At 74.4% G+C, this 461,373-nt stretch carries 313 protein-coding genes, 1 tRNA gene, 5 pseudogenes and 1 riboswitch (2 of these 320 running past the window's edge); of the genes and pseudogenes, 133 read left to right on the plus strand and 186 right to left on the minus strand.

Going from position 1 to position 461,373, the window contains the following annotated elements; genetic code table 11:
* The 6 genes from Q5530_RS00200 to Q5530_RS00225 all read right to left on the minus strand — a co-directional run.
* Positions 1-471: the 5' portion of an FtsX-like permease family protein gene (locus tag Q5530_RS00200; RefSeq protein WP_415359840.1), read on the minus strand. It extends 2,097 nt beyond the left edge of the window; only the first 471 of its 2,568 coding nucleotides appear in the window; its start codon is at positions 469-471; the stop codon falls past the left edge of the window.
* Positions 471-1,316 (minus strand): ABC transporter ATP-binding protein, encoded by an 846-nt coding sequence (locus Q5530_RS00205; RefSeq protein ID WP_415360440.1) that lies wholly within the window; start codon positions 1,314-1,316, stop codon positions 471-473. The genes Q5530_RS00200 and Q5530_RS00205 overlap by 1 nt, the downstream gene beginning before the upstream one ends.
* A 405-nt stretch (positions 1,317-1,721) precedes the next feature.
* Positions 1,722-4,697 carry an AAA family ATPase gene (locus Q5530_RS00210; protein WP_415359841.1) on the minus strand — a complete coding sequence of 992 codons (2,976 nt, stop codon included), beginning with the start codon at positions 4,695-4,697 and terminating at the stop codon, positions 1,722-1,724.
* Positions 4,698-5,055: 358 nt separating this feature from the next.
* Positions 5,056-26,391, minus strand: a complete 21,336-nt coding sequence (locus Q5530_RS00215) for an SDR family NAD(P)-dependent oxidoreductase (RefSeq protein WP_415359842.1) — start codon at positions 26,389-26,391, stop codon at positions 5,056-5,058.
* A 160-nt stretch (positions 26,392-26,551) separates the two neighbouring features.
* Entirely contained in the window at positions 26,552-26,788 is a 237-nt protein-coding gene (locus tag Q5530_RS00220; RefSeq protein WP_380640499.1) for a ferredoxin, read from the minus strand.
* Positions 26,785-27,972, minus strand: a complete 1,188-nt coding sequence (locus Q5530_RS00225) for a cytochrome P450 (protein ID WP_380640501.1) — start codon at positions 27,970-27,972, stop codon at positions 26,785-26,787. The genes Q5530_RS00220 and Q5530_RS00225 overlap by 4 nt, the downstream gene beginning before the upstream one ends.
* Before the next feature lie 500 nt (positions 27,973-28,472).
* On the opposite strand from Q5530_RS00225, the gene Q5530_RS00230 reads away from it, so the two are divergent.
* From Q5530_RS00230 to Q5530_RS00255, 6 genes are all read left to right on the plus strand, one after another.
* Positions 28,473-29,795, plus strand: coding sequence for a KamA family radical SAM protein (locus tag Q5530_RS00230; RefSeq protein WP_380640503.1), 1,323 nt, complete (start codon positions 28,473-28,475; stop codon positions 29,793-29,795).
* Positions 29,796-29,824: 29 nt separating this feature from the next.
* On the plus strand, positions 29,825-31,090 hold the full coding sequence (locus tag Q5530_RS00235) for a pyridoxal phosphate-dependent aminotransferase (RefSeq protein WP_415359843.1): 1,266 nt from the start codon (positions 29,825-29,827) through the stop codon (positions 31,088-31,090).
* A complete protein-coding gene (locus tag Q5530_RS00240; RefSeq protein ID WP_415359845.1) occupies positions 31,087-32,013 on the plus strand; it encodes an ACP S-malonyltransferase in 927 nt (308 codons plus the stop codon). Before Q5530_RS00235 ends, Q5530_RS00240 begins: the two co-directional genes overlap by 4 nt.
* Entirely contained in the window at positions 32,010-33,509 is a 1,500-nt protein-coding gene (locus Q5530_RS00245; protein ID WP_415359846.1) for an AMP-binding protein, read from the plus strand. Before Q5530_RS00240 ends, Q5530_RS00245 begins: the two co-directional genes overlap by 4 nt.
* A 182-nt stretch (positions 33,510-33,691) precedes the next feature.
* A complete protein-coding gene (locus Q5530_RS00250) occupies positions 33,692-34,501 on the plus strand; it encodes a DUF6357 family protein (protein WP_415359848.1) in 810 nt (269 codons plus the stop codon).
* A 444-nt stretch (positions 34,502-34,945) separates the two neighbouring features.
* A complete protein-coding gene (locus Q5530_RS00255) occupies positions 34,946-35,692 on the plus strand; it encodes a S1 family peptidase (RefSeq protein ID WP_415359849.1) in 747 nt (248 codons plus the stop codon).
* Between the two features lie 97 nt (positions 35,693-35,789).
* Here the strand turns inward: Q5530_RS00255 and Q5530_RS00260 are convergent, their stop codons facing one another.
* Positions 35,790-36,551 (minus strand): GntR family transcriptional regulator, encoded by a 762-nt coding sequence (locus tag Q5530_RS00260; protein WP_415359851.1) that lies wholly within the window; start codon positions 36,549-36,551, stop codon positions 35,790-35,792.
* Between the two features lie 264 nt (positions 36,552-36,815).
* On the opposite strand from Q5530_RS00260, the gene Q5530_RS00265 reads away from it, so the two are divergent.
* From Q5530_RS00265 to Q5530_RS00285, 5 genes and pseudogenes are all read left to right on the plus strand, one after another.
* Positions 36,816-37,535 carry a hypothetical protein gene (locus Q5530_RS00265; protein ID WP_415359853.1) on the plus strand — a complete coding sequence of 240 codons (720 nt, stop codon included), beginning with the start codon at positions 36,816-36,818 and terminating at the stop codon, positions 37,533-37,535.
* A 131-nt stretch (positions 37,536-37,666) separates the two neighbouring features.
* Positions 37,667-37,777 (plus strand): annotated as a pseudogene (locus Q5530_RS00270) (IS30 family transposase); the annotation flags it as partial.
* Between the two features lie 20 nt (positions 37,778-37,797).
* Positions 37,798-38,352 (plus strand): hypothetical protein, encoded by a 555-nt coding sequence (locus Q5530_RS00275; RefSeq protein WP_415360455.1) that lies wholly within the window; start codon positions 37,798-37,800, stop codon positions 38,350-38,352.
* The gene (locus Q5530_RS00280) at positions 38,331-38,549 is read left to right on the plus strand and encodes a DddA-like double-stranded DNA deaminase toxin (RefSeq protein ID WP_415359855.1); all 219 of its coding nucleotides are present in this window, start codon (positions 38,331-38,333) and stop codon (positions 38,547-38,549) included. The genes Q5530_RS00275 and Q5530_RS00280 overlap by 22 nt, the downstream gene beginning before the upstream one ends.
* Complete coding sequence (locus Q5530_RS00285) at positions 38,537-38,959, plus strand: Imm1 family immunity protein (RefSeq protein ID WP_415359857.1); 423 nt, start codon at positions 38,537-38,539, stop codon at positions 38,957-38,959. The genes Q5530_RS00280 and Q5530_RS00285 overlap by 13 nt, the downstream gene beginning before the upstream one ends.
* A 101-nt stretch (positions 38,960-39,060) precedes the next feature.
* On the opposite strand, the gene Q5530_RS00290 is transcribed toward Q5530_RS00285, so the two are convergent.
* Positions 39,061-40,602 (minus strand): AMP-binding protein, encoded by a 1,542-nt coding sequence (locus tag Q5530_RS00290; protein ID WP_415359860.1) that lies wholly within the window; start codon positions 40,600-40,602, stop codon positions 39,061-39,063.
* 281 nt (positions 40,603-40,883) lie between these two features.
* Here Q5530_RS00290 and Q5530_RS00295 point away from each other — a divergent pair, with 281 nt between their 5' ends.
* On the plus strand, positions 40,884-41,132 hold the full coding sequence (locus Q5530_RS00295; RefSeq protein WP_380640529.1) for an acyl carrier protein: 249 nt from the start codon (positions 40,884-40,886) through the stop codon (positions 41,130-41,132).
* A gap of 63 nt (positions 41,133-41,195) precedes the next feature.
* Here Q5530_RS00295 and Q5530_RS00300 read toward each other — a convergent pair whose 3' ends face one another.
* The 6 genes from Q5530_RS00300 to Q5530_RS00325 form a co-directional block, all read right to left on the minus strand.
* Positions 41,196-42,098 (minus strand): proline iminopeptidase-family hydrolase, encoded by a 903-nt coding sequence (locus tag Q5530_RS00300; protein ID WP_415359861.1) that lies wholly within the window; start codon positions 42,096-42,098, stop codon positions 41,196-41,198.
* Positions 42,099-42,160: 62 nt separating this feature from the next.
* The gene (locus Q5530_RS00305; RefSeq protein WP_415359862.1) at positions 42,161-58,294 is read right to left on the minus strand and encodes an SDR family NAD(P)-dependent oxidoreductase; all 16,134 of its coding nucleotides are present in this window, start codon (positions 58,292-58,294) and stop codon (positions 42,161-42,163) included.
* A 68-nt stretch (positions 58,295-58,362) separates the two neighbouring features.
* Complete coding sequence (locus Q5530_RS00310) at positions 58,363-63,198, minus strand: type I polyketide synthase (protein ID WP_415359863.1); 4,836 nt, start codon at positions 63,196-63,198, stop codon at positions 58,363-58,365.
* Positions 63,195-72,524 carry a type I polyketide synthase gene (locus Q5530_RS00315; RefSeq protein ID WP_415359864.1) on the minus strand — a complete coding sequence of 3,110 codons (9,330 nt, stop codon included), beginning with the start codon at positions 72,522-72,524 and terminating at the stop codon, positions 63,195-63,197. The genes Q5530_RS00310 and Q5530_RS00315 overlap by 4 nt, the downstream gene beginning before the upstream one ends.
* Positions 72,525-72,561: 37 nt before the next feature.
* Positions 72,562-78,078, minus strand: coding sequence for a type I polyketide synthase (locus Q5530_RS00320; protein WP_415360441.1), 5,517 nt, complete (start codon positions 78,076-78,078; stop codon positions 72,562-72,564).
* A 353-nt stretch (positions 78,079-78,431) separates the two neighbouring features.
* Positions 78,432-80,069: an MFS transporter gene (locus Q5530_RS00325; RefSeq protein WP_415359865.1), complete on the minus strand. Its 1,638-nt coding sequence runs from the start codon at positions 80,067-80,069 to the stop codon at positions 78,432-78,434.
* An 81-nt stretch (positions 80,070-80,150) separates the two neighbouring features.
* On the opposite strand from Q5530_RS00325, the gene Q5530_RS00330 reads away from it, so the two are divergent.
* From Q5530_RS00330 to Q5530_RS00340, 3 genes are all read left to right on the plus strand, one after another.
* Complete coding sequence (locus Q5530_RS00330) at positions 80,151-80,762, plus strand: TetR/AcrR family transcriptional regulator (RefSeq protein WP_415359866.1); 612 nt, start codon at positions 80,151-80,153, stop codon at positions 80,760-80,762.
* 321 nt (positions 80,763-81,083) lie between these two features.
* Complete coding sequence (locus Q5530_RS00335) at positions 81,084-82,508, plus strand: acyl-CoA carboxylase subunit beta (RefSeq protein WP_380639924.1); 1,425 nt, start codon at positions 81,084-81,086, stop codon at positions 82,506-82,508.
* On the plus strand, positions 82,505-83,254 hold the full coding sequence (locus Q5530_RS00340) for a thioesterase II family protein (protein WP_415359867.1): 750 nt from the start codon (positions 82,505-82,507) through the stop codon (positions 83,252-83,254). Before Q5530_RS00335 ends, Q5530_RS00340 begins: the two co-directional genes overlap by 4 nt.
* 4 nt (positions 83,255-83,258) lie before the next feature.
* Here the strand turns inward: Q5530_RS00340 and Q5530_RS00345 are convergent, their stop codons facing one another.
* From Q5530_RS00345 to Q5530_RS00365, 5 genes are all read right to left on the minus strand, one after another.
* On the minus strand, positions 83,259-83,525 hold the full coding sequence (locus tag Q5530_RS00345) for a hypothetical protein (protein ID WP_415359868.1): 267 nt from the start codon (positions 83,523-83,525) through the stop codon (positions 83,259-83,261).
* A complete protein-coding gene (locus Q5530_RS00350; protein WP_415359869.1) occupies positions 83,498-84,217 on the minus strand; it encodes an ATP-binding cassette domain-containing protein in 720 nt (239 codons plus the stop codon). Before Q5530_RS00350 ends, Q5530_RS00345 begins: the two co-directional genes overlap by 28 nt.
* 457 nt (positions 84,218-84,674) lie before the next feature.
* Entirely contained in the window at positions 84,675-85,193 is a 519-nt protein-coding gene (locus Q5530_RS00355; protein ID WP_415359870.1) for a hypothetical protein, read from the minus strand.
* A gap of 71 nt (positions 85,194-85,264) precedes the next feature.
* On the minus strand, positions 85,265-87,133 hold the full coding sequence (gene htpG, locus Q5530_RS00360) for a molecular chaperone HtpG (RefSeq protein ID WP_415359871.1): 1,869 nt from the start codon (positions 87,131-87,133) through the stop codon (positions 85,265-85,267).
* 349 nt (positions 87,134-87,482) lie between these two features.
* Positions 87,483-88,088, minus strand: coding sequence for a phosphoribosylanthranilate isomerase (locus tag Q5530_RS00365; protein WP_415359872.1), 606 nt, complete (start codon positions 88,086-88,088; stop codon positions 87,483-87,485).
* A 222-nt stretch (positions 88,089-88,310) separates the two neighbouring features.
* Between Q5530_RS00365 and Q5530_RS00370 the strand changes: the two genes are divergently transcribed.
* Entirely contained in the window at positions 88,311-88,709 is a 399-nt protein-coding gene (locus Q5530_RS00370) for an ATP-binding protein (protein WP_415359873.1), read from the plus strand.
* 46 nt (positions 88,710-88,755) lie between these two features.
* Here Q5530_RS00370 and Q5530_RS00375 read toward each other — a convergent pair whose 3' ends face one another.
* The 5 genes from Q5530_RS00375 to Q5530_RS00395 form a co-directional block, all read right to left on the minus strand.
* Positions 88,756-90,525: a thiamine pyrophosphate-requiring protein gene (locus tag Q5530_RS00375; RefSeq protein ID WP_415359874.1), complete on the minus strand. Its 1,770-nt coding sequence runs from the start codon at positions 90,523-90,525 to the stop codon at positions 88,756-88,758.
* A gap of 75 nt (positions 90,526-90,600) precedes the next feature.
* Positions 90,601-91,143, minus strand: a complete 543-nt coding sequence (locus Q5530_RS00380; RefSeq protein WP_415359876.1) for a GNAT family N-acetyltransferase — start codon at positions 91,141-91,143, stop codon at positions 90,601-90,603.
* Between the two features lie 119 nt (positions 91,144-91,262).
* On the minus strand, positions 91,263-92,033 hold the full coding sequence (locus Q5530_RS00385; RefSeq protein WP_415359877.1) for an SGNH/GDSL hydrolase family protein: 771 nt from the start codon (positions 92,031-92,033) through the stop codon (positions 91,263-91,265).
* The gene (locus tag Q5530_RS00390; RefSeq protein ID WP_415359879.1) at positions 92,030-94,495 is read right to left on the minus strand and encodes an ATP-binding SpoIIE family protein phosphatase; all 2,466 of its coding nucleotides are present in this window, start codon (positions 94,493-94,495) and stop codon (positions 92,030-92,032) included. The genes Q5530_RS00385 and Q5530_RS00390 overlap by 4 nt, the downstream gene beginning before the upstream one ends.
* Positions 94,492-94,872, minus strand: coding sequence for an STAS domain-containing protein (locus Q5530_RS00395; RefSeq protein ID WP_415359881.1), 381 nt, complete (start codon positions 94,870-94,872; stop codon positions 94,492-94,494). Before Q5530_RS00395 ends, Q5530_RS00390 begins: the two co-directional genes overlap by 4 nt.
* A 226-nt stretch (positions 94,873-95,098) precedes the next feature.
* Here Q5530_RS00395 and Q5530_RS00400 point away from each other — a divergent pair, with 226 nt between their 5' ends.
* From Q5530_RS00400 to Q5530_RS00410, 3 genes are all read left to right on the plus strand, one after another.
* Positions 95,099-95,506 carry an STAS domain-containing protein gene (locus Q5530_RS00400; RefSeq protein ID WP_415359882.1) on the plus strand — a complete coding sequence of 136 codons (408 nt, stop codon included), beginning with the start codon at positions 95,099-95,101 and terminating at the stop codon, positions 95,504-95,506.
* A gap of 130 nt (positions 95,507-95,636) precedes the next feature.
* Positions 95,637-96,023 carry a nuclear transport factor 2 family protein gene (locus Q5530_RS00405; RefSeq protein WP_415359883.1) on the plus strand — a complete coding sequence of 129 codons (387 nt, stop codon included), beginning with the start codon at positions 95,637-95,639 and terminating at the stop codon, positions 96,021-96,023.
* Positions 96,024-96,200: 177 nt separating this feature from the next.
* On the plus strand, positions 96,201-99,149 hold the full coding sequence (locus Q5530_RS00410) for an AfsR/SARP family transcriptional regulator (RefSeq protein WP_415359885.1): 2,949 nt from the start codon (positions 96,201-96,203) through the stop codon (positions 99,147-99,149).
* 15 nt (positions 99,150-99,164) lie between these two features.
* Here Q5530_RS00410 and Q5530_RS00415 read toward each other — a convergent pair whose 3' ends face one another.
* Positions 99,165-99,509, minus strand: a complete 345-nt coding sequence (locus Q5530_RS00415) for a hypothetical protein (protein WP_415359887.1) — start codon at positions 99,507-99,509, stop codon at positions 99,165-99,167.
* A gap of 264 nt (positions 99,510-99,773) precedes the next feature.
* On the opposite strand from Q5530_RS00415, the gene Q5530_RS00420 reads away from it, so the two are divergent.
* From Q5530_RS00420 to Q5530_RS00480, 13 genes are all read left to right on the plus strand, one after another.
* Positions 99,774-101,015, plus strand: a complete 1,242-nt coding sequence (locus Q5530_RS00420; RefSeq protein WP_415359888.1) for a helix-turn-helix domain-containing protein — start codon at positions 99,774-99,776, stop codon at positions 101,013-101,015.
* A gap of 39 nt (positions 101,016-101,054) precedes the next feature.
* A complete protein-coding gene (locus Q5530_RS00425) occupies positions 101,055-101,504 on the plus strand; it encodes a cobalamin B12-binding domain-containing protein (protein ID WP_380639888.1) in 450 nt (149 codons plus the stop codon).
* Positions 101,501-102,763, plus strand: coding sequence for a methylaspartate mutase (locus Q5530_RS00430; RefSeq protein WP_415359889.1), 1,263 nt, complete (start codon positions 101,501-101,503; stop codon positions 102,761-102,763). The genes Q5530_RS00425 and Q5530_RS00430 overlap by 4 nt, the downstream gene beginning before the upstream one ends.
* 26 nt (positions 102,764-102,789) lie before the next feature.
* Positions 102,790-103,803, plus strand: a complete 1,014-nt coding sequence (locus tag Q5530_RS00435) for an asparagine synthetase A (protein WP_415359891.1) — start codon at positions 102,790-102,792, stop codon at positions 103,801-103,803.
* Positions 103,800-105,122, plus strand: coding sequence for a glutamate synthase-related protein (locus tag Q5530_RS00440; protein WP_415359893.1), 1,323 nt, complete (start codon positions 103,800-103,802; stop codon positions 105,120-105,122). The genes Q5530_RS00435 and Q5530_RS00440 overlap by 4 nt, the downstream gene beginning before the upstream one ends.
* Positions 105,123-105,175: 53 nt before the next feature.
* Positions 105,176-106,336: an MFS transporter gene (locus Q5530_RS00445; RefSeq protein WP_415359895.1), complete on the plus strand. Its 1,161-nt coding sequence runs from the start codon at positions 105,176-105,178 to the stop codon at positions 106,334-106,336.
* Positions 106,337-106,563: 227 nt separating this feature from the next.
* Entirely contained in the window at positions 106,564-106,770 is a 207-nt protein-coding gene (locus tag Q5530_RS00450) for an MbtH family protein (protein ID WP_380639878.1), read from the plus strand.
* 42 nt (positions 106,771-106,812) lie between these two features.
* Positions 106,813-124,401 carry a non-ribosomal peptide synthase/polyketide synthase gene (locus Q5530_RS00455; protein WP_415359896.1) on the plus strand — a complete coding sequence of 5,863 codons (17,589 nt, stop codon included), beginning with the start codon at positions 106,813-106,815 and terminating at the stop codon, positions 124,399-124,401.
* The gene (locus tag Q5530_RS00460) at positions 124,398-129,347 is read left to right on the plus strand and encodes an amino acid adenylation domain-containing protein (RefSeq protein ID WP_415359898.1); all 4,950 of its coding nucleotides are present in this window, start codon (positions 124,398-124,400) and stop codon (positions 129,345-129,347) included. The genes Q5530_RS00455 and Q5530_RS00460 overlap by 4 nt, the downstream gene beginning before the upstream one ends.
* Before the next feature lie 20 nt (positions 129,348-129,367).
* On the plus strand, positions 129,368-129,757 hold the full coding sequence (locus Q5530_RS00465) for a nuclear transport factor 2 family protein (protein WP_415359899.1): 390 nt from the start codon (positions 129,368-129,370) through the stop codon (positions 129,755-129,757).
* A 34-nt stretch (positions 129,758-129,791) separates the two neighbouring features.
* Positions 129,792-130,859: a branched-chain amino acid aminotransferase gene (locus Q5530_RS00470; protein WP_415359901.1), complete on the plus strand. Its 1,068-nt coding sequence runs from the start codon at positions 129,792-129,794 to the stop codon at positions 130,857-130,859.
* A gap of 141 nt (positions 130,860-131,000) precedes the next feature.
* Positions 131,001-131,156, plus strand: a complete 156-nt coding sequence (locus tag Q5530_RS00475; protein WP_380639868.1) for a hypothetical protein — start codon at positions 131,001-131,003, stop codon at positions 131,154-131,156.
* A 167-nt stretch (positions 131,157-131,323) separates the two neighbouring features.
* Entirely contained in the window at positions 131,324-133,048 is a 1,725-nt protein-coding gene (locus tag Q5530_RS00480) for an alpha/beta fold hydrolase (RefSeq protein WP_415359902.1), read from the plus strand.
* Between the two features lie 51 nt (positions 133,049-133,099).
* On the opposite strand, the gene Q5530_RS00485 is transcribed toward Q5530_RS00480, so the two are convergent.
* Both Q5530_RS00485 and Q5530_RS00490 read right to left on the minus strand, forming a co-directional pair.
* A complete protein-coding gene (locus Q5530_RS00485; RefSeq protein WP_415359903.1) occupies positions 133,100-134,758 on the minus strand; it encodes a family 43 glycosylhydrolase in 1,659 nt (552 codons plus the stop codon).
* Between the two features lie 258 nt (positions 134,759-135,016).
* Positions 135,017-136,330: a glycoside hydrolase family 6 protein gene (locus tag Q5530_RS00490; RefSeq protein WP_415359905.1), complete on the minus strand. Its 1,314-nt coding sequence runs from the start codon at positions 136,328-136,330 to the stop codon at positions 135,017-135,019.
* Positions 136,331-136,750: 420 nt separating this feature from the next.
* Between Q5530_RS00490 and Q5530_RS00495 the strand changes: the two genes are divergently transcribed.
* A complete protein-coding gene (locus Q5530_RS00495) occupies positions 136,751-137,560 on the plus strand; it encodes a glycoside hydrolase family protein (protein ID WP_415359907.1) in 810 nt (269 codons plus the stop codon).
* Between the two features lie 17 nt (positions 137,561-137,577).
* Entirely contained in the window at positions 137,578-138,318 is a 741-nt protein-coding gene (locus tag Q5530_RS00500) for a thaumatin family protein (protein WP_415359909.1), read from the plus strand.
* Positions 138,319-138,366: 48 nt separating this feature from the next.
* Here the strand turns inward: Q5530_RS00500 and Q5530_RS00505 are convergent, their stop codons facing one another.
* The 5 genes from Q5530_RS00505 to Q5530_RS00525 all read right to left on the minus strand — a co-directional run bounded on the left by Q5530_RS00505 (position 138,367) and on the right by Q5530_RS00525 (position 144,517).
* Entirely contained in the window at positions 138,367-140,853 is a 2,487-nt protein-coding gene (locus Q5530_RS00505) for a VIT domain-containing protein (protein ID WP_415359911.1), read from the minus strand.
* A complete protein-coding gene (locus Q5530_RS00510) occupies positions 140,850-141,473 on the minus strand; it encodes a MerR family transcriptional regulator (RefSeq protein WP_415359913.1) in 624 nt (207 codons plus the stop codon). Before Q5530_RS00510 ends, Q5530_RS00505 begins: the two co-directional genes overlap by 4 nt.
* 63 nt (positions 141,474-141,536) lie before the next feature.
* A complete protein-coding gene (locus Q5530_RS00515) occupies positions 141,537-142,208 on the minus strand; it encodes a hypothetical protein (protein ID WP_415359914.1) in 672 nt (223 codons plus the stop codon).
* 73 nt (positions 142,209-142,281) lie between these two features.
* Positions 142,282-143,265: a LacI family DNA-binding transcriptional regulator gene (locus Q5530_RS00520; protein WP_415359916.1), complete on the minus strand. Its 984-nt coding sequence runs from the start codon at positions 143,263-143,265 to the stop codon at positions 142,282-142,284.
* Positions 143,266-143,311: 46 nt separating this feature from the next.
* The gene (locus Q5530_RS00525) at positions 143,312-144,517 is read right to left on the minus strand and encodes a helix-turn-helix domain-containing protein (RefSeq protein ID WP_415359917.1); all 1,206 of its coding nucleotides are present in this window, start codon (positions 144,515-144,517) and stop codon (positions 143,312-143,314) included.
* A gap of 180 nt (positions 144,518-144,697) precedes the next feature.
* Here Q5530_RS00525 and Q5530_RS00530 point away from each other — a divergent pair, with 180 nt between their 5' ends.
* The 4 genes from Q5530_RS00530 to nrfD all read left to right on the plus strand — a co-directional run bounded on the left by Q5530_RS00530 (position 144,698) and on the right by nrfD (position 151,241).
* A complete protein-coding gene (locus tag Q5530_RS00530; protein WP_415359919.1) occupies positions 144,698-145,876 on the plus strand; it encodes an MFS transporter in 1,179 nt (392 codons plus the stop codon).
* A 114-nt stretch (positions 145,877-145,990) separates the two neighbouring features.
* The gene (gene fdh / locus Q5530_RS00535; RefSeq protein WP_415359920.1) at positions 145,991-149,269 is read left to right on the plus strand and encodes a formate dehydrogenase; all 3,279 of its coding nucleotides are present in this window, start codon (positions 145,991-145,993) and stop codon (positions 149,267-149,269) included.
* Positions 149,266-150,168 carry a 4Fe-4S dicluster domain-containing protein gene (locus Q5530_RS00540; RefSeq protein WP_415359921.1) on the plus strand — a complete coding sequence of 301 codons (903 nt, stop codon included), beginning with the start codon at positions 149,266-149,268 and terminating at the stop codon, positions 150,166-150,168. Before fdh ends, Q5530_RS00540 begins: the two co-directional genes overlap by 4 nt.
* On the plus strand, positions 150,168-151,241 hold the full coding sequence (nrfD, locus tag Q5530_RS00545) for an NrfD/PsrC family molybdoenzyme membrane anchor subunit (RefSeq protein WP_415359922.1): 1,074 nt from the start codon (positions 150,168-150,170) through the stop codon (positions 151,239-151,241). The genes Q5530_RS00540 and nrfD overlap by 1 nt, the downstream gene beginning before the upstream one ends.
* A gap of 86 nt (positions 151,242-151,327) precedes the next feature.
* On the opposite strand, the gene Q5530_RS00550 is transcribed toward nrfD, so the two are convergent.
* The 3 genes from Q5530_RS00550 to Q5530_RS00560 all read right to left on the minus strand — a co-directional run bounded on the left by Q5530_RS00550 (position 151,328) and on the right by Q5530_RS00560 (position 154,583).
* Positions 151,328-153,034, minus strand: a complete 1,707-nt coding sequence (locus tag Q5530_RS00550; RefSeq protein WP_415359924.1) for a SelB C-terminal domain-containing protein — start codon at positions 153,032-153,034, stop codon at positions 151,328-151,330.
* A complete protein-coding gene (gene selA / locus Q5530_RS00555) occupies positions 153,025-154,374 on the minus strand; it encodes an L-seryl-tRNA(Sec) selenium transferase (RefSeq protein ID WP_415359925.1) in 1,350 nt (449 codons plus the stop codon). Before selA ends, Q5530_RS00550 begins: the two co-directional genes overlap by 10 nt.
* 114 nt (positions 154,375-154,488) lie before the next feature.
* Positions 154,489-154,583 (minus strand) — tRNA-Sec (locus Q5530_RS00560).
* A 176-nt stretch (positions 154,584-154,759) separates the two neighbouring features.
* On the opposite strand from Q5530_RS00560, the gene selD reads away from it, so the two are divergent.
* Entirely contained in the window at positions 154,760-155,755 is a 996-nt protein-coding gene (selD, locus tag Q5530_RS00565; protein WP_415359926.1) for a selenide, water dikinase SelD, read from the plus strand.
* Between the two features lie 31 nt (positions 155,756-155,786).
* Here selD and Q5530_RS00570 read toward each other — a convergent pair whose 3' ends face one another.
* Positions 155,787-156,725: a trypsin-like serine protease gene (locus Q5530_RS00570; RefSeq protein WP_415359927.1), complete on the minus strand. Its 939-nt coding sequence runs from the start codon at positions 156,723-156,725 to the stop codon at positions 155,787-155,789.
* 151 nt (positions 156,726-156,876) lie between these two features.
* Between Q5530_RS00570 and Q5530_RS00575 the strand changes: the two genes are divergently transcribed.
* The 6 genes from Q5530_RS00575 (at position 156,877) to Q5530_RS00600 (ending at position 165,567) form a co-directional block, all read left to right on the plus strand.
* Positions 156,877-160,137: a GH92 family glycosyl hydrolase gene (locus Q5530_RS00575; protein WP_415359928.1), complete on the plus strand. Its 3,261-nt coding sequence runs from the start codon at positions 156,877-156,879 to the stop codon at positions 160,135-160,137.
* A gap of 125 nt (positions 160,138-160,262) precedes the next feature.
* Positions 160,263-161,810 carry an extracellular solute-binding protein gene (locus tag Q5530_RS00580; RefSeq protein ID WP_415359930.1) on the plus strand — a complete coding sequence of 516 codons (1,548 nt, stop codon included), beginning with the start codon at positions 160,263-160,265 and terminating at the stop codon, positions 161,808-161,810.
* A gap of 29 nt (positions 161,811-161,839) precedes the next feature.
* Entirely contained in the window at positions 161,840-162,127 is a 288-nt protein-coding gene (locus Q5530_RS00585; protein WP_380637150.1) for a hypothetical protein, read from the plus strand.
* A 166-nt stretch (positions 162,128-162,293) separates the two neighbouring features.
* Positions 162,294-163,145, plus strand: coding sequence for an alpha/beta fold hydrolase (locus Q5530_RS00590; RefSeq protein WP_415359931.1), 852 nt, complete (start codon positions 162,294-162,296; stop codon positions 163,143-163,145).
* Entirely contained in the window at positions 163,142-164,404 is a 1,263-nt protein-coding gene (locus Q5530_RS00595; protein WP_415359933.1) for a hypothetical protein, read from the plus strand. The genes Q5530_RS00590 and Q5530_RS00595 overlap by 4 nt, the downstream gene beginning before the upstream one ends.
* An 8-nt stretch (positions 164,405-164,412) precedes the next feature.
* Positions 164,413-165,567, plus strand: a complete 1,155-nt coding sequence (locus Q5530_RS00600) for an SAM-dependent methyltransferase (protein ID WP_415359934.1) — start codon at positions 164,413-164,415, stop codon at positions 165,565-165,567.
* On the opposite strand, the gene Q5530_RS00605 is transcribed toward Q5530_RS00600, so the two are convergent.
* Together Q5530_RS00605 and Q5530_RS00610 are read right to left on the minus strand one after the other, a co-directional pair.
* Positions 165,558-167,048 (minus strand): hypothetical protein, encoded by a 1,491-nt coding sequence (locus tag Q5530_RS00605; RefSeq protein ID WP_415359936.1) that lies wholly within the window; start codon positions 167,046-167,048, stop codon positions 165,558-165,560. The genes Q5530_RS00600 and Q5530_RS00605 overlap by 10 nt on opposite strands.
* Positions 167,049-167,134: 86 nt before the next feature.
* The gene (locus tag Q5530_RS00610) at positions 167,135-167,554 is read right to left on the minus strand and encodes a hypothetical protein (protein ID WP_415359938.1); all 420 of its coding nucleotides are present in this window, start codon (positions 167,552-167,554) and stop codon (positions 167,135-167,137) included.
* 82 nt (positions 167,555-167,636) lie between these two features.
* On the opposite strand from Q5530_RS00610, the gene Q5530_RS00615 reads away from it, so the two are divergent.
* From Q5530_RS00615 to Q5530_RS00625, 3 genes are all read left to right on the plus strand, one after another.
* A complete protein-coding gene (locus Q5530_RS00615; RefSeq protein WP_415359940.1) occupies positions 167,637-168,320 on the plus strand; it encodes a permease prefix domain 1-containing protein in 684 nt (227 codons plus the stop codon).
* Between the two features lie 713 nt (positions 168,321-169,033).
* A complete protein-coding gene (locus Q5530_RS00620) occupies positions 169,034-169,924 on the plus strand; it encodes an AAA family ATPase (RefSeq protein WP_415359942.1) in 891 nt (296 codons plus the stop codon).
* Positions 169,925-169,982: 58 nt separating this feature from the next.
* Complete coding sequence (locus Q5530_RS00625) at positions 169,983-170,861, plus strand: DUF4082 domain-containing protein (protein ID WP_415359943.1); 879 nt, start codon at positions 169,983-169,985, stop codon at positions 170,859-170,861.
* A gap of 144 nt (positions 170,862-171,005) precedes the next feature.
* Here the strand turns inward: Q5530_RS00625 and Q5530_RS00630 are convergent, their stop codons facing one another.
* The 4 genes from Q5530_RS00630 to Q5530_RS00645 form a co-directional block, all read right to left on the minus strand.
* On the minus strand, positions 171,006-171,530 hold the full coding sequence (locus Q5530_RS00630; protein ID WP_415359944.1) for a hypothetical protein: 525 nt from the start codon (positions 171,528-171,530) through the stop codon (positions 171,006-171,008).
* Positions 171,531-171,665: 135 nt separating this feature from the next.
* Complete coding sequence (gene lepB / locus Q5530_RS00635) at positions 171,666-172,211, minus strand: signal peptidase I (RefSeq protein WP_415359945.1); 546 nt, start codon at positions 172,209-172,211, stop codon at positions 171,666-171,668.
* Positions 172,212-172,484: 273 nt separating this feature from the next.
* Positions 172,485-173,486, minus strand: a complete 1,002-nt coding sequence (locus Q5530_RS00640; protein ID WP_415359947.1) for an alpha/beta hydrolase — start codon at positions 173,484-173,486, stop codon at positions 172,485-172,487.
* Positions 173,487-173,493: 7 nt separating this feature from the next.
* Positions 173,494-174,885, minus strand: coding sequence for a cytochrome P450 (locus Q5530_RS00645; protein ID WP_415359948.1), 1,392 nt, complete (start codon positions 174,883-174,885; stop codon positions 173,494-173,496).
* A 91-nt stretch (positions 174,886-174,976) separates the two neighbouring features.
* On the opposite strand from Q5530_RS00645, the gene Q5530_RS00650 reads away from it, so the two are divergent.
* Both Q5530_RS00650 and Q5530_RS00655 read left to right on the plus strand, forming a co-directional pair.
* Entirely contained in the window at positions 174,977-175,846 is an 870-nt protein-coding gene (locus Q5530_RS00650; RefSeq protein ID WP_415359949.1) for an SAM-dependent methyltransferase, read from the plus strand.
* A gap of 1 nt (position 175,847) precedes the next feature.
* Entirely contained in the window at positions 175,848-177,962 is a 2,115-nt protein-coding gene (locus Q5530_RS00655) for a putative bifunctional diguanylate cyclase/phosphodiesterase (RefSeq protein WP_415359950.1), read from the plus strand.
* On the opposite strand, the gene Q5530_RS00660 is transcribed toward Q5530_RS00655, so the two are convergent.
* On the minus strand, positions 177,952-180,033 hold the full coding sequence (locus Q5530_RS00660; protein WP_415359951.1) for a glycosyl hydrolase: 2,082 nt from the start codon (positions 180,031-180,033) through the stop codon (positions 177,952-177,954). The genes Q5530_RS00655 and Q5530_RS00660 overlap by 11 nt on opposite strands.
* A 392-nt stretch (positions 180,034-180,425) precedes the next feature.
* Between Q5530_RS00660 and Q5530_RS00665 the strand changes: the two genes are divergently transcribed.
* Entirely contained in the window at positions 180,426-183,671 is a 3,246-nt protein-coding gene (locus tag Q5530_RS00665; RefSeq protein WP_415359952.1) for an ATP-binding protein, read from the plus strand.
* Here Q5530_RS00665 and Q5530_RS00670 read toward each other — a convergent pair.
* The 3 genes from Q5530_RS00670 to hisG all read right to left on the minus strand — a co-directional run bounded on the left by Q5530_RS00670 (position 183,656) and on the right by hisG (position 186,663).
* The gene (locus Q5530_RS00670; protein WP_415359953.1) at positions 183,656-184,498 is read right to left on the minus strand and encodes an ABC transporter permease; all 843 of its coding nucleotides are present in this window, start codon (positions 184,496-184,498) and stop codon (positions 183,656-183,658) included. The genes Q5530_RS00665 and Q5530_RS00670 overlap by 16 nt on opposite strands.
* The gene (locus Q5530_RS00675) at positions 184,495-185,469 is read right to left on the minus strand and encodes an ATP-binding cassette domain-containing protein (protein WP_415359955.1); all 975 of its coding nucleotides are present in this window, start codon (positions 185,467-185,469) and stop codon (positions 184,495-184,497) included. Before Q5530_RS00675 ends, Q5530_RS00670 begins: the two co-directional genes overlap by 4 nt.
* 330 nt (positions 185,470-185,799) lie before the next feature.
* A complete protein-coding gene (gene hisG / locus Q5530_RS00680) occupies positions 185,800-186,663 on the minus strand; it encodes an ATP phosphoribosyltransferase (protein WP_380637171.1) in 864 nt (287 codons plus the stop codon).
* A 293-nt stretch (positions 186,664-186,956) separates the two neighbouring features.
* Between hisG and Q5530_RS00685 the strand changes: the two genes are divergently transcribed.
* Complete coding sequence (locus Q5530_RS00685) at positions 186,957-188,099, plus strand: MFS transporter (RefSeq protein ID WP_415359956.1); 1,143 nt, start codon at positions 186,957-186,959, stop codon at positions 188,097-188,099.
* A gap of 54 nt (positions 188,100-188,153) precedes the next feature.
* Here Q5530_RS00685 and Q5530_RS00690 read toward each other — a convergent pair whose 3' ends face one another.
* The gene (locus Q5530_RS00690) at positions 188,154-188,732 is read right to left on the minus strand and encodes an FMN reductase (protein ID WP_415359957.1); all 579 of its coding nucleotides are present in this window, start codon (positions 188,730-188,732) and stop codon (positions 188,154-188,156) included.
* Positions 188,729-189,817, minus strand: coding sequence for an LLM class flavin-dependent oxidoreductase (locus Q5530_RS00695; protein ID WP_415359958.1), 1,089 nt, complete (start codon positions 189,815-189,817; stop codon positions 188,729-188,731). Before Q5530_RS00695 ends, Q5530_RS00690 begins: the two co-directional genes overlap by 4 nt.
* A gap of 132 nt (positions 189,818-189,949) precedes the next feature.
* On the opposite strand from Q5530_RS00695, the gene Q5530_RS00700 reads away from it, so the two are divergent.
* Positions 189,950-190,990, plus strand: coding sequence for an acyl-CoA dehydrogenase family protein (locus Q5530_RS00700; protein WP_415359959.1), 1,041 nt, complete (start codon positions 189,950-189,952; stop codon positions 190,988-190,990).
* 135 nt (positions 190,991-191,125) lie between these two features.
* Positions 191,126-192,343, plus strand: a complete 1,218-nt coding sequence (locus Q5530_RS00705) for an MFS transporter (RefSeq protein ID WP_415359961.1) — start codon at positions 191,126-191,128, stop codon at positions 192,341-192,343.
* Here Q5530_RS00705 and Q5530_RS00710 read toward each other — a convergent pair.
* The 12 genes from Q5530_RS00710 to Q5530_RS00765 form a co-directional block, all read right to left on the minus strand.
* On the minus strand, positions 192,340-192,750 hold the full coding sequence (locus Q5530_RS00710) for a hypothetical protein (protein WP_415359963.1): 411 nt from the start codon (positions 192,748-192,750) through the stop codon (positions 192,340-192,342). The two genes, Q5530_RS00705 and Q5530_RS00710, sit on opposite strands and share 4 nt — an antisense overlap.
* Positions 192,695-194,500 (minus strand): hypothetical protein, encoded by a 1,806-nt coding sequence (locus Q5530_RS00715; protein ID WP_415359965.1) that lies wholly within the window; start codon positions 194,498-194,500, stop codon positions 192,695-192,697. Before Q5530_RS00715 ends, Q5530_RS00710 begins: the two co-directional genes overlap by 56 nt.
* A 10-nt stretch (positions 194,501-194,510) precedes the next feature.
* On the minus strand, positions 194,511-195,056 hold the full coding sequence (locus tag Q5530_RS00720; protein WP_415359967.1) for a SagB/ThcOx family dehydrogenase: 546 nt from the start codon (positions 195,054-195,056) through the stop codon (positions 194,511-194,513).
* The gene (locus Q5530_RS00725; protein WP_415359969.1) at positions 195,053-196,342 is read right to left on the minus strand and encodes a YcaO-like family protein; all 1,290 of its coding nucleotides are present in this window, start codon (positions 196,340-196,342) and stop codon (positions 195,053-195,055) included. Before Q5530_RS00725 ends, Q5530_RS00720 begins: the two co-directional genes overlap by 4 nt.
* Positions 196,339-197,679, minus strand: a complete 1,341-nt coding sequence (locus tag Q5530_RS00730) for a CocE/NonD family hydrolase (RefSeq protein WP_415359970.1) — start codon at positions 197,677-197,679, stop codon at positions 196,339-196,341. Before Q5530_RS00730 ends, Q5530_RS00725 begins: the two co-directional genes overlap by 4 nt.
* The gene (locus tag Q5530_RS00735) at positions 197,669-198,448 is read right to left on the minus strand and encodes a hypothetical protein (protein WP_415359972.1); all 780 of its coding nucleotides are present in this window, start codon (positions 198,446-198,448) and stop codon (positions 197,669-197,671) included. Before Q5530_RS00735 ends, Q5530_RS00730 begins: the two co-directional genes overlap by 11 nt.
* A 58-nt stretch (positions 198,449-198,506) precedes the next feature.
* Positions 198,507-198,617 (minus strand): streptamidine family RiPP, encoded by a 111-nt coding sequence (gene amiA, locus Q5530_RS00740; RefSeq protein ID WP_380637182.1) that lies wholly within the window; start codon positions 198,615-198,617, stop codon positions 198,507-198,509.
* 62 nt (positions 198,618-198,679) lie between these two features.
* Positions 198,680-199,459, minus strand: coding sequence for an ABC transporter ATP-binding protein (locus Q5530_RS00745; RefSeq protein ID WP_415359974.1), 780 nt, complete (start codon positions 199,457-199,459; stop codon positions 198,680-198,682).
* Positions 199,456-200,409 carry a FecCD family ABC transporter permease gene (locus tag Q5530_RS00750; protein WP_415359975.1) on the minus strand — a complete coding sequence of 318 codons (954 nt, stop codon included), beginning with the start codon at positions 200,407-200,409 and terminating at the stop codon, positions 199,456-199,458. Before Q5530_RS00750 ends, Q5530_RS00745 begins: the two co-directional genes overlap by 4 nt.
* Positions 200,406-201,356, minus strand: coding sequence for a FecCD family ABC transporter permease (locus Q5530_RS00755; RefSeq protein WP_415359976.1), 951 nt, complete (start codon positions 201,354-201,356; stop codon positions 200,406-200,408). Before Q5530_RS00755 ends, Q5530_RS00750 begins: the two co-directional genes overlap by 4 nt.
* Complete coding sequence (locus Q5530_RS00760; protein WP_415359977.1) at positions 201,353-202,324, minus strand: ABC transporter substrate-binding protein; 972 nt, start codon at positions 202,322-202,324, stop codon at positions 201,353-201,355. Before Q5530_RS00760 ends, Q5530_RS00755 begins: the two co-directional genes overlap by 4 nt.
* On the minus strand, positions 202,321-203,082 hold the full coding sequence (locus Q5530_RS00765) for a sugar phosphate isomerase/epimerase family protein (protein WP_415359978.1): 762 nt from the start codon (positions 203,080-203,082) through the stop codon (positions 202,321-202,323). The genes Q5530_RS00760 and Q5530_RS00765 overlap by 4 nt, the downstream gene beginning before the upstream one ends.
* Before the next feature lie 354 nt (positions 203,083-203,436).
* Here Q5530_RS00765 and Q5530_RS00770 point away from each other — a divergent pair, with 354 nt between their 5' ends.
* Both Q5530_RS00770 and Q5530_RS00775 read left to right on the plus strand, forming a co-directional pair.
* Positions 203,437-203,601, plus strand: a complete 165-nt coding sequence (locus Q5530_RS00770) for a hypothetical protein (RefSeq protein WP_415359979.1) — start codon at positions 203,437-203,439, stop codon at positions 203,599-203,601.
* Between the two features lie 9 nt (positions 203,602-203,610).
* Positions 203,611-205,416: an HEXXH motif domain-containing protein gene (locus tag Q5530_RS00775; RefSeq protein WP_415359980.1), complete on the plus strand. Its 1,806-nt coding sequence runs from the start codon at positions 203,611-203,613 to the stop codon at positions 205,414-205,416.
* Between the two features lie 49 nt (positions 205,417-205,465).
* Here Q5530_RS00775 and fxsT read toward each other — a convergent pair whose 3' ends face one another.
* The 6 genes from fxsT to Q5530_RS00805 all read right to left on the minus strand — a co-directional run bounded on the left by fxsT (position 205,466) and on the right by Q5530_RS00805 (position 220,549).
* On the minus strand, positions 205,466-209,602 hold the full coding sequence (gene fxsT / locus Q5530_RS00780; protein WP_415359981.1) for an FxSxx-COOH system tetratricopeptide repeat protein: 4,137 nt from the start codon (positions 209,600-209,602) through the stop codon (positions 205,466-205,468).
* 2 nt (positions 209,603-209,604) lie between these two features.
* On the minus strand, positions 209,605-210,567 hold the full coding sequence (locus tag Q5530_RS00785) for an AAA family ATPase (RefSeq protein WP_415359982.1): 963 nt from the start codon (positions 210,565-210,567) through the stop codon (positions 209,605-209,607).
* Positions 210,568-210,653: 86 nt separating this feature from the next.
* Entirely contained in the window at positions 210,654-212,129 is a 1,476-nt protein-coding gene (locus Q5530_RS00790) for an effector-associated domain 2-containing protein (RefSeq protein ID WP_415359983.1), read from the minus strand.
* Between the two features lie 331 nt (positions 212,130-212,460).
* Positions 212,461-213,132, minus strand: coding sequence for a hypothetical protein (locus tag Q5530_RS00795; protein WP_415359984.1), 672 nt, complete (start codon positions 213,130-213,132; stop codon positions 212,461-212,463).
* A gap of 116 nt (positions 213,133-213,248) precedes the next feature.
* Entirely contained in the window at positions 213,249-217,034 is a 3,786-nt protein-coding gene (locus tag Q5530_RS00800; RefSeq protein WP_415359985.1) for a DNA topoisomerase (ATP-hydrolyzing), read from the minus strand.
* 20 nt (positions 217,035-217,054) lie between these two features.
* Positions 217,055-220,549, minus strand: a complete 3,495-nt coding sequence (locus tag Q5530_RS00805) for an ATP-binding protein (RefSeq protein WP_415359987.1) — start codon at positions 220,547-220,549, stop codon at positions 217,055-217,057.
* A 253-nt stretch (positions 220,550-220,802) separates the two neighbouring features.
* On the opposite strand from Q5530_RS00805, the gene Q5530_RS00810 reads away from it, so the two are divergent.
* Positions 220,803-222,890, plus strand: a complete 2,088-nt coding sequence (locus Q5530_RS00810; protein WP_415359989.1) for a hypothetical protein — start codon at positions 220,803-220,805, stop codon at positions 222,888-222,890.
* Between the two features lie 89 nt (positions 222,891-222,979).
* Here Q5530_RS00810 and Q5530_RS00815 read toward each other — a convergent pair whose 3' ends face one another.
* Complete coding sequence (locus Q5530_RS00815; protein WP_415359990.1) at positions 222,980-224,026, minus strand: polysaccharide deacetylase family protein; 1,047 nt, start codon at positions 224,024-224,026, stop codon at positions 222,980-222,982.
* Positions 224,027-224,175: 149 nt separating this feature from the next.
* Between Q5530_RS00815 and Q5530_RS00820 the strand changes: the two genes are divergently transcribed.
* Both Q5530_RS00820 and Q5530_RS00825 read left to right on the plus strand, forming a co-directional pair.
* Positions 224,176-225,732, plus strand: coding sequence for a putative glycoside hydrolase (locus Q5530_RS00820; RefSeq protein ID WP_415359991.1), 1,557 nt, complete (start codon positions 224,176-224,178; stop codon positions 225,730-225,732).
* Entirely contained in the window at positions 225,729-226,532 is an 804-nt protein-coding gene (locus Q5530_RS00825) for a DUF3152 domain-containing protein (protein WP_415359993.1), read from the plus strand. Before Q5530_RS00820 ends, Q5530_RS00825 begins: the two co-directional genes overlap by 4 nt.
* On the opposite strand, the gene Q5530_RS00830 is transcribed toward Q5530_RS00825, so the two are convergent.
* A complete protein-coding gene (locus Q5530_RS00830) occupies positions 226,483-227,001 on the minus strand; it encodes a GNAT family N-acetyltransferase (RefSeq protein ID WP_415360442.1) in 519 nt (172 codons plus the stop codon). The two genes, Q5530_RS00825 and Q5530_RS00830, sit on opposite strands and share 50 nt — an antisense overlap.
* Here Q5530_RS00830 and Q5530_RS00835 point away from each other — a divergent pair.
* A pseudogene (locus tag Q5530_RS00835) lies at positions 226,978-227,058 on the plus strand (hypothetical protein); the annotation flags it as partial. The gene Q5530_RS00830 and the pseudogene Q5530_RS00835 sit on opposite strands and share 24 nt — an antisense overlap.
* Before the next feature lie 59 nt (positions 227,059-227,117).
* Here Q5530_RS00835 and Q5530_RS00840 read toward each other — a convergent pair.
* A complete protein-coding gene (locus tag Q5530_RS00840) occupies positions 227,118-227,927 on the minus strand; it encodes a class I SAM-dependent methyltransferase (protein ID WP_415359995.1) in 810 nt (269 codons plus the stop codon).
* 53 nt (positions 227,928-227,980) lie between these two features.
* On the opposite strand from Q5530_RS00840, the gene Q5530_RS00845 reads away from it, so the two are divergent.
* Entirely contained in the window at positions 227,981-228,574 is a 594-nt protein-coding gene (locus Q5530_RS00845; protein ID WP_415359997.1) for a TetR/AcrR family transcriptional regulator, read from the plus strand.
* Positions 228,575-228,671: 97 nt separating this feature from the next.
* On the opposite strand, the gene Q5530_RS00850 is transcribed toward Q5530_RS00845, so the two are convergent.
* From Q5530_RS00850 to Q5530_RS00865, 4 genes are read right to left on the minus strand one after another with little or no spacing between them, the layout of a single operon-like run.
* Positions 228,672-230,048, minus strand: coding sequence for a GH1 family beta-glucosidase (locus Q5530_RS00850; protein ID WP_380637207.1), 1,377 nt, complete (start codon positions 230,046-230,048; stop codon positions 228,672-228,674).
* Complete coding sequence (locus Q5530_RS00855) at positions 230,045-230,926, minus strand: carbohydrate ABC transporter permease (RefSeq protein ID WP_380637208.1); 882 nt, start codon at positions 230,924-230,926, stop codon at positions 230,045-230,047. The genes Q5530_RS00850 and Q5530_RS00855 overlap by 4 nt, the downstream gene beginning before the upstream one ends.
* A 14-nt stretch (positions 230,927-230,940) precedes the next feature.
* The gene (locus tag Q5530_RS00860) at positions 230,941-231,861 is read right to left on the minus strand and encodes a carbohydrate ABC transporter permease (protein ID WP_380637209.1); all 921 of its coding nucleotides are present in this window, start codon (positions 231,859-231,861) and stop codon (positions 230,941-230,943) included.
* Entirely contained in the window at positions 231,861-233,105 is a 1,245-nt protein-coding gene (locus tag Q5530_RS00865) for an extracellular solute-binding protein (protein ID WP_380637210.1), read from the minus strand. Before Q5530_RS00865 ends, Q5530_RS00860 begins: the two co-directional genes overlap by 1 nt.
* Before the next feature lie 256 nt (positions 233,106-233,361).
* On the opposite strand from Q5530_RS00865, the gene Q5530_RS00870 reads away from it, so the two are divergent.
* A complete protein-coding gene (locus tag Q5530_RS00870; protein ID WP_415360001.1) occupies positions 233,362-234,396 on the plus strand; it encodes a LacI family DNA-binding transcriptional regulator in 1,035 nt (344 codons plus the stop codon).
* A gap of 120 nt (positions 234,397-234,516) precedes the next feature.
* Here Q5530_RS00870 and Q5530_RS00875 read toward each other — a convergent pair whose 3' ends face one another.
* The 4 genes from Q5530_RS00875 to Q5530_RS00890 form a co-directional block, all read right to left on the minus strand.
* Positions 234,517-235,020 carry a hypothetical protein gene (locus tag Q5530_RS00875; RefSeq protein WP_380637212.1) on the minus strand — a complete coding sequence of 168 codons (504 nt, stop codon included), beginning with the start codon at positions 235,018-235,020 and terminating at the stop codon, positions 234,517-234,519.
* A 49-nt stretch (positions 235,021-235,069) separates the two neighbouring features.
* Positions 235,070-236,833, minus strand: coding sequence for a cytochrome c oxidase subunit I (gene ctaD, locus Q5530_RS00880; protein ID WP_415360003.1), 1,764 nt, complete (start codon positions 236,831-236,833; stop codon positions 235,070-235,072).
* A gap of 247 nt (positions 236,834-237,080) precedes the next feature.
* Positions 237,081-237,299, minus strand: a complete 219-nt coding sequence (locus tag Q5530_RS00885) for a hypothetical protein (protein ID WP_415360005.1) — start codon at positions 237,297-237,299, stop codon at positions 237,081-237,083.
* Positions 237,296-238,012, minus strand: a complete 717-nt coding sequence (locus Q5530_RS00890) for an AfsR/SARP family transcriptional regulator (RefSeq protein WP_415360006.1) — start codon at positions 238,010-238,012, stop codon at positions 237,296-237,298. The genes Q5530_RS00885 and Q5530_RS00890 overlap by 4 nt, the downstream gene beginning before the upstream one ends.
* Before the next feature lie 204 nt (positions 238,013-238,216).
* Here Q5530_RS00890 and Q5530_RS00895 point away from each other — a divergent pair, with 204 nt between their 5' ends.
* The gene (locus Q5530_RS00895; RefSeq protein WP_415360008.1) at positions 238,217-239,077 is read left to right on the plus strand and encodes a manganese catalase family protein; all 861 of its coding nucleotides are present in this window, start codon (positions 238,217-238,219) and stop codon (positions 239,075-239,077) included.
* A gap of 67 nt (positions 239,078-239,144) precedes the next feature.
* The gene (locus Q5530_RS00900; RefSeq protein ID WP_415360010.1) at positions 239,145-240,374 is read left to right on the plus strand and encodes an Nramp family divalent metal transporter; all 1,230 of its coding nucleotides are present in this window, start codon (positions 239,145-239,147) and stop codon (positions 240,372-240,374) included.
* Here the strand turns inward: Q5530_RS00900 and Q5530_RS00905 are convergent.
* Positions 240,364-241,173, minus strand: a complete 810-nt coding sequence (locus Q5530_RS00905; protein WP_415360011.1) for an MBL fold metallo-hydrolase — start codon at positions 241,171-241,173, stop codon at positions 240,364-240,366. The genes Q5530_RS00900 and Q5530_RS00905 overlap by 11 nt on opposite strands.
* Positions 241,174-241,209: 36 nt before the next feature.
* Positions 241,210-244,452, minus strand: coding sequence for a fused isobutyryl-CoA mutase/GTPase IcmF (icmF, locus tag Q5530_RS00910; protein ID WP_415360013.1), 3,243 nt, complete (start codon positions 244,450-244,452; stop codon positions 241,210-241,212).
* Positions 244,453-244,938: 486 nt separating this feature from the next.
* Here icmF and Q5530_RS00915 point away from each other — a divergent pair, with 486 nt between their 5' ends.
* The 3 genes from Q5530_RS00915 (at position 244,939) to Q5530_RS00925 (ending at position 246,625) form a co-directional block, all read left to right on the plus strand.
* On the plus strand, positions 244,939-245,103 hold the full coding sequence (locus Q5530_RS00915; protein ID WP_380637220.1) for a hypothetical protein: 165 nt from the start codon (positions 244,939-244,941) through the stop codon (positions 245,101-245,103).
* Positions 245,104-245,165: 62 nt separating this feature from the next.
* On the plus strand, positions 245,166-245,798 hold the full coding sequence (locus Q5530_RS00920; protein ID WP_415360015.1) for an alpha-ketoglutarate-dependent dioxygenase AlkB: 633 nt from the start codon (positions 245,166-245,168) through the stop codon (positions 245,796-245,798).
* Positions 245,799-245,944: 146 nt separating this feature from the next.
* The gene (locus Q5530_RS00925; RefSeq protein WP_415360016.1) at positions 245,945-246,625 is read left to right on the plus strand and encodes a phosphatase PAP2 family protein; all 681 of its coding nucleotides are present in this window, start codon (positions 245,945-245,947) and stop codon (positions 246,623-246,625) included.
* Positions 246,626-246,973: 348 nt separating this feature from the next.
* On the opposite strand, the gene Q5530_RS00930 is transcribed toward Q5530_RS00925, so the two are convergent.
* Complete coding sequence (locus Q5530_RS00930; protein ID WP_415360017.1) at positions 246,974-247,417, minus strand: winged helix-turn-helix transcriptional regulator; 444 nt, start codon at positions 247,415-247,417, stop codon at positions 246,974-246,976.
* Between the two features lie 189 nt (positions 247,418-247,606).
* Between Q5530_RS00930 and Q5530_RS00935 the strand changes: the two genes are divergently transcribed.
* The 3 genes and pseudogenes from Q5530_RS00935 to Q5530_RS00945 all read left to right on the plus strand — a co-directional run bounded on the left by Q5530_RS00935 (position 247,607) and on the right by Q5530_RS00945 (position 249,318).
* Positions 247,607-247,744, plus strand: coding sequence for a hypothetical protein (locus Q5530_RS00935; protein WP_415360018.1), 138 nt, complete (start codon positions 247,607-247,609; stop codon positions 247,742-247,744).
* 166 nt (positions 247,745-247,910) lie between these two features.
* Positions 247,911-248,066 (plus strand): annotated as a pseudogene (locus Q5530_RS00940) (protein kinase domain-containing protein); the annotation flags it as partial.
* A 112-nt stretch (positions 248,067-248,178) separates the two neighbouring features.
* Positions 248,179-249,318, plus strand: a complete 1,140-nt coding sequence (locus Q5530_RS00945; protein WP_415360456.1) for a hypothetical protein — start codon at positions 248,179-248,181, stop codon at positions 249,316-249,318.
* A 690-nt stretch (positions 249,319-250,008) separates the two neighbouring features.
* Here the strand turns inward: Q5530_RS00945 and Q5530_RS00950 are convergent.
* Genes Q5530_RS00950 through Q5530_RS00960 form a run of 3 tightly spaced genes read right to left on the minus strand, consistent with a single transcriptional unit; the run spans position 250,009 to position 252,096 of the window.
* Positions 250,009-250,428: a transglutaminase-like domain-containing protein gene (locus tag Q5530_RS00950; RefSeq protein WP_415360020.1), complete on the minus strand. Its 420-nt coding sequence runs from the start codon at positions 250,426-250,428 to the stop codon at positions 250,009-250,011.
* On the minus strand, positions 250,322-251,614 hold the full coding sequence (locus Q5530_RS00955) for a hypothetical protein (protein WP_415360021.1): 1,293 nt from the start codon (positions 251,612-251,614) through the stop codon (positions 250,322-250,324). The genes Q5530_RS00950 and Q5530_RS00955 overlap by 107 nt, the downstream gene beginning before the upstream one ends.
* The gene (locus Q5530_RS00960; RefSeq protein WP_415360023.1) at positions 251,611-252,096 is read right to left on the minus strand and encodes a hypothetical protein; all 486 of its coding nucleotides are present in this window, start codon (positions 252,094-252,096) and stop codon (positions 251,611-251,613) included. The genes Q5530_RS00955 and Q5530_RS00960 overlap by 4 nt, the downstream gene beginning before the upstream one ends.
* A 106-nt stretch (positions 252,097-252,202) precedes the next feature.
* On the opposite strand from Q5530_RS00960, the gene Q5530_RS00965 reads away from it, so the two are divergent.
* On the plus strand, positions 252,203-252,673 hold the full coding sequence (locus tag Q5530_RS00965; protein WP_415360024.1) for a hypothetical protein: 471 nt from the start codon (positions 252,203-252,205) through the stop codon (positions 252,671-252,673).
* 217 nt (positions 252,674-252,890) lie between these two features.
* On the opposite strand, the gene Q5530_RS00970 is transcribed toward Q5530_RS00965, so the two are convergent.
* Positions 252,891-253,382 (minus strand): MarR family winged helix-turn-helix transcriptional regulator, encoded by a 492-nt coding sequence (locus Q5530_RS00970; RefSeq protein ID WP_415360025.1) that lies wholly within the window; start codon positions 253,380-253,382, stop codon positions 252,891-252,893.
* Between the two features lie 89 nt (positions 253,383-253,471).
* Here Q5530_RS00970 and Q5530_RS00975 point away from each other — a divergent pair, with 89 nt between their 5' ends.
* Both Q5530_RS00975 and Q5530_RS00980 read left to right on the plus strand, forming a co-directional pair.
* A complete protein-coding gene (locus tag Q5530_RS00975; RefSeq protein ID WP_415360026.1) occupies positions 253,472-254,014 on the plus strand; it encodes a YceI family protein in 543 nt (180 codons plus the stop codon).
* A gap of 277 nt (positions 254,015-254,291) precedes the next feature.
* Entirely contained in the window at positions 254,292-254,786 is a 495-nt protein-coding gene (locus tag Q5530_RS00980; protein ID WP_380637234.1) for an ATP-binding protein, read from the plus strand.
* A 164-nt stretch (positions 254,787-254,950) separates the two neighbouring features.
* Here Q5530_RS00980 and Q5530_RS00985 read toward each other — a convergent pair whose 3' ends face one another.
* Entirely contained in the window at positions 254,951-255,796 is an 846-nt protein-coding gene (locus Q5530_RS00985) for an EamA family transporter (protein WP_415360028.1), read from the minus strand.
* A 178-nt stretch (positions 255,797-255,974) separates the two neighbouring features.
* On the opposite strand from Q5530_RS00985, the gene Q5530_RS00990 reads away from it, so the two are divergent.
* The 6 genes from Q5530_RS00990 (at position 255,975) to Q5530_RS01015 (ending at position 286,647) form a co-directional block, all read left to right on the plus strand.
* The gene (locus Q5530_RS00990; protein ID WP_380637236.1) at positions 255,975-256,595 is read left to right on the plus strand and encodes a GTP pyrophosphokinase family protein; all 621 of its coding nucleotides are present in this window, start codon (positions 255,975-255,977) and stop codon (positions 256,593-256,595) included.
* 689 nt (positions 256,596-257,284) lie between these two features.
* Positions 257,285-258,559: a serine hydrolase domain-containing protein gene (locus Q5530_RS00995; protein ID WP_415360030.1), complete on the plus strand. Its 1,275-nt coding sequence runs from the start codon at positions 257,285-257,287 to the stop codon at positions 258,557-258,559.
* A 99-nt stretch (positions 258,560-258,658) separates the two neighbouring features.
* The gene (locus Q5530_RS01000) at positions 258,659-266,368 is read left to right on the plus strand and encodes an amino acid adenylation domain-containing protein (RefSeq protein WP_415360443.1); all 7,710 of its coding nucleotides are present in this window, start codon (positions 258,659-258,661) and stop codon (positions 266,366-266,368) included.
* A 7-nt stretch (positions 266,369-266,375) separates the two neighbouring features.
* On the plus strand, positions 266,376-285,239 hold the full coding sequence (locus Q5530_RS01005) for a non-ribosomal peptide synthase/polyketide synthase (RefSeq protein ID WP_415360031.1): 18,864 nt from the start codon (positions 266,376-266,378) through the stop codon (positions 285,237-285,239).
* The gene (locus Q5530_RS01010) at positions 285,236-286,459 is read left to right on the plus strand and encodes an MFS transporter (protein ID WP_380637239.1); all 1,224 of its coding nucleotides are present in this window, start codon (positions 285,236-285,238) and stop codon (positions 286,457-286,459) included. The genes Q5530_RS01005 and Q5530_RS01010 overlap by 4 nt, the downstream gene beginning before the upstream one ends.
* The gene (locus Q5530_RS01015) at positions 286,456-286,647 is read left to right on the plus strand and encodes an MbtH family protein (protein ID WP_380637240.1); all 192 of its coding nucleotides are present in this window, start codon (positions 286,456-286,458) and stop codon (positions 286,645-286,647) included. The genes Q5530_RS01010 and Q5530_RS01015 overlap by 4 nt, the downstream gene beginning before the upstream one ends.
* A gap of 114 nt (positions 286,648-286,761) precedes the next feature.
* On the opposite strand, the gene Q5530_RS01020 is transcribed toward Q5530_RS01015, so the two are convergent.
* Positions 286,762-287,253, minus strand: a complete 492-nt coding sequence (locus tag Q5530_RS01020; RefSeq protein ID WP_415360033.1) for a metallophosphoesterase family protein — start codon at positions 287,251-287,253, stop codon at positions 286,762-286,764.
* 10 nt (positions 287,254-287,263) lie between these two features.
* Entirely contained in the window at positions 287,264-287,506 is a 243-nt protein-coding gene (locus Q5530_RS01025; RefSeq protein ID WP_415360034.1) for an acyl carrier protein, read from the minus strand.
* A 180-nt stretch (positions 287,507-287,686) separates the two neighbouring features.
* On the opposite strand from Q5530_RS01025, the gene Q5530_RS01030 reads away from it, so the two are divergent.
* Entirely contained in the window at positions 287,687-288,889 is a 1,203-nt protein-coding gene (locus tag Q5530_RS01030) for a glycosyltransferase (RefSeq protein WP_415360035.1), read from the plus strand.
* Positions 288,890-288,932: 43 nt separating this feature from the next.
* Here Q5530_RS01030 and Q5530_RS01035 read toward each other — a convergent pair whose 3' ends face one another.
* Positions 288,933-289,349: a DUF6292 family protein gene (locus Q5530_RS01035; RefSeq protein ID WP_415360036.1), complete on the minus strand. Its 417-nt coding sequence runs from the start codon at positions 289,347-289,349 to the stop codon at positions 288,933-288,935.
* Positions 289,350-289,481: 132 nt separating this feature from the next.
* Positions 289,482-289,925 carry a DUF4383 domain-containing protein gene (locus tag Q5530_RS01040; RefSeq protein ID WP_415360038.1) on the minus strand — a complete coding sequence of 148 codons (444 nt, stop codon included), beginning with the start codon at positions 289,923-289,925 and terminating at the stop codon, positions 289,482-289,484.
* A gap of 135 nt (positions 289,926-290,060) precedes the next feature.
* Here Q5530_RS01040 and Q5530_RS01045 point away from each other — a divergent pair, with 135 nt between their 5' ends.
* From Q5530_RS01045 to Q5530_RS01055, 3 genes are read left to right on the plus strand one after another with little or no spacing between them, the layout of a single operon-like run.
* Positions 290,061-290,741, plus strand: a complete 681-nt coding sequence (locus tag Q5530_RS01045) for a DUF1990 family protein (protein ID WP_415360039.1) — start codon at positions 290,061-290,063, stop codon at positions 290,739-290,741.
* A 1-nt stretch (position 290,742) separates the two neighbouring features.
* Entirely contained in the window at positions 290,743-291,792 is a 1,050-nt protein-coding gene (locus tag Q5530_RS01050) for an NAD-dependent epimerase/dehydratase family protein (RefSeq protein ID WP_415360041.1), read from the plus strand.
* 54 nt (positions 291,793-291,846) lie between these two features.
* Positions 291,847-292,839, plus strand: coding sequence for a sugar ABC transporter substrate-binding protein (locus Q5530_RS01055; RefSeq protein ID WP_415360043.1), 993 nt, complete (start codon positions 291,847-291,849; stop codon positions 292,837-292,839).
* A 499-nt stretch (positions 292,840-293,338) separates the two neighbouring features.
* Here Q5530_RS01055 and Q5530_RS01060 read toward each other — a convergent pair whose 3' ends face one another.
* The 4 genes from Q5530_RS01060 to Q5530_RS01075 all read right to left on the minus strand — a co-directional run bounded on the left by Q5530_RS01060 (position 293,339) and on the right by Q5530_RS01075 (position 299,496).
* On the minus strand, positions 293,339-294,805 hold the full coding sequence (locus Q5530_RS01060) for an aldehyde dehydrogenase (RefSeq protein ID WP_415360044.1): 1,467 nt from the start codon (positions 294,803-294,805) through the stop codon (positions 293,339-293,341).
* A 657-nt stretch (positions 294,806-295,462) separates the two neighbouring features.
* Positions 295,463-296,746 (minus strand): M14 family zinc carboxypeptidase, encoded by a 1,284-nt coding sequence (locus Q5530_RS01065; RefSeq protein ID WP_415360045.1) that lies wholly within the window; start codon positions 296,744-296,746, stop codon positions 295,463-295,465.
* Positions 296,747-297,140: 394 nt separating this feature from the next.
* Complete coding sequence (locus Q5530_RS01070) at positions 297,141-298,139, minus strand: YdcF family protein (protein ID WP_415360046.1); 999 nt, start codon at positions 298,137-298,139, stop codon at positions 297,141-297,143.
* Between the two features lie 52 nt (positions 298,140-298,191).
* A complete protein-coding gene (locus tag Q5530_RS01075; RefSeq protein WP_415360048.1) occupies positions 298,192-299,496 on the minus strand; it encodes an APC family permease in 1,305 nt (434 codons plus the stop codon).
* A gap of 115 nt (positions 299,497-299,611) precedes the next feature.
* Between Q5530_RS01075 and Q5530_RS01080 the strand changes: the two genes are divergently transcribed.
* On the plus strand, positions 299,612-299,998 hold the full coding sequence (locus Q5530_RS01080) for an ATP-binding protein (protein ID WP_415360050.1): 387 nt from the start codon (positions 299,612-299,614) through the stop codon (positions 299,996-299,998).
* A gap of 25 nt (positions 299,999-300,023) precedes the next feature.
* On the opposite strand, the gene Q5530_RS01085 is transcribed toward Q5530_RS01080, so the two are convergent.
* The 4 genes from Q5530_RS01085 to Q5530_RS01100 all read right to left on the minus strand — a co-directional run bounded on the left by Q5530_RS01085 (position 300,024) and on the right by Q5530_RS01100 (position 303,683).
* On the minus strand, positions 300,024-300,551 hold the full coding sequence (locus Q5530_RS01085) for a general stress protein (protein ID WP_415360051.1): 528 nt from the start codon (positions 300,549-300,551) through the stop codon (positions 300,024-300,026).
* Between the two features lie 75 nt (positions 300,552-300,626).
* Positions 300,627-302,069, minus strand: coding sequence for a family 43 glycosylhydrolase (locus Q5530_RS01090; RefSeq protein WP_415360053.1), 1,443 nt, complete (start codon positions 302,067-302,069; stop codon positions 300,627-300,629).
* Between the two features lie 31 nt (positions 302,070-302,100).
* Positions 302,101-303,465 (minus strand): AbfB domain-containing protein, encoded by a 1,365-nt coding sequence (locus Q5530_RS01095; protein WP_415360055.1) that lies wholly within the window; start codon positions 303,463-303,465, stop codon positions 302,101-302,103.
* 74 nt (positions 303,466-303,539) lie between these two features.
* On the minus strand, positions 303,540-303,683 hold the full coding sequence (locus Q5530_RS01100; RefSeq protein WP_415360058.1) for a hypothetical protein: 144 nt from the start codon (positions 303,681-303,683) through the stop codon (positions 303,540-303,542).
* Between the two features lie 608 nt (positions 303,684-304,291).
* Here Q5530_RS01100 and Q5530_RS01105 point away from each other — a divergent pair.
* On the plus strand, positions 304,292-304,636 hold the full coding sequence (locus tag Q5530_RS01105) for a hypothetical protein (RefSeq protein ID WP_415360059.1): 345 nt from the start codon (positions 304,292-304,294) through the stop codon (positions 304,634-304,636).
* Positions 304,637-304,711: 75 nt separating this feature from the next.
* On the opposite strand, the gene Q5530_RS01110 is transcribed toward Q5530_RS01105, so the two are convergent.
* Positions 304,712-304,918: a hypothetical protein gene (locus tag Q5530_RS01110; protein WP_415360060.1), complete on the minus strand. Its 207-nt coding sequence runs from the start codon at positions 304,916-304,918 to the stop codon at positions 304,712-304,714.
* Between the two features lie 127 nt (positions 304,919-305,045).
* Here Q5530_RS01110 and Q5530_RS01115 point away from each other — a divergent pair, with 127 nt between their 5' ends.
* Both Q5530_RS01115 and Q5530_RS01120 read left to right on the plus strand, forming a co-directional pair.
* On the plus strand, positions 305,046-305,549 hold the full coding sequence (locus Q5530_RS01115; RefSeq protein ID WP_415360062.1) for a SigE family RNA polymerase sigma factor: 504 nt from the start codon (positions 305,046-305,048) through the stop codon (positions 305,547-305,549).
* Positions 305,546-306,574 carry an LCP family protein gene (locus Q5530_RS01120; protein WP_415360063.1) on the plus strand — a complete coding sequence of 343 codons (1,029 nt, stop codon included), beginning with the start codon at positions 305,546-305,548 and terminating at the stop codon, positions 306,572-306,574. Before Q5530_RS01115 ends, Q5530_RS01120 begins: the two co-directional genes overlap by 4 nt.
* A 56-nt stretch (positions 306,575-306,630) precedes the next feature.
* Here the strand turns inward: Q5530_RS01120 and Q5530_RS01125 are convergent, their stop codons facing one another.
* Positions 306,631-307,698 (minus strand): Gfo/Idh/MocA family protein, encoded by a 1,068-nt coding sequence (locus tag Q5530_RS01125; RefSeq protein WP_415360065.1) that lies wholly within the window; start codon positions 307,696-307,698, stop codon positions 306,631-306,633.
* Between the two features lie 234 nt (positions 307,699-307,932).
* Between Q5530_RS01125 and Q5530_RS01130 the strand changes: the two genes are divergently transcribed.
* On the plus strand, positions 307,933-309,609 hold the full coding sequence (locus Q5530_RS01130) for a DEAD/DEAH box helicase (RefSeq protein ID WP_380637262.1): 1,677 nt from the start codon (positions 307,933-307,935) through the stop codon (positions 309,607-309,609).
* A gap of 325 nt (positions 309,610-309,934) precedes the next feature.
* Here Q5530_RS01130 and Q5530_RS01135 read toward each other — a convergent pair whose 3' ends face one another.
* Entirely contained in the window at positions 309,935-311,239 is a 1,305-nt protein-coding gene (locus tag Q5530_RS01135) for a carboxylesterase family protein (RefSeq protein WP_415360066.1), read from the minus strand.
* Between the two features lie 20 nt (positions 311,240-311,259).
* Between Q5530_RS01135 and Q5530_RS01140 the strand changes: the two genes are divergently transcribed.
* From Q5530_RS01140 to Q5530_RS01150, 3 genes are read left to right on the plus strand one after another with little or no spacing between them, the layout of a single operon-like run.
* Positions 311,260-312,705 (plus strand): pyridoxal phosphate-dependent decarboxylase family protein, encoded by a 1,446-nt coding sequence (locus Q5530_RS01140; RefSeq protein WP_415360067.1) that lies wholly within the window; start codon positions 311,260-311,262, stop codon positions 312,703-312,705.
* A 10-nt stretch (positions 312,706-312,715) separates the two neighbouring features.
* On the plus strand, positions 312,716-313,669 hold the full coding sequence (locus Q5530_RS01145) for a P1 family peptidase (protein ID WP_415360068.1): 954 nt from the start codon (positions 312,716-312,718) through the stop codon (positions 313,667-313,669).
* An 11-nt stretch (positions 313,670-313,680) separates the two neighbouring features.
* Positions 313,681-314,253, plus strand: coding sequence for a DUF4865 family protein (locus tag Q5530_RS01150; RefSeq protein ID WP_415360070.1), 573 nt, complete (start codon positions 313,681-313,683; stop codon positions 314,251-314,253).
* On the opposite strand, the gene Q5530_RS01155 is transcribed toward Q5530_RS01150, so the two are convergent.
* Both Q5530_RS01155 and Q5530_RS01160 read right to left on the minus strand, forming a co-directional pair.
* Positions 314,231-317,497, minus strand: a complete 3,267-nt coding sequence (locus tag Q5530_RS01155) for a tetratricopeptide repeat protein (protein WP_415360072.1) — start codon at positions 317,495-317,497, stop codon at positions 314,231-314,233. The two genes, Q5530_RS01150 and Q5530_RS01155, sit on opposite strands and share 23 nt — an antisense overlap.
* Before the next feature lie 247 nt (positions 317,498-317,744).
* Positions 317,745-319,103, minus strand: coding sequence for a diguanylate cyclase (locus Q5530_RS01160; RefSeq protein ID WP_415360074.1), 1,359 nt, complete (start codon positions 319,101-319,103; stop codon positions 317,745-317,747).
* A 190-nt stretch (positions 319,104-319,293) separates the two neighbouring features.
* On the opposite strand from Q5530_RS01160, the gene Q5530_RS01165 reads away from it, so the two are divergent.
* The gene (locus Q5530_RS01165) at positions 319,294-320,247 is read left to right on the plus strand and encodes an RNA polymerase subunit sigma-70 (RefSeq protein WP_415360076.1); all 954 of its coding nucleotides are present in this window, start codon (positions 319,294-319,296) and stop codon (positions 320,245-320,247) included.
* 218 nt (positions 320,248-320,465) lie between these two features.
* Here Q5530_RS01165 and Q5530_RS01170 read toward each other — a convergent pair whose 3' ends face one another.
* Together Q5530_RS01170 and Q5530_RS01175 are read right to left on the minus strand one after the other, a co-directional pair.
* Positions 320,466-321,092, minus strand: coding sequence for a DJ-1/PfpI family protein (locus Q5530_RS01170; protein ID WP_415360078.1), 627 nt, complete (start codon positions 321,090-321,092; stop codon positions 320,466-320,468).
* Between the two features lie 14 nt (positions 321,093-321,106).
* Positions 321,107-322,063, minus strand: coding sequence for a GlxA family transcriptional regulator (locus Q5530_RS01175; RefSeq protein WP_415360444.1), 957 nt, complete (start codon positions 322,061-322,063; stop codon positions 321,107-321,109).
* Positions 322,064-322,187: 124 nt separating this feature from the next.
* On the opposite strand from Q5530_RS01175, the gene Q5530_RS01180 reads away from it, so the two are divergent.
* The gene (locus Q5530_RS01180) at positions 322,188-322,970 is read left to right on the plus strand and encodes an aminotransferase class IV (protein ID WP_415360079.1); all 783 of its coding nucleotides are present in this window, start codon (positions 322,188-322,190) and stop codon (positions 322,968-322,970) included.
* A gap of 13 nt (positions 322,971-322,983) precedes the next feature.
* On the opposite strand, the gene Q5530_RS01185 is transcribed toward Q5530_RS01180, so the two are convergent.
* Together Q5530_RS01185 and Q5530_RS01190 are read right to left on the minus strand one after the other, a co-directional pair.
* Complete coding sequence (locus tag Q5530_RS01185) at positions 322,984-323,433, minus strand: Lrp/AsnC family transcriptional regulator (protein WP_380633816.1); 450 nt, start codon at positions 323,431-323,433, stop codon at positions 322,984-322,986.
* The gene (locus tag Q5530_RS01190; RefSeq protein WP_415360081.1) at positions 323,430-324,557 is read right to left on the minus strand and encodes a M24 family metallopeptidase; all 1,128 of its coding nucleotides are present in this window, start codon (positions 324,555-324,557) and stop codon (positions 323,430-323,432) included. Before Q5530_RS01190 ends, Q5530_RS01185 begins: the two co-directional genes overlap by 4 nt.
* 385 nt (positions 324,558-324,942) lie before the next feature.
* Between Q5530_RS01190 and Q5530_RS01195 the strand changes: the two genes are divergently transcribed.
* A complete protein-coding gene (locus Q5530_RS01195; RefSeq protein ID WP_415360083.1) occupies positions 324,943-325,884 on the plus strand; it encodes a 5'-3' exonuclease in 942 nt (313 codons plus the stop codon).
* Positions 325,885-326,039: 155 nt separating this feature from the next.
* On the opposite strand, the gene Q5530_RS01200 is transcribed toward Q5530_RS01195, so the two are convergent.
* From Q5530_RS01200 to Q5530_RS01210, 3 genes are all read right to left on the minus strand, one after another.
* Positions 326,040-327,248: a GNAT family N-acetyltransferase gene (locus tag Q5530_RS01200; protein ID WP_415360084.1), complete on the minus strand. Its 1,209-nt coding sequence runs from the start codon at positions 327,246-327,248 to the stop codon at positions 326,040-326,042.
* A 269-nt stretch (positions 327,249-327,517) separates the two neighbouring features.
* On the minus strand, positions 327,518-328,225 hold the full coding sequence (locus Q5530_RS01205) for a DUF4333 domain-containing protein (RefSeq protein WP_415360085.1): 708 nt from the start codon (positions 328,223-328,225) through the stop codon (positions 327,518-327,520).
* Positions 328,226-328,324: 99 nt separating this feature from the next.
* The gene (locus Q5530_RS01210) at positions 328,325-331,090 is read right to left on the minus strand and encodes a DEAD/DEAH box helicase (protein WP_415360087.1); all 2,766 of its coding nucleotides are present in this window, start codon (positions 331,088-331,090) and stop codon (positions 328,325-328,327) included.
* A gap of 198 nt (positions 331,091-331,288) precedes the next feature.
* Here Q5530_RS01210 and Q5530_RS01215 point away from each other — a divergent pair, with 198 nt between their 5' ends.
* Positions 331,289-331,792 carry a hypothetical protein gene (locus Q5530_RS01215; protein WP_415360089.1) on the plus strand — a complete coding sequence of 168 codons (504 nt, stop codon included), beginning with the start codon at positions 331,289-331,291 and terminating at the stop codon, positions 331,790-331,792.
* A gap of 15 nt (positions 331,793-331,807) precedes the next feature.
* Here the strand turns inward: Q5530_RS01215 and Q5530_RS01220 are convergent, their stop codons facing one another.
* The 10 genes from Q5530_RS01220 to pafA form a co-directional block, all read right to left on the minus strand.
* On the minus strand, positions 331,808-332,710 hold the full coding sequence (locus Q5530_RS01220) for a diacylglycerol/lipid kinase family protein (protein WP_415360090.1): 903 nt from the start codon (positions 332,708-332,710) through the stop codon (positions 331,808-331,810).
* A 42-nt stretch (positions 332,711-332,752) separates the two neighbouring features.
* The gene (gene tatC, locus Q5530_RS01225; RefSeq protein WP_380633834.1) at positions 332,753-333,664 is read right to left on the minus strand and encodes a twin-arginine translocase subunit TatC; all 912 of its coding nucleotides are present in this window, start codon (positions 333,662-333,664) and stop codon (positions 332,753-332,755) included.
* 105 nt (positions 333,665-333,769) lie between these two features.
* On the minus strand, positions 333,770-334,114 hold the full coding sequence (locus tag Q5530_RS01230; protein ID WP_415360092.1) for a twin-arginine translocase TatA/TatE family subunit: 345 nt from the start codon (positions 334,112-334,114) through the stop codon (positions 333,770-333,772).
* On the minus strand, positions 334,005-334,415 hold the full coding sequence (locus Q5530_RS01235; protein ID WP_415360093.1) for a bacteriophage holin: 411 nt from the start codon (positions 334,413-334,415) through the stop codon (positions 334,005-334,007). Before Q5530_RS01235 ends, Q5530_RS01230 begins: the two co-directional genes overlap by 110 nt.
* 18 nt (positions 334,416-334,433) lie before the next feature.
* Entirely contained in the window at positions 334,434-335,405 is a 972-nt protein-coding gene (locus Q5530_RS01240) for a helix-turn-helix transcriptional regulator (protein WP_380633799.1), read from the minus strand.
* Complete coding sequence (locus tag Q5530_RS01245) at positions 335,402-336,388, minus strand: helix-turn-helix transcriptional regulator (protein ID WP_415360096.1); 987 nt, start codon at positions 336,386-336,388, stop codon at positions 335,402-335,404. Before Q5530_RS01245 ends, Q5530_RS01240 begins: the two co-directional genes overlap by 4 nt.
* A 92-nt stretch (positions 336,389-336,480) precedes the next feature.
* Entirely contained in the window at positions 336,481-337,356 is an 876-nt protein-coding gene (locus Q5530_RS01250; RefSeq protein ID WP_415360098.1) for an SRPBCC domain-containing protein, read from the minus strand.
* Complete coding sequence (locus Q5530_RS01255; RefSeq protein ID WP_415360099.1) at positions 337,353-337,922, minus strand: helix-turn-helix domain-containing protein; 570 nt, start codon at positions 337,920-337,922, stop codon at positions 337,353-337,355. Before Q5530_RS01255 ends, Q5530_RS01250 begins: the two co-directional genes overlap by 4 nt.
* Before the next feature lie 112 nt (positions 337,923-338,034).
* Positions 338,035-339,228: a WD40/YVTN/BNR-like repeat-containing protein gene (locus Q5530_RS01260; RefSeq protein WP_415360101.1), complete on the minus strand. Its 1,194-nt coding sequence runs from the start codon at positions 339,226-339,228 to the stop codon at positions 338,035-338,037.
* A gap of 40 nt (positions 339,229-339,268) precedes the next feature.
* Complete coding sequence (gene pafA, locus Q5530_RS01265) at positions 339,269-340,627, minus strand: Pup--protein ligase (RefSeq protein WP_415360102.1); 1,359 nt, start codon at positions 340,625-340,627, stop codon at positions 339,269-339,271.
* Between the two features lie 79 nt (positions 340,628-340,706).
* Here pafA and Q5530_RS01270 point away from each other — a divergent pair, with 79 nt between their 5' ends.
* Complete coding sequence (locus Q5530_RS01270) at positions 340,707-342,146, plus strand: bifunctional phosphatase PAP2/diacylglycerol kinase family protein (RefSeq protein ID WP_415360104.1); 1,440 nt, start codon at positions 340,707-340,709, stop codon at positions 342,144-342,146.
* A 579-nt stretch (positions 342,147-342,725) separates the two neighbouring features.
* Here the strand turns inward: Q5530_RS01270 and prcA are convergent.
* The 5 genes from prcA to Q5530_RS01295 all read right to left on the minus strand — a co-directional run bounded on the left by prcA (position 342,726) and on the right by Q5530_RS01295 (position 348,735).
* Complete coding sequence (prcA, locus tag Q5530_RS01275; protein WP_415360105.1) at positions 342,726-343,514, minus strand: proteasome subunit alpha; 789 nt, start codon at positions 343,512-343,514, stop codon at positions 342,726-342,728.
* Positions 343,515-343,566: 52 nt separating this feature from the next.
* The gene (gene prcB, locus Q5530_RS01280; RefSeq protein ID WP_380633785.1) at positions 343,567-344,415 is read right to left on the minus strand and encodes a proteasome subunit beta; all 849 of its coding nucleotides are present in this window, start codon (positions 344,413-344,415) and stop codon (positions 343,567-343,569) included.
* A 31-nt stretch (positions 344,416-344,446) separates the two neighbouring features.
* Positions 344,447-344,641, minus strand: coding sequence for a ubiquitin-like protein Pup (locus tag Q5530_RS01285; protein WP_344038073.1), 195 nt, complete (start codon positions 344,639-344,641; stop codon positions 344,447-344,449).
* Positions 344,642-344,724: 83 nt separating this feature from the next.
* Complete coding sequence (dop, locus tag Q5530_RS01290; RefSeq protein WP_415360107.1) at positions 344,725-346,221, minus strand: depupylase/deamidase Dop; 1,497 nt, start codon at positions 346,219-346,221, stop codon at positions 344,725-344,727.
* Between the two features lie 54 nt (positions 346,222-346,275).
* Positions 346,276-348,735, minus strand: coding sequence for an FtsX-like permease family protein (locus Q5530_RS01295; protein ID WP_415360108.1), 2,460 nt, complete (start codon positions 348,733-348,735; stop codon positions 346,276-346,278).
* Between the two features lie 104 nt (positions 348,736-348,839).
* Between Q5530_RS01295 and Q5530_RS01300 the strand changes: the two genes are divergently transcribed.
* Both Q5530_RS01300 and Q5530_RS01305 read left to right on the plus strand, forming a co-directional pair.
* Positions 348,840-349,379 carry an NUDIX hydrolase gene (locus Q5530_RS01300; protein ID WP_415360110.1) on the plus strand — a complete coding sequence of 180 codons (540 nt, stop codon included), beginning with the start codon at positions 348,840-348,842 and terminating at the stop codon, positions 349,377-349,379.
* Entirely contained in the window at positions 349,331-349,630 is a 300-nt protein-coding gene (locus tag Q5530_RS01305; RefSeq protein ID WP_415360111.1) for a DUF6191 domain-containing protein, read from the plus strand. Before Q5530_RS01300 ends, Q5530_RS01305 begins: the two co-directional genes overlap by 49 nt.
* Here Q5530_RS01305 and Q5530_RS01310 read toward each other — a convergent pair.
* Positions 349,602-350,522 (minus strand): aldo/keto reductase, encoded by a 921-nt coding sequence (locus tag Q5530_RS01310; protein ID WP_415360112.1) that lies wholly within the window; start codon positions 350,520-350,522, stop codon positions 349,602-349,604. The two genes, Q5530_RS01305 and Q5530_RS01310, sit on opposite strands and share 29 nt — an antisense overlap.
* Positions 350,523-350,559: 37 nt before the next feature.
* Positions 350,560-354,054 (minus strand): NACHT domain-containing protein, encoded by a 3,495-nt coding sequence (locus Q5530_RS01315; RefSeq protein WP_415360113.1) that lies wholly within the window; start codon positions 354,052-354,054, stop codon positions 350,560-350,562.
* A gap of 109 nt (positions 354,055-354,163) precedes the next feature.
* Here Q5530_RS01315 and Q5530_RS01320 point away from each other — a divergent pair, with 109 nt between their 5' ends.
* A complete protein-coding gene (locus Q5530_RS01320) occupies positions 354,164-354,349 on the plus strand; it encodes a hypothetical protein (protein ID WP_415360114.1) in 186 nt (61 codons plus the stop codon).
* 94 nt (positions 354,350-354,443) lie between these two features.
* On the opposite strand, the gene Q5530_RS01325 is transcribed toward Q5530_RS01320, so the two are convergent.
* Both Q5530_RS01325 and Q5530_RS01330 read right to left on the minus strand, forming a co-directional pair.
* On the minus strand, positions 354,444-355,208 hold the full coding sequence (locus Q5530_RS01325; RefSeq protein ID WP_415360115.1) for an ABC transporter permease: 765 nt from the start codon (positions 355,206-355,208) through the stop codon (positions 354,444-354,446).
* Positions 355,205-356,113 carry an ABC transporter ATP-binding protein gene (locus tag Q5530_RS01330; RefSeq protein ID WP_415360116.1) on the minus strand — a complete coding sequence of 303 codons (909 nt, stop codon included), beginning with the start codon at positions 356,111-356,113 and terminating at the stop codon, positions 355,205-355,207. Before Q5530_RS01330 ends, Q5530_RS01325 begins: the two co-directional genes overlap by 4 nt.
* Positions 356,114-356,225: 112 nt before the next feature.
* Here Q5530_RS01330 and Q5530_RS01335 point away from each other — a divergent pair, with 112 nt between their 5' ends.
* From Q5530_RS01335 to Q5530_RS01345, 3 genes are all read left to right on the plus strand, one after another.
* Positions 356,226-357,326 (plus strand): sensor histidine kinase, encoded by a 1,101-nt coding sequence (locus Q5530_RS01335; protein WP_415360118.1) that lies wholly within the window; start codon positions 356,226-356,228, stop codon positions 357,324-357,326.
* Positions 357,327-357,397: 71 nt separating this feature from the next.
* Positions 357,398-358,042 carry a response regulator gene (locus tag Q5530_RS01340; RefSeq protein ID WP_380633831.1) on the plus strand — a complete coding sequence of 215 codons (645 nt, stop codon included), beginning with the start codon at positions 357,398-357,400 and terminating at the stop codon, positions 358,040-358,042.
* A 76-nt stretch (positions 358,043-358,118) separates the two neighbouring features.
* Positions 358,119-362,153 carry a TIR domain-containing protein gene (locus Q5530_RS01345; RefSeq protein ID WP_415360120.1) on the plus strand — a complete coding sequence of 1,345 codons (4,035 nt, stop codon included), beginning with the start codon at positions 358,119-358,121 and terminating at the stop codon, positions 362,151-362,153.
* A 94-nt stretch (positions 362,154-362,247) separates the two neighbouring features.
* Here Q5530_RS01345 and arc read toward each other — a convergent pair whose 3' ends face one another.
* Both arc and Q5530_RS01355 read right to left on the minus strand, forming a co-directional pair.
* Positions 362,248-364,047: a proteasome ATPase gene (arc, locus tag Q5530_RS01350; protein WP_380633761.1), complete on the minus strand. Its 1,800-nt coding sequence runs from the start codon at positions 364,045-364,047 to the stop codon at positions 362,248-362,250.
* A 227-nt stretch (positions 364,048-364,274) separates the two neighbouring features.
* Positions 364,275-364,589 carry a hypothetical protein gene (locus Q5530_RS01355; protein WP_415360121.1) on the minus strand — a complete coding sequence of 105 codons (315 nt, stop codon included), beginning with the start codon at positions 364,587-364,589 and terminating at the stop codon, positions 364,275-364,277.
* Positions 364,590-364,664: 75 nt separating this feature from the next.
* On the opposite strand from Q5530_RS01355, the gene Q5530_RS01360 reads away from it, so the two are divergent.
* On the plus strand, positions 364,665-365,123 hold the full coding sequence (locus Q5530_RS01360) for a hypothetical protein (protein ID WP_415360123.1): 459 nt from the start codon (positions 364,665-364,667) through the stop codon (positions 365,121-365,123).
* A 58-nt stretch (positions 365,124-365,181) separates the two neighbouring features.
* On the opposite strand, the gene Q5530_RS01365 is transcribed toward Q5530_RS01360, so the two are convergent.
* Positions 365,182-366,009: a tRNA (adenine-N1)-methyltransferase gene (locus Q5530_RS01365; protein ID WP_415360124.1), complete on the minus strand. Its 828-nt coding sequence runs from the start codon at positions 366,007-366,009 to the stop codon at positions 365,182-365,184.
* A gap of 93 nt (positions 366,010-366,102) precedes the next feature.
* Positions 366,103-366,648: a hypothetical protein gene (locus tag Q5530_RS01370; protein ID WP_415360126.1), complete on the minus strand. Its 546-nt coding sequence runs from the start codon at positions 366,646-366,648 to the stop codon at positions 366,103-366,105.
* A 108-nt stretch (positions 366,649-366,756) separates the two neighbouring features.
* On the opposite strand from Q5530_RS01370, the gene Q5530_RS01375 reads away from it, so the two are divergent.
* Positions 366,757-367,872, plus strand: coding sequence for a sensor histidine kinase (locus tag Q5530_RS01375; RefSeq protein WP_415360127.1), 1,116 nt, complete (start codon positions 366,757-366,759; stop codon positions 367,870-367,872).
* A complete protein-coding gene (locus Q5530_RS01380) occupies positions 367,869-368,567 on the plus strand; it encodes a response regulator (RefSeq protein ID WP_415360129.1) in 699 nt (232 codons plus the stop codon). Before Q5530_RS01375 ends, Q5530_RS01380 begins: the two co-directional genes overlap by 4 nt.
* Here the strand turns inward: Q5530_RS01380 and Q5530_RS01385 are convergent.
* Positions 368,542-369,672 (minus strand): site-2 protease family protein, encoded by a 1,131-nt coding sequence (locus Q5530_RS01385; RefSeq protein WP_415360130.1) that lies wholly within the window; start codon positions 369,670-369,672, stop codon positions 368,542-368,544. The two genes, Q5530_RS01380 and Q5530_RS01385, sit on opposite strands and share 26 nt — an antisense overlap.
* A gap of 89 nt (positions 369,673-369,761) precedes the next feature.
* Here Q5530_RS01385 and Q5530_RS01390 point away from each other — a divergent pair, with 89 nt between their 5' ends.
* On the plus strand, positions 369,762-370,640 hold the full coding sequence (locus Q5530_RS01390) for a RecB family exonuclease (protein ID WP_380633749.1): 879 nt from the start codon (positions 369,762-369,764) through the stop codon (positions 370,638-370,640).
* Positions 370,641-370,669: 29 nt separating this feature from the next.
* Here Q5530_RS01390 and Q5530_RS01395 read toward each other — a convergent pair whose 3' ends face one another.
* From Q5530_RS01395 to Q5530_RS01410, 4 genes are all read right to left on the minus strand, one after another.
* Entirely contained in the window at positions 370,670-371,587 is a 918-nt protein-coding gene (locus tag Q5530_RS01395; RefSeq protein WP_415360132.1) for an AEC family transporter, read from the minus strand.
* 64 nt (positions 371,588-371,651) lie between these two features.
* Entirely contained in the window at positions 371,652-371,915 is a 264-nt protein-coding gene (locus Q5530_RS01400; protein WP_033434999.1) for a phosphoribosyl-ATP diphosphatase, read from the minus strand.
* 69 nt (positions 371,916-371,984) lie between these two features.
* Positions 371,985-372,308, minus strand: a complete 324-nt coding sequence (locus Q5530_RS01405; protein ID WP_415360135.1) for a nuclear transport factor 2 family protein — start codon at positions 372,306-372,308, stop codon at positions 371,985-371,987.
* A gap of 21 nt (positions 372,309-372,329) precedes the next feature.
* Entirely contained in the window at positions 372,330-373,091 is a 762-nt protein-coding gene (locus Q5530_RS01410; RefSeq protein ID WP_415360137.1) for an SDR family oxidoreductase, read from the minus strand.
* Positions 373,092-373,163: 72 nt separating this feature from the next.
* Between Q5530_RS01410 and Q5530_RS01415 the strand changes: the two genes are divergently transcribed.
* Positions 373,164-373,682, plus strand: a complete 519-nt coding sequence (locus Q5530_RS01415; protein WP_415360138.1) for a winged helix-turn-helix transcriptional regulator — start codon at positions 373,164-373,166, stop codon at positions 373,680-373,682.
* Here Q5530_RS01415 and Q5530_RS01420 read toward each other — a convergent pair.
* The gene (locus tag Q5530_RS01420; protein WP_415360140.1) at positions 373,679-374,122 is read right to left on the minus strand and encodes an N-acetyltransferase; all 444 of its coding nucleotides are present in this window, start codon (positions 374,120-374,122) and stop codon (positions 373,679-373,681) included. The two genes, Q5530_RS01415 and Q5530_RS01420, sit on opposite strands and share 4 nt — an antisense overlap.
* An 83-nt stretch (positions 374,123-374,205) precedes the next feature.
* Between Q5530_RS01420 and Q5530_RS01425 the strand changes: the two genes are divergently transcribed.
* Positions 374,206-375,390 (plus strand): GNAT family N-acetyltransferase, encoded by a 1,185-nt coding sequence (locus Q5530_RS01425; RefSeq protein WP_415360142.1) that lies wholly within the window; start codon positions 374,206-374,208, stop codon positions 375,388-375,390.
* 6 nt (positions 375,391-375,396) lie between these two features.
* Here Q5530_RS01425 and Q5530_RS01430 read toward each other — a convergent pair whose 3' ends face one another.
* Entirely contained in the window at positions 375,397-376,026 is a 630-nt protein-coding gene (locus Q5530_RS01430) for a LysE family translocator (RefSeq protein WP_415360144.1), read from the minus strand.
* A gap of 19 nt (positions 376,027-376,045) precedes the next feature.
* On the opposite strand from Q5530_RS01430, the gene Q5530_RS01435 reads away from it, so the two are divergent.
* From Q5530_RS01435 to Q5530_RS01445, 3 genes are all read left to right on the plus strand, one after another.
* A complete protein-coding gene (locus tag Q5530_RS01435; protein ID WP_415360146.1) occupies positions 376,046-376,702 on the plus strand; it encodes a (2Fe-2S)-binding protein in 657 nt (218 codons plus the stop codon).
* A 49-nt stretch (positions 376,703-376,751) separates the two neighbouring features.
* Positions 376,752-376,927, plus strand: a riboswitch (cobalamin riboswitch).
* A 24-nt stretch (positions 376,928-376,951) separates the two neighbouring features.
* On the plus strand, positions 376,952-377,137 hold the full coding sequence (locus Q5530_RS01440; RefSeq protein ID WP_380633741.1) for a CbtB-domain containing protein: 186 nt from the start codon (positions 376,952-376,954) through the stop codon (positions 377,135-377,137).
* Between the two features lie 11 nt (positions 377,138-377,148).
* Complete coding sequence (locus tag Q5530_RS01445; RefSeq protein WP_415360148.1) at positions 377,149-377,886, plus strand: CbtA family protein; 738 nt, start codon at positions 377,149-377,151, stop codon at positions 377,884-377,886.
* A 111-nt stretch (positions 377,887-377,997) separates the two neighbouring features.
* On the opposite strand, the gene Q5530_RS01450 is transcribed toward Q5530_RS01445, so the two are convergent.
* Complete coding sequence (locus Q5530_RS01450) at positions 377,998-378,663, minus strand: HAD family hydrolase (protein WP_415360149.1); 666 nt, start codon at positions 378,661-378,663, stop codon at positions 377,998-378,000.
* A gap of 153 nt (positions 378,664-378,816) precedes the next feature.
* Here Q5530_RS01450 and Q5530_RS01455 point away from each other — a divergent pair, with 153 nt between their 5' ends.
* Positions 378,817-379,713, plus strand: coding sequence for a PAC2 family protein (locus tag Q5530_RS01455; protein WP_380633735.1), 897 nt, complete (start codon positions 378,817-378,819; stop codon positions 379,711-379,713).
* Here Q5530_RS01455 and Q5530_RS01460 read toward each other — a convergent pair.
* From Q5530_RS01460 to Q5530_RS01475, 4 genes and pseudogenes are all read right to left on the minus strand, one after another.
* Complete coding sequence (locus Q5530_RS01460; RefSeq protein ID WP_415360150.1) at positions 379,662-381,008, minus strand: MFS transporter; 1,347 nt, start codon at positions 381,006-381,008, stop codon at positions 379,662-379,664. The two genes, Q5530_RS01455 and Q5530_RS01460, sit on opposite strands and share 52 nt — an antisense overlap.
* Positions 381,005-381,562: an ArsR/SmtB family transcription factor gene (locus Q5530_RS01465; protein ID WP_415360152.1), complete on the minus strand. Its 558-nt coding sequence runs from the start codon at positions 381,560-381,562 to the stop codon at positions 381,005-381,007. Before Q5530_RS01465 ends, Q5530_RS01460 begins: the two co-directional genes overlap by 4 nt.
* A gap of 48 nt (positions 381,563-381,610) precedes the next feature.
* Positions 381,611-383,206 (minus strand): ABC transporter permease, encoded by a 1,596-nt coding sequence (locus tag Q5530_RS01470; protein WP_415360153.1) that lies wholly within the window; start codon positions 383,204-383,206, stop codon positions 381,611-381,613.
* A 224-nt stretch (positions 383,207-383,430) separates the two neighbouring features.
* Positions 383,431-384,303: pseudogene (locus Q5530_RS01475) on the minus strand (ATP-binding cassette domain-containing protein); the annotation flags it as partial.
* 98 nt (positions 384,304-384,401) lie between these two features.
* On the opposite strand from Q5530_RS01475, the gene Q5530_RS01480 reads away from it, so the two are divergent.
* From Q5530_RS01480 to Q5530_RS01495, 4 genes are all read left to right on the plus strand, one after another.
* The gene (locus tag Q5530_RS01480) at positions 384,402-384,881 is read left to right on the plus strand and encodes a GbsR/MarR family transcriptional regulator (RefSeq protein WP_415360155.1); all 480 of its coding nucleotides are present in this window, start codon (positions 384,402-384,404) and stop codon (positions 384,879-384,881) included.
* 175 nt (positions 384,882-385,056) lie between these two features.
* Entirely contained in the window at positions 385,057-386,862 is a 1,806-nt protein-coding gene (locus tag Q5530_RS01485; protein WP_415360157.1) for a S8 family peptidase, read from the plus strand.
* 113 nt (positions 386,863-386,975) lie between these two features.
* The gene (locus Q5530_RS01490) at positions 386,976-388,214 is read left to right on the plus strand and encodes a hypothetical protein (RefSeq protein ID WP_415360159.1); all 1,239 of its coding nucleotides are present in this window, start codon (positions 386,976-386,978) and stop codon (positions 388,212-388,214) included.
* Positions 388,127-388,477: a tetratricopeptide repeat protein gene (locus Q5530_RS01495; RefSeq protein ID WP_415360445.1), complete on the plus strand. Its 351-nt coding sequence runs from the start codon at positions 388,127-388,129 to the stop codon at positions 388,475-388,477. The genes Q5530_RS01490 and Q5530_RS01495 overlap by 88 nt, the downstream gene beginning before the upstream one ends.
* 1 nt (position 388,478) lies before the next feature.
* Here Q5530_RS01495 and mshC read toward each other — a convergent pair whose 3' ends face one another.
* The 3 genes from mshC to Q5530_RS01510 form a co-directional block, all read right to left on the minus strand.
* Entirely contained in the window at positions 388,479-389,717 is a 1,239-nt protein-coding gene (gene mshC, locus Q5530_RS01500; protein WP_415360161.1) for a cysteine--1-D-myo-inosityl 2-amino-2-deoxy-alpha-D-glucopyranoside ligase, read from the minus strand.
* 233 nt (positions 389,718-389,950) lie between these two features.
* Positions 389,951-391,885 (minus strand): vWA domain-containing protein, encoded by a 1,935-nt coding sequence (locus Q5530_RS01505; RefSeq protein WP_415360162.1) that lies wholly within the window; start codon positions 391,883-391,885, stop codon positions 389,951-389,953.
* A 13-nt stretch (positions 391,886-391,898) separates the two neighbouring features.
* Positions 391,899-393,284 (minus strand): sigma 54-interacting transcriptional regulator, encoded by a 1,386-nt coding sequence (locus tag Q5530_RS01510; RefSeq protein WP_415360163.1) that lies wholly within the window; start codon positions 393,282-393,284, stop codon positions 391,899-391,901.
* Between the two features lie 206 nt (positions 393,285-393,490).
* On the opposite strand from Q5530_RS01510, the gene Q5530_RS01515 reads away from it, so the two are divergent.
* Entirely contained in the window at positions 393,491-394,483 is a 993-nt protein-coding gene (locus Q5530_RS01515; protein ID WP_415360164.1) for a hypothetical protein, read from the plus strand.
* Between the two features lie 172 nt (positions 394,484-394,655).
* On the opposite strand, the gene Q5530_RS01520 is transcribed toward Q5530_RS01515, so the two are convergent.
* The 8 genes from Q5530_RS01520 to fabG form a co-directional block, all read right to left on the minus strand.
* Positions 394,656-395,153 (minus strand): hypothetical protein, encoded by a 498-nt coding sequence (locus Q5530_RS01520; protein WP_415360165.1) that lies wholly within the window; start codon positions 395,151-395,153, stop codon positions 394,656-394,658.
* A gap of 103 nt (positions 395,154-395,256) precedes the next feature.
* On the minus strand, positions 395,257-396,102 hold the full coding sequence (locus tag Q5530_RS01525; RefSeq protein WP_415360166.1) for an aminoglycoside phosphotransferase family protein: 846 nt from the start codon (positions 396,100-396,102) through the stop codon (positions 395,257-395,259).
* Between the two features lie 124 nt (positions 396,103-396,226).
* Positions 396,227-398,038 carry a glycoside hydrolase family 6 protein gene (locus Q5530_RS01530; protein WP_415360167.1) on the minus strand — a complete coding sequence of 604 codons (1,812 nt, stop codon included), beginning with the start codon at positions 398,036-398,038 and terminating at the stop codon, positions 396,227-396,229.
* A gap of 430 nt (positions 398,039-398,468) precedes the next feature.
* Positions 398,469-399,266: a hypothetical protein gene (locus tag Q5530_RS01535; RefSeq protein WP_415360169.1), complete on the minus strand. Its 798-nt coding sequence runs from the start codon at positions 399,264-399,266 to the stop codon at positions 398,469-398,471.
* A 32-nt stretch (positions 399,267-399,298) separates the two neighbouring features.
* Positions 399,299-399,772 (minus strand): YcxB family protein, encoded by a 474-nt coding sequence (locus Q5530_RS01540; protein WP_415360170.1) that lies wholly within the window; start codon positions 399,770-399,772, stop codon positions 399,299-399,301.
* Positions 399,769-400,788, minus strand: coding sequence for a ferrochelatase (locus Q5530_RS01545; RefSeq protein WP_415360171.1), 1,020 nt, complete (start codon positions 400,786-400,788; stop codon positions 399,769-399,771). Before Q5530_RS01545 ends, Q5530_RS01540 begins: the two co-directional genes overlap by 4 nt.
* Positions 400,789-400,873: 85 nt before the next feature.
* On the minus strand, positions 400,874-401,641 hold the full coding sequence (fabI, locus tag Q5530_RS01550; protein ID WP_380633705.1) for an enoyl-ACP reductase FabI: 768 nt from the start codon (positions 401,639-401,641) through the stop codon (positions 400,874-400,876).
* 57 nt (positions 401,642-401,698) lie between these two features.
* Positions 401,699-402,403 carry a 3-oxoacyl-[acyl-carrier-protein] reductase gene (gene fabG, locus Q5530_RS01555; protein WP_415360172.1) on the minus strand — a complete coding sequence of 235 codons (705 nt, stop codon included), beginning with the start codon at positions 402,401-402,403 and terminating at the stop codon, positions 401,699-401,701.
* A gap of 94 nt (positions 402,404-402,497) precedes the next feature.
* Between fabG and Q5530_RS01560 the strand changes: the two genes are divergently transcribed.
* Both Q5530_RS01560 and Q5530_RS01565 read left to right on the plus strand, forming a co-directional pair.
* Positions 402,498-405,137, plus strand: a complete 2,640-nt coding sequence (locus Q5530_RS01560) for an FAD-binding and (Fe-S)-binding domain-containing protein (protein WP_415360174.1) — start codon at positions 402,498-402,500, stop codon at positions 405,135-405,137.
* Positions 405,138-405,249: 112 nt separating this feature from the next.
* On the plus strand, positions 405,250-406,815 hold the full coding sequence (locus Q5530_RS01565; RefSeq protein WP_415360175.1) for an alanine/glycine:cation symporter family protein: 1,566 nt from the start codon (positions 405,250-405,252) through the stop codon (positions 406,813-406,815).
* A gap of 34 nt (positions 406,816-406,849) precedes the next feature.
* Here Q5530_RS01565 and cutA read toward each other — a convergent pair whose 3' ends face one another.
* Complete coding sequence (gene cutA, locus Q5530_RS01570; protein ID WP_415360177.1) at positions 406,850-407,176, minus strand: divalent-cation tolerance protein CutA; 327 nt, start codon at positions 407,174-407,176, stop codon at positions 406,850-406,852.
* Positions 407,177-407,185: 9 nt separating this feature from the next.
* Positions 407,186-408,667 (minus strand): amidase, encoded by a 1,482-nt coding sequence (locus Q5530_RS01575; protein ID WP_415360178.1) that lies wholly within the window; start codon positions 408,665-408,667, stop codon positions 407,186-407,188.
* 156 nt (positions 408,668-408,823) lie between these two features.
* Here Q5530_RS01575 and Q5530_RS01580 point away from each other — a divergent pair, with 156 nt between their 5' ends.
* Together Q5530_RS01580 and Q5530_RS01585 are read left to right on the plus strand one after the other, a co-directional pair.
* Complete coding sequence (locus Q5530_RS01580) at positions 408,824-409,741, plus strand: hypothetical protein (RefSeq protein ID WP_415360179.1); 918 nt, start codon at positions 408,824-408,826, stop codon at positions 409,739-409,741.
* Positions 409,738-410,046 carry a transcriptional regulator gene (locus tag Q5530_RS01585; protein WP_415360181.1) on the plus strand — a complete coding sequence of 103 codons (309 nt, stop codon included), beginning with the start codon at positions 409,738-409,740 and terminating at the stop codon, positions 410,044-410,046. Before Q5530_RS01580 ends, Q5530_RS01585 begins: the two co-directional genes overlap by 4 nt.
* Before the next feature lie 27 nt (positions 410,047-410,073).
* Here the strand turns inward: Q5530_RS01585 and Q5530_RS01590 are convergent, their stop codons facing one another.
* The 11 genes and pseudogenes from Q5530_RS01590 to Q5530_RS01640 form a co-directional block, all read right to left on the minus strand.
* The gene (locus Q5530_RS01590; RefSeq protein WP_415360182.1) at positions 410,074-412,089 is read right to left on the minus strand and encodes a glycosyl hydrolase family 95 catalytic domain-containing protein; all 2,016 of its coding nucleotides are present in this window, start codon (positions 412,087-412,089) and stop codon (positions 410,074-410,076) included.
* Positions 412,058-414,007: a beta-galactosidase gene (locus Q5530_RS01595; protein WP_415360183.1), complete on the minus strand. Its 1,950-nt coding sequence runs from the start codon at positions 414,005-414,007 to the stop codon at positions 412,058-412,060. The genes Q5530_RS01590 and Q5530_RS01595 overlap by 32 nt, the downstream gene beginning before the upstream one ends.
* Positions 414,004-414,963 carry a carbohydrate ABC transporter permease gene (locus tag Q5530_RS01600; protein WP_415360184.1) on the minus strand — a complete coding sequence of 320 codons (960 nt, stop codon included), beginning with the start codon at positions 414,961-414,963 and terminating at the stop codon, positions 414,004-414,006. Before Q5530_RS01600 ends, Q5530_RS01595 begins: the two co-directional genes overlap by 4 nt.
* The gene (locus Q5530_RS01605; protein ID WP_415360186.1) at positions 414,960-415,934 is read right to left on the minus strand and encodes an ABC transporter permease; all 975 of its coding nucleotides are present in this window, start codon (positions 415,932-415,934) and stop codon (positions 414,960-414,962) included. The genes Q5530_RS01600 and Q5530_RS01605 overlap by 4 nt, the downstream gene beginning before the upstream one ends.
* Positions 415,921-417,540, minus strand: coding sequence for an extracellular solute-binding protein (locus Q5530_RS01610; protein WP_415360187.1), 1,620 nt, complete (start codon positions 417,538-417,540; stop codon positions 415,921-415,923). The genes Q5530_RS01605 and Q5530_RS01610 overlap by 14 nt, the downstream gene beginning before the upstream one ends.
* Before the next feature lie 355 nt (positions 417,541-417,895).
* The gene (locus Q5530_RS01615; protein WP_380633686.1) at positions 417,896-418,894 is read right to left on the minus strand and encodes a LacI family DNA-binding transcriptional regulator; all 999 of its coding nucleotides are present in this window, start codon (positions 418,892-418,894) and stop codon (positions 417,896-417,898) included.
* A 1-nt stretch (position 418,895) separates the two neighbouring features.
* A complete protein-coding gene (locus Q5530_RS01620) occupies positions 418,896-421,421 on the minus strand; it encodes a beta-glucosidase family protein (RefSeq protein WP_415360189.1) in 2,526 nt (841 codons plus the stop codon).
* Between the two features lie 264 nt (positions 421,422-421,685).
* Complete coding sequence (locus Q5530_RS01625) at positions 421,686-424,616, minus strand: glycoside hydrolase family 48 protein (protein WP_415360192.1); 2,931 nt, start codon at positions 424,614-424,616, stop codon at positions 421,686-421,688.
* A gap of 157 nt (positions 424,617-424,773) precedes the next feature.
* The gene (locus tag Q5530_RS01630) at positions 424,774-427,434 is read right to left on the minus strand and encodes a glycoside hydrolase family 9 protein (protein WP_415360194.1); all 2,661 of its coding nucleotides are present in this window, start codon (positions 427,432-427,434) and stop codon (positions 424,774-424,776) included.
* Positions 427,435-427,644: 210 nt separating this feature from the next.
* Positions 427,645-428,055, minus strand: a complete 411-nt coding sequence (locus tag Q5530_RS01635; RefSeq protein ID WP_415360446.1) for a cellulose binding domain-containing protein — start codon at positions 428,053-428,055, stop codon at positions 427,645-427,647.
* Positions 428,035-429,900 (minus strand): annotated as a pseudogene (locus Q5530_RS01640) (glycoside hydrolase family 3 protein); the annotation flags it as partial. The gene Q5530_RS01635 and the pseudogene Q5530_RS01640, both read right to left, overlap by 21 nt.
* A gap of 409 nt (positions 429,901-430,309) precedes the next feature.
* On the opposite strand from Q5530_RS01640, the gene Q5530_RS01645 reads away from it, so the two are divergent.
* The 3 genes from Q5530_RS01645 (at position 430,310) to Q5530_RS01655 (ending at position 432,513) form a co-directional block, all read left to right on the plus strand.
* Positions 430,310-431,737: a glycoside hydrolase family 6 protein gene (locus Q5530_RS01645; protein ID WP_415360196.1), complete on the plus strand. Its 1,428-nt coding sequence runs from the start codon at positions 430,310-430,312 to the stop codon at positions 431,735-431,737.
* A gap of 96 nt (positions 431,738-431,833) precedes the next feature.
* Positions 431,834-432,139, plus strand: a complete 306-nt coding sequence (locus tag Q5530_RS01650) for a hypothetical protein (protein ID WP_415360198.1) — start codon at positions 431,834-431,836, stop codon at positions 432,137-432,139.
* Entirely contained in the window at positions 432,136-432,513 is a 378-nt protein-coding gene (locus Q5530_RS01655) for a YchJ family protein (protein ID WP_415360199.1), read from the plus strand. The genes Q5530_RS01650 and Q5530_RS01655 overlap by 4 nt, the downstream gene beginning before the upstream one ends.
* 254 nt (positions 432,514-432,767) lie before the next feature.
* On the opposite strand, the gene Q5530_RS01660 is transcribed toward Q5530_RS01655, so the two are convergent.
* Genes Q5530_RS01660 through Q5530_RS01685 form a run of 6 tightly spaced genes read right to left on the minus strand, consistent with a single transcriptional unit; the run spans position 432,768 to position 439,034 of the window.
* A complete protein-coding gene (locus Q5530_RS01660) occupies positions 432,768-433,862 on the minus strand; it encodes an MCE family protein (RefSeq protein ID WP_415360200.1) in 1,095 nt (364 codons plus the stop codon).
* Positions 433,862-434,905: an MCE family protein gene (locus Q5530_RS01665; protein ID WP_415360202.1), complete on the minus strand. Its 1,044-nt coding sequence runs from the start codon at positions 434,903-434,905 to the stop codon at positions 433,862-433,864. Before Q5530_RS01665 ends, Q5530_RS01660 begins: the two co-directional genes overlap by 1 nt.
* A 44-nt stretch (positions 434,906-434,949) precedes the next feature.
* Positions 434,950-435,957, minus strand: coding sequence for an MCE family protein (locus Q5530_RS01670; protein ID WP_415360204.1), 1,008 nt, complete (start codon positions 435,955-435,957; stop codon positions 434,950-434,952).
* Positions 435,957-436,925, minus strand: a complete 969-nt coding sequence (locus tag Q5530_RS01675; RefSeq protein WP_415360205.1) for an MCE family protein — start codon at positions 436,923-436,925, stop codon at positions 435,957-435,959. Before Q5530_RS01675 ends, Q5530_RS01670 begins: the two co-directional genes overlap by 1 nt.
* Positions 436,922-437,938 carry an MCE family protein gene (locus tag Q5530_RS01680; protein WP_380633666.1) on the minus strand — a complete coding sequence of 339 codons (1,017 nt, stop codon included), beginning with the start codon at positions 437,936-437,938 and terminating at the stop codon, positions 436,922-436,924. The genes Q5530_RS01675 and Q5530_RS01680 overlap by 4 nt, the downstream gene beginning before the upstream one ends.
* A gap of 10 nt (positions 437,939-437,948) precedes the next feature.
* Positions 437,949-439,034: an MCE family protein gene (locus Q5530_RS01685; protein ID WP_415360208.1), complete on the minus strand. Its 1,086-nt coding sequence runs from the start codon at positions 439,032-439,034 to the stop codon at positions 437,949-437,951.
* A 240-nt stretch (positions 439,035-439,274) separates the two neighbouring features.
* Here Q5530_RS01685 and Q5530_RS01690 point away from each other — a divergent pair, with 240 nt between their 5' ends.
* Both Q5530_RS01690 and Q5530_RS01695 read left to right on the plus strand, forming a co-directional pair.
* Positions 439,275-440,627 carry a helix-turn-helix domain-containing protein gene (locus tag Q5530_RS01690; protein ID WP_415360210.1) on the plus strand — a complete coding sequence of 451 codons (1,353 nt, stop codon included), beginning with the start codon at positions 439,275-439,277 and terminating at the stop codon, positions 440,625-440,627.
* Between the two features lie 817 nt (positions 440,628-441,444).
* Complete coding sequence (locus tag Q5530_RS01695; RefSeq protein ID WP_415360212.1) at positions 441,445-442,377, plus strand: DUF6801 domain-containing protein; 933 nt, start codon at positions 441,445-441,447, stop codon at positions 442,375-442,377.
* 212 nt (positions 442,378-442,589) lie between these two features.
* Here the strand turns inward: Q5530_RS01695 and Q5530_RS01700 are convergent, their stop codons facing one another.
* The gene (locus tag Q5530_RS01700) at positions 442,590-443,318 is read right to left on the minus strand and encodes an ANTAR domain-containing protein (RefSeq protein WP_415360213.1); all 729 of its coding nucleotides are present in this window, start codon (positions 443,316-443,318) and stop codon (positions 442,590-442,592) included.
* Between the two features lie 56 nt (positions 443,319-443,374).
* Between Q5530_RS01700 and Q5530_RS01705 the strand changes: the two genes are divergently transcribed.
* Genes Q5530_RS01705 through Q5530_RS01715 form a run of 3 tightly spaced genes read left to right on the plus strand, consistent with a single transcriptional unit; the run spans position 443,375 to position 446,307 of the window.
* The gene (locus tag Q5530_RS01705; RefSeq protein ID WP_415360447.1) at positions 443,375-444,043 is read left to right on the plus strand and encodes a response regulator transcription factor; all 669 of its coding nucleotides are present in this window, start codon (positions 443,375-443,377) and stop codon (positions 444,041-444,043) included.
* Complete coding sequence (locus Q5530_RS01710) at positions 444,044-445,399, plus strand: ATP-binding protein (RefSeq protein WP_415360215.1); 1,356 nt, start codon at positions 444,044-444,046, stop codon at positions 445,397-445,399. It begins immediately after the preceding gene.
* A complete protein-coding gene (locus Q5530_RS01715) occupies positions 445,396-446,307 on the plus strand; it encodes a TAXI family TRAP transporter solute-binding subunit (protein ID WP_415360217.1) in 912 nt (303 codons plus the stop codon). Before Q5530_RS01710 ends, Q5530_RS01715 begins: the two co-directional genes overlap by 4 nt.
* 55 nt (positions 446,308-446,362) lie before the next feature.
* Here Q5530_RS01715 and Q5530_RS01720 read toward each other — a convergent pair whose 3' ends face one another.
* The 5 genes from Q5530_RS01720 to Q5530_RS01740 form a co-directional block, all read right to left on the minus strand.
* Positions 446,363-447,328 (minus strand): VWA domain-containing protein, encoded by a 966-nt coding sequence (locus Q5530_RS01720; RefSeq protein ID WP_380633653.1) that lies wholly within the window; start codon positions 447,326-447,328, stop codon positions 446,363-446,365.
* The gene (locus Q5530_RS01725; RefSeq protein WP_415360448.1) at positions 447,328-448,209 is read right to left on the minus strand and encodes a DUF58 domain-containing protein; all 882 of its coding nucleotides are present in this window, start codon (positions 448,207-448,209) and stop codon (positions 447,328-447,330) included. Before Q5530_RS01725 ends, Q5530_RS01720 begins: the two co-directional genes overlap by 1 nt.
* A 113-nt stretch (positions 448,210-448,322) precedes the next feature.
* A complete protein-coding gene (locus Q5530_RS01730) occupies positions 448,323-449,384 on the minus strand; it encodes an AAA family ATPase (RefSeq protein ID WP_415360219.1) in 1,062 nt (353 codons plus the stop codon).
* Positions 449,385-449,471: 87 nt separating this feature from the next.
* On the minus strand, positions 449,472-450,017 hold the full coding sequence (locus Q5530_RS01735) for a molybdenum cofactor guanylyltransferase (protein WP_415360220.1): 546 nt from the start codon (positions 450,015-450,017) through the stop codon (positions 449,472-449,474).
* Positions 450,018-450,041: 24 nt separating this feature from the next.
* Positions 450,042-450,791 carry an MHYT domain-containing protein gene (locus tag Q5530_RS01740; protein ID WP_415360221.1) on the minus strand — a complete coding sequence of 250 codons (750 nt, stop codon included), beginning with the start codon at positions 450,789-450,791 and terminating at the stop codon, positions 450,042-450,044.
* 325 nt (positions 450,792-451,116) lie between these two features.
* On the opposite strand from Q5530_RS01740, the gene Q5530_RS01745 reads away from it, so the two are divergent.
* Positions 451,117-451,863 (plus strand): ion transporter, encoded by a 747-nt coding sequence (locus Q5530_RS01745; protein ID WP_415360223.1) that lies wholly within the window; start codon positions 451,117-451,119, stop codon positions 451,861-451,863.
* A gap of 48 nt (positions 451,864-451,911) precedes the next feature.
* Here Q5530_RS01745 and Q5530_RS01750 read toward each other — a convergent pair whose 3' ends face one another.
* From Q5530_RS01750 to Q5530_RS01765, 4 genes are all read right to left on the minus strand, one after another.
* Entirely contained in the window at positions 451,912-453,204 is a 1,293-nt protein-coding gene (locus Q5530_RS01750) for an NlpC/P60 family protein (protein ID WP_415360224.1), read from the minus strand.
* A 148-nt stretch (positions 453,205-453,352) separates the two neighbouring features.
* Positions 453,353-454,882 carry an AMP-binding protein gene (locus Q5530_RS01755; protein ID WP_415360225.1) on the minus strand — a complete coding sequence of 510 codons (1,530 nt, stop codon included), beginning with the start codon at positions 454,880-454,882 and terminating at the stop codon, positions 453,353-453,355.
* A gap of 22 nt (positions 454,883-454,904) precedes the next feature.
* Positions 454,905-455,474: a carbonic anhydrase family protein gene (locus tag Q5530_RS01760; RefSeq protein WP_415360226.1), complete on the minus strand. Its 570-nt coding sequence runs from the start codon at positions 455,472-455,474 to the stop codon at positions 454,905-454,907.
* A gap of 61 nt (positions 455,475-455,535) precedes the next feature.
* Positions 455,536-456,270 carry an SIR2 family NAD-dependent protein deacylase gene (locus tag Q5530_RS01765; protein ID WP_415360227.1) on the minus strand — a complete coding sequence of 245 codons (735 nt, stop codon included), beginning with the start codon at positions 456,268-456,270 and terminating at the stop codon, positions 455,536-455,538.
* Positions 456,271-456,399: 129 nt separating this feature from the next.
* Here Q5530_RS01765 and Q5530_RS01770 point away from each other — a divergent pair, with 129 nt between their 5' ends.
* Together Q5530_RS01770 and Q5530_RS01775 are read left to right on the plus strand one after the other, a co-directional pair.
* Positions 456,400-456,762 (plus strand): hypothetical protein, encoded by a 363-nt coding sequence (locus tag Q5530_RS01770; RefSeq protein ID WP_380633637.1) that lies wholly within the window; start codon positions 456,400-456,402, stop codon positions 456,760-456,762.
* The gene (locus Q5530_RS01775; RefSeq protein WP_415360228.1) at positions 456,759-458,285 is read left to right on the plus strand and encodes a proline-rich domain-containing protein; all 1,527 of its coding nucleotides are present in this window, start codon (positions 456,759-456,761) and stop codon (positions 458,283-458,285) included. Before Q5530_RS01770 ends, Q5530_RS01775 begins: the two co-directional genes overlap by 4 nt.
* Positions 458,286-458,317: 32 nt before the next feature.
* Here the strand turns inward: Q5530_RS01775 and Q5530_RS01780 are convergent, their stop codons facing one another.
* Positions 458,318-458,965 (minus strand): hypothetical protein, encoded by a 648-nt coding sequence (locus tag Q5530_RS01780; protein WP_415360230.1) that lies wholly within the window; start codon positions 458,963-458,965, stop codon positions 458,318-458,320.
* Entirely contained in the window at positions 458,962-459,705 is a 744-nt protein-coding gene (locus Q5530_RS01785; RefSeq protein ID WP_415360231.1) for an ABC transporter ATP-binding protein, read from the minus strand. Before Q5530_RS01785 ends, Q5530_RS01780 begins: the two co-directional genes overlap by 4 nt.
* 157 nt (positions 459,706-459,862) lie before the next feature.
* On the opposite strand from Q5530_RS01785, the gene Q5530_RS01790 reads away from it, so the two are divergent.
* On the plus strand, positions 459,863-461,373 hold the 5' portion of the coding sequence (locus Q5530_RS01790; RefSeq protein ID WP_415360232.1) for an aconitate hydratase. It continues 1,300 nt past the right edge of the window; 1,511 of the gene's 2,811 nt are visible here — the first part of the coding sequence; it begins with the start codon at positions 459,863-459,865; its stop codon lies beyond the right edge, outside the window.

A 461,373-nucleotide genomic window follows, 5' to 3' on the forward strand; every position in this document is an offset into this window, starting at 1 on the left:
GTCCAGCACCACGTCGCGGTTCCCGGTCGGCTCGTTGCCCTCGACCAGGCTGAACGGCCCGAGCTGGGCCGATTCCCAGGCGTGGCCCAGGGACTGCGCCCCGGCCTGCACCGGGCGGCCGTCCCGCACGACCGTCGCGGCCACGATGGTCTCGGCGACCACGCGCTCGACGCCGTCGATCGAGGCCAGCTCGTCGGCCATCGCCGGGTCGAGCCACTGGCGCTCGGCGAGCGCCACGGTCTTCATGTCCTTGGTGTCGTTCGGGTCTTCCTTGGGCACCAGGTACGCCTGCTGCCCGCTGACCACGACGGGCGCCGCGGCGAGCCGCTGCGGCGGCACGGCGACCCGGATGCCGGTCTCCATGAGGCCGGCGCACGCGATCACCAGGCCCGAGCCGAGGAACACGGCGATGAACGTCGCGATGAACCCGGCCTTGCGGTACCGCAGGGTGCGGAGGGCGAGCTGCCACATCAGTAGTTGCCCCCTCGACCCCGTCGGTCCGTGCCCTGCTGGCTGAGGCTGAACGACCGCTGCGGGCGCTCGACCATCGCGGTCAGGTGCGTCATCCGCTCGGCGACGGCCTCGGCGGTCGGGTGCTGGAGCTGCCCGATGATCTGGCCGTCGATGAGGAAGATGACGCTGTCCGCGTGCGAGGCCGCCACCGGGTCGTGCGTCACCATCACGATGGTCTGGCCGCTGACCAGGACCGACTCGCGCATGAGGTCCAGGACCTCCAGCGCGGTGCGGGTGTCGAGGGCGCCGGTCGGCTCGTCCGCGAACACCACGGCGGGCTCCGAGACCAGGGCGCGGGCGATCGCCACGCGCTGCTGCTGGCCACCGGACAGCTCACCGGGCAGGTGCGTGCGGCGCTGCTCCAGGCCGACGCGGCGGATGACGTCCGCGACGCGGTTGCGGTCGATCTTGCGACCGGCCAGCTTCATCGGCAGCGTGACGTTCTGCTCGACGGTGAGGGCGGGCAGCAGGTTGAAGCTCTGGAAGATGAAGCCGACGCGCTCGCGGCGCAGCTCGGTCAGCTGGACCTCGTTCATGCCGGTGAGGTCGACGCCGTCGAGGATCACCGCGCCGGTCGTCGGCTGGTCGAGGCCGGCCGAGCACTGGAGGAACGTGCTCTTGCCCGAGCCCGAGGGACCCATGACCGCGGTGAAGCTGCCGTAGTCCAGCGCGATGTCGACTCCGCGCAGCGCCTCCACCGCGCTGTCACCCTTGCCGTAGGTCTTGCGGACCGAGTCCAAGCGCACGGCCGCGGGGGTGCTGCCACTCCCGCCGTGCTGGTCCCTCCGCCTACCGCCAAACATCGCCACTCACCCGCATTCCTGTTGGTACTGCTCTTCGTGCCTTGCCGCTAACGCTATGGGGAACGCCGTGCGCGTTCCATGGACCTAGGAGCACATCTGGGGTGGGTCTGGGCCCACCCTGGGGGTGGGTCGGGGTGCGGACCCCTGCGCGTCCTGGTTCCGGCGCGGGTTTCGGGAGCCCGCGGGCTTGGGAACTGCCGGTGGTGGCTGCCGGCCGGTGGTGGCTGGTGGCGACCGGCCACCGGCCACCGGCCCTCCGACGCGGTGGCCCGTGGCCGGTGGGCCGGCTCCCCGCCGGGCCGGCAGCCCGCGAGCCCGGCGGCTCACCACCCCCACGCACCGAGCCGCACCGACCCCCGGACACGGGTCCGGAGCTCGGTGCGGCTCGGTGTGGTGCGGAACCGGTCAGCGCCGGACGCCTCCCCCCGAGGGGGAACGGGCGCCCTGGCGCGGATCCCGCGCCGTGCGCTGCACCGGCGTGTGCCCCGAGGTGTGCCCCGGTGCCGCCTGCGGCCCCGTGACCGACGGCGCCTCCGCCGCCCACATGTCCAGCGCCCCCATCGGCAGCCCGGTCGGCAGGTCCGTGCGCCGCCGCACCTTCAGCTTCCGGTAGACCCTGGTCAGGTGCTGCTCCACCGTGCTCACCGTGATGTAGAGCTTGCGGCTGATCTCCCGGTTCGTGTGCCCCAGCGCGGCCAGCGCCGCGACCCGCCGCTCGGCGGTGCTCAGCGTGGCGAGGTCGTCGGGCTCGTGCGCGGTGCCCCCGCTCTCGACCTCGGCCCCCGCCTCCTCCTCGCCGTCGGCCTCGTCCAGGACCAGGCCGCGCGGCAGGAACTGGCGGCACAGCGCCTCGGCCTGGCACCCCTCGGCCATCCGCAGCGCCCGCTTGGCCACCACCTTGGCCGCGCCGAACTCGCCCAGCGCGTGGTGGGTGCTGCTGAGCAGGGCCAGCGCGACGGACAGCTCCACCTGGTCGCCGCAACCCTGGAACAGCGCCGCCGCCTCGCGCAGCATCGGCAGCCGCTGCTTGAGCTCGATGGACGAGGACAGCACCCGCAGCGACACGCCGCGCACCCTCGGGACGTCCGCCGTCGGCCGCTCCAGCTGCGCCAGCACCAGCTCGCCGGCGCGGTCGATCCGGTTCAGCCGCAGGTACGCCTGCGCCAGGTCCGAGCGCCACGGCAGCAGCGCGGGCAGGTCGAGGTCCCAGTGCACGGCCACCTCGCCGCACGCCTCGAAGTCCGCCAGCGCGGCGTGCGGCCGGCCGGCGGCCAGGTGCGCCTGACCGCGAGCCCGCAGGTACACGGCCCAGTGCCAGGTGTTCTGCGCGGCCACCGGGATGCTGCGCTTGAGCTGCGCCTCGGCCTCGTCGTGCTTGCCCGCCGCCGAGGTGGCCAGCACCAGCGCCGCGAGCGGCGAGGCGATGGCCGGGCCCCAGTTGTGCGAGGACAGCGCGGTGAGCGCGAGGCGGGCCTGGCGCTCGGCGGTGACCAGGTCGCCCTCCAGCAGCGCGAGGTGCGCCCGCACGTCGGCCAGCACCGCCTTCCACGTGGCGGCCCCGGTGCCGACGTCCGCGCGCAGCGTGTCGCACCAGTGCTTGGCGCGGCCCACCTCGCCGCAGACCGCCAGCGTGAACAGCGCGTACGCGGCGGCCTCGGGGGCGCTGTCGGGCGCCCAGCAGTTGCGCAGCAGGCGTTCCGCCGCGGCGACCAGGTCCTCCTGGTGGTCGCGGGCGAGCGCCGGTCGCCGGTCGCCGGTGCCGCTGGGCACGGCGGCGGCCACGGCCGGGTGCAGCCAGCGCACCCAGTCCCGCAGCGCCCGGTGCTCGGTGGCGGTCGGCGAGTGGGGGCTCTCCGCGGCGGCCTCCTCCAGCCGCCGCAGGGTGTCCCTGGCCTCGGTGGTCCGGCCGAACCACAGCTGGTAGCGCAGCAGGGCCCTGGTCTCGCGCACGCCGAGCAGCCCGCGCTCGGAGGCGTCCCGCAGCTCCGGCAGGTGCCGGGAGACCACCGACGGGGTGGTCCGCCACTGCACGGTGGCCAGCGCGGCGGCGAGCGCGGCGCGGCCGGCCGCGTCGTCCTCGGCGCAGGTGGCGCGGGCCAGCTTGAGGAACTCCACCGCCCGCTCCGGCCGGTGCTCGGCCAGCGCGGTGTCGGCCGCGTCGCGCAGCACGCCCACCGCCCACGGCGCGGTCGCCGCGCCCGCGGCGGCCAGGTGCGCGGCGATGTCCGCGCTGGGCAGGCCCTCGGCGTAGAGCAGGCTCGCCGCGCGCTGGTGCGAGGCCGCGAGGCCGTCGGCGCCCACGTCGCCCAGCACCGCCGCCCGCACGGCCGGGTGGCGGAACCGGCCGTCGTCGAGCAGTCCGGTGTGGTTGAGCGCGGTCAGCACCTCGACCACCGAGGTGGTCTTGCGGCCCAGCAGGCGGCCGAGCAGCTCGGGCGTGGCGTTCTCGCCCAGCACGGCCACCGCGCGGACCACGTCGAGCATCCCGGGCTCCCAGCGGTGCAGGCAGGCCAGCACGGCCTGGCCGAACGCCTCGCCGGTGGTGACCCCGTCCGGGTGGTCCTCCTCGGTGAGGACGGCCGTGCGGTGGTCCTGCACCAGGGCCTTGACGAGCAGCGGGTTGCCGCCGGTCATGGCGTGGTAGGCGGGCGCCAGCGCGGTGGCGGTGCGCTGGTCCAGCTCCTCCGCGAGAATCCGCGCCACGCCCCGCGGCGACAGCGGCGCCACGCGCACCGGGGTGAACCACGGCACCCGGGTCAGCTCCGCCCGGAACAGGGCGTTGACGTGCCGGGAGTGGTCGGACTCGGTGAGCACGAGCATGATCCTCGTGCCGCTGAGCCGGCGCTGGAGGTAGAGCAGGGCTTGCAGCGTGCAGGCGTCGGCGTACTCGACGTCGTCCGCCACGAGCACCACGGGCCGCGTCCTGGCCACCTCGAACAGCACCTCGCACGCCTCTCGGATGGCGTGCGGCTGCCGCCGCGCGGTCTGGCCCTGGATCCCCTGGCCGTGGGTGGCCTGCCCCGGGGCCACCTGGTCCGACGCGGTCCGGCCCAGCACGTCCTGGCCCGCCTGGTGCTCCGGGCCGCAGCCCAGGCGCTCGGCGTCGAGCAGCCGCCCCAGCCGCTCGGTGGTCTCCGCGGGCAGGCCCGCGGCGAACTGCGCCAGCACGCCGCCGCTGACCCCGCGCTCCGCCCGCGAGCAGGTCGCCGTCAGCAGGAGCGCCCCGCCGCCCGAGACGCGCTCCCCGAAGGCGCGCACGAGCGCCGTCTTCCCGCTGGCGCCGGGTCCGCCCACGTGCACCACGTGGCCGTTGCCCTCCGCGCCGGCGGTGAATATTGCGTCTAATTGGTCGAGCAGGTGCTCGCGTTCGACGAGACTCAAAGTTGACTCCCCCAGTTCAGCTGTTGCGCGTCCCTACTGACACAACGCTGTGCAGTCAAATGGTGACTGGATGGGACCCTAACCCCAGGTATACAAACGTACAAGACGAATGTGTACCACAAATAGGCGCAAAAAATGAAAGTTCATCACGTTTGCCCGAGCGGGCATTTAACCGGTCAGTAGATACTGGGCCGTGCGGACGGACCGGGCGCTTTTTGGCCCGACACGTTCCCTTCCGGACACTTCCTGGCAACAAGAGCGCCACGGAGCGACGGGGATACCCCGGGACGACGACGCCGCCCCGGTCAACCGTCAACTTCGGTTTTCCGGGGCGGCGCAGGTTTCGGGCGGAACTCGGTCAGTCCGAGGACTCCAACTCCTCGTCGAGCAGGTCGAACAGCTCGTCAGCGGTCACCGAGTCCAACCCGGCGGCCGGCTCGGACGCCTCGGACCCGGGCTCGGCGGAGCCCGACCAGCGGGCCAGCAGGGCGCGGAGCCTCGACTCGACCCGGGCGCGCTCCTCCTCGTCGGGCGACGCGGATTCCACCAGCGATTCAAGCCTGGCCAGTTCCGATTCTACGGAGGGTGAGCTTTCTTCCTCCCCGATCAACTCCGAGTAAAGGAGATCGGCGACCGCCGCGGGGGTCGGGTGGTCGTAAACCAGCGTCGCCGACAACCGCACCCCGGTGGATTCACCGACCCGGTTGCGCAGCTCGACCGCCGCGAGCGAGTCGAAGCCCAGCTCCAGGAAACCCCGGTCCGGGTCCACCGCGTGCGGCCCGTCGTGGCCGAGCACCTGGGCGACCAGCCCGCGCACCACGTCGAGCAGGTGCCTGCGCCGTTCGGCCGACGGCAGCGCCGCCAGCCGGTCGGCCAGCGACGTGGTCGACTGCGCCACGCCCACCTGGGCGGCCCGCCGGGTGGCGCCCCGCACCAGGGCGCGGAACACCGGCGGCACGACCTCGCCCGACGACCGCACCGCGGTCAGGTCCAGCCGCGCGGGCACGAGGTCCGCCCGGTCCGCCACCACGGCCGCGTCGAACAGCGCCAGCCCGTCCGCCGGGCTCAGCGCCACCACCCCGGAGTCGGCCATGCGCTTGAGGTCGCGCTCGTCCAGGGTGCCGGTCATCGCGCTGCCCACGCCGGTCCACAGGCCCCAGGCCAGCGCGGTGCCCGGCAGCCCGAGCGACCGGCGGTGCCGGGCCAGGGCGTCGAGGAAGCCGTTGGCCGCGGCGTAGGCCGCCTGCCCCGCGCCCCCGGTGACCGAGGCCAGCGAGGAGAACAGCACGAACGCGGTCAGGTCGGCGTCGCGGGTCAGCTCGTGCAGGTGCCACGCCGCGGCCGCCTTGGGCCGCCACGCCGCGTCCACCTGCTCGCGGGTCAGGTTGACCAGCAGCGCGTCGTCGACCGCGCCCGCCGCGTGCACCACGGCGGACAGCTCGACCCCGTCGAGCAGCCGGGCCAGCGCCTCCCGGTCGGCCACGTCGCACGCGGCCACGTCCACCCGCGCGCCGTGCCCGGTCAGCTCGGCCACCAGCTCCGGCACGCCCGGCGCCGCCGGGCCGCGCCTGCTGGTCAGCAGCAGCCGCCGCACGCCGTGGCCGGTCACCAGGTGCCGGGCCACCGCCGCGCCCACGCCGCTCGTGCCGCCGGTCACCAGGACGGTGCCCCGGTCGGTGAACGCGGGCCCGCCCGCGGTCGCGGAGGCCCGGACCAGCCTGGGCACGAACGCGCGGCCCCGGCGCACCGCCAGCTGCGGTTCACCCGCGGTCAGCGCGGCGGCCAGCGCCAGGTCGGAGGCCGGCGCGCCGTCGACGTCCACGATCGTCACCAGGCCCGGGTGCTCCACCTGCGCGGAGCGCAGCAGGCCCCACAGCGGCGAGTGCGCCAGCCCCGACAGGGTGTCGTCGTCGTCCACCGCGACCGCGCCGGTCGTGACGACCACCAGCCGGGTCCGGCTCAGCCGCTCGTCGAGCGCCCAGTGGCGCACCGCCGACAGCACCCGGTCGAGCACCTCGCGCCCCGCGTCCACCGGGTTGCCGGCCGGCGACCCGACGGGCAGCAGCACCGCGTCGGGCCCCTGCGGGCCGAGCGCGGCCGACAGCGCGGCCAGGTCCGGGTAGGCGGCCTCGGCGGCGAAGCGGGTCGCGGAGCCGATCACCGCCAGGCGCGCCGGGGTGTCCGCCGCGCCGAGCACCGGGGTCCAGTCGAGCTGGAACAGCGCGTCGTGCCGCACGGCCGCGGCGGAGCGCCCGGTCGGCAGCGGCCGCACGGTCAGCGAGCCGACCGCGGCGACCGGGCTGCCGACCGCGTCGGCCAGCGCGAACGCGTAGTCGTCGGGGCCGGTGCGGGTCAGCCGCACCCGCAGCACGGACGCGCCGGACGCGTGCAGCGCCACGTCCCGCCACGCGAACGGCACGCTCACGCCGCCCGCGTCCTCGTCCACCAGGACCGCGGTGTGCAGGGCCGCGTCGAGCAGCGCCGGGTGCAGGCCGAACCGCCCGGCCTCGGCCACCGCCCCCTCGGGCAGCACCACCTCGCCGAACACCTCGTCCGCACCGCGCCGCCAGGCCGCGCGCAGGCCCCGGAACACCGGGCCGTAGCGGTAGCCCTGGTCGGCCAGGGCCTCGTAGCGGCCCGTCAGGTCCACCTCGACGGCGCCCGCGGGGGGCCACTCGTCCAGGTCGGGCGCGGCGGCCGGGGCGCCCGGCGCGAGCACGCCGGTGGCGTGCCGGGTCCACGGCGCGCCCTCCGCCCCGGTCGACGGGTGGTCCGGCCGCGAGTGCGCGGTCAGCGTGCGGCGACCGCTGTCGTCGGCGTCGCCGACGACCACCTGGAGCACCACGCCGCCGCGCTCGGGCAGCGCGAGCGGCGCCTCCAGGGTCAGTTCCTCGACCCGGTCGCACCCGACCTGGTCGCCGGCCCGCACGGCCAGCTCCACGAACGCCGTGCCCGGCAGGATGACCTCGCCGGCGATGGCGTGGTCGGCCAGCCACGGGTGGGTGCGCAGCGACAGCCGGCCGGTGAGCACCGCGCCGTCGCCGTCGGCCAGCCCGACCACCGCGCCCAGCAGCGGGTGCCCGGCGTCGACCTGGCCCAGGCCCGTGACGTCGCCCGAGCCCACGGCCGCGTCGAGCCAGAAGCGGCGGCGCTGGAACGGGTAGGTGGGCAGGTCGACCCGGCGGGCGCCGGAGCCCGCGAACACCGCCTCCCAGTCGGGGGACGCGCCGCGGACGAACAGCGCGCCCAGCGCGGCGGCCACCGCCCCGGTCTCCGGGCGGTCGGCCCGCAGGGTGGGCACGAGCAGCGCCTCGCCCGGGTCGAGCAGGCAGTCCCGGCCCATCGCGGTCAGCACCGCGTCCGGCCCGACCTCCAGGAACGTGGTGGCGCCCCGCGCCTCCAGCTCCCGCACGCCGTCGTGGAAGCGCACCGCGCCCCGCACGTGCCGCACCCAGTACTCCGGGTCGGTCAGCTCGCCTGCCCCGGCGACCCGGCCGGTCACGTTGGACACCACCGGCAGCCGCGGCTCGGCGTAGGACACCGTCGCGGCGACCGCGCGGAACTCGTCGAGCACCGCCTCGGTGTGCGGCGAGTGGAACGCGTGCGAGACGCGCAGCCGCTTGGTCTTGCGGCCCTCCGCCCGCCAGCGGGACACCAGCTCCTCCAGCACCGCCTCGTCACCGGAGACCACCACCGACGACGGGCCGTTGACCGCGGCCACGTCGACCCGGTCCTCCCGGCCGGCGATCCACTGGCGCACCTGGTCCTCGGTGGCGATCACCGAGACCATCGCGCCGTCGGCCCGCATCGACTGCATGAGCCGGCCGCGGGCGGCGACCAGCCGGCAGGCGTCGGCCAGCGGGAACACGCCGGCCACGTGGGCGGCGGCCAGCTCGCCGATGGAGTGCCCGGCGACCAGGTCGGGCCGGACGCCCCAGGACTCCAGGAGCCGGTGCAGCGCGACCTCGAAGGCGAACAGCGCGGGCTGGCTGAACCGGGTCTGGTCCAGCAGCTCCGCGTCCTCGCCGAAGACCACGTCGGCCAGGGGGACGCCCAGCTCGGCGTCCATCAGCGCGCAGACCTCGTCGAACGCCGCCGCGAACACCGGCGACGCCGCGCGCAGCTCGCGGCCCATGCCCGGTCGCTGCGAGCCCTGGCCGGTGAACAGCAGGGCGAGCTTGCCACCGGCCCGCCGGCCCCGGACCACACCGGGCCCGTCGCCGTCGCGCGCCAGCGCCTCCAGCGCCGCGAGCACGTCCTCCCGGCTCCCGGGCACCACGGCCGCGCGGTGCTCCAGCGCCGCCCGCGTGGTGGCCGCGGAGTAGACCACGTCGGCCGGGTTCGCGGAGCCGGCGAGCGCGTCGCGCAGCCCCGCCGCCCGGTCGCGCAGCGCGGACTCGCTGTGCGCCGACAGCACCAGCGGGACCAGCGGCGACGCCTCGGCGGGCGCCTCGACGACCTCGACGGCAGGCGCCTGCTCCAGCACGATGTGCGCGTTGGTGCCGCTGATGCCGAACGACGACACGCCGGCCCGGCGCGGGCGGCCGGTCTCCGGCCACTCGCGGGCCTCGGTCAGCAGCTCGACCTCGCCCTCCGACCAGTCCACCTGCGGGGTGCGCTCGCCCACGTGCAGCGTCCGCGGCAGCACGCCCTCGCGCATCGCCATGACCATCTTCATCACGCCCGCCACGCCGGCCGCGGCCTGCGTGTGGCCGATGTTCGACTTGATCGAGCCCAGCCACAGCGGCTCGTCCCGGTCCTGGCCGTAGGTGACCATCAGCGCCTGCGCCTCGATCGGGTCACCCAGGCGGGTGCCCGTGCCGTGCGCCTCCACCGCGTCCACCTCGGTGTGCGACAGGCCCGCCGCCGACAGCGCGGCGCGGATCACCCGCTGCTGCGAGGGGCCGTTGGGGGCGGTCAGGCCGTTGGACGCGCCGTCCTGGTTGATCGCGCTGCCCCGGATCACGGCCAGCACCCGGCGACCGTTGCGGCGCGCGTCGGACAGCCGCTCCAGCACCAGGATGCCCACGCCCTCGGACATCGCCGTGCCGTCCGCGTCCGCCGAGAAGGACTTGGCCCGGCCGTCCAGCGCCAGACCGCGCTGGAGGCTGAAGTCCAGGAACGTCTCGGGCGTGGCCATCACGCTCACGCCGCCGGCCAGGGCGAGCGTGCACTCCCCCGCCCGCAGCGCCTGCGCCGCCAGGTGGATCGACACCAGGGAGGACGAGCACGCGGTGTCCACCGACATCGCGGGCCCCTCCAGGCCCAGCACGTAGGACACCCGGCCGGTGGCCACCGACGCGAGCGAGCCGTTGCCGATGTAGCCGGCCAGCTCGTCGGGCACCGAGGTCAGGCGGGTCGCGTAGTCGTTGTACATGATGCCCGCGAACACGCCCGTGCGGCTGCCGCGCAGCGAGGTCGGGTCGATGCCCGCCCGCTCCAGGGCCTCCCAGGACGTCTCCAGCAGCAGCCGCTGCTGCGGGTCCATCGCCTGCGCCTCGCGCGGGCTGATGCCGAAGAACTCCGCGTCGAAGTCGGCGGCGTCGTGCAGGAAGCCGCCCTCCAGCGAGCAGGTCTTGCCGACCTTGCCCGGCTCCGGGTCGAACAGGGCCTCGTGGTCCCAGCCGCGGTCGGTGGGGAACGCGGTGATCGCGTGCTCCCCCTCGGCCAGCAGCCGCCACAGCTGCTCGGGCGTGCTGACCTCGCCGGGGAAGCGGCAGCTCATCGCGACGATCGCGATCGGGTCGTCCACGGCGGGACCGCCGACCGCGACGGCGGTCGGGGTGTCCGCCGCGGCGTCGCCCAGCAGCTCGGACCTCAGCAGCTCGGCCAGCACCAGCGGGTTCGGGTGGTCGAACACCAGCGTCGCGGGCAGGCGCAGGCCGGTGGCCGCGTTGAGCCGGTTGCGCAGCTCCACCGAGGCCAGCGAGTCGAAGCCCAGGTCGCGGAACGCCCGCCGCGGCTCGACGCCCTCGGCGCTGTCGTGGCCCAGCACCGCGGCCACGTGCGAGCGCACCAGGTCCAGCAGCACGCGGTCGCGGTCGGCCGCGGGCAGTGCCGCCAGCTCGCCGGCCAGGCCCGACCCGCCCGCGTCCTCGACCGGGCCGGACACCCGGCGGACCGGCTTCCGGACCAGGCCGCGCAGCAGCGCCGGGACCGCGCCGCGCTCGCGCAGCGCCCCCGCGTCCAGGTGCATCGGCACCAGCAGCGGGTCGCCGGCGGACAGCGCGGCGTCGAACAGCGCCAGGCCCTCCGCGCTGGTGAGGCCCCGGACCCCGGACCTCGCCATGCGCGCGATGTCCACATCGGACAGGTGGCCGGTCATGCCGCTGCGCTCGGCCCAGAAGCCCCACGCCAGGGACGTCCCCGGCAGGCCCTCCGCGCGTCGCGCCCGGACCAGGGCGTCGACGTAGACGTTGGCCGCCGCGTAGTTGCCCTGGCCACCACCGTCCACGAGCCCGGCCGCCGAGGAGAACAGCACGAACGCCTTGAGGTCGCGGTCCCGCGTCAACTCGTGCAGGTACCGCGCGCCGTCGGCCTTCGGCCGCCACACCGCGTCCACCTGCTCCACCGTCATCGACGACACCAGGCCGTCGTCCAGCACACCGGCGGTGTGCACGACCCCGGTCAGGTCCGCGATGCCCGCGAGGGTGGCCGCGAGCGAGTCGCGGTCCGCCACGTCGCAGGCCACCACGTCGACCGTCGCGCCCGACCCGGTCAGCTCCTCGCGCAGCTCCACCGCACCGGGCGCGTCCAGACCGCGGCGGCTCGTCAGCACGAGGTGACGCACCCCGTGCTCCACCACCAGGTGCCGCGCCACCAACGCACCCAGACCACCCGTACCACCCGTGATCAGCACCGCGCCGTCGGCGTCCCAGGTGAACGCCTCCGCGCCGGCGGTCGCCCGCACGAGCCTCGGCGCGAACAGCTCCTCGCCGCGCACCGCCACCTCGGGCTCACCCGAGCCGAGCGCGGTCAGCAGCTCCTCCCACGACACCGGCCAGGAGTCGGTGTCGACCAGCACGAACCGGTCGGGGTTCTCCGACCCCGCCGCGCGCACCAGGCCGTGGACCGCGGCCACCGCCGGGTCCACCGGCACGTCGCCGACGGCCGCGCCGCCCCGGGTCAGCACCACCAGGCGCGAGGCCGCGAACCGGTCGTCGGCCAGCCACTCCCGGACCACCGGCAGCACCTCGTCCACCGCCGCGCGCGGGGTGGCCGAGGACTTCACCGGCAGCACGACCCACTCGGGCACGTCGTCGGTGAACGCGCCCAGGCCCTCGACCTTCGGCACGTACTTGCCCAGCGCGTTGCCCAGCACCACCACGCGCCCCGTGGTCGGCTCGGCGGTCACACCGGTCCAGTCGAGCGCGAACAGCGCGTCCGGCACGCCCGGCGCGGCCACCACGACCTCGCGGGACAGCAGGTCCTCCACCGCCGCGACCGGCGCGCCCGCCTGGTCGGCGACCCGGATGGCCAGGCCGCCCGCGCCGACGGGGGTCAGCCTGACCCGCAGCGCGGCGGCGCCGGCGGCGAACAGCGACACCCCGGTCCAGGAGAACGGCAGCTGCGGCGGCCGGTCGCCGTCGGACTCCTGCTCCAGCACGAGCACCGAGTGCAGCGCGGCGTCGAGCAGCGCGGGGTGCAGGCCGAAGCCGGTCGCGTCCTGGCGCAGCTCCTCGGGCAGCGCCACGTCGGCGTAGACGTCGTCGCCGAGCCGCCAGGCCGCGCGCAGGCCCCGGAACGCCGGGCCGTACTCGTAGCCGCGGCCGGCCAGCGCCTCGTACGCGCCGGTCAGGTCGACCGGCCGCGCGCCCGCCGGCGGCCACGCCGCCAGGCTGAAGTCGGGTCGGGCGCCGCCCTCGGCCAGGAAGCCGGTGGCGTGCCGGGTCCACGGCGCGTCGGCCGCGGCGCCCTCCGGGCGGGAGTGCACGGTCAGCGGCCGGCGGCCCGCGGCGTCGGGCGCCTCGACGCGCACCTGCACGCGGACGCCGCCCCGCTCGGGCAGCAGCAGCGCCGACTCCAGGGTCAGCTCCTCGACCCGGTCGCACCCGACCTGGTCACCGGCCCGCACCGCCAGCTCCACGAACGCGGTGCCGGGCAGCAGCGGCGTGCCGGACAGCGCGTGGTGGGCCAGCCACGGGTGGGTGTCCAGGGCGAGGCGGCCGGTGAGCAGCACCTCGTCCGAACCGGCCACCGCGATGGCCGCGCCCAGCAGCGGGTGGTCGGCCGAGCCGAGCCCCGCCGAGGACACGTCGCCGGCCGGGCCGGTGGCGTCGAGCCAGAAGCGGCGGCGCTGGAACGCGTAGGTCGGCAGCGGCACGCGGCGCGGCGCGGCGGGCGCGAGCATCCCCGCCCAGTCCACCGGCACGCCGCGCGCCCACGCCTCGCCCAGGGACAGCAGCACCCGCGGCAGGCCGCCGTCGTCGCGGCGCAGCGAGCCCACGGCCGCCACGTCGTGCCCGGCCTCCTCGGCGGTCTCCTGGATGCCCATGGTCAGCACCGGGTGCGGGCTGCACTCGACGAACACCGAGTGCCCCGTGTCGAGCAGGGTGCGCGTGGCGCCGACGAAGTCGACGGTCTCGCGCAGGTTGGTGTACCAGTAGCCGGCGTCCAGCGCGGCGGTGTCGACGACCCCGCCGGTGACGGTGGAGCAGAACGGGATCTCCGGGGTGCGCGGGCTGAGGTCCGCCAGCACCTCCAGCAGCCGTTCGCGGATGGACTCCACGTGCGCGGAGTGCGAGGCGTAGTCCACCGCGATCCGCTTGACCCGCACGCCCTCGGCGGCCAGTTCCGCGCCGAAGGCGTCCAGGGCACCCGGGTCGCCGGAGACCACCACGGACCGCGTGCCGTTGACCGTGGCCACGGACACGCCCTCGGGGAGCCTGCCCCGCACGTCGTCGGCGGGCAGCAGGACCGACATCATGCCGCCCTTGCCCGCCAGGTCCTCGGCGATGGCCAGGCTGCGCAGGGCCACCACCGCCGCGCCGTCGCGCAGCGACAGGGCGCCCGCGACGCAGGCCGCGGCGATCTCGCCCTGGGAGTGGCCGATGACCGCGTCCGGGCGCACGCCCGCCGCCCGCCAGACCTCCGCGAGCGACACCATGACCGCCCACAGCACCGGCTGCACCACGTCCACGCGCTCCAGCGGCGGCGCGCCCTCCGCGCCCCGCACCACGTCCAGCAGGCGCCAGTCCACGAAGGGCTCCAGCGCCATCGCGCACTCGTTCATGCGCTCCGCGAAGACCGGCGAGGACCCGAGCAGCTCCACCGCCATGCCCGCCCACTGCGAGCCCTGGCCGGGGAACACGAACGCCACGCGCGGCTCGCCCAGGACGACGCCCTCGACCGCGCCGGCCGGGGACTCGCCCGCGCCGTACGCCGCCACGCCGGCGCGCAGCCGGTCGGCGTCCTCGCCGACCACGACCACGCGGTGCTCCAGCGCGGCGCGCGTGGTGACCAGCGAGTGCGCCACGTCCACCGGACGCGCGTCCGGGTGGCGGTCCAGGTGCGCGGCGAGGTGGGCCGCCTGGTCGCGCACCGCCTGGCGGGTGCGACCGGACAGCACCCACGGCACCGCCGACGGCTCGGCCGCGGGCTGATCAACCGGCGCGCCGGCACCGGTCTCCGCACCGGTTCCCGCACCGATCTCCGCAGGGGCCTGCTCCAGCACGATGTGCGCGTTGGTGCCGCTGATGCCGAACGACGACACCCCGGCCCGGCGCGGACGGCCGGTCTCCGGCCACGGCAGCGTGTCGACCGGCAGCCGGACGTCGCCCTCGGACCAGTCGACCTGCGGGGTCGGCTCGCCCACGTGCAGGGTCTTCGGGACCTGCCCCGCGCGCATCGCCATGACCATCTTGATCACGCCCGCGACGCCCGCGGCGGCCTGGGTGTGGCCGATGTTCGACTTGATGGAGCCCAGCAGCAGCGGCTCGTCGCGGTCCTGGCCGTAGGTGGCCAGCACGGCCTGGGCCTCGATCGGGTCACCCAGCGGGGTGCCCGTGCCGTGCGCCTCCACCGCGTCGACCTCGGCCGGGGCCAGGCCCGCGTTGGCCAGGGCCGCGCGGATGACGCGCTGCTGCGAAGGGCCGTTGGGGGCGGTCAGGCCGTTGGACGCGCCGTCCTGGTTGACCGCCGAGCCGCGCAGCAGCGCCAGCACCTCGTGGCCGTTGCGGCGCGCGTCGGACAGCCGCTCCAGCAGCAGCAGGCCCACGCCCTCGCCCCAGCCGGTGCCGTCGGCGTCCGCGGAGAACGACTTCGACCGCCCGTTGTCGGCCAGGCCGCGCTGGAGGCTGAAGTCCACGAACGTGTCGGGCTGCGCCATCACCGTGACACCGCCGGCGAGGGCGAGCGTGCACTCACCGCCGCGCAGCGCCTGCGCCGCCAGGTGGATCGACACCAGCGACGAGGAGCACGCGGTGTCCACCGACATCGCGGGCCCCTCCAGGCCCAGCACGTAGGACACCCGGCCGGACAGGACGCTGGCGATGCTGCCGTTGCCCAGGTACCCGGCCAGGTCGTCCGGGACCTCCTTCAGCCGGCTGGCGTAGTCGTGGTACATGACGCCGGCGAACATGCCGGTCGGGCTGCCCTTGAGCGAGGTCGGGTCGATGCCCGCGCGCTCCAGGACCTCCCACGCGGTCTCCAGCAGCAGGCGCTGCTGCGGGTCCATGGCCACCGCCTCGCGCGGGCTGATGCCGAAGAACTCCGCGTCGAAGTCCAGCGCGTCGTAGAGGAAGCCGCCCTCGCGGGTGTAGGTCTTGCCCGGCTTGCCCGGCTCCGGGTCGTAGATCGACTCCACGTCCCAGCCGCGGTCGGCCGGGAACTCGCCGATGGCGTCCACGCCGTCGGCCACCAGCCGCCACAGCTCCTCGGGGGTGCCGACGCCGCCCGGGTAGCGGCAGGCCATGGCGACGATCGCGATCGGGTCGTCGTCGGCCGGCCGGACCACCGGCGCGGTGATCGCCGGCGCGGGCGCGGACCCGGTCAGCGTGCCCGCGATGTGGGTGACCAGCGCGGCCGGGTTCGGGTAGTCGAACACCAGCGTCGCGGGCAGCCGCAGGCCCGTGGCCGCGTTGAGGCGGTTGCGCAGCTCCACCGCCGCCAGCGAGTCGAAGCCCAGCTCGGTGAACGCGCGCCTGGGCTCGACCTCGTTGCCGCTCTCGTGGCCCAGCACCGCGGCCACGTGCGAGCGCACCAGGTCCAGCAGCACGCGGTCGCGGTCGGCCTCGGCGAGGCCGGCCAGCCTGCGCTGGAGGGCGGACTGGTCGGACGGCGCCGCCGCCGCGCCCGCCGTGCGGCGGGCGGGCCGCACCAGGCCGCGGAACAGCGCGGGCAGCTGGTCGCCGCGCGAGCGCAGCGCGACCAGGTCGAGCCGCATCGGCACCAGCAGCGGCTGGTCCAGCGACAGGGCGGCGTCGAACAGCGCCAGGCCCTCCGCGCCGGGCAGCGCGAGGATGCCGGAGCGGGCCATCCGGGCGAGGTCCACCTCGGTCAGGTGCCCGGCCATGCCGCTGCGCTGCTCCCACAGGCCCCACGCGAGCGAGGTGCCCGCCAGGCCCTCGGCGCGCCGCGCCCGCACCAGGGCGTCCAGGTAGACGTTGGCCGCCGCGTAGTTGCCCTGCGCGGTGCCGTCGACCACGCCCGCGGCGGAGGAGAACAGCACGAACGCCTTGAGGTCGCGGTCCCGCGTCAACTCGTGCAGGTACCGCGCGCCGTCGGCCTTCGGCCGCCACACCGCGTCCACCTGCTCGACCGTCATCGACGACACCAGGCCGTCGTCCAGCACACCGGCGGTGTGCACGACCCCGCCGAGGTGCGGGATGCCGCCCAGCACCTCGGCGAGCGAGTCGCGGTCGGCCACGTCGCAGGCCACCACGTCCACGGTCGCGCCCAGCCCGGACAGCTCCTCGCGCAGCACGGCCGCACCCGGCGCGTCCGGACCACGACGGCTGGTCAGCACGAGGTGACGCACCCCGTGCTCCACCACCAGGTGCCGCGCCACCAACGCACCCAGACCACCCGTGCCACCGGTGACCAGGACGGCGTCGTCGGCGTCCCAGGTGATGGCGCCGCCTTCGGCGAGAGCCGCCTGCGGGGTCACCCGGGCGAGCCTGGGCACCAGCAGCGCGCTCCCGCGCACCGCCACCTCCGGCTCACCGAGGCCGAGCGCGGGCAGGACGTCCGCCGGGGCCACCCGGCCCGGCGGCACGTCGAGGTCCAGCAGCACGAACCGGTCGGGGTTCTCCGCCTGCGCGGCCCGCACCAGGCCCCACACCGGGGCCACGGCCGGGTCCACCGCGAGGTCGGCGGCGGGCACCGCGCCCGTCGTGGTGAGGACCAGGCGGGAGGCGGCGAACCGCTCGTCGGCCAGCCACTCCCGCACCACCGCCAGCACGTCGTCCACGGCGGACCGGGGGTCGTCGCCGGACACCACCGGCAGCAGGACCCACTCCGGCACCTCCGACAGCGACGCCAGGTCGGCGGCCCGGACCACGCCGCCGGTCGCGGCGGGCGCGGTGGCGGGCACCCAGTCCACCCGGTAGAGCGACTCGGGGCCGCTGCCCGCGGTCAGGGCGGCGGCCGGGATCGGCCGGGTGACCAGCGCGTCGACCACGGCCACCGGGGCGCCGGTCGGGTCGGCCAGCAGGATCGAGACGGCGTCGCCGCCGGCCGGGGTCAGCCGGACGCGGGCCGCGGTGGCGCCCGACGCGTGCAGGGTCACGCCCGTCCACGCGAACGGCAGGTCGATCAGGCCGTCCTCGGCGCCGTTCTCGCGGCCGCCCGAGGCGTGCAGCGAGGCGTCCAGCAGCGCCGGGTGCAGGCCGAAGCCCTCGGCGTCGGTGCCCTCCGGCAGCGCCACCTCGGCGAAGACGCCGTCGGCCGAGCGCCACGCGGCGCGCACGCCGCGGAACACCGGGCCGTAGGCGTAGCCGGCCGCGGCCAGCTCGTCGTACAGGGCGTCCACGTCGACCGGGGTCGCGCCGGCGGGCGGCCACTCGGTGAGGTGCGGGACGTCCGCGGCGGGCGCGTGGTCGAGGAAACCGGTGGCGTGCCGGGTCCAGGTGACGTCCGCGTCCTCCGGGCGGGAGTACACGCTCACGGGGCGTCGTCCGGCGTCGTCCGGCGCGCCCACCGCGACCTGGAGCACCACGGCGGTGCGCTCCGGCAGCACCAGCGGCGCCTCCAGGGTCAGTTCCTCGACCCGGTCGCAGCCGACCTGGTCGCCCGCCCGGACGGCCAGCTCCACGAACGCGGTGCCGGGCAGCAGGACCGTGCCGGAGGCGGCGTGGTCGGCCAGCCAGCGGTGGGTGTCCAGCGCGATCCGGCCGGTGAACAGCACGCCGTCCGACTCGGCCGTGGTCAGGGCCGCGCCCAGCAGCGGGTGCCGGGCCGCGCCGAGGCCGGCCGCGGTGACGTCGCCCGCGCCGCCGGTGGTGGCGTCGAGCCAGAAGCGGCGGTGCTGGAACGCGTAGGTGGGCAGGTCGACCCGGCGCGGCGCGGCCGGTGCCAGCGCGCCGGCCCAGTCCACCGGCACGCCGTGCGCCCACGCCTGGCCCAGGGACAGCAGCACCCGCGGCATGTCCCCGTCGTCGCGGCGCATCGAGCCCATGGTGACCACCTCGCGGCCGGCCACCTCGGCGGTCTCCTGGATGCCCATGGTCAGCACCGGGTGCGGGCTGATCTCCACGAACACCGAGTGCCCGCCGTCCAGCAGCGCCCGGGTGGCGCCCGCGAAGTCGACGGTCTCGCGCAGGTTGGTGTACCAGTAGCCCGCGTCCAGCCCGGCGGTGTCGACGACCTCGCCGGTGACGGTGGAGAAGAACGGGATCTCCGAGGTGCGGGGCCGGATGTCGGCCAGGTCCGCCAGCATCTGGTCGCGGATCCACTCCACGTGCGCGGAGTGCGCGGCGTAGTCCATGGCGATCCGCTTGACCCGCACGCCCTCGGCGGACAGCTCCGCGCCGAAGGCGTCCAGCGCGTCGGGGTCGCCGGCCACCACGACCGAGCGCGCGCCGTTGATGGTGGCGATCGACAGGCCCTCGGGCAGCCGGTCGCGCACCTCGTCGGCGGGCCGCAGGACCGACAGCATCCCGCCCCGGCCCGACATGTGCTCCGCGATGGCGCGGCTGCGCTTGGCCATCATCATGGCGGCGTCCTGGACGGACAGGCCACCGGCCGCGCAGGCGGCGGCGACCTCGCCCTGGGAGTGGCCGACCACCGCGTCGGGTCGGACGCCGTGCGCCCGCCACACCTCGGTCAGCGACACCATGATCGCCCACAGCACCGGCTGCACCACGTCGACGCGCGTGAGCGGCGGCGCGCCCTCGGCTCCCCGCACCACGTCCAGCAGCCGCCAGTCCACGTGCGGCTCCAGCGCGGCGGCGCACTCGTTCATGCGCTCCGCGAAGACCGGCGAGGACCCCAGCAGGTCCGCGGCCATGCCCGCCCACTGCGAGCCCTGGCCGGGGTAGACGAAGACGACGCGCGGCCTGCCGGTGGCGGCGCCCAGGACGGCGGTCGCCGGGGTCTCGCCGGCGGCCAGCGCCGCGAGGTCCGCGCGCAGCCGGTCGGTGTCCCCGCCGACCACGACCGCGCGGTGCTCCAGCAGCGCGCGGGTGGTCACCAGGGAGTGCGCCACGTCCACCGGGCGCAGGTCCGGTTCGGCGGCCAGGCGCGCGGCGAGCTGCCCGGCCTGGGCGCGGACGGCCTGCTCGGTGCGGCCGGACAGCGCGAACGGCACGACGGCGGGCGCGGTGCCCGCCGGCTCACCGGCGTCGGTCTCCGGCGCGGGCCCCTGCTCGACGATGAGGTGCGCGTTGGTGCCGCTGATGCCGAACGACGACACGCCGGCCCGGCGCGGACGGCCCCGGTCCGGCCACGGCACCGCGTCGGTCAGCAGCTCGACGTTGCCCTCCGACCAGTCCACCTGCGGCGTGCGCTCGGCGACGTGCAGCGTCTTGGGCAGCACGCCCTCGCGCATCGCCATGACCATCTTGATCACGCCGGCGACACCGGCGGCGGCCTGGGTGTGGCCGATGTTGGACTTGATCGAGCCCAGCCACAGCGGCTCGTCCCGGTCCTGGCCGTAGGTGGCCAGCACGGCCTGGGCCTCGATCGGGTCGCCCAGGCGGGTGCCCGTGCCGTGGGCCTCGACCGCGTCGACCTCGGTGTGCGACAGGCCGGCCGTCGACAGCGCGGCCCGGATGACCCGCTGCTGCGAGGGGCCGTTGGGCGCGGTGAGGCCGTTGGACGCGCCGTCCTGGTTGACGGCGCTGCCGCGCACGACGGCGAGCACCTGGTGGCCGTTGCGGCGCGCGTCGGACAGCCGCTCCAGCACCAGGATGCCGATGCCCTCGGACCAGGCGGTGCCGTCGGCGTCGGCGGAGAAGGACTTCGACCGGCTGTCCATCGCCAGGCCGCGCTGGAGGCTGAAGTCCAGGAACGTGTCGGGCGTGGCCATCACGGTCACGCCGCCGGCCAGCGCCAGCGAGCACTCCCCGCCGCGCAGCGCCTGCGCGGCCAGGTGGATCGAGACCAGCGAGGACGAGCACGCGGTGTCCACGGACACCGCCGGACCCTCCAGGCCCAGCACGTAGGACACCCGGCCGGACGCCACCGACGCCAGCGAGCCGTTGCCCAGGTAGCCCGCCAGGTCCTCGGGGATCTCCCGGAGCCGCAACGCGTAGTCGTGGTACATGATGCCGGCGAACATGCCGGTCGGGCTGCCCTTGAGCGAGGTCGGGTCGATGCCCGCGCGCTCCAGCGCCTCCCAGGAGGTCTCCAGCAGCAGGCGCTGCTGCGGGTCCATCGCCTGCGCCTCGCGCGGGCTGATGCCGAAGAACTCGGCGTCGAAGTCCAGCGCGTCGTGCAGGAAGCCGCCCTCGACCGAGTAGGTCTTGCCCGGCTTGCCCGGCTCGGGGTCGTAGAGGCCGTCGACGTCCCAGCCGCGGTCCTCGGGGAAGCGCGTGATGCCGTCCACCGCGCCGGCCACGAGCCGCCACAGCTCCTCGGGCGTGCGGACGCCGCCCGGGTAGCGGCAGGCCATGCCGACGATCGCGATGGGCTCGTTGTCGGCCACCGCCACGGTGGCCCGGCGGGTCGGCGCGGCGGTGGGCGCGTCGCCGAGCGCCTTCTCCCGGATGTACCCGACCAGCGCGGCCGGGTTGGGGTAGTCGAACACCAGCGTCGCGGGCAGCCGCAGGCCGGTCGCCGCGTTGAGGCGGTTGCGCAGCTCCACGGCCGCCAGCGAGTCGAAGCCGATCTCGCTGAACGCGCGCTTCGGGTCGATCGCCTCGGGGCTGTCGTGGCCCAGCACCGCGGCCACGTGCGTGCGCACCAGGTCCAGCAGCAGGGCGTCGCGGTCGGTCTCGGACAGCTCGGCCAGCCGCGAGGCCAGGCCGGCGCCGCCGGGCGCGGCGGTGGCGGCACCCGCGGCGCGGCGGCCCGCGACCGGGACCAGGCCGCGCAGCAGCGCGGGCACGCCGTCCACGCGGGTGCGCAGCGCGGCCAGGTCGACCCGCACCGGGGCGACCACGGGTTCGGTGGTGGTGAGGGCGGCGTCGAACAGCGCCAGGTTCTCCGCGGGGGTGAGGCCCGGCATCCCGGAGCGCTCGATGCGCTGGATCGCCGCGGCGTCGAGCACCGAGCCCATGCCGCCGTCGCCGAGCCACAGGCCCCAGGTCAGCGCGGTCGCGGGCAGGCCCTCGGCGCGCCGCCGCTCGGCCAGCGCGTTGAGGAACAGGTTGGCCGCGGCGTAGTTGCCCTGGCCGGGGTTGTCCAGCAGCGCGGCCAGCGACGAGTACAGGACGAACGCCCTGAGGTCGCGGTCGCGGGTCAGCTCGTGCAGGTGCCAGGCGGCGTCGGTCTTGGGCTTGAGCACCGAGTCCAGGTGCTCGTCGGTGAGCGTGCCCACGGTGCCGTCGGCGACGACGCCGGCCGTGTGCACGACGCCGGTCAGGTCGTCGATGCCCGCGAGGGCGGCGGCCAGCGCGTCCCGGTCGGAGACGTCGCACGCCACCACGTCCACGGTCGCGCCCAGCCCGGCCAGCTCCTCGCGCAGCTCCACCGCGCCCGGCGCGTCCGGGCCGCGGCGGCTGGTCAGCACCAGGCCCCGCACGCCGTGCGCCACCACCAGGTGCCGCGCCACCAGCGCGCCCAGCCCACCGGTGCCGCCGGTGACCAGCACCGTGCCGCCCCAGGGCGATTCCCCGCCCTCGGTGACCGGGATGCGCGCCAGCCGCGGCACGGTCACCTGGCCGCCGCGCACGGCCAGCTCCGGTTCGCCGGTGGCCACGGCGTCGAGCAGCCGCGCCGCCGAACCGGGCTCGTCGTCGAGGTCGACCAGGGTGAAGCGGTCGGGGTTCTCCGCCTGCGCGGCCCGCACCAGGCCCCAGACCGGGGTCTGCACCAGGTCCGCGTCGACCACGCCGCGGGTGACCACGGCCAGCCGCGAGGAGGCGAACCGCTCGTCGGCGAGCCAGGCCCGCACCAGCTCCAGCACCGCGCCCAGCACGCCGCGCACGGCCGCGGGCACGTTCCCGCCGGCCGCGGGGGTGCGGAACAGCACGATCTCGGGCACGGTCGCGCCGTGGGCCAGCGACTCGCCGAGCGCGGCCAGGTCGTCGAACGCGGCCACGCCGGGCAGGTCGAGCCCGTCGCCGAGCACGGCCGCGCGGCCGATCCGGGCCGGGACCGCGGACCGCGTGGTCCACTCCAGCCGGAACAGCGACTCGTGGTGCTCGCGCCGGGCGGCCTCCAGCTGCTCGGCGGTGACCGCGCGGGACACGAACGACCCGATCGCGGCGACCGGCGCGCCCAGCGGGTCGGTGACGGTCAGCGACACCACGCCGGAACCAGCCGCGTCAGAACCGGCCGGGGAGATCCGCACCCGGACCGCCGAGGCGCCCGAGGCGTGCAGCACCACGTCGTTCCAGGCGAACGGGATGCGCACCTCGCCCTCGGGGCCGGGCGCGGCGCCGGCGGCGTCGATGGCGTGCAGGGAGGCGTCCAGGATGGCCGGGTGCAGGCCGAAGGACGCGGCGGCGGCCGCCGCGCCCTCGGGCAGCGCCACCTCGGCGTACACCACGGCCGACGGGCCGGAGCCGCGCCGCCACACCTTGCGCAGGCCCTGGAACACCGGGCCGTAGCCGTAGCCCTGGGCGGCCAGCTCCGCGTAGACGTCCGTGACGTCGACGGCGGTGGCGTCGCGCGGCGGCCACGTCTCCAGGGACTCGCCGGCCGGGGCGGGCTCGGCGGACAGCACGCCGCCCGCGTGCCGGGTCCACACCGCGTCGCCGGCGGCGTTCTCGGGCCGCGAGTAGATCGCGGTGGTCCGGCGGCCGGTGTCGTCCGGGGCGTCCACGACGACCTGGAGCACCACGCCGCCGCGCTCGGGCAGCACGAGCGGCGCCTCCAGCGCCAGCTCCTCCAGCACGGCGCAGCCGACCTGGTCGCCCGCGCGCACGGCCAGCTCCACGAACGCGGTGCCGGGCAGCAGGACCGTGCCGGAGATGGTGTGGTCGGCCAGCCACGGGTGGGTGCGCAGCGAGACCCGGCCGGTGAGCACGACGCCCTCGCCGCCCGCCAGGCCGACGACCGCGCCGACCAGCGGGTGGTCGGCGGCCAGCTGGCCCAGGTCGGCGGCGTCGGCGGAGCCCGCGTCCCCCGCCAGCCAGTAGCGCTTGCGCTGGAACGCGTACGGGGGCAGGTCCACGCGCTTGCCGCTGCCCGCGGGCAGCAGCGAGGCCCACCGGACGGTGCCGCCGCGCACGTGCGCGGCGGCGAGGGCCGAGCGCACCTCGGCCACCTCGTCGCGGTCGCGGCGCAGCAGCGCGGCGAACACCACGTCCTCGGCCTCGACGCAGTCCTGGGCCATCGCGGTGAGCACCGCGTCCGGGCCCAGCTCCAGGAACGTGGTGACGCCGCGCGCCGCCAGCTCGCGCACGCCGTCGCGGAACCGCACGGCCTCGCGGACGTGCCGCACCCAGTACTCCGGGGAGCACAGCTGCTCGGTGCCGGCCAGCAGACCGGTCACGTTGGAGATCACCGGCACCCGCGGCGGCGAGTAGGTCATGACCTCCGCGACCCGGCGGAACTCCGCCAGCATGGGCTCCATCAGCACCGAGTGGAACGCGTGGGACACGCGCAGCCGCTTGGTCTTGAGACCCTTGGCGGCCAGCGCCTCCGCGACCTCCAGCACGGCGTCCTCGACGCCGGAGATCACCACCGCGGCCGGCCCGTTGACCGCCGCGAGGCCGACCTGGTGCTCACGGCCGGCCAGCAGCGGCCGCACCTCGTCCTCGCCGGCGCGCACGGACACCATCGCGCCACCGGCGGGCAGCGCCTGCATCAGCCGGCCCCGGGCGCCGACCAGCAGGGCCGCGTCCTCCAGGGTCAGCACGCCCGCGACGTGCGCGGCGGTCAGCTCGCCCAGCGAGTGCCCGGCCAGGTAGTCCGGGCGCAGGCCCCACGACTCGACCAGGCGGAACAGGGCGGTCTCGACGGCGAACAGCGCGCTCTGCGCGTAGGCGGTCTGGTGGAGCAGCGCGGCGAGCTCCGAGCCCTCCTCGGCGAACAGCACGTCGCCGAGCGGGTGCGGCAGCTGGAGGTCGAGGTAGCCGCACGCGGCGTCGAGCGCGCGGGCGAACACCGGGTGGGCGAGGTACAGCTCGCGGCCCATGGCGAGCCGCTGCGAGCCCTGGCCGGTGAACAGGAACGCCAGCTCGCCCGAGCCGGTCGCGCCGCGCACCGGGCCGGTGGCGTCCCGACCCTCGGCCAGCGCGGTCAGGCCGCGCAGCGCCTCGGCGCGGTCGTGCGCGAAGACCACCGCGCGGTGCTCCAGCGCGGCCCGGCGGCCGGCGAGCTCGTGCGCGGTGTCGACCAGGTCCACGTCGGAGTCGAGGAACACCGCCAGGCGGGCGGCCTGCTCGCGCAGCGCCTGCTCGCCGCGGGCGGACAGCACCAGCGGCAGCGCGCCCGGCACGGGCGCCTCGTCGGAGCCGCCGCCGACCAGGGACGGCGCGGGCTCCTCGATGATCACGTGCGCGTTGGTGCCGCTCACGCCGAACGACGACACCGCGCCCCGGCGGGGGCGGTCGAACGCCTCCCACGGGCGCTGCTCGGTCAGCAGCTCGACGCGGCCGGTGGACCAGTTGACGTGCGGGGTGGGCGCGTCCACGTGCAGCGTCTTGGGCAGCACGCGCTCGCGCATGGCGTACATGAGCTTGATGACGCCGGCGACGCCCGCGGCGGCCTGCGAGTGGCCGATGTTGGACTTGATCGAGCCCAGCCACAGGGGTCGCTCGTCGGGGCGGTCCTGGCCGTAGGTGGCGAGGATGGCCTGCGCCTCGATCGGGTCGCCGAGCCGGGTGCCGGTGCCGTGCGCCTCGACGGTGTCGACCTCGTGCGGCTCCAGCCCGGCGTTGGCCAGGGCCTGCCGGATGACGCGCTGCTGCGACGGGCCGCTGGGCGCGGTCAGGCCGTTGGACGCGCCGTCCTGGTTGATCGCGGTGCCCTTCACGACACCGAGCACGCGGTGGCCGTTGCGGATCGCGTCGGACAGCCGCTCCACGACGAGCACGCCGACGCCCTCGGCCCAGCCGGTGCCGTCGGCGGCGGCGGCGAACGGCTTGCACACGCCGTCGGGCGCCAGGCCGCGCTGGGTGCTGAACGCGGTGAACGCGCCGGGGTGCACCATGACCGCGACACCGCCCGCGAGGGCCATCGAGCACTCGCCGTCGCGCAGCGCCTGCGCCGCCAGGTGCAGCGCCACCAGCGAGCCCGAGCACGCCGTGTCGATCGAGACGGTGGGGCCCTCGAAGCCGAACGAGTAGGCCAGCCGGCCGGACACCACGCTGGGCGCGTTGCCGGTCAGCAGGTAGCCGTCGAGGCCCTCCGGCGCCTGGTGCAGCCGGGGGCCGTACTCCTGGGGCTCGACGCCGATGTAGACGCCGGTCTGGCTGCCGCGCAGCGTCAGCGGGTCGACGCCCGCGTGCTCCAGCGCCTCCCACGCGGTCTCCAGGACCAGCCGCTGCTGCGGGTCCATGGCCAGCGCCTCGCGCGGGCTGATGCCGAAGAAGTCGGCGTCGAACTCGGCGGCCTCGGTGAGGAAGCCGCCCTTGCGGACGTAGGACTTGCCGGGCTTGCCGGGGTCCGGGTCGAACAGCGCGTCCAGGTCCCAGCCGCGGTCGTCGGGGAAGTCCGCGATGACGTGGCGGTGGTCGGCCACGACCTCCCACAGCTTCTCCGGGGTGTCGCTGCCGCCGGGGTAGCGGCAGCCGACGCCCACGATGGCGATCGGCTCGTCGTACCGCCCGCCCGCCGGCTTGGCCACCGCGATGGACCTGGTGGCCCGCTCGCCGAGCAGCACGCCGCGCACGAACCTCGCCGCGGCCAGCGGCGTGGGGTGGTCGAAGACCAGCGTCACCGGCAGGTCCAGGCCGGTGGCGGCGGTCAGCCTGCGGTGCAGGTCGACCGACGCCAGGGAGTCGAAGCCCACCTCGCGGAAGGGCCGGGTGGGCTCCACCTGGTCGGGCGCGTCCGGCAGGATCGCCTTCAGCGCGGCGACGGCCTGCTCGTGCACGACGCCGAGCAGCACGCGCTCCTGCTCGGCCACCGGCAGGTCGACCAGCCGCGCGCGCAACGCGCTGGTGTCGGCGGGCTGGGGCGTGACGTTCTCGGACTCGCTCATCCGCGCTCCACTGCTCTGGCTGGTCGATCGCCGGCGGGCACTGGTCGAACACTCGCCGATCGCTGGTCGAACTTCGGACACGGCACGCCCCGCGACCGGTGCGGTCGCGGGACGGCGGGGTCGTGCTGGGGCGGGAGCGACCGGGGTCGCTCCCGCGTCCTCACTCCTCGGGGGCGAGGACCCGGCCGGTCGCCGCGTCCGTCACGGTGATGGCGGCCATGGGGCACATCTCGGCCGCGTCGATCAGGGCGTCGCTCGGGCCGACCTCGGGGCTCAGCGCGATCGCCTTGCCCTCCCGGATCTCGATCTCCGCCGGCGCGGTGCCGGCGCACACGCCGGTGCCGATGCACGCCTGCCGGTCCACCGCGACCTTCCAGATCGCCTCGGTGGTGCTCACCACTTCACCCGCAGCAGCCGGGGGCCGCGCACCAGCAGGCCCTTCTTCCACTCGACGCCCTCGTCGCCCTCGGCGAGGTCGAGGTCCGGGAACCGGGTGGTGATGACCTCCAGGGCGACCTGGAGCTCCATCCGGGCCAGCTGCGCGCCCAGGCAGTGGTGCGGGCCGTGGCCGAACGCGACGTGCGGGTTGTTGGCCCGGCGGAAGTCGATGTCCTCCGGGTCGGTGAAGATGTCCGCGTCGCGGTTGGCGCCGGGCAGCGAGACCAGGATGGGCTCGCCGGCCTTGACCACCACGTCGCCGAGCCGCACGTCCTCGGTGGCGTAGCGCGGGAACATGGCGGCGGGGTTGAGCGGGATGAGGCGCAGCAGCTCCTCGACCGCGGCCGGGATCAGCTGCGGCTCGGCCTTGAGCAGCTCGAAGTGCTCGCGGCTCTTGAGCAGCGCGTAGACGAAGTTCGGGATGTGCGTGGACACCGTCTCCGAACCGGTCAGCAGCAGGCCGACGCCGGTGATGGACAGCAGCTCCTGCTCGGTGAGCACGTCGTCGTTGTCCCGCGCCTTGACCAGCGCGCCGAGCAGGTCGTCCGTGGGCTCCGCGCGGCGCTGGGCGATGAGCGCGCCCATGTAGCCGAACAGCTCCTCGACCAGCGACATCAGCGGCTGGGCGGTGCTGGTCAGGCCCTCGGTCCAGACCCGGAACTTGGTGCGGTCCTCGAACGGCACGCCCAGCAGCTCGCAGATCACCACGATCGGGAACGGCAGCGCGAAGTGCTCGACCAGGTCGGCGGGCGAGCCCTTGGTGACCATGTCGTCCAGGAACTCGTTGGCGATGCGCACCGCCCCCGCGCGCATCTCGTTGACGCGGCGGGCGGTCAGGGCCTTGCCCGCGAGCTTGCGCAGCCGGGTGTGGTCCGGCGGGTCGAGGCCGATGATGCCCTCGTAGGTCATCTCCTCGCGGGTGCGGGGCTGGTCCTGGCCCTGCGCCGCCGCCCGGCTGAACCGGGGGTCGGTCAGCACGGTCTTGACGTCCTCGTACCGGGTGGCGAGCCAGGAGACCTCCCCGAAGGGGAGCTGGACGCGGCTGACCGGCTCGTCCCGGCGCAGCGCGCCGTACAGGGGGTCGATGTCGATCCCCGGTTCCTCGCTGAACGGGTAGCTGCGCACCTGCTGGGTTGCTGTCATTCTTTTTCTCCTCCGGGTGCGCCGGTCAGCCGACCGCCGCGCTCCACACGCCCAAATGAGGTTTGCCCGGAGGCTGGTCAGCGACCGCTCGCCGCACAAAAGGCCCGCCCCGGCACGATGGGGGAAGCCTAATCTCGCGCGGGAACCTCTTCACACCCCCGCAACGCCCCTACGTTCCCCCTATCGGCCGCCACCACCCCGCCACCACCGCGTCACCACCCGGCGAAGGGCCGTGACCAGCGCCGGTGATGCGCGACACGGTGGCCCGAACCGGTGCTCCGGGTGTGGTGAGGGGTGGTGCAGGGGCCGCACTAGGGGTTCCGGCGACCACTTTCGCACTAGGGTCGCACCACAGGGCCACCGCTGACCTCACCGGTCATTCGACGCGTTCTCCCGCGCCACCGCGGCCGCCGGCCCCGGTGGCGCCCGGGGTGCGCATTCCCGGCCTGCGAATCGAACCGAAGAAATCCTGGGATGCCCGAAACGGACGGTGTTTGCGCATGTCCCTGTTGGCCGCGGAGTCCTCCCGCTTCCGCTCGTTCGGCCCCCACCACGTGGACGAGGTCGCCGCGCGCTACGCGCTGCCCGCGCACCTGCTGGACAGCGTGCGGGTGATCGCCCAGGTGCTGCCGTTCCGCGTCAACGAGTACGTGCTGTCGCACCTGGTGGACTGGAGCCGCATCCCGGACGACCCGATCTTCCAACTGGTGTTCCCCCAGCGCGGGATGCTCGACGAGAACGACGAGCGCGAGCTGTCGGTGCTGCTGCGCGAGGGCCGCAAGAAGGAGCTGCGCGAGGCGGTCGGCCGCATCCGCGCCGGGCTCAACCCGCACCCGTCCGGGCAGATGCAGCTCAACGTGCCGAACCTGGAGGGCACGCAGCTGCCGGGGATGCAGCACAAGTACCGCGAGACGGTGCTGTACTTCCCGCAGCAGGGCCAGACCTGCCACGCCTACTGCACCTACTGCTTCCGCTGGGCGCAGTTCGTCGGCGACGCCGACCTGCGGTTCGCCGCCCCGGGCCCCGAGCTGCTGGTGCGCTACCTGCGCAACCACCCGGCCGCGTCCGACGTGCTGGTCACCGGCGGCGACCCGATGATCATGAGCACCGAGCGGCTGCGCGCGCACCTGGAGCCGATCCTGTCGGTGGACACGGTGCGCACCATCCGCATCGGCACCAAGTCCGTGGCCTACTGGCCCTACCGGTTCACCACCGACCCCGACGCCGACGACGTGCTGCGCCTGTTCGAGCAGGTGGTGGCCTCCGGCCGGGCGCTCGCGGTGATGGCGCACTTCAGCCACCCGCGCGAGCTGGAGACCGCGCAGGCCAGGCTGGCGCTGTCCCGGATCCGCTCCACCGGCGCGATCGTGTACTGCCAGGCCCCGCTGGTCCGGCGGGTGAACGACGACCCGCGCGTCTGGGCGGAGATGTGGCGCGGCCAGCTCGCCGCGGGCCTGGTGCCCTACTACATGTTCGTCGAGCGCGACACCGGCCCCAAGGAGTACTTCAAGGTGCCGCTGGCGCGGGCGGTCGAGATCTTCCAGGCGGCCTACCGCACCCTGCCGGGCCTGGCCCGCACCGTCCGCGGCCCGTCCATGTCGGCCACCCCCGGCAAGGTCCTGGTCGACGGCGTCGAGGAGGACCTGGACGGCAAGCACTTCCGGCTGCGCATGGTCCAGGCCCGCGACCCCGGGCTGGTCGGCCGCCCGTTCCGGGCCAGGTACTCGGAGGAGGCGTCGTGGCTGAACGAGCTGGAGCTCGACCCGGCGACGCCGGCCGACATCCTGGCCGCGGTCAACGGCACCAAGGCCCCGGTCCGCTGACCCGGTCCGCCGACGACGAAAGGTTCGCTGTGGTCATCCGGAAGATCTCGCCCAACCTCGCGCTGGACCACCAGGTGTCGCTGCGCCGGGCCGCCGGCGAGCCGATCGTGCACCTGGGGTTCGGCGAGGCCCGCCTGCCCGTGTTCCCCGGCCTGGTCGAGCGGCTGGCCGCGGGCGCGGGCCGCAACTCCTACGGCCCCGTCCCCGGCCACCCCGGCGTGCTGCGCGCCGTGGCGGGCTACTTCGCCCGCCGGGCCCTGCCCACGACCGAGGAGCAGGTGATCGTGGCGCCGGGCAGCAAGGCGCTGCTCATGGCGCTCCAGCTGGTCGTCCCGGGCGACGTGCTGCTGACCGAGCCCTGCTGGGTCACCTACGCGCCCCAGGCGCTGGAGGCCGGCAAGCGCGTGATCGGCGTGCCGGTGCCGGCCGAGTGCGGCGGCGTGCCGGACCCGGACGCGCTGCGCGAGGCCGTGCGCGCCGCCCGCGCCGAGGGCGCGAACCCGCGGATCGTGGTGCTCACCGCGCCGGACAACCCCACGGGCACCACGGCGACGCCCGACCTGGTGCGCCGCATCTGCGCCGTGGCCGAGGAGGAGGACCTCCTCCTGGTCTCCGACGAGATCTACCGCGACCTGGTGCACGACCCGGACTTCGAGTACCTCAGCCCCGCCGAGGTCGCGCCGTCCCGGACGGTCGTGGTCACCGGCCTGAGCAAGAGCCTCGCCCTGGGCGGCTGGCGGATCGGCGCGGCCCGCTTCCCGGCCGACGAGGCCGGTCTGCGGATGCGCGCGGACGTGGCCTCGGTGGCGAGCGAGATCTGGTCCACCCTGGCCGGTCCCATGCAGGAGGTCGCCGAGTACGCGTTCGACGAGCCCGCCGAGCTGGTGGCCCGCCGCGACGCCGACGCCCGCCTCCACGGCGCCCTCGCGCGGGCCGTGCAGGACCTCGTGGTCAAGGCCGGGGCCCTGTCCCGCCCGCCCACCGGCGGCTTCTACGTCTACCCCGACTTCGAGCCGCTGCGCGAGCAGCTGGCCCACCAGGGCGTCGTCGACGGCGAGTCGCTCCAGGAGCACCTGGTCACCCACTACGGGGTGGCGGTGCTCGCGGGCGTCCACTTCGGCGACGACCCCCGGGCGCTGCGCTTCCGCGCCGCCACCAGCGTCCTCTACGGCGACACGCCGGAACTCCAGCACGCGGCGATGGCGGCGGAGGACCCGACGACCGTGCCGCACGTCGCCGAGGCGCTGGCCGCGATCGAGCTGGCCTTCACCTTCTCGAAGGCGGCCGTCCGGTGACCGCGATCGCCTTCCCCGGCATGGGGCCCGTCAAGTTCGCGGACGTGGCCAAGTTCATGCTGATCAACCCGTTCGCCCGCGAACTGCTGACCACCGCCGACGACGTGCTGGGCTACGACCTGTTCGCCGCCCTGCGCGACAGCGGGTCCGACTACGCCGAGGCCGCCCAGGTGGCGTTCCTGGTCAACAGCCTGGCCCTGGCCCGCTGGGCGGAGCACCGCTTCGGGTTCGAGCCGGACCTCTGCACCGGGGCCAGCTTCGGCGGCAAGGCGGCGGCCGTGCACTCCGGCGCGCTCGGCGTCGAGGACGGCATCCGGCTCACCGCGGACCTGGTCCGCGTCGAGACCGAGTACTTCGCCGAGCACCACGGCGACGTGGTGACGCTCTCCTTCGCCCGCACGCCCCGCGACGAGCTCGACCGGGTGCTCGCCGAGCTGGACGACTGGCACGAGATCTCCTGCTACGTCGACGAGGACTTCTACATGGTCTCGCTCAAGCGGGACCGGCTCGGCTGGTTCCAGCAGCGCCTGAAGGCGGCGGGCGGGCTCCCCCTGTACGAGATGGACCCGCCGATGCACGTCAGCGCCTTCGCGGGGCTGCGCGACCGCGTCGAGCGGGAGCTGTTCCCGGGGCTGGCCTTCCGCGACCCGGGCACCCCGGTGGTCGCCGACCAGGACGGCTCGGTGCGCACCACCGCCGAGGGCGTGCGCGCGATCCTGCTCGACGGCGTGGTCCGGCCGGTGCGCTGGCCCGAGGTCGTGCGGTCGCTGCGGGCCGAGGGCGTCACCACGCTCTGCGTGGCCGGGCAGGACTCGCTGTTCGGCCGGGTGGCCTGCACCACGAACAACTTCAAGGTGATCGCGGCGACCCCGCGCCTGGCGATGCAGCCGCACAAGCGCCCGGCCCTCAGGAGGGCGGCATGATCGAGGACGAAGCCGTGCTGCACGCCCGGTTCCTGCGCGGCCTGCGCCTCGCGCCCGGCAACACCGCCCTCCACCTGGAGGACGGTCGCGCGGTGAGCTACGAGGAGCTGCACGAGCTGGCCCTCGCCTGGGCCGGCGCGCTGCTCGCCACCTCCGACGCGCCGCCCCGGGCGATCGGCGTGCTGGCCGACAAGACCCTGGAGTCCTACGCGGGCCTGCTCGCCGTGCTCTACACGGGCGCGATCGCGGTGCCGCTGCACCCGGACTTCCCGGCCCAGCGCACGCGGCACATGCTGGAGGCCGCGAAGGTGTCCGCGGTGGTGGCCGACGCGCCGGGCCTGGCCGCCCTGTCCGGGTTGGGCGTCGACCTGCCCGTGCTGGCGCCCGCCGCGGGTCCCGTGGTCGGCAGGCCCCTGGACGAGCCGGTCGCGGTCTCGTCGAAGGATCTGGCGTACGTCCTGTTCACCTCGGGCTCCACCGGCCGCCCCAAGGGCGTCCCCATCACGCACGCCAACGCGGACCACTACTTCTCGATCCTCGAACGGCGCTACGACTTCACCGCGGACGACCGCTTCTCCCAGTCGTTCGACCTGAACTTCGACTGCGCGATGTTCGACCTGTTCTGCGCCTGGGGCGCGGGCGCGCAGGCCCACCCGGTGCCCGGCGCCGCCTACCGGGACCTGCCCGCCTTCGTCGCCGAGCGGGGTCTGACGGTCTGGTTCTCCACCCCGTCGGCCATCACCCTGGTCCGCCGCATGGGCGGCCTGTCCCCCGGCTCGATGCCGGGCCTGCGCTGGAGCTTCTTCGCCGGCGAGGCCCTGCGCGCGGCCGACGCCGAGGACTGGCTGCGGGCCGCGCCCGCCTCCACCCTGGAGAACATCTACGGCCCGACGGAGCTGACCGTCACCATCACCGGGCACCGCTGGACCTCGGGCACGCCGGACCTGTGCCTCAACGGCCTGGTGCCGATCGGCGAGGTCCACGAGGGGCACGACCACCTCCTGCTCGCCGAGGACGGCGGGGAGTCGGACACCGAGGGCGAGCTGTGCGTCACCGGCCCGCAGATGACCTCGGGCTACCTGGACGCGGCCGACGACGAGGGCCGCTTCCTGCACCACGACGAGCGCCGCTGGTACCGCACCGGCGACCGCGTCCGCCGGCACCCCGACGGCACCCTGGTCTACCTGGGCCGGTTGGACTCCCAGGTCCAGCTGGCGGGCTGGCGCGTCGAGCTGGCCGAGGTGGAGCACGCCCTGCGCGCCTGCGAGGGCGTCCTGGACGCGGTCGCGGTGACCCGCCCCACCGACACGGGCCTGGAGCTGGTCGTCTACTACACCGGCGAGCCCACCCCGCCGCGCCTGCTGGCGAAGGAGCTGCGGGACGTGCTGCCGAAGGGGATGCTGCCGCGCGAGTACCGGCACGTCGACGAGTTCCCGCTCAACTCGAACCGCAAGGTCGACCGGGGTGCCCTGGCCGCGCTGGCCTCCGGCGGCTGACCGACGCGGGGGCGCCCACCGGTCCACGTGACGGGTGGGCGCGCCCGCGTTTTTCGCGGTGTCCCGGCGCCGGCTCGTCGCGGTCACGCGATTAGCATCCCGGTGAGAGACCCGGCGCACCCGAGGACGGCGATGAGACCACGGACCTCCGGCGAGGCGTCCCGTCCGGTGTCGGGACGGGCATGAGCGAGGTCGTGTTCACCCGGGAGAGCGGCTGGATCCCGCGGGTCGTCCACGCGGACGGCGAACTGAGGCTCGAACTCGGCGCCGGGGCCGACGCCAACCACGACCCCCGCACGTTCACCGTCCCGCTCTCCGAGACCCACCTCCGGGTGATCCGGGACGACCTGACCCGGCACCTGCTGCTGTGGAGCGCGCTCCTGCCCCTGTGCGCGGCCGCCGGGACCAGGGGCCCGCTCGACGAACGCGCGGCGGTCGCACTGCTGGACCCGATCCTCCTCGGCGCGCCCGAGGACGTGGAGTCGCTGTTCCGGGACATCGCCTGGGACCGGCGCCGACTCGTCGCCCAGGGCGCGGACGTCGCGCTGCTGGAGCGCGGCGAGGTCTTCGCCGCGCTGCGCCCCGCGACCGCGGAGTCCGACTGGCGCCGCGTCCACGAGTACGACGCGGACCGCGACCGCGCCCGGCGCGGGGTGCGGCTCACCCCGCTCGACGCGGCGCTGCTCAAGTACACGGGCCGCTACCTGCACGGCGGGAAGCGCCCGACCCGGGAGCCCGACGCCGTCGACCCCGACCTGCTGCCCGAGGTCATGCGGGTGATCGCCACCGCGGAGCGGGCGTGCGCCGGGATGCGGATCGCCCCCGGTGGGAGAGGGGACCGGAGCGCTCCGGGGCACAGCGGGTGGAAGCGGGTGGAGGAGGAGGTCGACCGCGCGGTCCGCGGCGCCCACCCGCACCTCGTCGACGACGCGGTGCGCACCGTGAGCTTCCTGATGTGCTCGGAGGCCGCCGCCCGGTCGCGGACGTCCTGAGGGCGGGCGGAGCGACCGCCCGGGACTTCCGGGGAATGCGCGGTGAACCTGGCGGAAACATTTCGGTCGCGCTATCGTCCGATGATCGGGAGAACACATGTCCAGCCGGTGACGCGTGTTTCACATCACAGCCCATATGGTATTCACAGAACAACTGACGAAAGTCGTCGAGAAGCGGTTTGTGACCCATTCGTCACTTCACCACCGTGAACTCCGACCGAGCCCTTGACCAGCACCTTGACCGATACCGAAGCCGCTGCCGGGACATTCCCGCACACAGGTCTGGACCACCTGCCCGGATGACGGGAAAAGTGCATTCGTCACCGATGACTTCGGTCGTCCACCGACCGACCATCGGCCCGTCCCGACCCGCCCGCCCGACGCGACAGGCTGCGCTCGGTGGATCGATCCACCGCTCCGCACATCGCTGAAGGTGACCAACACATGCGCATTCGACGCGTCCTGTCCCTGCTCGTCGGCGCCGCCGCCCTGGTGTCCACCGCCGCCCTGGCCGCCCCGGCGTCCGCCGCGCCGGCCGTGCCCCCGAGCCAGACCGACATCATCGACGGCGGCCCGGCGTCGTACGCCCCGTTCGCGGTCCGCCTGTTCGCCAACGGCACCCCGTGGTGCTCCGCGACCATCATCGCCCCGTCGTGGGTGCTGACCGCGCAGCACTGCGTCTCCGACGACAGCGCGACGTACACGTTCCGGATCGGCAGCCTCCAGCAGAACTCCGGCGGCACCCTGGTGACCGGCGTCGAGGTCGTCGACCACCCCGCCGCCGACATCTCCCTGGTGCGGATCGACCAGGCGCAGCCGACCTGGTGGCAGTTCGCGAGACTCGGCACGTCCTCGGCGGTGGCGGCGAACCAGGCCGTGCAGATCTGGGGCTGGGGCGCCACCTGCCTCGGTGACGAGCTGAGCTGCCAGTCGCCGGTGCTGAAGCTGGCCACCACCCTGGTCGAGTCGGTCAGCGCGTCCGACTGGCTGGGCGGGGTCGCGATCTCGTCGACCCGCGTGGACGGCATCGCCGCCGGCGGCGACTCGGGCGGCCCGATGATGGCCACCAGCCCGGTCGACGGCCAGTACTACCAGGTGGGCGTGTCGTCCACGAGCGACCGGTCGAACTGGTGCGCCTACACCAACATCACCGCCTACCGGCCCTGGATCCTGTCGGTCGCCGGCGTGTGACCGGAGCCCGACTGCCGTGCCCCCTGTTCGGGGCGCGAGAGCGGTGAAGCGCTCGGCCGGGATGTCCCGGCCGAGCGTTTTCGCGTGGACGACGTGGTCACTCGTCCACGACGGGAATCCGGTAGGTCAGACCGTAGCGGTCGCCGGGAACCACGATGTCGCACGTCTCGACCGGTAGATCATCAGCAAGGAACGTCCGCTCGATGGTGAGCACGTGCACGCCCAACGGGATGTCCAGCGCCTCGACCTCCCGGGGCAGCGGGACGCGGGTGGCGACCGACTCCACGACCTCGGTCACGCGGATGCCGATGCCGTCCATGCGGGTGATCACCCCAAGACCGGCCAGCGGGCCTTCTTCCGGACGTTCCACATCAGTGCCCCCGGTCAGCGCGAGCGGTTCGTACGACGTGGACAGCTGGATGGGGCGACCGTTGGCGAGGAAGCGGTACCCGGTCCTCATCACGGGGGCGTTCGGAACGATCTTGAGTCGGGCCGCGATGTCGTCGGTGGCCGTGGTCCGCGTGGAGCCGGCCTCGATGTCGGCCGATGCGCCTGCGCGCCGTGCGTCGTCGGCGAACTCGCCGGTGGGCTTGCGCCGACGGTAGCGGTCGCGGGCCAGCCGCTCGACCCGCTGTCGCGGGCGCACGAAACTGCCCTTGCCTCCATGACTGTCGACCAAGCCTTCGTTCCGCAAGACGCCGACCGCTTGGCGCGCCACGATCCGGGAGACGCCGTACTGGCTCATCAGCTCGGACTCGGACGGCAGCTTGGCCCCGGCGGGCAACGTGCCGTCGATGATCTTCGTGCGGTAGTCGTTGGCGATCTGGGTGTAGGCGGGAGTTCCGGTCCAGTGAGCCACCTGATCCGCCCTTTCTCAGTCGCAGCCAGTCATACCGATCAGGTTAGCTTCACCTGATCGGTTTACTGCATCAACCAAGCGGTCCTACCTATTATAATAGGTAATCGGCGGCGCAGAGTCGTTGACAAAAGGCCCGGCCGGGGCGGCTACCCCAACCGGGCCGAGACGGACCCAACGGGCGGCTACCCGCGAGTCCTGCGCGCGAAGCTGGATGGCCGTGCGCTCACCGAGCGTACCGCGCGTGGTACTTCGCAGCCGGTCGTCGTGTTGGCCCAAACCTTGAAAGGGCTGGACATGACCTCGACTGCGTCGGCCGATGAGCGGTCGATCCCACAGGACGTCGCGCTCGGCTCCGGCACCACGGATGGCGACAAGGCCAAGCCCGTCGTCCCCTACGTGGCCATGTGGAGCGAGGAGGTGGTGGAGGAACCGCGGCTCGTGGAGCACCCCAGCGGGGCGGGGATCGCGTACGCGGACGAAATCCTCGGCGATCGGGACAGCCGGGGCGTTCTCTGGGACCGGGCGGCGATCGCGCCCGGACGCGGCAAGCCGCAGTTCGCCAAGATCCACGTCCACCGACAGCGCCGCGCCATGCGGAAGCTGTTGTGCCAGGTCTGCCGCCAACCCGCAGACAAGGACGACAGAGGCGTCCTCTGGCTCCTCCCCGACCGCACGGGACGCTGGGCCGGGTGGCCCGAGGGGATGCTCGTCAGCGAGCCCCCGGTCTGCGAGCCCTGCCTCGCCCTGGCGACTCGCGTCTGCCCCGCCTTGCGCAAGGAGGGGCACCTCGTGATCCGAGCGGGCTCGTGCCCGATCGACGGGGTCGAGGGCTTCCGGTACCGCGCAGGGCCACGGCGGCGGCCGGTTCCCGTTGAGCGCGAACTCGTCTCCTTCGCCGACCCCGCCATCGCCTGGACCCTGGCTTCCAAGTTGGTGCGCGAACTCCTCGACTGCGCGGTCATGGAGGTCGAAGCGGGCGTGTGACCGATCGGTGGCACCGAGGCCCCGTCCCCGGAACAGGGGCGGGACCTCGGCCGCCGGCAGAACCGCCGGTGCTTCCCACTGTCCGGCACGAAGCCGACCTTGACCGTGTCGACCGGCGCCCTTGTCGAGACCGCGGCAGCAACGAGAACATCAACGGACTGCTCCGGCAGTATTTCCCCGAAGGCACCGACCTGTCCCCGCACGACCGAGACCACCTGGCCGCCGTCGCGGCCACGCTGAACGCGCCGGACGCGGAGGTGACGTGGCGTCGTTGGCCGAGATCGGCAGGTACCTCAAAGGCGTTCTCGACAAGGTCGACAAGGCAAAGGAGAGCCTCGCACAGGCGGCCGATCTTGCGGATGACGCCTTCGACGTCCTGTCGGCAGCCGGTACTGGAACCACGCGGGCCGACGTCGAACAGGCAGGAGCCCGGTTCGCAGAGGTTCGTGCTGCGGTGTACGGCCAAGGCGGTCTCCTCGCGATGCTCGACGCTGGGACCGCGCTGGTCCGAACGATCATGAAACGGATCGGAGCGGGTGGGGACGCTCCCGCTGGTCCACCTGCGGCAGGCACGGGAGCAGTCCCGGCTCAGCCGCAGGTACTTGCAGGGAAGATCGAGGCATTGCGCCGTGAATTGCCACCCCCGGTGCAGCCCCGTACGGGCCAGAAGACGCACGGCCGATTCGTCGTGGGCGATGGGCCTGCTGCGTCGATGATCAGCGGCAACGACGCCGACGCCAAGGTCGCGAAGGACGCGCTCCGAGAGGAGGGGTACCCCCTTCCGGGGACCCGGTCGTGGCGACCCGCGTGGAGATGAAGGCCGCCGCGCGGATGCGCAACGAAGGGATTGGACAGGCCACGGTCGTCATCAACCACGTCTCCTGCCTGCTGGATTCAGGCTGTAAGAGCCTCATCGGCGTAGTGCTGCCCGAAGGCAGCTCACTCACCGTGCACGGCGCGGGTGGCCATCAACGAACCTTCACCGGAGGGAAGCAACCACCGTGGCGACGCTGAAGGCCATCCACGACCACGAGTCGGGTCAGGCGCCCATCCAGGTCAGGACGCAAGGCGAGCTGGAGGCGTTGATCGAGCGCGTGCGCGCCTACTCGACCGGCTACCCGTGCCCGGCCGTCGTCGAAATCACCGTCATGGACGACCCCTGGGGCTTCCCGCGGTTGTACGCCGGGATCGGGGAGGACCGGGGCTGTGTCCACGAGCTGCCCCCTGGTGGGCAGGCGAGGGCCACGGCAGGAGATCGCGAGGTGACCGGTGTGGTGATCTACGACTTGCAGGGGCACGAGCTGGAGGTGCCCGCCAACCAGGAGGTGTCCCTGTCGGTGGTGCGCGCCGTGCTCTCCGCCTACCTGACGTGCGACGGGACGATTCCGGCGGATCAGCCCGGCCTTCAGCTCGTCGGCGCGTGAGGTGGGTGCCGATCCGCGGTTCACCCAGACCTCGTAGCCCCTTCCGCCGAACACGCCAATGGGGCGCCCCCGTCCCGGGACGCCCCACCGACTTGCCCGACTCAGCGCCGGCCGATCCCGGCCAGCAGCGCCGCGCGGTCCACCTTCCCGTTCGGCGTGGTCGGCAGCTCGTCGAGCACCCGGACGTCCTGCGGCACCATGTAGTCCGGCAGCGCCTCCATGCAGAACGCCTTCAGCTCCAGCTCGTCCAGCCCCTCGGCCCCACCCGCCAGCACGACGAACGCGGCCAGCGCCGGCTCCCGGTCGGGCACGGGCACCAGCAGCGCGGTGGCCGCCGCGACGCCCGGGAACTCGGCCACCCGGCGCTCGACCTCGCCCAGCTCCACCCGGTTGCCGCGGATCTTGACCAGCGAGTCCGCCCGGCCGCTGAAGTACAGCTCGCCGCTCTCGCCGCGCCGCGCCAGGTCACCGGTCCGGAACACCACCTGGCCGGCCCGCGGGTTCAGCGGGTCCAGGACCAGCGCCCGCCCGGTGGCCTCCGGGTCGTTCCAGTAGCAGGTGAACAGGGCCGCGCTGCGGAGGTGGACCTCGCCCACGCCGCCGACCTCGTCGACCGGCTGCCCGTCCTCGTCGATCAGCACCATCTCGGCGCCGGGGTGGGCGAAGCCGATCGACAGCTCCTCCACGTCCTCCGGCAGCGGGTTGGGCACGTCGGTGAACGACGACGCCACGGACTCTGTGCTGCCGAAGCAGTTGACGATCCGCACGCCCGGCAGCAGCGACTGGAGCGACCGCAGCTCCGGCATCGGGAACTTCTCGCCCGAGTAGAGGATGCCGCGGATCGCGCCACCCAGCTCGCCCAGCATCTCCGACTCGTGCCGCAGCACCGGCCGCCAGATCGACGGCACGCCGTTGACCTGCGTGGCCTGCGCGTCGTGCAGGAACCTGACCAGCTTGCGCGGCCACCGCAGCAGGTCGCGCGGCACCGGCACCACGGCCGCGCCGCTGCCCAGCGCCAGGCCGATGTCCAGCAGCGAGAAGTCGAACTGGAGCGGCGAGGTGGTCGCCACCCGGTCCTCGGCGGAGACGATGCCGTGCGCGAGCATCCCCCGGAAGAAGCCCAGGATCGCCCGGTGGCTCATCACCACGCCCTTGGGGCGCCCGGTGGTGCCCGAGGTGAAGATCATGTACGCCGCGTCGGTCGGGGTGACCTCGCGGCGGTGCCGGACCCGCGGCGCGGGAGCGCGCTCCACCACCAGGCCGTCCGGACCGAACCGCGCCAGGCCGACGCCCTCCGCGACACCCTCGCGCCGACCGTTCGCGGCCTGGAGGTGCAGCGCGGGCTCGACGGCCTCGACGATCGCCTGCAACCGCTGCGCGGGCGTCTCCGGGCTGACCGGGATGTAGGTCAGGCCCAGCGACGAGCACGCCAGGAACGCGGTGATCGACCACGACGTGGTGTCGGACTCCAGCACCACCCGGTCGCCGATGTCCAGGCCCAGCTCGTCCAGCTGCGCCGCCAGCGCCGAGACCCGGCGCTCCAGCTGCCGGAAGGAAATGGTGCCGAACTCGCCGTCGGCGTATTCGACCACCGCCGGCCGCTCCGGCACCAACCGCGCGCCGACGAGCAGGAATTCGTGCAAAGTTGCGACCTGGTCGTGCGCTCGCGCGAATACTTCTCGACCCATGCTCTGGTGCACCCCACTTGTCGAAGCCGACCGAACGCACAGCCACCGAAAGGCTAGCAGTGCAGCTCAGGGGGCCAACCCGGAACATACCCCTAACGGACCCCTAATCCGCCCCGCAAACCCCTTCGGGGTTTTCCGGACTCCGTGCGAGATCATTGTTGCACGGTTTTGCCGTGCTACCGTTGCGACATCGCAGCGGCACATTGTCAAATTGACCCGGAAGGGGCACGGTCATCATGTGGGAAGAGCGGTTCGAGGAGATCCTGCGCAAGCACCTGCCGTTCCTCGACGCGGGCGAGGAGCTGAGCGCGGACATCGAGCTGCGCGACGTCGGCCTGGACTCGCTGGCCATGGTCGACCTGCTCGCCGAGCTGGAGAAGGGCTACGGCGTGCGGTTCCGCGACGACGCGCTCAACCCCGAGACCTTCCGCACGCCCGAGACGCTGTGGACCACGCTGTCCGGGATGCTCGAACCGACGGCCTGACCGAGCGCGGGAGAAGGGGGGCGGACCAACCGGTCCGCCCCCCTTCTTCGTGCCCACGACCCCTTACAGCCCCTTGAGGAACTCCAGCAGCACCGGGTCGAACCGGTCGGGGTTCTCCAGGTGCGGCAGGTGGCTCGCGTCCGGCACGACCTCCAGCCGCGCCCCCGGCACCAGCTCGTGGAACGGGGCGGTCGCCGCCGCGGTCACCTCGTCGTGCTCGCCGCGCACCACCAGCGTGGGCGCGGTGATCGACGGCAGCTCCGGGATCAGCGAGTAGTCCTTCAGCGTGCCGGTGATGTGGAACTCGTTGGGCCCGTTCATGGCGCCGTACACCGTCGGGTTGGTGGTGATCTCCATGAACGTCGCGGTCAGGTCGCTGGGCAGCGACGTCATCCGGCACACGTGCCGCTGGTAGAACACCGTGCTGGCCTCCTGGTACTCGCGGCTGCCCGTGGTGCCCGCCGCCTCGTGCCGGCGCAGCACCTCGTCCACGCCGGCGGGCAGCGCCTTGCGCAGCTCGTCCAGCTCCGCCAGCCACAGCGGGTAGGAGGCCGGCGAGTTGGCCACCACGAGCCCCACCAGCCCGGCGGGCCGCCGCGCGGCGTGCGCGGCGGCCAGGACACCGCCCCAGGACTGGCCGAACAGCACGTACCGGTCGGCGATGTCCAGCGCCTCCAGCAGGTTGTCCAGCTCGTCGAGGAACAGCTCGGGCGTCCAGAAGTCCGCACCCCGGTCGCGCAGGTGGGTCGAGCCGCCGTTGCCCAGCTGGTCGTAGTGCACGACCGGCCAGCCCTCCTCGACCAGGGACGCCAACCTCAGCAGGTAGTCGTGCGTGCTGCCGGGCCCGCCGTGCAGGACCACCACCGGCGGCCGGTCGCCGCCGAGCTCGCCGGTCACCCGGTACCACGTCTTGTACGGCCCGAAGGGCACCGTCCCCTTGCGGCTCGGCGCCGGCGTCGCGGCCATCCGCACCACTTCCCATCCTCCGTGCGGGGCCGGGGCCCCGCGGTCATCACAGCAGGCGGTCGTCACAGTCCGGACAGCCACGCGCGCACGGCGGCCGCCGTGCTCTCGGCCGTGCTCTCCATCATCGTGAAGTGGTCACCGGGCACCTCCACCAGCTCGTGCGCGCCCGACCAGACCGCGCGCCACGTGCCGTCGCCCTCCTCGCCCTCGATCGACTCCTGCGGCCGCACGAACAGCACGGGCGCGGCCAGGTCCTCGACCGGGCACTCGGTGAGCAGCTTGGAGTAGCGGCCCATGGCGGCCAGCCGGGCGCCGCTGAACTCGCCGAACTCCGACTCGCGGGCCAGCAGCGCGTCGAGCATGTGGGTGAAGAACCGCGTCGTGGTCGCCCCCGTGGTGGGGTAGGTGTCCAGCAGCGCGACACCGACCGGCCCGAGGCCCCGGCGCTCCAGCAGCCCGGCCGCGGCGTGCGCGAACAGACCGCCCGAGGAGTACCCGGCCACCGCGTAGGGCCCCTGCTCCGCGATCGGGCGGATGGCCTCGGCGAAGTAGTCCACCGCGGCCGCCGCCGTGGCGGGCAGGCTCCCCTCCCGGTCGAAGCCGGGCGTCGGCAGCACCACCACGTCCAGCTCGTCGCGGAACCGCGCGGCCAGGCGGGCGTACTGCTGCGGCCCGCCCAGCGCCATCGGCGAGGCGAAGCACACCAGGGTCGGCGCGCCGGGACCCCGGCTCAGCGTGACCGCGGGCGGGATCTCCCCCGCCTCGGCCGCCGTGGTGAACGACTCCAGCACGTCCGCCGCGGCGGTGATCAGGGCCAGGCCCTGAGCCGGTCGGCCGCTGCGCACGGCCTGGCGGAACAGCGCGCCGATCGTGTCCCGCTCGGCCTCGGCGCGCGGCGCCGGCGCACCCTCGGCCGGGACCGCGGCCAGTTCGGCCCGCAGGTGCGCGGCCAACCGCTCGGACGTGCCGTGGTCGAACACCGCGGTGGTGGCCAGCCTCAGGCCCGTGACCCCGTTGAGCGCGTTGCGCAGCTCCACGGCGGTCAGCGAGTCGAGGCCCAGCTCCACGAACGCCCGGTCGGCCTCCACCGCACCGGCGCCGTCGTAGCCGAGCACCCCGGCGGCCGTGGCGCGCACGAGCTGCCGCAGCTCCTCGTCCTGCCCGGCGTCGTCCAGCCCGGCCAGGCGGCGGCGCAGCGCGGCCGGGTCGTCGGTGGCCGTCGCGGCGGTGCTCACCCGCGCGGCGGGCACCAGGCCGTTGAGGATCGGCGGCACCTGGCCGACGACCGCGCCCTTCAGGTCCAGCTTGACCGGCGCCAGCACGGCGTCGGGCAGCGCGCACGCCGCGTCGAACAGGGCCAGGCCCTCCTCCGCCGGCAGCGGTCGCACGCCGCCGCGCGCCATGCGGCCCCGGCCGGACTCGCCGAGCCCGCCGGTCATCGCGCTGTCCTCGGCCGCCCACAGGCCCCAGGCCAGCGACTGCGCGGGCAGGCCGCGGGCCTGCCGGTGCGCCGCCAGCGCGTCGAGGAACGCGTTGGCCGCCGCGTAGTTCGCCTGCCCCGCGCCGCCCAGCAGGCCGGCCGCGGAGGAGAACACCACGAACGCGGTCAGGTCGGGGTCCCCGGCGGTCAGCTCGTGCAGGTTGAGCACCGCGTCGACCTTGGGCCGCAGCACGGCGTCCACGCGCTCGGGCGTCAGCGAGGCCAGCACGCCGTCGTCGAGCACGCCCGCCGTGTGGACGACCCCGGTCACCGGGTGCTCGGCCAGCAGCGCGGCCAGCGCGTCCCGGTCGGCCACGTCGCACGCGGCCAGCTCGACCCGCGCGCCCAGCCCGGTCAGCTCCGCCACCAGCTCGGCGCCACCCGCGGCCGCCGCGCCGCGCCTGCTGACCAGCAGCAGGTCCCGCACGCCGTGCCCGGTCACCAGGTGCCGGGCCACCAGCCCGCCGAGCGCGCCCGTCGCGCCGGTCACCAGCACGCGCCCCTCGGGGCCGAACGCGCTGCCGGGCCGCTCGCCGCCCGCGACCACGCGGGCCAGCCGCGCCGCGCGCACCTGCCCGCCGCGCACCACAACCTGCGGCTCACCGCCCGCGACGACCGCCGCGAGCACCTGCGCCGACTCGTCCTGCCCGTCCAGGTCCACCAGCACGACCCGGTCCGGGTTCTCCGACTGCGCGGACCGCACCAGGCCCCACACCGCCGCCGAGGCCGGGTCGTCGCCGTCCTGCGCGCCGCGCGTCAGCACGACCAGCCTGGCCGCGCCGTAGCGCTCCTCGGCCAGCCACGACTGGAGCGCCGCCAGCACCCGGTGCGCGGCCGTGCGCACGGTCGCCGCGTCGAGCGAGCCGGTCGGCGCGACCTGCACCAGCACCACCTCGGGCGCGCCGTCCACCAGTGTCTCGCCGAGCGCGGTGAGGTCGGCGTGCGCCTCGACCGCGTACCCGGCGGCCTTGAGCACGGTGCCCACGCCCAGGTCGTCGTCGCCCACCAGGGCCCAGCGGCCGGTGACCGGCGCGGCGGGCGCCGCGACCGGCACCCACTCCGGCCGGAACAGCGAGTCCGCGCGCCGCGCCGGCTGCCCGGCGAACGGGCGCAGGGTCAGCGAGCGCACCGTGGCCACCGGGCGACCGGTCGGGTCTGCGAGGTCGAGCGACGCCTCGTCCCGACCGGCGCGGGTGATCCGCACCCGCAGGCCGGGCGCGCCGGCGGCGTGCAGGGTGACCCCGTTCCAGCCGAACGGCACGGCGGGCGGCTCGTCCGCGCCCCGGTCCAGGCCGATGGCCTGCACGGCGGCGTCCAGCGCGGCCGGGTGCACGCCGAACCGGAGGGCGTCGGCCGCCGCGTCCTCGGGCAGCACGATCTCGGCGAACAGCTCGCCGTCGCGCCGCCAGGCCCGGCGCAGGCCCTGGAACACCGGCCCGTAGTTCAGGCCCGCGTCCGCCATCTGCTCGTACAGGTCGTCGAACTCCAGCTCCTCCGCGCCGGCGGGCGGCCACTGGGTCAGCTCGACCCCGCTCCCGCCGTCGCCCGGGACGACCACGCCGGCGGCGTGCTTGGTCCACGGCGCGTCGTCGTCCGCGTCCTGCTCGCGGGCGTAGACGGCGACCGTGCGGGTGTTCTCGGAGGACGGCCCGGAAACCGACACCTGCACGCTCACCCCGCCGTCCTCGGGCAGCAGCAGCGGCGTGTGGATGGTCAGCTCCTCCAGCGCGCCGCACCCGGCGCGCGCACCCGCCTGGAGCGCCAGCTCCACCAGGCCGGCGCCGGGGAACACCACCACGCCGCCCAGGTCGTGGTCGACCAACCAGGGGTGGGTGTGCCGGGAGAGGAGACCGGTGACGATCAGGCCGTCGGTGTCGGGCAGCGTGGTGGTGGCGACCAGCAGCGGGTGCTCGGCCGCGCGCAGGCCCGTGGAGGCCACGTCGCCCGCCTCCGTGGAGCCGTCCATCCAGTAGCGCCTGCGCTGGAACGCGTAGGTCGGCAGGTCGACGCGCCGCCCGCCGCGCTCGGCGTAGAACGCCGCCCAGTCCACGTCCGCGCCGGTCACGTGCAGGCCCGCCACCGCGAGCACGGCGGTCGCCGCCTCCCCGCGGCCCTTGCGCTGGGCGGCCACGAGGGTGCCGTCGACCTGGGCCGTGCCGGTGAGCACGCCGTCCGGGCCGACCTCCAGGAACCGGGTGACGCCGCGCCCGGCGAGGTCGCTCACCGCGTCGTGGAACCGCACGGCCTGCCGGACGTGCCGGACCCAGTAGTCCGCGGTCACCAGGTCCCGACCCTCGGCCAGGACCCCGGTCAGCGTGGACACGACCGGCGTGGCCGGCACGCGGTAGGCGATCTGCTCGGCGACCGCGCGGAACTCCTCCAGCATCGGCTCCATCAACGGCGAGTGGAACGCGTGCGACACCGCCAACCGCTTCATCCGACGGCCTTCGAACTTCACCGCCAGCTCGTCCACGGCGTCGGCGGCACCGGACACGACCACCGCGGTCGGGCCGTTGACCGCAGCCAGGCCCACGCGGTCGCCCAGCAGCGGGAGGACCTCCTCCTCGGTGGCCTCGACCGCGAGCATCGCGCCACCGCTCGGCAGCGCCTGCATCAGGCGACCACGAGCCGCCACCAGCTTGCAGGCGTCCTCCAGCGAGAACACCCCCGCCACGTGCGCCGCCGCGATCTCACCGATCGAGTGACCCGCCAGGAAGTCCGGCCTCACACCCCAGGACTCCAACAACCGGAACAACGACACCTCGAACGCGAACAACGCCGGCTGGCTGAACCCCGTCTGGTTCAACAACTCCTGATCATCACCGAGCACCACGTCCGCCAGCGGCAGGTCGAAGGACCCGCACACCTCGTCGAACGCGGCCCGGAACACCGGGAACGCCTCGGCCAACTCGCGGCCCATGCCGATCCGCTGCGAACCCTGACCGGTGAACAGGAACGCCAGCCTGCCCGGCGCCACCCGGCCCTTGACCACGCCGGTCGCGCCGGCCACGTCGTCGGCGAGGGCGCGCAGCCCGGTCACCAGCTCCTCGCGGTCGCGGCCGACCACCGCCGCGCGGTGCTCCAGCGCGGACCGGTGCAGCGCGGTGGCCCGTGCCACGTCCACCACGTCGTGCGCCCCGTCGAGCAGGAAGGACGCCATCCGCTCGGCCTGGGCCCGCAGGCCCTCGGCGGACCGCGCGGACACCACCAGGGCGACCGGCTCGTCCGACTCGCGCCCCGCCACGGCCGGCGCCGCGGGCGCCTGCTCGATGATCGTGTGGGCGTTGGTGCCGCTGATGCCGAACGACGACACCCCGGCCCGGCGCGGGCGGCCCCTCTCGGGCCACGGCACCGACTCGGTCAGCAGCGAGACGTTGCCCTCGGACCAGTCGACGTGCCGTGACGGCTCGTCGACGTGCAGGGTCTTGGGGATGACGCCGTGCCGCATGGACATGACCATCTTGATGATCCCGGCGACACCGGCCGCCGCCTGCGTGTGGCCCATGTTCGACTTGATCGAGCCGAGCCAGAGCGGGGTCTCGCGGTCCTGGCCGTAGGTGGCCAGCAACGCCTGCGCCTCGATCGGGTCACCCAACGTCGTACCCGTACCGTGCGCCTCCACCGCATCCACATCAGACGGCACAAGACCCGCGTTCGCCAACGCCTGACGGATCACCCGCTGCTGCGACGGACCGTTCGGCGCCGTCAACCCGTTCGACGCACCGTCCTGGTTCACCGCCGAACCGCGCACGACCGCGAGCACGTCGTGCCCGTTGCGCCGCGCGTCGGAGAGCCGCTCCAGCACCAGCACGCCGACGCCCTCGCCCCAGCCCGTGCCGTTGGCCGAGTCGGAGAACGACTTGCAGCGGCCGTCCTCGGACAGCCCGCCCTGGCGGCTGAACTCCACGAACGTCTCGGGCGTGGCCATGACCGTGACCCCGCCGACGAGCGCGAGACCGCACTCGCCGGACCGCAGGGCCTGCGCCGCGAGGTGCAGCGCCACCAGGGACGAGGAGCACGCGGTGTCCACGGTGACCGCCGGGCCCTCCAGCCCGAAGGTGTAGGCGACGCGGCCGGACACCACGCTGCCGGCGTTGTGGCTGGTGATGTAGTCGTGGTACATCGTGCCGGCGAACACGCCGGTCTGGCTGCCGCGCAGCGACGCCGGGTCGATGCCCGCCCGCTCGAACGCCTCCCACGAGGTCTCCAGCAGCACGCGCTGCTGCGGGTCGAGCAGGACCGCCTCGCGCGGGGAGATGCCGAAGAACTCGGCGTCGAACTCGGCGGCGTCGTGCAGGAAGCCGCCCTGGTCGACGTAGGACGTGTCGGGCCGGGTGCGCGTGGGGTCGTAGAGCCGGCGCACGTCCCAGCCGCGGTCGACCGGGAACCCGCCGATCGCGTCGTTGCCCTCGGCCACCAGTCGCCACAGGTCCTCCGGCGACCGCACGCCACCGGGGTAGCGGCAGGCCATGCCGACGATGACCACGGGGTCGTCGTCCACGGCCTTGGCCTTCGCCACCACGACCTCGCCCCGGGAGCCGGTCAGCTCGCGGTGCACGTGCTCGGCCAGCGCGACCGGCGTCGGGTGGTCGAACACCAGGGTCGCGGGCAGCCGCAGGCCGGCCGCGGCGGACAGGGCGTTGCGGAACTCGACCGCGGTCAGCGAGTCGAAGCCCAGGTCCTGGAAGGCCCGGCCCGGGTCGACGGCGGCGGAGGTGGCGTGGCCCAGGACCGCGGCGATGTGCCCGGTCACCAGGTCCAGCACCGCTTCGCGGGCCTCGGCCTCGGGCAGGGCGGCCAGCCGGTCGCCCAGACCGCCCGCGACGGGCGCCTTGGCGGCGGTGCGGCGGACCGGACCGGCCAGGCCGCGCAGCAGCGGGGACAGGGCGTCGCCCTGCTCGCGCAGGCCCGCCGGGTCGAGCTTGGCGGGCACCACCAGCGCCTCGCCGGCGGCCAGCGCCGCGTCGAACAGCGCCAGGCCCTCCCGCTCGGTCAGCGGCAGCACGCCGCCCCGGGAGAGCCGGGCCAGGTCGTCGGCGTCGAGCGTGCCGGTCATCGCGCTGTCGTCCAGGCCCCACAGGCCCCACGCCATCGAGGTGGCGGGCAGGCCGGCGGCCCGGCGGTGCGCGGCGAGCGCGTCCAGGTAGGCGTTGGCCGCGGCGTAGTTGCCCTGGCCCGGCGCGCCCAGCACACCCGACAGGGACGAGAACACCACGAACGCCGACAGGTCGGAGGTCAACCGGTGCAGGTTCCACGCGGCGTCGACCTTGGGCCGCAGCACCGCGTCCACCCGCTCGGGGGTGAGGGCGGTGACCACGCCGTCGTCCAGCACACCGGCCACGTGCACGACCGCGGACACGTCCACCCCGGCCAACACCGGGGCCAACGCGTCGCGGTCGGCCGCGTCGCACGCCACCAGCCGCACCGAGGCGCCGGCGGCCTCCAGCTCCGCGACCAGCTCGGGACCGCCCTCGGCGGCCGGGCCGCGGCGGCTGAGCAGCAGCAGGTCCCGCACCCCCCGCTCGACCACCAGGTGCCGGGACAGGACCCGGCCCAGCGCGCCGGTCGCGCCGGTCACCACCACGGTGCCGGCGCCGAAGCCGGGGTCGGTTCCACCGGTGCCGGCGGTCCGGACCAGGCGCGCGGCGTGCGCGACCCCACCCCGGAAGGCCACCTGCGGCTCACCGGAGGCCAGGGCCACCGGCAGCGCCGCGTCCAGCGCGGTGCCCTCGTCCAGGTCGACCAGCAGGAACAGGTCCGGGTTCTCCGCCTGCGCGGAGCGCACCAGGCCCCACACCGCCGCGCCGACCAGGTCGGGCACTCCCCCGCCACCGACCGGCACCGCGCCGCGCGTCACCACGACCAGGTGCGAGGCGGCGAAGCGGTCCTCGGCCAGCCAGCTCTGGAGCACCGCCAGCACCCGGTGCGCCTCACCGTGCACCGCGGCCGGGTCCGTGCCCGCCTCCACGGGCAGCACCACGACGGCGGGCACGACGCCGCCGTTCACGGTGTCCCACTCGACCCAGGTGACCGGGTCGGCCGCCGGGAGGTCGAGCGGGGACCAGTCCACCCGGTACAGCGGGTCCCGGCGCACCGCCGCCCGCTGCCCCGTGCCGACCGGGCGCAGCGCCAGCGAGCCCACGGTCAGCACCGGGGTGCCGGCCGGGTCCGCGACGTCGAGCCGCACGCCCGCGCCGGTCGGCGCGACCCGCACCCGGACCGCCGAAGCGCCCGTGGCGTGCACCGCGACCCCGCTCCACGCGAAGGGCAGCGCGGCCTCCCGGCCGGCGTCACCGGCCAGCGCGATGGCGTGCAGGGCGGCGTCGAACAGCGCCGGGTGCACCTCGAACCCGTCGACCTCGACGTGCTCGGGCAGCACGACCTCGGCGAACACCTCGTTCCCGCGCTGCCAGGCCGCCTGGAGGCCCTGGAACACCGGGCCGTAGCCCAGGCCGGCGGCGGCGAAGCCCTCGTAGACGCCGTCGAGCGCGATCGGCTCGGCCCCGGCGGGCGGCCACTCGGTCAGGGCCGAGCCCTCGACCGGGCCGGCCGCCAGCACACCGGTGGCGTGACCGGTCCACGGCTCACCGCCGGCCGCGTCGTCGCGGGAGTGCACGGCCACCGAGCGGCGCCCGCTCGCGTCCGGCGCGGCCACGGTCACCTGGACCTGCACCGAGCCGTGCTCGGGCAGCACCAGCGGGGCGGACAGCGTCAGCTCCTCCACGACGCCGCAGCCGACGCCCGCACCGGCGCGGGCGGCCAGCTCCACGAACCCCGTGCCGGGGAACAGGACCACGTCGCCCACGCGGTGGTCGGCCAGCCACGGGTGCGTGCGCAGCGACAACCTGCCGGTGAACACCACGCCCTCGGAGTCCGCCAGCGTCATCGCCGCGCCCAGCAGCGGGTGGTCGGTGGCGTCCATGCCCGCGCCGACCGGCTCACCGACGACGGCCGGGTCGTCCATCCAGAAGCGCTCGTGCTGGAACGCGTAGGTCGGCAGGTCGACCCGCCGCCCGCCGCGCCCGGCGAAGAACGCCGCCCAGTCGACCGGCACGCCGTGCGCGAACGCCTGCCCGACCGCCGTCGTGACCGCGAGGACCTCGGCGCGGTCACGCCGCTGCGCGGCCACCAGCACGGCCGAGTCCACCGATTCCTGCGCCATGCCGGTGAGCACGCCGTCCGGGCCGACCTCCACGAACCGGGACACCCCGCGACCGGCCAGGTCGCGCACGCCGTCGTGGAACCGCACGGCCTGCCGGACGTGCCGGACCCAGTAGTCCGCCGAGACCAGGTCATCACCCTCGGCCAGCACACCGGTCAGCGTCGACACGATCGCCAACCGCGGCTGGTAGAACGATATACCCGCCGCCACCGCCCGGAACTCCTCCAGCATCGGCTCCATCAACGGCGAGTGGAACGCGTGCGACACCGCCAACCGCTTCATCCGACGACCCTTGAGCTGCGCCGACAGCTCCTCCACCGCATCGGCGGCACCCGAGACGACCACCGCGGTCGGCCCGTTGACCGCCGCCAAACCCACACGGTCGTTCAGCAGTAGAACGATTTCCTCTTCGGTCGCCTCCACCGCGAGCATCGCCCCACCCGAGGGCAGCGCCTGCATCAAGTGACCTCGAGCGGCGACCAGCTTGCAGGCGTCCTCAAGCGAGAACACCCCCGCCACGTGAGCCGCCGCGATCTCACCGATCGAGTGACCGGCCAAGAAGTCCGGCCTCACACCCCACGACTCCAACAACCGGAACAGCGACACCTCGAACGCGAACAACGCCGGCTGACTGAACCCCGTCTGGTTCAACAACTCCTGGTCGTCACCGAAAACGACGTCCTTCAGCGACCGCCCCAGCTCAACGTCCATCAGAGCGCAGACCTGCTCGAACGTTTCACCGAACACCGGGAAGGCGTCAGACAGCTCACGACCCATGCCGATGCGCTGCGAACCCTGACCCGTGAACAGGAACGCCAGCTTGCCGTTGCCGGCCACACCGCGCGCCACGGCCGGTGAAGCCGCGCCCGCGGCGAGCGCCCGCAGTCCGGCCAGCAGGCTGTCGCGATCGTCGCCGACCACCGCGGCGCGGTGCTCCAGCGCGGTCCGCCGGGTGGCCAGCGACCAGGCCAGGTCGGTCGGGTCGACACCGTTCTCCACCATGGGCAGCAGCCTCGCCGCCTGGGCGGGCAGCGCGCTCTCGGTGCGGGCGGACAGCACCCACGGCGCGGTGGCGGTCACGGTGACCGGCTCGACGCGCTCGACGTGCTCGGGCGCCTGCTCCAGCACCACGTGCGAGTTGGTGCCGCTGATGCCGAACGACGACACCCCGGCCCGGCGCGGACGCCCGACCTCGGGCCACGGCACGGCCTCGGTCAGCAGGGCGACGTTGCCCGCCTCCCAGTCCACGTGCGAGGACGGCTGGTCGACGTGCAGGGTCTTGGGAACGACGCCGTTGCGCATCGCCAGCACCATCTTGATCACGCCGGCGACACCGGCGGCCGCCTGGGTGTGGCCCAGGTTGGACTTCACCGAGCCCAGCCACAGGGGCTCCTCGCGGTCCTGGCCGTAGGTGGCCAGCAACGCCTGCGCCTCGATCGGGTCACCCAACGTCGTACCCGTACCGTGCGCCTCCACCGCATCCACATCAGACGGCACAAGACCCGCGTTCGCCAACGCCTGACGGATCACCCGCTGCTGCGACGGACCGTTCGGCGCCGTCAACCCGTTCGACGCACCGTCCTGGTTCACCGCCGAACCCTTGACCAGGGCCAGCACCGGGTGCCCGTGGCGGCGCGCGTCCGACAGCCGCTCCAGCACCAGCACACCGACGCCCTCGGACCAGCCGGTGCCGTCGGCGGCGTCCGCGAACGGCTTGCACCGGCCGTCCGGGGCCAGGCCGCGCTGGCGCGAGAACTCCACGAACGTCTCGGGCGTGGCCATCACGGTCACGCCGCCGGCCAGGGCGAGCGAGCACTCGCCCGACCGCAGGGCCTGCGCGGCGAGGTGGATCGCCACCAGCGACGACGAGCACGCGGTGTCCACCGACACCGCCGGGCCCTCGAAGCCGAAGGTGTAGGACACGCGGCCGGACACCACGCCGCCGGAGCTGTGGCCGGTCACGTAGTCGTGGTACATGACGCCGGCGAACACGCCGGTCGGGCTGCCCTTGAGGGCGGCCGGGTCGATGCCGCCGCGCTCGAACGCCTCCCAGGACGCCTCCAGCAGCAGCCGCTGCTGCGGGTCCATGATCACGGCCTCGCGCGGCGAGATGCCGAAGAAACCGGGGTCGAACAGCGCGGCGTCGTCGAGGAAGCCGCCCTCGGCCACGTAGGTGGTGTCGGGTCGCCGGGACTCGGGGTCGTGCAGCCTGGCCACGTTCCAGCCGCGGTCGACCGGGAACGCGCCGATGGCGTCGCGGCCCTCGGTCAGCAGTTGCCACAGGTCCTCCGGCGACCGCACGCCGCCGGGGTAGCGGCAGGACATGGCCACGATGGCGATGGGGTCGTCGTCGGCGCGCTTGGCCGCCACGACCGCCTTGGCGGTGGCCGCCGACCCGGACAGCCCGGTGAGCAGGTGCTCGACCAGCACCAGCGGCGTCGGGTAGTCGAACACCAGCGTGGCGGGCAGCCGCAGGCCGGTCGCGGCGTTGAGGCCGTTGCGCAGCTCCACGGCGGTCAGCGAGTCGAACCCGAGGTCCTGGAACGCCCGCGCGGGGTCCACGTCGTCGGGCGAGCCGTGGCCGAGGACGGCCGCGACCCGGGCCCGCACGAGGGACAGCACCTCGGTGTGCCGCTCCTCCTCGGACAGCCCGGCGAGCCGGCCCGCCAGCTCGGAGGTGTCGGCGGCGGCGGTCGCGGCGGCGGCGCGCTTGGCGGGGCGGCGCACGAGGCCGTCGAACGCCAGCGGCGCGTGGTCGCCCAGCGCCCGCAGCGCGCGCAGGTCCAGCCGGGCCGCGACCACGGCCGCCGCGTCGGCGGACACGGCCGCGTCGAACAGCGCCATGCCCTCCTCGGCGGTCAGCGGCAGCACGCCGTTGCGGGACATGCGGGCCTTGTCGCCGGCGTCGAGCGTGCCGGTCATGGCGCTCTCGACGTCCCAGAGGCCCCAGGCGATCGAGGTCGCCGGGAGGCCGGCGGTCCGGCGGCGCGCGGCGAGCGCGTCCAGGTAGGCGTTCGCGGCGGCGTAGTTGGCCTGGCCCGGCGCGCCCAGCACCCCGGACATCGAGGAGAACACCACGAACGCGGACAGGTCGGAGGTCAGCTCGTGCAGGTTCCAGGCGGCGTCGACCTTGGGCCGCAGCACGGTGTCCACGCGGGCGGGGTCCAGCGCGGTGATCACGCCGTCGTCCACCACGCCGGCCACGTGCACGACCGCGGACACGTCCACCCCGGCCAACACCGGGGCCAACGCGTCGCGGTCGGCCGCGTCGCACGCCACCAGCCGCACCGAGGCACCGGCGGCCTCCAGCTCCGCCACCAGCTCGGGACCGCCCTCGGCGGCCGGGCCGCGACGGCTCAGCAGCAGCAGGTCCCGCACCCCCCGCTCGACCACCAGGTGCCGGGACACGATGCGGCCGATGGAGCCGGTCGCGCCGGTCACCACCACGGTGCCGGCGCCGAAGCCCACGGGCTCCGCGCCGTCGGCGGCGGTGGCCAGGCGGGCGGCGGTCACCGAGTCGCCGCGGCAGGCCAGCTGCGGTTCGCCGGAGGCCACCGCGATCGACAGCGCCCGCGCCAGGTCGGTGCCCTCGACGTCGAGCAGGGTGACCAGGTCGGGGTTCTCGGCCTGCGCGGACCGCACCAGGCCCCACACCGCCGCGCCCGCCAGGTCGGTGGGGTCGTCGCCGACCGCTCCCCCGGTCACCACGACCAGGCGCGAGGCGGCGAACCTCGACTCGGACACCCACGCCTGGAGCACGCCCAGCACGCGGTGCACCTCGGTGCGCACGGACCCCGGCTCCTCGCCGCCCTCGACGGGCAGCACCACCACGGCGGGCACGTCACCGCCGGCGGCCAGGGAGTCCCATTCGGTCCAGTCCACCTCGGGCAGGTCGAGCCCGGCGGTGTCGACGGGCTTCCAGCCCAGCACGCGCAGCGGGCTGCGACCGGCGGCGGCCGGGCGCTGGTCGGCGGTCGGCCGCAGCACCAGCGACTCGACCGAGGCCACCGGCGCGCCGGTCGGGTCGGCCACCTCGACGGCCACCCCACCCGCGCCCGCCGGGGACAGCCGGACGCGCAGGGCGGCGGCGCCCGCGGCGTGCACGGTCACCCCGGTCCAGGAGAACGGCAGGCCGCGGTGCTCGTCCAGGCCGCTCAGGCCCAGCGCGTGCAGCGCGGCGTCCAGCGCGGCCGGGTGCAGGCCGAAGCGCTCCGCGTCGGCCGCGTCGGGCAGCGCCACCTCGGCGAACAGCTCGTCGCCCCGCCGCCACGCGGCGCGCAGGCCGCGGAACGCGGGACCGTAGTCCAGGCCGCCCTCGGTCAGGCGGTCGTACAGGCCGTCCAGGGGCAGGGCCTCGGCCCCGGCGGGCGGCCACTGCGCCAGGTCGAACCCGGCGCGCGGGCGGCCCGCGGCGAGCCGGCCGGTGGCGTGCGTCGTCCACGGCGCGTCGACGCCGCCGTCCTCGTCGCGCGAGTACACCTCGAACGGGCGCACGCCGGTCGCGTCGGGCGTGCCGACCACGAGCTGGAGCTGCACCGCGCCCTGCTCGGGCAGCACCAGCGGGGTGGCCAGGGTCAGCTCGTCGACCACGCCGCAGCCGACGTCCTCGCCGACCCGGGCGGCCAGCTCGACGAAGCCCGTGCCGGGGAAGAACACCGAGCCGCCCACGCGGTGGTCGCCCAGCCACGGGTGCGACCGCAGCGACAGCCGGCCGGTGAAGACCACCCCGTCGGAGTTCGCCAGCGTCATCGCCGCACCGAGCAGCGGGTGGTCGGTGGCGTCCAGGCCGGCGGAGGACACGTCGCCCACCGCCGAGGACGACTCGATCCAGTACCGCTCGCGCTGGAACGCGTAGGTCGGCAGCTCCACGCGGTGCGTGGCGCGCCCGGCGAACACCGCCGCCCAGTCGATCGGCTCACCGGCGACGTGCGCCTGGGCCAACGCGGTGACCAGCGCGGTCACCTCGTCGCGGTCGCGGCGCTGGGTGGCCACGAGCACGGCCGGGTCAACCGACTCCTGCGCCATGCCGGTCAGCACGCCGTCCGGGCCGACCTCGACGAACCGCGAGACGCCCTGGGCGGCGAGGAACTCCACGCCGTCGTGGAACCGCACGGCCTGCCGGACGTGGCGCACCCAGTAGTCGGCCGAGCCCAGCTCCGCGGCGGACGCGAGCGCCCCGGTCACGGTCGACACCACGGCCAACTCGGGCTGGTGGAACGAGATACCCGCCGCCACCGCGCGGAACTCCTCCAGCATCGGCTCCATCAGCGGGGAGTGGAACGCGTGCGAGACGGCCAGCCGCTTCATGCGGCGACCTTCGAGCCGCGCCGCCACCTCCTCCACGGCCTCGGCGGCACCGGAGAGCACCACCGACGTCGGCCCGTTGACCGCCGCCAGGCCCACCTGGTCGGTCAGGAACGGCCGAACCTCGTCCTCGGTCGCCTGAACGGCCAGCATCGCGCCACCCGAGGGCAGCGCCTGCATCAACCGGCCCCGCGCGGCGACCAGCTTGCAGGCGTCCTCCAGCGAGAACACCCCCGCGACGTGAGCCGCCGCGATCTCACCGATCGAGTGACCGGCGAGGAAGTCCGGCTTCAGGCCCCAGGACTCCAACAACCGGAACAGCGATACCTCGAACGCGAACAGAGCGGGCTGGCTGAACGCCGTCTGGTTCAGCAGCTCCTGGTCGTCACCGAAAACGATGTCCTTCAGCGATCGTCCCAGCTCGACGTCCATCAGGGCGCAGACCTGGTCGAACGTCTCACCGAACACCGGGAACCCGGCGTGCAGGCGGCGGCCCATGCCGACCCGCTGCGAACCCTGGCCGGTGAACAGGAAAGCCGACCGACCACCGCCTGCCACGCCGCGCACCACGGCCGCCCCGTGCTCGCGCAGCTGCGCGAGCGCGTCGGCGGTGTCGGTGGCCAGCACCACGGCCCGGTGCTCCATCGGAGCACGCGTGGTCGCCAGTGCGGCGGCCACGTCCACGACCGAGGTCCCGGCGCCCGACACCCCGACATCCAACACCCCGACATCCAACACCCCGGCGGCCAACACCCCGGCGAGCCGCTCCTCCTGCGCCGCGAGACCGGCCGCCGTGCGGCCGGACACCAGCCACGGCACGGGCGCGCCCTCGGGCCACCCGGCGCCCGCCGCCGGCTCGGCGTCGGGCTCGGCCTGCTCCAGGATGATGTGCCCGTTGGTGCCGCTCACGCCGAACGCCGAGACCGCCGCCCGCCGGGGCCGGTCCACCTCCGGCCAGGGGCGCGTCCCGGTCAGCAGCTCGATGTGCCCGGACGACCAGTCCACGTGCGTGGACGGCGTCCCCACGTGCAGCGACCGGGGCATCACGCCGTGCCGGATCGCCATCACGGCCTTGATCACGCCGCTGACCGCCGCCGACGCCTGGGCGTGGCCGATGTTGGACTTGATCGACCCCAGCCACAGCGGGCGGTCGGCCGAGCGCTCGCGGCCGTAGGTGGCCAGCAGCGCCTGCGCCTCGATCGGGTCGCCCAGCGTGGTGCCCGTGCCGTGCGCCTCGACGAGGTCCACCTCGGTGGACGACAGGCCGGCGTTGGCCAGCGCCTGGAGGATGACCCGCTGCTGCGACGGCCCGTTGGGCGCGGTCAGCCCGTTGGACGCGCCGTCCTGGTTGAGCGCGGAGCCGCGCACCACGGCCAGCACCTCGTGCCCGTTGCGGCGCGCGTCGGACAGCCGCTCCAGCAGGACCATGCCGACGCCCTCGCCCCAGCCGGTGCCGTCGGCGTCCTCGGAGAACGGCTTGCACCGGCCGTCCGGGGCCAGGCCGCGCTGCCGGGAGAACGCGACGAACGCGCCGGGCGTGGACATGACCGTCACGCCGCCCGCGAGCGCGAGCGAGCACTCGCGCTGGCGCAGCGCCTGGGCGGCCAGGTGGATCGCGACCAGCGCCGAGGAGCACGCGGTGTTGATGGTGAGCGAGGGGCCCTCCAGCCCGAGGGCGTAGGACACCCGGCCGGAGATCACCGCCGAGGTGCTGCCGGTGCTCATGTACGCCTCGACGGCCTCGGGCAGGTCGGTCAGCCGGTCCCAGTAGTCCTGGCCGCCGCAGCCGACGTAGACACCCACGGGCTTGCCGCGCAGCGCGTCGGGGTTGATGCCGGCGCGCTCCACGGTCTCCCAGGCGGTCTCCAGCACGATCCGCTGCTGCGGGTCCATGGCCAGCGCCTCGCGCGGGCTGATGCCGAAGAACCCGGCGTCGAAGTCGGCCACGTCGTGCACGAAGCCGCCCTGGTGCACGTAGCTCGACCCGGAGCGGTCGGGGTCCGGGTCGAACAGCGCGTCGGTGTCCCAGCCCCGGTCGGTCGGGAAGTCGCCGATGGCGTCACCGCCCTCCGCGACCAGCCGCCACAGGTCCTCCGGCGACCGCACCCCGCCGGGGTAGCGGCACCCCATCGCGACGATCGCGATCGGCTCCTGCTCGTCGGACTCGGCCTCGCGCAGGCGCTGGCGCGTCTGGTGGAGGTCGGCCGTCACCTTCTTGAGGTAGTCGAGGAGCTTCTCTTCGTTCGCCATCGTTGTGCCTCACCAAGTCTGCCGTGCCGGAGGGGAGTGACGCCCAGGGGACCCAGGCTGGGTGAACTTCAGGCCATGCCCAGTTCGCGGTCGATGAAGTCGAAGACGTCGTCCGCGGACGCGCTTTCCAGCCGGTCGGCCACCGCCGCGGGCGCGTCGCCCGCCACGGTCTGCGCGAGCCGGTTCAGCAGGTTCTGCAACCGGGTGGTGAGGTGGCCGGCCTCGATCTCCGCCGGCCCGAGGTTCGCCGCGGCGACCTCCAGCCGGTCCAGCTCGGCCAGCACGGAGCCCACGGGCGCCTCGCCCTCGCCGACGAGTTCGGTGTGCAGGAGGGTGACCAGGGCGCTCGGCGTCGGGTGGTCGAACACCAGGGTCGCGGGCAGCCGCACGCCGGTCGCGCCGGTCAGCGCGTTGCGCAGCTCCACCGCGGTCACCGAGTCGAAGCCCAGGTCCTTGAACGCCCGGTTGGGCTCCACCGCGTCCGCGCCGGTGTAGCCGAGCACCGAGGCCACGTGCGTGCGCACGAGGTCGAGCAGCAGCGCGCGGCGTTCGCCGTCGGGCAGGCCCGCGAGCTTCGCGGCCAGGTCGCCGTCCGCCGCGGGGGCGTCGTCGGCGGCGGCGGGTTCCAGCGCCGCCCGCGCCTCCGGCACGGTGCCGATGAGCGGGCGGGCGCGGGACAGCGCGTAGGTGGGCGCGAACCGCGCCCAGTCCAGGTCGGCGACGACCACGTGGCCCTCGCCGCGGTCCAGCACGCCCTGGAGCGCGGAGACCGCGAGCCGCGGCTCCATCACACCCACGCCGAGCCGGGCCAGGTGCTCGCCCGCCTCGCCGGAGGCCATGCCGTCGCCGCCCCAGGAGCCCCAGGCCACCGAGGTGCCCGCCAGGCCGCGGGCGCGGCGGCCGCGCACGACCCCGTCGACCACGGCGTTGGCCGCCGCGTACCCGGTCTGCCCGCCCGAGCCCCACACCGCCGCGCCGGAGGAGAACACCACGAACGCGTCCAGCTCGCGGCCCGCCAGCAGCTCGTCCAGGTGCAGCGCGCCCACGACCTTGGCGTGCCCGATCCCGGCGAAGTCTGCCAGCGACACGTCGTCCAGCCCGGACTCGCGGTGCATGGTGCCGGCGGCGTGGAAGACCGCCGTCAGGTCCGGCAGCGACCCCAGCAGCCCCCGCAGGGCCTCCCGGTCGGTCACGTCGCAGGCCACGACCTCGACCCCGCCGCCCAGCTCGGCGCACAGCTCCGCCGCGCCGGGCGCGTCCGGGCCGCGCCGCGAGGTCAGCACGACCCGCTCCGCGCCGCCCGCGACGAGCCAGCGGGCCAGGTGCGCGCCGACGCCGCCCGTGCCGCCCGTCACCAGGACCGTGCCGCGCGGCCGCCACCGGCTGTTCGCCGGACCCGCGGGGGCGCGGACCAGGCGCCGCGCCAGCACGCCGGCCGGCCGCAGCGCCACCTGGTCCTCGTCCCCGGCGTCCAGCACGCCGACGAGCCGTTCCACCACGAGGTCGTCCACGTCGACCGGCAGGTCCACCAGACCGCCCCAGGAGCCGGGCCGGTCCAGGCCGAGCACCGTGCCGATGCCCCACAGCGCGGCCTGGTGCGGGTCGGCGACCTCCTCGAAGTCGTCCACCGCCACGCCCGCGCAGGTGCCGAACCACAGCGGCGCGGCAACGCCGGCGTCGTCCAGGCCCTGCACCAGCACGACCGAGGCCGCCACCCCGCGCGAGAGCGACGGGAACAGCGGGTGCGGCCGGGCGTCCAGGCCCAGCAGGGACAGCACGCCGTCGGGGGCGGTGTCGCCCAGCGCCGCGCGCACGCGCCCGGCCACGACCTCGCGGTCCAGGTCCTCCACCTCGACCCGCAGCACGTCCGCGCCGCGCGAGGCGAACCCGTCCGCGACGACCGTGACGCGCTTGTCGTCGCGCAGGGACTCCGGCACCACCAGCAGCCACGAGCCGGGGAAGACCACCGGCACGTCCGCCTCGACCGGCCGCCACTCGACCCGGTAGCGCCAGGAGTCCACGGTGGAGTCCTCGCGCAGCCGCGAGCGCCACGTGCCCAGCGCGGGCAGCACCTGCCGCAGCGCCTGCTCGTCCACCGCCAGGTCGGTCGCCAGCGACTCCAGGCCGCCGTCCTCCACCGCGGCCCAGAACGCCGCGTCGGCGGGGTCGGCGGGCCCGGCGGCGGGCTGCTCGGTGAGCCAGAAGTGCTGCCGGCGGAACGCGTAGGTGGGCAGCGGGACCCGCGCGCCGGCGGGCAGCAGCGTGGTGAAGTCCGGGCTGACGCCGCGCACGTGCAGCTCCGCCAGGGAGCGGGCGAACCGGGCCGGGCCGCCCTCCTCGCGGCGCAGCGTGCCGACCACGGCGGTCGGCTGCTCGCGGTCGTCCAGCGTCTCCTGGATGCTCATGGCCAGCACCGGGTGCGGGCTGACCTCGACGAACGCCGCGTGCCCGCGCTCGGCGAGGGTGCGGATGGCCGGCTCGAACGCGACCGTGGTGCGCAGGTTGGTGTACCAGTAGCGGGCGTCCAGGGCGGCGTCCGCCACCCACTCGCCGGTGACCGTGGACAGCATCGGCACCTCGCCCGCGCGGGGCCCGACCGGCGCGAGGTCGGCCAGCAGCCGCTGCTCGATCGAGCCGACCTGCGCGGAGTGCGAGGCGTAGTCGACGTTCACGCGCTTGGCGCGGACGTCCAGCGCGGTCAGGGTCTCGACCAGCTCGTCCAGCGCCCCGGGCTCGCCGGAGACGACGACGGAGGCGGCGCCGTTGACCGCGGCGACCGAGATGCGCTCGCCCCACGGCTCCAGGTGCGGCCGGACCGCGTCGGCGGACAGGCCCACCGACACCATGCCGCCGTGCCCGGCCAGGTGCTCGCGGATGGCGCGGCTGCGCAGCGCCACCACCCGCGCGCCGTCGAGCAGCGACAGGTGGCCGCCCACGACGGCGGCGGCGATCTCGCCCTGCGAGTGCCCCACGACCGCGTCCGGGGTGACGCCGTGGTGGCGCCACAGCGCGGTCAGCGACACCATGACCGCCCACAGCACCGGCTGGACCACGTCCACGCGCTCCAGCGACGGCGCGCCCGCCGCGCCCCGGGCCACCGCGACCAGGTCCCAGTCGACGAACGCCGACAGCGCCTCGGCGCACTCGGCCATCCGGGCGGCGAACACCGGCGAGGCGTCCAGCAGCCCGGCGGCCATGCCCACCCACTGCGCGCCCTGGCCGGGGTAGACGAACACGGTCTTGCCCGCCACGTCGGCCACGCCCGTGACGACCTGGCCGGCGGGCCGGCCCAGCGCGAGCGCGGAGACGCCGGCGACCAGCGCGTCCCGGTCCTCCCCCAGCACCACGGCGCGGTGCTCGAACGCCGAGCGGGTGGTGGCCAGGGACCAGCCCAGGTCGCGCGCCGACAGGTCGGGGCGCCGGACCAGGTGGTCGGCCAGCCGCGCGGCCTGCGCCTTGAGCGCGTCATCGGTGCGGCCGGACAGCACCCACGGCACCACGCCCGGCAGCCCGGTTCCCCGCTCGGCGGCCTCCCGCTCGGCGGGGTCCACCGGCGGGGCCTGCTCCAGCACGACGTGCGCGTTGGTGCCGCTGATGCCGAACGACGAGATCCCGGCCCGGCGCGGACGGCCGGTCTCGGGCCACGGCACGGACTCGGTCAGCAGGGCCACCTCGCCCTTGCTCCAGTCGACCTCGGGCGTCGGCGCGTCGACGTGCAGGGTGCGCGGCAGCACGCCGTGGCGCATCGCCAGCACCATCTTGATGACGCCCGCGACGCCCGCGGCGGCCTGCGAGTGGCCGATGTTGGACTTCAGCGAGCCCAGCCACAGCGGCTGCTCGCGGTCCTGCCCGTAGGTCGCCAGCACGGCCTGGGCCTCGATCGGGTCGCCCAGCCGGGTGCCGGTGCCGTGCGCCTCGACCGCGTCCACCTCGGCCGGGGCCAGGCCCGCGTCGGCCAGGGCGGCGCGGATGACGCGGCGCTGCGACGGGCCGTTGGGCGCGGTGATGCCGTTGGACGCGCCGTCCTGGTTCACCGCCGAGCCGCGGACCACGGCCAGCACCTCGTGGCCGTGGCGCAGCGCGTCGGACAGCCGCTCCAGCACCACCACGCCGGCGCCCTCGGACCAGCCCGCGCCGTCGGCGGCGGCGGCGAAGGACTTGCACCGGCCGTCGCCGGCCAGCGCCCGCTGCCGGGAGAACTCCAGGAACGTGGCGGGCGTGGAGATCACCGTGGCCCCGCCGGCCAGCGCCAGCGACGCCTGGCCCGAGCGCAGCGCCTGGCACGCCAGGTGCAGCGCCACCAGCGACGACGAGCAGCCCGTGTCGACGGTCAGCGCGGGGCCCTCCAGGCCCAGGTGGTAGGCCACCCGGCCGGAGACCAGGCTGCCGGAGCCGTAGCTGTTGGGGTAGTCGTGGTAGACCACGCCCGCGTACACGGCGGTCGGGGTGCCCTTGAGCGCGGCCGGGTCGATGCCCGCGTGCTCCAGCGCCTCCCACGCGGTCTCCAGCAGCACGCGCTGCTGGGGGTCCATCTCGGTGGCCTCGCGGGGGCTGATGCCGAAGAAGCCGGGGTCGAACTCGGGCGCGTCGTGCAGGAAGCCGCCGCGCCGGACGTAGGTCGTGCCGGGGTGCTCCGGGTCCGGGTGGTAGAGCCCGTCCACGTCCCAGCCCCGGTCGGCCGGCATGTCCGAGGTCGCGTCGGCGCCGGAGCGCAGCAGCTCCCACAGGTCGTCGGGCGAGGCCACCCCGCCCGGGTAGCGGCAGCCCAGGCCGACCACGGCGATGGGCTCGGACGCCCGGTCCCGCAGCTCGCGCAGCTCCCGGCTGGTCTCGTGCAGGTCGGTCGTCACCCGGCGCAGGTACTCGCGGAGCTTAGCTTCGTTGGACATCGAACCACCGTTCACGAGTTGCCGAGCCTGTCGTCGATGAACCGGAAGAGGTCGTCGTCGCTGCCCGCCTCCAGCAGGTCGGCGACGCTCACCTCGCCCTCGGGGCGCGCACCGCCGGTGGCCAGCGCCAGCAGGGTCTTGAGCCGATCGGCCACCTCGGTGCGCACGTCCTCGGCCAGGCCGCCGGCGACCGCCGCCTCCAGCCGGTCGAGGTCGTCGAGCACCGGGGCGCCGGTCGCGGGCGCGAGCTCCAGCCGCAGCTGCTCGGCCAGCACGGTCGGGTTGGGGTGGTCGAAGACCAGGGTCGCGGGCAACCGCAGCCCGGTCTCCGCGGCCAGCGCGTTGCGCAGCTCCACGGCCGTCAGCGAGTCGAAGCCGGACTCGCTGAACGCCCGCTCCGGGTCCACGGCGTCGGCGCTCGCGTGCCCGAGCACGACCGCGACCTGCGCGCGCACCAGGTCCAGCAGCAGGGCGCGCTGGTCGGCCTCGGTCAGGCCCGACAGCCGCGCGGTCAGGTCGGTCGGGTCGACGGCCTCGGCCGGCCCGGTGTCCTCGCGCAGCGCGGCCCGCGCCTCGGGCACGGTGTCCAGCAGCGGCCGGGGCCGCGACAGCGCGTAGGCCGGGGCGAACTTCGCCCAGTCGACGTCGGCGACCACGGTGTGCGCCTCGTCCCGGTCCAGCACGCCCTGGAGCGCGGAGACCGCGAGCGCGGGGTCCATCAGGCCGAGGCCCAGTCGGGCCAGCTGGGCGGTGGCGTCGCCGGAGGCCATGCCGCCGCCGCCCCACGAGCCCCAGGCCACCGAGGTGCCCGCCAGGCCGCGGGACCGGCGGTGCCGGACCAGGGAGTCCACCACGGTGTTCCCGCCGGCGTAGCCGAGCTGGCCGCCCGAGCCCCACACCGCCGCGCCGGAGGAGAACACCACGAACGCGTCCAGCTCCCGGTCCGCCAGCAGCTCGTCCAGGTGCAGCGCGCCCGCCACCTTGGCGTGGCCGACCTCGGCGAACTCGGCCAGCGAGACGTCGTCGATGCCGGACTCGTGGTGCATGACCCCGGCCGCGTGGAACACCGACCGCAGGTCGGGCAGCGAGCCCAGCAGCGCCGCCAGGGCGTCGCGGTCGGCCACGTCGCAGGCCACGACCTCGGCCTTGCCGCCCAGCTCAGCGCACAGCTCGGCCGCGCCGGGGGCCGCCGGGCCGCGCCGCGAGGTCAGCACCACGTGCTCGGCGCCCCGGTCGACGAGCCAGCGGGCCAGGTGCGCGCCGACGCCGCCCGTGCCGCCGGTCACCAGGACCGTGCCGCGCGGCCGCCACTCGCCGCCGGCGGGCACGCCCGGGGCCCGCACGAGCCGGCGGCCGAAGACACCGGACAGCCGGACGGCCACCTGGTCCTCGACGCCGCCGGTCAGCACGCCGGCGAGCCGGTCGAGCACCCGCGGGTCGGTGGTGCGGGCGGGTTCGGCGGGCAGGTCCACGACCCCGCCCCAGGTGCGCGGCCGGTCCAGGCCGAGCACCGTGCCGATGCCCCACAGGGAGGTCTGGAGCAGGCCGCCGGGCTGGTCGAACCGGTCCACGGCCACCGCGCCCACGGTGGCGAACCACACCGGCGCGGTCACGCCCGCGTCGTCCAGGCCCTGCACGAGCGCCACGGACGCGGCCACGCCGCTCGACAGCGACACCGACAGCGGGTGCGGCCGCTCGTCCACGGCCAGCAGGGACAGCACACCGACCGGGGTGGCGTCGCCCAGGGCAGCGTCGCCCAGAGCAGCGCGTACCGCCGCCGCGATCCCGGCCCGGTCGGGCGCGGTCACCGCCACGGGCACCACGTCCGCGCCGCGCGCGGCCAGGCCGTCGGCGATCGCGCCCACCCGGTCGTCCCCGGAGGCCAGCACCGGCGCCACCACGAGCCAGGTGCCGGACAGCAGGCCCGGCTCCTCGGGCACCGACCGCCACTCGACCCGGTAGCGCCAGGAGTCCACGGTGGACTCGTCGTGCAGGCGGTTGCGCCAGGACGACAGCGCGGGCAGCACCTCGCCCAGCGCGGCCACGTCCACCGCGAGGTCGGTCGCCAGCGACTCCAGGCCGCCCTGCTCGACCGCGGCCCAGAACGCGGTGTCCGCGGCGTTGGCGCCGGTCGCGGTGGGCACCGCGGCCTCCGGCGCGTCGATCCAGTACCGCTCGTGCTGGAACGCGTAGGTCGGCAGGTCGACCCGCCGGGCGCCGCGCCCGGCGAAGAACGCCGCCCAGTCGACCGGCACGCCGTGCGCGAACGCCTGGCCGACGGCCGTGGTCAGCGCCACCACCTCGGCGCGGTCGCGGCGCTGGGTGGCCACCAGCGCGCCGTCCACCCGCGCCATGCCGGTGAGCACGCCGTCCGGGCCGACCTCCAGGAAGCGGGTCACGCCCTGCGCCGCCAGCGCGGTCACGCCGTCGTGGAACCGGACGGCCTCGCGCACGTGCCGGACCCAGTAGTCGGCGGTGGCCGGGTCACCGGGCGCGGTGGGCACCACGGGGATCGTCGGCGGGTGGAACACCACCCCCGAGACGACCTCGCGGAACTCCGCCAGCATCGGCTCCATGAGCGGCGAGTGGAACGCGTGCGACACCGCCAGCCGCTTCATCCGACGACCCTCGAACTTCACCGCGAGCTCGTCCACGGCGTCGGCGGCGCCGGACACGACCACCGCGGTGGGCCCGTTGACCGCCGCCAGGTCGACCGGGCCGTCCAGCAGCGGCAGGACCTCCTCCTCGGTGGCCTCGATCGCGAGCATCGCGCCGCCGGTGGGCAGCGCCTGCATCAACCGACCGCGCGCGGCGACCAGCTTGCAGGCGTCCTCCAGCGAGAAGACCCCGGCCACGTGCGCGGCGGCAATTTCCCCGATCGAGTGACCGGCCAGGAAGTCCGGCCTGATGCCCCACGACTCCAGCAGCCGGAACAAGGCCACCTCGAACGCGAACAACGCGGGCTGGCTGAACCCCGTCTGGTTCAACAGCTCCTGGTCGTCACCGAACACGATGTCCTTCAGCGACCGCCCCAGCTCGACGTCCACCAGGGAGCAGATCCGGTCGAACGACGCGCCGAACACCGGGAAGGCGTCCGACAGCTCACGACCCATGCCGATCCGCTGCGAACCCTGACCCGTGAACAGGAACGCGGTCAGGCCGCCGCCCTCGACACCGGTCACCACGCCGGGCGCGGCCGTCCCGGCGGCCACCGCCCGCAGCCCGGCCAGCAGCTCGTCGCGCGACGAGCCGACGACCACCGCCCGGTGCTCCAGCGCGGCCCGCGTGACGCCCAGCGACAGGCCCACGTCCACCGGTTCCAGCGACGCGGCCCGCGCCGCGAGCCGGGCGGCCTGGTCGCGCAGCGCTCCCGCGCCCCGCGCGCTCACCGGCCACGCCACCACGTCGGTGGGCACGGCGGCCGGTTCGGCGGGCGCGGGCTCGGCGGCGGGCGGCTCCTCGATGATGGTGTGCGCGTTCGTGCCGCTGACGCCGAACGAGGACACGCCGATCCGGCGGGGCGTCTCGCGCGCCGGCCACGGCCGCGCCTCGGTCAGCAGCTCGACCTCGCCGTCGCTCCAGTCCACGTGCGAGGAGGGCTCGGTGATGTGCAGGGACTTCGGCAGCAGCTCGTGCCGCAGCGCCAGCACCGACTTGATGATGCCCGCGACGCCGGCGGCGGCCTGGGCGTGGCCGATGTTGGACTTGATCGACCCCAGCAGCAGCGGCCGCTCGCGGTCCTGGCCGTAGGTCTTGAGCACGGCCTGCGCCTCGATCGGGTCACCCAGCGAGGTGCCGGTGCCGTGGCCCTCGACCGCGTCCACGTCCGCCGGGGCGAGGCCCGCGTTGGCCAGGGCCGCGCGGATCACCCGCTGCTGCGAGGGACCGTTGGGCGCGGTCAGGCCGTTGGACGCGCCGTCCTGGTTGACCGCCGTCCCGCGCACCACGGCGAGCACCGGGTGCCCGTTGCGGCGCGCGTCGGACAGCCGCTCCAGCAGCAGCACGCCCGCGCCCTCGGCCCAGCCGGTGCCGTCGGCGCTGTCGGAGAACGGCTTGCACCGGCCGTCGGGCGCGAGGCCGCGCTGGCGGGAGAACGCGATGAACGGGGTCGGCGTGGCCATCACCAGCACGCCGCCCGCCAGCGCCATCGAGCACTCGCCGGACCGCAGCGCCTGGGCCGCGAGGTGCAGCGCGACCAGCGACGACGAGCAGGCCGTGTCGATCGACACCGCCGGGCCCTCGAAGCCGAACGTGTAGGACACCCGGCCGGACAGCACCGCCGCGGACGTGGCCGTGGCCAGGTACGCCTCGACCTCCTCGGGCGCGTGGTCGAGCAGGTCCGCGTAGTCCTGGCCACCGGTGCCGAGGAACACGCCGACCCGCTTGCCCTGCAACGCCCTCGGGTCCACGCCCGCGCGCTCCACCGCCTCCCACGACAGCTCCAGCGCGAGCCGCTGCTGCGGGTCCATCGCGGTGGCCTCGCGCGGCGAGATGCCGAAGAAGGCCGCGTCGAACTCCCCCGCCCCGTGGACGAAGCCGCCCTCGTGGACGTAGCTGGTGCCGGGCTGGTCGGGGTCGGCGTCGTAGAGCGCCGCGCCGTCCCAGCCGCGGTCGGTCGGGAAGTCGGAGATCGCGTCCACGCCGTTGGCGACCAGCTCCCACAGGTCCTCCGGCGAGCGCACGCCGCCCGGGTAGCGGCACGACATGGCCACGATGGCGATCGGGTCGTCGTCCACCGCCCCGGCCACCGGCTCGACCTCGGCGGGGGCCGCGTCGCCCACCAGCTCCTCGTGCAGGAACCGGGCCAGCGCCACCGGCGTCGGGTGGTCGAACACCAGGGTCGCGGGCAGCCGCACCCCGGTCGCCTCGCCGAGCCGGTTGCGCAGCTCGACGGCGGTCAGCGAGTCGAAACCGAGGTCCTTGAACGCGCGACCCGGTTCGACCCCGGCGGGGTCCTGGTAGGCGAGCACGGTGGCCACGTGGGTCCGGACGACGTCCAGCAGTGCGCGGTGCTGCTCGGGTTCGGGCAGCGTGGCCAACCGGTCCGCCAGGGCGGACTCCGCCGGGGCCGGGTCCGCGGCCCCGCGGTCGAGGTCCAGCACCTCCCGGACCTCGGGCAGGGCGTGCAGCAGCGGCCGGGGCCGCGCGGCGGAGTAGGTGGGGGCGAACCGCTCCCAGTCGATGTCGGCCACGACCAGGTGGTGCTCGTCGTGGTCCAGGGCCTGCTGGAGCGCGCCGACGGCCAGGTGCGGCGCCATGGCCGGGATGCCGTGCAGGCGCAGCTGCTCGCCGAGGGCCTCCTCGTCGACCATGCCGCCACCGCCCCAGCCGCCCCAGGCCACGCAGGTGACCGGGGCGCCGCGGTGCCGGCGCTGGAGGGCGAGGGCGTCCAGGTGGGCGTTGGCGGCGCCGTAGCCCGCCTGCCCGGCCGAGCCCCACACGCCGGCGCCGGAGGAGAACAGCACGAACGCGTCGAGCTCGCGGTTCCCGAGCAGCTCGTCCAGGTGCCGGGCGCCGGCGACCTTGGCCCGACCGGTCTCCACGAAGTCGGCCAGCGCGATGTCGCCCAGGTGCGCCTCGTCGGGCAGCACGCCCGCGGCGTGCACGACGGTCAGCGGCCCGTCCGGCAGCGAGGCCAGCAGCCCGGCCACGGAGTCGCGGTCGGCCACGTCGCACGCGGCCAGCGTCACGGTGGTGCCCGCGGCCTCCAGCTCGGCCTTCAGCTCGGCCGCGCCGGGCGCGTCCGGGCCGCGCCGGCTGGTGAGCACCAGGTGCCCCGCGCCGCGCTCGGCCAGCCAGCGCGCCACGTGCGCGCCGACACCGCCCGTGCCGCCGGTCACCAGCGCGGTGCCGCGCGGTGCCCAGTCGCGCCGGGCGGGCGTGGTCAGGGGCGCGCGCACGAGCCGGCGGCCCAGCGCACCGGCCGGGCGCAGCGCCACCTGGTCCTCGACGCCGTCGGCGAGCACGTCGCACAGCCGGTCGAGCAGGGCGCTGTCCAGCTCGGCGGGCAGGTCGACCACGCCGCCCCAGGTGAGCGGGTGGTCCAGGGACAGCACGCCGGCCAGGCCCCACAGGGACGCCTGCGCGGTGGAGGCGGGCGCCTCGAACGGGTCTGCGGCCACCGCGCCGGAGGTGACCACCCAGGTGGGCGCGGTGACGCAGGCGTCGCCCAGGGCCTGCACGAGGGTGACGGTGCGGGCCACGCCCTCGGTGAGGGTCGGGTGCACGGGGTGGGGCCGCTCGTCGGACGCGGTCAGCGCCAGCACGCCCGCCAGGTCCGGCGTCGCCACCTCGCCCAGCAGCCCGGCCAGCGCCTCGCGGTCGTGCCCGGCGGGCTCGACGGGCACCACCACCGCACCGCGGGCGGTCAGCCGCTCCGCGACGGCGGCGGCGCGCTCGTCGGCGTCGGCCACCAGCAGCCAGCGGCCGGTCAGCGGCGCCCCGGTGGGCCGGCCGGTGGGCCGCCACACCACGCGGTAGCGCCACGAGTCGATCTCGGACCGCTCCCGGCTGCGGGTCCGCCACGACGCCAGCGCGGGCAGCACCCGGTCCAGCGCGCCGGGCTCGACCCCGAGCAGGTCGGCCAGCTCGGCGTTCTCCACGGCCCGCCAGAACTCGGCGTCACCCTCGGCGGGCGCCTCGACCGCCGCCGTCGCGGGCACGACGGACTCCAGCCAGTACCGCTGCTTGCGGAACACGTGGGTGGGCAGCTCGACGCGCGTGCCGCCGGGGTGCGCGGCCGCCCAGTCGGGTGCCACGCCGTGCGCGTGCAGCCGGGCCACCGCGCAGGCGAACGAGGTGACCTCGTCGCGGTCCTTGCGCCGGGTGGCGGCCAGCACGGTCGTGCCGGGGTCGAGGAAGCCCTGCGCCATGCCGGTCAGCACGCCCTCGGGGCCGACCTCCAGGAACCGGGTGACCCCGCGCGACTCCAGGAACCGCACGCCGTCGTGGAACCGCACGGCCTGCCGCACGTGCCGGACCCAGTAGTCGGGCGAGCCGAGCGCGTCGGCGGTCTCACCGGTCACGTTGGAGACCACGGGGATGCGAGGCGAGTGGTAGGCGATCCGGGCGGCGACCTCGTGGAACTCCGCCAGCATCGGCTCCATCAACGGCGAGTGGAACGCGTGCGACACCGCGAGCCGCTTGGTGCGCCGCCCCTCCAGCTTCGCCGCGAGCCCGTCCACCGCGTCCTCGGCGCCCGAGACCACCACGGCCGTGGGCCCGTTGACGGCCGCCAAACCCACGCGCTCGTCCAGCAGGGGAACGATCTCCTCCTCGGTCGCCTCGACCGCGAGCATCGCCCCACCACTGGGCAGCGCCTGCATCAACCGACCGCGCGCGGCCACCAGCTTGCAGGCGTCCTCCAGCGAGAACACCCCCGCCACGTGAGCCGCCGCGATCTCACCGATCGAGTGACCGGCCAAGAAGTCCGGCTTCACGCCCCAGGACTCCAGCAGCCGGAACAAGGCCACCTCGAAAGCAAACAGGGCCGGCTGGCTGAACCCCGTCTGGTTCAACAGCTCCTGATCATCACCGAGAACGACGTCCTTCAACGACCGCCCCAGCTCAACATCCATCAGAGCGCAGACCTGCTCGAACGTTTCACCGAACACCGGGAAGGCGTCAGACAACTCACGACCCATGCCGACCCGCTGCGAACCCTGACCCGTGAACAGGAACGCGGTCAGGCCGCTGCCCTCGACACCGGTCTCCACGTTCGGGGACGGCGTGCCCGAGGCGATCGCGCGCAGCCCGGCCACGAGGTCGTCCCGGGTGGACCCGACGACGACGGCCCGGTGCTCCAGCGCGGCCCGCGTGACGCCCAGCGAGTACGCCAGGTCGAGCGCGTCCGCGCCCGAGGTCTCCGCGAACGACGCCAACCTCGTCGCCTGCGCGACCAGGTCGTCCGCGCCGCGCCCGGACACCGGCCACAGCCTCACCGGGAACCCGGCGACCGGCTCGGCCTCCCCGGTCGCCTCGGCCTGGACCGCGGGGGCCTGCTCGATGATGGTGTGCACGTTGGTGCCGCTGATGCCGAACGACGACACCCCGGCCCGACGCGGACGCCCCGTCTCCGGCCACGGCACCGACTCCGTCAGCAGCGAGACGTTGCCCGCCGTCCAGTCGACCTGGTCGGTGGGCTCCTCCGCGTGCAGGGTCCTGGGCAGCAGGCCGTGCCGCATGGCCATGACGACCTTGATCACGCCCGCGACGCCGGCCGCCGCCTGGGGGTGGCCGATGTTGGACTTGATCGAGCCCAGCAGCAGCGGGGTCTCGCGGTCCTGGCCGTAGGTGGCCAGCAGCGCCTGGGCCTCGATCGGGTCGCCCAGCGCGGTGCCGGTGCCGTGCGCCTCGACGGTGTCGACCTGCGCCGCGGACAGCCGCGCGTTGGCCAGCGCCTGCTGGATGACCCGCCGCTGCGACGGGCCGTTGGGCGCGGTCAGGCCGTTGGACGCGCCGTCCTGGTTCATGGCCGAGCCGCGCACCACCGCGAGCACCGGGTGCCCGTTGCGCAGCGCGTCGGACAGCCGCTCCAGCACCACCACGCCCGCGCCCTCGGACCACGCGGCGCCGTTGGCGCCCTGCCCGAACGACCGGCAGCGGCCGTCGGGCGACAGGGCGCGCTGCTTGCTGAACTCCACGAACAACTGCGGGGTCGCCATCACGGCCACGCCGCCCGCCAGCGCCAGCGAGCACTCCCCCGACCGCAGCGCCTGCGCGGCCAGGTGCAGCGCGACCGACGACGACGAGCAGGCCGTGTCGACGGTGACCGCCGGGCCCTCCAGCCCGAAGGTGTAGGCGACGCGACCGGAGGCGATGCTGCCGGAGGTGGTGCTCTCCAGGTAGTCGTGGTGCATCACGCCGGTGAACACGCCGGTGGCGGTGCCCTTGAGCGAGGTGGGCGGGATGCCGGCGCGCTCGAACGCCTCCCAGGTGACCTCCAGCAGCAGCCGCTGCTGCGCGTCGGTCTCCAGCGCCTCGCGGGGGCTCATGCCGAAGAACACCGGGTCGAACTCGGCGACGTCGTGCAGGAACCCGCCCTCGCGGGTGTAGCTCTTGCCCGGTGTGCCCGGCTCCGGGTCGTAGATGTTCTCCAGGTCCCAGCCGCGGTCCACCGGGAACCCGGAGATCGCGTCCACGCCGTTCGCGACCAGCTCCCACAGGTCCTCGGGCGACCGCACGCCACCGGGGTAGCGGCAGGCCATCGACACGATCGCGATGGGCTCCTGCTCCCTGGCCTCCAGCTCGCGCACCCGCCGCTTGGCCTGCTGGAGGTCGGCGGTCGCCCGCTTGAGGTAGTCGCGGAGCTTGTCGTCGTTCGCCATCGGTGTTCCACCCATCCTGGAGGGCCGTCTTCGTAGTCGTGGGTGACCGGGGTCAGGAGATGCCGAGCTCGCTGTCGAGCACCTCGAAGAGCTCCTCGTCGGTGGCCTCGCCCAGGTCGCGCTCCTCGTCCTCGCCGCGGCCGTGCGCGTCCTGCCAGGTGCGCAGCAGGGCTTCGAGGCGGGCGGTGACCCGGCCGACGTCGTCGCCGGCCACGGCCTCCAGCGCCGCCTCCAGCCGGTCGACCTCGGCCAGCACGGACCGGGCCCCGTCGTCCTCGCCGACCAGCTCGGCGAGCAGGGCGCGGGCCAGCACGTCCGGTGAGGGGTGGTCGAAGACCAGCGTCGCGGGCAGCCGCAGGCCGGTCGCGGTGCCGAGCAGGTTGCGCAGCTCCACGGCGGCCAGCGAGTCGAACCCGAGGTCCTTGAACGCCTTGGTGGGCGTGACCTCCTCCACGCCGCCGTAGCCGAGGACGGACGCGGCGTGCGTGCGCACGAGGTCCAGCACCAGCTGCTCCCGCTCCACGGCGGGCAGCCCGGTGAGCCGGTCGGCCAGGGGGCGCGCGTCGGGGCCGGAGGCGGCGGCCTGGGCCGCGCGCCGCGCCGGGACCCGGACGAGACCGCGCAGCACGGCGGGCAGCGCGTCGGTGCGGGCGCGCAGGGCCGTGGTGTCGACCCGCAGGGGCACCAGCGCGGCCTCGTCGGCGGTGAGCGCGGCGTCGAACAGCGCCAGCCCCTCGTCGACGGGCATCGCGGGCATCCCGAGCCGGTCCATGCGGCGCAGGTCGGCCTCCTCGAGGTGGCCGGCCATGCCGCCGCTGGTCGCCCACAGGCCGTAGGCCAGCGAGGTCGCGGGCTGGCCCGCGGCGCGCCGGTGCTCCGCGAGGGCGTCGAGGAACGCGTTGGCGGTGGCGTAGTTCGCCTGCCCCGCGCCGGCGACCACGGCCGCCGAGGAGGAGAACAGCACGAACGCGGCCAGGTCGCCGGTGAGCCGGTGCAGGTGCCAGGCGGCGTCCACCTTGGCGCGCAGCACGGTGTCCACCTGCTCGGGGGTGAGGTCGGCCAGCAGGGCGTTGTCCGCCACGCCCGCGGCGTGCACCACGGCGGTCAGCGGGTGCGCGGCGGGGACGCCGGCGAGCAGCTTCTCCACCGCCTCGCCGTCGCTGGTGTCGCAGGCGACGACCGAGACGTCCGCCCCGGCGGCCTCCAGCTCGGCGGCCAGCTCGGCCGCGCCGGGCGCGACCGGGCCGCGCCGGCTGGTGAGCAGCAGGTGCCGGACGCCGTGCTCGGTGACGAGGTGCCGGGCGAGCAGGCCGCCCAGGCCGCCGGTGCCGCCGGTGACCAGCACGGTGCCGTCGGGCCGCCAGGGCGCGGTGCCCCCGCCGGCCGCCACGACCCGGTGCAGCCGGGGCACCAGCACCTCGCCGTCGCGCAGGGCGAGCTCGGGTTCGCCGGAGGCGACCGCGGCGGGCAGCAGGTCCTCCGCGCCCGGCTCGACGTCGACGACGGTGAACCGGTCGGGGTTCTCGGCCTGCGCGGCGCGCAGCAGGCCCCACAGGGGCGCGCGGGTCAGGTCGTGCCGGACCGCGCCGCGGGTGACCACGACGAGGCGGGAGCCCGCCAGCCGCTCGTCGGCCAGCCAGCCGGTGAGCAGGCCCAGCACGGCGTGCGTGGCCGACCGGACCTCGGCGGGCACGTCCACCGCGCCGAGCGCGATCGCGGCCGGGTCGCCGGGCGGGATCGGGGCCAGCACCACGCCGGGGACCGCCGCGCCCGCGTCGAGGGCCGCGCGCAGCGCCGCCAGGTCCGCGTACGAGGTGGCGGCGACCAGGGCATCCGGCCCGAGCACGGCCCAGCCGTCCTCGTCTGGCACCGCCACGGGGCCGGCCGGGAGGGACGTCCAGCGCAGCCGGAACAGGGACTCGTGGTACCCGCGCCGCGCGCCGCCCAGCTGCTCGGCGGTCACCGACCGCACCACCAGCTCGTCGATCGTCGCGACCGGCTCGCCGTGCCCGTCGGCCACCGCCACGGACAGCTTGTCCTCGCCCGTGGGCTTGATGTGCAGGCGCAGCTCCGTCGCGCCCGCCGCGTGCAGCCGCACGCCGTTCCAGGCGAACGGCAGCGGGGTGCGCTCGGCCGAGCCGTCGGCGAGGTTGGCGTGCAGGGCGGCGTCGAGCAGCGCCGGGTGCAGGCCGAAGCGGGCCGCGTCGGCGTGCGCGCTCTCGGGCAGGGCGGCCGAGGCGAACAGCTCGCCCTCGCCGCGCCGCCACACCGACCGCAGGCCGCGGAAGACCTCGCCGTAGCCGTAGCCGGCGTCCGCCAGCCGCTCGTAGAACGCGTCCAGGTCCACGGCCTCCGCGCCGGCGGGCGGCCACGCGCCCAGGTGCTCGGGCTCGGCCTCGCCGCCCACGCCGAGCACGCCGGAGGCGTGGCGCGTCCACGGCTCGTCGGCGGCCGAGCCCTCGGGCCGCGAGTGGATCGACAGCACGCGCCGACCGGTCGCGTCCGCGCCCTCGGCGGTCACCCGCAGCGCCAGCGCGCCCTGGTCGGGCAGCAGCAGCGGCACCTCCAGGGTCAGCTCCTCCACCACGTCGCAGCCGACCTGGTCGCCCGCCCGCACGGCCAGCTCCACCAGGCCCGTGCCGGGCACCAGCACGGTGCCGTGCACCGCGTGGTCGGCCAGCCAGCCGTGGGTGCTCCGCGCCAGCCGCCCGGTCAGCACCACGCCGCCGGTCGACGGCGCCTCGACCACCGCGGACAGCACCGGGTGCCCGCCCGCGAGCAGGCCGAACGACTCGGCGTCGCCGGCCGGGCCGGCGGAGGTCAGCCAGTAGCGCTTGCGCTGGAAGGCGTAGGTCGGCAGGTCGACGCGCCGCGCGCCGCGGCCGGCGAAGAACGCCGCCCAGTCGACCTCGACGCCGTGCGCGAACGCGGTGACCAGGCCGGTGGTCAGCGCCACGACCTCGTCGCGGTCGCGCCGCTGGGTGGCGACGGCCGTGCCGGCGGGCGCCATGCCGGTGAGCACGCCGTCCGGGCCGACCTCGACGAACCGCGAGACGCCCTGGGCGGAGAGGAACGCCGCGCCGTCGTGGAAGCGCACGGCCTGGCGCACGTGCCGCACCCAGTAGTCCGCGCCGGCGATCTCCCCGGTCACCTGCCCACCGGTCACGGTGGACACGAACGCCAGGGTCGGTTCGGCGTAGGTGACCTTCTCCGCGATCCGCCGGAACTCCGCCAGCATCGGCTCCATCAGCGGCGAGTGGAACGCGTGCGACACCGCGAGCCGCTTGGTGCGCCGCCCCTCCAGCTTCGCCGCGAGCCCGTCCACCGCGTCCTCGGCGCCCGAGACCACCACGGCCGTGGGCCCGTTGACGGCCGCCAAACCCACGCGCTCGTCCAGCAGGGGAACGATCTCCTCCTCGGTCGCCTCGACCGCGAGCATCGCCCCACCACTGGGCAGCGCCTGCATCAACCGACCGCGCGCGGCCACCAGCTTGCAGGCGTCCTCCAGCGAGAACACCCCCGCCACGTGAGCCGCCGCGATCTCACCGATCGAGTGACCGGCCAAGAAGTCCGGCTTCACGCCCCAGGACTCCAGCAGCCGGAACAAGGCCACCTCGAAAGCAAACAGGGCCGGCTGGCTGAACCCCGTCTGGTTCAACAGCTCCTGATCATCACCGAAAACGACGTCCTTCAGCGACCGCCCCAGCTCAACGTCCATGAGTGAGCAGACCTGGTCGAACGACGCGCCGAACACCGGGAAGGCGTCCGACAGCTGCCGACCCATGCCGACCCGCTGCGAACCCTGACCCGTGAACAGGAACGCGGTCGCGCCCGGCTCGACCTGGCCGCGCACCACGCCCGGGGCGCCGTCCGCCAGCGCGGCGGTCAGCTCGTCGGCGGTGCGGCCCACGACCGCGAGCCGGTGCTCGAAGTGCGCGCGGGAGGTGGCCAGCGAGTAGGCGGTGTCGAGCGCGTTCGCGCCGGTCACCGCGCGCAGCCGCCGCACCTGGGCGGCCAGCGCCTCCGGCGTCTTGGCCGTCACCACCCACGGCACCACGTCGGTCTCGACGGCCGACGCCTCCTCCGGCGCGGCCTCGTCCTCGCCGGTGCCCGCCTCCGGGGCCTCGTCGGCGGGCGCCTGCTCCAGCACCACGTGCGAGTTGGTGCCGCTGATGCCGAACGACGACACCGCCGAGCGGCGCGGCCGGCCCGTCTCCGGCCACGGCACGGTCCCCGCGGGCAGCGCGACGGCGCCCGCGGTCCAGTCCACGTGCGACGTCGGCGCGTCCACGTGCAGGGTCTTGGGCACGAGCCCGCGGTCCATCGCCAGGATCATCTTGATCACGCCGGCCACGCCCGCGGCCGCCTGGGTGTGGCCCAGGTTGGACTTGATCGACCCCATCAGCAGCGGGTGCTCCCGCTGCTGGCCGTAGGTGGCGATGACCGCCTGCGCCTCGATCGGGTCGCCCAGCCGGGTGCCGGTGCCGTGCGCCTCCAGGACGTCGACCTGCTCGGCGGACAGGCCGGCGTTGGCCAGGGCGGCGCGGATGACCCGCTGCTGCGAGGGGCCGTTGGGCGCGGTCATGCCGCTGGAGGCGCCGTCCTGGTTCACCGCGGTGCCCTTGACCACCGCGAGGACGCGGTGCCCGTTGCGGCGCGCGTCGGACAGCCGCTCGACCACGATCACCGCGGCGCCCTCGGACCAGCCGGTGCCGTCCGCCGCCTCGGCGAAGGGCTTGCAGCGGCCGTCCGGCGCCAGGCCGCGCTGGCGGGAGAAGTCCACGAAGGTCTCGGGCGAGGGCATCACGGTCACGCCGCCGGCCAGCGCCAGCGAGCACTCGCCGCGGCGCAGCGCCTGCACCGCGAGGTGCAGGGCGACCAGCGACGAGGAGCACGCCGTGTCCACGGTGACCGCGGGCCCCTCGAGCCCGAAGGTGTAGGCGACGCGGCCGGAGAACACGCTGCCCGCGTTGCCGTTGCCGATGAAGCCCTCCAGCTCCTCCGGCACGACGGGCACGCGCGACGAGTACTCGTGGTACATCAGTCCGGCGTAGACGCCCGTGCGGCTGCCCTTGAGCGCGGTGGGGTCGATGCCCGCGTGCTCGAACGCCTCCCAGGACACCTCCAGCAGCAGGCGCTGCTGCGGGTCCATGGCCACGGCCTCGCGGGGGCTGATGCCGAAGAAGCCGGCGTCGAAGTCGGCCGCGTCGTGCAGGAACCCGCCCTCGCGCGCGTAGGTGTGCCCGCGCCGGTCGGGGTCGGGGTCGTAGAGGGCGTCGACGTCCCAGTCGCGGTCGGTCGGGAACGGCGAGACCACGTCCACGCCACCCGCCACGAGGTCCCACAGCTGGTCGGGGTTGGCGACCCCGCCGGGGAAGCGGCAGCCGATGCCGACGACCGCGATCGGGTCGTTGTCCCGGCGCTCGGCCTCGCGCAGCCTGCGGCGTGCTTCACGCAGGTCCGCGGTCGCCCGCTTCAGGTAAGCAAGAAGCTTTTCCTCGTTTCCCACGCACGCCTCCCGGGGTCGTTCCACTCCGCGGTCAATCCGATCCGGTGCCCCGAGCCGCACAGTGGGCGACATGTCCGCGGCACCGCCGTCGACGAGCGAGTTTTCGCACGTCCTGGATCTGCTGCGGCAACGGCGACGATTTTCCGCGGAATTACCCGCGTCGCCGCACGAGCGCACGACACCTCAGCCGATGATTTCCCGACCCGCTTTTCCCAACATGACGCTACGGAAAGGCCGACACCGCAGCCACCCCTAGCAGGCCCTTAGCTCACCCCTAGCGGTGTTGGGTCCGGCGGTCTCCGGGGAACCCTTCCCGGCCGCGTCGAAACCCCGAGCAACCCCTTCCCGAAAAGACGGGCTCCCGACCGCACAGGGGTGCGGCCGGGAGCCCGGTCGGGGTGGTGCGGGTGGGTTCAGGCGGTGGTCCCGGTCTTCTCCCGGTCGTCCTCCCCGGCGGGGACCGCGACGGGGTCGGGGTCGGCCGGCTCCTCGGCGGACTCGCCCGGACCGGCCTCCGGCGCGGTGACCGACGGCCGGACGGGGCGCGGCACCTTGCGCAGCATCGCGAACGCCAGCACCGCGGTGACCACCAGCACACCGGACACCGCGTACGCGGCGATGTGCAGCTCCTCGGTGAACGCCGTGCGCGCGGCCAGCCACAGGTCCTGGCCCACGTCACCGGGCAGCGTGCGGGAGACCTCCAGCGCCGAGCCGAGCGTGTCCCGGGCGGTGTCCAGCGCCTCGGGCGGCACCCCGGCGGGCGCGTCGTCGGCGAGCTGCGAGCGGTAGACGAACGCGCCGACGCTGCCCAGCACGGCCACGCCCAGCGCGCTGCCGAACTGGCTGCCGGTCTCCGACAGGCCCGCGGCGGACCCGGCGCGCTCCGGCGGCGCGGTCGTCACCACCAGCTCGGCGGTCAGCGTCAGCGCCATCGCCATGCCCATGGTGGACAGCATCTGACCGACGACCGCCTGGGCCAGGCCGTTCTCGACGCCCACCTGCGACATCAGCAGGAAGCCGCCGATGCCGATGCCCAGGCCGATCGCGGTGGTGGTGGCGTGCCCGAGCTTCGAGGTGAGCAGCGGGGCCAGCAGCGCCGCGCCGATCGCGGCGGTGAACGCCTGCGGCAGCGACCACAGGCCGGCCTCGAACGGTTCGAGCCCCAGCACCAGCTGGAGGTACTGGGCGGTGAAGAACATGAAGCCGACCAGCGCGAAGTTCGCCAGCACGTTGGTGACCAGGGCGGCGGAGAACGCGGCCTTGCCGAACAGCCGCACGTCCACCATCGGGTCGTCCAGCCCGCGTTGGCGCGCGATGAACAGCGGCACGAACAGCAGGCCCACCACCACCGCGGCCAGCGGCTGCCAGCCGAAGCCCTCCTCGGCGAACTCCTTGACGCCCCACACCGCCGGCAGGACGCCCGCGAACAGCAGCACCGAGCTGAACAGGTCGAACCGCCCGGCGGCGGGGTTGCGGTACTCGGGCAGCAGCAGGGGCGAGGCCACCACGAGGACCAGCATGATCGGCACGTTGATCAGGAACACGGTGCCCCAGTGGAAGGACTGGAGCAGCACGCCGCCGAGCAGCAGGCCGATCGCGCCACCGGCGGAGAAGCCCGCCGACCACAGGCCGATCGCGGCGCGGCGCTGCTGCTCGTCCTGGAACATGGTGCGGATCAGGGACATGGTGGACGGCATCAGCGTCGCGCCCGCCGCGCCCATGAGCGCGCGGGTGGCGATGAGCAGCTCCGGGCTGTCGGCGTAGGCCGAGACCGCGGAGGCGATGCCGAAGGCGGCCGCGCCGATGATCAGCAGCTTGCGGCGGCCGATGCGGTCACCGAGCGTGCCCATCGGGATCAGCAGGCCCGCGAGCACGAACGCGTAGATGTCGGTGATCCACAACAACTGGCTGCTGGACGGTCCCAGCTCCGCGCTGATGAACGGCAGCGCATAAGACAGCACGGTCATGTCCATGCTGATGATCAGCGTGACGAGGACGAGGACAGCCAGCCCCCACCACTCCCGCTTCCCGGCACGTTGGGCTGGAGTCATGTCCACGACGCTACACCCGATCTATACGCTTGTATATGACGTCTGTATGAAAACACTGTCCTGATCCTGTAAGGTCACTTCGTGGGTCATCGAGAACAGCTCCTCGCCGGCGCGAGGAAATGTCTGTACGAACGTGGTTACGCGAACACCACGGCGAGGGACCTCGTCTCCGCGTCGAACACCAACCTGGCCTCGATCGGTTACCACTTCGGGTCCAAGGAGGCGCTGCTGAACGCGGCGCTCGTGACGGCGTTCGAGGAGTGGGGCGCCGAGCTGGACCGGGTGATGAGCACCGCGGAGGGGCCCGACCTCACCACGGCCGGCCGCCTGGAGGCCATGTGGAGCGGCGTGCTGGAGTCCTTCAGCAGCCACCGGCCGTTGTGGGTGGCCGGCATCGAGGCGTTCGCCCTCGCCGAGCGGATGCCCGACCTGCGGGAGAAGCTCGCCACCGCCTACCAGCGCGCCCGCCCGTCGCTGGGCGCCCTGGCCGTGCCCGACCACGACGCGGACCACCCGACGCGGCTCGCCGCCGGGTCGTTCCTGCTCGCCGTGATGATCGGGCTGACCGTGCAGAACCTGCTCGACCCGCCGTCCGCGCCGACCGCCGGCGACCTGCTGTCGGCCCTGCGGGCGATGACGGAGAAGCTGGACGAGCCCTCCGACGTGAACCCGGCCGACAACGCCCGACCCTGATGCGCCCGACCCTGATGCGCCCGACCCTGATGCGCCCGACCCTGATGCGCCCGACCCTGATGCGCCCGGCCCTGGTCCGGTCGGCCCGGTGGGCACCGGCGGCCTCCTCGTGGGTTCGACGCGCCGGCCCGACGTGCCGCGCGTTCGCGGAAGTCCTCCGCTGGCCCACACCCTCCCGCCCCGCGCCCGCCCCCGTCCACCCTTGCGGGGCCCGGCAAGGGGGCGCGACCAGGTCTCCCAGGGGTGCTCTAGGGGTTGTCGCGCGCCGCGGCCACCGGCAGGTTCGAGGCACCGCCCCGCTCGCCGAGCCGAGGAGAACGCATGTCAGTCCTGGCCACCGACACGTCGGTCGAGGCGCCGGAGCCGCTCGACCCGCGTGACCCGATGGTCCGGCTGGGGAACCTGCTCGACCCCGGTACCGCGACCCCCCTGCACGAGCAGGACGGCAGCGGCGTGCGGGCGGTGCGCGGGCGCGTCAACGGTTCCCCCGTGCTGGCCTACTGCACCGACGCCACCATGATGGGCGGCGCGATGGGCTGGGCCGGCGCGCAGCGCATCGTCGAGGCGATCGAGGCCGCCGTGCGCGACCGCGTCCCCGTGATCGGCCTGTGGCACTCCGGCGGCGCGAAGCTCGCCGACGGCGTGGAGTCCATGGACGGCGTCGGCCGGATGTTCGCCGCGATGACCCGCGCCTCCGGGCGCGTGCCCCAGATCTCGGTGATCCTCGGACCGGCCGCCGGCGCCGCCGCCTACGGCCCCGCGCTGACCGACATCGTGGTGCTGGCCCGGGGCGGCCGGGTGTTCGTCACCGGTCCCGAGGTCGTCCGCAGCGTCACCGGCGAGCAGATCGACATGGAGGGCCTGGGCGGCGTCGAGGCACACGGCCGCAAGTCCGGTGTGGTCCACGTGACCACGGAGTCCGAAGAGGAGGCGCTGCGGAAGGCGCGCTCCCTGGTGGACTTCTTCACCCGGCCCGGCGTGCTGGACCTGGCGTCCGCCGCCGACGGGCGCGACCCCAGCTCCTGGCTGCCGGAGTCGCCGCGCCGCGCCTACGACGTGAAGCCCCTGGTGAACGACGTGCTCGACCCGGGTTCCTTCGAGGAGCTCCAGGCCAAGTGGGCGCCGAACGTCGTGGTCGGCTTCGGCAGGCTCGCCGAGCGCACGGTGGGCGTCATCGCGAACAACCCGCTGCGCAAGGGCGGCTGCCTGGACTCGCTGAGCGCGGAGAAGGCGTCCCGGTTCGTGCGCATGTGCGACGCGTTCGGCGTGCCGCTGCTGGTGCTGGTCGACGTGCCCGGCTACCTGCCCGGCGTCGGGCAGGAGTGGGGCGGCGTGGTGCGGCGCGGCGCGAAGCTGCTGCACGCCTTCGCCGAGGCGGTCGTCCCGCGCGTCACCCTCATCACCCGCAAGTCCTACGGCGGCGCGTACATCGCCATGAACTCCCGCTCCCTGGGCGCCAGCGCGGTGTTCGCCTGGCCGGACGCCGAGGTGGCCGTGATGGGCGCCGAGGCCGCGGTGAAGATCCTGCACCGCAAGAAGCTCGCCGCCGCGACCGAGGAGGAGCGCCCGGAGCTGCTCGCCCGGCTGGTCGAGGAGCAGCAGCGCATCGCGGGCGGCGTGGACCGGGCGCTGGCGCTCGGCGTCGTGGACGAGGTCGTGGCGCCGCGCGACACCCGCCGCAGGCTGGCCGAGGCGCTGGCCGCCGCGCAGCCGGGTCGCGGCCACCACGGGAACATCCCGCTGTGAGCGCGCCGACGTCCACCGGCGCCTGGCTGCGCCGGTTCCGCCCGACCGCCGGCGCGCCGCTGCGCCTGGTGTGCTTCCCGCACGCGGGCGGCTCCGCCTCGTACTTCGTGCCGGTGGCCCAGGCGCACGCGCCCGGCGTCGACGTGCTGGCCGTGCAGTACCCGGGGCGGCAGGACCGCCGCGCGGAGCCGACCGTGGGCTCCATCGCGGAGCTGGCCGACAGCCTGGTGCCGGAGCTGCTGGCGTGGACGGACGTGCCGTTCGCGTTCTTCGGCCACAGCATGGGCGCGACCCTGGCGTTCGAGGTCGCGCGCCGGCTGGAGGACCGGGGCGTCACCCCGCTGCGGCTGTTCGCGTCGGCCCGGCGCGGCCCCACCACCCACCGCGGCGAGCGGCTGCACCTCCAGGGCGACCGGGTGCTGATGGAGGAGCTGCGGTCGCTGGGCGGCACGGACCTGCGGGCCATGGACGAGGAGATCCTCGGCATGGTGCTGCCCGCGCTGCGGGCCGACTACCGGGCCGTGGAGACCTACGAGTACGTGCCCGGACCGCCGCTGCGCGCCCCGATCACCGCCCTGATCGGCGACGCCGACCCGAAGGTGGTCGAGGCCGAGGCCCGGACCTGGGCCGAGCACACCTCGGGCGGGTTCGAGCTGGAGGTCTTCCGCGGCGGCCACTTCTACCTGGCCGACCACGCGGAGGCGGTCAACGCGCTGATCGCCGACCGCCTCCGCCGGGCCCGCTGACCGCTCAGTCGAGGTGCGCGAGGCCGAGGGCGCACAGGTGGGACACCCACCGGCCCAGGTCCTCGCGCACCACGTGCGGGTCGGTGTTCCACCGCCGCGCCAGCGCCGCCGACGCCTCGTCCACGCGGCCGTCGTGCCGGCGCAGCGCGATCCACATCCCGGTGTGCTCGGCCTCGAAGAGGAACGACGCGCCGGCGCCCGGCATGGTCAGCGATAACCGGCCCTCCGCGTCGACCTCGGCGTTCACCGGGTGTTCGAGTCGAACGCGCACCCTCTCCCCCTGAACGGTTCGACGACGCGGTCGCACCACGGGGCGACCCGCTCGGGCGAGCGCACGGCGCACAGCACGCCACCGCCGGCGGCGGTGAACTCCCGCAGCACCGCGCGCACCACCCCGAACGCCCACGCGTCGACCCCGGTGAACGGGTCGTCCAGCACCAGCAGCCGGCGCTCGCCCAGCAGCGCCGTGGCCAGCCGCAGCAGGAGGCGCTGCCCGGTGGTGCAGCCGTGCACGGGCAGGTCCGCCACGTCGGTCAGCTCGCACACCGCCAGCAGCAGGGTCGCCCGGCGCTCCGCGGCCGAGCGCGGCAGGCCGTGGCCCATCCCCGCGCCCACCAGCACGTCGCGGCAGGGGCGGCGGTCGAGCACCGCCCCGTCGTCGGCGGGCACCAGCGCGACCCCCGTCCGGATCAGCCCCGAGCCGTCCCACAGGTCCTCGCCGAACAGCCAGAGGACACCGTCGTCGGGCGGCAGCAACCCGGCCGCGATCGACGTCAGCGTCGTCTTGCCCGCACCGGGACCGCCGACCACCCCGACCAGCGCGCCGCCGCGCACCTCCAGGTCGACGCGGTCGAGCACGACCTCGTCCCCGAACTGCTTGCGGACGCCGTCCAGCCGGAGCAGTGGAGTCCCGGTGCTCCCGACACCCGGGAGCAGCCGCTCCTCCGAAACCGTTGCACGCATGAACCCCTCCTATGAGCTGACCTCAACGCTAAGAGAGGTCACCGACGAGGGGCATGGCGCTAACGCCACAACAGAGGTGGACCTACACCAACCCCCGATCGGGAACACCGGTGGGCCGAAAGTGACGAAGGGTCACAAGGGAGGGCGGCGGTGGGCCCGGGACGGGCCCCGGGAAACCGGGAATTCCACCTGAGACACGAGGCTCAACCCGCAGAAATCGGGTGAGGCTGGAATAACGGCACGCGCGGGGACCGAGTGGTACCGCCATCACCCGATCGGGGAGAAACCCGACCGGGACGCCGATCTCTTTCGGACGCAAGGTATTGTGCCCCAACGACTTCAAAATTGTGACCTTCGCCACTCCCCCTGTTCCACCCCGTCCCGGGCGGCCGGAAGTGGCGCGGCGCACAGCCGGCCGTCGACCGCCCGGCCGGCCCGCCGAGGCGGGTTCAGCTCGTCACCCCGGTGCGGCGACCCGCACGTCGGCCGTCAGCTCCAGCACGGCGGCGGCCGGGTCCGGGCGCAGGAAGCGCAGGCCCATGAAGTTGTCGCCGACGTTGAACCCGGGCAGCGCCCAGACCTCCTCGTAGGGGATGTCGGTGGGCCAGAACGCGCGCAGGCTGTAGACGTTGCTCCACACGCACCGGCCGGGGTCGGGCCGCCACAGGTGCCGGGCGAAGTCCGGGTTGCGCAGGCCGTGGCCGACCTCGCCGACCGCCAGCACGCGCTTGCGGCCGGTCAGCAGCACGACGTCACCGGCCGTGACCGTGTCCATCCGCCTGTCGTGCTTCGCCGTGGCACCCCAGAACCGGGCCCGGCCCGACGGGTGGGCGGCGTTCAACCCGGTCAGGTCCTCCGGGTCGAGCAGCCCGGCGCGGTCCGGTTCCCGGAAGGGCACGGCGCGGTCCAGGGTCTCCGCCCAGTACCGACGCACCCAGGGCTTGCCGAAGGAGGGCTGGACGAAGACCTGTGGCACGGCCCCGGGTTACCCACGACCCCGGGGTCCGACACCGGGGCGGCGGTCGCGGCGACCGCCGCCCCGGTCGGTCACAGCGACCGCTGGAGGTGGTCCGACAGCAGTCGCACGAACCGGGCCGGGTCGGTCAGCTCGCCACCCTCCGCGAGCAGCGCCATGCCGTGCAGCAGCTCCACGGTCCCGGCCAGCCCGTCGTGGTCCTCGGTGGCGGCGAACGCCCCGTGCAGGCCGACGACCAGCGGGTGGGCCGGGTTCAGCTCCAGGATGCGCTTGACCGGCGGCAGCTCCTGCCCCATCGCCCGGTACATCTTCTCCAGGGTCGGGGTGAGGTCGTGGGCGTCGCCGACCACGCACGCGGGCGAGGTGGTCAGGCGCGAGGACAGCCGCACCTCCTTGACCTGCTCGGCCAGGGTGGTGGTCATCCAGGCGAGCAGGTCGGCGAAGTCCTTCCGCCGCTCCTCGGCCTCCTGCTTCTCCTCCTCGGTCTCCAGGTCGACCTGCCCCTTGGCGACGGACTGGAAGGTCTTCCCCTCGAACCCGGGCACCGCGTCGACCCACATCTCGTCGATCGGGTCGGTGAGGACCAGCACCTCGAAGCCCTTGGCCCGCAACGCCTCCAGGTGCGGCGAGTTCTCGACCGTGGCCCGCGAGTCACCGGTCATGTAGTAGATGTGCTGCTGGTCCTCCTTCATCCGCTCGACGTACCGCGCGAGCGTGGTCTTCTCCTCCGCGTCGTGGGTGGAGTCGAAGGAGGCGATGCCGAGGATGGCCTCGCGGTTCTCGGCGTCGGCGAGCAGGCCCTCCTTCACCGCCGCGCCGAACTCGCGCCAGAACGTCGCGTAGTCCTCGGGCTTGTCCGCCATCATGGTCTTGACGGTGGAGAGCACCTTCTTGACCAGGCGGCGGCGCATCAGCTGGATCTGGCGGTCCTGCTGGAGGATCTCGCGCGAGACGTTCAGCGAGAGGTCCTGGGCGTCCACCACGCCCTTGACGAACCTCAGGTACTCCGGCATCAGCTCTTCGCAGTCGTCCATGATGAAGACGCGCTTGACGTAGAGCTGCACGCCGCGCTTGCGCTCGCGCATGAACAGGTCCAGCGGCGCCTGCGACGGGATGAACAGCAGCGCCTGGTACTCGAACGTGCCCTCCGCCTTCATGCGGATGGTGTCCAGCGGCTTGTTCCAGTCGTGGCTGACGTGCCGGTAGAACTCGGCGTACTCCTCCTCGGTGACCTCGCTCGCCGGGCGCGCCCAGAGCGCCTTGCGGGAGTTGATCACCTCGGGCTCGGCGTCGTCGCCCTTCGCCAGCCGGATCGGCCAGGTGATGAAGTCGGCGTAGCGCTTGACGATCTCGGTGACCTTGGCCGTCGAGGTGTACTCGGGGAGGTGGTCCTCGTCGTCGGCGGGCTTGAGGTGCAGGGTGACCGAGGTGCCCTGCGGCGCGTCCTCGACCTCCTCGATCGTGTAAGTCCCCTCGCCGCCGGACTCCCACCGCACGCCCTCGGCGGACCTCGGGTGCCTGGTCACCAGCGTCACCCGGTCGGCGACCATGAACGTCGAGTAGAAGCCGATGCCGAACTGGCCGATGAGGTCCTGCGAGGCGGCGGCGTCCTTGCTCTCCTTCAGCCTGGTCAGGAACTCGGCCGTGCCGGACTTGGCGATGGTGCCGATCAGGTTGACCACGTCGTCGCGGGTCATGCCGATGCCGTTGTCCCGGACCGTCAACGTCCGCTGCTCGCGGTCGACCTCGATCGCGATGTGCAGGTCGGAGGTGTCCGCGGTCAGGTCCTTGTCGCGGAACGTCTCCAGGCGCAGCTTGTCCAACGCGTCCGAGGCGTTGGAGACCAGCTCGCGCAGGAACGTGTCCTTGTTCGAGTAGATCGAGTGGATCATCAGCTGGAGGAGTTGCCGCGCCTCCGACTGGAACTCGAGCGTTTCCACGTCCGTCCTCTCTGTCCGACCCTCGTCGACCGCACATCGTATCGAGCCCCGCGGCGCCGGGTGGGCGACCTGGGGACAACCGCGCCTCGGGGATCGGGTGCCGCACGGGGTGCCGCCGGCTGCCGCGGGACTCGGCTGCTGCGGGACCGGGCCGCGCCGGACCGCGACCCGGGTCACACCGACCGGCGGGTGGTGGTCGGGTGGGTGGTGGACCGGTAGGGGTCGGACCAGCCGGTGTCGGCCGCCCGGAACAGGTCCCCGGCCTCCGCCCGGCACAGCTCGCTCCACCCGGCCGGGTCGCTGCTCCCTCGCGTGCCGGGTGGCCGCGTGGTCCCACGCGGCGGCGCGGTCAGCCCCCGACCGACCGCGCCGCGGCCACGAACTCGCGCATCAACCCGTGGTCCTTCACCCCGCGGCCCGACTCGATGCCGCTGGACACGTCGACCCCCCACGGGCGGGCCAGGGTGACGGCCTCCGCCACGTCGCGCACGCCCAACCCGCCGGCCAGCAGCCAGCGCCCCTCGGGGCGGGCGCGGTCCAGGGCGGTGAGGTCCCAGCGCTCCCCCGAGCCCGCCACGGGCGAGTCGAGCAGGAGCAGGTCCTCGCCGTACGCGCCCACCCGCACGTCGGTGTCCGGCTTGAGCGCGACCGCCCGCACCAGCCGCACCCCCGACGCCGCGACCTCGTCGAACGCGGGCCTCGGGTAGTCGCCGTGCAGCTGGGCCGCGCCGATCCCGGACGCCTCGGCCAGGCGGCGCACCTCGTCCGCCCCGACCCCGCGGAACACGCCGACGGCCAGCACGTGCGGCGGGACCTCGCGGACCAGCTCCCGGGCCGTGTCGAGGTCCACCCGGCGCGCGCTCTCGGTGAACACGAAACCCACCGCGTCCGCCCCGGCCTCGACCGCCACCGCCACGTCGGCCGCGGTGCGCAGGCCGCACAACTTCACGTACATGCCGGTGACAGTAGCGCGGCGCCCGGCCGTGTCCACAGAGGACCCGACCGTCCGCGCCGGGTTTCGCGGTCGCCCGATCGGGGTACGGACGAGGGGTTGGGCCGGGCCGGGTGGAATGGCGGCGCCCCACCGGTCGGGAGCGGCACGGGGACCGCCGGACAGGGTAGCTTCTGCGCAGATCCGCGCCCCGGGCGTCTTGAGCAGACAGGACAGGTTCGCCACATGACCGATGAGGGTGATCGAAGCCCACCCGCGCCGTTGGTCGTCGACCTGACGGGGCCGCGCCCGCCCGCGCTGGCGGACGTGCGGCGGCGCACCGTCGCCTCCCTGCCGGCCCTGTCCGACGACAAGGTGGACGACGTGCTGCTGGTCGTCACCGAGCTGGTCAGCAACGCCTACGACCACGGCGACCGCGCGCTGGAGCTGCGCGTGGGCGGCTCACGGCAGCTGGTCCGGATCGAGGTCGACGACGAGTCGCCGGACATGCCGGTGCTGGGCCGCTCCTCCATCGGGCGCTACCGCGGGCACGGCCTGCTCATGGTGGAGAACCTGTGCAAGGACTGGGGTGTCGCGCGCGGGACCGCGCACAAGACCGTCTGGGCGGTCCTCACCAGCGACTGACCGGGGCTCCGGCCTCACCGCCCCCCGGGCCCGACCCCGGCCCGCCCTACCGCTCCTCGTCGGCGCGTTGGCGCCGCAACTGCTCCGACGCCGCCTCGTTCGGCTCCTGCTCCAGCGCGCGGCGCATGGTGTCCACCTTCTCCTCCGGCAGGTGCGGCGCGAGCAGCGGCACGTCCGGGTCCACCAGGGCCTCCACCACCACCGGCCGGTCGGCGTGGAAGGCGTCGTGCCAGGCCCGGCCGACCTGGTCCGGCGCGTCGACCCGGATGCCGCGCAGGCCCAGCAGCTCGGCGTAGGCGGCGTAGGGGAAGTCCGGCACGCGCTGCGAGGTCGCGAAGCGCGGGTCGCCCTCCATCTCGCGCTGCTCCCAGCTCACCTCGCCCAGGTCGCGGTTGTGCAGCACCAGCACCACGAACCTCGGGTCGGCCCAGGTGCGCCACCGGTCGGCCACCGTGATCAGCTCCATCAGGCCGTTCATCTGCATCGCGCCGTCGCCGACCAGCGCCACCACGGGCCGGTCGGGCGCGTGCAGCTTGGCGGCCAGGCCGTAGGGCAGCGAGCAGCCCATCGACGCCAGGTAGCCGGAGGTGTGGGCGGGCGCGCCGACCGGCAGCGCCAGGTGGCGGGCGTACCAGTAGGTGGACGAGCCGACGTCCACCGCGACCTGCACGTCCGGCGGCAGGTGGCCGGACAGCTCGTGCACCACCAGCTCCGGGTTGAGCGGGTCGGCGGGATGCCGGGCGCGCCGGCCGGCCACCTGCCGCCACCTCGCGACGCCCTCGAACACCTCCTGCTCCCACGACCGGTCAGCTTTGGGCGTCAGCAGCGGCACCAGCGCCCGCAGCGTCTCCGCGGAATCCCCCACCAGGGGTACCTCGACCGGGTACTTCCCACCGACCACGCGGGCGTCGACGTCGATCTGCACGGCGCGGGCCTGGCCCGGCTCGGGGTAGAACTCGGTCCACGGGTCGTTGCTGCCGACGATCAGCAGCGTGTCGCAGCCCGACATCAGCTCGGCGCTCGCGGTGGTGCCCAGGTGGCCCATGACGCCGGTGTGCCAGGGCGCGTCCTCGGTCATCACGGTCTTGCCGAGCAGGGACGCGGTGACGCCCGCGCCCAGCAGGGCCACCACCTCCGCGATCCCGGTCGCGGCCCCCTCCGCCCCGCGCCCGATCAGCAGCGCGACCTTCCGGCCCGCGTTGAGCACGTCGGCGGCCCGGCGCAGGTCCTCCTCGCGCGGCAGCACGCGGGGCCGGGCCACGACCGCCGAGGAGGGCACCACGCCGTGGGTGTGCGGCAGCTCATCCACGGCGTCGGCGCGCTGCACGTCGTGCGGCACGATCAGGCAGGTGGGCACGCCCTGGGAGATGGCGGTGCGCATCGCGTTGTCCAGCAGCACGGGCAGCTGCTCGGGCGCGGACACCGTCTGGAGGTACCGACCGCACACGTCCTTGAACAACGAGTGCAGGTCCACCTCCTGGAGGTAGCCGGTGCCGAGCGCGCTGGTCACGACCTGGCCGACGATCGCGACCACCGGGCGGTGGTCCAGCTTGGCGTCGTAGAGGCCGTTGAGCAGGTGGATCGCGCCGGGGCCCTGGGTGGCCAGGCACACGCCCGGCGCGCCGGTGTACTTGGCGTGGCCGGTGGCCATGAACGCGGCCGTCTCCTCGTGCCGGACGGGCACGAACTCCGGGTCGCCGCCGGCCCGGCGCAGGGCGGCCAGCAGCGGGTCGATCCCGTCGCCCGCGAAGCCGAAGACCCTGGGCACGCCCCACGTCCGCAGGCGCTGGACCAGGGCGTCGGCGACGGTGCTCATGGGGCCTCCTCGAACCGGGCACGTGGTGGCCGAGTTCCCGGGTGGGTGCGGTCGAAACCGCCGGGCGCCCCCCGCTCAGGTCAACGGGTACTCCATCGACACCCCGGCCAGCACCGTGCCGTCGGGCAGCGGCACCGGGACGGGCGCCACCTCGCGGAAGCCGAACGCCCGGTAGAGCGGCACCCCGGGCAGGGTGGCCACCAGCACCAGCGACCGGAACCCCGCCGCCCGCGCCGCCCGCTCGCACTCGCCGAGCAGCGCGCGCCCCAGGCCCCGACGCGCCCGGTCGCCGCGCACGAACATCGCCCGCACCCGCGCGGGCTCGGTGGCCGGGTCCAGCAGCCGGTCCTCGCCCGGCCGCGCGCCGGAACCGGTGTAGAGCTTGTCCCGCCGGCTCCACCCGCCGCAGGCGACGACCTCGCCCGCGTGCTCGTGCACGTAGTAGGTGCCGTCGTCGATCAGCACCACGTCGGGCACGGTGAGGTGCTCGGCGGCCGACGCCGTCTCGCGCTCGTCGTGGAAGTGCGGGAACAGCTCCAGCACCGAGCGCCGCATCAGCGCGCCGATGCGCGGCACGTCGGACCGGACCGCCGCGCGCAGCACGGGCGTCTCCCCCATGGCCCTCCTGTCGTCCAGGTCATCCTCCCGGACCGCGCCGGCGGGTCGGTGCCGGGCCGAGACCGGCCGTGCCTCGGCCGGTGACCACGCAGACCACGCGGACCACGTCGTCCGGCCGGTCAGGCGTGCCGCATGGCCTCCACCGGCGTCCAGTCCCGGTGCTTGCCGGGCTCGTGGTCGCCCGAGGAGATGCCGCGCAGCCGGCGGTTCACCCACGGCAGCACGTGCTCGCGGTAGTACCGGGCCTCGGCCAGCAGGCCGCGGGTCGCCGCGGTGCCGGGTTCGACGGCGTGCGCGGGCACGGGGTGGCCCAGCGCGGCGAGCACCACCGAGGCGACCCGGCGGTGCCCGGCGGCGTTGAGGTGCAGCCGGTCGGGCGACCAGTACTCCGCCCGGCGGATCTCGGTGTCGTTGAACATGTCCACGAACAGCAGGTCGTGGCGGCGGGCCAGCTCGGTGATCGCCGTGGTCAGCTCCGCGCCGCGGCGGCGGACCACCCGCCCGAGGGGCAGCCGGGCCGACGGGTCGGCCCCGCTGAGCAGGACCAGCCGCACCCCGGCGTCCAGGCAGCGCCGGACGGCCCGCTCGGTCAGCTCCACCAGGCGTGACACGTCGATGCCGGGGCGCATCATGTCGTTGCCGCCGCCGTTGAACGTGATCAGCGTGGGCGGCGGGGTCAGCGCCAGCGCGGCGTCGAGCTGGGTGGTCGCGATGGGTTCGAGCAGCCGGCCGCGCACCGCGAGGTTGGCGTAGTGCACGGTCTCGCCGCGGGCGGTGGCCAGGCCCGCCGCGACCAGGTCGGCCCAGCCGCGCGGCGAGCCGTCGGGCAGTTCGTCGCCCACGCCCTCGGTGAAGCTGTCGCCCAGGGCGGCGTAGCGCACGGGGCTCACCGCTGCCCCGCCCGACCGCCGGTCCGCGCGGGGATCTCGGCCCAGACGACCTTGCCGTCCAGGGTGGTGCGGGTGCCCCAGCGCGTCGAGAAGGCGTTGACCAGGTACAACCCGCGGTGGTGCTCGTCCTCGGGCCCGGCCTCGAACAGCCGGGGCAGGGTGGCGCCGTGGTCCGCGACGTCCACGGTCAGCCGGACCCCGTCGTGGTGCAGCCGGAGCGTGCCAGGGTCCCCGGTGTGCTTGACGGCGTTGGTCACCAGCTCGCTGGTCACCGTCAGGGCGACGTCCAGCACGTCGGCCAGCCCCCACTCCCGCAGTCGGTCGGTGACGAAGGCCCGCGCCCGCGCGGCGGCGGCCGGGTCGGCCTCCAGCGGCAGGGCCGCGACCCGGCGGTGCCCGGCGGTGTGCCGGACGTGCACCAGGGCCACGTCGTCGTCGTGGCGGCCCCCGGTGAGCCGGTCGATCAGCTTGTCGCAGGCCACCTGCGGGTCGACGTCGCCCGGCAGCAGGCGCAGGCCGTCGACCAGCTCCTCGATGCCCGTGCCCAGGTCGCGGTGGCGGTTCTCGACGAGGCCGTCGGTGTAGAGCGCCAGGCACGTCCCGGGCGGGAACGGGGTCTCCTGCTGGAGGAAGTCCTCCCCCACGCCGAGCGGCATCCCCAGGCCCTGGCCGATCAGCCGCGGTTCGCCCTCGGGCGGCAGCAGGACCGCGGGCAGGTGCCCGGCGTTGGCGAGGGTCAGCGTCTGCTCGACCGGGTCGTGCACCGCGTACAGGCAGGTGATGAAGGTGGCGCCGGGCGTGGTGTCGGCCAGGTTCGACACGCGGCCGAGCACGTCGCCGGGCGGCAGGTCCAGCAGGGCGTAGGACCGCACGGCGGTGCGGATCTGCCCCATGACCGCCGCCGCGGTCACGCCGCGGCCCACCACGTCGCCGATGACGAACGCGGTGCGCCCGCCGGGCAGCTCGATCACGTCGAACCAGTCGCCGCCGACCTCCGAGCCGGTGGCGGCGGGCAGGTAGCGGGAGGTGATCTCCAGGTCGGGCACGTCCGGCACGATCGGCAGCATGCTGCGCGCCAGCTCGGTGGCCATGCTGCGCTGGCGGTCGAACAGCCGGGCGTTGTCCAGCGCGATCGCCGCGTACCCGGCGATGCCCTCGACGAGCTGCTGGTGGCGTGCGGTGAACCGGGCCGGCTCGTGGTGGCCGAAGAAGAAGCCGCCCAGCACCTCCTGCGACGACGGCGAGATCACCGACACGGCGAGGTAGCTGCGCACCGGCAGGTGCCCCGGCGGCATCCCCCGGTAGGGCTCGCTGAGGCCGTAGCGGGGGTCCCGGGTGATGTCGTCGGAGCGGACCGTGCCCAGGCCGTCGAACGTCGCCGCGAACACCGCGGTGTTGCGCGGCATCGGGAAGCTCTCGAACGCCGCGCGCGGCACGCCGGAGAGGGTGTAGAGCGTGTAGGACTCGCCGTACTGGTTGATCAGGTTGTAGAAGAACGCGCCGAACTCCGCCCCGGTCGCCCTGGTGGCCGCGTCCGTGGCGTCCTGGACCAGCACGTCGAGGTCGAGCTGGGCGGTCAGCCGCTGCCCGACCACCTGGAGCACGTCGACCAGCTCGGCTTCGGCGCGGATGTTCTCCAGCGCGTTCTCCAGCGCGGCGGCCTGGGCGCGGGCGACGTCCTCCAGCACCTCCAGGTGCTCGTGCAGCGCGTCGCGCCGGGCGGCCAGGCCCGCTTCGCGTTGCCCGTTCCAGGGGTGGGAGAGCAGGCCCGCGCGGACGCTGACCGCGACGGCCCGGAACAGCTCGGCGGCGTCGGTCGGGATGGGCACGCGGGAGAACAGCACCACGCAGAACAGGTCGCCGCTGGGCAGCACGCCGCCGAACCCGAGGGCCGAGGCGATGCCGTAGGCGGCGACGAAGTCCTGGTCGGGCACCCGGTCGCTGCCCGCGGCCACGGGCACGTGGAACACGCCGAACCGGCCCTCGACGTCGGCGAAGGACCCGGCGGCCACGTCGGCGGGCCGCACGCCCAGCTCGTCGACCAGGGTGGAGATCATCGGCGCGCCCGCCACGGCCTCGGCGTCGGGCAGCGGGATGGCGCGGTGGGCCCGCGAGCGGGTGGGGTCGTTCCAGTCCGGCTCGACCCCGGCGGTGGCCTCCAGGGTCAGGCAGCGCAGGTCGGGGGCCGGCGGCTCGGCCGCGCCGGCGAGCACGAGCTCCCGCACGTCCTCGGCGAGGTCGGCGAAGCGGCGCGTGGCGAACACCCGGACCAGTTGGAGGACCGGTTCGCCGTGCTCGTCGACGAAGCCCTCGCGCAGCCGGTGGACCACGGCCTCGGCGGCCGCGACGAAGTCGGGTGCCCGCTCGGCCGCGCCGCGCAGGACGGCGGCGACCTCCACCATGTCGGACAGGCCGAAGGTGGCGAAGCGGTGGCCGCGCCGGGTGTCTCCAGCTCCGCTCATGACCGGTGGTTCTCCTCCGGCCCCGCCGGAACCTGGTCGACGATGGTGAGCAGGCGGTCCAGCGAGGTCATCGTGATCGCCGACCGGACCTGGGGGCGCAGCGAGGCGAGGACCAGCGCGCCGCCCGCCGCCCTGGTCACCTTGTGCAGCCGGACCAGCGCGCTGAGGGCGCTGGAGTCGCAGAACGTGAGGTCGGCCAGGTCGAGCACCAGCGGGCCACCGGCGGCGGCCAGCGGTTCCGCGACCGCGAGCAGGCGCGGGGTCGTGCCGAAGTCCAGTTCGCCGGAGACCACCACCACGGTGTCCTCGGGCCGTTCCCGGACGTCGACCGACAGCGGTAGCGCGTCGCCCACCCTCGCCTCCTCCACACCGTTCATCCACCGGAGCCTAACGCGCGACGCCGGGTGTCGAGCACCACGCCGGGCCTGTGACCGGGTGTTACGCGATCACCGGTACGCCACGCGCAGGAGTGTCGCACCTCTGTGTGACAGAGGCGGGGGAACGCCGTGCTCCGACCCCGCGCCGGACCCACCCGGCGTGATCACCGCCGCGGATCGCGCCGGTCGAGCGGCAAGCCGCCGACCAGCGTGGTTGAGTGGAGCCGTGACAACCCCGGAGACGACGAACCAGGAGGGGGAGGACCCGTGGACGCGGGTCGAACTCCTCGCCGATGCCCAGGCGGTGGCGGTGCGGGTCGGTGGCGACATCGACCAGAAGACCGTCGAGGTGCTGGACAAGGGACTGGACGAGGGCCTGGCCAAGGCGGTCGAGGTCGAGGCGCTGCTGGTGGTGGTGGACCTCCAGGAGGTGGGTTTCGTCGCCTCCACGGGGCTGTCCTCGCTGATCCGGGTGCACAACGCCGCCAGGGACAAGGGGTTGGAGCTGGTCGTGGTGCTGCCCGACGAGCACCGGCTGTCCCGGCTGCTGTGGCTGACCGCGCTCAGCCGCATCCTCACCGTGACCCCCTCGGTCGAGGAGGCGCTCAAGCAGGCTCCCCGCAACCCCGCCTGATCCCTCGCCCGTCCCCCTCACCCTCCCCCGCGCGGGGCATCGCTCGGCGCGATAGCGCAGCGATAACCGGCGGTTAGCGCAACCGAGGAGGTTGATCGGGGCAGGGACGCCTACGGAGGGGAACGGTGCCATGGCAGCGGACCGGTGGCAGGGCGCTCGACAGCCCGGCTCCGCGGTCACCGCGGTGGGGGTGGAGCACGTCCGCCTGAGCTACGAGTACCTCGACCGCAGCGACCTCGACGGGTACGCGTCGCTGTTCGACGTCGACGCCGTGCTCCATCGACCGGGCGAGCGGGAGGTCCGGGGGCGCGAGGAGATCGAGGCGTACCAGGCCCGCCGGGAGCACCGGGTGGGCGCGCACGTGCTGGACGAGGTGATCGCCGCCGAGGGCCGCGTGGCCGTCGTCGGCAAGCTCGTCCGCGCGGGCACCGAAGTCGGTTTCGCCGACATCTTCGCGCTGAGCGAGCACGGCCTGCTGCGGTCGCAGCGGACGTACTTCTTCACCACGCCCGCCTGATCGGCGCACCCCGGCTGCTCCCGACGCCCGCCGGACGATCTGGACGAACGGCCCATTTACCGGCGCCGGCGCCGGGGCGCGGTACCACATCCCGGAACCGCCGGTTACGGTCTGGTGGGGGTCGAGCACGGGGAGTCGAGCTTGGAAGACGGGGCACGGTTATCGCAGGCTTCTCCGGTGTACCGGGTGCTGGGACCGCTGCACGTGTCCAGCGAGCCAGGCCGGGTCGGCAAGGTGCCGCCGGGGCGGCAGCAGGTGGTGCTCGGCGCGCTGCTGCTGGAGGCCAACCGCGTGGTCAGCATCGAGCACCTGATCGACGCCGTCTGGGACGAGTCACCGCCCGCCACCGCGCGCACGCAGGTGCAGATCTGCGTGTCGGCGCTGCGCAGCACCCTGGCCGCGGTCGACCGCGGTGACGCGATCTCCACCCGGCCGCCCGGCTACCTGCTGCGGGTCGCCGACGGCGAGCTGGACGCCCACGTGTTCGCGCGGCTGACCGCCGAGGCCGAGAACCTGGTGCGCCGGGGCGACCCCCGGACGGCCGCGGAGCTGCTGCGCCAGGCGCTGGGCCTGTGGCGGGGCCCGGCGCTGAGCGGCACCACCAGCAACGCGCTGCTGGCCAAGGCCGCCAAGCTGGACGAGGACCGGCTGGCGGTCCTGGAGACCTCGCTGGACCTGGAGCTGGGCGCGGGGCGGCACCGGCAGCTCGTGGGCGAGATCGGCGCGCTGGTGGCCCAGCACCCGCTGCGGGAGCGGCTGCGCGGGCAGCTGATGGTGGCGCTGTACCGGTCGGGCCGGCAGGCCGAGGCGCTGGAGGTCTACCGCACGGGCCGGGACCTGCTGATCGACGAGCTGGGCCTGGAGCCCGGCGAGGAGCTGCGCCGGCTGGAGGCGGCGATCCTCACCGGCGACGCGGCGCTGGCCGTGCCGTCGCAGGCCCCGCCGGTGGAGGTGGTCCGGCAGGCCGCGCCCGCCCCCGCGCCCCAACCGGTGGTGCCGCTCCAGCTGCCGGCCGACATCGGCGACTTCACCGGTCGCGCCGAACTGGTCGCGCGGGCGCTGCGGCTGCTGGAGCCGGGCGGGCGGGCGACCCGGGTCGTGGCGCTGGTCGGCAAGCCCGGCATCGGCAAGAGCGCGCTGGCCGTCCACCTCGCGCACCTGCTGGTGGAGGCCCACTTCCCGGACGGCCAGCTCTACTGCGACCTCGGCGGCACCAGGACGCACCCGGCCACCGCCGCCGACGTCCTCGGCCGGTTCCTGCGCGCCATGGGCATCCCCGGCACGTCCATCCCGGACGCCGAGGACGAGCGCGCCGAGATGTACCGGCAGCTGGTGGCGCGCAAGCGGATGCTCGTGGTGCTCGACGACGCGGCGGCCGAGCGGCAGGTGCAGGCGCTGCTGCCGGGCAGCAGCACGTGCTCGGTGGTCGTCACCAGCCGCGCCCGGCTGACCGGGTTGCCGGGCGCGCGGGTGCTGGAGGTCGAGGTGCTCGACCACGACGAGGCCACCGACATGCTCGCCGCGGTCATCGGCCCCGAGCGGGTCGCCGCCGAGCCGGCCGCCGCCACCGCGCTGATCCGGCTGGTGGGCTGCCTGCCGCTGGCGCTGCGCATCGTGGCCGCCCGCCTGGCGGCCCGGCCGAGCTGGTCGCTGGCGTGGATGCTGGAGCGGCTGTCGGACGAGCGGCGGCGGCTCGACGAGCTGGCGCACGGCGAGATGATGGTGCGCGCCAGCCTCGCGCTGACCTACGACGGCCTGGACGTCGAGTCGCGCCGGCTGCTGCGGCTGCTGGGCGCGCTCGACGGGTTGAGCTTCCCCACCTGGGTGGCCGCGGCGCTGCTGGACGTGGAGCTGATGCGCGCCACCGACCTGCTGGAGCGGCTGGTCGACGCGCAGATGCTGGAGCTGGTCGCGATCGACGTCACCGGCACCCCGCGCTACAAGTTCCACGACCTGATCCGGCTGTTCGCCCGGGAGCAGCTGGAGCAGCACGAGGAGGAGGACGAGCGCCGGACCGCGCTGCGCCGGGTCGTGGGCGGCTGGCTCGCGCTGGCCGGCGAGGCGCACTCGCGGGTCTACGGCGGCGACTTCACCTCGCTGCACGGCGACGCGCCGCGCTGGCGCCCGTCGCGGTCCTATGTGGACCGGTTGCTGGCCGACCCGCTGGTGTGGCTGGAGGCCGAGCGCCCCACCCTGTGCGCGGCGGTCGAGCTGACCGCCGCGGAGGGCATGGACGAGGCGTGCTGGGACCTCGCGGTCACCCTGGTGACGCTGTTCGAGGCGCGGTGCTACTTCGACGACTGGGAGCGCACGCACCGGCAGGCGCTGGACGCGGTGCGCGCGGCGGGCAACGAGCGGGGCGAGGCCGCGCTGCTGTGCTCGCTGGCGTCGTTGCAGCTGAGCTGGTCCCGGGCGCGGGCGGCGCGCGACCTGCTGGGCCCGGCGCTGCGCACGTTCGAGGAGCTGGGCGACGTGCGCGGGCTGGCGCTGGCCCGGCGCAACCTGGCGCTGGCCCACCACCGGCTCGGGGAGAACGAGCTGGCCGCGCCGGTCTACCTGAGCGCGCTGGAGGGCTTCCGGCTGGCGGGCGACCCGGTCGGCCAGGCGTACGTGCTGGCGCAGGTCGCGCAGATCGACCTGGAGAACGGGGACCAGGAGCTGGCCGCGGGGCGGCTGTACGAGGCGCTGGACATCTGCCGGGAGTTCGGCAACCAGCGGGTGGAGGTGCAGGTCCGGTACCGGTTGAGCGACCTGATGGCGCGCCAGGGGCGCAACCCCGAGGCGGAGGAGGCGCTGACCGAGCTGCTGGACGTGGTCCGCGCCGGTCGCGACATCGTGGGCGAGGCGCGGGTGCTGCACCGGCTGGCGGTGGTGAAGCTCGCCCTGGGCGACCCGGGGGCGGCGGAGGCGCTGCTGCGGACCGCGCTGGAGGTGCGGGAGCGGGCGATGGACCACGGCGGTGCGGCGGAGACTCGGGCGGAGCTGGCGCTGCTGCTGGCCGGGCGGGGGGACCGGACCCAGGCGGTCGGTCTGCTGGGGCGGGCGATCACCACGTTCGCGGAGCGCAACATGAGCGCGGCGCGGCTGCGGGCGCAGCAGGCCCTGGACCTGATCCGGGCGGGCTGAGGGCCCCGGTCCGGGTCACGCGGCCGAGGTCGGGCCCCAGGGGGTGTCGTCGGCGGTCGGACCCCACGGGGTGTCGTCGGTCGTCGGGCCCCAGGGGGTGTCGTCAGCGGTCGGGCCCCAGGGCGTGTCGTCCGTCGTCGGGCCCCACGGGGTGTCGTCAGCGGTCGGACCCCACGGGGTGTCCTCGGCCGTCGGACCCCACGGCGTGTCACCGGCCGTCGGACCCCAGGGCGTGTCACCGGCCGCGACCGAGGTGGCGGTGACCGCCTCGGCGGCGTGGGCGGCGGTCGCGCCGAGCACCGGGGCGAGCACGATCGCGGCGAGGGCGGCGGTGGTGGCGAGGGCCTTGTTGACGCGCATCTCGTGTCCTCTTCCCGGCTGTCGGTCCCGGTGTCCCGGGCTTGCTGGAACCGACGTTAGGAATGGCGGCCATCACCGGATTATCACCGCGAAAAGGACCGTCGCCGCGTTCGCTATCACGGCGCGGGAGGTCCGGCGATAACGCCGCGATAAGCGCGCGGACATGCTGGGAACCGGGTCGAGGACCGACACGTTCCGGCAGGTCGGAGCGAGGTGCCGGCCCCCAAGTCGGACAGCGGGATCTCGTCGCCACCTGGAGTTCGCATGGACGCAAGATCGGTAGACCGGCAATTCGGCGAACTGCTCCGGCAGCACCGGATGAGGCGAGGAGCCACCCAGCGGCAACTGGCGGACCTGTCCACCATCAGCGTGCGGGCGATCCGCGACCTGGAGGCGGGTCGGGCGAGCCGCCCGCGCCGCGACACCGTGCGGCTGATCGCCGAGGGCCTGCGGCTCAGCGGCCGCGAGCTGACCTCGTTCGAGGCGGCGGCGCTGCGGGCGCGCGGCGGGGTCGAGATCGACCTCGTGCCCGACCTGGACGCGGTGCCGCCGCCGTCGGCGCTGGACGCCCTGGTCGGCCGGGGCGCCGAGGTCACCGCGCTGCTGGACCTGCTCAGCGAGGGCGGCTCGCGGCTGGTCGCGGTCACCGGTCTGCCCGGCGTCGGCAAGACCCGCCTGGCCGTCGAGGTCGCGGGCCGGCTGCACGAGTCCGGGTCGGTCCGCGTGCTGTGGGACACCGCCGGCGCGAACCCGGCCGGGGCCGCCGGCCGGCTGCGGTTGCTGGTGCGCTCCGCGCTGGGCCGCGCCGAGGACGGCGAGGGCCTGGACCCGCTGGCCGCGCTCATCGGGGACCGGGAGCTGCTGCTGGTGCTCGACGGCCACGACGCGGGCTGGCCGGACCCGGACCGGGCGCTGACCCTGCTGCACCGCTGCCGCCGGCTGCGCCTGCTGCGCACCACCCGCGAACCGCTGGACATCCCGGGCGAGCGGGTCCTCGCGCTGCCGCCGCTGCCCGGTGAGGACGCGGTCCGGCTGCTGACCCGGCTGGCCGGGCAGGTCTCCCCCGGCGTGGCGACCCGCTCGGCGGACGCGCTCGTCGAGCTGGCCGACCGGCTCGACGGCCTGCCGGGCGCGCTGGAGGCGGCGGCGTCGTGGTTGCTGGTGCACCGCCCGGAGGAACTGCTGGAGCTGGTGCGCGCCGACCCGCTGGGCGTCACCGCCGACCGGCTGCCGGACCTGCGCGGCGCGCTGGCGCAGGCGTTGGCCGCGGTGGGTGGTGAGCGGGCCGTGCTCGACGCGGCGGGCGGTGCCTGGACCGTGCCCGACGCGGCGCGGTTGACCGGTGTGCCCCCGGTCGCGTGCGCGCACCTGGTGCGGCGGCTGCGGCTGCTCGGCCTGGTGCGGCCGGTCGGCCACGACCGCTTCCGGGTGCTGAACCTGGCGCGCGCCGCAACTGCCGCACTGCTGCCGGTCGGGCTGCCGCTCGCCGGGGTCCGCGACTCCTAACTTGGCGATCACGACCATCCTGCGACGCAAGGGGTTGCCGTGGACTTGGCAGAACCGGTCAGCGACCGGCGAGGGCTCGACATCGTGGTGACGAGCCTCGCTTCCGACGCCCACACCTGGAACCTGGTGTACCTCCAGCTGTTCCTGGAGGAGCTGGGGCACCGCGTGGCGAACCTGGGCGCGTGCGTGCCCGACGACCTGCTGGTGGCCGAGTGCGCCCGGCGGCGGCCGGACCTCGTGGTGATCAGCACCGTCAACGGGCACGGCTTCCACGAGGCCAAGCGGGTCATCGCCCGGCTGCGGGCCCGGCCGGAGCTGACCGCCACCCCGGTGGTCGTCGGCGGCAAGCTGGGCATCGACGGGCCGGGCGGGCTCGACCGCGCCGCCGCGCTCACCGCGGCGGGCTTCGACGGCGTGTTCGAGGACGGGGGCGCCCTGGCCGCGTTCCGGTCCTTCCTGGCCCGGCTGCCCGTGGGCGTGCGGTCATGAGCGACGGGTCGTTCGGCGGGTTCGTGGCCGCCGCCGCCCGCCGCGGCGAACTGGTGGTCCAGCCCCGGATGGGCATCGGCGACCCGGCGGGGATGCGCGCCGGGCTGCTGGCCGTGCGGCGCGCCGGGGTGCGCGCGGTCGGCACCCTCACCCTGGACAGCTTCACCCGGGTCGGCGACCACGACGCGGTGCGCGCCGCGCTGGCCGCGGGCGACCACCTCAACGGCTACCCCATCGTGGCCTACCCGCCCGGGACCACCCGGTCCGTGCTGGCCGGGGTGCACGACGACTCGTTCCCGGTGCAGGTGCGGCACGGTTCGGCCAAGCCGCAGGACATCGTGGTCGCGCTGCTGGCCGCCGGGCTGCACGCCACCGAGGGCGGTCCGCTGTCCTACTGCCTGCCCTACAGCCGGGTGCCGGTGGCCGAGGCGGTGCGCGCGTGGGCCGAGTCGTGCCTGCTGCTGGCGGGCCTGCGCGAGCGCGGCGGCCGGCCGCACCTGGAGTCGTTCGGCGGCTGCATGATGGGCCAGCTGTGCCCGCCGGGGCTCCTGGTCGCGATCAGCGTGCTGGAGGCGCTGTTCTTCCGCCAGCACGGCCTGGGCAGCGTGTCGCTGAGCTACGCCCAGCAGACGCACCCGGAGCAGGACGCGGAGGCCGTGCACGCGCTGCGGGCGCTGGCCGCCGAGCACCTGTCCGACGTGGAGTGGCACGTGGTGCTCTACACCTACATGGGCGTGTTCCCCCGGACCCCGCGCGGCGCCACCGCGCTGCTGGAGCGCGCGGCGGAGCTGGCCGTGCGCACCGGAGCGGAGCGGCTGATCGTCAAGACCGTGGCGGAGGCGCACCGCATCCCCACGGTCGAGGAGAACGTGGCGGCGCTGCGGATCGCGAGCCGCGCGGCGGCGCGGGCCCGCCGCGACCAGGCGACCCCGGACACCGGGGTGCTGGCCGAGGCCCGCGCCATCGTCGAGGCGGTGCTGGACCTCGCCCCGGACGTGGGCGTGGCCCTGGTCCGCGCGGTCGAGCGCGGCTACCTCGACGTGCCGTACTGCCTGCACCCGGACAACGCGGGGCGCACCAGGGCCGTGGTCGACGGGACCGGTCGGCTGCGCTGGTCCCGGACCGGGTCGCTGCCCCTGGCGGGCCTGGTGCGGGCCTCCGGGCGCGCCGAGACCACCGCCGCCGAACTGCTGCGCTCGCTGTCCCACGTGGAACGGACCTACGACGACGCCGCCCTGCACCCGGTCGGCACCGGTTGACCTCCCAGCCACCCCGAAGGAGCGAGATGGACACCACCACGACCGTCGACGCGGCGACCCCGCCGCTGCCGGCCGACCCCCGCGAGCACCTGTCGTCGCCCACCACGCGCGCGGTGCTGCGCGTCCAGCACGAGGTGCTGGCCGCGGCGCGCGAGCACCTGGGCGGGCGGGGCTTCACCGAGCTGCTCCCGCCGGTCATCGGGCCGGTCACCGACCCCGGCGCCCGGGGCGCGAAGCAGGTCGACGTGGACTACTACGGCCACCGCTACAAGCTGATGACCAGCGCCATCCTCTACAAGCAGGCGTCGCTGACCGCGTTCGACCGGATCTACTGCATCGCGCCCAACGTGCGGCTGGAGCCGCTGGAGACCAGCTCGACGAGCCGGCACCTGGCCGAGTTCCACCAGATCGACGTGGAGGTGGCGGGCGCGTCCCGCGAGGACGCCATGACCGTGGCGGAGGAGCTGGTGCGGCACGTCGTGCGGCGGGTGGTGGAGCGGGCGGCCGGGGAGCTGGAGGTCCTCGGCCGCGACACCGACGCGTTCGCCGACCTGCTGTCCGGCGCCCCGTTCGAGCGCCGCACGCACGCCGGGGCGGTCGCCGACCTGCACGGGCTGGGCCACGGGCAGAACCCGGACGCGGAGATCGACTGGGAGGGCGAGGCGGTGCTGTCGGCCAAGGCCAGCAGGCCGTTCTTCCTCACCGACTACCCGAAGGGCTCGCGCGGGTTCTACGACCGGGAGAGCCGCGAGCACCCCGGCCTGCTGCGCAACTTCGACCTGCTGGCGCCGGAGGGCTACGGCGAGCTGTGCAGCGGCAGCGAGCGGGAGCACGAGTACGGCGCGATCATCGCGCGGATGCGCGAGACCGGCGAGAACCCGGCCAAGTACGGCTGGTACCTGAGGATGGTGCGCGACGGCATCCCGGGCAGCTCGGGCTTCGGCATCGGCCTGGAGCGGCTGACCCGGTACATCGCGGGCCTGGAGCACGTGTGGCAGGCCACCGCCTACCCGAAGGTGCCGGGGGTGGTGTCGCCGTGAGCGGGCTGCGCGCGGAGACCTTCCCCGAGGCGGCGGTGCGCGACCGCGCCCGCACGGGCACGGCGGCGGCGTTCCCGCCGCTGGAGGACTACGGGCACGCCCTGTTCGGCGCGGCGGTGTCGGGAACGGGGTCGGTGTCGGGGTCCGGGTCGGCGGTGTCGGCGTCGGGGGTGGTGTCCGACGAGCTGGACGCCGCGCGGCTGGTGCCGCCGGTGTTCGTGCCGGAGCGCCTGGAGAAGCTGATCGACCTGGCCCGCGAGCCGCTGCACGGCGACGTGGACCTGACCACCTCCGTCGGTGGGTTCGCCTCGGCGCTGCCGGTGTACCTCTCGGCGTTCGGCTCCACCCAGGTCGCGAGCGCCGACCTCGGCGTGGCCGCGAGCGCGCAGGCCGGCGCGCTGGGCGTGCCGGTGGTGGTGGGCGAGAACGTGGTGCCGGTCAACGGGTACGGCCGGCTCGCCGACGGCGGTGGCCGGTCGCTGCTGGCGCGCATCCGCGCCTACGCCGACGCCGTGCCGGACGGGCTGGGCGGCGTGGTGGTGCAGCAGAGCACCGAGGACGCCGACGCCGAGGTGTGGAACCTGGTCTACAGCGACCCGTCGGCCCGGCCGCTGCTGGAGTCCGGGCGGCTGGGCTTCGAGCTGAAGGTGGGCCAGGGCGCGAAACCCGGTCTCGGCGGCATGACCGTGGTCGACGCCGCGGACACCCGGCGGCTGTCCGAGCAGTTCGCGCTGGAGCCGGTGTTCGACCCGGCCACCGGTCGGGTGCTGCGCTGCGCGAGCCCCGGCACGTTCACCGAGGAGATCCTGCGCCAGCAGGTCCGCCTGATGCGCAACAACTTCCCGCGCGCCCGGGTGTGGGTGAAGCTGCCGCCGGGCCGGGACGTGGCCGCCGCCGCGGCGATCGCCTGGGCGGCCGGCGCCGACGCGGTCACCGTGGACGGCGCGGAGGGCGGCAGCGGCTGGGCCCCGGCGGCGTTCCTGGCGGGCGTCGGCCTGCCGCTGGCCGAGTGCCTGCGCCGGATCGGCCCGCCCGACGGCTGCCTGCTGGTGTCCGGGCGGGTGTGGGAGGGGTTGCGCGCGGTGAAGTGCCTCGCGGCGGGCGCGGGCGCGGTGGGCCTGGGCCGGGCGGCGCTGATCGCGGTGGACGAGGACCCGCGCGCCGGGCTGGTCCGGCTGGTCGAGTGCCTCGCGCTGGAGCTGCGGATGCTGATCAGCGCGCTGGGCAAGTACCGGGTGTCCGCGCTGTCGCCGGAGGACCTGTGGTCGCCGACCGGGTGGGCGGTGCCGGCGCGCGACCGGCTCGGGGCCGTGCGGTGACCGCTCCGGCCCTCGTCCGCGGCACCCCCTCGTCGGCACGCTACCTGGGGTTCGTGTCCGCCACGGGGCTGTCCTCGCTGGGCGACGCGGCCTGGCTGATCGCCTTGACCGCGGTGCTGGTGGACGTCGGCAGCGCCACGGCGGCGGGCGTGGTCCTGGCGCTCGCCGGCCTGCCCCGGGTGTGCGCGCTGGTCGGCGGGGCGGTGGTCGACCGGTGGGGCCCGACGCGGGTGATGGTGTGGGCGGACCTGCTGCGGTGCGCGGTGATGCTCGGGGCGGCGGGCGTGGTGCTGGTGACGGGGCCGTCGGTGCTCGTGCTGGCGGTCGTCGCGGCGGTCATGACGGCGCTGAGCGCCTTCTTCGGGCCCGCCTCGGGCGCGCTGCGACCGCTGCTGCTGCCCGATGAGCACCTGGTGCGCGGCAACTCCCTGTACCTGATCGGCCTGCGCGCGGGGCAGACCGCGGGCGGACCGGTCGGCGCGGCGCTGCTGCCGCTGGGCGGCGTGGTGCTGGTGGCGCTGGCCAACGCGGTCAGCTTCCTGGTGTCGGCCGCGGCCGTGAAGCGGGTCGGGCCCCCGGCCGAGCCACCCCGCCCCGGGGGCTCCCCCCGGTTGACCACCCGCGTGGCCGAGGGGTTCCGGCACGTCGTCGGGGACGCGGAGCTGCGGGTGCTGCTGCCGGTGATGGCGCTGGTCGAGCTGGCCGCGGCCGGTCCGGTGAACATCGGGCTGGTGCTGCTGGCCGACCACGCCGGCGCGGGTGCCGCCGGGGCGGGCCTGCTGCTGGCGGCCACCACGGTGGGCGCGACCGCGTCGTTCCTCGCCACCCTGGTCCTGCCGGCCGGCCGGCGGGCGGGCGCGGTGCTGCTGGCCGGCGTCGTCGCGCAGGCCGCGGTGCTGGCTTGCCTCGGCCTGGTGGGCACGCTGCCCGGCGCCGTGCTCTGCTACGGGTTGCTGGGGCTGGTGACCGCGCAGTCTGGTGTGGTGCTGGTGTCGCTGGTGCAGCGCCGGACGCCGGTCGAGGTGCGCGGCCGGGTCATGTCCATCCTGCAACTGGTCGTGTTCAGCGCCCCGGTGCTGGGCAACCTCGGTTTCGGCGCGCTGCTCGACCTGGCCGGCGCGCCGGCCACGATGGCGCTGCACGGCCTGCTGGCCGCCGTCGCGGCGGCGGTGCTCGCCGCCACCCCGGCCCTGCGGACGGCCCGCCTCGGTTGAGGCCACCGCCCCTCGCCCTACCCGCACGGCCCCGAGAAGGCGCACCGCAGAACCGCGGTGCGCCTTCGGCGTTTCGGCGCGGGAGTTCGGCGCTCCCGACCCCCGTTCCTGCCCCGTACCTGCCTCCGACCTGCCTCCCGCACTGCCGGAAACGCCGCCGCACCGCCCCTAGTTTCTGGAGTTGTCGCCGCCGGCGACACCGTCGCAGCCCAACCGAAGGAGCCACCATGACGAACCCGTTCGACGACCAGGACGCGGAGTTCCTGGTGCTGGTGAACGAGGAGCGGCAGCACTCGCTGTGGCCCGCCTCCCTCACCGTGCCCGCCGGCTGGGAGGTCGCCCACGGCCCCGACAGCCGCCCGGCGTGCCTGGCGCACGTCGAGGCGAACTGGACCGACCTGCGCCCGGCGAGCCTCGCCGCGCTGCGCGGCTGAGCCGACCTCATCGACGAACGCGACGACTGGGAGCTGGTTGCGGTGACCACCACACACCCGAACGACGTGGCCCTGCCGGGCACGCACGAGCTGTTCGCCCGGCAGGCCGGGCTGACCCCCGGCGCGACCGCGCTGATCAGCGGGACCGAGCGGGTGACCTACGCCGAGCTGGACGCCCGCGCCGACCGGCTGGCCCACCACCTGCTCGGCCTGGGCACGCGGCCCGGTGACGTCGTGGGTGTGTGCCTGCCGCGCGGGGTGGAGCTGGTCGTCGCGGTCCTCGCGGTGCTCAAGGCGGGTGGCGCGTACACGGTGCTCGACCCGCGCTTCCCCGCCGCGCGGCTGACCGCGGTGTGCGAGCGGGCCGGTGTCCGGGTGGTGGTGTGCGAGGACGACGGGCCCTTCACCCGTTTCACCACCGCCGACCCGACCACCGCCGGCCCGACCAGCACCGACCCGACCAGCACCGACCCGACCAGCACCGACCCGGCAACCACCGCCCCGACCACCTCCGGGCACCTCGCCGCACCGACCGGCGCACCGGGTGTGGCGGTGTCGCCCGAGGACGTCGCGTGCGTCATGTTCACCTCCGGCTCCACCGGCGAGCCCAAGGGCGTCGTGGCCCCGCACCGGGCCCTGGTCGGCACGCTGTCCGGGCAGGACTACGCCCGCTTCGCCGCCGACGAGGTGTGGCTCCAGTGCTCGCCGGTCTCCTGGGACGCCTTCGCCCTGGAGCTGTTCGGCGCGCTGCTGCACGGCGGCACGTGCGTGCTCCAGCCCGGCGAGGCGCCCGAGCCCGCCGTCATCGCCCGGCTGCTGGTCGAGCACCGGGTGACCACCGCGCACGTCTCCGCGAGCCTGCTGAACTTCCTGGTCGACGAGCACCCGGAGGCGTTCGCCGGGCTGCGCGTGCTGATGACCGGCGGCGAGGCCGCCTCGACCCACCACGTCGCGCGGCTGCTCGACCGGCACCCCGGGCTGCGGCTGGTCAACGGCTACTCCCCCGTGGAGAACATGATCTTCACGCTGTGCCACGACATCCGGCCCGAGGACGCCCGCAGGCCGTCGGTCCCGGTGGGCAGGCCGCTGGCGGGCAAGCGGGCCGTGGTGCTCGGTCCCGACCTGCGGCCGGTGCCCGACGGGGAGACCGGCGAGATCTACATGGGCGGCACCGGCCTGGCCCACGGCTACCTGGGGCAGCCGGCGCTGACCGCCCAGCGGTTCGTCGCGGACCCGGCGCACCCCGGCGAGCGCATGTACCGCACCGGCGACCTGGGGCGGGTGCGCGAGGACGGCGCGGTGGAGTTCCTGGGCCGCGCCGACGACCAGGTCAAGATCCGCGGTTTCCGGGTGGAGCCCGCCGAGGTGCAGGCCGCGCTGACCGCGCACCCCCTGGTGCGGCAGGCGGCGGTCGTGGTGCGCGAGGACCGGCCCGGCGACAAGCGCCTGGTGGGCTACGTGGTGGGGAACGCGGAGCCGGCCGACGTGCGGGCGCACGTGGCCGGGCTGCTGCCCGAGCACCTGGTGCCCTCCGCCGTGGTGGTGCTGGACGCGCTGCCGCTGACCGCCACCGGCAAGCTGGACCGCAGGGCGCTGCCCGCGCCGACCTTCAGGTCCACTTCGGACAGTGCGCCGCGCACCGCCCGCGAGGAGGCGCTGTGCGGGCTGTTCGCCGACGTGCTGGGCCTGCCTTCGGTGGGCGCCGAGGACGACTTCCTGGACCTGGGCGGCCACTCGCTGCTGGTCGCCACCCTCGCCAGCCGGGTGCGCGCCGCGCTCGGGGTGGAGCTGCGCGTCGCCGACGTGTTCACCCTCCGCACGCCCCGGGCGCTGGCCGCCGCGCTCGGCTCGGCCGCCGCCGCCCGTCCCCCGCTGGTGCCGGCGCGGCGGCCCGACGTGCTGCCCCTGTCCTTCGCCCAGTCCCGGCTGTGGTTCCTCGACCAGGTCGAGGGCGGCGCCACCTACGCGGTCCCGGTGACCCTGCGGCTGCGCGGCGACCTGCGGCCCGACGCGCTGCGCGCGGCGCTGACCGACGTGGTGGACCGGCACGAGGCGCTGCGCACGGTGTTCCCGGTCGTGGCCGGCGAACCCGCGCAGCGGGTGCTGGAGGCCGTCACCCCCGCCTGGCGCACCCACGAGACCACCGAGGAGGGCCTGGCGCCGCTCGTGCACGAGCTGGCCTCGGTCCCCTTCGCGCTGGCCGACGAACCGCCGCTGCGCGCCCACCTGCTGCGGCTCGCGGCCGACGACCACGTCCTGCTGCTGGTGCTGCACCACATCGCGGGCGACGGCTGGTCCACCGCGCCGCTGCTGCGCGACCTCGCCACCGCCTACCGCGCCCGCCTCGACGGCCACGCCCCCGGCTGGGCGCCGCTCCCCGTGCAGTACGCGGACTACGCGCTGTGGGAGCGCGCCGCGCTGGACCACGCGCTCGACGCGCAGTCGCGGTACTGGCGCGGGGCGCTGGCCGGGCTGCCCGAGGAGTCCACCCCGCCCGCCGACCGGCCGCGCTCCGCGACGCGCGGCGCGCACGGCGGCGTCGTGCCGCTGGAGCTGGGCGCCGGGCTGCGCCGGGAGCTGCGCGAACTGGCCGGGCGCACCGGCACCACGCTGTTCATGGTGCTGCACGCCGGCGTGGCCGCCCTGCTCACCCGGTTGGGCGCGGGCACGGACCTGGCGATCGGCAGCCCGGTGGCCGGGCGGTCGGACGAGGCCCTGGACGAGCTGGTCGGCTTCTTCGTCAACACCCTCGTGCTCCGCACCGACACCAGCGGAGACCCGACCTTCGCCGAGCTCCTCGCCCGGGTCCGCGACACCGACCTGGCCGCCTACGACCACCAGGACCTCCCCTTCGACCGCCTGGTGGAGGAGCTCAACCCGGCCCGCTCGCTGTCCCGCCACCCGCTGTTCCAGGTCATGCTGGTGCTCCAGAACACCCCTCCCGTCGAGGCGGGGTTCCCGGGCCTGCGCACCGAGCACCGGGTCGTGGACCTGGACGTGGCCAAGTTCGACCTGACGATCGACGTCACCGAGACCGCCGACGGGATCACCGGCGCGGTCAAGTACGCGACGGACCTGTTCGACCGCGCCACCGCGGAGCGGTTCGCCACCTCCCTGGCCCGACTGCTCGCGGCGGTCGCCGCCGACCCCGGCACGCCGATCACCGCCGTGGAGCTGCTCGACGCCGAGGAGCGCGAGCGCCTCCTGGTGACATGGAACGGCGGGCCCGACGCCACCCCCCGCTGCGCGCACGAGCTGGTCGCCGAGCAGGCGCGCCGCACGCCCGGCGCCGTGGCCCTGGTGTCCGGCACGACCCGGGTCGACTACGCCGGGCTCGACGCCGCCGCGAACCGGCTGGCGCGCCACCTGGTCGCCCTCGGGGTGCTCCCCGGCGACGTGGTGGGCGTGCTGCTGGACCGCGACGTCGACCTGGTGGTGGCGGTGCTGGCGGTGCTCAAGACCGGTGCCGCCTACACCGCCCTGGACCCGAGGTTCCCGGTCGAGCGGCTGACCGCCGTGGCCCGGTCGGCGGGCCTGCGGCACGTGGTGTGCGACCGGGGGCCGGCACTGCCCGGCGTCACCGCGGTCGACCCCCGGGCGGGCGCCGCGCACCCGGGGACCGCGCCCGACGTCGCCGTGGACCCCGCGGACGTGGCGTGCGTGATGTTCACCTCCGGCTCCACCGGCGAGCCCAAGGGCGTCCTGGGCACCCACCAGGGGCTGGTGGCCACGCTGACCGGTCAGGACTACGTGGACTTCGCCCCCGGCGAGGTGTGGCTCCAGTGCTCGCCGGTCTCCTGGGACGCCTTCGCCCTGGAGCTGTTCGGCCCGCTGCTGCACGGCGCGACCTGCGTGCTGCAACCCGGCCACGTCACCGATCCCGCCGGAATCGCGCGCCTGCTGGTCGAGCGGGGTGTGACCACCGCGCACCTGTCCGCGAGCCTGCTCAACCACCTCGTCGACGAGCAGCCCGCCGCGCTGCGGGGCGTGCGGCAGCTGATGACCGGCGGCGAGCCCGCCTCCGTGGCGCACGTGCGGGAGCTGCTGGCGCGCCACCCCGGCCTGCGGCTGGTCAACGGCTACTCGCCGGTCGAGAACATGATCTTCACGCTGTGCCGGCGGATCACCTCCGCCGACACCGCCCTGGCCACCGTGCCGGTCGGCGCGCCGATCGCGGGCAAGCGCGTCTACGTGCTCGACCGGCGGCTGAACCCGGTGCCCGTGGGCGTGCCCGGCGAGGCGTACATGACCGGCGGCCTGGCGCACGGCTACCTCGGCGCGCCCGGCGCGACCGCCGAGCGGTTCGTGGCCAACCCCTTCGAGCCGGGCACGCGCATGTACCGCACCGGCGACCTGGTGAGGTGGCGCGCCGACGGCGGCCTGGACTTCCTCGGCCGCGTCGACGACCAGGTCAAGATCCGCGGTTTCCGGGTCGAGCCGGCCGAGGTCCGCACCGCGGTGGAGCGGCACCCGGACGTCCGGCAGGCGGCGGTCGTGGTGCGCGAGGACCGGCCCGGCGACAAGCGGCTGGTCGGCTACGTCGTGCCGGAGCCGGGCACCGGGCTCGACGTGGCGGCGCTGCGCGCCCACGCGGTCGCGCTGCTGCCCGAGCACCTGCGGCCCGGCGCCTACGTGCTGCTCGACGCCCTCCCGCTGACCCCCAACGGCAAGCTGGACCGCAAGGCGCTGCCCGCGCCGGGCGCCGCCGTGGCCGTCGAGGGCCGCCGCCGGCCGCGCACGGTGCGCGAGCAGCTCGTGGTCGGCCTGTTCGCCGACGTGCTGGGGCTGGCGGAGGACGCCGTCGGCCTGGACGACGCCTTCTTCGACCTCGGCGGGCACTCGCTGCTGGCGGCCAGGCTGATCGGCCGCGTCCGGGGCGCGCTGAACGCCGAGATCGGGGTGCGCGACCTGTTCGACGCGCCCACCCCCGCGGCCCTGGCCGAACGCCTCGACACCGCCCGCGCCGCCCGCACCCCCCTGCGACCGGCCGACCGACCCGACGACATCCCGCTGTCCCCCGCCCAGGCCCGCCTCTGGTTCCTCGACCAGTTGAGCGGACCCGGCGCCACCTACAACGTCGCCCACACCGTGCGGTTGCGCGGCGAGCTGGACGCGGACGCGCTGCGCGCCGCCCTGGCCGACGTGGTGGACCGGCACGAGGCGCTGCGCACGGTGTTCCCCGCGGTGGACGGCGTGCCGCGGCAGGTCGTGCGGCCGGCCCACGACGTCGGGCTGCCGGTGCTGGAGGTCGGACCGTCCGGTGTGGACGCGGCGGTGCGGGCGGGCGCCCGGCACGCCTTCGACCTGACCGCCGAGCCCCCGGTGCGCGCGAGCCTGCTGCGGATCTCGCCCGACGAGCACGTGCTCCTGCTGGTGCTGCACCACATCGCCGCCGACGGCTGGTCCATGAACCCCCTGCTCGACGACCTCACCACCGCCTACCGGGCCCGGCTCGACGGCGGCACCGCTCCGGACCGGACACCGCTGCCCGTCCAGTACGCCGACTACGCGCTGTGGCAGCGCGAGCTGCTCGACCAGGTCCAGGACGACCAGCTCGACTTCTGGCGGCGAGCCCTGGCCGGGCTGCCCGAGGAGGCGCCGCTGCCCACCGACCGACCGCGGTCCGCCGAGGCCGGTCCCGGTGACCGGGTGGAGATCGCCCTGGGCCCGGAGCTGCACGCCGCGCTGCTGGAACTGGCCCGCGACAACGGGTCCACGCTGTTCATGGTGGTGCAGGCGGCGTTCGCGACCCTCCTGACCAGGATGGGCGCGGGCACCGACATCCCGCTGGGCACCCCGGTGGCCGGACGCACCGACGAAGCCCTGGACCACCTCGTCGGCTTCTTCGTCAACACCCTCGTACTCCGCACCGACACCTCCGGCGACCCCACCTTCCGCGAGCTGCTGGCCCGGGTCCGGGAGTTCGACCTCGCCGCCTTCGACCACCAGGACCTGCCCTTCGACCGGCTGGTGGAGGAGCTGAACCCGGTGCGCGACCAGGCGAAGCACCCGCTGTTCCAGGTCGCGTTCGTGGTGCAGAACAACGCGGACGCGCGGCCCGAGCTGCCCGGCCTGGCGGTGGAGGTCGCCCCGGTCACCACCGGCACCGCCAAGTTCGACCTGACCCTGAGCGTGGCCGAGCGGCACGACGCGGCCGGCGCGCCCGCCGGGCTGACCGGCGACCTGGAGTTCGCCACCACCCTGTTCGACCACGACACCGCCGCCGGGCTGGTCGACCGGCTCACCGCCGTCCTGACCACCGTCACCGCCGACCCGGACACCCGGATCAGCCGGGTGGACGTGCTCACCGCCGCCGAGCGGGAGCGGCTCGCGGGCGGTCCGGTGGTCGACCCCGCGCGGGTGGTCGACGAGCGCTGCGTCCACGAGGTGATCGCGGCGCGGGCGGCGGAGCGCCCCGACGCCACCGCCGTGGTCTTCGAGGACACCCGCCTGACCTACGCCGAACTCGACACCGCCGCCAACCGACTCGCCCACCACCTCATCCACCACGGCATCCGACCCGGCGCACTCGTCGGCATCCTGCTCGACCGGAGCACGGACCTGGTCGTGGCGCTCCTGGCGGCGCTCAAGGCCGGCGCGGGCTACACCCTGCTCGACACCGCGTCCCCGCCCGACCGGCTGGCCGCCGTCCTGCGCGCCGCCGACGCGGTGGCCGTGATCACCGACGCGGCCGGGGCGGAGCACCTCGGCGCGGCCGACTCGCCGCCGCCCGTGCGGTTCGTCGACCTCGGCGCGGACCTCGGTGGCCTGCCCGCCGACGCGCCCGGGGTGGTCGTCGACCCCGCCTCGCCCGCGTGCGTCATCTTCACCTCCGGCTCCACCGGCAAGCCCAAGGGCGTGCTGGCCCCGCACCGCTCGATCGTGCGGACCCTCGTCGGCCAGGACTACCTGGACCCCGCGCCCGACCAGGTGTGGTTGCAGTGCGCGCCGCTGCCGTGGGACGGGTTCGCGCTGGAGCTGTTCGGCGCGCTGCTGTCCGGCGCGGTGTGCGTGCTGCAACCCGGCTCGGTCCCGGAGCCGGCCCGGATCGCCCGGCTGGTCCCCGAGCACGGCGTCACGACCGTGTTCCTGTCCACCAGCCTGTTCAACTTCATGCTCGACGAGCACCCCGGGGTCTTCGACCGGCTGCGCCACGTGATGACCGGCGGCGAGGCCGTGTCGGCTGCGCACGTGGCCCGGGTCCTGCGCGACCACCCGCACGCGCGGCTGGTCCACGCCTACGGCCCGGTCGAGCACATGATCTTCACCAGCACCCACGACGTCCGGGCGGAGGACACCGCCGGCCACACGGTGCCGATCGGCACCCCGTTGGCGGGCAAGCGCTCCTACGTCCTGGACCACCGGCTCGAACCGGTCGCCCCCGGTGTGGTCGGCGAGCTCTACGTCAGCGGCACCGGCTCCGCCCACGGCTACGTGCGCGAACCCGGCCTGACCGCGGAGCGGTTCGTGGCCTGCCCGTTCGAGCCCGGCGCCCGGATGTACCGCACGGGCGACCTGGTGAAGTGGCGCAACGACGCAACCCTGGAGTTCGTCGGCCGCGCCGACGACCAGGTCAAGATCCGCGGCTTCCGCATCGAACCCGCCGAGGTCCAGGCCACGCTCGACACCCACCCGGGGGTACGGCGCAGCGCCGTCGTCGTCCGCGAGGACCGACCCGGGGACAAACGGCTCGTCGCCTACGTCGTCCCCGAGGCCGGTGCCGGTCTGACGCCGGCGGCCCTCGGCGCCCACGCCGCGGCCCTGCTGCCCCAGCACCTGCGGCCCGCCGCCCACGTGCTGCTGGAGCACCTGCCGCTCAACCCGAACGGCAAGCTCGACCGCGCCGCCCTGCCCGCGCCGCAGGTGGTCGCGGCGGAGCGGCGCGCACCGCGCACCACCCGCGAGGAGATCGTGGTCGGCCTGTTCGCCGACGTGCTGGACCTGCCGGAGGACCGGATCGGCGCCGACGACGACTTCTTCGCCCTCGGCGGTCACTCCCTGCTCGCCGCCAAGCTCATCAGCCGCCTGCGCACCGCCCTGGACGCGGAGATCGGCATCCGCGACCTGTTCGACGCGCCCACCCCGGCCGCGCTGAGCACCCGCCTGGACCGCCGGGCGGCCACCCGTCCCGCGCTGGTCCCGGCGTCCCGGCCGGACGAGGTGCCGCTGTCACCGGCCCAGGCCCGGCTGTGGTTCCTCGACCAGCTCCAGGGCGCGAACGCGGCCTACAACGTCGCCCACGCGATCCGCCTGCGCGGCACGCTCGACGTGGACGCGCTGCGCGCCGCCCTGGCCGACGTCGTGGACCGGCACGAGGCGCTGCGCACGGTCTACCCAGCGGTGAACGGCGAGCCCCGGCAGGTCGTCCTCCCGGTCGGCGACGCCGTGCCGGAGCTGCCGGTGCACGAGGCCACCGGGTCGGCCGCCGACGAGCTGGTCCGGGCCGGCGCCCGGCACACCTTCGACCTGACCGCCGAACCACCGGTGCGCGCGAGCCTGGTGCGGGTGGCCGGGGACGAGCACGTCCTGGTGCTGGTGCTGCACCACATCGCCGGTGACGGCTGGTCGATGAACCCCCTGCTCGACGACCTGGCCACCGCCTACACCGCCCGCCTGGGCGGGACCGCGCCGGACTGGGCGCCGCTCCCGGTCCAGTACGCCGACTACACCCTGTGGCAGCGCGACCTGCTCACCCACGACCAGCTCGACTTCTGGCGGCGGACCCTGGCCGGCCTGCCCGACGAGGTGCCGCTGCCGACCGACCGCCCGCGCCCGCCGAGGTCCGACGGGCACGGCGAGCTGGTCGGGATCAGGCTGGACGCGGAGCTGCACGCCGCGCTGCTGGAGCTGGCCCGCGCCAACGGGGTCACGCTGTTCATGGTGCTCCAGGCGGCACTGGCGACCCTGCTCACCAGGATGGGCGCGGGCACCGACATCCCGCTGGGCACCCCGGTCGCCGGCCGCACCGACGAGGCGCTGGACCAGCTGGTCGGGTTCTTCGTCAACACCCTGGTGCTGCGCACCGACACCGGCGGCGACCCGACCTTCACCGAACTGCTGGCCCGCGTCCGGGACACCGACCTGGCCGCCTACGACCACCAGGACCTCCCCTTCGACCGCCTCGTCGAGGACCTGAACCCGGTGCGCGACCCCGCCAAGCACCCGCTGTTCCAGGTCGCGTTCGTGGTGCAGAACAACGCCGACACCAGCGCGTCCCTGCCGGGGGTGGAGCTGGAGGTCAGCCCGATCACCACCGGCACCGCCAAGTTCGACCTCACCTTCAGCGTGGCCGAGCGGCACGACGCGGCCGGCGCGCCCGCCGGCCTGGCCGGCGACCTGGAGTTCGCCACGGCGCTGTTCGACCGCGACACCGCCACCGCGCTGGTCGACCGGCTCACCGCGGTCCTGACCACCGTCACCGCCGACCCCGCCACCCCCCTCAGCCGGGTGGACGTGCTCACCGCCGCCGAGCGGGACCGGCTCGCGGGCGGTTCGGTGAGCGGCCCCGCGCGGGTGGCCGACGAGCGCGTCATCCACCGGATCGTGGCGGACCAGGCCGCCGCCACCCCGGACGCCACCGCCCTCATCTTCGAGAACACCCGCACCACCTACGCCGAACTCGACACCGCCGCCAACCGACTCGCCCACCACCTCATCCACCACGGCATCCGACCCGGCGCACTCGTCGGCATCCTGCTCGACCGGGGTCCGGACCTGGTCGTGGCGCTCCTGGCGGCGCTCAAGGCCGGCGCGGGCTACACCCTGCTCGACCCCGGCTTCCCGCCGAACCGGCTCGCGGACCTGCTGACGCGCACCGCCGCGCCGCTCGTGGTCACCGCCGAGCACCTCGCCGACCTGGTGCCGGGCGCCCCGGCGGTGCTCGTCGGCGCCGACCGCGTCGCGGCGATGCCCGGCACCGCGCCCGCCGTGGACGTCACCCCCGACGACGCCGCCTGCCTGATGTTCACCTCCGGCTCCACCGGCGTGCCCAAGGGCGTCGTGGCCCCGCACCGGGCCGTGGTCGGCAGCGTCACCGGACAGGACTTCGTCGACTTCGGCCCCGACCAGGTCTGGTTGCAGTGCGCGCCCATGCCCTGGGACGCCTTCGCGATGGAGCTGTTCGGCGCGCTGTTCACCGGCGGGGTCTGCGTCCTGCAACCCGGTCCCACGCCCGAGCCGGCCCGGATCGCCCGGCTGGTCGTCGAACACGGCATCACGACCGTGTTCCTGTCCACCAGCCTGTTCAACTTCATCCTCGACGAGCACCCCGAGGTCTTCCGGCAGGTCCGGCAGGTCATGACCGGCGGCGAAGCGGTGTCCGTGGCGCACATGGCCCGGGTGCTGCGCGAGTTCCCGCACGTCCGCCTGGTCCACGCCTACGGACCCGTCGAGCACATGATCTACACCAGCTGCCACCAGGTGCGGCCCGAGGACGTCACCGCCGGCGCGACGACCGTGCCCGTGGGCATCCCGCTGGCGCACAAGCGCTCCTACGTCCTGGACGAGCGGCTGCGGCTGACCGCGCCCGGCGCGGTGGGCGAGCTGTACGTCAGCGGGATCGGCTCCGCGCACGGCTACCTCGGGGAGCCCGGCCTGACCGCCGAACGCTTCGTGGCCTGCCCGTTCGAGTCGAGCGCCCGGATGTACCGCACGGGCGACCTGGTGAAGTGGCGCGGCGACGCAACCCTGGAGTTCGTCGGCCGCGCCGACGACCAGGTCAAGATCCGCGGCTTCCGCATCGAACCCGCCGAGGTCCAGGCCGCACTCGACACCCATCCCGGGGTGCGCCGCAGCGCCGTCGTCGTCCGCGAGGACCGACCCGGGGACAAACGGCTCGTCGCCTACGTCGTCCCCGAGAGCGGGGCGACCGTGGACGCGGCGGCCCTCACCGCGCACGCGGCCGCCGTGCTGCCGATCCACCTGCGGCCCACGGCGCACGTGCTGCTGGAACGCCTGCCGCTCAAGCCGAACGGCAAGCTCGACCGCGCCGCACTCCCCGCACCCACCCAAGAGGACGGCGGCCACCGGCGCACCGCCCGCACCGCCCGCACCGCCCGCGAAGAGATCCTGATCAGCCTGTTCGCCGCCGTGCTCGACCTCCCCGAGGCACGCATCGGACTCGACGACGACTTCTTCACCCTCGGCGGACACTCACTGCTCGCCGCCAAGCTCACCAGCCGCATCCGCACCGCACTCGGCGCCGAGATCGGCATCCGCGACCTGTTCGACGCACCCACCCCCGCCGCGCTGAGCACCAGGCTCGACACCGCCCGCGCCGCCCGCACCCCCCTGCGACCGGCCGACCGACCCGACGACATCCCGCTGTCCCCGGCGCAGAGCCGGCTGTGGTTCCTCGACCAGTTGCAGGGCGCGAACGCGGCCTACAACGTCGCCCACGCGATCCGCCTGCGCGGCACGCTCGACGCGGACGCGCTGCGCGCCGCGCTGACCGACGTGGTGCACCGGCACGAGGCGCTGCGCACGGTGTTCCCGTCGGTCGACGGCGAACCGGCGCAGGTGGTCCGCCCCGCGGCGGACGTGCTGCTCCCCGTGCCGACCCGGGACGTCACCGAGGCCGAGGTGGACGGGATCGCGCGGACGGCGGCGCGGACGGCGTTCGACCTGACCGCCGACCTGCCGGTGCGCGCGGAGCTGCTGCGGGTGGCCGAGGACGACCACGCCCTGGTGCTCGTGCTGCACCACATCGCCGGTGACGGCTGGTCCATGACCCCGCTCCTGGACGACCTGGCCACCGCGTACCGCGCCCGCCTCGACGGCCAGGCCCCCGACTGGGCGCCGCTGCCCGTCCAGTACGCCGACTACAGCCTGTGGCAGCGGGACCTGCTCGCCGGGGACCGGGCCGCGGAGCAGCTCGACTTCTGGCGGCGCACCCTGGCCGGCCTGCCCGACGAGGTCCCGCTGCCCACCGACCGCCCGCGCCCCGGCGCGCCCCTCGGACGCGGCGACCTGGTGGGGATCGCGGTGCCCGCCGGGATCCACCGGGCCTTGCTCGACCTGGCCCGCACCAACGGCGTGACCCTGTTCATGGCCCTCCAGGCGGCGTTCGCCACCCTCCTGACCAGGATGGGCGCGGGCACCGACATCCCCCTGGGCACCCCCGTCGCCGGACGCACCGACGAAGCCCTGGACCACCTCGTCGGCTTCTTCGTCAACACCCTCGTACTCCGCACCGACACCAGCGGCAACCCCACCTTCACCGAACTCCTCGCCCGCGTCCGCGACACCGACCTGGCCGCCTACGACCACCAGGACCTCCCCTTCGACCGCCTCGTCGAGGAGCTCAACCCCACCCGCAGCCCGGCCAGGCACCCGCTGTTCCAGGTCATGACCGTGCTCCAGAACAACAGCGCGGCCACCGCGACCCTGCCGGGCCTCGACCTGGAGGTCAGCCCGATCACCACCGGCACCGCCAAGTTCGACCTCACCTTCGCCCTGACCGAGGAGCACGACGCGACCGGCGCGCCCGCCGGGCTGGGCGGCGAGCTGGAGTTCGCCACGGCGCTGTTCGACCGCGACACCGCCACCGCGCTGGTCGACCGCCTCGTGCGGGTCCTGGCCGCGGTGACCGCCGACCCGGACGCCCCGATCAGCCGGGTGGACGTGCTCACCGCCGCCGAGCGGGACCGGCTCGCGGCCGGCTCTCCCCCGGCCCACGAGCACCCGCTGGAGGAGCGCGTCATCCACCGGATCGTGGCGGACCAGGCCGCCGCCACCCCGGACGCCACCGCCCTCATCTTCGAGAACACCCGCACCACCTACGCCGAACTCGACACCGCCGCCAACCGACTCGCCCACCACCTCATCCACCACGGCATCCGACCCGGCGCACTCGTCGGCGTCCTGCTGGAGCGCGGCCCGGACCTCGTGGTCGCCCTCCTCGCGGTGCTCAAGGCCGGCGCGGGCTACACGCTGCTGGACCCGTCCTTCCCGGCGAGCCGGATCGCGGACCTGCTGGCGCGGGTCGAGGCCCCGCTCGTGGTCACCGCCGACGACCTCGCCGGCCTGGTGCCGGGCACCCCCGCGGTGCTCGTCGGGGCCGAGGACATCGCCACCGCGCCGGGCACCGCACCGGACGTCGCGGTCACGCCCGACGACGCGGCGTTCCTGATGTTCACCTCCGGTTCGACCGGCATCCCGAAGGGCGTGCTGGCCCCGCACCGGGCACTCGTGGGCAGCGTCACCGGTCAGGACTTCGTCGACTTCGGCCCCGACCAGGTGTGGTTGCAGTGCGCCCCGATGCCCTGGGACGCCTTCGCGATGGAGCTGTTCGGCGCGCTGTTCACCGGCGGGGTCTGCGTCCTGCAACCCGGGCGCACGCCCGAGCCGGCGCGCATCGCCGACCTGGTGGTCCGGCACGGCATCACCACGGTGTTCCTGTCCACGAGCCTGTTCAACTTCGTGCTCGACGAGCACCCCGAGGTCTTCCGCCAGGTCCGGCAGGTCATGACCGGCGGCGAGGCCGTCTCGGTGGCGCACATGGCCCGCGTCCTGCGCGAGTTCCCGCACGTCCGCCTGGTCCACGCCTACGGACCGGTGGAGCACATGATCTACACCAGCACCCACCAGGTGCGACCCGAGGACACGACCGGCACCACCGTGCCGATCGGCACCCCCCTGGCCCACAAGCGCTCGTACGTGCTCGACGACCGGCTCCAGCCCGTCGCACCCGGTGTGGTCGGCGAGCTGTACGTCGCCGGTGTCGGCTCGGCCCGCGGCTACGCCGGCGAACCCGGCCTCACCGCGGAGCGCTTCGTGGCCTGCCCCTTCGAGTCGAGCGCGCGCATGTACCGCACCGGTGACCTGGTCAGGTGGCGCAACGACCACACCCTGGAGTTCATCGGTCGCGCCGACGAGCAGGTCAAGATCCGCGGCTTCCGCATCGAACCCGCCGAGGTCGCGGCCGCCCTCGACACCCACCCGGCGGTCCGCCGCACCGCCGTCGTCGTCCGCGAGGACCGGCCCGGGGACAGGCGACTCGTCGCCTACGTCGTCCCCGAGGCCGGTACCGCGCCCGACACCGCGGAGCTGCGCGCCCACGCGGCCGACCGCCTGCCCGAGCACCTGCGGCCCGCCGCCTACGTGCTGCTGGAGCACCTGCCGCTCAAGCCGAACGGCAAGCTCGACCGCTCCGCACTCCCCGCACCCACCCAGGAGAGCGGCGGCGAACGGCGAACGGCCCGCACCGCCCGCGAAGAGATCCTGATCAGCCTGTTCGCCGCCGTGCTCGACCTCCCGGAAGCACGCATCGGACTCGACGACGACTTCTTCACCCTCGGCGGACACTCCCTCCTCGCCGCCAAGCTCACCAGCCGCATCCGCACCGCACTCGGCGCCGAGATCGGCATCCGCGACCTGTTCGACGCACCCACCCCCGCGGCCCTGGCCGAACGCCTGGACACCGCCCGCGCCGCCCGCACCCCCCTGCGACCGGCCGACCGACCCGACGACATCCCGCTGTCCCCCGCCCAGGCCCGCCTCTGGTTCCTCGACCAGGTCCAGGGCGGTGGCGCCACCTACAACGTGCCGCACGCGGTCCGCCTGCGCGGCGAGGTGGACGTGGACGCGCTGCGCGCCGCCCTGGCCGACGTCGTGGACCGGCACGAGGCGCTGCGCACGGTCTACCCGGCCGTGAACGGCGTGCCCCACCAGGTCGTCCTCCCGGTCGGGAGCGTGCCGCCGGACCTGCCGGTGCACGAGGTCACCGGGGCGGGCGCCGACGAGCTGGTCCGGACCGGCGGGCGGCACGTGTTCGACCTGACCGCCGAGTCCCCGATCCGGACCACCCTGCTGCGCACGGCGCCCGACGAGCACGTGCTCCTGCTGGTGCTGCACCACATCGCCGCCGACGGCTGGTCGATGAACCCCCTGCTCGACGACCTCACCACCGCCTACACCGCCCGCCTCGGCGGCCACGCCCCCGACTGGGCGCCGCTGCCCGTCCAGTACGCCGACTACACCCTGTGGCAGCACGACCTGCTCGCCCACGACCAGGACGTTCAGCTGGAGTTCTGGCGGCGGGCCCTGGCCGGCCTGCCGGAGGAGACGCCGCTGCCCACCGACCGACCGCGCCCGCCGAGGTCCGACGGGCACGGGGACGTGGTGCTGGGGTCGGTGCCGGCCGACGTGCACTCGGCGCTGCTGGAGTTGGCCCGCGCCAACGGGGTCACGCTGTTCATGGTGCTCCAGGCGGCGCTGGCCACCCTCCTGACCAGGATGGGCGCGGGCACCGACATCCCCCTGGGCACCCCCGTCGCCGGACGCACCGACGAAGCCCTGGACCACCTCGTCGGCTTCTTCGTCAACACCCTCGTACTCCGCACCGACACCAGCGGCAACCCCACCTTCACCGAACTCCTCGCCCGCGTCCGCGACACCGACCTGGCCGCCTACGACCACCAGGACCTCCCCTTCGACCGCCTCGTCGAGGACCTGAACCCGGCACGGGCCTCGGGCGGCCACCCGCTGTTCCAGGTGATGTTCGTGCTCCAGAACAACAGCGCGGCGCGGACCGGGCAGGCCGGGCTGGAGCTGGAGGTCGAGCAGGTCACCACCGGCACCGCCAAGTTCGACCTCACCTTCGCCCTGACCGAGGAGCACAACGCGACCGGCGCACCGGCCGGCCTGGGCTGCGGCCTGGAGTTCGCCACCGACCTGTTCGACCGCGAGACGGCCGCCGCGCTGGTGGACCGGCTCGCCGGGGTGCTGGCCTCGGTCGCCGCCGACCCGGACACCCGGATCAGCCGGGTGGACGTGCTCACCGCCGCCGAGCGGGAGCGGTTCACCGGCGGGGCCGCGTCGGGGACCCCGGGCACGTCCGACGGGCGGTGCGTCCACGAGGTCGTCGCCGCGCAGGCCGCCGCCACCCCGAACGCCACCGCCCTCATCTTCGAGGACACCCGCACCACCTACGCCGAACTCGACACCGCCGCCAACCGACTCGCCCACCACCTCGTCCACCGGGGCATCCGACCCGGCGCACTCGTCGGCGTCCTGCTCGACCGGAGCACGGACCTGGTCGTGGCGCTCCTGGCGGCGCTCAAGGCCGGCGCGGGCTACACCCTGCTCGACACCGCGTCCCCGCCCGACCGGCTGGCCGACCTGGTCGAGCGGATCGCCGCGCCGCTCGTGGTCACCACCGGCGAGTTCGCCGGGCTGGTGGCGGGCACGCCCGTGCTGCGGCTCGACACCGACGCCGACCGCGTCGCGGCGTGGCCGGCCACCGCACCGGACCTCGCGGTCACGCCCGAGGACACGGCGTTCCTGATGTTCACCTCCGGCTCCACCGGCGTCCCCAAGGGCGTCGTGGCCCCGCACCGGGCCGTGGTGGGCAGCGTGACCGGACAGGACTTCGTCGACTTCGGCCCCGACCAGGTCTGGTTGCAGTGCGCGCCCATGCCCTGGGACGCCTTCGCGATGGAGCTGTTCGGCGCGCTGTTCACGGGAGGGATCTGCGTCCTGCAACCCGGCCGGACGCCGGAGCCCACGCGGATCGCCCGACTGGTGGCCGAGCACGACATCACCACGGTGTTCCTGTCCACCAGCCTGTTCCACTTCATGCTCGACGAGCACCCGGAGGTGTTCACCCGCCTGCGGCAGGTGATGACCGGCGGTGAGGCCGCGTCCGCGGCGCACCTGGCCCGGCTCCTGCGCGACCACCCGCACGTCCGCCTGGTCCACGCCTACGGACCCGTCGAGCACATGATCTTCACCAGCACCCACCAGGTGCGACCCGAGGACGTCACCGGCACCACCGTGCCGATCGGCGTTCCCCTGGCGGGCAAGCGCTCCTACGTCCTGGACCACCGGCTCGAACCGGTCGCCCCCGGTGTGGTCGGCGAGCTCTACGTCAGCGGCACCGGCTCCGCCCACGGCTACGTGCGCGAACCCGGCCTGACCGCCGAACGCTTCGTGGCCTGCCCGTTCGAGCCCGGCGAGCGCATGTACCGCACGGGCGACCTGGTGAAGTGGCGCAACGACGCAACCCTGGAGTTCGTCGGCCGCGCCGACGACCAGGTCAAGATCCGCGGCTTCCGCATCGAACCCGCCGAGGTCCAGGCCGCACTCGACACCCATCCCGGGGTGCGCCGCAGCGCCGTCGTCGTCCGCGAGGACCGACCCGGGGACAAACGGCTCGTCGCCTACGTCGTGCCGGAACCCGGCGGTGCGCCGGACCCGACCGAGCTGCGGGCGCACGCCGGGAAGCTGCTCCCGGAGCACCTGCGGCCCTCCGCCTACGTGCTGCTGGAGCAGTTGCCGCTCAAGCCGAACGGCAAGCTCGACCGCGCCGCGCTGCCGCGGCCGGACCTCCTCGACCGGCCCGCCGGCCGCAAGCCGCGCACCCCCGGGGAAGAGGTGATGTGCGGGTTGTTCGCCGAGGTGCTGGGCCTGGACGGCGAGGTCGGCGCGGACGACGACTTCTTCGTCCTCGGCGGGCACTCGCTGCTGGTGACCCGGTTGATCAGCCGGGTGCGGTCGGCCTTCGGGGCCGAGCTGTCCATCAAGTCCGTGTTCGAGAACCGCACCCCGGCCGCCCTGGTGTCGTGCCTCGGCGGAGCGGAGCAGGCCCGTCCCGCGCTGCGGCGCCGGGCCCGGTTGGAGGAGGTCCAGTGAGCGCGAAGATCCCCCTGTCGTTCACCCAGCGGCGGCTGTGGTTCCTCAGCCGGGCCGAGCCGGGTCCGGTCTACAACATCCCGCTGGCGCTGCGGCTGCGCGGCCCGCTGGACGTGCCCGCGCTGCGCGCCGCCCTGGCCGACGTGGTGGAGCGGCACGAGGTGCTGCGCACCGCCTACCCGGAGGTCGACGGCGAGCCCCACCAGGACATCCGGCGCGACGTGCCCGAGCTGCCGGTGGTGGCGGTGGCCGAGGGGGACCTGCCCGGGGCGCTGGACCGGGCGGCGCGGCACGTGTTCGACCTGACCGCCGCCCCGCCGGTCCTGGCGCGGCTGTTCGAGGTGTCCGACGAGGACCACGTGCTGCTGGTGGTGCTGCACCACGTCGCGGGCGACGGCGGCTCGATGGGCCCGCTGACCGGCGACCTGGCCGCGGCCTACGCCGCGCGGCTGGCCGGCCGCGCGCCGCGGCTGCCGGAGCTGCCCGTGCAGTACGCCGACTACACCTACTGGCAGCAGGACGTGCTGGGCGACCCGGACGACCCGGACAGCCGGTTCGCCCGGCAGGTCGAGCACTGGGCGCACGCGCTGGCCGGGCTGCCCGACGAGGTGGGCTTCCCGGCGGACCGGCCGCGGGCGGCGGTCTTCGGGAACCGGGGCGGCTCGGTGTCGGCGGAGGTGCCGGCGGAGGTGCACCGGGCGCTGCTCGACCTGGCCGCCGAGACCGGGTCGACGCTGTTCATGGTGGTGCAGGCGGCGGTGGCGGCGCTGCTGACCCGGTACGGCGGCGGGACGGACGTGCCGTTCGGCACGGCCGCCGCCGGCCGCGCCGACGAGGCCCTGGAGGAGCTGGTCGGCTTCTTCGTCAACACCCTGGTGCTGCGCACCGACACCTCCGGCGACCCGACCTTCCGCGAGCTGGTCACGCGGGTCCGCGACACCGACCTGACCGCCTTCGCCCACCAGGACGTGCCGTTCGAACGGGTCGTCGAGGAGCTCAACCCGCCCCGGTCGCTCTCCCGGCACCCCCTGTTCCAGATCATGCTCGTGCACGTCCCCGACGGCGGTGGCGGCCCGGCGCTGCCCGGCCTGCGCGTCGAGCCGTTGCCGCTGGGCACGGGCGGGGTCAAGTTCGACATGACGCTCGGCGTCCGCGAGCGCCCGACCGCGGGCGGCCTGCGGGTGGACTGGGACTACGCCGCCGACCTGTTCGACCGCGAGACCGTCGCGGAGTTCGGTCGGCGCCTGGTCCGGCTGCTCACGGCGGCGGCGGAGGACCCCGCCACGCCGATCGGCTCCCTGCCGCTGCTGGACCGGCACGAGCGGGACGAGCTGACCAGGCCGGCCCAGGACCCCGTCCCGGGGTGCGTGCACGACCTGTTCGCCGCGCGGGCCGCCCGCACACCCGACGCCACCGCGCTGGTCCACGGGGACGGCCGGACCACCTACGGCCGGCTCGACGGGTGGGCGAACCGGATCGCCCACCACCTCATCGGGCGCGGGGTGCGGCCCGGTTCCGTGGTCGGGGTGCACCTGGACCGGGGCCCGGCCCTGGTCGCCGCGCTGCTCGGGGTGCTCAAGGCCGGCGGCTGCGCCACCGTGCTGGACACCGCGTTCCCGGCCGAGCGGCTGCGGGCCGCGGTGCGGCGGGCGGGCGTGGACGTGGTGGTCGGCACGCCGTTGGCCGGGGTCGACGCCCGGTGGGTCGACCCGGGCGTGCCCGGTCCCGACCACGCCCCCGCGGTGGCGGTGGACCCGCGCGACCCGGCGCTGGTCATGTTCACGTCCGGCTCGACGGGCGAGCCGAAGGGCGTGCTCGCGCCGCACCGCGCCCTGGTGGCCACGCTGACCGGCCAGGACTACGCGGAGTTCGGCGAGGGCCAGGTGTGGTTGCAGGCCGCGCCGGTGTCGTGGGACGCGTTCGCCACCGAGCTGCTCGGGCCGCTGCTCAACGGCGGCGCGTGCGTGCTGCACCCGGCGGGCCCACCGGACCCGGAGGTCATCGCCCGGCTGGTGGTGGCGCACGGCGTGACCGTGTTCAAGGCGTCGGCGAGCCTGTTCAACCACGTGCTGGACCGCCACCCCGAGGTGTTCGCGACCGTGCGGCGCGCCATGACCGGCGGTGAGCCCGCGTCGGCGGCGCACGCGGCCAGGGCGCTGCGCGGGTTCGGGCACGTGCGGCTGACCAACGGCTACGGCCCGGCCGAGAGCATGGGCTACAGCACCGCGCACGAGATCACCGCGGCGGACCCGGGGGGCCGCTCGGTGCCGATCGGCCGGCCGGTGGCGGGCAAGCACGGCTACGTGCTCGACGCCCGGCTGGAACCGGTGCCGCCGGGCGGGATCGGTGAGCTGCACCTGGCGGGCGCCGGCCTGGCGCTGGGCTACCTGGGCGCGCCCGGCGCGACCGCCGAGCGGTTCGTGGCCGACCCGTTCCGGTCCGGTGAGCGGATGTACCGCACCGGCGACCTGGTGCGGCTGCGGCCCGACGGGGTGCTGGAGTACGTCGGCCGGGTCGACGAGCAGGTGAAGCTGCGTGGTTTCCGGGTGGAGCCGGCCGAGGTGCGGGCCGCGGTGGCGACGCACCCGGCGGTGACCTCCGCCGCGGTCCTGGTGCGCGAGGACCGGCCGGGCGACCGGCGGCTGGTGGCCTACGTGGTGGGCGGGGCGTCCCCGGCCGAGGTGCGGGAGCACGTGGCCGAGCGGCTGCCCGAGCACCTGGTGCCCGCGGCGGTGGTCGTGCTGGACGCGCTGCCGTACACGCCCAACGGGAAGCTGGACCGGGCCGCGCTGCCCGCGCCGGACTACGCGGCGGCCGGGACCGGCGGCACGCCCCGGACCCCGCAGGAGGAGATCCTGTGCGGCCTGTTCGCCCGGGTGCTGGGGCTGCCCGCGCCGGTGGGCCCGGAGGACGGGTTCTTCGCCCTGGGCGGCCACTCGCTGCTGGCCACCAGGCTCATCAGCCGGGTGCGCGCGGCGCTGGGCGTGGAACTGGGCATCCGCGACCTGTTCACCGAGCCCACGCCGCGCGGTCTCGCCGGCCGGCTGGCCCTCGCCGGGCGGGCCCGGCCCGCGCTGCGGCCGGTGGCGCGGCCGGAACCGCTGCCGCTGTCGCACGCGCAGCAGCGGCAGTGGGCGCACCAGCGGGTGCACGGGGGCGCGGCCCACAACTCGCCCTGGGCGGCGCGGCTGCGCGGCGGGGTGGACGTGCCCGCGCTGCGGGCGGCCCTGGCCGACGTGGTGGCCCGCCACGAGCCGCTGCGCACGGTGTTCCCCGTGGTGGCCGGCGAGCCGGTCCAGCGGGTGCTGGGCGCCGCGCCGGACCTGACCGTCGCGCCGGTGGCCCCGGACCGGGTGGACGCCGAGGTGCGGGCCCTGGCCGCGCACGTGTTCGACCTGGCGGTGGAGGCGCCGCTGCGCGCCCACCTGCTCGTGGTCTCGCCGGTGGAGCACGTGCTGGTGCTCGTGCTGCACCACATCGCCAGCGACGGCTGGTCCAAGGGGGCGCTGCTGCGCGACCTCGCCGGCGCCTACGGGGCCCGGAAGGCCGGTGCCGCGCCGGACTGGGCGCCGCTGCCCGTCCACTACGCCGACTACGCGTTGTGGGAGCGCGAGGTGCTGGGCGCCGAGGACGACCCGGGCAGCGTGGTCGCCACCCAGCTGCGGTTCTGGCGCGACACCCTGGCGGGCGCCCCCGCGCAGCTGGACCTGCCCGGCGCCCGGCCGCGACCGGCGGTCCGGTCGGAACGCGGCGGGCTGGTGGTGGCCGAGTTCGGCCCCGGGCGGCGCGACGCGGTGCGCGCGCTGGCGGGCGCCACCGGCAGCACGGTGTTCATGGTGCTGCACGCCGCGCTGGCCGGCCTGCTCACCCGGCTGGGCTCGGGCACGGACCTCCCGATCGGCTCGCTGGTCGCCGGGCGCACCGACGAGGCCCTGGACCACCTGGTCGGCTTCTTCGTCAACACGCTCGTGCTGCGCACCGACACCTCCGGCGACCCCACGTTCCGCGAGCTGCTGGCCCGGGTCCGCGACACCGACCTGGCCGCCTACGCCCACCAGGACGTGCCCTTCGACCGCGTCGTCCGGGAGCTCAACCCGCCCCGGTCGCTGTCCCGGCACCCGCTGTTCCAGGTGCTGCTGGTGCTCCAGAACGCGAGCGGCGCGGAGGGTCCGGCCCTGCCCGGTACCGCGCTGCCGGGGCTGGAGGTGGAGCCGGTGGGCGCGTGGATGGGCACGGCGAGGTTCGACCTCTCGCTGGCCGTGGTCGAGGACGAGCGGATGACGGTGAACCTGGAGTTCTCGACCGACCTGTTCGACGAGGGCGCGGCCCGGTCGCTGGTCGACCGGCTGGGCCGGGTGCTCGACGCCGTCACGGCGAACCCGGACGTGCGGCTGGGCGAGGTCGACGTCGACGCGGTGGACCCGGACGTGCGGCTCGGCGGGGTCGACGTGCTCGGCGACGGGGTCCCGGCGCCCGGTGCGGTGCCCCCGAGCCGACGGGCACCCGTCGCGCCGCTCGCCGCTCCCTCACCCGCCGCTCCCTCACCCGCCTCTTCCCCACCCGCGCCTTCCGGGGAGCCCCCGACCCCCGTCGAACGCGCGCTGGCCGAGGTGTTCGCCGAGGTGCTCGGCGTGCCGGCGGTCGGCGTGGACGACGGGTTCTTCGAGCTGGGCGGCCACTCGCTGCTCGCCACCCGCCTGGTGTGGCGGATCAACGAGGAGTTCGGCTCGCGGCTGGACGCGCGAGCGGTGTTCGAGGCCCCCACGGTCGCCGCGCTGGCCGGCCTGCTGGACGGCTGCCCGCCCCCGCCGACCGGCGAGGTGCTCCCCCCGCACGACCCGGACGCGCTCGCCGCGCTGCTGGGCCCCCAACCCGGACCGGCGCCGAACCGGACCGGCGCCGACCGGACCGCTCACCCGCGCGTGCTCGCCGACCACCGCCGCTGACCCCACCCCGGAGGAACCCCGTGACCACCGCCCTGACCGCCACGACCACCCCGGCCACCACCACCGCCCTGGTGCACGAGTTCTACCGGCGCATCGACGCCGGCGACGTGCCCGCCCTCGTCGCGCTGTTCACCGAGGACGCCGTCTACCACCGCCCCGGCTACCCGCCGCTGGTCGGGCGGCACGAGGTGGCCCACTTCTACACCCACGAGCGGGTCATCAAGGAGAGCACGCACCGGGTCGAGTCGGTGGTGCGCGAGGGCGACCGGGTCGCGGTGCGCGGCACGTTCGAGGGCGTGCTGCGCGACGGCACCCCGGCGGGCTGGCGCTACGCCGAGTTCTTCACCCTCGCCGCCGACGACGACCGCTTCAGCGAGCGCGAGACCTTCTTCTCCACCCCCCTGGCCTGATCCCCCTTCCCTTCTGCCGCAAGAGGAGCCCGTCATGACCTCCGTCCTGAACAAGCCCGCCGCCGCGCCCGCCGTCAAGTCCCCCGGCCACGGCGACGCGTTCACCAGCCACATGTACAGCCTGCGCTACTCCCCCGACCTGGGCTGGCACGACGGCGGCCTCCAGCCGCTGGCGGACCTCTCGCTGCACCCGGCGACGCTCGGCCTGCACTACGGCCAGGTGATCTTCGAGGGCATGAAGGCGTTCCGGCAGCAGGACGGCTCGGTCGCGGTGTTCCGGCCGTGGGAGAACGCCCGCCGCTTCAACCGCTCGGCCGCCCGCCTGGCGATGCCCGACCTGCCCGAGCACCTGTACGTCGCGGGCGTGGACGCGGTGGTCGCCGCCGACCAGGGCGAGCTGTCCGACGACCCCGACCACAGCCTGTACCTGCGCCCGCTGATGTTCGGCACGGACGCCAACCTCATGCTGCGACCGTCCGAGGAGTACCGGTTCCTGGTGATGGCGTTCGTGGCGGGCGGCTTCTTCGGCGACGTGGTGCGCCCGGTGTCGGTGCTGGTGTCGCGCGACCAGGCCAGGGCCATGCCCGGCGGCACGGGCGACGTGAAGTGCGCGGCGAACTACGGGCCGTCGTTCGTGGCGCAGCGCCGGGCGCAGCAGGCCGGGTGCCAGCAGGTGGTGTGGCTGGACGCCGCCGAGCGCCGCTGGGTCGAGGAGATGGGCGGCATGAACCTGTTCTTCGTGCGCGGCAGCGGTCCGGGCGCGGAGGTGTTCACCACCCCGCTGACCGGCACCCTGCTGCCCGGCGTGACCCGCGACTCGCTGCTGCGCGTGGCGGCCCGCCTGGGCTACCGGGTGGCGGAGCGCCCGGTGTCCGTGGACGGGTGGCGGGCCGAGTGCGAGGCCGGGGAGATCACCGAGGTGTTCGCCTGCGGCACGGCGGCGGTGGTGACGCCGGTCGGGCAGGTCAAGGACGTCGAGGGCGACTTCACCGTGGGCGACGGCGAGATGGGCCCGGTGACCCGCAGCCTGCGCACGGCGCTGGTCGACCTCCAGCACGGTCGGGTGCCGGACGTGGACGGGTGGCTGCACCAGGTGCGCTGAGGTCCGGGCGACGCGGGCCGGGGGTCCCCACCCCGGCCCGCCCTCCACCGCGCGATCGCCCAACGGCAACCGAGGTGTCCGGAGCGCTCCGATCGGGTAACCGGTGCCCAACACGGACCTCGACGAGATCGGGAGCGCACCATGCCTTGGGTCAGCCGGCACCGCCGTCGCCTGCCGCACAGCTTCTTCCGCACCACCACGGTGCAGAGCCACCACCGCCGACGTCCCGGCAGCGTGCCGATCGTGCCGATCGCCATCGTCGCGGGGATCATGCTGCTGCTCATCCTGATCTTCTGAGGATCTTCGAGGCCCGCCGGTGGGGCGGGGGCCGGGGCGGTGACACCTCGTCGCGCCTCGGCCAAAAGGACCAGGGAAAGACGGCTACTCCCGTCGGCCGGCCGTGGTGACGGCCGGGGCGGTGCGGACAGCATGGCTGTGCCCACACCGCCGACCGAAGAGGTGCCGTGCCCAGGTCCACCACCACCGCCGCGTCCGCGCTGACCGCGGCAGCCCTCGTGCTCGGCGGGATCACCCCGATCACCGCCACCGCCGAGGCCGGGAACCCGTTCGCCGACCACGAGCGTCAACAGCTGTCCTGGGGACCGTGCGCGTTCCCGCCCGGTGAGGACGTCCGACCGGCCGAGTGCGCCCTGGTCACCGTCCCCCGGGACTGGGCCGCCCCGGGTGCCGGGCCGGACCTGGCGGTCTCGATCAGCAGGGTGGTCGCGACCGGGGAACGCGGTGGCGCGGTCCTGGTCAACCCGGGTGGCCCCGGCGGTCAGGGCACCTCGCTGGCCGGGGTGCTCGCCGCGCTGCGGCCCGCGCTCAACGAGCGCTACGACATCATCGGGATGGACCCCCGGGGCACCGGGCAGGAGGGCGGCACCGCCCCCGAGCAGCGGGGCCTCGTCTGCTCCGTCCCGACCGGACGCCTGTCCACGCGCACCGACCTCGACGCGCGCGACCGCTCCGCGGACAGCGTCACCGAGCACCTGAAGGCTCCCCGCGCCATCGCGGAGGCGTGCCAGGGCCAGGCCCTCACGCCCTACATCACCACGTGGCAGACCGCGCACGACGTGGAACTGGTGCGGCGGCTGCTCGGCGAGTCCTCGCTGAACTACCTCGGGTACTCCTACGGCACGTGGTTGGGCGCGAAGTACGCCTCGCTGTTCCCCGACGCCGCAGGCAAGGTGGTGCTGGACTCCAGCGTCGACTGGCAGGGCCGGTTGCAGGCCGCCTTCGAAGCCTTCCCCGCCATCAACCAGCGCCACGTCGACCAGGTGTTCCTGCCCTGGGCGAGCCGGCAGTTCCCGGACCTGCTGGGCGGGTCCGGGGCCGAGGCGAAGCGGGTGTGGGAGCGGGTCCGCGCCTTCTACGACGCCCGGGGGCTGCTCGCGCCCGACACCTACGACGCGGTGTTCGTCGGCATGGGCAGCGAGATCAGGTGGGCGCTCGCCGCGCTCCTGCTGGTGCTCGGCGCCGCCGAGCTGGAGGGCACCGCGCCCGGGATCGCGAACCCCCGGCTGCGGGAGCGGCTCGACGCCGCGTCGCTGGCCCGGTTCGGCGTGCCGGTGGCCGGGCTGACCGCGGCGACCGCCGCCGCGGCGACGCGGGCCGAGGACTACACCGCGGTCGGCGGCACCCGGTTCGCCGTGGCGTGCGGTGACCAGCCGACCAGGTCGGCCTCGTGGTACCGGCGGTTGAGCGACCGCCAGGGACCGCGGTACCCGCTGTTCGGCTGGGCCTACGGCCTGTCCGAGCCGTGCGGCCACTGGTCCGACGCCCCGCGCCAAACGCTGCCCACGCTGCCCGCGTCGGTCTCCGGGCGGGTCCTGGTCGTGCAGGCCGAGTTCGACCCGCAGACCGGGTACGAGCAGGCGAGGTCGGCCCTGCGGGCGGCGCCCGGGGTCACCGCGGTCCTGGTCGACGACTCGCCGTTCCACGGCCAGTACGCGCTGGGCGGCAACCCCTGCGTGGACGGCGTGGTCGAGGTGTTCCTGCTGGCGAACTCGCGGCCGGGCGACATCGTCTGCCCCGGCGTCCCGCTGCCGGGCGAGGACGAGGTGCACCCCGTCGCCGGACCGGTGGGCCGGGGAACGGCGGCCGCGACGGCGCAGCAGCAGGCCGAGCCGCCGTCGCGGTTGCGGGAACTGGCCCGGGAGCGGATCGCGGCGCTGAACTCCCCGTGACGGGGCGCGGCCCGCTCCCGGTCGATCCCCGGGAGCGGGCCGCGCCACCGGTCAGCGGCGGCCCGACACCGGGATCGTGACCCGCACGGGCGCGCTGTGGCGCGGTCCGGTGTTGGCCACGTCGCGGTAGCCGCCGTCGGCCAGTCGCCGCTGGTAGGTCAGGGTGAGCCGGGCGGCCCGGTGGCCGGTGGTGGTGACGGTGACCTGGTCGCCCCGCACGACGACGGTCCCCGCGTCGGCCGGTCGCAGCACCGCGTGGACGCGGTTCTGCGGGTTCGCCAGGTCAAACTCGCCGCCGCGCGCACTCGTCACGCGCACCGTCGTGGTCGCCGAGCCGCCGGCGCGCGGGCGCAGCACCCGCTCGTCGGCCCGCATCCCCAGCGGTCCGACCCCCGACGGCAGCGGTTCGTCCGATGTGGACGCGTCGATGGACAGCTCCGCGCCGAGGTGCAGGCGTGAGGTGTACAGCGCGCGGGACGACGTGGTGGACGGCCGCCCGTGGTGGACGTAGTAGAGCTGCTCGCCGTCCGGTGAGCCGATGATGCTGCCGTGCCCGGTCGAGTAGAGGCCCTGGGCGGGGTCCTGGGACAGCACCGGGTTGGCGGGGCTCTTGCGCCACGGTCCGAGCGGCCCGGTGGCCGTCGCGTAGCCGACGCCGTAGAACTCGTTCTCGTAGTTGTTGGCCGAGTAGGTCAGGTGGTAGCGGGGGTTGCCCCGCGCGTCGAGGGTCCGGATCGTGGTCGAGCCCTCGGCCCAGCGGCGGTCCTTCTTCTGCCCGCCCGACTTGGCGTAGTCGTGGACGTGCGCGTTCTCCCACCCCTGCTTGTCGGAGCCGTAGGCCAGCACGGGGACGTAGCCGTCCTTGCGGACGTTCGGCGGGTCCTCCGGCGCGCGGTTGCTGTCGCGGTACGCGGGCGCGATGGCGGGCATGGTCCGGCCGGTGGGGTCGCGCCACCAGTCGCCGGTCAGCTCGACGGCGTAGATGTTGGACTCCTCGACGTACTTGCCGAGGTCGGTGTCCCACACCCAGTTCCGGTAGGCGTTGCGGGAGAAGTAGAGGTAGATCCGGCCGTCGGCGTCGAAGAAGACGTTGGGGTCGATGTAGGGGATGTAGGTGCCGAGCGGCGCGGTGCGGCCCTCCTCCTGCGTGGCGGGTGGCTTCTTCTGCTCGGCGTCCATGATCAGGTTGACGTCGTGGTAGGCCGGGTCGTACGGGTAGTAGTCCAGCGGCGCCTCCGCGATGTCGCGGAACGGCCCGGCCGGCGAGCGCGACACCGCGACGCCCACCTTGCACGGCTCCTCGAAGTCCGCGTACCGGAAGTGCTCGGCCACGCCGCGGTTCATCCGGCCCGCGTAGAACAGGAAGTACAGGCCGGTGTCGGGGTTGTGGTAGACCTCGGGCGCCCAGAACCAGTCGTGCGCCCAGTCCCCGTCCTGCCCGGCGACCAGCGCGCCGCCGGGGAGCTGCTCCCAGGTGGCGAGGTCGGGCGAGCGGTAGACGGCGAAGTGGTGGCCGGGGTCCGCGCCCTCCGTGGAGTAGGCGTAGTAGTGGCCGCTGGGGCGGTCGAAGAGCACGAACGGGTCGGCGCCGGGGGTGGCGGCGTCGTTGTGGTAGGTCGCGTCGGTCGTCCGGGCCGGGTGGGCCGCGGCCGGGGCGGGCAGGAGGGACAGGGCCGCGAACGCGGCGACGAGCAGGGTGGTGCGTCGCATACCCGCCATCCTGCCGCCGACCGGGGCGCACGGCACCGCGGACCGGCGCTCCTTACCCGGACGGATTGCCTCCGGGCACCGCCGCGCCGCTGCACTGCCCACGCCACCGCCACCGCACCGGGCAGCTCGCCGCCGGGCCGGGCAGGCCCGCCGCACCCGACCACCCGCCGGTCAAGCCCCCGGCACACGTGCCCGAGGGCCCTCGCGACGCTGCGAGGGCCCTCGGGGACGCGCCCACGACCTGGGCGCGACCGGTCGTCAGAGGCGCGGGTAGGCGTTCGCCACCAGCTGCCGGAACTGGGCGGAGAACCAGTGCCCCGAGAGCGGGGCGTCGGCCAGCGAGCCCGGCCGGTTGTTGCCGTTGCGGGCGTTCCCGGTGTAGGTCGGGTCGCACATCCGGTCGAAGCCCTTGCCCTCGTCGTTCGGGATCTCCCGGCTCGCGCCGTCGGACTCGCCCGGCGGCTTGGCCCACACGTAGGCGTCGACACCGCTCGCCGGGTTCGCGCGCGGGCGTTCGCCGATGCCCGCCCCGGACTGGTTGCACCAGTTGCCCAGGTGGATGCGCCGGTCGTACCGGCCGCCGTCCACGTAGGCGTCGACGCTGGTGGTCGGGCCCTTGGCGGTCGGGCGCTGGGAGCCGCCCCACCCGTTGCGCGAGGTGTCGACCAGCATCCCGATGTTCGACGGGAAACCGGCGCTGATCAACTGCGTGCGGAACGCCTGGACGAACGACAACTCGTCCGTGTACCGGTTCCAGTCGATCCACTTCGACTGGCGCACCGAGGTGCCGTTCACGGTGTCGTTGATGGTGAAGTGGTCCTCTTTGAGAACACCGTAGTTGGCGGTGTTCGAGATGAACCCGGTGACGTTGTTGACCGTGCTGCCCGAGGCGCGGGCGGCCTGGGCGAACAGCGTCGCGGCGGCGCTGAAGTTGTCGTCCCACCCGAGCCAGCCGTGGTGGGCGGCGTCGATGTAGTTGTAGACGTTGCCGATCGCGCCGAGCTTGGCCAGCGCGTAGCCGACGCCGTTGACGTAGTTGCCGTTGGCCAGCATCCGGTCGCACATGGGCGTGGCGGTCGGCCGGCTGCCGACGTTGGTCACCAGGTTGGGCAGCGAGTCGATCTCGATGATCGTCACGATCCGCAGGTTGGCGTACTTCGACTCGCCCATGATCGCGGCGATCCGGTCGATGTACTCCGTCTTGTACCGGGGCAGGTCGTCCGGGCCGAGCTCGCCGTTGGACGCCAGCGCCGCGCAGTCGCGACCCGGCAGGTTGTAGATGACGAACTGGACCACCATCTGCCGCCCGGCGGCCTGGCTCAGCGCGTTGTCCAGGTGCGCGCGCAGGCCGCGGGCGCCCGACGTGCCGTTGATGGCGGCGATCCGGTCCATCCAGACGAAGGTCGGCTGGTTCGCGATGGCGGACCCGCCGTCGGCGCGGGCCTTGGCCGACCAGTCCGGGTTGACGTACACCGAGGCGCCGGCGTACGGGTTGTCGACCCGTGCCGCGGCACTGACGTCCGCGGTGGCGGGACCCGCGCCGAGCACCATCGCCGAGGCGAGGGCGACCACCGCCGCCAACGTGGTCCCACGACGGGATCCCCGTTTCCAGGATTGCTGTGAAGATGACTTCACCGGCATCTCCGATTCCTGTTGGAACACTGTGGCGGCGGGTTATGGGAACGCTCCCAGTAAATGGACCGTAGCAGAGGCCGCGCAACTCGTGAAGAGTCTTCCGAAGCGCCGGACAACAACAGATCATGAAAGCCGGACACATCGTCGGAACAAAAAATTTCCCGTGATACAGAATTCGACTCGAATTCGCGGTCGAACACCAACCCGTCCCGGAAAATGCGAGCGGTGCGCATGATCCCGCTCCCGGCCGGTTGACAGCGGTCCAGACCACCGGCCACCCTGGTGGAAGCGCTCTCACGTCCGTCGCCGCGCACGTGGTTCCCGTTCGACCATGCCGATCATGGAGGAACAAGGCGCATGCGAGGCCCACGACCACTGCTCGCCCTCGCCCTGGCGGCGCTCACCGCCCTCGGCGTGCTCACCACCCCCGCCGCGGCCGTCGCGACGAAGAAGGGCGTGAGCGTCAACAACCACCCCGGCGTCTCCGCCGCGCTCGTCGACGTGCGGGCCGGCTGGTACTACACCTGGGCGTCCGACACGCAGGGCGTCACGACACCGCCCGGCGTCGAGTTCGTGCCGATGATCTGGGGCGCGGGCGCGGTCGACGACGCCCAGCTCAACCGGGCCCGGTCCCTGGGCACGACCCTGCTCGGCTTCAACGAACCCGACATGGCCGGCCAGGCGAACATGTCGGTCGAGCAGGCGCTGGCCCTCTGGCCGCGCCTCCAGGCCACCGGCATGAGGCTCGGCGCGCCCGCCGTCGCGTTCGGCGGCGACCGCGCGGGCGGCTGGCTCGACCGGTTCATGAGCGGGGCCGCCGCGCGCGGCTACCGCGTCGACTTCATCCCGCTGCACTGGTACGGCAGTGATTTCTCGGCCGCCGCCACCGGGCACCTCCAGAGCTACGTCCAGGCGGTCTACAACCGCTACCGCAAACCGATCTGGCTCACCGAGTACGGCCTGATCGACTTCACCGGCCCGCGGCCGGTGTACCCGGACCAGGCCCGGCAGTCCGACTTCGTCCGCCGCTCCAGCGCCATGCTCAACGGCCTGTCCTACGTGGAGCGGTTCGCGTGGTTCTCGCTGTCCACGCGCACCAGCCCGACCGGCCTCTACGACGGCACCACGCCCAACGCCACCGGCGTGGCCTACCGGTCCGTCGCCTGACCCGTCCCGGAGGAGCGATGCGCAAGTTCCTGTGCGCGGTGGTCACCGCGATCGCCGCCCTCGCCGTGGTCGCGCCGCCCGTCACCGCCGCGGCCGACCACACCGTCACCTTCGTCAACCGGTCCGGCCGCGCGGTGTGGATCGGCAGCACGGTCAACGCCGACGGCTCGCGCGCCCTGACCGGCCTGCCCACCCTGGCCCACGGCCGGTCGGCCACCATCACCATCCCCGAGTCGGGCACGCCGAACCACTGGCGCGGCAAGTTCTTCGCCCGCCAGGACTGCACCGGCACGTCCGGCAGCACGTTCCGCTGCCGGGTCGGCGACTGCGGCCCCCTGTCGGACCGCTGCACCACCGGCGAGCGGCCCGCGAGCCTGGCCGAGTTCAACTTCGACCGCGAGGACTGGCTGGCGCCCTGGTACAACGTCAGCTACGTCAACGCCTTCTCGCTGCCGATCACGATCGAGGCCCGGGACGGGGTGACGCCACCCGGCTCCACCGAGTGCACCGCCGTGGGCTGCCCGGAGGACCTGCTCCCGTACTGCCCGCCGGAGAACCTGACCCGGTGGGCCGACGGCAGGCCGATGCTGTGCACCAACCCGAACCGCGACGCCAGGACCGCCTACAGCAACGCCCTGTCCTCCCGCTGCCCCAAGGCGTACGCGTGGTCCCGGCACGACACCGAACCGGGCAACCAGGTCGTCCGGCAGTGCCGCCAGTGCACCGGTTTCACCGTCACGTTCCACCCGGTGGCCTGATCCGGTCGAACGGCGGGCCGGCACGCCCGGCCCGCCGTTCCCCGGGGGTCACCGCTTCCAGAACGGCTTGCGCCGACGCGGCTCGACCAGCGGCTCCAGGGTCGTGATCGCCAGTCGCAGCCTGCGCTCGACCTCCGCCGGGTCGGTGGTCGGGACCGCCAGCGCGGCGGCCAGCCCGGTCAGCGTTCCGGTCAGCTCGGCGGGCGCGCCGGCCGCCTCCCACGCGGGCAGGTGGCGGGTGATCGCCTCGTGCAGGCGGCGCAGCAGGGTCGCGTGCGCGCGCGGGTCGTCCGCGCCGCGCAGCCGCGCCAGCACGTCGATGAGGAACTCGGCCACGTTCGGGGCGGGCTCCGGCGGCGCGACCGGCGACGGCGGCGCGACGGGCTTCGGCACGGCGGACGGCCGCGTGGCAGGCGAGGGCGCAGCAGGCACCGGCCCGGCAGGCAAGGGCCCGGCAGGCGAGGGCAGGGCGGGCACCGGCGCGTCGGACACCGGCCCGGCAGGCACCGGCGCACCGGGCCTCGGCAGGTCCGGCATCCCCCCGGGCCGCCCCGTGCGCTTGCGGAGCACTCCCCCCGCCGGCGGCCCGGACATCAGGGCGGGCGCGGCGGCGAAGGAGGCGGGCATCCCGGCCGCCGCGCCGTAACCACCACCCACCGACATGTCCGGCGTAGCCCAGCCGTCGGGCAGCTCGACCGGCTGCGTGACCCGCCGCACCCGCCCGCCCTCGTTCACCACGCGCTCGTCCACCGCCACGAACGCGGTGAACCGGGACAGCACGCCGAAGCGCAGCGACGTCTCCACGATCCGCCGCTCCAGCTCGCCGGGGTCCCCCGCGCCCACGACGTACCGGTCCTCCAGGTCGCGCACCCGCGCCCTGGCCCACAGCGCGGTCAACCCGGCGTTGTCGCTGGTCACGGCGTCCACCCGCTGCCGCCAGCCGCCCGAGCCGGTGACCTCGACCCCGCCGGTCGGCCCACCCGCGTACCGCCCGGTGACCACCACCGGCGCGCCGGGGAACAGGTCGGGCAGCGGCGAGGGCGCCAGCGACGCCACGTCCACGGCCAGGCCGGCGGGTCGCACGTCCAGGCCGGTCAGCACGGGCGCGCCGATGCGGTGGTGGATCTGCCGCATGGCCTCGTCCAGCCGGTCCTCGGACTCGACCAGCTCGCAACGGCCCGTGGAGCCGGCGAGCCGTTGCAGGAACGCCGCGTTCACCGCCCGGTCGATGCCCACGGTGTGCACGCGCACGCCCGCCGGCCCGGTCGCGACCTGGCGCAGCAACCGGTCCTCGTCGCCCACCTGCCCGTCGGTCACCAGCACCAGCACGCGTTCCCGCCCGGTCTCCCCGCCGAGCAGCTCGGCCGCCCGGCGCAGCGGGGCGAGCATCTCGGTGCCGCCCCGCGCCTCCAGGCCCGCCAGGAACTCCACCGCGCGGTAGCGGTTGCGGTCGGTCGCCTCGGCGAGCCCGTCGGGCAGCGTCGAGGGGCTGTCCAGGTGGTTGTCGAACGCCAGCACGGCGAACCGGTCGCGCGCGCCGAGCGAGTCGACCACGCGGCTGGCTGCCCGGCGCGCCGCGACGACCTTCCAGCCGTGCATCGAGCCCGACCGGTCCAGCACGAGCACCACGTCCCGGCCCCGCTCGCGCCCGGCGCCCTCCGGCGGCAGCACGGTCAGCGCGAACGTGCCGCCGGTCCCGTCCTCGTCCGGGCGCACCGCCAGCGACGTGCGGACCGCGCCCGCGTCGGCGAAGCGCAGGCGCAGCAGGAAGTCCCGGTCCACCCGCGCGCCCGGCTCGACCGTGATCCGGTAGCCGGTGGCGGTCTCCTCGGTGACGGTCGCGTGCAGGCTGGCCGACGGCTCGGCGGGCGGCAGGCCGGCCGGGTCCACGTCCACCACCAGGGAGAGGCGGACCGGGTTCGGGAAGCCGGGCAGCAGCACCGGCGGGCTGATCCGGGAGGCGTCCGGCACCGCGTCGGTGTCCCGGGCGACGCCGTCGCCGACCTGGCCGCCGGGCAGCGGCGCGCCGGGGACGTAGCGGGGCGCCACGACCAGCGGGAGGCGGTACTCGGCGGTGTCGTCCTCGTAGGCGAGGACACCGGCCAGGGTGAGCCGCACGGTGACCCGCTCACCGGGGACGACGTTGCCGACGCGCGTGGTGAACACGCCGGGCCGCTCCTCCTCGGCGATGGCGGCGCGCTTGCCGTCGGACAGGGCCCGGTCGTAGTCGGCCCTGGCCTGGCCCCGCTCCTTGAGCACGCCCTCGACCACGCGGCCGTCGGCCTCCACGCGCAGCGCGGTCACCGCCGCGCGGGCGGGCAGCGGGAAGACGTAGGTCGCCTCCAGCGGCTCGTCGTGCGGGTTGTGGAAGGTCTGGGTGATGGTGGTGCGCGAGGCGAGGCCGGTGACGGTGGCGTGCACGTCCAGGGCCTCCAGCGGGAGGTTGCCGCGCTCGGTGCGCAGGCAGCCCAGGCCGTCGTCCTCGGTGGGCCGGTGGTCCCCGGTGGTCTCGACGACTCCGATACGGGTGGTCATCCGTTGTCCTCTCCAGTGGTCGGGGCCAGACCCGTGCGGGTGAGCAGGTCGAGCAGGGGTGCCGCGGCGGCGTGGATCGCGGCGAGGTCGGCGGCGTCGGGGGCGCGGTCGGCGGTGTGGAGCACGAGGGTGACGCCGTCCGCGAGGCGAAGGGCGGGGACGACGGCGGGTGGGGTGGCGGTCGCGGTGGCGGGTTCGACGTCGGGCGGCGCTTCGGGCCGTTCGCGCCAGAACGCCGCGCTGCGGGCCGGTTCCGCCGCAGCCCCGGGCCGCCCGTTGGTCCCGGCAGACCCCGGCGACCCGGCCGCCCCCGCCAGCTCCGCCAACCGCGCGTCGGACGCGCCGACCGTCATCCCCTGGATCTCCGCGATCGTGTGCCCGGCCGCCTGGAGCTTCTTGACCGCCACGACCTGGAGCAGCTGACGCCGCCCGTACAGCGCGGTGCGCCCCCGGTGCGCCACCGGCCGGTCCACCAGCCCGATGGTGGTGTACCAGCGGATGGCACGACCGTTGGGCAGCTCCCGCACCCGGCCGCTGCGCTGGCCGTCGTAGTTGTCGGCCAGCAGCGCGGCGACCCGGTCCGGGAGCTGCTCGATCGTCCACAGCTCCTCGTCGCTCACGGGCACGATGCTGCCCCATCCATCTGACACTGTCAAGATGACAGTGTCAGATGGAGCCGGTGCTCACCGGAGGGCGGCGGGGTCCTCCCCCGGCTCGGCGAAGTCGCGGCGCAGGTACCTGGCCCACCCCTCCAGGTAGTGGGCGCCCCGCGCCTCGGTGCGGCTGTGCCGCTCGACCCAGGTCGCGAGTTCCGCCAGGCCGCGGCGCAGGAGGGGCTCGTTCTCGTCACGCGTGATCGCCCGGTCCCACCACAGGGCGTGGACGCCGATCAGCTCGTGCAGGAACGGGAGGTCGACGATGCCGGCGACCCGCGCCGCGTTGACCCGGTCGAAGTGCCGCAGCACCACGTTGGCGTCCCGGATCGGCCTGCCCTGCGCCGGGTCGGCGTAGGCGGCGAACTCCCCGTCGGTGCGCAGCCGGTCCAGCGAGACCGGTCGGACCTTCCCCTCCTCCCGGGTCGCCTGGAGGCGCAGGAGCAGGCGGACCCGGGCGGCCTGCACGTCACCCGTGGTCAGCTCGGCGTGCAGGGCCAGCGCCCGGTCGACCCTGCGGTTCCGGGTGTCGGACAGGAGCGTGCCGGCGCCGAAGACCAGCGCGACGGTGACGCCCAGCGCCTGCACGCCGGTGGCCAGCGCCTGGTACTGGTCCGCGTTCAGGAACCAGATCGGCACGACGAGCAGGACGGCGGTGGCGCCGACGAGGGCGATCGCCGCCCACAAGAGGTTGCGCTGCATGGTTCTCGCTTCCGGACGGGGGCTCGGGAGCGTCGAGTATCGGGGATCGCCCGCTCCGCCGGGTCCGGAACGCTCAGGCGCTGTCGCGCAGCACCAGCGTCGACGGGTACAGCCGCTCGGGGACGCCCCGGTACCGGTCCAGCACCGCCACGGCGGCCCCGGCGGCGATCTCCTCCACCGGGTTGGTGCTGGTGGTCAGGCGGCTCGGGGACGCCACCGCGAGGTCGTCGAAGCCCGCCACCGCCACGTCGCCGGGCACGTCCACCCCCGCCCGCCGCAACGCGCCCAGCGCGCCCAACGCGCTCAGGTCGCCCAGGGCGTAGACCGCGTCGGTGTCCGGCCAGCGGGCCAGCACCTCCAGCGCCGCGACCTCGCCCCGGGCCGCGGTGAAGTCGCCCGGCACCACCCTGGCCGGGCAGCCCGCCCCACCCACCAGCCGCTCGTACGCGTCGACCGCCCGCCGGACGCACGGCAGCCACGCCGCCCCGGTGACCATCGCGATCCGCCGCCGACCGGAGGACAGCAGGTGCGCCACCACGCTCGCGGTGCCGCCGCCGTTGTCGACGTCGAACGCCGGGACCTCGCGCGTGCCGACGCCGATGGCCGCGACCCGACCACGCGCCGCCCTCGGCACGGCGGCCAGCAGTTCCGGCGTCGGGTTGACCACCACGATGCCGCCGACGCCCCGGTCCTCGCCCAACCGCGCCAGCGCGCCGGGGTCGTGCAGCGGCAGCCAGTGCAGCGACACGCCGGCCTCGTGCGCCCCGGCCACCCTCGCCGCGGCCGCGACCACGCGTGCGACGTAGGGATCGGCCAGCACGTGCGCGCTCCGACCGCCGACGCCGACCGCGACCCGCGGCCCGCCCCTGGTGGCCAGGGCGCGGGCGGCGGCGTTGGGCACGTAGCCGAGTTCCCGCGCGGCCGAGGCGACCCGCGCCCGCACGGCGGCGGAGGCCGGACCGCGACCGCTCAGGGCGCGCGACGCCGTCGCCGGGGACACGCCGGCGGCACGCGCCACGTCCGCCAGCTTCGCGCCGCGCCACGCCTCCCGGGCCACCGGACCAGTGTGACACCCGTGTGAGAGCGCTTCCAGGCTTGGTGCGTCAGACCTTGACGCCCGCCCAGCGGGCGAATCCGGCCAGGGAGTCGGTGGCGCGCCGGTCGGCGGCGGCGATGGCGTGCAGGGTTTCGCGGACGGCCGGGTGGTACCGGGTCTGCTGGGGTGAGACGGCACGGGCGGTGTACAGCGATCGGAGGGCCTTCTCCCGGTCACCGTGCAGGACCCAGGCCCGCGCCACGTCGATGTGGTGGTGGCCGATCCTGGTCGACTCGTCGGGGTCACCCACCGGCAGGTGCACCTTCTCGGCGCGGGTGACCGCCTTCGTGCCGTCCGACATCTCCACCGGCACCGCGACGGAGTGGATCTCCACGTTGGCGCGGTTGGCGCGAAGGCCGAAGTAGGGGGCCACCGGTACGCCCCGGGAGACGACGTCACGCGCCTCGTCGATGTGGGAGTCCGCATCCTGCGCGTTGCCCCGGCGCGCCTCGAAGATGGCCTGGCGCAGGTGGAGCTGGGCGACGACGGCCAGTCCTTTGGGCGTGCCCTGTTCCCCGGCCAGCGCCAGGGCGCGGTCGACGCTGCGCATCCCGAGGTCGTAGTCACCCCGGTGGAGCTGCAAGGTCGACCGGTAGAACTGCGCGACCGCGACCCGCAGCGGATCGCCGGACTGCCGCGCCGAGTGGATCATCCGATCACGCGCCAGCGCGGTCAGGTCCAGGTAGCCGAACCGGTAGGTGATCCCCGCTATCAGGCTGTAAGCGTCGTCGAGGAGGGCGTGCGCCTCCAGGATCGCGGCACTGTCCGAAGCCTCGGCCAGGTTCGCGTACAGGTGCTGGAGCAGCAGCGGCAGGCGCTCCGCCACGGTGGAGTACCTGCTCCTGCGGCTCAGCGCCTCGCCCTCGTCGAGCGCCGCGCGCAACCGCACCGCGTCCCACACCGGTCCGTCCAGCTGGGGGTCGTCGTAGCGGTCGAGGGCCCGGCGCAGCTCGGGAATCCCGGCGAAGTCCTGCCTGGTGTCGACCGTCAGCTCCTCGTAGGGCTGCCCCGTCAACACCGTCACCTCCACCCCGAACGCCTTTGCGCAGGCGGCGGTGAACGACGGTGACGCCGGTGCGTGCCCCGCCTCCACCTTCTTCACCAGGCTCATGCTCACGTGCGCCGCCGTGGCGAGCTGGTGCTGCTTGAGCCCCAGCAACTTCCGCAACGCGGCGACCCTCTGCCCGACCCCGCCGGCGGCGCCCTCGTCCACGGTCCAACTCCTCACGTCCGCTGCCGTCCCCAGCGTGGCAGCCCCGCCCCGCCGGACCCAGTGCCCGATCGGGTCTTGAACCCGTTTTGACCCTCCAGCCCCCACCACCCCGAGGAACCACCGCTTGCGGTGGAAGCGCTTCCAGGCGTGGAGTTCCCCTCGACCCCGGGAGGAGCACCCATGTCCGTCAGCACCCCGACCGCTCCCCCGCGCCCCCTCGTGGTGGGCGTGGGCGTCACGTTCGGGCTCAACGGCCTCGCCGTGGCCACGTGGTTCGCCCGCGTGCCCGCCGCCCGGGACTCCCTGGGCCTCGGCGCGGGCGCCCTGGGCCTGGTGCTGCTCGCCCTGTCGGCGGGCTCCACGCTGGCGATGGTCACCGCCGGCGCGGTCACCCACCGCCTCGGCACCCGGCGGACCGTCCGGCTCTCGACCGGGGTGGTCGCCCTCGGCCTGGTGGTCGCGGGCACGGCCGTCGGCGCGCTGCCGTCGGTCGCGGGCGCCTCGGTCGGCCTGTTCGCCCTCGGGTACGGGACGGGCACCTGCAACGTGGCGATGAACGTGGAGGCGGCCGAGGTCGAGCGGCTGCTGGGGCGGGCGGTGATGCCGCGCTTCCACGGCCTGTGGAGCCTGGGCACGGTCGCCGCGGCGGGGCTGGCCGCGCTCGCCGCGTGGGTGGCGCTGCCCGTGACCGCGCACCTGGTGGGCGTGGCGGCGGTGGTGCTGGTCGGCACCGCGGTCGCGGCCCGCCCCTTCCGCTCCCGGGACGGCCGGGCGGGCGGCAGCGGCGTCCTGGCGGCCTGGCGGGAGCCGCGCACGCTGCTGATCGGGCTGCTGGTGATGGTGCTGGCGCTCACCGAGGGCACCGCGAACGACTGGCTGGCCGTGGCGTTCGTGGACGGGCACGCGTTCGGCCCGGCGGCGGGCGCGGCGGTGTTCGGGGTGTTCGTGACCACGATGACGCTGGGCCGAGTGCTCGGCACCACCGCCCTGGACCGCTGGGGACGGGTGCCGGTGGTGCTGGGCGGGATGCTGCTCGCGGTGGTCGGGGTGGTGGTGGCCGTGCTCGGGGGTCCGGCGGTGGCGGTGGCCGGGGTCGCGCTGTGGGGCCTGGGCACGTCGCTGGGCTTCCCGGTGGGCGTGAGCGCCGCCGCCGACGACCCGGCGCGCGCGGCGGCGCGGGTGAGCGTGGTGGCGCTCATCGGCTACACCGCGTTCCTCGCGGGCCCGCCGGTCGTGGGGCTGCTCGGCGACCAGGTGGGGGTGCTGCGGGCCCTGCTGGTCGTGCCGCTGCTGCTGGTACCGGCGCTGGCCCTGGTGCCGGTGCTGCGGCCGGCGGGGGCGGTGAAGCGAGGGAGGTGAAGCGGGCGGCGGTGAAGCCGGGGCGGTGAAGCGGGCGGCGGTGAAGCCGGTCCGCCGAGGTGCGGCCCCCGCGCGGAGGTGCCAGCATGGTTGCCGTAGGCATCGGAGGTGGGCGTGGGACCGAGGCGGTGGCTGTCCTCCTGGCCGGTGTTCCGGCAGCTCACCGGCCCCGACCCGCTGGGCCGGGGCAAGGCCGCGCAGTCCGACCGCTCGGCCGACCTGCGCGCCCGAACCGCCGACGCCGACCACGTCGCCAAGTCCGTCTGCCCCTACTGCGCGGTGGGCTGCGGGCAGCGCGTCTACGTGGCCGACGGCGAGGTGTTCCAGATCGAGGGCGACCCGGACAGCCCGATCTCGCGCGGCCGCCTGTGTCCCAAGGGCTCGGCCAGCACCCAGCTCGTGACCGGGCCGCAGCGCGCCCGCAAGGTCCTCTACCGCCCGCCCTACGGCACCGAGTGGCAGGAGCTGGCCCTCGACCGGGCCGTGGAGATGGTGGTCGACCGGGTCCTGGACGCCCGCGACCGCGGCTGGCAGGACGTGGACGAGAACGGCGACCGCGTCCGCCGCACGCTCGGGTTCGCGAGCCTCGGCGGCGCGACCCTGGACAACGAAGAGAACTACCTGATCAAGAAGCTGTTCACCGCGCTCGGCGCCCTCCAGATCGAGAACCAGGCGCGTATTTGACACTCCGCCACGGTTCCCGGTCTGGGAGCCTCCTTCGGTCGCGGCGGCGCGACGGACTACCAGCAGGACCTGATCAACTCCGACGTCATCGTCATCATGGGCTCCAACATGGCCGAGGCCCACCCGGTGGGCTTCCAGTGGGTGATGGAGGCCAAGGAGCGCGGTGCGAAGGTCCTGCACATCGACCCGCGGTTCACCCGCACCAGCGCGCACGCGGACGTCCACGTGCCGCTGCGCGCGGGCAGCGACATCGCGTTCCTCGGCGGGGTGATCAACCACGTCCTGACCAACGGCCTGGACTTCCGCGAGTACCTGGTGCCCTACACCAACGCCTCCTTCCTGGTGAGCGAGGACTTCCGGGACACCGAGGACCTGGACGGGCTGTTCAGCGGCTACGACGAGGCAACCGCCTCCTACGACCCGACCTCGTGGCAGTACGAGACGGTGGACCGCGAGGAGTCCGCCGAGCAGCACGACGGGCCCTCGGGCGACAAGGAGCGGTCCACGCCCTACCAGCACGGCAGCGGCGGGCCGAAGGTCGAGGGCGGCAGCGACCCCATCGCCGCCGATCCGACCCTCCAGCACCCCAGGTGCGTCTACCAGGTGCTCAAGCGGCACTTCAGCCGCTACACCCCGGAGGTCGTGGCGCGCGTCTGCGGCGTGTCCGAGGAGCTGTTCCGCGCGGTCTGCGAGCTGTGGACGGCCAACTCCGGCCGCGAGCGCACCGGCGCGCTGGTCTACAGCGTCGGCTGGACCCAGCACAGCACGGGCGCCCAGTGCATCCGCGCGGGCGCGATCATCCAGCTGCTGCTGGGCAACATCGGCCGGCCCGGCGGCGGTGTGTTCGCGCTGCGCGGCCACGCGAGCATCCAGGGCTCCACCGACATCCCGACGCTGTTCAACCTGCTGCCCGGCTACCTGCCGATGCCGACGCCCGAGCACACCGACCTGACCACCTACGTGGAGGACATCCGCGCCGACCACCAGAAGGGCTTCTGGCGCAACGCCGACACCTACGCCGTCTCGCTGCTCAAGGAGTACTGGGGCGACAAGGCGACCGCCGAGAACGACTACTGCTTCGACTACCTGCCGCGCATCACCGGCGACCACGGCACGTACCGCACGGTCATGGACATGGTCGACGGCAAGGTCTCCGGCTACTTCCTGCTCGGCCAGAACCCGGCGGTGGGCTCCGCGCACGGCCGGCTCCAGCGCCTGGGCATGGCCAACCTCGACTGGCTCGTGGTCCGCGACCTGACCATGATCGAGTCGGCGAGCTTCTGGAAGGACTCCCCCGAGGTCGAGACCGGCGAGATCGCGCCGGAGCGGTGCCGCACCGAGGTGTTCTTCTTCCCCGCCGCCTCGCACGTGGAGAAGGAGGGCACGTTCACCCAGACCCAGCGGATGCTCCAGTGGCGCGAGAAGGCCGTGGAGCCGAAGGACGACCAGCGCTCCGAGCTGTGGTTCTTCTACCACCTGGGCCGGCTGCTCAAGGAGCGGCTGGCGGGCTCCACCGACGAGCGCGACCGGCCGCTGCTGGACCTGTGGTGGGACTACGAGGTGGTCGGCGACGAGCCGCAGGCCGACGACGTGCTGCGCCGCATCAACGGCGTCGACCTGACCACCGGCCGCCCCGTGGACGGCTACACCGAGCTGCGGGCCGACGGCACCACCGCCGCCGGCTGCTGGATCTACAGCGGCGTCTACGCCGACGGCGTCAACCAGGCCGCCCGCCGCAAACCGGGGCAGGAGCAGGACCTCTACGCCCCCGAGTGGGGCTGGGCGTGGCCGATGAACCGCCGCGTGCTCTACAACCGCGCCTCCGCCGACCCGCGGGGGCGGCCGTGGAGCGAGCGCAAGGCGCTGGTCTGGTGGGACGCCGAGCGCGGCGAGTGGACCGGCCACGACGTGCCGGACTTCGAGCGCGCCAAGCCGCCGGACCACGTGCCGCCGCCGGACGCGGTCGGCCCGGACGCGCTGCGCGGCGACGACCCGTTCATCATGCAGGCCGACGGCAAGGGCTGGCTGTTCGCGCCCAGCGGCCTGGCCGACGGCCCGATGCCGACGCACTACGAGCCGCACGAGTCGCCGCTGCGCAACGCGGTCTACCCGCAGCAGGGCAACCCGACGCGCAAGGTCTACGGGCGGCCGGACAACCCCTCGAACCCGGCACCGCCCGAGCCGCACGGCGAGGTGTTCCCGTACGTGCTGACCACGGCCCGGCTCACCGAGCACCACACCGCGGGCGGCATGAGCCGGACCCTGCCGCACCTGGCCGAGCTGCAACCGGAGCTGTTCGTGGAGGTGTCGCCGGACCTGGCCCGGGAGCGCGGGTTGGAGCACCTGGGCTGGGCGCACGTGGTCACCAGCCGCGCGGCCGTGGAGGCGCGCGTGGTGGTCACCGAGCGGATGCGGTCCCTGCCGGTGCACGACCGCCTGGTGCACCAGGTGTGGCTGCCCTACCACTGGGGCGCCACGGGGCTGGTGACCGGCGACTCGCCGAACGACCTGTTCGGCGTCGTGGTCGACCCGAACGTGTTCATCCAGGAGTCCAAGGTGGCGACCTGCGACGTGCGGCCGGGCCGCCGCCCGCGCGGGCCCGCGCTGCTGGAGTACCTGGAGGGCTACCGGCGGCGGGCCGGGATCACCGCCGAGACCGGCACGCACGTCCACACCACCGGTCCGGCGCACACCGAGGAGGACTCGTGACCGAGAACCGGCTGTCCGGGCCGCTGCCCGACGTGGCGGGCGAGGCCGGGTACGACGCCGACCACCCGCCGCGCGTGGGGTTCTTCACCGACACCTCGGTGTGCATCGGGTGCAAGGCGTGCGAGGTGGCGTGCAAGGAGTGGAACCACGTGCCGGAGGCGGGCTTCGACCTGCTGGGCATGTCCTTCGACAACACCGGGCACCTCAACGCGAACGCGTGGCGGCACGTGGCGTTCGTGGAGCAGCAGCGGCCCGCGCCCGAGCCGGCGGCGCAGGACCTGGGGATGCCGTCGTTCGACCGGCCCGGCACCGGGACCGGGCCGGAGGCGCGCACCGACTTCCGGTGGCTGATGGCCTCGGACGTGTGCAAGCACTGCACGCACGCGGGCTGCCTGGACGTGTGCCCGACCGGGGCGCTGTTCCGCACCGAGTTCGGCACGGTCGTGGTGCAGCAGGACATCTGCAACGGGTGCGGCTACTGCGTGTCCGGCTGCCCCTACGGGGTGATCCAGCGCCGCGAGGGCGACGGGCGGGCGCAGAAGTGCACGCTGTGCTACGACCGGCTGCGCGTGGGCGAGGAACCCGCCTGCGCCAAGGCGTGCCCGACGGACTCCATCCAGTTCGGCGAGCTGGACGAGCTGCGCGAGCGGGCCGCGGCGCGGGTCGAGCGGCTGCGGGAGCGCGGCGAGGTCGGGGCCCGGCTGTACGGGGCGGACCCCGAGGACGGCGTGGGCGGCAACGGCGCGTTCTTCCTGCTGCTGGACGAGCCGGAGGTGTACGGGCTGCCGCCGGACCCGGTGGTGCCGACCCGCGACCTGCCCGCGATGTGGAAGCGGGCCGGGCTGGCGGCGGCGGCGTTCGCCGCGGCGGCGGTCGTGGCGTTCGCGGGAGGGCGTTGATGGCGCGCGGTGGCGGTCGCGGTGGTGGCGGTGGCGGTCGGCGTGACGGGTCTGTGGTGCCCGAGGCGGAGTTCCGCTCCTACTACGGCCGGCCGGTGCTCCAGGAGCCCGCGTGGGAGTGGCCGGTGCCGGCCTACCTGTTCGCGGGCGGGGTGTCGGCGGGCTCGACGCTGCTCGCGGTGGGCGCGGACCTCACCGGGCGGCCCGCGCTGCGGCGGGCCGGGCGGCTGGGCGCGCTGGTGTCGCTGGGCGCCGGGATGGTGTTCCTGGTGATGGACCTGGGGCGGCCGGAGCGCTTCCTGCACATGCTGCGGGTCGCCAAGCCGACCTCGCCGATGAGCGTGGGCACGTGGTTCCTGGTCGCCTACGGCCCCGGCGTGGGCGCCGCCGCGGTGGCCGAGGTGCTGCCCGCGCGGTGGCGGCTGGGCCGGCTGCTGCGGTGGGCGGCCCGACCGGCGGGGATGTCGTCGGCGGCGCTCGCGCCCGCCGTGGCCTCCTACACCGCCGTGCTGCTGTCGCAGACGGCCGTGCCCGCGTGGCACGAGGCGCACCCGCACCTGCCGTTCGTGTTCACCGGGTCGGCGGCGGCCGCGTCCGGCGGGCTGGGCATGGTGTGCGCGCCGGTGGCGCAGGCCGGTCCGGCGCGGGTGTTCGCCGTGCTCGGCGGGGCCGCGGAGCTGGTGGCGTCCCGGGTCATGGAGTCGCGGTTGGGGCTGGTGCGCGAGGCGTACGAGTCGGGGCGGCCGGGGCGGCTGCGGCGGTGGTCGGAGCTGCTGACCGCCGGTGGTGTGCTGGGTGCGGCGCTGGGCGGGCGGCGGAGCCGGGCGGTGGCCGTGGTGTCCGGGTTGGCGTTGATGGCGGGTAGCGCGTTGCAGCGGTTCGGGGTGTTCGAGGCCGGGGTGGCGTCCACGCGGGACCCGAAGTACGTGGTGGTGCCGCAGCGGGAGCGGGCGGCGCGGCGGGACGCGGACCTGGTGCGGGAGGCCGTGGGGCAGGGCGGGAGCGGGCGGGACGAGGCGCAGGACGGGGCACAGGACGAGGTCGGGCAGGGTGGGGCGGACCGGCGGGTGTGATCGGCAGGCATGGCTAGCGGGCGGGGCCGGCGGGGCGGCAGGCGTGATCGGCGGAGATGGCCTTCAGCGCGCCGATCTCCCCGGCGTCACGGCACCACCCGCGTGTGGTCCGGCAGCCGACGGGTCAGGCCCAGCGAGTCCAGCAGCTCCAGCAGCGGCACCGCGACCCGCCGGGTGGTGCCCAGCGCCTGCTTGGCCCCGGCGGCGGTGAACGGCGCGGGCAGCCCGGCCAGCACCTCGGCCGCGCGGCGCGGTGCGTCGGGGGCGAGCACGACGCCCTCGGCCACACGCAGCAGCCGGCCCACCCGCACCGCCGCCGCGACCTCCCTGCCGCCCAGCCCCAGTTCCGCGAGCCGCGCCGCGTCGGGGGCCCGGAACGGGTCGCGCGCCAGGTCCGCCTCCACCGCCGCCACGGCCCGTTCCACGGCGGGCGGCAGGGTCGGCGCGGCGGGCACCCGGCCGGCCACCACGCGCGGCACCAGCTCCGCCACCACCTCGGCCGGCGCGTCCAGGCGGCGGGCCAGCACCTCCACCGGCACACCGGGGTCCAGCGGGTGCTCGCGCCGCCACTCGTCGACCGCCTCGGGGACACGCCGCGCCAGCTCGGCCCGGTGACCGGGGTCGACCCGCCACCGCCCCACCGGCTCGCCCACGTCGCCGAAGCCCAGCGCCCGCAGCTCGCTCGCGGCGACCACGCCCCGCGCCCGCAGGTGGGCGGCCGCCACGTCGCCGGCCAGGTCCGCGCCGCGCCGCCGGGCCGCCCCGCGCCTGGCCAGCGCGGGCGGGCGCACGTCGAGGGTCAGTACGCCGGCGGTGATCCGGTGGCGGCCCGGGTCGCGCAGCAGGCCCCGGTCACCCGCGCGCAGCGGCAGCGACCGGGCCAGGACGAGCCGGGCGGTGTCCGGACCCAGGGGCCGGACGTGCACGGGCACGGCCGCCGAGCCGACGTGCAGCACGAGCCGGCTGGGCACCCCCTCCACCGACGCGCTCAGCCGCACGTCCACCTCGCGGGTCCCCACCCACGCGCCGGGGGTCAGCAGCGCGTCACCGCGCCCCACCCGGTCCCGCTCCACGCCGCGCAGGTTCACCGCGACCCGCGCGACGCCCCGCACCAGGTCGACCGGCTCGCCCAGCGCCTGGAGACCCCGCACCGGCACGCGCGCCCCGCCCACCTCCAGCTCGTCGCCGACCCGGATCGTGCCCGCGCCGAGCGTGCCGGTGACCACCGTGCCCGCACCGCGCACGGTGAACGAGCGGTCCACCCACAATCGGACGTCGGCGGCCGGGTCCGGTTCGGGCAGCGCGCGCGCCACCGCGTCCAGCCCGGCCCGCAGCTCCGCCAGGCCCGCGCCGGTCGCCCCGCTCACCGCCAGCGACCGCGCGCCGGCCAGCGAGGTCGCCGCCAGCCGCTCGCGCGCCGCCGCCAGCGCGGGTCCGGGGTCGGCCAGGTCCGAGCGGGTCACCACGAGCAGGCCGTGGCGGACGTCGAGCCCGTGCAGCGCGGCCAGGTGCTCGGTCGACTGCGGCATCCACCCCTCGTCCGCGGCCACCACGAACAGCGCGGCGGGCACCGGTCCCACGCCCGCCAGCATGTTGGCGGTGAACCGCTCGTGGCCGGGCACGTCGACGAACGCCACCGGTCCGGCGGACAGGCGCGTCCAGGCGAACCCCAGGTCGATGGTCAGCCCGCGCCGGCGCTCCTCGGCCCAGCGGTCCGGCTCCATCCCGGTCAGCGCGCGGATCAGGGTGGACTTGCCGTGGTCCACGTGACCCGCGGTGGCGATCACCCGCAACCCGGCACCCCTCGCTCCGGCACCCCTCTGGCCGGCACCCCTCTGGCCGGCACCCCGCACCGCAGCACGGCTTCCCGCAGCCGGTCGTCATCGGCCGGGTCGACGGTCCGCAGGTCGAGCAGGCACCGGCCGCGCTCGACCCGGCCCACCACCGGCGGTCGCCCACCGCGCAGCGCCGGGGCGTACCGCTCGGGCAGGCTCACCGCCGCGCTCGGCAGCTCCACCCCCGGCGCTCCCCCGCCACCGACGGCCGCCGCGCTGGGACCGGCCGTCGCGTCCACGCCCCGGTCGGCCAGCGCCCGCGCCAGGTCCCGGGCCCGCGCCAGCAGGTCGGCGGCGTCCGCACCCAGGGCCCGCGCGACCGGCGGCGGCGGACCGAGGAGCGTGGCCTCCAGGGCGGCCAGGGTCAGCTTGTCCACGCGCAGCGCGCGGGCCGCCGGGTGGCGGCGCAACCGGTGCACCACCTCGGCGTCGCCCAGCAGCAGCCCGGCCTGCGGGCCGCCCAGGAGCTTGTCGCCGCTGGCCGTCACCACCGCCGCCCCGGCGCGCAGCGCGCTCGCCGCGTCCGGCTCGTCGGGCAGCAGCGGGTGGGGTGCGAGCAGCCCGGAGCCGATGTCCACCACCAGCGGCACGCCCAGGCCCGCCAGCTCGTCGATCCCGGGCGCGCTGGTGAAGCCCGTGACGCGGAAGTTCGAGGGGTGCACCCGCAGCACGAAGCCGGTGTCGGGGCCGATCGCGTCGGCGTAGTCGCGCAGGTGCGTGCGGTTGGTGGTGCCGACCTCCCGCAGCCGGGCGCCGGTCGAGGCCAGCAGCTCGGGGATGCGGAACCCGTCGCCGATCTCCACCAGCTCGCCCCGGCTGACCACGATCTCCCGACCGGGCGCGAGGGCCATCGCGCACAGCAGCAGCGCGGCGGCGTTGTTGTTGACCACGTGCACGTCACCCGCGTCCGGCACAGCCGCCGCCAACGCGGCCAGCACCCCGCGCCCGCGCCGGGCCCGCTCGCCGCCGACCAGGTCGAACTCCACGTCGGTGCAGCCGGCCGCGTCGGCGATCGCGGCCACCGCGGCGGCCGACAGCGGCGCGCGACCCAGGTTGGTGTGCACGACGACCCCGGTGGCGTTGAGCACCGGCCGCAGCGAGGACGCGCCGGCGGGCAGCGAGGTCAGCGCGGCGTCGACCACCTCGGCGGGCGCGATCAGCCCCTCGCGCGCCCGCTGCTGGGCCTCCACCACGGCGGTCTTGACCCGACCCCGGCCCAGCGCCGCCACTGCGGGGGCCAGGCGGGGGTCGGCCAGGACCCGGTCGGTGCGCGGGATCGCGCGCCGGGGGTCGGTCACGGGCCCGGCAGCCGAATCGCCGGCAGCCGAACCACCGGCCGCTGGTCCGCCGGCCCTCGAACCACCGGCCCTCGAACCACCGGCAGCCGAACCACCGGTCACCGGTCACCGCCATGGCGGAGGCGGACGGGAATCGAACCCGCCAGCGACAGGTCCTGCCGCTCAACGGTGTTGAAGACCGCGCCGGCCACCAGGCCGGATACGCCTCCTCGTGCCATCGCCCAATCCTGCCAGTGCCCCCCGCCGCGCGCGCGACGGGTCCGGCCGACCCGACCGCGCCCACCGCCCCGGCGCACCGGAGGCAGCTCCACCGCCCGGCGCAGAGCGAGGCGGCCAACCGGTCCCCGCGGTGCGCGAGCCGACCCGGTCGGCCAGGCTGGCACCCGTGACTCGACCCAGGCTGACCCAGTACGCCCGCGGCGGCGGGTGCGCGTGCAAGATCCCTCCCGGCGAGCTGGAGGAGGTGGTGCGCGGCCTGACCGGGGCCGCGCCCCGCGACCCGCTGGGGCAGCTGGTCGTCGGCCTGGACCACGGCGACGACGCCGCCGTGGTCACCATCCGCGACGGCCTGGCGCTCATCGCCACCACCGACTTCTTCACCCCCGTGGTGGACGACCCCTTCGACTGGGGCCGGATCGCCGCCGCGAACGCGCTGTCCGACGTCTACGCCATGGGCGGCCGACCGGTGCTGGCGGTCAACCTGCTGTCGTGGCCGCGCGAGCTGCTGCCGTTCGAGCTGGCCGCCGAGGTGCTGCGCGGTGGCTTGGAGGTGTGCGCGGAGGCCGGGACGCACCTGGCGGGCGGGCACAGCGTGGACGACGCGGAGCCGAAGTACGGGCTCGCGGTGACCGGCGTCGGCGACCCGGACCGGTTGCTGCGCAACGACGCCGGCCGCCCCGGGGTGCCGCTGTCGCTGACCAAGCCGCTGGGCGTCGGGGTGCTCAACAGCAGGCACAAGGCGACCGGCGAGGTGTTCCCCGAGGCGGTGGCGTCGATGGCGCGGCTCAACCGGGACGCCGCGCGGGCCGCGCTGGACGCGGGCGCGGTGTGCGCCACCGACGTCACCGGGTTCGGGTTGCTGGGCCACCTGCACAAGCTGGCCCGCGCCAGCGGGGTGACCGCGGTCGTGGACGCGGCCGCGGTCCCCTACCTCGACGGCGCGCGGGAGGCGTTGCGGGACGGGTACGTCAGCGGCGGCACGCGCCGCAACCTGGACTGGGTGCGCCCGCACGCCGACCTGGGCGCGGTCGACGAGGACGAGGCGCTGCTGCTGGCCGACGCGCAGACCTCGGGCGGGCTGCTGGTCGCGGGCGAGGTGCCCGGCGCGCCGGTGGTCGGGGAGCTGGTGCCCCGGGGTGAGCACACGATCGTCGTCCGCTGAACCCGCTGGACCCGCCGGCCCGCCGAACCCCTCAACCCCCCAGACCACCCACCACCGATCCAACCCACTCCGCGTAAGCGGGAACCAGCGTGTAAACCCCACCGTCCCCACAAGGGCGCACCGCGTCGTCCGTGGCCCGCGACGTCGCACCCGCCAGCAACCACCGATCCCCCACCGACACGTAAGCCGGCCCCCCGCTGTCCCCGTTGCAGCTGTCGCGGTCGAGGCCGGGCGCACCCGCCACGAACTCGGTGTCCGGGTGCGCGCCGTACCCCGGCAGGCGCCCGGCCAGCGGCACGTCCACCACGCGCCGACGCCCGTACCCGGCGCGGCCCTGGAAATCGGTGTTGCCGTACCCCACGAGCCGGACGAACGACGCCCCCGCCAGGGCCCCGGCCGGCGCGATCGGTCGCGGCGCGGTGTCGAGGGGTTCGGCCAGCAGCAGCACCGCGATGTCCCCGTACGGCCCGGACGAGCCGTACGACGGGTGGACCACGGCCTCCCGCACCGCGACCACGCGCCCCGCGCCGGGCGCCTTCACGTCCTCCCCGGAGAAGACCCGCTGCCCGCAACCGCCCCGCGCGCAGTGCGCCGCGGTCACCACGGCGCCGGGCGCGACGAGCGTGCCCGAGCAGCACCACCCGGTGGCGCTGCCGACGGCCACGCAGTCGGGGAAGTCGGACGTCGGCACCCCGCCGACGATGCGGCGCCGGTCGGCCACCACCTCGCGGAGGTTCGCCAGGTACGTGCGGTCGGTGTAGAGGTCGGGCACGGACAGCGGCGCGCCCCGCTCGGCCGACCGATCGGCGGCCTCCCGCGCCAGCAGCACCGGGTCCTCGGCGTCCGCGAAGCGCGCGGCCTGGTTGAACAGGGTCTGGAACGCCAGGGCGAACCGGGTGTCGTCATCGCCCGCGACGACCCGCGCCAGCTCGGCGGCGGGACCCCGCAACGGGTCGGCGTCTTCGGTCAAGGCTCGGCTCCCTCGGTCGGGTGTCACCCCGTCCGGGTGTCACCCCGTTTGGGTACCCCGTTGACCCCCGGCCCGCACGCGTTGTCCGGTTGACGACAGGAATCGCTCACCCTGTGGGGTTGACCGACCACGCTCAGTACGGTCGGGGACCATGCAGCGAACAAGCGTCCTGGCCCTCGTGGCCACCCTGCTGGCGCTCGGTGCGGCACCGGCCACCGCGCAGCCCGACGCCCGGGTGGTCCCCGACCCCGCCGCCCACGTCGACCCGCTCATCGGCACCAGCAATCAGGGGAACACCTTCCCGGGCGCGGTCGTGCCGTTCGGCATGTTCTCCTTCAGCCCCGAGGGCACCCGCGGCAACACCCTGCGCGCCGCGGCGCCCGGCGGGTACCGGCACGACGCCACCCGCCTGCGCGGCTTCAGCCTCACCCACATGTCCGGCACGGGCTGCGCCGGCGGGTCCGGCGACGTGCCGATCTTCCCGCACGTCGGCACGGTCACCACCAGCCCGACCACCGACGCGAAGGACGAGGTCTACGCGAGCGACTTCAGCCACGCCGACGAGGTGGCGCGACCCGGCCGCTACGACGTGGCGCTGAAGTCCGGCGCGAGGGCCGAGCTGTCCGCGACCACGCGCACCGGCGCGGCCCGCTTCACCTTCCCCGCCGAGCGGCCCGCCACCGTGCTGGTGCACACCTCCAAGTCCCAGGTGGGCAGCAGCGACGCCCGCACCACCGTGGACGCGGCCACCCGCACCGTCACCGGCTCGGTGACCAGCGGCAACTTCTGCGGCTACATCAACCAGGAGGGCCGCCGCAGCTACTACACGCTGCACTTCGCCCTGGAGTTCGACCAGCCGTTCACCGAGGTCGGCACCTGGCGCGACGACGTGGTCACCCCCGGGTCGACCACCACGAGCGGCGGCACCACCTACGGCGGGAACGGCTGGCCCGTGCTGGGCAAGGGCTCCGGCGCCTACCTCGGCTTCGCGCCGGGTTCGACGGTCAACGCGCGCGTCGGCATCTCCTACGTCAGCGCGGACAACGCCCGGCGCAACCTGCGCGCGGAGAACGACGGCCTGCCCGTCGAGGACGTGCGCGACAACGCCTACCGCGCGTGGCAGGAGCAGTTGCGGCGCATCGAGGTCGGCGGCGGCTCGGACGGCGACCGGACGAAGTTCTACACCGCGCTCTACCACTCCCTGCTGCACCCCAACGTGTTCAGCGACGTCAACGGCGAGTACGCGGGCACGGACGGCAGGACGCACCGCGTGCAACGGCCGCAGCGCGTCCAGTACGGCACGTTCTCCGGCTGGGACGTGTACCGCTCGCAGCTCCAGCTGCTGACCCTGCTGGAGCCCGGGATCGGGTCGGACATCGCGCAGTCCCTGCTCAACCAGGCCGAGCAGAACGGCGGCGTGTGGGACCGCTGGACGCACGCCAACGGCGGCACCCACGTGATGAACGGCGACCCGTCGCCACCGGCGCTGGCGGGCATCCTCGCCTTCGGCGGCGACCGGTTCGACGTGCGGCGGGCGCTGGCGTCGCTGGTGCGCGCGGCGACGCGGCCGACACCGCTGGACCTGAGCAAGGACGGCTGGGCGGTGATGTCGGTGGGCCAGCGGCCGTCGCTGGACAGGTACCTGCGGCTGGGCTACATGCCGTCGGTGTCCAACGCGTGGGGCGGCGCGGCGGAGACGCTGGAGATGTCCGGCGCGGACTACGCGATCAGCCGGCTGGCCGCGCGGGTGGGCGACCGCCGCACGCAGCGCGAGTTCGCCGCCCGCGCCCAGTGGTGGCAGCACAACTACGACCCGGTCGCCGACGAGACCGGCGGCTACGTGCGCAACAGGGGCGAGGACGGCACGTGGGCACCGGACTTCGAGCCCGACACCGGCCACGGCTTCGTCGAGGGCACCAGCGCGCAGTACACGTGGATGGTGCCGCACAACGTGGCGGGCCTGGTGGCCGCGCTCGGCGGCCCGGAGCGGGCGAACGCGCGGCTGGACGACTTCTTCCACCACGAGGACGGCGGCTGGGCGCTGGCCCGCGCGGGCGGCACGAAGTCCGCGCTGGACAACGAGCCCTCGCTGAACGCGCCGTGGCTCTACAACTACACGGGACAGCCGCACAAGACCCAGCAGACCGTGCGCGAGGTGGTGAACTCGCTGTGGACCACCGGACCCGGCGGCATCCCCGGCAACGACGACCTCGGCGCGATGTCCTCGTGGTTCGTGTTCGCCTCCATCGGGCTGTACCCGCAGGTGCCGTCGCGGGCCGAGCTGGTCGTCGGCAGCCCGCTGTTCACCTCGGTGAAGATCAACCGCGGCGGCGGCCGGGACATCACCATCACCGCGCCGGGCGCGTCGCCGCGGGCGATGTACGTGCGGGGCCTGGAGGTGGACGGCCGGGCGAGCACGAAGCCGTGGCTGCCGGAGTCCTTCGTGGAGCGCGGCGGCCGGTTGGCCTTCACCCTGGCCGAGACGCCCGACCCGACCTGGGGTTCCGCGCCCGGCGACGCGCCGCCGTCGTTCCGCGAGGGCGAGCGGCCCGTCCGGCACGACCAGCCCTACCACCTGAAGGTCGAGCCCGGCGACCCCGTGGTGGCGCCCGGCGCGACGCTGGCCGCGCGGGTGGTGCCCACCAAGCTCTACGAGGGCGACCCCACGGCCACCTACACCGTGACCGGTCCGCCGACGCTGTCGTTCGACCCGCCGTCCGGCGCGGTGCCCGGCGGGTTCTCGATCACCGCCGCGCCCGGCGCGCCGCAGGGCTTCCACCCGGCGACCGTGACGGTGGCGGTCGAGGGCGCGGACCCGGTGGTGCTGCCGCTCGTGGTGAAGGTGGCCCCGGAGGGCAGCATGTTGGCCGCGGTCGATAACACCGGCACCTCCGAGGACGAGACCGGCGACGGCGACTTCGACGGCGGCGGGTACAGCTACTCGCGCCAGGCGCTCGCCGCGGCGGGCCTCGCGCCCGGCGGCACGGGCGCCGTGGACGGCCTGTCGTTCCGCTGGCCCGACTCGCCCGCCGGGCGGCCGGACAACGCGGTGGCCGACGGGCAGCGCCTGGACGTTCCCGGCACCCGGCTGGCGTTCGTCGGCGCGGCCACCAACGGCGCGCGGGCGGCCACCGCCGCGGTGACGTTCACCGACGGCAGCACCGCGCCGGTCGAACTGGGCTTCAGCGACTGGACGCTGGGCGGCGGCGGCAGCTCCCCCGCCTACGGCAACGCGGTCGTCGCGACCACGCCGTACCGCAACCAGAGCGGGGGCGGCGGCGAGGAGGTGGCCACGCACATCTTCGCCACCAGGACGTTCACCGCGCCGGCGGGCAAGGTGCTGCGCTCGGTCACCCTGCCCGTCGACGAGGACCTGCACGTGTTCGCGATTGCCGCGGAATGGAATATTTGATCGAACAATTGATCGGCACCGCGGTTGTGCGGACCTGAACACCGGAATCACGACACACCATTCGGCTGTTTGACACTCCCCCCGGTCGCTGTTATCCATGTGATCACACCGACCGGGGGGTTGGCATGACCGAGTCCGAGGGCCAACGACGGCCGGGCTACCGCTTTGTGCTCATGTTCCTGTTCGCGGCCGTGACCGCCGCGGTGACCTCGGTGTCCGCGCGCCTGGTGGCGGACGTCAGCCAGTGGTGGCGGCCCGGCGGGGCCGGTTACCTGGCGGCGACCGCGGTGATGCTCGTGCTGTCCGGCGTGCTGATCAACTCGCTGCCCAAGGTGCTGGGCGACCTCCGGCGCTGGGAGGGCTCCGCCGCCGCGTTCGCCAAGCGGTTCGTGGACGTGCTGGGCGGCGGGCGGAAACGGGCCGGGATCGTCGTCACGGTGGTCGTGCTGGCCCTGGGCAGCTACTTCCTGCTGCCCTCCGCGGACGGGCTGGAGCCCGGCGAGCTGGTCATCATGGCGGCCGAGGACCTGAGCCCGGACGACGCGCGGCAGACGCTGCTGGACCTGTGGAACGCGACCCACCGCGCCAACCCGGCCAAGATCGTGACGAGCGCGCTCGGCGAGGCCGACGAGCAGCTCGAGCACATGGTCAACGACGCCAAGCCGGACGGCAGGCACGAGGCCCACGTCTACCTGCTCGACGTGGTGTGGATGGCGCAGTTCATCGACGAGGGCTACATCCGCGAGCTGGACCGGTCCCGGCTGGACGAGCGCGACCTGGACGACTTCGTGGACAAGGTGCGGCGCACCGGCGAGCGCGAGGGCCGGGACGGCAAGTTGTGGGCCCTCCCGCTCAACACCGACGTCGGGCTCATCTACTACCGCACCGACATCCCCGACCCCGTCAAGCCGACCACCTGGGACGACCACTCCGGCGTCACCGCCCGGACCGCGTCGATGGCCGCCCACGCGTTCCAGATGTCCGGGGAGATGGCCACCATCACCTCACTGGAGGCCATCTGGGCGGCGGGGGGCGTGGTGGTGCGGAACGACGGCCGGATCAGCCCCAACACGGACGGGGACCGGGCGCGCTTCGACGACCAGGACAACGCGGGGCTCCGCAAGCTCAACACCGTCACGAGGAACCCGGCCCTGGCCCCCGGCGACCCCGCTCCCGAGGACACGGACGCCGACGACGCCGTCGACCAGTTCGTCCAGGGACGCGCGCAGTTCATGCGGAACTGGGCGGTGGCGCACGAGCAGCTCACCGACCGGCAGGGCGAGCTGGACGAGAACGGCATCACCTTCGGCGTCGTCGCGCCGCCCACCCCCAGCGTGCTGGGCGGGCAGAACCTCGCGATCTCGGCGCACAACAAGGACAAGCCGCGCGCCGCCCAGGCGCTGATCGAGTTCATGACCAGCGCGCAGAGCCAGCTGATCCTGTCGGAGATCGGCGGTTTCGCGCCCACCCGGGACTCGGTGTACGAGCGGCTCAGGGGAGAGCAGTTCCGGAGCATCCGCCAGGCCCTCCAGGACGCCCGGCCGCGCCCCGCCATCCCCTGCTACACCCGGTGGAGCAAGGACTTCCGCGACGGCGTCCGGGACGTCGTGGGCCCGGGCGACGAGGTGTCGGACGATGCCGCCCGGAAGCTGACGGGCGCCTGCCAGGGGTGAAACGGCGGCCGACCGGGTACGCCGGGGACGTGACCGAACGAGAACCCCTGGACCTGGGTGCCACCGAGCTGTCCGCCGAGGAGGAGGCCCGCCTCCGGCGCGAGCACGACCTGGACCGACCCGAGACCTTCGACCGGCGCAACGGCGTGGACGAGCGGGCGGCGACGCGGGCCACCCTGCTGCCCGAGGAGCGGGAGACCGGCAGCGCCGACCCGGAGGCGCAGGCCCGCGAGGTGCTGCGCGACTCCGACGTGCGCACCGAGATCCCGGAGTCCGCGCCGGACACCGTGTTCGAGCGACGGCGCTCCGACGACTGACCGGACATCCCCGGACATATTCCCCTGATTATTCAAATTTCTCACTCGATCGGATTATCAAGGACCGGCTAACGCCACGACGACCGCGCGCGAAATCCAGGACAAGCGCGGTTCGTCGGGCGGCCCGGTCCGGCGTCGCGCTCATTCGCACCGCCGAAGGAGCGCCATGCGCTACCCGACGAGGACCGAGGGCGGCATCCGCTACCTCGAAGCCGGACCGGAGTCCCCGACCGGCGTCACGCACCTGCTCGTGCACGGCCTCGGCGGGTCGCTGGAGCAGTGGACGGCGGTGGTCGACGAGCTGAGACCCACCACCCGGGTGGTCGCGATCGACATCCCGGGCTTCGGGCACAGCCGCACCCGCCGGGGCCACTTCGCGGTCCCGGACGCCGTGCGGGACATCTCCGGCTTCCTCGACGCGCGCGGCATCGACCGGTGCGTGGTCGTCTCGCACTCCATCAGCTGCGTGGTCGCGGCCGGACTGGCCGCCGCCCGACCGGCCGGGGTGACCAAGCTCGTCCTCGTCAGCGGCGCGCTGGTGCGGGCCTCGGAGCTGGCGCAGCACCCGGGACTGGCGCTGCGGGACCCGGCGCTGGGCCTGGCGGTGGCCGCCCAGTTCGCGGCGGGGGTGGTGCCGGTGCCGAGGGTCCTGCTGACCGCGCTGGCGGCCTCCCGGCTGCTGCGCACCGCGACGCTCTGGCCGTTCGTGGCGAGCCCGAGCGGGGTGCCGACCGAGCACCTGGTGGAGGCGCTGTCCGGCAGCGGCAGCCTCGCCGTCCTGCGGATCCTGCTGTCCGCGCACTCGATCGACCACCACCGCCTGCTGGCCGCGGTGGAGCAGCCGGTGGAGCTCGTCGTCGGCGACCGCGATCGCCTGATCAACCCGAGCGACGTCGCGCGGCTGCGGGCGATCATGCGGGTCACCCGGGTGTCGGTGATCCCCGACTGCGGCCACTGGCCCTGGCTGGAGAAACCGGCGGAACTGTCCGCCCTGATCACCTCCCCGGAGCGCGCATGACCGGCAGGATCGCCACCGAGGACTTCGACCCGTTCCGGTTCTCCCTGCTCTACCGGAACGTCAAGCGGCTGCACACCGGGTGGCTGGCGCTGCCCGCGGTGGCGATCGTGGGCGTGCTCGTGCTGGTGTGCCTCGTCGAGGGCACGTTCGGCGGCCCGGCCGACTTCCAGCCGGTGGCCGACACCCGGCGCGCGGTCGGCGTCCCCGAGCAGGCCGGGTCGGCGCCCAGCTTCCCGTTCATGCGCGACATCGTCAGCTGGATGCTGGTGGTCATCGTGATCACCGGCGCGGTCCTGCTGCACCGCCAGTGGCAGCACCTGGCGAGGTGCCTGTCCGGGCTGGCCGAGAACGGCGTGCTGGTCGCGCGCGACCGGCCCAGGTCGAACCTGCTGTCCAGGCTCCTGCGGGTGGACCGGATGACCGCGGGCACGCCGCCGGAGCGGGCCCTGGACACCGTCGTGACCCGGGTGATGGCGCCGCTGGAGCGGCGGAGCGCGGGCCTGCTGCTGTGCCTGAGCGTGGTCGCGCTGGTGCTGACCATCCTGCTGGTGCTCGGGTTGGAGAACAACGTGTTCCACGTGCTGGCCCCCGCCGGCCTGGACGAGCAGGCGAAGGCCGAGTGGACGCGCCAGGCTTACTCGAGCTGGTGGGCGGGCAAGCACCACATCGCCGGGCACATCCTCTACTGGGTGCTGGCCGTGTTCGCGATCTTCATCATCCTGAACTTCCAGGTGGTCGGCGTCATCGCGGTCTACCTGGCGGTGGCGATGCAGTTCGTGGTGCGGCCCTCGGCCGACTGGCTCAACCGCGACGGCCGGTACGGCTGGGCGCCGCTGGCGCGCGTGTACCGCACCGTGGTGTGGTCCAACGCCCTGCTGGGCGTGACGCTGACCATCGTGCTGGCCTCGCTGGGCATCGACAACTACGGCTGGGTCGCGGTGCTGGTCGTGGTCTACATCCTGCTGGTGCCGCTGTGCGTCGTCGTGCCGTGGCTGGTGTTCCGCAGGGCGGCGGAAGCCGCGCGCGACGCCCGCGCCGAGGTCCTGGCCCGGCTGGTCGACCAGCGGGGCCTGGACATCGACTCCGACCTGGAGGCGCTGGCGCCCGTCGTCGCCGAGCTGGAGCGGTGCCGGTCCGCGCGGATCCGGCCGTTGCGCCTGGGCACCGCGTCCTACTCGACGTACGTGGTGCTGGCCGTCCTGCCGGTCCTGCTGACCGCCGCCCAGATCTTCCTCCCGCTGACGTTCGGCACGCGTTAGGAGTCCCCGTGAACGATGTCGCCACCATTCGGCCGATCGCCCTGCGCCACCGCGACTACTACGCCACCCGCCCGGCGGTCTCCTTCGCCGTGCGGGTGGCCTCCGGCCGGACCTTCGAGGTCGGGCCGGGCGACCCCCGCTTCACGCTCGTGGCGCGCGACCGGCGCGGCGAGGAGGCGCTGGCCTCGCTGGACCAGTTCCGGGTCGCCGTCGCGTACCTGGAGGGCTGGCTCGACGTCGAGGGCGACCTGGTGTCCGCGCTGGCGATGCGCGGGTTCTTCCGCGACTTCCACCCGCTCGTGTGGCTCGGGAAGTTCGCGCCGAGCCTGCTCGGCGCGGGCGCCGCCGACGACCGCCGGACCATCTCCTCCCACTACGACCGGGAGAGCGAGTTCTTCCTGACCTTCCTCGACCGCCGGCACCGGTGCTACACCCAGGGCTCGTTCGCCCACGACGACGAGCCCCTGGAGGACGCGATGACCCGGAAGCTGGACCTCGCCCTGGCGTCGCTGGACCTGCCGGCCGACGCGCGCGTGCTGGAGGTCGGCGGCGGCTGGGGCGCCTTCCTGGAGCACGCCGGGCAGCGCGGCGTGGACGTCACCGCACTCACCCTGGCGGCCGAGTCCGAGCGGTTCCTCACCGAGCTGGTGGCGCGCCAGGACCTGCCCGTCACCGTGGTGCGGCAGCACTTCCACGAGTACCGGTCCGAGCGGCGGTTCGACGCGGTGGTCAACATGGGTGTGACCGAGCACCTGCCCGACTACGGCCGGTCGCTGCGCCGGTACGCGGAACTGCTGGAGCCGGGCGGGCGGGTGTACCTGGACGCGTTCGCGATGCGCTCGCGCCACCGGATCTCCACGTTCATGACCAGGCTGGTGTACCCGGGCCGCTCCACGCCCCTGCTGCTGCACCGGTACCTGGCGCACGTGGCCCGCTCGCCGTTGCGGCTCGTCGAGCTGCACGACGAGCGGCACAACTACTTCCTGACCTGCCGCGAGTGGGCGCGCCGGCTCGACGCCGCCCGGGACGAGGTCGTCGAGCGGTGGGGGCCGGCGCTGCACCGCCGGTTCCGGCTGTTCCTGTGGGCCTCCGCGCTGGGGTTCGACAGCGGGCTGCTCCAGGCGTACCGGTGGACCCTGGAGCTGCCCGCCGATCACCGCTGAGGTCGGTGGCGCATCACGACGAAGTCGCCGTGCCCGCCGTAGCCGAGGACGGGCTCGGCGTACTGCGTGCCGTCGAACGTGATCAGCCACCACTCGCGGCCCACGGGCACGATCACGGGGTGCGGGATGTTGGTGCCGTAGGGCGCGTCCAGGGTGCCGAGTTTGCGCATCGACAGGTCGTAGACGGGGTAGTTGCGGGCGTCGCCGTCGCTGGCGAGCACGTACCAGTCGCGGCCGACGCGCTGGATGATCGTGCCCTCGGTCTGGTCCACGGTCCGGTCGGCGCCGACCAGGCGCAGCGACTCGGCGTAGTCCGCGCCGCGCGGTCCGACCGCGAGCGCCGGGTGGAACACGAACGCGGGCTGCTGCGCCTCGCTCTCCACGAACGCGAGGTGCCACCGGCCGTCGATCCGGGTCAGCGCCGGGTCCCAGGAGCTGACCGCGGTCGGCAGCGGGACCCGCTCGGTGCGCAGCACGTGCACGCCGCGCAGGACGTCGGCGGTGGTGGTGGCGTGGCGGATGTGCACGCCGCGGAAGTCGAAGTCGCCCCAGGAGCTCATGAGCAGGATGAACCGGCCGGTGCGGTCGTCGAAGACGATCTGGCCGGCGTGGTCGCCGACCACCACGCCGTCGCGCTCGAAGAACAGGACGGCGACCTGCTCCAGCCTGGTCGGGTCGGCCAGGTCCAGGGTCCAGACCGCCCAGTGCGCCTGCTGGAAGAACCCGAGCCCGGCGTTGGTCATGGTCAGGTAGAGCTTGCCGCCGCGGGTGAACGGGCGGCCGTCGGCGTGCTGCACCACGTGCGGGTCGCGGACCCCGGCCTGCCCGAAGTAGCCGGCCCGCACCCGGCCGAGCCGGACCGACCCGTCACCGCGCCCGCCGTAGGCGTACTCCAGCGCGCCGAGGACTGCGGGGACCCGCAGGTCGACCAGGGCCCGCACGGCGTCGCGGGCGGTCACCAGCGGTTGCCAGCCGGTGCCCGTGCCGGTGGGGTCGACGAGCACGGTGACGGCGTTCTCGTTGACCACCACGGCGAGCCGGAACGCGCCTCGGACCTGCACGGGGGCCGAGGCGACCACGGTGGTGACCCCGCCCGCGGTGACCTCGATCGAGGCGCGGCCGGCGGCGGGGTCGACCACGCCGAGCACCGACGTGCCGCCGCCCGCGAGCCCGGCGACCACGGCGCCCGCCCCGTCCACCCCCGCGACCTCCACCAGCACCGACGCGAACGGCGCCCGGGGGCGCACCCCGGTGCCGACCAGGGTGGCGAGGGGGCCGGTGGACCGGCCGACGGCGCTGTCGTACTGCACGAAGCGCGGTGCGACGAGGTCGAACGGCCGGAACTTGTGGGTGATCGAGAAGTGCAGGTCGAACGGCGTGAGCGCGGGGGCCGCCGTCGCGGGGAGGGTGCCGAGGAGCGTCGACGCCGCCCCCACGACCCCCGCCGTGCCCACGTGGCGCAGCAGTTCCCGTCGCTCCATGCCCGACCTCCCAGAACGTCATTGGTCACCGAGTAACCATGTGTTACCTCTTGCGGTGGAAAAACGCCAGGGCCGGTCGGGTGGGCTCACGCGCCCGTCGTGGAGCCGGGGCGCACGATCATCAGCACCACCACGACCGCCCACAGCAGGTTGAACGCGCCGGTGAACGCGGCCAACCGGCCGGCGAGCCCGTCCCGGCCCGCCAGGGTCCGCCGCTGCGCGGGCAGGATGCCCAGCGCCAGCAGGCCCGCGGCGACCGCGGTCAGCGCGATCGACACCAGCAGCCACGCGTCGCCCAGGACGCCCATCGACGCGCCGGTGGCGAGCCCGAAGACGGGGACGGCGACGCCGACCGCCGCGTACGTGCGGCAGGTCCGGTGCAGGAAGGCCGCGACACCGGTCGCCGGCCCGCCCGCCAGGCGGGGGAACAGCGAGGCGGCCACGGTGATGGGCCCCACGGCCAGCACCGCGGCGAGCACGTGGGCGGAGAGCAGGAACTTGGACACCGGGGATCTCCCGTCGACGGCCGGATAGGTAGACAGGCAATGCATACCAGGACTACGTACGACTTGTGTAGGCTGCCTACCCATGAAGGCAACCGCGCCGGGCCGCCCCGCGAGCGCCGACCCGGTGACGGACTACGTCACCACCCTGGCCGACGCCCTGCGCGGTCCGGCGCGGGTCAAGTCCGCCCTGATGCGCGAGGTCCACGACGGCCTCACCGACGCGGTCGAGGCGCAGACCCGCCGCGGGGTGCCCCGGACCCACGCCGCCCGGCACGCGCTGCGCGAGTTCGGCGCCGCCGACGAGCTGGCGCCGTCGTTCCAGCGGGAGCTGACCCTCGCCCAGACGCGCCGCACCGCCCGGGTCCTCGGCGTCACCGTGCCGGTGCTGGTCGTGTGCCACCTGCTCGTGCACACCGCCGCACCGGGCGCGGGCCTGGGCTCGGACTGGCGGCTGGGCGCGCTGGCCGCGCACCTGGGCGCCGTGGCGACCACCGCCGGCCTGCTCGCGGTCACCGCGCTGGCCGCCACCGGCCCGCTGACCCGCCTGCTGCCCACGCCGCACCGGCTGCCGCCCGCCGTCGCCTGGACCGCCACCGCCGCCTCGGTGGGGATGGCGCTGGCCGCGGTGGCGCTGGCGGTGGTCTCGGCCCTGTCCGCGAACTGGCCGGTGACCTCGCTCGCCTGCGTGCTCGCCGCCGTGTCGCACGCGGCCGCCGCGACCTCCGCCCGCGCCTGCCGGGAGTGCGCGCGGGCCGTCAACCGGTAAGACCGCGCCCGACCGGGGCGGGTGTCGCCCCGACACCGGCTCCCGGCTCCCGAGCGCAGCGTTTCCGCCGCCCTACCGAGGGCCTGCGGCACGACCGCGCGGTCGACCCGCCGCCCGCCGCGACCGGACTGAGACCGAGGACACGTCCCAGGGGTGAAACAAGAACCCCCTCACCGCCGTTATTACGAGTGGTCGGTGCGGTCCGTGTCCCCCGGGCCTCACCTAATGGGCCTTCGCGGAATACCGTTCAGCTGGAGCCGCGCAGTGCCACTCGCCGAGAGGCGACCGCCGCGCCGACCTCTCAACCCGCCCCCGGCCGCAACCTCCCCCCAGCGCGGCCGGGGGCTGCCCCGGTCCCGAGCCGCCCTCCCCCCGGTGCGGCCGGGACCGCCCCTTCTCCGGCACCGCCCGCTCGACACCCCGGGCCGCCGGCCCGCCGTCAACCGGCCGAGCAGCTTCCGGCTGAACCTGCTCGACCAGTCCTCGCACGGCGCCGACCACATCCGCGTCCACGCGACCGGGCAGGGCTTCGACCTGACCACCCGGCGGCCGCGCTGGAGCGACCTGGAGCCCGCCGGACAGACCGGTCGCGTCCCGACCGGGGGCGGGGACCGGCAGACTCCCGCCCCCGTCCACAGTGGACTTCATCCCGGATCGCGCGGTCCTCGCGGGCGATCCGGTGCCCGGTCGACCCGTCCCGCTACCCTCCCCCGGTGGACGACCTCCCGCTGCACCCCTCCGCCGAAGCCGCCGTCGGGATCGACGGGGTGGTCCGGGACCTGGCCGGCGCCCTGGCGGGTGCCCTGTCCGGCGCCGACGGGATCGCCGCGGAGCTGCTGGACCGGTTGGGGGCCGACCTGCTCCCCGGCGCGGTGGCGCGGGCCGACCTGCTGGCCGCGGCGTCGCTGGAGGCCGACCGGCTCGGCGACGTGCTCGTGCGGCCGGAGCACCTGGTGCTCGGGTGGGCGCGGGCGACCGGCTCCGGGCTGGAGCACGTGCGCGGGGAGCTCCAGGGGCTGATGGCCGACCACGCGCAGGCGCGGTACGGGGCGCTGCGGCCGGTGCCCCGCGCGGACGCCGCGCGACCGCCCAGGGCGGTGCTGCTGGCCGGCGTGCCCGGCACCGGCAAGAGCACCCTGGCCGAGGCGCTGGCGTGGCGGCTGCGGGCGCCGGTGTTCTCGATGGACTGGCAGCTCGGCGCGCTCGTCCCGTTCGGCGCGCTGCGGCTGGACAACACGGGACCGCTGGCGGAGACGAACCTGATCGCGTCGTCGGCCCGCCAGCTCCAGCTGGGCCTGGACGTCGTCGTGGACGCGACCGGGCACCGCCGGGAGGCGCGCGACCGGTTGCGTTCGGTCACCGAGCGGTTGGGCGGCGTGTTCGTCGGCGTCGAGTGCGTCTGCTCCGACGAGGAGGTCCACCGCGGTCGGGTCGAGGGTCGGGCGCGGGGCATCCCCGGCTGGCACGAGACCGTGTCCTGGGAGCACGTGCTGCGCGTCAAGGCCCTGTGGGAGAGCTGGGACGAACCCCACCCGGTCGTCGACTCGGCCGTGGAGTCGCCCGGAAGCGCGCTGCTCGGGGTGCTGGCGGCGGTGGGGGCGTAGCGGAGAGCGGGTTCCGGACGATCTCGTCCAAAGATCCCCGCTACACCGAGGAGAACGCGTGTCCCGCTTACCGAAGCTGCTCGCGGCGATCGCCGCCGGCACCCTGCTCCTGACCGGCCCGGCGCACGCGCAGGACGCGCCGTCGGCCACCGTCTTCACCCCGACGACCCAGTCGGGCGTCGAGGTCGGCGTGCCGCTGCTGGTCACGGGCAGCTCGTTCAGCGCCAACCCGCAGGAGATCATCGCCACCGAGCTGACCTTCGACGGTGGCGAGACGTGGGTGACCACCGAGCTGATCCGCGTGCTGTCGTGGTCCCGCACCGACTGGCGGCACACCCACACGCCGGAGGTCGCCGGCGAAGTCACCATCGCCGCGCGGGCCGTGACCGCGGCGGGCCCCGGCCCGACCGGTCCGGCGGTGACCGTGCACGTGGGCGGGGCGACCGTGCCGCAGCCGCTGAACTGCTCGATCCGGTGCGAGTTCATCTCGCACCACGCCCCGGAGGTCGACGACGCCGACACCCTCCCGGTCGAGGTGGGCGTGCGGGTGCGGGTCGACCGGCCGGGCCAGGTGCTGGGCGCGTCCCTGCTGCGCGGCGCGCACCGGGGGCCGATCGCCCTGCGGATGTGGTCGGAGGACGGCGAGCTGCTGGCCGAGCGCACGTGGGACCACCCCGGCCGGATGGCCGAGATCGACTTCCCGACCCCGGTACCGGTCGAGCCGGGTCACGACTACGTGGTCTCGTACTACACGCCGCTGGGCGGCTACTCGACCTCCGAGAACTACTTCACCGGCACGGCGGTGCGGGCCCCGTTCACCGCGCCGCACAACGGCACGCACGGGGCGGGCGTCTACCGCTACGGCGTCGGCGGCGGCTTCCCGACCGACAGCTGGCACGACAGCACCTACTGGGTGCAGCCCGAGTTCCGGGGCTGAGCGCGAGGTCCGATGCCGGGCAGGGCGGGCGGCGGGAGCACCACGCCGCCCGCTCCACCCCTGCCCCGCTCTTGCCCGCTCCACCCCTGCCCCGCTCTTGCCTTGTCCGCAGACCATTCGGGCCCGGCTCACCCCGTCGCGCGGTCAGCCAACGATCCGGTCGTACCGGATCGGCGTGTACCGGGCGGCCGTCTCCGGCGACCACGCGCGCTCGACCACCGGCTCGCCATCGGGACCGGTGTGCTCCCGCACGACCGGCCGCGTCCTCGCCCCGTCCTCCCACCGGACGAACAGGGCCACGTGACCCGGGCTGTTGAGCGCGTCGCCCGGCATCAGCTCCTCACGCGGGATCTCGCGGCTGACCTCACCGAGCCCGCTGGTCGGGCGCGAGCGGTCCAGGCCCCAGGCCAGCGAGACGAACCCGGAGCAGTCGGTGCGGTAGCTGCCGTGCTCGTTCTCGTGGCAGGCCCGTTGGCTGTAGGGCACGTGCGCCTCCAACCAGGTCCGCGTCCTGGCGAGGGCTTCCTCCCGGGACGTCGAACGGTCCTCGGTGTACGCGCCGCACGCCTGGAGCGCGTCCGGCGCGTCGGCGAACGCGGTCGGCGCGGCCGGTGAGGTCAGCAGGGCGGCGCAGGCGAGAACGGCGGCCGCGGCGGTGCGGGTGGTCATCGTGCCCTCCGGTGCTGGGGGGGGTGGCCACGGGCCGGCCGGCCCGTGGCGCTCCGTCGTCCCCCCGGTTTCCCAGCACCTGTCCGGAATTGCGCCAAACCACCTGCCCGGGTACTCGTCAGCGGCGGCTGCGCCTCACGGGCCGGCGACCGCCGTCAGCGCGGGCGGGTCGACGTCGCCGAACTCCGGCAGCGGCCAGGTGCGCCGCCACACCACCCCGGTCACGTCCCCGGCGGGCACGAAGCCGTACTCGCGGGAGTCGGTGGACATCGTCGGGTTGTCGCCGAGCACGAAGAAGCTGCCGGGCGGCACCACCGCGACCGCGTCGATCCCGCCCCGGCCGTCGGCCGCGCAGCACACGCCGGGGTCGCCGCCGGGGGACATCGCCAGCCACTCCCCCGACGCCGGGCGCACGCGGATCTCGCCGCCGGTGATGCGCACCTCGTCGCCCGGCAGCCCGAGGACCCGCCGCACCGCGGTGGTGTTGCCGCGTGTGCGGAGAGCGATCAGATCGAGGCGTTCCGGAGTGCCGCCGAAGGAGAGCACCCGGTTCCCGGACCGCAGGGTCGGGTGCATCCCGTCGCCCGACACGGGGGTCGACAGGACCACCGCCGCCAGCGCCACCACCAGGAAGAGCGACACCCCGCCACCGAACAGCGCGGCCACGGTCCGTCCGCGCACCCGATGCCCCTCCCGCCGACCCCGACCGCCGCACGGGCCGGCCTTGCGGAGACCCGAAGTTCACGCAGGGTAACTCACGGCGGGCCGAGTCCGCACTAATGGGGTATGGCGGTGGGCTGGACGGCGGTACGGGAGCAAAGCGACGCGGGGGCGGTGCGGAGGTCCTCAAGCGCGGAGGACCCCGCACCGCCACTCAGCAGTCCACCTCGGCGGCTCACCTCAGGCGGCTCACCTCAGCCAGCCCACCTCAGCGGCCCACCTCAGCGGCCCACCTCAGCGGCCCACCTCGTCGAGCGCCCACCCGGCCACCGCCGAGTAGTACTCCCGCGCGTTCGGCGCCAGGTTGATCGAATGGCCGTACCCCGCCAGCACGAAGGTCCGCAGCGGCGCCGTGTAGTACGGCGCCTCGGCCGCCAGCACCGCCTCCGCCGACGAGCAGTCGGTGGCCGGCGGACCGCACACCGCGCTGTCCCGGCTCCCCACCACCGACAGCACCGGCACCGTGATCAACCGGCTGTACGGCAGCAGCACCGCCACCCCGAGCCCGTCCACCGCCTCGGTCGGCGAGAACACGTCCTTGAGCGACTCCTCCAGCTCCGCCACCCGCCGCACCAGGGGACCGGGCGCGTGGAAGCTCGCGTACCGGGTCCCGGGCGCCGTGGTCAGGTAGCCCAGCGGGTGGAGCAGGCCGAACTTCGGGTCCAGGTTGGCGGGCCGGAAGTTCGCGAACGCGCCCACCACCCCCGGCGGGTTCACCCGGTGCGTCATGCCGGTCACCAGCACGCCGTCCACGTCCCGGTAGGTGCCGGCCTCGATGACGGCGATCGCCGCGCCGAGCGAGTGGCCGCCGACGATCACCCGGTCGAACCTCGGCCCGTACGCGCCGGTCCGCAGGCCACCCACCACCTGGTGCACCACGTCGGCCTGGGTGAACGCGGTCAGCGTCACCGCCAGGGGCTTGGAGCTGCGGCCGGTGCCGAGGCGGTCGATGGTGAACGTGGCGAAACCGGCCTCGTTCTGCGCCACCCGGAACGAGTGCGCGCCGTCGGGGAAGTCCCAGTAGGAGCTGTTGTAGGTGGCGCCGGGGATCAGCAGCTGGACGGTCGCCGCCCCGGCCGGGGTGCAGAGGGTGCCGCGCACGACCTCGCGCTTGCCGAGCGCGGTCACCGGCGCGTCGACGTCGCGGCAGGCCGCCGGACCGGTCGCGGCCGAGGCGGGCGTCAGGGACGACGCCACCAGCAGGGCGACCAGGCCGACGGCGAGTGAGTACCGCAAGGAGGACCTACCTCCATCGTGATCGGGAACGGGACTGGGCGGTCATCGGCAGCCGGTTGGGGTACAGCAGGCCGATCACCTTGGGCCGCACCGGTTTTCCCGGCACGGGGACGAGCCGCCAGCGGGCGGCGATGGTGGCGGCCACGAGCGCGATCTCCATCTGCGCGAACGCGTGGCCGGGGCAGTGGTGCAGGCCGCCCGCGAAGGGCACGTAGGCCCCCTTGGGCACGGTCGCGGCGCGCTCGGGCAGCCACCGGTCCGGGTCGAACTCCCCCGGCCGGTCGTGGTAGCGCGGGTCGTGGTGCAGGGCGTGCGGGCTGAACCCGACCTCGGCGCCCGCGGGCAGCTCCACGTCGCCCAGCCGGACGGCGCCGGCGGTGCGCCGCAGCATCAGCCACAGCGGGTACACCCGCAGCACCTCGTCCACGACGCGCCGGGTGTACGGCAGCGAGCGCAGGTCGTCGATCGTCGCCGGCCGGCCGTCGAGCACCCGGTCCACCTCGGCGTGCAGCCGCTCGGCCACCTCCGGGTGCCGGGCCAGCTCGTGGAACAGCCAGGACAGCGCGAGGCCGGTGGTCTCGCTGCCCGCGGTGAGCAGGGTGACCACGTGGTCGCGCACCTGTTGCGCGCCCATCGGCTCGTCGGTGTCCCCGTCGCGCGCGGAGAGCAGCACCGACAGCAGGTCGTCGCGGTCGCCGCGGGAGGAGCCGATCACCTCGTCCACCACGCGGTGCACGTGCGAGACCGCCTCGTCGAACCGCCGGTTGGCCCGGATCGGCAGCCGCTCCAGCACCGCCGGGGACAGCGCCCGGACCACGCCGAGCCGGATGAGCGTCGGGGTGTGCTCCCGGACCTCCGCGCTGATCCGCGCGTCGAAATCCGTCGAGAACAGGGTTCGGCCGACCACCGAGATCGCGAGGTCCTGCATCGCCCGGTCCACGTGCACCGGGAGTCCATCCCGCCAGGAATTCGCGAGTTCACCGGCCAGGTGGGTCATGGTTTCCGAATAGCGCACCAGGAACCGGCGGTGGAAGGCGGGTTGGATCATCCGGCGCTGCCGGCGGTGGAAATCGCCGTTCGTGCTCACCAGGCCGTCGCCGAAGGCGCGCCGGAGTTTGTCCACGAAGATGCCCTTCTCGAACACCTCGTCGACCAGCACCCGATCCGCCAATTCGGCCGTGGTGACCACGTGCAGGGGCAGTCCTCCCAGGTAGACCCGCACGACGGGCCCGTACTCCGACAGCCGCGCGGTAAACGCGAGCCTTTGTCGCAACAGGGCCGCGGTGTGCCCCAGTACCGGTAATCGGCCCGGTACCTCGCGTTTTCCGGCGTCGCCGGTTTTCGGGCTGGCGGTCATCGCGCGCCGCTCCTCCTCCAGCCGAGCATTGACGGTGAGCACTCTATGCACCGTTCGGACGCCCACGGGATCGCGCATTCGAGTTAAGTTGTTGCCTCCCCTGGTGCCGGCGGCCCACAGGCGGTTGGATGTCATGGATCAACCCCATGCCCAGCGTAAAAGTGCGGAGTGCGCCGTGAGCGACCTCGATTGGGTCCCCGAAGGCATCGACACGACCGTGCCCAGCATCGCCCGCACCTACGACTACCTGCTCGGCGGCGCGCACAACCTGGCCGTCGACCGCGCGATGGCGGAGAAGGTCGTCGCGGCGCTGCCCGGCACCCGCGACCTCGTTCGGCTGAACCGGGCGTTCCTCCGTCGTGCTGTCACCCATCTGGTGGAACAGGGGGTCCGGCAGTTCCTCGACATCGGCTCGGGCATCCCGACCGTGGGCAACGTGCACGAGGTCGCCCGCGACCTGGACCCGCGGTGCCGGGTGGTCTACGTCGACAAGGACCCGGTCGCCGTCGCGCACAGCGGGCTGCTGCTGGCCGACGACCCGAACTCCACCGCCGTGCAGGCCGACCTGCGCGAGCCCGACGACCTGCTGGCCAGACCGGAGGTCACCGAGCTGCTCGACTTCGACGAGCCGGTCGCCCTGCTGCTGCTGCTGGTCGTGCACTTCATGACCCCGGAGGACGACCCGGTCGGGCTGCTGGCCCGCTACCGCGACCGGTTGGTGCCGGGCAGCTACCTGGTCGTCTCGCACGCCACCGCCGACGGCCGCCCCGGCACCATGCGCCGCGCGGCCGAGCAGGTCCGGGAGAGCCGGTCGCGGGACAACCTGGTCTACCGCACGCACGAGGAGGTCACCGGGTTGTTCGCCGGCTACGAGCTGGTCGAGCCGGGCGTGGTCGGGTGCGCGCTGTGGCGGCCCTCGGGCGCGGGCGACGTGGCGAACAGGGCCGAGGACAACACGCAGGTCTGGGTCGGAGTGGGCCGCAAACCGGTCGGCGGCGGCTGACGTGACCGTGCCGTTGCCGCTGGACGCGGACGCCCTGCGGGCCCGCTCGAAGCTGGCCAAGAAGTGGGCGTACCTGCTCAGCTCGAAGACGTTCGTGCCGATGTCGACCGCCGAGCTGGAGAGGCGGCTGCTGGGCCTGGTGGACCGGCTGTGCTCCGGGGTCGTGGTCGAGTCCCTGGCGCAGCACGCCGGCCGGGAGGTCGGCGAGGCGCTGGTGGGCCTGAACTGCACCACCCCCGAGGGGCTCCAGATCTCGATCGAGGTGGTCAGCAAGGGCCTGCTCGGCATGTCCTCGCTCGTGCCACCGGACCGGCTGCGCAACCGCGTGGTGGACGTGATCGCCGCGCTGTCGGCGTCGTTCGTCGAGCGCATCCGGCAGGCCACGATGGAGCAGCAGGAGCAGCTGGGCCGCTCGCTCTACAAGGCGATGCGCGAGGCCCAGGTGGAGCTGCGGCTGAGCCGGGCGCGGGTCGACCTGATGGAGACGCACTCGTCCACCGGCATCGCGACCGTCGAGCCGGACGGCGTGCTGGTGCGCTCGAACGACGCGCTGGCCCGCATCCTGGACCGGCCGACCGACGAGCTGGTCGGCCTGTCCCTGTTCGACCTGGCGCACCCCGACGAGCGGGCGGGGCTGCGGGCCGACATCGTCGGGCTGGCGGGCGAGGCGGCGCGGGGCGACGGGGCGCGGGCCGTCACGCAGCCGTGCCGGCTGCTGCGCGCGGACGGCGAGCCGGCGTGGGTGATGCTCACGCTCTCGCCGCTGCACCGGGCCGAGGCGCCGCCGCACGTGGTCGTGCTGGCCGAGGACGCCACCGACGTCAACCTGCTCCAGGGGCAGCTCAACCACCAGGCGCTGCACGACGTGCTGACCAGGCTGCCCAACCGGCAGTTCTTCACCAGCCGGCTGGAGCAGGCCCTGCGCACCGCCGACCCGCGCACCGGGGTCAGCGTGTTCCACCTGGACCTGGACGGCTTCTCCCGCTTCACCGGCGGGCTGGGCCGCGAGGTCGGCGACCACGTGCTCAAGGTCGTGGCGGGCAGGCTGGAGGCGGTGGTCGCGGGCGAGAGCGCGATGGTCTCCCGGTTCGGCCACGACGAGTTCGCCGTGCTGGTGGAGAACGGGCCGGCCACGCCGGACGTGGTGACCCTGGTGCGGCGGATCAACGACGTGCTGTCCGCGCCGTTCACCTCGCACGGCCACCGGGTCGCGGTGTCGGCGACCATCGGCGTGGTGCACCGCCCGCCGCCCGACTCGTCGCCGCTGGACCTGCTGGACTCGGCGGACCTGACGCTGCGGCGCGCCAAGTGCGGCGGCGCCCGGCAGTGGGAGCTGGCCGACCCGGAGCAGGACGGCCGGGACCGGCGCACGTTCAGCCTGGCCGCGACCATGTCCGGCGCGTGGGAGCAGGAGGAGCTGCTGGTGCGGTACCGGCCGGTGGTGCGGCTGGCCGACGGGTCGGTGGAGTCCGCCGAGGCCCTGCTGCGCTGGGACCACCCGACGCTGGGCGAGCTGCCGCACGAGCAGTGCGTGGCGCTGGCCGAGGACACCGGCCTGGCCGCGCCGCTGGGCGCGTGGGTGCTGCGGGTGGCGTGCGGGCAGGCGGCGGCGTGGCGGGCGGGGCTGGGCCGGGAGGTGCCGGTGCGCTGGGCGCTGTCGCCGAGCCAGGCGGCCGACCCGGAGCTGGTCGGCCTGGTGCGCGAAGCGCTGCGGGACACGGGCCTGGCGCCCTCGTCGCTGCGGCTGGGCGTGACCGGCCGGGTGCTGTTCTCCGGGCGCGGCGAGGCGGCGGACAACCTGGAGGTGCTGGCCGAGGGCGGGGTGGGCGTCGAGCTGGAGGAGTTCACCGGCGCGCCCGAGGACCTGCTGCGCGTGCTGGAGGGCCTGCCGGTGCGGGCGGTGCGGCTGGGTCAGACGCCGGCGGCCGAGCCGGGCACCCCGGTGGCCCGCGCGTTGGCGGGCGTGCTGGCGGTGGTGCGCGACGCCGGCATCGGCCTCATGGCCACCGGCGTCGCGACCCCCGAGCAAGCCCGGTGGTGGCGGGAGGTGGGTGCGGACACCGCGTCCGGTCCCCTGTTCGCCCCCGCCGGTCCACCGGACGACATCACCCGATAGCGCAAGTCAGGGCAGGCGCTGTCGGGGAGCCGGTGGCCAGGAACCCGAACGTGGTGCTGCCGCCGGGCGCGATCCCGGCGTTCCACGGCAGGTTCACGGCCGTCGCGGTCGAGCCGCTGGTGGTGATCTTCGAGCTCCACTGGCTGTCGATCCGCTGGCCCTCGCCGAGCTGCCAGCTCACCCGCCAGCCGGCGGACGGCGAGTTCTCCGGGTGGCGGACGGTGACCTCGGCGTGGAACCCGCGCCCCCACCTGGCGACCACGCGCAGGGTCGCGGTGCACTGGCCGGGCGTGGTCTTGAAGTCGGGCAGCTCGTCCAGGGTGATCACGCGCTCGTGGGCGTAGACGCGGCGCACGAAGTCCAGCGGGTTGACCACGCCGTCCTGGATGAACGACCCGCTCCAGGTGACGAACCAGCTCCAGCGGGCCTCGTAGGCGGCCAGCAGGTCGGGGTCCGGGATGGAGCCGACCTCGCCCAGGGCGACGAGCCTGCGGTCCTGGCCGAGCTCCACCAGCCGCTCGTACGGGCCGATCACCGGGCCGTGGTCGCCCTGCGGCGGGTAGGAGTCCATGCTGACGACGTCCACGACGTCGTCACCGGGGTACCACTCGGGCGCCACGGAGTTCCACACCCAGATCAGGTTGTGCAGCCCGTGGTGGCCGACCAGGCGCTGGTGCAGCAGCCGGTACAGCTCCTTGGCGGCCTCCGGACCCTTGGCGCCCCACCAGAACCAGCCGCCCTCGGCCTCGTGCAGCGGGCGCCACAGCACCGGCACCTCCGCGTCCGCCAGGCGCTTGAGCTGCACGGCGATGGCGTCCATGTCGCGGATCAGCAGCCGGTGGTCCGCGGAGGACGGGTCGGCCAGGGCGGCGGCCACGTCGAACGTGGTCGCGTCGGTGTAGAAGCCGCGCCACCACTCCTTGCCCGGCTGGTCGATGAGCCCGCTGGGCGCGTTCCAGTGCCAGGCCATGGTGACCACGCCGCCGCGCCGGTCGTGGGCGATGGCGTGGTCGACGTCGCGGCCGACCGTGCCGCGCTCGACCCGGCTGGGCGAGTAGTCCATCAGGTCGTAGCCGCCGACGGCGGGCACCTCGCCGGTGTTCTGCTCGACCCAGTCGATGCTCGCCTGGTCCTGCTGGCCGGAGAGGATGGTCCGGCCGTAGTTGGCGGCCAGGTACCGCATGAGGCCCTTGGCCTCCGGGGTGGCGGCCGGGTCGGTGAGCGCGCCGGTGACCCGGTGCGGACCGCGGGGCGCGCTGGGGGTCACCTTGATCGCGTCGATCAGGTACCAGCCCCAGTTGTTCGTGATGGTGACCGTGTTGTCGCCCTCGACCAGCAGCACCTTGCCCGCGCTGATGGTGGTGAACGTCGGGTTCGCCGGGAACTGGACGTCGCCCAGGCCGCTGCCGTTGAGCGACAGGGAGGCCGTCTTCGCGCCGTACGGGGTGGCGTAGCGGATGGTGAGGTCGTGCAGGCCGCCGGGGCTGTCCGGGATGGTGATGGTGACGCTGTCGGTGCCCGTGTCGAAGCCCGCCACGTAGCCGCGGCCGGAGAAGCCGGGAACCGCGCTCTCCACGACGGTGCCGTTCAGCTCGCCGTCCTCGGCCTCGTGGAGGCCGGGCTCGGGCGGCGCGCTCGGGGTCACGCTGATCGCGTCGACCAGGTACCAGCCCCAGCCGGTGCCGAAGGTGAGGGTGTTGTCGCCCTCGGCCAGCAGCAGCTTGGAGCCGGTGGCCTCGGTGAAGGAGGCGCTCTCCGGCAGCGGGACCTCGCCGATCGCGGTGCCGTTGAGCGACAGGGCGGCGTTCTTGGGCCCGTACGGGGTGGCGTAGCGGACGGTGAGGTCGTGCAGGCCGCCGGGGCTGTCGGGGATGGTGATGGTCAGGGTGTCGGCGGGCTCGTCGAACCCGGCGACGTAGCCGGTGCCGGAGAAGCCCTCGACGCCCGACTCGACCACCGTCCCGGACAGCGCGCCGGCCTCGGCTTCGAGCCACGGGCCCGGTTGGGCCCCGGCCGTGCCGGGGGTCAGCAGGGTGGCCGCTATCAGCGAGACGAGCAGCAACAACCTCACGTCGTCATGTCCCTTCACCGCCGTTGGCAGGGGCGCCGGTCTCGCCCCCACTTTTCTGGGAGCGCTCCCAGGGAGCATAGGGGGCGGGAGGTGTTCGACAAAGGGCTGTTCGCGCGCGCGGAACCGGATTCCGCCGAGCGGCGCCGTCCCTCCCCGAACACCGGGACACCCCGCCGGACCGCGACCCGCCCCGCGCGGTGGCGGTGCTCGCGCCGCGACCGGCCCCGGCGTGCCACCACGCGGGCCGCGAACCGGCGGCCGGCGACCCGGCGGCGCCGACCACGCCAACCGCCACGCCGAACTCGGCATTCGCACAGTTGAGCGAATCTTTCGACCCGGCGTGACCTGATCGCCGGATTCCTGTCGGTCCGGTGGGCTAAGTTTTCCCTGCCATGCGACTCATCGGACGGGATCACCCAGCCGGGGTGCTGCGCGCCGAGGTCGACCGCGCCACCCGCAGCCACGGCGGGCTGGTGCTGGTCACCGGCGAACCCGGGATCGGCAAGACCACCCTGGTGACCGGCGCGGCCGAGCAGGCGCGTCGGCTGGGCGCGCTCGTGCTCGCCGGGTCCTGCTGGGACTCCGACAGCGCGCCCGGTTACTGGCCCTGGGTGCAGGTGGTGCGGGCGCTGCGCCGGGCCGCCACCGACGAGGAGTGGGCGGCGGTCGACCAGGGCCTCCTGGCCGTGCTGCTCGGGGAGGCGCCGGGCGAGCAGCCGCCGGAGGGCTTCCCGCTCTACGACGCGGTGACCACGGCGCTGGTCGCGGTGTCGCACCACCGGCCGGTGGTGGTCGTGCTGGAGGACCTGCACTGGGCCGACCCGGCGTCGTTGCGGCTGCTGGAGTTCGCCGCCCGGCACACCTGGTTCGAGCGGCTGCTGCTCATCGGCACCTACCGCGACGCCGAGGTGGACGCGGAGGTGGACGCCGGGGCCGACGCCGGGGTCACCGCTGCGGAGCACCCGGTGCGGCCGCTGCTCACGCCGCTGCTCGGCCGCGCCGCCACCCTCGCGCTGACCGGCCTCGACCCCGCCGGGGTCGGTGAGCTGATGACCCGCACGGCGGGCCGGGAGCCGGACCCGGACCTGGTCGCCGAGGTGCACCGGCGCACCGGCGGCAACCCGTTCTTCGTCGAGCAGACCGCCCGGCTCTGGCACGGCGGGGGCCCGGTGACCGCGGTCGCGCCGGGCGTGCGGGACGCGGTGCGGCGGCGGCTGTCGCTGCTGCCCGGCCCGCTGGGCGAACTGCTGGCGTCGGCGGCCGTGCTGGGCCGCGAGTTCGACCGGCGGGTGCTCGCCGCGACCGCGGCCCGCCCCGTCCCCGAGGTGGACCGGCTGCTGGAGCAGGCCGTGCGGGCGCGGCTGGTGCACGGGCTGGGCGGCGGCCGGTTCGCCTTCGCCCACGACCTGGTGCGCGAGGCGCTGTACGACGCGCTGCCCGACGCGGACGAGCGGCACGCCGCCGTGGTCCGGGCGCTGGAGGGCGACCTCGCCGCCCGGTCGCTGCCCACCGACTTACCCCGGCACACCGACCTGACCCGACCCGCTGATCCGCCCCGGCCCGGCGACCTGAGCCGACCTGCCGAGCCGACCCGCCCCACCGACCTGAGCCCACCCGGCGAGCCGACCCGGCCCACCAACCTGGCCGGGCCCGGCGATCCAACCCGATCCACCCCCCTCTCCCGGCCCGGCGATCCAACCCGACCCACCCACCGGGTACTGCCCGCCCACCGGGTGCTGCCCGCCGACCTGGCCCGGCACGCCTACCTGGCGGGTGACCGGCTCCCCGCCGACCGCGTGGTGGCCGTCATCGTGGCGGCGGCCCGGGACGCGGGCAGCAGGCTCGCGGTCGAGGAGGCGGTGGGCCACTACCGGCGGGCCATGGAACGGGCGCGGGGGCCGCTGCGGCGGATCGCGGTGGCCGTCGAACTCGGCCACGAGCTGTGCCACTCCTCCGACCACACCACCGCGCACCTCGTCTTCGACGAGGCGGCCGCCCTCGCCCGGTCGCTGGCCGACCCCGAGCCCCTGGTCCGCGTGGCGCTGGCCTGCTTCCGGTTCAGCGACCAGGAGGGCCCCGGCGGGCGGCTGCTGCGCGAGGCGTACGGCCGGTTCATCGGGCCGCCGCCGGACGTGCCGGTGGAGGAGCTGGCCCGCCGGATGGGCCTGCGCGCCATGGAGGTCGCGGCCGACGACGCCGCGCTCACCTCGGGCCTGTGGGCCGCGCACGACACCTCCGCCGGCATCGCCGACGCCGAGCGGCGGCTGGAGCTGACCGACGAGCTGATCACCGTGGCGCGCCGCAGCGGCGACCACGACACCGAGCAGTTCGCGGCCGCGATGCGCTGGGTGGCGCTCGTGGAGCTGGGCGACCCGCGCTACCTGGACCAGCTGCACTCGTTCGTGGCCCTGGCGGAGCGGTTGGGCACCACCAGGTTCGGCTTCTCCGCCGCCGCCGACCAGTCGATCATCTGCACCCTGCACGGCCGGTACGCCGAGGCCGAGGCGCTGCTGAGCAGGGCGGCCGACCTGGGCGCGCGGGTGCACGCCGCGTTCTCCATGGTGTACCTGCACCTGCGGTGGGCGCTGCTGCTGCCGCAGGGCCGGTTCGCCGAGCTGGAGCAGTTGGCGGAGGAGCTCGCGGCGAGCACGCACCCGGCCGTCGGGCTGCTGCTCGGCCTCACGGCGCTGGAGCGCGGCGACGTCGAGTCGGCCCGCGCGCACCTGGACGTGCCGGTGCCGGACGAGCGGTACCGGCCGGCGTTCGAACCGCTGCGGCTGCGGTTCCTGGCCCAGTTCGCGGCCGCCGCGGGTGACCGCGAACTCGCCGGGCGGGTGCGCGGGCTGCTGGCGCCGCACCGCGGCAAGTGGCTGGTGTCGCTGTACGGGTGCGACATCAGCGGCCCGGTGGACCTGTGGCTGGGCGTGGTGGACCTGGTGCTGGGCCGGTGCGACGAAGCCGAGGCGGAGCTGACCGCGGCGCGGCGGTCGGCCGAGCGGCTGCGGGCCCGGCCGTGGGCGGCGCTGGCGGACCGCCACCTCGCGGCGGTGGCGCGCGTGCGGTCCGGCAGAGCCCCGGCGGTCGTGCCGACCCTGGCCCGGCGCGCCGACACCGACCCGGCCGACGAGTTCCGCCGCGACGGCGAGGTGTGGTCGCTGACGTTCGGCGGGGTGACGGTGCGGGTGCCGGACTCGAAGGGCCTGCGGGACCTGCACGTGCTGCTGAGCAGTCCCGGCGAGCCGGTGCCCGCGATGACGCTGCTGGCGCCGGGGGCGGTGGCGTTCGCGCGGCTCGGCAGCGACCCGGTGCTCGACGACGAGGCCAAGGCCCGGTACCGGCGGCGGCTGGCACTCCTGGACGAGGAGATCGACCGGGCGCCCGACGACGAGCGGGCCGCCGCGCTCGACCGGGAGCGGGCGGCCCTGCTGGAGGAGCTGCGCGCCGCGGCCGGGTTGGCCGGGCGCACCAGGAGGCTCGGCGACGAGGTCGAGCGGGCGCGCAAGACCGTCACCGCCCGGATCCGCGACGCGCTGCGCAAGCTCGACGCGCGCCACCCCGGTCTCGCGGCCCACCTGCGGGAGACCGTCTCGACCGGGGCGACGTGCGTCTACTCAGGACGGTCTCACTTCCGGTTGTAGAGCCTCATGGTCAGCGAGCCGAACACGGCCGTGAGGACGACGACGTAGCCGAGCGTCCACAGCATCGCGTCGGCGTTCACCTCGCCCGCCATCAGCGCGCGCACCGCGTCGACGAGCTTGGTGATCGGGTTGACGTTGACGAACGCCTGGAGCCAGCCGGGCATGGTGGTCGGCATGACGTAGACGTTGGACAGGAACGTCAGCGGGAACAGCACCAGCATGCTCACGCCCATCACGGACTTCTCGCTGCGCATCAGCAGGCCGAACATGGTCCAGATCCAGGAGAACGCGAACGAGAAGCCGACCAGCACGGCGACGCCGAGCACGACGCCGACGAACCCGCCGCCGGGCCGGAACCCGAGGATGAGGCCGACGATCACGATGGTGGTCGAGGCGAGCACGTAGCGCAGCAGGTCGCCCAGGATGTAGCCGACCATCGGCGCGGGCCGCCAGATGGGCAGCGTCCGGAACCGGTCGAACACGCCCTTCTCGATGTCGGTGTTCACCGCGAGGCCCGTGTACATGGTGATCATCACGACGCTGGTGACCGTGATGCCCGGCAGCAGGTACTGGATGTACTCGGCCGGCGAGCCGGCCAGCGCGCCGCCGAACAGGTAGGTGAACATCAGGATCATCATGATCGGGAACGCGGTCACGTCGAACAGCTGCTCCGGCACGTGCTTGATCTTGAGCACGGCGCGCCAGCCGAACGTGAGCGACACCGCCAGCGCGCTGGGGCGCGGCGGGCGCTCGGTCTCCAGCAGCACCTCGGCCAGGTCCGCGGTCCTGGGCGCCGGCAGCAGCTCGGCCTCCTTGGTGACGGTCACGCCGCCGCCTCCTCGTCCTCGTTCTCGTTGTTGCTCTTGTTCTTGTCGGTCAGGGCCAGGAAGACCTCGTCCAGGCTGGGCTGCCCCAGGGAGAAGTTGTCCACGGTGATGCCCTCGCGGGCGAGCCGGGCCAGCGCCTCGGCGGCCTGCTCGGTGGTGCGGTCGGTCAGCCGGGCGGTCAGCGCGACCGGGTCCGGGTCGAGCAGCACGTCCGCGTCGAGCACGTCGGCCAGCACGCGCTGGGCCATCGGGCGCTGCTCGGCGTCGCGCAGGCGCAGGTGCACCGCGCCGACGCCCACCGACGCCTTCAGCTCGCCCTTGGTGCCCTCGGCGATGACGCGGCCGTGGTCGATCACCGCGATGCGGGAGGCGAGCTGGTCGGCCTCGTCGAGGTACTGGGTGGTGAGCAGCACGGTGGTGCCGTGGGCGACGACCGCCCGCACGATGTCCCACACCTGGTTGCGGCTGCGCGGGTCCAGACCCGTGGTGGGCTCGTCCAGGAACAGCAGCTTCGGGGTGTTGAGGATGCTGGCCGCGATGTCCAGCCGGCGGCGCATACCGCCCGAGTAGTGCTTGACCTGCTTGCCGGCGGCCTCGGTCAGGCCGAACGCCTCCAGCAGCTGCGCCGCGCGGCTCTTGGCGCGCGGCCGGCCGTGGCCGAGCAGCCGCGCGAGCATGACCAGGTTCTCGGTGCCGGTGAGGTCCTCGTCGACCGAGGCGTACTGACCGGTGAGGCTGACCAGCGAGCGCACGGCGTCGGGGTCGGCGCGCACGTCGTGGCCGAACACCCGCGCCTCACCGCCGTCGGGGCGCAGCAGCGTGGCCAACATCCGGACCGTCGTGGTCTTGCCCGCCCCGTTGGGGCCGAGCAGGCCGTACACCGTCCCGGCGGGCACGGTCAGGTCGACGCCGTCCACCGCGCGGGTGTCGCCGAAGACCTTGACCAGGCCCGACGTTTCGATGGCGTTCATCTTGTCCTCTCCAGGCGTCACTGAACTCTTCTCCGGGGGCGCGCTTCCACGCCACACCACCTAATTGACGCCCAGCCCACCAAGAACTGTTCGCACGCCCCCACCCCTACCGCGCGAGCCCCTCGCTAGACCAGACCTAGCACCGCGAGTCGTACGTCCAGACCCCGCGAGTCGTACGTCCAGGACCCCCGAATTCAGCGTTCAGAACGACGAACTCCACGTTCGCACACACCGAAGTGTGCGTGAACGTGGAGTTCGGGGGTCCTGAACGTACGACACAGGGGTCCTGAACGTACGACTCGCGGGGTCTGAGCGTACGACTCGCGGGGGTCAGATGCGGCAGGTGTCCAGGGAGCTCACCAGGATGGCGCGGGCGCCCACGCGCCACAGTTCGTCCATGATGAACGGGGCGTCGTCGCGCGGGACCAGCGAGCGCACTGCGACCCAGCCCTCGCGGGCCAGCGGCGAGACGGTGGGCGACTCGATGCCGGGCACCAGCTTGAACGCCTCCTCCTGCGCCTCCGCCGGGCAGTCGAAGTCGAGGATCACGTAGCGGCGGGCGATGAGGACGCCCTGGAGCCGCCGGTGCAGGATCTCGACCGCGCGCACCGAGCCCGGCGTGTCGGCGACGGTGTCGCCCTGGACCAGCACCGCCTCCGACTTGAGGATCGGCGAGCCGAACGTCTCCAGGCCCGAGGTCTTCAGCGTGATGCCGGTCTCCACCACGTCGGCGATCGCGTCGGCCACGCCCAGCTCCACGGCCGTCTCGACCGCGCCGTCCAGCCGCACCAGGTGCGCCTTCACGCCCAGGTCGTCCAGGTGCTGCTCGACCAGGTTCGGGTAGCTGGTCGCGATCCGCTTGCCCGCCAGGCCCGCCGCGTCGTCGATGGTGCCGGGCTTGGACGCGAAGTAGAACTTCGCCCGCCCGAAGCCCAGCGGCAGGATTTCCTTCGCGGACACCGTCGAATCCAGCAGCAGGTCGCGGCCGGTGATGCCGACGTCCAACGACCCCTCCCCCACGTACACCGCGATGTCCCGGGGCCGCAGGAAAAAGAACTGCACATCATTTGCCGGGTCCGCCACGATCAGCTCACGGCCGGACCTGTTCACCCGGTAGCCCGCTTCCGCCAGCATTTGCGCCGCGGGAGCACTCAACGAACCCTTGTTGGGCAGGGCGAAGCGAAGAGGAGCCATGGGGCGCAGTCTCCCACACCGGGCACCGCATCCCCGTCCCGGGCACACCCCTCCGTCCCACGGGGTGGAAACCACCCGGTGTCGTGGCCTGATCACCCGTTCGCGGCTCCCACCAGGTGAGCGAGGCCGCGCGAACGCCTTTCCGCACCGGTCCGCCCGATTCACCGGGTGCGCCCCGAAAAGCGACGAAACACGACAGGACGACCAACCGGAAATGTCCGTTCCCATTATCACGTGAGCCGCGCAAGGGTATTCCACTACCCTGGCGGGATCACCTGGACGGGAGGTTGCCCGTGCGTCGACCCGTGGTGCTCCTCGCCTGCTCGGCGTTCACGCTCATCGGTCTCGGCACCGGCGCGGGCGGTGTGCTGCTGGTCGAACAGCTCCGCGATTACGGCGTGGACCGCGCCACCATCGGCCTCACCTTCTTCACCGGTTCCGCCGGTTTCGTGGTCGCCGGCGCCACCGCGGGCGCGCTGGTCCAGCGGTTCGGCTACCGCGCCGCGCTCGTCGCCGGCAGCGCGCTCTACACCCTCACCGCCCTGGTCACGGCCGCGCGCCCCGCGTTCGCGGTGCTGGTCCTGATCCAGCTGGCCGTCGGCTGCGCCACGGGCCTGCTGGAGTCGGTCCTCAACGCCCAGCTCGCCGCCCTGCCCGGGGCCACCTCGCTGCTCAACCGCCTGCACGCGTTCTTCGGCGTCGGCGCCCTGCTGGGTCCCGTCCTGGCCACCCGGGTCCTGGCGCACGCGCCGTGGCCCGCGGTCTGGTTGGTGCTCGGCCTGGTCAGCGTGCCGCTGGTGCTGGGCTTCCTGGTGGCGAACCCCCGGTCGCCGACGCCGCGCGCGCCCCGGGAACGCACCCCGGGCGGCCTGGCCAGGACCGCGCTGCGGCGGCGCGGGGTGCTGTCGGCAGCCGTCCTGCTGACCGTCTACGTGGGACTGGAGCTCGGCGTCGGCACCTGGGCGTTCAGCCACCTGGTCGACGCGCGCGGCCTGCCCGACCAGCTCGCCGGCTACGCGGTCGGCGGCTACTGGCTGGGGCTGACCCTGGGCCGCTTCCTGATCAGCCCGCTGGCCGCGCGCGTGGGGCTGACCGACACCGGCCTGATGACCGCCTGCCTGGCCGGTGTCGCCGCCGCCTCGGCCGCCTGGTCGCTGCCCGGCGCGGCGGTGGTCGGCCTGGTGCTGCTGGGTTTCTTCCTCGGCCCGGTGTTCCCGACCACGATGGCGCTCGTGCCGCGACTGGCCGGCGACCGGCTCGCGCCCGCCGCCATCGGCGTGGTGAACGCCGGGTCGGTGGTGGGCGGCGCGGCCCTGCCCTGGCTGGCCGGCGCGCTCGCCCAGGGCCTGGGCGCGTGGGCGCTCGCGCCGTTCGCCGCGGCGCTGGCCGTGCTGCAACTGGCCGTCTGGTGGCCGCTGGCGGCCCGCGCCCGTTAGCGCAAGTCGCGGGGAGGGCACGAGCCACCCCGGGCACGGGCCGTCACCGCCACCTCACCGCTCGGCCAGCAGCCGGTCGAACGGCACGAAGTCCACCTCGGGCCCGGCCGCCGCCGGACGTCCGGCCAGCAGGTCGGCCAGCTCGCCGCCGGCCCGCTCGACCCGGGCCGGCAGCCCCTCCGCGCCCCAGTCCGACGAGGCCGCGTACACCCCGGTCGGCACGACGACCGCCCGCAGGTAGGCGAACAGCGGCCGGAGGGCGTGGTCCAGCACCAGGGAGTGCCGCTCGGTCCCGCCGGTCGCCCCGAGCAGCACCGGCTTCCCGACCAACGACCCCGGCTCCAGCACGTCCACGAAGGACTTGAACAGCCCGCTGTAGGACGCGTTGAACGTCGGCGTCACCGCGATCAGCCCGTCCGCGCCGACGACGTCCTCCACCGCCGCGCGCAGCCTCGGCCCCGGGAACCCGGTGACGAGGTTGTCGGCCACGTCCCGGGCCAGGTCGCGGAGGTGCACCGTGCGCACCTCCGCCCCCGGCAGCCGGGCCGACACCACGCCGGCGAGCCGACCGGCCAGCAGTTCGCTGGACGACGGCGAGCCGAGGCCCGCGTGCACGACCGCCAGCGTCGTCATCGCGCGTCCGCCTTCCCGGAGCGGGCCCCGACCAGCGAGGCGTGGGTGGGCGCGTCCGGCACGTCGGCGGGCCGGCCGATCGCGAACTCGCGGCGCAGCGTCGGCACGATCTCGCCCAGCAGGTCCAGCTGCTCCAGCACCGTCTTCAGCGGCAGCCCGGCGTGGTCCATCAGGAACAGCTGCCGCTGGTAGTCGCCGAAGTGCTCGCGGAAGGTCAGGGTCTTCTCGACGACCTCCTGCGGGCTGCCGACGGTCAGCGGCGTCTGCTCGGTGAACTCCTCCAGCGACGGCCCGTGCCCGTACACCGGCGCGTTGTCGAAGTACGGCCGGAACTCGCGCACCGCGTCCTGGGAGTTGCGGCGCATGAACACCTGACCGCCCAGGCCGACGATCGCCTGGTGCGCGCCGCCGTGCCCGTGGTGCTCGTAGCGCTCCCGGTAGAACGCGATCAGCCGCTGGAAGTGCTCCTTGGGCCAGAAGATGTGGTTGGCGAAGAAGCCGTCGCCGTAGTAGGCGGCCTGCTCGGCGATCTGCGGGCTGCGGATCGACCCGTGCCAGACGAACGGCGGCACGTCGTCGAGCGGGCGCGGCGTCGAGGTGAACGACTGGAGCGGCGTGCGGTGCTTGCCCTGCCAGTCCACGACGTCCTCCCGCCACAGCCGGTGCAGCAGCGCGTAGTTCTCGATGGCGAGGTCGATGCCGTCGCGGATGTCCTTGCCGAACCAGGGGTAGACGGGCGCGGTGTTGCCGCGGCCCATCATCAGGTCCACCCGGCCGTCGGCCAGGTGCTGGAGCATCGCGTAGTCCTCGGCGATCTTCACCGGGTCGTTGGTGGTGATCAGGGTGGTGGCGGTGGACAGGACCAGCCGCTCGGTGCGGGCCGCGATCCAGCCGAGCATGGTGGTCGGCGAGGACGGCACGAACGGGCGGTTGTGGTGCTCGCCGGTCGCGAACACGTCGAGACCGACCTCCTCGGCCTTCAGCGCGATCGTGACCATCGCCTTGATGCGCTCGGCCTCGGTCGGCGTCCGCCCCGTGGTGGGGTCGGGCGTCACGTCGCCGACGGTGAAGACACCGAACTGCATGACCACTCCTCAAGTAGTTGCACTTTCAACTAACTTGCTCAACCGTACCCGAGCCCGCGCTATTCCGTGCTTGCCGGGTGGCGCGGCCCACGCCAAGGTGGGAGGCCAACGCGACAACCGGGGGAGGCTGCGGTGGACGAGCTCGTCCGGCGGGCCGCCGCGATCGTGCCGGTGCTGCACGCCCGCGCCGCCTGGGGCGACCGGCACCGCCGCCTGCACGACGAGGCGCTGGAGGCCATGGCCGACGCGGGCGTGTTCCGCCTGCGCGCCCCCGCCGGGCACGGCGGCCACGAGGCCGACCTGGGCGCGGTGCTGCGGGTGGTCGCCGAACTGGCCCGCGGCGACGGGTCCGCGGCGTGGACGGCGGCGGTGTGGGCGGTCTCCACGTGGGTGGCCGGTCGGTTCCCCGAGCACGTGCGGCAGGAGGTCTTCGCCAAGCCGGACGCGCGGATCACCGGCATCCTCAGCCCGACCGCCACCGCCGCGCCCGTGCCCGGCGGCGTGCTGGTCAACGGGCGGTGGGCGTTCACCACGGGCGCGCCGCAGTGCGACTGGGCCACCAACGCCGCGCTGCTGGCCCCGCACCGGGAGCCGGTGGTGCTGGCGCTGCCGGTGGCCGACCTGGAGGTGGTGGACGACTGGCACACCACCGGCCTGCGCGCCACGGGCGGCGTCACCACGCTGGCCAGGGACGTGTTCGTGCCCGCCGACCGCGTCCTGCCGCTGTCGCCGCTGCTGGAGGGCGACCCGGCCGCGGCGCGGGCGCTGTTCCGCGCCCCGTACACGCCGGCCGCGTGCGCGACGGTCAGCGGCCCGGCGATCGGCCTGGTCCGCGCGGCGCTGCGGCTCGCGACCGACGGCCCGCGCACCCGGGAGGCGACCGTGCTCGCCGACGACTCGGAGCTGCACGCGAACCGCGCCGCCTCGGTGGTCGACGCGAAGGTGCTCACCGGGAGCACGTGGACGCCCCGGGAGCGGGCGTGGGTGCGGCAGGACCTGGTCGAGGCGTGCCTGCGGGCCAAGGACGCGGTCGACGTGCTGGAGGGCGAGGACCCGGTGCTGCACCGGGTCCGGCGGGACGTGCACGCGCTGAGCCTGCACGCCGTGCTGCACCCCAACGCCAACCTGGAGCGGTACGCGCAGGTCTTCACCGGACAGCCGGGCGGCGGCTGACGTCCGACCTCCGACGTCCGGCGGCCGACGGCTGACGACTGACGACTGACGGCTGACGTCCCGCGGCCGACGTCCGGGTGGGCGAATTCCACGCCCCGGCCACTATCTGAACATGGCATTCATTATCATATCCGGGTGACGATCACCCGCGAAGCGCCGACGCGCGACTTCAACCGCTACCTCACCGCCCGACTGCTGTCCGTCGCGGGCAGCCTGGTGTCCGTCGTCGCCCTGCCCGTGCTCGTCTACCGGCTGACCGGCTCGGCCGGCTGGACCTCGGCGGTGGCGATGGCCGAAGCCCTCCCCTACCTGCTGTTCGGCCTGGTCGCGGGCGCGTGGGCGGACCGGGTCGACCGCAAGCGGCTCATGGTCGGCCTCGACCTGGCCACGGCGGGCGCGCTGCTGACCGTACCGGTGGCGTGGTGGCTGGACGCGCTCACCGCGCCGCACGTGGTCGCGGTGGCGTTCGCCGCGCAGACCGCGTTCGTGTTCTTCGACGCGGCCAACTTCGGCGCGCTGCCGTCGCTGGTGGGCAAGCAGGCGCTGACCGACGCCTACGCCAAGCTCTACGGCCGCACCACGCTGGCGGAGCTCGCGGTGCCGCCGCTGGCGGGCCTGCTGGTGGCGGTGACCGCGCCCGCCGGGCTGATCGCGGTGCACGCGGTGGCCGCCGTGGGCTCGGCGGCGCTGGTCCGCGCGATCACCGGCGCGCTGTCCGCGCCCCGGGAGCACCGCCCGCCGCTGGTCCGCGACATCGGGGTGGGCCTGCGGTTCCTGTGGGGGCAGCCGATCGTGCGCACGTTGACGCTGGTGGGCGCCACGCACTCGGCCGCGGCCGGGGCGTGGGTGGCGGTGCTGGTGCCGTGGGCGGACCGGGTGCTGGGGGTGGCGCCGAGCGGTGACGTGCGGCTGGCCGTGCTGTTCAGCTGCTGGGGGTTGGGCGCGCTGGGCGCGTCGAAGCTGGTGCCGGTGCTGTCGCGGCGGTGGGGCGGGGCGCGGTTGGCGCTGGGCGCGTTGCCGGTGTCGCTGCTGTGCGCGGTGTCGGCGCTGCTGAGCACGCACTGGCTGGCGGCGGCCGGCGCGGCGGTGGCGTGGGGTACGGCGCACTCGACGGTGGTGCTCAACGCCATCACCTACCGGCAGCAGGTGTGCCCGGCGGAGTTGCAGTCGCGGGTGAACACGACCGCGCGGATGCTGTCGTGGGGGGTCGGTCAGCCGCTGGGGGCGGCGCTGGCGGGTGGGGTGGCGGTGGCGGGTGGACCGCGGGCCGGGCTGGCGGCGGGGGCGGCGGTGCTGGCGGTGGGGGTGGCGCTGGCGTGGGTGACGCCGACGCTGCGCCGGGCGGCGGGCTAGTCGAAGTGGAGGAAGAGGTCCGCGAAGGTGTCGCTCGACGGGGGCATCGGCACGTTCTCGCTCAAGAGCCGGGCGCGCACCTCGTTCCACTGCGGGAGCAGCTGTGGGCCGAGCCGCCTCTCGGCCCGGTCCACGATGACGTGCAGTGCCGGTCCCAGGCTCCCGTAGAAGGCGCGGTTCTGCCACCGGGGCTCCGCCAAGAGGATCTCCGGGTACAGGTGGGCAACCGTCAGCACGGTTCTGATGTCGACCCCGAAGGGAGCCGGGTACTCGGTCAGGCTCTTGACCGCCCGGAGGATGAATTCCTTGCCCAAGGTCCTCCCGCGAATCCTCAACAACAGCGACAGCGCCCTACCCACCTCCTGGAGGTCCTCGGTGGAGGTGTTCCCGGGCGGGTCCACGACCAACGACGTCGACACCTTCCGCGGCGACATCAGGACGGGCACGATCCAGGTCAGCATGTGGTCGGTCCAACCCGAGCCCCGTTCGAGGAAGATGCGCTTGTCGACCAGCGCCGTGCCACGCTGGACCCGTGCGGCGTGCACCGGGTCGGCGCCGATCCTGGCCAGCCAGCACTCGTCCACCCCCGCTTTTCCGGAAGGCACGGCCGGTCGCGTCGGCCTCAAGGTCGTCCCGTCGGTGTTGAGCGAGAACAGCAGGGCCTGCCAGCTGTCGGGGTCGAGGCCGGAGCGCCACAGGAACAACGTGGACCGCCAGTTCCCCAGCGCCTCCTGGTCGTCGCCGAACGGGCCGACCAGGTCGAGACCGGTGACCGGGTCCCCGCACCAGGTCGCCAGGGTGGTCAGGTTCGCCGAGTACACCGCCGCCTGCCGAACGAAGTCCAGCGGCGTCGGCCGGTAACCGTCGTACTGGGTGGAGCGCCGCCGCCTCCGGTACGAGCGGAGGAGTTCTCCCAGAGCGTGCCGGATGTTCCGCCGCTCCTGCGCCGGTGCTGATGTGAAGATCTCCGCCGCGAACTCGACGATCGAGGGCGGGCTGCCCAGACCTGGTGGGAGAGCAGGGCGAACAGCACCTCGTCGTCCAGCGGACGATCGCGGTGGCGGCCACCGTACGCCGCACTGGACAGGGCGGTTCGTACAGCGCCGAGGTCGACCGGCCGGCATCGAGCTTCGGCGACCCGGGGTAGGCCGCGTAGAGCGCAAGCATGAGCAGCAGCAGCGGCTGACGGAGTTCGTCGAGGCCGTCCAGCAGCACCACCAGCACGGTGTCCGCGCTGTCGTCGGTGACCTCGTGCCACCTCACCCGGTTGTTGGTGGCCGCGTCCAGGGCCTGCTGGACCTGGTCGATGATCGGCGCACCGGCGGCGACGTTGCGCAGCGGGACCCGCACCACGGTGTACTCCCCGGGAGGCAGCCGGGCCGCGAGCACCTTGGTGAGGATCGACTTGCCCGCGCCGGGGTGGCCGAGGACCAGCATCGGGGCCCGGGTGGCGTCGGCGGAGGTCAGGTGGGCGGCGAGCATCGCCTCCAGGTCCTGCCGCACCTCGCGCTCCGACCACCGGTTCTCGTCGGCGGGTCGCGCTTCCCGGTCGTGCGCCGCGATCCGGTAGTGCGGGGTGAGGAACGCGCGCTCGGTGGTGGGGAACGTGATGTCGGTGTCGTACCGCTCGGCGTCGTTGGGCACGATCGGCTTGCCGAGCACGCCCGTGTTCGCCCGGTGCAGCCCTTCTCGGTGGCGGCCGACGTCCGTGCGACCGGGCACCAGGGCGAGCAGGGCCGTGATCCGCGACAGAGCCCGGCCGTGGACGTCCAGCGCGGCCCGCAGGTCCGCGTCGAGGACGCCGACGCGGTGCCGCGTGGCGGCGTGCTCCCCCAGCTCGGCCCAGAACGCGAACTCCGGAGCCTTCTCGGCCAACCGCAGGTAGTGCGACTCGTAGCGGACGACGGCCCGGTGGGCCACGTCCCGGTGGGGCAGCAGGGAGACCTTCTCCCCGGCAACCAGCCCGCCGATGAAGTCGTGCACCCTCCGGGTCATCCCGATCAGCCAGTCGCCGACGCGCGGCAGGTTCTCCCGGAAGCCGTGCGTGGCGGACGGCGCGGGGACCTCCGAGCGGTACAGGGCGTCGCAGTGGTCCCGCACGTCGCGCTCGCCGGTGGTGAGGGCGCCCGAAAAGGTCAGGGCCGGCTTGCGGTGCACCCGGAAAACCCTAGCCCACCACGAACAACACCAGCGGCACCTCGCCGACCATCCCCCGCACCACCTCGTCGTCGAACCCGGCCACCGCGCAGCACCTCAGCTCCAGCGCCGTCCCCACCAGGTACAGGTTCTGCACCGCGATCCCCGCGTCCAGCAGCACCGTGCGGTGGTGGCGCGCCCCGTACTTGGCCAGCCCCGGCCCCATCCGCCCGCTCAGCACGACCACGGTGCGGGCGCGCGAGGCGAACTCCGGCTGCGCGAACACCCCGTCCAGCCCGACCGGTCCCACCTCCTCCAGCGCGTGCGGCTCGCGGTGGTACTCGCGCAGCACGCCGTCCACCACCACGTGCACCCGCAGCGACGGCAGGCCACCCGCGGTCGGGTTGGTGCCCAGCACGTGCGGCGGGACGCGCCGCTGCACGCCCACCGCGTAGCGCAGCAGCGTGCTCAGCACCTCGAGCCCCAACGGCCGGTAGGTGTAGCGGGACCGGCGGGTCAGCAAGACCTGCCCCAACGACACGGCCAGGTCCGGCGCGGGGTCCGGCAGCGGGATCACAGGAACGGCGGCGGGTCGAGGACCAGGGTCGAGGTGTCGCCCCAGCGGGGCAGGCCGAGGTAGCGGAACGCGCCGGGGGCGTTGGGCACCAGGCCGGTGGCGCAGACGCGCACCACGCTCAACCCGGCCTCGGCCACGTCCGGCGTGGTCAGGTCGACGGTGGCGACGCGCTGCCCGGCCAGGCCCGCGCGCAGGTCCGCCAGGTCGCCGCGGCGCTCCGGCGAGACCACCCGGGACGGCCTGGTGAAGCGGTGCAGCAGCTCGGCCTGCACGCGCGGGTCGAGCCACACCTGCACCTGCGCGCCCAGGTCCCGCACGCGCGAGTACCGCTCCCCCGCCGCGTCCCGGTACGAGCGGTCGGGGCGGTGGTCCAGGTACAGGCCCTCGGCCAGGACGCCGGCGGCGATGGCCTGGAACACCCAGCCGTCGGGTTCCAGCAGCCCCTGGGTGAACACCCACGTGTGCACGGCCTCCAGCACCGCCTTCGTGCACGCCTCCACCGGGTCGAACCGGGCCGCGCCGCCGCCCGCGACGATCCCGGTGGCCGGGTCGACCACGACCGCGGCCACGCACGACACGGGGTGCTCGGTGGGCAGCTCCACCAGGTGGACCTCCAGCGGGCACCCGGCCAGTTCGGCGGCTAGGCCGGGCACGTCCTCGACCGCGATGCCGGCGGTCGGCGCGCCGAGGTGCCACCAGCGCTCCAGGGCGTCGCGCTCGACCAGCTCCAGCAGGGCGCGGGTGAACGCGTCCTCGGCGCTGACGCCCGTGGCGATGCCCGCGTAGTTGAGGTGGTGCAGGCGGGGTTCGCGGCGGCGCGCGCCGGAGTGGTAGTTCAGGTAGGCCCAGGAGGCGGGCAGCAGGCACGGCTCGCCGTCCTCCTCGCCCTCCGCCCAGGCGATCGGCACGTCGTCGGTGAAGGGCCGGTAGGGGAAGCCGGGCTGCTCGTGCTGCCAGGCGGCGAAGAACGGCAGGTCGTCGGGGCCGAAGTGGCGGACGCCCGCGGCGCGCAGCTCGCCGGCGGTCGCGGTGCGCAGGCCGGGCGGGACGCGGTTGCCGCAGTAGCGCTCCACCGCCTCGCCGACCGCCGCGGCGCGGGCCGCGTCCACGTCGCCGAACGTGGTGCCCAGGCTGACCCGGTCGGCGGGCCACGTGCCGAGCCGGCGGGCGTCGGCGACCTCGGCGGTGACGGCCCGGTAGCGGCGCGGCACCCCGGGCACCGGCGCGACGTCGACGAGCCTGCGCACGATCCCGGTCAGCGGGTCCACCAGCAGCGGCGCGGTCACGATGCGATCTCCTCGGGTAGGGCGGTGGCGGGCACGGCGTCCGCGCCCCGTGGGTGCCAGGGCAGGTCGGCGGTCGCCGCGCGGACCTCGCGCCGGCTGGGCCGCAGCGCGGTGGCGCGCACGGGGTCCTCGCCGGTGTGCGGGTTGCGGGCGTGGCGGGGCCAGTGGTGGCCCGCGACCTCCAGGCGCAGCGGCCCGGTGACCGCGAGGCCGACCGGCGGCAGGTCGAGGGTGACGGTGCGGGGCACGCCGGGTTCGTGCGCCACGCGGTGCACGGCGTGCGCCTCGTGGACCCCGTCGTGGGACAGCCGCACCACCCAGTCGGCGTCCGGGACGTCCGCGACCGCGTCCAGGGTGACGGTGGCGCGGCCGCGCAGCTCGCCGGGCGGCAGGTCGGCGGTCAGCAGCGCGCACCGGGGGTCGACCACCCGGGCGCCGGGCGCCGCGGAGCGGAACGGGTCGTCGGGGTCGGCGCGGAACTCCCCGCGCACGACGCGCAGCGGGACCCGTCGGCCGGCCGGGGTGTGGCGGCGCCACCCGTCCGCGAAGAGGAAAGCCTTGTCACCGCCCAGGTTCTCCAGCGCGCGGGCCCAGGCGACGTAGAGCGCGCCGACGCGGCGGCCCGCGAGCGCGGCGCCGGGCGCGGGCGCGTCCAGCTCGTGGCCCCAGGGCCCGAGGACCAGCCGGGTGGGGCCGCCCCAGCACCGCGCGAGCTCCTCGGTGTCGGCGGCGAACGGGTCGCGCAGCCCGCCGACGGCCAGCAGCGGCATGGTCAGGCCGGGCAGCGCGTCCCACAGCCCGGCGGTGCGCCGGGGCGCGGACCACAGCTCGTCCCACCCGTCCACGGCGTCGACCACGGGGGTGTGCCGGAGGTCGTGGTGCCGCGCCGGGGAGACGTGCTCGCCCCACCAGCCGACCCGGCACGCGAGCCGCGCCGCGCCGCCCGGTTCGCGGGCGGTCTCGCCCAGGCCGAGCGCGGGCACGGCGGCCAGCACCCCGGCGACGTGCGCGGGCCGGGCGGCGGCGGCCACGACCGCGCAGTGGGCGGCGTAGGAGGCGCCGGCGGTGATGACCCGGTCGTAGCCCAGGCCCACCAGGTGGTCCACGACGGCCGCGCCGTCCTCGGCCTCGTGCCGGTAGGGGTGGAACGCGCCGGGCGAACCGTGCCTGCCGCGCACGTCGCCGACCGCGCAGTGGAAGCCGCGCCGCGCCCACGCGTCGGCCTCGGGCAGGTGGTGGTGGCGGCCGTAGGGGGTGCGGATGAGCACCACCGGGCCGGGTCGGTCGGCCGTGACGAGGGTGTGCGCGAGCCCCGCCACGGTCAGCTCACGGCGCACTGTCGGGCACGGGCAGCACCGGGTGGTCGGCGATCGCGCCGGTGTCGAGGTCGAGCACGCGCAGCCGCCGGTCGGCCGGGATGCCGGCCGGGGTCAGCGGGCCGCCGGCGCCGGTCGCGCCGGCGAGCCGGCGGGTCAGGTCCTTCACCGCGAGGGCGGCGACCAGCCGGCGCTCGACCGCGTCGGGCGCCTCGTCGCCGGTGACGGCCCGGGTGCCCGCCCAGTAGGCGCGCAGGTGCCCGTGCCCGGAGCCGGCCGCGGCGAGCCGGCGCAGCCGGACGTCGCGGTGGGACACGCCGAGGGGTTCGAGCAGCACGTGCCTGCCCTCGCGGCTGACGCGCTGCCAGGCGATGCCGTGCCCGGCGAGCACGTCCAGCTCCAGCCAGTGCTCCGGCGCGGGGCCGTCGTGCCACGCGCACAGCGCGGCGGGCGCGAGGGCCAGCACGGCGGCCGGGTCGGGCGGCACCACGACCACCTCCGCCCCGGCCAGGTCCAGCGCGCGGACCAGTTCGTCGTCGGGGCCGCCGGCGGTGTCGAGCACCGCGACCACGCGCCGGTTCCCGGGCCAGGTGGCGCGGCGGCCCAGGTGCCCGGCGCGGGCGAACGCCGCGAGCTCGGGCGGGGCGGGCGCGTCGCCGGTCAGCGCCGCCCGGACCGCCTCGACGGTCTCGTCCGGCAGGGCGACGGCGAACAGCTCGCCGGTCGCGTCCCGCAGCACCGCGCCGGAGGGCCCGGTGAACAGCGCCGTGCCCGGCTTGAGGGTTTCCACGCGTCCGCCTCCTGGGTCGAGGGCCCGGGGCCGCCCGAACGGGCGGCCCCGGGGTGTGTCACTCGTCGTCGTTGCCGTCGAACGGGTTCTCGACCAGCGCGTTGCTGTGGCTGGCGGAGTTGTGCGGCAGCAGGCGCTCGGCCTCGACGTTCACGAAGACCTGGTCCATCGGACGTCTCCTCTCTGTCGGGTGCCCGGGTGACCGGGCTCGGTCGTTCGACCTCCACCAACCTAATCTGGAATGACAACCATTTTCAATACTTTCCTGGTGGTGATCCAGCGCACTTCGCCGGACACGCCGTAGACGTCCTTCAGCAACGCCGCGTCCACCACCTCGGCCGGCGCGCCGTCGACGTGCACCAGGCCGTCGAGCAGGGCCACCACGCGGTCGGAGTAGCGCGCCGCCTGGGCCAGGTCGTGCAGGACCGCGACGACGGTGAGGCCGCGTTCCCGTTGCAGGGCGCGGACGAGCTCCAGCACGTCGATCTGGTGGCGCACGTCCAGGAACGTCGTCGGCTCGTCGAGCAGCAGCACCGGGGCGTCCTGGGCCAGGGCGAGCGCGAGCCGCACCCGTTGCCGCTGACCGCCGGACAGCCGCTCCAGCGGCACGTCGGCCCACTGCGCGACCCCGGTGCAGCGCAACGCCTCCCGCACCTGGTCGTCGTCGGTGTCGCCGAGCATCCCGAGCGCACCGCGGGCCGCGTACCGGCCCTGGCGCACGAACTGCCGCACGGTCAGCCCGCGCACCACGGGCGTCGCCTGCGGCAGCACCGCCAGGCGGCGGGCCACCTCCCGGCGCGACAACGACCCCAGCGGGTCCGGACCTGTGTGGACGGTCCCCCCGGTCGGGCGCAGCAGTCCCGCGAGCACCCTCAGCAGCGTGGTCTTGCCGCTGCCGTTGCGGCCCAGCAGGCTCACCCACTCCCCCGGCTCCACGGCCAGGTCCACCCCCCTGAGCACGACGTGCTCACCGAACCGCACGTGCACCCCTTCCGCGCGCAGCGCTGTCACCCGATCCCTCCCGTCCTCCGCGCGACCGCCACCAGCACCACCGCGCCGATCAGGGCGGTGATCGCCCCCGCCGGCACCCCCACGAGCTGCCCCACCGCGTCCGCCGCCGCCACCGAGACCGCCCCGGCCAACGCGGACGCGGGCACCGCCCAGCGGTGCACCGGCCCGACCAACCACCGCGCGGCGTGCGGGGCGAGCAGCCCGACGAACGCGGTCGCGCCCACCGCCGCGACCGCCGCCGACGTCGCCACCGCGGCGAGCAGCAGCACCGCGCTGCGCCACGGCACGACCGCCAGGCCCACCGCGTGCGCGTGGTCGTCGTCCACGGCCAGCACGTCCAGCACACCGCCCAGCGCCGTCGCGACGACCAGCACGGCCACCAGCACCGGCCACAGCGGCGCCAGGTGCTCCCAGGTCCGGCCGACCAGCGAGCCCAGCAGCCACCGCGACACCGCCCCGGCCAGCTGCGGCCGCGCGGTGAGCAGCAGCAGCGTCGTGCCGACCAGCACCGCGGACACCACCACGCCGCGCACCGCGACGTCGCCGGAGGTCCCGATCACCACCCACAGCACCCCGCCGCCGACCACGCCGCCCACCAGCGCGGCGGCGGCCATCGGCACGGGCTGCGCGGCGGCGCCGCCGACGACCGACGCGACCACCGCGCCCAGCACCGCGCCCGACCCGACACCGGTGATCTCCGGCGAGGCCAGCTGGTTGCGCACCCCCGCCTGGAGCAGCGCGCCCGAGACGCCCAGGCACGCCCCCGCGCACAGCCCGACCAGCAGCCGCGGCGCGCGCAGCTCCAGCACCACGGCGCGGGCGCGCTCGTCGTCGCCGAACAGCGCGCCGAGCGTGGCCCCGGTGGCCCCGATGCCGAGGTGCGCCAGCGAGGCGGCCAGCAGCAGCACCGCCAGCCCGCCGAGCACCAGCGGAGCACCCGGGCGCGTCACCGCGCACCCACCCGTCCCGACCGGGTCCTCCCCCGGGCCAGCAGGCCGACGGCGACCGCCGCGAACGCGGTCAACCCGCCCACCGGCAGTTCGACCGGGTAGAGCGCGGTCCGCGCCACCAGGTCGGCCGCGACCACGAGCAGGGCGCCCAGGAAGGCGGTCGCCGCGACCCCGGTCGCCGCCGTGGCCGACCCCGCGGTCAGGCGCTCGGCCAGCCGCGGCGCGAAGAACCCGACCCACGCGACCGGCCCGGCGGGACCGACCACCACCGCGACCAGCAGCGAGGCCACCGCGAGCACGGCCACCCGCGCCCGCCCCGGCCGCAGCCCGGCCGACCACGCCTCCTCGTCGCCCAGCCGCAGCAGCCGGACCCGGGGCAGCACCAGCACCACCGCGGGCACCGCGAGCGCCAGCCCCACCGCGACCGGGCCGAGCGTCGGCCACGTCGTCCCGGTCAGCGACCCGAGCAGGTAGCGGACCAGCACCCCCTGCTCGCGCGAGTCGGTCGCGGCGGTGGCGGCGAGCATCACCGCCTGGCACGCCGAGCTGACCGCCGCCCCGATCAGCAGCACCGCGGCCGGCGAGGTCGCCCCGCGCACCGCCAGCAGCGTCACCCCGCCGCCGACCAGCGCCCCGACCAGGGCGGGCGTCAGCGGCGCGCCGACCACGGTCACCCCGAACGCCACGCAGGTCCCCACCGCCGCCGCGGCGCCGCCGGCCACGCCCAGCAGCTCGGGCACGGCCAGCGGGTTGCGCAACGACGTCTGCAACAGCAGCCCCGCCACGCCCAGGCACGCCCCGGCGACCGCGCCGAGCAGCAGCCGGGGCGCGCGCAGCTGCCACACCAGCACGTGCTCCAGCTCGGTCCCGGGGAACCACACCACCGGCTGCCCGAGCGCCAGCGACAACAGCACGACGACGACCGCGACGGCCGTCAGCGACCTCAAGCCGGGACCTCGGCCAGCGCCTCGTCCACCACCGCGGTGAGGCTGCGCAGCCCGCGCCCGGCGCCCCACAGCTTGGCGTGCACCTCGTGCACCTGCCCCGACGCCACCGCCGGCACCTGCCGCCACACGGGGTTGTCGGCCAACTGGCTGCTCAGCGTCCTGTCCTCGGACGAGAACAGCAGCGAGTAGACGAACACCACGTCCGGTTGCCGGGCCAGCAGCTCCTCCACGCTGTAGTTGGAGGCGGTGTCGGTGTCGCCGCCCTTGGCGGGGAAGGGGTAGTCGAACAGCTGGTCCAGCAGGTGGCCCTTGAGCGAGGAGGCGGTGTCCACCCCGATCGCGTCCACGCTGCCGTACATCAGCAGGATCTTCCTGGCCGCCTGGCCGTTGTCGCGGGTCCGGGCGACGGCGTCGGCGAGGTGGCCGCGGAAGGTCTCCTCCGCGCGCACGGCCTCGTCGGTGCGGCCGGTGAGCGCGCCCAGGGCGCGCAGGTAGCCGACGGACTCCTCCCAGGTGGCGGGCTCGGCCAGCCACAGCGGGGCGAACCCCTCGATCGCGGGGCGGAGCGCGTCGTGCACCCCGGGCAGCCCGATGACCAGGTCCGGTTCGAGCCCGGCGATCGCCTCCACGTCCTCGCTGCCGAACGTGCCGGGCACGACGGGCACGGCCGCGCCCGCGTCGCCGAGCAGCGCCGGGTGGGTGATCAGCGCGGGGTTGCTGGTGCCCACCGGCGTCAGCCCGAGGTCGACCACGAGGTCGTCGCACAGGCCGTTGAGGCAGACGATGCGCTCGGGCGGCTCGGCCAGGGTGACCCGCTGCCCGTGCGGGTCGGTCACGGTCAGCGAGGCGGTGAGCGGTTCGGCGGCCCGCACGACCGAGGTCACGACGGTGTCCTCCGCCTGCGGCGAGGCGGTGGCGCAGGCGGAGAGGAGCAGCAGTCCGGCGGCGGCCGGCGCGACGAGCTTCACGCGACCTCACCGACCCAGGAGAGCAGGGTGGCGGCGTCGCGGCGGAACGCGTCGGGGTCGTCGTCCTGGACGAACTCCAGCAGCACGTGCCGCTCGGCGCCGTCCCCGGCGAGCAGGGCGAGGACCGGCCGCCACAGGTCGGCGCGGTCGGCCAGCGGCAGGCGCTCGGTGAAGCCGTCCGCCCCCCACGAGAACGCGTGCACCGCGGCCAACCCGGGCAGCAGGGCGGTCACGTCGGCCAGGCACTCCCGCACGTCGGGCTCCTCCCGGGGCTGCCAGTGGCCGACCAGTCCGGGCACGTCGCGCCGCAGCCGGAGGGCGGAGTCGAGCGTGTCGGTCAGCGAGGAGACGTGGTGCTCGACGGTCACCGCGACCCCGCCTTCGGCCGCCAGGCGGGCGCACCGCCGCAGGTCGTCGGTGATGGCCTCGCGCTCCGCCGGACCGGTCTCGGCCGAACCGCGCACCCCGGCCCACACCCGGATCCGCGGCGCGCCCAACGCCCCGGCGGCGGCCAGCGCGCGGTCGAAGTCGGCGGGCTCGCTGTCACCGGCCTTGTAGTAGGAGCCGTAGGTGCCCACGGTCAGGCCGCGCTCGCGGCACAGCCGGGCGGCGCGGGCGGCCCCGACCGGGTCGCCGGGCGGCACGTGGACGTCGGCGCCCCACTCGACCACCCCCAACCCGGCCCCGGCGGCGAGGTCGACGACCTCCTCGACCGTCCTGCCCCGGAAGGTGACCGAAGCCAATCCTGCGGTGATCATCTGAGCCCTTCACTCGTGCGGGTGAGGACCCATACTTACCTGAAGATGAGAACGATTATCAAGAGCATGTCCGCCGGACGATCCTTCGACTTGACGTAGTCGCGCCGATCGCCCCAGGCCGGCACTCCACCCGATCGTGTGGTCGACGCGTGGATCCACAGCGCCGCCGGCGGCCGTAGTGCGTTGATACTGCTCCGGGTGCGGAGGGTCCCGGAGCGACGCGGTGCACAGCGGTGGCCCACCCGCGAGGCGGCGGCCGCGCTCCGGGATGTAACAAAATCTTCCGAACGACGGACCGACAGTTGGATACGGTGTTGCTTTGCCGCCGAACGGGTGGCTTGGAAGGGACGGCACGTGAACGAGTTCGAGGTCAGGACCGAGCCCGGTCTGGTGGACCTGACCGGAGTGCCCCTCGACGCGCTCAGCTCGCTGGACCGCTCGGCGCTGGCGCCCTCGGTGGCCAAACTGCTGTCGCAGGTCGACCGGGCCGGCAGCACCGTCGGTGGCTACAACTCCTAGCGGCACGCGTTGAACACGCTCACCTACCACCGGATCGCCCCGCCGCAGCTCGACCGGCTCGCCGTCGGCGACGGCGGCACCGGGATAGACCTGCTCGTGGACGCCGAACGCAGCCGCCGCCTGCTGGCGCTCCAGGTGCTGCTCGACCGCTCGCGGCACGACGTCGCGCTCACCGCGCCGCTGCCCCCGGTGGACGAAGCGTGGCGGCTTCTGGTCGAGGCGCACCGCACCGCGCCGGAGCGGGTCACCCCGCTGCTCGGCCACCCGCACGTCGGGGTGTGGACCGGTCACCTCCTGGGCAGGCTGCGCGGCAAGGTCGACCACCCGTCACCGCTGTGGTTCCACCTGGGGCAGTTCCACGCGCTGGCGGCCGCAGCGGCCATCGCGGCCGGTCTGCGCTTCCGGGTGCCGGTCCCGTTCTGGAACGGCGTGGCGGTCCTGCCCGGCCTGGGTTCCGCGCACCTGCCCGCCACCGGGTGGACGCACGCCGACGTGGTCTCCGACGCGGCGGGCACGCGGGTGGAGGCCCCGGACGGCCGCGCGGTCGTGCGGATCGGGGCGCGGGACGACCCCGGGTGGCGGCCCCTCCGCGTCTTCCGGGCTCCCGGGGAGCAGGGCGCCCTCTCGATCAGCATCGACGACGCGAGCCCCTACCGCGGCCTCCAGGTCCCGACCCCGGTGGAGTTGCTCAGCGACGCGGACGGCGACCGCTGGGTCGAACTGCTCGCGGGCGCCTGGCCGCTGCTCGTGCGGGACCACGCCGACCAGGCGCGGGAGATCGCCCGGGGCCTGTCGGTGATCATGCCACGCCCCCTGGTGCACCGGTTCCGGCCGCACAGCGCGTCGGTCGGCGAGGGGTTCGGCGCGGCGATCGTGGCCGAGCCGCACGACCCGGCGGAGCTGGCCGCGGTCCTGATCCACGAGTTCCAGCACAGCAAGCTGAACGCGATCCAGCACCTCGTGGAGCTGTGGGGCGACGACCCGACCCCCGACAGCTACGCGCCCTGGCGGGACGACCCCCGCCCCACCGGCGGCCTCACGCACGGCGTCTTCGCCTTCACCGCCCTGGCCGAGTTCTGGGCGGTGCACCGCGAACGGGTATCGGGGCGGGAAGGCGACCTGGCCGAGTTCGAGTTCGCCGTGTTGCGGATGCAGGCCACCCGGGGCCTCCAGGGCCTCAAGCACCGTCGACCGCTCACCGACCTGGGGCACCGGTTCGTCGCCGGGGTCGAGCGCAGGCTCCTCGCGCTGCGCCCGCTGGAGGTCCGGGCCGACCTGCTGCGGGCCGCGCGGCTCGCCGTGGTCGACCACCGGGTCGGCTGGCGGGCGTGCCACCTGGTGCCGGACCCGCGCGTGGTGCGGGAGGCGGCCGCGGCTTGGCGCAGGGGCGAACCAGCGCCGACGTCCATCGCCCGCTCCGTCGTCACCGCGCACCCCCGACCGCCCAAGCTCAACGTCAAGGGCGTGCTGGCCAGGCTGCTGCTGGCCGACCCCCGGGAGTTCGCCGCGGTCAGGGGGGCGCTGGACGAGCGCCAGGTCTTCCCCGACTCAGCGGCGGGCGACTTCGCGCTGGTGGCGGGAGAACACCGGGAAGCGGCCGAGCTGTACGCGGCCGAGCTGGCGCACGGGTCGGACCGACCGGGCGCGTGGTCCGGCCTCGGGCTGGCGCTGTGGCTGCGTGAACCGGGCCCGGCAGCCACCGCCCTGCTGCGGCGGCCGGAGTTCGTGCGCGCGGTGCACCGGCTCGTGGTCGACACCACCGGCGTCCCGCCGCGTGCGGGTGACCTGGCCCGGTGGCTCGGTTCGGCGCCCTAGCGGTGCCCGAACAGGTGGGAACACCGGACCGGTCGGAACACCGGGGTCTTCACAGGGGCAGCGGGTCGATGTCGCAGTTGGCCCGCCCCTCCGGGTCGCTGAGCACGGTGATCACCGGGTGCCGCGGTCCCAGCCTCGCCCGCAGGCCGCGCAACGCGTCCCGGCGCAGTTCCGCGGCGTCCTCCGCGGTGGCGAACACGCGCTGGTCCTGGGCCAGGTTGGCGCGGCAGACCAGCGTGGTGGGGTGGTCAGCGCCGAGCGTCGCGACGGCCCGGCCCAGGGCCGCCGCACCCACCTCGTAGGCCGCCCACAGGTCGCCGGCGGCGTGCAGGTCGCTGGCGAGGTTGATCGCGGTGGCGATCGACGAGGGGTGGTCCTCGCCGAGCCGCTCCCGGAAGCTCGACGCGGTGGCGCGGTCCAGCTCCAGCGCGCCGGCCACGTCTCCGGTCAGCCGCTTCACCGTCGCGACGTTCACGGCGGCGGCGAGGGTGTGCGGGTGCGTCGGGCCCAGCACGCGCCGGTAGCTCTCGAACGCGTCGTCGGCCATCCTCGCCCCGGTCGGCAGGTCCACCTCCCGCAGGTCGATGGACCGGCTGAGCTTCGCCGCCAGCGTGTCGGGGTGGTCGGGGCCGTAGCGGAGCAGGAACCCCTCCAACGCCTCGTCGACCGCCTCCAGCGCGCCCTCGTGGTCCCCCGCCTTGCGGCGCGACACCGCGAGCTGCCGCAGCGCCAGCAGCAGGGCCGGGTTGGTCGGCCCGTGCAGGCGGCGGTAGGTCGCGACGATGGCCTCCAACGACGACCGCGCGCCCAGGTAGTCGCCCGCCTCGCGCCGGTCGATCGCCAGCCCGACCTCGGTCATCAACGCCAGGACGTGCTGCCGGTCGAACGTCTCGATCTTCTGCCGCCACGTGTCGGCGTCCAGCGCGTAGGCCGCCCGGAACTCGCCCGCCAGGCGCAGGCTCACGCCCAGGTTGTGCGCCGCGTTCAGGGTGATCGCCTCGTCGACGTCGGAGGAGTCCCGGCAGATCCGGTGGTTCCGCCTGTCCAGCCTGAGCGCCCCGGCGAAGTCGCCGCCGGCGCGCCTGTCCCCGGCGACCGCGTTCACCGCCTGGATGGTCATCTCGTGCGCTTCACCGCCGGTGCGGTGGCACAGCTCCAGCAGGGTCGCGTTGAGCCGCGAGGCTTCGCCGAACCGGCCGAGGACCCACCACACGAAGCCGAGCCACAGCCCCATCCACAGGGTGTCCGGGTGCTCCGGACCGAGCCGCGCGGACCAGCCCCGGTACAGCACCTCGGCCAGTTCCGCGCTCTGCTCCGGCTCGCCCCAGCGGTGCAGGAACGTCACCTGGTTGCGGTGGAACGCGCGCACGGAGCCGTCGTCGCACTCGGTCGCGCCCGAGGCGAACAGGTGGGCGTTCAGCTCGACGTAGAGCGGCCAGTGCTCCAGGTCCTCGGGTTCCCCCGGGTCCCCGGCCGCGATCACCAGGTGCGCGACGTGGCGGATCTCGGTTCGTTCGCGCTCGTCCATGCGGCTGATCAGGGCCGCCTGCACCAGCCGGTGCACGTCCAGGGAGAAGGTGCTCCGGTCGAAGCGCGCCAACCCGTACCGGCCGACCTCCCGGAACGCCTCGCTCAACCGCATCCGGTCCCGCAGCAGCCCCTGGAGCTCCGGCGGCGCGGCGATGTGGCCGCCCCGGGCGAACAGCGCCCGGGGCACCGGCTGCGGCGCCAGGAACGCGCACACCTGGAGCAGCCGCAGGGCGGGCAGGTTGTCGCGGCGCAGCTGCTCCAGCGACAGCGTCCACGCGGCGGCGACGCTGAGCGGGTACTCGCGGTGGGGCGCCAGGTCCGCGAGCTCCGAGCGCCGCTGGTCGAGCAGCCGCAGGTACTTGTCCGCCGACGTGCCGGTGCTGCGGCGCCAGGTGGCCGCCTGCATCAGCGCCAGGGGCAGGTCGCCCAGCGCGTCGGCCAGCCGGTCGGCGTCGCCCTCGGGGAGGGTGGCGTCGTGCTGCCGCAGCAGCGCGGTGCTCTCGCGCCGGCGGAAGACGCCCACGTCCACCACGTGCGCGGTGTCGCCCCAGCCCGCGTGCCGCGAGGTGATCAGCACCGAGCCGGAGGTGCCGCGAGGCAGGTACGGCTCCAGGTCCTCGGCGCCGGTCGCGTTGTCGAAGATGAGCAGCCAGTTCCCCGGCACCCGGTGCGGGCCGACGCCCCGCAGGGCGTCCAGCACGGGTTGGACGGCGCCGCGCGCGCCGTCGCTGAGGGAGATGCCGAGCCGCCGCCCCAGCTTCAGCAGGGCGTTGACGATCTGCACCCGGCGCGACGCCGGGATCCAGCAGATCACGTCGTGGTCCCGCTCGTGCCGGTGGGCGTACTCGATGGCGACGTGGGACTTGCCGACCCCGCCCGTCCCGTGCAGGACCACGGTCGCGGTCGTCCCGCCGCCGGGCGCCAGGCGCGTGCGCAGGTCCGCCAGCAGGTCGTCCCGGCTGGTGAACGCCGGGTTCCGGCCCGGCACGTCCACGACCAGCGGCACCCTCTCCCGCTCGGCCGGGCCGGCGGGAACCGCGTGCCGGTGCCCCGGGCCGGCGGGCAGCCCCTCCGGGGTCCTGCCGAGCAGCGCGCCGAGCCGGTGCGCCTGCGGCTGGTGCGCCCCGGACAACGCCTGGAGCACCGCCAGCTCGGCCTCGAAGAAGTGCGCGGTCGCCGGGGAGACGTCCTCCGTGCGCACCTCGCCGCGCGCCGCGCGGGCGGTGTAGCCGAGCAGGTCGGGGATGCGCTCGCCCAGGTGCGCGTGCACGTAGCGGCGGACGCGGGCGGTGGTGGCGCGCCTGCCGTGGGCCAGCAGCTCGGACCGGACACCGGCCACGAAGTCGTAGACGACGCCGCCGGCGCCCACCGGCGAACCGGCGGTCACCGGCACCACGAGCGGGCTGGCGAGCAGTTCCGCCTGGTGCTCCAGCTCGGCCGTCGACACGCTGGTCCGGATCAACGACATCAGGTCGGGGTCCAGCGGCGACGCGGCCAGGTGGACCGCCAGGGTGAACGCGGTCGGCGACGCCGCCGCCTGGAAGTCGGCCACCAGCCGGGCGGCCGAGGCGCGTTCGGCCGGCGGCCCCTCGGTTCGGTCCGGCCGCGCGGGCACGAGCACGGCGCCCAGCGCCATCGGCCCCGGCGCGCCCGCCGTCATGCGGCTCCAGCGGTCCAGCGCGGCCGAGCCGAGCTCCAGCACGCAGACCGGCATCGCGTCGTCGAGGCCGTCGAACACCCCGGGCGCCTCCGCCTGCGGTGTCCACTCCAGCCGGGAATTGGCCGCGCCGGGGGCGGATGAGCGGATCAGCAGCCGGTGGATCTCCAGCCCCATGCGGTTGGCGACGGACCAGGGCAGCAGGTGCACGAGCGCGACCGGGTGCGCCGTCCCCCAGAGCCGCAGCACCGCCGACGCGGTCCCGTCCCGCCACATGTCGGCCACCCCGTCGGTGACGACGAGGACGACCCGGCGCCGCGCCGCGTCCACCAGTTCCGCGACGTGCCGGCGCGGTGCGCCCCGGCCCGTGCCGCGCAGCGCCGGCACGCCGTCGGGTCCGGGGCCCAGCCGGCGCACCCGCACGTCGCGGAACGCCCCCAGCCTGGTCAGGGTGGCGACCAGGTTGTCCACGTCGTGGGCCCAGAACCCGACCGAGGCGCTGTCGTCCACGACCACGACCACGTCCCAGCGCAGCTCCCGCACCGGCCGGTAGACGGGCAGCCACCGCTGGTCGCCCGCGGCCCGGGTGGCGGTGGCGTCCTCGTCGAACTCCTGGTCCCGGTCCGACCACGTCACCTGCTTGAGCGGGCGCAGCGCGCGGAAGACGCGACGGCCGACGGTGACCCGCCCGACGCGGCGCGGCCGGTGCGCACCGCCGCGACCCGGCCCCACCGGGTCCGGCTCGGGCCGGGGCTCGTCCCCGTCCGGGTCGGTCCCGTCCCCGTCGACGTCCCAGTCGACCAGCCGCCACGCCGCGGGCCCCGGCTCCGACCGCTCCCCCCGGCGGTGCGGCCCGGCCGCCGCGTCGGTCGGCGCGGGTTCGGCGGCGGCTCCCCCGTGCTCGGCCGGCCCGCCGACCGCCCGGCCCCTGCGCCGGCGCAGGGCCAGCCACAGCGCGTCGGCGATCTCGCGGGCGAACAGCTCGCTGTCGGGGCGCACGGTCACTCCCTGGCGGAGAGCTGGTGCCAGACGGTGTTCACGACCTCGTCGAGCGACCGGCGACCCGCGACCGTCAGCGGGCTCGACCGCACCAGGTGGACCGCGTTGAGGAGCTGGTCGGCCGCCATGACGCCGGTGCGGCGGCGCTCCTCGAACATCGCGATCAGCTCCTCGGTGAGCCCGGCCTCGTGCTCGGGGAAGTGGGCGGCCACCATCGCGGCCAGCCTGTCCGGCGTCGGCTGGGGCAGGGTGAGCTCGATGCAGCGCCGGAGGAAGGCGGGCGGGAAGTCGCGCTCGCCGTTGCTGGTGATCACGGTCAGGGGGAAGGCGTGGCACTGCACCCGCCCGTCGACCACCCGCGCCCGGCCGTCCGGGTCGTGGGTGTGCACGACCACCTCGGGCGTGCGGTCGCGGACCCGCACCAGCTCCGGGATGGGGAACTCGCCCTCCTCGAAGATGCCGAGCAGGTCGTTGGGCAGGTCGAAGTCGCCCTTGTCCATCTCGTCGATCAGCAGGACCCTCGGCAACCGGTACGGCAGCATCGCCGTGCCCAGCGGTCCCAGGTGCACGAAGTTGCCGATGTCGCTGTTCTCGTGCATGGCCATCGCCTGCGCCCGGCCGAACGCGTCGTAGCCGAAGAGCCCGGACTCCAGCCTGGTGCGGCTGGTCACCTGCCACCTCAGCACCCGGCCGAGCGCCAGCTCGTGGGCGATGGAGTAGGCGAGGCTGGACTTGCCCGACCCCGGCGGGCCGGTGATGAGCAGCGGACGGGCCAGCGTGATGGCCGCGTTCACGCCGCTGAGCAGGTCGAAGTCGCGGGTCAGGTCGAGCGGGACGAGGCCCAGCCGCCGTTCGGACTCGCGCGGGTCGACCGCGGGCACCGGCAGGTCCGGCTCACCGGAGAAACGACGCCACGGCGGCGGCTCCGGCCACTCGGCGGCCAGCAGGTCCACATCGACCGGCACCCCGGACCCGCGGTACACCCACCAGTCCGGCGCGTCCGGTTCCGGACCGGCGGATAAGTGGGCCGGGCCGGCGTCGTCCCGTTCCGTCAATTCGACCGCCCCTCCGCGCGCCACCACGACCCCGGTGGTTCCGGAACCCGATCGGCGTCGTCCCACAGTAGGGCAAAGCTGTGCCCCGGGTGGTGCGCCTCGTGGTTCCCCCCGCCGCGCAGGGCCGCGCGGCGCAGTTCCCGCACGCGCAGCGGCAACTGCCCGATCCCGCCCTCTCCCAACACCGATTCCACGGCGTCCCGGAAGAAGTCGCTGGAACAGTCCCGGCGGTCCCACAATATCGCCGGTATTCCAGCCCGGAACGCCATCGACACCTCGCGCCACGCGACGCTGTTCCGGTCGCCCGGCGGTTCGCTCAGCACCATCGACACGATGCGCTCGTCCGCGCTCAACTCGGTCGCCAACCTGGTGAAGTGCTCGTCGTCCCCGCCGGGCGCGCTGCGGTACGAGCGGACGTCCGCCGAGCTCGTCGCGATCGCGCTCCAGCGCCGTCGCCACGCGAACCGGTGGCGGGCGGCGCGCATCCGGTCCAGGCTGCGCAGGACGACCGGGTGGTCGATCGCCAGCGGCACCCGGTCGACCGACATGGACGACTTGCGCCAGAACTCCACCGGCGTGTTCAGCAGCTCCCACGGCAGCACGAACTCCAGGTGGATGTCCTGGGCGTGGACGTCGTCGGCGAGCACGCCCAGCTCCGTCTCCAGCTCGCCGACCAGCCGGTCCACCTCCACCTCGACCTCGGTCAGCCGCACCTCGACGTCGCCCTGGCGGCGGGGGCGCCAGCCGTTGACGTCCCACTGCCACCAGTACGACAGCATCAGCACCTCCTCGTCGAGCGGGTCCGGGTCCAGCTGGATCACCAGGTAGGCGTTCGCGGACCGGTGGGCGGCCGCCGGCGCCGGGTACCACTCGGCCTGGTCGACGTGGCCGGGCAGCTGGAACCTCGCGGCCCAGTCCCGCCACCAGCCGTGGCACTTCTCCGCCACGGCGGGGTCGTCGACGCTCTCGGCCAGGCAGGCGAGGAACAGCACGGCGGGCGGCGGCGACCCGGCCACCGCGTTCGCCCCGGCCAGGTGCAGGAACGCCGTCCACGCGGACCGGCAGCGCGACGGCAGGGGCCCGCCCCGGCCCCTGAGCGCCTTGTGGGCCAGCTCGCGCAGCCAGCGCAGCTCCTCGCGCTCACCGTCGGCCAGCCGCAGCGCGCCCAGCACGCCGCGCAGGTCCTCCCAGTCGTCCGAGGGCAGCGCGGCGTAGGCGTCCCACTCGTCGCACAGCAGGACCATCTCCGCCAGCTGCGGCGTCAGCGGGTCGAGCACGGACACCCCGTCGATCAGCACGCGCAGCCCGTCCGGCAGCTTGCCGCACCGCCCCACGAGGTCGACGAACTGGAGCCGCGGCGCGGTCCCCCGCAGCACGAGCACGTCGCCGAACGAGTCCGTCAGGACCTCGACGAGCATTTCGCGACCGGATTCGCCGTGCAGGACGGGACAGCGCACGAGGGCTTCCACCATTTCCCGCTTGATCCTGGCCTGAACACCACCACCGCGAGCGGGAAGCACCAAGACCCCGTCCCCCTCACCCGACCCGAGGTCGCGCACCGACAGCGGAAGTCGTTCCACCGGCTCACGTTCGAGCGAGTGGCTTGAGATGTTCCCCGGATCGCGCGATCCCGGCAAGTCACCGGCTCGCCGGTGTCCGGATCGCAATGACGCGCGTGCCGATGACGAATGCGTAGTCGCACAATTGCGGACCGATCCGGAACGCGAGCCGTTGTCGTCCGGGGTCCGGCCGCGCCGGAAAGGCACCCGTCCCGGAACGGGCGTCAGAGCCGCGGCACGGTCGTCAGAGCTCCGGCACGGTCCACTGCGCCGTGGCGGTGGCCACCAGCACGTCACCCGGCCCGTAGATCGAGGTCACCGTGGCCGCCACCGGTCCGACCCGCTGCACCTGCCGCGCGACCACCACGTGCCGCTCACCCGGCACCGGCGGCGACACCAGGTCGGCGGCCATCCTGGTCAGCGTCATCGGCTCGTCGGTCGCCCAGCTCGCCGGGCAGTCCAGCGCCGCCCACAGCACCTCCGGCGAGGTCTCCACCGGCGTCCACGTGCAGGCCACCTCGTTCTCCCCCACCAGCCCCGGCGCCAGCAGCAACCCGTCGAGGCGGTCGTGCCCGCACGCGAAGCACGTCGGCGACGGGTGCGCGTCGAAGCCCGCGAAGGACTCCGCCGCCCGCTCGGCCTCCAGCACCCCCACCGGCGGCAGCACCGGCACGGGGTCGGGGCTGGCCACCATCGTGGCCACCACCTGCTCCCCGAACACCAGCACCGCCTGGTCCGGGCTGATCTCCAGGTGCAGCGGCTGCTCCAGCGGCACCGGCAGCAGCAGCGACACCACCGGTGTGCCGTCCACCGGACCCACCGACGAGGCCAGCACCCCGCACGTGTAGCCACCGTGCGCGGTGTCCGGCGCGCCGCTGAAACGCGCCGGGACCACCACTCCGCTCTCCGCGATCACACCTCTAACAGTGCCCCGGAACGGGCCTCGCCAACCCCGGTCGGTTCCCACCAGCCCCGGCCGATCGGTCGGCCCTGGTCGGCCCGGTGGCCCCGGCCGGCTCCGGCCGGCCCCGGTCAGCCCCGTTCGACCAGGTGACCCACCACGTCCGGACCGGGGTGGGCGTGCCCCGAGCCGTCCCGGCGCTCGTCGACGGCGGGCAGCTCCACCGGCGACCCGTTCTCCGCCGCACCCGCCGGCCTCGGCCCGACCCACGCCAGCGCCAGCCCGTCCTCGTCCTTCAGGAACCGCTGCGCCCGCACCCCGCCGGTCGCCCGGCCCTTCGCCGGGTAGACCGAGAACGGCGTCACCTTCACGCTCCGCCCCGTCGACGTCACGACCATCGGCTCACCGTGCTCGTCGTCGTCCGTCCGCACCGCGCCGAAGAACACCACCCGCGCGCCCGAGGCCAGGTTGATGCCCGCCATGCCGCCACCCCGCAGGCCCTGCGGGCGCACCAGCGACGCCGGGTAGCGCAGCAGCGAGGCGTCCGAGGACACGAACACCAACGACTCCTCGGCACCGCCCAACCAGGTCGCGCCGACCACCTCGTCACCCTCCTTGAGGGTGATCACCTCGAACTCGTCCGACCGCACCGGCCACTCCGGCGAGCACACCTTCACCGTGCCCGACCGCGTGCCCAGCGCCAGCCCCGGCGACTCCCCGGGGATCACCGGCGCGATCCCGACGACCCGCTCCCCGGCCACCAGGTCGACCAGCTCACCGGCCGCCATGCCGCCGCTCAGCGACACCGTGCCGCTCTGCTCCGGCAGCACCGGCAGCGGCAGCACGTCCGTCTTGAACGCCCGGCCCCGGTTCGTCACCAGCAGCACCTGCCCGCGCGCGGTCGTGTGCACCACCGCCGCCACCGCGTCGTGCCGGACCCGGCCGCTGCGCCGCCGCGCCTCGCTCGCCTCCTCCGACTCCGCCGCCGTGCGCGCCACCAGGCCCGTCGCCGACAGCACCACCTGGCACGGGTCGTCCGCGACCTCCAGCGGCCCGGCCGGCCTCGACGCCGCCAGCACCTCCTTCAGGTCGCCGCCCAGCAGCACCGTCCGCCGCTCCCGACCCAGGTCCTTGACCACCCGGCCCAGCTCGGCGGACACCAGCCGGCGCAGCACCCGCTCGTCGTCCAGGATCTTGCTCAGCTCCGCGATCTCGCCGCGCAGCTTCTCCTGCTCCGCCTCCAGCTCCAGCGAGTCGTAGCGGGTCAACCGGCGCAGCGGCGTGTCCAGGATGTAGGTCGCCTGCACCTCCGACAGCGTGAACCGCTTGACCAGGCCCTCCTTGGCCGCCGCCGCGTCCTCGCTGCCCCGGATCAACCGGATCACCTTGTCGATGTCCAGCAGCGCCTTCAACAGGCCCTCGACCAGGTGCAACCGCTCCTCGCGCCGCCGCCGCCGGTACCGGGTCCGCCGCGTCACCACCTCGTACCGGTGCCGGAGGAACACCTCCAGCAGCGCCTTCAGCCCCAGCGTCCGCGGTTGACCGTCCACCAGCACCAGGTTGTTGATGCCGAACGACTGCTCCATCGGCGTGAGCCGGTACAGGTCGGCCAGCAGCGCCTGCGGGTTCACCCCGACCTTGCACTCGATGACCACCCGGATGCCGTTCTCCCGGTCGGTCAGGTCCTTGACGTCGGCGATCCCGGTGAGCCGCTTCGACTTCGTCACCTCGTCGGTGATCTTCTCGATGATCTTCTCCGGGCCCACCCCGTACGGCAGCTCGGTGATCGTGATCGCCTGCCGCCCCCGGCTGCCCTCCAGCGGCCCGGTCTCCACCCTGGCGCGCATCCGCACCACCCCGCGCCCGGTCTCGTACGCCTTGCGCACCTCGTCCAGCCCGAGCAGCACCCCACCCGTCGGCAGGTCGGGGCCCGGCACGAACCCCATCAGCTCGTCCAGCGTGGCGTCCGGGTGCGTCACCAGGTGCCGCGCGGCCGCCACGACCTCGCCCAGGTTGTGCGGGATCATGTTCGTCGCCATCCCGACCGCGATCCCCGACGTGCCGTTGACCAGCAGGTTCGGGAAGGCGGCCGGCAGCACCGACGGCTCCTCCAGCGAGCCGTCGTAGTTGGGCCGGAAGTCGACCGTCTCCTCGGCCAGCTCCCCGACCAGCAACATCGCGGCGGGCGACATGCGGGCCTCGGTGTAGCGCGACGCGGCCGGGCCGTCGTCCGGACTCCCGAAATTTCCGTGCCCGTCGACCAGCGGCGTGTTCAGCGAGAAGTCCTGGGCCAAACGGACCATCGCGTCGTAGATGGCCGTGTCACCGTGGGGGTGGTACTTGCCCATGCAGTTGTGCACCACGAGCCCGCTCACGACGAACGCGTGCTCCTCGGTGTCGACCTGGATGTCGTAGGTCGTGTCCGGTGCGACCGGCTCCACCGACTCGACGGTCAGGAACGCCAAGCCGTGCAGCGCCTCCAGCCGATCGGCCAGCGGCGATCCGATCCGCCGCAGTTTGTCGACCCACCCGTCCCGGAAAGCGCGGCCGAGCGGGAACAGGCGTTCGTCCAGCGTCTTGCCGTTGCGGTCCTTGCCGTAACGCACGGGGGTGTTGGACGACCCGGACAAGGAGGCGCGGAACGCCATCCCCTCGGTGTCGCGGAACCGACCACCGCCGACGTGCGCGGCGGAGAACTCCTCGGTCACCGGCCGGTACGGCAGGCGGTCGGTCCCCTGCTCGCCGCCGTACCGGTACCCGAGCCCGATGACCTGCCGCAGGCCGTCCTGCTTGTAACCGATCTTCGACCACGGCAGCAGCGCCAGCGACAGCGTCGCCGCGTCGCGCCCGGACACCGACAGACCCATCAGCCGCTTCGACCCGTTCCGCTGCTGGGACCAGTGGTGGCCGTGGATGCCGCAGTCGGCGAGCATCGCGTGCGCCTGTTCGACCAGCCGCCGGCTCGTGCTGGTGAAGACGATCTCGCGGTTCCTCCTGCGGACGTGGCCGTCGCCGTCGAACAGACCCGCCAGGAAGGGGGCCCAGGCCGACCTGTCCCCCAGCACGCTCGCGGGCACCTCCTTGACGTCGCTGTGCGGGGTGGCGACCTCCAGGAGGTCGTCGTGCCGGGCGAACGTGAGGATGTGCTGGTCCCGGTGCTTCGGGTCCTTCGCCTCACGCTTGCCGCGCGACACCGTCACGCCGTTGGCGATGGCCCAGCCGTGGGCCACGTCGAGGGGCTCCACGTCGCACATGTGGAGCCGGACCCGGCCGTCGCTCTCCCGGTTCCGGTCCACGGCGAAGCCCTCGGCGACCAGGAGGCCGAGCACGTAGGGGTAGGCGTCCCGGTCCGCGTCGAGGAGGTGCGCGTGGCGGGCGGTGCCGAATCCGACGGTCCGCTTGCCCGCCAGGTCGCGGGCGTCCGTCCACCCGACCCCCAGGTCGTCATCCACCGTGCGGAAGCGCTGACCGGGCGTGACGAGCATGGTGTGGCCGTCGGACCAGGTGACCCTGACCAGTTCCGACACCGGGTTCTCGTACACGGCGTTGACGGCGACCGGCTCACCACCGCCGTCCAGGACCAGGTCGCCCACCTCGATCTCCTCGATCGGGCGCAGTCCGGCCGGGGTCGAGACGAGGGCGCCGCGCACGAAGCAGTCGCCCACCACGCGCGACGACTTCACGTACGGGCTCGTCGGCCGGTGCCCCTGCTCGTTCATCGAGAACAGGATCCGCCGGTGCACCGGCTTCAGGCCGTCCCGCGCGTCGGGCAGGGCGCGGGAGTGGATGACCGAGTACGCGTACTCCAGGTAGGAGTCCTCGATCTCGGTGGTGAGCGAGTTGTCGAAGACCTGGGCGCCGGCGCGGTCGAAGGCGGACGGGTCGACCCGGGTGACGGGGGTCTTGCGGCGTGCCATGGCTGGGCGTTCCCTCGTGTTCAGACGTCGATCGCGGACTGGTCGACCCGGGCGGCCGACTCGACGAGCCACGCCCGGCGCGGCTCGACCTTCTCACCCATCAGCAACTCCAGCGCGGCCTCCGCGGCCTCGGCGTCGTGCATGGTGATGCGGCGCACCGAGCGGGTGGCCGGGTTCATCGTGGTGTCCCACAGCTCGTCGGCGTCCATCTCGCCCAGGCCCTTGAACCGGGGCACCGGCTTGACCACGGTCTTGCCCGCCTTCTCCAGCCGGGCGACCCGCTGCTCCATCTGGCGCTGGGTGAAGGTGAAGTGGGTCTCGGGGTTGCGGCCCCTGGTCATCACCTTGTGCAGCGGCGGCATGGCGGCGTAGAGGCGGCCGTCCTCGATGACCGGGCGCATGTACTTGGCGAACAGGGTGATGAGCAGGGTGCGGATGTGGGAGCCGTCGACGTCGGCGTCGGCCATGAGGATGACGCGGCCGTAGCGCATGGTGCCGAGGTCGAACGTGCGGCCGGTGCCGGCGCCGAGGACCTGGACGATCGAGGCGATCTCGGCGTTGCGCAGGGTGTCGGCGAGGCTGGCCTTCTGCACGTTGAGGATCTTGCCGCGCAGCGGGAGCAGCGCCTGGTACTCGGAGACGCGGGCCATGCGCGCGCTGTTGTGGACGAAGACGCCGGCTTCGAGGGCGAAGTTGTGGTAGCCGTCCACGGTGAGGTCGTACACGTCGGCCGTCTCGGTCAGCGGTTCGACGGAGGCGACGGTGTGGTTGACCCGGCTCGCGGCATCGCGGAGACGGGACAGGTCGCCGTCGAAGCCGTCGAGGAGGCGGTCGAAGCGCAGGCCCGTGCGCGCGGTGGCCAGGCGCTCCTCCTCGTAGGCGGCGCCGAGTGCGGCGTCGTCGAGCCGGAGGAGGGGGCGCAGTCGCCTGAGGGCGGCGAACCGCCTGCCCTCCTGCTGCCGAGCCACGCGTTCGGCCTTGGAGACGGTCTCCACGTAACGCCGCCGACCCGCCTGGGCTGCGGCGAGGTGGCCGCTCGCGGGGTCGAGCATCCGCTCCTTCATGCGCGCGGAGTGCTCCCGGCCGAACTCGGGGTTCTCCTGGTGCCAGGCGGCTACGGCAGCGCGCTGCCGCTCGCGGGCGGCGGGGTCGGCGTACTGCTCGGTCGTGGTCCGGGAGCGCCAGGCGCGCAGGTCGGCGTCCTGCCACTGGGCGAGGGAGCGGTCGCTCCACTGCCGCCGACGGGTGGGGTCGGCGAAGAAGTCGCGGACCCGTTCCGCGGTCCGGGCACGGTGCTCGGGGTCGCTCCAGTAGGCGGCCTGCCGCTCGCGCATCCGCTCGGCGTACTCGGCGCGCTCGTCGTCGGTGAGCGAGCGGTACCAGTCCTGGAAGCCCTGCTCGATGCGGCGCCGGAAGGCCGGGTCGGCGTTGAGCGCCGCCAACCTGGCCAGGCAGGACTCCCGGAACGCCGGGTCGCGCCACTGGGCGGAGAGCATCGCGGACTTGAACTCCAGGCCGCCTGCGGCCAGCCACGCCCGGTAACCGGCGTGGACGTGCCCGCCCATCATCGAGGCGTGCAGGGCCGCGTGGTCTTCCCAGGTCATGCGCCGCAGGTTGCGCGGGTCGTTGTTGCGCTTGTCGACGTCCACGTGGTGACGCACGGTGCCGTTCTCGGCGCTGTCCAGGCCGTTGCGGAGGTTGTGGGCGTCCGCCAGGTAGTGGGTGTAGACCCACTCGGCGCGGTCGTTCATCCAGATCCGCTCGTAGCCGTCGAGCTTGTCGCCCGCCGCCTTGGACGAGACCGACCGGTACAGCGGCATCAGCGAGTCGCCGGCCTGCAACCGGTCGGCGCGGCGGTAGGAGCCGTCGCGCAGCCGGAACAGGTGGTCCGGGGTGCAGCGGACGGATTCACCGGTGTCGAGGGTGACCCGGACGAGCGGCGCGGCGCGCTTGGTCAGCCGGGGTTCGACCAGCGGGGCGACGACCACGCGGCCGGCCCTGTTGGTGGCGTAGCCGAAGTGCGTGACACCCCGCTGCCAGTCCGCGGCGAGGTCGGCGAAGCTCATCGCCCGGCCGGAGGCCAGCGCGACCGTCGTGTCGCCGGTGAAGCAGCCCAACGCGCTGTCGCCCTCGACGAGGAACAGCTCGCTGCGCGCCACCCCCGTGGTGCGGCAGTCGACCAGCTTGGGCGGCATCGCGGCGCCCTCCAGCGCCGTCTTGCGGCGGGCCGCGTCCTTCTGCTGCTTCTGGGTCAGCCGGACGCGGGCGGCGTCGACGACCTTCTGCAGGACGATCTTGGCCTCGCCCTTGGTGCGCCGGTCCTCGGTCCACGCCCTGATGTGCTTCTCGACGATGCCCTGGGTGACCTTGGTGATGCCCGCGGTGGACAGCTCGTCCTTGGTCTGGGAGGTGAACTGGGGTTCGGGGATGCGCACGTGGACGACGGCGGTCATGCCCTCCAGCACGTCGTCGAGGGTGGGTGGGTCCTCCTTGGGCTTGAGCAGGCCCCTGGTGCGCCCGATGGCGTCCTGCACGGCCTTGAGCACGGCCCGCTCGAAGCCGCGCCGGTGGGTGCCGCCGTGCACGTTGCGGATGGTGTTGGTGAAGCACTCGACGGTGCGTTCGTAGCCGGTGCCCCAGCGCAGCGCGATCTCGACCTCGGCCTGGCGCTCGACCTTGGACCGCATGACGCCGTTCTCGTCGGCGGCGTTCTCGTGGTAGACGCCGTCGCCGGTGATCAGGAGGGTGCCGGAGACGGACTTGTCGTTGGCGGGTGCGAGGAAGTCGACCATGTCGGTGACGCCGCCGGGGAAGTGGAAGGTCTCCTCGCCGGTGGTGTCACCGGTGGCGTCGCGCAGCACGTAGGTGACGCCGGGCACGAGGAAGGCGGTGTTGCGGAGCTTGGCGCGGACGGCCTCGACGTCGAGGGCGGCGCCGTTCTCGAAGTAGCGGGCGTCGTGCCAGTACCGGATGGAGGTGCCGGTCTTCCTGGTGCGGCCGGTGACGCGCAGGCCGGTCTGGCGGGTGAAGGCGGCGTCGGGTCCGGGGCCGTCGAAGACGCCGGGCACGCCGTGGGCGAAGGACATCTCGTGGGTCTTGCCCTCGCGGCGCACGACGACGTCGAAGCGGTGGGCGAGGGCGTTGACGGCGGAGGCGCCGACGCCGTGCAGGCCGCCGGAGGTCTTGTAGCCGGAGCCGCCGAACTTGCCGCCGGCGTGGAGCCTGGTCAGGACGAGTTCGACGCCGGAGAGGCCGGACTTGGCGTGGACGCCGGTGGGGATGCCGCGGCCGTCGTCGTCGACCTGGACGCTGCCGTCGGCGTGGAGGGTGACGACGACCTTGGCGGCGTGGCCGGCCACGCCCTCGTCGGTGGCGTTGTCGACGATCTCGGTGAAGAGGTGGTTGACGCCCCTGCTGTCGGTTGACCCGATGTACATGCCGGGGCGCTTGCGAACCGCTTCCAGACCTTCGAGGTGGGTCAGGTCGTCGGCACCGTACAGGATCTCAGCGGTCACCGGGTCGTTCTCCCCAGGTCGTGGCGTATGTCGAGCGGTTCACGGTAGAGGAGGGTAGTCAGTGGGTCCGACAATTCCGCGTGAACCTCGGCGGGGCCGGGGGTGACGTGGCGCGCGTCGGCACGCCCCGGACCTGCGTTGATCCACTGTGGACGGCCTGTGAGCACGGGCGGAAGGCGCGCTGCTCCCGGGGTGGCCGGGTCCGCGTAGAGTGCGGGCGGTCCCGCGCAGTACCTGCCTGGAGGGCGTCCTGATGTTCCGACGTGCCGCGCCGAAGGAGGCCGCTCCGCCCGTGGAGCCCGTGCCCGTGGTCGAGCCCGAGCCCCTGCCCCAACCCCCTCCCCCGCCGCCGGCGCCCGAGCGGTTCTCGGCCTCGTTCGCCGGGGCGACGCTGGTGGTGGGGCCGCCCGGCGGTCCCGGCCAGCAGGCGGTGGCGCTGGCCCGGTCCCTGCCGGTGGACCGGGGGCGGACGGTGGTCGTGGTGGACCCGCCGCACGGTGACGAGGTGGCGTTCTGGCCGGTGGTGGCGGCGGCGTTGCAGGGCCGGGGTCCGGTGCGGCTGATGACGTCGTACTCGGGGTCGATGCGGCCGACGGCGCCCGCGCAGTGGCTGTCGGAGCAGGTGCAGGCCGAGGTGGTGGCGCCGGACGGCGCGGTGACCACGGTGCCGGGTGCGGCGTTCGTGGTGGGCAACGGCGGGTACGGGTGCTGGCTGCGGTTCGTGCCGGGGTCGTCGCCGGTGCCGATGGGCCGGCGGTTCCCGGTGCCGCAGTGGGAGGCGGTGGACCCGAACGCGCCGTGGCCGACGGGCGAGGTCGGGGTGTCCGAGCCGATCCCGGCGGGGCTGTGGCTGCGGGCGCAGCGGGCGCCGTTCGACCCGCAGGCGCCGGAGGTCCGGGCGGTGCTGGGGCTGCCGTGCCGGGACAACGTGCTGACCGTGGTGGTCGGCGGGCCCGGTCAGCCGCCGATCCCGGTGGAGGAGGTGGGCCGGCTGCTGGGCGGGCTGTCGTCGGCGGCGCGGTCGCGGGTGCGGCTGGTCTGGTACGGCGCCGAGCACCAGGCGCAGGCGGTGGCCGACCAGCTGGGCGAGCCGATCTCGCTGTACACGGGCCTGCCGGTGGGGTCGCTGCGCACCGGGGCGGCCGTGGTGGCGGTGAACCCGCGGGGTCAGCAGACGTGGCGGCCGTACGTGACGGAGGTGCGGCACTCGCCGGGCGGGCCGCCGGTGGTGTCGGGCTACCGGGTGCCGGTGGCGGGGCTGGTCGAGCGCGGTCCGGGGATCTTCGACCTGGGTGGCGGGGTGTACCTGGAGGTGGTCCCGTCCGGGTTGTGGGTGCGGGACGCGGAGGACATCAGCGCCGAGGTGCGGGCGCTGCCGGTGGACCCGGAGTGGGCGCGGCTGACGGTGGGCACGCCGGGCCGCACGACCGCGGGCGCGGTGGCGGTGGCGGGCGCGTCGCTGGTGGAGCGGCTGGAGCCGGAGGTGCGCAGGCTGCTGAAGGTGGTGTTCTGCGACCCGACGCCGCCGGTGCGGCCGCCGGTGGCGGAGGAGCCCGCGGTGGACCCGGTGGCGGAGGTTCCCGAGCCGGACGCGGTGGAGGCGCCGGTGCCGATCAGCGTGGACGGGCCGCTCCAGCCGCCGCCCGCGCCGGTGTGGGGTGAGCAGCTGGGCGACGAGGTGGTGCCCGCGGACCACCGCAGCACCGAGCCGGAGCGGGACGCGCTGCGCCGGATGCTGGGTGAGCGGTACGGGGAGCACGCGGCGGTGGCGTGCCGGCACATCGTGTCGCGGCCGGAGGACCCGGAGGCGTTCGAGGCGGTGGTGACGGACCTGGCCGCGGTGTCGGCGTGCCTCCAGCAGGACGAGGAGATCCTGGTCGAGGCGTTGCGGACCGGGAAGCTGGGCCGGTTGTGGCCGTACGCGGCGTCGGTGGTGTCGGGCCTGCGGCGGTTGCCGGTGCACCAGGGGGTCACGGTGTGCTGGGGCGAGGCGCACCGGTACCGGACCGGGGACGTGCTGGTGGAGCACGGCCTGCTGAGCACGGTGGCGGGGCCCGCGGTGCCGGTCGACGGGCGGGTGGAGTTCCTGCTGTGGTCGATGACCGGGCGGCGGGTGTCGGTGGTGGACTCGTTCGGCAGCCTGGTGCAGGAGCGGGTGGTGTTCCCGCCGGGGACGGCGTTCAAGGTGCTGGCGGTGGTCGAGGCGGAGGAGTCGGCGGCGATGCAGGTGATGGCGCAGGAGGTGGTGGGGCGCCACCACGAGCTGCCGCCGGGGGTGCTGGGGACCCTGGAGCGGGCCGCGATGGCGCTGCGCAACCACGCTCGGGCGACGGCGGGCTAGCGGGGGCGGGCCGGGCTGCCCGACCCCGAGCTGCCCGACCCCGAGCCACCCGATCTGATCGCCGCGCAAGCCGAGCAGCCCGACGCCGCTCAGTAGGCGTTGGCCCGGTCGGCGAACCCCGGCGCCAGGACCGCCCCCCGCGCCGCCGGGTAGGAGATCCGCTCCGGGTCGCCGTCCGAGGTGTAGCGGCTCGCCGGGGCGGCGGCCAGCTTGTCCAGCCACGCCGTCGAGCCGTACTCCGCCTCGTGGCCCGCGGCGTCCTGGGACCGGATGCGGGGCGTGTTGAGCGGGTCGAAGTCGGTCGAGTGGGGTGACGGCGCCGGGTTCGCGCCGACCAGCAGGACGCACGCGTGGTCGTACGACGCGCCGGCCGCCGTGCCGCGGCGGGCGAGCTCCCCGTTCGCGGGCACCGCGCCGAACGGCAGCGCCAGGCTCGTCACCCGGGAGTCGGGCAGGGCGCGCTGGATCTCGCGCTGGCCCAGCGCGATCGCCTCCCGCACCTGCGCGTCGCCCACCGAGGCCAGGTTGGTGTGGTCCAGGGTGTGGTTGCCGATCTCGAACCCGTGGTCGCGCAGCCACGGCAGCACGCCCGCGCCGTCGGCCGAGCCGAACGGGGCGGCGTTGACGTACAGGCTCGCCACCGGGCGGAAGCCGGGGTGGCGGGCGGCGACGTCGAGCAGGATCGCGACCGCGGTGCCCGGCGCGGGCCCTCCGTCGGGGCCGAGCGCGAACTGGGTGGGGTCGCCGTCGTCGAAGGTCAGCACGACCGGGTGCCTGCCGGCGGGGATGTCGATCCGGCCGGTGGCGTACTCGGTGGTCGTCACCGGCACGTAGCCCTCGGTGGCCAGCCGGTCCAGCTCGGCCCGGAACGCCGCGGGGGTGCGGTCGTAGACCGACTCGGTCCGCTCGACGATCCGGTGGTACATCAGGATCGGCACCTGGCCGAGCTCGTCGGCGCCCACCGCGGCCGGGTCGGGGGCGGCGGACGAGGGGGCGGCGGCCGGGCGCGCGGAGGACGCCGGCGCGGCGACGGGCTGGAGCGCCGGCTCGGGTTCCCCGCCGCACGACCAGCAGGTGGCGGCGACGATCGCGAGCACGGTGGCGGTGGTCCTGGACGACCGGGGTGCGCTGTTCACCCGTCGATCGTGACCCGTGCCGGGCTGCCGGATGGACTTGTGCACACGTTCGTATGAGGTCTGGTTTGGGGGTGGGTGGGGTCGGCTAGTCGCTGGTGGTCCGTGCCGTGCCGAGAGCGGAGCTGCCGATGCCGGATTCACCCCGAAAGATGAAGCGCTTCCTGATACCGGCCGTCGGTGTCGTGGTCCTGCTGCTGGTCGCCGGGGTGGTGACGACGATCGTGCACTCCCGGGGCGTCGGTCTGGCGGTCACCGACCTGGACGACGGCGCCGTGGTCACCCCTTCGGGTGTCGAGCGCGTGTCCATCACCACCGCGGACCCCGGCGAGCTGCACCGTGTCAGCGTGCAGGTGGACGGGCGCCCCGTGGAGGCGCGACGCGAGGACGGGCGGATGACGCTGGCCGGGGTCGACCTGGCGGAGGGCGAGCACACGCTGTCGGTGCGCGCGGCCAACCCGCTGCCGTGGCTGCCGGACGTCTCGGCGGAGCGCCGGTTCTCCGTCGACGCCACCCCGCCCGCGCTCGCCGTCGAGTCGGCCGGGGCCGAGTCGCTGCGCGGCCCGGTCACGGTGCGCGGCACCGCCGAGGGCGCGGAGACGGTGACGGTCGGGGACCAGCGGGTCCGGGTCGCCGACGGCAGGTTCGAGGTGTCGCTGGCGAGCGTGCCCGCTCAGGTGCGCGTCACGGCCGACGACGCCGCCGGCAACAGCCGGCAGCAGGAGGTGCCGGTGAGGGTCACCCACCCCGGGATGCGCGCGGTGCACATGAGCGCCGCCGCGTGGGCGACCCCGTCGCTGCGCGACCCGGTGCTGGCGATGGCCCGCGAGGGCCGCATCGACACCGTCCAGCTCGACATCAAGGACGAGAGCGGCGAGATCGGCTACCGGTCGCAGGTGCCGCTGGCCCGCGAGATCGGCGCGACCCGCGACTACTACGACGCCCGCGCGGTGCTCGACGAGCTGCACGCGGCGGACGTGCGGGTGGTCGGCCGCCTGGTGGCGTTCCGCGACCCGGTCCTGGGCAAGGCGTCGTGGCAGGCGGGCGCGCGCGACCGGCTCGCCCAGAACACCTCCGGCGCGCCCTGGTCGGCGCACTACGGCGAGTACGCGTTCACCAACTTCGCCAACAAGGAGGTCCGCGACTACAACACCGCCATCGCGAAGGAGGCCGCCGAGCTGGGCTTCGACGACGTGCTGTACGACTACGTGCGCCGCCCGGACGGCCCGATCGGGCAGATGTCGTTCCCCGGCCTGACCGGCACCCCCGAGCAGTCCATAGTGGACTTCCTGCGGGACAACCGGGCGGTGCTGCGGCCGCTGGGGACCTACCTGGGCGCGTCGGTGTTCGGCATCGCCGCGAACAGCGGCACCGACATCGCCCAGGACATCCCGGCCATCTCGGCGCAGGTGGACTACGTCGCGCCGATGGTCTACCCGTCGCACTGGGGTCCCGGCGAGTACGGCGTGGACGACCCCGACGGCAAGCCGTACGACATCGTGAAGGCGTCGGTCGAGCACTTCGTGCGGCTGACCGAGGGCACCGGGGCCACCATCGTGCCGTGGCTCCAGGCGTTCTCCCTCGGCCACCGCTACGGGCCGGGTGAGATCCAGGCCCAGGTCGTGGCCTCGCGGGACGTGGGCGTGCCGTCGTTCCTGCTGTGGAACGCGGCCTGCACCTACGGCTCGGCCGGGTTGGAGCCGGCGTGAGGGTCCAGCCGTTCGTGCCCTACCTGACCGGGGTGTGCCTGGCCGCGACCGCGCTGCTGGCGCTCGAACTCCACCAGGGTGAGCGGCCGACCGCCGGTGAACCGGCGGCGCAGGTCCCGCCGCCGCCGTCGAGGGCGGTGGCGGGTGCCCGGTCGGCGGCGCCCGTCGCGGAGCCCGAGCGGTTCCGCACCGACGCCGACCTGCCCGCCGGCCCGCCCGTGCCCCAGCGCGGCGCGGGCACCTGGCGGGTGGTGCCGGGGTCCTTCGGCACCACCGGGACGCCGTACTCGGTGGAGGTGGAGGACGGGGTCGTGCCGCCGCGGGGCGACGCGCCGTTCGCCGCCGTGGTCGACCACGCGCTGGCCCACCCGCGCGGCTGGCGCTCGGCCGGGCACGCGTTCCGCCGGGTCGACGCCTCCGGTTCGCCGCAGCTGCGCATCCGGTTGACCTCGCAGGACACCGCGCGGGCGCTGTGCGGCTTCGAGCTGCCCTACGACACCTCGTGCCGGATCGGGTCGAGCGTGTACCTGAGCGCGGCGCGGTGGCTGCGCGGCGCGCACGCGTTCACCGGGAACCTGCGCGGCTACCGGACCTACGCGGTGAACCACGAGGTCGGGCACTTCCTCGGGCACGGGCACGAGACGTGCCCGGTCGACGGCGCGCCCGCGCCGGTGATGATGCAGCAGACGTTCAGCACGGCCAACGACGAGCTGGCCGCGATCACCTCCGGCACCGACCAGGGCGTGGCGATCACCCCGGACGGTCGGACGTGCGCGCCGAACCCGTGGCCGGCCCGCTGAGCCGCCCGGCGTCCCCGAGCTCCCGCCGCCACCGGACCTCGCCGTCGTGCCGCTCGTCGGTGGGCGCGAGCCCGGCCGCGGCGGCGACGGCGGCCGACGCGCGGTGGTCGGGGTGGACGTGGGCGACGACGGTCCGCACGCCCCGCCGGCCGAGCAGGTCGACGAGGCCCCGGGCCGCCTCGGTCGCGATGCCGCGCCCCTGCCAGGGCGTCCCCACCACCCAGGCGACCTCGGCGAGCGGACCGGTGACCGTGGCCTGGACGGTGCCCGTCAGGCAGCCCTCCGCCCGGAGCCGGACCACCCAGTTCAACCAGGAGACGGCGGAGTCCGGCGAGCCCTCGGCCAACCGCCGGTAGCGCGACCGCAGGGCTTCCGGGGTGGCCGGGGTCCCGCCGGTGTAGGTGTGCAGGGCCGGGTCGGCCAGCACGGCGGCCATCTCCTCGGCGTGCTCCACGCGCAGCGGCAGCAGGTCGAGCCGTCCGGTGCGGATCTCCCCGGTGCGGATCTCCCCGGTGCGGATCTCCCCGGTGCGGATCTCCCCGGTGCGGATCTCCCCGGCACGGATCTCCTCGGCTCCGGGGGCGCTCACGCGGCACCGGTCCGCGCCGCCGTGACCACGACGGTGGAGCAGCGCACCGCGACGCTGCCGCCCACCGCGTCGATGGCGGCCCCGACGCCCTCCAGCACCCGCGCCAGCACCTCGGCCGGGAGCCGGGTGTGCAGGCCGGTCGTGGGCAGCAGGTCCAGCCACTCGGCGCGGGTGCGGGTCCGCTCCCCCTCGAACCGCCACCGCTCCGGCTCGTCGAACGCGCCCGCCGCCCGCACCCCGTCGGCCGCCCGGTCGCACATCAGCTCGTAGCCGTCCGGGCCGGCCGCCCCCGGTCGGCGGACGACGGGCGAGTCCGGCAGCACCCGCCGGTAGACGGCGGTGAACGCCTCGGTCGCCTCGGGCGACGGGTGCTCGACGTTCCAGAACACGGCCAGCCGGCCGCCCGGCCGCAGGACCCGCGCCGCCTTCGCCGCCCCGGCGACCGGGTCGACCCAGTGCCACGCCTGCCCGGAGACCACGGCGTCGAACACCCGGCCGGCGGGGTCCCAGTCCTCGAACGCGGCCACCTCGACCTCGTGCCCGCGCCGCCGCGCCCACCCGGCCATCCGCGGGTCGACGTCGACGCCGAGCACCCGGCTGCCGGCCGCCTCGAACTGCCGGGCCGCGATGCCGGTGCCGATGCCCACGTCGAGCACGTCGGGTCCGGGTGCGGTGGCGACGATCGCGGCCACCGCGGCGTCGGGGTAGCGGGGGCGGGCCCGGTCGTAGCGCCCGGGGTCCACGCCGAACGATCCGGCCACGTCCTTGAGCTGGTGCAATTCGGGTAACGTCTGCTCAGTGGGCATCCGCCCACTATGAGTGGGCAAGCGCCCACTCGTCAACCGGGAAAGGGGGCGCAGTGCCGACCGGCGTAGCCATCCGGGACGTGCGCGAGCAGCTGTTCGACGCCGCCGAGCGCATCCTGCTGCGGGCCGGGCCGAGCGCGTTGACCAGCCGGGCCGTCACCACCGAGGCGGGCTGCGCCAAGGGCGTGCTGCACCGGCACTTCGAGGACTTCGACGCCTTCCTGGCCGCGTTCGTGCTCGACCGCGTCGACCGCCTGGACGCCCGCGCCGCCGCCCTGGTGGGGTCCGCCGGGACCGGGACCGTCGTCGACAACCTGACCGACGCGCTGAGCGCGCTGTTCGGGTCGGTCGCGGTGGCGATCGTCGCCCTGGTGAGCTTCCGGGACGACCTGCGCGCCCGGCTGCGGCGGACGTGGCCGGCCGGCGTCCCGGTGCTCACCGAGGCCGTCGCCGTGATCGACGCCTACCTCACCGCGGAGCGCGACCTCGGCCGCGTCTCGGCCGACGCCGACGTGGCGCTCCTCGCGCCCACCCTCATCGGGACCGGTCACCTGCTGTTCGCCGACCGCGGGGCCGCCCCGCCGGAGCGGGAGGCCGTGCGCAGGGTGGTCGCCTCGGTCGTCGCCGGCGTCCTGCGCGAGGGGTGAGCGCGGGCCTGGCAAACCCAGACGGGGGTGAACTCGAACAGGGGGTGGACGCCACCGCCGTGCGGGACGCGCCTCCCGCACGACGGCAGCCCGCGGGTCACCCCGCCGCGCCGCCCGAACGGGCGTGCTGCTCGGCGACCAGGTCCCGGTACCAGTGGAAGCTCGCCCGGGGCGTGCGGACCAGCGTCTCGTAGTCCACGTGCACCAGCCCGAACCGGGGCTTGTACCCGTGCGCCCACTCGAAGTTGTCCAGGAACGACCACACGAAGTACCCGCGCAGGTCGATCCCGGCGTCGATCGCCGCGCGCGCCGCGTCCAGGTGGTCGCGCAGGAAGTCCACGCGCTCCTGGTCGACGAACCCGGGCCGGTCCGGGAACACGCCGCCGTTCTCGGTGATGTAGACCGGCGGCAGGTCCGGGTAGCGCTCCTTGAGCCCCACCAGGGTGTCGGTCAGGCCGAACGGCTCGACCGGCCAGCCCATCGCGCTGCGCGGCACGTCGGGCAGCCGGGTGGTGTCGATGCCGATGTCGATCGACGTCCGGGTGGCCGGGTCCGGGTCGCGGTGCGGCGCGTCGGCCACGTGCTGCCGGTAGTAGTAGTTGATGCCCACGTAGTCCAGCGGCTGGGAGATCACGCCCAGGTCGCCGTCGAGCCGGAACGAGGCGTCGGTGACCCCGGCGAAGGTCTCCAGGTAGTCGTCGGGGTAGCGGGTGGAGAACAGCGGGTCGGTGAACTGGCGCCGCAGCAGCAGGTCGTGCCGCCGCGCCGCCGCCACGTCCGCCGCCGACGAGCTGACCGGCACCGACGGCGACTGGTTCAGCACGATGCCGAACTCGTGGTCGGGCCGCCGGGACCGCATCTCCCGCACCGCCAGCCCGTGCGCCACCAGCAGGTGGTGCGCGGCGGCCAGCGAGCCGTGGCCCTCGCGGGCGCCCGGCGCGTGCCTGCCCTCGCCGTAGCCGACGATCGAGGACACGTACGGCTCGTTGAACGTGGTCCACCTCGACACCAGGTCGCCCAGCGCGTCCTGCACCACCAGCGCGTAGTCGACGAACCGCAGCGCGGTGTCGCGCACCCGCCAGCCGCCCTTCTCCTCCAGCGCCTGCGGCAGGTCCCAGTGGTAGAGGGTGAGGAACGGCTCGATCTCCCGCTCCAGCAGCGCCTCGCACAGCCGCCGGTAGAAGTCCAGGCCCCGCTGCTCGACCCGGCCCTCACCGGTGGGCATCACCCGCGACCAGGCCACGGAGAAGCGGTAGGCGTCCACGCCCAGCTCGCCGAGCAGCGCCACGTCCTCGGGCATCCGGTGGTAGTGGTCGCACGCCACCGCGCCGGTGTCACCGCCCGCGACCGCGCCCGGCACCGCGCCGAACGCGTCCCAGATGGACGGTCCCCTCCCGTCGGCGTCGACCGCGCCCTCGATCTGGTACGACGACGTGGCGACGCCCCAGCGGAAACCCAGGGGGAAGTCGGTCATCCCTTCAACGCTCCTTGCATGATGCCGCCGACGATCTGCCGGCCGAACAGGAGGAACACCGCGAGCACCGGCAGGGTGCCGATGGTCGCCGCGGTGAGCACGAGGGTGTAGTCGGTGGTGTAGCCGCTGGCCAGGGTCGACAGCGCGGTCTGCACGGTCGGGTTCTCCGGCGTCAGCACCACCAGGGGCCAGAAGAAGTCGTTCCACGCCTGCATGAAGGTGAACAGCCCGAGCACGGCGGCGGCCGGGCGCGCCGCGGGCAGCACGACGTGCCAGTACAGCCGGATCGAGCTGCACCCGTCCATCCGCCCCGCCTCCAGCAGCTCGTCGGGCACGGCCCGCTCGAAGTACTGGCGCATGAAGAACACGCCGAACGCGGTGACCAGGCCGGGCACGATGACCGCGTGGATCTCCCCCGCCCAGCCGAAGTCGCTCATCATCATGTAGAGCGGGATGACGCCCAGCTCCGTGGGCACCGCCTGGGTGGCGACGACCAGGAGCATGAGCGCGGACCGGCCGCGGAAGCGGAGCTTGGCGAAGGCGAACCCGGCGAGGGTGGAGAAGAACACCACGGACAGGGTGATCGTCCCGGACACCACGATCGAGTTCCACAGCGCCAGCGCGAAGTCCGACTGGTCGAACACCCGCGCGATGTTGTCGAACAGGTGGCCGCCGGGCACCAGCACCGGCGGCACGCTGTCCACCTTGTCCGGTGTCTGCGAGGACACCACCAGGGACCAGTACACCGGGAACGCCGAGCCGGCGAGCACCGCGATCAGGGCCGCGTAGGTCCAGGGTCCGGGCAGCCGCACCGCGCGCCGCCGCCGCTTCCCGGACGGGGCCCCGGCCGGGGCGGGCCGTTCGAGCACGCTGGTCATGATCTCCTGGCCTTTCAGTCGGTCCGGATGCGGCGCGCGGCCAGGTAGCTCAGGCCGGTGATCGCCACGGTCGCGATCAGCAGCAGCCAGGCGATGGCCGAGGCGTAGCCGAAGTCGAACTTGGCGAAGCCCTGCTCGTACAGGTACAGCGCGGCGGTCTGGAACTGCCGGTCCGAACCGCCGGTCGCCGCGCCGGAGCCGGGGTTGAACAGCAGCGGCTCGGCCAGCAGCCTCATGTTGCCCGCGGTGGCGATCACCGTGGAGAAGATGATCTGCGGGCGCAGCATGGGCACGGTGATGCGCCAGAACTGCTGCCAGGCGTTCGCCCCGTCCAGCCGGGCCGCCTCGTACACGCTGCTCGGGATGGCCTGCATGGAGGCCAGGAAGATCAGCGCGTGGTAGCCGGTCCAGCGCCACACCACCATCGCGGCGATGGCGGTGTGGGAGCTGGCGGTGCCCGCCTGCCAGTCGATCCGACCCGCGCCGAACAGCTCCAGCACCCAGTTGATCAGGCCGAAGTCCCGGCCGAACAGCTGCGCGAAGATGATCGTCACGGCGGCCACCGAGGTGATGTTCGGCAGCAGCACGCCCATCCGGAAGAACGTCCGGCCGCGCAGCCGCCGGTTGAGCAGCTGCGCGATGCCGAGCGCGAACAGGATCTGCGGGACCGTGGTGAACAGCCACAGGCTGAGCGTGTTGCCCATCGCGTTCCAGAAGTACGGGTCCGCGGTGAGCAGCTGGACGTAGTTGTCGAGCCCGATGAACGTCGCCGCGTCGCCGTCGAGCAGGTTCCGGTCCTGCATCGACACCCAGGCGGTGTAGAGCAGGGGGAACAGGCCGAACACCGAGAACAGCAGGAAGTACGGCGCGACGTAGGCGTAGGGCGCGTACCGGGTGTCCCAGCGGTGGCGGCGTTCCCGCCAGGTGAGCTCCATCAGCCCTCGAGCTTCTTCGCGTCGGCGACGAACTGGTTCCAGGACTCCTCCGCGCCCTGCTTGCCCTGCTCGACGCGCAGCATGGCGTTGCCCAGCTCGGTCTGCACGTCACCGGCCTTCGGGCCCTGGTACTGCGGCTTGAGGGCGCGCGCCGCGGCGGTGAACACCGCGCCGACCGGGGCGTTGTTGAAGAACGGGTCCTGGTACTGGCCGACGGACTGCTCGCTGAGCGCCTTCGTGGTCGAGGGCAGCAGGTTGTTCGAGGCGAAGACCCGGGACTGCTGCTCGGGCGCGGTCAGCCAGGCGGCCAGCTCGACGGCCTTCTCGGTGTTCTTGCCCTGCTTGGGCACGGTCAGGTAGGAGCCGCCCCAGTTGCCGCCGCCGCCGGGCACCGTGGCCAGGTCCCACTTGCCCGCCGTGTCGGGGGCCTGGTCCTTGATCTTGGCCATCTGCCACGCCGGGCAGATCACGGTGGCGAACTGGCTCTGCTTGAAGCCGGTGTTCCACTGCGGCGTGCTGTAGAGCAGGCCCGCGGAGAGGCCGTCGGCCACGCCCTGCGCGACCAGGTCCCAGCCGGCCTTGATCTCCTGGTTCTCGCCGACGACGATCTTGTCCTCGCGGTCGTAGTACCCGGTGGGCGCCTGACCGACGATGGCGTTGAGCAGCGACGGGCCGCCGTCGAACCACTTGGTGCCCTCGGGCGCCCCCGACTGGAACTCGCGGCCCTTGGCCATGAACGCCTCCCAGTCGGGCCACAGGGCCGACACGGCGTCGCGGTCGGCCGGGAGACCCGCGGCCTCCAGCAGGTCGCGGCGGTAGCAGATGGCCAGGCCGCCGATGTCGGTGCCGTAGCCGATCTGCTTGCCGTCCTTGGACAGCGAGGCTTCCCACTTCCAGTCCAGCCAGCGGTCCTTCAGCTCGGGGCCGAGCTCGACGAACCGGTCCGGGTTGGCCTTGAACTGGTTGATGTAGCCGGAGTCGACGGCCTCGATGTCCGCGGCGCCGTTGTTCGTGGCCAGGTGGGCGGCCAGGTTCTTGTGGTGGTCGGCGTAGGAGGCGGTCCGGTCGGTGATGTCGACGTCCGGGTGCGCCTTCTCGTACTCCTCGAACAGCTGCTGGTAGCCGAAGTTGCCGAACATGCCGACGGTGATCCTGGTCTTGCCGTCGCCCGCGTCCCCGCCGCAGCCCGCGAGCAGCGAGGCGGTGAGCAGGCCGACGCCGATGGCGGTCCCGGTTCGTCTCATGGTGGCGGTTCCCTTTCCTCTTTTGGGCAAGCCGGATGCGCGGAGGGTCGATCCGGGGGTTTCCGGCGAATACCGACCGGGTCCAGAACGCGGCCGGTGTGGTCTACATGACAACCGCGGCGCGCGATACCGTCAAGTAACGAAGCGATAACCCGCCCGTTTCAACCATCCGACGTTTGCGCAGGTGATACGTTGTCCACCCTGGTCAGGGACCGCTCTTGTAGGCTCTGTAACCGGTTACAAAGAAGGGCCGGAGATGACCACGATCCGTGAGATCGCCCAGCTCTGCGGGGTGTCGGTGGCGACCGTTTCGCGTGTTTTCAACCAGCCGCTCACGGTGAGCAAGGAAAAACGCGAAGTGGTCGAGCGGGTGGCCCGCGAGCTGGACTACCGGCCCAACGAGTCGGCCCGCGCCCTCGCCACCAAGCGCTCCGGCCTGATCGGCCTGGTGTGGGACACCGACCACCGGCGGCCGGGCTGGCGGCACCCGTACCTCCAGGAGCTGCTGATCGGCCTGAAGTCGGCGCTCAGCGCCCACGGCTACCACCTGCTGATGCTCGCCACCAGCGGCTCGGCGGCGCTGCGGGCGGTCGGCGCGTCCCTGGCCGACCCGGTGGCGTACGTGAACATGACCCGGCGCCACCACCTGGGCGGGCTGGTGCTCATCGACAGCGGCTCCGACGCGCCCGCGTTCACCGCGTTCGCCCAGTCCGGCCTGCCGTGCGTCGCGGTGGACGTGGCCGTGGACGGGCCCCGTGCCACCTTCGTGACCTCGGACAACGCCCAGGGCGCGCACCAGGCCGTGCGGCACCTGGTGGAGGCCGGGCACCGCCGGGTCGCCACCATCACCGGGCCGGGCCGCAACCTGCCCGCCGCCGACCGGCTGGCCGGCTTCCGCGCCGCGGTGGCCGGGGCGGGGTTGGCGCTGCCCGACGAGTACGTGGTGGAGGGCGACTTCTACCGGCCCAGCGGCCAGGCCGCGATGCGGTCGCTGATCGCCCTGCCCGAGCCGCCCACCGCGGTGTTCTGCGCCAGTGACGAGATGGCGGTGGGCGCGCTGCTGGCCGCCCGGCACGCCGGCCTGCGGGTGCCCGACGAGCTGGCCGTGGTCGGCTACGACGACATCGAGCTGGCCGCGCTGGTGGACCCGCCGCTGACCACGGTAGCGCAGGACAAGGCGGGGATCGGGGTGGCCGCGGCGCGGGCCGTGCTGACCATGGTGCACGGCGGCGCGACGCCCGAGCCCGCGTTCCTGCCGACCAGGCTCGTGGTGCGCGCCTCCAGCCGCTGAACCGCGCCGCCCCGGGCACGGCGGGAGGCCGCCGCTCCCCGCACGTGACGCGGGGGGCGACGGCCTCCAAGTGGTGGGCGGCGGCCTTCAGGCTGCGAGCGGCGGTCTCCCGCGCCCGGCTCAGGGCCGGCTGTCGTCGGGCAGCCGCCCCTCCGGGTCGTCCAGCAGCCGGGCGGCGTCGGAGTCGACCCGGGGGCTGCCCGCCTCGTCGGCGGCCTGGCCCCGGCGCTCGGCCTCCGCCAGCGCCTCGTCGGCGCCGCCGGGCGTCAGGTCGGCCACGTCGTCCAGGCCGACCACGCCCTCCTCGCGGGCGATCGAGTCCTCCTCCAGCGGGTTCGGCTCCCGGACCTCGGCGGTGACGTCGGGCTGCTCCTCGCCCAGCCGCTCGTCCAGCGGTCGGGGGGTCCGCAGCTCGCGCGGCGTGGTCCCGTACTTGTCCGCCCCGCTCCAGTGCTCCGGCGGGTCCATCCCCGCCTCCAGCGGGTCCTGCCGGAGGCGGTCCTCGTCCAGGTCCTCGGCGCTGTTCAGCGCCGCCGGGTCGGTCTCGACCGCGTCGGGCGAGCCGGTGTCGTGCGGCGGCGTGTACGAGTCCTGCGTGTACTCGTCCTGCTCGTTCGAGGTCATGGGCCCGTGTACCCGTTCCGCCAGGTTCATTCACCTGGCTCGGTGATGATCACTCGTCGTGCTTGCTCTCGCGGTCCGTCGGGGCCAGGTACTTCTCGGTGGTCTTGTCGACCCCGGTGCCGCCCTGGTCCCGGTTGCGGATCGAGTAGTGCGACTCCGCGCGCATCCGCTCGACCATGTGGGGGTAGTGCAGTTCGAAGGCCGGTCGTTCGGAGCGGATGCGGGGCAGCTCGGTGAAGTTGTGGCGGGGCGGAGGGCAGGAGGTCGCCCATTCGAGGGAGTTCCCGAACCCCCACGGGTCGTCGCGGCCCGCCGGGTCGCCGAACCGGTAGCTGCGGAACACGTTCCAGATGAACGGCAGCGTCGACGCGCCCAGCACGAACGCCGCGATCGTGGAGATCGTGTTGAGCGTGGTGAACTCGTCGATGGGCAGGTAGTCGGCGTAGCGGCGGGGGAAGCCCTGGTTGCCCAGCCAGTGGTGGACCAGGAACGTGCCGTGGAAGCCCACGAACGTGGTCCAGAAGTGGACCTTGCCCAGGCCCTCGTGCATCATCCGCCCGGTCCACTTGGGGAACCAGAAGTAGATGCCCGCGTAGGTGGCGAACACGATCGTGCCGAACAGCACGTAGTGGAAGTGCCCCACCACGAAGTACGTGTCGTGCACGTGGAAGTCGATCGGCGGCGACGCCAGCAGGATGCCGGTCAGGCCGCCGAACAGGAACGTGACCAGGAAGCCGATGGCGAACAGCATCGGCGTCTCGAAGGTCAGCTGCCCCTTCCACATGGTGCCGATCCAGTTGAAGAACTTGATGCCGGTCGGGATGGCGATGATGAACGTGGTGGCGGAGAAGAACAGCAGCAGCACCGCGCCGGTGGCGAACATGTGGTGCGCCCACACCACGACCGAGTACAGCGCGATCGCGATGGTGGCGTAGACCAGGCCCTTGTAGCCGAACAGGGGCTTGCGGGAGAACACCGGCAGGATCTCGGTGACGATGCCGAAGAACGGCAGCGCCACGATGTAGACCTCGGGGTGGCCGAAGAACCAGAACAGGTGCTGGTAGAGGATCACCCCGCCGTTGGCCGGGTCGAACACGTGCGCGCCGAGCTGCCGGTCGGCCAGCAGGCCCAGCAGCGCGGCGGTCAGGATCGGGAACGCGATGATCACCAGCAGCGAGGTGACGAGGATGTTCCAGGTGAAGATCGGCATCCGGAACATGGTCATGCCGGGCGCGCGCAGGCACGCCACCGTGGTGATCATGTTGACCGCGCCCAGGATGGTGCCCAGGCCGCTGACCGCCAGGCCGGTGATCCACAGGTCCCCGCCGGGGCCGGGGCTGTGGGGCGCGGTGCTCAGCGGCGTGTAGGCGGTCCAGCCGAAGTCCGGGGCGCCCGCCGGGGTGAGGAACGAGCTCATCGCCATCAGGCCGCCGAACAGGAACAGCCAGTAGGAGAAGGCGTTGAGCCGCGGGAACGCCACGTCCGGGGAGCCGATCTGGAGCGGCAGGATGAAGTTGGCGAACCCGAACACCACCGGTGTCGCGTAGAGCAGCAGCATGATCGTGCCGTGCATGGTGAACAGCTGGTTGTACTGCTCGTTGGACAGGAACTGGAGCCCGGGGCGCGCCAGCTCGCCGCGCATCAGCAGCGCCATCAGGCCGCCGGCCAGGAAGAACCCGAACGCCGTCGTCAGGTACATCAGGCCGATCAGCTTGTGGTCGGTCGTGCGGAACAGCCGCAGCAGCGCCGACCCCTTCGAGGCGCGCCGCGCCGCCTCCACGGGCACGATCGGCGTGGGCTTGAGCGTGGTCATCGCGGTGCGCCGCCGCCTTCCCCGATCGCCTCGCGCCCCACGTCCTCGGCCTCGTACCGGGGCTCGGTCATGGCCCCTCCTTCCGGTCGCACGGGCAACGCGCGGTGAGTTGCCCGCCCGGGAGGTCGCAAACTCATCCTTTCGAGGGTTCACCCGACCCGGTTCACCTGGCCAGGTTCACCCGGCCGGGCTCACCTGAGCCGACTCAGCCGAGCCGGTTCAACCGGGCCGACTCACCCGGGCCGACTCACCCGGCCACCAGCAGGCCGGCCCCCGCGACCGCGAGCAGGGAGCTCGCCGTGAGGACCCAGGGGCCCAGCCGCTGCCAGGCGGCGATCCGCCGGGCGTCCCGCAGCCGGTGCGGCTCGGCCGCGGACCACCGGCAGGCCAGGGCGAACACGCCGAACCCGCCCAGCCACAGCAACCCGGTGCAGACCAGCACCGCGCCCAGCTCCGCCCCCGTCACCGGCCACCCAGCAGGGGTCGGACCAGCCGGTGGATCTCGGGCGAGGGCTCCAGGCCCAGCTCGGTGCGCAACCTGACCCGGTAGGCGGTGTACTGCCGCAGCGCCTGGGCCGGGTTCCCGTCGGCCAGGTGCAGCTCCACCAGGGTCCGGTGGGCGCTCTCGCGCAGCGGGTCGGTCTGCACCGCCGCCAGCGCCGCCTGGTGGGCCCGGTGCCGGTCGCCCGCGGACCGGAAGCGGGTGCTCAGCACCTCCAGGGCGCGCAACCGCGCCTCGCGCCACCAGTCCTGCTCGGCGTGCAGCCACGGGTGGTCCCAGCCGGGCAGCAGGTCCGCCTTCAGCAGCGCCACCGCGTCCGCGTCGGGCACCCGCTCGGTCACCGCGACCGCGTCCGCGAGCCGGCAGGCCCGGCGGAAGTCCACGTCCACCGCCGCGCCCAAGAACAGGGTGTCGTCGACCGTCTCGACCAGCGGCTCGCCGGGCTTGGCCAGCCGCCACAGGGTGGACCTCAGGCACGCCGCGGCCCGGCGCGCGGTCGCCTCGGGCCACAGCAGCGCGGCCACCACCGCCCGGCTGACCGGTTCCTCGCGCACCGCCAGGAGGGCGAGGAGCTTGCGCACGCTCGGCAGGACGTGCACGCGCGCTTGGTCGTGGTCCATGCCGAAGCCGTTGAGCAGGTGGAGGGTGGTCCGGGCTGGCGCGTGGGTGTCGCTCATGGGGGCAGGACCCGTCTGCTTCGAGGGTGTGTCGGGGTCGTTCGGGTGCCCTCAGATTGCCGCACCACACCACCCGGATCGATTTTTTCGCCCACCCTGAGCAGGGAGGGTGCCGTGGTGGTGACGCACCCGTGTCGCGGCAACGCCTTCCCGGTCACGCCCCGTGCTTAACGTCGCTGCCACTAACCCGATCGAGGAGGCCGGATGTTCCTGCACACCAGCAAGTTGCAGTTCGAGGCCAAGCCCTCCGCGCCCGACGCGCTGTTCGCGCGCAAGCTCCAGGAGCTGATCGGTGGCGCGTACGGCGAGATGACCGTGACGATGCAGTACCTGTTCCAGGGCTGGAACTGCCGCATGGAGGGCAAGTACAAGGACCTGATCATGGACGTGGCCACCGAGGAGATCGGCCACGTGGAGATGCTGGCGACGATGGTGGCGCGCCTGCTGGAGGGCGCGCCGTCCGAGGTGACCGCCAAGGCCGTGGAGGACCCGGTGGTGGCCGCCGTGGTCGGCGGCATGGACGTCCAGCAGGCCATCGTCAGCGGTGGCGGGCCCACCCTGTCCGACAGCAACGGCGTGCCGTGGAACGGCCGCTTCATCGTGGCCAGCGGCAACCTCATGGCCGACTTCCGGGCCAACGTCGCGGCCGAGGCGCAGGGCAGGCTCCAGACCGCGCGCCTGTACAACATGACCGACGACCCTGGCGTGCGCGACATGCTCAAGTTCAACCTGGCCCGCGACACGGCGCACCAGAACATGTGGCTCGCCGCCATCGAGGAGCTCCAGGAGGACGGCCTCGAAGGCCCGATCAGCCCGAGCGCGCTGTTCGACGAGGAGTACCAGGAGCACGCGAGCACCATCTGGCACAACTCCGACGGCGTGCACGGTCCCGAGGGCCGCTGGGCGTCCGGACCCACGCCGGACGGCGCGCACGAGTTCTCCTACGTGATGGACGCGCAGCCGCTGGGCGACAAGGCGTCCGCGCCGAAGCCCGACCCGCTGCTCTACGCGACCAGCCCGGCGAACCTGGGCATGATCGAGAAGGCCATCCGCAAGCTCACCTGATCGCGAACCCCCCGCGGCGGCCACCCGACCGGGTGGCCGCCGCCAAGAGCACGGAAGGGACGGTGGGATGGTCGGCATCTCGTTGAGCACGCCGGTCGCGCGGCTGCGCTCGGCGGCCGTGGTCATGGGCCCGGCCTTCGTGGTCGCGGTCGCCTACGTCGACCCGGGCAACTTCGCCACCAACATGGCGGGCGGGGCCGCCCACGGCTACCTGTTGCTGTGGGTGATCGTCAGCGCGAGCGCGCTGGCGATGTTCATCCAGTACCAGTCGGCCAAGCTCGGCATCGTCACCGGGCGCAACCTGCCCGAGCTGTGCCGGGAGCACTACCCGCGGCCGGTGACGCGGCTGCTGTGGGTGCAGGCGGAGCTGGTGGCGATGGCCACCGACCTGGCCGAGTTCGTCGGGGCCGCGGTGGCGCTGAACCTGCTGTTCGACGTGCCGCTGCTGCCCGCCGCGCTCATCACGGCCGTGGTGTCCGCGGGCATCCTCGCGCTGGCCCCGCTGCGCCGGCGGCGGTTCGAGTCGGTGATCATCGGGCTGCTCGCGATCGTGCTCGGCGGGTTCCTCTACCAGGCGCTGCGGCTGGGGCCACCGACCGGCGCGGCGGCCGGTCTGGTGCCCGGCTTCGCCGGCGCGGACAGCGTCCTGCTGGCCACCGGGATGCTCGGCGCAACCGTGATGCCGCACGTCATCTACCTGCACTCCGCGCTCACCCAGCACCACCACACCACCGACGCGCCCACCCGGCGGCGCGCGCTGCGGGCCAGCCGCGCCGACATCGTGGTGGCCCTCGGCATCGCCGGGGTGGTCAACGCGAGCATGCTCGTCGTGGCCGCCGGCGCGTTCCACGGCACCGGCGCGGCCGGCGAGTCGCTGGAGGACATGCACAGCGGCCTCGGCTCCCTGCTCGGCCCCGGCGCGGCGCTGGCGTTCGCGCTGGCGCTGCTGGCCTCGGGCCTGGCCGCGTCCAGCGTCGGCACCTACTCCGGCCAGGTCGTCATGGAGGGCTTCCTGCGCCGCCGCATCCCGCTGTCGCTGCGCCGGCTGCTGACCATGGCGCCGGCCCTGGCGGTGCTCGCGCTGGGCGTCGACCCGACCCGGGCGCTCGTGCTCAGCCAGGTGGTGCTGTCGTTCGGCATCCCGTTCGCCCTGGTGCCGCTGGTGCTGCTGGGCCGGCGCCGCGACGTCATGGGCGAGGCCGTCAACCGGCGGGGCGCCACCCTCTTCGGCCTGGCCGGCGCGCTGGTCATCTCGGCGCTGAACCTGTTCCTGCTGGTCCGCACCGTCACCGGGTGAGGTGGCTGGGCAGCGCGACGGTCCGGCCGCGGTCGACGCGCGTGACCGCGGCCGGCGGGTCGCGCCGCTCGACCTCGGCGAGGAAGTCCGACAGCGGCGACTTCATCACCGTGTAGTCGTCGTAGTGCACCGGCACGACCCGCCGCGGCCGCAGCAGCTCCAGCAGGTCGACGCCCTGCGCGCCGTCCATGGTGAGCAGCACGCCGAACGCCCGGGTCCCGCCCAGGTGCACCACGGCCACGTCGATCACCGGGTAGCGCTCGCGGACCTCGCGCAGCTCGTCGTGCACGAGCGTGTCGCCGCTGAGGTAGATCCGCAGCGGTTCGGCGTCGGGCGCGGCCCGGTACTCCACCATGCTGCCCATCACCGGCGGCAGCAGCCGGGCCAGCCGGCCGCGGGCGTGCGTGCCGGGCAGGGACGTCACGGTCACGCTCGCGCCGCCCTTGGTCAGCCTGAGGTCGTCCCAGGTGGGCAGCGCGACCGTCTCCCGGAACCCGCGCCGGCCCAGGTGGCGCGCCGCCTGCGGGGTGGTCAGGATCGGCAGGTCGCGGTTCAGCTCGCGCACCGCGACCCGGTCGAAGTGGTCGCCGTGCATGTGCGACAGCACCACCGCGTCCAGCGCGGGCAGCTCGTCGATGCCGATGGCGGGGTCCTTCAGCCGCCGGGACACCAGGCCGTTGCCCAGGTAGGTCCACTGGCCGCGGCGGATGAAGTTGGGGTCGGTCAGCAGGGTGAACGGCCCCAGCCTCAGCACGGTGGTGGCGTTGCCGATGAACCGGAGGGAGTTCTGCTCGTCCATGGGGCCGGGGTGCCCGAACGAGCGGTGCCCAACCGCTCAGACGTTGCGCCGGTACTGCCCGCCCACCTCGAAGAACGCCTCGGTGATCTGGCCCAGCGTGCACACCCGCGCCGCGTCCACCAGCACCTCGAACACGTTCTCCCCCGCCGTGGCGGCCTCCTTGAGCCTGCGCAGCGCGGGCTCGGCCTCGGCGGCGTGCGCGGCGGCGAACGCCCTGGTCCGCTCGACCTGGGAGCGCTTCTCGTCCTCGGTGGCGCGGGCCAGCTCGATGGTCACCGGTTCGCGCGAGCCGTGCTCGGGAAGGAAGGTGTTCACGCCGATCAGCGGCAGCGAGCCGTCGTGCTTGCGCTGCTCGTAGAGCATCGACTCGTCCTGGATGCGGCCGCGCTGGTAGCCGGTCTCCATCGCGCCCAGCACGCCGCCGCGCTCCGAGAGCCGGTCGAACTCGGCCAGCACCGCCTCCTCGACCAGGTCGGTCAGCTCCTCGACGACGAACGAGCCCTGGAGCGGGTTCTCGTTCATCGACAGGCCCCACTCCTTGTTGATGATGAGCTGGATGGCCATGGCGCGGCGCACCGAGGACTCCGTGGGCGTGGTGACGGCCTCGTCGTAGGCGTTGGTGTGCAGCGAGTTCGTGTTGTCGTAGAGCGCGCACAGCGCCTGCAACGTGGTGCGGATGTCGTTGAAGTCCATCTCCTGCGCGTGCAGGGACCGCCCGGAGGTCTGCACGTGGTACTTGAACTTCTGCGACCGCTCGTTGGCGCCGTAGCGCTCGCGCATGGCGATCGCCCAGATGCGCCGCGCCACCCGGCCGATCACGCTGTACTCGGCGTCCATCCCGTTGGAGAAGAAGAACGACAGGTTGGGCGCGAAGTCGTCCACGTCCATGCCGCGGGCCAGGTACGACTCGACGTAGGTGAACCCGTTGGCCAGGGTGAAGGCCAGCTGGCTGATGGGGTTCGCCCCGGCCTCGGCGATGTGGTAGCCGGAGATCGACACCGAGTAGAAGTTGCGCACGTCGTTGCGGATGAACCACTCCTGGATGTCGGCCATCATCCGCAGCGAGAACTCGGTGGAGAAGATGCAGGTGTTCTGGCCCTGGTCCTCCTTGAGGATGTCGGCCTGCACGGTGCCGCGCACGGTGGCCAGCGCCCGCGCCCTGAGCTCGCCGGCCTCCGCCTCGGACGGCTCGCGGCCGTGCTCGGCGCGGAACCCGTCGACCTGCTGGTCCACGACCGTGTTGAGGAAGAACGCCAGGATGGTCGGCGCGGGCCCGTTGATGGTCATCGACACCGACGTGGTCGGCGAGGTGAGGTCGAAGCCGTCGTAGAGCGCCTTCATGTCGTCCAGGGTCGCGATGGACACGCCGGACGTGCCGACCTTGCCGTAGACGTCCGGCGGGGTCCCGGGGTCGCGGCCGTAGAGGGTCACCGAGTCGAACGCGGTGGACAGCCTGGTCGCCGGCGAGCCCTGCGACAGGTACTTGAACCGGCGGTTGGTGCGGAACGCGTCGCCCTCGCCGGCGAACATCCGCGCCGGGTCCTCGCCCTCCCGCTTGAACGGGAACACTCCCGCGGTGTAGGGAAAGCGGCCGGGCAGGTTCTCCGCGCGCAGGAACCGCAGCAGCGTGCCCCCGTCCTCGTAGCGCGGCAGCGCCACGCGGCGGACCCGGTTGCCCGACAGCGTCTCCCTGGTCAGGGTCGTGCGGATCTCGCGGTCCCGGACGCGGACCACCAGCTCGTCGCCGCTGTAGTCCTCGACCACCCGGGGCCACTCGGCCAGCAGCGCGGCGGCCTCGGCGTCGACCCGCTCCTCCGCCGACCGCAGCAGCGAGGTGATCGCGGCGGTGTCGTGGCCCGCGGCCTCCAGCTCGTCGCGCGCCGCGCGCAGGTGCGCGGCCCGGCGCACCGCGTCCACGTGCGTCTCGGTGGCCCGGTGGTAGCCGCGCACGGTCTCGGCGATCTCGGCCAGGTACCGGGCGCGGGAGGCGGGCACCACGGTGGCCGCCGACGTCGAGACCCGACCGGTCGCGGCGGGCAGCACGCCCTCCTCGGTGGGCAGCCCACGCCGGGCCAGCTCGTCGCGCAGGTGCTGGTAGAGCGCTGTCACGCCGTCGTCGTTGAACGTGGCCGCGGACGTGCCGAAGACCGGCATCTCCTCCCAGGGGACGCCGAACGCCTCCCGGTTGCGCACCAGCTGGCGGGCCACGTCGCGGCGGGCGTCCTCGGCGCCGCGGCGCTCGAACTTGTTGATCGCCACCGCGTCGGCGTGGTCGAGCATGTCGATCTTCTCCAGCTGCGACGCGGCGCCGAACTCGGGCGTCATCACGTACAGCGAGAGGTCGACGAACGGCACGATCGCCGCGTCGCCCTGGCCGATGCCCGGCGTCTCCACCACGACCAGGTCGAAGCCCGCCGCGCGGCAGGCCAGGATCGCGTCGGCCAGGCCGTCGGGCACCTCCGAGCCCGCGCGGCGGGTGGCCAGGGACCGGAAGAACACCCGGTCGCCGTCCAGGCAGTTCATCCGGATGCGGTCGCCGAGCAGCGCGCCGCCGCCCTTGCGGCGGGTCGGGTCCACGGCCAGCACCGCGACGCGCAGCTTGTCCTGCTGGTCGAGCCGGAACCGGCGGACCAGCTCGTCGGTCAGCGAGGACTTGCCGGAGCCGCCGGTGCCGGTGATGCCCAGGACGGGGACGGTCCGCGAGCCGGCGGCCGCGACCAGGCGTTCCCGCAGGTCGTCGGGCAGCCGACCGGCCTCGATGAGGGTGATGGCGCGGGCCAGCACGTCGTCGGCGCCGGTGAACAGGCCGTCCCAGGACGCGGGCGCGCGGTCGGTCAGCGGGTGGTCGCACGCCTCGACCATGGTGTTGATCATGCGGGCGAGGCCCAGCTCCTGGCCGTCGGCCGGGGAGAAGATGCGCGTCACGCCCCGCGAGTGCAGCAGCTCGATCTCCTCGGGCACGATGACGCCGCCACCGCCGCCGAAGACCTTGACGTGGCCGGCGCCGCGCTCGTTGAGCAGTTCCACCAGGTAGGTGAAGTACTCGACGTGCCCGCCCTGGTAGGCGCTGATGGCGATGCCCTGCACGTCCTCCTGGACGGCCGCGTCGACGACCTCGCGGACCGAGCGGTTGTGGCCCAGGTGCACGACCTCCGCGCCCTGCGACTGGAGGATGCGGCGCATGATGTTGATCGCCGCGTCGTGCCCGTCGAACAGGCTCGCCGCGGTGATGAAGCGGACCGGGTGCTCCGGGGTGTGCAGCGTGGTGGCGGCGGTCACGACGGCTCCTTCGGCATCGACGACTGCCACCAGATTACTAGGACATCCATTTATCGGAAGTAATACCGACCTGTGGGGCGCGTCACCGGGGTCGCGGGGCCGCTCGACCGGTTGGTCCGCCGGGGGTCGGGACCGCTCCCCGCCCGCTCGTGATCATCCTGGACCAACGGGCGCCGAGCGGTCCGCCCCACCCGAACCGCCGCGTCGCACGATCCACCCGGGTTCCCCCGCCAGGCGCGCGCGAACCCGGCAGAAGCATTGCCGCGTTCCCACCTCGGGGGAACCGAATGCTTTCCCCTTCGGTCCCGAACGATTCGAACAATGTTCGCCTTTTACCACGGACAGGGTCTTGAGCAGGCCGCCGACAGGCGTCCCACCACACGGCCAGGTGACACATTCACCCCGTTCAGGTCGTTCCCCGACCCTGCTCGCAGATGATCAGGATCATGCGTGTAACTTGCCTCCAAAAGGGGTAGAGGGACGTCCATGAGCAGCACACCGATCTACGACGAGCTGGCCGCCATCCTGCTCGCCGACAACCAGGCGGCCGCCGAGGCGGCCCCGCAGCACCAGGCCGAGCAGGCGGCGGAAGAGCCGGCCAAGCAGGTCCGGACCGGCGGCCGTCGGCGCAAGCCGGAACCGGAAGCCTGAGCCCTCGGTTTTCTGCTCTTCCGGGTCGAACAGGCGTTCGACCCCCGCGCTATGCTGCGGACATGCAGGTGTCGCTGTTCGACGACGGTGCCGTGCCCGCCCTGCGCCCCCTCACCGCCCTCCGGCGGACCCCCCTCGGTGACGACGCGTGGATCGACGTGCTCCCGGGTTGGCTCACCGGCGCGGACGCGCTGTTCCACCACCTGGCCGACGAGGTCCCGTGGCGCGCCGAGCGCCGGCGGATGTACGAACGCGTGGTGGACGTTCCCCGCCTGCTCTGCTTCTACGACGAGCAGGCCCCCCTGCCCCACCCGGTGCTGACCGAGGCGCGCACCGCGCTCGACGACCGGTACCGCGAGGAACTGGGCGAGCCGTTCCGCACCGCCGGCCTCTGCTACTACCGCGACGGCCGGGACAGCGTGGCCTGGCACGGCGACACGATCGGGCGAGGCGCCACGCAGGACACGGTGGTGGCCATCCTGTCCGTCGGCGCTCCCCGCGTCCTGGCCCTGCGCCCGCGCGGTGGCGGTGGCGGTGGCGGTGGCGGCGCGACCGTGAAGCACGCGCTGGGCCACGGCGACCTGATCGTCATGGGCGGCTCCTGCCAGCGGACGTGGGAACACGCGGTGCCCAAGGCGAGCCGATCGGTAGGCCCGCGCATCAGCGTCCAGTTCCGCCCACGCGACGTGCGCTGACCCCTTCCGGTCCACAGTGGACCACACTCCCCCCGTTCACCCCGATCGCCATTCCACAGGGGCAGAACACCCTATATCCTTCGACAAGATCAACTCACAACCTCGGCCGGCAGACCACCACCCCACCCCTCCGTAGGGTCAGGGCCATGACAACACCCCCCATGGCCCAAACCGACCCGGACACCTCAACACCGGACGTCCCCGACGTGAGCGCCGAGTGGTACCTGGAGGTGGCCACGTGGGCCGCGTCGAGCCCGGGTTGGGCGCAGTGGCTGATCGCCTTCCTGACCGAGGCCCTGGTGGTCGTCTTCCCGGTCCTGTTCCTGGTCGTGTGGTGGCGAGCGCGCCACCGACCACCCGCCGCGTACCGCCGGGCCTTACTGGCGCCCGTGGTGACAGGCATCGCCTACGTGTCGAGCGAGGCGGTGAAGGTGCTCTGGCAGCAGGACCGCCCGTGCCGGGCACTGGGCGAGGTGGGCACCATCCTCACCTGCCCGGAGGTCGGCGACTGGTCGTTCCCCAGCAACCACTCCACGATCGTGGGTGCCGCAGCCGTAGCCGTCCTGTGGTCGAGCAGGGCCCTGGGCACCCTGGCCCTGGCGACCGCCCTGGTCGCCGCCACCACCAGGGTGCTGGTGGGAGTGCACTACCCGCACGACGTGGTGGCGGGCCTGCTGTTCGGCGCCGCAGTGGCCACCACCCTGCCCCTCCTGTCCCGCCTACCGCTACCGGTCCCGGGCAACCGCCCCGAACCGCCCCCCGCGCTCCCGACATCCGACTACCCGCCCGAGTCCTCTGTGGAGCAAACGATCCGCTTGTACCGTTGACCGCCCACCAAGCCACCCGGCACCCAACAACGATCGACCAGGTGTTGGAGGTGCGCGCCCTGCTCCTGTGGGCGCTCACGGCCATCCCACTGCTCACCGGTCTGCTCGTGCTGGTCCGCCACCGGCCCGTCACGGCGCTCGCGCCGGCCGTCGTGCCGTGGTCGTTCGGGCGGTACCGGCGCGGGTTCACCGAGCTGATCGGCGCGGCGTGGGAGCGGGTGTCGGCCCCCGGTCGCGGGCGAAGGTCTACGTCAGCTCGATCCTCAAGCGGCTCGACCTGCGCAACCGCGTGCAGGCGGCGATCGTCGCCCACGAGGCGGGCCTCATCCCGGCCGACAAGGGGGGAGGTCACCGCACCTGGCGGACCGTCACCTCGGCGCGGTCGACGTCCTGGCCGCAGCACGCGCACACCAACCGGGTGCTGACGCGGCCGCCGCAGTCGTTGTGCTCGGCCACGCTCGGCGGTCCCGCCTCGCCCGCCAGGTGGTGGTCGCCCCACTCCATCAACGTCATCAGCACCGGGGCGAGTCGTCGCCCCTTGGCTGTCAGCCGGTACTCGTGGCGCGGTGGCCGGTCCTGGTACAGCACGCGCTCCAGCACGCCGTGGTCGACCAGGCCGTTGAGGCGGTCGCTGAGCACGTTGCGCGCGATCGGCAGGCGGTTCAGGAAACCGTCGAAGCGGGTCACCCCGTAGAAGGCGTCGCGCACGATCAGCAACGTCCACCGCTCGCCGACCACCTCTAGCGTGCGGGCGATCGAGCAGACCTGGCCGTCGTACGTGCGTCGGAGCATCTGCGCATGATAACCACGAGTTTCGCGAAGAAACCAACTCATCCGATGATCCGATCACGGGTGGTGACGGTCGCGGGAGGACCTTGCGCGGACCGTGATGACCAGTTTCCCGTACCGCCGTTGTGGTCAGTCGCCGGACGCCGTTCGGAGGCGTCCGGCCGCGGTGTGCCCGGCCGATACCATCGCGTCGTGGACCAGGCCGACGACCTGCTGGCGTGGGCGCCGCCGACCTCCCGGGACGCGGCCCCGGCCATCTCCCTGCCCGGTTACAGCGACTTCCGGCTGGTCGCCCACGGCGGCGAGGGCACCGTCTACCGGGCCCGGTAGGACGGGCTGGGGCGGGACGTCGCGGTGAAGGTGCTCGACGTGGCCGACCCGGCGACGGTCAGCCGGTTCCGGCGTGAGCTGGAGATCACCGTCCGGCTGGGTCGCCAGCACCCGCACGTCGTCACCGCTCGACACCGGCGTGATCGCCGGGCAGCCGTGCATCGTGATGGAGTACCACGACCTCGGGTCGCCGCACGACCGGCTCCAGCAGCACGGGCCGCTCCCGGTGCGCGAGGTCGTCGCGGCCGGGATCGCGGTCGCGGACGCGCTGGCGTTCGCGCACGGGCAGGGCATCCTGCACCGGGACGTGAAGCCGCAGAACATCCTGGTGCTGCCCACGTCGTACGTGCTGGCGGACTTCGGCATCGCGCGGCGCGGACGCGGCGCACACGGCGTCGCTCCAACTGGTCAGCTACCGGCACGCCGCACCCCAGATGGTGGACGGCCGACCGCCCGCCGCGTCGGACGACCTGTGGTCGCTCGGCTCGACGCTGTTCACCCTGCTCGACGGCCAACCGCCGTTCACCTCGGACAACCCGGGCGAGGACACGATGCTCGCCTACCTCGGCCGGGTGCGGGAGGCCCCACCGCGCTCGCTGCTGCGGCGGGACGTGCCGGTCGAGCTGATCTCGATCATCCTGCGGTACCTGCGCAAGTCGCGCGAGGAGCGGTTCCCCGACGCGGCGTCGCTGCGCGCGGCGCCGGCGGCGCTGCCCACCCGGACCCCGCAGTCCGAAGTGGACCCCGACCACACGACCGTCCTGCGACGGGAGGTCGAGGAGCACTACCCGGAGGGCTCGACCGCGATCCCCGACTTCGGCCCGAAACCGACGGCTGGGAATGGGGATGAGAACGGAGCTGAGGCCGGACCCGGTTCTGGTCCGGGAACGGCATCAAGCGGCACCCTCGCGGAACCGGTCAGGACGTGGACCGACGAGCCGGCCGACCTGACGGTCCGCCACGACCCCGTGGCCCACCCGAGCACGGCCCACCCGAGCACGCCGAAACCGGTCACATCGAAGCCAACCGCGCCGAGGTCAACCGCGCCCGTGCCGCTGGTGGGGCCGGCCGAACCGCCCGGTGCGCGCCGACGGCCGCGCAAGGTGTGGGTCGCGGCCGGGATGGGTGCGCTCCTGGCCGGTGTCGCGGTCGGGGTGGCGCTGAGCCTGCCCGACCGGACCGGCGACGTCGCGGCGACCGGCTCGTCACCGCCCACCTCCCCACCGTCCTCTTCGGCCTCACCGGCTTCGACCGCCACCGCCTCAGCCGGGGTGCCGGTGGGTGGTGACCCCGGGTTCACCCCGGTCCTCAAGCGGTTGGAGGACGACGGGGACAGCATCGGGCTGTTCTGGACGGACCCGAGCGAAGGCAACGCGCAGTTCGTCGTGGTCGACGTGACGGGCGCGGAGGCCCGGTCGCTGGTGACGGTCGTCGCCGGTGAGACGTCGCACGTGCTGGAGGGCTTGGACCCGGCCGCACCGCAGTACTGCTTCCAGGTGCTCGCGATCGGCCTCGACGACCCGACCACGCAGCGCGGTGTCTCGGCCAAGACCTGCGCCGTCCGCAACGGCTGACGCCGGGCCCCGACCGTCCGGCACGCGGCACAACGACGGGAGAGTGCGAACCCGACGGCGGCAGCGGCTGGCGACGCCACAGAGGTCGCGGGTCCACGGCCCAGAACACCCTGCGGTACCAACGAACCCGACCACGCAGCCCGCGCCGGACCTCCCGCGCCAACCGCCACGCCCGCACGGCCGCCTCCGCCGAACCGCCACCCGCACGCGCACCCGCACGCGCACCCACCGGGCCCACCGCCGCACGGGCACCCGCCGGGCCCGCCGCCGCACGGGCACCCGCCGGGCCCGCCGCCTTCCCGGACTCCCCCGGCCCCTCCGGCGCGAAAGCAGCCCAATCGGCCAACCGCGCCAGTTCCACCGCCGCCGAACCCAGCCCAGCCGAACCCAACCCAGCCGAACCCGACTCCCCCGCAACCCCTCCGTCAACATCCCGAGCGACATCCCGAGCAACATCCGGCGCGGTCCGGTGCGGCGGCGGCGTCCGCCCGACCAACAGCAACGCGTCCAACACATAAGCCCAAGCCCCGACCACCCCGGCCCGCCGCAACCGCCACCGCCGCACCAAACGCGCCGGCACCAGCCCGGACACCGGCACCAACGGCACAGCCGCGAGCACCGCGTACCCGACCCACCGCCGCGACGGCACCAACCCGGACGCGGCCCGCCCCTCCACCGCACCCGACGGCGTCACCAGCGGCGGGGCGGAGAGCGGGGTGCTGGTCGGGCTCGCCGTGATCGAGGCGAGCCGGTCGAGGACCTCGCGCTTCTGCGCCGCGCTCGACCCTCCCGACGACACCCCGGAGACCGGGTCGAACGGCACCCGGCCCCACCCCGTGAAGTACACCTCGGGCCAGGCGGTGGCGTCCCGCCCAGCACGGCCCGCTCCTCCCCCGCCCCGGGCTGGAACCCGACCACCACGCGCGTCGGCAGCCCGACCGCCCGCCCCAGCACCGCGAACGCCGACGCGAACTGCTCCGCCGTGCCCGCGCCGGCCCCCGGCTCACCGGGCGCGCCGAACAGGAACCGCTCCAGGCGCGCGTACGACGACCCGACCGGCGCCTGCGCGTCGGGCGCACGCCCCTGCTTGACCACCTGCTCGATCGCCACCGCCCGCTCGTACGGCGTGCGCGCGTTCCTCACCACCTGCCGCGCGTACTCGGCCAGCGAGTACGGCAACCCGGGCAGCGCCAGGTAGCGCCGCGCCCGCCCGTCGTCCGGCACGCCCGCGTCGAGCAGGTCGTCGTCGTCCGGCACGTCGAGCACGCCGCGCACCCGGTAGGTCAGGCCGGGCCGCAGCTCGGCGGGCAGCACCAGCGAGCCGGAGTCCGGGTCGACCACCGCGCCGTCCAGGGTGACCGACGTCGGCCGGCCGGCGGTGGGCAGCCAGCTGCCGCGCAGCTCGCCGATGGTCGCCTGGACCTCCTCCTCGACCACGCGCGCCCGGCGGCAGGTCGGGCGCGGCCACCGCGCCGAGGGGGCCGTACAGCGAGGCCGCCTGCCAGGTCGCGCCCGAGTAGTCGGACAGCACCACCAGTCGCACGGCGCGTTCGGGCCCGCGCACCCGGAACAGCTCGGTGTCCCCCAGGCCGGCCCACGACGCCAGCTGCGGCAGCGGGTTGGCCACCCCGAGGGCGCTCACCGGCGGCTCCACCAGCTCTCTCGGCTCGAACGCGTCGTCCGGTGGCAGCGCGAGGGCCAGCACGGCCACCGCGGCCACGGGCACGGCGGGCAGCCCGAGCAGCACCCGGCCGCCGGTCTCCAGGCGGTCGACCACCAGCCAGCCCAGCGCGGTCAACGCCACCAGCGCGACCGCGACCAGGCCGGCCCGGTCCGCCCGACCGGCGGTCAGCAGCGCCGTGCAGGTGTAGAGCAGGGCCGCGCCGACGACCGGCGCGAGCAGCGACCGGCCACCGCGCAGCAGGGCGAGCACCACGAGCAGGGACACCGCGAACACCAGCAGCGCGCCGGGCGCCAGCAGTTCGGGGGTGGCGGGCGCCGGTCGGGCGGCGGTGAGCAGGCGCGGCACCAGGTCCAGCAGCACCGGCAGCGGGTCGGCCGGGTCGGCGGCCGGGTCCCGCGCCACCTGGTGCGCGACGACGACACCCGTCATGAGCAGCGCGAACACCACCAGGCCGGTCGGTACGCGACGCCACCGCAGCAGCGGCAGGCACAGGAACGCCGCCACCGCCGCGCCCGCGAACACCAGCGACGGCGCGAGGCCCTGCCAGCCGGCCCCCAGGTGCAGCGCGGCCACGACGAGCAGCAGCGCCGACCACCCCCACCGCACGCTCACCGCGACACCACCGCGTTCCACGCGTCCAGCAGGCCCTCGGCCGCGGCGGCGCGCAGGACCGGCACCGAGCCGATCGCGGACACCGCCCGCCCGGCGCCGGGGTCGACCACGAGCACCACGCCGACCGACGCGCGACCGGCCTCCAGCGCCGACGCCGACAGGTCCGACGACGCCCCGCACACCACCTCGACCACGTCCAGGTCGCGGACCGGCACCGAGCGCGCCACCGGCTCCCCGGCCACGGCCGTCAGGTCCGCGAGGGCGGTGAGCACCACCGCGGCGTCGGCGTCCACCGCGCCCGCGGGCAGCTCGACGTCCACCGCGCCGGAGGACGACAGCAGCCGCACCGGGTGCCCCTCGGCGACCGCCACCGCCACCAGCGACGCGGCCACCTCCACCGCGTCCTCCAGGTGCGCGTCCTCCAGGTGCGCGTCCTCCAGGTGCGCGGGGTCGGGGTAGCCGGCGGCGTGGTCGTCGAGCACGACCGCGAGCCCAGAGGAGGCCCTCGTCGTCGACCACCACGTCGGCCGGCGGCTGACCGGCGAACCAGGGCTTGCCGACGTCGGCCGGCGTCACCGGGTCGGTGCGGTGGACCGAGCCCGCCGCGCGGTCGACCACGACCACGCCGTCCGAGACGATGAGCACCTTGGCCGAGGGGCCGGGCGGCGCCTGGCGGCGGCCCGGGGCCAGCAGCGTGGCCAGGTCGATGACGGTGACCTGGCCGGTGCGGCGGTCGAGCACGATGAGCTCGTCATCGGACTGGGCGATCTCCAGCCGGGCGTCCGCGCCGCTGACCTGGAGCCGCGCCTGCGGCTTCCCGGAACTGGGGTTGACCTGGACGACCTCGCCGCGCTCGTCGTCGTTCAGCCAGGTGAGGCCGTCGGAGACCGCGACGGCGGTGCGGGGGATGCCGTCGCCCAGAGCGGCGCCGACCAGCAGCAACAGGCCCAGCGCGGCGGCGCTGAAGCTCGCCGACCCGCGTCGGCAGGCGTCGAGCGCGCGGCGGGCGGGGGTTCCCGGCTTCGGCAACACCCGGCGGATGCCAACGGCAGGGCGTGACGTTCCGGACCCGGCGGGCGAGCCTGCTCCGGACGGCCCACGGGCGCCGGACCGGATGCGTCCACATCGGACGCTCCCACGCGGCTACCAGCCGCCGCCACTCACCGCCGCCCCGCGCAGCCCCCACCCGCGGCCACCCCACACGGTCATCCACGCGGCCGGCACTCACCGCCACCACCTACCGCCGGCGCCCCGAATCTCCACCTACCCGACCCGCCTAGAACTCGGCCAACTCCTCCTGCGCCCGAGCGCACTCGACGGTCAGCCCGGAGTCCACCGCGCGGCTGATGTCGGCCAGCACGCGCAGCTGCTCGGCCGTCAGCACGTCGAACAGGTGCTCGCGCACCGCGCTCACGTGACCGGGCGCCGCCGTCTCCAGCACGGCGTACCCGGCGGCGGTGAGCGCGGCGATCGACCCGCGCCGGTCCGACGCGCAGGCCCGCCGCTCGACCCAGCCCTCCTTCTCCAGCCGGGCCACCGCGTGCGACAGCCGCGACCGCGAGGAGTGGCAGACCGTCGCCAGCTCGCTCATGCGCAGGGCGTGGTCCGGGGCCTCGGACAGCGCCACCAGGATCTCGTAGTAGGCCATGGGCATCCCGGAGTCCCGCTGGAGCTGGCGGTCCAGGTGTTCGGTGAACTTGGTCACGGCGGTCATGAAGCCACGCCAGACCTGTTGCTCCTCGGCGTTCAACCACCGCACTTCGCTCATGGCACCAATCATAGGTTGTTGTTGAACCCTCAACCAGGATGCGCTATGTTCTGTTGAGAGTTCAACCAAGACAACCACGAAGGACCGACATGACCTCGACCCAGATCCCCGGCTACCTCATCGGCACGTGGGCCATCGACCCGGTGCACTCCGACGTCTCGTTCGTGGTCCGCCACCTGGGTGTGTCCAAGGTCCGCGGCCACTTCGGCACGTTCGAGGGCACCATCGTGACCGCCGAGAACCCGCTGGAGTCCACGGTCACCGCCAAGATCGACGCCGGGTCGATCGACACGCGCAACGAGCAGCGCGACGCCCACGTCAAGGGCGAGGACTTCCTGGACGCCGCGAAGTACCCGGAGCTGACCTTCACCTCCACCGGTGTGCGCGCGCACGGCGAGGGCTTCCTGGTGGACGGCGAGCTGTCCCTGCACGGCGTGACCAAGCCCGTGACGCTGGAACTGGAGATCAACGGCTTCGGCGACGGCATGTCCGAGGGCGCGAAGGTCGTGGGCTTCTCCGCCTCCGCCGACATCAGCCGCAAGGACTTCGGCATCACCGGTGGCCCGGCGGGCGCCGTGGTCGGCGACAAGATCACCATCCTGCTGGAGATCGAGGCCGCCAAGCAGGGCTGAACGCACCACCGCAGGGGGCCCGCCGGAGCAACCGGCGGGCCTCTCGCACGTCCGGGTGACGCTCGGTGGAGGCGCTGTTCCCCCCGGAGAGTCATTTCGATACGGTCGCTCGACGCGCCGACCCCGGGTGAACCGGGTCCCGTGTTCACCCGTAGTAGGTCTTGACGCCGAATCGGACACAGTCCGCTCACAGTCGTAGACCACATAGGTGACAACGGACGCCGTCATGGCACCATCTGGCGCAGTACGCGCCGGACGCAGGCGAGGAGGGACCCGTGTGAACGCCCAGACCGAACAGGTCGACGACCTTCGGCTCGTCGCGCTCCCCACCGCGGTGAACGTCGCGGACATGTTCGTGCGCTTCTCGCTGGGCGAGTGGCGCCTGCGGGCCATGCAGGACGAGGCCGCGCAGACCGCGCGCAGACTGGTCGGCGCGGCCGTGGACGTGGCCGACCGGCAGGCCCCGGGCCTCCTGCTGGTGCGCCTGCGGCTGTCCGGCAGCCACCTGGTGGTGGAGGTCGAGGGCAACCGCCTCGCGCTGCCGCCGGAGCTGGCGAGCGGGCGCGCGGGCCTGGTGGACCTCACCGCGGGCGGGCACCTGGCGTGGTGCGAGCTGCCGCTGCCGTCGGGCATGAACGCCTCGGCCGTGCCGCTGCCGCGCCGCGAGCCGCGCCGCTCCCCCGCCGCCGAGCAGATGGGCGACGAGCCGGACGTGGACCCCGAGGTGATCCAGCGCATCCTCTACGGCCTGGGCGGCAACCCCACCCCCTAGACCCCGGCGCGAGTCGAACACCCAGGACCACCGTGTCGAACACTCAGGTGCGGTGAGTTCTGCGTTCAGGTCGCCCGCCGGGGTGGCGGGCCGGGCCTGAACGCAGAACTCGGGGGTCCCGAGCGTTCGACACGGTGGGCGCGAGTGTTCGACTCGCGGGTTTTCTAGGGGCGGGAGAGGGCTGCCAGGGCCAGGGCCAGGACTGCCGTGCCGAACCAGGAGGCGAGCGGTAGGCGCTCGTCCAGGACCACCACGCCCAGGACGGCCGCCACGGCGGGTTCGGCCAGGGTGAGGGTGGTGGCGGTGGCCGCGCTGGTGTGCCGCAGGCCGAGGCCGAACAGCAGGTAGGCCAGGAACGTGGTGACCAGCGCCAGGTGGGCCGTCACCGCCAGGCCCGCCGGGGTGGCCAGCCAGCCCGCGCCCAGCCACCACAGCACCGGCGCGGTGAGCAGGGACGCGCCGCCGAACACCGCGCCCACCACCGCCCGCGACGGGTGGCCGAGGCCGATCAGGTGCGCGCAGACCACCGAGTACGCGGCGTAGGACAGGCCCGCCACCAGCGCCAGCGCCACGCCGACCGGGTCGACGTGCGCCCCGCCACCGCTCAGCACCAGCACCGCGCAGCCGGTGACGGCGACGAGGGTGAGCAGAGGGCGCGAGCGCACGCCCAGCACGATCGGCGCGGTGGCCAGCGCCACGGTGGTGGCCACCGCGACACCCGTGCGCGCCACCGCCGGGTAGAACGCCAGCGCGTAGCCCGCGGCGGTCACCGCGCCGAGCAGCAGCAGCCGCCGGTCGGCGGTGCGCAGCACCTCGCGGGTGCCGCGCGCGGTCAGGAACAGCAGCAGCCCGCCGAACACCAGGCCCGCCGCGCCGACGGCCGCGGCCGGGACCGGGGCGGGCGCGAAGGAGCTGACGGTGCCGGTGGTGCCCCACAGCAGGCACGCCGCCAGGATCGGCAGCGGACCGGCGGTGGGACGAGGGCGTGCTCGTACGTCGAAGGTGGACACTGGGTCTCCGTTCGCGAAAAAGCCGAAGAGGACGCGCGAACGGGCGCACTGCCGAGCAGGTGCGTGAGGGGTCAGCCGGTGGTGCGCCCGGTCAGGCGCACGGCGGGGGGAGGACCACGTGCCAGTGGGTGTTCACGACCCGGATCGTAGCCGGGCCGGCCGGCGGTATCCTGGGATCATGGACGTCGGCGTGGCGGATGACCTGCTGCGGCGGTCTCTGGTGGTGCACAAGTTCGCGGTCGAGGAGCTCATGACGAAGCTCCGGATCCTCAGCGAGGAGTTCGACCTCGTCCACCGGCACGACCCGATCGAGCACGTCACCCAGCGGGTCAAGCGCCCCGACGCCATCCTGGACAAGCTCCGGCGCAAGGGCCTGCCCGCCGACCTGGCGCTGGCCGCCGAGCACCTGGACGACGTGGCCGGCGTGCGCGTGGTCTGCCCCTTCGTCTCCGACGTGTACCGGGTGCGCGACATGCTGGCGCGGCAGAGCGACCTGGAGATCCTCAAGACCAAGGACTACATCGCCCGGCCCAAGCCCAACGGCTACCGCAGCCTGCACCTGATCGTGCGCATCCCGGTGTTCCTGTCCGACCGGGTGGAGCACGTCAAGGTCGAGGTCCAGCTGCGGACCATCGCCATGGACTTCTGGGCCACGCTGGAGCACAAGCTCTACTACAAGTACGACGACCAGGTGCCCGCCGGGTTCGTGGAGGAGCTGACCAACACCGCCGCCATCGCGGCCGAGTTGGACGCCCGCATGGAGGCGCTGCACCTGGAGGTCCAGGAGGACGAGCGCTAGCCGGTCGGGAGGGCGGCGCGGACCCGGCTCCCAGGCCGGCGCGGACCCGGCGGCCGAGCCGGCGCGACCCGGCTCCCGGGCCGGCGAGGACCCGGCGGCCGAGCCGGCACGACCCGACTCCCGGGCCGGCGCGGACCCGGCGTTCGGCCCCGCCCGGCGAGTGCCTCCATCCCGGGTGCGTAGAACCACCCCGGAGTGGGCACTCCGTGCTTCGACGGACCGCCCCCGCCACCAACTCTTCGGCACCACCCCGCCCACGACGGCCGGCACGAGCCCGGTCAGGCGGTCCGCCGCGCCTTCTTCCCGAAGCACCGCCGATCCCTACGGATCGGTAGCCGCAAACGATGGTTCACGGATCTGGTTACGGTCCCGTGGACAATTTTTGAAGAACCCGTCCGGATTGGGCAGAATGAACTTCAAGTGCCCACCGGATGGCCAGCCTACCGAGCACGGCAAGCGTTGCCAGGTGACTGCGAATAACCCTCGCTTACTGGGCTTATTTACGAGACTGACCGGTCCAAACCTACCGATCGAGTGAACCGCACAACACTCGCGAGGAACACGCGACCGCATCCCGCAAAAATGTCGGACGACATTTAGTCAAATGCTCCGTTCGGCGGTCGCGACGATCCGGTAACAACAGTCAACGTTGGTCCGCAGCCGACCTGGCTCATTCTCAGAGGATCAGGATGGACACCCAGAAGATCTCCGCTCGATTAACGGCGCTCGCCCGCGCGCACGGCGTGCCGGGCCTCCAGTTCGCCGTGCACCACGACGGCCGGACGTGGACCCACGAGGTCGGTCTGGCCGCCGACGCCGCGGTACCCGTCGGCTCCATCACGAAGACGTTCACCGCGACCGTCGCCATGGCCCTGGTCTCCGACGGGGACCTCGACCTCGACGCCCCGCTGTCGGACCACCTCCCCTCGGTGGAGGACGAGCTGACCCTCCGCCACCTCCTCAGCCACACCGGCGGCCTGCCGTCGGACCCGGAGGACGTGCGCACCACGTCGCTGCGCCGCCACGTGGAGCAGGCGGTCCGCGACCTGGACCTGCTGCACCCGCCCGGCGAGGGCTTCTCCTACTCCAACATCGGCTACTCCCTGATCGGCCACCTGATCGAGGTCGCCACGGGGATGTCCTGGTGGGAGGCCGTGGACGCGGTGCTGCTCCGCCCGCTCGGCATCCGACCGCGGTTCACCGCGGGTCCGGGCGCGGGCGTCGGTGTGGTCCCCGGTCACGCCGTGAACGCGGGCACCGGCCGGGTCGTCCCGGTCGAGCAGTCGCTGGCCCTGGTCGACGCGCCGGCGGGCGCGCTGGCCGTCAGCGCCACCGACCTGGTGACCTTCGGCCGGATGCTGGGCGGCGCCGCGCCGCGCCTGATCGACCCCGCCGAGCTCGACCTGATGCGCACCCCGGTGCGGCACGCCGAGCCGTTCGGCATGGCCGACGGCTGGGGTCTCGGGCTCGCGCTGTTCCACCGGGACGGGGTGCGCTGGGTGGGCCACGACGGCACCGCCGACGGCACCTCGTGCCACCTGCGGATCAACCCCGAGGACGGCACCGCGGTGGCCCTGACCACCGACGCGAGCAGCGGCTTCGCATTGTGGCGCGACCTGGTTCCGGAACTCGCCGCGGCCGGTCTGCCGGTGGGCGATTACGACGGAATGCGCAACCTGAACCACCGCATCCCGCCGCCCCGGGACTGCACCGGCAGCTTCCGCAACGGGGACGTCGAATACGCCGTGCGCGCCGTGGACCGGGAGCGCCTGGCGCTCACCGTGGACGGGGAGCCGTTCGCCGACCTGTCGTTGTTCGACGGTCTGGTGTTCGCGATGCGGGATTCCGACACGGGTGACACCAACCAGACCGGGCGTTTCCTGCGGGATCCCGGCGACGGCAGCATCCGGTGGATCCAGATCGGTGGTCGACTGGCTCGCCGGCAGGTCTCGGAAATGGCCTGAAAGTCACGTTTAGACCTCACTTAAAACGGGTAAAGCGCGCCCGTTGAACGCAGAAAGGCACTTTCCGCGATGACGCACGCCCACAACCTGCCGGCCATGGTGGCCGCGCAGGCTCTCCGCACACCGGACGCGGCGGCCGTCGTGTCCGCCGAAGGGGAGGTGAGCTACCGGGAGCTGGACGAGCGGGCCAACCGGCTCGCCCACCTGCTGATCGCCAAGGGCGCGCGTCGGGAACGGATCGTGGCCCTGGCCATGCCGCGGTCCGTGGACATCGTGGTGGCGCGGTTGGCGGTGCTGAAGGCGGGCGCGGCCTACCTGCCGATCGACCCGGCCTACCCGGCCGAGCGGATCGCGTTCATGATCGCCGACGCGGACCCGCTGCTGGTGCTGGACGGTCCGCTGGACACCGCGGACCAGCCCGCCACCGCCCCCGAGGTGGACATCCACCCGGACGACCCGGCGTACGTGATCTACACGTCCGGGTCCACCGGCCGCCCCAAGGGCGTGGTGGTGACCCACCGGGGCCTGCCCGCGTTCGCCGAGGCCGAGATCGCGCACTTCGACGTGCGGCCGGGCGACCGGGTGCTCCAGTTCTCCTCCCCCAGCTTCGACGCCTCGGTGCTGGAGCTGTGCATGGCCCTGCCGGCGGGCGCGGCGCTGGTCGTGCCGCCGCCGGGGCCGCTGCTGGGCGAGCAGCTGGCCGAGGTGGTCGACGGGTTCGGCGTGACGCACGCGCTCATCCCGCCGGTGGCCATGGCGACCGTGCCGGACGTGCCGCTGCCCACCTTCCGCACGCTGATCGTCGGCGGTGACGCGTGCTCGCCGGACCTGGTGGCGAAGTGGGCCCCGGGCCGCCGCATGATCAACGCCTACGGGCCGACCGAGTCCACCGTGGTGACCTCGTGGAGCGAGCCCCTCACCCCCGGCGGCACGCCCCCGATCGGCCGGGCCGTCCCCGGCACCGAGGTGCGCGTGCTGGACGAGGAGCTCAACCCCGCCGCCGAGGGCGAGCTGTACGTCACGGGCGTCGGCCTGGCCCGCGGCTACCTGGGCAGACCCGGCCTGACCGCGCAGCGGTTCGTGGCCGACCCGTTCGGCGCGCCGGGCGCCCGCATGTACCGCACCGGCGACGTGGTGCGCACCCGCGAGGACGGCCAGCTGGAGTTCGTCGGCCGCGCCGACCACCAGGTCAAGATCCGGGGCTTCCGGGTCGAGCCCGGCGAGATCGAGGCGCTGCTGCGCGAGCACCCGGCCGTCGAGCAGGCCGTGGTGGTCGCCCGGGACGAGCCCAAGCGGCTCGTGGCCTACGTCGTCCTCCGCGACGGCGGGCAACAGACGGCGGGGCAACAGACGGCGGGGCAACAGACAGCGGGGCTGCGCGAGCACCTGGCCGCGACCCTGCCCGACTACCTGGTGCCGTCCGCGTTCGTCGCGCTGGACGCGTTCCCCCTGAGCCCCAACGGCAAGCTGGACCGCAACGCGCTGCCCGCGCCGGTCGTCGGCGAGGTCCCGGAAGGCCACGTCGAGCCGCGCACCCCGGCGGAGCACCGGGTCGCGGAGGTCTGGTCCGAGGTGCTGGGCGTGCCGCTGGTCGGCGCCCAGGACGACTTCTTCGCCCTGGGCGGCGACTCGATCCTGGCCGTGCGCGCGCTGTCGCGGCTGGGCGGGCTGCCGGTGCGGGCGATGTTCGACCACCGCACGGTCGCGGAGCTGGCGCGGGCGCTGCCCGAGGACGGCGCGCCCGTTCCCGGGGTCCCGCCCATCCCCCGGGTCCCGCGCGGCGAACCGCTGCCCCTGTCGCCCGCCCAGCGCCGGCTGTTCTCCCTCGACGGCACCGCCGAGCAGAACACCGCGGTGGGCCTGGAGCTGACCGGGCCGCTGGACGTGCCGCGCCTGGCCGCCGCCCTCGACGCGCTGGCGCTGCGGCACGACGCCCTGCGCACCACCTTCGACGTGGTGGGCGACGAGCCGGTGCAGCTGGTCGCACCCCACGGGACCATCCCGCTGCGCGTGCTGCCCCGGCCCACCGAGCGGCCCGGCGCGGGCGAGCTGGGCCTGGACGAGCCGTTCGACCTGCGCCAGGGCCCCCTCGCCCGCGCCGTGCTCGCGCCGCTGGGCGAGGACCGGCACCTGCTGGTCCTGGTGCAGCACCACATCATCACCGACGGCTGGTCGGTGCAGGTGCTGGTGGAGGAGCTGGCCGAGCTGTACGCGGGCGGGCAGCCCGCGGAACCGGCCGTGCAGTACCCGGACTTCGCGGTCTGGGACCGGGGCAACCCTGGGGGCGACGTGGCCTGGTGGCGCGACCGGCTGGCCGGGATCGAGGCGCTCGACCTGCCCACCGACCGGCCTCGCCCGCCGCTGCGCACGACCACCGGCGCGGTGCTGCGCCGGGAGCTGGACCGGGAGCTGGTCGACCGCCTGGCGGGGGTGGGCCGGGCCCACGACGCCACGCTGTTCATGACGCTCACCGCCGCGGTGCAGGTGCTGCTGTCCGCGCGCTGCCGGCAGCGGGACATCGCGGTCGGCACGGCGAGCTCCGGCCGGGACCGCACCGACCTGGAGCGCGCGGTCGGCTTCTTCGTCCGCACCCTGGTGCTGCGCTCCTGGGTGGACCCGGACCTGCCGTTCACCGCGTTCCTGGACCACGTGCGCGGCACCGCGCTGGAGGCGTTCGCCCACGACGACGCGCCGTTCGACCGGGTCGTCGAGGAGTTGCGGCCCGACCCGGACCCCAGCCGCACGCCGCTGGTGCAGGCCGTGGTGGCGCTCCAGCAGCCGCTGGTGCGCGACGGCCGCTTCGGCGAGCTGGCCGTGACCGAGCACGACCTGCCGCGCCCGGTGGCGCGGTTCGACCTGGTGGTGGAGTTCTGGCCGCGCCCGGAGGCGCGGGGCGGCGGGCTGGCGCTGACCCTGGAGCACAACACCGACCTGTTCGACGCCGCGACCGTCGAGGCGCTGGGCGAGGACCTGGAAGCCCTGCTGCGCCTGGTGGTCGAGGACCCGGACCGCCCGCTGCGCGGGCTGGCCGAGCTGGACTTCCCCCAGGACGACTCGGTCCGCGTGCGCGGCCTGCGCGTGGACCTCGGCGAGGTGGAGCGCGCGCTCAAGAGCCACGACGACGTGCTGGACGCGGCCGTGGTCCTGGCGGACCGGCGGCTGATCGCCTACACCGTGCCCGCGGTCAACCCGGCCGTGCTGCGCGGTTCCCTGGAGCAGGTGCTGCCCGCGCACGCCGTGCCCGCCGCGTTCGTCGGCCTCAGCCGGCTCGACCGGGACGACCTGCCCACGCCGCCCGAGGAGCGCGCCGAGGTGCGCTACGTGGCGCCGCGCACGCCCGTCGAGGCGGTGCTCGCGGACGTGTTCGCCGAGGTGCTGGGCGCGGCCCGGGTCGGCGTGCGGGACAACTTCTTCGCGCTGGGCGGCGACTCGATCCTGGGCATCCAGGTGGTCACCCGCGCCCGCCGCGCCGGTCTGGTGCTGACCTCCCGGGACATCTTCGCCCACCAGACCATCGCCGCGATCGCCCCGCACGTGACCCGCGACCTGCCGCCCACCGCGGACCAGGGCCCGGTCACCGGCGACGCGCCGCTCACCCCGATCCAGCGATGGTTCCTGCACGGCCACACCGTGCGGCCCGAGCACTTCGACCAGTCCGTGGTGGTGGACCTCGACGAGCTGGACGTGCCCGCCCTGCGCACGGCGCTCCAGGCGCTGATCGCGCACCACGACGCGCTGCGCACCGGCTTCCGGGGCGACCGGCAGGTGGTCGACCCGATCGGGCAGGTCGACCCGTTCGCGCTCGACCGCTTCGACCTGACCACCGGCCCGCTGCTGCGCGCCGAGGTGGTCGGCGACCGGTCGGTCCGGCTCACCGCGCACCACCTCGTGGTCGACGGCGTGTCCTGGCGCGTGCTGGTGGAGGACCTGACCACCGCGTACCGGCAGGTCCGCGAGGGCCGCCGGGTCCACCTCGGGCGCAAGACGACGTCCTTCCGCGACTGGGCCACCAGGCTCGCCGAGCACGCCACGAGCGGCTTCGACGACGAGCGGGCCCACTGGGGCGCGGTGGCGGGGACCCCGACCACCGTGCCCCACGACCGGCCGGGCCCCAACACCGTCGGCTCGCAGCGCGAGGTCACCGTGCGGTTCACCGCGGCGGAGACCGCGGCGCTGCTGCGCGACGTGCCGCCGGTGTACCGGACGCAGGTCAACGACGTGCTGCTGACCGCGCTGAGCCGCGTGCTGGCCGACTGGACCGGCCACGACCGCGTGGTGCTGGACCTGGAGGGCCACGGCCGCGAGGAGCTGTTCCCCGACGTCGACCTGTCCCGCACGGTCGGCTGGTTCACCACGGTCTTCCCCGTGGCGCTCGACGTCCCCCGGGCGGGGGCGGACTGGGGCACGGCGCTGAAGTCGGTGAAGGAGCAGCTGCGCGCGGTGCCCCGGCGCGGCATCGGCTACGGCGCGCTGCGCCACCTGGCCCGCACCGCGCCGGCCTGCGACCCCCGGGTCAGCTTCAACTACCTGGGCCGGTTCGCCGAGGACCAGCGCGACCTGGAGCTGTCCGCCGACCCGGCCGCGCCGCGCCCGCACCTGCTGGACGTGGTCGGCCAGGTGCGCGGCGACCGGCTGGAGTTCGCCTTCCACTACAGCGACCAGGTCCACGACGAGGCCACGGTCCGGACCTTGGCCGACGGGTTCGCCGCCGCGCTGCGCGGCATCGCGGCGCACTGCGCCGAGCCGGGCGCGGGCGGTCGCACGCCGAGCGACTTCCCGCTGGCGCGGCTCACCCAGGAGCAGGTGGACCGCCTCGACGGCGAGGACGCCTACCCGCTGACCCCGATGCAGGCCGGCATGGTGTTCCACGGCCTGGGCGAGAAGGGCGTCTACTTCCAGCAGACCACGTTCGTGGTGGACGGGGTGACCGACTCGGCCGCGTTCGCCGGCGCCTGGCAGCGGGTGGTCGACCGGACCCCGGCGCTGCGGTCGAGCGTGCTGTGGGAGGGCGTGGCCGAGCCGCTCCAGGTGGTGCACGAGCGCGTCGAGGTGCCGATCGCCTTCCTGGACTGGAGCGGCCTGGACGACGCCGGCCGCGAGGAGCGGCTGCGCGAGCTGCTGGCCGAGGACCGCGAGCGCGGCCTCGACCTGGCCGCGGCGCCGCTGATGCGGTTGACGATCGCCCGGCTGTCGCCGACCAGCGTGCACGTGCTGTGGACGTTCCACCACGTGCTGCTGGACGGCTGGAGCGTCTTCCACGTGCTGTCCGACGTGCTCAAGCGGGGTGAGCTGCCCGAGCGCCGCCCGTTCCGCGACTACGTGGCGTGGCTGGCGGAGCAGGACGGCGCGGCGGCCGAGGCGCACTGGCGGCGCGTGCTGGGCGACTTCGACTCGCCCACGCCGCTGCCCGCCGACCGCCCCGCCGAGCACGGCGCCTCGTCGCGGCGGGTCCCGCTGGAGCTGACCACCGAGGAGTCCGGGCGGCTGTACGAGTTCGCCCGCGAGCACCGCGTCACGCCGAGCGCGGTCGTGCAGGCCGCGTGGGCGCTGCTGCTGGCCCGTTCCAGCGGGCGGCGCGACGTGTGCTTCGGCGCGACGGTCTCGGGCCGGCCCGCCGACCTGCCGGGCGTGGACGACATCACCGGCATCTTCATCAACACCCTGCCGGTGCGGGTCGCGGTGGACGGCGCGGCGCCGGTCGCGGCGTGGCTGCGCGCCCTCCAGGACACCCAGGTCGAGTCACGGCGCTTCGAGCACGTGCCGCTGACCGCGCTCCAGGCGTGGAGCGGGGTGGAGCGCGGCACGAACCTGTTCGACAGCGTGGTGGTGTTCGAGAACTACCCGGCCGACCTGGCCGAGGGCATGGGCCTGCGCGAGCTGTCCGCGGAGGAGACCACCAGCTTCCCGCTCAGCGTCACCGCCTACCCGGAGGAGCGGTTGGGCCTGCTGCTGGGCTACGAGCCCGCGATGTTCGACGCGGCGACCGTGGAGCGGTTGGCGCGGCGGCTGCGGACCCTGCTGGTGGAGCTGGTCGCGGACCCGGACCGGTCGGTGGCCGAGGTGCCGTGGCTGTCCGACGACGAGGTGCGCCAGGTGCTCGTCGACTGGAACGGCACCGCCCCCGCGACGCCGGTGGACGGCACGATCCCGTCGCTGTTCGCCGCCCAGTCCGCGCGCACGCCCGACGCGACCGCCGTCACGTGCGCCGGCGGGTCGCTGACCTACCGGGAGCTCGACGAGCGGGCCAACCGGCTCGCCCACCACCTCCTCGCGGCGGGCGCCGGACCGGAAACCCTGGTGGCGCTGAAGTTCCCGCGCTCACTGGACCTCGTCGTCGCCGTGCTGGGCGTGCTCAAGTCGGGCGCGGCGTACCTCCCGATCGACCCCGACTACCCGGCCGACCGCGTCGCCTACGTGATCGAGGACTCGCGGCCGGTGCTGACGCTGGACGCGCTGCCGGACCTGACCGGGCTGCCGGGCACCGCGCCGGAGGTGGCGCTGCTCCCGGGGAACACCGCCTACGTCATCTACACCTCCGGTTCGACGGGCAAGCCCAAGGGCGTGGTCGTCCCCCACGCCAACGTGGTGCGGTTGTTGACCCGGACGGACCAGTGGTTCGGCTTCGGACCGGACGACGTGTGGACCCTGTTCCACAGCTACGCCTTCGACTTCTCGGTCTGGGAGCTGTGGGGACCGCTGCTCTACGGCGGCCGGCTCGTCGTGGTGCCGTTCGAGGTCTCCCGCTCCCCGCGCGACTTCGCCCGACTGCTCGTCGACGAGGGCGTCACGGTGCTCAACCAGACCCCGTCCGCGTTCTACCAGCTCATCGCCGAAGCGCCCGACCTGCCGGTCCGGTACGTCATCTTCGGCGGCGAGGCGCTGGACGTGCGCAAGCTCGACGCGTGGCGCGGCCGGGGCGCGCTGATCAACATGTACGGCATCACCGAGACCACGGTCCACGTCACCTGGACCCACGCGGACGGCACGATCGGCGTCCCCATCCCCGACCTGCGGGTCTACGTCCTCGACGAGGACTTGAAACCGGTGCCGCCCGGGGTGGTCGGCGAGATGTACGTGGCCGGGGCGGGACTCGCCCGCGGTTACCTCAACCGGCCCGGCCTGACCGCGTCCCGGTTCGTCGCCAACCCCTTCGGCGAGCCCGGCGAGCGCATGTACCGCAGCGGCGACCTCGCCCGCTGGGGGGATGGCAAGCTCGATTACCTGGGCCGAGCGGACCAACAGGTGAAGATCCGGGGGTTCCGGGTCGAACTCGGTGAGGTCGAAGCGGCACTGCGGGCGCATCCCCACGTCTCGCAGGTCGTTGTAGTGGTGAACGAACACCGCCTGGTCGCGTACTTCGTGCCGGACAAGCCGACAACGGCCACGGAGCTGCGCGAGCACACGGCCAGGGTCCTGCCCGACCACATGGTCCCGGCGGCGTTCGTCGCACTGGAGAAACTGCCGTTGACCTCGAACGGCAAGCTGGACCGCGTCGCGCTCCCCGCGCCCGAGCGCGACGCGGTCACCTCCTCCGACTACGTGGAACCCCGCACCGAGACCGAGGCTGCCATCGCCGAGATCTGGGCCGAGGTGCTCGGGGTCGAACGGGTGGGCGTGGAGGACAGCTTCTTCGCCCTCGGCGGCGACTCGATCCGCAGCCTGCACATCACGTCCCGCACCAAGGCGGCGTTCGACGTCGACCTGTCCCCGCGTGACGTCCTCACCGCCCGCACCGTGGCAGCCCTCGCCGACCTGGTCGAGGACATGGTGCTGGCGGACCTCGAAGCCCTCGCCGACACGGAGGCGTGACCCCCCGATGACCACGTCCAAGGACGACCGGATCTCCGCGCTGCCCGCGCACCTGCGGGAGAAGCTGCGCCAGCGGCTCGCGGGCAAGGTGGCGGCCACCGCGCCGCGCGCCGACGAGATCCCGCCCGCGCCGCGCGACCGGCCGCTGCCGCTGTCCGCCGGTCAGCAGCGGCTGTGGTTCCTGGCCGAGTTCCAGCCCGGGAGCACCGAGTACACCAGCGCGCTGGCGCTGCGGCTCACCGGCGCGCTCGACCGGGACCGGCTGACCGCCGCGCTGCGCGGCCTGGTGCGGCGGCACGAGTCGCTGCGCACCACGTTCGACCAGGCCGACGGCCGCCCGGTGCAGGTCGTGCACGACCACGTGGACCTGGACGTCGTGCTGGTGGACGACCTGCGCCCCGAGCTGGACCGGCCGTTCGACCTGCGGCGGGGCCCGCTGTTCCGGGCGGCGCTGTTACCGGCGGCGACCGGCTCGGACGACGCCCACGTGCTGCTGCTGACCACGCACCACATCGTGGTGGACGGCTGGTCCCTGGGCCTGCTGGCCGAGGAGCTGGGCGCGCTGTACCGGGGCGAGGAGCTGCCGCCGCCGCGGTTGCAGTACGCCGACTACGCCGTGTGGCAGCAGGGCAGGCCGGTGGACGTCGGCTACTGGCGCACCCAGCTGGCCGGCGTGGCGCCGCTGGAGCTGCCCGCCGACCGGCCGCGACCGGCCGAGCGCACCTCCGCGGGCGCCGCGCACGAGCTGACCGTGCCGAAGGGCGTGGCCGACCGGCTCGCCCGGCTGGCCAGGGACAACGAGACCACGCTGTTCACCACCCTGATGGCGGCCGGGCAGCTGCTGCTGGCCCGCTACTCCGGGCAGGACGACATCGCGGTCGGCACGGTGACCAGCGGGCGCGACCGGCCCGAGCTGGCCGGCGTGGTCGGCTTCCTCGTCGGCACCGTGGTCATCCGGTCCACTGTGGACACCTCCCGGTCGTTCACCGAGTTCCTGGCGCAGGTCAACCGCACCGCGCTGGACGCGTTCGCCCACGACGACGTGCCGTTCGACCGGGTGGTGGAGGCCGTGGGCGCGCCGCGCGACCCGAGCCGCACGCCGCTGTTCGACGTCATGGTGGTGCTCCAGAACGCGGGCCGCGCGCTGCCCGAGCTGCCGGGCCTGCGGGTCGAGGAGCACCCGCTGACCCGCGACCAGGCGAACTTCGACCTGAGCATCGACTTCACCGCGGGCGACGACGGCCTGCACGTCCTGATGGAGTACAGCACCGAGCTGTTCGACGCGGCCACGGTCGACCGGATGGGCCGGCACCTGCTCGCCCTGCTGACCGGCGTCACCGAGGACCCGCACCGGCCGATGGGCGCGCTGCCGCTGCTGCTCGGCGACGAGCCGGACGGCCGCGGTCGCGCGCTGGACGTGTCCGCCACCACGTTCCAGCAGCTGTTCGAGGCGCAGGCCCGCCGCACCCCCGACGCCACCGCGCTGGTGTGCGGCGAGGACCGGCTGACCTTCGCCGAGCTGGAGGCGCGGGCGAACCGGCTGGCCCACCACCTGGTGGCCGAGGGCGTCGAGCCGGAGCAGGTGGTCGCGCTGTCGCTGCCGCGCGGCGTGGACGCCGTGGTCGGCATCCTGGGCATCCTCAAGGCGGGCGCGGTGTACCTGCCGGTCGACCCGGGCCTGCCCGAGGCGCGCCGGGCGCACCTGCTCGGCGACTCCGGCGCGGTGCTGGTGCTCGACGAGCCGGTGGACACCTCGGCGTACGCGGCCACCCGGCCGGCGGTGCCGGTCGACCCGGCGAACGCCGCCTACGTCATCTACACCTCCGGCTCGACCGGCCTGCCCAAGGGCGTCGTGGTCGAGCATCGGCAGCTGGTGCAGCTGTTCCACAACCACGTCACCGACTTCGCCCGCGAGCACATGCGGGTGGCGCTGTCCGCGGTGTTCTCGTTCGACACCTCGTGGGAGGGCCCGCTGCTGATGGCGGCAGGCCACGAGCTGCACGTGCTCCCCGACGAGGTGCGGCTGGAGCCGACCGCGCTGGTGGACTACGTGCGGGCCAACCGCATCGACTTCCTCGACCTCACCCCGTCCTACGTGCAGCAGCTGCTGCCCGCCGGGCTGCTCGACGGCGACCACGCGCCGAAGGTGCTGATGCTCGGCGGCGAGGCCCTGGGCACGGCGCTGTGGCAGGAGCTGGCGCGCTCCTCGGGCACGAGGGCCTACAACTTCTACGGGCCGACCGAGACGACCGTCGACGCGGTGTCCACGCCCGTGGTCGGCGACCGGCCGGTCATCGGCCGCCCGCTGGCCAACCTGACCGCGCGGGTGCTGGATGAGGAGCTGCGGCCGCTGCCGGTGGGCGTGCCGGGTGAGCTGTTCATCGCGGGCCCGCAGGTCGCGCGCGGCTACCTCGACCGGCCCGGCCTGACCGCCGACCGGTTCGTGGCCGACCCCCACGGCGAGCCCGGCTCGCGCATGTACCGGACCGGCGACCGGGTCCGGTGGCTGGCCGACGGGACGCTGGAGTACCTGGGCCGCAACGACGACCAGGTCAAGATCCGGGGCTACCGGATCGAGCTGGGCGAGGTCGAGGCCGCCCTGCTGGGTCACCCCGACGTGCGCGAGGCGGCCGTGGTCGCCCGCACCGAGAACGGCCACCCCCGGCTGGTCGCCTACGTGGTGACCACCGGTTCCGCCAACCTGCGCGAGCACCTGCGCCGGTCGCTCCCGGAGTACCAGGTCCCGTCCGCGTTCGTGGAGCTGGACCGCATCCCGCTGACGCCGAACGGCAAGCTGGACAAGGCCGCGCTGCCCGCGCCGCAGGCCGTGGGCGACGGCGAGTTCGTCGCGCCCCGCACGCCCGTGGAGGCCGAGCTGGCCCGGATCTGGGCCGAGGTGCTGGGCGCGGAGCGGGTCGGCGTCGAGGACAACTTCTTCGCGGTCGGCGGCGACTCGATCCTGTCGATCCAGCTGGTGTCCCGGGCCCGGCAGGCCGGGCTGCACCTGACCTCGCGCGACGTGTTCCGCCACCAGACCGTGGCGGAGCTGGCGCTGGTCGCGGGCACCGCCGCCGAGGTCGCGCCGCAGCGGGTGTTCACCGGTCCCGCGCCGCTGACCCCGATCCAGCGCTGGTTCTTCACCGAGCACGGCCCGCTGGCGCACTTCACCATGACGCTGCTGGTGGAGCTGGAGCCGGGCGTGGACGCCGAGGCGCTGCGGACCGCCGTGCACGCCGTGCTGGCGCACCACGACGCGCTGCGGCTGCGGTTCCACCAGGTCGACGGCCGGTGGGTGCAGGAGGTGGGCCCCGGGGACGGTGCCGGGGACGGCGCCGTGTTCCGCGTCGAGCGCGAGGCCGACGCCGAGACCGTGGCGCGCGAGGCGCAGCGGGGCCTGGACCTCGCCGCCGGTCCGCTGCTGCGGGCGGTGCTCTTCCCGGGCGAGCGGCCCGAGCTGCTGCTGACCGCCCACCACCTGGCGATGGACGGCGTGTCCTGGCGCGTGCTGCTGGGCGACCTGGAGCGGGCCTACCGGGGCCTGGCGCTGGAGCCGGTCGGCACGCCGTTCACGCAGTGGGCGCACCGGCTGGACGAGCACGTGCGCTCCGGCGCGCTCGACGGCGCGAAGGCGCACTGGGACGCGCTGCCCGAGCCCGGGTCGCTGCCCGTCGACCGGGACGGCGCGAACACGGCCGGCTCGGTGCGCACGGTGTCGGTGCGGCTGGACCGGGAGACCACCGAGGCGCTGCTGACCGCCGTGCCGCCGGTCTACCGGACGCAGGTCAACGACGTGCTGCTGAGCGCGCTGGGCCGCGCGCTGGCCGAGTGGACCGGGCGGGACGCGGTGGGCGTGGCGCTGGAGGGCCACGGCCGCGAGGAGCTGCTGCCGGGCGTGGACCTGTCCCGCACGGTCGGCTGGTTCACCACCCAGTTCCCGGTGGTGCTGCCGGTCCACCGGGACGGCGCCCGCCCGGACAGCACCGACGCCGACGGCACCCGCACCGATTGGGGCCGCACGCTCAAGGCCGTCAAGGAGTCCCTGCGCGCGGTCCCGCACAAGGGCCTGAGCTACGAGGCGCTGGGCGGCACCCGGCTGCCCGAGATCTCCTTCAACTACCACGGCCGGTTCGACGTGGCCGACGGCGGCTTCTACCGGGCGCGGCGCGACGCGGTCGGCGAGGACCTCGACCCCGGCCAGGCGCGCGGCCACCTGATCGACGTGATCGGCCTGGTCGAGCACGACGAGCTGGAGCTGGCCTGGCAGTACTCCGCCGAGGTGCACGACGAGGGCACCGTGCGGCGGCTGGCCGAGCGGGTGCTCAACGGGCTGCGCGAGATCGTGGCGCACTGCGCCGAGCCGGGCGCGGGCGGCCGCACGCCGAGCGACTTCCCGCTGGCGCGGCTCACCCAGGAGCAGGTGGACGCCGTGGTCGGGCCGGACGTCGAGGACGTCTACCCGCTCACCCCGCTCCAGGCGGGCATGGTCTTCCACAGCCTGGTCGAGCCCGGCGCGTACGTGGACCGGATGCGGCTGGTGCTCGACGGCGTCACCGACCCGGCCGCGCTGGAGCTGGCGTGGCAGCGGGTCGTGGACCGCACACCCGTGCTGCGCTCCAGCGTGGTCTGGGAGGGCTTGGACGAGCCGGTGCAGGTCGTGCACCGGGACGTCCGCCTGCCGTTCGGCCCGGTGGAGGGCGAGTTCGACCTGTCCACCGCGCCGCTGCTGCGGGTGCGGATCACCCCGCTGGACGGTGACCGGGTCGAGCTGGTCTGGTCGTCCCACCACGTGATCCTGGACGGCTGGAGCACCGCGCAGGTGTTCGGCGAGGTGCTGGAGCAGTACCGGGCGATCACCACCGGCGAGCCCGCGCGGCTGCCCGCGCGCCGGCCGTTCCGCGACTACCTGCGGTGGCTGGCCGAGCAGGACCGGGCCGAGGCCGAGGCGCACTGGCGCGCCGTGCTGGCCGACGTGGACGGCCCGACGCCGCTGCCGTTCGACCGCCCGCCGACCCAGGCGCACCGCGCCGAGGCGACCGGGTCGGTCGCGTTCTCCCTCGACCTCGGCGACGCGGCGCAGCGCGCGGGCCTGACCGTGAACACGGTGGTGCAGGGCGCGTGGGCGCTGCTGCTGTCCCGCGTCTCCGGCGAGGCCGACGTGGTGTTCGGCACCACGGTGTCGGGCCGCCCGGCCGAGCTGCCGGGCGTGGAGTCGATGGTCGGCATGCTGATCAACACCGTGCCCGCCCGCGCCTCGGTCGACCCGGGCGCGGAGGTGGGCGCGTGGCTGCGCGCGCTCCAGGCCGCGCAGGGCGAGGCGCGGCGGTTCGACCACGCCTCGCTGGCTGAGATCCAGTCGTGGGTCGGCACGCGGCTGTTCGACAGCGTCGTGGTGTTCGAGAACTACCCGTTCGAGCGCGACGGCGCCGGGCCGCGGGTGGCCGAGGTGGACGCGGTGGACAACACCACGCTGCCGCTGGCGCTCACCGCCTCCCTGACCGACCGGCTCAACCTGGACGTGGCCTACGACCCCGGGCTGTTCGACGCCGGGACCGCCCGGCGGCTGGCCGGTTGGCTGCGCGACCTGGTGACCGCGATCGCCGCCGACCCGTCGACGCGCGTCGCGGACCTGCCGTGGCTGTCCGCCGACGAGCGGCGGCAGGTGCTGGTCGAGTGGAACCGGACGGCGGCGGAGTTCCCCTCCGCGCTGTACCCGGAGGTGTTCGCCGAGCAGGCCCGCCGCACGCCCGACGCGACCGCGCTGGTGTTCCGCGGCCGGTCCTGGACCTTCGCCGAGGTCGAGGCCCGCGCCAACCGGCTGGCCCACCACCTCCTCGCGCACGGCGCGGGCCCGGAGCGGGTCGTCGCGCTGCGGCTGCCCAGGTCGGCCGACCTGGTGGTGGCGGTGCTGGCCGTGCTCAAGGCCGGCGCGGCGCACCTGCCGATCGACCCCCGGCTGCCCGCCGAGCGGGTGGACTTCCTGCTGCGCGACGCCGCGCCCGCCCTGGTGCTGGACGAGCTGCCGGACACCGACGGGTTCCCGGGCACCGCGCCCGAGGTCGTGCTGCGGCCCGAGCAGGCGGCCTACGTCATCTACACCTCGGGCTCGACCGGCACGCCCAAGGGCGTCGTGGTCGAGCACCGGCAGCTGGCGAACCTCTTCTACGCCAACCGGCGCGACCTGATGGACGAGCCGCTCAGGTTCGCGGTCACCGCCACGTTCTCCTTCGACACCTCGTGGGAGGGCCTGCTGTTCCTGGCCGCCGGGCACGAGCTGCACGTGGTGGACGACGACCTGCGCCTGGACCCGGCCGCGCTGGTGGCCTACGTGACCGAGCACGGCATCGGGATGCTCGACCTGACCCCGACCTACGCGCGCCAGCTCGTGCAGGCCGGCCTGCTGGACAGCGGGCTGCGCAGGCTCATGCTCGGCGGCGAGGCCGTCGACGAGGCGCTGTGGCGGGAGATCGCCGCGTCCCCGGTGGTGGGCTTCAACTACTACGGGCCGACCGAGGTCACCGTGGACTCGGTGGCCACGCCGGTCACCGGTGACCGGCCCGTGATCGGCCGCCCGCTGCACAACCTGGCCGCGTACGTGCTCGACGCCGACCTGCGGCCGGTGCCGCCGGGCGTGCCGGGCGAGCTGTTCCTCGCGGGACCGCAGGTCGCGCGAGGCTACCTCGGGCGACCCGGCCTGACCGCCGACCGGTTCGTGGCCGACCCGTTCGGGGCGCCCGGCTCGCGCATGTACCGGACCGGCGACCGGGTCCGGTGGCTCGCGGTCGGCGGAGCCGACGATCAGGCGCTGCGGGGACTCCTCGACTACCTCGGCCGCAACGACGACCAGGTCAAGATCCGCGGCTTCCGGATCGAGCTGGGCGAGGTGGAGTCGGCGCTGGCCGACGTGCCCGGCGTGCGCGAGGCGGCCGTGGTGGTCCGCGGCAACCGGCTGATCGGCTACGTCACCGGCGCGCCGGAGACCGACGCGCGCGACGTGCTGGCCCGCGCGCTGCCGGACTACATGGTGCCCTCGGCCGTGGTGGTGCTGGACGCGCTGCCGCTGTCCCCGAGCGGCAAGCTGGACCGCCGGGCGCTGCCGGAACCGGACTTCTCCGGCGAGCACGTCGCGCCGCGCACCGACGCGGAGCGGATCGTGGCCGGCGTGGTCGCGGACGTGCTCGGCCTGGAGCGGGTCGGCGCGACGGACGACTTCTTCGCCCTCGGCGGCGACTCGATCCTCAGCATCCGCGTGACCTCCCGGTTGCGCGCGGCGTTCGGCGTGCAGCTGTCGCCGCGCGCGGTGTTCGAGCACCCCACGGTTTCCGGCCTCGCCACCGCGGTGACCGGAAGGGCAGGAGTGGACGCCATCCCGGTGATCCCGCGCGATGGCGTCCACGGCCCCCTCGTCCACGAGCAGTCCCCCGCGCAGAAGCGGCTGTGGTTCCTGGACCAGTTCGAGCCGAACAGCACCGAGTACGTCACGCCCACGGCCCTGCGCCTGCACGGTCCGCTGGACCTCGACGCGCTGCGGCGCGCGCTCAACGGCCTGGTGGCGCGGCACGAGTCGCTGCGCACCACGTTCGACGACGGCGTGCAGCTCGTCCACGAGCCCTACGAGGTGCCGCTCGCGGTCGAGGACGCGGACTGGGAGGACGTGCTCCACCAGGAGGTGAGCACGCCGTTCGACCTGCGCCGCGGCCCGCTGCTGCGGGTCCGGCTGGTGCGCGTGGCCGCCGAGGAGCACGTGCTCGTGCTGACCCTGCACCACATCGTCACCGACGGCTGGTCCACCGGCGTGCTGGCCCGCGACCTGGGCGAGCTGTACGCGGGCCGGGAGCTGCCGCCGCCGCCGGTGCAGTACGTGGACTACACGGCCTGGCACCAGGCCCCGCCGGTGGACTACTGGGCGCGCCGGCTGGCCGGGGTGCCGCCGCTGGAGCTGCCCACCGACCGGCCGCGCGCGGCCGTGCGCGGCGTGGCGGGCGCGATGCACGGGTTCACCGTGCCCGCGCCGGTCGCGGAGGCGCTGAAGTCCCTGGCCGCGCGGCGCGGGGACACCCTGTTCACCGCGCTCGTCGCGGCCACCCAGGCACTGCTGGCCCGCTACACCGGGCAGGACGACATCGCGGTGGGCACCGCGGTGTCCGGGCGCGGCCGGGCCGAGCTGGACGACGTGGTCGGCCTGTTCGTCAACACCGTGGTGCTGCGCTCCACAGTGGACCTCCGGCGCTCCTTCGACGAGTTCCTGGCGCAGGTCCGCACCACCGTGCGGGACGGGTTCGCGCACCAGGACGTGCCGTTCGAGCGGGTGGTCGAGGCCGTGCGGCCTGACCGCGACCCGAGCCGCAACGCCCTGTTCGACGCCATGGTGCTGCTCCAGAACACCGGCGACGAGCTGCCGGAGCTGCCCGGCCTGCGGGCCGAGGAGGTCGGGCTGCCGCTGCTCACCTCGACCTGCGACCTCACCTTCGAGTTCGGCGAGTCCGGCGGCGAGCTGCGCGGCGCGGTCGAGTACAGCACCGAGCTGTTCGACGCGGAGACCGTGGACCGGATGACGCGGCACCTGGTGGCGCTGCTGGCGGGCGTCACCGCCGACCCGGACCGGCCGCTGGCCGAGGTGTCCCTGCTGCTGGGCGACGAGCCCGACGGGCGCGGCGAGCCGCTGGAGGTCGCGGGCGGCACGTTCCCGGAGCTGTTCGAGGCCCAGGCCGCCCGCACGCCGGACGCCGCGGCGCTGGTCTGCGGCGACGAGCGGCTGACCTTCGCCGAGGTGGACGCCCGCGCCAACCGGCTGGCCCACCACCTGCTCGCGCGGGGGGCGGGCCCGGAGCGGGTCGTGGCGGTGTCGCTGCCGCGCTCGGCGGACTCCGTGGTCGCGATCCTGGCCGCGCACAAGGCGGGCGCGGTGTACCTGCCGGTCGACCGGGACCTGCCGCGCGAGCGGGTCGAGTACCTGCTGTCCGACGCGAAGCCGGTGCTGGTGCTGGACGAGGTGCCCGACCTGGGCGCGTTCCCCGCGACCAGGCCGGACGTGGTCGTGCGGCCGGACCAGGCCGCCTACGTGATCTACACGTCCGGGTCCACCGGCCGGCCCAAGGGCGTGGTGGTGGAGCACGGGCAGCTGGCCAACCTGTTCCACAACCACCGCGACGCGTTCGGCGGCTTCGGCCGGCTGCGGGTCGCGCTCACCGCGGTGTTCTCCTTCGACACCTCGTGGGAGGGCCCGCTGCTGATGGCGGCCGGCCACGAGCTGCACGTGATCACCGAGGACGTGCGGCTGGAGCCGGACGCCCTGGTCGACTACGTCCGGGCGCGCCGGATCGACTTCATGGACCTGACCCCGTCGTACGCGCAGCAGCTGCTGCCCGCCGGGCTGCTCGACGGCGACCACGCGCCGAAGGTGCTGTCGCTGGGCGGCGAGGCGCTGCCCGCGGCCCTGTGGCGGGAGCTGGCCGGCGCGCCCACCACCGCGTTCAACTACTACGGCCCCACCGAGGTGACCGTGGACTCGGTCGCCACCCGGGTGACCGGCGACCGGGCGCTGATCGGGCGCCCGCTGCGCAACCTCGTGGCGCGCGTGCTCGACGAGGACCTGAGGCCCGCCCCGGTGGGCGTGCCGGGCGAGCTGTTCCTGGCCGGCCCGCAGGTCGCGCGCGGCTACCTCGACCGGCCCGGCCTGACCGCCGACCGGTTCGTGGCCGACCCGTACGGCGAGCCCGGCTCGCGCATGTACCGCACGGGCGACCGGGTGCGCTGGGTGGGCGACCAACTGGAGTACCTCGGCCGCACCGACGACCAGGTCAAGATCCGGGGCTTCCGGATCGAGCCGGCCGAGGTCGAGGCCGCGCTGCTGGAGCACCCCGAGGTGGCGCAGGCGACCGTGGTGGCCCACGCGCACCACGGCCACCAGCGGCTGGTGGCCTACACCGCCGGCACCGCGACCGACCTGGGCGCGTGGCTCAAGCAGCGGCTGCCGGACTACCTGGTGCCCTCGGCGTTCGTGGCGCTGGACGCCCTGCCGCTGACGCCGAGCGGCAAGGTGGACCGGCGGGCGCTGCCCGCGCCGACGTTCACCGACGAGGCCGGCTACGTGGCCCCGGAGGCGGGCGTGCCCGCGCGGCTGGCGGGGATCTGGGCCGAGGTGCTGGGCGTCGAGCGGGTCGGCGCGCGGGACAACTTCTTCGCGCTGGGCGGCGACTCGATCCTGTCCATGCAGGTGGTGTCCCGGGCCCGCCAGGCGGGGCTGAAGCTGACCTCCAAGGACATCTTCCTGCGGCAGACGATCGCGGACCTGGCGCTCGCGGTGACCGAGCACGCCGGGCAGGCGCACGAGGTCGTGACCGGGCCGGTGCCGCTCACCCCGATCCAGCGGTGGTTCTTCACCGACTGCGTTTCATCCCATGGGGTCCCCCTGGCGCACTACACCATGTCCGTGGTCGTGGAGCTGGGCGCGGTCGAGCCGGGCGCGGTGCGCGACGCCGTGCGGGCCGTGCTCGCCCACCACGACGCGCTGCGCACCCGGTTCACCCGGGCGGACGGGGTGTGGCAGCAGGAGGTCGTGCCGGTCGAGGCCGCGGGGTTCGGGGCAGCCGGGTTCGAGGACGCCGGCGTGTTCCGGGTCGCGGTCGACGACCTGCGCACCGAGGCCGAGCGGGCGCGGGCCTCGTTGGACCCGGGGCGCGGTCCGCTGCTGCGGGCGGTGCTGTTCGACGACGGGCGGCTGTTCCTCACCGCGCACCACCTGGTGGTGGACGCGGTGTCGTGGCGGGTGGTCCTGTCGGACCTGGAGACCCTGCTCGCGGGCGGTGCCCTGCCGCCCCGGACCACGGCGTTCGCGGACTGGGCGCGGCGGCTGGACCGGCACGTCCGGGACGGCCGGTTCGACCACGCCCTGCCGCACTGGGCCGGGCTGCCGGTCGAGGAGCGCGTGCCGACCACCGCGGGCACCGCGCGCAGCGTGTCCGTGCGCCTGGGGCGCGCCGAGACCGAGGCGCTGCTGCGCGACGTGCCCGAGGCGTACCGGACGCAGGTCAACGACGTGCTGCTGACCGCGCTGGCGTGGGCGTTCGAGGGCCGCGCGCTGGTGGCGCTGGAGGGCCACGGCCGCGAGGAGCTGTTCGACGGCGTGGACCTGTCGCGCACGGTCGGCTGGTTCACCGCCCAGTTCCCGGTGTCGCTGGAGCTGCCCGGCGGGGTAACCGGTTCGGGCGACTGGGGCGACGCGCTGAAGGCGGTCAAGGAGCAGCTGCGCGCGGTGCCGGACAAGGGGCTGAGCTACGAGGCCCTGAAGTACGGCGGCCGCGACCTGGCCGGCGCGCTGCCCCGGGTGTGCTTCAACTACCTGGGCCAGTGGGACGACGAGGTCACCGAGGCCGAGCACGGCGAGGAGGTGCCCGCCGACTTCGTCCGGGGCCACCTGCTCGACATCACCGCCGCCGTGGCGGCGGGTGAGCTGGTGCTGGACTGGGAGTACTCCACCGAGGCCCACGACGAGGCCGCGGTGCGGGCGCTGGCCGACCGGATGTGCGAGGCGCTGCGCGCGATCGCGGAGTTCTGCGCGCGGCCGGGGGCGTGGGGCCGCACCCCGTCGGACTTCCCGCTGGCGGGGCTGACCGCCGAGCAGGTCGACCGGATCGCAGACCGGGACGTGGAGGACGTCTACCCGCTCACCCCGCTCCAGGCGGGGATGCTGTTCCACGACCTGGTGGACGGCGGCACGGCCTACTTCAACCAGATGCGGGTGCGGCTGACCGGCGTGTCCGACCCGGGCCGGCTGGGCGAGGCGTGGCAGCGCGTGGTGGACCGCACCCCGATCCTGCGCTCCGGCGTGGTCTGGGAGGGCCTGGACGAGCCGGTGCAGGTGGTGCGGCGCGGCGTGCGGGTGCCGATCGCGTACGCGGAGGTGACCGACGAGCTGGTCGCGGCCGACGCCGCGGCGGGCATGGACCTGGCCGGGCCGTCGCTGATGCGGCTGGCCATCGGGCGGGTGTCGGACACCGAGGTCGACCTGCTGTGGACCTCGCACCACCTGGTCCTGGACGGCTGGAGCACCGCGCAGGTGTTCGGCGAGGTGCTGGCCGAGTACGCGGGCGAGGCGCCCACCGCGCGCCGCCCGTTCCGCGACTACCTGGCGTGGCTGGCCGAGCAGGACCAGGCCGCCGCCGAGGCGCACTGGCGGGGCGTGCTGGCGGGCGTGGAGTCGCCCACGCCGCTGCCGTTCGACCGGGCCCCGGAGCAGGCGCACCGGGCCGAGTCGTCCGCGCAGGTCGTGCTGGACCTGCCGGTCGACCGGCTGGACGCGGTCGCCCGCGGCCACGGCCTGACGGTGAACACCCTGGTGCAGGGCGCGTACGCGCTGCTGCTGGCCCGCACCGCCGGGCAGTGGGACGTGGTGTTCGGCAGCACGGTGTCCGGCCGCCCGGCCGAGCTGCCCGGGGTCGAGTCGATCACCGGCATGTTCATCAACACCGTGCCCTCGCGCGTGGTGGTGGAGCCGGACGCGGTCGCCGCGGACTGGCTGCGCCGCCTCCAGGAGGAGCAGACCGAGTCGCGGCGGTTCGACTTCGTGTCGCTGGCCCAGGTGCAGCAGTGGGCGGGCACGCGGCTGTTCGACAGCCTGCTGGCGTTCGAGAACTACCCGGTGGACAAGGACTCCCCGGACGGCGCGCCGGCCATCGGGGACGTGGACAGCCTGGACACGACCACCTACCCGCTGACCGTGCGGGCGTACGCGGACGACTCGCTGCACGTGGAGCTGACCTACGACCCGAGGCTGTTCGACGAGCGCACCGTCCGGGTGCTGGGCGAGCGGCTGGCCCGGCTGCTGGACGCGCTCGGCGCGGACCCGCTGCGGCGGGTGGCGGAGCTGCCGTGGTTGTCCGACACCGAGCTGGAGCAGGTGCTGGTGTCGTGGAACGGCGCCGCCCCCGCGACGCCGGTGGATGGCACGATCCCGTCGCTGTTCGCCGCGCAGGCGGCGCGCACGCCGGACGCGGTGGCGGTGACCTGCCGGGGCGAGTCGCTGACCTACCGGGAGCTCGACGAGCGGGCCAACCGGCTCGCCCACCACCTGCTCGCGGCGGGCGCCGGACCGGAAACCCTGGTGGCGCTGAAGTTCCCGCGCTCACTGGACCTCGTCGTCGCCGTGCTGGGCGTGCTCAAGTCGGGCGCGGCGTACCTCCCGATCGACCCCGACTACCCGGCCGACCGCGTCGCCTACATGGTCGCGGACGCCTGGCCGGTGCTGACCCTCCAGAAGCTGCCCGACCTGGCCGGGCTGCCGACGAGCCCGCCGGACGTGGTGGTGCGGCCGGAGAACAAGGCGTACGTGATCTACACGTCCGGTTCGACGGGCAAGCCCAAGGGCGTGGTCGTCCCCCACGCCAACGTGGTGCGGCTGATGACGCGGACCGAGCAGTGGTTCGGCTTCGGGCCCGACGACGTGTGGACGCTCTTCCACAGCTACGCCTTCGACTTCTCGGTCTGGGAGCTCTGGGGCCCCCTGCTCTACGGCGGCCGGCTCGTGGTGGTGCCGTTCGAGGTCTCCCGCTCCCCGCGCGACTTCGCCCGGCTGCTGGTCGACGAGGGCGTCACGGTCCTCAACCAGACCCCGTCCGCGTTCTACCAGCTGCTGGCCGAGACCTCCGAGCTGCCGTCGATCCGGTACGTGATCTTCGGCGGTGAGGCGCTCGACGTCCGCAAGGTGACGGCGTGGCGCGGGCCCGGCGCGCTGATCAACATGTACGGCATCACCGAGACCACGGTCCACGTCACCTGGACCCACGCGGACGGCACGATCGGCGTGCCGATCCCCGACCTGCGGGTCTACGTGCTCGACGAGGACCTGCGGCCGGTCGCGCCGGGCGTGGTCGGCGAGATGTACGTGGCGGGTCCCGGCCTGGCGCGCGGCTACCTCAAGCGGCCCGGCCTGACCGCGTCCCGGTTCGTCGCCAACCCGTTCGGGGAGCCCGGCGAGCGCATGTACCGCAGCGGCGACCTCGCCCGCTGGGCGGACGGGCGGCTGGAGTACTTCGGTCGCGCCGACCAGCAGGTGAAGATCCGCGGGTTCCGCATCGAGCTGGGCGAGATCGAGGCGGTGCTGGCCCGGCACGCGGCCGTGGCGCAGGTCGCCGTGGTGGTGCGCGAGGACCGGCTGGTCGCCTACTGCGTGGCCGGCGGCGAGTCGGACGCCTCGGGGTCGGACGCCTCGGGGTCGGACACCTCGGGGTCGGACACCTCGGGATCGGACGCGGCGCTGGACGCGGCGGGCCTCCGGGCGCACGCCGCGCGGTCGCTGCCCGACTACATGGTGCCCACCGCGTTCGTGGCGCTGGAGCGGCTGCCGCTCAACGCCAACGGCAAGCTGGACCGGGCCGCGCTGCCCGCGCCCGAGCGGGAGGCGTCGGCGGCGGGCGGGTTCGTCCCGCCGCGCACCGAGGCCGAACGCCGGGTCGCGGACGTGTGGGCCGAGGTGCTGGGCCTGGACGCGGTCGGCGTGGAGGACAACTTCTTCGCGCTGGGCGGCGACTCCATCTCCAGCATCCGCGTGGTGTCGAAGCTGCGCTCCTCGTTCGACCTGTCGCCGCGCGACGTGTTCGAGCACCCGACCGTGGGCGCGCTGGCGGCCCGGCTGTCCACGGCGGGCGGGTCGGCCATCCCGCGCGCCGAGGGCGCGCCGCCGCTGTCGTTCGCGCAGCAGCGGCTGTGGTTCCTGGACCAGTTCCAGCCCGGCGGCACCGAGTACGTGACGCCGCTGGCCGTGCGGCTGCGCGGCGGGCTGGACGTGCCGGGGCTGGAGCGGGCGCTGACCGCGCTGGTGGCGCGGCACGACCAGCTGCGCACCGCGTTCCCGGCGGTGGACGGGCTCCCGGTCGCGGAGGTCCACCCGCCCGCGCCGGTCGTGCTGCCGGTGGTGGCCGCGCTGCCGGAGGTGGAGCCGTTCGACCTGACCACCGGGCCGCTGTTCCGGCCGGTGCTGGTGCGGCACGCGGACGACGACCACACGCTGGCGCTGACGATGCACCACATCGTCACCGACGGCTGGTCCGGCGGCGTGCTGATGTCCGACCTCGCCGCGCTGTACGGCGGCGAGGAGCTGCCGCCGCTGCCGATCTCCTACGGCGACTTCGCGGCCTGGCAGCGGCAGCAGCCGCTGGACACCCAGCTCGGGTACTGGCGCGAGCAGCTGGCGGGCGTGCCCGCGCTGGAGCTGCCGACCGACCGGCCCCGGCCCCCGGTGCAGACCACGGCGGGCGCGCAGACCGAGTTCGCGGTGCCCGCGCCGGTGGTGGCGCGGCTGCGCCGGCTGGCCCGGGACGTGGACGGCACGCTGTTCACCGCGCTGGTCGCGGCCTGCCAGGTGCTGTTCCACCGCTGGTCCGGGCAGGACGACTTCGCGCTGGGCACGGTGGCCTCCGGGCGCGAGCGGCCGGAGACGCAGGACCTGGTCGGGTTCTTCGTCAACACGCTGGCGCTGCGGGCGCGGATCGACCCGGCGGAGAGCTTCCCGGCGTTCCTGGCCCGCACGCGGCGTGCGGTGCTGGACGCGTTCACCCACCAGGACGTGCCGTTCGAGCGGGTGGTGGACGCGGTGCAGCCCGACCGGGACACCAGCCGCACGCCGCTGTTCCAGGCGGTGGTGGCGCTCCAGAACGCGCCGCAGGCGCAGGGCTTCCCCGGCCTGGCCGCCGAGGACGTGGCGCAGTCGGTGGTCAGCGCCGCGTTCGACCTGACGGTGGAGTTCACCGAGGTCGACGACGGCGGCCTGCACGGGTCGGTCGAGTACAACACCGACCTGTTCGACGCGGTCACGGCGGACCGCCTGGTGGCGCACCTGCTGGTGCTGCTGGACGGGATCGCCGAGGACGCCGACCGGCCGCTGTGGGCGCTGCCCGTGCTGCCGGCGGCCGAGCGGGAGCTGCTGGGGACGTGGGGTTCCGGCGGGCCGGGCGCCCGGGGGCCGGGGCTGGTGGCCCTGGTCGAGGCGCAGGTCGCGCGGGTGCCCGACGCCCTGGCCACGACCGGCGCGGCGGACGTGACGTTCGCCGAGCTGAACGCGCGGGCCAACCGGCTGGCGCACCACCTGATCGACCTGGGCGCGGGACCGGAGCGGGTCGTGGCGCTGCGGCTGCCGCGGTCGGTGGACCTGCTGGTGGCCGAGCTGGCGGTGCTCAAGGCGGGCGCGGCGTTCCTGCCGGTCGACCCCGCCTACCCGGCCGAGCGGATCGAGTTCATGCTCGCCGACGCGAAGCCGCTGGTCGTGCTGGACGGCCCGGTGGACACCTCCGGTCAGCCGGGGACCAACCCCGTGGTGGCGGTGCGGCCGGACCACCCCGCGTACGTGATCTACACGTCGGGGTCGACCGGGCGGCCGAAGGGCGTCGTGGTGTCGCACGCCGGGCTGGCGGCCTTCTCGGCGGCCGAGATCGCGCACTTCGACGTGCGACCGGGCGACCGGGTGCTGGAGTTCTCCTCCCCCAGCTTCGACGCCTCGGTGCTGGAGCTGTGCATGGCGTGGCCGGCGGGCGCGGCGCTGGTCGTGCCGCCGCCGGGACCGCTGCTGGGCGACCAGCTGGCCGAGGTCGTCGACCGGCACGGGGTGACGCACGCGCTGATCCCGCCGGTGGCGCTGGCCACCGTGCCGGACGGGGCGGAGCTGCCGACGTTCCGGACGCTGGTCGTGGGCGGCGACGCCTGCTCGGCGGACCTGGTGCGCCGGTGGGCCCCGGGCCGAAGGATGATCAACGCCTACGGGCCGACCGAGTCCACCGTGGTGACCTCGTGGAGCGAGCCGCTGGAGCCGGGCGGCGCGCCGCCGATCGGGCGGCCGATCCCCGGCACCGACGTGCACGTGCTGGACGCCGCGCTGCGGCCGGTGCCGGTCGGCGTGCCCGGTGAGCTGTACGTGTCGGGCATCGGCCTGGCGCGCGGCTACCTGGACCGGCCGGGCCTGACCGCGCAGCGGTTCCCGGCCAACCCGTTCGGCCCGCCCGGCTCGCGGATGTACCGCACGGGCGACGTGGTGCGGTGGAACCGGGACGGGGTGCTGGAGTTCGTCGGCCGCGCCGACGAGCAGGTGAAGATCCGCGGGTTCCGGGTGGAGCTGGGCGAGATCGAGACCGCGCTGGTCGAGCACCCGGACGTGCGCGAGGCGGTCGTGGTGGCGCGGGCGGACGCGCGCGGCCACAAGCGGCTGGTCGCCTACGTCGTGGGCGAGGTCGCGAAGCTGCGCGAGTTCCTGGGCGAAACGCTGCCGGACTACCTGGTGCCGTCGGTGTTCGTGCCGCTGGACGTGCTGCCGATGAGCCCCAACGGGAAGGTGGACCGGGCGAAGCTGCCCGAGCCGGACCTCTCCGGCATCGGCGGGGCCGAGCACGTGCCGCCGTCCGGGCCGGTGCAGGAGGCGCTGGCCGCGGTGTGGGCCGACGTGCTGGGCGTGCCGCGGGTCGGGGCGGAGGACAACTTCTTCTCCCTGGGCGGCGACTCGATCCTGTCCATGCAGGTGGTGGCGCGGTCCCGGCAGGCCGGCTACCGGTTCACCACGCGGGACCTGTTCACCAACCAGACGATCGCCTCGCTGGCGCCGCACGTGACCGTGGAGGTCTCGTCGGCCGACGGCCGGGCGGCGGTGGTGGGCGAGGTGCCGCTGACGCCGATCCAGCACTGGTTCCTGCACTCCGGGCGGCGCAACCCGCACCACTTCAACCAGTCGCACCTGGTGGAGCTGGACCCGGCGGTGGACGTGGACGCGCTGCGGCGGGCCCTGGGCACCCTGGTGGCGCACCACGACGCGCTGCGGCTGCGGTTCACCCTGGAGGACGGGGTGTGGCGGCAGCGCAACGAGGACGTGGACGCCGGGGCCGAGGTGCTGACCGTGGTCGACGGCGACGCCGACCTGGAGGCGGTCGCGGACGAGGTGCACGCCTCGTTCGACATCGGCGCGGGACCGCTGTTCCGGGCGGTGCTGTTCCGCCGCGACCAGCCGCTGCTGCTGCTCGTCGGGCACCACCTGGTGGTGGACGGCGTGTCGTGGCGGGTGCTGCTGGACGACCTGGAGACGGTCTACGGCGGCGGCGACCTCGGCGCGAAGACCACCTCGTACCAGGAGTGGTCGCGCAAGCTGGAGGCCCACGTGCTCGGCGGCGGGCTGAACCGGGAGCTCGAGCACTGGACGATGGAGTTCCCGGAGTTCCCCCGGCCCGGGGACGCGGCCGCGGCGGTGACCGTGGAGCTGTCCGAAGAGGACACCGAGGCGCTGCTGCGCGGCGCGCCCGCCGCCTACCGCACGCGGATCAACGACGTGCTGCTGGCCGCGCTGGCGTGGGCGCTCTCGCGGTGGACCGGGTCGTCGCGGGTCGCGGTGGACCTGGAGGGCCACGGCCGCGAGGACGTGCTGGACGACGTGGACCTCTCGCGGACCGTCGGCTGGTTCACCACGGTGTTCCCGGTGGCGCTGGAGGTCGACGACGCCGGCGGCTGGCGCGACCGGGTGAAGGCGGTGCGGCGGCAGCTGCGGTCCGTGCCCGGCAACGGCTTCGGCTACGGGGCCCTGCGCCAACACGGCCTGGTGCCCGACCGCGGGCGGCCCGCGGTGTCGTTCAACTACCTCGGCCAGTTCGACACGGGCCAGTCCTCCGGTGGCGCGGACGGCCCGACCGGCCTGTACCGGGCGGTGCTGCCGTCGGTCGGCCGGGACCACGACCCGGCGGACGCCGGCGACCACCTGGTCGACGTGGTCGGCGAGGCGGGCAAGACCCTCGGGTTCACCTGGTACCACCACCCGTCGGCGCACCCGACCGCCGAGGTGGAGGCGGTCGCGGCCGACTTCGCCGCGGCGCTGCGGGCCATCGCCGAGGACTGCCGGGGGGCGCTGTGACGGTGTCCCTGGCGCGCAACCGCAACTACACCCTGCTGTGGGGCGGGCAGGCGCTGGCCGAGGTCGGGTTCAGCGCCACCGTCCTGGCCCTGCCGCTGCTGGTGTACGCGGTCACCGGGTCCTGGTTCGTGGCGGGCCTGGCGCTGACCGTCGACTCGGCGGCTCAGCTGCTGGTGGGGCTGCCCGCGGGCGCCCTGGTCGACCGCTGGGACCGACGCCGGATCATGCTGTGCTGCGAGGCGGCGCAGGTGGTCGCGCTGGCCGGCCTGGTGGCCGCGGTGTGGTTCGACTCGGTGACGGTGCCGCACGTGCTGGCGGTGGCGGCGGTGCTCGGCGTGTGCCGGGCGATGTTCGAGCCGGCCGAGGACGCGTGCCTGCCGCGCCTGGTGCCCGAGTCGCAGCTGGCGACCGCGGTGGCGATGAACACCGCCCGGTCGCAGCTGGGGCAGATGGGCGGCACCGCGCTGGGCGGCGTGCTGTTCGGCGTGGCCCGGTGGCTGCCGTTCCTGCTGGACCTGGTCACGCACGTGCTGGCGTTCGTGGCGCTGCTGTTCCTGCGGGTGCCGCCGACCGAGCGGGTGGTGGAGCGGCAGCACCTGCTGCGCGAGATCGGCGCGGGCCTGCGCTGGGTGTGGGGCCGGGCCGAGGTGCGGGTGACGGCGCTGTGCGCGGTGGTGCTGAACCTGTTCTTCACCGCGTTCTACCTGGTGGTCATCGGGCTCGCGCAGGGCCGCGGCGCGTCGGAGGCCGAGATCGGCGTGATGGCCGCGATGCTCGGCGTCGGCGGGGTGCTCGGTGCCCTGGCCGCGCCGCGGCTGCACCGGTCGCTCGGGCCGTTCCGGTCCATCGCCTCGGTGTTCTGGGCGCTGTGCCTGCTGACCCCGCTGGCGCTGGTGCTGGACTCGCCCTACCTGCTGGGCGGGATGTTCGCCCTGATGACGTTCCTGGCGCCGACCGCCAACACCACCATCGGCACGTACCAGCTGCTGCTCACCCCGGACGAGCTGCGCGGGCGGATGAGCGGTGTGATGGCGGTGGTCGTGGGGACGGCGGGCGCGATCGGCCCGCTGGTCGGCGGCGCGCTGACCGAACTGCTGTCCGCGCACGCGGCCGTGACCGCGTGCGCGGTGGGGATTTTCTTGATCACGGTGTTCGTCACGGTCAACCCGACGCTGCGCGGGTACGGGAAAGATCTGATCCAGGAGGAAGAAGAGGCATGAGGGACGACATCACCTACCAGGTTCTGGTGAACGACGAGGGCCAGTACTCGCTGTGGCCCGCGCACCACGAGGTCCCGGCCGGGTGGCGGTTCGAGGGCACCCGCGGCACCAAGGACGAGTGCTCGGCCCACGTGGACGAGGTCTGGACGGACATGCGCCCGGCTTCGCTGCGCGCGGCCATGGACTGAGGCGCGGCCTCCCCGGGCGGGGGTGGCCGGCGCACGTCGCAGGCCACCCGAGCCCGAGCACCCCGGTGACCCGGGTACCCGGGTCACCGGGGTCTCCAGGTCACCCGGGTTGCTTCAGGTCACCGGCACGATCCGGGCGTCCAGCAGCACCCCGTCCTCGATGTCGAGCAGCCCGAGGGTGCCGTGCGGCTGCCGCCGCCGGTCGGTCGGCGAACCGGGGTTGAACACCCGCACGCCGTCACCCGTCAGGTCCACCGGGATGTGCGAGTGCCCGTAGACCACCAGCTGGGCGTCGGGGAACCGGCGGCGCATCCGGGCGGTGCGGCCGGTCGCCTGCCCGCTGTCGTGGACCATCGCGACCCGCAGGCCGGCCAGGTCCAGCGAGACGGTCTCCGGCGCGCCCCACTCCGCCACGTCCGGACCGTCGTTGTTCCCGCCCACGGCGGTGACCGGCGCGTACTGCGCCAGCTCGTCGAGCACGCCGGCCACGCAGACGTCACCCGCGTGCAGGATGACGTCCGCGCGGCGCAGGTGCTCCGCGACCGCGGGCGGGCAGGACCTCCACCGCCGGGGCGCGTGGGTGTCGGCCAGGACGACGACCCTCACGGACCCGGTCTCAGGTCAGCGCCGGGCCGGACTCGTCGCTGCCCGACAGCTGCTTGAGGAACTCGTGGCACTGCTTGGCGCGGGCCGAGTCCTCCTCCATCACGCGGCGGAAGAAGTCCGCGACGTCCTGCCGGCCCGCGTTCTCGGCGTCGCGGACGTACTGGCCGTAGTCGTGCCCCGCCTTGAGCGAGTGGTACTGCACGGAGATCAGGTCGAAGCTGACGTCGTCGAAGCCGGTCTCGCCGGTTGCCATCGGTTTCCCTCCTCGATCGTGGTCGGTCACCTGGTCCATACCCGGCGCGGGCCCGGTCAACCACCCGACCGTTTCAAGTGGCAGCCCCCCGGGGTTGCTTGTACGGTCCACCATGGTTGAAACCACAGCCTGCCGTGCGCGACTCGAGGTGTCGCCGGTCGCGCTGTCGGAGGACAATCCATGAAGATTGCGGTCGTATCGGTCCACGCCAGTCCCCTGCCGGTGCTCACGGACCAGGAGGAGGGCGGTCAGGACGTCCACGTGGCGGACCTGGCCGCGGCGCTGACCGAGCAGGGCCACGACGTCACCGTCCACACCCGCCGGGATTCCGTCCGGCCGCCCGAGGTGGTGCGGGCCAAGCCCGGTTACGACGTGGTCCACGGGCCCGCCGGACCTCCCGGCCCCCTCCCCTCGGACGAGCTGCCGCCGCACCTCGACGAGTTCATCCGCGCCCTGCGCGACCGGTGGCAGGCCGACCCGCCGGACGTGGTGCACGCCCACTCCTGGACCTCGGGCCTGGCGGCCGTGCTGGCCGCGAGCGGCCTGGGCGTGCCGGTGGTGCAGACGTTCCACGAGCTGGGCTGCCTGGAGCGCAAGGTGCGCGGTCGGGTGATCCCGGCGGCGCGCGTGTCCACCGAACGGCTGATCGCCCGCGAGGCGAGCCGCGTCGTGGCCACCTCGTCGGACGAGGTGCTGGAGCTGGTCCGGATGGGCGTGCCGCGGCAGCACGTGGCCGTGGTGCCGCCCGCGGTGGACGTCTCGCGGTTCACCCCGGACGGGCCGCGGCTCACCCGGCAGCTGCCGCACCGGCTGATCACCTTCGACGACGGCGCGGAGGAGGTCGTCGTCGCGCTGCGCGGCGTGCGGGACACCGAGCTGGTCGTGGTCGGCGGCGGTCCGGAGCGGGTGCGCGCGCTGCGGGAGCTGGCCCGCGAGCACGACGTCGCCGACCGGGTGCGGATGGTCGGCCCGGTGCCGAGGGTGGCGCGGCCCGCGCTGCTGCGCTCCGCCGACGCGGTGGTGTGCACGACGTGGGGCGAGACGGCCTCGGCGCCGCTGGAGGCGATGGCCTGCGGTGTGCCGGTGGTCGCCAGCGCGGTGGCCGGCCTGTCCGAGACGGTCGTGGACGGCGTGACCGGGGTGCTCGTGCCGCCGGGCGAGCCGAACGCGCTGGCCCGCGTGCTGCGGCCGCTGCTGGTCGACGACGCGCGGCGGGACGCCTACGGCACGGCGGCCGCGGACCGGGTGGAGGCGCGCTACCGCACCGACCGCATCGCCGCCGAGATCACCCGGGTGTACCGGGACGCGTCGGGGCTGGAGGAGGCCGCGGAGGCGGCCGCCCAGGAGCCGGTCGAGATCCGCTCGGGCCTCCAGGACGCGTAGCGCCTGGAGCGCTTTCAGGACGCGTGGCGCCCGTAGCGCCTTTTCAGGACGCGTGGCCGCCGAGGTCGTCCACCAGGCCGTCGGCGTCGCCCACCGCGCGCAGCCGGACCGGTCGCGGGTCACCGGGGTGCTCCCCGCGCAGGAGCGCCCTGGTGAACGCGGCCACCGCCGCGGCCGGGGGCAGCACCTCGCCGCCCAGGTAGGACAGCACCGCCAGGTCGTCGTCCCGCTCGACCGCCACCGCGGCGCCCCAGCCGTACTCCTCGTCCCACACCAGCACCACCACCCGGTCGGGGAACGACGGGAGGCGGCCGGGCACCGCGAGGTGGGCGCGGGCGGGCGGCCCGCCCTCGGCGCGCCCGTGCTCCCCCGTCATCCCCAGCTCCGCGGCGACCGCGCCCACGTACCGGCGGAGCCCGCGGACCGGGGCCCCTTCGGGGTGCTCGGGCCGGCCCGTCACCACCGCGTGCGTCCGGTCATGAGGTTCACCCTTCCGGGTGGGAAGACGACACGACCGGGATCGCAGGACGCGATCCCGGTCGGCTGGGGTGGGGCCGGCCCGGTCAGGACCGGTCCCGGCGGGCCGGTCCCGTCAGGTCCGGCGCGGCAGGGACGAGCGGCCCAGGGCCATGCCCAGGCCGGCCATGCCGATGGCCAGCAGCAGGTGCAGCCAGTTGTCGGCGGTGTTGAGCGGCACGAAGTTGGCCGCGCTGTCGTGGTCGATCAGCAGGCCGTAGAGCCAGAGCACGAGGTAGATCACGGCCCCGCCGACGAGGAACAGGTAGGCCCCGCGAGCGGTCCTGGCCAGCGCGAGACCGGCCACGCCGAACAGCAGGTGGACGATGTTGTGCAGGATGGAGACGTTGAACAGGCCGAACAGCATGGCCTCGGAGTGGTGCCCCGCGAACTGGAGCGTGTCGTACTCGGTCGTCAGGCCCGGGATGAACCCGGCGATGCCGACCACCAGGAACACCGCGCCCACCACCGTCGCGGCCAGCTGCACCGGCGTGCGCGTGGTTGAGTTGGTTCGGGACATGTCGACTCCCGTCGATGGGCGAACACGCTTCGTGTTGACCGACTACCCGGACGTCCCGATCACAAACGGTTCGGGCGACATCGGTTCGCCCGCTCGTGGCGTTTCGCGGCGGGCAGCCCGGCAACCCGGCTGGTCGTGCGGTTGAGCAGACCCGGGCGGGTCGACATCGGGGCCGTGCTGCGCGATCTGCGCGGCCGCGGCCTGAACTACGACCCGGCGGAGGTGGGGCCTCGGGACTGGATCTTCGACGTGCACCGGCGGTCGCTGGGGCACGAGGGCGCGGGACCACCGGAGGAGGGCGGCCTGTGGCAGCGGTCGCGCGAGGTGGTCGCGGAGTACGGGTTCACGCCGCCGGAGACGGTGCGGGCGTACTACGAGCGCGGCTCGGCGCTGCTCGGGCGGGACGTCCTGCTGGAGGCGAGGCTGCCGGGGCTGCGGTTCCTGATGGGGGTGCGGGTCACCTCGGTGCGGGACGAGTCGAACGCCGACCGGACGCTGTGGGGCTGGGGCTACGAGACGCTCCAGGGCCACCTGGAGCGCGGTCGGGTGGACTACGAGCTGGTCAAGGACCACCGGTCCGGCGAGGTCGGGTTCACCGCGCGCAGCCACTCGCAGCTGCACCCCCGCGCGCCGTGGTGGATGCGGTTCGGCTGGCGGCTGGTGGGCCGACGCACGCAGCTCGGCTTCTACCGGCGGGCAGGCGAGCTGCTGGCGCGCAAGGGGTCGGTGGTCGAGGTGCCCTCGGGCGGGGCCCGCAGGCTCGGGGTGATCGTGCTCGACCCGGTGGTCGGGCGACCAGGAGAACGGAGCGGTTGACGTGAAGATCGTGATCACCGGGGCGTCCGGGAACGTCGGCACCGGGGTGCTGCGCGCCCTGGCCGCCGACCGCGAGGAGCACGAGGTCATCGGCATCTGCCGCCGGCCGCCGGACCCCGTGCCGCCGTACGACACGGCCACGTGGCGCGCCTGCGACCTGGCCGACGCGGGGGCGCGGGACGTGCTGGACGAGGCGTTCGCCGGCGCGGACGCGGTGGTGCACCTGGTGTGGATGTTCCAGCCCCTGCGCGACGGCGGGCAGCTGCACCGCACCAACCACCAGGGCACCGCGGCGGTGTTGGAGGCGGTGAAGCGGGCCGGGGTGGCGCAGGTGGTGCACACGTCGTCCATCGCCGCGTACGCGCCCGCCGGGGACGACCCGGTGGACGAGGACTGGCCGACCACCGGCGTGCCCGGTTCGGTGTACGGGCAGGGCAAGTCGGAGGTGGAGGCGCTGGTGCGGCGCTTCGCCGAGGAGAACCCCGAGGTGGCCGTGGCGGTGGCGCGGCCGACGCTGGTGGCGCTGCGGGAGGCGTCGGCGAGCTTCCTGGCGCTGTTCTTCGACCCGGTCACCCCGCGCTGGCTGCTCCGGCTGGTGCACCGGGGCCTGCTGCCCGTGCTGCCGCTGCCCGCCGGGCTGGCCGTGCAGCTGGTGCACGCCGACGACGTGGGTGACGCGGTGGTGCGCATCCTGCGGCGGCGGGCGCGCGGTGCGTTCAACCTGGCCGCCGACGTGATCACCGCGGCGGACCTGGCCCACCTGACGGGCGCGCGGCTGCTGCCGTTGCCCGGTCGGGTGATGCGGACCGCAGTGGACGTGCTGTGGCGGCTGCACGCGATCCGCATGTCGCCGGGCTGGTTCGACGTGGGCACCCGGTCGCCGCTGGTGGACACCGGGCGGGCCAGGGCCGAGCTGTCGTGGGTGGCGCGGACGAGCAGCGCGGACGCGGCGCGCGAGCAGCTGGCGGGCCTGGCCGACGGGGCGGAGGGCGGCAGCCCGGCCCTGCACCGCGACCGGCTGGAGGGGGCGGCCGAGCCCGCGCTGACCTGATTACCGCCCTCGGGCGCCCGTAACGAAAGGCGACACCCGGACGACCTCGTGGTCGTGCCGCCGGGGGAAGCGCCCGTCTTCTGCCCGCTCATGTGCCCGCACGACTGGATCGGCGAACTCGTCCAGCGGGACCTGGTGGAGTCCATGGTCCTGACCGACCACCACCGCGACCTGTTCCACGAGTGGACGCTGTCGGCGCTGACCGTGGACGGCGAGCTCTACGGGATGCCGACGACGGTCGACACCGCGGCGTTGTGGCGCAACACGCGGCTGGCGCCGGTGGCGCCGCGGACGGTGGACGAGCTGATCGAGCACGGCGGCGCGCTGAAGGCGAGTGGCCTCGTCGACGAGGTGCTGGCCGTGCGCGTCGGCCCGAGCGGGGACCCGTTCCAGATCTGGCCCCTGTTCACCAGCGCGGGCGGGTGGCTGTTCAAGAGGTCGCCCACCGGCGGGTGGGAGACGGGGGTCGTCGGCCTGGACACCCCGGAGTCCGTCCGGGCGTTCGCGCGGCTCCGGGAACTCGGGGAGCAGGGCCTCGGCCTGCTGCGCCGGTCCACCGGGCGCGAGGAGGCGTTCGACTCCTTCCTGCGCGGCCGGACGCCCTACCTGATCAGCAGCTCGGACGCGTTCCTGCACCTCGACGGGCGGATGCCGACCCTGGCGGTGGGGCCGGTGCCCCCGTTCGAGGGAGGTCGTCGTGCGCGCGGTTTCGGCCTGGTGCACGGTTTCGTCATCAGGAAGAACGCCACGAACAAGATCGTCGCCCAGGACCTGTTCGCCGACTACCTGACCCACGAGCGCGTGATGAGCGCGTTGTCCAGGAGTTCGGGGGCGCCGACCGCGCTGCGGGACGCCCCCGCCGTCCACCCGGCGCTGGCGGATTTCTCCCTGCTGTGCGAGAACGCCGACCCGATGCCGACGCTGCCCCGGATGGGGCAGGTCTGGCGGGTCCTGGAGCGGGCCGAGATCGCGGTGGTGACGGGCGTGCCGGCGGACCGGGTGGCCCGGGAGGCCGCCGCGCGCGTGACCGAGGTGCTGCGCGGGTAGGTCGGCGCGGTGCCTGGCCGAGCCGGGCGGGATCAGGCCACCGCTGGTCCACCACCAGCGGCGCCTGGTCGAACGCCGGCGCCAGGTCCGCCTCCACCAGCGCCCAACCGCGCCGGCCGACCTCGTCGAAGGTCACCCGCGTGGCCGGCCGGCCGACAGCGGCGGGGCGTTCGTCGGCGGCTCGACGACGGCCGGGCCGCACGCCAGGGCCTTCAGGGGGCCATGCCGACCTCGTCCTCAGCCGACCGCCGCGAAGCGCTGCGGACCCATCGCCTCCCGCTCGACGAGCGGCGTGGGCAGCGGTGGCACCTCCCCGGGAGGCCCACGTCCCAGGGGATCTGCGGTGCGGCGGTGCCGCCGGGCCACGAATCGGCCACCGCGTCGCCGGTGCGGTGCTCGTCACCGGCTCGCCGGCGCTCCTGACCCCGGTCGTGCGGCCCGCGGTGAAGTCGCCACCCGTGATCCCACCCGCGTTGTCCGGTCCCGGGCTGCGGCACCGTCAGATGGGGTAGTGGCGTTCGCCGCTCTGCAAGGTGATCCACCGCAGTTCGGTGAACTCCTCCAGTGCCGCTCGGGAACCGAAGCGGCCCCAACCGCTGGCCCCGAGGCCACCGAAGGGCATCTGGGGCTCGTCGTGGACGGTGGCTCCGTTGATGTGGCAGATGCCCGAGCGGATCCGGCGCGCCACGCCCAGTGCGGTGGTGGCGTCCCGGCCGAAGACGGCGGCCGAGAGGCCGTAGTCGGTGTCGTTGGCGATCCGGACGGCCTCGTCGGGGTCCGCCACCTCGGTGATCGTGACGAGCGGGCCGAAGGATTCCTCGGAGTAGGCGCGCATCCCGGCGGTCACGCCGCGCAGCACGGTCGGTCGCACGAACAGTCCGTCCGCGGTGCCGCCGGTCAGCACCCGGGCGCCGTGCTCGCGGGCGTCGTCGATCAGCGCCATCACGTGGTCGCGGGCGTCGGCGTGCACGACGGGACCGATCTGGGTGGCCGGGTCGTCAGGGGGACCGACGACGAGGTTCGCCGCGTGGGCGGTCAGGCGGTGCGACAGTTCGTCGGCGACCGAGCGGTCCACGATGAGGCGCTCCGTGGCCATGCAGATCTGGCCCTGGTTGAGGAAGGCGCCGAACCCGGCGGCCGCCGCGGCGGCACCGAGGTCGGCGTCGGCGAGGACCACGAAGGGTGCTTTGCCACCCAGTTCCAGCACGGTCCGGGTGAGGTGCCGTCCCGCCGTCTCGGCGACGATCCGGCCGACGCGCGTCGAGCCGGTGAAGTTCACCCGGGTGACCGCGGGGTGCGCGATGAGCGCCTCGACGACCTGTGCCGCGTCTTCGGGAGCGTTGCCGACGAGGTTGACCACACCTGCCGGGACCCCCGCGTCGTGCAGGACTTCGACGATGGCCGCATGGGTGCACGGCACCTGTTCGGATGCCTTGAGCACGACGGTGTTGCCGAAGACCAGGGGCATCGCGATCGCCCGCACGCCGAGGATCAGCGGGGCGTTCCACGGCGCGATGCCGACCACCACGCCGCACGGCTCCCGCAGGGCCAGGGCGGTCATCCCGGGGATGTCGGAGGGGATCACCTCGCCGACCGCCGAGTACGCCCGGGCGGCGGCCTCGGTCAACATGCCCCGGGCGAGGCGCACGTTGAACTCACCCCACAGTCGGGTCGCGCCCATCTCCTTGCGCATGAGCGTCGACAGCTCCGCCGCCCTTTCGCCCAACAGGGCGGCTGCCCGGTGCAGGATTTCACGTCGGCGGGCGGGAGGCGTCGCGGCCCAGGCAGGGAAGGCCGACGCGGCCGCGGCCGCGGCCCCCCGGGCGTCCGCGACGGAGGCGGCGGCGACCCGGGCGATCGGGCGCCCGGTCACCGCCTCCACCGTCTGCCGGTACCGGCCGCCTTCGGCCGGGGACCACTGTCCGCCGATGAACAGGTCCGAGGTAACGGTGTCGTTGGTCGGCATGGTTTCCCCTCAGCAGGATGGCGCACCGGGCAGGGTGCGGCGGGGGGTGGCCGGTCGCGGTGTCGCGTGCAGGGGCGCGATCTCGTTCCACAGGGCGTGCCTCGATGCGTCGGCCTCGACCCAGGCCGACCTTTCCGGCGTACGACACCAACACGTGCGACGAGCCGTGGTTGTTCGCGCGATCCGCGTCACGTCGACGGTACTCGGCATGTCGACAAGTGCGGCGCACCCGACATGTCGAGACCACCGCCGATGAGTCGGCACAGCGGTCGCGGCGGGGAGCGGGTGACGCCGTCGCCGAGGTCAGCCGGCCACGACCGCGTGACCGCCGTGCCCGTCGAGCTCGCCGAACCGCTGCTCAAGCCCGGTTGGCGGTGCCCGTGCACCGGCGCTCCAGCCGCGGGAGCTGCCGGACGCGTCGTCCACGCGCCTCGCGGACGGCGGCCCGCGCGACCACCGGGTCGCACGGGCCGCCGTCGCGCGGGCGCCGAACTCGCCGACCACGTTCCCCGGTGCTCCGGCCGGAGCACCGGGCGTCCGTCGGTGGTGGGGCCGGGTGGCTGAACGGTTCTCGACACCGCCCCCTCCGGTGAACGGCGGGCAGTCGATCAGACCAGCACCCCCGCAGCTCGCGACGTCCGCGGGCTCGACGCGGGATCAGCTCGCGTAGGGCGCCCTCGCCGCCTTCGCCGCCGTCAGGAACGCCCCCTTGTTCCGCGGCCAGAACAGGCTGTCCACGCACGAGTACTGCGGGAAGAAGCCGCCACAGCTGCCGCTGCCCGAACCGATCTCGAACGTGTAGCTCGCGATGCCCAGGTTGCCGTGGGTGAAGTCGTCGGTCGTGCCCGTCGTGTCGCCCTCGGCCACCACGGTGTACCCGTTGGAGGCCGCCATCTTCCCGCCCAGCGCCGCCAGCTGCGACGCGTTCGGGTTCGCGTTCCAGGTCCAGCCCCACGGCGGCATGACCAGGTTGCCGTAGCTGTGGACCGTGATCATCACACCCCTGGTCGTCACCGGCGCCGGCTCGGTGTCGCCCGGACCCCGCTGGTCGGGGAACAGCTGCTTGAACCACGCCTCGACCGCCCTGGTCTCCGGCTCCGAACCGGCCGCCGTGCCCTGGTAGGTCTCGCCGCACCGGCTCGTGCCCGCGCCACCCCACTTGAACGTGGAGTTGCGGTTCAGGTCGACGCCGTAACCCGGCGCCGAGCACGACGCGCCGGTGTCGTTGGCGTTCTTGCGCTGCATCAACGGCCGGCTGCCACCGGAGGCGACGATGTCCACGCCGTCGGGGTTCACGACCGGCACCACCCACAGCTCCGTGGTGTCCGGGATCGACGTCACTTCGGCGTCCGTGCCGTAGCCCCGGGTGACGTGGTCGATCCACCGCCACGCCAGTTCGCCCGTCGCCAGTTCCCGCGCGTGGATCTGCGCGATCATCGCGAACCGGGGCTTGGCCGAGTTGGGGCTCAGCGCGCAGTCACCGGCCTGCTTCCTGGTGATGCAGATGGCCTTGATGTCGTGCCCGCCCTGGCCGCGCGTCCTGCGCCAGCTGTCGCCGATGTCGTAGACCTGCGTCAACGCCGGGAAGGCCGCCGCCACGTCGGTCAGGCGCCTGTCGTGCTCGGCCGCGGTCCGGTAGCCGCCGTAGAAGGTCTGGACGCCGATGTCCGAAGCCCCGCCGGGGACCACCGGCTTGTACACCGCGTCGAACTTCCTCGGCCGGTAGCCGAGAGCGGTCAGCCGGTCCGCCACGCGCGAGTCGCCGACCACCTGCACCGTGCCGTCGACACCGTGCTCGACGTCGAACCCGGCTGCTTCCAGCACCCGTTCACCGGCGCCCGGGACCTGCCAGTAGTACGGCGTGGTGTCGGGCTGAGCGGCCAGGGCACCGCTCCCGGGAAGCAACAACGCCGTCGCGACAAGACCTGTCCATGCCTTCATCGACAGACCTCCAGACAGGCCGGCTGCCGAGGCAGGGTGACAGGAGGCCGCCGCGCCGAAGGCGAGTATGGAGCAACGCCCACGTGATCAGAACCTACGAAAGGTGGTCGCGCGCATCCGGAGCGTGACCACGGGTGAGGTCGGGTCACGAGGTGCGCCGGCCCGCGAGTGGAGTCGTCGGTGCCCGCACCGCGCGGCGGGTGGCCGAGACGGGGCGTGGGCGCGACACCCAGCCGTTCGGCCGGCTCCTGGTTGGTCCACGCCCGGTCCGGGCACAACCGCGGGATGCGCCGGCGCAGCGGGTGCGCGAGCGCCCTCAGCTCCTCGACCGCGGCGGCAGGCGCCGGCGGATCGGACGGGGTGGGCTGCCCGGCCCGGCCCGTCGGGCCGCGCCTCACGCCAGGGTCGGCACCAGGTACAGGACCACCAGCAGACCGCAGGACAGGGCGTGCGCGACCGGGTTCTGCGCCAGCAGGGCCACGAACTCGCGCAGGAACGCGCTGGGCAGGAAGTACCGGGCCGTGCGCGCGCCGATGATCTGCGTCCGCAACCGCAGCCGGCGCGCCACCACGGCGGCCCGGAAGACGTGGAAGTTGTTGGTCACCGCGACCGTCCGACCCGTCCGGCCGCGCTCGGCGAGCAGCGCCACGCTGTAGGCCAGGTTCTGCTCGGTGGTGGTGGCCCGGTCCTCCAGCACGACCGCCTCCCCGGGCACGCCGCGGCGCTCCAGGTACTCGGCCATGGCCACCGCCTCCGGCACGGCCTCGTCGGCGCCCTGCCCGCCGGAGACCACGACCAGCGGCGCGCGACCGGCGTCGACCTCCCGCCGGTACAGCCCCAGCGCGCGGTCGAGGCGGCTCGCCAGCAGCGGCGGGACGCGGTCGCCGATCAGGCCCGCGCCGAGCACCACGATCGCGTCGAACCCGCTGCGGCGGCCGACGCTGCCGTAGACGACCGAGTAGAGCAGGAGGCTGACGAACAGGAACGCCACGTAGGCGGCCACCACCAGCAGCGCCCCGATCACCGCGTCGACCAGCGGCCCGGTGCGCGCGGTGGCGAACGCGAAGGCGAAGCCGACGCCGAAGATCGCCAGCCCGGCCAGCAGCGACAGCAGGTTGGCCGGTTTCAGCCCCTCCCGCTTGAGCATGACCACGCCGTTGGCGAGCAGCGCGAGCGGCAGCACGAGCCCCAGCCCGACCGCCACGGCCACGAACGCGTACCCGACCGCGACCGCCGCCCACCCCTCGGCCTCGGCGGCGCGGAAGACCAGCCACAGCAGCAGGAGCACCAGGGTCACGCCGAGCCACACGGCGTTGGAGATCCGCCGCCGGTCCCGGACCATGCCGATCACGAAGAACAGGGCGGGGACGACGGCGGCGATCCCGAAGATCATGGGTGCGAATCTAGGCGGCGACCCGCGCGGCGCGCGAACCGGCCGGGGTCGGTCACCGCTCGTCGGCGGGGGCCCGCCGACGCCGGGCCGCGTTGACCACGGCCAGCAGCACGCCCAGGCCGACCAGGGCCAGGCCGCGCAGCCACACCGCGCCGTCGATCCGGGTGAACAGCAGCAGGCACGAGGCCACGCCCAGCACGGGCACGACGGCGGGCACCCGGAAGTGGTCGGCCTCGCCGTCGTCGCTACGGCGCAGCACCAGCACGGCCACGTTGACCGCGGTGAACACGATGAGCAGCAGCAGGACCAGCGTCTCGGCGAGCGCGGCGACCTCGCCGGTCAGCGCGAGCACCAGGGACAGCGCCGCGGTGGCGGTGATGGCCACCCACGGCGTGCGCCGGCCCGGCAGCACGCGGGTCAGCGGGGCTGGCAGCAGGCCGTCGCGGGCCATGCCGTAGGCCAGCCGGGAGGACATGATGCCGGTGAGCAGCGCGCCGTTGGCGACCGCGACCAGCGCGATGACGCTGAACAGCTGCTCGGGCACGCCGCCGGCCACCCGCACCACCTCCAGCAGCGGGCCGCTGGAGGAGGCGAGCCGGTCGGTGGGCACGGACGCGCTGGTGACCAGCCCCAGCAGCAGGTAGACCGCCCCGGCGGTGAGCAGCGCGCCGAACAGCGCGATCGGGTAGGACCGCCGCGGGTTCGCCACCTCCTCGGCCAGGTTCACCGAGGTCTCGAACCCGACGAACGAGTAGAACGCCAGCACCGCGCCCGCCAGCGTCGCCGCGACGACGCCCTGCTCGCCGGTCCCGACCTCGGTCAGCCGCCCGAGGTCGGCGTCACCCCGCAGGACCACCCAGGTGCCCAGGCCGATGATCAGCGCCAACCCGCCGACCTCGACGAGCGTGGCGGCCGCGTTGGCGCCCAGCGACTCCTTGATGCCCCGGAGGTTGAGCAGCGCCAGGGCCACCAGGAACACCACCACGACCACGGCCGTGGGCCAGGAGACCAGGGCTTCGAGGTAGTCGCCGGCGAACGCCCGCGCCAGCGCGCCGACCGACACGATGCCCGCCGCCAACATGCAGACCCCGACCAGCGAGCCGGCCGCGGGTCCCAGCGCCTTCGTCGCGTAGTGGGACGCGCCGCCCGCTCTCGGGAACCTGGTGGCCAGCTCGGCGTAGGAGGCGGCGGTGAGGGAGGCCAGCGCGAGCGCGGTGAGCAGGGGCAGCCACACCGCTCCCCCGGACTTGCCCGCGATCGAGCCGATCAGCACGTAGACGCCCGCGCCCAGCGTGTCCCCCAGGATGAAGAAGTACAGCAGGGGCGTGCTGACAGCCCGCTTCAGGGTGGTCTCCATGCCCGTCCCGGTACCCCTCGGGAGCGCCGGCGAAGCACGGGTTTGAACCCCGGCGATCACGGGTAGACAGGCCCAGCGCCTTGAGCAGACAGGGCGCCTAAGGTGGTGCTTGCAGATGAACGCGACGGGGCTGCCGGGTGATGGATCCGACCCGGTGCTCGCCGAGGTCCCGCCGCCGGTGGACGTCGAGAGCTGGGTCCGCGAGGTCGCCGACGACTTCCCGGCCGGGCTCGCGAAGGACTTCGTGCTGATAGCGGAGGAGCTGGTCGCCAACGCGCGCCGGCACGCCGGTGGGCCGCTCCTGGTCCGCCTGCGGCGGGAGGGCCGCGCGGTGCGGGTGGAGGTGCAGGACCGCAGCCCGAGCCTGCTGCCGGTCCTGGGCAGACCGGACGTGCCGACCCACGGTACCGGCCTGCTGCTGGTCAACCGCCTGTCCTCGCACTGGGGCTTCCGGTGCGAGGACGGGTACAAGGTGGTGTGGGCCGAGGTCCGGGCCCCCTGAGCGGAGCGGGCCCGGACCAGGGACGTCAGGCGGTCGGGCGCGGCGCGGGCGCGGGGTTGTCCGCGCGCGGCGCGGGCGCCGCGCCCAGCAGCCGCGCGGCCTCGTCCGCCAGGTGCGCCGACACCAGCACCTCGTAGCTGTCGGCCCGCATCGCCGAGATCGACGAGAAGTCGCGCCGACCACCGGTCAGCGAGTGGCCGACCAGTCCCAGCACCGCGCCCAGCGCCGCGCCGAACAGCAGGCCGTAGAACGCGAGCAGCAGCCCGGAGATGACCGGGTCGACCCAGTTGAACAGGCCGAAGATCCAGCCGAACAGGGCGCCGAGCACCGCGCCGGACAGCGCGGACCGGCCGGCGGCCCCGAGGGTCGTCAACCGCCCGGTGACCTGCTCGACGCTGTTGAGCCCGCGCCCCACGATCGCGGTGTGCTCGACCGGGAACCCGGCGTCGGACAGCCGGTCGACCACGCGCTCCGCGTCCGCGTACTCGCGGTAGCTGCCGAGCACCACCCGCTGCTCGCGGGCGTCCCCGGCCCGGTCGTGCGGTCGGGTCATGGGAACCCACCTCCCTGTCGTCGCTCGTGGGGTGAGTTCCCGCTCCCCGACCGCCCAACCACCTCCTGTGACGAACTACTCCAACACGAACGTGGCGTCCGCGCGGCCGGTGGCGTCACCCACCGCCCCGACGCCGAGCGTGGTGCCGTTGTGCCTGATGAACAGGCCCGGGAGGTTCTGCGACTCGAAGGACGCGGCCGAGGCGTCGGCCAATCCGGCGCGGCGGGTGAAACTCGCGTCGCCCCGGAACAGCGCCGAGCCGTCACCGCGCTCCACGTACAGCTGGTGGTCCCGGTGGCGCAGGTGGTAGCCCGGGTAGTTGGCCGACTCCAGCGACACCGTGCCCGCCCCGGCCAGGCCGGGGACCAGGCGGAACTGGGAGTCGGCCAGCGGCCGCACGTTCGCCTCGACGCGGGCGCGGAAGTCGTAGTGCCGGACGAACCGGTCCGGGTAGTTGTAGGACTTCAGCCGCACCGGGGTGACGCCGTCCGCGACCGGGATGCCGAAATCGGGCGTGCCGTCGGCGCTCCAGTAGACCTTCTGCACGCGGGTGCGGCGGTTGGGGTCGTTGAGCGGGTCGCCGGAGATGTCCCGGTAGTTGCGGTCGTGGTAGACGAGGATGTCGCTGCGCCCGTCCTCGGACACGGTGAACGAGTTGTGGCCGGGCCCGTACTGGCCGGTGGCGGCGTTGCTCTGGAAGACCGGGGTGGACGACTTGCTCCACGACGCGGGGTTGAGCAGGTCCGCCGAGGCCGACGCCGACAGCATCCCCAGGCAGTAGTTGGCGTCGGTGGCGCTGGCCGAGTAGGTCAGGAACACCCGCCCGTCGCGCTGGACGACCGCCGGTCCCTCGGCGACCTTGTAGCCCCGGGTCTCCCAGGTCAGCGTGGGCACCACCAGCCGGGCCACAGTGCCGGTGACCTGCCAGGGGTTGGCGCCCATCCGGGCGAGGTAGACGTTGGAGTTGGTGCTGATGCCCGGTTCGGCCTGCGCCCAGGTCAGGTAGCGCACGCCGTTGACCACGAACGTGGACATGTCCAGCGAGAAGGTGTCCCACGGGACGTTGACCCGGCCCCGCTCGGTCCACGTGCCGCTCAGCGGGTTGGCGCTGGAGTTCTCCAGCACGTACGGGCGGATGCGCCACACGTCGTCGGTGCGCCCGGCGGCGAAGTAGACGTACCACCGGCCGTTGACGAAGTGGATCTCCGGCGCCCAGATGTGCGCGCCCATCTCGCCGCTGGTGTGCCGCCGCCAGATCACCTGCTCCGACGCCGTGGCCAGGCCCTGGATCGTGGTGGCGCGGCGCAGCACGATCCGGTCGTACTCCGGCGCGGTGGCGGTGAAGTAGTAGTAGCCGTCGGTGTGCTTGAAGATGTGCGGGTCGGCCCGCTGGTTGGCGATCGGGTTGGTGTACTGCGCGGCGGGGGTGGCCTGGGCGGGCGCGACCACCAGGCCCGCGAACGCGCTGAGCAGCGCGACGGCGAGCAGCAGCAGTTTTCGGGGCGCGGTTCGGTTCATCGTGGGGGCTCCGGTCGGCCGAGGGGGCGCGTCAGTAGCCGACGTGGAAGGTGGCGTCGGCGCGGTCGGTGGCGGTGCTGACGGGGTCGATGCGCAGCAGGTGGTTGGCGTGGCGCAGGTGGCGGTCCGGGAAGTTGTGCGACCGGAAGGAGGCGCGGGAACCGTCGGCGAGGCCGGCGACGCGGTGGAAGGTGGCGTCGGCGGCGAAGGCGGCGCTGCCGTCGTCGGCGGCCAGGCCCACCACGTAGCCGGAGTGGCGCAGGTAGCGGTCCGGGAAGTTGACCGAGCGGAACGACACCCCCGACGACGCGGCCAGGCCGGGCACCAGCTGCCACAGCGAGTCCTGGTAGGGGTCGAACGGGTACGGGTCGATCCGGGCGGCGTTGTCGGCGTGCCGGACCAGGTGGTCGGGGTGGTTGTGGGACTTGATCCGGTTCCAGGTCGGCGCGCCCCACCTGCTGATCAGGTTGGCGTGCTCGGTGGCGGTGATGCCGCAGATGGTGGGGTGCTTGGCGTTGAGCGGCTGGGTGTACTGCGCCTTGGTCAGCGGCGTCCAGGAGTCGGTGGCGACGTTGCCGCTGCGCCAGGCGTAGAGCTCGCCGTTGACCGGGGAGAACGAGTCGCCCCACAGCCACCACTCGTTGCGGTCGTGGGCCTTGACCACGATCGGGGCCTCGATGCCGCCGCTGACGACCCCGGCGGTGTAGGTGGTGAAGCCGCGCGGGTTGAGCGTGGCCGACCGCGCGCCGTAGAGGCGGCCGTCGCTGAAGCTCTTGTAGTACAGGTAGTTCGCGCCGCTGCCCACGTGGACGGTGGCGTCGAGGACGTTGAAGCCGGGGTCGAAGAACAGCTGCGGCGCGGAGACGGTGACGAAGTCGGTGGTGTAGTTGACCCAGATGCCGTCGCGGCCGCCGCTGTTGGCCGAGTAGATGATCCCGTACTGACCGCGCGCGGCGTCCCAGAACGCCTCCGGCGCCCAGGTGTGCGTGGGCATGGAGTGCATCTTCAGCCTGCGGTAGTTGGTGAACGAGCGCAGGTCCGCCGAGTCCCAGGCGTGGATGTACTGGTTCTGCCGGGTGAAGTCGGTGCCGGTCAGGTCGGTGGCCAGCACCACGAACCCGCCGGTCTGCTTGCGCAGGATGAACGGGTCGCGCAACCCGCGCGTGCCGGCGGTCGGGGTGGCCACCGGGTTGCCCTGGTTGAGCGGGGTCCAGTTCAGGCCGTCCGCGCTGACCGCCAGGTGCAGGGCGTAGCGGTCGGCGACCCTGTTGGGCGACTCGGTGAAGTAACCCATCACGTAGGCGGAGTCGCCGGGGGCCGCGGCGGCGGTCCGGGCGGTGACGGCCAGGGCGGCGGCGGACAGCCCGCCGGCCAGGAACGTGCGTCGTTGCAGCATGGTCGGGCTCCTGTGGGCAGCAGGGGGGTGGCCGGCGGTGGGAGAGGACCGCCGGCCACCGGGAGGGCGCTCGGTCAGGCCGAGGGCTCGCCGGAGGAGGGGGCGAGCGTGGGGTCGAGCCGGACCGAGGTGCCGGAGTTGGGGGTGCGCGGGGTGCGTGGGCGCGGGGTGCCCGGCGCCGGGGTGCCGCCGCCGTCGCTCGCGGGGTGGCCGGTCATGGCGCGCCCGTCGTGGACGGACCGGCCAGGGCGGGGTTGGTTCTCATGGCTTCACTCCCTGCGACGCTGCATGGAAGGGCTGAGGTAACCGGCTGGCTGTGTTAACGCTAACAGCGAGGCATCGCCCAACTCAACACCGAATTTTCAGCGCACTGTCGAAGCCCTATGACAACCTTGTCAGGGAGCCACCACCACGGCGTTAACACTTGTTAGCGATAACAGATATCGATCAGCGCCCCCGGCGTGGCGAGCGTGTCGCGGCACGGTCGGAGCCCTCGCGGCACCACCGGCAGCCGGCGCCGGCCGCCCAGTGCCCGTGGTCGCCCAGTGCCCCGTGGTCGCCCAGTGCCCCGTGATCGCCCGTGATCGCCGTGCACCGCGTTACCCGTGCGGGCGACCCGAAAAAGTGGTCCTGCCACGAAAGTGCGAATCCCCGGCGTGTTCACTCACAGGGAGGGCATTTCGCACACGCGATGTGATAACGGCAGTTCACAATGCCCGACGGGGTTCAAACATGTGCCACCCGATGTGCCGACACCAGCGATATGTGCCCCGAACAGGGGTAACGATCGGAACGCATGGTGATCACAACATCTAGGAGGTTTTCCATGCGCAACATGACTCGCCTCATCTCGGCCGGTGCGCTGTCGATCCCGATGCTCCTGGGCGCGGCCGGCCTGGCCATGGCCGAGCCGGACGTGTCGTACGAGAGCGGCACCCACGTCGCGGGCCCGGAGGGCGCCGGCTTCGAGGCGGTCCACTCGGGCGCCGGGCACGACTACGCCTACTACGTCGAAGGGTGGGGTTGGGCCGGCGAGGACGGCGCCTTCAGCGAGGAGACCGGCGCCGCTTCCTTCCACGACTCCGCGTACTTCTGGGAGAGCGCGGAGTACGCCACCGAAGACGGCGCGTACAGCGAGCACACCGACAGTTCCGTGGAGGATGACGACTGACCTGCCCCGACAGGTCGGACAACACCGGGCCGCCGCGCACCGAGGGGTGCGCGGCGGCCCGTTCTCCCGGGTGGTTCAGCCTTGGTCGGGGTCGTCGGCCACCGAGCGGTCCGAGAGGCCGATGTTGCCGGTCGGGCTCGCCTCGGGGTGGTCGGAACCGGTGTCGCTGCGCCCGGCCGGGTTGCCGATGCCGTCCAGGGGACCCGAGGCCCCCTCGTCCAGCGAGGCGCGGCTCGCGTCGTCGTACTCCTGCTCGGGGTCGTTCCTGGGCTGGTGGTCCATGCCGGGCGGCTACCCGGCGCGCCGACCGACAAACGGTGTGGCGCACACCACAGCACCGCCGTTCAACGTCGCGCGTCCTCCACGGGGTTTCCCGACCGCAACCGACCCATCGGCAGAAGGGGGCGACGTGCGGGACGACTTCGACCGGTTCGTCACCGATCGCCTTGACCGGCTCTTGCGCTACGCCACGGCGCTGACCTGCGACAAGCACCTGGCGCAGGACATCGTCCAGGAGGTGCTGCTGCGGGCGTCGCGGCGGTGGGACCGGATCGGGGCGATGGACGCGCCCTACCTCTACCTCAAGCGCATGGTCACCAACGACTACCTGTCGTGGCGACGCCGCCGCGCCGCCCGCGAGGTGTCCACCTCGCACGCGGCGCTCGTCGCGGTCGGCCCGACCGTGGACGACCCGGCCGTGCGGCACGCCGAGCGGGACGCGATGCGCGCCCTGATCGCGACGCTGCCGCGCAGGCAGCGGGCCGCGATCGTGCTGCGCTACTACGAGGACAGCACCGACGCGGAGATCGCCGCGGTGCTGGGCTGCGCGGAGGGCACCGTGCGCAGCCACATCTCCCGCGCGCTGGGGAAGCTGCGGGTCGACCGGAACGCCCCGACGGAGGTGCTGCGATGACCGAGCAGGAAGCCCTCATCCGCGAGGCCGTCGCGGCCGAGGCCGACCAGGCCGTCGACCACCGCGAGGTGCTCGCCGGCCTGCGGACCGGGCGGGCGCGCCGACGACCGTTCGCGCTTATCGCGGTGGGCGCGCTGACCGCCGTCGCCGCGGTCGTCGCGGTGGCGGTCCCGCTGGTCGTCGACCGGAGCGCCCCGCCCGCCGGCGGCGGGCCCGCGCCCGTCGGGCGGACCGTGCTCCTGATGGGCCTCGACGACGGTCCCCGGCCGGACGCCGTGGTCGTGGCGCGGATCAGCCCCGGCGGGGCGGTCAGCGCCCTGTCGCTGCCCAGGGACACGTGGGTCGACATCCCGGGCGTCGGTCCGGGCAGGTTGAACTCCGCCTACTCGCGGGCGTACGAGGCGGCGGGGACCGCGGGGCAGGACGCCGACCAGGCGGGCGCGGAGGCGGTGGCGCGGACGGTCGCCCAGCTGACCGGCGTGCCCGTCGACCACCACGCGACCGTGCCGATGAGCGCCTTCGGCGAGCTGGCCGACGCCCTGGGCGGGGTCGAGGTGTGCCTGCGGGCCCCGGTGTCGGACCCGTTCTCCGGCGCCGACCTGCCCGCCGGTCGGACCACGCTGCGCGGCGAGCCCGCCCTGGCGTTCCTGCGCCAGCGGCACCAGCTGCCCCACGGCGACCTGGACCGCGTGCTGCGGCACCAGGCGTTCCTGACCGGCGCCCTGTCCCGGGTCGCCGCCCTCGCCGACGACCCCGCCGCGCTCGCCGACCTGGCGGCCGTCGTGCGGCGCACCGTGCGCACCGACCCCGGCTGGGACCCGCTGGAGGTGGCCGCCCTCCTCCGCCCGGCCGGCCCGACCAGGAGCGCGGTCATCCCCCTGGGCGACCAGATCGACACCGGGCAGGGCATGGCGCTCTCGGCGGACCCGGCGGCCGTGCGCGCGTTCGCCACGGGCCACCTGGCCGACCCGGACCCGAACACCCCGCCACCCCCCACCCCCACCGGCGACAACTGCGTGAACTAGCCCGAAGGGGGTGCGCCTCCCCGGCGCACCCCCTTCGGCCCCTTCACCACGTCCCCTCACCGCGACAGCTCCACCCAGTCACCCACGGCGTTCGCCCTGACCAGCGCCTCCCCCACCCGCGCCACCCGGACCGAGTGCCCGAGCGACACCAGCAACCCCCTCTCTCCCTTCTCCTCCCCCTCCCCCTCTCCTCCCCTCTGCCGCCCGACCGCGTCGGCGAAGGCCGCGACCTGGAGTTCGTACGCGTCCGCGGCGGGCACGACCTCCTCCCGCACCCCGTCGAGCGCCACGACGGTGATCAGGCCGTCCTCGTGGGGGGTGGTCCAGGCGTTGCGCACCGAGATCGACCCGCGCGTGCCCTGGAGCTCGTAGTGGGCGCGCGGCCCGTACTCCAGGCTGTAGTCGAGCACCGCCGAACGACCGCCACCGAAGTCGAGCACCGCCACCGCGCCCAGGTCGACCCCGCCTTTCCCCCCACTCCCTCCGCTCCCGCCGTTTCCCCTGCCCCCTGCACTCCCCCCACTCTCGTGGAACCGCGCCCAGACCCGTCGAGGCTCCTCCCCGAACGCCCACAACGGCACGTCGAACGCGTAGCAGCCGACGTCCCACGTGGCGCCGCCGCCGAGCGCGGGATCGAACCGGATGTTGCCCTCGACCGGGGTCGGGTACGCGAACGCCGCCCGCACCACCCTCAACCCCCCGATCGCGCGACCCTCCGCCAGCAGCTCCGCCACCCGCCTCTGCTGGGGGTGGAAGCGGTACATGTACGCCTCCATCACCACCAGTTCACCGGCAGCCCGAACGACCCGCAGGCAGTCCTCCTCGGACAACGCCATCGGCTTCTCGACCAGCACGTGCTTGCCGGCGTCCAACGCCCGCAACACCCACGGCACGTGCTCCGAATTGGGCAGGGCGACGTACACCGCGTCCACCTCCGGATCGAGGAGCAACGCCTCGTACCCGTCGTGGACCCGCGCCCCGAACCGACGCGCCACCTCACCCGCCGCCGCCAGTCGACCCGGCCGACCAGCCACCGCCGCCACCACGTTCCCCGGCACCCGCCCCACCGCCGGCAGCACCCGCCCGGCGATGTGCGAAGTAGCCCCCAACACTCCCCAGCGCACCGTCACCACACCTCACCTTAACCGCTTAACCAGCCCCCCACCCCGCCGTTCACCCCCCGCGAGTCGTACGTTCAGACCCACCGTGTCGTACGTTCAGACCGGGCGTGTCGTACGTTCAGACCGGGCGTGTCGAACGTTCAGGACCCCCGAGTTCTACGTTCAGGACCCCCGCCCACCCACGCGCGGCGGACCCCTCGCCGCGCGCTTCCAGGGCGATCAGCGAAACTTGACCTCATGAACGACGAGCCCGACGACCGGACCAGCTTCGCCGACCTCGGGTTGCGCCCCGAACTGCTCCGCGCCCTGACCGGCCTCGGTTACGAGGAGCCCACCCCCATCCAGCGCGAGGCCATCGGGCCGCTCACCGAGGGCCTCGACCTGCTCGGCCAGGCAGCGACCGGCACCGGCAAGACGGCCGCGTTCGCGCTGCCCGTGCTGGAGCGCATGGGTGGCGGCGGCCGAACCGAGCAGGCCCCGTTCGCCCTCGTCCTGGTGCCCACGCGCGAGCTGGCGGTGCAGGTCTCCGAGGCCATCCACCGGTACGGGCGCGAGTTGGGCGCGCGGGTGCTGCCGATCTACGGCGGTCAGCCGATCGGGCGACAGCTGCGGGTGCTGGAGCAGGGCGTCGACGTCGTGGTCGCGACGCCGGGCCGGGCCGTGGACCACCTCAACCGCGGCACGTTGAAGCTGGAGCAGCTGAAGGTCGTCGTGCTGGACGAGGCCGACGAGATGCTCGACATGGGGTTCGCCGAGGACCTGGACGCGATCCTGGCCGAGGCCCCGGTCGACCGGCAGACCGTGCTGTTCTCCGCGACGATGCCGTCGCACATCGACCGGCTGGCCCGGCGGCACCTCAAGGACCCGGTGCGCATCACCATCGGCCGCGAGCAGACCGAGCCCGGCGAGACCCCGCGGGTGCGGCAGAGCGCCTACATCGTGCCGCGTGCCCACAAGCCGGCCGCGCTGGGCCGGGTGCTCGACGTGGAGGCGCCGACCGCCGCGATCGTGTTCTGCCGCACGCGCGACGAGGTCGACCAGCTCACCGAGACCCTCAACGGCCGCGGCTACCGCGCGGAATCCCTGCACGGCGGCATCAGCCAGGAGCAGCGCGACCGCGTCATGGCGCGCCTGCGCAACGGCACCGCGGACCTGCTGGTGGCCACCGATGTGGCGGCCCGCGGCCTGGACGTGGAGCAGCTGACCCACGTGGTCAACTACAACGTGCCGTCCGCGCCGGAGTCGTACGTGCACCGCATCGGCCGGATCGGGCGGGCGGGGCGCGAGGGCGTGGCGATCACCCTCGCGGAGCCGCGCGAGCACGGGATGCTCAAGACCATCGAGCGGGTCACCAAGCAGCGGATCCAGGTCGAGAAGGTCCCCACCATCGCCGACCTGCGGACGCGGCGCCTGGAGCTGACCCGGGCCGCCCTGCACGAGAGCCTGCTGGAGGACGACCTGGAGGGGTTCCGGGTCGTGGTGGAGACGCTGGCCGACGAGTTCGACGTGATGGAGGTGGCGCTGGCGGCGGTCAAGCTGGCGCACGAGGCCAGTGGCGCGGCGGCGGACGAGGAGGAGATCCCCGAGTACGTGCCGCGGTCCGGTGAGCGGCGCGGGCGGGAGGTCGGTGGTGAGCGGCGGGAGCGCAAGCCGCGGCGGCCTTCGGCGGGGATGACGCGGCTGTTCGTGGGCGCGGGGCGCAGTGCGGGCATCCGGCCGCAGGACCTGGTGGGGGCGATCGCGGGTGAGGCGCGGCTCAACGGTCGCGACATCGGGGCCATCGAGATCGCCGACCGGTTCTCGCTGGTCGAGGTGCCGGAGGCGTCGGCGCAGCAGGTCATCGCGTCGCTGCGGGGGGCCACGATCAAGGGGCGCAAGGTGACCGTTCGCCGGGAGCGTGACGAACAGCGTTGACGGGCGGGACCGGCGCGCAGCGTTGACGAGCAGGGCTGGCGAGCGGGGCCGACGAGCAGCGTTGACGAGCAGCGTTGACGGTCGGTCCTGTCCGTCTGCTCCGGCGGTCGTCGGTGACGTTCGCCGGGCGGGTGGTTCGGGGTTCCTTCATGTTCTACCGAGTGGCGGGAGCGCTGTTTTCGTACATTTTCGGCGAAGGTTCACCCGATTGTGTTCGACGGTCGGTCGTGCGCCCTCTCGCCGAGGTCGACCCTAGTCCCCGGGGTGTGTTTTTCGGGTCAAGTCCGGAGACCCGCGAAATACCCCGGGGAAAGCCGGAACCACGTCACGTCGGCGGAATCGGGGGGTGCCGGAACACCGGGTCCAGGGCGACCCCCCGCCACGGGGCCCGGCGCGGCTCGGTCGGCGGGCCCCAGTGGTGGACGCCGCGCCAACCGGGGTCGCCGGTGGCGCAGAAGGACGCCCACGAGGCGAGCACGCGCCGGGACAGGGCGTGCTCGTCCGGACCCGCCGGCCCGCCGATGAGGAAGTCGGCCCCGCCCAGGTTGCCGAAGCAGAACGGCAGGTCCGCGTTGTGCCAGGCCGGTGGCCGGGTGAAGCGGGCCAGGCGGGCTCGCGGGTGGGTCTCGAACAACCGGTTGACCGGCTCGACGAACAGGAAGTCGCCCGCCAGCAGGGTGTGGGCGTCGGGCAGCCCGCGGTAGGCGTCCACCACGTGGTCGGGGATGCCCCAGTCGCGCCCGAACCGCGTCAGCCCGGCGTCGGTGCGCGCGACGCGGAAGCCGCCCAGCTCCGCGAACAGCCGGTACTCGACGTCGGTGTGGGCCAGCAGCAGGTCGACGTGCGGTGGCACGGTGGGCAGCCGGTCGGCGACGGGGCCGAACAGCACCGGGTCGTGGGACAGGGGTCCGGTGCGCTGGGCCGCGGCGAGCCGGGCGGCGGACAGCACGGTGGACTCCGGCGTGGTGGTGTCGACCCAGCGGGCGACGCCGCGCGCGAACCCCGCCCCGTAGACCCGGTGGGGCGGGCTGTGGGCGATCACCCGCCGCACGGGTTCGGCGGCGGCGAGGAACAGCGCCGAGGCCGCGCCGGCGGAGTGCCCGGCCACGGTGATGTCGTCGGGATCGCCGCCGAACGCGCCGATGTGGTCGCGCACCCACCGCAGGGCCGCCCGCTGGTCGAGCAGCCCCCGGTTCTCCGGCCGGCCGGGCACGTGCCCGAAGCCCTCGAACCCGATCCGGTAGTTGCAGGTCACCACGACCAGTCCGGCGCGGGCCAGTGCGGCGCCGTCGAAGTCGGGCTGCGCGGACGACCCGAACGTGTAAGCCCCGCCGTGCAGGAAGAACAGCACCGGTCGGGGGGACGGGGAGGGCGGCGGCGCCCAGACGTTGAGCGTGAGCACGTCCTCCTGGCCCGGCCGCCACAGGGGTGTGCCGGGCAGCAGCGCGGCCTGCGGGGCGATCGGGCCGAACTCCAGGCAGTCGACCGGCGGGCCGGACGCGGGCACGTCCACGGGCACGGGTTCGGCGAAGCGCCGCGGCCCGAACGGCGGCTCGGCGTACCGGATGCCGAGGAACGCCTCCACCGCCCGGTCGACCGACCGCCCCCGGAACCGCCCACGCCGCGTCATCGGCGTCTACCCTGCCACGGGTGGGTGATCCGCTGAACGACCGGGGGAACGCCGCCGAGGCGCTGGGTCTGGTGGCCGCCGCCGCGGGCCCGTACCTGGACGCGCTGCCCGACCTGCCGGTGCGCGACGCCTCGCGCGCCCACCTGCTCGACGACCTCGACGGGCCGCTGCCGGAGTCCGGCGAGGGCGCGCCGGCCGCGGTGGCGGAGCTGCTGCGCATCGGCACGGGCGCCGCCACGCACTCGTCCGGGCCGCGGTTCTTCCACTTCGTCGTGGGTGGCGCGACGCCAGCGGCGCAGGCCGCGGACTGGGTGACGTCGCTGCTGGACCAGGCCGGGGGCCTGTGGTTGGCCTCGCCGCTGGCGGCGCGGGCGGAGTCGGTGGTGCTGCGGTGGCTCAAGGAGCTGCTCGGCCTGCCGCCGGGGTACGGCGGGGTGCTCACGCCCAGCGCGACGTTCGCGAACCTCACCGGGTTGGCGTGCGCGCGGTGGTGGTGGGCGCGGCGGCACGGCGTGGACGTGACCGCGGACGGCCTGGTGGGCCTGCCCCGGATGCCGGTGTTCTCCAGCGGCTACGTGCACGCGAGCAGCCGCAAGGCCCTCCAGGTCCTGGGCCTGGGCCGGGACGCGGTGCGCACCCCGACGCGGGACGACGCGGGCCGCCTGGACACCGCCGCGCTGGACCGGCTGCTGGCCGACGAGGGGCCGGCGGTGCTGATCGGCAACGCGGGCGAGGTCAACGGCGGCGACCACGACCCGATCGACGAGATGGCCGACCTGGCCGCGCGGCACGGGGCGTGGCTGCACGTCGACGGCGCGTTCGGCCTGTTCGCCGCCGTGTCGCCGCGCACGGCGCACCTGGTGCGCGGGATCGACCGCGCCGACTCGCTGGCCGCCGACGGCCACAAGTGGCTCAACGTGCCCTACGAGAGCGGTGTCGCGTTCGTGCGGGACCCGGCGGTGCTGGGGCACGCGTTCGGCGGCTGGAACGCCCCGTACCTGCCGGACCCGGACGAGGAGTTCGTCAACTACAACAACCTGGGTCCGGAGTCGTCGCGCCGCGCCAGGGCGCTGCCGATCTGGGCGACGCTGCGCGCCTACGGCCGCGAGGGGCACCGGGCGATGGTGGAGCGGCACCACGACCTGGCGCTGCGGGTGGGCCGCCGCGTCGGGGAGTCGCCGGACCTGGAGCTGCTGGCGCCGGTCGCGGTGTTCGTCGTGTGCTTCCGCTTCCGCCCGCCGGGCGTGCCCGAGGGCGAGCTGGACGGGCTCAACCGCCGGTTGGGCGAGGAGCTGGTGGCCGACGGCCGCGTGTACGCGGGCACCACGGTGTACCGGGGCGTGGTCGCGCTGCGGCCGGCGATCGTGAACTGGCGGACCACCGAGGGGGACGTGGACCTGCTGGTGGAGGTGGTGCGGGAGATCGGGGCGCGGTTGCTCGCCGCCCGCGGGTCGGCCGGCACGTAGCATCGCGGTCGTGCGCAACGCGATCACCGACGTCCCCGGCGTGCTGGTCGGGCACGCGACGCGGGTGGGCGGCGGCGCGCTGACCGGGGTGACGGCGGTGCTGTTCCCGCCCGGCACGCGCGCCTCGGTGGACGTGCGCGGCGGCGGTCCGGCGACCCGGGACACGGCCGCGCTCGACCCCCGGCACGGTGGCCGCGAGGTGCCCGGGATCGTGCTGACCGGCGGCAGCGCCTACGGCCTGTCGGCCGCCGACGGGGCGGAGCGCGAGCTGGGCGGTGTCGTGCCGGCCGCGGCGCTGTTCGACCTGGGGCGCGGTGGCGACTTCGGGGCCCGGCCGGGGCCGGCGGAGGGCGCCGAGGCGGTGCGGAACGCGGGTCGCGGGGTCGCGCAGGGCAACGTGGGCGCGGGCGCGGGGGCGCTCAACGCCGCGCTGAAGGGCGGTGTGGGCACCGCGAGCGCCGAGCTGCCCGGCGGGGTCGTGGTGGGCGCGGTCGCCGCGCTCAACGCGGTGGGCCTGTCGGTGGACGTGACGACCGGGCTGCCGTTCGCCGCGCGCCTGGGCGGGCCGGGCGAGTTCCCGGGGCCGGGCGGCGACGACCTGGCGGCCGCCCGCGCCGCGGTCCTGGCCCGGGTGCCGGGCGGGCGGCCGTTCAACACCGTCATCGGCGTGGTCGTGACCAACGCCCGGACCGCGCCGTACCCGCTGGCCTCCGCCGCCCAGGACGGGCTGGCGCTGGCCGTGCGACCGGCCCACGGCCTCACCGACGGCGACACGGTCTTCGCCGCCGCCACCGGCACCCACGACGCCGACCCGCGGGCCGTGGCGGCCGCGGCGAGGGTGGTGTTCGCCCGCGCGCTCGTGCACGGGCTGCTCAGCGCGGAGTCGGTGACCACGCCGTGGGGCCGCCTCACCGCCTACCGCGAGCTGTACCCGCGCACCGCGGCCGACTACCGGGGGTTCTGACCTTGCACGCCATGCACTACGAGATCACCCTGCCCGCCGACTACGACATGGGCGTCATCCGGACGCGCGTGGCCACGCGCGGGTCCGCGACGGACGAGTTCCCCGGTCTGGGGCTCAAGGCGTACTGCGTGCGGGAACGCGGCGTCGACGGCTCGCCGGTGAACCAGTACTCGCCGTTCTACCTGTGGCGCACCGCCGAGGGCATGAACAGCTTCCTGTGGGGGCCGGGTTTCCGGGGCCTGAGCGCGGACTTCGGCCGCCCGGCGGTGCGGCACTGGGTCGGCCTGGCCTTCGCGCGCGGCCCGGCCGCCACCCCCACCGACGCCACCAAGCGCACCCGGGCCCTGCCCGCCGACGCGGACGCGGCCGAGGCGGTCCAGGCGGCCGTCGAGGACCTGGGGCGGGTCGAGGGCCACCCCGCGCTGCACAGCACCGCGGTGGCCGTCGACCCGGCGCGCTGGGAGCTGGTGCGCTTCAGCCTGTGGAGCGGGCCGCCGCCGGAGGAGGACGGCGCGATCCGCTACCGGGTGCCGCACCTGTCGAGCCCGGAGCTGGACGACCTCAGCGCGGGCCGCCACTGGTAGGCCGGGCGCGCAGCCGCTGCGGGTAGGGCACCGACAGGTAGGCGACCAGGTCGAGCACGCCGCCGCTGGTGCGGTCCAGTTCGCGGGCGAGCCCGAGGACGCCCCGGTCGACCCGGTCCATCAGCCACGCCAGCAGCACCACCACCACGTCGGCGAGCAGGCCCACCTGGGTGGGCATGTCCTCGCGCCGGCCCGCGGTGACGGCGCTGGCGAAGTCGGTCATGCCGCGCTGGGTCAGCTCCCGGGGCCCGGTCTCGATGGCGCGTTTCATCGAGTCGACCACCAGGGGCACCAGCGACGCCCACACCGGGCGCGGCGCGACCTCGCAGATGAGGCCGCCGCACAGGGCCGCGGTCCACAGCGCCTCCGGGTCGCCGGCCCGCACCGCGCCCACGGCCAGGTGCGGCAGCAGCTCCGCGCCGCGCTCCCACGCGCCGCCGGCGACCAGCTTCTCCACGGCGTGCCGGTAGTGGCCCAGCGCCTCGGCGTGCTCGCCCTGGGCGGTGAGCACGCCGCCGAGGTCGTCGTGGAACGAGGCGACGTCGGGGGCCGAGCCCAGCTGCTCGGCGCGGGCGAGGCCGGTCTCGGCGCGGTGCCGCGCGCCGGCGAGGTCGCCGCGCTCGCGGTGGCACGCGCCGAGCAGGCGCAGCGCGGTCAGCTCGCCGGGGCCGTCGTCCTCGGCGCGGAACAGCTCGACGGCCCGCTGTCCGGCCTCGACGGCGGCGTCCAGGTCGCCGGCGGCGCGCCGGCGGCGGCACTCGTCGAGCGTGAACGCCGCCTGCCGGGCCCGGTCGCCGAGCTCCCCGGCCAGGTCGTGGCCCTCGACGGCGAGCCGCAGGGCGGTCTCGGGGTCGTCGTCGCCGATGTCGTTGAGCACGGTGAGCGATTCCAGCAGACCGGCGCGCGAGCCCCGCGCCCGGTGCTCCTCCGCCGCGGTGAGCGCCACCTCCCTGGCCTCGTCCACCCGGTCCTCCCGCATCAGCAGCACCGCCATCCGCACCAGCACGTCCGCCCGGTCGCGGCACGCGTCGCCGAGGTCCACCCCGCGTTCGAAGTCGGCGAGGGCGGCGGCGCGCTCCCCGCGCCGCTCGGCCCGCGCCCCGGTCAGCACGTACCGGCCGGCGCGGCGCTCGTCGGCGCCCTCGGCCAGGCCGGACAGCACCGCGTCGACCTTGCCCACCAGCTCGTCGGCCCGCGCGTCGTCCTCCTCCAGCGCCAGTTCGGCCAGCAGCAGGTCGGCGTAGGCGGGGGTGTCGGTGGCGCCGCCGGACTCGACGGCGGTGCGCAGCGCGGCCAGCTCCCGGCGCAGCACGCGGGCCGCCGGGCCCTCGGTGTGCTCGCGCGCGGCGTCCGCGAGCAGCTCGCAGGCGGTCAGCGCGGCCTCGGCGTCGGTGGTGGACCGGTCGCGCCACTCGTCGAGCCTGCCGTTGACGGTCCCCGCGTACAGGTAGGACCGCTCGATGCCGCCGGGGGTGCCGGTGTTGACCACGGCGTGCGCGGCGGGCGCCTCCTCGGCGGTGAGCCGCCGCACGACGGTGCGGGCGAAGCCGGCGGCGAGGTTGGGCGGGATGGCCCACAGGGTGCCGATGTAGCCGCGGGCGCCGGCCCGGGTGAACTCGCGGCCCAGGTCGGTCCAGGAGCGGCACGAGTTGTTGAACACCACCGGCCGGTGCGGCAGGGTCAGCGGCAGGTCGTGGCCGGGCAGCTCCTCGTCGCCGAGCACGATGCCGTGGCCGGCGTCGTGGGTGTTGAAGAAGATCAGCTCGACGGGCAGGCGGGCGGTCAGCTCGCGCAGCGCGGCGATCGACGCGTCGGCCCCGGACAGCACGATCGAGTGGGTGTGGTGGCCGAGCGGGGCGGTGGTCCCGGGCAGGTCCCGGAACACGCCGGGGTCGAAGACCAGGCTGAACGCGCCGGGTTCGCGCGCCACGCCCGCCCGGTGCAGCTCGGTGAGCACGACCAGCGCCGGGTCGGCCACCACGTGCCCGATCGGCTTGCGCGCCCAGTTGGCCTCGCCGGTGCGCACGAACGGGTAGGGCAGGCCGGTGGTGAACGCGGTGAGCCTGCGGTCGCCGACCTCGGCGACCGCCTCGGCGGGCACCTGCGCGGTCACCACGGCCTCGACCGCCGCGTACGGGTCGTGCCCGCCGGTGGACAGGTAGCGCCACAGCGCCTCGACGAACCCGATGCCCTTGACCGCGTCGCCGATGGCGCCGGCCGCGGCGGTGACGCGGTCCTGCTCCTCGGCGACGACCCGGGTCACCTCGGTCAGGTCGGGGCGCGGGGTGACCACGAGGCGGGCGCCGCGGTGGTGGGCGTAGAGGGCGGCGACCAGGTCGTCGGCGTCGCCGGTGCGCTCGACCAGCACGGCCTCGTCGCCGTCGGCCGGGTTGTGCGCGGCGAACGGCACGGGTGGCGCGCCGTCGACCACGCGCAGCGCCGCCCCGGCGCGCAGGGCGGTGAACAGGGCGGCGACGGGGTCGGCGTCGGGGGCGACGTCCAGCACGTGCCCGGGTTCGCCGCCGCGCAGCAGCGCCCACGCCCGGGCGGTGAGGTCGGCCAGGGCGGTGGGGTCGGCGGGGTCGGTGTGCGGCAGGTGGACGTGCTCGGGCAGGTCGAACGGGAGCCCGCCGGGGTGGTGCGGGTCGGTCAGCAGGACCGCGCGGCGCACGCCCGTCCCGGCCAGCAGGTCCGCCACCAGCTCGTCGCGGCGCGCGGCGCCGCCCTCCCCCGGCCGGAGCACGACGACCGGCGCGAGCCCGGGTCCCGGCAGGCACGAGAGCACCACGGCCGCCTCGACGGCCTGGTCCGGGCGGCACACCACGGCGGTGTCGCCCACGTCGAACACCGGGTCGCTGGTGACCGCGACGGTCAGCTCCGACTCGCCCTCGGGCAGCCACACGCAGACGCCGTCGTCCTCCAGCGCGCACGGCTCGGAGCCGGACACCAGCAGCCGCACGGAGCCGGGCAGGTCGAACGCCACCCCGTCGTCGGTCCGGGTGCCGGGCGCGTCGACCGCGAGGCTCCAGCGGGCGGGCGCGGGCAGGTCGAAGCGCTGCCGCAGCACCGCGCGCACGTGCCCGTCGCGGGTCTCGTCGACCAGCAGGTCCCGGGTGCCGCCGTGCAGGCCGGACAGCTGCTCGGTCGCGTCCACCGGGGGTTTGCGGTGCACGTCGAGCAGGACGGCGCGCAGCAGTCCCGCCTCGAAGCGGAACCGGATTCCGTGCGGGGCACCGAGGTCCACTGGCTCACGACCCTTGCGAAGCGAACGGCGAGGTCCACCGGAACAGGAGGTGGCGGGCAGAAACTACGCCACGGACGGGCCCGATCGTGGGAAAACCGGCGGTTGGCGGCGGTGGGCGCGCCGTGTCCGCCCGGCCTGGTCACGCACCGGGTCGATCACACCCCGGACCGATCACACCCCGGACCGGTCACGCTCCGGACCGGCACGCGGCAGGACCCCACGCGCCTGGCCTAGCACCCCGGCTCGTTCACGCACCGGGTCCGTCCACCCCAGACCCCTCGACCCGTGCCGCGGGCGTCAGCGGCGCGCGGCCGTCCGCGGCGCGCACCTGGTCGCGCCCGCGGCGCTTGGCCTCGTACAGCGCCGCGTCGGCGGCCGCCAGCAGGCCGTCGGGGGTGTCCTCGTCGACCTCCGGCCACAGCGCGACCCCGATGCTGACGGTCGGACCGGCCACCGCGCCGCCGTCGCCGCCGTCGCCCGCGTCGACCCGCACCCGGTGCACCTCGACGCGCATCCGCTCCGCCACGGCGAGCGCCTCGGCGCGCCGCACCCCGGGCAGCAGCACGGCGAACTCCTCGCCGCCGTAGCGGCCCACCGCGTCGCCGCGGCGCACGGCGCCCTCCAGCGCGCCCGCGATGCGACGCAGCACCCGGTCGCCGGTCGGGTGGCCGTGGGTGTCGTTGATCTTCTTGAAGTGGTCGACGTCGACCATGAGCACGGCGAGCCCCCCGGTGGGCCGGCGGCGGGCGCGCCGCAGCTCCAGGGCGGCCCGGCGGCGCCACTCCCCGGCGTTGAGCAGGCCGGTCTTGGTGTCGGTGCGGGCGGCCGGCTCCAGCTGGTGGATCAGCACGGTGCGGTGCAGGGCCGCGGCGGCGGCGACCATGGGCGGCGCGAACGCGGGCGACCACGCCACGGCCGGCGCCACGAACACGCCCAGGGCGAGCTGCCCGGCCTCCAGGAGGTTGTCGGAGGCGCTGCCGACGGCGTCGCGGACCGACCGGTCACGGGCTGTCAGCAGGATCACGGTGGCGACCAGGACGGTGTTGACCAGCCAGTGGGCCGCGCCCGCGCCGACCAGGCCGGCCAGGTCGGGCAGGTCGTGGGGCCGCCCGGCCAGCAGGCGCCCGCGCAGGCCGGTGGCGTTCGCGACGGCGCTCGCGGCGAGCGCGGCCAGCACCATCATCGAGGTGGTGAACACGGACCGGTGCGGCGGGCGGGAGGCGTCCCAGCGGCCGACGAACCACCACCGGTGCAGGTAGATCAGCACGACGTGGGCGACGACCAGGACCGGCGGCAGGACCAGGGCGCCGGCCAGGAGCCAGATGCTGCACAGGTCGACGTGCGGCGGGTGGCCGTGGTCGCGGCCGACGCGCTCGACCAGGCGGGAGCAGTGCAGGTACAGCGCGGCGCAGGCGGCGAGGACGGCGAACGCGGTCCACGCCCCGGCGGGCACCGGCCGCGGCGCGGTGGCGGCGGTGACGGCGGTGACGGCGGCGACGAGCACCGCGGCGAGGTCGACCGCCAGCACGTGGACCAGGGCGGGGCGCGGCAGCGACCACAGCGCCCAGCACCGATCGCCCGACGACGGCGAACGTAATCTGCCCATGGTTCCCGCGACCGTCCCCCCGGACCGATGCAGACCGGCCTCGACCCCAGCGGCGGGCCGGGCGGGGTGTCAGCCGCTGCGGGGGTGACGCGGGTCCGGGGAGGACGACCGAACAGTTCTCCGGCGCCGCGCCGTCACACGGGGTGCGGCGTGCGACCGGCACGCCATCGCGCGAGCCCGGAGGGTGGACATGGGCGAGGTTCCGAAGACGGTGGTCGACTTCACCGGCGAGGCCGAGCGGTACCGGCACGAGCTGCGGGTGCACTGCTACCGGATGCTCGGCTCGTTCGACGAGGCCGAGGACCTGGTGCAGGAGACGCTGCTCAAGGCGTGGCGCGCCCGCGACACGTTCGAGGGGCGCTCGTCGTTCCGCGCCTGGCTCTACCGGATCGCGACCAACGCGTGCCTGGACGTGATCGGCCGCCGTCCCGCGCCCGCCGCGACCGGGGGGATGCCCGCCGCGGAGGTGCCGTGGCTCCAGCCGTTCCCGGACGAGCTGCTCGACCGCGCCGAGCCCGGCGCCGGGCCGGACGCCGAGGTGGTCGCGCGGGAGACGATCGAGCTGGCGTTCCTGGCCGCGGTGCAGCACCTGCCGGGCAGGCAGCGGGCGGTGCTGGTGCTGCGGGACGTGCTGGGGTGGCCGGCGGCGGACGCCGCGGCGCTCCTGGGCGACACGGTGCCGGCGGTGAACAGCGCGCTGCACCGGGCGAGGGTGACGCTGCGCCGGCACCTGCCGGAGCGCCGCGCGGACTGGTCGGGCGAGCCGAACGCGCGGGAGCGGGCCGTGGTGCGCGAGTTCGTGGAGGCCACCGAGAGCGGCGACATGCCCCGGCTGGCGGCCGCGCTGCGCGAGGACGCCACGTGGACGATGCCGCCGCAGCCCGAGTGGCACCGCGGCCGGGACGCGCTGATGGGGTTCTGGGCGCCGTTCATGGCGGGCCCGGAGGCGATCGGCGAGTGGCGGGTGCTGGAGACGCGGGCCAACCGGCAGCCCGCCGTGGCGAACTACGTGCGCCGGCCGGGCGGCGCGTGCTTCGAGGCGCTGGCGCTGGACGTGCTGCGGGTCGAGGGCGACGCGATCGCCGAGGTGATCACCTTCCCGGCGGACCGGTTCGCCCTGTTCGGCCTGCCGGCGACGCTGTGACGACCGGGGGGTTCGACGTCCGCGCCGTCACCGTCGCGGACGCGCGCCCCCTCGACCCCGCCGAGTGGCGCGGGGCGCTGGTCGTGGTGCTGGCGGGGGTGCTGGACGTGGACGGCGAGCTGTTCGCGGCCGGTTCGGTGCTGGCGCTGGCCGGGGTGCGGGCCCGGGTCCTGCGACCGCACGGCGGGCAGCCCGCCGTGCTGGTCGCGGTGACCCGGTCAGCGCGGCCGCAGCACGTCGCGGGCGAACGCGACGACCTCGGCGGGCGCGGTCTCCGGCGACCCGGCCCGGTAGGGCGGGCGGGGGTCGTACTCCAGGACGAGCTGGGTGAACTCGGCCCGGCGGTCGCCCCAGACCAGGCCGACCAGGGTGAGCGCCATGTCGATGCCGGCGGACACCCCGGCGGCGGTGATCACGGAGCGGTCGACGACGACCCGGTCGGTGCGGACCAGCGCGCCGAGGGCGGCGAGCTCGTCGCGGACCGCCCAGTGCGTGGTGGCGGGGCGGCCGGTGAGGATCCCGGCCCGCGCCAGCAGCGTTGAGCCCGTGCAGACCGAGGTGGTCCAGGTCGCGGTGGGGTGGGCGCGGCGCAGCCAGGCGGCGACCGCGCCGTCCTCCAGGGCCTCGGCCCACCGGCCGCTGCCGGGCACCACGAGCACGTCGGCGGTGGTCAGCTCGTCGAACGTGGCGGTCGGCACGAGGACCAGCCCCGCGTCGCACCGCACCGGGTCGGGCGAGGCCGCGACGAAGTGCGCGGTCACCTCCGGCTGGTTGGCCAGCACGTCGTAGGGGCCGACCAGGTCGAGCGCGGTCATGCCCGGGTAGAGCGCGAAAGCGATGTCCATCCTTCTCCCCCTCCTCACGCCGCACCGGTGGTGCGGAACCTCTGGCGGTAGCCGCCCGGCGTCACGCCGAGCACCCGCAGGAACGCCCGGCGCAGGGTCTCGGCCGAGCCGAAGCCGCAGCGCCTGGCCACCACGTCCAGCCCCTCGTCGCCGGACTCCAGCACGCCCGCCGCCGCCTCGACCCTGGCCCGCTCCACGTACCGGGCGGGCGGGACGCCGACCCGGCGCGGGAACACCCGGGCGAAGTGGCGGGGGCTCATCGCGGCGCGGCGGGCCATCTCCTCGACCGTCCAGCGGGCCGCCGGGTCGTCGGCGACCGCGTCGAGCACGGCGCGCAGGCCCGGCTCGCGCACCGGTGGCACGCGGGCGCGCACGCTGAACTGGGACTGGCCGCCGGGGCGCTGGAGGAACACCACCATCCAGCGGGCCACCAGGCGGGCCAGCGCCGCGTCGTGGTCGTGCTCCACCAGGGCCAGCGCGAGGTCGATGCCCGCGGTGACGCCGGCGGAGGTGGCGGTGGCGCCGTCGCGCACGTGGATCGCGTCGGGCACCACCTCGACCGCCGGGTGCTCGGCGGCGAGCCGGTCGCAGTAGGCCCAGTGCGTGGTGGCGCGGCGGCCGTCGAGCAGCCCGGCCGCGGCGAGCACGAACGCGCCCGTGCAGACGCCGGCGACCCGCCGGGCCCGCGACGCCAGGCGCCGCACGTGGTGCAGCAGCTCGGCGTCGCGGGCGGCGGTGGTGAAGCCGAAGCCGCCGACGACCAGGACGGTGTCCACCCCTCCGGACACCGTCCGCAGGTCCTCTGCCTCCAGGCGCAGGCCGCCGTGCACCGCGAACCCGCCGCCCGGGGCGGCCAGCCGCACCCGGTAGCCGCCGCGGGCGGCGGGTGCGCGGGCGGGGTCGGCCGCGCGGGCCGCGTGCGCCTGGTTCGCCCCGGTGAACACGTCCACCGGGCCGGCGATGTCGGTCATCGTCGCCCCCTCGTAGCCGACGATCAGCACCTCGCGCTCCACGACACCCACCCTCCTGCGGTCGCGGGTCGGCGGCAACGACGCGCGACCCTCGGTTCCCGCCACGCACGCTACGGTCGACCCCGTGCTGAGGATCGAGATCGACGGCGCGCCCGCCACCCCGGAGCTGCTCGTGCCCGGCCTGCTGGCGAACTACGGGCACTTCACCGCCATGCAGGTCCGCGCCGGCCGGGTCAAGGGCCTGGAGCTGCACCTGCGGCGGCTCGACGAGGGCAACCGCGAGCTGTACGGCGAGGGCCTGGCCGGCGACCGGGTGCGGGAGCTGGTCGTGAGGGCGTTGGGCGAGGTGCGCGACGCGGCGGTGCGCGTGGTCGTGTTCGGGGTGGAGGAGCCGTCGGTGCTGGTGTCGGTGCGCCCGCCGGCGGGGCCGCCGGAGGGGCCCCGGCGGCTGCTGCCGGTGGACTACGCGCGGACGCTGCCGCACGTGAAGCACCTCGGCGGGTTCGGCCGGCTGCACCACCGGCGGCGCGTGCGGGAGGCCGGGTTCGACGACGCGCTGCTGGTGTCCCGGGACGGCGCGGTGGTGGAGGGCTCGACCGCCAACATCGGTTTCCTCGACGCCGACGGCGGTGTGGTGTGGCCGGAGGCGGACTGGCTGCACGGCACCGCGATGCGGTTGCTGGAGCGCGAGCTGCCGTCCCGGCGCGAGGTGGTGCCGGTGGACGGGGTAGGCCGCTACCGCGCGGCGTTCCTGGCCAACTCGCTCGGCGTGGTGCCGGTGTCCCGCGTGGGCGACGTGGAGTTCGTTGTGGACGAGGCCGATGTGGAGGGCAGCGGCGTGGGCGGCAGCGGCGTTGCCCGCGTCCGGGCGGCCTACGACGCCGTCCCGGGCGACGCCCTGAGCTGAGCCCCTCGCCGGGTCAGACCGCCGGCGGGCGGTCCTCGTACGGGGTGGACAGCACCACGGTGGTGCGGGTCGAGACGTGGGCGGCCTCGCGGATCTGCCGCAGCACCTCCTCCAGGCCCGTGGGCGAGGCGACCCGCACGCGCAGCACGTAGGAGGCGTCGCCGGCGACCGAGTAGCACGCCTCGATCTGCGGCAGGTGCTCCAGCCGCCTCGGGTAGTCGTCCGGGGCGGCCGGGTCGATCGGGGTCAGGGAGATGAACGCGGTCAGCGGCAGGCCGATCTCGTCGCCGTCCAGGCGCGCCGCGTAGCCCCGCACCACGCCGCGCTGCTCCAGCCGCCGCACCCGCTGGTGCACGGCCGACACGCTCAGCCCGACCCGCTCGGCGAGGTCGGTGAAGCTGCACCGGCCGTCCGCGGCCAGCTCGCGCAGGATCGCCCGGTCCGTGGGCTCCAGGTTCGTCACGTCGGCAGCACCACCAGCTCGTGCGGTCGGTTGTTGACGCTCTCGACGCCGTCGGCGGTGACGATCACGATGTCCTCGATGCGCGCGCCCCAGCGGCCGGGCAGGTAGACGCCGGGCTCGACGCTGAACGCCATGCCGGGCTCCAGCGGCAGGTCGTTGCCGCCGACGATGTAGGGGTCCTCGTGGACGTCCAGGCCGATGCCGTGGCCGGTGCGGTGGACGAAGTGCTCGCCGAACCCGGCGGCGGCGATGACCTCGCGCGCGGCGGCGTCGACGGCCTCGCACGTGACACCGGGCCGCACCGCCTCGACCGCGGCGCGCTGCGCGGCCTGGAGCACGGCGTAGGTCTGCGGGACGTCGGCCTCGGCGGGCTCGCCCAGCACGTAGGTGCGGGTGCAGTCGGAGTTGTAGCCCGCCGCGACCGGGCCGCCGATGTCGACGACCACCACGTCACCGGCCCGGACCACCCGGTCGGAGACGTCGTGGTGGGGCGAGGCGCCGTTCGGCCCGGAGCCGACGATGACGAACTCGGCGGCGGTGTGGCCCTCGGCCACGATGGCGGCGGCGATGTCGGCGCCCACCTCGCGCTCGGTGCGGCCGGGGCGCAGCCACTCGGCCATGCGGGCGTGGACGCGGTCGATCGCCGCGCCCGCCTCGCGCAGCGCCAGCACCTCGGCGGCGTCCTTGCGCATCCGCAGCTCGCGCAGCACCGGCCCGGCCAGCACCTGCTCGCCGCCGATGACGTCGCGGAGGCGGAGGTTGTGCAGCGCGGGCATCATGTCGGACACGGCGTGGCGGGTGCCCTTGAGCGCCCGGTGGACCAGGGCGTACGGGTCCTCGCCGTCCACCCAGGTGGCGACGTCGACCCCGAGCGCCCCGGTCGGGACGTCGGCGTAGCCGGGGTGCTCCAGCTTCGGCACGACCAGCAGCGGGGTGCCGCCGACGGGCAGCACGAGGCACGTCAACCGCTCGAACGACGAACCGCCCGCGCCGATGAGGTAGCGCAGGTCCGAGCCGGGTGCGATGAGCAGCGCGTCCAGGCCCGCGGTGGAGGCCGCGGCGGTGGCCCGGTCGAGTCGTGCGCGGAGCGCGTCCACGTCGACGGGCCCAACAGTGGTCGACATGTTCGGCAGCCTAGTGGTGGTGGGGCCGTTGCACGTCATCCTGCGGGGTGCGTTGCCTCGTGGGAGGGTCTTCGGCGTTGGGCGGGTGGCGGGGTGGGGCTGTCGGGCCCGGGGCTACACGATCGGGTGATCATGGCCCGAAAATGTACGGAAACACCGTTACCGAGCATCGGTTGATTGATGAAGGAAGCCACCGAAACCCGCCCCGTCCTCCCGCCCACCGACGCCGGACCCACTCCTACCCCGCCCACCTACTCCCTCCCTCCCTCCCCTCCTCCCTCCCCTCCTCCCCTTCCCCTCCCTTCCGGACGCTGGGGCCGACGAGTTGTCCACAGGCGCTCGGTGGGGCCTCTCGGCTGTCGGTGATCTCTGGCAAGCTTTCCCCGTGAGCACCCCGCTGGTCCTGATGGACGCCGCCAGCCTGTACTTCCGGTCGTTCTACGCGCTGCCGGAGTCGATGACCGCTCCGGACGGCACCCCGGTGAACGCGGTGCGCGGCTTCGTCGACACCGTCGCCAAGGTCATCACCGACCGCAAGGCGAGCCGACTGGTGGCGTGCCTGGACGCGGACTGGCGACCGGAGTTCCGGGTCACCGCCCTGCCGTCGTACAAGGCGCACCGGGTGGTGGAGGGCGCGACCGACGGCGAGGAAGAGGTGCCGGACGCCCTCACCCCGCAGGTGCCGATCATCCTCGACGTGCTCGACGCGGTGGGCATCGCGACCGCCGAGGCAGCGGGCTACGAAGCCGACGACGTCATCGGCACCCTGACCGCGCGCGAGAAGACCGACCCGGTCGAGGTGATCACCGGCGACCGCGACCTGTTCCAGGTCGTCCGCGACAAGCCGACCCCGGCGCGCGTGCTCTACCTGGGCCGCGGCTGGGCCAAGGCTGAACTGATCGGCCCGGAGGAGCTGGCCGCCAAGTACGCGCTGCCCGCCGCCGACGCCGGCGCCGCCTACGCGGGGATGGCCGTGCTGCGCGGCGACCCGTCCGACGGCCTGCCGGGCGTGGCCGGCATCGGCGAGAAGACGGCCGCGAAGCTGATCACCGAGTTCGGCTCGCTCCAGGCCGTGCTGGACGCCGTGCACGACGGGCGTGACCGCAAACTCACCACCAAGGCCCGCAACGCCCTGCTGGCCGCGCAGGACTACCTCGCGGTCGCCCCGACGGTGGTCAACGTCGCCACCGACGCCGATGTCGTGCTCGACCGGTCGGACGAGGTCCCGGCCGCGCCGATCGACCCCGACCGCGTGGCCGAGCTGACCAAGCGGTGGGGCCTGGGCAGCTCCGTGCCGCGACTGGTGAGCGCGCTCGAACGCCGCTGACCTCGCGACCGCAGGACGAGGGAGGACCGAGCACCCGGGGTTGCGGGCCCTGAGTTCAGGAGGCGGGCTTCGGGCCCTGCCTGCGGGGCCTGGTGCCCGCGGGGCCTGGCGCTGCCCGCGCTCGGGATCAGAAGCTCAGGATCAGAAACTCGGGATCAGAAGTAGGTGCCGCACCACGGGGTCTCGGACACGGCGAACAGCGCGTCCGCCCTGACCGGTGCGTCCGGCGCCACCACGTCCAACCGGCGCGTCGCCGCCAGGGTGGAGAACGACACGTCACCCAGGTACGTCGACGCCAGGGTGTCCACGTCCAGCACCACCTCGGGCGCGTCCGACACCCGGCTCACCCCGTCGGCCGACACGCGGTAGGTGCCGGTGTTGTCGGGCAGGTAGGTGTCGCGCACGCCGATCAGCACGGGCGCCCCGTCGTGGTACGTGCGCGCGCCCAGCGCGGCCGGCACGTCGACCAGCCGGAGCCAGGTCTCGTCCTCCTCGCCGAACGCCTTGCAGGCCCGGCGGTCGCCCAGCAGCCATTCCACGGGCTCGTCCACCGGCCGGCCGAAGGCGACCACCTCGGCCACCAGGTCGACCCCCAGCGCGAACAGCCACAGGTCGGCCCACGCCTCCGGGGTGCGGGCCCACAGGTCGACCACTTCGAGGATGGTCGGCTTCTTCTCCGACACGTCGTGCGCGCCGGGTTTGACCTTGTAGAGCAGGAAACCGTCGTCCTGGCCGGCCGACGACCTCACGGCGATCCGCGGGTTGTCCTCGGGCGTCGGCCGGTGGAGGTTCATGGACCACCACGCCGGCCAGCGGCCGATCGTGCCCACCCGGCGCGGCGCCACCTCCTCGTACAGCGACCGCGCGATCCGCTCCCCCGCCTCCAGGTCGACCAACCGCACCCGACCGGCGATCCGCGTGCGCGGCACGGCTCGCGACCGGTCCACGCGCACGGTGCGGTAGCGCGAGGCCACTCCGTAACCGAACCGGCCGTAGATCAACGATTCCGTCGCCCGCAACGTCGCCACCACGTCACCCGACTCGACGAACGACCGCAGTTGCGCCCGCTGCAACGCGCTCAGCACCCCGCGACGCGTCCAGTCCGACCGCACGCCGACCCTCGACACGGCCGCGTGCGGCACCACGGCACCACCCGGCACGGCCATCCGCGACGGGAACGCCTGCACCGTGCCGATCAGCTCGTCCTCGGCGAACGCGCCCAGCGCGCGTCCGGGTTCGTAGGACTCCCGGATGAACTTCCACGCGTCGTCGTTGGTGGGCGGGTGGTGCAGGGTGCTCCGGAACAGCGTGTGCGCGGCGCGGTACTGCGAGTCGTCGAGAACGCGGATGTCGTGGTCGGTCACCACCGCATCCTGCCCCGAGGTCGCAAGCAAGGCTAACCAGTTTTCATCACAGGGAGGAGGGAGGAGGGAGGAGGAGGGGGAAGGGGGGAAAGAGGAGGGGCGGAGCGGGAGGCGGCGGGCGGAGAGGGGCGGCGGGCGGAGAGAGGGGAGGAAAGAGGCGGGAGCCCGGGGATGGGAAGGCCGAGGAAGGCAGAACGCGAAAGAGCCACCCCCTCGCGAACGAAGGGGTGGCTCTCCAAAGCTCCTCGGTCAGGCCCGGCTTCGGCGGCTCAGCCAGCCGGCTGGCCCACCTCGTACTCGCCGTCCTCGGTCTTGACCGTGATCTTGACCGTCTTGTCCTCGCCGTCGATCTTGGCGGTGCACTCGAAGGTCGTGTTCGGCTTGACCTCCTGGTCCGCCGGGCAGGTCGCGCTCTCCACGTCGGAGATCTTGTAGACGTCCGTCAGGATCGTCACGACCCCCTTCTGGACTTCCGCGCTGTCGAACACCTTCTTCTTGAAGAACCCCGGCGCGACGAAACCGGTGATGCCCACGGCCGCGACCACCAGCACCACCAGGGCGACCACGACCCACAGCACCGCGCTGGACTTCTTCTTCTGCGGCGGCTGCTGGCCGTACTGCCCCTGCTGCCCGTACTGCTGGTACTGGCCGTACTGCTGGCCCGGTCCGGGCTGCCCGTACTGGCCCTGCTGCGGCTGCCCGTACGGGTTGGACTGCGGGTTCTGCTCGTACCCGCCCGGGTACTGCTGCTGCGGGTAAGGCTGCTGCTGACCCCACTGCTGTTGCTGCTGCGACGGGTCCTGCTGGCCCCACTGCTGCTGTTGCTGCTGCTGCGACGGATCCGGCTGCCCGTAGGGATTGGGCTGCTGAGCGGGGAAACCACCCGACGGCGTGCCGGGGTACCCACCACCGTAGGGCTGTTGGCCCCACTGCTGCTGCGGGTCGTTCCCCCCGGACGGTCCGTACGGACTGGTCATGCTCGGCCTCCGACGGTCGTGACGGAAAAAATCCAGGGCTTGCGGGCGCGATCAAACCACAGGTGCGAAGGGGTTACCCACCCACCCCGCAAAGCTTTGTCAAACGGTGGCCATCGCCACCACCCCGCGACGCAGCGCCTCCACCGCCTTGCGGGCGGTCGCGCCGACGGGATCACCCCCGCCGACGACGTCCCGGATCTGGTCCAGGAAGTCGATCACCTGCCGGCACCAGCGCACGAAATCGCCCGCGCCCAACTCGTTGCCGTTCTCCTCCGCCGACGACAGCACCCTCTCCAGCGACTCGCCCCGCGCCCACCGGTACACCGGCCACGCGAACCCCGGGTCCGGCTGCCGCGTCCGGTCCAACCGGTGCCGCCGCTCGTCGTCCTCCAGCTCGACCCACAGCCGCGCCGTCGCCGTCATCGCGTCCGACACCCGGCCCGGCGGCAGCCGCGTCTCCACCGGCCCGTCCCGCCGCGCCTCGTACACCAGCGCCGACACCACCGCCGCCAGCTCCGCGGGCTCCAGCCCCCGCCACACCCCGTGCCGCAGGCACTCCGCCGCCAACAGGTCCGACTCGCTGTAGATCCTGGTCAACCGCTTGCCGTGCTCGGTGACCTCCTCGCCCGGACCGCCCTCCTCCACGTGCAGGTAACCCCGCTCCCGCAGCAGGCCCCGGATCCGGTCGAACTCCCGCGCCAACGAGTGCGTCGTCGCCGAGACCTTCCGCTCCAACTGCTCGGTCTCCGCCAGCAACCGGTGGTACCGCTCCCCCCACCGCGCGTGGTCCTCGCGCTTCTCGCACCCGTGGCACGGGTGCGCCCGCAACGCCCGCCGCAACGTCGCCAACTCCGCGTCGTCGTCCGCGGTCGACCGCCGCCGCCGCGCCACCGGCGCCACGATCCCCGTGCCGCGCAACGTCGACGCCAGGTCGCGCCGCGACCGCGGCGACCGCGTGTCCACCTGCCGCGGCAGCTTCATCCGACCCAGCACCTCCACCGGCACCGGGAAATCCGCCGACGACAACCGACCCGCCCACCGGTCCTCGGTCACCACCAGCGGCCGTGCCTCGCCCAGCGGCTCCAGGCCCGGGTCGATCACCACCGCCAGCCCCGACCGCCGACCCGACGGCACCGCGATCACGTCGCCCTTGCGCAGCCGCTCCAGCGACGCCGCCGCCTCCGCCCGCTTGGCCGAGCTGTTCTGCCGGACCAGCGCCTTCTCCCGGTCCGCGACCCGCCGCCGCAGCGACGCGTACTCCGCGAAGTCACCCAGGTGGCAGCTCATCGCCTCCGCGTACCCGACCAGCGCCTCCCGGTTGCGCTCGATGCGCCGCGACGAGCCCACCACCGACCGGTCCGCCTGGAACTGCGCGAACGACTGCTCCAGGATCTCCCGCGCCGCCGACGCGCCCAACTGGTGCACCAGGTTGACCGCCATGTTGTAACCCGGCCGGAACGACGACCGCAGCGGGTAGGTGCGCGTCGACGCCAGACCGCCCACCGCCTTCGGGTCCACCCCCGGCTGCCACACCACCACCGCGTGGCCCTCGACGTCGATGCCGCGCCGCCCGGCGCGCCCGGTCAACTGCGTGTACTCCCCCGGCGTCAGGTCGACGTGCGCCTCGCCGTTGTACTTGACCAGCTTCTCCAGCACCACCGTCCGCGCCGGCATGTTGATGCCCAGCGCGAGCGTCTCCGTCGCGAACACCACCTTCACCAGCCCGCGGACGAACAGCTCCTCCACGGTCTCCTTGAACGCCGGCAGCAACCCCGCGTGGTGGCTCGCGATGCCCCGCTCCAGCGCCTCCCGCCACTCCCAGTAGCCGAGCACCATCAGGTCACCCTGCGGCAGGTCCTTCGTCTTCTCCTCGATGACCCCGCGGATCTCCTCAACCTCGTCGTGGGAGTTGAGCCGCAGACCCGCGCGCACGCACTGCTGCACCGCCGCGTCACAACCCGCCCGGCTGAACACGAAGTCGATCGCCGGCAGCAGCCCCGCCCCGTCCAGCCGCTGCACCACGTCCACCCGCGACGGCGGCTTGAACCCGGTCGACCGCGGCGCCGCCCGCCCCCGGTCCTTGTTGCCCCGACCCCGGCTCCACGGCAGGTGGTAGCGCGACAGGTCCTCGGTCTGGCGCAGCAGCTGCGGGTTGATCCGGTTGTGCCCGTCCGGGCCCTCGCCCGCGAACAGGTCCAGCATCCGGTTGCCCGCCAGCATGTGCTGCCACAGCGGCACCGGCCGGTGCTCGTCCACCACCACGGTGGTGTCACCCCGCACCTCCACCAGCCACTCGCCGAACTCCTCGGCGTTGCTGACCGTCGCCGACAGGCCCACCAGCCGCACCGACTCCGGCAGGTGCAGGATCACCTCCTCCCACACCGGGCCGCGGAACCGGTCCGCCAGGTAGTGGATCTCGTCCATCACCACGTAGGCCAGGCCGTTGAGGGTCGAGGACCCCGAGTAGAGCATGTTGCGCAGCACCTCGGTGGTCATCACCACCACCGGGGCGTCGCCGTTGACGGAGGTGTCGCCGGTGAGCAGGCCCACCCGGTGGGCGCCGTAGCGGTCCACCAGGTCGGCGTACTTCTGGTTCGACAGCGCCTTGATGGGCGTCGTGTAGAAGCACTTGCGGCCCTCGGACAGGGCCATGTGCACGGCGAACTCACCGACCACGGTCTTGCCCGCGCCGGTGGGCGCGCAGACCAGCACGCCGTGCCCGTCCTCCAGCGCCTCGCACGCGCGCCGCTGGAACGGGTCGAGCTCGAAGGAGATCACCGAGAGGAAGTCGGTCAGCTTGGGCCGGGCGGAGCGGCGGCGGTGGTCCGCGTACTGGTCGGCCGGTGACCGGGAGGAGCTTGACACCTGTCCAGGCTGTCACACGGGACCGACAAAATCCCTCCAGATCCGCGTGACGTCGGAGAACGTCGGTCGACCACCCCGGGAACACGCCGGAGCACGCGGGAACGCCGGGTGGTTCCGCGCGCCGTTCGAGACATTGAATTCGGGCAACACTGAAGCAATGGAGAGCACTGGCGGAGAACTTGCGGCACACTCGGGGGCGTGGCGCCGATTCCGCTGCGGGACGGCGACCTCCGGTGGGTCTTCCCCCACCTCGCCGAGGTCGAGCCGGTCCTGGACGTGCTGAACACCGCGACCGCCCTGGTCGAGCGGCTGGCGGCCCACCTCGGCCACCCCCGCGACGACCCCGACGACCCCGGCGGCGGCCTGGTGTTCGACCACCTGCCCGGCGCGCCCTACGCGGGCCTGACCGGGACCGTCCGGACCGAGGAGCTGGTCTTCGAGCTGCGCCTGTCGGTGCCGTGCGACGCCCGAGGCCGGGCGGTCCGGCCGCCACCGTGGCTGGTGGACGGGGAGATCTCGATCCGCTGCGACGCGATCAGCGACTGCGGCCGGCACGAGCTGGAGACCCTGGAGTCGGAGTGCGGCACGCCGACCGAGGCCGCCGGGGGCGTGCTGGCCGTCGCCGGGTGGCTGCTCAGCCGCGGCACCACCGTGCCGCCGACCGGCTGGCGGGAGCGCGACGTGCTCAGCAGGCACCGCTAGGGCGCCGGGCCACCCTCAGCGAGGGGCACCGACCGCCGTCAGGGCGCCCGGCACGCACTCCACCTCCAGCGACGCCTCCCCCAGCGGCGCCTCGCGCAGCCGCTCCCCGTCCGCGTAGGCCACCCAGGGCGGCCCGGACAGCCGCACCGACCGGGCCCGGAACGTGCGCACCGCCGGGTGGTCGACGTGCCGCCCGGTGCGCAGCGTGGGCAGCATCCGCAGCAGGGTCCGCCGGGGTGCCGCGGTCACCACGGTCAGGTCCAGCAGCCCGTCGGCGGGTGAGGCGTCCGGGCACACCGGGATGCCGCCGCCGTAGCTGGTGGTGTTGCCGACCGCGACCAGCAGCGCGTCCAGCTCCACCACCCGGTCCTCGGTCTCCACCACCAGCGGCCGGGCGCGCAGCGCGGCCAGCTCGGCGAGGATCGCCAGGTCGTAGCGCCGCGGGCCGGAGGGCCAGCGCATCGCGTTGGCCCGCTCGTTGACCGCCGAGTCGAAGCCCGCGCACAGCACCGTCGCGAACCACGGACCGCCGGCCACCCGGCCCAGGTCCAGCGGGCGGCGCGCGCCGGCGCGCAGCGCGGCCACCACGTCGTCCGCGGACGCCGCGCCCAGGGCGGTGGCCAGGTCGTTCCCGGTGCCGGCGGGCACCACGGCCAGCGCCGTGGACGTGCCCGCGCACGCCTGCACGCCCAGGTGGGCGGCGCCGTCACCGCCGAGCACGACCAGCACGTCCACCCCGTCCGCGACCGCCTCGCGGGCCAGCCGGGCGGTGCCGTCGGCCGAGTCCGCCACGCGCAGGTCGAGGTGGTCGACCACCTCCCGCAGCGCGGCCGCCACCGAGCCCGCCACGCGCGCGGCCCTGCCCTTGCCCGAGGCGGGGCACACCAGCAGGGCCGCCCGCGTCGACGTCGTCGTCATGGCCGGGAAGCCTACGGAAAACCGCGCCCGGAACTACCCCGATCAGGTGGCGTCGTCGTAGCGCACCCGCTGCGGTTCCGGCGCGGGCACCGGCTCGGGCGCGGGTACCGGCTCGGGTTCCTCGATCGGGGAGGGCGTGTAGTCGAACGGGGCCGCCTCGTCGTCGGGCACGTCGTCCCAGCCCAGCTCACCGCGCTTGCGCGCGGCCCGCCGGTCGTGGATCCGGGAGATCTGGATGGCCAGCTCGAACAGCAGCGTCAGCGCCACCGCCAGCGCCACCATCGAGATCGGGTCGGTGCCCGGGGTGGCGACCGCGGCGAAGATGAACAGGCCGAAGATGATGCCGCGCCGCCACTTGCTCAGCTTCTCGTAGGGCAGCACGCCGATCTGGTTGAGCATCACCACGACCAGCGGCAGCTCGAAGCTCACGCCGAAGATCAGCAGCAGCGCCAGCAGGAAGCTGACGTAGTCGCCCGCGGTCAGGGCGGTGATGAACTGGCCGTCACCGAAGCCGACCAGCACCACCAGGCCCTGCGGCACGACGAAGAACGCGAGCGTGGCGCCCGCGACGAACAGCACCGAGGCGATCGACACGAAGGTCAGCGCGAAGCGCCGCTCCTTGGCGTACAGGCCCGGCGAGATGAACCGCCACACCTGGTACAGCCACAGCGGGGCGGTCAGCGCCATGCCGACGCCGGTGCCGACCTTCAGCCGGATCATGAAGACCTCGAACGGCTGGGTCTGCAACAGCTGGCAGCCCTGGCCGACCTGGGTCAGCCGCTGGTCCTCGGGGATGGCGCAGTAGGGGGTGGTGATGATCTCCCCGAGGCTCGTCACCGGACCGGCGATGTCCCAGCCCCACCAGATGAAGCCGAAGACCGCGCCGCCCGAGATGAACAGCAGGGACCAGCCCAGCCTGCGCCGCAGCTCGTACAGGTGGTCTTTCAGCGACATCGTGCCGTCGGGGTTGCCCCGACGGCTCGTCAGCTTGCGGCGGTCCCGGCGCTGGGACCACCACCGGACCGGACTTGCCCCCACCGCGCGGACCGTCCTTCGGCTCTAGTTGGTGCTCTGCCTGTTCTGGATGTTCTGCGGGCCCTGCTCGATCGGGGGCGCCACCTGGGGCTGCTGCACCGGCTGCGCGACGGGCGGCTGGGCCACCGGCTGCGCGACGACGGGCTGCGCGACGGGCGGCTGGGCCACGACGGGCTGCGCGACGGGCGGCTGGGCGACCTGCGGCTGGGCCGGCGGCAACTGCTGGACCGGCTGCTGCGCGGGCGCCTGGGCCGCCTGCTCATCCTCGCTGCGCATCCCCTTGGTCTCCGCCTTGAGGATCTTCGCCGAACGGCCGAGCGAGCGGGCCATGTCGGGCAGCTTCTTCCAACCGAACAGCAGGATGATCACCAACGCGATGATGATCAGCTCGGTAGGTCCGAGGTTGGGCACGGTTGTCCTCCTGTCTCCCCCGGTCCACCGATGGTACGCGGGGCTCGCCCTGGCGGGCTCGATCCGGACGCCGTTCGGCGAGGGCCACCCCGAGCGCGGCGAACCGCGCCCGCAGCAGGCCCGCGCCGTCGCCGACCCTGTCACCCACCAGGGTGCTTGCCGCGCGGAAGCGGCGCAACGACCCGACGACCCGGGCCGCCACCGCGACGAGCACGACGAGACCGAGGGCGATCAGGAGCAGGGTCGACAGGTACGGCACTACCCCACCGTATCGGGCCTAGGTTGCCGGGAGGTGATCCGCCCGGCGCAACGCCGCCTCGGCCTGCCGGGTGACCGCCGCCACCAGGTCGGGGGGTCCCTCCACGTGCACCTCGCCGCCCAGGCCGAGCAGCAGCCGCACCATCCAGGCGGTGTCGGCGTACCGCATGAGCACCCGGGCGCGGCCGTCGCCCAGCTCGACCAGGCCGTCCGTCGGGTAGTACTCCGACACCCAGCGGGCGTCCGGTTCGAGCACCAGGGCGGCCGTGCGTTGCGACGGGTCGGGCTGGAACAGCCCCTCCGAGGTGTCGGTGGGCGTGGCGTGCGGCGGCGGCGCGGCGGGCTCGTCGAGCACCTCGACCGCGTCGATCCGGTCGAGGCGGAACAGCCGCACGCCGTCGGCCGCGCGGCACCACGCCTCCAGGTAGCCGCGCCCCTCGACCAGCAGGATCCGCATCGGGTCCACGACCCGCTCGCTGATCTCGTCGCGCGAGGGGGTGTAGTACCGCAGGTGCAGGGCGCGCTTGCGCAGCAGGCCGTCCGACACCGCGTCGCGCACGCGGGCGGTCTCCGGCGCCTCCCGGACGGCCAGGCCCACGGCCACGCCGGCGGGCCGCGCCTGACCCACCGCGGCCTCGATCTTGGCGGCGGCCCGCTGCACGGCGTCCTGGTCGGCCACGCCCGGCGTGTCGGCCAGCGCCCGCAGCGCCACCAGCAGCGACGTCGCCTCGGCGGCGGTCAGCCGCAGCGGGCGGCTCATGCCCGCGTCGAAGGTCACGGTGACCGTGTCGCCCTCGAAGGACAGGTCGATCAGGTCGCCGGGGCCGTAGCCGGGCAGGCCGCACATCCACAGCAGCTCCAGGTCCTTGCGGACCTGCTTGGGCGTGACCTCGAAGTCCTCGGCGACCTCGTCGATCGGGACGCCGGGCCGGGCCAGCAGGTAGGGCACCAGGGCGAGCAGCCGGGGCAGCCGGTCGGTGGAGGCGGTCACGCGCGCACCCCCGCCCCGCGCAGCGCGCCCAGCAGCTTCTCCCGCACGGTCTTGGCCAGCACGTCCGGCTCCAGGACCACCACGTCCGCGCCGAAGCCGGCGACCCAGGTGGCGGCCGAGTCCGGGTAGCGCAGCCGCACCTCCAGCAGGTCGCCGGGCTCGCCGTCGAACTCCTGCTCGCCGACCAGCCGGGCCCGGCGGCGCAGGCCCTGGCCGCGGCCCTTGGCCACCCACAGCCTGGCCGTGGTCGCGGTCTGGTCGGGGGCGGGCTGGTTGCGGGCGACGAACGACAGCAGGTCGACCTGGTCGGGCGGGCGCACCGCGCCGGGCTTGCCGACCGGGAGGACGTCGCCGACGATCCGGGACAGCCGGAAGCAGCGGGGCGCGTCCCGGTCGCGGTCCTGGCCGACGACGTACCACCGGCCGCGCCAGGCGACCACGCCCCACGGTTCCACGGTGCGCCGCTGGGCGCCGACCGAGGAGGTCTTGCGGTAGTCGAACTCGACCACGCGCCCCTCCCGCACCGCGGCCAGCAGCGGCGGGAACGCGGGCTCGCTGGTGCGGACCTTCGGCTCGACCGGCACGGGCACGTCCTGGTCGACGTCGACGCCCGCGGCCCGGAGCTTGATCAGCGCGCCGTGGGCGGCGCCGGTGAACTGGGGCGAGTCCCACAGGCGGGCGGCCAGCGCCACGGCGGCCGCCTCGTCGGGTTCCAGGTCGATGTCGCCCAGCTCGTAGTCGCGGCGGGCGATGCGGTACCCGTCGACGGTGTCGAAGGCCGTGCTGCGGCCCGTCTCCAGGGGCACGCCGAGGTCGCGCAGCTCGGTCTTGTCGCGTTCGAACATGCGGAAGAACGCCTCGTCCGTCGCGGCGTCGGCGTAGCCGGGGACGATGGCGCGGATGCGCTCGGCGGTCAGGTACTGCCGGGTCGACAGCAGGCAGAGCACCAGGTTGACGAGCCGTTCGGCACGGGCGATGGCCACCGGAGAACCCTAACCCCGATCGCCGGCCGGGTGACGGCGCACCCGCCGGCCGGCCCGGGTGAAGGGACCATTCACCCGGGCCGGCCGGACGCTCAACGCTCCACCAGCACGTCCTCGGGCAGGCCGGGCACGTCCGACTCCACCCAGATGGGCCGCCGGTCGGGCAGCTCGTGGAACCGGCGCAGGCCCGCCAGTCCCGCCAGCCAGCCGGCCCAGGCGCCGTAGGGCGGCCGGCCCTCGACGAACCCGCTCTGCACGAACGTCAGCCGGGTGCGCCCGCCGGACTCCGCCAGCTCCCAGCCGGCGACCAGCCCGTCCCACTCGATGCCCATGCGCCGGCCCGGCTCGTAGCCGACCACCCGGCCGGGGTCGGGATCGGCGTCGAAGCCGCCCATGGCGAACCGGCCGCCGTCCCAGGGCTCGATGTCGACCTTCGCGCCGAACCACCGCGAGTACTGGTCGGGGTCCACCAGCGAGCGCCCGACGGCCTCGGCGGGGGCGTCGACGACCACGTCCACGCGCATCTCGTGCGTGGTGTAGTCGATCCTCGCGGTGATCGGGCGGCCCTCGACGTGGTCGACGAGGTTGGCCAGCGAGATCGTCCAGAAGGTGTAGAGCCAGGCCAGGACGCCGGTCTCGGCGACCGCCTCCGCCCAACCGGGGAAGTGGCTCTGCGACACCGACACCAGGGTGCCGCCGTCCTCGGCGGCCCACCGCAGCTCGACCGAGGTCTCCTCGCCGCCGACGGTCCAGCGGAACCCCAGCGACGAGTCGTCGACGTGCTCCAGGACCTGGCGCGGTTCGTCGCCCTCGGGGGTGTGGCGGCCCCAGAACCGCCACCGGTCGGGCAGGTCCACCTCCGCGTGCTCGGTCAGCCAGGCGCGCAGCTCGGCGGCGTCGGTCAGCGCCCGGCGGACGCGCTCGGGCGCGGCGGCGGTGCGGACGCGGAGGACCACGGTCTCGCTCATCGGTCTTCCCCCTCTTGGTCGGGGTGGTTCGGGTAGCAGGCCACGGCCAGGCGGAAGGCGTCGCCCTCCGCGCCGCCGTAGCGGCTGAACAGGTCCTGGAGCGTGGTCTTGAGCTCGTCGAAGAACAGCTGCCGCTGCTCGGGCCGCACCCGGATCTCGCCGGACACCCCCAGCGAGGGCAGCTCGGGCCGGGTGCGGTCCAGGGCGGCGATGTCGGCCTGGACGCGTTCGGCCAGGTCGAGCAGGTGGCCCAGGCTCAGCTCGTCGCGCGCGCGGCGCGGCCCGAGGCGGCCGACCAGCTCCGGCGACAGCCAGTAGGAGCGGGCCGCCGCCTGGTAGACGCCCTCGGTGATGCCGCGCACCCGCCGCTGGTCGACCTGGGCCGCCAGACCGGCCTCCACCAGGCGTTTCACGTGGTAGTAAACCCGCTGCGGGGTCTGGTCGAGCACGGTCGCCACCTCGGTGCACGAGCGCGGCTCGGCCAGCTGCCGCAGCACGTCGACGCGCTGCGGCTTGAGCAGGGCCTCGGCCTGCTCAAGCCGCTCCAGGTACAGGACGTCTCTCATCGCAAAAATTATGTTGTACGTAAAAATCTGTTTTGTCAATTGGGCCGGAAGAAGCCCCGGACCGGGTGGTCCGGGGCTCGTGGCCCGGGGTCCCAGGACCGGGAGTTCCGGCCTAACGCCAGGTCAGCACACCGACGCGGCCCTTCGCACCGGCCGCCCAGCAGGAGCCCGACCGGGGGTGGCCCGTGCAGTCGACGGTGTCGAAGCTGCCCGCGTCGAACCGGTGCCAGTGCCGGCCGCCGTCCGGGCTGACGTCGCTGCCCGTCGGCCCGACCGCGAGCACCGCCGGACCCCACCAGGCCGCGCCCGAGCGGTAGCCGGCGGGCGGGGCGCCCGGCGCGGTCCACGTGCGGCCGGCGTCCGCGGTCAGCGCCACGTTGGTCCCCGCGCCGTCGGGCTCCAGGTAGTCGCCGCCGACCGCCAGGCCGTGCCGGGGCGTGCGGAAGGCCACCGCGAACACCCCGGCCGACCCGGAGCTGACCAGCGGCGTGTCGCTCACCGACCAGTGCCGGCCGCCGTCGCCGGAGTGCAGCACGCGGGCCCGCTCGCCGCCGCCCGTGGCGATCCACGCGTCCCGCGCCCCGGCGGTGGCCACGCACTGCCCGCTCGCCGAGAAGCCGTACTCACCGGGCAGCGCGGGCGGCAGCCGGTCCTCGGGCACCGGGTGCCACGACCGGCCGCCGTCGCGCGTGGCCAGCACCCGGAACCGCCCGGCCACCGGGTCGCCCACGGCCAGGCCGCGGGAGCGGTCGAAGAACGCCACGCAGTTGTAGAAGGCGTCCGGCTCGGTGTTGCGGAAGGTCAGCGCCCAGGTCCGGCCGCCGTCGGTGGTCCGGTACAGGCGGGAGCTGTCCCCCGGCCCGATCGACAGGACCACGGCGGTGCGCGCGTCGAACGCCTCGACGTCGCGGAAGTCCAGGTCGGCGGTGCCGGGCGGGGCGACCGACGCCCAGGTCCGGCCGCCGTCGGCGGTGCGCAGCACGGTGCCCCGGCTGCCGCTGACCCAGGCCACGCGCGGGCTCACCGCGGACAGGCCGCGCAGCTGCGCGTCGGTCCCGGTGGGCCGGAGCTGCCAGGTCAGGGCCTGCCCGGTGGGTTCCTGCCCGGTGAGTTCCCGCGCGGTGGGTTCCCGCCCGGTGGGTTCCTGCCCGGTGAGTTCCTGCCCGGTGGGTTCCCGCGCGGTGGGTTCCCGCGCGGTCACGTCCTGCGCCGGGAATTCCCGCGCGGCGGGGTCCTGCGCCACCGCGGCGGGCGTCAGGACCGCGGTGACCACGAGCGCGGCCACGGCGGGGAGAAGGCTCTTCATGAGGTGTCAGCCTCGCGAAGGGCCCTCCCCGCCGACACCGCTAGAGGGACGAGATCAACCGCTCCACGCGCTCGTCCACGGCCCGGAACGGGTCCTTGCACAGCACGGTGCGCTGCGCCTGGTCGTTCAGCTTCAGGTGCACCCAGTCCACGGTGAAGTCGCGGCCCGCGGCCTGCGCGGCGGCGATGAAGTCGCCGCGCAGCTTGGCCCGCGTGGTCTGCGGCGGGGTGTCCTTGGCGGCCTCGATGTCGCCGTCGTCGGTCACCCGGTCCACCTGCCCCTTGCGCTGGAGCAGGTCGAAGATGCCCCGGCCGCGCCGGATGTCGTGGTAGGCGAGGTCCAGCTGGGCGATGCGCGCGTTGGACAGGTCCATGTCGTGCTTGGCCTGGTACCGCTCCATCAGCCGGTGCTTGATGGCCCAGTCGATCTCGCGGTCGATCTTGGACAGGTCCTGCGCCTCGACCGCGTCCAGCGTGCGGCCCCACAGCTCCAGCACCCGCTCGGCCATCGGGTCCGGCGCCCGCTTGGCCACGTGCTCCACGGCCCGCTCGAAGTACTCGCGCTGGATGTCCAGCGCCGACGCCTCCTTGCCGCCCGCCAGGCGGACGGTGCGGCGGCCGGTGAGGTCGTGGCTGATTTCGCGGATCGCCCGGATCGAGTTGTCCAGGCTGAAGTCGCGGAACTGGACGCCCTGCTCGATCATCTCCAGGACCAGGTTCGTGCTGCCCACCTTGAGCAGCGTGGTCATCTCGGACATGTTCGAGTCGCCCACGATGACGTGCAGCCGGCGGTAGCGCTCGGCGTCGGCGTGCGGCTCGTCGCGGGTGTTGATGATGGGCCTGGACCGGGTGGTGGCGCTGGACACGCCCTCCCAGATGTGCTCGGCCCGCTGCGACAGGCAGTAGACCGCGCCGCGCGGCGTCTGGAGCACCTTGCCCGCGCCGCAGATGAGCTGCCTGGTCACCAGGAACGGCAGCAGGACGTCGGCGATGCGGGAGAACTCCCCCGCCCGCGCGACCAGGTAGTTCTCGTGGCAGCCGTAGGAGTTGCCCGCGGAGTCGGTGTTGTTCTTGAAGAGGAAGATGTCTCCCCCGATGCCCTCGTCGGCGAGCCTGCGCTCGGCGTCGACGAGCAGGTCTTCGAGGATCCGCTCACCCGCCTTGTCGTGCGTCACGAGCTGCGCGAGGTCGTCGCACTCCGCCGTGGCGTACTCCGGGTGCGACCCCACGTCCAGGTAGAGCCGAGAGCCGTTCCGCAGGAAGACGTTCGACGAACGCCCCCACGAGACCACCCGGCGGAACAGATACCGCGCGACCTCATCCGGGGACAGCCTGCGCTGCCCGTGGAAGGTGCAGGTCACCCCGAACTCAGTCTCAATGCCGAAGATCCGCCGCTGCATCCTTCAACAGTAGGCGCATCCGACGCTTTCCTCAGTGATCCAATCGGGCGGCACGCCAATTCCTGGATAACGTTCTCGTGTGCTCCGACGGGTGAACGGGCTGGACTTGGCCCTGATGAGGCGGTCCGCGGCCCTGCGCGGGACCGCGGCGGACCGCGGGTTCAAGCGGTTGTCGAAAGCGGCGAACCACAGCTTGTTGTGGCTCGTCATCGCGGGTGTGCTGGCCTCGCGCAGGGGGGTGGGCAGACGCGCGGCGCTGCGCGGGGCGGCCGCCGTCGGCGGGGCCAGCTTCAGCGCGAGCCTGGTCGCCAAGCGGCTGTTCCCGCGCCGCAGGCCCGCCGCGGACCTGCTGCACGAGACGCGCAGGCTGACCAAGAGGCCCACGTCCTCCTCGTTCCCCTCGGGGCACGCGGCGTCGGCGGCGGCGTTCACCACGGCGCTGGCCATGGAGTCGCCCGCCCTGGGCGCGGCGGTGGCGCCGGTCGCGGCGGCGGTGGCGTACTCGCGGGTCCACACGGGCGTGCACTGGCCCTCCGACGTGGCCGCGGGCACCGCGATCGGGATCGCCGCGGGCCTGGCCACGCGGCGCTGGTGGCCCCGGCACCGGGCGGACGCGGCGTCGGCGCGCGAGCACACCGCGCTGGAACCGCTGGTCGACGGCGAGGGGCTGGTGGTCGTGGTCAACCCCGGCGCCGGGCTCGGCGGGGTCGACCAGACCGGGGCGATCGTGCGCGAGTGGCCGAAGGCGGTCGTGGTGGACATCGGCGACCTGGACCGGGTGGTGGCCGAGCACGCGCCGCGCGCGCTGGGCGTGGCGGGCGGCGACGGCTCGGTGGCCGCGGTCGCGGCGGTGGCCGTGGCCCACCGGCTGCCCCTGGTGCTGATCCCGGCCGGGACGCTCAACCACTTCGCGCGGGACGTGGGCGTGACGGGCCTGGCCGACAGCGCGCGGGCGGTCGCGGACGGCGACGGCGCGCTGGTCGACCTGGCGGCGGTCTCGGTGGACGGCGCGGGGCCCCGGTGGTTCGTCAACACCGCGAGCCTGGGCGGCTACCCCGACCTGGTCCGGCTGCGCGAGCGGCTGCGGGGCCGGTGGGGCAAGTGGCCGGCGGCGGCGATCGCGCTGTTCCGGGTGCTGCGCACGTCTCGGCCGCTGCGCGTGGAGCTGAACGGCGAGCGGCTGCTGATCTGGGTGCTGTTCGTCGGCAACGGCCCGTACCGGCCGAAGGGCTTCGCGCCGACCACGCGCCCGGCGCTGGACGCGGGCCTGCTCGACGTCCGCTGCATCCGCGCCGACCGGCGGCTGTCCCGGACGCGGTTCTTCGTCGGGGCGCTGCTGGGCTCGCTGCACCGCAGCCGCACCTACCGGCACGTCGAGACGCGGTGGCTGGACGTGCGGGTGCTCGACGGGGAGGTCGCGATCGCCACCGACGGCGAGGTGGGCCCGTCCGGGTCGCGGTTCGCGTTCCGGTCGCGGCCGGCCTCCCTCGGCATCTACCGCCCGCCCGACCAGGGTTGACGGAGTCGACGTTCCTGTTGAGGGAGTCGACGACGACGGTCGCGGACGTGCGCCGGGTCGAGCGCCTGCTCACCGACGTGCCGCGCGCCTACCCGCTGCGCCCGCCGGGGCCCGGTGACCCGGGCTGGGCGGTGAACCGGCACGCGGAGGAGCGCGGCTTCGACGAGACCTCCGAGGCCCCGTGGCGCGCGTGGTGGCCGACTACGCGGAGCGGCACGAGTCTGGACGGCACGAGCCGGGGCGGGAGGCGGCGTGGATCGCGGAGGTCGACGGCGGGCCGGTGGGGTCGGTGTTCTGCGTGCGGGAGGACGACCGGACGGCCAGGCTGCGGCTGCTGCCGGTGGAGCCGGGGGCGCGGGGCCTTGGGCATCGACGCCCTGCTGGTCGACGAGTGCCTGCGCTTCGCCCGGCGGGCCGGGTACGGGCAGACCTGGGCGCTGGAGCCTCCAGCCCGCCCGCCCCGGTCTGGCGGGCACGGCGCCGCGGCGGGCACCCGGGTCCGTCCACCCGCGCCGAAGGCCCCCGGTTCGGCCGAACCGGGGGCCTTCGGCGAACCTCGTGGTCCTCCGCCTCGTGGTCCTACGCCTTGTCGTCGTTCGGCGGCAGGTTCACGTCCGTGACCGGCTTGTCCTGGTCGGCCTCGACGGCCTCGGCCGTCGGCTCCGGCTCACCCGGCAGCAGGGCCGCCAGGGCGGCCCCCGTGATGCGCCGGAACGCCCGGCGCGGCCGGTCGCGCTCCAGGACCGCGACCTCCAGCTTGGCGCCGTCCAGGAGCTCGTTGCCGTTGCCGGTGCTGGTCGAGCCGGCGCTCAGGGCCTTCACGGCCACCCGCACCGCGTCGGCCAGCGCCAGGCCCTCGGCGTAGACCTCCTTCAGGGCGGTGCCCGTGGCCTCGGCCTGGCCGCCCATCACCGAGTACTGCGGCTCCTCGACGATCGAGCCGTCGTAGGTGAGGCGGTACAGGGTGTCGTGCTCCGGCGTGTGCCCGACCTCGGCCACGCAGATCTCGACCTCCATGGGCTTGATCTGCTCGGTGAAGATCGAGCCCAGGGTCTGGGCGTACACGTTGGCCAGGGACCGGCCGGTCACGTCGCGCGGGTCGTTCTGGTACCCGCGGATGTCGGCGAACCGGATGCCCGCCTGCCGCAGGTTCTCGAACTCGCTGTACCGGCCGACCGCGGCGAAGCCGATGCGGTCGTAGATCTCCGACACCTTGTGCAGGGTGCTGGACGGGTTCTCCGCCACGAACAGCACGCCGTCGGCGTACCGGAGCACGACGACGCTCCGGCCGCGGGCGATGCCCTTCCGGGCGTACTCCGAGCGGTCGCGCAGGACCTGCTCGGGCGAGGCGTACAACGGCATCGTCACCGGTGCGGCTCCAGGACTCGACGACGGGTGGGAATGGGGTTCTGCACGGCCGTCAGCCCGCCGGGTTGGTCCGGCGGCCCTCGACGACGGCCTCGGCCAGCGTCGCGGTGCGCTCCTCGGGCAGGTGCGCCGCCCCCTCGGCCGAGATCGTCACCACGACGGGGTAGATCCGGCGCACCACGTCCGGGCCACCGGTGCCCGAGTCGTCGTCCGCCGCGTCGTAGAGGGCCTCGATGGCGGTCCGCGCGGCCGTCTCGGCGTCCGCGTCCGGGTCGAACAGCTTCTTCAGCGCCGACTTCGCGAACAGCGAGCCCGAGCCCACGGCCTGGTAGCCCTGGGCGTCCTCGAACCGGCCGCCGGTCACGTCGTAGGAGATGATGCGGCCCGCGCGCTCCGGGTCGGGGGCCGCGGTGTCGTAGCCGGCCAGCAGCGGCACCACCGCCAGGCCCGCCAGGGCCGCGTCCAGGTTGCCCTTGATCATCGCCGAGAGCCGGTTGGCCTTGCCGTCCAGCGACAGCGAGACGCCCTCGATCTTCTCGTAGTGCCGCAGCTCGACCGCGTAGAGCCGGACGATCTCCACCGCGATGCCCGCCGTGCCCGCGATGCCCACCGCCGAGTAGTCGTCGGTGATGAACACCTTCTTCATGTTGCGCTGGGAGATGACGTTGCCCATGGTGGCGCGCCGGTCGCCCGCGATGACCACGCCGCCGCGGTAGGTCAGCGCCACGATGGTGGTGCCGTGCGGCGCCTCGACCGTGCTGCCCTCGGGCAGCCTGCGGGCGGAGGGCAGCAGGTCGGGCGCCTGCGCGCGGAGGAAGTCGGTGAACGACGAAGACCCCGGCCTGAGGTAGGCCGGGGGCAGCGACGCGGCCGGGTAGTGCCCGGTCGAGCTGTTGTCCATGTGTGCGTTCTTCTCCTGTCCCGCCTGCGGCTTACTCGCCGCCCTTTTGCACGTACGCGCGGACGAAGTCCTCGGCGTTCTCCTCCAGCACGTCGTCGATCTCGTCCAGGATCGCGTCGACGTCCTCACCGAGCTTCTCGCGGCGCTCCTGACCCGCGGCGGCCGCGCCGTCGCCGTTCTCGTCGCCGTCACCGCCGCCTTGCCGCTGGACCTGTTCCTGGGACATGTCGTTCCTCCCGCCTTTCGGCCCTGGGGGGTCAACATTACCCAGTGGGCCCGACGTTGTGCGCCGCCACTCGGGTCCGTTGATCAGCCCCTGGTGAGCGCCTCCACCAGCTGCTCGGCCGTCTCCGACGCCTCCAACAGGGCTCCGACGTGGGCTTTCGTCCCGCGCAGGGGCTCCAGGGTGGGGATGCGGACCAGCGATTCGCGACCGAGGTCGAAGATCACGGAGTCCCACGACGCGGCGGCCACCGAGGTCGGGTAGCGCTCCAGGCAGCGGCCGCGGAAGTAGGCGCGGGTGTCCTCCGGCGGCGCGAGCACGGCCGCCCGCACCTCCTCCTCGCTGACCAGGCGCTTCATCGAGCCGCGCGCCACCAGCCGGTTGTACAGGCCCTTGTCCAGCCGCACGTCGGAGTACTGGAGGTCGACCAGCGACAGGCGCGGCGAGCCCCACGCGAGGCCGTCGCGGGACCGGTAGCCCTCCAGCAGCCGCAGCTTGGCCACCCAGTCGAGCCGGTCGGCGCACTCCTGCGGGTCGCGGGCCAGCGCGTCGAGCACCTCGCCCCACACGCGCAGCACGTCGCGATCGCCGTAGCCCTCCTTCTCCACGAACTCCGAGGCGCGCTCGTAGTAGGCGAACTGGAGGTCCAACCCGGTGAACTTGCGCCCGCCGCTCAACTCGACCCGGGTCTTCAGGGTCGGGTCGTGGCTGATCTGGTGCACCGCCCGGACCGGCTCCAGCAGCCGCAGGTCGTCGAACCGACGACCGGCCTCGATCATGTCCAGCACCAGCGAGGTGGTGCCGACCTTGAGGTAGGTGGAGTACTCGGCCAGGTTCGCGTCGCCGATGATGACGTGCAGCCTGCGGTACTTGTCCGCGTCGGCGTGCGGCTCGTCGCGGGTGTTGATGATGCCGCGCTTGAGCGTGGTCTCCAGGCCGACCTCGACCTCGATGTAGTCCGAGCGCTGGGACAGCTGGTAGCCGACCTCCTCGCCCGCCGAGCCCAGGCCGACCCGGCCGGAGCCGACCACGACCTGGCGGGAGACGAAGAACGGCGTCAGCCCCGCGATGACCGCCGTGAACGGCGTGCTGCGCCGCATCAGGTAGTTCTCGTGGGTGCCGTAGCTGGCGCCCTTGCCGTCGACGTTGTTCTTGTAGAGCTGGAGCCGGGGCTGGCCGGGCACGGTGGCCGCCTTCATGGCGGCCTCCTCCATCACCCGTTCGCCCGCCTTGTCCCAGATCACCGCGTCGCGCGCGTTGGTGACCTCGGGGGCCGAGTACTCCGGGTGCGCGTGGTCGACGTAGAGGCGCGCGCCGTTGGTGAGGATGACGTTGGCCGCGCCCAGGTCCTCGACGTCGCCGTCGCCGCCGGGGTGGCCGCCGGGCGCGCCGAGGTCGAAGCCGCGCGCGTCGCGCAGCGGCGATTCCACCTCGTAGTCCCAGCGCGCCCGGCGGGACCTCGGCACGTCGGCGGCGGCCGCGTAGGCCAGCACCACCTGTGTCGAGGTGAGCACCGGGTTGGCCGTCGCGTCGCCCGGCACCGCGATGCCGTACTCGACCTCGGTTCCCATGATCCGCCGCATACGTCGCAGCCTACGACCAACCACCGGCGCGGCGCTGCCGGCCGTGGTCACGTTTCAGCCGGCGGCGAGCCCGGCGGCGGGCCGGATCCGGGAGGCGTTGCGGGCCGGGCCGAGGGCCGCGAGCACCGCCAGCGCCACCACCCCGACGCCGCCGACCAGCAGGGGCGCCACGGCCGCGGTGGGCCACGCGAACAGGCCCACGGCGGCCAGCGTCAGCTCGGCGTAGACCAGGCCGAACAGACCGCCGCCCAGCACACCCACCAGCGACAACAGCACCGCTTCGGCGACCACGCCGCCCTGGATGCCGCCCCGGGTGACGCCCAGGGCGCGGCGCAGCGCCAGCTCCTTGCGGCGCTCCTGCACCGAGATCGTCAACGCCGTCCCGATGCCGGTCACGGCGACCGCGACGGACAGCCCCAGCAGCACCATCAGCAGCAGGATGCCCAGGTCGAGGTAGCGCCGGTCCTGCGCGCCCTCCTCCGCCCTGGTGTTCACCACGACGGTGGGCGAGGCGGTCAGCGCGCCCTCCACGGCCGCCTCGTAGGCCGCCGGGTCGGCGCCCGGCGCGAACGCCACCAGCACCCGCGTGGGCGGGGCCAGGCCCGGGTCGGCCACCACCAGGTCGAAGCCGTCCAGCAGCTCGTCGCCGAAGGTGCCGGCGACCCGGGCCGTGCGCGGGCCGCCGGGCAGCCCCTCGACGGTGAACGGCTCGCCGGTCCGCGCACCGGAGCGCTCGGCGTACCAGTCGGAGACCAGCAGCTCACCGGGCCCGGGGTCCACGGGGGTCGCCCGCGCCGCCAGGTAGTCGCGCACCTGCCCGGGTTCGGCGCCCGCGACCCGCGCCGGGAACGCCTCGCCGCCCGGGTCGCGCCGGTCGGCCTCCACGCCGTGCAGCACGACGGCGCCCGCCACCTCCGGCCGGGTCGCCGCCGCGCCCACGGCGCCGTCCAGCGGCCGCCCGCCCGCGTCGGTCACCACGGCGTCCGGCCGCGGCGCGCGGTCGAGCTCCTCCTCCACCCGCTGCGCCGAGCCGACCGCGACCGCGAAGAAGGTGACCATGGCGGCGGCCAGCAGCAGGGGCATGGCCACCGACGCCGACCGCTGCGGCACCCGCCGCACCTCGGCCGCGGCCAGCTTCCACTGCGCTCCCCCGAAGCGGCTCGCGACCGAGCCGAACACGCGGCCCAGGCCGGGCACCACGACCGGTCCCAGCACGCCGAACAGCCCGAACACCCCGGTGATGGCGGAGAACAGGACCAGGAAGATCGCCGCCAGGGAGCCCTGGGCCAGCACGCCGAGCGCGGCCAGGACCGCCGCGAGCGACACCAGCACGAGGCCGAACACGCGGCGGCGGCGCACCACGGCGTGGTCCGGCGTCTGGCCCTCGGAGGTGCGCAGCGCGGCCAGCGGCGGCACCAGGGAGGCGGCCAGCGAGGGCCGGACCGCGGCGAACCCGCTGAGCGCGGTCGCGGTGGCCACGCCGATCAGCAGCTGGGTCCCGGTGGGCAGCAGCGCGGGGCTCAGCTCCACCGCGCCCAGGATCACCGACAGGCCGGTGGCGTCGAACAGCCGGGCCAGCAGCCACGCCACCACCCCGCCCAGCAGCGCGCCCACCCCGCCCGCGACCGCGCCGGTCAGCAGCGCCTCGATCAAGTTCGCCCGGACGAGTGACCCCCGGAAGGCGCCCAGGCAGCGCAGCAGCGCGGTGTGGCGCTGCCTCTGGAGGTAGACCGCGCGGTAGGTGGCGGAGGCGACGAACACCGAGGTGGCCAGCGCCAGGAAGCTGAACGGCAGCAGCACGACCGCGAGGTCCTGCTCGGGCCGCTCGGCGGAGACCAGGGCGGCGGTGTCCACCCGGAACCCCCCGCCCGCGGCCGCCGCCACCGCGGCCCGGTCGCCGCCGGTGACGTGCAGCGACAGGACCTGCGCCGGCCCCAGCCGGGCGGCCAGGCCCTCGCCGACGACGATCACGGGCTCCTCGGCGACCGAGCCCCGCCGGGTGATGCCCCGGACCACCACGTCCACCGGGTCGCCCGCCGCGTCGGCCACGCGGGTGAGCGAGCCGGGCGCGAGGCCGTGCTCGTGCGCGGTGACGCGGTCCACCGCGATCTCGCCGTCCGGGCCGGGCGGGCGGCCCTCCAGGACCGGCACCCGCCGGGCCCCCTCGACCTCCACGTCCGCGTCGGCGCGGCGGTCGCCCGCGCGGCCGTCCAGCAGCAGGTCGACGCGCACCCGCCGGACCTGCCGCACCCCGGTCACCCCCGGCACCGCGGCCACCCGATCGGCGATCGCCTGGTCGAGGGGCACGTCCGAGTAGGGCTCCGCGCGGACGACCAGGTCGACCCCGGCGGGCACCACCGGCGCGCCCTCGCCCACCGCGCGCACCATCGCGTCGCTCAGCACCAGCCCGGCCAGCAGGCAGGCGACACCGACGACCAGGGCGACACCGGGCAGCACGGCGCGGCCGGGCCGGTCGCGGAACTCCGCGACCGCGAGCCGCAGGGATCTGGGCACAACTCCTCCTCGTGACGAGAACGGCACGACGGTAGGAACAGCGGTCGTCGGCGGGCGTCGGCCCGGGGTAGCACGCGCCGGTACGACCGCAGGAGGATTCCCGGATGAGCCTGGAGGAGGTCCTGCTCGTCGACCAGGGTGGCAACCCCGTCGGCGCGGCGACGCGGGCGCGGGTGCGCGCCGAGGGGTTGTGGCACGCGTGCGCGGCCATCGTGGTGCGGTCGCTCGACGGGCGGCGGCTCTACGTGCACCGGCGCACCGACACCAAGGACGTCTACCCCGGCCTCTACGACCCCACGTGCGGCGGGGTGGTCGCGGCGGGCGAGACGCCCGAGGAGTGCGCCGCGCGCGAGCTGGCCGAGGAGCTGGGCGTCACCGCGACGCCGGCGTTCCGGTTCCGCACGACGTTCGTCGACGGAACCATCCGCTACGTCGCGCACGTTTACGAGACGCGCACCGACGGGCCGTTCACCCACCAGCCGGAAGAGGTGGCGTGGGGCGGGTGGGTGGAGGTCGAGGAGGTGCGCGCGCTGGTGGAGGACCCGGACTGGCCGGTGGTGCCGGACGGCCGGGCGTTGATCAAGGGGTGGTTCGAGTGGGTCTGGCGTTCGCCATGTCCATCCCCGGGCTCGCCGTGCTGCTGATCGCGCTGGCGAGCGGCGAACTGCTGCTGCGGCGGGTCCGCCGCCGCCGGGGCGGGCACCCGGTGATCAGCGCGACCGCGTTCGACGAGTTCACCGCGGTGGTGCACGGGAGCAAGCGCGTCGAGCTGGAGCAGCGGCAGACCACGCTCGTGCTGGGCGAGGACGAGGAGTCCGGCGCTCCCCCGCGCGGTCCGGTCGACCTGGACTCCGGCTCGGTGCGGCTCAGTCCCAGGCCAACGACGCCCGGGTAGCCCAGTACCGCTCGGGCGGCTCCGCGAGGTCGGTCAGCTCGTCCGGGTCCAGCTCCACCTCGCGGGCCGCCAGGTTGGCGCGCAGCTGGTCGGCGCTCGCCGCGCCCGACAGCACCACGTCCGCCCACGGCTGGGCCCGCACCGCGGCCAGCGCGACCGCGTCCGGGCCCACGCCGTGCCGCCCGGCCAGCTCGCGCACCCGCGCGGGCGGGTCCACCGCGAGGCGGCCGTTGGCCAGGCCCTCCTTGACGAACACCTCGACCCCGGACTCCGCCGCCCGCGCCAGCTCGGGCCCGACCGAGGTCTCCAGCACGTTCCAGGTCGACTGCACCGCGTCGAACAGCTTGCGCCCCTCGACCTCCAGCTCCAGCGCCCGGCGCACCGTCCCGGCCTGCTCCGGGCCGGAGGTGGAGAAGCCCAGCCGGACGCCCGAGTCGCGCAGCTCCCCCAGCGCGAGCAGCAGGTCCAGGTCGCCGAACAGCGGGCTGTCCGCGGTCAGCGAGTGCACCAGGTAGAGACCGACGTGCGCGCCGAGCAGGTCCCGCGTCTCCGCCCACTGCCGCCCCAACCGCTCCCGCGAGTGCTCCTTCACCTCGTGGGTGTCCGCGTCCACGCGCCAGTCGCCGACGTAGGCGTACCCCCACTTGCTCGACACCCGCACGTCGCGGCGCCCACGCGAGTCGAGCCACCCGGCCAGGAACTCCTCCGCCCGGCCGTACGAGCGGGCCGCGTCGACCCGGCGCACCCCGGCCTCGTAGGCGGCGTCCAGCACGGTGTGGCAGTGCTCGCGCATGGCCTCCACGTCCCGGTCGGCGGGCAGCGCCCCGTCGCGACCGAGGTTGATGTAGGCGGGGCGGCCGAGGGCGGCGAGACCTAGGGCGAAATCGGGCACGCCGGACACGGTAACCGGCGATTACCGCGACCGCCGGTCACGTGGTGGCGGGGTCGGCCTCCACCTCCAGGAGTGCCAGCATCTGACGCAGTCGCAGGCGGCGTCGGGGGGCGGTGGCCGGGTCGGCGATCAACGCCCTCATCCGCTCGGCGGCCCACTTCGCCACACCGGCGCACTTGAGGTCCACGACCAACCCGATTTCTTCGTCGAAAGAATTCTCCTGGGTCGTCAACAATCGGCTCCACGCCGCCGTGGCGAGATCCCGCTCGCCGCTCGCGGCAAGAGCCCGCACGAGAGCACGGCTGTCCTCGAACGACAACTCGGGCCAGAGCACCTGGTCGACCAGCATGGCGGCACCTTCACCGTCACCGTGCGTGAATCGGACCAAAAAAGCTTTTTGCAAGTTGGTCCCCGTGACTTTCGGGTGCTCGATCAGGTCGGCGGCGACCGCGATCGCCGCCTCCGGCTTGTCCGGATCGAGGGCGTCGAGGATGCCCGCCAAGTAGTCCGTGCCCAACCGGGTTCCCTCGGAGGCCGACTCGGCCAGCAGGGCAGCCGCCGCTTCGGGGTCGGCTTTCAGCAGGACCTGCGCCGCATCGCGGGCCATCTCACGGGTGAGAAAACTGGACAGGCGAATCGCGCCCTCCGCCCAGGCCCATGCTTCCCGCCGACCGCCTGCGTCGTAGAACCGCCCGGCGATGCCGATTCGACTGTAAGGGTAAAACAACTGGCCCTCGTCGAACAGTTCCACCAATTTTTGGGGCGTCCCATCGGGTGTCGCGAGCCAAGCGCAGATCAATTCTTCCGCGCCCAGCGCACTCGGCACCAACTTCAACAGCCGGGTTCCGGCCAGTTCGACCAGGGTGGTGTGCGGCGTCACCTCGACCGCCTTCATGAGCAGGCTTCCCGCGTACCAGGTCATGACCTTCTCGGCCTGCGTCAACCACTTCTCCACTCGGTCGACGATCGCCGGCAGCCCGTCGTCACCCCGGATCCTGAGCAGGAGGACGAGGGCGTCCCGCACGGCGAGCGGGTCGGTGGTCGGGTCGTCCAGGACGGCTTCGGCCAGGGCGGCGGCCGTGGTCTTGTCGCCCGCGCGCTCCAGGAGGGCGGCGACCTCCAGGCGGCCGGCGTGGTCGTCCTCCGGGCGGGTGGCCACCAGCGCCGCGACATCGGCAACCGCTCGGGCTCCCGGCTCGGCGAGCCAGGCGGCGGCCACCCGCTTCAGGGAGCCCGCGGTCGCGGACCGATCCGCGAAGACCGTTTCCGCCATCGCCTCCATGTCGGACACCAGGCCCAGGTCCGCGAGCACCTCGACCGCCTCCACCCGGGCCAATACACCGACATCCGGTTCGAGGACCATGTCCAGGGCCCGCTGTCGGACCTGTGCCACGACATCGGCTCCCAGTCGGAGGGCCATGGGCGCCGCTCGGCGCAACGGCCGGCCGTAGCAGGACGGCAGGAGCGGCGCCAGCAACGCCCTGACCCGTCGTCCTCCGGTCAGGCGCTCCAGCGCCACCACCGCCGCCATCCGGCGGCTCACCGCCAGTTCGGGGTGCGCTCCCATCGATTCGAGCTGCTCGGCGACCCTGGCGTGGTCGAACAGTCCGCCGAGGACTTCGATCGCCTCGACGGCGGTGTCGAACTCGTCGGAGTTGCGGGCCAGGGACACCAGTCGGTCCACGACTCGTTCGGCGGTGTCGGTGGAGGTGGTGACGCCCTCCGCGGTCAGGTGACCGGCCAGGAGGACTCGACGGGGGTCGTAGGAGGACAGGATGCGATCCACGACGGCGGACGTGTCGTGGCCCGGTTTCGCCGCCCACAGGGCGAAGGTGAAGAGGGCGAAGGTCCGCTCCGCTTCCTTCAAGCCCCTGCGGATCCAGTCGCCCAGGTCGGCGAAGTCCTCGCCGATGGAATCGGCGTGGGACCGGGCGGCCAGGAATTCGGCGAAGGACTGGTGCAGGAAGTGGAGTTCGCGCTCGGCGGCCACCAGGAGGCCGGTGCCGATGAGTTCCTCCCAGAGGTGCTCCTCCCAACCCTCCACCAGCGCGTCACCCGCCTGGTCGCGCACCCAGTCCCGAGCCACGGGCCAGAGGGGGTCCTGGGTCTCCAGGCGTTTCCGGGCCAGGGCGGCCAGCAGGCGGAAACGGTTCTCGTGCAGCCACTTGATGCAGGCGAGGCGGGCGGGGTCGTCGAGGTGCTGACGGCGGAGGTGCGCCAGGACCTCGCGCCGGGTGCTCCGGTCCCCCGCCAGGTAGCCGCAGAAGCGCTCGTAGAGGCTGACCCGGCTGGTGGGCAGCGCGCGTTCGGGGTCCTTGACCGCCGCCACCGCGGCGATGGTCGCCAACAGCGGGTTGCGGACCAGTTCGCGGAGCCTGCCGTCCGAGGTCTCGCGCAGGAAGCGCTCGGCCTCCCGGGTCGCGGTGGCCGGGTTCTGCGCGGTGAACCAGCGGTGGGCGAACTGCTCCAGTTCGAGCCGGCCGAAGGGCTGGATGACGTAGTCGCCCACGTTGGCCGCGCGCAGCGGTGACAGCTCGGACTCGGGCAGCCCCCGCGTCGTGATCACGAAGCGGTAGTCGGAGCCGGGGCGGGCGTGCTGGGCCACCGCCCGGATCACCTCGCCGCGCACGCGCGGGTCGGGGATCTCGTCCAGGCCGTCGACCAGGACCAGCCAGCGCGCTCCCTGCGTGCGACCGGTGAACATGCCCGCGTCGGGGTCCTGGACGAGCGTCCGCCCGAGGGTGCGGCTGACCGCCCCCGCCAGGACGTTGCTCCACGAACCGGTGCTGTCCAGGGAGCGGGCGGACACCCGGACGGGTACCACCGGCTCGCTCAGCAGGGCCCCGGTGACGCTGTCCTCGCGCAGCCAGATGCGGGACAGGACCCGGGTCAGGTGGTTGCTCAGGGTGGACTTCCCGGCGCCCGGCTCACCGGTGACCAGCAGGTGGTCGTGGCGCTCCAGGGCCTCCGAGACCGGCACGGCGGACTGCGAGGCGGTGGTCGCCGGCCGCTGCCCCTCCACCACCTCGCGCTGCGCGCCGGGGTCCTCCCGCTCGACAACCGCGCGCAGGCGGACCTGTTGGCGTACGTAGATCGTGGAGAGCGGGGGTTCGTCCACCCCCAGCAGGCGGTAGGGCAGGCGTTCCACCGCCGTGCTCTGGGCCTCCAGCAGGTTGCTCAGCGCCAGCGTCGGGAGGGGGCAGTCGATCCAGGTCTCCAGGCGGGGCTGGTCGGCCCGCTGCTGCGCCAGGTGGTTCCGCTCCCGGGCCTCCTTGGCCCGCACCCAGACGTCCACGACCCCGGCCGGGTCGCGCTTGAGCGCCACCGCGAGGGCCTGGGTCGACTCCAGGTTGAGGAAGCGGGTGGCCCCGAAGATGCCGTAGACGGCGTTCTTCTCGAACGGTGTCGCCGACAGGAACTCGTGCACGCTGCCGAACCCGGCGTCGGAGAGGGCGCCGTGGAACCACGCCGCGAGTTCCTCCAGTTCCGCATAACGCTGCCGCTTGCCCTGCGATGGACGTCCGCCCGGCATGGCTCCCTCGTCGACGTGTCGGGTTTCCCACGGGTTTCCCCACTGTAGAGGGAAATTCGCGGTGTGCCGCAACCTCGATCCCGTCATCGTGCGGATGGACGGAGGAGTCGTGGACCAGTTGATCGGGAACCCGGCGTGCTACCTGGTGTTGGCGCTGGTGGGAGGGCTGCTCAGGCAGTGGATCGCGCACCGGACCGCCGTGCGGCGGGAGGAGGAGGTGACGCGGCGGCTGGAGGTGGCCGTGCGGGACACGAAATCGGCGGAAAGGGCCGCCGTGGTGCGCGCGGCGCGGTGAGCGGAGCTGTTCGCGGAAAGACGCGGACGAAGTGCGCCGAATGGAATTCCCGCGGCGAGCCGGTGGGGGCACCTCAACCCCCACCGGCCTGTCCTCAGGCGTCCCGGCGGACCAGCGACACCGCGCCCGCCCCCAGCGCCACCACCACGTAGGCGATCATCACCAGCCCCGCCCCCGACGGCGACAGCACCGAGCCCCCCGCCCCGGCCAACTGCGGCGGCAGCACCGGCGGCAGCACCGAGTACAGCGGCTCGCCCCACCGCCGCGGCAGCAGCAGCGCCACCACCGGCAGCACGAACAGCAGCCCGCACAGGGTCACCAGCGCGCCCGCCGTCGACCGGACCACGAAGCCCAGCCCCAACCCCACCAGCGCGACCAGCACCAGCGACGCGGTGTTCGCCAACAGGGTCGGCAGGGCCTCGCCGAACGAGTCGTACGCCGAGATCGGCTTCGGCCGGTTCCCGGTGATCAGCTCGCCCGCCACGTAGGCCAGCAGGTTCACCACCGCCGCGACGACCAGCGACACGCCGGCCACCACGACCGCCTTGGCCGCCAGCAGCCGCCCGCGGCGCGGTACGCCCACCAGCACCGGGCGGATCATGCCGGTGCCGTGCTCGGCGGTGATCGCCAGCGCGCCCAGCGCCCCCAGGCAGAACTGCCCGAACGGCAGCAGCGGCACCGCCGGGTCGGCGCGGTCGAACCGCTGCCGCCGCTCCGGCGGCGCCACGTCCCAGTCGGCGGTCATCAGGTACGACACCACGACGCCGACCGCCAGCAGCAGCGCGATCGCCAGCAGCAGGTACGCGGTGGAGCGCACCGAGCGGAGCTTGAGCAGCTCCGACCTGAGCACGTCGGTCATCGGGCGGTCTCCTTCGCGCGGTACTCGACGCTGTCCTCGGTGAGCCGCAGGTAGGCGTCCTCCAGGGACGCGCCGCGCGGGGTCAGCTCGTGCACGGGCAGGCCCCGGGACGCGGCCAGGTCCGCGATGTCGGCGGCGGCCAGGCCGCGCACGAGCAGCGCGCCGTCCTCGGTGGTGACCGACGCGCCGGCCCCCTCCAGCACCCGGCCCAGCTCGCCCCGCTCGGGCGAGCGGACCAGCACGTCCTCCTGGAACCGCGCCCGCAGCTCCCGCACGGACGCCTCCAGCACCAGCCGGCCCCGGCCGATCACGATCACCCGGTCGGCGGTCAGCGCCATCTCGCCCATGAGGTGGCTCGACACCAGGACCGCGCGGCCCTCCGCGGCCAGGTCGCGCATCAGGTGGCGGACCCAGCGGATGCCCTCGGGGTCGAGGCCGTTGACCGGCTCGTCGAACAGCAGCACGCCGGGGTCGCCCAGCAGCGCCGCCGCGACACCGAGCCGCTGCCTCATGCCCAGCGACAGCGCGCCGACGCGCCGGGTCGCCGCGCCCGCCAGGCCCACCAGCTCCAGCACCTCGTCCACGCGCCGGTCGCCGATGCCGTTGGCGCGGGCCAGCACCCGCAGGTGGTCGCGGGCGGTGCGGCCGCCGTGCGCGGCGCCCGCGTCCAGCAGCGCGCCCACCTCGTGGGCCGGCCTGCGCAGCTCGGCGTAGCGGCGGCCGTTGACCAGGGCCTCGCCGCCGGTCGGCCGGTCCAGGCCGAGGACCATCCGCATGGTGGTCGACTTGCCCGCGCCGTTCGGGCCGAGGAAGCCCGTCACGTGGCCGGGTTCGACCTTCGTGGTGAGCTCGTCCACCGCCCGGGTCTTCCCGTAGCGCTTGGTCAGCCGTCTCGTCTCGATCACGGTGACGAGCCTGCGCGACCGGCGCGCCCGGCGGATCGGACCGGGGTCCGCACCCCGGGGTCGGCCCGGAGTCCGATGCCGGGGGCCCGCCCGGCCGGATACCGTGCCGGCCGTGGACCCCCGCGTGCTGCGCCTGCCGACGGCCTACCTCTACGGGCTGGACGGGCTCGCCGCCGTGGTGGTCACCACGACGTACCTGGGCTTCGTCGAGATGAGCCCCGCGCCGTCGTGGCTCGGCCTCCCCCTGGCGGTGCTGATCGGCGCGCCACTGGCGGTGCGCCGCCGCCGGCCGCTCGCGGCGCTGGTGGTCGTGGTGGCGGCGCAGTGCGCGGCCACGGTCGCGCACATCACCCTGGAGCCCTACGCGCCCACGGCGTTCGTCATGTACTCGGTGGCCGCGCTGTGCCCGCGGCGGGTCGCGGTCGGGGCGCTGGCGGCGTCGCTGGCCGCCGCGGCGGCGGCGGTGGCCGTCGCGGAGCCGTGGCCCGACGACCTCGGGCTGGTGCTGTTCGTGTCGGTGCTGGTCGGCGCGTCCTGGGCGCTGGGCCGCACCACGCGGGTCCGGCGGTCCTACGAGGCGCGGGCGGCGGCGGAGCGGGCGGAGCGGGCGGTCACCGAGGAGCGGATGCGCATCGCCCGCGAGCTGCACGACGTGGTGGCGCACAGCCTGACCCTGATCGCGGTCAAGGCCGGCATCGCCGCCCACGTCGGGCCGGACCGCCCCGAGGAGACCCGGGAGGCGCTGCGGGTGATCGGGACGGCGTCCCGGGACACGCTGGTGGAGATGCGACGGCTGCTGGGCGTGCTGCGCGCCGAGGACGCGGCGGTCGAGCTGGCGCCCATGCCCGGCCTGTCGGACCTGCCCGAGCTGGTGACGCGGGCGTCCCTGGCCGGGGTGGAGGTGGACCTGTCGGTCAGCGGCCCGGTGCCCGACGCGCTCGGGCTGACCGTGTACCGGATCGTGCAGGAGTCGGTGACCAACGTGGTCAAGCACGCGGCGCCCGCGTCCTGCGCGGTGTCGGTGGAGGTGTCGGAGGGCGAGGTGGCGATCTCTGTGGTGGACGACGGGCCCGGCGAGCGGGTGCTCGGCGGCGGTGGCGGGCACGGGCTGATCGGGATGCGGGAGCGGGTCGCGGTGTACGGGGGGACGTTCTCGGCGGGGCCGCTGGCCGGGCGCGGGTTCGCGGTGCGGGCGCGGGTGCCGCTGTCGTGACCGACGTGGCGGTGACCGACGTGGCGGTGACCGACGTGGCGGTGAGCGGTGTGGCGGTGAGCGGTGTGCCGGTGACCGACGTGGTGGTGGTCGACGACCAGGCCCTGCTGCGGGGCAGCTTCCGGGTGCTGGTGGACTCCGCGCCGGACCTGCGGGTCGTCGGCGAGGCCGGCGACGGGGCCGAGGCGGTGGCCGTGGTGCGCGCGACCTCGCCGGACGTGGTGCTGATGGACGTGCGGATGCCCGGCGTGGACGGCATCTCGGCCACCCGCGAGATCAGCGCCTCCTCGTCGGCCCGGGTGCTCATCCTGACCACGTTCGACCTGGACGAGTACGTCTACTCGGCGCTGCGGGCCGGCGCGAGCGGGTTCCTGCTCAAGGACACGCCGCCCGCCGACCTGCTGGCCGCGATCCGGGTCGTGGCGGCGGGCGACGCCCTGCTGGCGCCCTCGGTGACGCGCCGCCTGGTGGCCGAGTTCGCCCGCGCGCCGCGACCGCGCCCGGTGCGGCTGGACGGGGTCACCGACCGGGAGCGGGAGGTGCTGGCCCTGATCGCGCGCGGCCTGTCCAACGCCGAGATCATGCGGGAGCTGCACCTGTCCACGGGCACGGTCAAGACCCACGTCGGCAGGCTGCTGCACAAGCTCCAGGCCCGCGACCGGGCGCAGCTGGTGATCGCCGCCTACGAGTCGGGCCTGGTCACCGCGCGCGCCTGACCCCGCCACCGCCCGTGCCCGCGGCGGCCCTTGCCCGCGGCGGCCCGCTCTGCCAGGTTGGGCCGGGGGGTCGAACGTGGACGGGGTGTTCGTCAGCTACCGCACCGGTGACGGCGACTGGGCCGCCACGCTGGTCGCGCGCGAGCTGGAGTCGCGGTTCGGCGCGGACCGCGTGTTCCTGGCCAGCCGGACCATCCGGCCCGGCGACGACTTCACCGAGCAGATCGACCGGTGGCTGGACCGCAGCGACGTGCTGCTGGCGGTGATCGGCCCCCGGTGGCTGACCGCGTCCAACGGTCGCGGCCGGCGGCTCGACGAACCCGGCGACTGGGTCCGGTACGAGATCGCCACCGCGCTCGCCTCGGGCGTGCGGGTGATCCCGGTGCTGCTGGACGGCGCGGAGCCGCCCGCCGAGGCCGACCTGCCGCCGGGGACCGGGGCGCTGGCCCGCAGCCACGTGCTGCGCCTGCGGCACGGCAACGACGACCGGGACATCTCCCGGCTGGTCGACGAGCTGGCCGCGCTCGCCCCGGCCGGCCGGACCGAGCCCACCCCCGCAGGCCGGCCCGCGCCCGGGTTCCGCCCCTACCGCGGGCTGGAGACCTTCCGGGAGGAGGACGCGGCCCTGTTCCACGGCCGGGACCGCGAGGCCGCCCGGCTCCGGGAGCTGGTCTCGGCCCACCCCGTGGTCGTGGTGGCGGGCGCGTCCGGCAGCGGCAAGTCCTCGCTGGTGCGCGCCGCGCTCGTGCCCCGGTTGCGGGCGGGGGGCGCGCGGGTCGCGGTGTTCCGGCCGGTCGTGGACACGTCGCCGGTGGCGGGCCTGCTCAGCGCCGTGCGCGCGGAGGTCGGCGCGGACCTCGCCGACCGCCTCGACCGCGACGAGGTGCGCCTGTGGGCCGACCCGCTCGCGGCCGGGGTGGGCCGGTTGGTGCTGGTCGTCGACCAGTTCGAGGAGCTGGTGGCGGCCGCCCCGGACCAGGCCGCCGAGCTGTTCGACCTCGCCGCCGCGCTGGCCGGGGCGGCGTCGACGCGCCCCGGCGGGCCGCCCGCACTGGGCGTGGTGCTCACCGTCCGCGGCACGGACGTGGACGCGCTGCCCACCGGCGGGCTGGCGCGGGCGCTGGAGTCCTCGGGCGTGTTCGTGCCCCGGATGGGCCCGGCCGAGCTGCGCACCGCCGTCGAGGCCCCGGTCGCCGGCGTGGCCTCGTTCGAGGCCGGGCTGGTCGAGCGGATCGTGCGGGACGCCGGCGACGCGCCCGGCCGGTTGGCGCTGGTGCAGTTCGCGCTGACCCGGCTCTGGGAGACCGCCCCCGGCGGCGTGCTGGCGCACGAGGCGTACGACCGGATCGGCGGCGTCGCGGGCGCGCTGGCCGGCTACGCCGACGAGCTGCTGACCAGACCGCCCTGGCCGGAGGAGGCGGCGCTGGTCGAACGGCTGCTGGTGCAGCTGGCGCGGCCGGTGGACAGCGGCGGGTTCGTCGCCTCGCCGGCCCGGCTGGACCGGTTCGGGCCGGAGCTGCGCGCGGTCGCGGCGCGGCTGAGCGCGAACCGGCTGGTGGTGATCCGGCAGGACGCCGGCCAGCCCGAGGTGGTCGCCCTGGCGCACGAGGCGCTGCTGCGCGAGTGGCCGCGGCTGCGCTCCTGGCTGGTCGCGGCCCGTGACTTCCGGTCCTGGCAGGAGCGGCTGCGGGTGTCGGTGGACCAGTGGCTCGACGCCGACCGCGACCCGGCCGCCCTGCCCCGGGGCGCGCCGCTGGCCCGCGCCGAGGAGTGGCTGGCCGGCCACGGCGACCGGCTGACCGGGGTGGAGCGCGAGTACGTGCTGGCCGGGCGCGGGCACCGCGCGGCGCGGGAGCGGGCGGCGGCGACCCGGATCAGGCGGCTGCGGCAGCTGCTCGCGCTGCTGGTCGTGCTCGTGGTGACCGCGGGCGCGCTCGCGGTGACCACCGTGCTGACCAACCGCGAGATCGGCGCGCAGCTGCGGACCCAGGACGCGCGGGTGATGGGCCGGGACTCCCTGGTCAGGGTGGACGGCGACCCCGGCGGCTCCCTCCGGCTGGCGCTGACCGCGTGGCACACCGACCCGGGCGCCCCCGAGGCGTACGCCGCCCTGCTCCAGCAGCGGCTGCGGCTCGGCCAGGCCGTGCGGATCCACCCCGCGCCGTGGACCGGCGCCCTCGTCGACTGGCTCTCCAGCGCCGACGGCTCGGTCACCGCGGCCCTGGCCGGCACCGAGCGCGGGACGGTGCTGACGGTCTGGCCCGGCACCCTCGACGGCGACCCCGGACCGTGGTCGGTCGAGGGCGTGCCCGGACCGACCGCGGCGGCGCTGGACCACGACGGCGGCCGGCTCGCCGCAGTCGGCGAGGACCGGCGGATCGGGCTGTGGGACGTCGCCTCGCGCACCCGGCTCGCGGTCCTGGACCAGGACGACGGCCCGCGCGCCGAGGACAGCCGGGACGTGCTGGCCTTCGCCCCCGACGGCCGCCGCCTGCTGCACGTGCACGAGACCGGCTCCGGCGGTCGGACCCGCCAGGTCTCGATCCGGGTCTGGGACGTCGAGCGCCGCGAACCGGTCCAGGTCCGCGCCGACGGGCTGCCCCCGCGCAGGTCCGACTTCCGGCTGGGCGCCGACGGCCGGTCCCTCGTGGTCTCGGACGCCTTCAGCCCGGACGAGGTGATCGTCTTCGACCTGGAGACGGGTCGGGAGCGGCACCGCTTCGAGTCGGCCGTGGTCGCCGGTCGCGGCGCGAGCGTGCTCACCTGCGCCGGGTCCGCGGTCCAGGTGTTCGACGCGGCGACCGGCGCGCGGCAGCGGACCGTCGACCTGCCCGACTGCGCGGTCACGCGCCTGAACGACGCCGACACCACGGGCCGGTACGTGGTCGAGCACCGGATGGGCAGCACCTCGGGCAGCGGGCGCTACGAGGTTCTCGTCCTGCTGGACCTCGCGACCGGCCGGAGGCACGCGGTCACGGCGCCGAGCGGGCCGGACGGGGTGATCGGGAACCTGACCGCCACGCCGAGGTCGGACGGCTCCGCCCTGCTGGCCGCGCCCTTCGGGACCGCGGTGGTCGCCCTCCGCGCCCCGCAGGCCCCGTCCGACCTCGGGCGCCCGTCCGGCACCCCGGTCGGCGACGGCGGGCACGAGGTCGACGTGGTCGGGGACGAGGTGCTCCTCCTCGCCGCGGGCGGCCGGGTGGCCGCCCGCCGGGGCGCGCCGCACGTGCTCGACCCGACGATCCCCCTCGGCCGGCCGACCTTCGCGCCCACCGCGGACGGCAGCCGGCTGGCCGTCGCGGTCTCGGGCCGCGTCACGGTCTACTCGGTGCCCGACCTCACGCCGGTGCGGACCTTCCGCCTCCCGTCCCGGGCCGATCCCGACCGCCCCTGCGACCAGGAGCGGTGGGGCGTCGACCTGTTCTCCGCCGGCGACCGGGAGGTGACCGCGGTGTGCGAGGGCCTGCTCACCCGGTGGCCGGCCGACTCGGGCGGCCCGGTCGACCCGCCGCTGGACCTGGACGCCCGGGGTCCCGAGCGGGACGGCGACGTCGAGGTGCTCCCCCGGCCGGGTCACCCGGACGAGGTCCTCGTCCTCGCCGACCGCCGGCACCTGGAGGTGTGGGACGTCCGCGACCGGGCCGCGAGGGGGCGGATCGCCTTCGCCCTGCGCGCCGCGGGCAGCGACACGGGGTCCCTGGTGCCCGACCCCGCCGGGAAGCGCCTCGCGGTGCGCCACGAGGGCGGGACCATCACCCTGTGGGACCTCGACACGGGCGGTGAGCTCGTCCGGGCGATCCCGCCGGGGGCGGCCGTGCGGGAGGTCCTGGGGTTCGGCCCGCACGACACCCTGCTGCTCCGGCTCGACCAGCCGGACCCGAACGCGGTCCAGGTCCGGGACATCGTCGGGGGTCGCGTGCTCGCCGTCGTGCACCCGCCGGAGATGTCCCACGACTGGCGCCTGGACGGGGACCGGCTGGTCACCGGGTGGGCCGGGCCCCTGCTCACCCTCGACCCGGCGGGCTGGTACCGCGACCTGTGCGCCCTGCCCGGCCGCGACCGGTTCCCCGACGCGCCCACCCACGGCCGTGACGAGGGCCTCTGCTCCTGATCAGGGCGCTGCGCCCCGGACGTGCGGAAGCCCGCCCGGCGAGGTGCCGGACGGGCTTCCTGGCGGTCGCTCCCGTAGCGGGGTGCCGCCCGTGCTACAGGTACTGACCGGTGTTCGTGGCCGTGTCGATGGCCCGGCCCGACTCCTGGTTCTTGCCGGTGACCAGCGTGCGGATGTAGACGATCCGCTCGCCCTTCTTGCCCGAGATCCGCGCCCAGTCGTCCGGGTTGGTCGTGTTGGGCAGGTCCTCGTTCTCGGCGAACTCGTCCACGATCGCGTCGAGCAGGTGGCGCACCGACAGACCCGGCTGCTTGGTGTCCAGCAGGCTCTTGATGGCCGCCTTCTTGGCGCGGTCGACGATGTTCTGGATCATGGCGCCGGAGTTGAAGTCCCGGAAGTACAGGACCTCCTTGTCACCGTTGGCGTAGGTGACCTCCAGGAACCGGTTCTCCTCGGACTCCTCGTACATCCGCTCGACCGTGTGCTGCACCATGCCCTCGATGCAGGCCGACGGGTCGCCGCCGAACTCCGCGAGGTCGTCGGCGTGGATCGGCAGGTCGGGCGTGAGGTACTTGTTGAAGATGTCCTTCGCGCCCTCGGCGTCCGGGCGCTCGATCTTGATCTTCACGTCGAGCCGGCCGGGGCGCAGGATGGCCGGGTCGATCATGTCCTCGCGGTTGGAGGCGCCGATCACGATCACGTTCTCCAGGCCCTCGACGCCGTCGATCTCGCTGAGGAGCTGGGGCACGATCGTGGTCTCCACGTCGGAGGACACGCCGCTGCCGCGGGTGCGGAAGATCGAGTCCATCTCGTCGAAGAACACGATCACCGGGGTGCCCTCGGACGCCTTCTCGCGGGCCCGCTGGAAGATCAGGCGGATGTGCCGCTCGGTCTCGCCGACGAACTTGTTGAGCAGCTCGGGGCCCTTGATGTTGAGGAAGTAGCTCTTGGCCTCGCGGTGGTCCTCGCCACGCGCGCGGCTGACCTGCTTGGCCAGGGAGTTGGCCACCGCCTTGGCGATGAGCGTCTTGCCGCAGCCGGGAGGGCCGTAGAGCAGCACGCCCTTGGGCGGGCGCAGCTTGTACTCGCGGAAGAGGTCGGCGTGCAGGAAGGGCAGCTCCACGGCGTCGCGGATCTGCTCGATCTGCCGGAACAGGCCGCCGATGTCCTCGTACTTGACGTCGGGCACCTCCTCCAGCACCAGGTCCTCGACCTCGGCCTTGGGGACCCGCTCGTAGGCGAACCCGGCCTTGGAGTCGACCAGCAGCGAGTCGCCCGACTTGAGCGGCGCGTCCATCAACGGCTGGGCGAGCCAGACCACCCGCTCCTCGTCGGCGTGGCCCACGACCAGGGCCCGGCCGATCGAGGTGTCCTCCTCGCCGGACTCCAGGACCTCGCGCAGCGTGCAGACCTCGCCGGTGCGCTCGAAGCCGCCGCCCTCGACCACGGTCAACGCCTCGTTCAGGCGCACCGACTGGCCCAGGACCAGGGACGACGTGTCGACCGCGGGCGACACGGAGACGCGCATCCGACGACCGGAGGTGAACACGTCCACCGTTCCGTCGTCGAACCGCGCCAGGAACACGCCGTAGCCGCTGGGCGGCTGGGCGAGGCGGTCCACTTCCTCGCGCAGCGCCAGCAGCTGGCCCCGCGCTTCCCGAAGGGTGTCGATGAGCTTCGTGTTGCGCTCGGTCAGTTGGCTGACGCGCTCCGTGGCCTCGGCCAACCGCTGCTCCAGCAGGCGGACGTGTCGTGGGGATTCCGTCAACTTGCGGCGCAGCAACGCGATCTCGTCCTCGAGGAACCGGATCTGCGCAGTCAGCTCACCAGAGTTGTTGCCCGTGTTCAGCTCGCCACCCTCATCGGGCTGGCTGCCGGGATGACCGTGCTGCATGTCGGCACCCTCCTCCCGTGTTCGTACGACAACGGTACCGGCGATCACCGACAAAAGCCGCCACCCAGCGCCTTCCCGGGTGTTGGGTGATCACACAACCGCCCGCTCGGCCGGATCGACTGCTCCATACCGGTGTCTGCCGGAACCGCCCACCCGCTACCGTGCGTCCAACACGAACGACCCACTCGCGTGGTCCGGGCAGTGTCCACTGCCACCAGCGGAAAGTTCTAGGAGAAGTGATGTCCGTCCCGCCGCAGCAGCCGGATCCCCACGGTCAGCAGCCGGGGCCGTTCGGCCAACAACCAGGCCAGTTCGGCCCGCAACCGGGGTTCGGCCAGCAGCCCGGCGGGTACCCTCCCCCGCCCCAGGGTTTCCCACAGGGTGGGCAGCAGCCGGGCTACGGCCCCCCGCCGGGCGCCTGGGGGCAGCCCGGTCAGCCGGGTCAGCCCGGTCCCGGGCAGCCGGGTCAGCCCGGTCAGCCCGGTTACGGCCAGCAGCCCTACGGCCAGCCGGGCCAGTTCAACCAGCCCGGTTACGGCCAACCGGGTGGTTTCGGCGACCCCTACGGCACACCGCGCAAGAAGAGCCCCCTGCCGTGGGTCCTGGCGGGCGGCGGCGTGCTGGTGATCGCGGTCGTGGCGGTGCTGTTCCTCACCCTCGGTGGCGGCGGGGGCAACGGCTCCCCCGAGGACGCCGCGAAGGGCTTCGCGGCGGCGCTCACCGACAAGGACTTCGACAAGATGCGCTCGCTGACGTGCCCGGAGTACCAGGACAACGTCGACGACATGCGCAAGCTCTACGACGCGAACAGCCAGCTGGAGGAGATCGAGAAGCAGCTGGAGGGCCTGCCGCCGGAGATGCGGGAGAGCGCCAAGAAGTCGATCGAGGCGGCGAAGAACATCAAGATCACCGCCACGGCCGGCGACGTGAAGGAGACCTCGGACACGACGGCCGAGGCCACCATGAAGGTCGCGTACGAGAACGTGCCCGAGGAGATGAAGGCCCTGATGAAGGACCAGGAGGACACCCTCTACCTGCGCAAGACCGATCAGGGCTGGGTCGCCTGCGACAAGTGACCCCCGGTCGTGCGACGGCCCCGCGCACCGAACCGGTGCGCGGGGCCGTCCTCGCCGGTCAGCCCTTCGACGGGCGGCGCTGCGGGCGGGGCGGGGTGACGCCGTCGGCGAGCCTGCGGGTGGTCAGCAGGAACGCGGTGTGGGCGATCATCCGGTGCTCGGGGCGCACGGCCAGGCCCACCACGTGCCACGGCCGCACCAGCGTCTCCCAGGCGTGCGGCTCGGTCCAGTGCTGCTGCTCCCGGATCGCCTCGGTGACCTTGGACAGCTGGGTCGTGGTCGCCACGTAGACCACGAGCACGCCGCCCGGGATCAGGCTGCGCGCCACGGTCGGCAGCACGTCCCACGGTGCGAGCATGTCGAGCACCACCCGGTCGACCTCGCCGGTGTGGTCGACCACGTCGCCCACGGTCAGCGACCAGTTGCCGGGCCGCTCGCCGAAGAACTGCTCGACGTTGCGGATGGCGTGGTCGGCGTGGTCCTGGCGCACCTCGTAGGAGGTGACGGAGCCCTTCTCCCCCACCGCCCGCAACAACGAGCAGGTCAGCGCCCCGGACCCGGCGCCGGCCTCCAGCACCCGGGCGCCCGGGAACACGTCGCCGTACATGACGATCTGGGCGGCGTCCTTGGGGTAGATCACCTGCGCGCCGCGCGGCATGGACAGCACGTAGTCGGGCAGCAGGGGCCGCAGCGCCAGGAACGACGTGCCGCCGACCGAGACGACCACCGAGCCCTCCGGCTGCCCGATCAGCTTGTCGTGCGGCAGGGCGCCGCGGTGGGTGTGGTACTCCCGGCCCGGTTCGAGCACGATCGTGTAGTGCCGTCCCTTCGGGTCGGTCAACTGCACCCGGTCTCCCGGTCGGAACGGACCACTGGCGGTGCTCACCGCGGCGAACCTCCTGCTAAAAGCGCGTCAACAGCGCACGATGGTCGCACGGTGGCCGCCGCGGTCTCCCGGCGGCACCGGCCCCCGCGCCGCTCACCCCTCCCCCTTCTCGGTGAGGGTGTGGTAGATGGGCCAGCCGACCAGCCAGACCAGCCCCACCACGGTCATGCCCCGCACCTGGTCCCACAGCGGCCGCGTGCGCTCCGGCTCGCCCACGACCGCCACCAGCAGCACCACCACCCCGCAGGTGACGGCCCAGGCGAGGGCGAACCGCCCCCACTCGCGCCACTCGTGGCGGACCCGCGCCGGCCCGCGCCGCGGCGGCTCCTCCGGCGGCGGACCACCGGCGAAGCGGTGCGCGAACCGCTGGTCGGCCCACCGGAGCAGGCTGTGGCCGAACGCCACGCTCACCCCGAGGTAGACCGCGGCGAGCCCGTGCGCGGGCTTCGCCTCGCCCCCCGCCCTCAGGTCGAGGACGGTCGCCACCAGCAGCACCACGTCCACCAGCGGCGTGCAGACCAGCAGGACCGCGCCCAGCCGGGGCGCGCGCAGCGCGTACCGGGCCAGCAGCCCGGCGGCCAGCACGACCCAGAACCCGACCTCGCACGCCACCACCACGAACACCAACGGATCGGCCACGGGGCAACGGTGCTGTTCGGAGGGGTTCCGGCGCGTCGTCGGGCCGACCGACCGGAGGTCATCACTTCGGAGGACGCCCGGTGCGCGCGGCTGTGCTGTGATGGCGGGGTGGAGCTGCCCCGGAGACACCACGACCTGCTGGTGGCGGTGGCCTCCTTCGGCCTGGGGCTGCTGGTCTACCGACTGGACCTGGACCTGGTCGTGGGCGGGCGGGACGGGACGACCCCGACCGGTGTCCGGGTGGCCGTCCTGGCGGTGGCGTGCGCCGGCCAGGTGTTCCGCCGCAGCGCGCCGGTGGCGGCGCTGGTCGTCGTCTCCGCGGCCACCCTGGTCGACCTCTACCTGGACCTGAGCATGCCGGTGGTCGTGGTGTGCGTCGACGTGCTGTTCGTGGCCGCCCTGCACGGCCCGCGCCGGCTGCACCGGGTGCTGGTCGGGGCGGTGGCCGCGCTCACCGTCGGCATCGCCGCCGTGGTGGCGGTGCTCGGGGACTGGCGGCTGTCCTTCTACGCCGGGTTGCAGGTGTTCTCGCTGCTCGTGGTGCCGGTGTGGTGGGCGACCAACGTCCGGCGGCACCGGGAGGGGGCCGAGCAGATGGCCCGGATCGTCGAGCTGGACCGGCGGGCGGCGGTCGCCGCCGAGCGCACCCGGATGGCCCGCGACCTGCACGACGTGGTGGCCGGGCACCTGGCCGCGATCGCCATCCAGTCCGAGGCGGTGCTGTCGCTGCGCGACGGCGACCCGGGCACCTCGCGCGCGGTGCTCAGGGCGGTGCGCGAGAACAGCGTGCGGGCGCTGGCGGAGATGCGGATGATGATCGACGTGCTGCGCGCCGACGACCCCGTGGACGAGCCGGTGGCGGTGCGGCTGGTCGACGTCGGACGGCTGGTCGAGTCGGCCCGCGCGGGCGGGCTGGACGTGGCGTTGCGGGAGGCGGACGTCACCGGGCTGCCGACGGCGGTGGACGTCGCCGCCTACCGGATCGTGCAGGAGGCGCTGACCAACGCGGTGAAGCACGCGTCCGGCGCGTGGGCGTCGGTGGCGCTGGAACGGCAGGTCAGGCGGTTGGTGGTGGTCGTGCGCAACGAGTGGCGCGGCGCGTCGGGGGACGGGTCGGGGACGGGGTTGGTGGGCATGGCGGAACGGGCGCACGCGGTGGGCGGCCGGTGCTCGGCCGGCCGGGAGGGCGGCGAGTGGGTCGTGCGGGCGGAGCTGCCGCTGTGACCGGCTCGGTCGTCCGGGTGCTGGTGGCCGACGACCACGCGGCGATCCGCGCGGGCCTGGTGATGATCCTGGGCGGCGCCGAGGGCGTCGAGGTGGTGGGCGAGGCCGGGGACGGCGCGGCGGCGGTGCGGCTGGCGCGGGCGCTGCGGCCGGACGTGGTGCTGATGGACATCCGGATGCCCGGCACCGACGGCATCGAGGCGACCCGGCAGCTGGCCGGGGTGTGCGAGGTGCTGGTGCTGACCACGTTCGACCTGGACGAGTACGTGCACGGCGCGCTGCGGGCGGGCGCGGCGGGGTTCCTGCTGAAGTCCGTGGAGGCGTCCGCGCTGGTCGAGGCGGTGCGGCGGGTCGCGGCCGGGGACGGGGTGCTCGCGCCGGCCGTGACCCGGCGGGTGATGCGGGAGTTCGCCGCCACCGCGCCACGGGTCCGGCCGGCCGGGTTGGACGCGCTGACCGAGCGGGAGGTCGAGGTGCTGCGGTGCCTCGGCGAGGGGCTGTCGAATCACCAGATCGGGCGAAAGCTGCACATCGGCGAGACGACGGTGAAGACGCACGTGTCGCGGGTGCTGACGAAGCTGGACCTGAGGTCGCGGGTGCAGGCGGCGATACTGGCGCAGGACGCCGGGCTGCTCGGCGGTCGGGGCGGGGGTCCCGTCGGCGGTCCCCTCAGCGGCGGTCCAGGGCGGCCTTGAGGTCCTCGCGGCGCAGCACGCCCGCCGGGCGGCCCTCCAGGTCGACCACCAGGTACTCCCAGGCGGCGGTGCCTCGCACGCGCTCGACCACCTCGTCGCCGCTCTCGTTCTCCAGCAGCACGGTCTCCGGCCGGATCGGCACGGCGGCCTGCTCGGCGGGCGCGTGCGGCGAGGTCGAGGCCAGGCGGCGGGCCATCTCGCGGTCGAGCAGCCCCGCGGCCACGCCGTCCGCGCGGACCAGGACCACGCCCCGGCCCGCGGACGCGGTGAGCGCGCCGGACACCGGGCTCTCGGCGGGCAGCTGGAGGACCGGGCGGACGAGCTCGGTGAGCGTCAGCCCCTCCGGCCAGGTGCGCCGGTGCTCGGCGGTCAGCTCGCCGTGGGCGCCCGCCAGCACGAACCAGGCGGTCAGCAGGCACACCCCGAACCGGACCCAGCGGTCCTCGCTGCCCTCCAGCACGCCCCATACCGCCCACACGACCAGCATTGCGGCCACCACGCCGCCGCCCGCCACCGCGGCCTTGGTGCCCGAGGCCCGGCGCCCCGTGACGGCCCACACCCCCGCGCGCAGGATCCGGCCCCCGTCCAGCGGCAGGCCCGGGAGCAGGTTGAACACCGCGACGGCGGCGTTGGCGAAGGCCGTCTGGGCGACCAGCAGCCAGATCGCGTCCGGCGCCGGCATCGCGACGGCGGCCAGGGCGAACACCCCCGCCAGGAAGATCGAGACCAGCGGGCCGGCGACGGCGATGGCGCCCTCGTGGCCGGGGCGGGTCGGGGTGCGCATGACCTCCGACACGCCGCCGAGCAGGAACAGGCGCAGGCGGCGGACGGGCAGGCCGAGGCGGAGCGCGACCAGGCTGTGGCCCAGCTCGTGGGCCAGCACGGACAGTCCCAGGAAGACCGCGAAGGTGGCGGCCAGCAGCACGCCGGTGGTGCCGTCCGCGCCGGGGACGAGGCGGCTGACCATGGGGGCGTAGAGCGCGACGATGGCGGCCGAGCCGAGCCACCAGGAGGGTGCGAGCAGCACGGGGATACCGGCCGCGCGGAACAGCGGCAGCCCGCCGTCCCGGCCGACCTGCCGTCGCCAACTGCCGGTTGTCGTCACGTCCGAAGCCTAGGGGCAGGGGTGTGGTGAAGCTGTTTGATCGCCGGGTCGGGTTGTCGCGGCGGGCGTCGTTGTCGGGGGTGTGGCTTATGGTCATCGCCATGGCAGCGCCGACGACCACCGACCGCCCTGTCCGCAGGCCCGCGTTGTCGCCCTCCCGGGCGGGCGACTTCAAGCAGTGCCCGCTGCTCTACCGGTTCCGGGCGGTCGACCGGCTGCCGGAGAAGCCGACCAGGCCGCAGGTGCGCGGCACGGTGGTGCACGCGGTGCTGGAGGACCTGTTCGCCCTGCCCGCCGCCGAGCGGGTGCCGGAGCGGGCGCGGGAGCTGGTGGGGCCCGCGTGGGAGCGGGTGCGGGCGGAGCGGCCGGAGTTCGCGGAGCTGTTCGCCGAGGGCGACCCGGAGCAGGAGGAGTGGCTGGCCTCGGCGGAGGGGCTGCTGGACGGCTACTTCGGCCTGGAGGACCCGCGCCGGTTCGACCCGGACGCCCGCGAGCTGCTGGTGGAGTGGGAGCTGCCGTCCGGGGTGCTGCTGCGCGGGTACGTCGACCGGGTGGACGTGGCGCCGACCGGCGAGGTCCGGGTGGTCGACTACAAGACCGGCGCCGCGCCGCGCGAGGTCGGCGAGGCCAAGGCGCTGTTCCAGATGAAGTTCTACGCGCTGGTGCTGTGGCGGCTGCGCGGCGTGGTGCCCCGGCAGCTGCGGCTGATGTACCTGGCGGACCGGCAGGCGCTGGCCTACCAGCCGGACGAGGCGGAGCTGGCCCGGTTCGAGCGCACGCTGGAGGCGATCTGGGACGCCATCCTGCGCGCGGGGCGCTCCGGCGACTTCCGGCCCAACCCGAGCCGGATGTGCGACTACTGCGACCACAAGGCGCTGTGCCCGGCGTTCGACGGCACCCCGCCGCCCTACCCGGGCTGGCCCGAGCCGGACGCGGGCGCGGAGACGCCGCTCGACCGGGCGGACTGACCGGCGGCGCCGTCCGCGCGGCGACGCGCCTACCGCAGCAGCAGCACCACGACCGACAGCGTGACCATCGACACCGCGGTGGACACCAGCACCGCGTCCCGTTGCAGCCCCGGGTCCGGCCGGTACCGGCGGGCCAGCACGTAGACGTTCTGCGCGGTCGGCAGGGCCGCGCACACCACGGCCGCCAGGCGCAGCGGGCCGGTCACGTCGAGCGCCAGGCACGCGAGGAACACCACCAGCGGGTGCAGCAGCAGCTTCAGCGCGACCACCGCGCCGAGCTCGGCCCGCCCGCCCGGCCGCGGTGGGCGGGCCGCGCCCAGCGACAGGCCGAGCGCCACCAGCGCGGTCGGCACGGCCGCCGCGCCCAGGGCCGCCACCGGTTCCAGCACCAGGTCCGGCAGCCGCACGTCCAGCAGCGCGCACGCCACGCCCAGCAGCGAACCGAGGATGAGCGGGTTGCGCACCGGCAGCAGGGCCAGGGTGCGCGCGACCGAGCCGCGCCGCCCGGACCCGACCTCCACCGCCGCCAGCACCAGCGGCATCACCACCACGGGCTGGAACAGCAGCACCGCCACCACGAACGACGAGTCGCCCAGCACGCCGACCGCGACCGGGATGCCGAGGTTGCCCGCGTTGGCGTAGGAGCCGGCCATCGCGCCGAGCACCCGGTCCGGCGGCGACCGCCGGAACACCCGCCACTGCACCGCGAACCCCAGCGCCCCGACCACGACCGTGCCGATCACGAACGCGAGCACGCCGCGGTTGGCCAGGTCCGCGGGCGAGCCGTCGAGCAGGGTGGTGAACAGCACCGCGGGCATGGCCAGGGAGAACGCGAACCGGCCGAGCACGGACTCCGCGCGGTCGCCGAGCACGTCGGTGCGGGCGGCGACGAACCCGATGGCGGTGAGCACCCAGATGGGGACGAACCCGGCGAGCACCCCGCCCATCAGGGGACGGCGCGGCGGCGCCCGGCGGTCGGGACCGGTCCGGGGCCGGACCGCGCCGCCGGGGTCACAGGTGCTTGTAGACGTCTTCGAGGGTGAGGCCGCGGCCGAGCATCAGCACCTGGACGCGGTAGAGCAGCTGCGAGACCTCCTCGGCCAGGCGCTCGTCGGACTCGTGCTCCGCGGCGATCCAGACCTCGCCGGCCTCCTCCAGCACCTTCTTGCCCTGCGCGTGCACCCCGGCCTCCAGAGCCGCGGCGGTGGCGGAGCCCTCAGGGCGGGTGCGTGCGCGTTCGCTCAGCTCGGCGAACAGCTCGTCGAAGGTCTTCACGGGTCCTGATCCTCCCATCCCCCGAACGGCGGCGGACCGGCAGACCCCGGCCCCGGGGTCGCGGGCGGATCACGGGCAGATCGTCAGCGCGCTGATGTGGTCGCCGTCCAGGGAGAAGTGGTGGTGCAGGTGCACCGGGCTGCCGGGGAAGTCACCCGCCACGCGGGTCCGCACGACCACGGCGTTGCCCGCGGCGGTGGTGTCGGTGACCGTGCGGGTGAAGGTGAACGCGGCGGCCACGGCGTCGGTCCAGGCGCGGATGGCGTCCAGGCCGACGTGCGTGCGGCCGTCGTCGTGGACGACGGCGTCCTCGGTGAACAGCTCGGCCAGCCGGGGGCCGAGTTCGGCCTTGGGCGTGGTCAGGTAGGTCAGGACGGGCTGGGGGACGGTCATTCTCGGCTCTCCTCGTTCGGCTCAGACGGTGCGGACGGTGCCGCCGTCGATGACGTGCTCGGCCCCGGTGATGGCGGAGGCGCGGTCGGAGGCCAGGAACGCCACGAGTTCGGCGACCTCCTCCGGTCGCGCGGGCCTGCCCAGCGGGATGCCGCCCAAGGAGTCCATGAGCTGCCCGAGCGCCGTCCCGGTGTCGACGCCCCGCCCGTCGGCGATGCGGTCGACCAGCGCGTCGGCCGCGGTGGTCAGGATGAAGCCCGGGGCCACGGTGTTGACGCGCACGCCGTGCGGCGCGACCTCGTTGGCCAGGCCCTTGCTGTAGGTGGTGAGCGCGGCCTTGGCCGCCGCGTAGCCCAGCGTCGCCTCGTGCAGCGGCATCAGGCGCTGGATGGACGAGATGTGCACGATCGAACCCGAGCCCCTGGCGACCATCGACGGCAGCAGGCCGCGGTCCAGCCGGACGGCGCCCAGCAGGTTCAGCTCCAGCTCGGCCCGCCACACCTCGTCGGTGAGCGCCGCGAACCCGCCCGTCGGCGCGCCGGACCCGCCCGCCGCGTGGACCAGGACGTCCACGCCGCCGTCGGCGAGCACCCGCTCGACCACGGCGTCCGCGCCCTCGGTGGTGGTCAGGTCGGCGGCGATGAAGGCGTGTCCCGAGCCGGACCGCGACCGGGCGGCCACGGTCACCGCGGCCCCGCCCGCGCTCAGCCGGTCGGCGACGGCCGCGCCGGTGCCCCTGGTACCGCCGGTGACCAGGGCGCGCTTGCCCGTGAAGTCGTGCACGACACCTCCTCGGTGCTAAAATAGAAGTAAGTGACTTCGAAGTTAGCACCCACTGTGGGAGGTGGCAAACCCGTGCCGAGCAAGATCCGCTTGGAGGACCGCGAGTGCCCGCTGTCGACGGCCCTGGGCCACGTCGGCGAGTGGTGGACGCTGCTGATCCTGCACGACGTGTTCGACGGTTTCCGGCGCTTCGACCAGTTCCAGGCCAACCTGGGCATCTCGTCGAGCATGTTGACGGGCAGGCTGAAGACCCTGGTGGACAACGGCCTGCTGGAGCGCGTGCCCTACCAGGACAGGCCCGTGCGGTACGAGTACCGGCTCACCGAACTGGGGCGGTCGCTGCGCCCCGTGGTGGTGGCGCTGGCCGCGTGGGGGAACTCCCGGCTGGACCCGTCCGGGCGCAGCATGATCCTGGTCGACGCGGAGACCGGCGAGGAGGCCGAGCCGGTCCTGGTGGACCGCGGGACCGGCCGCCGGGTCGACGGGGACGACTTCGTGTTCACCGCGGGACCGGCGGCGAGCGAGCCTTTCCGCACCCGCTACCGCGACCGCCCCGGGAGTTCCCCGGTGACCGGGGAACCGCCCGCCTAGATGCCGTAACGCGGCTCGGCGAAGGGCCACTCCCGCGCGATCCACCGGGGCACGAACGCGTCCAGCGCGCGCTCCAGGTCCGTGCCGACGTGCTCGTCCACCACCCACCACGAGATCAGCGCGTCGGCGTCGTCGGCCGGGTCGATGTAGACGCACCCGAGCAGCGCGGTCTCGTCGGCGTCGAACAGGGCGTAGTTGAACGACTCGTGCGCGTCCTGCTCCCGCTCGTGCCGGGCGAGGTCCACGCGGTCCTGCTCGTGGGTCATCGTCGCGGGCGGCCAGCCCCACGCCTCGCCGTAGAGCGACCAGAGCCGCTCGCGCGAGCCCATGACGGCCGGGTGGTCGATGTCCACGTCGGATTCCCGGATGGGGCGCAGGTGGTGCTCGGCGTCGAGGTCGACGCGCGTGGGGTGGGCGAAGTCGGCGGGCAGCCAGGTCATGGGCGGGATTGTGCGCCACGGCGGGCCCCGCGCGCCGGCGAAAATCCGTGGCGCGGCGGGACACCCGCCGGGAGACTGCGGCGATGACCCTCAGCGACGGCCTGGTGCTGCGGCCCGCACGCCCGGAGGACCTGGAGCGGATCGGCGCGCTGCTGGCCGACCGGGGCGAGCCCGAGGACGCCGTGGACCACCGCCTGGTGGTGGAGGACCCGGACGCGGGCTGGGAGGCGTGCGCGGTCGTCGTGGACGGCGACCTGGTGGTGTCCACCGCGACGCTGCTGGACGAGACGCTGGTGCTGGGCGGGCTGGGAATCCCGGCGGGCCAAGTCGAGCTGGTGGCGACCGACCGGCGCTACGAGGGCCGGGGCGCGGTGCGCGCGCTGATGGGCTGGGCGCACGAGCGGGCCGCCGCGCGCGGCCACCTGGTGAACATCATGCTCGGCATCCCCTACTTCTACCGGCAGTTCGGCTACACCTACGCCGTGCCGTACGCCGCCACCCGGGACGTGACGGGCACGCCTACCGGCGCCGGCCACACCCTGCGCGAGGCGACCGCCGCCGACATCCCCGTCCTCGCCCGGTTCCAGGACGCCGAGCAGGCCCCGTTCGACCTGCGGATGCCGCACTCCGCCCCGCTGTGGCGGTGGCTGGTGGAGCGCGGCGGCAGCACCGGGTGGCTGGTGGAGCGCGACGGTGTGCCGGTCGCCTCGGGCCGGACCACGCCGCCGGAGGAGGGGGTGCGGCTGGCGGAGGTGGCCGCGGTGGACGAGGCCGCCGCGCACGCGCTGCTGGCCCTGACCGGGGCGACCGAGGTGACCGAGCGGCCGGGGACGGTCGCGGGCGCGGCGCTGGAGCCGTTCCTGGCCCCGGCGAAGGCCGAGGCGAACTCCTACTACGTGCGCGTCCCCGACCCGGTGGCGCTGCTGGAGCACCTGCGGCCGGTGTTCGGGGCGCGGCTGGCGGCGTCGGCGCGGTTCGCCGGCGAGGAGGGCGAGGCGGTGGTGTCGTTCTACCGCTCGCACGTGCGGATGCCGTTCGCGGGCGGCGAGGTGGGGCCGGTGGCGGTGGGCGGCACGATGCAGGCCCCCGGCGCGGCGGGCGGGGCGGGCGTGGCGCCGGACATGGTGGCGTCGCTGCTGTTCGGGCCGCACGGGATCGAGGGGCTGACCGCCCGGCAGCCCGACGTGTACCCGGGCCCGGACGAGGAGCTGATGCGGACGCTGTTCCCGCCGGTGCGGTCGGACGTGCTGACCTTCTACCTGCCGTAGCCGCGCTCAGCCCCCGAACAGGGTGGGCGCGAACTCGACGCCCAGGGCGACCCCGGCCAACCCCAGCAGCACCCCGGCGAACGTCAGCGCCCGCCGGTAACCCGCGTCACCCAGGTGCCGGCGCCCCCGCGCCACCACCAGCGCGATCACCACCTTCCCACCCACCAGGGTCGCGTAGAAACCGACCAGCAACGCCACCCCCGCCCCGGTCGACGCCCGCCACGTGGTGACGGTCAGCGGTCCCAGCGCGGTCGCCCACGCCACCCACGGGTGGGGGCTGAGCAGGTTCACCAGCACCGCCCGGCGCAGCGCCGCGACGCCCGGCGCGGCCGTGGACGCGGACGCCCCCGGCTCCAGCGACGCCGTGCGCGCCTCCCGCACCGTCCGCACCCCGCTCCACACCACGAACAGGGCGCCGACCACGCCGAGCACGCCCAGGGCCCGCTCCGGCAGCCGCCCGAGCAGCAGCAGCGTCACCCCGACCACCGCGGCGTCCGACAGCAGCGGCGCGCACGCGGCCAGCACGCCCGCCCGCCGGCCGGACCGCAGCGCCGACGTCACGACCAGCACCAGCAGGGGGCCGGGGCTGATGCTCGCCGCCAGGCCCAGGGACAGTCCCAACCCCAGCGCGTCCACGGGCGGCAGACTAGGCCACGTGTCCGAGTTCGCCCGAGTCCTGACCACCCTGCGGCAGATCCGCGGCCTCAGCCCGTTCTTCGCCCTCGACGTCGGCCGGCCCGACGAGGGCTGGCACGACGGCGCCGCGCTGCTCGACGGGTCCGCCCTGCCCGCCACCGTGGACCGGATCGCCGCCCGGTACCGCACCGCCGAACGGCGCGTCGCCGCCTCGCTGTTCTTCCTCAGCTACACCGCCCGGCTGCTGTCCCCGGTGGTGGCCGCCCGCGCGGTCGGCGGGACGGCGCCGGACGTGCGGCCCGCCAACCTCTGGTGGCGCTACGACGCGGACGGCCTGCGGGTCCGGGTCAAGGAGCCGGTCGGGGGCGTGGGGATCGTCGAGTCGTTGGCGCCGGTGGTGGAGGCCGTGCGCTCGGTCGCCCCGGTGGCGCCCGGCCTGCTGTGGGGCAACGCGGCCTCGTCGGCGGCGGGGGCGTTGCGGTTCGTGGCGCTCGGCGGGGCGGCGAGCGCGGAGGAGTGCGTCGCGCTGGGCGAGGAGCTGTTCGCCGAACCCCCGCTGCGGGGTTGCGGGGACTTCGTCCCGTTCCCCGGCGAGGTCGCGTTCCGGCGGCGCAGCTGCTGCCTCTACTACCGGCTCGACGGCGGCGGCAAGTGCGGTGACTGCGCGTTGCGGTGAACCCGGCGGACAACACGTCCGGCCGGTTGTGCGGCGGGACGGGCGGCCTTTACGTTCGCTTCGCCGTGGTGGACGGGAAGCCGGTGCGAATCCGGCGCGGTCCTCGCCACTGTGACCGGGGAGCCAACCCGCCGAGCACGTCACTGGCCGCACCCGCGGCTGGGAAGGCGCGGGGACGGTGTCGATCCGGGAGTCAGGAGACCGGCCACGGCACCTGTTGACCTTCCACGAGGTATGGAGGAGCCCGTCATGACGAGCCCCGCGCAGTCCGCCCCAGTCCAGGTCCCCCGGTGGGCCTACGCCGTCGCGCTGGTCGCGCTGGCCGTGACCTGGCTGGTGCTCCAGGAGAACGGCGCGGCGATCGGCCACGCCGCCGAGACGCTCCACGAGTTCTTCCACGACGGGCGCCACGCGCTCGGCGTCCCGTGCCACTGAGGCGGGCCACCGTGCTCACCTACAGGGACCACCTGGTGCGCGGGCTCGCCGCCGGTGGGGTGTCCGGCCTGCTCGCGGGCCTGGTCGGGCTGGTCGTGGTCGAGGCGCCGATCCGCGCCGCGCTGGCCGTCGAGGAGGCGCGGCCCGCCGCGCCGGGGGCCGGCGACCACGACCACGGCGAGCTGGTCGGCCGGGGCGTGCAGGTCTTCGGCGGCGTGCTGGCCGCGGTCGTGGTCGGGGTGGCGGTGGGCGCGCTGTTCGCCACCGCCTACGCCGGGTCGCGGCGCTGGTTCCCCGACCGGCCGCCGTTCAGCCGGGCGGTGTGGCTGGCGGCGGCGGCGTTCGGCGCGGCGGCCCTGCTGCCTGCGGTGAAGTACCCGGCGAACCCGCCCGCGGTGGGCGACCCGGAGACCGTCGGCTACCGCACGGTGCTCTACCTGGCGCTGATCGCCTCGGGCCTGCTGATCGCCTTCGGGGCGAGTTGGCTGGCCTCCCGCCTCGGCCACTGGTCGCCGCCGCTGCGGACCACGGCGGTCGCGCTGGCCGTGGTGGCGGCGGTGACGCTGGTGCTGCTGCTGTTCCCGGCCGCGCCGGACGCCATCCCCGAGGACATGCCCAGCGGCGTGCTCTGGGACTTCAGGCTGGCGTCCCTGGCCGAGACGGCCACCCTGTGGCTGGGTCTCGGCGTGGTGTTCGGCCTGCTGGTCGACCCGGCGGTGCGGCGGACCGACCGCCTGTCGGCGGTGTAGCCGGGGTCGGTGGCCCAGCCGAGGTCGGTGGCCCAGCCGAGGTCGGTGGCGCAGCCGGGGTCGGCGGCCCAGCCGGGCCGGCGATCCCGCCAGGTCAGCGGTCCACCCGGGTCAACTGCCCAGCAGCGGGGCGAGCGTCGTCAGGTCGACGCCCACCAGGGAGTCGCGGAACACGCGGCGCTCGCCCCCCGGCACCGGCACGTCGCACGGCACCACCAGGACCGTGCACCCGGCCGCCACGGCGGAGGCCACCCCGGTCGGGGAGTCCTCGACCGCCACGCACCGCGCCGGGTCGACGCCCAGCAGGCGGGCCGCCTTCAGGTAGGGCTCGGGCAGCGGCTTGTTCAGCCCGTCCACCTCGTCACCGCACACCGTCACGTCGAACAGGTCGCGCCCCAGGGTGTCCAGCGCGATCTCGGTCAGCCCGCGCTCGGTGGAGGTGACCAGCGCCATCGGCACCCCGGAGTCGCGCACCGCGCGCAGCGCCTCCCGGGCCCCCGGCCGCCACGGCAGGCCGGCGCGGAACACCTCCTCGGTGCGGCGGACGATCCACGCCGCGCCGTCCTGCACCTCGTCCTCGGCGGGGTCGTCGATGCCCACCTCGGCGAACAGGATCGCCATCGTCCTGGGCACGCTCGTGCCGACCAGCAGCTGACGCGTCTCCAGCGACAGCGTGCCGCCCAGTTTCCCGACGAACTCGGACAGCGGGACGTCCCACAGCTTCTCCGAGTCCAGCAGCGTGCCGTCCATGTCCCACAGCACAGCCTCGACCGTCATCCACGACCTTCCCGGGTCCACGCGACGCCTACCCGACCCTCGGTGGTGGGGTGGCCACGACGCACGGGCGCGCCCCGAAGCGGCGGCGGGACACGACCCGGCGTGGACCAGCCTACGGCGTCGGGTGCGCGCCGGTGGTCGTAGGCTGGCCCGGTGACCGATCCGGACCAGGCCGCCCAGACCCCCTTCGACCCCAGCAAACCGCTCACCAACCCGATCATGGTGGCGGCTTTCGAGGGGTGGAACGACGCTGGCGACGCCGCCAGCACGGCGATCGAGCACCTGCAACTCACGTGGGACGCGACGCCGCTGGCCGAGGTCGATCCGGACGACTACTACGACTTCCAGGTGACCCGCCCCACGGTCCGCATGGTGGACGGCGTCACCCGACGGGTGGAATTCCCGACCACGAGGCTGTCGGTGTGCCGCCCGCCGGGGTCGGCGACCGACGTGGTGCTCGTGCACGGCATCGAGCCGAACATGCGCTGGCGGAAGTTCGCCGGCGAGCTGCTGGGCCACATCGAGGACCTGGGCGTGACCACCGTGGTCACGCTGGGCGCGCTGCTGATGGACACCCCGCACACCCGCCCGGTGCCGGTGACCGGGACCGCCTACGACGCCGCGGCCGCCTCGAAGTACGGGCTGGAGCGGTCCCGGTACGAGGGGCCGACCGGCATCGTGGGCGTGTTCCAGGACCTGTGCGTGCAGGCGGGGGTGCCCGCGATCTCGTTCTGGGCGGCCGTGCCGCACTACGTGTCCCAGCCGCCCTCGCCCAAGGCGACCCTGGCGCTGCTGCACCGGGTGGAGGAGGTGCTCGACGTCGAGGTCCCGCTCGGGGCGCTGCCGGAGCAGGCCGAGGAGTGGGAGCGCACGGTCAGCGAGATGGCCGACGAGGACGAGGACGTGCGCAACTACGTGCGGGCGCTGGAGGAGCGCGGCGACGCGGAGATCCAGATCACCGAGGCCAGCGGCGACGTGATCGCCGCCGAGTTCGAGCGCTACCTGCGGCGGCGCGGTCGCGGGCCGGGGCGCGGGCCGACGGGCATGTGAGCCGCGCCGGGGTCCGGCGGGCGTTCACCGGGTCCGGACCTCAGCGCTCCCCCGGGCTTCGCCAGCACCAACGCGCCCGCCAACAGGGACAACCCCGCCTGGACGTTGAGCAGCGCGCCCAGGCCGAGCAGCGGCGTCAGCGCGCCCGCCAGCACCATGCCGACGCCCTGGCAGGCGTCGAAGAGGCCGAGGAAGGTCGCCAGCACCCGGCCGCGCACCTCGTCGGCGGTCGACAGCTGGAGCACCGACATCAGGCCGACCCCGATGAGCACGCTCGGCGCGCCCACCACCACGAACACCGCGAGGTAGAAGCCGAACCCGGTGGTGAGGAGCGGGCCGTTCCAGGCCAGGGCCGCGATGACCGCGTAGGCGAGCAGCGAGGCCCCCATCAGCCGGGCGGGGGCGAACCGGCGGGCCGGCACGCCCACCAGCAGGCCCGCGACCAGGCCGCCGACCGCCTGCACGCCGCGCAGCAGGCCCACCTCCGTCGCGCCGCCGCCGAGGCGTTCGGTCACGAACACGACGAACAGCACCACGAACAGGCCCTGACCGGTCGCCGTCAGCACGACCACGGCCAGCAGCGGCCGCAGCGGGCCGCGCAGCTCGCGCAGGCCGTCCACCCAGGCCCGCCAGGGCGGCACCACCTGCCCGGCCGCCCGCCCGGCCACCTCCGGAGACCCGCCGGGCGTGTCGCCCCGGACGTGCGGCGGCACCACCTGCCCGGCCGCCTCCGCCGGGCCCCGGCCGCGGAGCAGCGAGGTCAGCAGCGCCGCGGCGAGCAGGAACGACACCGCGTCGACCAGCACCACGCCGGACACCCCGGCGTGCCCGAGCAGCAGGCCGCCCAGGGACGCGCCGACCAGGCGGGCGAGGTTGTTGCCGAGGCTGACCAGCCCGTTGGCCGCGACCACCCGCTCCCGGGGCACGAGGGTGGGCAGCAGCGCGTTCACGGCCGGCTGGCCCAGCGCCGCCAGCCCCGACTGCACCGCGGTGACCACGTTGAGCACCACCAGGTCGCCGCTCAGCAGCGGCAACAGGGTGACCGCCTGGGCGAGGGCGACCACCACCAGGAGCCGGCGGCGGTCCCAGCGGTCGGCCAGCACGCCGGCCACCGGCGACAGCACCAGGCTCGGCAGCAGCGCGACCACGAACGTGGTGGCGGTGGCCGCCGCCGAGCCGGTGCGCTGGTAGACGTACACCGGCAGGGCGACCAGCAGCACCCAGTCGCCGATCTCGGAGACGATCCCGGCCGACCACAGCCGGCGGAACGCGGGCACCCCCAGCGGCCCGGTCACCGCGGGAACGCCCGCAGGCCGACGTGGACGGGCAGCGCGCCCTCGGGCACGCCCTCGCGCACGGGCACCAGGTAGGGGCGCAGCAGGTCGTCGATGGCGCCGAGCAGGCCGGTCAGCTCCTCGGCGGTCACGTTGACGGAGTAGCCGTGCAGCGAGGAGGCCGCCAGCCACTCCGCCGGCAGCGCGTGCTGCCGCTCCAGGAACCGCTGCGCCAGCCGGTTCTCCTCGTTGAGCTGGAGCACCAGCAGCGCGTCCTGCTGCGCGCGCACCGCCGGGTCGTCGTCGAACCCGCCGACCTCGTAGCCGACGGACGTGGCCCGCCACGGCCGGTCCCTGCCGCCGGCGGCGTCGGCGCGCTCGACGAAGCCGAACTTCGCCAGCTGCCGCAGGTGCCAGCTGCAGTTGGACGCGGACGAGCCGACCGCCTCGGCGCACTCGCTGGCGGTGCGCGGGCCGATCGCGACCAGGTGGTTGAGCAGCGACACCCGCAGCGGGTGGGCCAGCGCCTTGAGCGCGTCGACGTCGGTGACCCGTCGGGGCCGTGGGAGGTCCATGGCCCCGACGATAGACATGAAAGAGTTCTTTTGAAAGAGTACTTTCAGTTATTGGCCGACATCGCGCCGCCGGAAGCCCACCAGCCCGACCCCCACCAGCACCGCCGCCACCAGCGTCAACCACAGCAGCGGGGCCGCGGTCACCTCCGCGCCGGGCACCCTCGGCACGTGCGTGAACGGCGAGAGGTCCGTCGCCCACCGGTCGAGCCGCAGCAGCGGCCCGAGCTGGCCGAGCACCAGGAACGCGGGCAGCACCGCCCAGCTCACCGCGGTCAGCTTCGGGACCAGCGCGAACAGCGCCAGCGCCAGGCCCGCGACCACCCACACCGCGGGCACGTGGGCCAGCGCCGCGCCGACCAGCCGGACCACCTGGCCGCCGACGTCGCCCACGCGCAGGCCGTGCACCAGCCCCGCGCCCAGCCCCGCCGCGGCGAGCACGACCACCGAGCCCGCGACCGCGACCGCCACGTGGCCGCCGAGCCACGTGACCCGGCTCACCGGCGTGGCCAGCACCGGTTCGGCGCGGAGTTCCACCTCCTCGGCCCGCGCCCGCAGCGTCGCCTGCACCGCGTAGGCGGCGGCGAACAGGGCGACGATCCCGAGGACCGAGGCCAGGTAGGCGTCCACCACCCCGCCGGAGCCGCCCAGCCGGTCGACCACCTGCCGCAGCGCGGGGTTGTCCACCAGCATCTCCTCGACGCCCCGCGCGACCGCCCCGTACACCGCGCCCAGCACGAGCAGGCCGAGCGCCCAGCCCAGCAGCACCCCCCGCTGCAACCGCCACGCCAGGCCGAACGCGCCGGTCGTCGACCGGGACGCGCGGGCCGGGCCCGGCCGCGTGGGCACCAGGCCGCCGCCGAGGTCGCGCCGGACCACCAGCACGGCCGCGACCACCACCAGCGCGACGGCCGACGCCACCGGCAGCGCCAGCACCGGCCACCGGTTCCCGGCGAACGGCCGGAGCTGCTCGAACCAGCCCAGCGGCGAGCACCACGTCAGCCAGGTCGGCCCGTGCTCCCCCGCCGCGTCGCCGACCGCCCGCAGCAGGTAGGCCAGGCCCAGGACGGCGCCGGCCAGGGCGTTGGCGGTGCGGGTGCCCTCGGGCAGCTGCGCGGCGACCGCGCCGGCGCCGGCGAACACCAGGCCGACCGCGGCGAGCCCCGCGCCGAACGCGAGCGACCCTGCCACGCCCTCGCCCAGGCCGATCAACGCCAGCGCGGTCAGCCCGCCGACCAGCGCGTTCGCCACCACGGCGGTGACGAGGGCGGCCGCGAGCGGCGCGTGCCGGCCCACCACCGCCGAGCCGATCAGCTCCAGCCTGCCGGTCTCCTCCTCGGCCCGCGTGTGCCGGGTGACCAGGAACGCGCTCATCAGGCCGACCAGCAGCGCGGCGAACACGCCCCACCGCCAGGCCAGCACCCCGCCCACGGTGGAGGCGTCGTGCAGCGGGCCGAGCATCGCCAGGAACGCGGGGTTCGCGCCGGCGGTCGCGGCGAGCTGCCCGCGCGACTCGACCGTGCCGTACAGCTCGTGCAGGCCGGAGGCGGTGACCGCGGTGACGCCGACCAGGCCGACGACCCAGGCGAGCAGCAGCAACCGGTCGCGCCGCAGCGCCAGGCGGACCAGCGCGCCCAGACCGGTCACGACGACACCCGACCCGACCGGCCCGGGTCCGCCTGGCCCGAGTCCGCCTGGCCCGAGTCCGCCTGGCCCGAGTCCGCCTGGCCCGAGTCCGCCTGGCCCGAGTCCGCCTGGCCCGAGTCCACTTGGCCCGAGTCCGCCTGACCCGAACCAGACCGACCCGAACCAGACCTCGTCGAACCCGCCGGCGCCGAACCCGATGCCCCGGCACCCCTCGGCCGCACGTCCTCGTAGTGCCGCAGGAACAGCTCCTCCAGCGTCGGCGGCCGGCTGGTCAGCGCGCGCACCCCGGCCCCGACCAGGCAGCGCAGCGCGCCGTCGAGGTGCTCGCCGTCCACCTCGAACCGCACCCGCCGCCCGTCCACGACCAGGTCGTGCACACCGGGCAGGTCCGCCAGCCCCGCCGGCTCCCCGGCCAGCTCGGCGGACACGGCGGTGCGGGTCAGGTGCCGCAGCTCGGCCAGCGTGCCGGTCTCCACCGCCCGGCCGTTGCGGATGATGCTGACCCGGTCGCACAGCACCTCGACCTCGGCCAGCACGTGGCTCGACAGCAGCACGGTCCGCTCGCCGCGCAGCTCCTCCACGCACTCCCGGAACACGGCCTCCATCAACGGGTCCAGCCCGGAGGTCGGCTCGTCGAGGATCAGCAGCTCCACGTCCGACGCCAGCGCCGCGACCAGGGCCACCTTCTGCCGGTTGCCCTTGGAGTAGGTGCGGCCCTTCTTGCGCGGGTCCAGCTCGAAGCGCTCCAGCAGCTCGGCGCGGCGGCGCTCGTCCAGCCCGCCGCGCAGCCGGCCCAGCAGGTCGATGACCTCGCCACCGGTCAGGTTCGGCCACAGGCTCACGTCGCCGGGCACGTAGGCGAGCCTGCGGTGCAGCGCGGCGGTGTCCCGCCACGGGTCGCCGCCCAGCAGCGACACCGCGCCCGCGTCGGCGCGCAGCAGGCCGAGCAGCACCCGGATCGCGGTCGACTTGCCCGCACCGTTCGGGCCGAGGAAGCCGTGCACCTCCCCCTGCCGGACGGTCAGGTCCAGACCGTCCAGCGCGCGCGTCGGGCCGAAGGTCTTGACCAGGCCCGACACGGATATCGCAGATGTCATGACCGGACGCTACAGTCTTTTCACAAAGTCGTGAAGTTAAGGAAGCGTAGAAACTTCCAAGCGCTCGGGTGTTGGGAGATGATGCGACCGTGACAGAGGTGGACGAGCGTGACGACCAGGCGGTGTTGCGCTTCATCGAGCGCTTTTCCTCGGTGTTCGTGGAGGCCGGCGTCCCGCGGATGCCCGCGCGGGTCTTCGTCGCGCTGCTCGCCACCGACTCCGGCAGCCTGACCGCCGCCGAGCTCGCCGACCTGCTGCGCGTCTCCCCCGCGGCGATCTCCGGCGCGGTCCGCTACCTCACCCAGGTGCGGCTGGTCAGCCGCGAGCGCGAGACCGGCACCCGGCGCGACGTCTACCGGGTGTTCGACGACGTCTGGTACGAGGCGCTGTTCCGCCGCGACGAGATGTTCCGGCGCTGGGAGGTCCCGCTCAAGGAGGGCGTCGAGGTGCTGGGCCCGGACAGCTCCGCCGGTCGGCGCATCACCGAGATGCGCGCCTTCTTCCAGTTCATCCAGGGCGAGCTGCCCACCCTGCTGGAGCACTGGCGGGCGTACCGGGACGAGACCTTCGGTCCTTGATCGCCGCCGGCGCGCATTCACGACTATCGGCCCTACTGCGCGCGCCCGATTCGCCCCGACGATGCATGGTGACCAGGTCGCACCGCCGTTCGCGAACGTCCCCCATCCCTGCACGCCCGACCGACCGGCCCGAGGCCGGCGCGGTCGAGCAGCCCTGCTCTAGGGAGATCCCGTCATGGGAGACAACCGCACCGCCCGAAGATTAGCCGCACTGGGCCTGGCCACCGCGACGGCCGCCGCACTGGCCTTCGTGAGCACCGGCGTGGCCGCCGCCGAGGGCACCGTGCTCGGCGCGGACCGCGCCGACGCCGTCCCCGGTTCCTACGTCGTCGTCCTCAACGACGCCGCCTCGCCGCGGACCGCGTCCGCATCGACCGCGTCCTCGCTGGTCGGCAAGTACGGCGGCGCCGTCCGGACGTCGTGGCAGCACGCCCTGAACGGCTTCCACGCCACCCTGTCCGCGCCCCAGGCCCGGCGCCTGGCCGCCGACCCGCGGGTGGCGTTCGTGCAGGCCGACCTGCCGGTGAAGCTGGACGCGGTCCAGCCGAACCCGCCGTCGTGGGGCCTGGACCGCATCGACCAGCGCGACCTGCCGCTGGACAGCGCCTACAACTACGCCACCACCGCGAGCACCGTGCGGGCGTACATCATCGACACCGGCATCCGCACCACGCACTCGGACTTCGGCGGCCGGGCCACCTGGGGCACCAACACCGTCGACACCAACAACACCGACTGCAACGGCCACGGCACCCACGTCGCCGGCACGGTCGGCGGCACCGCCCACGGCGTGGCCAAGGAGGTCCGCCTGGTCGCGGTGAAGGTGCTCAACTGCGCCGGCTCCGGCACCACCGCGGGCGTGGTCAACGGCGTCAACTGGGTGACCCAGAACGCGGTCAAGCCCGCCGTGGCCAACATGTCGCTCGGCGGCGGCGTGGACACCGCCCTGGACACCGCGGTGCGCAACTCCATCGCCGCGGGCATCACCTACGCGGTGGCGTCGGGCAACTCCAACGCCAACGCCTGCAACTACTCGCCGGCCCGCGTCGCCGAGGCGCTGAGCGTGAACGCGTCGACCAACACCGACGCCCGCGCCTCGTTCTCCAACTTCGGCACCTGCACCGACCTGTTCGCGCCCGGCCAGAACATCACCTCGGCCTGGCACACCAACGACACCGCCACCAACACCATCAGCGGCACGTCCATGGCCTCGCCGCACGTGGCGGGCGCGGTGGCGCTGTACCTGGCGGCCAACCCGACGGCCGCGCCGCCCGCGGTGAACGCGGCCATCGTCGCCGCCGCCACCTCGGACAAGATCAGCAGCCCCGGCACGGGCTCGGCGAACAAGCTGCTGTTCACCGGCAGCGCCACGCCCGGCGGCCCGGCGGTGACCAACCCCGGCAACCAGTCGACCACCGTCGGCACCCCGGTGAGCCTCCAGCTGACCGCGACCGGCGGCGCCGCGCCGTACACCTTCTCGGCCACCGGCCTGCCGCCCGGCCTGTCGATCAGCGCGTCCGGCCTGATCAGCGGCACGCCCACCACCGCGGGCTCGTACTCGGTGACGGTCACCGCGACGGACTCGGCGGGGCGGACCGGCAGCACCGCGTTCACGTGGGCGGTCATCACCACCGGCGGCGGCTGCGCCCCGGCGACCAACGGCACCGACGTGGCCATCGGCGACAACGCCACGGTCAGCAGCTCGATCGCCCTGACCTGCGCGGGCAGCGCGTCGGCCACCACCACGGTGCAGGTGGACATCACCCACACCTACATCGGTGACCTCGTCGTGGACCTCGTCGCCCCCGACGGCTCGGTCTACAACCTCCACAACCGCTCCGGCGGCAGCGCGGACAACATCAACCGCTCGTACACCGTGAACGCGTCGTCGGAGACCGCGGCGGGCACCTGGCAGCTCCGGGTGCGCGACGCGGCGTCCTTCGACACGGGCACGCTCAACAGCTGGACCCTGGACGCGTGATCCCCGGCGAGGCTGATCCGCCGAGGCTGATCCAGCGCGCCTGATCCACCGCGTCCGATCCGCCGGCACCACCCCTCGGGCCAGGATGTGGCCCGAGGGGTGGTGCCGGTGGAGTGGGACTTCTTCGTCTCGTACACGAGCGCCGCACGCTCCTGGTCCTGCGCGTCGAGGACTGCGAGCGACCCGGGCTGCCGGGTTCGGTCGTGTCCGAGGACCTGTTCGGCCTGACCGAGCCGGCTGCCCGGCAGCGGCTGCGGCAGGTCGTCGCCGGCGCGCTGACGGGTCGGGCCGAGCCGACCGCTCCCCCGGGCTTCCCCGGCGCGACACCCCGCTTCCCCGGCGCGCTGCCGGACGTGTGGCACGTCCCGCCGCGCAACCCGAACTTCACCGGCCGCGCCGAACAGCTCGACGCCCTGCACCGCTCGACCGGCACCGTCGCGGTCCGTTCGGTGCGCGGCATGGGCGGCGTCGGCAAGTCGCACCTGGTCGTCGAGTACGCCCACCGGCACGCGAGCGGGTTCGACGTGGTGTGGTGGATCCCGGCCGAGCAGCCCGCCGTGGTGCCCGACCACTTCGCCGCCCTGGCCGCCGCGCTGGGGTTGGACGGCGACCCGGTGCCCGCCGTGCACGCCGCGCTGCGGCGGTCACCGCGCTGGTTGGTGATCTTCGACAACGCCGAGGACCCCGACGCGCTGCGGCCGCACCTCCCGCAGGGGCCGGGCCGGGTGCTGATCACCACCCGGCGGGCGGGGTTCGACGCGCTCGGCGAGGTGCTCGACCTGAACACCATGGACCGCGCGGACAGCCTCGCGCTCGTGCGGCGGCGGGTTCCCTGGGTGACCGACGAGGAGGCGACCACCCTCGCCGACCTGCTGAGCGACCTGCCCCTGGCGATCGAGCAGGCGTCCGCGTACATCAGGGCCACCGGCATCCCCGCCGGGTCCTACGCGGACCTGCTGCGGACCCGCACCACCGAGATGATCGCGCAGGGCCGCGTGGCCGGCCGGGACGACACCCTGGCGTCGTTGTGGGACCTGTCCCTGACCGCGCCGGCCGACGGGCGGCCCGCCGCGCGGCGGCTGCTGGACCTGCTGGCCCGCCGGACGCCGAGCCGGCCCGCTGGGCGCGGTGGCGCGCGCTGCTGCCCCACGTGCCGGCCGTGGTCGAGGACGTCCCGGCCGGAACCGAGGCGGTGGCCGCGGAGCTCTCCGACCGCGCCGCGCGGTACCTCGTCGTCCAGGGCCGGGGGCCGCTCGCCGAAGCCCTGGCACGACGCGCCCTCGGCTGGGTGGAGGGGGTCCACGGACCCGACAGCCCCGAAGCGATCGCCGGCCTGCACGGCGTGGCGGTGACGCTGCACCTCCAGGAGGACTACGAGGGTGCCCGGCGGGTGGTCGAACGCGCGCTCGCCATCAGCGAGGAGCGCCTCGGACCGGATCACCCCGCGACGGTCACCGCGCTCGGCGGCCTGGCCCACGTGCTCCACCACCGCGGCCGGACCGCCGAGGCGGTGGAGCCGGCGGAGCGGGTGGTGGGCATCGTGGAGAGGTACTTCGAACCCGACCACCCGCGCCTCGTGTGGTACCGGGAGGCGTTGGCGCGGATGCGCGCCTGACCTACAGCTCCACCCCGAGCAGCGAGTCCACCGCCGCCCGGAACAGCGTCGGCCCGGTGGCGTCCGACCCGCCGACCGACAGCGCCTCGTCGGCCCACGCGTCCACCGCCGCCAGCGCCCTCGGCGTGTCCAGGTCGTCGCCCAGGTGGTCGCGCAGCCGGGCCGCGGTCGGCGCCGCGCCCGGACCCGTCGGCAGCGCCGCCGCCCGCCGCCAGCGCGCCAGGCGCTCCTCGGCGGCCGACAGCAGCCCGTCGGTCCACGGCCGGTCGTCGCGGTAGTGGCCGGACAGCAGGGCCAGGCGCACCGCGTTGGAGTCCACCCGCTCGGCCCGCAGCTTGGACACGAAGACCAGGTTGCCGCGCGACTTGGACATCTTCTCGCCGTCCAGGCCGATCATGCCCGCGTGCACGTAGTGCCGCGCGAACGGGTGCGCCCCGGTCAGCGACTCGGCGTGCGCGGCGCTGAACTCGTGGTGCGGGAAGATCAGGTCCGAGCCGCCGCCCTGGACGTCGAACGAGGCGCCCAGCCGGTTGAGCGCGATGGCGCTGCACTCGATGTGCCACCCCGGCCGCCCCTCGCCCAGCTCCGAGGACCACGACGGCTCGCCCTCCCGGGCCGCGCGCCACAGCAGCGCGTCCAGCGGGTGGCGCTTGCCCGGCCGGTCGGGATCGCCGCCGCGCTCGGCGAACAGGCGGGCCATCGTCTCGGCGTCGTAGTTCGACTCGTAGCCGAACCGGCCGGTCGCGCCGTGGTCGAAGTACACGTCCGGGTGCTCGGGGTCCTCCACCTGGTAGGCGGCGCCCGAGGCCAGGAGCTTGCCGATCGCCTCGACGATCTCCGGGATCGCCTCGACCGCGCCGACGTACTCGCGCGGCGGCAGGACCCGCAGCGCCTCCATGTCCTCCCGGAACAGCGCGGTCTCCCGCATGGCCAGGACCACCCAGTCGTCCTGGTCGCGCGCCGCCCGCTCCAGCAGCGGGTCGTCGACGTCGGTGACGTTCTGCACGTAGTGCACGTCGTGCCCGTTGTCCAGCCACACCCGGTGGACCAGGTCGAACGCCAGGTAGGTCGCCGCGTGCCCGAGGTGGGTGGCGTCGTAGGGGGTGATGCCGCAGACGTACAGCCCGGCGGTGGCGCCGGGCGCGGTCGGGCGCACCTCGCCGGTGGCGGTGTCGAACAGCCGCAGCGGGCGCGGCTCGCCCGCTACCCGCGGGACGGGGGTGGATGACCAGGTCTGCATGTCACCGACCCTAGCTCGCGTCCGCCGGGGCGCCGGCGCGTCCGCTCCTCGGGACGGTGACCGACCGGTGACCGCGCGTCGCCGGGGCGGGTCGCCCGCCCCGGCGGGACGGGGAACACGCGTGCCGTCCCCCGTCGGCGGGACGGGGAGGCGGCGTGACCGGGATCATCCGGCCCCGCCGCCCTGCCACGCCACCGACCCGGTCCGCGACCCGGGCGGCCGTAATCCGCCCGTCAGCGCCGCTTGCGCGACCGCAGGTAGTCGCTCACCACCGCCGCGCCCAGCCCGTCCTCGTCCGGGACCACCACGCGACCGCCGGAGCGGCGGGCCAGGGTGTCCACGAACGCGGTCAGCCGGGGGTCGTCGCCGAGGCGGAACACCGTGATCGACGCGCCCAGCCGGGCCAGGCCGTCCACCTCGACCAGCGTCTTGCCCAGGGTCCGCTCCAGCGGCGGGTAGTGGAACTCGGCCTCGCCGGTCGGCTCCAGGTGCGCGGTCGGCTCGCCGTCGGTCACCACCAGCACCACCGGCTGCGCGTCGGGGTGCCGCCGCACGTGCCGGCCCGCCAGCAGCAGCGCGTGGTGCAGGTTGGTGCCCTGCTCCCACACGCCCTCCAGCGCGGTCAGCTCCCCGATGTCCACGGTCTCGGCGTGCCGGCCGAACGTGATCAGCTCCAGCGCGTCGGTGCGGAACCGGGTGCGCACCAGGTGGTGCAGGGCCAGGGCGGTGCGCTTCATCGGCACCCACCGCCCGTCCTGCACCATCGACCAGGACGTGTCCACGCACAGCGCCACCGCCGCCCGCGACCGCTGCTCGGTCTCGCTGACCTCGACGTCCGCCACGTCCAGGGCCAGCGGGCCGCCCGCCGACCTCAGCACCGCGTTGGTGATCGTGCGCGGCACGTGCCAGGGTTCGGTGTCGCCGAACCGCCACGGCCGGGTCGAGCCGATCAGCTCCCCGGCCGCGCCGGCGGACGAGCTGTCCCGCTGCCCCTGCGCCCGCACGCCGTCGACCACGCCGCGCAGCGCGGTCTCGCCCAGTTGCCGCAGCGCCTTCGGGGTCAGCCGCAGGGAGCCGTCGGGGGCTCGTTCGAGCAGGTTCTGGGACCGCAGCTCGCGCTCCAGCTCGGCCAGCCGCCGGGCGTCCACACCCGCCTCCGGGCCGAGCCGGCGGACCAGCGCGTCGGCGTCGATGTCCTCCAGCCGGGCACCGGGGTAGGACTGGGCCAGCTGCTCGGCCAGCTCGTCCATCTCCGCCAGGTCGGCCATCGCCCGCGCGCCCTCGCCCAGGCCCAGGGGGTTGTCGCCGCGGAACCGCGCCGAGCCGCCCCAGTCCTCCCCGGGCCGCAGGCCGCGCAGCAGCGAGTCCAGCTGCGACAGCTGCGCGCCCACGGCGGAGTCGCCGAACGCCTGCTGGGACAGCTGCGCCAGCTCCCGGCGCTGCTGCTCGCTCATCGAGTTCATCATCCGCTGGGCGGCGGCCGACCGGGCGGCCAGCGCGTCGACCAGCTCGTCCACCGTGCGCGGGTCCTCCGGGAAGAACTCGCCGTGCTCGCGCATGAACCGGTCGAACGACTCCCGGGTGTCCTCGCCCCGCGCGTGCGCGGCCAGCAGGGCGTTGAGGTCGGCGAGCATGTCCCGGATCCGCTCGACGTCCCGCGCCCCGACGTTCTCCACGGCCTGCTTGACGCCCTGGAACCGCTGCTCCATCAGCTCGCGGCCGAGCAGGTCCCGGATGCGCTCGTAGGACTCGCGGGCCTCGGGCGAGCGCCAGTCGTACTCGGCCAGCTCGCCCACGGCCGCCGCGGTGGACCGGGGCAGCGCGTCGAGCCGGGCCTCGCGGAACCTCGCGTCGTCGTCCGGGTCGGGGAACAGCGCCGCCCGTTCGGCCGTCAGCGCCTCGTCGAGCAGGCGCCGGACCTCCTGGAGCGTGCCGTCCAGCCGGTGGCGGCGGGTCAGCGCGGCGCGCTTGCGCCACAGCCGGGCGGTCAGGTCGTCCAGGCCGCGCGCGCCCGGCAGGCCGCGGCGCAGCAGCTCGCGCAGCGCCGACTCCGGCGAGGAGCCCTCCATGACCTCCCGGCCCAGCTCGTCCACCGCCGCGCGCAGGTCGACCGGCGGGGCCAGCGGGTCGGGCCCGTCGACGTAGCGGCCGTACCGGTAGGTGCTCATCGGGTCACCGCTCTCATCCGTACACCGTGCGGTCGTCGTCGCCGTCCTTGGACAGCTGGCGGGTGAGGTAGAGCGACTCCAGCGCCAGCTCGACGCCCGAGGCGATGCGGCCGGCCGGGTCCTTGGGGCCCGCGCCGACCCGCGCGGCCACCTCGTGCAGCACGGGCAGCTCGGGCAGCGCGGCCAGCAGGTCGCCCGCCGGCACGCGCTCGCCGGTGGCCACCGGGTGGCCGTCGGAGACCAGCGCGGCCAGCGGCCGCAGGTCCAGGCCCGCGAACGTGGCACGGGCCGTGTCCGCCACGGACCGGCGCAGCAGGTGGGTCAGCACCTCGTGCTCGCGGCCCTCCTCGCCGGCCTCGAACTCCAGCTTGCCGCGCAGCACGGCGGGCACCGCCTCCAGGTCGACCGGCCGGGCGATGGGCGGGTTCTCCCCGGTCAGGGCGCTGCGCCGGAGCGCGCCCGCCGCGATCGTCTCCGCCGCCGCCACCGCGAACCGGGCCGAGACGCCCGAGCGCTGGTCGATCGAGGACGACTCGCGCAGGTGCCGCACGAACCGGGCGATGACCTGGAGCAGGTGGTCCCCGACCTCCGCGACCAGGTCGGCCTCCTGGCGGACCAGGTCGACCTCGGCGGCGATCTCCAGCGGGTAGTGGGTGCGGATCTCCGCGCCGAACCGGTCCTTGAGCGGGGTGATGATCCGGCCGCGGTTGGTGTAGTCCTCGGGGTTGGCGGTGGCCACCAGCAGCACGTCCAGGGGGAGCCGCAGCGTGTAGCCGCGGATCTGGATGTCGCGCTCCTCCATCACGTTGAGCAGCGCCACCTGGATGCGCTCGGCCAGGTCGGGCAGCTCGTTGACCGCGATGACGCCGCGGTGGGAGCGGGGCAGCAGGCCGTAGTGGATGGTCTCGGGATCGCCGAGGCTGCGGCCCTGGGCGACCTTGACGGGGTCGACGTCGCCGACGAGGTCGCCGACGCTGGTGTCCGGGGTGGCGAGCTTCTCGGCGAAGCGCTCGTCGCGGTGCTTCCAGGCCACGGGCAGGTCGTCGCCCAGCTCGGCGGCGCGGCGGCGGGACCCCGGGGTGATGGGCGCGAGCGGGTGCTCGTTCAGCTCGGCGCCCTCGATGACCGGGGTCCACTCGTCGAGCAGGCCGACGAGGGTGCGCAGCAGGCGGGTCTTGCCCTGGCCGCGCTCGCCCAGCAGGACCACGTCGTGGCCCGCGAGGAGGGCGCGCTCCAGCTGGGGCAGCACGGTGCGGTCGAACCCCACGATGCCGGGCCACGGGTCGCGGCCCTCGCGCAGGGCGGCCAGCAGGTTGTCCCGGATCTCGGCCTTCACCCCGCGCGGCAGGTGGCCTGCCGCCCGGAGTGCGCCGGCGGTGGTGGGAAGGTCAGGGGTCACCCCACGAAGCTACGTGCACCCGGGCGATCGGTCGACATGGAGCAACTCCACCCGCGGCGGGCGCGGGCGGGCCCCGCCGGTGGTTCTGCTCTCGACGAACAAGCGTGCTCAGGGGCGTTCGGCCGAAGTTCCGGACCCGGGTTTGTCGTACCCCGCACCTACCATCGGGAGCAGGCCCACGAGGCCGACGAAGTGCGAGGTTGCCCATGACTGCGCATGCCCTCTACCAGCCCGAGGACCGGGTGCTGGACCTGTCGAGCCTGTCCGACGCCGACCACGCCCTGATCCGGTCCCTGGCCGGCCGGGTCGACCCGGGCGACCGGGTCCTGATCTGCCTGGAGCCAGACGACGCCGAGCGGGACGAGCTGCACGTCGAGTTCCGGCACGGGCGGTACTACGCGGTGCACCTGGAGGGTGGCGAGCACCTCGTCGCCCTGGAGAGCGACGAGCACAAGCGGCAGAAGGAGTACTGGCACCGCGCCGCCCAGGACGCCGGGTACCGGTCGGACACCGGGATCGGCACGGGCACCGGCACGGTGCTGGACGTGGCCATCCACGGCCCGGTCCGGACCGGCGTCGAGCTGCGGCGCGCCGACGTCACCGCGCGGGCGGCGGCGCTGAACACGAGCGGGGCGCACCGCGCGGGCTGGCTGCCGCTGTGGTTCTCCGACTCCGACCGGACCCCGAAGTGGTTCCACCGCATCCCGTCGGTCGGCTGCAACCGCATCTCGTGGGACGACCTGCCGCCCCGGCGCGCCGCGACCGCGACCGGCCTGCGCCTGGTGCACGCCGCCCGCTGCACGACCGAGAACTTCCCCCGCTGCTTCGACCGCAGGCGCCGCCCGTGCGGCGGGTACCACCCCCTGCTGAGGCCGTGGCGGGGCGTCACGGTCGACGACGTGGCCGAGATGGTGCCGGCCGGCGAGGCGGTGCCGCTCCAGACGCCCGAGCGGTGGATCTACGTGGTGCCGCGCTTCGGCCTGGCCCACTACCAGCAGCTGACCGACGGCCTGGGCGCCTACCTGCCCGACACCGCGCCGGGCGCGCCGACCGGTGCGGGTGCGGGTGCCGGTGCCGGTGGCCGGGCCGGTTCGCGGGCCTGGCCGGTGTGCCGGCGGTGCGGCAAGGACATGTTCCTGGTCAGGCCGGGTCGGGAGCTGTGCGAGAACTGCCGGCCGATGATGCGGGAGCCGATGTAGGGCCGGCGCGGTGCGCGGCGGCCCGGCGCGGGTGGCCGGCACCGGGTGGCCCGGCCCGGCTCGCCCGGTGCGGGTGGCGCGGTGCGGGTGGCGCGGTGCGGGTGGCGCGGTGCGAGTGGCGCGGTGCGAGTGGCCCGGCTCGCCCGGCGCGGTGCCCGACCCCACCGGCCCCTCAGGGGTTGCCCGCGAGCACGGCGATCCAGAACTGGTCGCCGCGGCCGCTGTCGCAGGCGGTCAGCTCGACCCGGGCGAAGGGGCGCACCCCCGTCAGGCACTGGCCCGGGTGACCGGTGTTCTCCAGCGCGAAGGACGTGGCGGAGTCGTCCAGCAGGCGGTGCTCGGTCCAGACCTGGTTCGGCGCGCCCTCGCACACCCCCACCATGCGCACGTCCTGCGGCGCGACGGCCGTCAGGCAGCCGGAGACCGCCATGCTCACCACGGCGACGCGCGTGCCGGGTGCCATGTGGTAGATCCGCCACTGCCGGCTCGGCCCGCCGGTCCCGGGGCGCAGCGACACGACGCCCGCCTCGGTCGTGGAGAGCTTCAGGCCGTGCCTGCCCGCGCTCTCGATGTGCACCACCGGGTCGTACGCGACCCGCGCGGGCTCCGCGGCCCGCGCGGTCGGGGCGAGGAGGACCAGGGCGGCCAGGACGAGCAGGAGTCGGCGCATGGGATCCATTGACGCACCAACGGACGTTCACGCACGGGCGGTTGTCCTGCGCTCAGTGGTGAATTCCCGGTCACGCGTGGTCACCACCGGGGCCGGCGAGGCGCTAGGCCGCCAGGGTGAGCAGTTCGTCCAGCGCCGGCCGGTCGTCGAGGCGCGACAGCGCGATGACCGGCGCCAGGGTCCGGCACCACCCCAGCAGGCGGTCGGGGTCCAGGCCGCACGCGCCGGCCAGCCGCGCCGACCGGTCCGCCACGCCCTCGCGCCCGGCGGCGTCCAGCGCGAGGTCGACCACGTCGAAGCACGGGTCGCCCACGCACGGCCTCGGGTCGATCGCCACCAGGCCGCGCGGGCCCACCAGCGCGTTGCCGGCGTGCAGGTCGCCGTGCAGCAGGACGCGCGGGCCGCCGGCCAGCAGGGCGCCGCAGCGCCCCTGGGCCCGCTCCCACATCCCCGGGGTGACGGGCGTGGACGCGGTCACCCGGCGGCCGATCCGGGCGAAGAACTCGGCGCAGCGGTCCGCGAGGTCGAGCGCGCCCGGCGGCGGGGCGACGGCGTGCAGGGGCCCGACCAGGTCCGCCCACGCCGGCGCGGTGGGCGGCTCGGGCAGGTCGGCCACCTCGGTACCGGGCCGCACCGCCGCCATCAGCACCGCGCCCGCCTCCTCGGCGAGCACCGCCGGCACCCGCCCGGACGGCCCGAACAGCCGCAGCACCGCCGCCTGCCGGGCCAGGAACGGCTCGTCGGGGCTCAGCTTGAGCACCACCGGCTCGCCACCGGCCAGGAACCGCGCGACGACGGACGACGCGCCCTGGGACAGGGGCCCGCCGGCGGGGGCCAGGTCCCACCGGCGCGCCAGGTCGGCCACGCGGTCCGGCACCGCCGCCGCCCACCCGGTCACCTCCGGTCCGAAGCGGAGGGACAGGCGCGCGGTGATCTCCTCGACGTCCACGGGCACGACGCTAGGCGGACGGGCAAGCGGAATACGCCCGCGGGCGGTGTCCGGAGAGGACACCGCCCGCGGGTCGTTCAGCGATCTTCAGCCGTGATCTTCAGTCGTGCACCGGGACCTCAGGTCACAGCGCGGGGTACGCGTTGCGCATGAGCTCCTGGAACTGGGCCGAGAACCAGTGGCCCGACACCGGGGCGTCCGCCAGGGCGCCCGAGGGGTTGTTGCCGTTGCGCGGGTTGCCACCGTAGGTGGGGTCGCACATGCGGTCGAAGCCCTTGCCCTCGTCGTTCGGGATCGCCTTGCTCGAACCGTCGGACTCACCCGGCGGCTTGATCCAGACGTAGGCGTCGATGTTCGGCTTCGGCGCGGCCTTCGGGCGCTCGCCGAGACCGGCACCGGCCTGGTTGCACCAGTTGCCCTTCTGGGCGCGCCGGTCGATGCGCGACTGGTTGACGTAGTCGTCCGCGTTGGTCGCGGTCGACTTGCCGGTGGGCCGGTTGGCGCCGCCCCAGCCGTTGCGCGAGGTGTCGATCAGCATGCCGATGCCGCTGTCGAAGCCCTGCTTGACGAGCTCGGCGCGCATCGCCGTGGCGAAGCCCAGCTCACCGTTGAAGTCGTTCCAGTCGACCCACTTGGCGTTCTCCTTCACCGGGCGGCCGCCGACGAGGTCGTCGACCGTCCAGTACGGCTCCTCCAGCGCGGAGTAGTTCGCCGTGTTGGTGATGAAGCCGTGGACCTTGTCCTTGGTGGCGCCGTTCTTGCCCAGCACCGACGCGAACATCTTCGCCGAGGCGTAGAAGTTGTCGTACTCGGCGACCGTGTCACCCCACCCGATCCAGCCGTGGTGGCCGGAGTCGATGTAGTTGTAGACGTTGCCGACGGCGCCGAGCTTGCCGATGGCGTAGGACACGCCCTCCTGGTAGTTGCCGTTGGCCTTCATCACGTCGCAGTTGGGCGTGGCCGTCGCGCGCGGCGTGACGTTGGTGACCAGGTTCGGCAGCGAGTCGATCTCGATGACCGACACGATGCGCAGCTTGGCGTACTTCGGGTCCGCCACGATCGCCGCGATCTTGTCGATGTAGTCGGTCTTGTACTTGCCGATCTCGTCGGCCTTCAGCTCACCGTTCGACGCCAGCGCGGCGCAGTCGCGGCCGGGCAGGTTGTAGACGACGAACTGGAAGACCAGCTGACCGTCCGAGCGGGCGGCGCGCTGCTTCTCCGCCTCGTCCAGGTGGTCCGCCAGACCCATCGAGCCGGTCGTGGGCGAGTCGTTGCCCTCGATGGCGCTGATCCGGTCGAGCCACACACCGGTCGGCTGGTTCGCGATGCGCGAGCCACCCGTCTCGGCGGCCGCCCGGCTGGACCACTGCGGGTTGACGTACACGCCGGCACCCACGTACGGGTTGTCCACGCGGGCGCCCGGGTTCGGGTTCTGCCCACTCGTGGTCGTCGTGGTGGTCGTCGTCGTGGTGGTCGTGGTGGTCGTCGTGGTGGTGCCGACCGAACCCGTGCACACCGTCCCGTTGAGGCGGAACTGCGTGGGCGCCGGGTTCGAGCCGTTCCACGACCCGTTGAAGCCGGGGGTGACCGTCTGGCCGGTGCCGAGGGTCGGGCTCCACGACGAGTTCCGGACCGTCACCTTGGTCCCGGACTGCGAGAACTGGCCGTTCCAACCCTGCTGGACCGTCTGGCCGGCGGCGAAGTCCCACTCGAGGGTCCACCCGCCGGAGATCGCGTCCCCGAGGTTGGTGACCGTGACGCTGGCGCCGAATCCGCCGGGCCACTGGTTCGTGATCGAATACGCCGCCCGGCAACCGGGCGCCGCGTTGGCGGTGGCGGTGCTCGCCACCACCCCGGCCGCGGACAGGGCCGCCACCGAGGTAACCGCCAACGCGCCCGCAACCTTGCGGGAGCGTACGAACGTGCGCAGACTCATGCATCGCCTCCTTGCGAGCAAATCGCCATCTGGGAGCGCTCCCAGCGCATCCGCCACCCCCGGGATTCGACGCGAGACCGGGGGGACTACTGACTGGGAGCGCTCCCAGACGAACGGTAACGCATGACATGTCCTGTTGACGAGGGGTTGACCTGGAGATAATCCGGCTCTATACCCGTACGCGTAGCCTGCGCGAAGCCCGTGACCAGCGGTTTTCCCGGATGCATCGGCTATGCAACTTCCTTGCGCAAGAGCTTCGCCGGCCCTTTCGGGAGCAAACGGTCCCCTCGACTTCACCTGTTCGGCCGAATGCACCGGGCGTTCCGGGAGCCGGCGGAACAAAACATTTCGTGCACATCCGTGAACTGGACCGCTTCAGAAATGCGGCGCCCGAAAAAGGATCTTGTCGAACATTCGACGACCGCGCCGACTAATGGCGGCCGGCGCCCTGGTCCGAAAGCACCCGGACCGCCTCGTCCACGGCCGCGAGCCGGGCCCGCCGCACCGCGTCGCCCAAGGGCCGCAGCGCCTCGTCCCGCGCCCGCGTCGCGGTCGCCGACACCGCGCCGCCCGGCGCGTCCGAGGCGGCCACCGCCAGGATCGCGGCGACCTCGGCGGCGCGCTGGAGCACGCGCAGGGACCTCGGCGGCGTGCCCGTGGGCCAGGACAGCCCCTGCTGCTCGGCGGCCAGCGCGGCGATCTCGGCACGCGCGTTGGGCCGGTGCCGGGCCACGTCCAGGGTCACCAGCGCGGTGGCCGCCTCGCGCATCGCGGACGCCAGCCCGTGCTCGGCCTCCCCGATCGGCACGTGCTCGAACACGGCCGGGACGGGCAGGTCGAACACCGTCCACCGCAGCACGCCGTCGGCCACCAGCCGGGGCACCAGGCCCACGCCGACCTCGGGCAGCACCGCGGCCTGGCCGGCCCGCAGCGCGCACTTGCCCAGCGGCCCGTGCCCGCCCAGCCCGCGCACGTCGCCCGGCACCGGCAGCACCAGCCGCGCGGTGGTCGTGGCGGCGCGGCGCAGCGACGCCAGCAGCAGCGCGGGGCCCACCGGGGCCTCCTCGGGACCCGGCAGGTCGAGCGCGGTCGCGGTGCCGTCGTCGTCGGCGACCACCTCGTGGAGCCCGGCCCAGGCGCCCAGGGCGTCCAGCACGTCGTCCGCCGCGGCGGCGCCGTGCAGCCAGGCTGACGTCCAGACGACCAACGTCGCACTCGCAGTAGACACGCTGGACGAGGGTACGCGGAGAGCGCGCCGGATCAGGCCGCCGGGCCCACGTGCGCCACCAGCAGGGAGCGGAACCTCGCCACCGCGTCGTCATCGGCGAACGCGCGGTGCGGCACGGCGTAGACCGCGGCCGTCCCGGTCCGCAGCACGAAGCCCCGCGCGGTCTCCGCCCAGCCGGGCAGCTCGGCCCAGCGCAGCTCGCTGCGCGCCGCCTCGCCGACCGACATCCGCAGCGAGTGGTCGTCCGCGGTGCCGGTCACCGCCTTGGCCGCGAGCGGGTGGTTGTGGAAGTTCACCGCGGCCCCCACCGGCACCAGCCCGCCGATCACCACGGCCAGGACCAGCCCGAACACGCCCGCCCACGTCATGCCCAGCACCAGCACGACCACGCCCAGCACGCCGAGCGCCGCGGCGAACCACGGCGCCAGGCGGTAGAGCGGCACGGAGGTCCGCAGGGCGTCGCTCCAGTCGGCCGGCCGGGGCGACCAGCCGAAGTCGACCGTCACCGCCGGGGCCGCTTCGCGGGCTCGCAGCACAGCGGGGCGCACGGGGCGCCGTCGACCGTGCAGCCGGCCGCCGGGAAGTCCGACAGCTTGCGCGCGGGCGCGCCCGCCAGGTGCTCGGCCACCAGCTCCGCCACCAGCTCCGCGAAGCGCGGGTCCTCGTTCGGGGTCGCCGCGCGGGCGAAGCCCAGGCCCAGCTCGGCCGCGCGGTCGCGGGCCTCGGTGTCGAGGTCCCACACGACCTCCAGGTGGTCGCTGACGAACCCGATCGGGCACACCACCACGTTGGCCACGCCCTCGGCGCTCAGCGCCTCGACGTGGTCGACGACGTCGGGCTCCAGCCACGGGACCTCCGGCGGCCCGGAGCGGGACTGCCACACCACGTCGTACCCGGTCACCCCGACCGCCTCGGCGACCAGCCGGGACGCCTCCGCCACCTGGCGGGAGTAGCGGTGCCCGCCCTCCTCCGGCGGCCCGGCGGCCCGGTCCGCCGACACCGGCACCGAGTGGGCGGTGAACACCAGGCGGTAGTCGTCGCCGAAGCCGGCCGCGGCGGCGCGCACCGAGTCCGCGAAGGACGCCACGAACAGCGGGTGGTCGAAGAACTGGCGGATCTTGACCAGCTCGGGCGCGTCCTCGACGGCGGCGCGGGCCCGCAGGATGTCCTCGTCGTACTGGCGGCACGCGGAGTAGCCGCCGTAGGCGCTGGTCGGGAAGACCAGCGCGCGCCGGACGCCGGCGGCCTTCATCTCGGCCAGGGTGTCCTCGACCATCGGGTGCCAGTTGCGGTTGCCGAAGTACACCGGCAGGTCCACCAGCGCGCGCACGCGCCCGATGGCCGAGCGGTTGAGCGCGTTGATCGGCGACACGCCGCCGAAGTGCTGGTAGTGCTGCTCGACCTCGTCCAACCGCTCGGGTGGGACGCCGCGGCCGCGGGTCACGTTCTCCAGGAAGGGGCGGACGTCCCCGGGTCCTTCCGGTCCGCCGAAGGACAGCCAGAGCAGCGCGTCGTAACTCACCGGGACATCCTCGCGCCGACCCCCCGCGGCCGCACGACCGGGTCGGCGTGAGCATCAGCACGCCGACCCGGCCGGGTGAACCGCCTTACAGGCCCAGGAAGTGCACGCCGCCGTCGACGAACACCATGGAGCCGGTGGTGGCCGGGAACCAGTCGGACAGCAGGCCGCACACCGACTTCGCGACCGGGGTGGGGTCGTTCACGTCCCAGCCGAGCGGGGCCTTCTCGGCCCACATGGACTCCAGGTCGGCGAAACCGGGGATCGACTTCGCGGCCATGGTCCTCACCGGGCCGGCCGAGACCAGGTTGACCCTGATGCCCCGCGGGCCGAGGTCGCGCGCGAGGTAGCGGTTGATCGACTCGAACGCCGCCTTGGCCGCGCCCATCCAGTTGTAGGCGGGCCACGCCTGGCGGGCGTCGAAGTCGAGGCCGACGATCGACGAGCCGCGGTCCAGCAGCGGCAGGGTGGCCTGCGCCAGGGCCTTGTACGAGTACGCCGAGACGTGCATGGCGGTCGCCACGTCCTCCCACGGCGCGTCCATGAAGGGCGCGCCCAGGCACGACGGCGGGGCGTAGCCGATGGCGTGCACCACGCCGTCGAGGCCGTCCACGTGCTCGCGGACCCGGTCGGCCAGGGAGTCGAGGTGCCCCTGGTCCTGCACGTCCAGCTCGACCACCGGCGCGGCCTCCGGCAGGCGCTTGGCGATCCGCTCCACGAGGCTCATCCGGCCGAAGCCGGTGAGCACGACCTGGGCGCCCTGCTCCTGGGCGGCCCTGGCCACGTGGAAGGCGATCGACGCGTCCGTGATCACCCCGGTGACCAGCAGCCGCTTGCCTTCGAGCAGTCCCGTCACGGGTTGTTCCTCCGAAAAAGAGTGTTGTGCTGGGGGAAGACTGGGGGCGCCGGGCGCTCAGTGGCCCATGCCGAGACCGCCGTCGACCGGCAGCACCGCGCCGGTGATGTAGGCGGCGGCGTCGGAGGCGAGGAAGGTGACGGCGGCCGCGATCTCCTCGGTCGTGCCGTACCGGCCCGCGGGCACCTGGGCCAGGATCTGCTGCTTGCGGTCGTCGGGCAGGGCGTCGGTCATGTCCGTGGTGATGAACCCGGGCGCGACGACGTTCGCGGTGATGTTGCGGGAGCCCAGCTCGCGGGCGATCGAGCGGGCCACGCCGACCATGCCCGCCTTGCTGGCCGCGTAGTTGACCTGGCCCGCGCCGCCCATCTGGCCGACCACCGAGGAGATGAACACGATCCGGCCGTAGCGCTTGCGCAGCATCCCCCTGGACGCGCGCTTGGCCACCCGGAACGCGCCGGTGAGGTTGGCGTCGAGCACGCGGGTGAACTGCTCGTCGCTCATCCGCAGCAGCAGGGTGTCGTCGGTGATGCCGGCGTTGGCCACGACCACCTCGACCGGCCCGTGCGCGGCCTCCACCTCGGCGAACGCGGCGTCCACCTCGTCGGCGGAGGTCACGTCGCACTTGACGCCGAGCAGGCCCTCGGGCGCGCCGGAGCCGCGGTGGGTCACCGCGACCTTGTCGCCCTGGGCGGCGAACGCCCTGGCGATCGCCAGGCCGATGCCCCGGTTGCCGCCGGTGACCAGTACGGACCTCGACACGCTTGCTCCCATCGCTGCTGGTTGATGCGCCGCGAGGCTATCTGCTGGCCGGGGGTGCGCCACCACCGGCCAGCGGTGGATCACAATTCGCCCCGTGACCGGTTTCGTCGAACGCCTGCGGGCCGAGGTGGACGGCGACGTGCTCGCCGACGCCGCGAGCCGCGCGCTGTACTCCACCGACGCCTCGAACTACCGCCACGTGCCGCTGGTCGTGGTGCGCCCCCGCTCGGTGGACGCGGCGGTGGCGGCGGTGGGCGTGGCGGCCGAGCACGGCGTGCCGGTCACCAACCGGGGCGCGGGCACCTCGGTGGCGGGCAACGCCGCGGGCGAGGGCCTGGTGCTCGACTTCTCCCGCCACCTCGACCGGGTGATCTCGGTCGACCCGGTCGAGCGGCTGGCCGTGGTGCAGCCGGGGGTGGTGCTGGACCGCCTCGACGACGCCGTCCGGCCGCACGGCCTGGTGTTCGGCCCCGACCCGTCGACGCGCTCGCGCTGCACGCTCGGCGGCATGATCGGCAACGACGCGTGCGGCGCGCACTCGGTGGCCTGGGGCAAGACCAGCGACAACGTGCGGGCGCTCGACGTGCTGCTGGCCGACGGGCGGCGGTTCGACACCCGCACCCCACCGCCGCTGGACCTGCCCGAGGTGGACCCGACCTGGTTCCCGGCGCTGGACCGGCGCGTGTCGGGCTACCGGCTCGACGCGCTGCCGGACCTGACCAGGGCGCTGGTCGGCACGGAGGGCACCTGCGCGACCGTGCTGGGCGCGGTGGTGGAGCTGGTCCGGGCGCCGGAGCGGCGGGTGCTGGCGGTGCTCGGGTTCGACGGCCCGTACGACGCCGCCGACCTCGCGCCGGGCCTGCGCGAGCTGGACGTGCTGACCGTCGAGGGCCTGGACGCGGCGCTGGCGCGGGCGGCCGGGGAGGCGCGGCGGCTGCTGCCGCGCGGGCGGAGCTGGCTGTTCGTGGAGACCGCCGACGAGGCGGTGGCGCACCGGGCCGCCGCGCTCGCGCCGCACTCGGCGGTGGTGACCGACCCGGCGCGGCAGCGCGCGCTGTGGCGGGTGCGGGAGGACGGCGCCGGGCTGGCCACCCGGATGGCCGACGGCGGCGAGGCGTGGTCGGGCTGGGAGGACGCGGCCGTGCCGCCCGAGCGGCTGGGCGCCTACCTGCGGGACTTCGACGCGCTGCTGGGCCGGCACGGCAGGCGGGGCGTCACCTACGGCCACTACGGCGAGGGCTGCCTGCACGTGCGGATCGACTTCGACCTGGCGCGCGGGCACCGGTCGTTCCTGGAGGACGCGGCCGACCTGGTGGTGGCGCACGGCGGGTCGCTGTCCGGCGAGCACGGCGACGGGCAGGCCCGGTCGGAGCTGCTGCCCCGGATGTACCCGCCGGCGGCCATCGAGGCGTTCCGGCGGTTCAAGGCGGCCTTCGACCCGCGCGGGCTGATGAACCCCGGTCGGATCGTCGACCCGGCCCGGCTGGACGACGACCTGCGCGTGGTGGTCGCGCCCCCGGTCATCCCGACCCGCGCGGAGCTGGCGCTGCGCGCCGACGGCGGCGACCTGGCGGCGGCGTCGCGGCGGTGCGTGGGCGTGGGCAAGTGCCTGAACACGCGCGGCGGGGTGATGTGCCCGAGCTACCGGGTGACGCGGGAGGAGAAGCACTCCACCCGCGGCCGGGCGCGGCTGCTGTTCGAGCTGCTGGGCGGGCAGGTGGTGCGCGACGGGTGGCGGTCGGCGGAGGTGCGCGACGCGCTGGACCTGTGCCTGGGGTGCAAGGGGTGCAAGCGGGACTGCCCGGTGGACGTGGACGTGGCCGCCTACAAGGCGGAGTTCCTGCACCACCACTACCGGCGGCGGGTGCGGCCCGCGGCGCACTACTCGATGGGCTGGCTGCCGCTGTGGCTGCGGCTGGGCCTGGTGAACCGGGTCTCCGCCCGGTTCGCCCGGTTCGGCGGGGTCGCCCCGGAACGGCCGCTGCCCGTGCCGGTGCGCTCGTTCCAGTCGCGGTTCACCCCCTCGGGGGACGGCGAGCGGGTGCTGCTGTTCCCGGACACGTTCACCAACCACTTCGAACCGGGCGTCGGCTTCGACGCGGCGGCCGTGCTGCGGCACACCGGCCACGCGGTGGAGGCGCCCCGCCCGGCCGTCTGCTGCGGGCTGACCTGGTTCTCCACCGGCCAGCTGGGCGTGGCGCGGCGGGTGCTGCGGCGGACCGCGCGGGTGCTGCGGCCGTGGACGCGGGCGGGCGTGCCGGTGGTCGGGCTGGAGCCGAGCTGCACGGCGTTCCTGCGCGTGGACGCGCTGGAGCTGGCGGGCGACGACCCGGACGTGGCGCGGCTGGCCGGGTCGGTCCGGACGTTCGCCGAGCACGTCGCGCCGCTGCTGGAGCGGCAGCCGGTGGCGGGTCGGGCGGTGGTGCAGCCGCACTGCCACCAGTACGCCGAGGTGGGGCTGGACGCGGACCGGGAGCTGCTGGACCGGGCGGGGGTGGAGGCGTCGGTGCTGGAGGGCTGCTGCGGCCTGGCGGGCAACTTCGGCTTCGAGCGCGGCCACCACGACGTGTCGATGGCGGTGGGCGGGTTGACGCTGTTCCCGGCGGTGCGGTCGGCGGACCCGGGCACGCCGGTGGTGGCGGACGGCTTCAGCTGCCGCACCCAGGTGCGGCACGGGACCGACGCGGAGCCCGTGCACACGGCCACCCTGCTGCGGCGGCGGTTGGGTCTCTAGCGGCGGCGCCCCCGGGAGGCCGGGCGGCGCACCACTCCGGTTCGGTCACGAACCTAAAGAAATGCTCAAGTGACCTTTGCACGGGCGGGACGATGCGGTCCACTCCCCGGCCATGACCACGAGTCCACCTCTGTCCCCGCCGTCGACGGTGCTCGCCGCCGAGGGCGGCGCGCTCTCCTCCGTCGAGGAGGCCGTCAACACCGTCTTCACCCCCGTCTCCGAGGCCGTGTCGGGGTTCATCTTCGCCGAGGTCACCGTCTTCGGCGTGACCTTCCCCTGGATCGTCGGCTGGCTGGTGGTGGCCGCCGCGATCTTCACCGCCTACTTCGGCGTGATCCAGCTGCGCGGCTTCGCCACGGCCCTGCGGATCGTGCGCGGCAAGCACAGCAGCCCGGACGACCCCGGCGAGATCACCCACTTCCAGGCGCTCAGCTCCGCCGTCTCGGGCACCGTCGGCCTGGGCAACATCGCCGGTGTCGGCGTGGCGGTCACCATCGGCGGCGCGGGCGCCACCTTCTGGATGATCCTGGCCGGCCTGCTGGGCATGTGCACCAAGTTCGTGGAGTGCACCCTGGGCGTGAAGTACCGGGACGTGCACCCGGACGGGACGGTCTCCGGCGGGCCGATGCACTACCTGCGCAAGGGCCTGGCCGAGCGGTTCCCCGGCGGGGTCGGCCGGGGCGTGGGCCGGGTGCTCGCGTTCGGCGCGGCCGTCATGATCCTGTTCTTCGGGATCGCGGGCGGCAACATGTTCCAGGCCAACCAGACCTTCGCCCAGCTGCGCGACGTCACCGGCGGCGACGACGGCCTGCTCGGCAGCGACGGCGCGGCGCTGGTGTTCGGCATCGTCCTGGCCCTGGTGGTCGGCGCGGTGATCATCGGCGGCATCAAGTCCATCGGCCGGGTCACCAGCAAGCTGGTGCCCACGATGGCGATCGTCTACGTCCTCGGGTGCCTCGCGGTGATCCTGGTCAACATCACGTCGCTCCCGATGGCGATCGGGCAGATCGTCACGGGCGCGTTCAACGCCGACAGCGTCGCGGGAGGGGCTGTCGGCGCCCTGATCGTCGGCTTCCAGCGGGCCGCCTTCTCCAACGAGGCCGGCCTGGGCTCGGCGTCCATCGCGCACTCGGCGGTCAAGACCCGCCGCCCGGTCACCGAGGGGTACGTGGCGCTGCTGGAGCCGTTCATCGACACCGTGGTGATCTGCACGATGACCGCGCTGACCATCGTGGTCGCCCAGACCCAGTTCTGGAAGGACGCGCAGGCCACCGTGTTCGCCGGTGGGCCCCGGCCGGACGGCGTGACCGTCACCTCGGAGTCCTTCGCCACCGTGCTGCCGTGGTTCCCGTACGTGCTGACGATCGCCGTCGTGCTGTTCGCGGTGTCCACGATCATCACGTGGAGCTACTACGGCGAGAAGGCGTGGACCTACCTGTTCGGCAAGAGCCGGGGCAGCGAGATGGCCTACCGGATCGTGTTCTGCCTGTTCACCGTGGTCGGCTCGGTGCTGACGCTGGGCAGCGTGCTGGACTTCGCCGACGCGGTGCTGTTCGCGCTGGCGCTGTTCAACATCATCGGCCTGTACCTGCTGGCCCCGGTGGTGAAGCGCGAGCTGAAGGAGTTCCAGGCGTACCTGAGGAGCAGGCGCGAGGGCGTCGAGGTCGACGCGCCCTGACCGGTCGGGTGGCGGTCCGCGGGGGCGCGGGCCGTCACCCCTCCCGGGTCTGCTCGGTGATCCAGGCCAGGTAGTCGGTGTTGCCGCCGAGCACCGGCAGCGCCACCACCTCGGGCACGTCGTAGTCGTGGCGGGTCTTGATGAACTCGGTCAGCTCGTCGACCCGGTCGTAGGCGGTCTTGATCCACAGCTGCCACTCCCGGTCCTCCTGGAGCGCGCCGTCCCACCGGTAGACGCTCCGGACCGGACCGCCGACCTGGGCGCACGCGGCCAGGCGCGCCTCCACCACCGCCCGCGCCAGGGCGTCGGCCGCCTCGGCGCTGCCGGCGGTGGTCAGGACCACCACGTGGTTGTCGTCCACCCCCGCAGCCTAGTCGGGGCGCCCCGGCCACGGCGCCGCGAGTTCGAGCTGCCGGGCGAGCCGCAGCAGCAGCTCCTCGCCGCGCAGCCGGGCGAGGAACTGCACGCCCAGGGGCAGCCCGTCGGGGGTGCGGTGCAGCGGCAGGCTGATCGCCGGGCGGCCGGTGACGTTGGCCAGCTGCGTGTACGGCACCCACCGCAGGTTGCGCTCGACGACCTGGTCCACCATGCCGACGTGCCGGAGCACGCCGGTCGCCCGGGTGCGCAGCAGGCCCGCGGCCAGCGCCCGCAGCGGGGCCGGCGTGGCCAGGGAGCCGACCCGGATCGGGGGTTCGCCCAGGGTGGGGGTCAGCAGCAGGTCGTAGCGCTCGTGGAAGGCCGCCACGGCGCCGATGTGGTCGCGGCGGCGTTCCTGGGCCGCCTGGAGCTCCACCGCGCCGAGGGCACGGCCGAGCGCGGCCATGAGCAGGGTGTCCTGCTCGAAGCCGCCGTCGCCGGCGCCGGTCAGCCGCTTGATCCGGGCCACCTCGATCGCCTGGTGCACGAACCAGACGACCAGGAAGTCCCGGCCCAGCTGCCGGTCGTCGTGGGGCGGGTCCACCTCCTCGACGTGGTGCCCCAGCCCGGTGAGCAGCCCGGCGGCGTGCTCGACCGCGCGGACGGCCTCGGGGTGGGGGTGCTCGCGCAGGGCGCAGCGGGTGGTGAAGCCGATGCGCAGCGGTCCCGGCGCCTCGTCGAGGCGGTCGAGGAACGAGCGGTCCGGCGCGTACGGCGCGTACGGCGCGTACGGGCTCACCGCCTCGGGCCCGGCGAGCACGTCGAGCATGGCCGCGGTGTCGCGGACGGTGCGGGAGACGACGCCGTGGGTGGCCAGGCCGTTGAGCGGTTCGCTCTCCGCCGGCCCGTGCGGCACCAGCCCCCGGCCGGGCTTGAGCCCGACCAGCCCGGTGCACGCCGCCGGGATGCGGATGGACCCGCCGCCGTCGCTCGCCGCGGCCACCGGGACGATCCCCGCGGCGACGGCCGCCGCCGCCCCGCCGGACGAGCCGCCCGGGGTGCGGTCCGGGTCCCACGGGTTGCGCGCCGGGCCGAACAGCTCCGGCTCGGTGACGCCCTTGGAGCCGAACTCCGGGGTGTTCGTCTTCCCGAAGACGACCACGCCGGCGTCGAGCCAGCGCCGCACCACGGTGCTCGTGCGCGTGGCCACCCGCCCGGCGAGGGCGCGGTTCCCGTCGGAGGTCGGGGTGCCCGCCAGGTCCTGGTGGAGGTCCTTGAGCAGGAACGGGACGCCGGCGAAGGGACCGGTCAACTCCTGGGCGGCGCGCTCGTCGGCGTGGTCGTCGAGCCAGGTGCAGATGGCGTTGACCCGCGGGTTCACCGCCCGCGCCCGGCTCCGGGCGGCCGCGAGCAGCTCCGCGGCGGTCACCTCGCCCGCGGCGACCAGCCCGCCCAGCGCCAGCCCGTCGTGCTCCAGGTAGTCGCGCTCGTCCAACCGTCGTCTCCTCGTCGGGGGGCCGCGTGGTCCGGACATGGTCACCCGCCGGGCGGCGGGCGTCGATCCCGGGGTGGCTTGACCCGGACCGCCCGTCGCGCCAGACTGGTTTGCAATACAAACCTGATTGCCGAACACACCGATCATGGGGGTCCGATGACGGCGCCGAACACCGCGGGACTGCTGGACGAGCTGGACCGGCTCCGGCGGCGGACCAGGATCGCCAGGCGCGGGCACTGGCTGCCGCTGACCGCGATCGGCCTGCTGACGCTGGGGGCGATCCCGTTCTACCGACCGTTCGACGACTCCTGCACGCCCGACGCGTCGGGCTGCGCGCTCCCCGACCGCGGCACCTCGTTCACCGTGCCCGGCCTGGGCCGGGTCGACCCGCTCGGCGTCTTCAACGCGGGCAACATCTTCCCCCTGGCCAACCCGCTCGCGCTCGGCGTCTACTGGGTGCTGGCGCTGCTGGCCGGGCTCGTGCTCACGGTGTGGTGGTACCGCCGGCGCGCGGTGAGCGCCGGACTGGAGACCTCGACCGGCGCCTACGTCAAGGTCACCGTGGGCGGCCTGGCGGTCGTGCTCGGCATCGCCCTGGCCGGCGGGTTGCTGCCGGACCTGCGCGGGTTCCGCGTCACCGACTCCGGCACCGAGGAGAGCGTGCTCAAGGCGGCGCTGTTCCTGGCGGTGCCGGTGACCCTGGCGATCCTGTCCGAGCGGGACCTCGCCCGCACCCGCGGGTTCCGGGCGGTGGTGGTCGTCGGCTTCCTGGTGACCTCGGTGCTCGGCGCGACGGTGGTGAACAAGACGGGCGGGCTGATGCTGTTCGCCGCCGGGCTGCTCGTGCTGGCGTGGCTGGAGCGCAGCCGGTGGTGCGCGCTGGTCGCCCTCGGCTACACCGGGTTCACGCTGCTGGCCAACGCCTCGACCATGGGCACGCTGTTCTACGCCCTGGCCTGGCGGCCGGACGGCAGGCTGGACGTGCTGTTCTCCGCGAAGGACGTCCTGCTCCCCGGCTGCGTCGCGCTCGTCGGCGGACTGGTCGCGCTGGCGCTCAGTAGGCTGCGCCGGTGAGCGAACACCCCACCGCCGCACTGGACGACGTGGTGCACCAGCGCCACCGGCTGGGCATCCTCACCATCGCCAGCGAGGCCAAGCGGGTGGAGTTCGGGTACCTCAGGACCACCCTGGAGCTGACCGCGGGCAACCTGTCCCGGCACATCAGCGTGCTGGAGGAGGCCGGGCTGCTGGAGGTGGAGAAGGGGTACGAGGGCAAGCGCCCGCGCACGTGGGTGGCCATCACCGCCGCCGGGCGCGGGGCACTGGCCCGCGAGATGGCCGCCCTGCGCGCGCTGCTGGCCCGCCACGACGAGCGCTGAGGAGCGCGGGGCCGCGCGAGCCGGACCTCACCACCGCACCTCCCGCCGCTCCCCCGCCGCCAGGCGCAGCACCTCCCGCCGCCCCCCGTGCCGGAGCACCACCTCGCGCGCGGTCGACGCGCGCACCGCCACCGACGTCGGCGCGCCGTCCGCCCAGCGCAGGTCCACCGCCACCCCGCCGCGCACCCGCAACCCGGTCACGCGCCCGGCCGACCACGCCGCCGGCAGCGCGGGCAGCAGCTCCACCTCCCCGGTGTGCCCCTGCACCAGCATCTCGGCCACCGCCGCCGGCACGCCGAGCGAGCCGTCCACCTGGAACGGGTCGGCCGCCACCAGGTTCGGACACCGCGGCATGGCCGCGACCAGCGCCGCCGCCCGCCCACCCTCCCCCAGCCTGGCCCACAGCGCCGCCTTCCACGCGTACGACCAGCCGGGTCCCTCGTCGCCCCGCTCCTCCAGCGACCGCCGCGCCGCCGCGGCCTCCGGGGTGCCGCGCCGGATCCGGGTGCCGGGGAACAGGCCGACCAGGTGCGACACGTGCCGGTGGCGCGGCTCGGTCTCCGGCACCTCCCGCGCCCACTCCAGCAGCTGCCCGCGCGACCCGACCGGCAGCGGCGGCAGGCGGTCCAGCAGGGAGGTGTCCACCGGCAGCCCCAGGACCTCGCCCGCCTCGCGCAGCCGGGTGAACAGCTCCCACACCAGGGTCAGGTCCATCGTGGACCCGACGCCGACGGCCACCTCGTTGCCCGCCGGGCTCCGGTAGTGGTTCTCCGGCGACGTCGACGGCGCGGTGGTGAGCACGCCGTCGTGCTCGAACACCCACGACCGGCAGAACGCGGCCGCGCCCAGCAGCACCGGCCACGCCCGCTCGCGCAGCCACCCGACGTCGCCGGTGAAGGCGAAGTGCTCCCACAGGTGCAGCGACAGCCACACGCCGCCCATCGGCCAGTTCGCCCACGCCGGGTCGCCCTGCACCGGCGTGGCCAGGAACCACGGGTCGGTGTTGTGGTGCGCGCACCAGCCGTCCGCGCCGTACAGCGCCCGCGCCACCTCCTCGCCGGCGCGCGCCAGGCCCCCGACGAACTCCAGCAGCGGTTCGTGGCACTCCGGCAGCCCGGTCGGCTCGGCCGCCCAGTAGTTCATCTGCGTGTTGATGTTGACCGTGTAGTTCGACCGCCACGGCGGCTCCGGGTACGGGTTCCACACGCCCTGGAGGTTCGCGGGCAGCGTGCCGGGCCGGGACGAGGCGATGAGCAGGTACCGGCCGTACTGGAACAGCAGCGCCGCGAACGCCGGGTCGTCGGCGCGCCAGGTGTCGGTCGGTCCGTCCGGGGCGGGGCCGAGGTCCAGCGAGACCCGGTCGAACAGCTCGCGGTGGTCGGCCACCGCCCGGTCGCGGAACGCCTCCCACCCGGGCGGGTCGGTCAGGCCGACGTAGAACACCACCGCGCCCGGCTCGTCGACGCGGACCAGCGGCACGGGCGCGACCGGGGACGCAGTCACCCCGGGCGTACCCGGCGACGCGGTCACCCCGGGCACGTCGAGCGACGCCGTCACCCCGGACACGTCCAGCGACGCGGTCACCCCGGACACGTCCAGCGACGCGGTCACCCGGGGCGCGCCCTCCACCCGCACGCCCAGCGCGTGGTGCTCGTAGGAGCACACCGCCTCCTGCCGCACGCCGCCGCCGTAGTCCACGGTCGCGAGGCCCGTGCGCAGGTCCAGGGCCCGCGAGTAGCCCTCGGCGGGTTCCAGGCCGTGCAGCCGCAGCGTCCCCAGCGGCTGGTAGGCGCCGGTGTCCGGGCCCTGCACCGACCGCAGCAGCACCTCGGCCCGCTCCGGGTCGCCCGCGAGCACGGCCTCCCGCGCCTCCCGCACCCGCGCCGCGCCCGCCACCGGCCGCGCCGGGCCGCCGAGCCACACCCGGTCGTCGTTGAGGTCGAACCGGCCGGTGCCCCGGCACACCGCGCCGAACCGGCCGCTGCCCAGCGGCAGGCCCTCCTCCCACCGCTCAGCCGGACTGCGGAACCAGAGCCGCGACACCGAACCTCCCCAGGGTCACCGAACCGGACACCGCGCCACCGGTCAGCAGGTCGACGTGGGCGCCCGGCACGTCCAGCGAAACCTCTCCCGCACCGTGGTTGACCAGGAACAGCACCTCACCGCGCCGCACCACCTCCACACCGCGCGGCGGGCGCGGCACCGGCGTCGCGCCGGCGTCGGCCAGCAGCCGCCCGAACAGCCGCACGGCCGCGTCCGCCGCAGGCCGGGTGGCCACGTACCAGGCCGCGCCCGCGCCGTGCCGGTGGCGCAGGACCACGGGCGTGCCGTCGTCGAGCGCGGCCACCACCTCCGCGCCCTCGACCACCAGGTCCTCGCGCCAGAAGCCGGCCGTGAACTCCCCCAGCGCCTCCGACGAGCAGACCGGCGCCTCGTCCGGGCGCAGCGGCACGACCTCCTCCACGCGCAGCCCCAGCAGCTCCCGCAGCGGCCCGGGGTAGCCGCCCGGGAACACCTGGTCGCGCTCGTCCACGACACCGGAGAAGAACCCCACCACCAGCGTCCCGCCGCCCGCGACGAACGACCGCAGCGGCTCCGGGTCGCGCACCAGGTACAGGTTCGGCACCACCACCAGCCGGTAGGCCGACAGGTCGGCCGAGGCGGGCACGAAGTCCGGGGTCACGCCCAGCTCGAACAGCGGCCGGTAGCAGTCGCGCACCCGGTCGAGCAGGTCGAGGTCGCCGGACGGGTGCGCGTCCAGCTCGACCGCCCACCAGTTCTCCCAGTCCAGCACCACGGCCACCTCCGCGACCACGGGCGCGCCCGCCACCGGGGCCAGCGCCGCCAGGTCCGCGCCCAGCGCCTCGACCTCGCGGAACACCCGGCTGTCCGGACCCGCGTGCGGCACCATCCCGGAGTGGAACTTCTCCGCGCCGCCCCGGGAGGCGCGCCACTGGAAGAAGCACACCGCGTCCGCGCCCCGCGCCACCGCCTGCACCGACTGGGCGCGCAGCTGCCCGGCGGGTTTGGGCGGGTTGCGCCGCCGCCAGTTCACCGCGCTCGCCGCCTGCTCCATCAGCAGCCACGGGCCGCGCTTGAGCGAGCGCATCAGGTCGAAGCCCAGCGCGCTGAGCACGTGCGACTCCGGGTCGTCCGGGTCGGGGTACCAGTCGTGCGAGACCACGTCCTCCTCCCCGGCCAGCGCCCAGCCGTCCACGGTGCGTTGCAGGCCCATGAAGTTGGTGGTCACCGGCACGTCCGGGGTGAACCGCCGCAGCACGTCGCGCTCCGCCCGGAACGACTCGACCAGCGCGTCCGAGCAGAACCGGGCGAAGTCGAGCCGCTGGCCGGGGTTGATCAGGTACGGCGCGCGGCGCGGCGGGATCACCTCGTCCCACGCGCCGTAGCGCTGGCTCCAGAACGCCGTGTGCCAGGCGTCGTTCAGCTCCTCCAGCGTGCCGTGGCGGGCGCGCAGCCAGTGCCGGAAGTGCGCGGCGGTCACGTCGCAGTGGCACACCTGGCCCAACTCGTTGCCCACGTGCCACAGCGCCAGCGCCGGGTGGTCGGCGTAGCGCCGGGCCAGGTCGGCGACCAGGGCCAGCGCGTGCTCCCGGTACACCGGCGAGGACGGGCAGAACTGGTTGCGCGACCCGTAGGCGAGCCGGTGGCCGTCGAAGTCCACCGGCAGCGTCTCCGGGAACCGGTGGCCCAGCCACGGCGGCGGCGACGCGGTCGGCGTGGCCAGGAAGACCTCGATCCCGCCCGCGTGCAGCAGGTCGAGCACCCGGTCCAGCCAGCCGAAGTCCCGCTCCCCCGGCCGCGGTTCCAGGCGGGCCCAGGAGAACACGCCCACGGTCACCGTGGTCACGCCGGCCCGGCGCATCAGCGCGACGTCCTCCGCCCACACCTCCTCGGGCCACTGCTCGGGGTTGTAGTCGCCGCCGTAGCGGATGCCGCTCATCCCTTGATCGCCCCCACGATCACGCCCTTGGTGAAGTGCTTCTGCACGAACGGGTAGACGAGCAGCACCGGCACCACCGCGATCACCACCACGGCCATCTTCACCGCGAGCGTGGCCACCAGGCCGCCCGAGCCGTCCAGGGTGGAGTCGGCGGGGCTGGCGCCCGGGATGGGCTGGCCCTGGAGCACGTAGGCGCGCAGCACGAGCTGGAGCGGCCACTTCTCGGTGGAGTTGAGGTACAGGAAGGCGTTGAAGAACGCGTTCCAGTAGCCGACCGCGTAGAACAGCGCGATCACCGCGGTCACGCCCTTCGACAGCGGCAGCACGATCCGGGTCAGCACGCCGAGGTCGTTGGCGCCGTCGATCCGGGCGCTGTCCACCAGGTCCTGCGGGATGTTCATGAAGAACGACCGCAGCACCACCAGGTTGAACGCCGCCACCGCGCCGGGCAGCACCAGCGCCGCGTAGGTGTCCAGCAGCCCGAGCGACTGCACCAGCAGGTAGGTCGGGATCAGGCCGGGTCCGAACAGGAACGTCAGCAGCACCACGAACAGCAGCGGCCGGTGCGCGAACGACCCGGGCCGGGACAGGCCGTAGGCCGCGAGCAGGGTGATGATCGTGCTGAACAGCGTGCCGACCACGGTGATACCGGTGCTGACCAGGACCGACCGCGTCACGACACCACCGGAGAGCAGTTCGGCGTAGGCGGCCGTGGTGAACCCGTCCGGGACCACCACCAGCCCGCCGGCCCTGGTGATCGCGGGCGACGGCGACACGCTGGTGAGCACCACCACCCACAGCGGGAACAGCACGGCCAGCAGCACCACGCCGACCAGCACGCCCTTGGCCGCCCGGCCCAGGCGCGTGGGCGGCTCCTCCCACACCGGACGGGTCGGGCGGGTCGGGCGGTCCGAACGGGTCGGGCGCGACCGGACCCGGGACTGCGCAACGGTCATCGCGAGTACACCCCCTGTTCCCCGGCCAGGTGCGCGACCCTGTTGGCCGCCAGCACGAGCGCCAGCCCGACCAGGCCCTTGACCAGGCCCGCGGCCGCCGCGTAGGCGAAGTCGGAGTTGACCACGCCGGTGAAGTACACGTAGGTGTCGAGCACCTCGGCGGTGTCCGCGCCGACCGCGTCGCGCTGGAGCAGGAACTGCTCGAACCCGACGGTCAGCGCCTCGCCCAGGCGCAGGATCAGCAGCAGCACGATCACCGGGACCAGCGCGGGCAGCGTCACGTGCCACAGCCGCCGCCACCGGCCCGCGCCGTCCACCGCGGCCGCCTCGTACAGCGAGGTGTCGATGGTGGACAGGGCGGCCAGGAACACGATCGCGCCCCACCCGGCGTCCTTCCACACCGACTGGGCGGTGACCAGCACCAGGAACAGGTCCGGGTCGGTCATCACGTCCACCGGCGAGAACCCGTGCGAGCGCAGGAACTGGTTGAGCACCCCCGCCCCGCCGATCATCTGCTGGAACAGCGTGATCACCAGCACCCAGGAGAAGAAGTGCGGCAGGTACACGACGCTCTGCACGAACATCCGCAGCCGCGGGCTCAGCAGGCTGTGCACCAGCAGCGCGAGCCCGATCGGCACCGGGAAGTAGAACACCAGCTGGAACGCGGTGATGGTCAGCGTGTTGACCGTGGCGTCCCAGAAGTCGGGGTCGGTCAGGATGCGCTCGAAGTTGGCGAAGCCGATCCACGGGCTGCCCGCGATGCCGATGTAGGGCGAGTAGTCCTGGAACGCCACCACGTTGCCCAGCAGCGGCACGTAGTGGAACACGGCCAGCACCAGGATCGCGGGCGCCACCATGAGCAGCAGCACCCAGTCCCGCCGCAGCCGGCGCGCCCACCGCGGGCGGCGGGGCGGGGGGACCGGGCGGCCCGCCGAGGGGGCGGGCCGCTCCAGCAGGTCAGCGGCCGGCATCGGAGAGCGCCTTGTCGTAGAACGCGCGCAGCTCGTCGCCGCCGGCCTTGCGCCAGTCCTCGGCCAGCTTCCCGACCTGCTCGACGGGCGTGCGCCCGCGCAGGATGTCGTTGGTGCGGTCCTCGAACTGCTTGGGCAGCTTGGAGTGCTCGGCGGGCTCCTCGATGCGCAGGCCGAACGTGGGCGGCTTGACCTGGTGCTCGTAGGCGTCGGCGAGCCAGCCGTGCAGCGACCGGACGTAGTCCGGGTACTGCGTCTCGACGAGGGCGTCCGGCGGGGCGGCGAGGAAGCCGTAGGTGAGGGTGATCTCCTTGCGGCCCAGTTCGGTGAGGTCGGGCGCGCCGCTCGCGTTGCGGGCGCTGTGCTTGCCCTCGGTGCCGTAGCGCAGCACGAAGTGCTCCTCGGTGCCGATCGGCGCGGCGGCGAAGTCCGCCACCCGCAGCAGCTCGCGCACCCGGTCGTCCGGGACGTCCTTGCGGATCAGGGTGACCATGGCGGTGGGCGGGCTCACCGGGTAGGTCGGCTTGCCGCCGTCGTGCGCGAACAGCGGCATGGCATCCATGCCGAAGCCGGGGTTGGTGGGCCGCTGCTGGGCCAGGGCCTCGCGCCACGCGCCCAGGCCGTCCTGGTAGATCAGCATCTGGCCGCCCGCGAACAGCTCCTTGAGCCGGGTGGTGTTGCCCGCCACCACGTCGGGGTGCACGTAACCGGCGGCGTAGAGGGCCCGGGTGAACTTGACCGCCTCGGTGTACGCCTCGGTCTCGATCACGTTGACGACCTTGCCGGAGGCGTCGCGGCTCCAGTCGCCGGGGTTGCCGAACACCCGGACCACCGACCGGAACACGTCGCCGACGGCCCACCGGTTCCTCGCCGGGTCGTTGATCGCCTTGCACAGCGCGGCGAACTCGTCGGCCGACGTCGGCGGCTCCACGCCGAGCTGGTCGAACAGGTCGCTGCGGTGGAACAGGGCCTCGGGGAACGGCTTGTCCGGGAACGGCACGCCGTACAGGCGCCCGCCGTAGACGCACGCGTTCCACGCGTCGGTGGGGATGTTGGCCAGCAGCGGGTAGTCCTTCACCTTGTCGCCGGCGAGGAAGTCGGTCAGGTCGCGGAACACCTCACCGACGCCCTCGCTGAACCGGGGCGGGACGGTGAACGTCGGCATGACGGTCATCTCGGGCACCTGCCGGGCCGCCATCATCGCGGCCAGCTTCGCCCCGTAGTCGCTGCCCTGGACCAGGTCGAACTTCACCACGCCGCCGAGGCGCTCGTTGACCACGTCGTAGTAGGAGTTCTCCCCCAGGCCCGGCGGGACGGGCCAGAAGGCGGGCGTCATCGCGGTGACCTCGCCGCCGTTGAGCGGCTTGTCCCGCACCGCGGCGACCAGCCGGTCCGGGAAGGTGAGGTAGCCCGGGGCGGAGCCGTTGACCCCGGGCAGGTCCGGCTTGGCGAACTCGACCGGCACGTGCGCCGGCAGCACCCGCGCCAGCGCGTCGGCGTCGAGCGCGGACCCGGTGTGCTGCTGGGCGGACGAGCCGCAGCCGACGACGAGCGTGCCGCCGGCGACCGCGGTGAGGGACAGGAAACCCCTGCGGTTGAGAATCATGAACGCCCCTTAGCGTCGAAATCCAGGGAGTCGCGCGCCTTCGCGCGTGGAGAGGGGGATGGCGTCGAGGGGTGGGCCGACCAGGAGGTCCCGGCCGCCCTCGTGGAGCACGCCGGTCGCGGTGCCGGTCCACCGCGCGCCGGACGGGACGTGGACCTCACGGGCTCGCCGACCCGGCCGGTGGGCCGGCGCGGCGGGGAGGTCCGGACCGGGCGGTGGGCCGGCGCGTCGAGGACCCCCGGCCCGGGGCCGCGCACGACCCCACCGCCGATCTCGCGCGGGCCCATCCGGTACACCTCCCTTGGAATCGAAGCGCTTCGAAATCACACGACCGGCGAGGAGCCCGCCCGGGGGTTCAGCGCGTGGTGCTGGCCCGCTCGGTCAGCCGGGGCGGCAGCAGCGTGAGCGGCGGCGTCGGGGCCCGGTCGAGCTTGGCCATCAGCAGCGCCACCGCGTGGTGCCCCAGCTGCTCGGCGGGCACCGCCACCGAGGTCAGCGGCGGGGTCAGCCGCCCGGCCAGGTCGTCCGGGCAGATCGCGACCACGGCCACGTCCTCGGGCACCTTGCGGCCCAGCGCGCGCAGCACCTCCACCACCGACGGCAGCGCGGCCTCGTTGTGCACGACCAGGCCGGTCACCGCCGAGTGCCGGTCGAGCAGCCCGGTGATGGCCACCCGCACCGACTCGTGGTCCGGCTCGGTGGGCAGGGTGGTGGAGGCCACGCCGCGGCGCATGGCGGCCGCGCTGAACCCCGCCATGGTGCGGTGGGCGAACCCGGTGTCGCGCTGGTAGACCGCGCGCGGCGCGCCGACCAGCGCCACGTAGGTGTGCCCGAGGTCGGCCAGGTGGTCCACGCACCGGGCGCCCGCCTCGGCGAAGTCCAGGTCCACGCAGGTCAGGCCCGCGGCGTCGGCGGGGAACCCGATGAGCACCGAGGGCCGGTCCAGCTCCCGCAGCACCGGCACGCGCTCGTCGTGCATCTCCACGTCCATCACCAGCAGGCCGTCGACCTGGGCGCTGCCCGCGACCCGGCGCAGGCCCGCCGCGCCCTGGTCGGCGGTCACCAGCAGGACGTCGTGCTCGTGCCGGCGGGCCGCGTTGGCCACCGCCACCACGAACTGCATCATCACCGGCATGTTCATGCCCTCGCGCACGGGCAGCACCAGCGCCAGCACGTTGGCCCGGTTGCTGGCCAGCGACCGGGCGCCCGCGTGCGGGTGGTAGCCCAGCGCCCGCACGCTCGCCTCGACCCGCGCCTTGGTCGCCGAGGAGATCGAGCGCCGCCCCGTCAGCGCGTACGACACCGTGCTGGGCGCGACACCCGCGTGCCGCGCGACATCGGCGATGGTGACCACGTCAACGCACCTCCCGCACCCGAACGCCCGCCGCGTGCGCGGTGAGCAGCAACGACGCGCCGTCGAACGAGACGCCGACCCCGGGCGGCGCGGCCCGGTCGCCGGGGACCACGTCGTGGAAGGCGATCCACGCGCCCTCGCGGGTGAACTCGACCTCGTCGTCCACCAGCCGCACGCCGTCGCAGTCGTCGAAGTCCGCGGCGCGCAGCACGCCCGCGCGCGGCCCGATCACCTCGCCCGGCACGTCCACCACCAACCGGGCGCGGATGTCGCGCGAGGACGCGCCGACCAGCAGCTCGTACCGCCCGGCCTCCACCACGCGCCGCCCGGTGGTGACGTCCCAGTGCCACAGGTGCTCGACCGGCAGTTCGACCACCGCGGTCTCCCCCGGCTCCAGGCGCACCCGGTGGAACGACTGGAGCCGGCGCAGCGGCTGCCGCACCCGCGAGTCGGGCGCCGCCGAGTACAGCTGCACCACCTCGGCCCCCGCGACCGCGCCGGTGTTGGTCACCGACACCGACACCACGCCGTCCGCGTACGCCGGGGAGGTGTGCTCGAAGGTGGTGTAGGACAGGCCGTGGCCGAAGGGGAACAGCGGCTCGCCGGCGAAGTACAGGTACGTGCCGCCCGCGCGGATGACGTCGTAGTCGAGGATGTCGGGCAGGTCGTCGTCGGACCGGTACCAGGTCTGGGGCAGCCGGCCCGAGGGCGGGAACTCCCCGAACAGCGCCTCGGCCACCGCGCGGCCCTGCTCCTGCCCGCCGTGCGCGGTCCAGACGATCGCGGGCAGGTGCTCCTCCTCGCCCTCCAGGGCGTAGGGGTAGCTGCTGACCAGCACCAGCACCGTGTCCGGGTTGGCCTCGCGGACCGCGCGCACCAGGTCCAGCGACGGCAGCCGCAGCGTGGTGCGGTCCTGGGTCTCCCGGCCGTTGACGTGCGGGTCGTTGCCGAGCACCAGGACCACCGCCCCGGCCCGCGCGGCCAGCTCCGCCGCCGCGGCGGTCCCGTCCACCACCAGCTCGACCTCGAACGGCCCGGTGTCCGTGCCCTGCACCACGTTGTGGAGCACGACGGAGCCGCCCTCGGACCGGGGCTCGAACAGCTCGCGCACGTCCCAGCCGCCCGGCGCCGCCGCCGTCGCGACCAGCGAGCCGTCCGCGGCCGTGCCCAGGTAGCGGCGGGACGCCACGTCGCGCAGCGCCCACACCCCGTCGCCCCAGTCGAAGCGGTCGAACAGCTCCCGCCCGCCGAGGCCGACGGCGCCGCCGCGCACGCCGAGGTACCGGCCGTCCGGGGCGCGCAGCGCGATCCGGTCCACGCCCTCGTGGCACGACACCGCGGCGAACCGCTCCAGTCCTCTTCGGACGGTCACCTGGTAGGGCAGCGTGCCGCTGTACCAGTCCTCGAACAGCGCGTCGGCGTGCGTGCCGATGACGGCCAGCTCCACGCCCGGCCGCAGCGGCAGGAACGACTCGTTGCGCAGCAGCACCACCGCCTGCCGCGCCGCCTCCAGCGCCAACCCGCCGTGCGAGCCGATCACGTCCGGGGCGATCGCCGCGTACGGGTTGTCCTCCGGCGGGTCGAACTCGCCGAGCCGGAACCGCAGCCGCAGCACGTTGCCCACGGCCCGGTCGACGTCCGCCCGCTCCAGCAGGCCGGCCCCCAGCGCGGCGGTGACGCTCTCGACCACCAGCGTCGGGTCGGCGTCCTGGTCGGTGAAGCTGTCCAGGCCGGCCTTCAGCAGCGCCGCGTGCGCCTCGACCTGCGTGGGCAGGTAGCCCTGCGTCCCGGCCACGTTCGACGGCGCGTAGGCGTCGCTGACGACCGCCAGCCCGTCGGGCGCCCAGGCGCGCAGCTCCCGCCCGATGAGCGGGCTCAGGTGCGCGGGGCGGCCGTTGACCAGGTTGTAGGACGGCATGACGGCCACCGCCGCGCCGGCCTCGATCGGCCCGCGGAAGCACGGCAGCTCGTACTCGTGCAGCACCCGCGGCCGCAGGTCGGAGGAGGTGGTGCAGCGGTCGTCCTCGTTGTTGTAGCCCAGGAAGTGCTTCAGCGTGGGCGCGGTGCGCAGGTAGCGCGGGTGGTCGCCGCGCAGGCCGCGCGCGTACGCCGTGCCCATCGCCGCGGTCAGCACCGGGTCCTCGGAGTAGCCCTCCTCGTTGCGGCCCCACCTCGGGTCGCGCAGCGGGTTCACCACCGGCGCCCACACGTTGAGGCCGTGCGCGACCGGGTCCCGCCGGTGGAACCCCCGGGCCTCCACGCCGACCGCCTCGCCGACCCGGCGGACCAGGTCGGTGTCCCACGTCGCGGCCAGGCCGACCGCCTGGGGGAACACCGTCGCCGGCCCCAGCCACGCGACGCCGTGCAGGGCCTCCGTGCCGGTGCGGAACTCGGCCAGGCCCAGGCGGGGCACGGCGGGCTGCCGCTGGTGCAGCATCGCCACCTTCTCCTCGTCGGTCAGCCGCCCCAGCAGGTCGGAAACCCTGGCCTCGAGCGACAGCGCCGGATCTCGGAACGGCAGGCCCACGACACACCTCTCGTGCTGGTCGAATTCCTCGAATACCCAGCTCTCTGAATCGAATCGTTTCGATTCACGTCCCTGAACTTCCCAGGTCGTGAGATCGAACGGGGATGCCCAGAAATGTGGCACAGGTCTCTGACCCGCGTCAACACCGAAGTTTCGCGAATGTTTCGTTCGACGGCTTCGAATCGAACGCGTTCGACGCAAAAGGAAACGCCGAACACCCCCTTCACCTCGTTGTGAAGGGGGTGTCGGCGACCTTCGGGTGAACTACCCGAACAGCTCCACGTGCAGCTGGAACGCCGTGGCGATCTCAGCCTGCGCCCAGAACCGGTGGTAGGTGAAGGTCGGCGCGGGGCCGCCGTCCAGGTACGCCTGGACCTTCGGCCAGTCCGGGTCCTGCTTGAACATGGACCGGATGTCGACGAACGACACGCCCTGCCTGATCTGGTCACCGTTGGGCATGGTGCCCGTCCAGCCCGACGGCACGTACGGACCCTCGCGGTTCGACGTGTTGTACACGTCGTCGAAGCGGTTGTAGTCCGCGCGCGTCTCCGGCACCGCGATGCCCTTGTCGTCCTGGTGCGCCAGCAGCGCGTTGAGCAGGCCCTCGCCCACGGTCCGCGCCTGGGCGTTGCCCGACTCGGCCGCGTAGTTCAGCAGGGTCTTCGCGTAGGACGCGGCGATGCCGACGTCCTGGCTGTGGTTGAGCACCCGGACGCGCAGGTTCGCGTTGGCGCCGGGGTTGGTGGCGTTCCAGGTGTCCGGCGCGCCGGTCCACTCCAGGTCGGACGGGATCTGGAAGGTCCCGTTGGTGCCGACCGTGGTGTTCGCGATGGCCCAGGGGACCCACTTGTCGAGGATCTTCTTGGCCGCCGCGTTGCCCGTCATCTCGTACAGGGCCGCGGTGCGCTCCATCTGCCACGCCTGGAAGCCGAACCAGCGGTTCGACGGCGGGTCGCGCCACACCGGGTGGGCGTCGTAGTACATGCCGTAGAAGGTCGGCGTGCCGGCCGGCGGCGCGGCGTACTGGCCCTCCCAGCTGTTGGTGACACCACCGGCGATGCCGCCGTCGGCGGCCTGGAGCCACTGGAGCAGCTCCAGCTGGCGGGTCATCGACGTGGCCCAGTCCTGCTGGCCGGTCGCCGACTTCGGCTTCAGGGCCGGGACCTGCGACAGCGCGTACGCGGCCAGCGGGTTCTGGTAGCCCTGGTGCGACGCGCCGTCACCGATGCGCCACGCCCAGCCGGCCGACGTGTCCGTCGCGCCGCCCCACGCGTAGTACCAGGACATCAGGTAGTGCGCGCTGTCCTTGCCGGTACCACCCGGGCACGAGGTGCTGTTGCAGTTGCCGACCTTCTTGAAGTACTTGTCGAACATGGCGTACCGCAGGTAGTCACCCATCTTCGCGGCCTTGCCGACCTCCGCGGCGATCTCCGACCCCTTGCCCTGCTCGGTCGCCCACTCCTGGGCCAGCAGCGCCACCTGCACCGCGCGCGCGTCGGCGTCCGGGGCGTTGGTGTACTTCCACTGCTTGGCGTACTGGGCGTCCTTGGTGAACAGGTCGAGGAAGCCGTTGGGGCCACCGTGCGCGAAGGTGTCGCAGGACGGCTGCGGGATGGTCTCCCACACCGACTCGGACGAACCGCGCTGGTAGGTGTTGATGTACGCGGGCGCCGCGTCCGACTCGTCGCCGCACCGGCCGAAGCCGTAGGTGTTGTCGACGTCGATCAGCCAGTGCATGCCGTAGATGTCGTCGCTGCCGTAGGCCGACTTCAGCTCGGCCGCGATCGGGTCACGACCCACCGGGACGTTGGAGTCCAGCTGCGACGGGTACTGGTCCATCCGCGGGTGCTCCGGCGCGTAGGTCGCCGGCTTGGACGGGTCGTACTTGTTGTTCGTCGGCTGGTCGGCGGTCGACGGGATGATGTACTTCTCCATCGACGCCCAGGCCTTCTTGAACGAAGACCAGTCCTCGGTGATCCGGGCGTAGCTGGCCTCCAGCCACAGGTAGTAGCTGAACGCCTCGGACGTGGTCTGGTGACCGTGGTCCGGGGCCTCGACCATCAGCGTCTCGATCGAGTGGTACGGCACCTTCAGGCCGTCGCTGAAGGTCCGGAAGTACCCGCTGGCCGGGTCGTGGATCTTGGCGTACTGGTCGAGGAACGCCTGCTCGAAGTTCGAGGCGCTGCCGGAGATCTCCTTGACCTCGACCGTCGCCGGGGTGATCCCGGTGGAGCTGGCGGTGAACGTGGCCGTGCCGAGCTCGCCGCCGTTGGCCGCCGAGGTGACCGTGACGTTCTGCTTGGTCGCCCAGTTCGCGGTGGTGAAGGTCAGCGTCGTCGGGCTCGCGGTCAGGTCGGTGCTGCCGCCCGAGCGGGCGACCGCCACCGCGACGCTGCTCGTCGGCGCGGTGGCCAGCGAGACGCCGAAGGTGGCGGTGGAGCCCTGCCGCACGCTCAGCGACGGCGGGTTGACCTGGATCGCCTGACCGGCCAGCACCCGGATGCCCGCGATGCTGGAGTTGGTCACGCCGCCCTTGTCGTCGGTGGCGCGCGCCGTGATGGCGTGCTCACCGACGGACGCGCCGCTCCAGGTGGCCGAGTACGGCGACGAGGTGTCGGTCGCGACGACCACGCCGTCGGACAGGAAGTCGACCTTGGCGACGGTGCCGTCGCTGTCGCTCGCGGTGGCCGCCAGCGGGATCGCCTGACCGGTCTGGAACGTCTGGCCGGCCGTCGGCGAGTTCAGCGTCACGCTGGGCGCCGTGTTCGGGCCGGTGCACCGCGTGCCGTTGATCGCGAAGTCGGTCGGGGCGTTGTTGGACCCGGTCCACTGGCCGTTGAAGCCGAGCGACACCTGGGCGTTGGCGCCCAGGTTGGGCGACCAGCTCGGCCCGGTCACGGTCACCACGCTGCCGCTCTGGCTGAACGTGCCGTTCCAGCCCTGCTGCACCCGCTGGCCGTTCGCGAAGGTCCAGGTGAGCCGCCAGTTGTTGACGGCGTCACCCTGGTTGCGGATGTTCACGCTGGCGCCGAAGCCACCGGGCCACTGGTTGGTCACCTGGTAGTTCACCGTGCACGCGACGGCGGCGTTCGCCACCGGCGCGACGAACGGCATGACACCCGCGGCGGTGGCTGCCGCGGCGATCAACGCGAGCGGTCCGGTTCTCAACCGTCCCGCTCTGGTGCGGTACCTCATGCGTCCTCCTCCTGCACGGATCAGCCGTTGATCCGCGAGCCTTCGGGCGGCGGTGTGGGTGGTGCGGTGTAGCGGCGGTGTGGTGCGGTGGTGCGCGAGCTGGAGTCGGCACGGGGCGCCTGGGCGCGCAGAACGCCCCGTGCCGAGACTGTGGGTGCTAGGGCTCGGTGCCCCAGGCGAGGGTGTCGCCGACGTGGGCGGTGACCCGGTCGAAGTCGGTCAGCGCGGCGCTGACCCGGTAGCTGTGGTCGTTGGTCTGGTCGAAGGAGGACCAGTCGGACTTGGCCACCCGCAGCTGGACGTCACCGGTGCTCGCGCCGGGCGCGAGGGAGCCCGCGGTGAACGAGACCTGGAGGTAGGCGTCGGCGCCGGCCCGCGCGGTCGGCAGCTTCACCGCGGTGGCGCGCACGTTGGCGCAGCCGACCGAGGCCCAGTCGCAGAACACCTGGTAGCCGGCGTTGGCCGCGTCACCGGTGAACCAGTACCGCAGGGTGACCGTCGAGCGGTCGACCGCGGTGGTGCCCCGGTTGACCAGGGCGAGCGCGGCGCCGATCTGGTTGGTGGTCGCGGCGCCGCCGCCGCGCTGCTGCACGGCCAGGGTCCCGCCACCGCCGGTGCCCTCGCGCGCGGTGCGGAAGGTGATCACGGCGCTCGGGGCGGAGGTGTTGCCCGCGGAGTCCCTGGCCCGCACGGCGAAGGTGTGCGCGGTGTCCGGGGTCAGGCCGGAGAGCTGGAACGCCGGGGTGGCCGGGGCACCTGCCGACGTGCCGTCCGCCAGGAGCACGTCGTACCCGGCCACCCCGACGTTGTCGGTGGACGCCGTCCAGCTCAGCGTGGCGCCGGTGGCGCCCACGTTCGAGACCCGCAGCCCGGTGGGGACGGACGGGGCCTCGCGGTCCTCGACGGCCGGGCCGGGTTCCCGGCCCCACCGCACCGCGCCGTCCTGGACCAGGGTCAGGCGGTCGGTGAGGGCGACGGTGTTGCCCTGGCCCAGTCCCTCGTGGGACCAGTCGTTCGACGGGTCCCAGGTGCCCGCGCTGGTGATGCGGAACTGCACCTCGTGCCGGTGCGCGGACTGGCCGCCCGGGTACACGTCGGGGCACGGGACGTCGACGTAGTAGGTGCGGCCGCTGTGCTGCCGGGGGGCGCTCGGCGTGCCGCACTGGTTGTAGTTCGTGGTGACCGTGACCTGGTCGGGCGTGGTGGCGCCGTCCAGGGTGAAGTAGTAGCGCAGGGAACCCGTGAACGTCCGGGCGGGCCACGCGCTCTTGTTGATCACGAACGCCTTGACCTCGGTGAAGCCGGCCGCGGCCTGGTTGACCGACGCCTGCACGGTCAGCTCCGGCCCGTCGGGGGTCTCGGCGGTCGGGAAGTTCGCCAGGGGCGTGCCGCCGTACTCCTTGTAGAGCCGGGCGAGCGCGCTGGTGAAGCCCGCGTTGTAGTCGAGCGCGACCTCGTTGGCGACGAAGTCGGTGCGGTCGTCCTTGTACGCGTCGTTGTTCGTGCCGGGGCCGCCGACCAGCGCGCCGTACAGGACGTGCCTGCTGGTCGCGGGTTCCTGCATGGTGTCGGCCCACGCGCCGTGCGCGGTGCGGTGGTGCGGGTTGCGCGGCGGGTTGGCGCCGAAGCCGACGACGTAGCTGGCGTTGCGCGGGTTGTCGCCCAGCGCGTAGTTGATCTGCCGCACGCCGAAGTCGTGGTAGGTGGCGGCTCTCGCGGCGTCGCGCGAGCGCAGCCAGTCGCCGTGGACCAGCGCGACGAACGCGGTGTTGGCCGCGTACCGCAGCGAGCCCCAGGTGTCGAGGTGGGCCTGGCCGCCCGGGGAGTGGCGCACCCGGTTGCCGTTGTAGCCGGTGGTCCAGTAGTCCAGCCAGCGGTTGGTGTCGTCCACGTACTGCTGCTCGCCGGTGAGCTTGGCCATCAGCGCGTAGGCGCCGTAGGACTTGTCGTCCCACGCGATGGTCCAGCGGTAGGAGCGGGTGGTGGTCTGCGGCTCGGTGGACAGCTTCTGGTACTCGGTCCTCGCCTTGTCCAGGTAGGACTGCTCGCCGGTGGCGCGGTGCAGCCAGATCGCGCCCCACACCAGCTCGTCCTGGTACCCGCTGTGGGAGTTGTAGAACTTCGCGGCGTCGGTGATGCAGGAGCTGTACTTGCCGCGGTAGGTGTCGGCGAAGGTGTAGAGCTGACGGGCGTGGGTCAGCAGGGTCGTCGCGTAGGCGGGGTCGGTCTGCCGGAACACCATGGCCGCGGAGGCCATCGCCGCGGCGTACTCGCCCGCGAGGTCCGAGCCGGGGCAGGAGGCGTCCACCTTGTACGACGGGCGCGCCATCCGCATGACCTCGGCGGCGCCCCACCACTTGTGGTCGTCGTCGCCCGCGCCGACCTGGCCGTAGACCACGTTGGGCGACGGGTGCGCCTTGATGATCCAGTCCGTGCCCCACTTGAGGTTGGACATCAGGTGCCGCAGCTGGCCCGCGCCCTCGTAGGCGTCCCGGTTCTCCACCGCGCCCCACGCGAGCATGGTCATGGTGGCCGCGAAGGGCAGGCCGAACTTCACGTGGTCGCCGGCGTCGTAGAACCCGCCGGACAGGTCCAGGCCCACGTCCCGGCCGTCGGTCAGGGCCGAGTCCCCGCGCCAGGACACCCGGTTGTCGGCGGGCAGGTCGCCCGACCGCTGGGCGTCGTAGAACCAGATCGACTTCTGGAGGGCCTCGCCGTAGTCGAACGCCGGCGCGGCCACCGCGGTCGGTGCCTGGAGCGGTGCGGACAACAGCGCGCCGACCAGCACCGCGAGGGTGCCGGACAGCACTCTGTCCATGCGTCGTCGCATGCTGTTCCTCCGGGATGCAGGGCGGTGGAGGTTCTGGGAGCGCTCCCAGTCCGGGACTGTAACGGCATCGAAACACCGTGAAAAGAGGGCTGGAGCACAAAGCCTTGACAAGTTGGCCCCAGTGGCCCCTGTCACGTGGGCCGAAAGCAGGCTGCCGCTGGTCCGGATGACGCAGGTTCGGGGAGCGCTCCCAGAGGGCTACCTCGTCCGGCAGGTCAACTCAGGGGTCGACGCGGAGCCGTTGGCGGTGTAGCCGAACGTCGCGGAGGCGCCCGGCGCGAGCGCGCCGTTCCACCCGACGTCCTCCACGGACACCTGCCGGCCGGACTGGGCGAGCCTGCCGTTCCAGAGGCTGGTGACCGCGGCGTCGGTGGTCCAGGAGACCGTCCAGCCGGTGGACGGGGCGGTGGCGCGGTTGGTCACGGTGACCTCGGCCTGGAAGCCGCCCTGCCAGGAGCTCGCCACGCGGGTGGTCGCGGTGCAGCCCGCCCCGGGCGGGGTGGTCGTGGTGGTGGTCGTCGTGGTGGTCGTGGTGGTGGTCGTCGTCGGGGTCGTGGTGGTGGTCGGGGTCGTCGTCGGGGTCGGGCCGTAGCTCAGGCCGTGGCCCAGCGGGTAGAGCGCGGCCTTGCCGTCGCCGGCGTTGATCGGCTGCTGCGAGGAGCTCGTCATCCAGGTCACCGGCAGTGTGCCGGTCGGGTTGTGGTCGCCGAACAGCACGTCGGCCACGCCGCGCCCCTCGGTGCCCGGCAGCCAGGAGGCCAGCAGCGCGTTCCAGCCGCCGACCTGGCCCGCGACGTCCAGCGGGCGGCCGGAGACCAGCACCACCACGACCGGGATGCCCGCCGAGCGGAGCCGGTTGATCGTGGTCAGGTCCTCCTGGTCGAGGCCGAGGCCGGTGCGCCGGTCGCCCCGGCCCTCGGCGTACGGGGTCTCCCCCACCACCGCGATCGCCGCGGTGTAGGACCGGTCCACGCCGTTGCCGTAGCGGTCGTGGGTGACGTTGCCGCCCGCGTCGCGCAGGCCCTGGAGGATGGTGGTGCCGGGCGTGGTGCTGCCGCTGCCGCCCTGCCAGCTGATGGTCCAGCCACCGCTCTGGTAGCCGATGTTGTCGGCCGACTTGCCCGCCACGAAGTACCGGCCGGTCCTCGCCAGCGGCAGCACGCCGTCGTTGCGCAGGAGCACCTGGGACTCCCGGACGGCCTCGCGCGCCAGCTCGCGGTGCGCGGCCGAGCCGACCGTCGAGGTCAGCGAGCGGTCGGTGAGCGGGCGCTCGAACAGGCCCAGCTCGTACTTCTTGGTCAGGACGCGGCGGTTGGCGTCGTCGACCCGGGCCTGGCTGATGCGCCCGGCCTGGACCTCGACCTTGAGCAGGCTGGTGAAGCGCCGGTAGTCGTTGGGCACCATCACCACGTCGACGCCCGCGTTGACCGCGGCGGTGATCTCGGCGCCGGTGAAGCCGGTCGCGCCGTCGATCTGGTCGACGCCCGCCCAGTCGGAGACCACCAGGCCGGTGAAGCCCAGCTCGCCCTTGAGCAGGTCGGTGATCAGGTAGCGGTGGCCGTGCGCCTTGACGCCGTTCCAGCTGCTGTAGGAGATCATCACCGAACCGACGCCGCGCTCCACCGCGGCCCGGAACGGCGGCAGGTGCACGTCCCGCAGCTCCTGCTCGGAGATGCGGGCGTCACCCTGGTCGACGCCGCCCGAGGTGCCGCCGTCGCCGATGTAGTGCTTGGCGGTGGCCAGCACGGACCGGTTGTCGCCGCCCAGGGTCGCGCCTTGGAGGCCGTCGACGTAGCTGGTCATCGCGGTGGGGATCTCGGGCACCTCGCCGAACGACTCGTAGGTGCGACCCCACCGGTCGTCGCGGGCCACGCACAGGCAGGGCGCGAAGTTCCAGTCGATGCCGGTGCCCGCGACCTCCGCCGCGGTGGCCGCGCCGATGCGCCGGACCAGGTCCGGGTCGCGGGTGGCGCCGAGGCCGATGTTGTGCGGGAAGATCGTCGCGCCGCGCACGTTGTTGTGGCCGTGCACGGCGTCCACGCCGTAGATCATCGGGATGCCCAGGGGGGTGGACAGGGCGGTGCGCTGGAACTGGTCGTACATGTCGGCCCAGCCCTGGGCGGTGTTGGGGGTCGGCGCGGAGCCGCCGCCGGAGAGCACCGAGCCGATCCGGTAGGTGGCCAGGTCGGACACCGGGTCCAGCGCGGCCCGGTCGACCTGGGTCATCTGGCCGACCTTGTCGTCGAGGGTCATCCGGGCCAGCAGCTGCTCGACCCGGGGGTCGGCCTGGGCCGCCGGTCCGGACCGGGGCGCCGGCGCGGCGACGACCGGCGCGGTGGCGGTGGCGCCGGCGGTCAGGGCGCCGGCGGTCAGGGCGGTGGCGGCCAGGGCGGTGGCCGCCAGGAGGGCGGTCGTCGCGGCGACCGCGACGGACCGGGAGGGAGTGCGCGTCATTGCGGATCCTCCGTGTGAACGGTCTGGGAGCGTTCCCACAGTAGAATTGTCCGCATTCCCGCACCAGGGTTGACCCTCCCGGAGCAGCCACGACTGCGCCCCCCGGCGTAATTTTGTCGAACCCCCACAGTTGGTCCGGCCGGGCAGGACCACGAATCCCCCTCCCCCGAACGGCCCAATTCACCAGAAGATCGTTCACCCACCGTCGCCGAACCGGCGCAATTCGCGGCGAAAGCAGGTTCGAGCGTCGTTTTTCCGGCCCCACTCTCACGTACCGTGAGAAGCCACGGACCCGTCCCGTCGGACATCGCCCCTTTTCCTCACCGTTTCCCAGTGGCTACAGTCCAGCCACCTGGGAGCGCTCCCAGGAAGTCAGCCCCCGTTGCACCGACGCTGCGAGGACCTCCTGATGCACTCACCGAATGCCCACGACCCCGGCCACGGCGGCCGGCGTCCGCAGACCGGGGCCCGGGGCGGCCGAGCCCGGTTGGCCGCCGCGAGCGCCATGTCCGGCGCTCTGGTCGCCAGTGCGGTGGCACTGGTCCTGGGCGGTGGCACCACCGCGCAGGCGGCCGACTCGGCGTTCTACGTCATCCCGGACACCTCGGCGGCGAGGTGGGTGGCCCAGAACCCCAACGACCCGAAGGCCGCGGTGATCCGCGACCGGGTCGCGAGCGTGCCGCAGGCCCGCTGGTACACCACGACCAACACCTCCCAGGTGCGCGGCCAGGTCGACGCGTTCGTGGGCGCCGCGGCGTCCGCCGGGAAGATCCCGATCATGGTCGTCTACAACATCCCCAACCGCGACTGCGGCGGCGCCAGCGGCGGCGGCGCGTCCTCGCACTCGGCGTACCGGGCGTGGGTGGACGAGGTCGCGGCGGGCCTGGCCGGCCGCCCGGCGGCGATCGTCCTGGAGCCGGACGTGCTGCCGATCATGAGCAACTGCCAGAGCCAGAGCCAGCAGAACGAGACCATGGCGTCCATGGCCTACGCGGGCAAGAAGCTCAGGGCCGGCTCCTCCCAGGCGAAGGTGTACTTCGACATCGGCCACTCGGCCTGGCTCACCACGGCCGAGGCGGTGGAGCGCCTGCGCGGCGCGGACATCTCCAACAGCGCCGACGGCATCGCCCTCAACGTGTCGAACTACCGCTACACCCGCGACGAGGTCGCGTTCGGCAAGTCGGTGCTCAACGCGCTGGGCGACTCGCGCCTCAAGGCCGTGGTCGACACCAGCCGCAACGGCAACGGCCCGCTGGGCGACGAGTGGTGCGACCCGGCCGGCCGGGCGATCGGCACGGCGAGCACCACCGAGACCGGGGACGCCCAGGTCGCCGCGTACCTGTGGATCAAGCTGCCCGGCGAGGCGGACGGCTGCATCGCCGGCGCGGGCCAGTTCGTGCCGCAGCGGGCCTACGACATGGCCGTGGCGGCGGGTCCGACCAGCACCAGCACGAGCACCTCGACCACCACCAGCACCACTACAACGACCACGACCACCACCACCACGACGACCACCCAGCCTCCAGGGGACGGTTGCCGGGTGACGCACCGAGTGGTGAGCAGGTGGTCGAACGGTTACACCGGTGAGATCGTCATCGAGAACCGGGGAGCGCCGGTCGATTCCTGGACCTTGGCGTTCTCCGCACCCGGAGTGACCGTTTCCCAGGGCTGGAACGGGACGTGGAGCGACACGGGTGACACCGTTCGCGTCACGAACACGTCCTGGAACGGCAGGCTCGCGACCGGTGGTACCGCGACCATCGGTTACAACGCGAGCTTCAACGGAAGCACCCCACCGTTCACCTCTCCCACGTTGAACGGCGCGGCGTGCGCCTGATGCCGTAACAGCCCGCCCGGCGGCTCCCCTCCCCGACTGGCAGTCATCGGGAGGGGAGCCGCCCCCTTTCCACGCCGGGCTTTATATGCTCGCCCGGTGACCGAACCCCTGTCCGCGTCCGACGCCGCCGCCCTGGCCCACGACCCGGACGACGCGGTGCGCGAGGCCCTGTCCACGAACCCGGCCGCCCCCGCCGACGCGCTGGCCCTGCTGGCCGACGACCCCAGCCCGGCGATCCGCGCCAACCTGCTCGTCCACCCCAACGCCCCCGCCGACCTGCGCTACCAGGTGCACGCCGGCCTGCGCGCCGACGCCGCCGCGGGCGACCGCGAGGCCGAGAACGCCCTGGCGTGGCTGCGCTACGACCGGTCCGGCCGCAACGCCTGCGACCGCCCCGCATGACCGCCGGCCGCTGCCCGTGCGGCGCCGGCGAGCCGTACGAGGCGTGCTGCGCCCCGTACCACGAGGGCCTCAAGAAGCCGCCGACCGCCGAGGCCCTCATGCGCTCCCGCTACAGCGCCTTCGCCCTGGGCCACGAGGACTACCTGCTGGACACCTGGCACCCCACCACGCGCCCCCGCTCGCTGGACCTGGACCCGGACCAGCGCTGGACGCACCTGGAGGTGCTGTCCCGCACCGACGGCACCCTGTTCCAGACCACCGGCACCGTCGAGTTCCGCGCCCACTACCGCTGGCGGGGCGAACGCGACGTCCTCCACGAAACGAGCCGCTTCACCCGGGACAACGGCACCTGGTCCTACCTGGGCCCGACCTGACCGCTGAACTCACCGGTCCCGAACGTACGACACACCGGTCCCGAACGTACGACACGCGCACGTGTCGAACCCCCACACTCCGCGTGTCGTACGTTCAGACCGCGCGAGTCGTACGTTCAGGACGCGCGAGTCGTACGTTCAGACCGCGCGTGTCGTACGTTCAGGACGCGCGTGTCGTACGTTCAGGACGCGCGAGTCGAACACTCACGACCACCGTGTCGAACACTCAGGTCGGGTGAGTTCTGCGTTCGTGGTCAGCGGGGGGCGTGTTGGGAGCCCCGGACGCCCGTGGCCGAGCCGCGCGGCAGGGTACAGCTCGCGCCGGTGTTGAACGGGGCCGGCGCGGTGTCCACACCGGACCGGCGGGTCGTGCCGCCGTAGCCCTCCTCGCACGGTGGCGGCTCGAAGAAGGTCAGGGCCAGGCCGAACGACGCCTGCCCGCCGCCCAGCGCCGACGCACCCACCGACACCGCGTCCGGCACGCTCACCAGCACCTGCTCCAGCTGGCCCTGCCGCGTCGCCAGCACGTCCGCCGTGGTCAGCAGGTTCGCCAGCACCACGCCCAGGTCCGGTCCGGACTCCCGCAGCACCGCGCTCACCTCCGCCGCCGCGCCGGGGGCCGCCGCGATCACCCGCCGCAGGTCGCCGTCCGAGGCGCGCAGCCGCTCGGCCACCAGGGCGGCGTCGGCGGCGAAGGAGTCGATCGCCGCCGAGTGGTCCAGCTGGGTCTGGAGCACGGCGACCGAGTCGTCGAGCAGCCGGGTGGTCTGCGGCAGGTGCGCGGTGGCGGCCGCGATGAACTCGGCCGTCGCGTCGAGCAGCGCCTGGAGGTCGGGCCCGGCCCCCCGCAACGCGGTGTCCAGCTCGTCCACCACGGTCCGCAGCGCGTCCACCGGCACCGACCGCGCCAGGTCGTCCATGCTGGTCAACACCTTCTCCACCGGCGGCGGGAGGGTGGTCCGACCCTTCGGGATCACCGAGCCGTCGCCCAGGTACGGCCCGGTCCCGCCGCGCGGCCGCAGGTCCACGTACTGCTCGCCCACGGCCGACCGGTTGGCGACCACGGCCTCCAGGTCCGCCGGGATCGGCGGCGTGTCCGCGTCGATGCGCAGCTCCGCCTCGACCTGCCCGTCCCCCAGCCGGATCTCGCCGACCCGCCCCACGGGCACGCCCCGGTAGGTCACCTCGCCGCCGCTGAACAGCCCGCCGGTCCGGGCCAGCTCCAGCCGCACCGCGTACCCGTCGTCCAGCACGAGCAGCCCGGCGTACTCCGCGCTCACGTAGCTGACGCCGAGCAGGGCGATGACGGTGAACAGCGCCACCTGCGCCCGGATCCGCCGCGTGACCATCAACGCCCCCCGGGGTCCAGCGTCAGGTACGTGTTGAGGTAGTCGCCCTTGATGCCGTCGAGCACCGCGTCGGTGAACGGGAAGGTCAGCAGCAGCTCCAGCGACTGCGGCAGGTCCTGCCCGGACTCGGCCAGCGTGCGCAGCGTCGGCTCCAGGGCGCGCAGGTCGGCCAGCAGGTCGTCCCGGCTCCGGTCCACCACGTCCACCGCGACGCCCGCCAGGTCGTCCAGCGCGCCCAGCAGCCCGACCAGCTGCCCGCGCTGCTCGTGCAGCACCGCCAACCCGGGTTCCAGCCCGTCCAGCACCTCGCCGAGCTCACCCCGGCGCGCCGAGAGGGTCGCCGCGAGCCGGTCCACCGCGTCCAGCGCCCGGGTGATCTCGCCCCGGTGCTCGTCCAGCGAACCGGTGAACGACTCCACCGCGGACAGCAGCGACCGCGCCGCGGTCTCGTTGCCGGACAGCGCCGTGCCCAGCTCCCGCGAGATGTCCCGGAGCTGCCCGATCCCGCCGCCGTTGAGCAGCATGGACAGCGCGCCGAACACCTCCTCCACCTCCGGGTTGCGGTTGGTCCGCGACACCGGCACCACGGCGCCGTCCACCAGCGGCGCCGCACCGGCGGGGACGCGACCGGCGGGAACGTCGGCGGAGAGGACATCGCCGGAGAGGACGTCGACGGGGACGTCGTCGGGCGGCGCCAGCTCCACGTACTTCTCGCCCAGCAGGCTGGACTGCCGCAGCCGCGCCACCGCGTCCGACGGCAGCAGCACGTCACCGCGCACCGCCACCCGCACGAGCGCGGTCGAGCCGTCCCCGGACAGCTCGATGTCCTCGACCCGGCCCACCGCCACGTCGTCGACCTTCACCGCCGCGTGCGGCACCAGGTCCAGCACGTCGTCGAACTCCACCGTCACCCGGTAGGGCCGGTCGCCCAGGTCCGCGCCGCCGGGCAGCGGCAGGTCGTAGGCGCTGGGGATCGCCGAGCACCCGGTCAGCGCCAGCACCAACCCCAGCGCCGCCCAACGCCCGACCGCACCGGAGCCCACTGCCCCGGACCCCACTGCCCCGGACCCCACCCCACCAGACCCCCTCACCGGGCACCCCCCGGCACGCTCAGCAGGTCGGTCACGAACTCGTCCAGGTTCGCCCGCGCGTTCAGCGTCCCGGTCGACGGGTCGTAGGCCGCGATCACGTTGTGCAGCGCCACCGGCGCCACCTCCAGCACCTCGGCCAGCGACTCGCGCTGCCGCGCCAGGGAACCGGTCAGCACCGCCAGGTCCGCCACCCCGGACCGCACCCGGTCGCGGTTGTCGCGCACGAACGCCCTGACGCCCTCCAGCGCGCCGGCCAGCTCCCCCAGCGCCGCCGCGAGGTCGTCCCGCTCGGCGGCGAAGAACCCGGACACGTCGGCCAGCTGGTCGGCCAGCCGCCCCACCTGCTCGTCGTTCGCGGCCAGCAGCGAGGTGAACGACTGGAGGTGGTCCACGGTGCCGAACAGGTCGTCCCGCGACCCGGCCAGCGTGCGGGCCGCGTCGGCGAGCCGCCGGATCGACTCGTTGACCGCGCCGCCCGTGCCGTCGAGGTTCGCCGCGCCGGTGGTCAGCAGGTCCGACAGCGCGCCCGCGCGGTTGGCGCCGTTCGGGCCCAGCGCGGTCAGCAGCGCGTCCAGGCTCCGGTACAGCTCGTCCAGCTCGACGGTGCCCGCGGTGCGGGCGCTGGGCAGGACCGCGCCGGGCGCGAGCGTGGCGCCCCCGGTGTAGACGGGCGTGAGCTGCACGTACCGGTCGGCCACGACGTCGGGCGCGACCACGACGGCGCGGGCGTCGGCGGGCACGTCCACGCCGTGGTCCAGCTCCAGCTCGACGCGCACCGCCTCGGCCCCGGGCACCACGCCGACCACCTCGCCGACCCGCACGCCGAGCACCCGCACGTCCGACCCCTCGTACACGCCCACGGCAGCGGTGAAGTACGCGGTGATCCGGGTGGTGGCGGGGCGCAGGAACACCCACCACACCGCGGCGGTGGCGACGAGCACCAGCACGAGCCCCTGGGCGAGCGCGACGACGAGCCGCCGCCCGCCCCTGGTCCGGATGAACATCAGCGGCCTCCCGGCGGGCAGTCGCGCCGGTCCTGACCGGGCGTGACGACGAGCCCGCACACGTAGGTGTCGACCCACCGGCCGTTGCCCAGCGAGTTGTTCAGCAGCCGGTAGTAGGGCCCGGCCAGGGCCAGCCCGCGGTCGAACGCCTCCTGGTTGCGCCGCAGCACGTCGGTGACGCGCTCCAGCTGCTCCAGGGCCGGCCCCAGCTGCTCCTGGTTGTCCGCGACCAGGCCGGAGAGCTGCTCGGACAGCGCGCGGGTGCCGTCGAGCAGCCGCGCGATGGCGTCCCGGCGGTGGGCGATCTCCTCCAGCAGCAGGTTGCCGTCGGTGATCAGCGCGGCGAAGTCCTCGTTGCGCTCGGCCAGCACGCCGCTGACCCGGTTCGCGCCCGCCAGCAGCGACGCCAGCTCCTCGTCCCGGGAGGAGACGGTCCGCGACAGCGCGGACAGGCCCTCCAGGGCCTGCTTCACGTGCTGCGGCGAGTCGCGGAAGGTGTCGGACAGCACCTGGAAGCTCTGCGCGAGCTGGTCGGTGTCGATCCGGTCCACCGTGTCCGCCAGGCCGTTGAACGCCTCGACCACGTCGTAGGGCGAGGTGGTGCGCTCCACCGGGATGGGGCCGGTGAGCGGGTCGCGGCCCTCGGGGTCCACCGCCAGGTACTTCTGCCCCAGCAGGGTCTTGATCTTGATCTCGGCGCGGCTGCGGTCGCCCAGCCGCACGCCGGAGACCCGGAACGCCACCCGCACCCGGCCCTCGCGCAGCCCGACCCCGGTCACCTCGCCGACCTTCAGGCCCGCCACGCGCACCTCGTCGTCCACCCGCAGCCCGGCCGCCTCGGTGAAGTCCGCCGCGTGCCGCTCGCCGCCGCCGAAGAAGGGCAGGTCCTCCAGGAAGAAGGTGAGCACGGCGGTCACGGCCACGACCAGGAGCCCCACGGCCCCCAGCAGCACCGGTCTGCGCGTCATCGGCGACACCTCGATTCGGTGACGGGGATGCCCACGGGCGGTCCGCCGGGGGCGGGCTCGGCCTCGGAGGAGGCGAAGCACAGGTAGAAGTTGAGCCAGGAGCCGTAGGACGCGGTGCGGCCGACGGCCTCCAGCTTCACCGGCAGGTTGCGCACGAACGGCTCCAGCTCGGGCGCGCCGCCCAGGGTGCCCGCGAGCAGCCCGAGGTGGGCGATGTCGTCCTTGAGCGGCTGCCGCCCCTGCTCCAGCAGGGACGCGGTGCTCCCGCTCAGCTCGGCCAGGCCGGCGATCGCGTTGCCGATCGGCCGCCGGTCGGCGGCGAACCCGGACACGAGCCGCCGCAGCGAGCCCAGCAGCGAGTCCAGCCGGTCGTCGCGGGAGCCGACCGTCTCCAGCACGGCGTTCAGGTTGGTCACGACCCGGCCGATCACGTCGTCCTTCGCCGCCAGCGCGGTGGTCAGCGACGCGGTGTGGGCGAGCAGGTCCTCCACCGTGCCGCCCTCGCCCTGGAGCACCTGGACGATCTCGTGGGACAGCCGGTTGACGTCGTCCGGGTTCAGCGCCTGGAACAGCGGCTCGAACCCGTTGAACAGGGCGGTCAGGTCGAGCGCCGGCGTGGTGCGCTCGACCGGGATGAGGCCGCCGGGCGGCAGCTCCGCCGCGATCGACCCGGCGGGCTGGTCGAGCGAGACGTACCGCTGGCCGACCAGGTTGCGGTACTTGATCGCGGCGGTGACGCCGGCGGCCAGCGAGCGGTCCCGCGCGACCGAGAACTCCACGTCCACCAGCTCGTCGTCGACCAGCTCCATCGACTCGACCTGGCCGATCTTCACGCCGGACATCCGGACGTCGTCGCCCTCGGCCAGCGCGGTCACGTCGGTGAAGCGCGCGACGTAGCGGTCCCCGTCGCCCACCCGGCTGCCCGCGATGGTCGCGGCCAGGAAACCGGTGGCGGCGACCGTGACGACGACGAACACCAGGAACTTGGTCAGCGGCGCGGCGATCCCCTTCATCGGACACCCCTCATCGGACACCCATGAGCAGGCCCGCCCAGCCGGGCACCCGGTCGGGCGCGACCGCCCGGACGGGGCCGGCCGGGCAGTGCGGCGCGCCGCCCCGGCGGACCACCGGCTCGTCGCGCCCCGGCACGTACTCCCGCCCCGGCGGCACGATGGTGACCCGCGCGTGCACGCCGGGCTGGTCGGTGCCCTTGCCGAGCACCTCGTCCACCCTCGGCCGCAGCGCGTTGACGGCGTTGAGCACGCACGGGAACTCCGGCGAGTAGGTCGCCAGCAGCTCCAGCGAGGACCGCGACCGGTCGGCCAGGTCCACGACCGTCCCGCCGTGGTCGGTCAGGAAGCCGGTCAGGTCGGCCGAGGCCGTGGTCAGGTTCGCGTAGACGGCGTCGAGGTCGGCGCGCTGCTCGGCGACGGTGCGGCTGACCTCGGTGGCGTCCCGCAGCGCCCGGACCAGGTCCGGCCCGGCGTCGGCGTACACGTCGGCCACGTCGGCGAACCTGGTGATGCCCTCCCTGAGCACGGGCAGCTCCGGGTTGAGCTCGCGCAGGTAGGCGTCGAGCCGGACGATGGTGCGCCCCAGGTCCTCGCCGCGGCCGTCGAGCGCGCGGGCCACCGAGGTGAGCGCGGCGGCGAGCTTGTCCGGCCGCACGGCCTGGAGGGTCGGCATCAGGTCGGCGAGCACGCGCTCCAGCTCGATCGCGGTGGACGTGCGGTCCTGCTCGATCACGTCGCCCTCGCCGAGCGCGCCCACCGGGTCCGCGGGCGGCTCCAGGCTGACGAACCGCTCGCCGAACAGCGTCTTGGGCAGCAGGCGCGCGGACACGTTCGCCGGCACGCGGTCCACCAGGTCGGGGTCGAGACCCAGCTCCACCTCGGCGCCGCCGCCGCGGGAGCGGACCGCGCGCACCTCCCCGACCCGCACGCCGAGCAGCTTCACGTCGGACTCGGCCTGGAGCTGGTTGCCGACGTGGTCGGTGCGCAGCAGCACGCCCACCCGGGGTGTGAACGCCTTCCGGTAGGTCGCCACCGACAGGCCGCACAACGCGACCAGCAGGGCCGCGAACAGCAGCCCCAGCACCCGACGCCGCACTACCACGAGTATTCTCCGGGGAGTTTCGGTGAATTGCCGGAACAACATTACCGGCCGGTACGTTACGCATCGCCGCAGTAGCGCACAAGCAATGGTGATCCTTTGTCAAGGCCGTGACAAGAACCTGATCCGGAACACTCACGGGGATACAAAAAGTCCTTCCCGCCCTGGCGCCCCCGCGATCCGTGCGGCTACCAATGTCGTCGGAGCGAAACCCGTCGTCTGGTGAGGGTGAGCAGCATGAACAGAACCCGGGAACTCCCGTCGGCCGAGTTACCACCGATCGGGGACACGCACCTGTGGGAACGGTTGCCGGCCGAACTCGCGCCGAAGTTCCGGGCGCGGGCCGGTGATGTCGCGGTCGACATGGTGCGGGAGATCCAGCACCAGATCGCGGAGTACTCGCAAAAGCTGGAGGGCATGTTCGGCCAGGTGGTGGTCGAGGGCGTGGAGCAGGCGATCCACCAGTTCATCGACCGGATGGTGGACCCGACCGCGGAACGGGAGGACCGCGCGAAGCTGTTCCGGTTGCTGGGCAAGCTGGAGGTGAGCGCGGGGCGGAGCCTGGACCTGCTCCAGACCGCCTACCGGATCGGCGCGCGCGTGGCGTGGCGGCGGATCTCGGAGTTCGGCCAGACCGAGCGGGTGCCGCTGGCCACCATGTGCCTGATCGCGGAGGCGATCTTCGCCTACATCGACGAGCTGTCGCTGCGCTCGATGGAGGGCTACGCCGAGGCGCAGGCCCGGCACGCGGGCGCGCTGGAGCGGCGGCGCAAGCGGCTGCTGGAGCTGATCCTCGGCGAGCCCGGCTACCACCCGAACGCGGTGGCGGAGCTGGCCGAGGCGGCGCGCTGGCCGCTGCCGGACCGGGTGCTCGTGGTGGCCCTGGAGCGGCGCACCGACCAGCACCAGCTGCCGATCCCGGCGCTGCACGAGGACGTCCTGATGGACCTGGAGGGCGGCGAGCCGTGCCTGCTGCTCACCGATCCCGAGCGGCAGCTGGTGGCGCTGGAGCACAAGCTCGGCGGGTGGCGCGCGGCGGTCGGCCCGCTGGTGCCGCTGGGGTCGGCGCGGCAGTCGCTGCGCTGGGCGCGCCGGGCGATCACGCTGATCCAGTCCGGGGTGATCCGGGACCGGCCCATCGTGGACACCACCGAGCACCTGTCCACGCTGCTGCTGCTCGGCGACGAGGACCTGGTGCGCGAGCTGGTCAAGCGGGCGCTGGCGCCGCTGGAGGGGCTGACGCCCAAGCAGCAGCAGCGGATGCTGGAGACGATGACCGCGTGGGTGGAGACCCGGGGCAGCGCGCCGGAGGTCGCGTCGAGCCTCGCGGTGCACCCGCAGACCGTGCGCTACCGCCTGCGGCAGCTGGAGGAGCTGTTCGGGGCGAGGCTGCACGACCCGGACGCATTGTTCGACATGGGCATCGCGCTGCGGGCGCTGCGGCTGCTCACGGGACCGACGGGGTCGGCGGGGCCTGCGGAGCCGGCGGGGCCTGCGGGACCGGTGAGGTCGGCGGGTCCGGTGAGGCCGGCGGGAGGGTCTCCGGGCCCGGCGGGGTCACCGGGAGCTGCGGGACCGCGGTCAGCGTGAGCTCGATCGCGTTGCCCGGACCGGAGATCAGGCCGGTCATCAGCGGGTCCAGCCGCTCCCGGCCCCGGCACCCGTCGAACGCGGGGATCTCGTAGACGCCCTCCAGCACGGTCGCCGCCAGGTCGAAGGGACCCTCGACGTGGAGCGACGCGGGCACGTCGGTCCGGCAGCCCGGCCCGACGTCGAGCGGCTGCCGGTCCACCACCACCTCGGCCAGCCCGATGTCGACCAGGGCGTGGGCCTTGATCTCGCCGGCCTCGATGGTGCCGGTGACCTTGGCCGCCGGGATCAGGTCGGTGCGCGCCGTGGTGGGCACGAAGCCGAAGACGACGAAGTAGCCGGGGGCGGGCGGCAGCCACAGGTCGCCGATGATGGTGCCGTTGACCAGGTCGATGTCGACGACCAGCCGGCCGGGGCCGACGGCGAGGTCGGAGCCGAGCTTGGCGATCCGGGTCACCGCGTCGACCCGGTAGGTGATGGTGATGGTCGTGCCGGGCTGCGCGGCCGCGGCCGCCGCCCCGCCGGCTGCGCGCACCGGGACCCCGCCCGCCGGCCGCGCGGGGGCGGACGCCGGCGCCGCGCCCAGCAGCGCGACGAGCGCGACCAGGAGCGCCGCGATCCTCACCGCCCGCCTCCACCCATTCCCCGAAACTACTTCCGGGAACCGGGCGCGCACAAGCGCGGACAATTTATTTGTCACCCCCGTGACAACTGCCGCAACAGCTTTTGTGGGGAGCGTGAGAATACTTGCCGCGCCTATCCGGTAAAGATACCTTACCCGCCGGTAGGTGTTGTTTCGCGCTTTCGGGGAGGGTTCATGGGATCAAGGCTCCGGGTGGCGGCGCTCGGCCTCTGCGCGGCGGTGGTCGGCGGGTCGGCCCTGCTGGGCGCGGGCGTCGGCAGCGCCGCGACGGCGACCCTCACGCTGGTCTACAGCTGCCCGTTCCCGCTGATCGGCGATCAGGACATGAGCGTGCGGATCGTGGCCGAGGACCTGCCCGGCCCGGACGAGGCGGTGGCCGGGCAGCCGCTGCCGCCGGTCCGGGTGACCGCGACGGCGACCGTGCCGCCGCTGGCCACGCAGGGCCTGGTGCTGGTGGGCGCCGCCACCGTGGAGGGCACGGCGCGGGCGACCACGGTGGTGGACAACGCGGGCACGCAGCTGGAGGTCGTGCCGGAACTGGGCATCGCGAGGACGGACGTGCCGCCGGAGGGTCCGTTCGACACCGTGGCGATCGGCGAGGCCCCGTCGGTGACCCTGCCCCACGAGGGCGACACCACCATCCACGTCGGCGCGTTCGAGGCCACCCTGACCCCGAAGACCGCCACGGGCGAGGACACCGGCCTGGGCACCTTCCCGCTGCCGTGCGTGCTCAAGCCGGACCAGGACACCCTGCTGCACCGGTTCACCGTCCGGCCGGGTGGCGGCACCACGACCACCACCACGACCACCACCACCGACGAGACGACCACCACGACGACCACCAGCGGGACCGGCACGACGACCACGACGGACTCGACCACCACCACGACGGGCGGCACGACCACGGGGACGACGACGTCGGGCACCGACTCGACCACGACCACCGCGACCACCACCACGACCACCGCCCCACCGGCCGCCCCCGGCGGCGGCGGCAGTGGGCTGGCGAGCACGGGCGCCTCGGTGCGCGGCCTGCTGGTCGTGGGCGGCGCGCTCCTGCTCGCGGGCGCGGGCACGGTGTTCCACCTGCGCCGACGCCGAATCTGACCCCGGAACGCGACGGGGGCCGGTCCGCGTGGACCGGCCCCCGTCGCGTTCCGGCCGGGCCGGCGATGGTGGCACCCCGTGTCGCGCGTGCCCCTCCTCGGACCGGAACGGGGAATTCCCACACCGCCCCCCCCGAAAAGGGCGGCGGACCGACCGGACGACAGCTGTGGCGCGCACTCGCGAGTGCGGGAAATCTGTCGGGGAATGGCGGATCAGGGTCTTCGCACGGACGCCAGCAGGTTCCGGGCCACCTCGCGCAGCTTGGTGTTGTGCTGCTGCGACTCGGTCACCAGCCGGGCGAACGCCTCGTCGGCGGAGATCCCGTACGCGCCCATGAGCACGCCCTTGGCCTGGTCGATGTCCCCGCGCGAGACCAGCGCCCGCTGGAGGTGCTCGACCAGCGACCGCGACCGCTCGTACCGGCGGAACGCGGTGATGGCGGCGGACGCGGCGGTGACGAACAGGCGCAGCAGCGCCTCGTCGAACGGGTCGAACGCGTGCTCGTCGGAGCTGTAGATGTTGAGCGCCCCGAGCACGTCCTCCTCCGCCAGGACGATCGGCACCGACAGGTACGCCCGCACGCCCGCGCGCTCGGCCGCGATCGCGAAGTCGGGCCACCGCTCGCGGCCCTCGTGGACCGAGACGCGCACGGGCTTGCGCAGCCGCGTCGCCTCCAGGCACGGCCCGTCGCCCGCCGCGTACTGGTCGGCGTCGACCGAGACCACCTCGTGGTCGGTGGCGGCGGCCGTGATCGGGCCGTCCGGGGTGAGTACCGTGACACCGACGTTCTCCGCCTCGGGGATGACCCGCGCCGCGGACTCGGCCAGCTGCTGGAGCACGTCCTCCAGCGACTGGTCGTCGGCCAGGACGCCCGCCAGCTCCTCCAGGGCCTCGCTCGCCTCGTCCAAGAGGGCGGCCGGGGCGTGCTCGTCGATGCTCACAGGGATTGTTTACACCTCAAACGCGATAATCGCCTCAACCTGAGGGGGTGGCCACGGTGCGGGTGCTGCTGGTCGAGGACGACGACGGCGTGGCCGACGCGCTGGTGCAGGCGTTGGAGGAGAACGACCACCGACCCGGTCGGGTGACGCGCGGCACTGACGCGCTGCTCACCCACCGGGAGTACGACCTGCTGCTGCTCGACCTGGGCCTGCCCGACATCGACGGGCTGGAGGTGCTGCGCAAGGTGCGCCGGGTGTCGGCGGTGCCGGTGCTGGTGCTCACCGCGCGCGGCGACGAGCGGTCGATCGTGCGCGGGCTCCGCCTGGGCGCGGACGACTACCTCGTCAAGCCGGTCCGCCTGGGCGAGCTGCTGGCCCGGATGGACGCGGTGGCCCGCCGCAGCGCCGCCCTCACCGGGCCCGCGGACCGCGCGGTGCGCGTGGGCGACGTGGAGATCGACCTGGAGGGCAGGCGGGTCGTCGTGGCGGGCGCCGAGGTCGCGCTGACCACCAAGGAGTTCGACGTGCTGGCCGTGCTGGCGAGCCGCGCGGGCACCGCGGTGAGCCGCCAGCAGCTCATGGACGAGGTGTGGGGCGACGCCTACCTGGCCGTGTCGCGGGCGCTGGACGTGCACCTGGCGGGGTTGCGCGCCAAACTCGGCCGGCCGGGCCTGATCACCACCATCCGGGGCTTCGGCTACCGGCTGGCCGCGGACGGGGCGTAGGTGCGCCGCCGGCTGCTGGTCGTGCTGCTGCTGTTCTCCGCCGCCGCGGTGGCCGGCTTCGCCGTGCCGCTGCTGTCGGCCACGGCCGCCGAGCGCACGCAGCGGTTCGCGCTCAGCCGCACCGCCGACCTCGACCGGTTCACCGCGCTCGCGCAGCAGGCCGAGGGCGCCGGGGACAGCACCGCCCTGGAGGACGAGGTCGCCGCCTACTTCGAGCTCTACGGCGAACCGGTCGTGGTGGTGGACGCCCGCCGCGAGGCGGTGGCGCGGGCGGGCCTGGACGCGGACGACCCGGCGCTCGCGCCGGACCTGGACGCCGCGCTGCGCAACCAGCCGGTCCGGGCGGTGCCGACGGTGACGCCGTGGTCGTCCGGGCACGTGGTGTTCGCCCGCCCGGTCGGCACGGGCACCCGGGTGGCGGGCGCGGTGGTGCTGTGGGCGTCGGTGGACCGGGCCGCGGCGGACGTGGCCGAGGGGTGGCTGTGGGTGCTGGGCGGCGCGCTGGCCGCGGGCCTGGTCTCGGTGCTGCTGGCGGTGGCCGCGGCGCGGTGGCTGCTCAAGCCGTTGGCGGAGCTGGCGATCGGGGTGCGGGCGGTGGCCGCGGGCGAGCGGCGGGCCCACGTGCCGGGCAGCAGCGGGCCGCCGGAGGTGCGGGAGCTGTCCGAGTCGTTCAACCGGATGTCCGACGCCGTCACCGAGGCCGCCGACCAGCAGCGGCGGTTGATCGCGGACACCTCGCACCAGCTGCGCAACCCGATGGCGGCGCTGCGGCTGCGCGTGGACTCGCTGCGCGACCAGGTGCGGCCCGGCGGGCGGCGCGCCTACCTGGCGGGGGTGGCCGAGATCGAGCGGCTGGAGTCCCTGCTGGACGGCCTGCTCGCGCTCGCCTCGGCGGAGAGCGCCGCGACCGAGGCGGCGGCGGGCGGGCACGAGCCCGACCTGACCGACCTGGGCGCGGTCGTGGTGGACCGCACCGGGTTCTGGCAGGTGCCGGTGCCCGCCGGGCCCGTGCCCGCGGTGCTGGTGCGCTGCCCCGAGTCGGCGCTGGCGCAGGTGCTGGACGTGCTGCTGGACAACGCGGTCAAGTACGGCGGCGCGGTCCGGGTGGAGCTGGGCGCGGACCGGTCGGCGGGCACCGGCTGGGTCGAGGTGCGCGACGACGGGCCGGGGCTCGACGAGCGGGAGCTGGCGCTGGCCACCTCGCGGTTCTGGCGGGGCCGCTCCGACCGGCCCGGCACCGGCCTCGGCCTGGCGATCGCCGACCAGCTGGTGCGGGCGTGGCAGGGCAGGCTGGTGCTGACCTCGCCCGCCGGCCTGACCGCCCGGGTGGAGTTCCCCCTGGAGCCGCTGCTGTGAGCCCCCGCCCGGTCACCCGCCGCTCGTTCCTGCTGGGCCTGCTCGCCACCGGCGCGGCGGTCAGCGGCTGCACGGGCGGTGAGCCGTCCGATGAGCTGGTCATCGCCGCCGGCGAGCACGGCGGCTTCTACTTCGACTTCGCCACCCTGCTCGCGGCCCGGCTGGGCGGGCTGCGGGCCCACCCGCTGGAGACCGAGGGCAGCAGGCAGAACCTGGAGCTGCTGGGCACCGGCGGCGCGCGGGTCGCGCTGGCGCTGGCGGACTCCGCGCGGGCGGCCGACCCGGCGCTGGAGCTGCGCGCCCTGGGCCGCGTCTACGAGAACTACCTCCAGCTCGTGGTGCGGGCCGACGACCCGGCCCGGCGGGCCGCCGACCTGGCCGGGCGGACGGTGTCGCTGGGCGCGCGGGGCTCGGGCGCGGCGCTGTCCGGCGAGCGGATGCTGGCCGCGCTGGGCCTGCGCGACGTCCGGGTCGAGCACCACCGGCTGGAGGACGCGGCGCCCGCGCTGGCGGCGGGCCGGGTCGACGCCCTGCTGTGGTCGGGCGGCGTGCCGACGCCCCGGCTGGCCGAGCTGGGCGGCATCCGCCTGCTGCCGCTGGCCGAGCTGGTGCCCGCGCTGCGCCGGGCGCACGGCTCGGTCTACGAGCAGGTCCCGGTGCCGGTCGACGTCTACGGGGCCAACCGCGAGGTGCCCACGATCGGCGTGGCGAACCTGCTGGTGTGCCGGGCGGGGCTGCCGGACGCGGTGGCCGGCGGGATCACCCGCACGCTGGTCTCCCGCGCCGCCGAACTGGTGCCGGCGCAGGCGCTGGGCACCCAGTACCTCGACGTGCGCAGCCTCATCGGAACGGCGGGGCTGCCGCTGCACCCCGGCGCCGCCGCCGCGTACCGCGACCTGCACGGCTGAGGAGGGGTGGGTGGCCGGGTCGCCCGGTGATCCGCCACCGGGCGACCCGGCCGGTTCAGGGGAGGCGCTGCCCGAACAGCAGCGCCCCGGCGACCGCGAGGAGCCCCAGCACGGTGCCGAGGGCCACCCACGGCCGTGAGGCGTCGGCCTGCTTCTTCTCGTAGCCGATCTGCTCGCCCAGCGTGTCGTACACGCGCCGCAGCTCCTCGGCGCTGGCCGCCTTGAAGAACTCGCCGCCGGACAGCTCGGCGATCTCCCTCATGGAGTCGTCGTCCACCGGCACCTCCTGGGACCGGCCCTCGATCTCGACCACGCCGTCCTCGGTGCCGAAGGAGATGGTGGAGATCGGCACGCCCGCCTTCTTCGCGTCGTCCGCCGCGTCGAACGCCTTGCGCGTGCCCACGGTCTCCTTGCCGTCGGTCATCAGCACGACCCGCGCGGGCGGCGGGCCGTCCGCGCCGCCGACGATCTTGCCGAACGAGTCGATCGCCGCCAGCGCCGCCACGATCGCGTCACCGGTCGCGGTCGACTGGGCGAGCTTGAGCCCGTCGATGCCCGACTTGACCGCCTCCCGGTCGGTGGTCGGCGCGACCATCACTGTGGCCGACCCGGCGAAGGAGATCAGGCCCAGGTTGATGCCCGGGGTGAGCCCGTCGGCGAACGACTTGGCCGCCACCTGCGCGGCGTCCAGGCGGGAGGGCTTGACGTCGGTGGCCTTCATCGACAGCGACGTGTCGATCACCAGCATCACGGTGGCCCGGTTGCGCGGCACCTTCTGCTCCGCGGTCGGCCCGGCCAGCGCCACGGTCAGCAGCACGAACGCGACCATCAGCAGCGCCGCGGGCACGTGCCGGTACCAGCCCTGCTTCTTGGGCGCGACCTTCTCCAGCATCGGCAGGTTGGCGAACCGCAGCGTCCGCCGGCGCAGCACCCGCTGCACGACCACGTAGGCGGCGGCCAGCCCGGCCACCGCGATCAGCAGCAGGAACCACCACGGCGCGGTGAAGCCCGACAGGCTCATCAGGCCACACCTCCCGACCAGCGGCGCTTGCGGGCGACCACGAAGCGCACCGTGTCGGCGATCCAGTCCGAGTCGGTGCGCAGCACCAGGTGCCCCGCACCGGCGCGCCGCAAACCGGCGGCCACCTCGGCGCGGTGCTCGGCGGCCGCGGCGGCGAACTCGCGGCGCAGCAGCGGCGAGGCCACCACCTCCCGCTGCCGGCCCGACTCCGGGTCGGCCAGCACGACCGTGCCCACCTCCGGCAGGTCGATGTCGCGCGGGTCGACCACCTCGACCGCGACCAGGTCGTGCCGGGCGGACAGGGCCCGCAGCGGGCGCTGCCAGTCCGTGCCGCCGAGGAAGTCCGAGATCACCACGACCAGGCCGCGGCGGCGCGGCGGGCGGCGCAGCTGCTCGACCACCTCGGTCAGCGAGCCCCGGGTGCCCTCGGGCGCGCGGGGCGTCTCCGCGACCCGCCGGATCAGGCCGCGCGAGTGCGCCAGGCCGCCGCGGGCGGGGATGCGGACGAGCCGTTCGCCGGTGGAGACCAGGGCACCGATGCGGTTGCCGCCGCCGCCCGTCAGGTGGGCCACGGCGGCGGTCGCGGCGACCGCCAGGTCGCGCTTCTCGCACGCGGCCGTGCCGAAGTCCAGGCTCGGGGACAGGTCGATCGCCAGCCACGTCTCCAGCTCGCGGTCGGCGACCGTCTCGCGGATGTGCGCCACGGTGGTGCGGGCGGTGACCGCCCAGTCCATCCGCCGCACGTCGTCGCCCGGCTGGTAGGGCCGGGCCTCGCCGGGCTCGGACCCCGGGCCGGGGACCAGGCCCAGGTGGTTGCCCTGGAGCAGGCCGTCGAGCCGGCGGCGGACGTCCAGTTCGAGGGTGCGCAGCGCCGCTTCCATGCGACCGCCGTGCAGCGAGGGCGGCGCCCAGTGCGGCCGGTCGCCCGGGGTCTCGCCCCCGGGGTCGACCGCGGCGGCGGTGTCGGCGGGTCCCACGACGTCGTCGGACCCGGTCACGGCCTGCCCGCGGGCTGCGCGCCCGTGGGTTGCGCGCCCGTGTGCTGGGGCACCGACGGCCGCGCGGACACCTGCGGCAGCGGCACGGTCTGGAGCACGCGGGTGATGATGTGGTCCAGCGGCACGCCGTCGGCCAGCGCGTCGTAGGACAGCACGAGCCGGTGGCGCAGCACGTCCGGCACCACGTCCACGACGTCCTGCGGCAGCACGTAGTCGCGACCGCGCACCAGCGCCAGGGCGCGGGCGGCGGCGATGATGCCGAGGCTGGCGCGCGGCGAGGCGCCGTAGGCGACCCACCCGGCCACGTCGGTGAGCTGGTGCTCCTTGGGCGCGCGGGTGGCGATCACCAGCCGCACCACGTAGTCGACCAGCGCGTGGTGCACGAAGACGCGGGAGGCCACGCCCTGGAGGCGGACCAGCTCCTCGGGGCCGAGCACCTGTGCGGGCACCGGGGGCTCGACGCCCATCCGGTAGACGATCTCCCGCTCCTCCTCGGCCGTGGGGTACTCGACCTGGATCTTGAACAGGAACCGGTCGCGCTGGGCCTCGGGCAGCGGGTAGACGCCCTCGTTCTCGATCGGGTTCTGGGTGGCCAGCACCAGGAACGGGTCGGGCATCGGGAAGGTCCGGCCGCCGATGGACACGTGCCGCTCGGCCATGACCTCCAGCATCGCGGACTGCACCTTGGCGGGCGCGCGGTTGATCTCGTCGGCGAGCACGAAGTTCGCCACCACCGGGCCCAGCTCCACGTCGAAGCTCTCGCTGGCCTGGCGGTAGATGCGGGTGCCGAGGATGTCGGCCGGCACCAGGTCGGGGGTGAACTGCACGCGCGAGAAGGAGCCGCCCACGACGGTGGCGAAGGTCTCCACGGCCAGCGTCTTGGCCACGCCGGGCACGCCCTCCAGCAGCAGGTGGCCCTTCGCGAGCAGACCGACGAGCATCCGCTCGACCAGCCTGTCCTGCCCGACGATCACCCGCTTGACCTCGAACACGGTGCGTTCGAGCAACTGGGCGTCACGAGCCGGCGTGTGGGGAGCCTCGGCGGCGGGCTCGGACAAAGGTCCTCCTCGACAAAATCGCGCGATCGTGACCAAGTCTCCCCTGAGGACGGTGTGGACCCTGTGAAGGGTGGCCCGTGCGGGGTTTCAGAGGTCCGCGGGCGTGTCGACGTCCCTCGCCTCGCCCGGCAGGGCGGGGACCAGGACGGGGTCGAGCGGGCCGAGCGCGGACCTCGCCGAGGCGTCGCGCGGGTCGGCGGGCAGGGCCGCGCGCAGCCGGTCCGCGCGCCACGCGCCGGTCAGCCACTGGGGCCTGCCGCCGGCGTCCACGAGCACCGCGCCGGTGTCGCCGACCGAGGCCAGCAGCCGGTCCACCGTGGCCCGGGTGACGCCCGGCTGGTCCACCGCCAGCACCACCACGAGGTCGGTCGTCACCCACCGCAGGCCCGCGGCGAGGCCGGCCAGCGGTCCGCCGCCGGGCGGGTCCTCCCGGGCCCAGCGCACCCCGGGCACGTCCCGCCGCGGCCCGACGACCACGGCCCGGCCGGGGCCGCCGACCGCCTCCAGCACGCGGTCGAGCAGCGTGCGCCCGTCGACCACGAGCAGCGCCTTGTCCACGCCGCCCAGCCTGCTGCCCCGGCCGCCCGCGAGCACCACGGCCGAGCTGCCCTCACCCGCGTCGGCTGCCCCCACGGGCCCAGGCTAGGCGGAACCCGGTCACGCGGGCTCGCCGACCGCGTCGTCACCGGTGGTGAACAGCATCCACAGCAGCACCGCCACCACCAGGCCGCTGATCACGAACACGGGGAACACCAGGTCGAACACGGTGGTGCCCGCCGCGGCGGGCAGGCTCTCGTCACCGATGACCCGCACCGCGGCCATGCCCGTGTAGTGCATGCCGGTGACCGCCACGCCCATGATCAACCCGGCCGCGACGCTCGCCGCGGGCGTGCGGACCACCAGGGTGAACCAGAAGGCGGCGGTCGCCGCGACGACCGCGATCACGCAGGAGGCCACCACCAGCGACGGCTCGTAGGCGATCTCGCCCTTGAACCGGATCGCCGACATGCCCAGGTAGTGCATCCCGGCCACGCCGAGCCCGGCCAGCACGCCCGCGAGCAGCAGGCGCATCCGGGTGAAGCGGAACAGGGTGACCAGCGACAGGCCGCCGCCGACCACGACGACCGCCACCACCGCGGACAGCGCGGTCAGCGGCGCGGAGTACTTGACCGCGGTGCCCGGGATCTCGAAGCCGAGCATGGCGATGAAGTGCATCAGCCAGATGGCGATGCCCCCGATGGCGAGCGCGCCGAACGCGGTCCAGCGGACCTTGGCGGGTCTGTGGCGCTCGCCGCCCGCGCGGGCCATGCACGCGAGGCCGATCAGCGAGCCGGTGACGGCGACGACGTAGGCGATGACGAGGGTGGAGAGGCCGGCGGAGAAGTGGTTCATGGTGTCGTGGTTCACCCGAGGTTAGTAACCGAAGGTGAGCACCTCTCACCAGATCAGCCCAGCTCAATTCATCGATTTGAGATACATTCGCCTTGTTTCTCTACTGAGAGTAGTCAAACGCACGCGCACCGGGCCATCCGGGCGACCCACGCGGACGGCACGTCACCCGCCCCGTCGCCCCGACGCCCGGTCCCGCCCCGCGTCCGGGTGACCCGACCCTCGTCCGGGTGAACCGGCTCAAGCCAGCCACCCGGTGCGCCGATACGCACGGTGCCCACCGACCGGCCGAGGTGCACGAGGGGTTTTCCGAATGGTTCTGCGCGACCGCGTTCGCTCCGTCGTGGACGGCACGCGTTTCCAACGGGTGGTCGTCGCCGTGATCGTGATCAACGCCGTCGTGCTCGGCTGCGAGACGTCGACCGCCCTGACCACCGCGCACGGCGACCTGCTGACCGCGCTGGACCGCGCCGCCCTGGCGTTCTTCGCGGTGGAGCTGGCCGCCCGGCTGTACGCGCACCGGGCGCGCTTCTTCCGCGACCCGTGGAACGTGTTCGACCTGCTGGTGGTCGGCGTCTCGCTGTTCCCGGCCGCCGGGCCGCTGACGGTGGTGCGGTCCCTGCGGGTGCTGCGCGCCCTGCGGCTGATCGCGGTGGTGCCCAGCATGCGCCGCGTGGTCACCGCCCTGGTCAGGTCGATCCCGGGCCTGCTGTCCCTGACCGGCCTGCTCGTGCTGGTGCTGTACGTGGGCAGCGTGGTGGCGGTGAACCTGTTCCGGGCGAGCGGCGACCCGAGGTTCGCGGACCTGGGCGCGACCGTGCTGACCCTGTTCCAGATCACCACCGGCGACGGGTGGTCGGACGTGATGCGGGACCTGATGGTCACCCACCCGCTGGCGTGGCTCTTCTTCCTGGCCTACCTGCTGGTCGGGACGTTCACCATGCTCAACCTGTTCATCGCGGTGGTGTGCAGCGCGATGGAGTCGGGGGCGCCGCGCCCCGCGCCGGACCAGGTGCTGCTGGAGGAGGTCCGGGCGCTGCGGGAGGAGGTCCGGGCCCTGGGGCTGGCCCCCGTGGGCGACCGCCGCTGACCGCACCGGACCGGACCACACCGGACCGCACCGCACCCGACCCCGGGCCTACAGCAGGCGGGTGACGTAGGGCAGGACACCGCCGTAGCGGACGGGGGCGACGCGGACGTGCGAGCCCGAGTACGGCGCCTCGACCATCATCCCGCCACCCAGGTAGAGGGCGACGTGCGTGCCGCCCCCCGGCCCCCAGAACAGCAGGTCACCGCGCCGGGCCTGGGACAGCGGCACCTTGCGGCCCGCGTTGTGCTGGTAGCCGCTGTAGTGGGGCAGGTGGACGCCGACGCCCGCGAACGCGTACATCATCAGCCCCGAGCAGTCGAAGCCGACGGTGTAGTAGTCGCCGTACGAGTCGCCCACGCCCCAGTCGCGGATGCCGACCGTGGGACCGTCGTAGTTGCCGCCGCCCCACGAGTAGCGCACGCCCAGCTGCCGCAGGGCCCGCTCGACGACGATCTCCACCCGGTTGCCCACGGGCCCGGCGACGGGTCGGGCGGGCACGGGCGGCCTCGCGACCGCCTGCTGCGCGGCCAGGGCGGCGGCCTCCTCCTCGCGCCGCTTGTCCGCCAGCCACCGGTCGTACTGGGCGCGCTGCGCCTCCATGCCCTCGACGGTGCTGCGCGCCCGGTCCAGCTCGCCCTCGACGCGGGCCTTGTCCTCCTGGATCGCCCGCGCCTCCGACGCCTGGTCCTGCTGGGCGCGCTGGGCGGTGATCCGCGCCGAGTCGGCGTCGGCCGCGGCCCGGTCGGCCGCGGCCCGCTTCTCGTCGGCCAGGGCGAGCGCGGCGCGGGCGGCGGCGTTCTTGTTCGCCCCCTCCGCCCTGGTGCGCTCGACGTCGTCCATGGCGTCCAGGCTGGAGTCGCCGACGGCGCCCAGCAGCTGCGCGCGGGCCAGCAGGTCCTGCGGGCTGGACGCGCCCAGGTAGGCCGACAGCGACCCGACGGTGCTGCCCTGCCGGAAGCTGGCGGCGGCGAACTCGTCCAGCCGGTCCCGCGCGTCCTCGACGGCCCGCGCCGCGGCGGCGGCCTCGACCTGGGCGGCCTCCGCCTCGCGCCGCGCGCCGTCGGCCTCGCGCCGGGCCGCCTCCAGGTCGACCCTCGCCTTGTTGGCCAGCTCCATGGTGAACGCGACGTCGTCGGTCAGGTGCTGGAGGCGGGCCTCGGCCTCGGCCAGCGCGCCGGTCAGCTCACCGACCCGGGCGGCCTTGGCGTCGACCTCCTGCCGGCCCGCGCCGATCTCCGCGTCACCGGGGTTGGGCGGTGGCGGCGGCGCGGCGGCCCCCGGACCCGCCAGGCCGACCACCGCGGACAGCGCGACCACCACCGAGAGCGCCCACCGAACCACGACACCCGCCTCCCCGCCGTTCGGACCATCGGCGTTGCGCCGAACGGCCCACCGGTCTCACGGGGTGCACTGTGCCACTGGCGCCACAGGCTTTCCAGTCGAACCAGGGCGAACATCAGCCACACGGGTAACAGCGGGTTTGACCCGCTCAGTTGACCTCCCGGTCCAGCGCCGACCAGTACGGCTCGCGGAGCTTGAACTTCTGCACCTTGCCGGTGGCGGTGCGCGGGATGGCGTCGCGGAACTCCACCGAGGTCGGCGCCTTGAACCCGGCCAGCCGCGCCTTGCAGTGGGCGATCAGCTCCGCCTCGGTCACCTCCGCGCCGTCGGCCCGCACGACCAGCGCCTTGACGGTCTCGCCCCACTTCTCGTGGGGCACGCCGATGACCGCCGCCTCGGCCACCGCGGGGTGGGCGAACAGGGCGTCCTCCACCTCGATCGACGACACGTTCTCGCCGCCGGTGATGATCACGTCCTTCTTGCGGTCGGAGATCGTGAGGTGGCCCTCGTCGTCCAGCGCGCCGCCGTCGCCGGTGTGGAACCAGCCGTCCTCCAGGGCCTCGGCGGTCGCCCCGGGGTTGTCCCAGTAGCCGTCCATGACCACGTTCGAGCGGGCCAGGACCTCACCGGTGTCCGAGATGCGCAGGCGCACGCCCACCGCCGGCGCGCCGGCGCGCGACAGTTTCCGCGCCCGCTCCTCCGGCGCAAGTCCGTCATCACCCGGTCGGGTGCGGTTGAAGGTCAACAGCGGCGAGGTCTCGGTCAGGCCGTAGAGCTGGAGGAACTCCCAGCCCAGCTCCTCGCCGACGCGGGCGATGGTGCGGCTGGGCGGCGGCGCGCCCGCGCAGATGATCCGCACCCGGTCGCGGCCGGGGATCTCGCCGTCCCACTCGCGGGCCGCGTCGAGCACCGCGTTCCACACGGCGGGCGCGCCGCACACGAGAGTGACGCCGTGGTCGCGGACGCGGGTGAGGATCTCCGCGCCGTCGACCTTGCGCAGCACCACCTGCGGCACGCCCAGGCCCGCGAGGCCGAAGGGCATCCCCCAGCCGTTGCAGTGGAACATCGGCAGCACGTGCAGGTAGACGTCGCGCTCCCAGGCGCGGGCGTGCAGGGCGAAGGTGACCGCGTTGAGCCAGATGTTGCGGTGGGTCATCCGGACGCCCTTGGGGCGGGCCGTGGTGCCGGAGGTGTAGTTGATCGTGGCGGTGGCGTCCTCGTCGGGCTCGCCCCACGGCCGGGGCTCGGCGTCGAACCGCATCAGCGCCTCGGTCTCCTCGCCCAGGGTGAACCGGTGGGGCGCGGTGACGCCGTCGAGCTCCAACTCCGGATCGACCAGCAGCGCGGACGCGCCGCTGTGCTCGACGATGTAGGCGATCTCCTCGGGCCGCAGCCGGAAGTTGACCGGCACGCAGATGCGCCCGGTGCCGGGCACGGCGTGCAGCAGTTCGAGCAGCCGGGCGGAGTTGTGGCTGACCACGGCCACCCGCGCGCCCTCCCCGAGGCCGAGCGCGTCGAACCCGGCCTGCCAGGCGCGGACGCGGTCGGCGAACCGCCCGTAGGTGGTGGTCGGCACGGGCGGCGCGGGCTGGTTCGGCTCGTCGACGGTGGCGACGCCGTCGGCGAAGACCCGCTCCGCCCGGTACAGGAAGTCGGCGACGGTGAGGGGTACGCGCATACGAGCTGACCCTATTGGGCTTTCAGCCCGTCGTCAGCACGAACCTGCGGTTCAGCGGCTGGACCGGTCGAGCGTGGTCGGCGTGGGCGCGGACGAAGGCGCGCAGCCCCCCGTCCGCCACGACCACCGGCTCCCGCATCACCACCCAGCTGACGTTCTCGGTGAACTCCCCCGTGGTCAGCGAACCCTCGTAGCGGTGGAAGCCGCCGTCCGGGAGCAGCGCCGGCAGGTCGACCTCGGTCGGCGGCTCGCCGGTCCCGTCCTCCCCCGGCCCGCCCTCCAGGTCGAGGAACACCGCGACCACGCACGCGTGGAGCCGGTCGTCGACCCGCAGGTGCACCGCGTGCATCTCGGCCTGCATCGGGCGGCCCCGCACCCAGTGCTCGCTGGGCCGGTGGAAGTGGAGGTTGGCCAGCCGGTACGCCTGGTCGGACAGGTGGGCGGTGTGGGTGCCCAGGGGCACGAGGCGCACGCCGTCGGGCCCGTCGCGCACCGAGAAGCGGTCCGGGCGCCAGCCGATCTCCAGCTGGTCGACCAGGTCGGGCGTGGTGACGGTGCGGCCGATGTTGATCGGCGACTGCTGTTCCCCCATGGGACCAGGATGGCACCGGGAGCCCGCCACGGGCGGGTGATCGACCTCCTCCGACGGGTGATCACCAGGTGCTGGGGTCGCCCCAGGTCCGGACCGGGCCGGAGGCCACCACGGGCACCGCGACCAGCTCGGGCAGCGACCGCTCGACCGGCTCGCGCACCACCGCGGCGGCCACCCCGTCGTACGGGGTCGGCCCGAGGTTGCAGACCACCAGGGCCGCCCCGGCGCGCACCGCGAGCCCCACCAGCGAGGCGGCGGGCTCCACCGCCAGCGACGTCCCGGCCACCAGCAGCACGTCGCAGTCCAGCGCGGCCGCGCGCGCCGCCCTCAGCACCTCCTCGGCCAGCGGCTCGCCGAACGCCACCGCCGCGGGCCGCACCACCCCGCCGCACAGCGGGCACCGCGGTTCGTCCGCGCCGCCGCGCACCTCCGCCAGCGCCCACTCCACCGACGCGCCCGCGCCGCAGTCGACGCAGACCACCCGCGCGACCGAGCCGTGCAGCTCGACCGCCGTCGACCCGGCCCGCCGGTGCAACCCGTCCACGTTCTGCGTCAGCAGCGCCCGCACCCGCCCGGCGCGCTCCAGCCGGGCCAGCGCCCGGTGCGCGGCGTTGGGCTCGGCGGTCCACATCGGATCGTCCAGCCAGGACCGCCACAGCTCCCGGCGCACCACCGCGGAGGCGAGGTGGTCCGGGGAGGGGAGGGTGAACCTGTCCACTCCCGATGCGGCGGACACGCCGGCGCCGGTGAGCGCGGTGATCCGGCGGGCGGTGGCCATCACGTCCCGAGCACTCATGCCCACACCGTCCCACACGTTTGCGAGCATGTGCCGGTGCGCAGGACGTGGACAGGTGGGGTGCTCTCGGTTGTCGGCTTGGTCACAGCGGTGGTGGGTACGTTCCTGCCGTGGCTGAGGTCGGGTTCCGTGACGAGGACCAGTTACGAGGTGCTCGCGCTCCGTGGTTTCGCCGGGTTGGACGGCGTGCCGGGGGAGCTGGTGCGCGGCACCTGGGTCGGGTTGACCCCGCTGGCGGCGTGCTCGGTCCTCCTCTGGGCCGTGCGATTTCCGCGAATCGCCTCGTGCGGGGGCCTCATCTTCGGCACGATCGCGGGAACGGTGGCGGCACTCGCCGCCGTCCAAGGGGGCAGCGAGGCGGCACTGGTCGGGATCACCGCGACCGGACCGGTGGTCACCCTCGGTGGTGCCGTGCTGGCGATCGCGGGGGCGATCACCGTGCTCACCGCGAAAACCCGCACAGCGTTCGGCAGTACAGGAGGAGCACCGTGACCTACCCAGGCGGCGGCGGTGGCGAGTGGCAACCGCAGCAGAACAACCCCTACGGGCAGCCCCAGCAGGGCGGGTACCCGCAGCAGGGCTACCCGCAGCAGGGTCAGCCCCAGCAGGGTCAGCCCCAGCAGGGTCAGCCGCAGCAGGGCGGCTACCCGCAGACCGGTCCCCAGGGCTACCCGCAGCAGGGCTTCCCCCAGCAGGGGTTCCCGCAGACCGGTCCGGAGGGCTTTCCCCAACAGGGGTTCCCGCAGCACCCGTACGGCCAGCCGCCGCACGGCTACGTCGGCGCCGAGCCGCCGAAGAAGAAGCGGACCGGCCTGGTGGTCACCGCCGTGGTGGCCGTCCTGGTGCTGGCCGCCGGCACGGTCGGCACGGTGTGGGCGCTGCGCAGCTCCGACGACGTGGCCGCGGGCGCGGACACCCCGTCGACCGCGGCGAACAACCTGCTCAGCGCGCTGGGCAGCGGTGACGTCCTGGGCATCATGAACGGCCTGGCGCCCGCCGAGGCGGCGCTGAGCAAGGACTACACCGAGGCCACCGTCAGCGAGGCCAAGCGGCTGGAGATCCTCAAGCCGGACGCGGACCCCAACAAGCTCAGCGGGGTGCAGATCACCAGCGAGGGCATCAAGTTCGACGAGGCCGCCGCCCTCCGGGTCAACGACCACCTGACGATCAACAAGGTGACCGAGGGCCGGATCACCATCACCTCGGACGTCAAGCAGATCCCGCTGACCGACAAGCTGGTCGACGCGCTGGGCGCGGAGCTGGAGCGGGCCGAGCCGCAGACCGAGACGCTCGACTTCGCCGAGGTCAAGGCCGACCGCAAGGGCGAGCCGATCGGCATCGCCACCATCAAGGTCGGCGACGAGTGGTACCCGAGCCTCTTCTACACCATCGCGAACGCCGCGCTGGAGGAAGAGGGCCTGGAGTGGCCGGAGCAGGGCATCGCCCCCGCCGGCGCGGGTTCGCCCGAGGACGCGGCGAAGCAGCTCGTGGAGAAGGCGATGTCCGGTGACGTCAAGGGCGTCATCGCGCTGCTGCCGCCGGACGAGATGGGCGTGCTCCAGGACGTCGGCCCGGTGATCCTGGACCAGATCGGCCGGGTGCCCGCGACCGGGGCGAAGCTCGTCGAGCTGGAGACCGACGCCAAGGAGGTCACCGGCGGCACCCAGCTGACCATCCGCAGGCTGGTGCTGGAGGTCGACGGCGAGACCGGCGAGATCACCCGCGACGGCGACTGCTACACCGCCGAGGCGCAGGGCGAGAAGCAGCGGCTGTGCGCCGACGAGATCGCGCAGCTGGTGCGGCAGCAGGGCGGGCGCAACGTCCCGTCGGCCGCCATCGACGTGATCGCCCGGGTCGGCGCGCAGGTGCTCAAGGACGGCGTCGGCGTGGTCGCCACCGAGGTGGACGGCAAGTGGTACGTCAGCCCGTTCCGGACCTACAGCGAGCTGTTCCTGACGCTGATGCGCGGTTTGGAGCCGAAGGACCTCGACGAGCTGATCAAGGCCGTCAAGTAGGACGCGTGCCCCTCGGCCCCCGTCGCGGCGCTTCAGCCGCGGCGGGGGCCGAGTGCCGTCGCGAGGGCGGTGGCGCCCGCCACGAGCAGCAGGGCGAGCCCGCCCGACAGCGCGAGCGCGCCCGGCACGCCGTCGCCGTGGGACAGCGACCACAGCAGGTTGCCGATCGGCGGGGTGCGGCCGAACAGCAGCGGCAGGACCACCAGGCCGCCCGCCGCGAGCACCGACCAGCCGACCCGGTCGACCACCGGGCGGCCGCACAGCACGCCCACCCCGACGCCGACCAGCGCGCACACCGCCAGCCCGCCGAACCCCTGGGCCACGACCGCGGGCGGGTACGGGCGGGGCTGGGTCAGCACCGGCACCACGGCCGCGACCAGCGCCAACCCCAGCGCGCCCGTGGCGGACACCGCGGTCGCCGCGACCTGGACCCGCGCCCAGCCGCCCGCGGTCACCGCGGTGACCGCGCGCCGCACCGGGTCCTCGGTCCCCGCGACGACGACCGCCAGCCACGCCGAGACGGGGTAGACCAGCACGCACGTCCCCGCGTAGGCGGCGAGCGGCGGTCCCGCGTCGGAGGCGTACAGCATCCCCAGCACGGCCGCGAACAGCAGCAGCGGCGGCAGCCAGCGCTGGGTGCGCAGCACGTCCACCACCAGGTAACCCACCAGCGCCCTCACGACCGCACGCTCCGCACCGAGCAGCCCAGCCGCAGCGCCTCGGCCAGCACCCCGTCGCTGTGCCCGGCCAGCACCTCCACCCGTGCCCCGGCGCCGACCGGACGCGCCGACGACACCCCCGCCAAGCCGCTGATCAGCGCGAACGCCTCCCCCACCCGGTCCAGCTCGATCACCACCACCCCGGCGCGGGCCTCGCCGAGGAACACCTCCCGCATCCCGGGCACGTCGTGCCCGTGGTGGTCGGTCAGCACGACGGCCGCCGGCGAGGCGCCCACCAGCCCGCCCAGCACGGCCCCGGCCGCCGCGTCCAGCCCGGACCACGGCTCGTCCAGCACCAGCAGGTCGGTCGCGTGCAGGGCCTGGACCAGCGCGACCTTCTGCGCGTTGCCCTTGGACAGGGTGGCCAGGGGCGCGTCCGGGTCGCCCGCGAAGCCCAGCGCCTCGACCAGGTCCCACCTCGGCGGCACGCCCCGCACGGCGGCCAGCCGGCGCAGGTACTCGCGGGCGGAGAGCCGGACCCCGGTCGGGAAGCGCTCGGGCGCGTAGCCGACCGACGCGCCGCGCGTGACCCGGCCGGTCGTGGGCGCGGTGACGCCCGCCGCGATGCGCAGCAGGGTGGACTTGCCGGAGCCGTTGCCGCCCCGCAGCGCGACCACCTCGCCCGGCCCGACGTCGAGCGAGAGGTCCCGCAGCACCCACGGGCCCCGCCCGTAGCGCTTGCCGATTCGATCAAGACGCACCACGGGTGTGATGATGCCCGGACCGAGGTGGGACCCGGTTGAAGGTTTATACAGGACACGCGTACTGTTTAGGGCGGGGAGGCACCGCACCGACCGGTGCGGGAGACTCAGCAGAAGTTCCCGAACCGACTTTGCGCGTCACCAGATGGAGTTTCACGTGACTGCACCAGCGAGCAAGGACAGCTTCGGCGCCCGCGGCACGCTCACCGTCGGCGACGCCTCGTACGAGGTGTTCCGGCTGAGCGCGGTCGAGGGCGCGGAGCGCCTGCCGTACAGCTTGAAGATCCTGTTGGAGAACCTGCTGCGGACCGAGGACGGCGCGAACATCACCGCCGACCACGTACGCGCGCTGGGCGGCTGGGATCCGGCCGCGGAGCCGAACACCGAGATCCAGTTCTCACCCGCCCGCGTGGTGATGCAGGACTTCACCGGCGTGCCCTGCGTGGTCGACCTGGCCACCATGCGCGAGGCCGTCACCCAGCTCGGCGGCGACCCGGCCAAGGTCAACCCGCTGGCGCCCGCCGAGCTGGTCATCGACCACTCGGTGATCGCCGACGTGTTCGGCCGGCCGGACGCGTTCGAGCTGAACGTGGACCTGGAGTACGAGCGCAACAAGGAGCGCTACCAGTTCCTCCGGTGGGGCCAGACCGCGTTCGACGAGTTCAAGGTCGTCCCGCCGGGCACCGGCATCGTCCACCAGGTCAACATCGAGCACCTGGCCCGCGTGGTCATGGTGCGCAACGGCCAGGCGTACCCGGACACCCTGGTCGGCACCGACTCCCACACCACGATGGTCAACGGCATCGGCGTGCTGGGCTGGGGCGTCGGCGGCATCGAGGCCGAGGCCGCGATGCTGGGCCAGCCCGTGTCGATGCTGATCCCGCGCGTGGTGGGCTTCAAGCTGCACGGCGAGCTGCCCGCCGGCACCACGGCCACCGACCTGGTGCTGACCATCACCGAGATGCTGCGCCGGCACGGCGTGGTCGGCAAGTTCGTCGAGTTCTACGGCTCGGGCGTGGGCGCGGTGCCGCTGGCCAACCGCGCCACCATCGGCAACATGAGCCCCGAGTTCGGCTCGACCTGCGCGATCTTCCCGATCGACGGCGAGACCATCGACTACCTGAAGCTGACCGGCCGCTCGGCCGAGCAGCTGGCGCTGGTCGAGGCGTACGCCAAGGAGCAGGGCCTCTGGCACGACCCGGACGCCGAGCCGGTCTACTCCGAGCGCCTGGAGCTGGACCTGTCGACGGTCGTGCCGTCGATCGCCGGCCCGAAGCGCCCGCAGGACCGCATCGAGCTGGCCGGCGCCAAGGAGGCGTTCCGCCAGGCCCTCGGCGCGTACGTGTCCGACACCGAGGACGAGTCCCGCTCCAGCGTGGACGAGGCGGTCGAGGAGACGTTCCCGGCCAGCGACCCGATCTCGCCCGCCGACGGCGACGCGGGCGGCGAGCCGCGCGTGTCCCACTCGGCCGCCGAGGGCAGCGAGGGCCGGCCGTCCAACCCGGTGCGGGTGTCCCTGGACGGCGCGGAGTTCGAGCTGGACCACGGCGCGGTCGCGATCGCCGCGATCACCTCGTGCACCAACACCTCGAACCCGTCGGTGATGATCGGCGCGGCGCTGCTGGCGAAGAAGGCCGTGGAGAAGGGCCTGGAGCGCAAGCCCTGGGT

The organism is Saccharothrix sp. BKS2 (assembly GCF_047689505.1).
GTDB lineage: Bacteria > Actinomycetota > Actinomycetes > Mycobacteriales > Pseudonocardiaceae > Actinosynnema > Actinosynnema lopnurensis.

Excerpts from the sequence above, each read along its gene's own strand:
- Q5530_RS00205 (WP_415360440.1), bottom strand. The coding sequence starts at position 1,316 with ATGTTTGGCGGTAGGCGGAGGGACCAGCACGGCGGGAGTGGCAGCACC.
- Q5530_RS00215 (WP_415359842.1), bottom strand. The coding sequence starts at position 26,391 with ATGAGCGAGTCCGAGAACGTCACGCCCCAGCCCGCCGACACCAGCGCG.
- Q5530_RS00225 (WP_380640501.1), bottom strand. The coding sequence starts at position 27,972 with ATGACAGCAACCCAGCAGGTGCGCAGCTACCCGTTCAGCGAGGAACCG.
- Q5530_RS00230 (WP_380640503.1), top strand. The coding sequence starts at position 28,473 with ATGTCCCTGTTGGCCGCGGAGTCCTCCCGCTTCCGCTCGTTCGGCCCC.
- Q5530_RS00245 (WP_415359846.1), top strand. The coding sequence starts at position 32,010 with ATGATCGAGGACGAAGCCGTGCTGCACGCCCGGTTCCTGCGCGGCCTG.
- Q5530_RS00250 (WP_415359848.1), top strand. The coding sequence starts at position 33,692 with ATGAGCGAGGTCGTGTTCACCCGGGAGAGCGGCTGGATCCCGCGGGTC.
- Q5530_RS00255 (WP_415359849.1), top strand. The coding sequence starts at position 34,946 with ATGCGCATTCGACGCGTCCTGTCCCTGCTCGTCGGCGCCGCCGCCCTG.
- Q5530_RS00295 (WP_380640529.1), top strand. The coding sequence starts at position 40,884 with ATGTGGGAAGAGCGGTTCGAGGAGATCCTGCGCAAGCACCTGCCGTTC.
- Q5530_RS00300 (WP_415359861.1), bottom strand. The coding sequence starts at position 42,098 with ATGGCCGCGACGCCGGCGCCGAGCCGCAAGGGGACGGTGCCCTTCGGG.
- Q5530_RS00305 (WP_415359862.1), bottom strand. The coding sequence starts at position 58,294 with ATGGCGAACGAAGAGAAGCTCCTCGACTACCTCAAGAAGGTGACGGCC.
- Q5530_RS00315 (WP_415359864.1), bottom strand. The coding sequence starts at position 72,524 with ATGGGTGGAACACCGATGGCGAACGACGACAAGCTCCGCGACTACCTC.
- Q5530_RS00325 (WP_415359865.1), bottom strand. The coding sequence starts at position 80,069 with ATGACTCCAGCCCAACGTGCCGGGAAGCGGGAGTGGTGGGGGCTGGCT.
- Q5530_RS00335 (WP_380639924.1), top strand. The coding sequence starts at position 81,084 with ATGTCAGTCCTGGCCACCGACACGTCGGTCGAGGCGCCGGAGCCGCTC.
- Q5530_RS00350 (WP_415359869.1), bottom strand. The coding sequence starts at position 84,217 with ATGCGTGCAACGGTTTCGGAGGAGCGGCTGCTCCCGGGTGTCGGGAGC.
- Q5530_RS00365 (WP_415359872.1), bottom strand. The coding sequence starts at position 88,088 with ATGTACGTGAAGTTGTGCGGCCTGCGCACCGCGGCCGACGTGGCGGTG.
- Q5530_RS00370 (WP_415359873.1), top strand. The coding sequence starts at position 88,311 with ATGACCGATGAGGGTGATCGAAGCCCACCCGCGCCGTTGGTCGTCGAC.
- Q5530_RS00375 (WP_415359874.1), bottom strand. The coding sequence starts at position 90,525 with ATGAGCACCGTCGCCGACGCCCTGGTCCAGCGCCTGCGGACGTGGGGC.
- Q5530_RS00380 (WP_415359876.1), bottom strand. The coding sequence starts at position 91,143 with ATGGGGGAGACGCCCGTGCTGCGCGCGGCGGTCCGGTCCGACGTGCCG.
- Q5530_RS00390 (WP_415359879.1), bottom strand. The coding sequence starts at position 94,495 with ATGAGCGGAGCTGGAGACACCCGGCGCGGCCACCGCTTCGCCACCTTC.
- Q5530_RS00395 (WP_415359881.1), bottom strand. The coding sequence starts at position 94,872 with ATGAACGGTGTGGAGGAGGCGAGGGTGGGCGACGCGCTACCGCTGTCG.
- Q5530_RS00405 (WP_415359883.1), top strand. The coding sequence starts at position 95,637 with ATGGCAGCGGACCGGTGGCAGGGCGCTCGACAGCCCGGCTCCGCGGTC.
- Q5530_RS00415 (WP_415359887.1), bottom strand. The coding sequence starts at position 99,509 with ATGCGCGTCAACAAGGCCCTCGCCACCACCGCCGCCCTCGCCGCGATC.
- Q5530_RS00420 (WP_415359888.1), top strand. The coding sequence starts at position 99,774 with ATGGACGCAAGATCGGTAGACCGGCAATTCGGCGAACTGCTCCGGCAG.
- Q5530_RS00430 (WP_415359889.1), top strand. The coding sequence starts at position 101,501 with ATGAGCGACGGGTCGTTCGGCGGGTTCGTGGCCGCCGCCGCCCGCCGC.
- Q5530_RS00435 (WP_415359891.1), top strand. The coding sequence starts at position 102,790 with ATGGACACCACCACGACCGTCGACGCGGCGACCCCGCCGCTGCCGGCC.
- Q5530_RS00450 (WP_380639878.1), top strand. The coding sequence starts at position 106,564 with ATGACGAACCCGTTCGACGACCAGGACGCGGAGTTCCTGGTGCTGGTG.
- Q5530_RS00470 (WP_415359901.1), top strand. The coding sequence starts at position 129,792 with ATGACCTCCGTCCTGAACAAGCCCGCCGCCGCGCCCGCCGTCAAGTCC.
- Q5530_RS00475 (WP_380639868.1), top strand. The coding sequence starts at position 131,001 with ATGCCTTGGGTCAGCCGGCACCGCCGTCGCCTGCCGCACAGCTTCTTC.
- Q5530_RS00485 (WP_415359903.1), bottom strand. The coding sequence starts at position 134,758 with ATGCGACGCACCACCCTGCTCGTCGCCGCGTTCGCGGCCCTGTCCCTC.
- Q5530_RS00495 (WP_415359907.1), top strand. The coding sequence starts at position 136,751 with ATGCGAGGCCCACGACCACTGCTCGCCCTCGCCCTGGCGGCGCTCACC.
- Q5530_RS00500 (WP_415359909.1), top strand. The coding sequence starts at position 137,578 with ATGCGCAAGTTCCTGTGCGCGGTGGTCACCGCGATCGCCGCCCTCGCC.
- Q5530_RS00505 (WP_415359911.1), bottom strand. The coding sequence starts at position 140,853 with ATGACCACCCGTATCGGAGTCGTCGAGACCACCGGGGACCACCGGCCC.
- Q5530_RS00515 (WP_415359914.1), bottom strand. The coding sequence starts at position 142,208 with ATGCAGCGCAACCTCTTGTGGGCGGCGATCGCCCTCGTCGGCGCCACC.
- Q5530_RS00530 (WP_415359919.1), top strand. The coding sequence starts at position 144,698 with ATGTCCGTCAGCACCCCGACCGCTCCCCCGCGCCCCCTCGTGGTGGGC.
- nrfD (WP_415359922.1), top strand. The coding sequence starts at position 150,168 with ATGGCGCGCGGTGGCGGTCGCGGTGGTGGCGGTGGCGGTCGGCGTGAC.
- Q5530_RS00575 (WP_415359928.1), top strand. The coding sequence starts at position 156,877 with ATGCAGCGAACAAGCGTCCTGGCCCTCGTGGCCACCCTGCTGGCGCTC.
- Q5530_RS00580 (WP_415359930.1), top strand. The coding sequence starts at position 160,263 with ATGACCGAGTCCGAGGGCCAACGACGGCCGGGCTACCGCTTTGTGCTC.
- Q5530_RS00590 (WP_415359931.1), top strand. The coding sequence starts at position 162,294 with ATGCGCTACCCGACGAGGACCGAGGGCGGCATCCGCTACCTCGAAGCC.
- Q5530_RS00595 (WP_415359933.1), top strand. The coding sequence starts at position 163,142 with ATGACCGGCAGGATCGCCACCGAGGACTTCGACCCGTTCCGGTTCTCC.
- Q5530_RS00605 (WP_415359936.1), bottom strand. The coding sequence starts at position 167,048 with ATGGAGCGACGGGAACTGCTGCGCCACGTGGGCACGGCGGGGGTCGTG.
- Q5530_RS00615 (WP_415359940.1), top strand. The coding sequence starts at position 167,637 with ATGAAGGCAACCGCGCCGGGCCGCCCCGCGAGCGCCGACCCGGTGACG.
- Q5530_RS00630 (WP_415359944.1), bottom strand. The coding sequence starts at position 171,530 with ATGACCACCCGCACCGCCGCGGCCGCCGTTCTCGCCTGCGCCGCCCTG.
- Q5530_RS00650 (WP_415359949.1), top strand. The coding sequence starts at position 174,977 with ATGGATCAACCCCATGCCCAGCGTAAAAGTGCGGAGTGCGCCGTGAGC.
- Q5530_RS00665 (WP_415359952.1), top strand. The coding sequence starts at position 180,426 with ATGCGACTCATCGGACGGGATCACCCAGCCGGGGTGCTGCGCGCCGAG.
- Q5530_RS00675 (WP_415359955.1), bottom strand. The coding sequence starts at position 185,469 with ATGAACGCCATCGAAACGTCGGGCCTGGTCAAGGTCTTCGGCGACACC.
- hisG (WP_380637171.1), bottom strand. The coding sequence starts at position 186,663 with ATGGCTCCTCTTCGCTTCGCCCTGCCCAACAAGGGTTCGTTGAGTGCT.
- Q5530_RS00690 (WP_415359957.1), bottom strand. The coding sequence starts at position 188,732 with ATGACGACGCTGGCGGTCGTGCACGCGGGCCTCGGCTCGCCGTCGTCC.
- Q5530_RS00695 (WP_415359958.1), bottom strand. The coding sequence starts at position 189,817 with ATGCAGTTCGGTGTCTTCACCGTCGGCGACGTGACGCCCGACCCCACC.
- amiA (WP_380637182.1), bottom strand. The coding sequence starts at position 198,617 with ATGGACCAGGTCTTCGTGAACGTCGAGGCCGAGCGCCTGCTGCCGCAC.
- Q5530_RS00765 (WP_415359978.1), bottom strand. The coding sequence starts at position 203,082 with ATGATCACCGCAGGATTGGCTTCGGTCACCTTCCGGGGCAGGACGGTC.
- Q5530_RS00790 (WP_415359983.1), bottom strand. The coding sequence starts at position 212,129 with ATGGTGGAAGCCCTCGTGCGCTGTCCCGTCCTGCACGGCGAATCCGGT.
- Q5530_RS00800 (WP_415359985.1), bottom strand. The coding sequence starts at position 217,034 with ATGGCACGCCGCAAGACCCCCGTCACCCGGGTCGACCCGTCCGCCTTC.
- Q5530_RS00810 (WP_415359989.1), top strand. The coding sequence starts at position 220,803 with ATGTTCCGACGTGCCGCGCCGAAGGAGGCCGCTCCGCCCGTGGAGCCC.
- Q5530_RS00820 (WP_415359991.1), top strand. The coding sequence starts at position 224,176 with ATGAAGCGCTTCCTGATACCGGCCGTCGGTGTCGTGGTCCTGCTGCTG.
- Q5530_RS00840 (WP_415359995.1), bottom strand. The coding sequence starts at position 227,927 with ATGCCCACTGAGCAGACGTTACCCGAATTGCACCAGCTCAAGGACGTG.
- Q5530_RS00850 (WP_380637207.1), bottom strand. The coding sequence starts at position 230,048 with ATGACCGACTTCCCCCTGGGTTTCCGCTGGGGCGTCGCCACGTCGTCG.
- Q5530_RS00855 (WP_380637208.1), bottom strand. The coding sequence starts at position 230,926 with ATGACCAGCGTGCTCGAACGGCCCGCCCCGGCCGGGGCCCCGTCCGGG.
- Q5530_RS00860 (WP_380637209.1), bottom strand. The coding sequence starts at position 231,861 with ATGGAGCTCACCTGGCGGGAACGCCGCCACCGCTGGGACACCCGGTAC.
- Q5530_RS00865 (WP_380637210.1), bottom strand. The coding sequence starts at position 233,105 with ATGAGACGAACCGGGACCGCCATCGGCGTCGGCCTGCTCACCGCCTCG.
- Q5530_RS00870 (WP_415360001.1), top strand. The coding sequence starts at position 233,362 with ATGACCACGATCCGTGAGATCGCCCAGCTCTGCGGGGTGTCGGTGGCG.
- Q5530_RS00875 (WP_380637212.1), bottom strand. The coding sequence starts at position 235,020 with ATGACCTCGAACGAGCAGGACGAGTACACGCAGGACTCGTACACGCCG.
- ctaD (WP_415360003.1), bottom strand. The coding sequence starts at position 236,833 with ATGACCACGCTCAAGCCCACGCCGATCGTGCCCGTGGAGGCGGCGCGG.
- Q5530_RS00890 (WP_415360006.1), bottom strand. The coding sequence starts at position 238,012 with ATGAGCGACACCCACGCGCCAGCCCGGACCACCCTCCACCTGCTCAAC.
- Q5530_RS00895 (WP_415360008.1), top strand. The coding sequence starts at position 238,217 with ATGTTCCTGCACACCAGCAAGTTGCAGTTCGAGGCCAAGCCCTCCGCG.
- Q5530_RS00900 (WP_415360010.1), top strand. The coding sequence starts at position 239,145 with ATGGTCGGCATCTCGTTGAGCACGCCGGTCGCGCGGCTGCGCTCGGCG.
- Q5530_RS00905 (WP_415360011.1), bottom strand. The coding sequence starts at position 241,173 with ATGGACGAGCAGAACTCCCTCCGGTTCATCGGCAACGCCACCACCGTG.
- Q5530_RS00915 (WP_380637220.1), top strand. The coding sequence starts at position 244,939 with ATGAGCAGCACACCGATCTACGACGAGCTGGCCGCCATCCTGCTCGCC.
- Q5530_RS00920 (WP_415360015.1), top strand. The coding sequence starts at position 245,166 with ATGCAGGTGTCGCTGTTCGACGACGGTGCCGTGCCCGCCCTGCGCCCC.
- Q5530_RS00925 (WP_415360016.1), top strand. The coding sequence starts at position 245,945 with ATGACAACACCCCCCATGGCCCAAACCGACCCGGACACCTCAACACCG.
- Q5530_RS00930 (WP_415360017.1), bottom strand. The coding sequence starts at position 247,417 with ATGCTCCGACGCACGTACGACGGCCAGGTCTGCTCGATCGCCCGCACG.
- Q5530_RS00945 (WP_415360456.1), top strand. The coding sequence starts at position 248,179 with ATGGTGGACGGCCGACCGCCCGCCGCGTCGGACGACCTGTGGTCGCTC.
- Q5530_RS00970 (WP_415360025.1), bottom strand. The coding sequence starts at position 253,382 with ATGAGCGAAGTGCGGTGGTTGAACGCCGAGGAGCAACAGGTCTGGCGT.
- Q5530_RS00975 (WP_415360026.1), top strand. The coding sequence starts at position 253,472 with ATGACCTCGACCCAGATCCCCGGCTACCTCATCGGCACGTGGGCCATC.
- Q5530_RS00990 (WP_380637236.1), top strand. The coding sequence starts at position 255,975 with ATGGACGTCGGCGTGGCGGATGACCTGCTGCGGCGGTCTCTGGTGGTG.
- Q5530_RS00995 (WP_415360030.1), top strand. The coding sequence starts at position 257,285 with ATGGACACCCAGAAGATCTCCGCTCGATTAACGGCGCTCGCCCGCGCG.
- Q5530_RS01005 (WP_415360031.1), top strand. The coding sequence starts at position 266,376 with ATGACCACGTCCAAGGACGACCGGATCTCCGCGCTGCCCGCGCACCTG.
- Q5530_RS01015 (WP_380637240.1), top strand. The coding sequence starts at position 286,456 with ATGAGGGACGACATCACCTACCAGGTTCTGGTGAACGACGAGGGCCAG.
- Q5530_RS01025 (WP_415360034.1), bottom strand. The coding sequence starts at position 287,506 with ATGGCAACCGGCGAGACCGGCTTCGACGACGTCAGCTTCGACCTGATC.
- Q5530_RS01030 (WP_415360035.1), top strand. The coding sequence starts at position 287,687 with ATGAAGATTGCGGTCGTATCGGTCCACGCCAGTCCCCTGCCGGTGCTC.
- Q5530_RS01040 (WP_415360038.1), bottom strand. The coding sequence starts at position 289,925 with ATGTCCCGAACCAACTCAACCACGCGCACGCCGGTGCAGCTGGCCGCG.
- Q5530_RS01060 (WP_415360044.1), bottom strand. The coding sequence starts at position 294,805 with ATGCCGACCAACGACACCGTTACCTCGGACCTGTTCATCGGCGGACAG.
- Q5530_RS01065 (WP_415360045.1), bottom strand. The coding sequence starts at position 296,746 with ATGAAGGCATGGACAGGTCTTGTCGCGACGGCGTTGTTGCTTCCCGGG.
- Q5530_RS01070 (WP_415360046.1), bottom strand. The coding sequence starts at position 298,139 with ATGATCTTCGGGATCGCCGCCGTCGTCCCCGCCCTGTTCTTCGTGATC.
- Q5530_RS01075 (WP_415360048.1), bottom strand. The coding sequence starts at position 299,496 with ATGGAGACCACCCTGAAGCGGGCTGTCAGCACGCCCCTGCTGTACTTC.
- Q5530_RS01080 (WP_415360050.1), top strand. The coding sequence starts at position 299,612 with ATGAACGCGACGGGGCTGCCGGGTGATGGATCCGACCCGGTGCTCGCC.
- Q5530_RS01085 (WP_415360051.1), bottom strand. The coding sequence starts at position 300,551 with ATGACCCGACCGCACGACCGGGCCGGGGACGCCCGCGAGCAGCGGGTG.
- Q5530_RS01090 (WP_415360053.1), bottom strand. The coding sequence starts at position 302,069 with ATGAACCGAACCGCGCCCCGAAAACTGCTGCTGCTCGCCGTCGCGCTG.
- Q5530_RS01095 (WP_415360055.1), bottom strand. The coding sequence starts at position 303,465 with ATGCTGCAACGACGCACGTTCCTGGCCGGCGGGCTGTCCGCCGCCGCC.
- Q5530_RS01100 (WP_415360058.1), bottom strand. The coding sequence starts at position 303,683 with ATGACCGGCCACCCCGCGAGCGACGGCGGCGGCACCCCGGCGCCGGGC.
- Q5530_RS01105 (WP_415360059.1), top strand. The coding sequence starts at position 304,292 with ATGCGCAACATGACTCGCCTCATCTCGGCCGGTGCGCTGTCGATCCCG.
- Q5530_RS01110 (WP_415360060.1), bottom strand. The coding sequence starts at position 304,918 with ATGGACCACCAGCCCAGGAACGACCCCGAGCAGGAGTACGACGACGCG.
- Q5530_RS01120 (WP_415360063.1), top strand. The coding sequence starts at position 305,546 with ATGACCGAGCAGGAAGCCCTCATCCGCGAGGCCGTCGCGGCCGAGGCC.
- Q5530_RS01130 (WP_380637262.1), top strand. The coding sequence starts at position 307,933 with ATGAACGACGAGCCCGACGACCGGACCAGCTTCGCCGACCTCGGGTTG.
- Q5530_RS01135 (WP_415360066.1), bottom strand. The coding sequence starts at position 311,239 with ATGACGCGGCGTGGGCGGTTCCGGGGGCGGTCGGTCGACCGGGCGGTG.
- Q5530_RS01150 (WP_415360070.1), top strand. The coding sequence starts at position 313,681 with ATGCACTACGAGATCACCCTGCCCGCCGACTACGACATGGGCGTCATC.
- Q5530_RS01160 (WP_415360074.1), bottom strand. The coding sequence starts at position 319,103 with ATGGGCAGATTACGTTCGCCGTCGTCGGGCGATCGGTGCTGGGCGCTG.
- Q5530_RS01165 (WP_415360076.1), top strand. The coding sequence starts at position 319,294 with ATGGGCGAGGTTCCGAAGACGGTGGTCGACTTCACCGGCGAGGCCGAG.
- Q5530_RS01170 (WP_415360078.1), bottom strand. The coding sequence starts at position 321,092 with ATGGACATCGCTTTCGCGCTCTACCCGGGCATGACCGCGCTCGACCTG.
- Q5530_RS01175 (WP_415360444.1), bottom strand. The coding sequence starts at position 322,063 with ATGACCGACATCGCCGGCCCGGTGGACGTGTTCACCGGGGCGAACCAG.
- Q5530_RS01190 (WP_415360081.1), bottom strand. The coding sequence starts at position 324,557 with ATGTCGACCACTGTTGGGCCCGTCGACGTGGACGCGCTCCGCGCACGA.
- Q5530_RS01205 (WP_415360085.1), bottom strand. The coding sequence starts at position 328,225 with ATGACCAGTCCGTACGGACCGTCCGGGGGGAACGACCCGCAGCAGCAG.
- Q5530_RS01220 (WP_415360090.1), bottom strand. The coding sequence starts at position 332,710 with ATGACGACGACGTCGACGCGGGCGGCCCTGCTGGTGTGCCCCGCCTCG.
- tatC (WP_380633834.1), bottom strand. The coding sequence starts at position 333,664 with ATGTCGCTGAAAGACCACCTGTACGAGCTGCGGCGCAGGCTGGGCTGG.
- Q5530_RS01250 (WP_415360098.1), bottom strand. The coding sequence starts at position 337,356 with ATGAGCGAGACCGTGGTCCTCCGCGTCCGCACCGCCGCCGCGCCCGAG.
- Q5530_RS01255 (WP_415360099.1), bottom strand. The coding sequence starts at position 337,922 with ATGAGAGACGTCCTGTACCTGGAGCGGCTTGAGCAGGCCGAGGCCCTG.
- Q5530_RS01260 (WP_415360101.1), bottom strand. The coding sequence starts at position 339,228 with ATGAAGAGCCTTCTCCCCGCCGTGGCCGCGCTCGTGGTCACCGCGGTC.
- pafA (WP_415360102.1), bottom strand. The coding sequence starts at position 340,627 with ATGCAGCGGCGGATCTTCGGCATTGAGACTGAGTTCGGGGTGACCTGC.
- prcB (WP_380633785.1), bottom strand. The coding sequence starts at position 344,415 with ATGGACAACAGCTCGACCGGGCACTACCCGGCCGCGTCGCTGCCCCCG.
- Q5530_RS01285 (WP_344038073.1), bottom strand. The coding sequence starts at position 344,641 with ATGTCCCAGGAACAGGTCCAGCGGCAAGGCGGCGGTGACGGCGACGAG.
- dop (WP_415360107.1), bottom strand. The coding sequence starts at position 346,221 with ATGCGGCGGATCATGGGAACCGAGGTCGAGTACGGCATCGCGGTGCCG.
- Q5530_RS01300 (WP_415360110.1), top strand. The coding sequence starts at position 348,840 with ATGAGCCTGGAGGAGGTCCTGCTCGTCGACCAGGGTGGCAACCCCGTC.
- Q5530_RS01315 (WP_415360113.1), bottom strand. The coding sequence starts at position 354,054 with ATGCCGGGCGGACGTCCATCGCAGGGCAAGCGGCAGCGTTATGCGGAA.
- Q5530_RS01325 (WP_415360115.1), bottom strand. The coding sequence starts at position 355,208 with ATGACCGACGTGCTCAGGTCGGAGCTGCTCAAGCTCCGCTCGGTGCGC.
- arc (WP_380633761.1), bottom strand. The coding sequence starts at position 364,047 with ATGCAGCACGGTCATCCCGGCAGCCAGCCCGATGAGGGTGGCGAGCTG.
- Q5530_RS01390 (WP_380633749.1), top strand. The coding sequence starts at position 369,762 with ATGGTCATCGCCATGGCAGCGCCGACGACCACCGACCGCCCTGTCCGC.
- Q5530_RS01395 (WP_415360132.1), bottom strand. The coding sequence starts at position 371,587 with ATGGGCGGGGTGCTCGCCGGGTTCGTCCCCATCTGGGTGCTCACCGCC.
- Q5530_RS01405 (WP_415360135.1), bottom strand. The coding sequence starts at position 372,308 with ATGACCGTCCCCCAGCCCGTCCTGACCTACCTGACCACGCCCAAGGCC.
- Q5530_RS01420 (WP_415360140.1), bottom strand. The coding sequence starts at position 374,122 with ATGACCTGGCTGCCCGCCGACTTCGCCCACCCCACGCGCGTCGACCTC.
- Q5530_RS01425 (WP_415360142.1), top strand. The coding sequence starts at position 374,206 with ATGACCCTCAGCGACGGCCTGGTGCTGCGGCCCGCACGCCCGGAGGAC.
- Q5530_RS01440 (WP_380633741.1), top strand. The coding sequence starts at position 376,952 with ATGACGAGCCCCGCGCAGTCCGCCCCAGTCCAGGTCCCCCGGTGGGCC.
- Q5530_RS01450 (WP_415360149.1), bottom strand. The coding sequence starts at position 378,663 with ATGACGGTCGAGGCTGTGCTGTGGGACATGGACGGCACGCTGCTGGAC.
- Q5530_RS01465 (WP_415360152.1), bottom strand. The coding sequence starts at position 381,562 with ATGGACCTCCCACGGCCCCGACGGGTCACCGACGTCGACGCGCTCAAG.
- Q5530_RS01485 (WP_415360157.1), top strand. The coding sequence starts at position 385,057 with ATGGGAGACAACCGCACCGCCCGAAGATTAGCCGCACTGGGCCTGGCC.
- mshC (WP_415360161.1), bottom strand. The coding sequence starts at position 389,717 with ATGCAGACCTGGTCATCCACCCCCGTCCCGCGGGTAGCGGGCGAGCCG.
- Q5530_RS01505 (WP_415360162.1), bottom strand. The coding sequence starts at position 391,885 with ATGAGCACCTACCGGTACGGCCGCTACGTCGACGGGCCCGACCCGCTG.
- Q5530_RS01515 (WP_415360164.1), top strand. The coding sequence starts at position 393,491 with ATGACTGCGCATGCCCTCTACCAGCCCGAGGACCGGGTGCTGGACCTG.
- Q5530_RS01520 (WP_415360165.1), bottom strand. The coding sequence starts at position 395,153 with ATGCGCCGACTCCTGCTCGTCCTGGCCGCCCTGGTCCTCCTCGCCCCG.
- Q5530_RS01530 (WP_415360167.1), bottom strand. The coding sequence starts at position 398,038 with ATGAGTCTGCGCACGTTCGTACGCTCCCGCAAGGTTGCGGGCGCGTTG.
- Q5530_RS01565 (WP_415360175.1), top strand. The coding sequence starts at position 405,250 with ATGACCACGAGTCCACCTCTGTCCCCGCCGTCGACGGTGCTCGCCGCC.
- Q5530_RS01580 (WP_415360179.1), top strand. The coding sequence starts at position 408,824 with ATGACGGCGCCGAACACCGCGGGACTGCTGGACGAGCTGGACCGGCTC.
- Q5530_RS01595 (WP_415360183.1), bottom strand. The coding sequence starts at position 414,007 with ATGAGCGGCATCCGCTACGGCGGCGACTACAACCCCGAGCAGTGGCCC.
- Q5530_RS01600 (WP_415360184.1), bottom strand. The coding sequence starts at position 414,963 with ATGACCGTTGCGCAGTCCCGGGTCCGGTCGCGCCCGACCCGTTCGGAC.
- Q5530_RS01605 (WP_415360186.1), bottom strand. The coding sequence starts at position 415,934 with ATGCCGGCCGCTGACCTGCTGGAGCGGCCCGCCCCCTCGGCGGGCCGC.
- Q5530_RS01610 (WP_415360187.1), bottom strand. The coding sequence starts at position 417,540 with ATGATTCTCAACCGCAGGGGTTTCCTGTCCCTCACCGCGGTCGCCGGC.
- Q5530_RS01625 (WP_415360192.1), bottom strand. The coding sequence starts at position 424,616 with ATGAGGTACCGCACCAGAGCGGGACGGTTGAGAACCGGACCGCTCGCG.
- Q5530_RS01630 (WP_415360194.1), bottom strand. The coding sequence starts at position 427,434 with ATGGACAGAGTGCTGTCCGGCACCCTCGCGGTGCTGGTCGGCGCGCTG.
- Q5530_RS01645 (WP_415360196.1), top strand. The coding sequence starts at position 430,310 with ATGCACTCACCGAATGCCCACGACCCCGGCCACGGCGGCCGGCGTCCG.
- Q5530_RS01655 (WP_415360199.1), top strand. The coding sequence starts at position 432,136 with ATGACCGCCGGCCGCTGCCCGTGCGGCGCCGGCGAGCCGTACGAGGCG.
- Q5530_RS01660 (WP_415360200.1), bottom strand. The coding sequence starts at position 433,862 with ATGGTCACGCGGCGGATCCGGGCGCAGGTGGCGCTGTTCACCGTCATC.
- Q5530_RS01670 (WP_415360204.1), bottom strand. The coding sequence starts at position 435,957 with ATGTTCATCCGGACCAGGGGCGGGCGGCGGCTCGTCGTCGCGCTCGCC.
- Q5530_RS01675 (WP_415360205.1), bottom strand. The coding sequence starts at position 436,925 with ATGACGCGCAGACCGGTGCTGCTGGGGGCCGTGGGGCTCCTGGTCGTG.
- Q5530_RS01680 (WP_380633666.1), bottom strand. The coding sequence starts at position 437,938 with ATGAAGGGGATCGCCGCGCCGCTGACCAAGTTCCTGGTGTTCGTCGTC.
- Q5530_RS01690 (WP_415360210.1), top strand. The coding sequence starts at position 439,275 with ATGAACAGAACCCGGGAACTCCCGTCGGCCGAGTTACCACCGATCGGG.
- Q5530_RS01695 (WP_415360212.1), top strand. The coding sequence starts at position 441,445 with ATGGGATCAAGGCTCCGGGTGGCGGCGCTCGGCCTCTGCGCGGCGGTG.
- Q5530_RS01720 (WP_380633653.1), bottom strand. The coding sequence starts at position 447,328 with ATGAGCCTGTCGGGCTTCACCGCGCCGTGGTGGTTCCTGCTGCTGATC.
- Q5530_RS01725 (WP_415360448.1), bottom strand. The coding sequence starts at position 448,209 with ATGGAAGCGGCGCTGCGCACCCTCGAACTGGACGTCCGCCGCCGGCTC.
- Q5530_RS01755 (WP_415360225.1), bottom strand. The coding sequence starts at position 454,882 with ATGCGCGTACCCCTCACCGTCGCCGACTTCCTGTACCGGGCGGAGCGG.
- Q5530_RS01760 (WP_415360226.1), bottom strand. The coding sequence starts at position 455,474 with ATGGGGGAACAGCAGTCGCCGATCAACATCGGCCGCACCGTCACCACG.
- Q5530_RS01765 (WP_415360227.1), bottom strand. The coding sequence starts at position 456,270 with ATGAGTGCTCGGGACGTGATGGCCACCGCCCGCCGGATCACCGCGCTC.